The sequence below is a fragment of the Parasphingorhabdus cellanae genome (assembly GCF_017498565.1).
Lineage (GTDB): Bacteria > Pseudomonadota > Alphaproteobacteria > Sphingomonadales > Sphingomonadaceae > Parasphingorhabdus > Parasphingorhabdus cellanae.
Genome location: NZ_CP071794.1, coordinates 230,686 through 692,058, shown reverse-complemented (window position 1 = coordinate 692,058; position 461,373 = coordinate 230,686). Strand labels below are relative to the sequence as shown.

The 461,373-nt window shown below is 52.0% G+C and carries 461 protein-coding genes, 8 tRNA genes, 2 other RNA genes and 2 pseudogenes (2 of these 473 cut by a window edge); 260 read left to right on the top strand and 213 right to left on the bottom strand.

Translation table 11 applies throughout. The annotated features are described in order from the left end of the window. The 3 genes in view from recN to J4G78_RS03445 are tightly spaced (at most 38 nt apart) and all read left to right on the top strand, a layout consistent with a single transcriptional unit that may run on beyond the window. Positions 1–661, top strand: partial view of a DNA repair protein RecN gene (gene recN, locus J4G78_RS03455; RefSeq protein ID WP_207988507.1) — the end only. 1,004 nt of this gene lie to the left of the window's left edge; only the last 661 of its 1,665 coding nucleotides appear in the window; its start codon lies off the left edge, out of view; its stop codon occupies positions 659–661. 38 nt (positions 662–699) lie between these two features. Further along, positions 700–2,760, top strand: coding sequence for an NAD-dependent DNA ligase LigA (gene ligA / locus J4G78_RS03450; protein ID WP_207990371.1), 2,061 nt, complete (start codon positions 700–702; stop codon positions 2,758–2,760). A 23-nt stretch (positions 2,761–2,783) separates the two neighbouring features. Further along, on the top strand, positions 2,784–3,947 hold the full coding sequence (locus J4G78_RS03445; RefSeq protein WP_243457202.1) for a sterol desaturase family protein: 1,164 nt from the start codon (positions 2,784–2,786) through the stop codon (positions 3,945–3,947). Between the two features lie 178 nt (positions 3,948–4,125). Here J4G78_RS03445 and J4G78_RS03440 read toward each other — a convergent pair whose 3' ends face one another. Further along, the gene (locus J4G78_RS03440; protein WP_207988506.1) at positions 4,126–5,010 is read right to left on the bottom strand and encodes a sterol desaturase family protein; all 885 of its coding nucleotides are present in this window, start codon (positions 5,008–5,010) and stop codon (positions 4,126–4,128) included. A gap of 84 nt (positions 5,011–5,094) precedes the next feature. On the opposite strand from J4G78_RS03440, the gene J4G78_RS03435 reads away from it, so the two are divergent. Further along, positions 5,095–5,775: a Crp/Fnr family transcriptional regulator gene (locus J4G78_RS03435; protein ID WP_207988504.1), complete on the top strand. Its 681-nt coding sequence runs from the start codon at positions 5,095–5,097 to the stop codon at positions 5,773–5,775. Here J4G78_RS03435 and J4G78_RS03430 read toward each other — a convergent pair. Continuing rightward, positions 5,772–6,449, bottom strand: coding sequence for a TIGR02117 family protein (locus J4G78_RS03430; RefSeq protein WP_207988502.1), 678 nt, complete (start codon positions 6,447–6,449; stop codon positions 5,772–5,774). The two genes, J4G78_RS03435 and J4G78_RS03430, sit on opposite strands and share 4 nt — an antisense overlap. 44 nt (positions 6,450–6,493) lie before the next feature. On the opposite strand from J4G78_RS03430, the gene phhA reads away from it, so the two are divergent. Next, entirely contained in the window at positions 6,494–7,390 is an 897-nt protein-coding gene (phhA, locus tag J4G78_RS03425) for a phenylalanine 4-monooxygenase (RefSeq protein WP_207988500.1), read from the top strand. A gap of 4 nt (positions 7,391–7,394) precedes the next feature. Here the strand turns inward: phhA and J4G78_RS03420 are convergent, their stop codons facing one another. The 6 genes and pseudogenes from J4G78_RS03420 to J4G78_RS03400 all read right to left on the bottom strand — a co-directional run bounded on the left by J4G78_RS03420 (position 7,395) and on the right by J4G78_RS03400 (position 14,266). Continuing rightward, positions 7,395–8,378 carry a 50S ribosomal protein L11 methyltransferase gene (locus tag J4G78_RS03420; protein WP_207988498.1) on the bottom strand — a complete coding sequence of 328 codons (984 nt, stop codon included), beginning with the start codon at positions 8,376–8,378 and terminating at the stop codon, positions 7,395–7,397. A gap of 27 nt (positions 8,379–8,405) precedes the next feature. Beyond that, positions 8,406–10,283 (bottom strand): ABC-F family ATP-binding cassette domain-containing protein, encoded by a 1,878-nt coding sequence (locus tag J4G78_RS03415; RefSeq protein WP_207988496.1) that lies wholly within the window; start codon positions 10,281–10,283, stop codon positions 8,406–8,408. Between the two features lie 447 nt (positions 10,284–10,730). Next, positions 10,731–11,246: a leukotriene A4 hydrolase C-terminal domain-containing protein gene (locus J4G78_RS18060; RefSeq protein WP_243457289.1), complete on the bottom strand. Its 516-nt coding sequence runs from the start codon at positions 11,244–11,246 to the stop codon at positions 10,731–10,733. Positions 11,247–11,342: 96 nt separating this feature from the next. Then, positions 11,343–12,517 (bottom strand): annotated as a pseudogene (locus J4G78_RS18055) (M1 family aminopeptidase/hydrolase); the annotation flags it as partial. Between the two features lie 361 nt (positions 12,518–12,878). After that, positions 12,879–13,550 carry a spermine/spermidine synthase domain-containing protein gene (locus tag J4G78_RS03405; RefSeq protein ID WP_207988494.1) on the bottom strand — a complete coding sequence of 224 codons (672 nt, stop codon included), beginning with the start codon at positions 13,548–13,550 and terminating at the stop codon, positions 12,879–12,881. Continuing rightward, a complete protein-coding gene (locus J4G78_RS03400; protein ID WP_207990367.1) occupies positions 13,547–14,266 on the bottom strand; it encodes an SDR family NAD(P)-dependent oxidoreductase in 720 nt (239 codons plus the stop codon). The genes J4G78_RS03405 and J4G78_RS03400 overlap by 4 nt, the downstream gene beginning before the upstream one ends. Positions 14,267–14,505: 239 nt before the next feature. Here J4G78_RS03400 and sdhC point away from each other — a divergent pair, with 239 nt between their 5' ends. The 5 genes from sdhC to J4G78_RS03375 are packed head-to-tail and all read left to right on the top strand — an operon-like array spanning position 14,506 to position 19,251. After that, positions 14,506–14,904 carry a succinate dehydrogenase, cytochrome b556 subunit gene (gene sdhC, locus J4G78_RS03395; RefSeq protein WP_207988493.1) on the top strand — a complete coding sequence of 133 codons (399 nt, stop codon included), beginning with the start codon at positions 14,506–14,508 and terminating at the stop codon, positions 14,902–14,904. Positions 14,905–14,908: 4 nt separating this feature from the next. Beyond that, entirely contained in the window at positions 14,909–15,298 is a 390-nt protein-coding gene (gene sdhD / locus J4G78_RS03390; RefSeq protein ID WP_207988491.1) for a succinate dehydrogenase, hydrophobic membrane anchor protein, read from the top strand. Next, on the top strand, positions 15,298–17,130 hold the full coding sequence (gene sdhA / locus J4G78_RS03385) for a succinate dehydrogenase flavoprotein subunit (RefSeq protein WP_207988489.1): 1,833 nt from the start codon (positions 15,298–15,300) through the stop codon (positions 17,128–17,130). Before sdhD ends, sdhA begins: the two co-directional genes overlap by 1 nt. Beyond that, positions 17,130–18,386, top strand: coding sequence for a hypothetical protein (locus J4G78_RS03380; RefSeq protein ID WP_207988487.1), 1,257 nt, complete (start codon positions 17,130–17,132; stop codon positions 18,384–18,386). The genes sdhA and J4G78_RS03380 overlap by 1 nt, the downstream gene beginning before the upstream one ends. Before the next feature lie 49 nt (positions 18,387–18,435). Beyond that, positions 18,436–19,251 (top strand): class I SAM-dependent methyltransferase, encoded by an 816-nt coding sequence (locus tag J4G78_RS03375; protein ID WP_207988485.1) that lies wholly within the window; start codon positions 18,436–18,438, stop codon positions 19,249–19,251. Positions 19,252–19,267: 16 nt separating this feature from the next. On the opposite strand, the gene J4G78_RS03370 is transcribed toward J4G78_RS03375, so the two are convergent. Genes J4G78_RS03370 through J4G78_RS03360 form a run of 3 tightly spaced genes read right to left on the bottom strand, consistent with a single transcriptional unit; the run spans position 19,268 to position 21,521 of the window. Continuing rightward, the gene (locus J4G78_RS03370; protein WP_207988483.1) at positions 19,268–19,813 is read right to left on the bottom strand and encodes a hypothetical protein; all 546 of its coding nucleotides are present in this window, start codon (positions 19,811–19,813) and stop codon (positions 19,268–19,270) included. Between the two features lie 50 nt (positions 19,814–19,863). Then, a complete protein-coding gene (locus tag J4G78_RS03365) occupies positions 19,864–20,373 on the bottom strand; it encodes a hypothetical protein (protein WP_207988481.1) in 510 nt (169 codons plus the stop codon). 20 nt (positions 20,374–20,393) lie between these two features. Further along, complete coding sequence (locus J4G78_RS03360) at positions 20,394–21,521, bottom strand: alpha-hydroxy acid oxidase (RefSeq protein ID WP_243457201.1); 1,128 nt, start codon at positions 21,519–21,521, stop codon at positions 20,394–20,396. Between the two features lie 152 nt (positions 21,522–21,673). Between J4G78_RS03360 and creD the strand changes: the two genes are divergently transcribed. Beyond that, positions 21,674–23,098 carry a cell envelope integrity protein CreD gene (creD, locus tag J4G78_RS03355; RefSeq protein WP_207988477.1) on the top strand — a complete coding sequence of 475 codons (1,425 nt, stop codon included), beginning with the start codon at positions 21,674–21,676 and terminating at the stop codon, positions 23,096–23,098. Positions 23,099–23,107: 9 nt separating this feature from the next. Here creD and ypfJ read toward each other — a convergent pair whose 3' ends face one another. After that, on the bottom strand, positions 23,108–24,016 hold the full coding sequence (ypfJ, locus tag J4G78_RS03350; RefSeq protein ID WP_207988475.1) for a KPN_02809 family neutral zinc metallopeptidase: 909 nt from the start codon (positions 24,014–24,016) through the stop codon (positions 23,108–23,110). 127 nt (positions 24,017–24,143) lie between these two features. Here ypfJ and J4G78_RS03345 point away from each other — a divergent pair, with 127 nt between their 5' ends. From J4G78_RS03345 to J4G78_RS03330, 4 genes are all read left to right on the top strand, one after another. Then, positions 24,144–24,929, top strand: a complete 786-nt coding sequence (locus tag J4G78_RS03345; RefSeq protein WP_207988474.1) for a 3-hydroxybutyrate dehydrogenase — start codon at positions 24,144–24,146, stop codon at positions 24,927–24,929. Continuing rightward, complete coding sequence (locus J4G78_RS03340; protein ID WP_207988472.1) at positions 24,926–25,567, top strand: DUF4893 domain-containing protein; 642 nt, start codon at positions 24,926–24,928, stop codon at positions 25,565–25,567. The genes J4G78_RS03345 and J4G78_RS03340 overlap by 4 nt, the downstream gene beginning before the upstream one ends. Before the next feature lie 69 nt (positions 25,568–25,636). Beyond that, positions 25,637–26,965 (top strand): amidohydrolase, encoded by a 1,329-nt coding sequence (locus J4G78_RS03335; protein ID WP_207988470.1) that lies wholly within the window; start codon positions 25,637–25,639, stop codon positions 26,963–26,965. Between the two features lie 4 nt (positions 26,966–26,969). Continuing rightward, positions 26,970–27,347, top strand: coding sequence for a hypothetical protein (locus J4G78_RS03330; protein WP_207988468.1), 378 nt, complete (start codon positions 26,970–26,972; stop codon positions 27,345–27,347). Between the two features lie 112 nt (positions 27,348–27,459). Here J4G78_RS03330 and J4G78_RS03325 read toward each other — a convergent pair whose 3' ends face one another. Beyond that, complete coding sequence (locus J4G78_RS03325; protein WP_207988466.1) at positions 27,460–27,867, bottom strand: hypothetical protein; 408 nt, start codon at positions 27,865–27,867, stop codon at positions 27,460–27,462. 298 nt (positions 27,868–28,165) lie between these two features. Here J4G78_RS03325 and J4G78_RS03320 point away from each other — a divergent pair, with 298 nt between their 5' ends. The 5 genes from J4G78_RS03320 to J4G78_RS03300 all read left to right on the top strand — a co-directional run bounded on the left by J4G78_RS03320 (position 28,166) and on the right by J4G78_RS03300 (position 36,569). After that, entirely contained in the window at positions 28,166–29,557 is a 1,392-nt protein-coding gene (locus J4G78_RS03320; protein ID WP_207988464.1) for a helix-turn-helix domain-containing protein, read from the top strand. 133 nt (positions 29,558–29,690) lie between these two features. Next, the gene (locus tag J4G78_RS03315) at positions 29,691–31,079 is read left to right on the top strand and encodes a TIGR03013 family XrtA/PEP-CTERM system glycosyltransferase (protein WP_207988462.1); all 1,389 of its coding nucleotides are present in this window, start codon (positions 29,691–29,693) and stop codon (positions 31,077–31,079) included. Between the two features lies 1 nt (position 31,080). Continuing rightward, positions 31,081–33,177, top strand: coding sequence for an XrtA/PEP-CTERM system histidine kinase PrsK (gene prsK, locus J4G78_RS03310; RefSeq protein WP_243457200.1), 2,097 nt, complete (start codon positions 31,081–31,083; stop codon positions 33,175–33,177). 1 nt (position 33,178) lies between these two features. After that, a complete protein-coding gene (prsR, locus tag J4G78_RS03305) occupies positions 33,179–34,561 on the top strand; it encodes a PEP-CTERM-box response regulator transcription factor (protein WP_207988461.1) in 1,383 nt (460 codons plus the stop codon). An 82-nt stretch (positions 34,562–34,643) separates the two neighbouring features. Then, positions 34,644–36,569 carry a tetratricopeptide repeat protein gene (locus J4G78_RS03300; protein WP_207988459.1) on the top strand — a complete coding sequence of 642 codons (1,926 nt, stop codon included), beginning with the start codon at positions 34,644–34,646 and terminating at the stop codon, positions 36,567–36,569. A gap of 7 nt (positions 36,570–36,576) precedes the next feature. Here the strand turns inward: J4G78_RS03300 and J4G78_RS03295 are convergent, their stop codons facing one another. Both J4G78_RS03295 and J4G78_RS03290 read right to left on the bottom strand, forming a co-directional pair. Further along, positions 36,577–36,921 (bottom strand): GntR family transcriptional regulator, encoded by a 345-nt coding sequence (locus J4G78_RS03295; protein ID WP_207988458.1) that lies wholly within the window; start codon positions 36,919–36,921, stop codon positions 36,577–36,579. A 90-nt stretch (positions 36,922–37,011) separates the two neighbouring features. Beyond that, positions 37,012–37,593 (bottom strand): nitroreductase family protein, encoded by a 582-nt coding sequence (locus J4G78_RS03290; RefSeq protein ID WP_207988457.1) that lies wholly within the window; start codon positions 37,591–37,593, stop codon positions 37,012–37,014. A gap of 162 nt (positions 37,594–37,755) precedes the next feature. Between J4G78_RS03290 and J4G78_RS03285 the strand changes: the two genes are divergently transcribed. Genes J4G78_RS03285 through J4G78_RS03275 form a run of 3 tightly spaced genes read left to right on the top strand, consistent with a single transcriptional unit; the run spans position 37,756 to position 42,073 of the window. After that, positions 37,756–39,351 carry a peptide MFS transporter gene (locus tag J4G78_RS03285; protein WP_207988456.1) on the top strand — a complete coding sequence of 532 codons (1,596 nt, stop codon included), beginning with the start codon at positions 37,756–37,758 and terminating at the stop codon, positions 39,349–39,351. A gap of 29 nt (positions 39,352–39,380) precedes the next feature. Beyond that, positions 39,381–40,781 carry an amidohydrolase gene (locus J4G78_RS03280; RefSeq protein ID WP_207988455.1) on the top strand — a complete coding sequence of 467 codons (1,401 nt, stop codon included), beginning with the start codon at positions 39,381–39,383 and terminating at the stop codon, positions 40,779–40,781. Beyond that, on the top strand, positions 40,778–42,073 hold the full coding sequence (locus J4G78_RS03275) for an amidohydrolase family protein (protein WP_207988454.1): 1,296 nt from the start codon (positions 40,778–40,780) through the stop codon (positions 42,071–42,073). The genes J4G78_RS03280 and J4G78_RS03275 overlap by 4 nt, the downstream gene beginning before the upstream one ends. 613 nt (positions 42,074–42,686) lie before the next feature. On the opposite strand, the gene J4G78_RS03270 is transcribed toward J4G78_RS03275, so the two are convergent. Together J4G78_RS03270 and J4G78_RS03265 are read right to left on the bottom strand one after the other, a co-directional pair. Further along, positions 42,687–43,679 (bottom strand): aldo/keto reductase, encoded by a 993-nt coding sequence (locus J4G78_RS03270; RefSeq protein WP_207988452.1) that lies wholly within the window; start codon positions 43,677–43,679, stop codon positions 42,687–42,689. Next, positions 43,657–45,084 carry an alanine/glycine:cation symporter family protein gene (locus tag J4G78_RS03265; protein ID WP_207988450.1) on the bottom strand — a complete coding sequence of 476 codons (1,428 nt, stop codon included), beginning with the start codon at positions 45,082–45,084 and terminating at the stop codon, positions 43,657–43,659. Before J4G78_RS03265 ends, J4G78_RS03270 begins: the two co-directional genes overlap by 23 nt. A 98-nt stretch (positions 45,085–45,182) precedes the next feature. Here J4G78_RS03265 and glmM point away from each other — a divergent pair, with 98 nt between their 5' ends. Genes glmM through rnhB form a run of 5 tightly spaced genes read left to right on the top strand, consistent with a single transcriptional unit; the run spans position 45,183 to position 48,253 of the window. Continuing rightward, positions 45,183–46,523, top strand: coding sequence for a phosphoglucosamine mutase (gene glmM / locus J4G78_RS03260; RefSeq protein ID WP_207988448.1), 1,341 nt, complete (start codon positions 45,183–45,185; stop codon positions 46,521–46,523). Further along, positions 46,523–46,750 (top strand): DUF1272 domain-containing protein, encoded by a 228-nt coding sequence (locus J4G78_RS03255; protein ID WP_207988446.1) that lies wholly within the window; start codon positions 46,523–46,525, stop codon positions 46,748–46,750. Before glmM ends, J4G78_RS03255 begins: the two co-directional genes overlap by 1 nt. Beyond that, the gene (locus J4G78_RS03250) at positions 46,747–46,938 is read left to right on the top strand and encodes a hypothetical protein (RefSeq protein ID WP_207988444.1); all 192 of its coding nucleotides are present in this window, start codon (positions 46,747–46,749) and stop codon (positions 46,936–46,938) included. The genes J4G78_RS03255 and J4G78_RS03250 overlap by 4 nt, the downstream gene beginning before the upstream one ends. Further along, the gene (gene thiD, locus J4G78_RS03245) at positions 46,938–47,687 is read left to right on the top strand and encodes a bifunctional hydroxymethylpyrimidine kinase/phosphomethylpyrimidine kinase (protein ID WP_207988442.1); all 750 of its coding nucleotides are present in this window, start codon (positions 46,938–46,940) and stop codon (positions 47,685–47,687) included. The genes J4G78_RS03250 and thiD overlap by 1 nt, the downstream gene beginning before the upstream one ends. Then, entirely contained in the window at positions 47,684–48,253 is a 570-nt protein-coding gene (gene rnhB / locus J4G78_RS03240) for a ribonuclease HII (RefSeq protein ID WP_207988440.1), read from the top strand. Before thiD ends, rnhB begins: the two co-directional genes overlap by 4 nt. Here rnhB and J4G78_RS03235 read toward each other — a convergent pair. Next, on the bottom strand, positions 48,250–49,329 hold the full coding sequence (locus J4G78_RS03235; protein WP_207988438.1) for an acyl-CoA desaturase: 1,080 nt from the start codon (positions 49,327–49,329) through the stop codon (positions 48,250–48,252). The genes rnhB and J4G78_RS03235 overlap by 4 nt on opposite strands. Before the next feature lie 366 nt (positions 49,330–49,695). On the opposite strand from J4G78_RS03235, the gene J4G78_RS03230 reads away from it, so the two are divergent. The 3 genes from J4G78_RS03230 to J4G78_RS03220 all read left to right on the top strand — a co-directional run bounded on the left by J4G78_RS03230 (position 49,696) and on the right by J4G78_RS03220 (position 54,139). Next, positions 49,696–50,856, top strand: coding sequence for a site-specific DNA-methyltransferase (locus J4G78_RS03230; protein ID WP_207988436.1), 1,161 nt, complete (start codon positions 49,696–49,698; stop codon positions 50,854–50,856). Positions 50,857–50,865: 9 nt separating this feature from the next. Then, on the top strand, positions 50,866–51,981 hold the full coding sequence (gene folP / locus J4G78_RS03225; RefSeq protein WP_207988434.1) for a dihydropteroate synthase: 1,116 nt from the start codon (positions 50,866–50,868) through the stop codon (positions 51,979–51,981). Between the two features lie 94 nt (positions 51,982–52,075). Beyond that, positions 52,076–54,139, top strand: coding sequence for a S9 family peptidase (locus tag J4G78_RS03220; RefSeq protein ID WP_207988433.1), 2,064 nt, complete (start codon positions 52,076–52,078; stop codon positions 54,137–54,139). A 435-nt stretch (positions 54,140–54,574) separates the two neighbouring features. Here J4G78_RS03220 and J4G78_RS03215 read toward each other — a convergent pair whose 3' ends face one another. Then, entirely contained in the window at positions 54,575–55,816 is a 1,242-nt protein-coding gene (locus tag J4G78_RS03215; protein WP_207988431.1) for a threonine ammonia-lyase, read from the bottom strand. 60 nt (positions 55,817–55,876) lie between these two features. Here J4G78_RS03215 and J4G78_RS03210 point away from each other — a divergent pair, with 60 nt between their 5' ends. From J4G78_RS03210 to J4G78_RS03195, 4 genes are all read left to right on the top strand, one after another. Continuing rightward, positions 55,877–56,752: an NAD(P)-dependent oxidoreductase gene (locus tag J4G78_RS03210; RefSeq protein ID WP_207988430.1), complete on the top strand. Its 876-nt coding sequence runs from the start codon at positions 55,877–55,879 to the stop codon at positions 56,750–56,752. 30 nt (positions 56,753–56,782) lie between these two features. Next, on the top strand, positions 56,783–58,453 hold the full coding sequence (locus J4G78_RS03205; protein ID WP_375140350.1) for an amidohydrolase: 1,671 nt from the start codon (positions 56,783–56,785) through the stop codon (positions 58,451–58,453). A 201-nt stretch (positions 58,454–58,654) separates the two neighbouring features. Continuing rightward, entirely contained in the window at positions 58,655–58,897 is a 243-nt protein-coding gene (locus J4G78_RS03200) for a hypothetical protein (RefSeq protein ID WP_207988429.1), read from the top strand. A gap of 182 nt (positions 58,898–59,079) precedes the next feature. Continuing rightward, positions 59,080–59,838 carry an arginyltransferase gene (locus tag J4G78_RS03195; protein ID WP_207988428.1) on the top strand — a complete coding sequence of 253 codons (759 nt, stop codon included), beginning with the start codon at positions 59,080–59,082 and terminating at the stop codon, positions 59,836–59,838. Positions 59,839–59,940: 102 nt separating this feature from the next. Here the strand turns inward: J4G78_RS03195 and J4G78_RS18050 are convergent, their stop codons facing one another. From J4G78_RS18050 to arfB, 6 genes are all read right to left on the bottom strand, one after another. After that, the gene (locus J4G78_RS18050) at positions 59,941–61,338 is read right to left on the bottom strand and encodes an RcnB family protein (protein ID WP_243457199.1); all 1,398 of its coding nucleotides are present in this window, start codon (positions 61,336–61,338) and stop codon (positions 59,941–59,943) included. 161 nt (positions 61,339–61,499) lie between these two features. After that, complete coding sequence (gene msrC, locus J4G78_RS03185; RefSeq protein WP_207988427.1) at positions 61,500–61,985, bottom strand: free L-methionine (R)-S-oxide reductase MsrC; 486 nt, start codon at positions 61,983–61,985, stop codon at positions 61,500–61,502. Positions 61,986–62,084: 99 nt separating this feature from the next. After that, on the bottom strand, positions 62,085–62,858 hold the full coding sequence (locus J4G78_RS03180) for an alpha/beta fold hydrolase (protein ID WP_207988426.1): 774 nt from the start codon (positions 62,856–62,858) through the stop codon (positions 62,085–62,087). Then, complete coding sequence (locus J4G78_RS03175; protein ID WP_207988425.1) at positions 62,855–63,568, bottom strand: alpha/beta fold hydrolase; 714 nt, start codon at positions 63,566–63,568, stop codon at positions 62,855–62,857. The genes J4G78_RS03180 and J4G78_RS03175 overlap by 4 nt, the downstream gene beginning before the upstream one ends. Before the next feature lie 112 nt (positions 63,569–63,680). Then, on the bottom strand, positions 63,681–64,988 hold the full coding sequence (locus tag J4G78_RS03170) for a DUF1996 domain-containing protein (RefSeq protein ID WP_207988424.1): 1,308 nt from the start codon (positions 64,986–64,988) through the stop codon (positions 63,681–63,683). A 151-nt stretch (positions 64,989–65,139) separates the two neighbouring features. Then, the gene (gene arfB / locus J4G78_RS03165; protein WP_207988423.1) at positions 65,140–65,541 is read right to left on the bottom strand and encodes an alternative ribosome rescue aminoacyl-tRNA hydrolase ArfB; all 402 of its coding nucleotides are present in this window, start codon (positions 65,539–65,541) and stop codon (positions 65,140–65,142) included. A 362-nt stretch (positions 65,542–65,903) separates the two neighbouring features. On the opposite strand from arfB, the gene ctrA reads away from it, so the two are divergent. Continuing rightward, the gene (gene ctrA / locus J4G78_RS03160; RefSeq protein ID WP_109357261.1) at positions 65,904–66,611 is read left to right on the top strand and encodes a response regulator transcription factor CtrA; all 708 of its coding nucleotides are present in this window, start codon (positions 65,904–65,906) and stop codon (positions 66,609–66,611) included. Positions 66,612–66,683: 72 nt separating this feature from the next. Here the strand turns inward: ctrA and J4G78_RS03155 are convergent, their stop codons facing one another. The 5 genes from J4G78_RS03155 to J4G78_RS03135 all read right to left on the bottom strand — a co-directional run bounded on the left by J4G78_RS03155 (position 66,684) and on the right by J4G78_RS03135 (position 70,647). Beyond that, on the bottom strand, positions 66,684–67,457 hold the full coding sequence (locus tag J4G78_RS03155) for a metallophosphoesterase family protein (protein ID WP_207988422.1): 774 nt from the start codon (positions 67,455–67,457) through the stop codon (positions 66,684–66,686). Positions 67,458–67,566: 109 nt separating this feature from the next. Then, positions 67,567–68,748: a saccharopine dehydrogenase family protein gene (locus J4G78_RS03150; protein ID WP_207988421.1), complete on the bottom strand. Its 1,182-nt coding sequence runs from the start codon at positions 68,746–68,748 to the stop codon at positions 67,567–67,569. A gap of 46 nt (positions 68,749–68,794) precedes the next feature. Next, entirely contained in the window at positions 68,795–69,349 is a 555-nt protein-coding gene (dcd, locus tag J4G78_RS03145) for a dCTP deaminase (protein WP_207988420.1), read from the bottom strand. A 57-nt stretch (positions 69,350–69,406) separates the two neighbouring features. Next, the gene (locus tag J4G78_RS03140; protein WP_243457198.1) at positions 69,407–70,099 is read right to left on the bottom strand and encodes a glycoside hydrolase family 25 protein; all 693 of its coding nucleotides are present in this window, start codon (positions 70,097–70,099) and stop codon (positions 69,407–69,409) included. A gap of 65 nt (positions 70,100–70,164) precedes the next feature. After that, complete coding sequence (locus J4G78_RS03135) at positions 70,165–70,647, bottom strand: UPF0262 family protein (protein ID WP_207988418.1); 483 nt, start codon at positions 70,645–70,647, stop codon at positions 70,165–70,167. Positions 70,648–70,801: 154 nt separating this feature from the next. Here J4G78_RS03135 and J4G78_RS03130 point away from each other — a divergent pair, with 154 nt between their 5' ends. Further along, positions 70,802–72,301 (top strand): replicative DNA helicase, encoded by a 1,500-nt coding sequence (locus J4G78_RS03130; RefSeq protein WP_207988417.1) that lies wholly within the window; start codon positions 70,802–70,804, stop codon positions 72,299–72,301. Between the two features lie 33 nt (positions 72,302–72,334). Here the strand turns inward: J4G78_RS03130 and J4G78_RS03125 are convergent, their stop codons facing one another. The 8 genes from J4G78_RS03125 to J4G78_RS03090 form a co-directional block, all read right to left on the bottom strand. Further along, on the bottom strand, positions 72,335–73,708 hold the full coding sequence (locus J4G78_RS03125) for a flavin monoamine oxidase family protein (protein WP_207988416.1): 1,374 nt from the start codon (positions 73,706–73,708) through the stop codon (positions 72,335–72,337). Positions 73,709–73,841: 133 nt separating this feature from the next. Beyond that, complete coding sequence (locus tag J4G78_RS03120) at positions 73,842–74,630, bottom strand: phosphoadenylyl-sulfate reductase (RefSeq protein WP_207988415.1); 789 nt, start codon at positions 74,628–74,630, stop codon at positions 73,842–73,844. Continuing rightward, entirely contained in the window at positions 74,623–75,048 is a 426-nt protein-coding gene (locus tag J4G78_RS03115; RefSeq protein ID WP_207988414.1) for a DUF934 domain-containing protein, read from the bottom strand. Before J4G78_RS03115 ends, J4G78_RS03120 begins: the two co-directional genes overlap by 8 nt. Continuing rightward, the gene (locus tag J4G78_RS03110) at positions 75,041–76,672 is read right to left on the bottom strand and encodes a nitrite/sulfite reductase (RefSeq protein ID WP_207988413.1); all 1,632 of its coding nucleotides are present in this window, start codon (positions 76,670–76,672) and stop codon (positions 75,041–75,043) included. The genes J4G78_RS03115 and J4G78_RS03110 overlap by 8 nt, the downstream gene beginning before the upstream one ends. A gap of 2 nt (positions 76,673–76,674) precedes the next feature. Continuing rightward, on the bottom strand, positions 76,675–76,971 hold the full coding sequence (locus J4G78_RS03105) for a DUF2849 domain-containing protein (protein WP_207988412.1): 297 nt from the start codon (positions 76,969–76,971) through the stop codon (positions 76,675–76,677). Beyond that, entirely contained in the window at positions 76,968–77,771 is an 804-nt protein-coding gene (gene cobA, locus J4G78_RS03100; RefSeq protein ID WP_207988411.1) for a uroporphyrinogen-III C-methyltransferase, read from the bottom strand. Before cobA ends, J4G78_RS03105 begins: the two co-directional genes overlap by 4 nt. A 102-nt stretch (positions 77,772–77,873) precedes the next feature. Further along, complete coding sequence (gene astD / locus J4G78_RS03095; protein WP_207990361.1) at positions 77,874–79,289, bottom strand: succinylglutamate-semialdehyde dehydrogenase; 1,416 nt, start codon at positions 79,287–79,289, stop codon at positions 77,874–77,876. 140 nt (positions 79,290–79,429) lie between these two features. Beyond that, on the bottom strand, positions 79,430–80,830 hold the full coding sequence (locus J4G78_RS03090; RefSeq protein ID WP_207988410.1) for a protein adenylyltransferase SelO family protein: 1,401 nt from the start codon (positions 80,828–80,830) through the stop codon (positions 79,430–79,432). 62 nt (positions 80,831–80,892) lie between these two features. Between J4G78_RS03090 and J4G78_RS03085 the strand changes: the two genes are divergently transcribed. The 7 genes from J4G78_RS03085 to J4G78_RS03055 all read left to right on the top strand — a co-directional run bounded on the left by J4G78_RS03085 (position 80,893) and on the right by J4G78_RS03055 (position 86,998). Next, complete coding sequence (locus J4G78_RS03085; RefSeq protein WP_207988409.1) at positions 80,893–81,756, top strand: alpha/beta fold hydrolase; 864 nt, start codon at positions 80,893–80,895, stop codon at positions 81,754–81,756. A 33-nt stretch (positions 81,757–81,789) separates the two neighbouring features. Beyond that, the gene (locus J4G78_RS03080) at positions 81,790–82,926 is read left to right on the top strand and encodes a glycosyltransferase family 4 protein (RefSeq protein WP_207988408.1); all 1,137 of its coding nucleotides are present in this window, start codon (positions 81,790–81,792) and stop codon (positions 82,924–82,926) included. Positions 82,927–83,025: 99 nt separating this feature from the next. Beyond that, positions 83,026–84,429, top strand: a complete 1,404-nt coding sequence (locus J4G78_RS03075; protein ID WP_207988407.1) for an NAD(P)H-dependent flavin oxidoreductase — start codon at positions 83,026–83,028, stop codon at positions 84,427–84,429. A 72-nt stretch (positions 84,430–84,501) separates the two neighbouring features. Then, positions 84,502–84,831 (top strand): PilZ domain-containing protein, encoded by a 330-nt coding sequence (locus J4G78_RS03070; protein ID WP_207988406.1) that lies wholly within the window; start codon positions 84,502–84,504, stop codon positions 84,829–84,831. A 497-nt stretch (positions 84,832–85,328) separates the two neighbouring features. Beyond that, positions 85,329–85,784, top strand: a complete 456-nt coding sequence (locus J4G78_RS03065; RefSeq protein ID WP_207988405.1) for a GNAT family N-acetyltransferase — start codon at positions 85,329–85,331, stop codon at positions 85,782–85,784. A gap of 15 nt (positions 85,785–85,799) precedes the next feature. After that, positions 85,800–86,162: a hypothetical protein gene (locus J4G78_RS03060; RefSeq protein ID WP_207988404.1), complete on the top strand. Its 363-nt coding sequence runs from the start codon at positions 85,800–85,802 to the stop codon at positions 86,160–86,162. 50 nt (positions 86,163–86,212) lie between these two features. Beyond that, complete coding sequence (locus tag J4G78_RS03055) at positions 86,213–86,998, top strand: FkbM family methyltransferase (RefSeq protein WP_207988403.1); 786 nt, start codon at positions 86,213–86,215, stop codon at positions 86,996–86,998. Between the two features lie 19 nt (positions 86,999–87,017). On the opposite strand, the gene J4G78_RS03050 is transcribed toward J4G78_RS03055, so the two are convergent. Together J4G78_RS03050 and J4G78_RS03045 are read right to left on the bottom strand one after the other, a co-directional pair. Beyond that, positions 87,018–88,331, bottom strand: coding sequence for an ammonium transporter (locus tag J4G78_RS03050; protein ID WP_207988402.1), 1,314 nt, complete (start codon positions 88,329–88,331; stop codon positions 87,018–87,020). Positions 88,332–88,483: 152 nt separating this feature from the next. After that, a complete protein-coding gene (locus tag J4G78_RS03045) occupies positions 88,484–89,497 on the bottom strand; it encodes a 2-hydroxyacid dehydrogenase (protein ID WP_243457197.1) in 1,014 nt (337 codons plus the stop codon). Positions 89,498–89,610: 113 nt separating this feature from the next. On the opposite strand from J4G78_RS03045, the gene J4G78_RS03040 reads away from it, so the two are divergent. Both J4G78_RS03040 and J4G78_RS03035 read left to right on the top strand, forming a co-directional pair. After that, positions 89,611–90,102, top strand: coding sequence for an SH3 domain-containing protein (locus J4G78_RS03040; RefSeq protein ID WP_207988401.1), 492 nt, complete (start codon positions 89,611–89,613; stop codon positions 90,100–90,102). A 342-nt stretch (positions 90,103–90,444) separates the two neighbouring features. Beyond that, complete coding sequence (locus tag J4G78_RS03035) at positions 90,445–91,137, top strand: SP85-like N-terminal domain-containing protein (protein WP_207988400.1); 693 nt, start codon at positions 90,445–90,447, stop codon at positions 91,135–91,137. A gap of 76 nt (positions 91,138–91,213) precedes the next feature. Here J4G78_RS03035 and J4G78_RS03030 read toward each other — a convergent pair whose 3' ends face one another. Then, a complete protein-coding gene (locus J4G78_RS03030) occupies positions 91,214–92,404 on the bottom strand; it encodes an acetyl-CoA C-acyltransferase (protein WP_207988399.1) in 1,191 nt (396 codons plus the stop codon). A 152-nt stretch (positions 92,405–92,556) separates the two neighbouring features. Here J4G78_RS03030 and J4G78_RS03025 point away from each other — a divergent pair, with 152 nt between their 5' ends. The 4 genes from J4G78_RS03025 (at position 92,557) to J4G78_RS03010 (ending at position 99,386) form a co-directional block, all read left to right on the top strand. Then, complete coding sequence (locus J4G78_RS03025) at positions 92,557–93,318, top strand: prepilin peptidase (RefSeq protein WP_243457196.1); 762 nt, start codon at positions 92,557–92,559, stop codon at positions 93,316–93,318. A gap of 94 nt (positions 93,319–93,412) precedes the next feature. After that, a tRNA-Leu gene (locus tag J4G78_RS03020) sits at positions 93,413–93,497 on the top strand. Positions 93,498–93,689: 192 nt separating this feature from the next. Further along, complete coding sequence (locus J4G78_RS03015; protein WP_207988398.1) at positions 93,690–96,221, top strand: TonB-dependent receptor; 2,532 nt, start codon at positions 93,690–93,692, stop codon at positions 96,219–96,221. Between the two features lie 228 nt (positions 96,222–96,449). Next, on the top strand, positions 96,450–99,386 hold the full coding sequence (locus J4G78_RS03010; protein WP_207988397.1) for a TonB-dependent receptor: 2,937 nt from the start codon (positions 96,450–96,452) through the stop codon (positions 99,384–99,386). A 237-nt stretch (positions 99,387–99,623) separates the two neighbouring features. Here the strand turns inward: J4G78_RS03010 and J4G78_RS03005 are convergent. The 5 genes from J4G78_RS03005 to J4G78_RS02985 all read right to left on the bottom strand — a co-directional run bounded on the left by J4G78_RS03005 (position 99,624) and on the right by J4G78_RS02985 (position 104,434). Beyond that, positions 99,624–99,699: transfer RNA gene (locus J4G78_RS03005), tRNA-Thr, on the bottom strand. A 41-nt stretch (positions 99,700–99,740) separates the two neighbouring features. Beyond that, positions 99,741–100,613 carry a hypothetical protein gene (locus J4G78_RS03000; protein WP_207988396.1) on the bottom strand — a complete coding sequence of 291 codons (873 nt, stop codon included), beginning with the start codon at positions 100,611–100,613 and terminating at the stop codon, positions 99,741–99,743. A 111-nt stretch (positions 100,614–100,724) separates the two neighbouring features. Beyond that, on the bottom strand, positions 100,725–101,948 hold the full coding sequence (locus J4G78_RS02995; protein WP_207988395.1) for a mechanosensitive ion channel: 1,224 nt from the start codon (positions 101,946–101,948) through the stop codon (positions 100,725–100,727). Positions 101,949–102,076: 128 nt separating this feature from the next. Beyond that, positions 102,077–103,069, bottom strand: a complete 993-nt coding sequence (locus tag J4G78_RS02990) for an NADPH:quinone oxidoreductase family protein (RefSeq protein WP_207988394.1) — start codon at positions 103,067–103,069, stop codon at positions 102,077–102,079. A 42-nt stretch (positions 103,070–103,111) separates the two neighbouring features. After that, entirely contained in the window at positions 103,112–104,434 is a 1,323-nt protein-coding gene (locus J4G78_RS02985) for a replication-associated recombination protein A (RefSeq protein WP_207988393.1), read from the bottom strand. 116 nt (positions 104,435–104,550) lie between these two features. On the opposite strand from J4G78_RS02985, the gene J4G78_RS02980 reads away from it, so the two are divergent. Beyond that, positions 104,551–105,012, top strand: a complete 462-nt coding sequence (locus J4G78_RS02980; protein WP_207988392.1) for a hypothetical protein — start codon at positions 104,551–104,553, stop codon at positions 105,010–105,012. A 6-nt stretch (positions 105,013–105,018) separates the two neighbouring features. On the opposite strand, the gene J4G78_RS02975 is transcribed toward J4G78_RS02980, so the two are convergent. Further along, a complete protein-coding gene (locus J4G78_RS02975; protein WP_207988391.1) occupies positions 105,019–106,200 on the bottom strand; it encodes a glycosyltransferase family 4 protein in 1,182 nt (393 codons plus the stop codon). 64 nt (positions 106,201–106,264) lie between these two features. Here J4G78_RS02975 and J4G78_RS02970 point away from each other — a divergent pair, with 64 nt between their 5' ends. Further along, complete coding sequence (locus J4G78_RS02970) at positions 106,265–106,927, top strand: MOSC domain-containing protein (protein ID WP_207988390.1); 663 nt, start codon at positions 106,265–106,267, stop codon at positions 106,925–106,927. Here J4G78_RS02970 and J4G78_RS02965 read toward each other — a convergent pair. The 11 genes from J4G78_RS02965 to J4G78_RS02915 all read right to left on the bottom strand — a co-directional run bounded on the left by J4G78_RS02965 (position 106,915) and on the right by J4G78_RS02915 (position 114,973). Then, positions 106,915–107,868: a hemolysin family protein gene (locus tag J4G78_RS02965; RefSeq protein WP_207988389.1), complete on the bottom strand. Its 954-nt coding sequence runs from the start codon at positions 107,866–107,868 to the stop codon at positions 106,915–106,917. The two genes, J4G78_RS02970 and J4G78_RS02965, sit on opposite strands and share 13 nt — an antisense overlap. Before the next feature lie 18 nt (positions 107,869–107,886). Continuing rightward, positions 107,887–108,399 carry an rRNA maturation RNase YbeY gene (gene ybeY / locus J4G78_RS02960; protein ID WP_207988388.1) on the bottom strand — a complete coding sequence of 171 codons (513 nt, stop codon included), beginning with the start codon at positions 108,397–108,399 and terminating at the stop codon, positions 107,887–107,889. Then, positions 108,386–109,414: a PhoH family protein gene (locus tag J4G78_RS02955; RefSeq protein ID WP_207988387.1), complete on the bottom strand. Its 1,029-nt coding sequence runs from the start codon at positions 109,412–109,414 to the stop codon at positions 108,386–108,388. The genes ybeY and J4G78_RS02955 overlap by 14 nt, the downstream gene beginning before the upstream one ends. After that, positions 109,414–110,751 carry a tRNA (N6-isopentenyl adenosine(37)-C2)-methylthiotransferase MiaB gene (gene miaB, locus J4G78_RS02950; RefSeq protein WP_207988386.1) on the bottom strand — a complete coding sequence of 446 codons (1,338 nt, stop codon included), beginning with the start codon at positions 110,749–110,751 and terminating at the stop codon, positions 109,414–109,416. The genes J4G78_RS02955 and miaB overlap by 1 nt, the downstream gene beginning before the upstream one ends. 9 nt (positions 110,752–110,760) lie before the next feature. Beyond that, entirely contained in the window at positions 110,761–111,561 is an 801-nt protein-coding gene (locus J4G78_RS02945) for a lysophospholipid acyltransferase family protein (protein WP_207988385.1), read from the bottom strand. Beyond that, on the bottom strand, positions 111,533–111,955 hold the full coding sequence (locus J4G78_RS02940; protein WP_109357225.1) for a Fur family transcriptional regulator: 423 nt from the start codon (positions 111,953–111,955) through the stop codon (positions 111,533–111,535). Before J4G78_RS02940 ends, J4G78_RS02945 begins: the two co-directional genes overlap by 29 nt. A 115-nt stretch (positions 111,956–112,070) precedes the next feature. Next, the gene (locus tag J4G78_RS02935) at positions 112,071–112,484 is read right to left on the bottom strand and encodes a Ros/MucR family transcriptional regulator (RefSeq protein WP_207988384.1); all 414 of its coding nucleotides are present in this window, start codon (positions 112,482–112,484) and stop codon (positions 112,071–112,073) included. A 126-nt stretch (positions 112,485–112,610) separates the two neighbouring features. Next, a complete protein-coding gene (gene rimI, locus J4G78_RS02930) occupies positions 112,611–113,123 on the bottom strand; it encodes a ribosomal protein S18-alanine N-acetyltransferase (RefSeq protein WP_207988383.1) in 513 nt (170 codons plus the stop codon). Positions 113,124–113,132: 9 nt separating this feature from the next. After that, positions 113,133–113,753: a tRNA (adenosine(37)-N6)-threonylcarbamoyltransferase complex dimerization subunit type 1 TsaB gene (tsaB, locus tag J4G78_RS02925; protein WP_207988382.1), complete on the bottom strand. Its 621-nt coding sequence runs from the start codon at positions 113,751–113,753 to the stop codon at positions 113,133–113,135. 17 nt (positions 113,754–113,770) lie between these two features. Beyond that, positions 113,771–114,364, bottom strand: coding sequence for a malonic semialdehyde reductase (locus tag J4G78_RS02920; protein ID WP_207988381.1), 594 nt, complete (start codon positions 114,362–114,364; stop codon positions 113,771–113,773). 36 nt (positions 114,365–114,400) lie between these two features. Then, entirely contained in the window at positions 114,401–114,973 is a 573-nt protein-coding gene (locus J4G78_RS02915) for a NifU family protein (RefSeq protein ID WP_207988380.1), read from the bottom strand. Positions 114,974–115,124: 151 nt separating this feature from the next. Between J4G78_RS02915 and J4G78_RS02910 the strand changes: the two genes are divergently transcribed. Beyond that, positions 115,125–118,040 carry a M16 family metallopeptidase gene (locus J4G78_RS02910; protein WP_207988379.1) on the top strand — a complete coding sequence of 972 codons (2,916 nt, stop codon included), beginning with the start codon at positions 115,125–115,127 and terminating at the stop codon, positions 118,038–118,040. A gap of 7 nt (positions 118,041–118,047) precedes the next feature. Here J4G78_RS02910 and J4G78_RS02905 read toward each other — a convergent pair whose 3' ends face one another. The 7 genes from J4G78_RS02905 to J4G78_RS02875 form a co-directional block, all read right to left on the bottom strand. Next, the gene (locus tag J4G78_RS02905) at positions 118,048–118,677 is read right to left on the bottom strand and encodes a peroxiredoxin family protein (protein WP_207988378.1); all 630 of its coding nucleotides are present in this window, start codon (positions 118,675–118,677) and stop codon (positions 118,048–118,050) included. Positions 118,678–118,742: 65 nt separating this feature from the next. Beyond that, positions 118,743–119,144 carry a GFA family protein gene (locus J4G78_RS02900; RefSeq protein ID WP_207988377.1) on the bottom strand — a complete coding sequence of 134 codons (402 nt, stop codon included), beginning with the start codon at positions 119,142–119,144 and terminating at the stop codon, positions 118,743–118,745. A gap of 33 nt (positions 119,145–119,177) precedes the next feature. After that, positions 119,178–120,479: an ATP-dependent protease ATPase subunit HslU gene (hslU, locus tag J4G78_RS02895; RefSeq protein ID WP_207988376.1), complete on the bottom strand. Its 1,302-nt coding sequence runs from the start codon at positions 120,477–120,479 to the stop codon at positions 119,178–119,180. Positions 120,480–120,536: 57 nt separating this feature from the next. Further along, entirely contained in the window at positions 120,537–121,670 is a 1,134-nt protein-coding gene (locus J4G78_RS02890; protein ID WP_375140349.1) for an FAD-dependent oxidoreductase, read from the bottom strand. A gap of 18 nt (positions 121,671–121,688) precedes the next feature. Continuing rightward, complete coding sequence (gene hslV, locus J4G78_RS02885; RefSeq protein ID WP_207988374.1) at positions 121,689–122,231, bottom strand: ATP-dependent protease subunit HslV; 543 nt, start codon at positions 122,229–122,231, stop codon at positions 121,689–121,691. 162 nt (positions 122,232–122,393) lie between these two features. Next, positions 122,394–122,642, bottom strand: coding sequence for a hypothetical protein (locus J4G78_RS02880; RefSeq protein WP_207988373.1), 249 nt, complete (start codon positions 122,640–122,642; stop codon positions 122,394–122,396). Between the two features lie 500 nt (positions 122,643–123,142). Next, positions 123,143–124,429 carry an MFS transporter gene (locus J4G78_RS02875; protein ID WP_207988372.1) on the bottom strand — a complete coding sequence of 429 codons (1,287 nt, stop codon included), beginning with the start codon at positions 124,427–124,429 and terminating at the stop codon, positions 123,143–123,145. Between the two features lie 174 nt (positions 124,430–124,603). On the opposite strand from J4G78_RS02875, the gene pgsA reads away from it, so the two are divergent. Genes pgsA through J4G78_RS02860 form a run of 3 tightly spaced genes read left to right on the top strand, consistent with a single transcriptional unit; the run spans position 124,604 to position 125,871 of the window. Further along, positions 124,604–125,155: a CDP-diacylglycerol--glycerol-3-phosphate 3-phosphatidyltransferase gene (gene pgsA / locus J4G78_RS02870; RefSeq protein ID WP_207990355.1), complete on the top strand. Its 552-nt coding sequence runs from the start codon at positions 124,604–124,606 to the stop codon at positions 125,153–125,155. A 12-nt stretch (positions 125,156–125,167) separates the two neighbouring features. Next, positions 125,168–125,431, top strand: a complete 264-nt coding sequence (locus J4G78_RS02865) for a MoaD/ThiS family protein (RefSeq protein ID WP_207988371.1) — start codon at positions 125,168–125,170, stop codon at positions 125,429–125,431. Further along, positions 125,428–125,871 carry a molybdenum cofactor biosynthesis protein MoaE gene (locus tag J4G78_RS02860; RefSeq protein WP_207988370.1) on the top strand — a complete coding sequence of 148 codons (444 nt, stop codon included), beginning with the start codon at positions 125,428–125,430 and terminating at the stop codon, positions 125,869–125,871. Before J4G78_RS02865 ends, J4G78_RS02860 begins: the two co-directional genes overlap by 4 nt. Here J4G78_RS02860 and J4G78_RS02855 read toward each other — a convergent pair. Beyond that, entirely contained in the window at positions 125,868–126,791 is a 924-nt protein-coding gene (locus J4G78_RS02855) for a hydrogen peroxide-inducible genes activator (protein WP_207988369.1), read from the bottom strand. The genes J4G78_RS02860 and J4G78_RS02855 overlap by 4 nt on opposite strands. A gap of 152 nt (positions 126,792–126,943) precedes the next feature. Here J4G78_RS02855 and epsC point away from each other — a divergent pair, with 152 nt between their 5' ends. From epsC to J4G78_RS02840, 3 genes are all read left to right on the top strand, one after another. Beyond that, a complete protein-coding gene (gene epsC / locus J4G78_RS02850; protein ID WP_207988368.1) occupies positions 126,944–127,648 on the top strand; it encodes a serine O-acetyltransferase EpsC in 705 nt (234 codons plus the stop codon). Further along, positions 127,648–128,004 (top strand): DUF2794 domain-containing protein, encoded by a 357-nt coding sequence (locus J4G78_RS02845; RefSeq protein ID WP_207988367.1) that lies wholly within the window; start codon positions 127,648–127,650, stop codon positions 128,002–128,004. The genes epsC and J4G78_RS02845 overlap by 1 nt, the downstream gene beginning before the upstream one ends. A 133-nt stretch (positions 128,005–128,137) precedes the next feature. Beyond that, on the top strand, positions 128,138–129,493 hold the full coding sequence (locus J4G78_RS02840) for a porin (protein ID WP_207988366.1): 1,356 nt from the start codon (positions 128,138–128,140) through the stop codon (positions 129,491–129,493). A 68-nt stretch (positions 129,494–129,561) separates the two neighbouring features. Here J4G78_RS02840 and phoB read toward each other — a convergent pair whose 3' ends face one another. From phoB to J4G78_RS02805, 7 genes are all read right to left on the bottom strand, one after another. Then, the gene (gene phoB / locus J4G78_RS02835) at positions 129,562–130,257 is read right to left on the bottom strand and encodes a phosphate regulon transcriptional regulator PhoB (protein ID WP_109357208.1); all 696 of its coding nucleotides are present in this window, start codon (positions 130,255–130,257) and stop codon (positions 129,562–129,564) included. A gap of 4 nt (positions 130,258–130,261) precedes the next feature. Beyond that, complete coding sequence (phoU, locus tag J4G78_RS02830; RefSeq protein ID WP_207988365.1) at positions 130,262–130,987, bottom strand: phosphate signaling complex protein PhoU; 726 nt, start codon at positions 130,985–130,987, stop codon at positions 130,262–130,264. A 29-nt stretch (positions 130,988–131,016) separates the two neighbouring features. Beyond that, on the bottom strand, positions 131,017–131,814 hold the full coding sequence (gene pstB, locus J4G78_RS02825; RefSeq protein ID WP_207990353.1) for a phosphate ABC transporter ATP-binding protein PstB: 798 nt from the start codon (positions 131,812–131,814) through the stop codon (positions 131,017–131,019). A gap of 53 nt (positions 131,815–131,867) precedes the next feature. Further along, positions 131,868–133,136, bottom strand: coding sequence for a phosphate ABC transporter permease PstA (gene pstA, locus J4G78_RS02820; protein ID WP_207988364.1), 1,269 nt, complete (start codon positions 133,134–133,136; stop codon positions 131,868–131,870). Further along, positions 133,129–134,511: a phosphate ABC transporter permease subunit PstC gene (pstC, locus tag J4G78_RS02815; protein WP_207988363.1), complete on the bottom strand. Its 1,383-nt coding sequence runs from the start codon at positions 134,509–134,511 to the stop codon at positions 133,129–133,131. The genes pstA and pstC overlap by 8 nt, the downstream gene beginning before the upstream one ends. Positions 134,512–134,593: 82 nt before the next feature. Continuing rightward, the gene (locus J4G78_RS02810) at positions 134,594–135,637 is read right to left on the bottom strand and encodes a substrate-binding domain-containing protein (protein WP_207988362.1); all 1,044 of its coding nucleotides are present in this window, start codon (positions 135,635–135,637) and stop codon (positions 134,594–134,596) included. A 194-nt stretch (positions 135,638–135,831) separates the two neighbouring features. Continuing rightward, positions 135,832–137,025 (bottom strand): sensor histidine kinase, encoded by a 1,194-nt coding sequence (locus tag J4G78_RS02805; RefSeq protein ID WP_243457195.1) that lies wholly within the window; start codon positions 137,023–137,025, stop codon positions 135,832–135,834. 325 nt (positions 137,026–137,350) lie between these two features. Here J4G78_RS02805 and J4G78_RS02800 point away from each other — a divergent pair, with 325 nt between their 5' ends. The 4 genes from J4G78_RS02800 (at position 137,351) to J4G78_RS02785 (ending at position 139,960) form a co-directional block, all read left to right on the top strand. Then, a complete protein-coding gene (locus tag J4G78_RS02800) occupies positions 137,351–137,689 on the top strand; it encodes a hypothetical protein (RefSeq protein ID WP_375140359.1) in 339 nt (112 codons plus the stop codon). A 101-nt stretch (positions 137,690–137,790) separates the two neighbouring features. Next, complete coding sequence (locus J4G78_RS02795) at positions 137,791–138,069, top strand: HPr-rel-A system PqqD family peptide chaperone (RefSeq protein ID WP_207988360.1); 279 nt, start codon at positions 137,791–137,793, stop codon at positions 138,067–138,069. A gap of 5 nt (positions 138,070–138,074) precedes the next feature. Beyond that, positions 138,075–138,944 carry an HprK-related kinase A gene (locus J4G78_RS02790; RefSeq protein WP_207988359.1) on the top strand — a complete coding sequence of 290 codons (870 nt, stop codon included), beginning with the start codon at positions 138,075–138,077 and terminating at the stop codon, positions 138,942–138,944. Continuing rightward, positions 138,944–139,960, top strand: a complete 1,017-nt coding sequence (locus J4G78_RS02785; protein ID WP_207990351.1) for a nucleotidyltransferase domain-containing protein — start codon at positions 138,944–138,946, stop codon at positions 139,958–139,960. The genes J4G78_RS02790 and J4G78_RS02785 overlap by 1 nt, the downstream gene beginning before the upstream one ends. Position 139,961: 1 nt before the next feature. On the opposite strand, the gene J4G78_RS02780 is transcribed toward J4G78_RS02785, so the two are convergent. Beyond that, the gene (locus tag J4G78_RS02780) at positions 139,962–140,648 is read right to left on the bottom strand and encodes an HAD-IA family hydrolase (RefSeq protein ID WP_207988358.1); all 687 of its coding nucleotides are present in this window, start codon (positions 140,646–140,648) and stop codon (positions 139,962–139,964) included. Between the two features lie 97 nt (positions 140,649–140,745). On the opposite strand from J4G78_RS02780, the gene glmU reads away from it, so the two are divergent. Genes glmU through J4G78_RS02745 form a run of 7 tightly spaced genes read left to right on the top strand, consistent with a single transcriptional unit; the run spans position 140,746 to position 146,283 of the window. Then, positions 140,746–142,095 carry a bifunctional UDP-N-acetylglucosamine diphosphorylase/glucosamine-1-phosphate N-acetyltransferase GlmU gene (glmU, locus tag J4G78_RS02775; protein WP_243457194.1) on the top strand — a complete coding sequence of 450 codons (1,350 nt, stop codon included), beginning with the start codon at positions 140,746–140,748 and terminating at the stop codon, positions 142,093–142,095. Between the two features lie 10 nt (positions 142,096–142,105). Further along, on the top strand, positions 142,106–143,002 hold the full coding sequence (locus J4G78_RS02770) for an acyl-CoA desaturase (RefSeq protein WP_243457193.1): 897 nt from the start codon (positions 142,106–142,108) through the stop codon (positions 143,000–143,002). Positions 143,003–143,027: 25 nt separating this feature from the next. Then, positions 143,028–143,267, top strand: a complete 240-nt coding sequence (locus tag J4G78_RS02765) for a ribbon-helix-helix protein, CopG family (protein WP_207988356.1) — start codon at positions 143,028–143,030, stop codon at positions 143,265–143,267. Beyond that, complete coding sequence (locus J4G78_RS02760; RefSeq protein ID WP_207988355.1) at positions 143,264–143,632, top strand: PIN domain-containing protein; 369 nt, start codon at positions 143,264–143,266, stop codon at positions 143,630–143,632. Before J4G78_RS02765 ends, J4G78_RS02760 begins: the two co-directional genes overlap by 4 nt. Positions 143,633–143,650: 18 nt before the next feature. Beyond that, on the top strand, positions 143,651–145,474 hold the full coding sequence (gene glmS, locus J4G78_RS02755) for a glutamine--fructose-6-phosphate transaminase (isomerizing) (protein ID WP_207988354.1): 1,824 nt from the start codon (positions 143,651–143,653) through the stop codon (positions 145,472–145,474). 3 nt (positions 145,475–145,477) lie between these two features. Beyond that, positions 145,478–145,918 carry an OsmC family protein gene (locus J4G78_RS02750; RefSeq protein WP_207988353.1) on the top strand — a complete coding sequence of 147 codons (441 nt, stop codon included), beginning with the start codon at positions 145,478–145,480 and terminating at the stop codon, positions 145,916–145,918. Beyond that, positions 145,915–146,283, top strand: a complete 369-nt coding sequence (locus tag J4G78_RS02745) for a GFA family protein (RefSeq protein ID WP_243457192.1) — start codon at positions 145,915–145,917, stop codon at positions 146,281–146,283. The genes J4G78_RS02750 and J4G78_RS02745 overlap by 4 nt, the downstream gene beginning before the upstream one ends. Positions 146,284–146,345: 62 nt before the next feature. Here J4G78_RS02745 and katG read toward each other — a convergent pair whose 3' ends face one another. Continuing rightward, complete coding sequence (gene katG / locus J4G78_RS02740; protein ID WP_207988352.1) at positions 146,346–148,544, bottom strand: catalase/peroxidase HPI; 2,199 nt, start codon at positions 148,542–148,544, stop codon at positions 146,346–146,348. 268 nt (positions 148,545–148,812) lie between these two features. Between katG and J4G78_RS02735 the strand changes: the two genes are divergently transcribed. The 6 genes from J4G78_RS02735 to queE all read left to right on the top strand — a co-directional run bounded on the left by J4G78_RS02735 (position 148,813) and on the right by queE (position 153,954). Further along, positions 148,813–149,997, top strand: coding sequence for an aspartate aminotransferase family protein (locus J4G78_RS02735; protein WP_207988351.1), 1,185 nt, complete (start codon positions 148,813–148,815; stop codon positions 149,995–149,997). Then, entirely contained in the window at positions 149,994–150,920 is a 927-nt protein-coding gene (argF, locus tag J4G78_RS02730; protein ID WP_207988350.1) for an ornithine carbamoyltransferase, read from the top strand. The genes J4G78_RS02735 and argF overlap by 4 nt, the downstream gene beginning before the upstream one ends. Then, positions 150,920–151,834: an Hsp33 family molecular chaperone HslO gene (gene hslO / locus J4G78_RS02725; RefSeq protein WP_207988349.1), complete on the top strand. Its 915-nt coding sequence runs from the start codon at positions 150,920–150,922 to the stop codon at positions 151,832–151,834. The genes argF and hslO overlap by 1 nt, the downstream gene beginning before the upstream one ends. 151 nt (positions 151,835–151,985) lie before the next feature. Further along, positions 151,986–152,393, top strand: a complete 408-nt coding sequence (locus J4G78_RS02720) for a hypothetical protein (RefSeq protein ID WP_207988348.1) — start codon at positions 151,986–151,988, stop codon at positions 152,391–152,393. Positions 152,394–152,623: 230 nt separating this feature from the next. Then, a complete protein-coding gene (gene queC / locus J4G78_RS02715; protein ID WP_207988347.1) occupies positions 152,624–153,313 on the top strand; it encodes a 7-cyano-7-deazaguanine synthase QueC in 690 nt (229 codons plus the stop codon). Next, the gene (gene queE, locus J4G78_RS02710) at positions 153,310–153,954 is read left to right on the top strand and encodes a 7-carboxy-7-deazaguanine synthase (protein ID WP_207988346.1); all 645 of its coding nucleotides are present in this window, start codon (positions 153,310–153,312) and stop codon (positions 153,952–153,954) included. Before queC ends, queE begins: the two co-directional genes overlap by 4 nt. A 3-nt stretch (positions 153,955–153,957) precedes the next feature. Here queE and J4G78_RS02705 read toward each other — a convergent pair whose 3' ends face one another. After that, a complete protein-coding gene (locus J4G78_RS02705; protein WP_207988345.1) occupies positions 153,958–154,224 on the bottom strand; it encodes a hypothetical protein in 267 nt (88 codons plus the stop codon). A gap of 41 nt (positions 154,225–154,265) precedes the next feature. Next, on the bottom strand, positions 154,266–154,916 hold the full coding sequence (gene lipB, locus J4G78_RS02700; RefSeq protein ID WP_207988344.1) for a lipoyl(octanoyl) transferase LipB: 651 nt from the start codon (positions 154,914–154,916) through the stop codon (positions 154,266–154,268). A gap of 74 nt (positions 154,917–154,990) precedes the next feature. On the opposite strand from lipB, the gene J4G78_RS02695 reads away from it, so the two are divergent. Then, on the top strand, positions 154,991–155,743 hold the full coding sequence (locus tag J4G78_RS02695; RefSeq protein ID WP_207988343.1) for a DUF7847 domain-containing protein: 753 nt from the start codon (positions 154,991–154,993) through the stop codon (positions 155,741–155,743). Here the strand turns inward: J4G78_RS02695 and J4G78_RS02690 are convergent. From J4G78_RS02690 to J4G78_RS02680, 3 genes are read right to left on the bottom strand one after another with little or no spacing between them, the layout of a single operon-like run. Next, positions 155,736–156,308 carry a GNAT family N-acetyltransferase gene (locus J4G78_RS02690; protein WP_207988342.1) on the bottom strand — a complete coding sequence of 191 codons (573 nt, stop codon included), beginning with the start codon at positions 156,306–156,308 and terminating at the stop codon, positions 155,736–155,738. The two genes, J4G78_RS02695 and J4G78_RS02690, sit on opposite strands and share 8 nt — an antisense overlap. A gap of 19 nt (positions 156,309–156,327) precedes the next feature. Continuing rightward, on the bottom strand, positions 156,328–157,212 hold the full coding sequence (gene hemF, locus J4G78_RS02685) for an oxygen-dependent coproporphyrinogen oxidase (RefSeq protein WP_207988341.1): 885 nt from the start codon (positions 157,210–157,212) through the stop codon (positions 156,328–156,330). Further along, the gene (locus J4G78_RS02680; protein ID WP_207988340.1) at positions 157,209–157,667 is read right to left on the bottom strand and encodes a tRNA (cytidine(34)-2'-O)-methyltransferase; all 459 of its coding nucleotides are present in this window, start codon (positions 157,665–157,667) and stop codon (positions 157,209–157,211) included. The genes hemF and J4G78_RS02680 overlap by 4 nt, the downstream gene beginning before the upstream one ends. Before the next feature lie 172 nt (positions 157,668–157,839). Between J4G78_RS02680 and petA the strand changes: the two genes are divergently transcribed. From petA to J4G78_RS02660, 4 genes are all read left to right on the top strand, one after another. Then, positions 157,840–158,421: a ubiquinol-cytochrome c reductase iron-sulfur subunit gene (gene petA / locus J4G78_RS02675; RefSeq protein WP_207988339.1), complete on the top strand. Its 582-nt coding sequence runs from the start codon at positions 157,840–157,842 to the stop codon at positions 158,419–158,421. Between the two features lie 11 nt (positions 158,422–158,432). Next, positions 158,433–159,704: a cytochrome b gene (locus tag J4G78_RS02670; protein ID WP_207988338.1), complete on the top strand. Its 1,272-nt coding sequence runs from the start codon at positions 158,433–158,435 to the stop codon at positions 159,702–159,704. A 19-nt stretch (positions 159,705–159,723) separates the two neighbouring features. Then, the gene (locus tag J4G78_RS02665) at positions 159,724–160,578 is read left to right on the top strand and encodes a cytochrome c1 (RefSeq protein WP_207988337.1); all 855 of its coding nucleotides are present in this window, start codon (positions 159,724–159,726) and stop codon (positions 160,576–160,578) included. Positions 160,579–161,182: 604 nt separating this feature from the next. Then, complete coding sequence (locus tag J4G78_RS02660) at positions 161,183–161,596, top strand: PilZ domain-containing protein (protein ID WP_207988336.1); 414 nt, start codon at positions 161,183–161,185, stop codon at positions 161,594–161,596. 10 nt (positions 161,597–161,606) lie between these two features. Here J4G78_RS02660 and glpK read toward each other — a convergent pair whose 3' ends face one another. Then, the gene (gene glpK, locus J4G78_RS02655; protein ID WP_207988335.1) at positions 161,607–163,079 is read right to left on the bottom strand and encodes a glycerol kinase GlpK; all 1,473 of its coding nucleotides are present in this window, start codon (positions 163,077–163,079) and stop codon (positions 161,607–161,609) included. Positions 163,080–163,176: 97 nt separating this feature from the next. Continuing rightward, a complete protein-coding gene (locus tag J4G78_RS02650) occupies positions 163,177–165,783 on the bottom strand; it encodes a bifunctional diguanylate cyclase/phosphodiesterase (RefSeq protein ID WP_207988334.1) in 2,607 nt (868 codons plus the stop codon). Between the two features lie 228 nt (positions 165,784–166,011). On the opposite strand from J4G78_RS02650, the gene glpD reads away from it, so the two are divergent. The 6 genes from glpD (at position 166,012) to J4G78_RS02620 (ending at position 172,210) form a co-directional block, all read left to right on the top strand. Next, positions 166,012–167,520 carry a glycerol-3-phosphate dehydrogenase gene (glpD, locus tag J4G78_RS02645; protein ID WP_243457191.1) on the top strand — a complete coding sequence of 503 codons (1,509 nt, stop codon included), beginning with the start codon at positions 166,012–166,014 and terminating at the stop codon, positions 167,518–167,520. Between the two features lie 45 nt (positions 167,521–167,565). Continuing rightward, positions 167,566–167,639 (top strand) — tRNA-Gly (locus J4G78_RS02640). Between the two features lie 202 nt (positions 167,640–167,841). After that, positions 167,842–168,603, top strand: a complete 762-nt coding sequence (locus J4G78_RS02635) for an imm11 family protein (protein WP_207988332.1) — start codon at positions 167,842–167,844, stop codon at positions 168,601–168,603. Positions 168,604–169,013: 410 nt separating this feature from the next. Continuing rightward, positions 169,014–169,784 (top strand): helix-turn-helix domain-containing protein, encoded by a 771-nt coding sequence (locus tag J4G78_RS02630; RefSeq protein WP_207988331.1) that lies wholly within the window; start codon positions 169,014–169,016, stop codon positions 169,782–169,784. A gap of 262 nt (positions 169,785–170,046) precedes the next feature. Beyond that, entirely contained in the window at positions 170,047–171,660 is a 1,614-nt protein-coding gene (locus tag J4G78_RS02625; RefSeq protein WP_207988330.1) for a class I adenylate-forming enzyme family protein, read from the top strand. Between the two features lie 124 nt (positions 171,661–171,784). Further along, positions 171,785–172,210, top strand: coding sequence for an organic hydroperoxide resistance protein (locus J4G78_RS02620; protein ID WP_207988329.1), 426 nt, complete (start codon positions 171,785–171,787; stop codon positions 172,208–172,210). Here J4G78_RS02620 and J4G78_RS02615 read toward each other — a convergent pair. Further along, positions 172,196–172,819, bottom strand: a complete 624-nt coding sequence (locus J4G78_RS02615; protein WP_207988328.1) for a hypothetical protein — start codon at positions 172,817–172,819, stop codon at positions 172,196–172,198. The two genes, J4G78_RS02620 and J4G78_RS02615, sit on opposite strands and share 15 nt — an antisense overlap. A gap of 62 nt (positions 172,820–172,881) precedes the next feature. Next, a complete protein-coding gene (locus tag J4G78_RS18250; RefSeq protein WP_259371347.1) occupies positions 172,882–173,004 on the bottom strand; it encodes a hypothetical protein in 123 nt (40 codons plus the stop codon). Positions 173,005–173,152: 148 nt separating this feature from the next. Here J4G78_RS18250 and J4G78_RS02610 point away from each other — a divergent pair, with 148 nt between their 5' ends. The 4 genes from J4G78_RS02610 (at position 173,153) to J4G78_RS02595 (ending at position 177,462) form a co-directional block, all read left to right on the top strand. Beyond that, positions 173,153–174,220: a DUF5694 domain-containing protein gene (locus J4G78_RS02610; RefSeq protein WP_207988327.1), complete on the top strand. Its 1,068-nt coding sequence runs from the start codon at positions 173,153–173,155 to the stop codon at positions 174,218–174,220. Between the two features lie 406 nt (positions 174,221–174,626). Beyond that, entirely contained in the window at positions 174,627–175,244 is a 618-nt protein-coding gene (locus J4G78_RS02605) for a CREC-EF hand family protein (protein WP_207988326.1), read from the top strand. Positions 175,245–175,345: 101 nt separating this feature from the next. Continuing rightward, the gene (locus J4G78_RS02600; protein WP_207988325.1) at positions 175,346–176,062 is read left to right on the top strand and encodes a response regulator; all 717 of its coding nucleotides are present in this window, start codon (positions 175,346–175,348) and stop codon (positions 176,060–176,062) included. Then, positions 176,059–177,462, top strand: a complete 1,404-nt coding sequence (locus tag J4G78_RS02595) for a HAMP domain-containing sensor histidine kinase (RefSeq protein WP_207988324.1) — start codon at positions 176,059–176,061, stop codon at positions 177,460–177,462. Before J4G78_RS02600 ends, J4G78_RS02595 begins: the two co-directional genes overlap by 4 nt. Here J4G78_RS02595 and J4G78_RS02590 read toward each other — a convergent pair. The 13 genes from J4G78_RS02590 to flgB form a co-directional block, all read right to left on the bottom strand. Beyond that, positions 177,449–178,321 carry a flagellar motor protein MotB gene (locus J4G78_RS02590; RefSeq protein ID WP_207988323.1) on the bottom strand — a complete coding sequence of 291 codons (873 nt, stop codon included), beginning with the start codon at positions 178,319–178,321 and terminating at the stop codon, positions 177,449–177,451. The genes J4G78_RS02595 and J4G78_RS02590 overlap by 14 nt on opposite strands. Before the next feature lie 2 nt (positions 178,322–178,323). Continuing rightward, the gene (motA, locus tag J4G78_RS02585; protein ID WP_207988322.1) at positions 178,324–179,187 is read right to left on the bottom strand and encodes a flagellar motor stator protein MotA; all 864 of its coding nucleotides are present in this window, start codon (positions 179,185–179,187) and stop codon (positions 178,324–178,326) included. Positions 179,188–179,276: 89 nt separating this feature from the next. Then, complete coding sequence (locus tag J4G78_RS02580; RefSeq protein ID WP_207988321.1) at positions 179,277–180,095, bottom strand: flagellin; 819 nt, start codon at positions 180,093–180,095, stop codon at positions 179,277–179,279. A 15-nt stretch (positions 180,096–180,110) separates the two neighbouring features. Further along, on the bottom strand, positions 180,111–181,442 hold the full coding sequence (flgK, locus tag J4G78_RS02575) for a flagellar hook-associated protein FlgK (RefSeq protein WP_207988320.1): 1,332 nt from the start codon (positions 181,440–181,442) through the stop codon (positions 180,111–180,113). Beyond that, positions 181,439–181,717 carry a rod-binding protein gene (locus tag J4G78_RS02570; protein WP_207988319.1) on the bottom strand — a complete coding sequence of 93 codons (279 nt, stop codon included), beginning with the start codon at positions 181,715–181,717 and terminating at the stop codon, positions 181,439–181,441. The genes flgK and J4G78_RS02570 overlap by 4 nt, the downstream gene beginning before the upstream one ends. Next, entirely contained in the window at positions 181,714–182,844 is a 1,131-nt protein-coding gene (locus J4G78_RS02565; protein WP_375140348.1) for a flagellar basal body P-ring protein FlgI, read from the bottom strand. The genes J4G78_RS02570 and J4G78_RS02565 overlap by 4 nt, the downstream gene beginning before the upstream one ends. 8 nt (positions 182,845–182,852) lie before the next feature. Continuing rightward, a complete protein-coding gene (locus J4G78_RS02560; protein WP_207988318.1) occupies positions 182,853–183,512 on the bottom strand; it encodes a flagellar basal body L-ring protein FlgH in 660 nt (219 codons plus the stop codon). 11 nt (positions 183,513–183,523) lie between these two features. Continuing rightward, on the bottom strand, positions 183,524–184,312 hold the full coding sequence (gene flgG / locus J4G78_RS02555; protein ID WP_207988317.1) for a flagellar basal-body rod protein FlgG: 789 nt from the start codon (positions 184,310–184,312) through the stop codon (positions 183,524–183,526). Positions 184,313–184,325: 13 nt separating this feature from the next. Then, a complete protein-coding gene (locus J4G78_RS02550) occupies positions 184,326–185,072 on the bottom strand; it encodes a flagellar basal-body rod protein FlgF (RefSeq protein ID WP_207988316.1) in 747 nt (248 codons plus the stop codon). 21 nt (positions 185,073–185,093) lie between these two features. Beyond that, complete coding sequence (locus tag J4G78_RS02545; RefSeq protein ID WP_207988315.1) at positions 185,094–185,924, bottom strand: flagellar hook-basal body complex protein; 831 nt, start codon at positions 185,922–185,924, stop codon at positions 185,094–185,096. 28 nt (positions 185,925–185,952) lie between these two features. Beyond that, positions 185,953–186,591 carry a flagellar hook assembly protein FlgD gene (locus tag J4G78_RS02540; protein WP_207988314.1) on the bottom strand — a complete coding sequence of 213 codons (639 nt, stop codon included), beginning with the start codon at positions 186,589–186,591 and terminating at the stop codon, positions 185,953–185,955. Then, positions 186,591–186,995 (bottom strand): flagellar basal body rod protein FlgC, encoded by a 405-nt coding sequence (gene flgC / locus J4G78_RS02535; protein WP_207988313.1) that lies wholly within the window; start codon positions 186,993–186,995, stop codon positions 186,591–186,593. The genes J4G78_RS02540 and flgC overlap by 1 nt, the downstream gene beginning before the upstream one ends. Next, positions 186,996–187,340 (bottom strand): flagellar basal body rod protein FlgB, encoded by a 345-nt coding sequence (gene flgB / locus J4G78_RS02530; protein WP_207988312.1) that lies wholly within the window; start codon positions 187,338–187,340, stop codon positions 186,996–186,998. Between the two features lie 234 nt (positions 187,341–187,574). Between flgB and J4G78_RS02525 the strand changes: the two genes are divergently transcribed. From J4G78_RS02525 to J4G78_RS02495, 7 genes are all read left to right on the top strand, one after another. After that, positions 187,575–188,219, top strand: a complete 645-nt coding sequence (locus J4G78_RS02525) for a MotA/TolQ/ExbB proton channel family protein (protein WP_207988311.1) — start codon at positions 187,575–187,577, stop codon at positions 188,217–188,219. After that, positions 188,216–188,701: an OmpA family protein gene (locus J4G78_RS02520; RefSeq protein WP_207988310.1), complete on the top strand. Its 486-nt coding sequence runs from the start codon at positions 188,216–188,218 to the stop codon at positions 188,699–188,701. The genes J4G78_RS02525 and J4G78_RS02520 overlap by 4 nt, the downstream gene beginning before the upstream one ends. Before the next feature lie 23 nt (positions 188,702–188,724). Then, positions 188,725–189,243: a flagella basal body P-ring formation protein FlgA gene (locus tag J4G78_RS02515; RefSeq protein ID WP_207988309.1), complete on the top strand. Its 519-nt coding sequence runs from the start codon at positions 188,725–188,727 to the stop codon at positions 189,241–189,243. A gap of 56 nt (positions 189,244–189,299) precedes the next feature. After that, a complete protein-coding gene (gene flgM / locus J4G78_RS02510) occupies positions 189,300–189,587 on the top strand; it encodes a flagellar biosynthesis anti-sigma factor FlgM (RefSeq protein WP_207988308.1) in 288 nt (95 codons plus the stop codon). 41 nt (positions 189,588–189,628) lie between these two features. Beyond that, entirely contained in the window at positions 189,629–189,898 is a 270-nt protein-coding gene (locus tag J4G78_RS02505) for a hypothetical protein (RefSeq protein ID WP_207988307.1), read from the top strand. A 136-nt stretch (positions 189,899–190,034) separates the two neighbouring features. Next, entirely contained in the window at positions 190,035–192,188 is a 2,154-nt protein-coding gene (gene flhA, locus J4G78_RS02500; protein WP_207988306.1) for a flagellar biosynthesis protein FlhA, read from the top strand. Then, positions 192,185–192,916, top strand: a complete 732-nt coding sequence (locus J4G78_RS02495) for a FliA/WhiG family RNA polymerase sigma factor (RefSeq protein WP_207988305.1) — start codon at positions 192,185–192,187, stop codon at positions 192,914–192,916. Before flhA ends, J4G78_RS02495 begins: the two co-directional genes overlap by 4 nt. Before the next feature lie 166 nt (positions 192,917–193,082). Here J4G78_RS02495 and J4G78_RS02490 read toward each other — a convergent pair whose 3' ends face one another. Then, positions 193,083–193,898, bottom strand: a complete 816-nt coding sequence (locus tag J4G78_RS02490) for a flagellin N-terminal helical domain-containing protein (RefSeq protein ID WP_207988304.1) — start codon at positions 193,896–193,898, stop codon at positions 193,083–193,085. A gap of 618 nt (positions 193,899–194,516) precedes the next feature. Here J4G78_RS02490 and fliE point away from each other — a divergent pair. Genes fliE through J4G78_RS02405 form a run of 17 tightly spaced genes read left to right on the top strand, consistent with a single transcriptional unit; the run spans position 194,517 to position 208,122 of the window. Beyond that, positions 194,517–194,852: a flagellar hook-basal body complex protein FliE gene (gene fliE / locus J4G78_RS02485; protein ID WP_207988303.1), complete on the top strand. Its 336-nt coding sequence runs from the start codon at positions 194,517–194,519 to the stop codon at positions 194,850–194,852. 1 nt (position 194,853) lies between these two features. After that, on the top strand, positions 194,854–196,578 hold the full coding sequence (gene fliF, locus J4G78_RS02480) for a flagellar basal-body MS-ring/collar protein FliF (protein ID WP_207988302.1): 1,725 nt from the start codon (positions 194,854–194,856) through the stop codon (positions 196,576–196,578). After that, entirely contained in the window at positions 196,571–197,644 is a 1,074-nt protein-coding gene (gene fliG, locus J4G78_RS02475; RefSeq protein WP_207988301.1) for a flagellar motor switch protein FliG, read from the top strand. The genes fliF and fliG overlap by 8 nt, the downstream gene beginning before the upstream one ends. Continuing rightward, positions 197,628–198,284, top strand: a complete 657-nt coding sequence (locus tag J4G78_RS02470; protein WP_207988300.1) for a FliH/SctL family protein — start codon at positions 197,628–197,630, stop codon at positions 198,282–198,284. The genes fliG and J4G78_RS02470 overlap by 17 nt, the downstream gene beginning before the upstream one ends. After that, positions 198,278–199,609, top strand: a complete 1,332-nt coding sequence (locus tag J4G78_RS02465; RefSeq protein ID WP_207988299.1) for a FliI/YscN family ATPase — start codon at positions 198,278–198,280, stop codon at positions 199,607–199,609. The genes J4G78_RS02470 and J4G78_RS02465 overlap by 7 nt, the downstream gene beginning before the upstream one ends. Continuing rightward, complete coding sequence (locus J4G78_RS02460; protein WP_207988298.1) at positions 199,606–200,043, top strand: hypothetical protein; 438 nt, start codon at positions 199,606–199,608, stop codon at positions 200,041–200,043. Before J4G78_RS02465 ends, J4G78_RS02460 begins: the two co-directional genes overlap by 4 nt. Next, positions 200,040–201,233, top strand: coding sequence for a flagellar hook-length control protein FliK (locus J4G78_RS02455; protein ID WP_207988297.1), 1,194 nt, complete (start codon positions 200,040–200,042; stop codon positions 201,231–201,233). Before J4G78_RS02460 ends, J4G78_RS02455 begins: the two co-directional genes overlap by 4 nt. 42 nt (positions 201,234–201,275) lie before the next feature. After that, on the top strand, positions 201,276–201,848 hold the full coding sequence (locus J4G78_RS02450) for a flagellar basal body-associated FliL family protein (RefSeq protein ID WP_207988296.1): 573 nt from the start codon (positions 201,276–201,278) through the stop codon (positions 201,846–201,848). Next, a complete protein-coding gene (locus J4G78_RS02445; RefSeq protein WP_207988295.1) occupies positions 201,848–202,735 on the top strand; it encodes a flagellar motor switch protein FliM in 888 nt (295 codons plus the stop codon). The genes J4G78_RS02450 and J4G78_RS02445 overlap by 1 nt, the downstream gene beginning before the upstream one ends. After that, positions 202,732–203,067, top strand: coding sequence for a flagellar motor switch protein FliN (gene fliN / locus J4G78_RS02440; protein ID WP_207988294.1), 336 nt, complete (start codon positions 202,732–202,734; stop codon positions 203,065–203,067). The genes J4G78_RS02445 and fliN overlap by 4 nt, the downstream gene beginning before the upstream one ends. Beyond that, positions 203,067–203,327, top strand: coding sequence for a flagellar biosynthetic protein FliO (locus J4G78_RS02435; protein WP_243457190.1), 261 nt, complete (start codon positions 203,067–203,069; stop codon positions 203,325–203,327). Before fliN ends, J4G78_RS02435 begins: the two co-directional genes overlap by 1 nt. Before the next feature lie 11 nt (positions 203,328–203,338). Then, the gene (fliP, locus tag J4G78_RS02430; protein WP_310737243.1) at positions 203,339–204,085 is read left to right on the top strand and encodes a flagellar type III secretion system pore protein FliP; all 747 of its coding nucleotides are present in this window, start codon (positions 203,339–203,341) and stop codon (positions 204,083–204,085) included. A 13-nt stretch (positions 204,086–204,098) separates the two neighbouring features. Then, positions 204,099–204,374, top strand: coding sequence for a flagellar biosynthetic protein FliQ (locus J4G78_RS02425; protein WP_207988293.1), 276 nt, complete (start codon positions 204,099–204,101; stop codon positions 204,372–204,374). Positions 204,375–204,383: 9 nt separating this feature from the next. Further along, entirely contained in the window at positions 204,384–205,166 is a 783-nt protein-coding gene (gene fliR, locus J4G78_RS02420; RefSeq protein WP_207988292.1) for a flagellar biosynthetic protein FliR, read from the top strand. Beyond that, positions 205,166–206,308 carry an EscU/YscU/HrcU family type III secretion system export apparatus switch protein gene (locus tag J4G78_RS02415; protein ID WP_207988291.1) on the top strand — a complete coding sequence of 381 codons (1,143 nt, stop codon included), beginning with the start codon at positions 205,166–205,168 and terminating at the stop codon, positions 206,306–206,308. Before fliR ends, J4G78_RS02415 begins: the two co-directional genes overlap by 1 nt. Positions 206,309–206,344: 36 nt before the next feature. Then, positions 206,345–207,718, top strand: a complete 1,374-nt coding sequence (gene fliD, locus J4G78_RS02410) for a flagellar filament capping protein FliD (protein ID WP_207988290.1) — start codon at positions 206,345–206,347, stop codon at positions 207,716–207,718. Between the two features lie 29 nt (positions 207,719–207,747). After that, entirely contained in the window at positions 207,748–208,122 is a 375-nt protein-coding gene (locus tag J4G78_RS02405) for a flagellar export chaperone FliS (RefSeq protein ID WP_207988289.1), read from the top strand. Between the two features lie 3 nt (positions 208,123–208,125). On the opposite strand, the gene J4G78_RS02400 is transcribed toward J4G78_RS02405, so the two are convergent. Beyond that, on the bottom strand, positions 208,126–208,713 hold the full coding sequence (locus J4G78_RS02400; protein WP_207988288.1) for a DUF4126 domain-containing protein: 588 nt from the start codon (positions 208,711–208,713) through the stop codon (positions 208,126–208,128). Between the two features lie 104 nt (positions 208,714–208,817). Here J4G78_RS02400 and J4G78_RS02395 point away from each other — a divergent pair, with 104 nt between their 5' ends. Then, a complete protein-coding gene (locus J4G78_RS02395) occupies positions 208,818–209,633 on the top strand; it encodes an NUDIX domain-containing protein (protein ID WP_243457189.1) in 816 nt (271 codons plus the stop codon). Positions 209,634–209,658: 25 nt separating this feature from the next. On the opposite strand, the gene J4G78_RS02390 is transcribed toward J4G78_RS02395, so the two are convergent. Then, positions 209,659–209,735, bottom strand: a tRNA-Arg gene (locus J4G78_RS02390). Between the two features lie 111 nt (positions 209,736–209,846). Then, positions 209,847–210,251, bottom strand: a complete 405-nt coding sequence (locus J4G78_RS02385; protein ID WP_207988287.1) for a winged helix DNA-binding protein — start codon at positions 210,249–210,251, stop codon at positions 209,847–209,849. A gap of 227 nt (positions 210,252–210,478) precedes the next feature. Here J4G78_RS02385 and J4G78_RS02380 point away from each other — a divergent pair, with 227 nt between their 5' ends. Both J4G78_RS02380 and J4G78_RS02375 read left to right on the top strand, forming a co-directional pair. Then, entirely contained in the window at positions 210,479–211,639 is a 1,161-nt protein-coding gene (locus J4G78_RS02380; RefSeq protein ID WP_207988286.1) for a PAS domain-containing protein, read from the top strand. Positions 211,640–211,761: 122 nt separating this feature from the next. Further along, positions 211,762–212,493, top strand: coding sequence for a queuosine precursor transporter (locus J4G78_RS02375; protein WP_207990337.1), 732 nt, complete (start codon positions 211,762–211,764; stop codon positions 212,491–212,493). On the opposite strand, the gene J4G78_RS02370 is transcribed toward J4G78_RS02375, so the two are convergent. Continuing rightward, entirely contained in the window at positions 212,485–212,925 is a 441-nt protein-coding gene (locus J4G78_RS02370; protein ID WP_207988285.1) for a hypothetical protein, read from the bottom strand. The genes J4G78_RS02375 and J4G78_RS02370 overlap by 9 nt on opposite strands. A gap of 318 nt (positions 212,926–213,243) precedes the next feature. Here J4G78_RS02370 and J4G78_RS02365 point away from each other — a divergent pair, with 318 nt between their 5' ends. Beyond that, positions 213,244–213,795 (top strand): peroxiredoxin, encoded by a 552-nt coding sequence (locus J4G78_RS02365; RefSeq protein ID WP_207988284.1) that lies wholly within the window; start codon positions 213,244–213,246, stop codon positions 213,793–213,795. Positions 213,796–213,876: 81 nt separating this feature from the next. Beyond that, the gene (locus J4G78_RS02360; protein ID WP_243457188.1) at positions 213,877–214,392 is read left to right on the top strand and encodes a 2'-5' RNA ligase family protein; all 516 of its coding nucleotides are present in this window, start codon (positions 213,877–213,879) and stop codon (positions 214,390–214,392) included. On the opposite strand, the gene J4G78_RS02355 is transcribed toward J4G78_RS02360, so the two are convergent. Further along, a complete protein-coding gene (locus J4G78_RS02355; protein ID WP_207988283.1) occupies positions 214,389–215,624 on the bottom strand; it encodes an NAD(P)/FAD-dependent oxidoreductase in 1,236 nt (411 codons plus the stop codon). The two genes, J4G78_RS02360 and J4G78_RS02355, sit on opposite strands and share 4 nt — an antisense overlap. 174 nt (positions 215,625–215,798) lie before the next feature. Here J4G78_RS02355 and J4G78_RS02350 point away from each other — a divergent pair. Next, positions 215,799–215,875 (top strand) — tRNA-Met (locus tag J4G78_RS02350). Between the two features lie 199 nt (positions 215,876–216,074). Here the strand turns inward: J4G78_RS02350 and J4G78_RS02345 are convergent. Then, a complete protein-coding gene (locus tag J4G78_RS02345; RefSeq protein WP_207988282.1) occupies positions 216,075–216,875 on the bottom strand; it encodes a sulfotransferase in 801 nt (266 codons plus the stop codon). A gap of 255 nt (positions 216,876–217,130) precedes the next feature. Between J4G78_RS02345 and J4G78_RS02340 the strand changes: the two genes are divergently transcribed. Then, positions 217,131–217,913, top strand: coding sequence for a hypothetical protein (locus J4G78_RS02340; RefSeq protein WP_207988281.1), 783 nt, complete (start codon positions 217,131–217,133; stop codon positions 217,911–217,913). 358 nt (positions 217,914–218,271) lie between these two features. Then, on the top strand, positions 218,272–219,237 hold the full coding sequence (gene trxB / locus J4G78_RS02335) for a thioredoxin-disulfide reductase (RefSeq protein WP_207988280.1): 966 nt from the start codon (positions 218,272–218,274) through the stop codon (positions 219,235–219,237). Between the two features lie 17 nt (positions 219,238–219,254). On the opposite strand, the gene J4G78_RS02330 is transcribed toward trxB, so the two are convergent. From J4G78_RS02330 to J4G78_RS02315, 4 genes are read right to left on the bottom strand one after another with little or no spacing between them, the layout of a single operon-like run. Continuing rightward, positions 219,255–220,076 (bottom strand): hydrolase 1, exosortase A system-associated, encoded by an 822-nt coding sequence (locus J4G78_RS02330; protein WP_207988279.1) that lies wholly within the window; start codon positions 220,074–220,076, stop codon positions 219,255–219,257. Then, a complete protein-coding gene (locus J4G78_RS02325) occupies positions 220,073–220,783 on the bottom strand; it encodes a hypothetical protein (protein ID WP_207988278.1) in 711 nt (236 codons plus the stop codon). Before J4G78_RS02325 ends, J4G78_RS02330 begins: the two co-directional genes overlap by 4 nt. Further along, complete coding sequence (locus J4G78_RS02320) at positions 220,780–221,052, bottom strand: acyl carrier protein (protein ID WP_207988277.1); 273 nt, start codon at positions 221,050–221,052, stop codon at positions 220,780–220,782. Before J4G78_RS02320 ends, J4G78_RS02325 begins: the two co-directional genes overlap by 4 nt. A 34-nt stretch (positions 221,053–221,086) precedes the next feature. After that, a complete protein-coding gene (locus tag J4G78_RS02315) occupies positions 221,087–222,148 on the bottom strand; it encodes a GNAT family N-acetyltransferase (RefSeq protein WP_243457187.1) in 1,062 nt (353 codons plus the stop codon). A 32-nt stretch (positions 222,149–222,180) separates the two neighbouring features. Here J4G78_RS02315 and J4G78_RS02310 point away from each other — a divergent pair, with 32 nt between their 5' ends. From J4G78_RS02310 to J4G78_RS02250, 13 genes are all read left to right on the top strand, one after another. Next, positions 222,181–223,722, top strand: coding sequence for an acyl-CoA ligase (AMP-forming), exosortase A system-associated (locus J4G78_RS02310; protein WP_207988276.1), 1,542 nt, complete (start codon positions 222,181–222,183; stop codon positions 223,720–223,722). Further along, entirely contained in the window at positions 223,719–224,954 is a 1,236-nt protein-coding gene (locus tag J4G78_RS02305) for a pyridoxal-dependent decarboxylase, exosortase A system-associated (RefSeq protein ID WP_207988275.1), read from the top strand. The genes J4G78_RS02310 and J4G78_RS02305 overlap by 4 nt, the downstream gene beginning before the upstream one ends. A 211-nt stretch (positions 224,955–225,165) precedes the next feature. After that, positions 225,166–225,783 (top strand): XrtA/PEP-CTERM system exopolysaccharide export protein, encoded by a 618-nt coding sequence (locus J4G78_RS02300; RefSeq protein WP_375140358.1) that lies wholly within the window; start codon positions 225,166–225,168, stop codon positions 225,781–225,783. Positions 225,784–225,822: 39 nt separating this feature from the next. Beyond that, positions 225,823–227,373, top strand: coding sequence for an XrtA system polysaccharide chain length determinant (locus J4G78_RS02295; protein ID WP_207988273.1), 1,551 nt, complete (start codon positions 225,823–225,825; stop codon positions 227,371–227,373). Between the two features lie 9 nt (positions 227,374–227,382). Then, positions 227,383–228,303 carry an AAA family ATPase gene (locus J4G78_RS02290; RefSeq protein WP_207988272.1) on the top strand — a complete coding sequence of 307 codons (921 nt, stop codon included), beginning with the start codon at positions 227,383–227,385 and terminating at the stop codon, positions 228,301–228,303. 2 nt (positions 228,304–228,305) lie between these two features. Further along, a complete protein-coding gene (locus J4G78_RS02285; RefSeq protein WP_207988271.1) occupies positions 228,306–228,602 on the top strand; it encodes a hypothetical protein in 297 nt (98 codons plus the stop codon). Then, the gene (locus tag J4G78_RS02280) at positions 228,599–229,927 is read left to right on the top strand and encodes a hypothetical protein (protein ID WP_207988270.1); all 1,329 of its coding nucleotides are present in this window, start codon (positions 228,599–228,601) and stop codon (positions 229,925–229,927) included. Before J4G78_RS02285 ends, J4G78_RS02280 begins: the two co-directional genes overlap by 4 nt. Positions 229,928–229,962: 35 nt before the next feature. Beyond that, entirely contained in the window at positions 229,963–231,219 is a 1,257-nt protein-coding gene (locus J4G78_RS02275; RefSeq protein ID WP_207988269.1) for an XrtA/PEP-CTERM system-associated ATPase, read from the top strand. A 43-nt stretch (positions 231,220–231,262) separates the two neighbouring features. Then, positions 231,263–232,096 carry an XrtA system polysaccharide deacetylase gene (locus tag J4G78_RS02270; protein ID WP_375140357.1) on the top strand — a complete coding sequence of 278 codons (834 nt, stop codon included), beginning with the start codon at positions 231,263–231,265 and terminating at the stop codon, positions 232,094–232,096. Then, the gene (locus tag J4G78_RS02265; protein WP_207988267.1) at positions 232,093–233,166 is read left to right on the top strand and encodes a FemAB family XrtA/PEP-CTERM system-associated protein; all 1,074 of its coding nucleotides are present in this window, start codon (positions 232,093–232,095) and stop codon (positions 233,164–233,166) included. Before J4G78_RS02270 ends, J4G78_RS02265 begins: the two co-directional genes overlap by 4 nt. Continuing rightward, positions 233,166–234,389, top strand: coding sequence for a TIGR03087 family PEP-CTERM/XrtA system glycosyltransferase (locus tag J4G78_RS02260; protein WP_207988266.1), 1,224 nt, complete (start codon positions 233,166–233,168; stop codon positions 234,387–234,389). Before J4G78_RS02265 ends, J4G78_RS02260 begins: the two co-directional genes overlap by 1 nt. Next, positions 234,386–235,939 carry an exosortase A gene (gene xrtA / locus J4G78_RS02255; protein ID WP_207988265.1) on the top strand — a complete coding sequence of 518 codons (1,554 nt, stop codon included), beginning with the start codon at positions 234,386–234,388 and terminating at the stop codon, positions 235,937–235,939. The genes J4G78_RS02260 and xrtA overlap by 4 nt, the downstream gene beginning before the upstream one ends. A gap of 10 nt (positions 235,940–235,949) precedes the next feature. Then, positions 235,950–237,845 (top strand): XrtA/PEP-CTERM system amidotransferase, encoded by a 1,896-nt coding sequence (locus tag J4G78_RS02250; protein ID WP_207988264.1) that lies wholly within the window; start codon positions 235,950–235,952, stop codon positions 237,843–237,845. A gap of 63 nt (positions 237,846–237,908) precedes the next feature. On the opposite strand, the gene truA is transcribed toward J4G78_RS02250, so the two are convergent. Together truA and fmt are read right to left on the bottom strand one after the other, a co-directional pair. After that, entirely contained in the window at positions 237,909–238,655 is a 747-nt protein-coding gene (gene truA / locus J4G78_RS02245) for a tRNA pseudouridine(38-40) synthase TruA (protein ID WP_207988263.1), read from the bottom strand. Beyond that, on the bottom strand, positions 238,652–239,638 hold the full coding sequence (gene fmt / locus J4G78_RS02240) for a methionyl-tRNA formyltransferase (RefSeq protein ID WP_207990331.1): 987 nt from the start codon (positions 239,636–239,638) through the stop codon (positions 238,652–238,654). Before fmt ends, truA begins: the two co-directional genes overlap by 4 nt. A 459-nt stretch (positions 239,639–240,097) precedes the next feature. Between fmt and recR the strand changes: the two genes are divergently transcribed. The 4 genes from recR to J4G78_RS02220 all read left to right on the top strand — a co-directional run bounded on the left by recR (position 240,098) and on the right by J4G78_RS02220 (position 246,195). After that, entirely contained in the window at positions 240,098–240,700 is a 603-nt protein-coding gene (gene recR, locus J4G78_RS02235; protein ID WP_207988262.1) for a recombination mediator RecR, read from the top strand. Positions 240,701–240,974: 274 nt separating this feature from the next. Beyond that, the gene (locus tag J4G78_RS02230; RefSeq protein ID WP_207988261.1) at positions 240,975–243,941 is read left to right on the top strand and encodes a TonB-dependent receptor plug domain-containing protein; all 2,967 of its coding nucleotides are present in this window, start codon (positions 240,975–240,977) and stop codon (positions 243,939–243,941) included. Between the two features lie 119 nt (positions 243,942–244,060). Then, positions 244,061–244,618 carry a peptide deformylase gene (gene def, locus J4G78_RS02225; RefSeq protein ID WP_207988260.1) on the top strand — a complete coding sequence of 186 codons (558 nt, stop codon included), beginning with the start codon at positions 244,061–244,063 and terminating at the stop codon, positions 244,616–244,618. A gap of 185 nt (positions 244,619–244,803) precedes the next feature. After that, complete coding sequence (locus J4G78_RS02220) at positions 244,804–246,195, top strand: DNA recombination protein RmuC (RefSeq protein ID WP_243457186.1); 1,392 nt, start codon at positions 244,804–244,806, stop codon at positions 246,193–246,195. Positions 246,196–246,221: 26 nt separating this feature from the next. On the opposite strand, the gene J4G78_RS02215 is transcribed toward J4G78_RS02220, so the two are convergent. From J4G78_RS02215 to J4G78_RS02180, 8 genes are read right to left on the bottom strand one after another with little or no spacing between them, the layout of a single operon-like run. After that, on the bottom strand, positions 246,222–246,641 hold the full coding sequence (locus J4G78_RS02215; RefSeq protein ID WP_207988258.1) for a hypothetical protein: 420 nt from the start codon (positions 246,639–246,641) through the stop codon (positions 246,222–246,224). Between the two features lie 54 nt (positions 246,642–246,695). Next, entirely contained in the window at positions 246,696–247,508 is an 813-nt protein-coding gene (locus J4G78_RS02210; RefSeq protein ID WP_207988257.1) for a TrmH family RNA methyltransferase, read from the bottom strand. 5 nt (positions 247,509–247,513) lie between these two features. Beyond that, positions 247,514–247,792, bottom strand: coding sequence for an HPr family phosphocarrier protein (locus J4G78_RS02205; RefSeq protein WP_207988256.1), 279 nt, complete (start codon positions 247,790–247,792; stop codon positions 247,514–247,516). Continuing rightward, positions 247,789–248,193 carry a PTS sugar transporter subunit IIA gene (locus J4G78_RS02200; RefSeq protein WP_207988255.1) on the bottom strand — a complete coding sequence of 135 codons (405 nt, stop codon included), beginning with the start codon at positions 248,191–248,193 and terminating at the stop codon, positions 247,789–247,791. The genes J4G78_RS02205 and J4G78_RS02200 overlap by 4 nt, the downstream gene beginning before the upstream one ends. Before the next feature lie 5 nt (positions 248,194–248,198). Continuing rightward, positions 248,199–249,134 (bottom strand): RNase adapter RapZ, encoded by a 936-nt coding sequence (gene rapZ / locus J4G78_RS02195; RefSeq protein ID WP_207988254.1) that lies wholly within the window; start codon positions 249,132–249,134, stop codon positions 248,199–248,201. After that, positions 249,131–249,565: an HPr kinase/phosphorylase gene (locus tag J4G78_RS02190; protein ID WP_243457185.1), complete on the bottom strand. Its 435-nt coding sequence runs from the start codon at positions 249,563–249,565 to the stop codon at positions 249,131–249,133. Before J4G78_RS02190 ends, rapZ begins: the two co-directional genes overlap by 4 nt. A 1-nt stretch (position 249,566) precedes the next feature. Then, positions 249,567–251,156, bottom strand: a complete 1,590-nt coding sequence (locus J4G78_RS02185) for an ATP-binding protein (RefSeq protein WP_207988252.1) — start codon at positions 251,154–251,156, stop codon at positions 249,567–249,569. Beyond that, positions 251,128–251,832, bottom strand: coding sequence for a response regulator transcription factor (locus J4G78_RS02180; RefSeq protein WP_207988251.1), 705 nt, complete (start codon positions 251,830–251,832; stop codon positions 251,128–251,130). The genes J4G78_RS02185 and J4G78_RS02180 overlap by 29 nt, the downstream gene beginning before the upstream one ends. A gap of 260 nt (positions 251,833–252,092) precedes the next feature. Here J4G78_RS02180 and J4G78_RS02175 point away from each other — a divergent pair, with 260 nt between their 5' ends. Next, complete coding sequence (locus J4G78_RS02175; RefSeq protein ID WP_207988250.1) at positions 252,093–253,688, top strand: phosphoenolpyruvate carboxykinase; 1,596 nt, start codon at positions 252,093–252,095, stop codon at positions 253,686–253,688. Positions 253,689–253,702: 14 nt separating this feature from the next. On the opposite strand, the gene J4G78_RS02170 is transcribed toward J4G78_RS02175, so the two are convergent. Continuing rightward, entirely contained in the window at positions 253,703–254,458 is a 756-nt protein-coding gene (locus J4G78_RS02170) for a hypothetical protein (protein ID WP_207988249.1), read from the bottom strand. Positions 254,459–254,631: 173 nt separating this feature from the next. Between J4G78_RS02170 and J4G78_RS02165 the strand changes: the two genes are divergently transcribed. Next, positions 254,632–254,844: a hypothetical protein gene (locus J4G78_RS02165; protein ID WP_207988248.1), complete on the top strand. Its 213-nt coding sequence runs from the start codon at positions 254,632–254,634 to the stop codon at positions 254,842–254,844. A 4-nt stretch (positions 254,845–254,848) separates the two neighbouring features. Here the strand turns inward: J4G78_RS02165 and J4G78_RS02160 are convergent, their stop codons facing one another. Further along, positions 254,849–255,505: an alpha/beta hydrolase gene (locus J4G78_RS02160; RefSeq protein WP_207988247.1), complete on the bottom strand. Its 657-nt coding sequence runs from the start codon at positions 255,503–255,505 to the stop codon at positions 254,849–254,851. A gap of 146 nt (positions 255,506–255,651) precedes the next feature. Here J4G78_RS02160 and J4G78_RS02155 point away from each other — a divergent pair, with 146 nt between their 5' ends. The 10 genes and pseudogenes from J4G78_RS02155 to J4G78_RS02110 all read left to right on the top strand — a co-directional run bounded on the left by J4G78_RS02155 (position 255,652) and on the right by J4G78_RS02110 (position 264,831). After that, complete coding sequence (locus J4G78_RS02155; protein ID WP_207988246.1) at positions 255,652–256,725, top strand: cysteine desulfurase family protein; 1,074 nt, start codon at positions 255,652–255,654, stop codon at positions 256,723–256,725. 4 nt (positions 256,726–256,729) lie between these two features. Further along, positions 256,730–257,845 carry a cysteine desulfurase family protein gene (locus J4G78_RS02150; protein ID WP_207988245.1) on the top strand — a complete coding sequence of 372 codons (1,116 nt, stop codon included), beginning with the start codon at positions 256,730–256,732 and terminating at the stop codon, positions 257,843–257,845. Further along, entirely contained in the window at positions 257,842–258,183 is a 342-nt protein-coding gene (locus J4G78_RS02145; RefSeq protein WP_207988244.1) for a 2Fe-2S iron-sulfur cluster-binding protein, read from the top strand. The genes J4G78_RS02150 and J4G78_RS02145 overlap by 4 nt, the downstream gene beginning before the upstream one ends. A 59-nt stretch (positions 258,184–258,242) precedes the next feature. Continuing rightward, positions 258,243–259,106: a class A beta-lactamase gene (gene bla, locus J4G78_RS02140; RefSeq protein ID WP_207988243.1), complete on the top strand. Its 864-nt coding sequence runs from the start codon at positions 258,243–258,245 to the stop codon at positions 259,104–259,106. 101 nt (positions 259,107–259,207) lie between these two features. After that, the gene (locus J4G78_RS02135) at positions 259,208–259,411 is read left to right on the top strand and encodes a dodecin family protein (protein WP_207988242.1); all 204 of its coding nucleotides are present in this window, start codon (positions 259,208–259,210) and stop codon (positions 259,409–259,411) included. Positions 259,412–259,470: 59 nt separating this feature from the next. Then, positions 259,471–259,565, top strand: an RNA gene (gene ffs, locus J4G78_RS02130) — signal recognition particle sRNA small type. A 77-nt stretch (positions 259,566–259,642) separates the two neighbouring features. Further along, positions 259,643–261,439 (top strand): DNA polymerase III subunit gamma/tau, encoded by a 1,797-nt coding sequence (locus J4G78_RS02125; RefSeq protein WP_207988241.1) that lies wholly within the window; start codon positions 259,643–259,645, stop codon positions 261,437–261,439. Then, positions 261,436–261,771 carry a YbaB/EbfC family nucleoid-associated protein gene (locus J4G78_RS02120; RefSeq protein WP_207988240.1) on the top strand — a complete coding sequence of 112 codons (336 nt, stop codon included), beginning with the start codon at positions 261,436–261,438 and terminating at the stop codon, positions 261,769–261,771. Before J4G78_RS02125 ends, J4G78_RS02120 begins: the two co-directional genes overlap by 4 nt. A gap of 109 nt (positions 261,772–261,880) precedes the next feature. Further along, positions 261,881–264,315: pseudogene (lon, locus tag J4G78_RS02115) on the top strand (endopeptidase La). A gap of 240 nt (positions 264,316–264,555) precedes the next feature. Next, the gene (locus J4G78_RS02110) at positions 264,556–264,831 is read left to right on the top strand and encodes an HU family DNA-binding protein (RefSeq protein ID WP_074205352.1); all 276 of its coding nucleotides are present in this window, start codon (positions 264,556–264,558) and stop codon (positions 264,829–264,831) included. 992 nt (positions 264,832–265,823) lie between these two features. Here the strand turns inward: J4G78_RS02110 and J4G78_RS02105 are convergent. From J4G78_RS02105 to J4G78_RS02080, 6 genes are all read right to left on the bottom strand, one after another. Further along, positions 265,824–265,899: transfer RNA gene (locus J4G78_RS02105), tRNA-Lys, on the bottom strand. A 69-nt stretch (positions 265,900–265,968) separates the two neighbouring features. Further along, a complete protein-coding gene (gene rodA / locus J4G78_RS02100; protein ID WP_207988239.1) occupies positions 265,969–267,081 on the bottom strand; it encodes a rod shape-determining protein RodA in 1,113 nt (370 codons plus the stop codon). Positions 267,082–267,084: 3 nt separating this feature from the next. Then, positions 267,085–269,055 (bottom strand): penicillin-binding protein 2, encoded by a 1,971-nt coding sequence (mrdA, locus tag J4G78_RS02095; protein ID WP_207988238.1) that lies wholly within the window; start codon positions 269,053–269,055, stop codon positions 267,085–267,087. Next, on the bottom strand, positions 269,052–269,567 hold the full coding sequence (mreD, locus tag J4G78_RS02090; RefSeq protein ID WP_207988237.1) for a rod shape-determining protein MreD: 516 nt from the start codon (positions 269,565–269,567) through the stop codon (positions 269,052–269,054). The genes mrdA and mreD overlap by 4 nt, the downstream gene beginning before the upstream one ends. Continuing rightward, positions 269,567–270,475: a rod shape-determining protein MreC gene (locus J4G78_RS02085; RefSeq protein ID WP_207988236.1), complete on the bottom strand. Its 909-nt coding sequence runs from the start codon at positions 270,473–270,475 to the stop codon at positions 269,567–269,569. The genes mreD and J4G78_RS02085 overlap by 1 nt, the downstream gene beginning before the upstream one ends. A 43-nt stretch (positions 270,476–270,518) precedes the next feature. Next, positions 270,519–271,556, bottom strand: a complete 1,038-nt coding sequence (locus J4G78_RS02080; protein ID WP_207988235.1) for a rod shape-determining protein — start codon at positions 271,554–271,556, stop codon at positions 270,519–270,521. A gap of 175 nt (positions 271,557–271,731) precedes the next feature. Between J4G78_RS02080 and mutL the strand changes: the two genes are divergently transcribed. After that, entirely contained in the window at positions 271,732–273,543 is a 1,812-nt protein-coding gene (gene mutL / locus J4G78_RS02075; RefSeq protein WP_207988234.1) for a DNA mismatch repair endonuclease MutL, read from the top strand. Continuing rightward, entirely contained in the window at positions 273,543–274,052 is a 510-nt protein-coding gene (locus J4G78_RS02070; protein WP_207988233.1) for a hypothetical protein, read from the top strand. The genes mutL and J4G78_RS02070 overlap by 1 nt, the downstream gene beginning before the upstream one ends. On the opposite strand, the gene J4G78_RS02065 is transcribed toward J4G78_RS02070, so the two are convergent. Genes J4G78_RS02065 through ychF form a run of 3 tightly spaced genes read right to left on the bottom strand, consistent with a single transcriptional unit; the run spans position 274,049 to position 276,926 of the window. Beyond that, positions 274,049–274,495 (bottom strand): MaoC family dehydratase, encoded by a 447-nt coding sequence (locus J4G78_RS02065; protein WP_207988232.1) that lies wholly within the window; start codon positions 274,493–274,495, stop codon positions 274,049–274,051. The genes J4G78_RS02070 and J4G78_RS02065 overlap by 4 nt on opposite strands. Positions 274,496–274,536: 41 nt before the next feature. After that, on the bottom strand, positions 274,537–275,778 hold the full coding sequence (locus tag J4G78_RS02060; RefSeq protein WP_207988231.1) for an alkaline phosphatase family protein: 1,242 nt from the start codon (positions 275,776–275,778) through the stop codon (positions 274,537–274,539). A gap of 47 nt (positions 275,779–275,825) precedes the next feature. Then, entirely contained in the window at positions 275,826–276,926 is a 1,101-nt protein-coding gene (gene ychF, locus J4G78_RS02055; protein ID WP_207988230.1) for a redox-regulated ATPase YchF, read from the bottom strand. Positions 276,927–277,069: 143 nt separating this feature from the next. Between ychF and J4G78_RS02050 the strand changes: the two genes are divergently transcribed. Continuing rightward, positions 277,070–278,032, top strand: coding sequence for an SGNH/GDSL hydrolase family protein (locus tag J4G78_RS02050; protein ID WP_207988229.1), 963 nt, complete (start codon positions 277,070–277,072; stop codon positions 278,030–278,032). A gap of 22 nt (positions 278,033–278,054) precedes the next feature. Here J4G78_RS02050 and pth read toward each other — a convergent pair whose 3' ends face one another. From pth to J4G78_RS02025, 5 genes are all read right to left on the bottom strand, one after another. Then, complete coding sequence (pth, locus tag J4G78_RS02045; protein WP_207988228.1) at positions 278,055–278,627, bottom strand: aminoacyl-tRNA hydrolase; 573 nt, start codon at positions 278,625–278,627, stop codon at positions 278,055–278,057. A 100-nt stretch (positions 278,628–278,727) separates the two neighbouring features. Next, on the bottom strand, positions 278,728–279,414 hold the full coding sequence (locus J4G78_RS02040) for a 50S ribosomal protein L25/general stress protein Ctc (protein ID WP_207988227.1): 687 nt from the start codon (positions 279,412–279,414) through the stop codon (positions 278,728–278,730). 137 nt (positions 279,415–279,551) lie between these two features. Further along, complete coding sequence (locus tag J4G78_RS02035) at positions 279,552–280,346, bottom strand: thioesterase family protein (protein WP_207988226.1); 795 nt, start codon at positions 280,344–280,346, stop codon at positions 279,552–279,554. 21 nt (positions 280,347–280,367) lie between these two features. Beyond that, positions 280,368–281,282, bottom strand: coding sequence for a TraB/GumN family protein (locus J4G78_RS02030; protein ID WP_207988225.1), 915 nt, complete (start codon positions 281,280–281,282; stop codon positions 280,368–280,370). A gap of 55 nt (positions 281,283–281,337) precedes the next feature. Continuing rightward, the gene (locus J4G78_RS02025) at positions 281,338–282,273 is read right to left on the bottom strand and encodes a TraB/GumN family protein (protein ID WP_207988224.1); all 936 of its coding nucleotides are present in this window, start codon (positions 282,271–282,273) and stop codon (positions 281,338–281,340) included. Between the two features lie 174 nt (positions 282,274–282,447). On the opposite strand from J4G78_RS02025, the gene J4G78_RS02020 reads away from it, so the two are divergent. The 6 genes from J4G78_RS02020 (at position 282,448) to folE (ending at position 292,067) form a co-directional block, all read left to right on the top strand. Further along, entirely contained in the window at positions 282,448–284,547 is a 2,100-nt protein-coding gene (locus J4G78_RS02020; RefSeq protein ID WP_207988223.1) for a molybdopterin oxidoreductase family protein, read from the top strand. A 147-nt stretch (positions 284,548–284,694) separates the two neighbouring features. Beyond that, positions 284,695–285,534, top strand: a complete 840-nt coding sequence (locus J4G78_RS02015) for a glycine--tRNA ligase subunit alpha (RefSeq protein ID WP_207990329.1) — start codon at positions 284,695–284,697, stop codon at positions 285,532–285,534. 127 nt (positions 285,535–285,661) lie between these two features. Then, positions 285,662–288,148, top strand: a complete 2,487-nt coding sequence (gene glyS / locus J4G78_RS02010) for a glycine--tRNA ligase subunit beta (protein WP_207988222.1) — start codon at positions 285,662–285,664, stop codon at positions 288,146–288,148. Between the two features lie 361 nt (positions 288,149–288,509). Then, complete coding sequence (gene ppdK / locus J4G78_RS02005) at positions 288,510–291,203, top strand: pyruvate, phosphate dikinase (RefSeq protein WP_207988221.1); 2,694 nt, start codon at positions 288,510–288,512, stop codon at positions 291,201–291,203. A gap of 61 nt (positions 291,204–291,264) precedes the next feature. Continuing rightward, a tRNA-Arg gene (locus tag J4G78_RS02000) sits at positions 291,265–291,341 on the top strand. A gap of 105 nt (positions 291,342–291,446) precedes the next feature. Further along, the gene (gene folE, locus J4G78_RS01995) at positions 291,447–292,067 is read left to right on the top strand and encodes a GTP cyclohydrolase I FolE (protein ID WP_243457184.1); all 621 of its coding nucleotides are present in this window, start codon (positions 291,447–291,449) and stop codon (positions 292,065–292,067) included. Positions 292,068–292,072: 5 nt separating this feature from the next. Here folE and J4G78_RS01990 read toward each other — a convergent pair whose 3' ends face one another. The 10 genes from J4G78_RS01990 to J4G78_RS01945 form a co-directional block, all read right to left on the bottom strand. After that, positions 292,073–292,729 (bottom strand): Fe2+-dependent dioxygenase, encoded by a 657-nt coding sequence (locus tag J4G78_RS01990; protein ID WP_207988219.1) that lies wholly within the window; start codon positions 292,727–292,729, stop codon positions 292,073–292,075. After that, positions 292,729–293,778 carry a hypothetical protein gene (locus J4G78_RS01985; protein WP_207988218.1) on the bottom strand — a complete coding sequence of 350 codons (1,050 nt, stop codon included), beginning with the start codon at positions 293,776–293,778 and terminating at the stop codon, positions 292,729–292,731. Before J4G78_RS01985 ends, J4G78_RS01990 begins: the two co-directional genes overlap by 1 nt. Positions 293,779–293,868: 90 nt before the next feature. Next, on the bottom strand, positions 293,869–294,522 hold the full coding sequence (gene rplI, locus J4G78_RS01980; protein WP_207988217.1) for a 50S ribosomal protein L9: 654 nt from the start codon (positions 294,520–294,522) through the stop codon (positions 293,869–293,871). An 11-nt stretch (positions 294,523–294,533) separates the two neighbouring features. Further along, the gene (gene rpsR / locus J4G78_RS01975) at positions 294,534–294,758 is read right to left on the bottom strand and encodes a 30S ribosomal protein S18 (protein WP_108810187.1); all 225 of its coding nucleotides are present in this window, start codon (positions 294,756–294,758) and stop codon (positions 294,534–294,536) included. Positions 294,759–294,779: 21 nt separating this feature from the next. Beyond that, positions 294,780–295,151, bottom strand: a complete 372-nt coding sequence (gene rpsF, locus J4G78_RS01970) for a 30S ribosomal protein S6 (RefSeq protein ID WP_207988216.1) — start codon at positions 295,149–295,151, stop codon at positions 294,780–294,782. An 803-nt stretch (positions 295,152–295,954) separates the two neighbouring features. Then, positions 295,955–296,632, bottom strand: coding sequence for a hypothetical protein (locus J4G78_RS01965; RefSeq protein ID WP_207988215.1), 678 nt, complete (start codon positions 296,630–296,632; stop codon positions 295,955–295,957). A gap of 284 nt (positions 296,633–296,916) precedes the next feature. Further along, a complete protein-coding gene (locus J4G78_RS01960; protein WP_207988214.1) occupies positions 296,917–298,329 on the bottom strand; it encodes a S41 family peptidase in 1,413 nt (470 codons plus the stop codon). 260 nt (positions 298,330–298,589) lie between these two features. Continuing rightward, positions 298,590–299,192 (bottom strand): PEPxxWA-CTERM sorting domain-containing protein, encoded by a 603-nt coding sequence (locus tag J4G78_RS01955; RefSeq protein WP_207988213.1) that lies wholly within the window; start codon positions 299,190–299,192, stop codon positions 298,590–298,592. A gap of 192 nt (positions 299,193–299,384) precedes the next feature. Further along, positions 299,385–300,650: an acyl-CoA dehydrogenase family protein gene (locus J4G78_RS01950; RefSeq protein ID WP_207988212.1), complete on the bottom strand. Its 1,266-nt coding sequence runs from the start codon at positions 300,648–300,650 to the stop codon at positions 299,385–299,387. Between the two features lies 1 nt (position 300,651). Beyond that, positions 300,652–302,058 carry a phosphotransferase family protein gene (locus J4G78_RS01945; protein WP_207988211.1) on the bottom strand — a complete coding sequence of 469 codons (1,407 nt, stop codon included), beginning with the start codon at positions 302,056–302,058 and terminating at the stop codon, positions 300,652–300,654. A 130-nt stretch (positions 302,059–302,188) separates the two neighbouring features. On the opposite strand from J4G78_RS01945, the gene fabD reads away from it, so the two are divergent. The 6 genes from fabD (at position 302,189) to mltG (ending at position 307,169) form a co-directional block, all read left to right on the top strand. Next, entirely contained in the window at positions 302,189–303,124 is a 936-nt protein-coding gene (fabD, locus tag J4G78_RS01940) for an ACP S-malonyltransferase (protein WP_207988210.1), read from the top strand. A 31-nt stretch (positions 303,125–303,155) separates the two neighbouring features. Further along, complete coding sequence (fabG, locus tag J4G78_RS01935; RefSeq protein WP_207988209.1) at positions 303,156–303,899, top strand: 3-oxoacyl-[acyl-carrier-protein] reductase; 744 nt, start codon at positions 303,156–303,158, stop codon at positions 303,897–303,899. 9 nt (positions 303,900–303,908) lie between these two features. Continuing rightward, positions 303,909–304,445, top strand: coding sequence for a hypothetical protein (locus tag J4G78_RS01930; RefSeq protein ID WP_207988208.1), 537 nt, complete (start codon positions 303,909–303,911; stop codon positions 304,443–304,445). Positions 304,446–304,541: 96 nt separating this feature from the next. Then, complete coding sequence (locus tag J4G78_RS01925) at positions 304,542–304,778, top strand: acyl carrier protein (protein WP_207988207.1); 237 nt, start codon at positions 304,542–304,544, stop codon at positions 304,776–304,778. A gap of 158 nt (positions 304,779–304,936) precedes the next feature. Then, a complete protein-coding gene (gene fabF, locus J4G78_RS01920; protein WP_207988206.1) occupies positions 304,937–306,190 on the top strand; it encodes a beta-ketoacyl-ACP synthase II in 1,254 nt (417 codons plus the stop codon). A gap of 7 nt (positions 306,191–306,197) precedes the next feature. Then, positions 306,198–307,169, top strand: a complete 972-nt coding sequence (mltG, locus tag J4G78_RS01915; protein WP_207988205.1) for an endolytic transglycosylase MltG — start codon at positions 306,198–306,200, stop codon at positions 307,167–307,169. Positions 307,170–307,316: 147 nt separating this feature from the next. On the opposite strand, the gene J4G78_RS01910 is transcribed toward mltG, so the two are convergent. The 5 genes from J4G78_RS01910 to J4G78_RS01890 form a co-directional block, all read right to left on the bottom strand. Continuing rightward, positions 307,317–307,913, bottom strand: a complete 597-nt coding sequence (locus J4G78_RS01910; protein WP_207988204.1) for a hypothetical protein — start codon at positions 307,911–307,913, stop codon at positions 307,317–307,319. A gap of 148 nt (positions 307,914–308,061) precedes the next feature. Beyond that, on the bottom strand, positions 308,062–309,195 hold the full coding sequence (locus tag J4G78_RS01905; RefSeq protein WP_207988203.1) for a serine hydrolase domain-containing protein: 1,134 nt from the start codon (positions 309,193–309,195) through the stop codon (positions 308,062–308,064). Between the two features lie 23 nt (positions 309,196–309,218). Continuing rightward, a complete protein-coding gene (locus J4G78_RS01900; RefSeq protein ID WP_207988202.1) occupies positions 309,219–310,190 on the bottom strand; it encodes an NAD(P)H-dependent flavin oxidoreductase in 972 nt (323 codons plus the stop codon). Positions 310,191–310,294: 104 nt separating this feature from the next. Then, on the bottom strand, positions 310,295–311,953 hold the full coding sequence (gene leuA, locus J4G78_RS01895) for a 2-isopropylmalate synthase (RefSeq protein WP_207988201.1): 1,659 nt from the start codon (positions 311,951–311,953) through the stop codon (positions 310,295–310,297). A gap of 57 nt (positions 311,954–312,010) precedes the next feature. After that, entirely contained in the window at positions 312,011–312,265 is a 255-nt protein-coding gene (locus J4G78_RS01890; protein WP_207988200.1) for a hypothetical protein, read from the bottom strand. Between the two features lie 30 nt (positions 312,266–312,295). Here J4G78_RS01890 and J4G78_RS01885 point away from each other — a divergent pair, with 30 nt between their 5' ends. Beyond that, a complete protein-coding gene (locus tag J4G78_RS01885; RefSeq protein ID WP_207988199.1) occupies positions 312,296–312,781 on the top strand; it encodes a YHS domain-containing (seleno)protein in 486 nt (161 codons plus the stop codon). Here the strand turns inward: J4G78_RS01885 and J4G78_RS01880 are convergent. Continuing rightward, positions 312,778–313,356, bottom strand: a complete 579-nt coding sequence (locus J4G78_RS01880) for a hypothetical protein (protein ID WP_207988198.1) — start codon at positions 313,354–313,356, stop codon at positions 312,778–312,780. The two genes, J4G78_RS01885 and J4G78_RS01880, sit on opposite strands and share 4 nt — an antisense overlap. 22 nt (positions 313,357–313,378) lie before the next feature. Between J4G78_RS01880 and J4G78_RS01875 the strand changes: the two genes are divergently transcribed. Together J4G78_RS01875 and J4G78_RS01870 are read left to right on the top strand one after the other, a co-directional pair. After that, the gene (locus tag J4G78_RS01875; RefSeq protein WP_207988197.1) at positions 313,379–313,822 is read left to right on the top strand and encodes a YHS domain-containing (seleno)protein; all 444 of its coding nucleotides are present in this window, start codon (positions 313,379–313,381) and stop codon (positions 313,820–313,822) included. A gap of 133 nt (positions 313,823–313,955) precedes the next feature. Further along, a complete protein-coding gene (locus J4G78_RS01870; protein ID WP_207988196.1) occupies positions 313,956–314,354 on the top strand; it encodes a BLUF domain-containing protein in 399 nt (132 codons plus the stop codon). A 41-nt stretch (positions 314,355–314,395) separates the two neighbouring features. On the opposite strand, the gene ilvC is transcribed toward J4G78_RS01870, so the two are convergent. The 5 genes from ilvC to miaA all read right to left on the bottom strand — a co-directional run bounded on the left by ilvC (position 314,396) and on the right by miaA (position 319,136). Next, the gene (gene ilvC, locus J4G78_RS01865) at positions 314,396–315,415 is read right to left on the bottom strand and encodes a ketol-acid reductoisomerase (RefSeq protein WP_207988195.1); all 1,020 of its coding nucleotides are present in this window, start codon (positions 315,413–315,415) and stop codon (positions 314,396–314,398) included. 16 nt (positions 315,416–315,431) lie between these two features. Beyond that, a complete protein-coding gene (locus J4G78_RS01860) occupies positions 315,432–315,800 on the bottom strand; it encodes a hypothetical protein (protein WP_207988194.1) in 369 nt (122 codons plus the stop codon). Further along, positions 315,797–316,312, bottom strand: a complete 516-nt coding sequence (gene ilvN / locus J4G78_RS01855; RefSeq protein WP_207988193.1) for an acetolactate synthase small subunit — start codon at positions 316,310–316,312, stop codon at positions 315,797–315,799. The genes J4G78_RS01860 and ilvN overlap by 4 nt, the downstream gene beginning before the upstream one ends. Next, positions 316,312–318,057, bottom strand: coding sequence for an acetolactate synthase 3 large subunit (locus J4G78_RS01850; protein ID WP_207988192.1), 1,746 nt, complete (start codon positions 318,055–318,057; stop codon positions 316,312–316,314). The genes ilvN and J4G78_RS01850 overlap by 1 nt, the downstream gene beginning before the upstream one ends. Positions 318,058–318,203: 146 nt before the next feature. Next, positions 318,204–319,136 (bottom strand): tRNA (adenosine(37)-N6)-dimethylallyltransferase MiaA, encoded by a 933-nt coding sequence (miaA, locus tag J4G78_RS01845; protein ID WP_207988191.1) that lies wholly within the window; start codon positions 319,134–319,136, stop codon positions 318,204–318,206. Here miaA and serB point away from each other — a divergent pair. Beyond that, complete coding sequence (gene serB, locus J4G78_RS01840) at positions 319,129–320,010, top strand: phosphoserine phosphatase SerB (RefSeq protein ID WP_207988190.1); 882 nt, start codon at positions 319,129–319,131, stop codon at positions 320,008–320,010. The genes miaA and serB overlap by 8 nt on opposite strands. A 19-nt stretch (positions 320,011–320,029) precedes the next feature. Here serB and J4G78_RS01835 read toward each other — a convergent pair whose 3' ends face one another. Next, a complete protein-coding gene (locus J4G78_RS01835) occupies positions 320,030–321,091 on the bottom strand; it encodes an SPOR domain-containing protein (RefSeq protein WP_243457183.1) in 1,062 nt (353 codons plus the stop codon). 261 nt (positions 321,092–321,352) lie between these two features. On the opposite strand from J4G78_RS01835, the gene J4G78_RS01830 reads away from it, so the two are divergent. The 3 genes from J4G78_RS01830 to J4G78_RS01820 are packed head-to-tail and all read left to right on the top strand — an operon-like array spanning position 321,353 to position 324,267. Further along, positions 321,353–322,075 (top strand): AAA family ATPase, encoded by a 723-nt coding sequence (locus J4G78_RS01830; RefSeq protein ID WP_207988189.1) that lies wholly within the window; start codon positions 321,353–321,355, stop codon positions 322,073–322,075. 17 nt (positions 322,076–322,092) lie between these two features. Beyond that, complete coding sequence (locus J4G78_RS01825) at positions 322,093–322,824, top strand: hypothetical protein (RefSeq protein WP_207988188.1); 732 nt, start codon at positions 322,093–322,095, stop codon at positions 322,822–322,824. A 36-nt stretch (positions 322,825–322,860) separates the two neighbouring features. Continuing rightward, positions 322,861–324,267, top strand: a complete 1,407-nt coding sequence (locus J4G78_RS01820) for an SPOR domain-containing protein (RefSeq protein ID WP_207988187.1) — start codon at positions 322,861–322,863, stop codon at positions 324,265–324,267. A 35-nt stretch (positions 324,268–324,302) separates the two neighbouring features. Here the strand turns inward: J4G78_RS01820 and J4G78_RS01815 are convergent, their stop codons facing one another. Genes J4G78_RS01815 through J4G78_RS01800 form a run of 4 tightly spaced genes read right to left on the bottom strand, consistent with a single transcriptional unit; the run spans position 324,303 to position 328,132 of the window. Continuing rightward, positions 324,303–325,523 carry a dihydroorotase gene (locus J4G78_RS01815; protein WP_207988186.1) on the bottom strand — a complete coding sequence of 407 codons (1,221 nt, stop codon included), beginning with the start codon at positions 325,521–325,523 and terminating at the stop codon, positions 324,303–324,305. Beyond that, complete coding sequence (locus tag J4G78_RS01810) at positions 325,520–326,524, bottom strand: aspartate carbamoyltransferase catalytic subunit (protein ID WP_207988185.1); 1,005 nt, start codon at positions 326,522–326,524, stop codon at positions 325,520–325,522. The genes J4G78_RS01815 and J4G78_RS01810 overlap by 4 nt, the downstream gene beginning before the upstream one ends. A 22-nt stretch (positions 326,525–326,546) precedes the next feature. Beyond that, positions 326,547–327,008 (bottom strand): Holliday junction resolvase RuvX, encoded by a 462-nt coding sequence (gene ruvX, locus J4G78_RS01805; protein ID WP_207988184.1) that lies wholly within the window; start codon positions 327,006–327,008, stop codon positions 326,547–326,549. Next, the gene (locus J4G78_RS01800) at positions 327,008–328,132 is read right to left on the bottom strand and encodes a DUF3089 domain-containing protein (protein ID WP_207988183.1); all 1,125 of its coding nucleotides are present in this window, start codon (positions 328,130–328,132) and stop codon (positions 327,008–327,010) included. Before J4G78_RS01800 ends, ruvX begins: the two co-directional genes overlap by 1 nt. Before the next feature lie 129 nt (positions 328,133–328,261). Between J4G78_RS01800 and gatC the strand changes: the two genes are divergently transcribed. From gatC to tig, 5 genes are all read left to right on the top strand, one after another. Then, positions 328,262–328,549: an Asp-tRNA(Asn)/Glu-tRNA(Gln) amidotransferase subunit GatC gene (gene gatC, locus J4G78_RS01795; RefSeq protein ID WP_207988182.1), complete on the top strand. Its 288-nt coding sequence runs from the start codon at positions 328,262–328,264 to the stop codon at positions 328,547–328,549. Then, positions 328,549–330,033: an Asp-tRNA(Asn)/Glu-tRNA(Gln) amidotransferase subunit GatA gene (gene gatA / locus J4G78_RS01790; RefSeq protein ID WP_207988181.1), complete on the top strand. Its 1,485-nt coding sequence runs from the start codon at positions 328,549–328,551 to the stop codon at positions 330,031–330,033. The genes gatC and gatA overlap by 1 nt, the downstream gene beginning before the upstream one ends. A 97-nt stretch (positions 330,034–330,130) precedes the next feature. Then, positions 330,131–331,627, top strand: a complete 1,497-nt coding sequence (gene gatB, locus J4G78_RS01785; RefSeq protein WP_207988180.1) for an Asp-tRNA(Asn)/Glu-tRNA(Gln) amidotransferase subunit GatB — start codon at positions 330,131–330,133, stop codon at positions 331,625–331,627. 102 nt (positions 331,628–331,729) lie between these two features. Beyond that, a tRNA-Leu gene (locus tag J4G78_RS01780) sits at positions 331,730–331,814 on the top strand. A gap of 52 nt (positions 331,815–331,866) precedes the next feature. Beyond that, positions 331,867–333,435 carry a trigger factor gene (tig, locus tag J4G78_RS01775; RefSeq protein ID WP_207988179.1) on the top strand — a complete coding sequence of 523 codons (1,569 nt, stop codon included), beginning with the start codon at positions 331,867–331,869 and terminating at the stop codon, positions 333,433–333,435. A gap of 63 nt (positions 333,436–333,498) precedes the next feature. On the opposite strand, the gene J4G78_RS01770 is transcribed toward tig, so the two are convergent. Next, on the bottom strand, positions 333,499–334,110 hold the full coding sequence (locus J4G78_RS01770) for an ATP-dependent Clp protease proteolytic subunit (protein ID WP_207988178.1): 612 nt from the start codon (positions 334,108–334,110) through the stop codon (positions 333,499–333,501). A gap of 223 nt (positions 334,111–334,333) precedes the next feature. On the opposite strand from J4G78_RS01770, the gene J4G78_RS01765 reads away from it, so the two are divergent. Next, entirely contained in the window at positions 334,334–334,957 is a 624-nt protein-coding gene (locus tag J4G78_RS01765) for an ATP-dependent Clp protease proteolytic subunit (RefSeq protein ID WP_207988177.1), read from the top strand. Between the two features lie 140 nt (positions 334,958–335,097). Continuing rightward, entirely contained in the window at positions 335,098–336,369 is a 1,272-nt protein-coding gene (gene clpX / locus J4G78_RS01760; protein ID WP_207988176.1) for an ATP-dependent Clp protease ATP-binding subunit ClpX, read from the top strand. 5 nt (positions 336,370–336,374) lie between these two features. Here clpX and J4G78_RS01755 read toward each other — a convergent pair whose 3' ends face one another. The 4 genes from J4G78_RS01755 to J4G78_RS01740 all read right to left on the bottom strand — a co-directional run bounded on the left by J4G78_RS01755 (position 336,375) and on the right by J4G78_RS01740 (position 340,034). Next, complete coding sequence (locus J4G78_RS01755; RefSeq protein WP_207988175.1) at positions 336,375–337,268, bottom strand: aminoglycoside phosphotransferase family protein; 894 nt, start codon at positions 337,266–337,268, stop codon at positions 336,375–336,377. Between the two features lie 50 nt (positions 337,269–337,318). Beyond that, positions 337,319–338,011 carry a monofunctional biosynthetic peptidoglycan transglycosylase gene (mtgA, locus tag J4G78_RS01750; protein ID WP_207988174.1) on the bottom strand — a complete coding sequence of 231 codons (693 nt, stop codon included), beginning with the start codon at positions 338,009–338,011 and terminating at the stop codon, positions 337,319–337,321. Positions 338,012–338,097: 86 nt separating this feature from the next. Further along, positions 338,098–339,006, bottom strand: coding sequence for an RNA polymerase sigma factor RpoH (rpoH, locus tag J4G78_RS01745; protein ID WP_207988173.1), 909 nt, complete (start codon positions 339,004–339,006; stop codon positions 338,098–338,100). 74 nt (positions 339,007–339,080) lie between these two features. Further along, positions 339,081–340,034, bottom strand: coding sequence for an RluA family pseudouridine synthase (locus tag J4G78_RS01740; RefSeq protein WP_207988172.1), 954 nt, complete (start codon positions 340,032–340,034; stop codon positions 339,081–339,083). Positions 340,035–340,050: 16 nt separating this feature from the next. On the opposite strand from J4G78_RS01740, the gene J4G78_RS01735 reads away from it, so the two are divergent. The 5 genes from J4G78_RS01735 (at position 340,051) to J4G78_RS01715 (ending at position 342,834) form a co-directional block, all read left to right on the top strand. After that, on the top strand, positions 340,051–340,482 hold the full coding sequence (locus J4G78_RS01735) for a M67 family metallopeptidase (RefSeq protein ID WP_243457182.1): 432 nt from the start codon (positions 340,051–340,053) through the stop codon (positions 340,480–340,482). A gap of 27 nt (positions 340,483–340,509) precedes the next feature. Further along, positions 340,510–341,148 carry a histidine phosphotransferase family protein gene (locus tag J4G78_RS01730; RefSeq protein ID WP_207988171.1) on the top strand — a complete coding sequence of 213 codons (639 nt, stop codon included), beginning with the start codon at positions 340,510–340,512 and terminating at the stop codon, positions 341,146–341,148. Between the two features lie 28 nt (positions 341,149–341,176). Next, complete coding sequence (locus J4G78_RS01725; RefSeq protein ID WP_510621980.1) at positions 341,177–341,869, top strand: N-acetylmuramoyl-L-alanine amidase; 693 nt, start codon at positions 341,177–341,179, stop codon at positions 341,867–341,869. Between the two features lie 6 nt (positions 341,870–341,875). After that, positions 341,876–342,253, top strand: an RNA gene (rnpB, locus tag J4G78_RS01720) — RNase P RNA component class A. 44 nt (positions 342,254–342,297) lie between these two features. Next, complete coding sequence (locus J4G78_RS01715) at positions 342,298–342,834, top strand: J domain-containing protein (RefSeq protein ID WP_207988170.1); 537 nt, start codon at positions 342,298–342,300, stop codon at positions 342,832–342,834. Here the strand turns inward: J4G78_RS01715 and J4G78_RS01710 are convergent. From J4G78_RS01710 to J4G78_RS01655, 12 genes are all read right to left on the bottom strand, one after another. After that, entirely contained in the window at positions 342,831–343,241 is a 411-nt protein-coding gene (locus J4G78_RS01710) for a SecDF P1 head subdomain-containing protein (protein WP_207988169.1), read from the bottom strand. The two genes, J4G78_RS01715 and J4G78_RS01710, sit on opposite strands and share 4 nt — an antisense overlap. Beyond that, the gene (locus J4G78_RS01705) at positions 343,238–343,645 is read right to left on the bottom strand and encodes a SufE family protein (RefSeq protein ID WP_207988168.1); all 408 of its coding nucleotides are present in this window, start codon (positions 343,643–343,645) and stop codon (positions 343,238–343,240) included. Before J4G78_RS01705 ends, J4G78_RS01710 begins: the two co-directional genes overlap by 4 nt. Positions 343,646–343,700: 55 nt before the next feature. Further along, entirely contained in the window at positions 343,701–343,931 is a 231-nt protein-coding gene (locus tag J4G78_RS01700; RefSeq protein ID WP_207988167.1) for a hypothetical protein, read from the bottom strand. Positions 343,932–343,973: 42 nt separating this feature from the next. Further along, complete coding sequence (locus J4G78_RS01695; protein ID WP_207988166.1) at positions 343,974–344,234, bottom strand: hypothetical protein; 261 nt, start codon at positions 344,232–344,234, stop codon at positions 343,974–343,976. 30 nt (positions 344,235–344,264) lie between these two features. Then, a complete protein-coding gene (locus J4G78_RS01690; protein ID WP_207988165.1) occupies positions 344,265–344,531 on the bottom strand; it encodes a hypothetical protein in 267 nt (88 codons plus the stop codon). Next, positions 344,531–344,791: a hypothetical protein gene (locus J4G78_RS01685; protein ID WP_243457181.1), complete on the bottom strand. Its 261-nt coding sequence runs from the start codon at positions 344,789–344,791 to the stop codon at positions 344,531–344,533. Before J4G78_RS01685 ends, J4G78_RS01690 begins: the two co-directional genes overlap by 1 nt. 10 nt (positions 344,792–344,801) lie before the next feature. Continuing rightward, positions 344,802–345,122, bottom strand: a complete 321-nt coding sequence (locus J4G78_RS01680; RefSeq protein ID WP_207990323.1) for a hypothetical protein — start codon at positions 345,120–345,122, stop codon at positions 344,802–344,804. Then, entirely contained in the window at positions 345,122–345,421 is a 300-nt protein-coding gene (locus tag J4G78_RS01675; protein WP_207988164.1) for a hypothetical protein, read from the bottom strand. The genes J4G78_RS01680 and J4G78_RS01675 overlap by 1 nt, the downstream gene beginning before the upstream one ends. A gap of 27 nt (positions 345,422–345,448) precedes the next feature. Beyond that, the gene (gene pspC, locus J4G78_RS01670; RefSeq protein ID WP_207988163.1) at positions 345,449–345,829 is read right to left on the bottom strand and encodes an envelope stress response membrane protein PspC; all 381 of its coding nucleotides are present in this window, start codon (positions 345,827–345,829) and stop codon (positions 345,449–345,451) included. 2 nt (positions 345,830–345,831) lie between these two features. Continuing rightward, positions 345,832–346,131 (bottom strand): envelope stress response membrane protein PspB, encoded by a 300-nt coding sequence (gene pspB / locus J4G78_RS01665; RefSeq protein WP_207988162.1) that lies wholly within the window; start codon positions 346,129–346,131, stop codon positions 345,832–345,834. Beyond that, positions 346,131–346,814 carry a phage shock protein PspA gene (gene pspA, locus J4G78_RS01660; RefSeq protein ID WP_207988161.1) on the bottom strand — a complete coding sequence of 228 codons (684 nt, stop codon included), beginning with the start codon at positions 346,812–346,814 and terminating at the stop codon, positions 346,131–346,133. The genes pspB and pspA overlap by 1 nt, the downstream gene beginning before the upstream one ends. 184 nt (positions 346,815–346,998) lie before the next feature. Beyond that, the gene (locus J4G78_RS01655) at positions 346,999–347,181 is read right to left on the bottom strand and encodes a hypothetical protein (RefSeq protein ID WP_207988160.1); all 183 of its coding nucleotides are present in this window, start codon (positions 347,179–347,181) and stop codon (positions 346,999–347,001) included. A gap of 167 nt (positions 347,182–347,348) precedes the next feature. Between J4G78_RS01655 and pspF the strand changes: the two genes are divergently transcribed. From pspF to J4G78_RS01640, 3 genes are all read left to right on the top strand, one after another. Then, positions 347,349–348,398 carry a phage shock protein operon transcriptional activator gene (gene pspF / locus J4G78_RS01650; protein ID WP_207988159.1) on the top strand — a complete coding sequence of 350 codons (1,050 nt, stop codon included), beginning with the start codon at positions 347,349–347,351 and terminating at the stop codon, positions 348,396–348,398. 104 nt (positions 348,399–348,502) lie between these two features. Further along, a complete protein-coding gene (locus tag J4G78_RS01645; protein WP_207988158.1) occupies positions 348,503–349,861 on the top strand; it encodes an acyltransferase family protein in 1,359 nt (452 codons plus the stop codon). 108 nt (positions 349,862–349,969) lie between these two features. Next, positions 349,970–350,575 carry a superoxide dismutase gene (locus tag J4G78_RS01640; protein WP_207988157.1) on the top strand — a complete coding sequence of 202 codons (606 nt, stop codon included), beginning with the start codon at positions 349,970–349,972 and terminating at the stop codon, positions 350,573–350,575. A gap of 160 nt (positions 350,576–350,735) precedes the next feature. Here the strand turns inward: J4G78_RS01640 and ispZ are convergent, their stop codons facing one another. The 5 genes from ispZ to J4G78_RS01615 all read right to left on the bottom strand — a co-directional run bounded on the left by ispZ (position 350,736) and on the right by J4G78_RS01615 (position 356,121). Continuing rightward, the gene (gene ispZ / locus J4G78_RS01635; protein WP_207988156.1) at positions 350,736–351,371 is read right to left on the bottom strand and encodes a septation protein IspZ; all 636 of its coding nucleotides are present in this window, start codon (positions 351,369–351,371) and stop codon (positions 350,736–350,738) included. Then, positions 351,368–352,297, bottom strand: a complete 930-nt coding sequence (ftsY, locus tag J4G78_RS01630) for a signal recognition particle-docking protein FtsY (RefSeq protein ID WP_207988155.1) — start codon at positions 352,295–352,297, stop codon at positions 351,368–351,370. The genes ispZ and ftsY overlap by 4 nt, the downstream gene beginning before the upstream one ends. After that, complete coding sequence (gene mtaB / locus J4G78_RS01625) at positions 352,294–353,559, bottom strand: tRNA (N(6)-L-threonylcarbamoyladenosine(37)-C(2))-methylthiotransferase MtaB (protein ID WP_207988154.1); 1,266 nt, start codon at positions 353,557–353,559, stop codon at positions 352,294–352,296. Before mtaB ends, ftsY begins: the two co-directional genes overlap by 4 nt. Beyond that, entirely contained in the window at positions 353,556–354,374 is an 819-nt protein-coding gene (gene dapF / locus J4G78_RS01620) for a diaminopimelate epimerase (protein WP_207988153.1), read from the bottom strand. The genes mtaB and dapF overlap by 4 nt, the downstream gene beginning before the upstream one ends. Positions 354,375–354,465: 91 nt before the next feature. Further along, positions 354,466–356,121 (bottom strand): putative bifunctional diguanylate cyclase/phosphodiesterase, encoded by a 1,656-nt coding sequence (locus tag J4G78_RS01615; protein ID WP_207988152.1) that lies wholly within the window; start codon positions 356,119–356,121, stop codon positions 354,466–354,468. Positions 356,122–356,411: 290 nt separating this feature from the next. Between J4G78_RS01615 and ffh the strand changes: the two genes are divergently transcribed. From ffh to J4G78_RS01540, 15 genes are all read left to right on the top strand, one after another. Then, positions 356,412–357,875: a signal recognition particle protein gene (gene ffh, locus J4G78_RS01610; RefSeq protein ID WP_207988151.1), complete on the top strand. Its 1,464-nt coding sequence runs from the start codon at positions 356,412–356,414 to the stop codon at positions 357,873–357,875. Between the two features lie 43 nt (positions 357,876–357,918). Next, a complete protein-coding gene (gene rpsP, locus J4G78_RS01605) occupies positions 357,919–358,482 on the top strand; it encodes a 30S ribosomal protein S16 (RefSeq protein ID WP_207988150.1) in 564 nt (187 codons plus the stop codon). A 12-nt stretch (positions 358,483–358,494) separates the two neighbouring features. Further along, complete coding sequence (gene rimM, locus J4G78_RS01600) at positions 358,495–358,974, top strand: ribosome maturation factor RimM (protein ID WP_207990321.1); 480 nt, start codon at positions 358,495–358,497, stop codon at positions 358,972–358,974. After that, positions 358,971–359,261, top strand: a complete 291-nt coding sequence (locus J4G78_RS01595) for a hypothetical protein (protein WP_207988149.1) — start codon at positions 358,971–358,973, stop codon at positions 359,259–359,261. Before rimM ends, J4G78_RS01595 begins: the two co-directional genes overlap by 4 nt. After that, a complete protein-coding gene (trmD, locus tag J4G78_RS01590; protein ID WP_207988148.1) occupies positions 359,258–360,004 on the top strand; it encodes a tRNA (guanosine(37)-N1)-methyltransferase TrmD in 747 nt (248 codons plus the stop codon). Before J4G78_RS01595 ends, trmD begins: the two co-directional genes overlap by 4 nt. After that, positions 360,001–360,429 (top strand): 50S ribosomal protein L19, encoded by a 429-nt coding sequence (rplS, locus tag J4G78_RS01585; RefSeq protein ID WP_207988147.1) that lies wholly within the window; start codon positions 360,001–360,003, stop codon positions 360,427–360,429. Before trmD ends, rplS begins: the two co-directional genes overlap by 4 nt. 188 nt (positions 360,430–360,617) lie before the next feature. Beyond that, positions 360,618–361,643 (top strand): aspartate-semialdehyde dehydrogenase, encoded by a 1,026-nt coding sequence (locus J4G78_RS01580; protein WP_207988146.1) that lies wholly within the window; start codon positions 360,618–360,620, stop codon positions 361,641–361,643. An 85-nt stretch (positions 361,644–361,728) separates the two neighbouring features. Beyond that, positions 361,729–362,712 (top strand): beta-galactosidase, encoded by a 984-nt coding sequence (locus J4G78_RS01575; RefSeq protein ID WP_243457180.1) that lies wholly within the window; start codon positions 361,729–361,731, stop codon positions 362,710–362,712. Between the two features lie 73 nt (positions 362,713–362,785). Then, on the top strand, positions 362,786–363,433 hold the full coding sequence (locus J4G78_RS01570; RefSeq protein WP_207988145.1) for a 2-hydroxychromene-2-carboxylate isomerase: 648 nt from the start codon (positions 362,786–362,788) through the stop codon (positions 363,431–363,433). A gap of 182 nt (positions 363,434–363,615) precedes the next feature. Further along, a complete protein-coding gene (locus J4G78_RS01565; RefSeq protein ID WP_207988144.1) occupies positions 363,616–364,065 on the top strand; it encodes a GFA family protein in 450 nt (149 codons plus the stop codon). Beyond that, entirely contained in the window at positions 364,062–364,508 is a 447-nt protein-coding gene (locus tag J4G78_RS01560) for a GFA family protein (RefSeq protein WP_207988143.1), read from the top strand. Before J4G78_RS01565 ends, J4G78_RS01560 begins: the two co-directional genes overlap by 4 nt. After that, positions 364,508–364,954: a GFA family protein gene (locus J4G78_RS01555; protein ID WP_207988142.1), complete on the top strand. Its 447-nt coding sequence runs from the start codon at positions 364,508–364,510 to the stop codon at positions 364,952–364,954. The genes J4G78_RS01560 and J4G78_RS01555 overlap by 1 nt, the downstream gene beginning before the upstream one ends. Further along, the gene (locus J4G78_RS01550; protein WP_207988141.1) at positions 364,954–365,715 is read left to right on the top strand and encodes an alpha/beta fold hydrolase; all 762 of its coding nucleotides are present in this window, start codon (positions 364,954–364,956) and stop codon (positions 365,713–365,715) included. Before J4G78_RS01555 ends, J4G78_RS01550 begins: the two co-directional genes overlap by 1 nt. A 14-nt stretch (positions 365,716–365,729) precedes the next feature. Then, positions 365,730–366,257 (top strand): hypothetical protein, encoded by a 528-nt coding sequence (locus J4G78_RS01545; protein WP_207988140.1) that lies wholly within the window; start codon positions 365,730–365,732, stop codon positions 366,255–366,257. Positions 366,258–366,314: 57 nt separating this feature from the next. After that, the gene (locus J4G78_RS01540) at positions 366,315–368,132 is read left to right on the top strand and encodes a M2 family metallopeptidase (RefSeq protein WP_207988139.1); all 1,818 of its coding nucleotides are present in this window, start codon (positions 366,315–366,317) and stop codon (positions 368,130–368,132) included. Between the two features lie 59 nt (positions 368,133–368,191). Here the strand turns inward: J4G78_RS01540 and J4G78_RS01535 are convergent, their stop codons facing one another. Further along, a complete protein-coding gene (locus tag J4G78_RS01535) occupies positions 368,192–368,668 on the bottom strand; it encodes a peroxiredoxin (RefSeq protein WP_207988138.1) in 477 nt (158 codons plus the stop codon). A 170-nt stretch (positions 368,669–368,838) separates the two neighbouring features. Between J4G78_RS01535 and J4G78_RS01530 the strand changes: the two genes are divergently transcribed. Both J4G78_RS01530 and ahcY read left to right on the top strand, forming a co-directional pair. After that, entirely contained in the window at positions 368,839–369,399 is a 561-nt protein-coding gene (locus tag J4G78_RS01530) for a YqgE/AlgH family protein (RefSeq protein WP_207988137.1), read from the top strand. A 164-nt stretch (positions 369,400–369,563) separates the two neighbouring features. Further along, complete coding sequence (gene ahcY, locus J4G78_RS01525; protein WP_243457179.1) at positions 369,564–370,976, top strand: adenosylhomocysteinase; 1,413 nt, start codon at positions 369,564–369,566, stop codon at positions 370,974–370,976. Between the two features lie 48 nt (positions 370,977–371,024). Here the strand turns inward: ahcY and J4G78_RS01520 are convergent, their stop codons facing one another. Together J4G78_RS01520 and J4G78_RS01515 are read right to left on the bottom strand one after the other, a co-directional pair. Continuing rightward, positions 371,025–372,827: a lytic transglycosylase domain-containing protein gene (locus J4G78_RS01520; protein WP_207988135.1), complete on the bottom strand. Its 1,803-nt coding sequence runs from the start codon at positions 372,825–372,827 to the stop codon at positions 371,025–371,027. Then, positions 372,788–373,582, bottom strand: coding sequence for a uracil-DNA glycosylase family protein (locus J4G78_RS01515; protein WP_207988134.1), 795 nt, complete (start codon positions 373,580–373,582; stop codon positions 372,788–372,790). Before J4G78_RS01515 ends, J4G78_RS01520 begins: the two co-directional genes overlap by 40 nt. Positions 373,583–373,710: 128 nt before the next feature. Between J4G78_RS01515 and J4G78_RS01510 the strand changes: the two genes are divergently transcribed. From J4G78_RS01510 to J4G78_RS01475, 8 genes are read left to right on the top strand one after another with little or no spacing between them, the layout of a single operon-like run. Further along, entirely contained in the window at positions 373,711–375,366 is a 1,656-nt protein-coding gene (locus J4G78_RS01510; RefSeq protein WP_207988133.1) for an electron transfer flavoprotein-ubiquinone oxidoreductase, read from the top strand. Positions 375,367–375,397: 31 nt separating this feature from the next. Further along, positions 375,398–377,023: a tetratricopeptide repeat protein gene (locus tag J4G78_RS01505; RefSeq protein WP_207988132.1), complete on the top strand. Its 1,626-nt coding sequence runs from the start codon at positions 375,398–375,400 to the stop codon at positions 377,021–377,023. Then, positions 377,023–377,877, top strand: a complete 855-nt coding sequence (locus J4G78_RS01500) for a 4-(cytidine 5'-diphospho)-2-C-methyl-D-erythritol kinase (protein WP_207988131.1) — start codon at positions 377,023–377,025, stop codon at positions 377,875–377,877. Before J4G78_RS01505 ends, J4G78_RS01500 begins: the two co-directional genes overlap by 1 nt. Continuing rightward, positions 377,874–378,599, top strand: a complete 726-nt coding sequence (locus tag J4G78_RS01495) for an N-formylglutamate amidohydrolase (RefSeq protein WP_207988130.1) — start codon at positions 377,874–377,876, stop codon at positions 378,597–378,599. Before J4G78_RS01500 ends, J4G78_RS01495 begins: the two co-directional genes overlap by 4 nt. A gap of 58 nt (positions 378,600–378,657) precedes the next feature. Continuing rightward, complete coding sequence (gene ilvD, locus J4G78_RS01490; protein ID WP_207988129.1) at positions 378,658–380,379, top strand: dihydroxy-acid dehydratase; 1,722 nt, start codon at positions 378,658–378,660, stop codon at positions 380,377–380,379. After that, positions 380,360–380,800 (top strand): hypothetical protein, encoded by a 441-nt coding sequence (locus J4G78_RS01485; protein ID WP_207988128.1) that lies wholly within the window; start codon positions 380,360–380,362, stop codon positions 380,798–380,800. The genes ilvD and J4G78_RS01485 overlap by 20 nt, the downstream gene beginning before the upstream one ends. A 7-nt stretch (positions 380,801–380,807) precedes the next feature. Beyond that, the gene (locus J4G78_RS01480; protein ID WP_207988127.1) at positions 380,808–382,211 is read left to right on the top strand and encodes an NAD(P)H-hydrate dehydratase; all 1,404 of its coding nucleotides are present in this window, start codon (positions 380,808–380,810) and stop codon (positions 382,209–382,211) included. Next, positions 382,208–383,428, top strand: coding sequence for a class I SAM-dependent RNA methyltransferase (locus tag J4G78_RS01475; RefSeq protein WP_207988126.1), 1,221 nt, complete (start codon positions 382,208–382,210; stop codon positions 383,426–383,428). The genes J4G78_RS01480 and J4G78_RS01475 overlap by 4 nt, the downstream gene beginning before the upstream one ends. 1 nt (position 383,429) lies before the next feature. Here the strand turns inward: J4G78_RS01475 and J4G78_RS01470 are convergent, their stop codons facing one another. The 6 genes from J4G78_RS01470 to J4G78_RS01445 all read right to left on the bottom strand — a co-directional run bounded on the left by J4G78_RS01470 (position 383,430) and on the right by J4G78_RS01445 (position 389,244). Further along, positions 383,430–384,389, bottom strand: coding sequence for a carbon-nitrogen hydrolase family protein (locus J4G78_RS01470; protein WP_207988125.1), 960 nt, complete (start codon positions 384,387–384,389; stop codon positions 383,430–383,432). Positions 384,390–384,407: 18 nt separating this feature from the next. Further along, positions 384,408–384,839 (bottom strand): MAPEG family protein, encoded by a 432-nt coding sequence (locus J4G78_RS01465; protein ID WP_207988124.1) that lies wholly within the window; start codon positions 384,837–384,839, stop codon positions 384,408–384,410. A 21-nt stretch (positions 384,840–384,860) separates the two neighbouring features. Continuing rightward, complete coding sequence (locus tag J4G78_RS01460; protein ID WP_207988123.1) at positions 384,861–385,289, bottom strand: MAPEG family protein; 429 nt, start codon at positions 385,287–385,289, stop codon at positions 384,861–384,863. 71 nt (positions 385,290–385,360) lie between these two features. Continuing rightward, positions 385,361–386,560: a type III PLP-dependent enzyme gene (locus J4G78_RS01455; protein ID WP_243457178.1), complete on the bottom strand. Its 1,200-nt coding sequence runs from the start codon at positions 386,558–386,560 to the stop codon at positions 385,361–385,363. Positions 386,561–386,735: 175 nt separating this feature from the next. After that, positions 386,736–387,899: a carboxynorspermidine decarboxylase gene (locus tag J4G78_RS01450; RefSeq protein ID WP_207988121.1), complete on the bottom strand. Its 1,164-nt coding sequence runs from the start codon at positions 387,897–387,899 to the stop codon at positions 386,736–386,738. Between the two features lie 127 nt (positions 387,900–388,026). After that, on the bottom strand, positions 388,027–389,244 hold the full coding sequence (locus tag J4G78_RS01445; protein WP_207988120.1) for a saccharopine dehydrogenase family protein: 1,218 nt from the start codon (positions 389,242–389,244) through the stop codon (positions 388,027–388,029). A 53-nt stretch (positions 389,245–389,297) separates the two neighbouring features. Here J4G78_RS01445 and J4G78_RS01440 point away from each other — a divergent pair, with 53 nt between their 5' ends. The 4 genes from J4G78_RS01440 to J4G78_RS01425 all read left to right on the top strand — a co-directional run bounded on the left by J4G78_RS01440 (position 389,298) and on the right by J4G78_RS01425 (position 392,228). Then, a complete protein-coding gene (locus J4G78_RS01440) occupies positions 389,298–390,278 on the top strand; it encodes a threonine ammonia-lyase (protein ID WP_207988119.1) in 981 nt (326 codons plus the stop codon). A gap of 38 nt (positions 390,279–390,316) precedes the next feature. Beyond that, positions 390,317–390,886 carry a sigma-70 family RNA polymerase sigma factor gene (locus J4G78_RS01435; RefSeq protein WP_207988118.1) on the top strand — a complete coding sequence of 190 codons (570 nt, stop codon included), beginning with the start codon at positions 390,317–390,319 and terminating at the stop codon, positions 390,884–390,886. Next, a complete protein-coding gene (locus J4G78_RS01430) occupies positions 390,879–391,592 on the top strand; it encodes an anti-sigma factor (protein ID WP_207988117.1) in 714 nt (237 codons plus the stop codon). Before J4G78_RS01435 ends, J4G78_RS01430 begins: the two co-directional genes overlap by 8 nt. Before the next feature lie 84 nt (positions 391,593–391,676). After that, entirely contained in the window at positions 391,677–392,228 is a 552-nt protein-coding gene (locus tag J4G78_RS01425; RefSeq protein ID WP_207988116.1) for a fasciclin domain-containing protein, read from the top strand. Between the two features lie 57 nt (positions 392,229–392,285). Here J4G78_RS01425 and J4G78_RS01420 read toward each other — a convergent pair whose 3' ends face one another. The 4 genes from J4G78_RS01420 to murI form a co-directional block, all read right to left on the bottom strand. Continuing rightward, positions 392,286–393,860, bottom strand: a complete 1,575-nt coding sequence (locus tag J4G78_RS01420) for a cisplatin damage response ATP-dependent DNA ligase (RefSeq protein ID WP_207988115.1) — start codon at positions 393,858–393,860, stop codon at positions 392,286–392,288. A 3-nt stretch (positions 393,861–393,863) separates the two neighbouring features. Beyond that, on the bottom strand, positions 393,864–394,862 hold the full coding sequence (locus J4G78_RS01415; RefSeq protein WP_207988114.1) for a ligase-associated DNA damage response exonuclease: 999 nt from the start codon (positions 394,860–394,862) through the stop codon (positions 393,864–393,866). Positions 394,863–394,908: 46 nt separating this feature from the next. Next, complete coding sequence (gene hemA / locus J4G78_RS01410; RefSeq protein ID WP_207988113.1) at positions 394,909–396,123, bottom strand: 5-aminolevulinate synthase; 1,215 nt, start codon at positions 396,121–396,123, stop codon at positions 394,909–394,911. A 109-nt stretch (positions 396,124–396,232) separates the two neighbouring features. Next, positions 396,233–397,045 (bottom strand): glutamate racemase, encoded by an 813-nt coding sequence (gene murI / locus J4G78_RS01405; RefSeq protein WP_207988112.1) that lies wholly within the window; start codon positions 397,043–397,045, stop codon positions 396,233–396,235. A gap of 147 nt (positions 397,046–397,192) precedes the next feature. On the opposite strand from murI, the gene plsY reads away from it, so the two are divergent. From plsY to topA, 3 genes are all read left to right on the top strand, one after another. After that, the gene (plsY, locus tag J4G78_RS01400; protein ID WP_207990317.1) at positions 397,193–397,786 is read left to right on the top strand and encodes a glycerol-3-phosphate 1-O-acyltransferase PlsY; all 594 of its coding nucleotides are present in this window, start codon (positions 397,193–397,195) and stop codon (positions 397,784–397,786) included. A 31-nt stretch (positions 397,787–397,817) separates the two neighbouring features. Continuing rightward, complete coding sequence (gene dprA, locus J4G78_RS01395) at positions 397,818–398,930, top strand: DNA-processing protein DprA (protein WP_207988111.1); 1,113 nt, start codon at positions 397,818–397,820, stop codon at positions 398,928–398,930. 111 nt (positions 398,931–399,041) lie between these two features. Beyond that, entirely contained in the window at positions 399,042–401,615 is a 2,574-nt protein-coding gene (gene topA, locus J4G78_RS01390; protein WP_207988110.1) for a type I DNA topoisomerase, read from the top strand. Positions 401,616–401,681: 66 nt separating this feature from the next. Here topA and J4G78_RS01385 read toward each other — a convergent pair whose 3' ends face one another. The 4 genes from J4G78_RS01385 to lepB form a co-directional block, all read right to left on the bottom strand. Continuing rightward, positions 401,682–402,464 carry a DUF2189 domain-containing protein gene (locus J4G78_RS01385; RefSeq protein WP_207988109.1) on the bottom strand — a complete coding sequence of 261 codons (783 nt, stop codon included), beginning with the start codon at positions 402,462–402,464 and terminating at the stop codon, positions 401,682–401,684. Positions 402,465–402,571: 107 nt separating this feature from the next. Continuing rightward, positions 402,572–403,465: a GTPase Era gene (era, locus tag J4G78_RS01380; protein ID WP_207988108.1), complete on the bottom strand. Its 894-nt coding sequence runs from the start codon at positions 403,463–403,465 to the stop codon at positions 402,572–402,574. Then, positions 403,462–404,130 (bottom strand): ribonuclease III, encoded by a 669-nt coding sequence (rnc, locus tag J4G78_RS01375; protein ID WP_243457177.1) that lies wholly within the window; start codon positions 404,128–404,130, stop codon positions 403,462–403,464. Before rnc ends, era begins: the two co-directional genes overlap by 4 nt. Then, the gene (gene lepB, locus J4G78_RS01370) at positions 404,123–404,929 is read right to left on the bottom strand and encodes a signal peptidase I (RefSeq protein WP_207988106.1); all 807 of its coding nucleotides are present in this window, start codon (positions 404,927–404,929) and stop codon (positions 404,123–404,125) included. The genes rnc and lepB overlap by 8 nt, the downstream gene beginning before the upstream one ends. 157 nt (positions 404,930–405,086) lie before the next feature. Here lepB and pgi point away from each other — a divergent pair, with 157 nt between their 5' ends. The 17 genes from pgi to J4G78_RS01285 all read left to right on the top strand — a co-directional run bounded on the left by pgi (position 405,087) and on the right by J4G78_RS01285 (position 425,800). After that, the gene (gene pgi, locus J4G78_RS01365; protein ID WP_207988105.1) at positions 405,087–406,580 is read left to right on the top strand and encodes a glucose-6-phosphate isomerase; all 1,494 of its coding nucleotides are present in this window, start codon (positions 405,087–405,089) and stop codon (positions 406,578–406,580) included. Positions 406,581–406,598: 18 nt separating this feature from the next. Continuing rightward, positions 406,599–407,945, top strand: coding sequence for a glutathione-disulfide reductase (gene gor, locus J4G78_RS01360; protein ID WP_207988104.1), 1,347 nt, complete (start codon positions 406,599–406,601; stop codon positions 407,943–407,945). A 129-nt stretch (positions 407,946–408,074) separates the two neighbouring features. Continuing rightward, positions 408,075–409,601 (top strand): acyl-CoA carboxylase subunit beta, encoded by a 1,527-nt coding sequence (locus J4G78_RS01355; protein WP_207988103.1) that lies wholly within the window; start codon positions 408,075–408,077, stop codon positions 409,599–409,601. Positions 409,602–409,722: 121 nt separating this feature from the next. Beyond that, positions 409,723–410,004, top strand: coding sequence for a hypothetical protein (locus tag J4G78_RS01350; RefSeq protein ID WP_207988102.1), 282 nt, complete (start codon positions 409,723–409,725; stop codon positions 410,002–410,004). After that, on the top strand, positions 410,004–410,219 hold the full coding sequence (locus tag J4G78_RS01345) for a hypothetical protein (RefSeq protein ID WP_207988101.1): 216 nt from the start codon (positions 410,004–410,006) through the stop codon (positions 410,217–410,219). The genes J4G78_RS01350 and J4G78_RS01345 overlap by 1 nt, the downstream gene beginning before the upstream one ends. 58 nt (positions 410,220–410,277) lie before the next feature. After that, on the top strand, positions 410,278–411,222 hold the full coding sequence (locus J4G78_RS01340) for a DUF808 domain-containing protein (RefSeq protein WP_207988100.1): 945 nt from the start codon (positions 410,278–410,280) through the stop codon (positions 411,220–411,222). After that, positions 411,219–411,653, top strand: coding sequence for a methylmalonyl-CoA epimerase (gene mce / locus J4G78_RS01335; protein ID WP_207988099.1), 435 nt, complete (start codon positions 411,219–411,221; stop codon positions 411,651–411,653). The genes J4G78_RS01340 and mce overlap by 4 nt, the downstream gene beginning before the upstream one ends. Before the next feature lie 69 nt (positions 411,654–411,722). Next, positions 411,723–412,508, top strand: a complete 786-nt coding sequence (locus J4G78_RS01330; RefSeq protein WP_207988098.1) for an enoyl-CoA hydratase-related protein — start codon at positions 411,723–411,725, stop codon at positions 412,506–412,508. Next, on the top strand, positions 412,508–414,646 hold the full coding sequence (gene scpA, locus J4G78_RS01325) for a methylmalonyl-CoA mutase (RefSeq protein WP_207988097.1): 2,139 nt from the start codon (positions 412,508–412,510) through the stop codon (positions 414,644–414,646). The genes J4G78_RS01330 and scpA overlap by 1 nt, the downstream gene beginning before the upstream one ends. Next, positions 414,643–415,680 (top strand): biotin synthase BioB, encoded by a 1,038-nt coding sequence (gene bioB / locus J4G78_RS01320; protein WP_207988096.1) that lies wholly within the window; start codon positions 414,643–414,645, stop codon positions 415,678–415,680. The genes scpA and bioB overlap by 4 nt, the downstream gene beginning before the upstream one ends. A gap of 119 nt (positions 415,681–415,799) precedes the next feature. Continuing rightward, positions 415,800–417,770, top strand: coding sequence for an acetyl-CoA carboxylase biotin carboxylase subunit (locus tag J4G78_RS01315; RefSeq protein ID WP_207988095.1), 1,971 nt, complete (start codon positions 415,800–415,802; stop codon positions 417,768–417,770). A gap of 25 nt (positions 417,771–417,795) precedes the next feature. Next, the gene (locus tag J4G78_RS01310; protein WP_207988094.1) at positions 417,796–419,433 is read left to right on the top strand and encodes an MFS transporter; all 1,638 of its coding nucleotides are present in this window, start codon (positions 417,796–417,798) and stop codon (positions 419,431–419,433) included. Between the two features lie 30 nt (positions 419,434–419,463). Further along, a complete protein-coding gene (alr, locus tag J4G78_RS01305; protein ID WP_207988093.1) occupies positions 419,464–420,507 on the top strand; it encodes an alanine racemase in 1,044 nt (347 codons plus the stop codon). 199 nt (positions 420,508–420,706) lie between these two features. Then, positions 420,707–421,339 carry a polyhydroxyalkanoate synthesis repressor PhaR gene (gene phaR / locus J4G78_RS01300; RefSeq protein ID WP_207988092.1) on the top strand — a complete coding sequence of 211 codons (633 nt, stop codon included), beginning with the start codon at positions 420,707–420,709 and terminating at the stop codon, positions 421,337–421,339. Positions 421,340–421,414: 75 nt separating this feature from the next. Beyond that, positions 421,415–422,929 (top strand): proline--tRNA ligase, encoded by a 1,515-nt coding sequence (gene proS, locus J4G78_RS01295; protein ID WP_207990315.1) that lies wholly within the window; start codon positions 421,415–421,417, stop codon positions 422,927–422,929. Beyond that, complete coding sequence (gene rnr, locus J4G78_RS01290; RefSeq protein WP_207988091.1) at positions 422,929–425,220, top strand: ribonuclease R; 2,292 nt, start codon at positions 422,929–422,931, stop codon at positions 425,218–425,220. Before proS ends, rnr begins: the two co-directional genes overlap by 1 nt. A 58-nt stretch (positions 425,221–425,278) precedes the next feature. Continuing rightward, positions 425,279–425,800, top strand: a complete 522-nt coding sequence (locus J4G78_RS01285) for a peroxiredoxin-like family protein (RefSeq protein ID WP_207988090.1) — start codon at positions 425,279–425,281, stop codon at positions 425,798–425,800. 4 nt (positions 425,801–425,804) lie between these two features. Here the strand turns inward: J4G78_RS01285 and J4G78_RS01280 are convergent, their stop codons facing one another. After that, entirely contained in the window at positions 425,805–426,260 is a 456-nt protein-coding gene (locus J4G78_RS01280; RefSeq protein WP_207988089.1) for a universal stress protein, read from the bottom strand. A gap of 148 nt (positions 426,261–426,408) precedes the next feature. On the opposite strand from J4G78_RS01280, the gene J4G78_RS01275 reads away from it, so the two are divergent. From J4G78_RS01275 to J4G78_RS01240, 8 genes are all read left to right on the top strand, one after another. Further along, positions 426,409–427,725, top strand: coding sequence for a pyruvate dehydrogenase complex dihydrolipoamide acetyltransferase (locus J4G78_RS01275; RefSeq protein WP_207988088.1), 1,317 nt, complete (start codon positions 426,409–426,411; stop codon positions 427,723–427,725). A 62-nt stretch (positions 427,726–427,787) separates the two neighbouring features. Next, the gene (locus J4G78_RS01270; protein ID WP_207988087.1) at positions 427,788–428,411 is read left to right on the top strand and encodes an NADPH-dependent F420 reductase; all 624 of its coding nucleotides are present in this window, start codon (positions 427,788–427,790) and stop codon (positions 428,409–428,411) included. 20 nt (positions 428,412–428,431) lie between these two features. Continuing rightward, entirely contained in the window at positions 428,432–429,829 is a 1,398-nt protein-coding gene (lpdA, locus tag J4G78_RS01265) for a dihydrolipoyl dehydrogenase (protein ID WP_207988086.1), read from the top strand. Between the two features lie 200 nt (positions 429,830–430,029). Further along, positions 430,030–430,401, top strand: coding sequence for an endonuclease domain-containing protein (locus tag J4G78_RS01260; protein WP_207988085.1), 372 nt, complete (start codon positions 430,030–430,032; stop codon positions 430,399–430,401). A 296-nt stretch (positions 430,402–430,697) separates the two neighbouring features. Then, positions 430,698–431,969 (top strand): Xaa-Pro dipeptidase, encoded by a 1,272-nt coding sequence (locus J4G78_RS01255; protein WP_207988084.1) that lies wholly within the window; start codon positions 430,698–430,700, stop codon positions 431,967–431,969. Between the two features lies 1 nt (position 431,970). Next, positions 431,971–432,879 carry an aminotransferase class IV gene (locus tag J4G78_RS01250; RefSeq protein ID WP_207988083.1) on the top strand — a complete coding sequence of 303 codons (909 nt, stop codon included), beginning with the start codon at positions 431,971–431,973 and terminating at the stop codon, positions 432,877–432,879. Continuing rightward, a complete protein-coding gene (locus J4G78_RS01245; RefSeq protein WP_207988082.1) occupies positions 432,876–433,616 on the top strand; it encodes a sulfotransferase-like domain-containing protein in 741 nt (246 codons plus the stop codon). The genes J4G78_RS01250 and J4G78_RS01245 overlap by 4 nt, the downstream gene beginning before the upstream one ends. A gap of 125 nt (positions 433,617–433,741) precedes the next feature. After that, the gene (locus J4G78_RS01240; RefSeq protein ID WP_207988081.1) at positions 433,742–434,083 is read left to right on the top strand and encodes a hypothetical protein; all 342 of its coding nucleotides are present in this window, start codon (positions 433,742–433,744) and stop codon (positions 434,081–434,083) included. A 51-nt stretch (positions 434,084–434,134) separates the two neighbouring features. Here J4G78_RS01240 and J4G78_RS01235 read toward each other — a convergent pair whose 3' ends face one another. Further along, positions 434,135–435,418 carry an O-antigen ligase family protein gene (locus J4G78_RS01235; RefSeq protein WP_207988080.1) on the bottom strand — a complete coding sequence of 428 codons (1,284 nt, stop codon included), beginning with the start codon at positions 435,416–435,418 and terminating at the stop codon, positions 434,135–434,137. 495 nt (positions 435,419–435,913) lie between these two features. Between J4G78_RS01235 and J4G78_RS01230 the strand changes: the two genes are divergently transcribed. The 5 genes from J4G78_RS01230 to J4G78_RS01210 all read left to right on the top strand — a co-directional run bounded on the left by J4G78_RS01230 (position 435,914) and on the right by J4G78_RS01210 (position 440,499). After that, positions 435,914–436,270, top strand: a complete 357-nt coding sequence (locus J4G78_RS01230; RefSeq protein WP_207988079.1) for a hypothetical protein — start codon at positions 435,914–435,916, stop codon at positions 436,268–436,270. After that, positions 436,227–437,159, top strand: a complete 933-nt coding sequence (locus J4G78_RS18045) for an NF038122 family metalloprotease (protein ID WP_243457176.1) — start codon at positions 436,227–436,229, stop codon at positions 437,157–437,159. The genes J4G78_RS01230 and J4G78_RS18045 overlap by 44 nt, the downstream gene beginning before the upstream one ends. Positions 437,160–437,345: 186 nt before the next feature. After that, entirely contained in the window at positions 437,346–438,701 is a 1,356-nt protein-coding gene (locus J4G78_RS01220; protein ID WP_207988078.1) for an oligosaccharide flippase family protein, read from the top strand. Further along, positions 438,694–439,728 carry a glycosyltransferase family 2 protein gene (locus J4G78_RS01215; RefSeq protein ID WP_207988077.1) on the top strand — a complete coding sequence of 345 codons (1,035 nt, stop codon included), beginning with the start codon at positions 438,694–438,696 and terminating at the stop codon, positions 439,726–439,728. Before J4G78_RS01220 ends, J4G78_RS01215 begins: the two co-directional genes overlap by 8 nt. A 126-nt stretch (positions 439,729–439,854) precedes the next feature. Continuing rightward, positions 439,855–440,499: a glycosyltransferase family 25 protein gene (locus tag J4G78_RS01210; protein WP_207988076.1), complete on the top strand. Its 645-nt coding sequence runs from the start codon at positions 439,855–439,857 to the stop codon at positions 440,497–440,499. Between the two features lie 13 nt (positions 440,500–440,512). Here the strand turns inward: J4G78_RS01210 and J4G78_RS01205 are convergent, their stop codons facing one another. Then, positions 440,513–441,307: a hypothetical protein gene (locus J4G78_RS01205; RefSeq protein ID WP_207988075.1), complete on the bottom strand. Its 795-nt coding sequence runs from the start codon at positions 441,305–441,307 to the stop codon at positions 440,513–440,515. Positions 441,308–441,583: 276 nt separating this feature from the next. Between J4G78_RS01205 and J4G78_RS01200 the strand changes: the two genes are divergently transcribed. Beyond that, the gene (locus J4G78_RS01200) at positions 441,584–442,195 is read left to right on the top strand and encodes a hypothetical protein (RefSeq protein WP_207988074.1); all 612 of its coding nucleotides are present in this window, start codon (positions 441,584–441,586) and stop codon (positions 442,193–442,195) included. A 99-nt stretch (positions 442,196–442,294) separates the two neighbouring features. On the opposite strand, the gene J4G78_RS01195 is transcribed toward J4G78_RS01200, so the two are convergent. From J4G78_RS01195 to J4G78_RS01180, 4 genes are read right to left on the bottom strand one after another with little or no spacing between them, the layout of a single operon-like run. Further along, positions 442,295–443,089, bottom strand: coding sequence for a CpsD/CapB family tyrosine-protein kinase (locus tag J4G78_RS01195; protein WP_207988073.1), 795 nt, complete (start codon positions 443,087–443,089; stop codon positions 442,295–442,297). Between the two features lie 34 nt (positions 443,090–443,123). Then, on the bottom strand, positions 443,124–444,578 hold the full coding sequence (locus J4G78_RS01190) for a GumC family protein (protein ID WP_207988072.1): 1,455 nt from the start codon (positions 444,576–444,578) through the stop codon (positions 443,124–443,126). Beyond that, complete coding sequence (locus J4G78_RS01185) at positions 444,575–445,744, bottom strand: TonB-dependent receptor (protein ID WP_207988071.1); 1,170 nt, start codon at positions 445,742–445,744, stop codon at positions 444,575–444,577. The genes J4G78_RS01190 and J4G78_RS01185 overlap by 4 nt, the downstream gene beginning before the upstream one ends. Before the next feature lie 54 nt (positions 445,745–445,798). Further along, the gene (locus J4G78_RS01180; protein ID WP_243457175.1) at positions 445,799–446,413 is read right to left on the bottom strand and encodes a polysaccharide biosynthesis/export family protein; all 615 of its coding nucleotides are present in this window, start codon (positions 446,411–446,413) and stop codon (positions 445,799–445,801) included. A 168-nt stretch (positions 446,414–446,581) separates the two neighbouring features. Between J4G78_RS01180 and J4G78_RS01175 the strand changes: the two genes are divergently transcribed. Beyond that, positions 446,582–448,168, top strand: coding sequence for a tetratricopeptide repeat protein (locus tag J4G78_RS01175; RefSeq protein WP_310737237.1), 1,587 nt, complete (start codon positions 446,582–446,584; stop codon positions 448,166–448,168). An 8-nt stretch (positions 448,169–448,176) separates the two neighbouring features. Continuing rightward, positions 448,177–448,974 carry a WecB/TagA/CpsF family glycosyltransferase gene (locus J4G78_RS01170; RefSeq protein ID WP_207988069.1) on the top strand — a complete coding sequence of 266 codons (798 nt, stop codon included), beginning with the start codon at positions 448,177–448,179 and terminating at the stop codon, positions 448,972–448,974. On the opposite strand, the gene J4G78_RS01165 is transcribed toward J4G78_RS01170, so the two are convergent. Together J4G78_RS01165 and J4G78_RS01160 are read right to left on the bottom strand one after the other, a co-directional pair. Then, positions 448,971–450,173, bottom strand: coding sequence for a glycosyltransferase family 2 protein (locus J4G78_RS01165; protein WP_207988068.1), 1,203 nt, complete (start codon positions 450,171–450,173; stop codon positions 448,971–448,973). The two genes, J4G78_RS01170 and J4G78_RS01165, sit on opposite strands and share 4 nt — an antisense overlap. 26 nt (positions 450,174–450,199) lie before the next feature. Next, complete coding sequence (locus tag J4G78_RS01160; protein ID WP_207988067.1) at positions 450,200–451,363, bottom strand: DUF1996 domain-containing protein; 1,164 nt, start codon at positions 451,361–451,363, stop codon at positions 450,200–450,202. Positions 451,364–451,602: 239 nt separating this feature from the next. Between J4G78_RS01160 and J4G78_RS01155 the strand changes: the two genes are divergently transcribed. Next, positions 451,603–452,574 (top strand): UDP-glucuronic acid decarboxylase family protein, encoded by a 972-nt coding sequence (locus J4G78_RS01155; RefSeq protein WP_207988066.1) that lies wholly within the window; start codon positions 451,603–451,605, stop codon positions 452,572–452,574. Here the strand turns inward: J4G78_RS01155 and J4G78_RS01150 are convergent. Both J4G78_RS01150 and J4G78_RS01145 read right to left on the bottom strand, forming a co-directional pair. Further along, positions 452,565–453,656, bottom strand: coding sequence for a glycosyltransferase family 4 protein (locus J4G78_RS01150; RefSeq protein WP_207988065.1), 1,092 nt, complete (start codon positions 453,654–453,656; stop codon positions 452,565–452,567). The two genes, J4G78_RS01155 and J4G78_RS01150, sit on opposite strands and share 10 nt — an antisense overlap. A 72-nt stretch (positions 453,657–453,728) precedes the next feature. Next, the gene (locus tag J4G78_RS01145; protein ID WP_207988064.1) at positions 453,729–454,262 is read right to left on the bottom strand and encodes a hypothetical protein; all 534 of its coding nucleotides are present in this window, start codon (positions 454,260–454,262) and stop codon (positions 453,729–453,731) included. Positions 454,263–454,307: 45 nt separating this feature from the next. Here J4G78_RS01145 and J4G78_RS01140 point away from each other — a divergent pair, with 45 nt between their 5' ends. Next, the gene (locus J4G78_RS01140) at positions 454,308–455,723 is read left to right on the top strand and encodes an O-antigen ligase family protein (RefSeq protein WP_207988063.1); all 1,416 of its coding nucleotides are present in this window, start codon (positions 454,308–454,310) and stop codon (positions 455,721–455,723) included. Here the strand turns inward: J4G78_RS01140 and J4G78_RS01135 are convergent. Then, the gene (locus tag J4G78_RS01135; RefSeq protein ID WP_207988062.1) at positions 455,692–456,813 is read right to left on the bottom strand and encodes a SurA N-terminal domain-containing protein; all 1,122 of its coding nucleotides are present in this window, start codon (positions 456,811–456,813) and stop codon (positions 455,692–455,694) included. The genes J4G78_RS01140 and J4G78_RS01135 overlap by 32 nt on opposite strands. Here J4G78_RS01135 and J4G78_RS18355 point away from each other — a divergent pair. Beyond that, on the top strand, positions 456,696–456,950 hold the full coding sequence (locus J4G78_RS18355) for an XrtV sorting system accessory protein (protein WP_375140347.1): 255 nt from the start codon (positions 456,696–456,698) through the stop codon (positions 456,948–456,950). The two genes, J4G78_RS01135 and J4G78_RS18355, sit on opposite strands and share 118 nt — an antisense overlap. A gap of 27 nt (positions 456,951–456,977) precedes the next feature. Here J4G78_RS18355 and epsI read toward each other — a convergent pair whose 3' ends face one another. After that, entirely contained in the window at positions 456,978–457,700 is a 723-nt protein-coding gene (gene epsI, locus J4G78_RS01130; protein ID WP_207988061.1) for an exosortase-associated protein EpsI, V-type, read from the bottom strand. Beyond that, a complete protein-coding gene (xrtV, locus tag J4G78_RS01125; RefSeq protein ID WP_207988060.1) occupies positions 457,697–458,575 on the bottom strand; it encodes an exosortase V in 879 nt (292 codons plus the stop codon). The genes epsI and xrtV overlap by 4 nt, the downstream gene beginning before the upstream one ends. Positions 458,576–459,025: 450 nt before the next feature. Between xrtV and J4G78_RS18325 the strand changes: the two genes are divergently transcribed. From J4G78_RS18325 to J4G78_RS01110, 3 genes are all read left to right on the top strand, one after another. Continuing rightward, positions 459,026–460,009, top strand: coding sequence for a cell wall hydrolase (locus J4G78_RS18325; RefSeq protein ID WP_207988059.1), 984 nt, complete (start codon positions 459,026–459,028; stop codon positions 460,007–460,009). Between the two features lie 177 nt (positions 460,010–460,186). Further along, positions 460,187–461,158, top strand: a complete 972-nt coding sequence (locus J4G78_RS01115; RefSeq protein WP_207988058.1) for a hypothetical protein — start codon at positions 460,187–460,189, stop codon at positions 461,156–461,158. Between the two features lie 67 nt (positions 461,159–461,225). Continuing rightward, positions 461,226–461,373, top strand: partial view of a retropepsin-like aspartic protease family protein gene (locus tag J4G78_RS01110; RefSeq protein ID WP_207988057.1) — the beginning only. It continues 374 nt past the right edge of the window; 148 of the gene's 522 nt are visible here — the first part of the coding sequence; the start codon lies at positions 461,226–461,228; its stop codon lies off the right edge, out of view.

The window sequence follows — 461,373 nt, the reverse complement described above, 5'->3', positions numbered from 1 at the left end:
TAGCGACGGCGGGAAATCGTTAGGCACTCTGGAAGCGAATGTGAAAGCTGCCAAGAAAGACTATGTGGATGCTGCGGAAACCTTGCGGCTCAAGCGCACGAAAGCGGCGAAAGCATTGGACAAAGCGGTAGCTGCGGAACTGGTGCCTTTGAAACTGGATGCAGCGCAGTTCGAGACCCTTTTGGAGCCATTGGAGGAAGAGCGCTGGGGTGCCAATGGCATAGACCGGATTGAGTTTCTGATTTCCACCAATCCCGGCGCGCCACTGGCGCCGCTCGGCAAAATTGCTTCGGGCGGTGAATTATCGCGATTCATACTGGCGCTGAAAGTTGCCTTGGCGGAAGAGGGCGGGGCAAAGACGATCATCTTTGACGAAGTCGATCGCGGCGTTGGCGGTGCGGTGGCTTCGGCGATTGGTGACCGGCTCTCGCGATTGTCGGACAGCGCACAATTGCTGGTCGTGACCCACAGCCCGCAAGTGGCATCCAAGGGCAATGCCCATATGCTGATCAACAAAAGCTCCAACGGTACGGTGTCCCGCACGGATGTGAACGCGCTGGACCGTGAAGGCCGCCGTCAGGAGATTGCGCGGATGTTGTCCGGGGCCGATGTGACGGATGAAGCAAGGGCTCAGGCAGACCGGTTGTTGGAGGGGGTTTAGTGACTGACCTCTCGGAAGCGGATGCCGCCAATGAATTGATGCGCCTCGCAAAAACCATCGCGAAGCATAACAGGCTCTATCACGCTGAAGATATGCCGGAAATTGCGGACGCAGAATATGATGCGTTGGTGCGGCGGAATAATGAGCTGGAAGAGGCGTTTCCGCATCTGGTGCGGGATGATAGCCCGCACAAGCTGGTCGGTGCGGCGGTGGCCAATTCGCCGCTGTCAAAAGTGGCGCATGAACAGCGTATGATGAGCCTCGATAACGGTTTCTCGGATGAAGATATCGCGGAATGGCTGGCGCGGGTGCGGCGGTTTTTGAATCTGCCAGAGGATGAAATGGTTGCGGTCACGGCGGAGGATAAGATCGATGGTCTTTCCTGCTCGCTTCGTTACGAGAAAGGCGAACTGGTCCTGGCTGCTACGCGGGGCGATGGCCAGATTGGTGAGGATGTAACGGCCAATGTCCGAATGATCGCCGACATTCCCCACACCTTAGCCGGTAAAGTGCCGGATGTCTTTGAAATTCGCGGAGAGGTCTACATGGCCAAGAGCGATTTTGAAGGCCTTAACGCGCGCTTGATGGATGAGGGCAAGGCAGATGCTGCGGCGAAAAATTTAGATTTCGATCCGGGAAAAATTCGCCAATTTGCCAACCCCAGGAACGCAGCAGCGGGTTCGTTGCGGCAAAAGGATGCGAATATCACCGCCAAGCGTCCGCTGAAATTTTGGGCGCATGGATGGGGCGTGGCAAGTGCGGTACCTGGCGAGACGGCTTTTGACGTCATGACGGCAATTGAGAGTTGGGGTCTGCCGCTATCGCCGCTGGTCAAGCGGTTTGAAACGCTGGAGCAGATGCTGGATCACTATCGGCATATTGAGATGGAACGCGCAGACCTGCCTTATGATATCGATGGGGTTGTTTACAAAGTCGATCGGCTCGATTGGCAGCAAAGGCTGGGCTTTGTTGCCAAGGCACCGCGCTGGGCCCTGGCGCATAAATTTCCAGCGGAGCAGGCGCAGACGACGTTGGAAAGTATCGATATCCAAGTGGGGCGCACTGGCAAATTAACGCCGGTTGGACGGCTTAAACCGGTCACGGTCGGCGGCGTGGTCGTGTCCAATGTGACGCTGCACAACCGTGACGAAATCGAACGTCTCGGTGTGCGTCCTGGCGACCGGGTATTGGTCCAACGGGCAGGTGATGTCATTCCGCAAGTGGCTGAAAACCTTACACGCGACGAAGATCGTCAGCCCTATATTTTCCCGGACCATTGCCCGAAGTGCAATAGCGAGGCCGTCGCGGAAGAGGGCGAAGTGGATGTCCGCTGCACCGGCGGCTTGATCTGTCCGGCGCAGCGATTTCAGCGACTGGCCCATTTTGCATCGCGGGCCGCGCTTGATATTGACGGGCTGGGCGAAAAGAGCATCGCGGAATTTATCGAAGCGGGCTTTATTGAAAGCCCCGCAGATATTTTCCGCCTGCACCAGCATCGCGAAGAGATTTTGGCGCGGGATGGCTGGCAGGATAAGTCTGTGGATAATTTGTTGGCGGCAGTGGAAAAGAAACGCTCTGCCGATGCGGCGCGGCTGCTCTTCGGTCTCGGCATCCGTCATATTGGTACGGTAACAGCCCGTGATTTGATGAAGAATTTCACAACACTCCCGAAATTGGCCGAAATCGGAATGGCAGCGCGTGACAACGAAGCTGTGCGTGACGAGGTAACCGAGATTGATGGGGTAGGACCGACGGTAGCGCAGGCGTTGGCCGATTTTTTCCACGAGCCGCATAATCGCGAAGTTTGGGAGGATCTGCTGAGTGAGGTCACGCCGCCCGATTATATTGTCGAGACACGGGATAGTGCCGTTGCCGGCAAGACTGTTGTTTTCACTGGCAAACTGGAAACTATGAGCCGCGACGAAGCCAAGGCACAGGCCGAAGCTCTGGGAGCCAAAGCCTCCGGTTCTGTCAGCGCGAAGACCGACTTACTTGTCGCCGGACCCGGCGCGGGATCAAAAATGAAGAAGGCCGCGGAACTCGGTATTGAAGTGATCGACGAAGCAGCGTGGGCGGATATTGTGAAAGCGGCCGGATAAGGCAAGTATTGTAGGGGTTAGACTTGGCCAAGAAGCATGGAATATTAAAGCAGCTCGCCAAAGATTTGGAGGCACCACCCGAGGTGCGCCGCTTTGGCAGCGGTTGGTTCGCCGGGTTTTTCGCCGTTGTGATGGCGATTGCCGGTCTCGGTATGGTCATTGCGCTACGCTTTCCCGAATGGTTCGCGACACCGGAACTGCAAGCGGTCAAAGATTGGACCGGCTTTCGCGGTGCGGTTCATATTCTGTTGCTTGGTTCTTATGCACTTGCCTTGCTGAGTTTGCTGCTCCGTCCGCGAAGGGCTTTAGGTTTTACAGCACTGGCCATAGGTATAACAGCTGCGTTTCTCGGTGGCGCTAATGTGCAGCCGGAAGATACGCGGAGTTGGGGTATTTTCTTCGGCCTCGACTTCTTCATCGTCAATATGGTCGCCACCGGTCTGATGTTCGCGCCGCTTGAGCGGATATTGCCGCATAAGCGGTCGCAGCGGCTGTTTCGGATCGAGTGGCGAGAGGATCTCTTCTACTATCTGATCAGCTCTATGATGGTGCAGGCTTTGACCTTTCTTGCGCTTGCGCCGTCCAATGTTGTTGTGGCCAATACAAATAGCTGGGAGGCCTTTCGCTTGATGGTCGCTTCCATTCCATGGGTTCTGCAATTTCTGATCGTGTTAGTTCTGACGGATCTGGTGCAATATTTCTTTCACCGGACATTCCACCGATGGCCGTTTCTTTGGGGATTCCATGCGGTGCATCATTCCGCCAAATCGATGGATTGGCTGGCTGGCGCCCGGATGCATTTTATCGAAATTATCTTGCTGCGCGGGATAACCTCGCTGCCAATGATGACATTGGGCTTCAGCCCATCCGTGCTTCAGGCTTATATCGCATTTGTCTATATTTATTCATCCCTGCTGCACGCGAATATCAAGGGTGATTTCAATTGGCTTGGCCATTGGATCGCGACCCCGCGTTTCCATCATTGGCATCACGGATTGGAGCGCGAAGCGTTTGATGTGAACTTTGCGATCCATTTTCCGTGGATCGACAAGCTGTTCGGGACTTTCTATTTACCGCCATCCAAATGGCCGGAGGGATATGGCATTCCGGAAGATGTACCCAGGGGCTATCTAAAGCAATTTGCTTATCCGCTAACGCGTAAGAAGCCCGAATATCCTGAAAATTAAGCGCAGTTTATAGGAATGGTGCCTGCTGAATAGTAAGGGCGACTGACGGTTTCCCCCGAATGTCAGTCGCCCCCGGCCCCACCCGAACTTGTTAGCGGCAATATAGGCTGGAAAATATTCAAGGCGACTGACGGAGTTTCCCCCATCCGTCAGCCGCCCTGATCCCCACCCCAACTCGTTATCCGGCCAAACTCTTATCTCCTTGGATATTTCCTCGGGCTGCGGCTTCTTTGGCTGCGAGTTCTTTCACACCATAACCGCCGTCCTTATTCTCCGGGAACAACGGCCACGCGAGCTGCTGACCAAGAGTGGCCGGTGCAAGATTTTCGACGCCATAACTATCCGGATAGCGGCGCGTAATTTTCGCCGTGCCAAACAGGACGTCCCAGAAGAAAAGAAGATTGCCGTAATTGCCTTTGTAGTTGGTCGCGCCATCTTCCAAGTGGCGACCGTGATGGGCATGATGCGTGGCGGGTGTCGAAATAGTTCTTTCCACCAGCCACATCACAGGTGACAACCACTTAATTTTGTAGAGCGGTGCGTCCCAGGCGACGTCACTATGTGCACCGATAATGACCGTCATTTTTACGATGATATATCCGACATAGACCCAGCCGAGACCCAAGTAGATAAGAATACCGGAAAACCAGATGCCCGGCATGATTGAATAGTAGAAAATGTTGTTCCGATAGACGAGACGAATGCTCATATATTTCGCGTTATGATGCGCGCGGTGAAGATTGTAGAGAAACGGAATCTGGTGAGACAAGCGATGCCACCAATATTGGGTCATATCGTCAAAGATCAGGAATAACCCGATGGCTGCAATGACCGGGATGCCTGCCAATACTCCGGCCCATTGTGGCGCTGCCATGCCCATCAGAAATTGTGCGGAAACGATGATCATTGGCTGAGTGAAAAGCAATAAAGCTGCTGACCCGATAATCTCTACCATCGCATCGTCAACAGTCTGTTCGGGCTTCGCGAAAAGCTTAGTACGAAACAGTTCCAGCACGCCAAAAAGCGCGAAGACCGCTATAATCGCATAAACTTCTGGCCGCATTACTTGCCCTTTGACCGAAACATTACTTGCTTACATTTGTTTTGTAGCAGATAGCCGGTCTTTCAAATGCTAAGAGGTTTGCAATTGGGTGAATCGCGCCAAAATACTAAATCGACCTTCGCAGCTGCCGGTTTTGTCTCCTTGATGCCCGAGAATGTGCGTGGCCCTTTGCTGGACCGCGGGCGCGTCCGGCGCTTCGCTAAAGGGGAATTGATCCAGCAGCGCGGCGATACGGCTAAGGAATTTTGGTATATTGATCACGGCATTATTCAGATTGGCCGACATTCTGTTGATGGAAAATTGACTTTGTTTGCTTTGCTAGGTCCAGGAGAAAGCTTTGGCGAACAAGGCTTTTTGGGCGAATTTCCGCGTATGGTTGATGCAATTGCCGGTAGCGAAGCAAGGTTGATTGAGATTGGCGAAGCGGAATTGCTAGCGGCTATTGCATCTGATGCTAGCGTTGCAAGGATAATGCTGAAAGCCATGGCCAATATGGTCCAGCAGGCTTTCGATCTCATCGATGCCGGACGGAATTTATCCACAGTCGAGCGCGTTTCGCAGGCTTTGCTTCAGTTGCGCAGTGAAGAAGATCACGATGCCATGATACCCGTCACGCAGCAGGAACTGTCTGATCTGGTGGGTGTTTCGCGTATTTCGCTCGGCAAAGCTCTTGCGCAGATGGAGGCAGATGATCTGATAAAGCGGCAATATGGGCAGATCATGGTGCGAGACTGGAACGCACTTCTTGGTTCAAATCGTACCTAATTGTCCGTTTCGGCTTCCAAAAACCATCGCATTACGCCGCCTTGAAAGGGGGTCCAGATACCGGTTCTGATACCGGCTTGGCGTAAAACGTCGCCAGTCCAGCTATTGCAGGTATAAAACGCATTGTAATGGCCTTGGGATCTATAGAACAGATCATATTTTCCATAGCCTTTCGAGGGAATGGATTGACCCGTTTCATCGAGAACGAAGCGATCATTGATGGCTTCCACGATCAGGCGATATTCCGCCTCACTCACTTTGAAGCTCCGCCGATAGTGGGGATAAGTCTGTGGGTATTTCAGGTGATAAACATGCAGCAACACATCGTTGCTCCCGAAAACCGCACTTGCTGCGTCTTTCAACCGCAGATCGCGCCAGTGTTCTGCGTTGCGATAGACGCCTTCATGGCCCCATCCGACAAGGACATGGCTGCCATATACTGTGGGATCGTCGAGATGCTCGGGCCGGATCAAGACACTCCAGTCATGAACATCGCTTTGGATGGGTATGATGATGCCTGTATGTAGGCCATTGGTTTCTATGAATAATTCTATACCATCATCAGGACTCTTCCAGAATTGATTGGCGGGAAATATGCTGCCGAACAGGGCTGCGCCCAGATACGTTATTATTAGCGCCAACAAGCCAGCAAAAATACGTTTGGGCCATTTCATTCGATAAGTTGCCATTGAAACCTTTTCTGCTGTAGGATGCCAAAATGCTGACAGCCCCCGACCCAGAATCCCATGTCTATGACAAGCCGCCTGCACACGCAAATGCGGACTGGACGATCGACCAGAATTGGTCCGCATATACTGCGGAGGAACATGCCACCTGGGACACGCTTTTCGCACGCCAGCGGGAAATGCTGCCCGGCCGTGCGGCGCAGGCGTTTCTGGATGGTATCGACATATTACATCTCTCGCAGCCCGGTATTCCTGACTTTGAGGAACTCAACCGAATATTGATGGATGCCACGGGCTGGCAGGTGGTTGCCGTGCCGGGGCTGGTGCCGGATGACGTATTTTTCGACCATCTCGCCAATCGGCGCTTTGTGTCCGGTAATTTTATCCGGCAGCCCGACCAGCTCGACTATTTGCAAGAGCCCGACATTTTCCATGATGTTTTTGGTCATGTGCCCATGCTGGCAGACCAGCGTTTTGCGGACTATATGGAAGCTTATGGGCGCGGCGGGCTTCGGGCACTCAAATTCGGAACGCTGAAGCAGCTGGCCAGGCTCTATTGGTACACGGTGGAGTTCGGACTGATTCGAGAACCAGAAGGGCTGCGAATCTATGGTGCCGGTATTGTCTCCAGCTATGGCGAGAGCGTTTTTGCGTTGGATAATGATAGTCCCAATCGCATCATGTTTAATCTCGAACGGGTTTTGCGCACCGAATATCGAATTGATGATTTTCAGCAGAATTACTTTGTCATCCCCAGCCTGGACGAATTGTTGCGGGTAACGGTCGAGACCGATTTCAAGCCGGTTTATGAGAAAATTGCCGATATGCCCGATATTGCTATTGCTGATATCATCGAGAGCGATGACGTGATTACACGCGGGAAGCAGGATCATGCCAGTGCACAATCAGGCACGGCGGTTGTCGTTTAAGCGTTCAGCATTCACCAAAATAGTCGGAAGCCAGCGGAGACCTTATGATCCTGTGCGTTTTCGCGAGGCCATATTCGCGGGCCTTGACGAGCGTAAGGCAGGGCCACTCATTTTCCACGCGACTATGACGCAGACGAAAGCCGACGCGAATATAGGCGTGCAAGACATCCAGGCGCTGGGCCTTTAGCAATCCAGCCAGAACCAAAACTGTATTTGATGCCGCCGCCGCAGCAATTTGAGGGGCCAGCGCGATAAGCGGGCCCGCTAATATATTTGCAATAATCAGATCGTAAGGCGCGCGCTGACCTATTGCCGGGTGGTCAAGGCCGTTGCTCGTTTCCAATCTAATTGCCCTGCGCGAATGGCCGATCGCGACATTATTGACCGCAGCATTCTGGGCGCTGACTTCGATGGCAACCGGGTCGATGTCGCTGGCTATGATTTGCGCGGTTGGCCAGAGATCGCGGGCCGCAAAAGCGAGCAAACCCGTGCCGGTGCCAACATCAATGATATTGTCATATTGCTGACCAAGTCGTTTCAGCCGATCAAGACTTTCCAAGCAACACATGGTTGTTTCGTGATGGCCGGTGCCAAAGGCCTGACCAGCGTCGATACAGATATTCCGGACGCTTTTGTCATCCAGCGGTGGGCTGTTGGATGTGTGTACATAGAAGCGGCCGGCACGCAGAGGTTCAAGGCCTTGCTGGCTCATTGTTACCCAGTCTTCGTTTCCCAGTTCCTCGACTGCTGGTATGGTTTTGGACAGTTTGGCAGATGGCGACAGTTCAGCAATTTCTTTCAGAAACGCCGCATCAGGATTGGCATCGCAGTAAATCTCAATCACCCAATCGTCCGGACTTTCGGGGTCCGCTTCTCGTGTGACCACAGTCGGCACGCTATCGGTAGAGCTGATGAAAAGATTGTCCTCCGACAGGCTGTCGGCCTCTTCACGGGTGCAGGGCAAGGTGACTTTCCATGTATTGGTCACCGGATCAGAACCGGATCAATGGTTTGGTTAAGCATTCGCCATCTCCAACGCCTCATTGGCCTCTAACCAAGCCGCTTCATTTTGCTCCAGTTCATCCTGCACAATAGCCCGCAACTTCATCAATTCGGTCATTGTCAGATCGGCATAGTCCTTTTCCGCACTTGCGGGATCAAACATCGCCCGATCAATGCCCGACAATTTCTTGCCCAACGTTTCGATTTTCTTTTCGGCTGTGCTGGCGGTCTTGCGCAGCTCCGATTGCTGCTTGCGGCGTTCCGCAGCCAACCGGCGTTCTTCCTTGCGATTACCGCCACCACCCCCTCCGGCTGTGGGTTTGGCTTCCTGATTTTTCCCCAGCACAAAATCGGTATAGTCATTGAGCGAACCGGTAAATTCACCTGCTTTTCCGCCATCAACCATGACCAGACGGTCGGCGGTCAGTTCCAGCATGTGGCGATCATGGCTGACCAAAATGACCGCGCCGGTATATTCGTTCAAGGCATGAACCAAGGCTTCGCGGGCATCGACATCAAGATGGTTTGTCGGCTCGTCGAGGATCAACAGATGCGGCGCATCGCGCGTGATCAAGGCTAAGGCCAGACGCGCGCGTTCACCGCCAGACAGTTTGCCAACTTTCATCGTCGCCTTGTCGCCCGAGAAACCGAACCGCCCAAGCTGCGCACGCACGGCGCCGGGCTTTGCGTCTTTCATTAGGCGCGTCATATGCTCCAACGGGGTATCCGTGGCGTCGAGTTCCTCGACTTGATATTGGGTGAAATAGCCGACGGTAAGCTTGCCGGACTTGTTCATCGCGCCCGCTTTGGGTTCCAGCTGACTGGCCAGTAAACGCGCAAGGGTCGTCTTGCCATTGCCATTGCGGCCGAGCAAAGCGGTGCGATCATCGGGATCGAGGCGCAGGTTCAGACTGGAAAGGATGATATTATCGCCATAACCGACAGCGGCATCGTCCAGCGTAATCAGCGGCGGCTTGAGTTCCGCGGGATTGGGGAAATGAAAGCTGAGGGACGGGTCTTCAATCGCGGCCGCAATCGGTTCCATGCGTGATAGTGCTTTGACACGGCTTTGCGCCTGTTTTGCACTATGGGCTTTGGCCCCCCAACGGTCGACAAAGGCTTGCAGTTTCTGACGCTGAGCAACTTGCTTTTCACGGGAGGCAGCCATTTGTGCCTGACGCTCCGCGCGCTGTTTCTCGAACGCATCATAGCCGCCGGGATAAAGCGTGGTCTTCCCACCTTGCAGATGCAGAATATGATCGACCACATTGTTGAGCAAATCCCGCTCATGGCTGATCACTAAGATGGTCGCTTGATAGCTGGTCAGGAAATTTTCCAGCCATAGGGTGGCTTCCAAATCGAGGTGGTTTGACGGCTCATCGAGCAACAGCAATTCAGGTTGTGAGAACAGCAGCGCTGCGAGTGCGACACGCATGCGCCAACCGCCGGAAAAACTGTCCATCGGTTGTTGCTGTGCTTCTTCGTCAAAACCCAGGCCGATCAAGATTTTGGCGGCGCGAGCCGGGGCGCTATGCGCTTCAATCATGTTAAGACGCTCGTGGATTTCGGCAATCCTGTGCGGTTCGTCTGCCGTTTCCGCTTCTGCCAATAAGGCTGCGCGCTCTGTGTCCGCCGCCAGAACTGTATCCAAAGGCGTTTCTGCGCCTGCCGGGGCTTCCTGCGCAATATAGCCCATGCGCGCGCCTTTGGGCATATCCACGCTGCCATCATCGGGTTCGAGCAATCCTGCAATCACTTTCATCAAAGTGGACTTGCCGGCCCCATTGCGGCCGATCATCCCCACGCGCGCGCCGGGGGGCAGGGCGGCGGTCGCCCCGTCCAAGATAACCGCACCGCCAAGGCGCACCGTGATGTTGCTAAAATTCAGCATGGCCGCTCGTTAGCGGAGCTTTGGGGATTCGGCTAGTGAGAGTGAAGTTTGCTACACCGAAACCACTTGCTTGGAACTTTGTCCTATCAAACTATCCATTACAATCTCGAAGGCCGATGATAGTCTCGCGCCCTATGTTGACACCCAAAGCCGGTTTTTGTTTTCGATGGTGATGAATAAAAACCCTTTCATATAAATCCACTAACAATAGACCTGCTCCGTCGAGTGTGACCTTCCGCAAGCACCACCAATCCACAACATCATCGCATATTCGCCAATATCAAAGAGCCAAGTTGAACATAGCTCATGACAGGGGCTGTAGGAAAGAGTTGCGTGGCCGATTCATCCCGAAGCCGACACTTGGGCATGAACGCAGCCGATCGCGGCTTGCCCGATTTACAGCAAAGTAGGTTTAGTCTGACAAAACCAATCAGAGACAGGTTGCAGTTACTCTGACAGCGACGTTTCCGCAGATACCTTATATTGAAGCGTCTCATCTACATTGCCGCGCGTATAGGCGTGATAGCTGCTACGCGTTTCGGCATAGATGCGCTGAGCGATCGGCTTGCCCCAATCCGTTTCGTTAAGTGCTGTGAACAAGGGGCTGACAAACTTATTGCGTCCCACTGTCGCCAAAAAGCGTTCGGCTTGCGGAACGGTCGGAGCATATTCATTGCGCAGCGCTGCCTCCAGCCACAGAAACAACACTTCATTGTTGTCAGTTTGCGAAAGCCCCAGGGTCGTGTCCAGTGCTGCCAGTTGCTCGGCAGACAAATCCTGAGGGAGTTCCTCAAGGAAGCGCCGCTGCTCTGCCGCCGTCCAGTCGCGCCAGACCTTGACATTGGGCAGCGCTGCCTCATTCGCATAAGCTGCCACCGCGCTGTCCACTTCTGCAAAGGCCTGCGGATCAGGTTTCCAGGCGTTTTCCGGCAGGCCGGTGCCATAAACCCATTCGTCCAACATCAATCGTTTTTCCAGTTCAGCATCATCACCGATCAGCTTCTCGCGCAGATCAGCCAGAAACATTTCGGATGTCACCGGCTCAAATGCGTGACTGTCAAACCACTGAGTCAGCCAGGCATCAAATTTTTCGCGGCCGATGATATTCTCCGCCGTGCGCAGGAACACTGTCCCTTTGTCGTAAATCGCGAAACCCTTCGTATCGAACGGGCTTATCGCATCGGGTGTACGCATGGCTGTGCCTGGATTGTCTGCGCCGACATCATCGATGCCGCCGACCAAACCGGCATAGCTGAGAGCATATTCCTGCTCGGCGCGCTCTTTGCCATAGACTTCCTCGACGATGCGGTTCTCGAAATAGGACGTGACCCCTCGTTCAACCATCCATCGCGCCAGCTCGAATAGGTGGTCAAGTTTCCAGACCAGCTATGGGCCAGTTCATGGGCAACCAATCCGTTGTTAGAGCGATCACCCGCAATGAACGTCGGTGTGAGAAAGGTCATCACCGGGTTTTCCATGCCGCCATAGGGGAAGGCTGGCGGCAGGATGATCATGTCATAGCGGCCCCAGCGATAGTCACCGAACAATGCAATCCCGGCGTCGATCATCTCTTCTGTATCGCCGACTTCTTGCGCGGCCGCTTCGATGACTTCGGGCTCTGCCCATACCCCGGAACGCGAGCCAAGCTCGCGAAATTCGATATTACCCGCTGCAATGGCAATCAAATAAGGAGGGACCGGGTTGTTCATCACGAAGCGAAAATCACGGCGGTTCCCGTCCTCTGGTTCGGGATCGCCCTGAATCACACCGCTCATGACGACATTCAAAGGCTCGGGCGCCGAGATGGTCGCTTGCCATGTCTGTCGAATTCCGGGGCTGTCCTGGGTGGGAATCCAAGTGCGGTTATTGATCGCCTGTCCTTGGCTGAAGATGAAGGGATGCTTGCCACCCGCTGTCTGCTCCGGGCTTAACCACTGCAAGGCCTCGGCCTCGGGAGCAGAGACATATTCGACCACGATCCGGTGTGTTGCAGCAAGCGCGCCCTCTGCCAGCTCGGCATCTCGCTCCAGTTTTTGAGCCGGAAGCTGGATGGTCAAGGGTTCGCCCTTACCTTTGACCGTCTCGCCAAGGGCAAATATCAGAGCATTGCCAGCCTCATCGGTGACCGCAGAGACGCGAAGCCCATTGGAGTCGAGGATAATCTCGCTGGCCTCATCCGCCGCCAGCACATCCAAAGTGGCCGTTCCGCCGATCGTCTTCGCATCAAAGTCCATCGCCAGATCCAAGTCAATATGCGTTACACGCGCCTCTTGAGGCTTTGCAAAAGTCTGATCATCAAACGCTTCTTTGCTTGTCAATATTGGCGCGATTTCGCCCCGTTGAGCCGTGTCCTGAGAGACCAGGTCACCGCAGCCGGCAAGGAGGAGTAGAAACGGCAATATAAGAAATGAGACGTGAATGCGCATAGGGAAATCCTGATCAGAGAGAATTTTCAGGTGATTTACATCATACGCAGCCGCTTGCCAGCCCCTGATACAATAAAATATCCCCCGTCAACATTCGATAGACGAACCGTTCCGGCTTTTCCAAATTGCTCATGTCCGATTTTGCGCCCAAAGCGACCGCTAGCAAATACTAGCGCTTCGTAGCCAGCCAGATTATATGATGCGCTCCGCGTTTGCCATGTGCGCGGACTGGTGTCTCTTCCACTGCGAAGCCAGCATCCGCCAATCGCCGTGTGAACTTTGTGTCCGGCGCAGAGGACCAGACCGCTAATATGCCGCCGGGTCGCAGCGCCTTTTGCGCGGTTTTCAAACCGGCGCTATTATATAGTCTGTCGTTTGACGCATGGGTGATCCCGTCCGGGCCATTATCCACATCCAATAGGATCGCATCATAAGACCCATGATTTTGAGAGATCAGGTCGAACACATCTGCGGTTTCGATGGTGACGCGGGGATCAGCCAGGCTGCCATCAAATATCTCTGCCATTGGTCCCTGCGCCCATTTGACGACGGCTGGCACCAGTTCTGCCACTACGACTTCCGCCTTTGCGCCCAATAACGGCAACGCGGCGCGCAGGGTAAAGCCCATGCCGAGCCCGCCGATCAATAGGCGCGCTTCGGTCCGGTCGGACAAGCGTTTACAGGGCAGGGTGGCGAGCGCTTCCTCCGATCCGCTGAGCCGGCTGTTCATCAGCTCATTGCTGCCCAGCATGATCGAAAATTCCTGACCGCGCTGGAACAGCCGAAGCTCTCCGCCGCCATTTGGAACATCCGCCGTGTCGAGTAAAATACGCGGTGTCACCGGACGAAGCTCGCGCCATTGGCATCGAGCACCGCGCCAGTCATGGAAGCCGGGGCGTCGAGCGCGCAGTATTTGGCCATGGATGCAATTTCCTCTGGCTGGGCCACGCGGCCTAGCGGGATATCCTTGAGCAGTTTTTCACCGCCTCGGCTTTCCAGATAATCCTCAGCCATGCCGGTCATCGTAAAGCCAGGACAAATGGCAAAAGCCAATATCTCTTCCTTGGCATAGGCGCGGGCGATGGTTTTGGTCATCGCGACCATTCCGCCTTTTGAAGCCGCATAATGCCAATGATCCGGGCTGTCTCCGCGATAGGCGGCGCGGCTGGCGATGTTGACGATCCGTCCCGCCGTTTCCCGCTCCTGAAAATGCCGCACGGCCAACCGGCAAAGCTGCGCCGACGCCGTCAGATTGATTTGCATGGTTCGGTTCCAGCTGTCCAGCCAGTCTGTATTGCTGCCAGCGATAGGGTTAGGATCAAAAATGCCGGCATTGTTGATTAGAACATCAATGCGGCCGTCTAGCCGATCCAAAGCGTCTTGCCACAATCGCGAGACATTATCTGAGTTCCCAAAATCCGATTTTAACAGTCCTGCTTCGCCGGAAGTGCTGTGCCCGACCACTAGAATATCGCTCCGGTCAAAACCGTCCAATATCGCTTTCCCAATGCCGCGGCTTGTGCCTGTTACCAAAATATGTGTCTTTGTATCTGTCATGCTGTGCAGGAATAGGGCGAGCACAGCCAAAGGTCCAACAAGAGATGCCGAAAGGCTGATAATTTTAATAGCGCTTTTGTGATTTGCATGAGTGCGACGGCATTTTGCATCCAGAAACTGGACAAGCAGCGCAGAAAAAGCCAGCTATCCTGTTTGCATGCCGCCATGTTTTCGCTAAAGCACTGGTTCGTTTACGAAGACTCCAGCTAGACGCGGAGTTTCTGATCAGGGGACTAAAATTGGTTAAGCCAACGAACCGGCCATTATCGCCGCATTTGGGAATATATAAATGGGGGCCGCATATGCTGGTCTCCATCCTCCACCGCGCCACGGGTGATGCACTCGCCTTGCTCGGCGCTCCTATACTGGTTTGGTGGTTGTACAGCATTTCCGCTGGACCGGAATCTTACGAATTTTTCGTCGGTATCATGACGACCATTCCCGGCTTCATTGTCATGATCGGTATGACCTTTGCCCTGTTCGAACATACATATTCCGGCCTGCGCCATTTCGTGCTTGATGCGGGCGCGGGTTATGAACTCCAGACGAACAAATTATGGTCGGCCGCTGTGCCCGTGTTGGCGTTGCTTTCAACCGCTGCGCTCTGGTTTTTCATCTCTTCAAAGTTGATTGGATAAGACGATGGGATCAGGAACAAATATTGGTAAAGTCCGCGGTCTTGGTTCTGCTCAGGAAGGCGCCCATCACTGGATCATTCAGCGCGTTACCGCTGTCGGTAATCTCGCGCTAATCGGATGGCTTCTTATCTCTTTGTTGAGGCTACCCCATTACGAACATGAACTTTTGATCGGCTGGTTATCCTCGCCACTGGTTGCGGTTCCGATGATGTTGATGCTGGTGAGCATCTTTTGGCACTTGCGGCTTGGCCTGCAGGTACTGATCGAAGATTATGTCCCTGATCACGGCCTGAAATTTGGCCTCATCATCCTGCTTAACTTTTTCGCCATTGGCGGAGCAGCGCTGGGAATATTCGCTGTCGCCAAGGTCGCCTTTACCGGAGTGGTCGCTTAATGACTGACACAGATTCAAAACCCGCTTACAAGATTATCGATCATACGTTCGACACGGTCGTCGTGGGGGCCGGTGGATCCGGTTTGCGCGCCACCATGGGCTCCGCCGAAGCGGGCCTGAAAACCGCTTGTATTACAAAGGTTTTTCCAACACGTTCGCACACAGTCGCTGCGCAAGGCGGTATTGCCGCTTCGCTGGGTAACAACACGCCGGATCACTGGTCCTGGCATATGTATGACACGGTCAAAGGTTCTGACTGGCTGGGTGATCAGGACGCGATTGAATATCTCGTCCGGGAAGCACCTCAGGCGGTTTACGAGCTGGAACATGCCGGTGTACCGTTCTCCCGCAATGAAGATGGCACGATCTATCAACGCCCCTTTGGCGGTCATATGCAGAATATGGGTGAAGGACCTCCGGTTCAGCGCACCTGCGCTGCAGCCGACCGGACCGGTCACGCGATGCTTCATGCGCTCTATCAGCAGAGCCTGAAATATGACGCGGACTTTTTCATCGAATATTTCGCCATCGACCTGATCATGGAAGACGGCGAGTGCCGCGGTGTGATCGCAATCTGTTTGGAAGACGGATCGATCCATCGTTTCCGTGCGCATGCAGTCGTGCTCGCAACCGGCGGTTATGGTCGTTGCTACTACAGCGCGACCTCTGCCCATGCTTGCACCGGTGACGGTGGCGGCATGGTGCTGCGCGCTGGCCTGCCTTTGCAGGACATGGAATTTGTGCAGTTCCACCCGACCGGTATTTACGGTGCGGGCGTGCTGATTACCGAAGGCGCGCGCGGGGAGGGCGGTTATCTGACCAATTCCGAAGGCGAGCGTTTCATGGAACGCTATGCGCCGAGCGCAAAAGATCTCGCGTCTCGCGACGTGGTCTCCCGCTGCATGGCCACCGAAATCCGCGAAGGTCGCGGTGTCGGACCAGAGAAAGATCATATCTATCTGCATCTCGATCATATTGATCCAGGTGTTTTGGCCGAACGGCTGCCTGGCATTACCGAAACCGGCAAGATTTTCGCTGGTGTCGACTTGACGCGTCAGGCTCTGCCGGTGGTGCCGACGGTCCATTATAACATGGGCGGCATACCCTGTAACTATCATGGCGAAGTGGTGAACCCGACGAAGGATGATCCGGATGCGGTAGTACCCGGACTATATTCCGTAGGCGAAGCGGCTTGTGTGTCTGTGCACGGTGCAAACCGCCTTGGCTCTAATTCGTTGATCGATCTGGTGGTCTTCGGCCGGGCAACCGGCCTGCGTCTGAAAGACAAACTAAAACCGGGGGCATCGCACAAGCCATTGCCCAAAGACTCAGCCGATCTCTCACTTTCTCGTCTGGATCATTTCCGCTATGCGAAAGGCGGTACAACAACCGCCTCACTGCGCACAGAGATGCAGAAAACGATGCAGAAAAATTGCGCTGTGTTCCGCGACGATGAGTTGCTGGCCGAAGGCGTTAAAGAGATGCAGGCGGTCAACAAAAAGCTCAGCGATGTTAGCGTCACCGACCGCTCACTGATCTGGAATACCGACCTTATCGAAACGCTGGAACTTGACAACCTGATGGGTCAAGCGGTCGTCACCATGGAAAGCGCCGCTAACCGCAAGGAAAGCCGCGGTGCCCATATGCATGAGGATTATGAAGACCGGAATGACAAGCAATGGATGAAGCACACGGTTGCAACATTTAACGGCTGGGGCGGCCCCGATCAGGCGCGCGGTACCGGTAAAGTCGATATCAGCTATCGTCCGGTTCATGACTTCACGCTGACTGACGAAGCGGAATATGTGAAACCCAAGAAGCGGGTTTATTGATGCAAAGAGGATTGAGCTTTAGTTTTGCTCAATCAATTCAGTATCTGTGTTTTTTCCTGTTTAGTGCAATTGCTTCTCAGCCGGTTCTAGCTGACAGTTGGGCACCACCTGGACAGGCTGTGTTCGAGTCAGATTCAGGTGCTGCTCGCGTCACCATCATTCCGCGTGATCTGTCTAGTCCCCTAGAGTATTTTCGCGACAAGCTGGATGAACGGAAAGATCCGGGGCTTCCGCCTGACGCTTCCATTGTTAGGGCTTTGGCGGTCATCGAAATGAAAGATGGATCGGGCAATTGGCTAACCAATTGGGAGGTGGACCTTGTTAATGAAGTGGCTCCAGTCACGGCAATTCTTTCGGATGATGGCCAGTATCTGGTTACGTTCGATAACTGGCATAGTGTAGGCTATGGCCCGGCCACAATAGTCCGTTATAAGCGTGGAAAGGGCCTATTGGGTGCTCACGACTTGGAGTCGTTCCTGCCGCCCTACTACTTGCAGGCCTTACCGCGAAGTGTGAGTTCCCGGTCTTGGAAAAAAGGCGATCCAGTATTTGACCATGAAGGATTTAAGCTGGCCATAATTTCTCCAGTTCTTGACTCCCGAGGCGATCATTCAAAGGTAAAGACTGTCGAGTTTAAAATTGATTTGGACAGCGGATACGTCTCGAAAAGCGATACCGATGCATGGATAGACGCTATGTTGTCTGCTCTCGCCGTACAAAAAAGCCAATTGGATTGGGAAGCGAACAGGATAGAAGCCGAGCTGGCGCCGCTTATAGCGAAATACCCCATGACGGAGCGCGACTGGCATCACTACATGCGGGAGGCTTGGTTTCGCATGATTGAACCCGATGATATCAGCGCCACCAAACATTTGAGACCGGTTGACCACGCCGATTATCAAAAGTCGGTGCAATGGATTAAAGATGAATTTGCCGAGATGGTGGAAGGCAAGAATGAAACGGATTGGATATATACTGAGCTTTCCATTGCCTCGTCTGACCAACAAAACCTGCTGAAGTTATTGTCTGCCATCGCTGCAGATGCGAATCCGGGGGACTTTCGTTGGGGCAGGGCGCTGATTGTAATTGAGGGGCAATATTGGCACCAGCTGAAAGCTGCGTTTAAGCATACCGATATCAAACTGCATTTCGCTGATCCAAAAAAAGCAATCCCTTCGTCACCGCAAAGGTTGAAAATTTTATTCAATCCCGATCCGCGCGAAGATGATGAGTTCGATTTTCTAAAAGATTTGTAAGTCCCGGTCTTGCAAGCTGTGGACCCCATAAATAAAATGGAGCACGGTAATGTCCAATGAAGAGCAGATCGAATATTGGAATGACAATGCTGGTGTGAAGTGGACGGAGCAGCAGGATGTCATGGACGCATTGCTGGCGCCAGTCACATCCCTGTTGCTGGAAGCCGCCGCCATTATACCCGGCGAGCGCGTTTTGGACATTGGCTGCGGCACCGGTGAAACTTCGCTGATTGCGATGGATGCTGGCGCGGATGTAACTGGCGTTGATGTGTCTAAACCCATGCTGGAACGGGCGCGGTCACGCGCGAATGGTCGCGGTACACTCCTGCTGGCGGATGCTGCCGAATATCGGGCGGATGAAGGTTTTGATCTGATCATGTCACGCTTTGGCGTGATGTTTTTCGAAGATCCGGTGGCTGCTTTCACAAATATTAAAGCCAATCTGAAGCCCGGCGGCCGGATGGTCTTTGCTTGCTGGCAGAGCCCGAAGGTCAATTTGTGGGTGATGGTTCCCATGGCGGCGATCAAGCCTTTGTTGCCAGAGGCGCCGGAAACAGACCCGCATGCGCCCGGGCCATTTGCATTTGCAGATGGCGAGCGGTTGCAAAGCATATTGACCAAAGCGGGTTTTGAAGACGTTACGATGACATCGCATCCCGTTGAGATTTGCCTGTCGCAATCGGGCGGCGTCGATGATGCGGTCTATTTTTCATCCCAGATCGGACCGGCATCACGGGCGCTGAGAGAAGTTGACGACGAGCTGAAATCCCGGCTTCTGCTGGCCTTGAAAGAGGCCCTCGCACCCCATGATGATGGTGGCCGAGTGGCATTGCCAGGCGGTATTTGGATTGTACGAGCGCGTTGAGCGTTAAGAACGCTACCTAAAATCCCTGAAAATTATAGGCCAATGCCAGCACGCGTGGCTGCGGCGCGGTCAAACAGCCTTTTGTCACGGCAACGCCTTTCAAAAAACTTCGCCGTGCATTGCCCGCTGCAATTGCTTCCAGAAACCGGCGCTTTGCAGCATTGGCACCGCTTAACTCGCGGACGACCCCCCGAAAGGGGATCAGCCCTCCGATCATTGCACCAGCCACTCGGCTTACACCTTGCTCACGTTTTTCGGTCAGGCTTTTTTCCTGCAACTGGTTGATATCAGGCCCGAGAAGTTCATCCAGCTGCGTAATTTCAGCCTCTAACGCTCGGCAACCCCGCATATTTTCAAGATCATAAGGGTGGTTTTGAACAGCCAAAAGTTTCTCGGGAATTTGGTCTTTTCGCAAGTTTACGTCTTTTACCGGCTGCATCAGCGCGTTTTCAGCGTGTCTTTCCATGGAAAGGTCTTTATGCGGCATCTCGGCTTGCGCGCTGGTAGCAAAGCTAACACATATAGCTGTAAACAGGCTGGCTGCGGTTTTGTTGGTGGACATGATGTCCTTCCCCAAGTGCCCCCTTAAGTTTTTTGCCCCGCTATTACAGTTTACGGACGCGCGGGTGCCTTGCAACCCCTTTCCCGGCCCACACCTTTCAGGAAGCCGCGCCGGACGACACCTGCGTAGACCGCTGCATTATATTTGCGTTCGTCTCCCGCCGCACCGGATATTTCTCGGACGATGCCGCGAAACGGGATCAGTCCCCCAATTATTCCACCCGCCACACGCCCGGCTGTTTCCTCGCGTTTTTCCGCTTTGGACTTATCGACTTCCTCATTCACATCGGGCGCCAGTACAACATCCAGTTCTTCCACTTCATTGATGATCGCGGCGCAGCGCCGCAGACCATCGAGAGAATAGGGATCGTCTTGAATGGCGATCAGTTTTTCGGGTATTTTGGTTTTCTTCAAACCGACATCCCTGGCCGGTGTGGTCGCTGCATCCTCCGCATGTTCTTCCATCGACTGATCAGGGTCAGCTTTTTGCGCCTGAGCCGGTGCGGAAAAGAGAAGCGCTGTCGCACATGAGCCGATTGCTAGTTTTATGGAGTTTCGCATCATCAATTCCCTGTTTGTCTTCAAGTCCGGTACCGCAAGTTGTCACGGTTCAACTGATCAACGGATGTCACACCCATAAGTTTCATGTCCCGTTCAATCTCAGCTTGCAGCAAGCCGAGGCTGCGTTCAACCCCTGCCTGCCCCGCCGCTGCCAGGGCATAGAGGTAAAGCCGCCCTCCGGAACAGGCCTTTGCACCAACGCTTAACGCTTTCAGCACATGGCTGCCGCGGGTGATCCCGCCGTCGCAAATGACATCTATCCGGTCGCCTACCGCTTCGCAGATCTCTGCAAGCTGATCAAAAGGCGCGCGGGATCCATCCAGTTGCCGTCCACCATGGTTGGAAACCATGATCGCTGTTGCGCCAATATCTACCGCGCGTTTGGCGTCTTCCACGGACATAATGCCTTTTAAACAAAATTCACCGCCCCAGTCCTTGCGCACATCTTCCGCCATGCGCCAGTCGAGTGATTGATCGAGCATAGTTGAGAAATATTCCGCCACCGATAGTGCAACATTGGTACCCTCCGCGACATGGTCTTTAAGGTTGGACAGTTCAAATTTCTCGCGAAGCATATAATTGACGGCCCAGGCCGGTTTGGTCGCGTAGCTCAGGAAACTGGCAGGTGTAATTTTGGGCGGGCTGGTAAATCCGGAGCGCAGGCAGCGTTCCCGATTGCCACCGACGATGGTGTCGACGGTCAGGGTGATCGCATCGAATTTCGCGGCCTTGCAGCGTTCGACCATCGATCTGTTAAGGCCCTTGTCCTTGTGAACATAGAGCTGGAACATTTTGGGTGTGCTGATGCTCTTCCCGATTTCCTCAATGCTGACCGTCGCCAGCGAAGAGATACCAAAAAATGTCCCGAATTTCTCGGCGGCTCGCGCCACGCCGCGTTCGCCTTGCCAGTGGAACAGGCGTTGCAAGGCCGTGGGTGAAAGGAACAAAGGCATAGCGAGTTCCTGGCCCATGACTGTCGTCTTCATATCGATTGTCTCGACCCCGGCGAGGACATTGGGTACAAGGTCGCACGCCTCATAGGCTTCGGTATTACGGCGACGGGTCACTTCGTCATCAGCGGCGCCATCAATATAGTCAAAGATCGGAAAAGGAAGACGTTTTTTCGCCAGCGAACGAAAGTCGTTCACATTGTGGCAATCCCCTAATGTGTTAATTCGTCGCACGTAGGCCTCGATTCGTCGCTCGGATGGAAGAGCATGAGGATTATGATTAGAGCAATGGCAGCGGCTTGCAAGAGCGGCGGCCATCCAAATACAGGGATTTAGAGGGAAAGTTCACGATGACTGAAAACGCCGAACCTATTCAATCGCCGGAGCAAACGGCAAAACCGGAAAGATCGCCCGGCGCTAAATTTCTTTTGGTGCTGCTAACGGGCTTCCTGCTTGCGATTCCGTTATTCGCTAGCTGGCTGCTGATTTACGACCGCCAAAACCAGAGCGAGCAGGCGGAGCGATCCATTGTCACGGGTTGGGGTGGTCAGCAAGTGTTCGCCGGGCCGAAGATCGTTTTGCCTTACAGAGCAAAGGTTCAGGAATCAGTGGAACAGGACGGCAAGACTGTTACCCGCACCAATGTGGTTACACGCGAACTCTATATCTCGCCAGAAGTCATGACTTTTGACAGCGACATCAAGACCGAAGTCAAAAGCCGCTCCATCTATGAAGTCGTGATTTACAACACCAATGTAACCGGTTCTGCTTCCTTCAAATTGCCCGAGGATTTTGATCGTTCCGGTATTGATCCGGCAGATATCGATTTTGCCCGCGCTGAGATTCGCTTCGGCCTTTCGGATGCAAGAGGCTTGTCGGCTGACAATAAGCTGACCGTTGATGGCCAACCGCTGGTTTTACAGCCGGGTAAAGGCCTTGGCGAAACCGGTAACACCGGTTTCTTTTCGTGGCTGGATGCGACCGCTTTGGCAGACGGTGAAATGGCTATAGAATTTGACGTAAAATTCCGCGGAACGGAGAGCCTGACAATGGTGCCAGATGCGGGGCAGACCAACTGGTCCGTCACATCAAAATGGCCGCACCCAAGCTTTACGGGCGGTTTCTTGCCCGATAATGAAGTCACGGAAACAGGCTTCACCGCGAAATATGGTATATCCAATCTGGCCCTGGGTAGCTCGCTGACCTCCACGCAAGCGGGGCAGCAGGTTTTTCCACAAAATAGTAACCGATCATTTGACTCCTACGGCGGCGGTGGAGCGGAGAGCGCATCCAGCGTGACCGTCAATCTCATCCAGCCCGTTGATCTTTATGATCAAGTCAGCCGGGCGACCAAATATGGTTTCCTGTTTATCGGCTTTACCTTTGTCGCTTTCTTGCTGTTCGATCTGATCGGTGGCGTACGGATTTCTTCCGTCCAGTATATCCTGGTTGGCGTTGCGCTGGTGCTGTTCTTCATCCTGCTGCTCGCCTTTGCCGAGATTATCGGCTTTGCGCTTGCCTATGTCGCGGCATCGGTAGCCACGATTGGATTGATCACGGCCTATGCCGCATCGGTTCTGTCCAGTTGGCGAAGGGCATCGATTATCGGCGGCTTGCTCGCTGCACTTTACGGTGTGATCTACATCCTGCTGAGCCTTGAGGCTTACTCTCTGCTCATCGGTTCACTGTTGATCTTTGCCGCTCTGGCCGGGGTGATGTTTGTTACCCGCCGGTTGGATTGGTCGCGTTCGTTGCAAAAGACCAACGCAACCTAAGCGAACAGCCTAGCGAACCGCGCCGCTTGCGAATGTATCGCAGGCGGCCGGATCGCCGGTTTGCATCCCTTTTTTCAGCCACGCCATGCGCTGTTCGGAACTACCATGGGTAAACATGCTTTCTACCGGACGCTGTCCAGCGCCGCGCATCAAAGTGTCATCACCGATAGCGTGCGCAGCGGTTAGGCCTTCTTCAACATCCCCGGGCTCCATGCGGTCGGCATTTTGCGCAGCCCAGACACCTGCATAGCAATCGGCCTGAAGTTCCATGCGCACTTGCAGCGCGTTTCCTTCTGCTTTGCTTGAACGGGCTTGTGCTTGGCGGACCTGTTTGGAAACGCCGCTTAATGTCTGGATGTGGTGGCCAACCTCATGAGCAATCACATAAGCCTTGGCGAAATCACCTTTGGCGCCCATTCTGGTTTCCAGCTCGTTGAAAAACGAGGTATCAAGATAAATGCCCTGATCGGCCGGGCAGTAAAATGGACCTGCAGCCGAGCTTGCCGAACCACAACCGTTGGAGCTGACGCCACCTTGATAGAAGTTGATCGTTGTGGGTTGATAGCGTGATCCGTTCGCCTGAAACAATTTGGACCATGTTTGTTCGGTTGAGGCTAAGACCTGACCGGCAAAAATTTCGTCCTGCGTGTCATAGGCAACAGCGTCGCCAGAACCGCCGGCTTGGGTGCCGCCGCCGGTTAACATGCTCGCTCCACCACCAAAATACATGAAGGCCAGTGCGGCGCCACCGATCAACAGGATCGTGCCGCAGCCCATTTTGCGGCCCAATAACATGGGAAGGAAGCTCAGGAGCAATCCAAGGCCGCCTCCGCCGCCGCCACCACCAAATCCTCGACGTCCACCGCCACGGCCGTGGTCACGGGCATTTTTGCTCGGATCCAGATCATCTAAACGCATGGCTTCTTCTCCTCTTGGAACCCAATTCGCCTGAATCGAACGAAAGCGCAAGTATTGCGCATTTCTTTTACAAAAAGCCGTTGCAGTCATTCTCGACTCTTTTAAGGTCGCCGAAAGGAGAAAATGGATGTTTCTAAACGGCAAAACCGCGCTAATTACCGGTTCGACCTCTGGCATCGGCGGGGGATATGCCAAAGCATTGGCGGCCGAGGGCGCAGCGGTGATGATCAACGGCTTTGGTGATGAAGGCGAAATCGACGCATTGCGGCAAGAATTGGAAAGCCTTAGCGGAGCGAAGGCCGCTTACAGCAAAGCCGATATGACCAAGCCGGAGGAAATTCGTCAAATGGTTGCCGACTGCGCAGAGCAACTGGGCGCCGTCGATATTCTCGTCAATAATGCCGGTATCCAGCATGTCGCGCCGGTGGATGAATTCCCCGAAGAGAAGTGGGATGCGATTATGGATATCATCTGCAACAGCGCTTTCCACACAACGAAAGCGGTTTTGCCCGGGATGAAAGAACGAGGCTGGGGCCGGATTATCAACACCGGATCGATGCACAGCAAGGTCGCTAGCCCTTACAAATCAGCCTATAATGCCGCAAAGCATGCGATTGCGGGTTTTAGCAAAACGGTGGCGCTGGAAGTGGCTCAAGAGGGTATTACGGTCAATACAATCTCGCCCGGCTATGCTTGGACACCATTGGTTGAAAACCAGATACCCGACACAATGAAAGCTCGGAATATGACGCGCGAACAGGTTATGAATGACGTGCTGCTGGCTGGTCAGCCGACTAAGCAATTTGTTCAGATTGAGCAGATAGCCGCACTGGCGGTTTTTCTCTGTAAAGATGAAGCCAGTGCAATAACCGGTGCTAATATTTCCATCGACGGAGGCTGGACGGCACAATGATCCGCTCCGTTTTTTCGATAGTTTTGATTCTGGCCTCGATATTCTTGGCCGCAGTCGGATTTTCACCTGTTGTCGCTGCCGAGGAAAAGGCCAAACCGCCTTCGCAATGGCGTACGCTCGTTACGGCAGCGGATGAAAAACGACTGGACGATTGGCAAAAAGCGTTGCGGCTCGGCCGTGAAAGTGCCGTGCAGCGTGGTGAAGCAGACAAAATCTCGGAACGAGACCCGTTGTTCCAAGAATCAGCGGCTCTTCCAAACAGTAATATTCCGGCTGGCCTTTACGCTTGCTCGATTAGCAAGCTCGCCGGATATGCAGCGGGCGGCTTGCCCTATATCGCCTATCCCGCTTTCCGTTGCCGGGTAACAGTCGACGCTGGCCGCCGCCATTTCACCAAATTGACAGGATCGCAGCGCACCATCGGGTGGCTTTATGAAGCGGGTACACACCATTCCATTTATTTGGGATCACTGATTTACGGATATGAAGACAAGCTGATCGCCTATGGCAATAGCGCAGAGCGTGATCAGGCAGCTGTGGTACAGCGGATAGGTCCAGAACGATGGCGAATGGTTTTTCCTTATCCCTATTATGAGTCAACGGTCGATGTGATGGAACTGACACCGATCACCGAATGAATTTATGCCTTGCAAGCGTCGCTTCAGCGGTTAGGTTCCGGGCAGTCACATAATAGCTCGGGGATAGTGATGGGTAAATTTTCAAAAGTCGCTTTGGCGGCTGCCACTTCTGTTTTGTTCTGTACACCGGCGCACGCCGATCCATTGAAGGATGCGATCCAAGCGGATTTGCCATCGCTGATGGAAATTTATCGTGATTTGCATGCCAATCCCGAACTAAGCGGTGAAGAATTTAAGACCGCCGCAAAGCTGGCAGTCGAGGCGCGTCGCTTAGGTTTTGATGTTACGGAAAAAGTAGGCGGCACCGGCGTGGTTGCAGTGATGAAAAATGGCACTGGCCCAACCGTGATGATCCGCGCGGATATGGACGCTCTGCCATTAGTCGAGAAGACCGGATTGCCGTTTGCGTCTAAAGTCATGGCTAAAACCCGTGAAGGGAATGATACGGGTGTGATGCATGCCTGTGGCCATGACACCCACATGACGGGCTGGGTCGGAACCGCTCGGCAATTGTCGGCGCGCAAAGCCGAGTGGTCAGGCACGTTGGTGATGATCCTGCAACCCGCTGAAGAAACCGGCGAAGGCGCTAAGGCGATGTTGGATGATGGTCTTTATACACGATTTCCGAAGCCGGAATATGTGCTGGCCTTTCATGACGCTGCGGGCGCGCCTGCTGGCTTCATTGGTTATGCGCCTGGCTATGCATTAGCCAATGTCGATAGTGTCGACATCGAAGTCAAAGGTGTCGGCGGACACGGGGCTTATCCGCACACAACCAAGGATCCGATTGTTGTCGCTTCGCGTATCGTTGGTGCGCTGCAAACATTGGTAAGCCGAGAAATAGATCCGCAGGACCCGGCCGTTGTAACGGTGGGCAGTTTTCAGGCGGGCTTCAAACATAATATTATTCCCGACAAGGCGAACTTGCTGCTTACTGTGCGCAGCTATTCAGACGAAACGCGTGCGAAATTGCTTGATGGGATCAAGCGGATTGCGAAAGGGGAAGCAGTGACTGCCGGCCTTCCTGAGGATAGAATGCCAGTCATCCGCGTACGCGATGACGAGTTCACGCCGTCCACCTATAACAGCCCGGAATTTAGCATGGAAATGGCAAAGCTGTTTGAAGCGCGTTTTGGAAAGGAGCGGGTCGTACAATCGAAACCAGTGATGGGCGGTGAGGATTTTAGCCGGTATCGCCGGGCCGACGAATCCATCAAAAGCATGATTTTCTGGGTCGGTGGTGTGCCGATGGACGAATATCAGGCGGCTAAGAAAGAGGGGCGGAAATTGCCCTCACTCCACAGTCCGCATTGGGCACCCGACGCGGAAAAAGTGGTCGCAACCGGTGCAGAAGCACTCACCGCAGCCGCCCTTAAATTGATGAAAAAGGGTGGCTAGGCCGGTGAAGCCTTTGGGGATTCTGGTTTCCGGTGTTTTTGCAGGGTTGCTGTTAATCGCCAACAGTCAGTCCTCGGACTCCGATGACGGTGTCGGTCCAGATTATTTTGAAGGACGTTGGGCATTCGCTGAAGAGGCATGTGATCAGCCAACCAATTGGACATTGCTGGCCGGCGGCAACTTCGTCTCGGAAGATTTGACGGGAACTTGGCAATGGTATGGAGGACAACTCACACTTAATCTCATCGACTTGGCGGTGGATGAAGAAACAGAAGAAGAGGGTAGCCGTTTTCAGATGGAGGGTCCGGTTTCAATATCCGGACCGGATCAATTTATACTGAAGATTGAGCCGGATGATTACGTTATGAAGCGCTGCAAATAGCAAGATCATTTGGTTGCCGGTGCGAAAAAATCACGGAAAATTGTTCATTCAAGCTAATGTTGACCCCCCGCCGCGAAAACCAAGTGCTCCCGCGATAGGACACGGACGGATATTAGAATTTCTGTCTTCCACCGGGAGGTGACATGTCAATTGGGCGTTCTTTGCTGCCAAGGCCACCAGGTTTTGGAGCTTTGTTATAAACCGCAGGGCTTACATAATTTCGTTTTTTCTCAATTCTAGCCACGTCATTGACGACAGGCTGGCTTCCGCCTTCTTCTTCACCGACATTATTTGACGAAGGTTTGTCCTCTTCAGAATAAACCAATGGTTCACCAAATACGAAATCTTCCTCGTCGCCGCTGTCAGCATACCACGAGTCAGCTATTTCCTTCTGGCTGTTGGACTTTGATCCAGAAGCTTCCTGAACGGCCGGCTGGCTTGGTTTTTCTTTATCTGCAGGCATTATAAAATATACTAGCAAGCCTGTCGAAGCGACAAAAAGAACAGCTTGTTTGATCATTTGGAACATCCAATTGCTAAGAAATCACCTTAAGCCTTAATGTCTGTGGATTAAAAAATGTTTACCCATGTGATTTCCTGGTCACATAAAAAATCCGTCGGAGCGGCAAGGCTCCGACGGATAGATTTTCCTCCCCAGGAAACTGTTGGATAAATGACCTGATTTATGATCTCTTTTTATCTTGGTAGTCGAATTGCCGATGTCAAAGCTACGAAAATTTACAGATATTTGTGTAAATTTGCGAGCCAAATCGATTTTTCGTTGTAAATATGTAAATTTATTTACATAGGCGCTGCATATGGCGGACAGAAAGTTTTTTGCAGGTGCATCCATCAAGCGATTGCGACGTGGTGCAGGAATGACCCAAGTCGCATTGGCCGATGCGCTGGATATCTCGCCCAGCTATCTAAACCTGATCGAACGTAACCAGCGCCCTCTTTCTGCCCGTCTGATGCTTTTGCTTGCAGATCGATTTGACTTCGATCCACGTCAATTGGCCACTGACGAACCTGGCGGTGGCGTTGAAGGGGTCAGCAGACGGCTGGCGGATTCCATGTTTGATGATCTATCGATAGATCGATCTGAACTGGAAGACTGGTTGGCTATGGCACCAAATACAGCGGAAGCCTTCGTGAGAGTTTTCGACAATAAATTCAGGAACCAGGGAGGAGGCGAGTTAGAAGCGCCAGACTCTATCCAGCTCGTGCGCAAAGAAATCGAGCGGTGGCGGAACCATTTCGCTGATCTGGATGCCATGGCAGAAACTCTCGCAGATGAATTGCGCCTGGGTACCGCAGATCTCTATGGCGCTATTACAGAGCGGCTTCGCGTAAAACACCAACTTGCGATCAGAATTCTGCCAGAATCTGTGATGCCAGATTTGTTGAGACGATTGGATTTGCATGCGCGGCAGTTGCAATTGTCGGAAATGCTCGACCCTGCCTCTCGCACGTTTCAGGCTGCGGCTTTACTAGCCGAGATAGAGGCCAAGTCAGAAATTAATGCCCTGATAGCCGGTGCGGATCTTCAGGATGATACCGCAAAGCGTCTTTATCATCGACACCTGACAGGCTATTTTGCAGCAGCTTTGATAATGCCATATGCTCGTTTTCTAAGAGCATGCGAACAAACAGGTTATCAACTATCACTGTTGGAGAGGCGCTTTGGTGCCAGTTTCGAGCAAGTTGCGCATCGTTTAACGACCTTACAGCGCGTCGGTGCGCGCGGTTTGCCGTTTTTTATGATAAGAATAGATCGATCAGGATTTGTCTCAAAACGCTTCGCTGGAGCCAGTAACGCCTCGCTGGTTCAAAGCCTATATCGCTGTCCATTGTGGCATGTTCATAGAGCGTTTGAACGGCCCTTGGAGATACAATCCCAATTGGTTGCGTTGGAAGATGGGTCCAATTGGTTCACCTTGTCTCGCGCCGTTCAAGGCATCGGTTCTGGTGCCGGCGGTTTTGCGGCAGAATTTGCGATTGGATTAGGTGTTTCCGCTGAACTCGCCTCGCCGCTATCCGATGCCCGCGGGGTCGATCTATCGTCAGAAAATGGCGATTTAATTGGGTTGGGCTGCCCGGCCTGCACACGGTCCCAATGTTCTCAACGATCCGCACCACCCAAGAGTCGGACATTGCAGTTCGACGCTCAAGAAAGAGGTTTTGCGCCTTATGATTTTGTCACCGATTAGCTGGTATTCTGTCGGAAAACTGAACAACTTTCATGAAATCTCGGCATTTTTCCTGAAATAGAGTGTAAAATTAACCGACAGCTTACTAATTTTGTTTATCGCGAGTGAGGATAAACGAAAGTCTGCGCCCTCGATGATAAGGTTGTTCAAACATTACATCCCATATCCGCTCCTTTTTTTGGGATTGTTGGATGTATTTCTGCTCGTGGTTGCTGCAGAAATCAGCTGGATTTTTCGCGCTAACCAAATCGGAATGGCTACGGGCTCGATTTTTGATCGCCCGGCACCAATCATCAGCTTTGCGCTGGCTTTGGAAGTCGCGCTAGTCGCTGTCGGTGTTTATGGTACAGAAGCTCTTCAATCGCTGAGATTTGCCGCAGCGCGAATATTGGTCGCCATTTCTTTAGGCGTTATCTTCTTATCTCTTATGGCCTTCATATTGCCTGGCATAACGCTTTGGCGATCCAATTCATTATATGCGATGCTTTTGTCGATTTTTCTGTTGATGGCCGCGCGTATAATTTTGGGTAAAATATTGGATAGCGACGTGTTCAAGCGTCGCTTGCTAATTCTTGGCGCTGGTCCTCGCGCAAATCGTATTGCTGACCTTTCGGGTAAACCGGAAAGTGGCTTCATTGTCAGCGGTTTTGTCGATATGAATGAAGGCCCGGCGATCGTTGGTACAGCGGTAAAGCGGTCTGACATTTCAAACTTACCACAGCATGTGATTGACTTGGAAGTTAGTGAGGTTGTTTTAGCGCTTGAGGAACGGCGCAATTCTCTGCCTGTGTCCGATCTGTTGACCATCAAAACAACCGGTGTTCACGTCAATGATATGTCCAGTTTTCTGGAGCGGGAAACCGGACGTGTGGATCTCGATACTGTTAACCCCAGCTGGTTTATTTTTTCTGATGGTTTCTCGTCGGGACGGCGAATTTCAACTGCCTTCAAGCGCAGCTTTGATGTTTTTCTAAGCCTATTGCTGCTGCTGTTCACCGGGCCAGTTATTTTAGTTTTTGCTGCCTTGATAAAATTGGAAAGCAGTGGAGGGGCGTTTTTTAAACAGCAACGGGTCGGATTATACGGACAGAAGTTCAACATCCTCAAACTGCGTTCCATGCGTGCGGATGCTGAAATTGCTGGTCAAGCCGTCTGGGCTAGCGAGAATGATCCGCGGATCACAAGGATCGGAAATTTCATTCGCAAAGTCCGTATTGACGAATTGCCTCAGGCATGGAGCGTTTTAAAGGGTGAAATGAGTTTTGTTGGACCGCGTCCCGAGCGGCCGGAATTTGTCGACGATCTCCAAACGAAAATGCCGTTTTATGCTGAACGCCACATGGTGAAGCCTGGCATTACCGGCTGGGCGCAGATCAATTATCCCTACGGTGCATCTATCGAAGATAGCCGGCACAAACTGGAATATGATCTCTATTACGCCAAAAATTACACGCCCTTTCTCGATATATTGATTTTGCTGCAAACTATTCGGGTTGTTCTTTGGCCCGAGGGTGCACGCTGAGATGTTGGCGATATTGGACCAGATCAGTGTTTTCGGACATGGGCTAGCGGCCGCATGTTTTGCTGCGCTTACGATCTGGCAGTTCCAACGAAAGACGGATCGTAATCACACCCAAATATCGCTTGTTGCAGCTCTCGCTTTGACGAGCTTTTGGGCTCTATCCGTTGCTGTTGAGGGGGCATTTTCGCCGATCGCGAATTTTGGCGAGTCTATAAGAAACATGGGGTGGCTACTATTCATGTTCGTCCTATTGAGAAATGGCGAAGGGCGTAACCAACCAAACGCTGTAAAGGTAATCTACGTCGCATTGGCGATAGTACTGATCGGCCAGATAGTGGTGGACTCGCTGATCCCGGTTTTTGCCGGAAGCCCGAGACTCGTGAGTATGACGGCCTACACAGCCTTGGTCTTGCGCATGTTATTTGCTGTTGGTGCTCTGGTGCTTGTACACAATCTCTATTCCATATCGGCTCCGGAAACACGTTGGGGGATAAGACTGCCCATGGCATCGTTGGCAGCGATTTGGACATATGATCTGAACCTTTTTACGATCACTTATTTGACGCAGCAATTCTCGGTCGAATTAAACGCAATGCGTGGACCGGCAATGGCATGCGTTGCTCCAATATTGGCGTTGGCCTCCGCTCGTAATACTGAGTGGACGATCAAGCTATCGCGAAGTGTTGCGTTCCGGTCGCTATCGCTCGTCGCCATTGGCGGATATCTGTTGATGATGATCATCATTGCCACAGCGCTACAGATTATTGGTGGCGACTATGCTCGATTGGCGCAGATCAGCTTTCTATTTGGGACAACGGTTGCTGCCTTGGTGTTGTTGCCATCCGGAAAATTTCGCGCTTGGTTTAAAGTGAAAATGGCCAAAAACTTCTTTCAGCACCGCTATGATTATCGGGCCGAGTGGATAAGGTTTACCGATACAATTGGCAGGCCGGGAAGTGAGAGCGCGCCATTTCACGAGCGTGTTGTTAAAGCCATAGCGGACATTACCGACTCTCCGGCGGGGATATTGCTCATGCCTGATGATTCCGGGCGTTTGACGTTGCAATCTCGGTGGAACTGGCAGACCATTCAAGTTCCGGCGCGCGCTTGTACCACGAGAACGGTTCCGTTTTTTGAAGAGACCGGGCATATTATTGAATTTGATGCTTTGCGGGCGGATAAAGTTGAAGAAATAGATCCAGGGGCAATTCCCGAGTGGATGACCAATGATCCAGAAACATGGGCTGCCGTACCGCTAGTTCATTTTGATCGGCTTGCTGGGATCGTCTTGTTGGCTCGGCCCCGTATAAACCGGACTTTGGACTGGGAAGATCTGGACATGTTGCGCGTTGCCGGCCGGCAGGTGGCGAGCTACCTGTCAGAGGCGCGCAGCCAGGAATCCCTTTCAGAAGCCCAGCGTTTTGACGAGTTTAATCGGCGGATGGCGTTCATCATGCACGACATAAAAAATCTTGTCAGCCAGTTAAGTCTGCTGGCGCGCAATGCAAAGCGGCATGCCGATAATCCAGAATTTCAAACTGACATGATCGCTACTTTGCAGGACTCGGCGGATAAAATGAACGGTTTGCTGGAACGTTTGTCACAACATAATAAGGCCAGGCCCGAAGAGCCCAAGCCAGTGAAAGTGGCCGCATTGTTGCAGTCCATCATTGAGAAAAAGCGCCTGCTACATGCGATTGAAAGCAATCAGATAGACGATCTGACGGCTATGGCAGATCCTGCGCGGGTCGATCAGATATTGGGGCATCTTATTCAAAATGCGATTGATGCAAGCCCTGAAGGCCAGCCAATCGCGTTGAACGCACGCCGCCGCGATCTGAGTGTTGCAATTGAAGTGCTCGACCACGGCAACGGCATGTCCAGCGAGTTTATGCGCAGTCAACTTTTCAAACCCTTTGCGTCGAGCAAGGATGGCGGATTCGGAATTGGTGCATTTGAAGCGCGCTCGCTGGCGATGGCGATGAATGGGCGTTTAGAAGTTGAGAGTAAAGAGGGCGCGGGCAGCCGCTTTACGTTGATATTGCCGCTGGCAAGCAAACTGTCCGACAGTGAACTAGCAGATGAAAGGGTCGCGTAACATGGCCGGAAAAACTGACCAGCCTTTGAAGAAACTTCTGATCGTGGAAGATGATCCAGGATTACAGAAGCAATTAAAATGGGCTTATGAGGACTTTGAAGTCATCTTAGCCGGTGATCGAGAGACAGCGATTAATATGCTTCGTGCGGAGGAACCGGATGTTGTCACACTGGATCTCGGATTGCCCCCAGACCCTGATGGCACCACCGAGGGGTTTGCGACGATGGACGCCATATTAAGTCTTAAACCCGATACCAAGATTATCGTCGCTTCTGGCCATGGAGAAAAGGACAGCGCGCTGCGTGCGATTGCGAGCGGAGCTTGGGATTTTTATCAGAAGCCGGTCGATATTGACGAATTGGGTCTGATCGTCCGCCGCGCCTTTCATGTACGCAAGCTAGAGCTTGAAAATACGGTGCTTTCAGCCAAACAAGACGACAGCCATCGGGTACTGGGACAAATTATTACCGGCGCACCTGAAATGCTCAAAGTCGCCGAGATGATTGAACGTGTTTCCAATACGAATGCCTCCGTTATGTTGCTTGGTGCTAGCGGGACGGGCAAAGAATTGTTGGCGAGAGGATTGCATGATTCCAGCGATCGACGAGAGCAAGCCTTTGTTGCCATCAACTGCGCAGCAATTCCTGAAAATCTGCTCGAATCCGAACTATTTGGCCATGAAAAAGGCGCCTTTACCGGAGCAATCAAAACGACTGAAGGCAAAATTGAGCAGGCCAATGGTGGCACATTGTTTCTCGATGAAGTGGGTGATATTCCGCTGCCGCTTCAGGTCAAATTACTCCGGTTCATTCAAGAGCGTGTGATCGAGCGTATTGGCGGCCGTAAAGCGATAGCCGTGGACACACGGATCGTTTGTGCCACCCATCAGAATCTTGACGAAATGATAGCCGATAACAGTTTCCGAGAAGATCTTTATTACAGGCTCGCCGAGATCGTCATAAAGATACCCGCACTGTCTGAGAGATCCGGTGATGCCAGTTTGCTGGCGCGCCACTTTCAGAAAAAATTTGCCGACGAAATTAATCCTGCGGTGAAAGGCATCGCTCCTGATGCCTTGGCCGCGCTGGAAGCCTGGAAATGGCCAGGAAACGTGAGAGAGCTGGAAAACCGTATAAAACGGGCGGTGATCATGGCTGATGGCAAGTTGATCGCGGCAGCGGATTTGGATCTTGAATCTGGTGAAGATGATCCGGTCGACCTGCTGAACCTGAAAGCGGCGAGAGAGGCGGCAGATCGGGCTGCAATCATCCGTGCGATATCGCAAACCGACGGCAATATCTCAAATGCAGCCAAGCTTTTGGGGATTAGCCGGCCGACGCTCTACGACTTATTGAAACAATATAATTTACAGCAAGCTAGCTAAGGTTATGTGGTCGCTGTTTTGGAATGTGTACACGCACAGGCTAAGACTATTAGCCGCGGTAATGCTGCTCGGCATTTCGTTTGTGGGCTTATCATCCGTAATTCATGCGGCTAGCGAGGGCAGTGAAACTGCGCGCGATGCTTTTGCAAAGGCGCAGCAATATCGATCGAATGGCGATGTAAGATCTGCTCGCATCGAATTGTTGAATGCGATCAAGGCTGATCCGCAGTGGATTGATGCGCGGGTATTGCAGGCCGAAATCCTGCTGGAACTGTTCGATGGCATTGGCGCTCAAGCGGAATTGGAGCGTGCGTTTGAGCTTGGGCTTCATCCGTCTCAAGTTCGCCATCTCTATGGCCATGCCTTTCAGCTTCAAGGAAAATGGAACAGAGCCAAGGATCAGTTATTCGCCAACGATATTCCGATGGAGCATCAGGCTTATGCGGCGCGTATAACGGGACGTGTAGCCTTGCAAACGGGCGATGATGCGCTTGCAACAAGGGCTTTTGACCGTGCCATTGCACTCGATCCAAAGGATCCTGATCTTTGGGTAGATATCGCTCGTTTTCGGGCCAACTCCGGTAACCAAGCTGGCGCGATTGCAGCCGTCGACGAAGCCGTCGCGTTAGAGCCTAACAACATCCGCGCCTTACAATATCGCGGAGAGCTTTTGCGCTTTCAGTTCGGTCTTTCGGCAGCTTTGCCTTGGTTTGAACGGGGATTGCAAATTGATCCCAATGATGTGCCCTTGCTGACTGAATATGCCGCAACCTTGGGGGATATGGGACGGATGACGGATATGTTGACCGTCGCTCGCAAGATTATTTCGCTGGATGGCCGCAACGCGCGCGCATTTTTCATGCAGGCTGTTTTGGCGGCGCGAGCGGGCAAATATGACCTCGCCCGGATATTGATGCAGAAAACGGAAGGTGAGCTTGACGACGTGCCAGCAGCTATGCTCGTGCAGGGAATAATCGCGCATGGTGAAGCCAATTATAATGCCGCGATCGAAAAGTTCACGCGACTGGTTTCTGTTCAACCCTATAACCGGCAAGCACAGAATTTGCTGGCGCGATCACACTATTTGGCGGGTAATGCTGGCGATGCTGTCGAGGCGCTAACTATACAAGTGAATGATAGTGGTGCGGATCCCTATGCGCTTTGGTTGACTGGGCGAGCATTAGAGGCGTTGGACAAACGGGAACAGGCGGCCAGCTTACTTAATCGTGCCGCCCGCCATGATGTTGGCTCGAAAATCGCTTTTCGACCGGACACCTCAATGGAAATTTTGCAGGCTGCGGCCATCCGTGAGCCGCGAAACGCGCGTGTGGTTATACCCTATATCCGTGCGCTTTATGGAAGCGGTGATTTCAGCGCGGCTTTTGCAAGGGCAAAGCAGTTGCAATCTGGAAATCCAGGGGCAAGCGATGCTCATATCCTGGTTGCAGATACGGCCTTAGCGCTTGGCGATTATGACGCGGCTTTGGCAGCGCTTGAGAGCGCCCGAAAGATCCATTTTTCTGAATCAGTCATGCTGCGCATGGTCGATGTTCTTCGATCGACAGGCGCCATGCAGCAGTCAGGCGAGGTTCTGGCGCAATATCTAAGCTATAATCCCAATAATGTCTCTGGCTTGCGGTGGATGGCTTATGCCCATCTTGAGACCGAAAACTGGGAGGTCGCAGGGCGCATATTAGAGAGTTTGCACCAGCGAATTGGTGACGATGATGCTTTGATTATGGCTGGGTTGGCGCAGGCTTACACAGGGCAGGGAGAGACGAAAAAGGCGATCAGTGCCGGTCGTATCGCTTATCGTGTTCAGCCTTCAAGTCCGGTCGTCTCCCATCTATACGGCCTCGCGCTCCTGGCCGATACATCGCGGGGCAGGGATGCTATCGCTCTAATCGACAAAGCGGTGACGATAGCTCCGGAAAACCCTGTTTATCGCCGCAGTCTTAGAAATGCCGTTTTAATGGTTCGGCACAATCAGGCACAGGAAAAATCCTGAGGTCAATTCAGGCGTTGTTTTCGAGAAGTTCGTCCAGCTTGATATTCAGGCGCTTCATCTGGCGTTTTACCGGAGGCCAGACATTCTTTATAAAATCGGCACGCTGCGCATCGCGTAATTTCGTTTTGGCCCCGGTCGCCACAAACATTCCTACGCCGCGTTTTACCGTGACCAATCCGTCTTCCTGAAAACCCTGATAAGCTTTCGCGACTGTGAGCGGATTAGCCCCTTGCTCTACCGCAAAAGCACGGACCGATGGCAGCATGTCGCCTTCATCATACTCGCCATCAAGAATTGACTCCGAGATTATATCCCGCAATTTCAAATAGACTGGTTTGCTTGTGTTATTCATACTGCCTCACTGCCATAATACAGCGACGCAGGCAAGGGATAAGTCCGATCTTTTTTGATACTTGCGTTTGGGCGCAATCAGCAATTCTGTTTACTCAGCCTTCCATTTCGACAGGATATTGGCAAGATCGGGGCGCGGGCGCTCGGCAAGTTCGCCATCAGCAGTGCCGGCGAATATGAAACCAGCAATGCGTTCTGGCGCTTTTCCAAACAGGTCTCTGACATCGTCATTATAAGTGGGCCAGCCGGTAATCCACCCGCCGACAAAATTTTCGGCATGGATAGCGTGGATGATATTCATGCAAAAGGCGCCGCAACTGAGTTCTTGCTCCCACAGCGGTATCTTGGTTGAGGTGACCGGAGAGAAAAGCACCACCAACAAAGCGGGGGCTTGGCGCGCCATCGTTTCCAGGGCTTCTAATTCGAGCCGCCCGGCTTCTGGTTTCTCTTTTTTATAGGCGCCGGTGAGTTCGGTTGCCAGCCGTTCCCGCTGATCGCCATCCACGCGAATGACCCGCCAAGGGGCCAATTTCCCGTGATCCGGTGTTCGCAGCGCGGTTGCTACGATTTCTTGAATCTGCTGATCGCTCGGTCCCGGTTCAATCATGTTGCGCGGACGACCGGAACGGCGAGAGGATAAGTAGCTATCAAGGCTGGAAAGGTCATTGAACATATCCGTCATCTTGTGTTGATGACAGATGATTGCAAGCGGCTTTTTGGTCACAAACTGGTCACAAGCGCAACAATATGCTTCACACACGACATTTTTTGACTAGGGTGCGGTGCAATTGAGTTGCGATAGACGGCTCGCATAATTGCAAGGGAGGCCGATGTAATGGCTAGTGCGTATCAAGAACCCGGAGATGCAAGAGGAACGTTCCTCGGTCATCCAAAAGGTCTGTTTGTCCTGTTTTTCGCCGAGATGTGGGAGCGTTTCTCCTATTATGGCATGCGGGCTCTCCTTATCTTTTATCTTACCAAGCATTGGCTGTTCTCTGACAGCGAGTCTGGCATCATTTACGGCGCTTACACAGCGCTCGTCTATATTACACCGGTGGTCGGTGGGTATCTCGCTGATCGATATTTGGGCCAACGAAAAGCGGTTTTGTTCGGAGCGATACTCCTGACATTGGGCCATTTCTTTATGGCTTTCGAGGGAGACGCGGCCGTTGGTCACGTTGATAATCCGGTCATCAGTGTGTTCTGGTTGGCGCTTGCGCTGATCATTGTTGGTTCCGGCTTCCTGAAGGCGAATATCTCGGTCATTGTGGGACAGCTTTATCCAAGAACCGACGTTCGCCGGGATAGTGCTTATACGATTTTCTACATGGGTATTAACCTAGGCGCGGCGCTAGGTTCGCTGCTTTGCGGCTACATTGGCGAAACCTATGGTTGGGGTTATGGCTTCGGTCTGGCCGGCATTGGTATGTTGTTCGGCCTGGTCGTGTTTATGTGGGGTAAGCCGCTCTTGTTAGGCCGCGGCGAGCCCTCCGACCCTGAAAAGTTGCAGCAGCCAGTGGCTGGGATCAAGCTTGAATGGTGGATGTACATTGCTGGCTTGGCGATGGTTGGCATCTGCTGGTTGGCTATCCAGTATCAGGACCTGGTCGGTTATGTGCTTGGCGTCTTCGGTGGTGGACTGGTGCTATACGTTCTCTACACCGCGGTATCCAAATTGTCCTCGGAGGAGAGAGACCGAATTTTTGCAGCGATGTTCCTTATTGTAACATCCATCATTTTCTGGGCTTTGTTTGAACAGGCTGGTTCTTCATTGAACTTGTTCACCGACAGGCATGTGGATCGTGCTGGCGTACCGGCATCAACCTTTCAATCCATCAATGCGATATATATCATCCTGCTAGCACCAGTCTTTGCGACGGTTTGGACTGTTCTGGGCCGCAAAGGAAAAGAGCCTTCCGCTCCTTTTAAATTTGGCTTGGGTGTTGTGCAGGTTGGACTGGGCTTTCTGGTTCTCGTCTGGGGTGCGCAATCGGTTGGACTGGAAAATGCTACGCCGGTGATCTTCATTTTCCTTATCTATCTATTGCACACGACCGGCGAGCTTTGCCTGTCTCCGGTTGGCTTATCGGCAATGAACCGGCTTGCTCCGGCGCATATGGCAAGCTTAATCATGGGTACTTGGTTCTTTGCTTCCGCGACAGGTAACTTCGCTGCTGGGCTTATAGCTTCTGCGACTGGTGCAGAAGGCGTGGGCCAGGAAGCTGGCAAGCAAGTCGTCCTTGATGTCTATTCAACTGTTGGCTGGGCTGCGGTTGTTGTCGGTATCGCGGTGTTGGCGATATCGCCTCTGATCAAGAAACTCATGCATCTTGATACGCTGCAGGATGATGACGCTAACGAAAACTTGGAAGGTCAAAGCGAATTTGGTGAACCTGCGGCCGCCGGGATTCATCCGACGACGAAGTCTTAACGAGGTCACTTATAGCTTAGAGGTTGATTATGGAATTTGGGAATTTGCTGGCAGTTGTCGCTGCCGGGGCATTGTTGACGGGTTGCGCGGCTACGGCGGCTGAACCGGAAACAGCCAGTGCTTCGGCCAGCAGTTCAAGCAAACGTTCGGCAAAGGCCGCTTTCCCTTCAACCTATAAAGCTTATCCTTCTGACAATATCGTTATCACGGGCGCGACGATATTTGATGGGGAAGGGCAGCGGATCGACGATGGTGTGATTTTCATGTCCGCCGGTAAGATCGTATCTGTCGGTGGGCCTGAAACAGCAATACCAACCGACAGCACTATCATTGACGGAACCGGCAAATATGTGACGCCGGGTATCATTGATGTGCATAGCCATTTGGGAGACTATCCGACGCCGAGCGTGCCCGCGCATAGCGATGGCAATGAGGCGACTTCGCCAGTGACCCCGGAAGTCTGGGCAGAACATAGCGTCTGGCCGCAGGACCCTGGTTTCTCTCGCGCTTTGGCTAACGGCGGGATCACATCGCTGCAAATTCTTCCTGGCTCGGCTAATCTGTTTGGCGGCCGGGCGGTGACGCTTAAGAATGTACCCGCACGCACGGTGCAGGCGATGAAATTTCCCGGCGCCCCTTATGGGATGAAAATGGCCTGCGGCGAGAACCCGAAACGGGTTTATGGTAGCCGTAACCGCAAACCCGCAACACGGATGGGAAGCCTGTCGCTGACCCGTCAAACGTGGATTAACGCGCAAGAATATCGCAAGAAACGCAAGGGCGCGAAGCCGCCGAAACGGGATATCGGGATGGAAACGCTGGCAGGCGTTCTCGATGGTGATATCTTGGTACACAATCATTGCTACCGCGCTGACGAACTCAATCAGATTATCGATATGTCCAAGGAATTCGGGTATAAAGTGACCGCGTTCCATCATGCCGTCGAAAGCTATAAAATCGCTGACATCCTTGCGAAAGAGGAGATTTGTTCGGCAATCTGGGCCGACTGGTGGGGTTTCAAAATGGAAGCTTACGATGCAATTCCTGAAAATGCCGCCCTTCTGCAACAGGCCGGCGCCTGCGTGATCATCCATTCTGATGACGAAAATCAAATCCAGCGGCTCAATCAGGAAGCGTCAAAAGCGCTGGCTGATGGTCGGGCTATGGGCATCGAGATTAGCGACGCACAAGCGATTCAGTGGATCACATATAACCCAGCCAAAGCCATGGGCATTGCAGACAAAACCGGCAGTTTGAAACCCGGCAAGATGGCAGATGTCGTGCTGTGGAATGATAACCCGCTGAGCGTTTATTCCCGCCCGGAAAAAGTCTGGATTGATGGTGCTATGCTCTATGACAGCAGTGATCCAACCCGCCGGCCGGTGAGCGATTTTGAACTTGGTCAGCCCGGTGAAGGAGATGTGAAATGAAGCATTTTGCAACGATTCTCGTCTCGTCTCTCGCGCTCATGGCTGCGCCTGCTGTGGCGGAAACCATCGCGATTACTGGCGGTAAAGTCGTCGTTGGCGACGGCAGCGCGCCGATGGACGATGCCACTGTTGTGATCCGTGACGGCCGCGTGGTCGCGGCTGGAACCAGTGTCGCTATACCTGCCAATGCGCGCCGGATAGATGCATCGGGCAAATGGGTGACGCCTGGTATTTTTGCCGGTTTCAGCCGGATCGGTTTGATCGAAGTAAATGCGGTGCGTTCCACAAATGATACCAGCGCAGAGGAATCGGTTTTCTCTGCCGCGCTTGATGTCCAATATGCCATCAATCCCTTTGCAGCGCCTGTAGCAGTAAACCGGGCTGCCGGTGTTACCCGCGCGGTAGTGTCGCCCAGCACGGCAAAGTCGATTTTCGGCGGCTATGGCGCGATTGTTGATTTGGGTGCTGACAATGATCCGATTACAAAAGCCAAAGCGTTCCAATTTGTCGAACTTGGCGAAACCGGTCATCGCCGGGCCGGCGGTAGCCGTTCGGCTGCGCACATCTTGTTCCGGGCCATGCTTGAAGAAGCGCGGACTTATTCTCGCAGTCCTTCGCTATTCGACAGCGACTTGATGAAGGCGTCGGATGCCAAGGCTTTGCTGCCAGTGATGAATGGCTCGACCCGCCTGCTGGTCCATGTCGAGAGCGCAAATGATATCCTGAAAGTGCTCGGCTTGCGTAAGGATTTCCCGTCGCTGAACATGGTGCTCGTCGGGGTGAACGAGGGGTGGCGTGTGGCCGATGAGATTGCAGCCGCTGGCGTTCCGGTGCTGGCATCCGCGCTCACCGACTTGCCGGAGGGTTTTGAAGATCTTTCGGCAACCCAGTCCAATATTGGGCGGATGAAGCGAGCCGGGGTGAATGTGGCGATCGGGATGATCAATGACCGTGATGCCCATCAATTGCGCTATTCGATGCAATATGCCGGAAATTTGGTCGCTTTGAACAGGGTACCGCGTGCAACCGGCTTGAGCTGGGACGAAGCTTTTGCTGCGATTAGTTCCAAACCGGCCGAGATTATGGGCATGGGTTCACAGCTCGGGTCCCTCAAAGCAGGGCGTCAAGCAGATGTGGTGATCTGGACCGGTGATCCACTGGAGCTTTCCACGCAAGTTGAAAGGGTGTTTATCGACGGTGTCGAGCAGTCGCTGTCCAATCGGCAGGAGCGTCTGCGCGAGCGCTATCGCAATCCGACCCCAGGCGCTTTGCCAAAGGCTTATGATCGGTGATGGTGTTTGAGCCGATGTGACCGGCCCAAAGTTCACACAGATCACAGGGGCGATCAGGTGGATTTCCGCGCGAAGATGCGAAGGCGCAAAGCGGCTTTGGAAATATCGATAGTTCTACTAAGCCATTGATATAGATTACAATTATTCTCCAAGTCTATTGAAAACCTGTGGGTTGAGTTTGCTTTTTAGCGATAAGCAGGAGCTGAAGGAGACCCCAGTTTTCGCTTGGATGAGAGCAAATTCTCAATGCCCAATCTGCGTTTCCCCACAATTTTTTTGCGTCTTCGCGTCTTCGCGCGAGCAATACCTTCACGCATTTGAAAGTCGAAGCTACATCGGCAATCACCTTCCAAAGTTCACACACATCACACCGGTAATTTGCAACGCGCTGTTAGCAGGAGCGGCGCTGCCCAATCCCAAAGTTCACACAAATCACAGCCCGCCATCCACAGACTTACTCCAGAACAATTTGCTCCCTAGTTTTGCTTTCAAGATTTTTCGCGAAAATTCAAAGTTCACACAGTTCACACAGCACAGCGATTATGCGAAATTGCCGAAAAGTCCCGTCACACCTACCATAGCGCCAGCCCTGTAGGAAAGCGTTAGCTTGTGATCAAAGCCGAACCATCGCCATCATCGCTTCGCCATAGCGGGGACCAGATGTGCCGCCGACCGGCGCTGCCCTTTCGAGTTCATCCAGATCATTATCCGTCAAGACCACGTCAACCGCCGCCATGCTGTCCTCCAGCGTCGCGCGTCGTTTGGAGCCGGGTATCGGGACAATGAAATCGCCCTGCGCCAACAGCCATGCCAACGCGATCTGGGCCGGCGAGACACCATGGCGTCCCGCGACCTGCCTTACGACGTCGACCATTTTCAGATTCTGACCGAAATTTTCAACCGAATAGCGCGGGTCGCGTAGGCGATAATCGTCTGCATCGAGATCATCGCGACTGGTAATCTGTCCCGTCAGGAAACCGCGACCCAAGGGGCTGTAAGGAACAAAACCAATACCCAAATCCTGACAGAGCGGTAGGATTTCCTCTTCGATACTGCGTTCCCAGAGCGAATATTCCGATTGCAGCGCCGCAATCGGGTGAACCGTATGGGCGCGCTTTATCGTATCGGCGCCCGCTTCGGACAGGCCGAGATATCGCACCTTGCCCGCTTGGACGAGCTCTGCCATCGCGCCAACCGTTTCCTCAATGGGCACATCGGGATCAACCCGGTGCTGATAGAACAGATCAATTACATCAACGCCCAGTCGCTGGAGTGAAGCGTCACAGGCACGGTGCACATTGGCAGGAGATGAATCGGTACCGATCTTCGCCGGATTGGTCAGATCAAAACCAAATTTTGTGGCGATGATCAGGCGGTCGCGGCGGCCCCGGATTGCCTGGCCGAGCAATTCTTCATTCTTGTAGGGGCCATAAACCTCGGCGGTGTCAAAGAAAGTCACGCCGAGCTCGATTGCGCGATCCAGAGTCGCAAGGCTTTCGGTCATGTCAGCCTGACCATACATGCCGCTGCCGATACCGAACATCGGCATACAGCCGAGACCCAGGGCAGATACTTCCAGCTCTTTACCGAGTTTGCGATACTTCATTGTGACTCTCCGACTCTTGGCTTTCCGCTTGGCGCTTCAGATATCCATATAGCTCTCGTTTGATCTGAGGTGCAAAGAGATAAAGAGCGATAACATTGGGAATGGAGGCAAGGAAGAAGGCGCTATCGACGAGATCAATGACGGTTGCTATTTCCAGCAACGCTCCGACGGGCAATATTCCGATATAGACAATTTTGTATATCATTGCCCGAATTGGACCTTCGCCGAACAGATATTCATAAGCTTTTAGGCCGTAAAAGCCGACGGAGCACAACGTGCTATGGGCAAAAAGCAGAACCGCGATGGTCAGCATCCAGGGAAACCAGTCGGAAATTTGGGCAAAAGCGGCGGCTGTTATCCGTATGTCCTGATCGGCACCCTGCCACGTGCCCGCCAGGACAATCGCGATAGCGCCAAGAGAACAAATGATAACCGTATCCAGCATGGGCTCCAGCAAGGCAACAAGTCCTTCCGAAGCCGGTTCTTTCGTTCGCGCTTGGGAGTGGGCGATAGCAGCCGAGCCAACACCTGCTTCTGACGAATAGACAGCGCGTTGCATGCCGATAATGAAAGCGCCAATTAAACCTCCACCAGCGGCCTGTCCGGAAAAGGCGTCACGGATGATCAAAGCAATGGCATCGGGGATTTGCGCGAAGTTGAAGGCGATTATGGTCAACACGCCGGATAAATAGACGAGCGCCATGAGTGGAACCATTATGGACGTAACGCGGCCCAACCATTTGACGCCGCCAATGACCACGAGCCCGACGAAAAAGGCCATGATCACACCGAATGTCAGGTTGTTGTCGAAATTGGACCGGAACCCGGAAACTTCGCTGACAGTTGCCAGGCTTTGGTTCACTTGCACCATCGGTATGGCGATGAACATCACAAGGACGGCGTAAATGCCGCCAAGAACAAGGCCCAGCTTCGGCCAACCCTTTTGCTTGAAGCCGTTTTTCAAGTTGTACATTGGCCCGCCTCGCACGGCGCCGGATGGATCGACTTCGCGAAACATCAGGGACAAAGTGACTTCCACACATTTCAGTGTCATCGCGAAAAACCCGATGATGAACATCCAGAACGCTGCTCCGGGTCCGCCGGTGGCGATTGCGATGGCCACGCCCGCGATATTGCCTAGACCCACTGTTCCCGACAGCGCCGTGGTCAGTGCCGAAAATTGCGAGATCGTCCCCGGTGCATCGGGTTCATCATATTTACCGCGAAGGATCCGGATCGACAGCGGCAATGCGCGGATATTTAAAAAACCCATCCACAATGTAAAAAGTAGCATCGGGATAGCCAGCCAGAGGACGATCCACGGGATTTCAGCGCCAAAAAAAGGTATTTTCGAGAAAACCAGCGTTGCAACTTTACCGATTATGTCGCTTAAAAAATCTATCATGTGCACTTAATCCCCCTTGGACTTCACTGTGCCTAGTGTAAGGTTTGATCCGAGCCAAATTTTATTTAAATCACGACCAGTTTATTGATCGGTAGAGTATGACAAAAAAATTTTTTGGGACCGACGGCATCAGGGGGCTAACCAACCAGAGCCCGATGACCGCCGAAATCGCGATGAAAGTCGGGCAAGCGGCGGGCCGTCATTTTTTGCGTGGCAAGCATCGCCATCGGGTTGTAATCGGTAAGGATACTCGGTTATCCGGCTATATGATGGAAAATGCCTTGGTGGCTGGTTTTACCAGCGTTGGCATGGATGTCGTGCAGGTCGGGCCAATGCCGACACCGGCTGTGGCATTGTTGGCGCGTTCAATGCGGGCCGATCTGGGTGTTATGATATCGGCTAGCCACAATCCCTATTATGACAATGGCATCAAACTATTCGGTCCGGATGGTTTCAAGCTTTCCGATGAAGATGAGCTGAAAATTGAATCCTATCTGTCCGAAGACGCAAAACTGGCGCCAGCCGAAGATATTGGCCGGGCGAAGCGGTTTGAAGATGCCAAAGGTCGCTATATTCATGCGATTAAAATGTCGCTGCCGGACCACATTCGGCTTGATGGCCTTAAACTGGTCGTGGATTGCGCCAATGGTGCGGCTTATCAGGTGGCCCCATCGGCTTTCTGGGAGTTGGGCGCGGAGGTGATTACCATTGGTGTTGATCCTGATGGCAAGAATATCAATCATAAATGCGGGTCCACCGACGTTGCTGCCTTGCAGGAAAGCGTTGTCGCGAGTGGTGCTCATATCGGTATTGCGCTGGACGGTGATGCAGACCGCCTGATTGTCGTCGATGAAAAGGGCGAGATTGTTGATGGTGACCAGTTAATGGCTCTGATCGGGTCGAGCTGGAGCCGCAATGGTCTGCTGCGCGGCGGGGGCATCGTGGCGACGGTGATGTCCAATCTGGGGCTCGAACGTTTTCTGGCGTCGCAAGAGCTTGCCCTGATCCGGTCAAAAGTTGGCGACCGCTATGTTCTGGAAGAGATGAAAAAAGGCGGTTTCAACGTTGGCGGCGAGCAATCGGGCCATATGATCCTGCTCGACCACGGCACGACCGGTGACGGCACAATCGCGGCTTTGCAGGTCTTACGGGAACTGGTCGAGAGCGGCAAGCCAGCCAGCGAGTTGCTCCATCTGTTCGACCCGGTCCCGCAATTGCTCAAAAATGTCCGCTACTCCAGCGGAGCGCCGCTGGATGATAATGGCGTCAAGGCGGTCATTGCCGAGGCGGAGAAGGAGCTAAACGGGACAGGGCGGCTCGTGATCCGTGCGTCCGGTACGGAGCCATTGATCCGGGTGATGGTAGAGGGCGATAATAGTGATCAGGTCCATGCCGTGGTCGACCGCATTTGCGATGTTGTCGCAGAGGTAGCGGCCTGATGCTCAGCATGCGGCCCGATTGTGAAAGTTGTGGCAAAGATTTGCCCGCTGACCAGAGCGGGGCGTATATCTGTTCGTTCGAATGTACCTTTTGCGATGATTGCAATGTCGCGACGCATCAGGGCACTTGCCCCAATTGTGGCGGTGAGTTGGTGCCTAGGCCGACGCGGTCGGCGGAATTGCTAAAGAAATTCCCAGCTTCGACAGAACGCAAATATAAAGGATGATTACGGGCGTGATATTTCTGGCGATCATTGTCATGTTGCTATTCATCCCGATCGCGGTGGGATTGGCGCTGTTCATTATTGTACCGGACTGGTTTCGTGCCAATCGTAACGCGGTGATTATCGGCGTCGGCATTGCTGATTTTTTGATGTTTGCAGCGATTGTTGTGCTGTTCTTTGGCGTCGCTTAATGGCTAGCTGCCCCCGGATCCTGTCCATCGCCGGTTCCGACAGTGGCGGAGGGGCGGGGATACAGGCGGATATCCGGACAATTACCAATCTCGGCGGCCATGCGATGACCGCCATTACGGCCGTTACCGCGCAAAACAGTGCAGGCGTGACCGCTGTTGATCTGATGTCCCCCGATATGGTGCTCGCGCAAATCTGGGCAGTGATGGATGATTTTGATGCCGATGCAATTAAGATCGGAATGCTGGGTTCGCCGGAAATTGCTCTCGCGGTTGCAGGCTTCCTGAAATCCTTACGCAACAAGCCCGTGGTCTTTGATCCTGTCATGGTGGCAACCAGCGGCGCGACATTGGCGGATGACCGGACGATTGCGGCGTTCCATAAGATCATCCCGCTCAGCAGTCTGGTGACCCCCAATCTGGACGAAATGGAGCGCTTGGGCGGGGAGAATATGATCGCTGGCTTGCCGGTGCCGTTTCTAATCAAGGGCGGTCACGGCGAGGACGCGGTGTTGGTGGACCGGCTTATCGGTTCGGATGGTGAGCAGGAGCGCTGGGAGGGGAGTCGCATTGATACGCGGCACAGCCACGGAACCGGTTGCACCTTGTCAGCCGCGATCGCGACTTATCTGGCCAGCGGCGACAGCATAAGCGGCGCAATTGGTAAAGCGCGGGACTATGTCCGAGCGAGCTTGAAAGCAGCCCCCGGCTTTGGGGCGGGCCATGGTCCGATGGGCGTACCGAAGATATGATGTCGCAGATCATTGCCGGAATCGATGAAGCGGGCAGGGGGCCGCTGGCTGGCCCTGTGGTTGCAGCGGCGGTGATTTTGCCAGATGGCCATAGCATCAAGGGGCTGGATGATAGTAAAAAGCTGACGGCCAAAAAGCGTGCGACTCTTGAATCTGAAATTTTGGAAAAAACAATATATCACATAGCATTATGCGAAGAGTCTGAGATTGATTCTATTAATATCTTGCAGGCGACGATGCTGGCTATGACGCGCGCGGCTGATGGCCTATCACAGAAGCCAGATCACATATTGGTTGACGGTAATCGCTTGCCGAAATGGGGCCATGATGCCGAAGCTGTCATCGGCGGTGACGCCATCCATCCCTGTATCTCCGCGGCTTCGATCCTGGCCAAAGAATATCGCGATCGCATGATGGTCGCCGCGGCGGAGCAATATCCCGAATATGGTTGGGAACGGAATAAGGGTTATGGCACGGCAGAGCACCTGGCAGCGCTCAGGGAATATGGGCCGACACCGCTACATCGCAAAAGCTTTGCACCTGTCGCGCAATTTTCCTTGCTTTAGGCGGCTTGTTTTGCAGGGGCTTTGGGTTTTTCCTGAACCCATTCGCCACTTTCATCTTTGGTATAGCGCGGCGCCCATTTGACGTTCCAAACCAACCCCATTTTCTCCCACAGGCGAATGATATTGGCACAGGGATCGAATTCCCACCATACCAAGCCGGATGTGGCAGAGCGGGGATGTTGATGATGGTTGTTATGCCAGCCGTCGCCCATGGTGAGGATATTGATCAGCACGTTGTTCCTGGCCGTATCGTGGCCTTTGAATCTTTGGGACCCAAATAGATGGCAAATGCTGTTCACGCTTTGCAGCACGGTGAGTACGGCAAAAATTCGCAAAAATCCGGCGATCAGGATCGTTCCGATAATCGCCTCTGGACCAGCAAAGGCCAAGGCCCAGAGCGTCGGGAAAATAATCGCGGAGACAAAATACCAGAACCAGCGGGTGCGATGGGCGAACATAACGATTTCGTCATCAACCAGACCCTTGCCGTAAATGCTGAGATCGGTGGTTGTCCGGTCAAACAGCCAGCCGACATGGCTATGATGAAATTTCGCAAAGCCCTTTAACGGTTTGCCATAGCCATCGAAATGCGGGCTGTGGGCGTCTCCGACTTTATCCGTCATCGCGTGATGACGCCGGTGATTGGCGGCCCAATGGAGAGCGGAGCCCTGCGCCGCTGACTGCGTCAATATCGCAATGAATATGCCCATTGGCTTGGATGTCTCAAAAGCGCGGTGCGAGAAATAGCGGTGATAACCGACAATACAACCAACCATGGAGAGGAAATAACCGACCAGAAAGGCGGACCATTCCACCCAGCCGGAGCCGTAAGCAAACATCCAATAGACCGCTGCGATAGAACCACCGATTTTGGTGGTGGAGAGAATGGCATGCTCCCGCAGCTTTGCGCGGGCCGCCTTGCCGCCATATTTTGCGCCAAAAGGCACGGTCACCGCGTCCTTTTCGGCCTTTAAAAGCCCTTGCTCGTTGTCATTGGTTTTCGCTTTGAAGAGATCATTCTGGGTTGCTGATTTTACAGTATCGCCCGTGTTTTTTGATTTGGTATCAACAGTCATTATGCGCCCCCGCATGATCAAATATAAGCATCAATTCAAATATTGGGTCGATATAACCATATTTTACGAAATCCGGCAAACAAGTTAACCACTGCGTAACCAAATTTTACGGTTAGTCTCTGTGAAATACGAAAATTTTGTTTTTTTCGTATTTGGGGCTGCTGGCGAGTCCTTTGGGACACACCACTAGGGATTGAGTCCGTTGGGTGCGCCAAGACTCCATATCTGGTGGGGGACTCGTTTCGTTCTCCTTTTCGATTTTCTGTTAACCATAAAAACACGCCTTTAACCTAAGTTAACGGCCTTGACCGTTGGCCGCTGAGGACTCACCCTGAGCGTCACTTCAGTCAAAAAGGCGAAAAATTCATGGGTATTATTGAGCGTATCGACACGCCCAAAACCAAAGCAAAGGCGAAGACCACCGCAAAAAAGACCGCTTCGAAAAAGCCCGCGGTCGATCTGCCGCTGAACCAGATTTTGAAGATGGATTGTGTGGAGGCGATGAAGTCCTTGCCCGATGAATCCGTCGATATGGTTTTTGCCGATCCACCCTATAATCTGCAGCTCGGCGGTGATCTCTATCGGCCCGAAGGCGGACAGGTGGACGCTGTGGACGACGCTTGGGACCAGTTTGACAGCTTTGCCGTTTATGACGCTTTTACAAAGGCGTGGCTGAAAGAAGCACGGCGTATATTGAAGCCCAATGGCTCGCTTTGGGTGATTGGCAGCTATCACAATATATTCCGGGTCGGCGCGTCGTTGCAGGATCTCGGCTACTGGATCCTCAATGATATTATCTGGCGCAAAGCCAATCCGATGCCGAATTTCAAAGGCACACGCTTTACCAACGCCCACGAAACGCTGATCTGGGCGTCGAAAAGCGAGAAGGCGAAATATACATTCAACTATCGCGCGATGAAAAACCTCAACGACGAACTGCAAATGCGCAGCGACTGGGTGATGCCGATTTGCGGCGGGCAGGAACGGCTGAAACGCAATGGCGTCAAGGCCCATCCCACCCAAAAGCCAGAGGCTTTGTTGTACCGCGTGATGTTGGCGACCACCAATAAGGGTGACGTTGTCCTTGATCCGTTTTTCGGGACAGGCACCACCGGAGCGGTGGCGAAACGTCTGGGCCGTCACTGGATCGGTTGTGAGAAAGAAGATAATTACTGCGAAGTGGCGGAAGAGCGTATCGAGGCGGCGTTGCCACTGGATGAAAGTGAACTGAAAACCATGCAGTCGCCTAAGGCCAAACCGCGAGTGGCTTTTGGCACATTGGTCGAAACCGGTTATTTGAAGCCGGGTACGGAGCTTTGCAGCAAGAACCGCAAGTTCAAGGCGAAGGTCCGTGCGGATGGTTCACTGCTGTGGAACGGGCATGAGGGATCAATCCATAAAATCGGCGCGACGGTACAGGACGCGCCAAGCTGCAATGGCTGGACCTATTGGTATTATGATGATGGCAAAGAGTTGCGGCAGGTGGATAATCTGCGGCAAACCTATTTGCTGGCGACGGAGCCATAGGATAGTTTCATGGCGGATATTGGTTCTGATGCAAAAATCTACCTGAAACCCGGTGGGTTTCTTGACAGTCCGCAATATTTTGATGAACAAAATAAGCGTTTAAACAATAGTTTATTATGGTTTTCTCATGTAGAATATTCGATATTCGAAGAGAATAAAGCGCCGTTTCGAAACCTGGTTCCTGTGGAATTATGGGATAAAATCGCATCGCGTTTACCAGAGCCCGTGCAAGAGCGCGCAGCGACACAGTTTGCTAATCTGACCAAATCCCATAGTTCGCTGCAATGCGGAGAGCGGGTGCTGCGCTTTGATCAGCCGCATGTCATGGGCATTCTCAACATGACGCCAGATAGCTTTTCCGATGGCGGGAAACATGACGGTGATCCGCAAATCGCAGCGGATGCCGGTTTTGATATGGCGACAGCAGGGGCTTCGATCCTCGATATTGGCGGCGAGTCAACGCGGCCCGGCGCAGATACCGTATGGGAAGGCGACGAAATCAAACGCGTTATTCCGGTAATCGAAAAACTCACCCAATGCGGTGCGGCTCTGTCCATTGACACGCGTAAGGCCGCAGTCATGGAAGCGGCCATTGCAGCGGGCGCGCATATTATCAATGATGTATCCGCTTTGCTGCACGATAAACGTTCGCTGGAAGTCGCTGGCGTGTCCGGCAGGCCCGTGGTGCTGATGCACGCGCCGTCTAGTGGGAAAGACCCGCATAAGAGCGACGGTTATGGCAATGTCGTGACCGATACGTTTGACTGGCTGGAACAGCGTGTCGCAGATGTCGTCGCAGCTGGTTTTGAACGAGAAAAGATTATCATCGATCCGGGCCTTGGCTTCGGCAAATCCCTTTCCGACAATCTGGCGCTGATGAACAATATCGCGCTATTTCATGCGCTTGGTCAGCCGTTGCTTATCGGTGCGAGCCGCAAACGCATGATCGGCGCGCTGTCCAAGGAAGCGCCTGTTGATCAAAGGCTAGGCGGTTCCATTGCCTTCGCCCATCACGCAATCCAGCAAGGCGCGCAGGTCGTGCGTGTCCATGACGTGCCGGAAACAGTACAAGCCGCGCAAGTCTGGCGCGGAATGCGCGATGCAGGGGTGACCGCGCAGGTTTAACAGCGTCATCACTCTTCAATTTCAAATAATGTAAATTCCCGCTGGCAAAGCGCACGTGACGGCCATAGGATCGGACGAAACGAAGGGAATTGTAATGAAAACACGCTATTTGCTCGCCGCCTGCTCGCTTCTTTCCATTACCAGCGCAGGGCTGGCCGAAACCACCGATGACGCGAGCAAATTCACTTCCGAGCGTGTTTTTGACTTGGAATATGCTGATGATCCGCAGATATCTCCGGACGGAAAAACTATCGTCTATGCCCGCAAATCGATGGATAAACGCAGCGACCGCGTGATTGGAGATCTGTGGGCCATCACCACGCAAAATGGGGAACACAGACCTTTGGTGTCGGGCAAGGGATCGAGCTCTTCCGTGCGCTGGTCACCCGACGGAGATCGGCTAGTATATCTCACCACAACGGGCGGCAAGCCTGACCTGCGCGTGCGCTATATGGACAGCGGTGAGAGCTTTTCACTCGCGCAATTAGGCGTTAATCCCAGCGCGCCAACATGGTCACCGGATGGCAAAACAATCGCCTTTTCGATGTTCGTACCTGATGAGCCGGCATCCTTTACCAAGCCGCCGAAAGGCCCGGAAGACTCCGAATGGGCGAAGTCAGTGCGGGTATTCGATGATCTGGTCTTTCGGTTTGACGGGGCCGGCTATCTGCCCAAGGGAAAAAGCCATGTGTTTATACTGAGCGCAGAAGGCGGAACGCCGCGTCAGGTGACCAAGGGTGAAAATGATTTCAGTTCCCCCGAATGGCTCGGCAATGGCGCGCTTCTTGTCACAGGCAATGATGTGGAAGACGCCTATCTCGATCCGATTGAAAGCGAAATCTATCGGGTGAACTTGTCGGACCTCTCCATGACAGCTCTGACAGAGCGCGACGGTCCTGATTTTGCTCCCAAAGTCTCGCCCAAAGGGTCGCAAATCGCTTATCTCGGCTATGATGATAAACTGAAATCCTATCAGCATACCGAGCTCTATGTGATGAACACCGATGGTGCCAATATTCGCAGTCTGACGGCGAATTTTGATCGGTCCATAGATGCCGTGCACTGGCGCGCCGATGGTAAGGCACTGATTGCGCAAGCGGAGGTCGACGGTCTGCTGACCCTATTGTCGATCGACCTGTCGGGAAATGTCAAAACCCTTGTGCGGGATGTCGGCGGAACGGCCATCGGGCGTCCTTATGCATCGGGTAGCTTTTCCGTGGCCCAAAAGGCTGGTGGAAGTTCGCCTGTCATTGCTTACACCAAAGCCAGTACCAATCGTCCGGCGGAAGTGGCGTTCTCCCGCGGCGGGAGAAGCGGCCGAGTTCTGACCAATCTCAACGACGATGCGCTCGGTCATCTTCAACTGGCCACAGTGGAAGAAATCACGACTAAATCCACGCATGATGGCAGGGATATTCAGGCATGGGTGGCGCTTCCGCCCGGGTTCAAGGCGGACGGGTCCTATCCCATGATCCTCGAAATCCATGGCGGGCCTTACGCAATGTACGGTCCGTTTTTTGCCGCTGAAATTCAGCGCTTTGCCGCGGAAGGATATGTGACGGTTTATGTCAATCCGCGCGGCTCAACCGGCTATGGCGAAGCGTTTGCGCAGCTTATTGATCTCGACTATCCGGGGAAAGATCATGACGACCTGATGTCCGTTGTTGATGCCCTGGTTGCGAAAAACTATGTTAGCAAAGATCGTTTATTCGTAACGGGTGGTTCGGGAGGCGGTATATTGACAGCATGGGCGGTTGGGAAGACCGACCGCTTTGCCGCCGCTGCATCCATCAAACCCGTGATTAACTGGACCACCATGGCGTTAGCAGCGGATATTTCGCGATTTGTCAGCCGGCACTGGTTTCGTGCGCAACCTTGGGAACAACCTGAGGAATATTGGCGGCGATCTCCTTTATCGATCGTGAGCAACGCGAAGACGCCAACAATGCTGATGGTGGGAGAGGCCGATTGGCGCACCCCCGCTTGGGAAGCAGAGCAGTTTTATACGGCTTTGAAAGTCCAGAATGTCGATACCGTATTGGTTAAAATTCCGGATGCGCCGCATTTAATCGCTGGCAGGCCTAGCAACCTGATTGCCAAGGTGGATAATATCATGGGCTGGTTTGCCAAATATGATCCTGTAAAGGCAGAGAAGTAGGGTTTTTTCCTACTAGCAGCGAAGCAGGGCTAGTCTACCAGTTCCACGGATCACGCAGGTGTGGCGCGGGATTTGCGATGCTTGGTGTTTAGCGTTTATCTATTGGTTTAAAACTAGATTGGGATCGTTTTAAGCATCGGCATCATTCTGGGATTCGCTGTCTTTCATTTGCCTTATGAAAACAAATGTCAAAACGAACATCGTTATAGTCCAGAAACCGCCAAATCCATATTCGATTGGCTCCCAGCATTTGGAATCGTCCCAACAAGCCAAAAGGCCTACAAACCCGAAAGCGAACAGTTCTATTGAAGAAACAATCATTAACGATATTAGAAAGCCAATAAAACGCCACATTATTATTGGTTAGCATTTGATCTTCGATAAGCCAATGCCGATATATTCATACGCTACTAAGGCGAGCACTATTCTAAGTCGTTAATCCGCCAGTTCCACCTGCCGCACATCATAGCCAACTTTGTTTAAGTCAGCGATCAAGCCGTCCAGTTGCGCCTTGTCCTTCGCTTCGCATTCAATATCGGTAATCAACCCCTTGGCGGGCAGGTTGGTGAAAACACGCTGGTGATAGACTTCGATGATGTTGACCTCATGCTCGGCAAATTGCTTCACGACATTATACAGCGCACCGGGCTGATCGCGCAAATGTAAGCGGAGGCGCGCAAGGCGGCCGGAGCGGGCAAGGTCGCGGAGCAGCACATTGGCGAGTAACCGGGTGTCAATATTGCCGCCGCACAGAACCAGACCGACTTTCTCGCCGGCAAATTTATCCTTGTTACCGAGCAGGGCTGCGAGGCCGGCCGCGCCAGCGCCTTCGACAACGGTTTTCTCGATTTGAAGCAATAGACTGACCGCGCCTTCCAGTTGCGCTTCGCCCACTAGCAAAATCTCATCGACATGTTTCTGGATGATCGCGGCGGTAAATTCCGATGGATTTCGCACCGCGATGCCTTCCGCCAGCGTGTCACCGCCAGCGGTAACTTCCTTGCCATTAATCCTGCCATACATGCTGGGGTAAAGCGCAGCCTGCACACCCGTCATTTTTATATTGGGATTGATCGCATGAGCCGCTGTGGCCATGCCCGAGAATAATCCGCCGCCGCCAATGGGGATGATCAAGCGATTGAGATCGGGGACGGCTTCGAGCATTTCGATGGCAACCGTACCCTGACCAGCGGCGACGCGCGGATCATCAAAGGCGTGAATGTAAGTAAGCCCGCGCTGTGCGGCGAGTTCCAGTGCGTTCGAATAGGCTTCGTCATAATTGCCGCCCGCCATGACGATTTCTGCACCATGTCCACGGGTTTGCTCAACCTTTACCATCGGAGTGGTTGTGGGCATGACAATAGTCGCAGGGATGTTCAGGTTTTTCGCATTATAAGCGAGACCCTGCGCATGATTGCCGGCGGATGCCGCGATTACGCCCGCTGCCCGCTTGTCTTGATCCATCAGAAGCAGCGCATTCAGGGCTCCGCGTTCCTTGTAAGCGGCGGTAAACTGAAGGTTTTCGAACTTCAGATAAACCTCTGCGCCTGCCATCTCGGATAGCGTAATACTCTTCAGTGTCGGTGTCTGCACGACCCGGTCACGGATACGCGCATGGGCGGCCTTGACATCATCATGGCTGAAAGTCGGAAGCGGAGCGGTGTTTTCTTTTGTCATAATGCCAAGGCCCCTAACGCATCTGGTCAATCAGGGAAACAATGATTATGCGAGTAACCTATGGCAAAAATTGCATTTATCGGAATTGGCGTGATGGGCGGTCCTATGGCAGCCCATCTGGCCCGGGCTGGACATGACCTGACAGTCTATAATCGTACCAAATCGAAAGCGGAAAAATGGGTGGCGGAAAATGGTGGCACCTTTGCTGCCAGTCCAGTGGAAGCGGCCCAAGGGGCTGAAATTGTGATTAGCTGTGTTGGTAATGATGACGACCTGAGCGCAGTCACGATGGGCCGTGAGGGTGCTTTTGGCGTAATGCAGAACGGCAGTCTGTTCATTGATCATACCACTGTGTCAGCTCAAATTGCTCGGCAATTGTCCGTTGAAGCACAGGGGCGCGGGATACAAGTCGTGGATGCGCCGGTTTCGGGTGGGCAGGCGGGAGCCGAAAATGGCAAGCTGTCTATCATGTGCGGTGGAAGCAAGGACGCTTTTGCGGCTGCAGAAGACATCATGGCGGTTTATGCTGCCCGTATAGTCCATGTCGGCGGACCGGGGGCCGGACAAACCACCAAAATGTGCAATCAAATTGCGATTGCGGGCGTGCTGCAAGGCTTGTCCGAAGCCTTGCGCTTTGCCCAAGCGGGCAAATTGGACCTCGACAAAGTTTACGACGCGATTTCTGGCGGGGCGGCCCAAAGCTGGCAGATGGACAATCGCTGGGCCACAATGGCCAAAGATGAATTTGATTTTGGTTTTGCGGTCAACTGGATGCGCAAGGATCTCGGATTAGCGCTGGAAGAAGCTCGGGCTAACGGTTCGACCTTGCCAGTGGCTGCTTTGGTCGATCAGTTTTATGCCGAAGTACAAGCTGCAGGTGGTGGCCGCCATGATACAAGTTCGCTGGTTTCTCGATTGCCGAAGAACCGGGCGTAGTTTTACGGCGATTGAAATTAGGGGATAGTGATGCGTATTTTTTCGATGGTAAAGTCAAGTAGTGCCTTATGTGCGACTTTAATATTTGCGGGCGTGCCCGCACAGGCCGATAGCCTGATTGAGAATGTCAACGGCATGACACTCAACGAAGATGGCAAGGTCATTCGGTTTGCTGCCATGGTTATTGATGATGACGGCAGGGTGAAAGAGTTGCTGGATCGCAAAGATAAGCGGCCCAAAGATGTTGATTTCCAGTTTGATGGTAAGGGTAAAACTCTGATTCCGGGTTTTGTCGATGCCCATGGTCATGTGATGGGACTAGGTTTCGCCGCGCTGACACTTGATCTTTCTGACACAAAGTCGCTGGCTGAGGCACAACAGGCGCTTCGCGAATATGCCGAGAAATACCCCAATCGCCCGTGGATCATCGGGCGGGGATGGAATCAGGAAGTTTGGGGGCTAGGGCGCTTTCCCAACGCGGCGGATATTGATGCAATCCTTCCAGATCGTCCTGTTTTTCTGGAGCGGGTTGATGGCCATGCCGCCTGGGTCAACAGTGCTGGTATGAAAGCGGCGGGTATTAGTGCTGCAACCAAGGCGCCGTCCGGCGGCGCGATAGAAAAGGCGGGCGGGCAGCCTACCGGTATTTTTGTCGATAAAGCCCAGGATCTATTTGCGAAGAGTATTCCGGCACCACGTCCTGTGGAAAATGATCTGGCGCTGATGAAAGCACAGGAAATATTGCTATCGCAAGGTGTAACCACAATTGCCGACATGGGAACTACCATGCAGCAATGGCAGAGCTTTCGAAGGGCAGGGGATAAAGGCCAATTGAAAGTCCGGATCATCTCTTATGCCGGCGAAATTGACAATATGATTGCTATTGGCGGGCCGGGACCTTCACCGTGGCTTTATGACGATCATCTGAAGCTTGCAGGGGTGAAACTATATATCGACGGAGCACTGGGTTCGCGCGGGGCATTGCTAAAGCAGCCATATTCTGACAAATCGCCAGAAAAAGGCCTGGCGTTGCTCACGTCAGCGCAGCTCAAGAATAAGATGAGCCGTGCTGCTATGGATGGTTTTCAGACAGCCGTACACGCCATAGGCGATCAGGCGAATGAAGAACTGTTGTCTGCGATTGAAGAATTGCAATATACGTTCAAAGGCGACCGCCGTTGGCGAATAGAGCATGCACAGATTGTTGATCCTGTTGATCTTCCCCGAATAGCGAAAACCGGGACCATCGCCTCGATGCAGCCCGTCCATCAGACCTCTGATCGGCTGATGGCTGAGGCACGGTTGGGAGCTGACCGCCTTGATGGCGCCTATGCTTGGCGATCAATACTCGATTCGGGTGCAAAATTAGCCTTTGGCACCGATGTGCCGGTTGAGTCGTCCAACCCATTTCCCGGATTGGCGGTTGCCATAACACGAGAAGATGAGAACGGTCAGCCTTTCGGTGGTTGGATGCCAGAAGAGAAATTAACCCGTGAGCAGGCGTGGCGAGCCTATACGACGGATGCAGCTTATGCGGCTTTTGCCGAGGATAGAATCGGCAGTCTAACTAAAGGTAAACGGGCAGATTTCGTGATAATCAGCGAGGATTTAATGCTGGCAGCGCCGCAAGCGATCAGAAATATTATCGTCGAGCAGACGTGGGTAGCGGGGCGACCTGTCTATGTCATAAAACAGCAATAACTTTCGGCGCGTCGTACTATTCATATAGCTCGACTGTTTTTATAGTTTATTACTTGCGTTTGAAACAGTCTGAACGTATCACGCAGGCAATAGCGCATGCACCCAATAAAGAGTCGCGCAGCGTTGTTGCCCTATCGGGGGTTTTAAGTCGGGGTTCGACTTGTCCTTTGATAAATGTAAATATTCTGATTGGAGTATATAATGAAGTTCAACAAGTTGGCCGCTTCCGTAGCCGCCGTTTCCCTCATAACCGCCCCCGCAATGGCTCAGTCTGTCAAGAGCACAGCTCCAGTTGCAGAACGCATCGGTGCTACTGCTGATACCGGAGCTGAAAAGCTTGAAGGTAGTTCCGGCATCATCATCGGTGTTTTGGCTGCTGCAGCGGTTATCGCTGGTATCATCATCATTGCTGATGACGATGATGACGATCCAACAAGCCCCTGAGGCCTGATTAAATATTTGAAGAGCGGGGCGTTTATCGCCCCGTTTTTTTTGCCTGATTATCGTAATAACCGACCTCCGACAGTGGCGTTTTTCACATCATGGTAAATTACCTTTTAATGTGTGCTGGCACGAGGCATATTAGGTTTACTGATTCTTAAATAGGTAACTTAAGGCTCTCATCTGTGACCGCACCCGTTCGCTTCCCCCGATTTTTTGTCACAAACCCCAGCCCGTGCCCTTATCTGCCTGGCAAAAGCGAGCGGAAAGTTTTCACCGAGCTGAGTGGTCCCCATACCGATGAGCTGAATGATGCCTTGGGGCGGATCGGGTTTCGTCGCAGTCAAAATGTCGCTTACCGGCCAAGCTGTCTCGATTGCAAAGCATGTGTTTCAGTTCGCGTGGTGGTTGATGAGTTTCAACCCAATAGCACACAACGCAAATTGCTCCGTCGCAATCAGGATATTGTTGTTGAAGCCTGTGAACCATGGGCAACCGAAGAACAGTTTTCCTTGTTGCAGAAATATCTTTCCAAACGGCACCCAGGCGGCGGCATGACCGAAATGGATGAGATGGATTACTCTGACATGATCGAGCAATCACCGGTCAAAAGCTATGTCATTGAGTATCGTGAACCCACTGTAGATGGCGTTAAAGGCCGTTTGGTTGGAGCCTGTTTGACGGATCAACAGGGTGACGGCCTATCGATGATTTACAGTTTCTTCGATGCGGATCATCCGGATCGCGCTGGCCTGGGCAATTTCATTATCATGGACCATATATTACGTGCACGTAAAGCGGGACTGCCGTTCGTCTATCTTGGTTATTGGGTAAATGGATCGAGCCGGATGGAATATAAGGTCCGTTTTCAGCCCTTGGAACAATTGGGACCTGATGGATGGCGGCGTTTTAATCCCAAGGCCAATCTGAAAAAAACCATCTGATGATTTGCTACTTTTCTTACATCTCCGCCGAAAAAGTTGCGTTTTAGAAAAACCCGCCGATCACTTCTGATCAACGGGTTTCTTCGATTTCATTATCACCTATCAATCGCAGTACAGACAGCATTCCTGCTGGCAACCTTTAACCGGTGCTGGCACATGCTTTGGCTTCCACGCCCTTTTCGGAGCAGGCTTCCAGCGCTTCTTTGTTGGTTTAGCTTTGGTGTAGATGACTTCTTCATCAATATAAGTCGTCGTGGTTGTCGTCGTTACCGGTGCTGATTGGATCACGATTGTTGTCACCATCGGTTGCGCCTGTGGGTAGTAATAGCCGCCCTGCCAACCGCTGGGATAGACATATTGTGTCCGATAGTGCGGCTGTTGAACCGGTACGCGATATTCAGGCCGTTGTGCGCGAGAATATGATTGGCGCTCCCGAGAATCTTGGCCATATTTTTTGAGCAGCTTGCGACAACGATCTGTGCTTTGATCAATTGCAGCACCAGCCAGAGCGCCAACTCCGCCACCGATTAACGATCCACCAAGACGGTTACCGCGTCCGGCAATCCGGTTGCCAGCTAAAGCGCCAATAGCGCCGCCGACAACAGCGCCGCCAATGCCGCTGCTTTTTTTGCAGCGTTCGAGATAAGCGAGTTCTTCATCACGGCCATCATAGCGTTCCGCTTCGTAGCGAGGTGCTTCGTAGTCATGTCCAGCGCGAACCGGCCCTTCACTACGGCTCCAGTGCGGGCCGTCGGCATAGCTGGCGCCGACCTGAGCGGCGTTGCCGTCACCGATGAAGGTACCGGAATATTGGCCTTCATACACCGCGCCATCAGCATCGCGATAAGTACCCTTCCAATCGCCTCGATAGCTGCCGTCCTCACGATAAGCACCGTCCCAATCACCTTGATAAGTTGTTGATCCGCGATAGGCTTTCGGCGTTGCCACAACGCGGTCGTCATTCATGAACACACTATTGTCGTAAGTGGCCTGACCAGCCCGATAGCCATCATTATAGCCGTGATTGTAACGATCCCAGTCCAGGTTATTGACGCTATCATAAACGACACCACGGCGATCGGTTAGAACGGCATCATTATAATAACGTGACCAACCATATCCGGCAGATGGCTGTCTCAAGCCGTAATTACCGTAGTTAGCGATGAAGAAGCGCGGCTGAATGAAGGTTCTAGGCAAACGGAACCCCCGATGTGGGCGCTGATAGCCGCGCCGATCACCAATGCGCCCCATGCGAACTTGAGCGCCGTCTCGGAATTTGCGACCGGCATGCACGCCATGGCGGATCTGTTTGCCACCCACACGGTTCATTATTTTTTTTGCGCCTTGTGCGGTAGAGGCAAGCGCTGTCGCGGAAGCAAATGATATGTCTAAAGGGGCCTTGGCTTGGACGCTAGCAGGTACCGATTCGATGGCTGCAGAGGCGGCTGCTGGCAGCATTGCCATAGCGCCAGTCAAGCCAGCAAATAAAAGGATCTTCATGGTTAACAACTCCCTGTTTTGGAACGAGCGGCTGGCGCGTTCCGCCGCGCAATGGCTAACGAATAGTTACCATTTGAAGGGTTATTTGGCCATTAGCAGCTTGTAAAATAGGGGTGTTTTGTCAGACTGTCTCGAAATGGGGCAATATGGTTTAACCGCTGTTAACCAAGGCTGTTAGCGATCGCAGCGATTAAATCCGTCATGCCGGTTTCGTCCTCTGCGGAGAATCTTTCGGGCAGGGGGCTATCAAGATCAAGCACCGCAATCACTTTTCCGCTGCTGCTAACCGGCACCACCAATTCACTGCGACTATCGGCATCGCAGGCAATATGGCCCGGAAAGGCATGGACGTCAGCAACCCGTTGAACTTTATCGGTGGCGGCTGCCGTTCCGCAAACGCCTTTGCCCATGGAAATGCGGATACAGGCGGTTTTCCCCTGAAACGGTCCGAGCACCAGTTCGTCATCGACCACACGATAAAAACCCGCCCAATTGAGGTCGGGAACATATTGCCAGATAAGCGCTGAGACATTGGCCATATTGGCAATGGCATCCGGTTCGCCATCGGTGAGCGCGCGAGCGGCAGAGATTAGATCCCGGTATAAGATTTCCGGAGACTGATCTTGAGAAATTGAAAAATCATGCATTGTAGAGCCGCTACCAGTTCACCGGGCAGGCGTTCAAGCAAATATCCTTCTTAGGGAGTATTTTGTCAGACGATAGAGGCAGTCCTTCGAATGGTTGCTTCAAACGGGCTTAAGTCTATCGGGCAGCGGTTGGTCGTTGAGCCAAGCACGGACCGTGTCGGCAAATAGTTCAGGGTCCTCGCCGCACCATCCATGACCCAAATCAGGAACGCGTACGGCCTGACAATTAGGCATTTCCGTTTGAAAAAGTTTTAATCCTTCAAGGATTGTAGGAAGTTCTTTTGTGCCTGCTGCAAGCAATGTCGGTGTGGCAATCGCGGAAATCTGATCCCGCACATCAAACTCCACCGCTAGCTTTCCCACCCGACGCATTGTTTTTGGAGTGGCGTTTGCGCGGCTTTCTTCGTCTGATGCCAAACTATAATCATCAAGACCCATCATCTCGACCATTTTTTCCCGATACCATTGAAACCGCATGAAAGGCGACGACAGGGTTATCGCCAATAGCACGAGCTTGGGATGCGGCATCGCGCCGGCTTGTATGCCGCTAATCATGGCGCGCTGGATCAGATCGGGGTGCCGGATCAGCAGATACAGACTGACATATCCGCCAAATGACAAACCCACCAAATGCACTGGCTTTCCTGCAAATAGGGTTCTGATCACGTCCGCGACAGCGTCTGCGGCCTGTTCCAGCGAGGTGAGCGGGTGATCCGCGCTTTTGCCATGTCCGGGAAGGTCGGGAATGATGTTATGAAATTCCGGCAGCATCCCGGCGATGTCGAGCCACATGCGTCCGGTGAAACTGCCGCCATGCAGAAAGACAATCGGATCGCCTTCGGGATTGCCGCGGGTCAAATAATGAAGGCTCATGGTTTGTCTCCTAGAAATTGAAAAATGACGGCATAAAATTGATCAGCATTCTCAACATGAAGTATGTGCCCGCCTGGCATTGTTACAAGTCGCGCATGTCCAATGCTGCTACAGAATAGCTTTGCGCCTGCGTTGGTCGCTTTGTTCCGTTCACCGGTGATGACCAATGTGGGCGCTTCGATATGTGGCAGATGCGGGCGACCATCATATTGTATGGCGGCCTCCAGTCCGTCCTTTATGCCTTGTACGTCCATTTGCCCTATCTGCTCATGAAGATGTTGCCTCACGATTTCGGGTTCTGCGAGACCTGAAAGCCAAGCCAGTCGCTTCGGGCTGACGTGACTCATAATGGCTTTGCTAAGACGAGCCAGAAGAATGGAGCTAGTGGTTTGACGCACTGTTGGAACGGCTTCGGCAAGCACCAATCCGCGCACCTTTTGGGGGTGGCGGGCCGCGAGCTCCAACGCAACCATTCCGCCGAGCGAATGGCCTACCAGTGCGAAACGATCTGGTAGTTGCGGCTCGATATAATCTGCATATCTTTCGACCGATGGGTTTGTAATGCATGCCACATGATTGTGGCCGGGAAAGTCCGGTTTGATCCCGCCAAAATCATTGCGCCAAGTGCTGCTCGAAAGGCCGGCACCATGCAACCACACGACATCGCTAAAGCTTGAACTTATATAATCGTCATCGCCGGGTTCGGCCATGGATGGTCTGCTTTCGTCATTGTGAACCCTGCTAAGATGTTCTTACGACGTTAGCCTTTTCCATAACCACATTCAGCCATCAAGCCAAGCATTGCTTGTTCGAACTGCCTTTTTATGTTCGCTCCGGAGGAGCCACCAGGCGTGGATTTGCTTTCGTGGTGTAACCATCAAAGAATTTCAGCTGTTCCCCATTTCCCAAGTCACCGCCGGAACAGTTCAGCAATTTGTCGATGCAGTTCGCTGTCCATTTATCCATAATGGTATCGTCCCATGCGCCGAACCAATCAGAGTGAAAAGTAGATCCGGGTATATGTGGCATCATCCCGGCCATGCGGTCTGATGAGAAATGCCATGTTTCGGTCATCGGATCCATATTACCAGTGCGGTCCAGAGTATCGTCGGTCGTATACCACGCACCTAGAGTGAATGTTGGTATTACGTAAGGATGGGTGTCCGGGCATTTGGCATAACCCCAGTTGCCGTAAGATACTTGAGCCATATGGGAACGATGGTCAGGGCTATCCAGATTTACGCCATCCCAACATTGCGGTGCAGACAACAGAGCACCTAGTTGCGCTCCGGATGGGCAATTGACGGCCGCCTCGGGAATATTCGCATAGGTTCCCGATTTTGCACCTTTTCCCTGACAATTCAGATGAAATTTCGAGCCATTTGCTGGGTCCTGCATGTTATAGCCGAAGACATAACGCAGACCGCGGGGTAGGGCGACGCAGGCTTTTCCCATGCGCTGACATTCGGGATCATTGTCCGGACGGCGTTTATAATAAATGGATACATAATCCGGCATGACAACTTGACCTTGACCATTCATCATCGAGGGAATCCAGTAAGCCGACCGGTTCAACATATTGTTGCAGGTGCTCTCCCCAGTTGTCCGCAACGATTCATAGGTCGAATTGGCATCCGCCTTGGTGTTACCAAAGAACGTATGCAGATGGGATTTCCCAGATTGACCGGGGTAGACGATAGGATCGTCATAGGCATTATGACTCGGCATGCACAGAAACCGGAAAGCGCCAACAACATCCGGAGCTGCGCTTACGGGTACGTCGCCATGACCCCATGAAGGCTGCAGGTAATCCGCAACGTTAAAATTGCTGGGAATAGAGGGCAGTCCAGCCAGCGAGCCAGCGGGAACCGGTGCCGGTGTAGGGGCGGGAGTTGGCGCTGGTGTTGGTGATGGTGATGGTGATGGTGATGGTGTCGGGGTGGGAGTAGGTGCCGGCGTGGTCACTGGCCCTGACGGCACATTTGTTGGCGAATTGGGCAGTGTCACGCTGCTTTCACTGCTTCCACCTGATTGCGATTTACAGCCGGACAAACCGACAAGGGCTATCGCTAAGGCAAGAAATACAGGTTTCGATTGCCCATCGGCAAATATGCTTTTCGAGTTGTTCATGATGTAACGCATTACGCGCGATCATTTAATCGGCCCTGTTGACTTATGGTTAACCGATATTAGGCATAGGATGTAACGGCCTGTTAATGCGACAGATTTGGTTGCTATGAGATCGACCGGTAATCCAGTGCGTTGAGAAGCGCCGCAGCAATTAGTCCAGGGTTGGCTTCCCGCGCATTTTTTTTACGCTCGACTTCTTTTTCTTGGAATCCACTCGCCGTGCTTTGGCCGCTCGGCTTGGTCGGGTCTTAATCCGGGGAGCATCACGTTGATGAGCTTCTACTATCATGTCTTCGATCCGTTTGCGTGCCTCAGCACGATTGGCTTCGCGGGTGCGATGCTCACGTACCGTCATGATGAGCTCGCCGCCGTTGGTCATTTTACGTCCTGCTAACGTACGTAGTTTCCGAAAGGCAAAAGGGGGCAGTCGGAGCGCGTATATATTAACGCGGATCTGCACAGCGGTCTCGACCTTGTTAACATTCTGCCCACCGGGACCGGATGCGGCCAGGAACGTCTCGCTAATCGCGCTTTCGGGAATGTCAAAGGTCATTGTGGCTGTTTAGTCGATTTCGAAGGGGGCGGATAGAGAGAGTATATGCAACACTACCTTGTGCAATTTGGTGACCCAAATGCCACTATTTTGCACGAGAGACATGTTGAAAAACTTTCGTTAGCCAGTTTTTTATCTGTTTTTATGAAGAAAAGTTAATTTTTTTTCGGACCATTCCAGAGTCTCTAAACGACTCATTTCTGCGGCTTACAGAGTCATAGCCCCTCTTGCGACTCGTGCTTAATCCTACATTAATCTAAAATTAACCTTTTACGTTCATCTGTCTTATGGTTAATAAATGATCGAGGGGCTTCGGGAATGTACCTGTCGCCGGTGCGTAAACTAAGAAAAGGGGCTGCCCAATGCGTGTGCTGCTGATTGAAGACGAGCCAACAACCGCAAAAGCAATTGAGCTAATGCTGACGACCGAAGGCTTTAATGTATACACAACGGATTTGGGTGAAGAAGGCCTCGATCTGGGTAAGCTCTATGATTATGACATTATATGCCTCGATCTCAACCTGCCAGATATGCATGGTTATGATGTTCTGAAAAAACTGCGTGTCGCCAAGGTGCAGACGCCCGTTCTCATTCTTTCCGGTATCAGCGAAATGGACAGCAAAGTGCGGTCCTTTGGCTTTGGTGCCGATGACTATGTGACCAAGCCTTTCCACCGGGAAGAGCTGGTTGCCCGTATTCACGCCGTTGTGCGCCGCTCCAAGGGCCACTCGCAATCTGTTATCCGTACCGGCAAGCTGGCCGTGAACCTTGATGCCAAAACCGTTGAAGTTGATGGCAATCGCGTTCACCTGACCGGTAAAGAATATGCGATGCTTGAGCTGCTTTCCCTGCGTAAGGGCACAACTCTCACCAAAGAAATGTTCCTCAACCACCTTTATGGCGGCATGGACGAGCCGGAACTGAAAATTATCGACGTGTTTATTTGTAAATTGCGTAAAAAGCTGGCTCTGGCTTGCGGCGGCGAAAACTACATCGAAACCGTATGGGGCCGCGGCTATGTCCTTCGCGACATGGAAGAAGAAGTCGGACCAGAGGTTCAGGTCGCTTAAGACTTTTTAACTCACTACCCAAAAAAAACGGCGGCGGGACCCAAACGGTTCCGCCGTTTTTGTTATGGCAGATTATTGCGGGAGCGCTGTGTCGAGATACCAGCGATGATTGCCTTCCAATGCAAGCGCGGTTAGCTTTTCGGTATAATAGGCCCCGGTATCTATGCCGATGCGGTTGCCTTTTTCGACCACATCATCGTTGATCGTGTGGCCGTACACAATTACCTTTTCATGTGGCTCGTTGACGGAGAGAAATTCTTCTCTGATCCACCGCAAATCCTTTGGTTTCTGTTCGTCGAGCGCGACTCCTGGGCGGATACCGGCATGGACAAAGGCATAATCGCCAACAATAATTTGGTTCTCAAACGTTTTTACAAAGTCGATATGATGCTCTGGTATCAGGTCCGGCAAGCGCTCGGCTAGGTCAGCGTTATCAAGCTCCATATAATCTCGCATGCTGATGTCATAGCTCAAGATAGTTTCTTTGCCGCCAATGCGGTTGAAAAAGCGAGTTGCTTTCTCATCTCCGGTTGCAGCTTTCAAATAGACTTCCTCATGATTGCCCATCAGGAAACGAACATCATTCAACTCTTCCTTGAGTTGAATGGCTGTCTCTATAACGCCGGAGCTATCCGGACCGCGATCGACCAGATCTCCAAGAAAGATAATCTCACTTTTGCTATCGCCGCGCTCAGCATCATCAGCGATAATTTTCTCGATGAGTTGTTGCAGCAAATCATTGCGGCCATGAATATCGCCAATGGCATAGACACGCCGACCTTCGGGAACACAGGCAGTCTCCAAGGGGCTGGTTTCCAATTTCTTACTAAACAGGCGCTTCAACATAGTGCCGACGAACTTCGTTCCATTTGCTAAAATTTCAAGAGGCGGGCGCTAGTTTAGCGCCCACCTCATTGTCTATATAGGGTTTTACCTGAATAGCTCCTGTCAGCGGTTAACTCTCCACCGTGAAGCTGAGACCAGCATTGGCTTCCAGTCGCTTGGTCAGCTTTTTGCCCATTAATGCGCCTGGTGTCCAAATTCCGCCGCCATGTTTGTTACCATCTTGCGCGATACATAGCGCAGCCTCGGCAATCATTTTGGAGGTTGATCCGTAGCCTGGATCTTTGTCGCCTTTGACGCAGAGAGTGGCGGTTTCACCGTCCGCCGTTTCACCGAGAAACAGGACATCGTAAAAGCCATTCTCGCGTTCTTCCTTGGTTGGGCCTTCGCCGGGTTTGGGTGCGTCATCGCCACCCAGAGGATTGGCTTTAGCCAGCATTTCTGCTGCTTGTTTGCCCATTTCACCCGGGCTGGTTACGACCATCTCATCATATTTGAAATCGTCCCCATAAGGAAAATCAAGCAGGAAGTTGGTGCGATGCACATTCTTGGTATTGATCGGAGCCATGATGAAAGGTGCGACCCAACTGTCTAGCGTCTTGTCCTTTTTGGGGATCATCATATTGGGCTGATCCGGTCCTTCAAAGCCAGGAGTCAGGCCAAAGCTGCTCGCCAATATTTTGACGAGACCAGGGTTTTTGGCGATCGCCTTCATTGTTTCTTTCAGGCTTGCCGCTGTGCCGCCAGAAAAAGTGCCTTCCATTGCGCGAACGCGCCCCTTTACGCGCGTGGCAGGCTTGCCGAAGCGTTTCTGCATGTCTTTCTGCAGAGCCAATACGCCCAGGTCAAAAGGGATGGAATCAAAACCACAGGAAAAGCATATCTGTGCGCCAGATTTTTCTGCCGCTTCTTGATGCTCGTCAATTTTTTCGCGCATCCAGCCGGGTTCGCCGCAAAGGTCGACATAATGCGTGCCATGTTTGACGCAGGCGCTAACCAGTTCGTTGCCGTAGAGCTGGTACGGTCCAACGGTGGTCAGGATCACGCTCGCGCGGCTTGCCATCATATCGATAGAGGCAGCATCATCGGAATCCGCCACAACTAACGGGGTGTCCTTTGGCGCGCCGATCAGATCACGCACTTCTTCAAGCTTTTCCAGCGAACGCCCGGCCATGGCCCATTTTGGCGCGTCGCCACCAATGCCATATTTTTGGGACATATATTCAGCGACCAGACGGCCAGTGTAACCGGTCGATCCATAAATAATGACATCAAATTCGCGTGCGTCGGACATAAAGCCCCTCCTGATTATCGGTTGTGTTTCGAAACGTGCTTATGACTTAGAGCTTAGGTAGAGTCACGCCTCTTTGCCCCATATATTTCCCCGCGCGCTCCGCATAGCTGGTCTCGCAAGGCTCATTGCCTTTGAGGAACAGAAACTGGCAGGCGCCTTCATTGGCATAGATTTTGGCGGGCAGGGGGGTCGTGTTGGAAAATTCCAGCGTGACATGGCCTTCCCAGCCCGGTTCCAGCGGTGTCACATTCACGATGATCCCACAACGCGCATAGGTTGATTTACCGAGACAGATAACTAACACATCGCGCGGGATGCGGAAATATTCGACTGTTCGGGCGAGGGCAAAGCTGTTCGGCGGAATGATGCAGCAATCGGTCTTGCGATCCACAAGGCTGTTGGCGTCAAATTGCTTGGGATCAACGACAGCGCTGTTCACGTTGGTGAAAATCTTGAATTCGTCGGCTACCCGGGCATCATAACCATAAGAGGATAGGCCGTAGCTGATACAGCCATCACGCTTTTGTCCCTCTACGAAGGGCTCTATCATTCTGCTATGATTGGCTTCTTGGCGAATCCATCTGTCGGAAAGTATGCTCATATCACTCTGTCTCCGGGCGTTTGGCTTTTTAGGATTTGGCGCTTCATGCCAGCAAGCTTAAGGCCGCACAACATTCCAGTTCACCGGGCCATCTATTCCGCTGACCCTGCGCATATCGGACGCGCGCCACATCACCCAAGGCTTGGTCGCGTAGTCGGGCGGAAAAAAATTGCCTTCCAGCCAGAAAGTCCGGCTGATACCGCTGCTTATGTTATAGTCTTCTTCGAATTCTTTTGAGACGATGATGACGGCAGGCTTTCCACTATGCCCTTCAATTTGATTGAGAAAAGTATTCAATTCACTCAGAACCAAGGCGCGTCCGGGTCGATCTTTGCAACCATTGTCATAAGCGAGGCGGACCGCTGGCGGCAGGATATTTTCTTCCCGCGGCACGGTCGTGACAAACATCGTTGCCTGATCACTGGCCAGACGGCACAAGCTATATTCATGCACTGCACCATAGCGGATCCCTGCGTCGCCTGCGCCCTTGATATTAGTTGCGAAGACAGGGTCGCGTTCCTCGGCGCCATTGGTTGCGCGGACATAAGCAAAATCCACACCAGTAGCACCGGCCACATGCCAAGTGATTTGGCCATGACTTGCATCTACCGAAATGCCTTGGACTGGATATTGGTCACGCGGTGGCGCCCAGCCTACGGCAATATTGCGCAGGACAAATGCGATGATCAGCAACGCAATGATGCTTAAACCGTACCGCAGCACGGTATTCTTCTTGCTCTGTGTGGACACCCTTTTTCCCTGACGCATACTCAACTGGGCGATTGGTCACCTGCAACTAACGAGCAGAGAATCGCTTAATTCTTGATATGCAATACACAGATCAAAGTGAAGAGGCGACGGGCGGTTTTGAAATCGACTTCGATTTTACCATCCAATCTTTCGGTTAGCAGTTCGGCGCCATGATCATGCACACCGCGCCGCGCCATGTCGATTGTCTCGATCTCTTGCGCTGTGGCCTTGCGAATAGCCTGATAATAGCTGTCGCAAATGGCGAAATAATCCCGGATGGGGCGGCGAAAACGACCGAGCGCAAGGATCAGGGTTTCCAGCGCTTCGCCGTTCTCGCGTGCAATGGAAAGCACTAGTCGGCCTTCTTGTACGCTTAGGTGAAGCTTATAGGGGCCGGCATAACCATCTTCATGCTCGCGCAGGGGCTTGAAGTGGTTTTCTTCGATCAGATCGAAGATCGCAATACGTCTTTCCTGCTCAATATCGGCATTGCGCCAAAGGATGGTCGCTTCGTCGAGTTCAATATTTATGATGCGTGGATCGGACATTCAGGCTCTGTTGCCGCAGCACCGGGGCTAGGACAAGTTTTTTTGCAGTGCGGCACAAAAACAAAGGCATTTATCCACAAGACTGTCCCCGCTTGATTTGAAAATTTACCCGAACGCTCTTGCCCTGAATCGCCTGAGCGTGAATGATGAGCAAATGGCCGAGTTAGTTCGTTTTGATGCAGTCGAAGAAGAAACCCAGCGCCTGCCCCGCAATGTTGAGGCAGAGGCGACGTTTCTCGGTGCGTTATTGATTGATAACCGTGTCGCCGAAGACGTGCAGATCAAGCTGCGCCCGGAACATTTCTACGAACCGCTTCATGGACGCATTTATGAGCAGGCGTTGAAGCTGCTCGATCGCAATATGGTTGTCACCCCCGTCACGCTAAAGCCCTATTTTGAGGCGGACGAAGCGATGAAGGTGCTCGGCGGACCTTCCTATCTGGCCAAATTGACCGGCGATGGTGCGGGCTTGATTGGCGCGAGGGATTTTGCAGACCAGATTTATGATCTCGCGCTCTTACGCGAACTGGTTACCGTTGGTCGCACTTTGGTCGATAGCGCTCTCGATACCAGCGAAACGGTCGATCCCAAGACCCAGATTGAAGAAGCGGAGTCGGCACTTTACCGGGTCTCCGAGGGCGAAGCGCAGGAAGGTGGGGTTAAATCCTTCCTGGCTGCATCTACCGAGGCCCTGACCAATGTCGAACGCGCCTTTAACAGCGGCGGCAAGGTGTCTGGCATTACAACGGGCCTGACGGACCTAAATGCAAAAATGGGCGGCCTGCACAAAAGTGATTTGCTGATATTGGCGGGACGTCCCGGCATGGGTAAGACCTCGCTCGCGACCAATATCGCATTCAACGCAGCCAACCGATATCGCCGCGATATGCAGGACGGGATTGAGCCGATCGATTCACTGGGCGCCAAGACGGTGTTTTTCAGTCTTGAGATGTCCGCGGACCAGCTGGCGACGAGAATATTGTCCGAGCAGGCAGAAATCAGCTCCGAAAAACTCCGTATGGGGGCGATTAGCCGTGACGAGATGCACCGGCTGGCATTGGCGTCGCGGGAGTTGCAGGATTTGCCGCTGTTTATCGATGATACACCAGCTCTGACCATTGCGGCGCTGCGGACCCGCGCGCGCCGGTTGCAGCGACGCAGCGGTATCAACTTGATCGTGGTCGATTATCTTCAGCTTTTGCAAGGGTCCGGACGCGCCAACGACAACCGTGTCAACGAAATTTCCGAGATTAGCCGAGGGCTCAAAACCCTTGCGAAAGAGCTGAATTGTCCGGTTATCGCGCTGTCGCAGCTGAGCCGGCAAGTGGAAAGCCGCGAAGATAAACGCCCGCAGCTATCGGATCTGCGTGAATCCGGTTCGATCGAGCAGGATGCCGATATCGTGATGTTCATTTTCCGCGACGAATATTATCATCTTGCCGTGAAGCCCGATGATCCGGACGAAAATTCGACCGAGGAACAGAAAGCCAAATATCTCGCGTGGGAAACCGATCATCAAAGCAAGGTCGGCAAAGCCACCGTCATTGTCGCGAAAAACCGCCAAGGTTCGACTGGGAATATCCAACTGAGCTTCCTGAGTGAGTTCACCAAATTTGGCGATCTGGCTTATGGTGATGCGCCGGATGATTATTGATCCGACCGTGGGTGTTTAGCGTCGCGGGCTAGATCACCGTTTAGCGATTTGCTTAAACAGCGACCAGAGGCCTTTCCGCTCTGAGGACTCTAACCTTTTCGTCGCTGTAACAGCTGTTTCACTAAAACCTAACATATGGGCTATGCGACCTGCGGCTTGCTGCCCTTCGTGTATCGCTCCTTCGACATAGCCGGGAAATTGCGTGGCAATTTCTGAGCACGCGAATGTCACGCGATCTTCCATCTTCCGCAGAACCACGTCCGGAGCAAGCATCTGACCAGCGATCACATGAGCATTGTAGCCACCGCCCACCCATGGGTCATCTACCCATATGCGTTCGAATTGTGCGACCGGGTTCGCCGCAGGCGCTCCGAATAAGCGGACCAACGGTTGCTGGATCCGTTCCCATCGCTGCTCACGTGACAAACCCGCAAGATGCCGTGCATTTGGTCCGCCGATAAACACAGTCAAGCGAGGTTTACCGTGCTCTTTCAAGCTTGTATCAGCGGTGGCAAATCCAGAAAGGCTAATGCTGCTACTCATGCCGGAATTGCCAGCATCGCGCCAGAACGGGCGGTCATAACATAAAGTCATCTTGATCATGTCACCAGCTTGATAAGCCTTCAATGCTGGTTGGGACCAGTGAGAGGGTGGCATGAATTTTTTGGCGATTGTTGGCGGGGCCGCGACGATGACAGCCTTTGCTTTGATGGAGCCCGACACAGTGTCTATCACAGCGCTTTCGCTGCCCACGTCGACCGATTGCACGGGTGTTTGTAACACCAACCGATCACCGAGTTTTTCTGCAAGGGAAGTCGCCAGCGCGCTAAGACCCTCCTGAACATGAAATTCCCAATCTTCGCGATCTGAATCATATCGCTCGAAGATGTCAACAGCATGGGAAAACTGGAGCTCGTGCATCGGCAAACCCCACAATTCTTCGACTTGCGATGCGATCAGGCTTCGCATCTCCGATTCTAAAGACAGTAAAGATAACCGATCTGCGGCGGATTTTTGAGGATCGTTATATAGCAGGGCAAGTTCAGCATCGTCGCGATTTGGCTTTTCGAAAAGAGTTTCCATTTTACGAAAAGCAGTAATTGCGGATGCTCCGCTCGCCCCGTCGCATAGATAGCGGCCAATATTGGGCAAGGGAACGGGATGGAGGCCAGACCTGGTTACTGCTGAAAACAGCTTTTGCATATCGGTGTTCAGCGCTTGTGCGCCATGTTCGATAATTTCACCATCGGCGGTATGTTCGGTTTCGATACGACCGCCGACACGGTTTTGTGCTTCGATCAGGCAAAAATCTATATTCGCTTGATCCAGCCGGGCCGCCGCCGAAAGGCCTGACATGCCGGCTCCAACGATCACAACATCGACTTGATCACGAAGAGTTTGATGCATTTTTTATCCTATTTTGGACAGGGGGAGCCTCCAAAATAGGTGTTTCTTCCATTCGCAACAATGGCCCGCCATGAAATATATTTACATTATGTTACAAGGCTTCTTGCAGCCGATAATCGAACGGTAGAAGTGTCTAAAAAATCGGATCGTTTGCGCCACTTTCATCATCTTCCGGAGCCGGCAATGGCGTAACATCTTCATGAATACCGCATTCGGTCTTGTCCCAACCGCGCCAACGGCCGGCCCGGGGGTCTTCGCCCGGTTTGACTTTGGACGTGCAAGGTGCACAGCCAACGGAGAGATAGCCTTGTTCTTCCAGCGGGTGGCGGGGCAGGTCATGCTCTTCAAAATAGGCTTCGAGATCATCCTTGATCCAATCGCCTAGCGGGTTGATTTTCAACCGGCCGTCTTCGACTTCAAAGCGCGGCAGGTTTTGGCGCGTAACCGATTGAAAGGCCTTGCGCCCTGAAATCCAGCTGTTCAAACCGGACTTGGCGCGTGCCAATGGCTCGACCTTGCGGATTTCACAGCAGCCATCAGGGTCAAATGACCAACGCAGCTCATTCCCGTCTTTGGCCGCAAGAACAACAGGGTCCGGCTTCACAACATTCGCATTTTGAATGCCCAGAGTTTGGATCAGTGTTTTGCGATATTCCAGCGTTTCGGGGAACATTTTCAGTGTATCAACAAAAGTCACCGGAATGGCGGGATCGGCTTTTGCCACGAGGTCCAGCAAAACGGCACTTTCGGTCCCAAAGGAAGAAACAACCGCCACTTCACCAAGATTATCTTCTTCGAAAAGGGCTTTCAGCATCGCTGAAGCATGCACCCCTTCAAAGCGCGCATTCAGGGCGTCGGCATCTGCCTGCGTAAAATCAGGCCGCGCGTCGATGATATCAATTTTGCGTGCTGGCTCACCCATGACGCAATTTCCAAATCGGCGTGCGACTGTCTGTGGTGCCTTGATAGACTGCGTCATAAAGCTCCAGCGCTTTGTCCATGACCTTGGCATCTATCGGCGCATCAGGCGTGAATGCATCAAAGCCACAGCGGCGCATATAGGCGATTTGATCGACCAACACATCACCGCTGGCCCGCAATTCGCCTATATAGCCGGCTTCACGCAGGATTTGCGCTGCGGAATAGCCGCGACCGTCGCCAAAGACCGGGAAGTCGATTTCGATCAGGGCCAAGCGATCCAGCAACGGGAGGAGCAGCCGAGCATCTTCGCCCGCTTCGATCCGTACGGCGGTCGCATTGGATTGATCCAAAAATGCCTCAAGCGAAACCGCTGGCTCTTCATGGCTTTCGTCATCGCGAAAACGGATTGCCTCAACCATAGATAGCCTCCTTGAACGCAGCCATGCCGACACGCCGATAGGTATCGATAAACCGTTCGTCCTCTTGCCGTTCTTTCAGATAGAGGTCTGTGACGGTTTCAATGGCGTCAATCACGCCATCTTCGCTAAAGCCTGGGCCGGTAATTTTGGCTAGGCTAGTGTCTTCCGCAGCCGAACCACCGAGCAGCAATTGGTAATTTTCGGTGCCTTTACGGTCGACGCCCAATATGCCGATATGGCCTGCATGATGGTGTCCGCAAGCATTGATGCAGCCGGAAATTTTGAGCTTCAACTCACCCAATTCGCGCTGACGACCGAGATCGGCAAACCGCTCGCTGATCTTCTGTGCCAGCGGGATAGAGCGCGCATTGGCAAGGCTGCAATAATCGAGACCAGGGCAGGCAATGCTGTCGGTGATCAAGTCGAGATTGGCAGGAGCCAAGCCGGCTTCATCCAGTTTCTGCCATAATGCGTAAAGATCGCTCTTTTTAACATGGGGCAGAACGATATTCTGGCTGTGCGTAACGCGCATTTCGTCAAAGCTATATTGCTCGGCGAGATCGGCCATAAGATCAATCTGCGATGATGAAGCATCACCGGGAATGCCGCTCTTTGGTTTTAGACTGATCGTCGCAATGGCATAGCCAGGTTGCTTATGGGCAACCGTGTTCTGGTCCACCCAAAGGTTGAAATCCGGATCCGATAGATCGAGATCGTCGCTCGCATTGGTGTCAAAGGCAGGATCAGCAAAATATTCGGTAATCCGGGCCAGTTCTTCCACGGGAGGGTTAAGACCCAATGTCTTCATATGGGCGAATTCTTCTTCGACCTGACGGGTATATTCTTCCTTGCCCAGTTCGTGGACGAGGATCTTGATCCGCGCTTTATATTTGTTATCGCGCCGTCCATAGCGGTTATAGACCCGCAGGCAGGCTTCGGCATAGCTGATCAGTTCATCTGCAGGCACAAAGTCACGGATTTCCGGAGCGATCATCGGCGTTCGGCCCATACCGCCGCCGACGAAGAATTTCGCGCCTAATTCACCATCCTTGTGGACCAGCTGAATGCCGATATCGTGCAAGCGCATTGCCGCACGATCTTCATCGCTGGCTATGACCGCGATTTTGAATTTGCGGGGCAGATAAGAAAATTCAGGGTGAAAGCTCGACCACTGACGCAGGATTTCTGCCCAAGGGCGCGGATCGGCAATTTCATCAGCCGCTGCCCCGGCATATTGGTCAGAGGAGATATTGCGAATGCAGTTACCGCTAGTCTGAATCGCATGCATCTCGACCGATGCCAGGTCGGCGAGGATATCTGGCGCATCTTCGAGCTTTATCCAGTTATATTGAATATTCTGGCGGGTGGTAAAATGCCCGTAATCGCGGTCATATTTGCGCGCAATGTGACCGAGCATCCGCATCTGTTTGCTGTTGAGCGTACCATAGGGGATGGCGACACGCAGCATATAGGCGTGCAGCTGCAGATACAGACCGTTCATAAGCCGCAGGGGTTTAAATTGGTCTTCGGTCAGTTCACCGGCGAGGCGGCGTTCCACCTGATCGCGAAATTCCGCAACCCGCGTATCGACCATTTGCTGGTCATATTTGTCATATTGATACATGGCTAAATCACCCAGTTTCCAGCCTCAGGATCGGCTGGCTTTAATGTTAAATCCGGTCTTACGGTTGGTCCCAATGCACGCACGCGATCCTTGATATGGGCGGGGCGAGGGCCGTCGTCGGTCATCTCAGCTTCGATCGCATAGGGCACATTGACCCGCCGCGCGGCTTCTTCCTCTTGCAGAATGCCTTCGAAATTCTCACCGACATCAATGGCATCTTCGACATGGCGGGACCAGTCGCTGCCGGTCCACCAGGTCACATCACCTGTCTTCAAGTCATTTCCGGTCAGTATCTTCAAAATTCCACTCCCGCCATTTGCGCATATTCAAAAAATTTATCGGTTGCGTCACCGTAACGTGCAACCTCGCCGACCACCAACAGGGCAGGGCTCTTCACCTTTTCTCTTTGTACGAGATCACCAAGATCGGTCAGCAATGTCTGCAGCGCCCGGAAATCATCCCGTGTTCCGTTTTCGAGCACGGCTACTGGCAAGTCGGGCGATGCACCGTCGGCAATTAATTTTTCCACAATCGCTTCAGCATTGGCAACGCCCATATAAATAACCAGCGTACGGCCTTTTCCAGCCAATCCTGACCAGTTCTGATCAGACAGTCCTTTGCACTGTCCTGCAACGAAGGAAACGGCACTCGATGCATCGCGGTGGGTGAGCGGTATTTTCGCTTGGGCCGCGCAGCCGAGGGCTGCACTGATGCCGGGCACGACCTCCACTTGGACGCCGGCTTTGATGCAATCGCTTGCTTCTTCGCCACCACGGCCGAAAATAAAAGGATCGCCGCCCTTAAGCCGGACGACCTTATGGCCTTTCCGGGCTTGAGCGATCAACAATGCGTTGATCGCCTCTTGCGGCATGCTGTGGCGAGAACGCTGCTTGGCAACCGAAACCCGCTGGGTTTTTTCTGGTGCCATGGCCAATATATCAGCGCTAACCAACCCATCATGAACGATGATGTCAGCTTCAGATAACAGCCGGGCAGCTCGCAAGGTCAGCAGCTCGGGATCACCGGGCCCAGCACCAACAAGATAGACTATACCATTTCTGGTCGGTGCGCGCTCTGGGGATGGTCTATTTTTTTCCATAAAGCCGATATGCGCCGGTAAGCCGCCATTATCAAAGCAGAAGTTTTTTTAGCGGCCTAAGATATACTATTGACCAGATGTCAGCGCAGCGTCGACTTCGGTTTAGTCTTCATCCTTTAAACCAATGCCGATAGATGCCCGGGTCTGTTCCGCTTCCATCGAAACGACGGGATAGGCGCAATAATCCGCAGCATAGAAGGCGCTTGGGCGATGATTGCCGGAAAGACCAATGCCGCCAAATGGGGCCTCAGAGGAAGCGCCAACGGTCATCTTGTTCCAGTTGACAATTCCGGCACGGCTATTGGACCAGAATTGATCATATTGCTTGGCGCTACCGCCGATCAAAGCGGCGGAAAGGCCGTATCGGGTGTTGTTAGCCTCAGCTATTGCGCTTTCGAAATCGGGAACGCGTATGACCTGCAATATAGGACCGAACAGCTCAATATCAGGTCGCTCCTCCATATCTGTAACGTCAATAATACCCGGTGTTAGAAAGGGGCGTTCGTCCAATGGTCGCGCCATGTGCTTGATGGGGCGGCCGCCATGGGTCATCAACGCGAGAAAGCTCTCAGTCAGTCCGTCTGCGACTTCATTGTCTATAACAGGCCCCATGAACGGCGCAGGTTTGCTGAACGGTTCATCGATAATCAGGCGATCTGCTATCCGTTTCACTTCTTTCACCACACGATCATAAAGTTCGTCTTTAACGATCATCCGGCTTGCGGCAGAGCAGCGCTGCCCAGCGGACAGAAATGCTGATTGTACCACCAATACGGCAGCACTGTGAATGTCATCGGTATCCCAAACAATGATCGGGTTGTTGCCGCCCATTTCCAGCGCCAGAATCTTGTCCGGCCGCGATGCAAACTGGCGGTTGAGAGCGACGCCGGTTTGTGCCGAGCCGGTGAACAATACACCGTCAATGTCGTCGTTTGCGGTCAGTGCTTTCCCAACATCAGGGCCGCCTTGCAGGATGTTTACCACTCCATCAGGCAAGCCGGATTTAGAAAAAGCGTCGACCAGAAATGCTCCAACAGCTGGCGTTTTCTCCGAAGGCTTGAAGACAACAACGTTACCAGCGATCAGCGCCGGTACGATATGTCCGTTCGGCAGGTGGGCCGGAAAATTATAGGGGCCGAGCACCGCCAATACGCCGTGCGGTTTGTGCCGCATCGCCGCGCGCATATTTGGCTGGCTGGGCAATTGTCGTTGCGCGGTGCGTTCTGCATAGGCCCTGACAGATATATCGATTTTATTGATGACCGCTTCGACTTCGGTTCTGGATTCCCAAATTGGCTTTCCAGTCTCCCGGGCGATCAATTCTGAAAGCTGTTCCGACTGCGTTCTTATGCGATTGGAATAACGGCGAACCGCTTCTATTCTTTTCGTGAGCGGCAATGCTGCCCAGGTCGGCCAGGCTTGCCGTGCGTTCGCAACGGCAGCGTCTGCATCTCCTGCTTCGCCTTGCCATAGGATTGCGCCTGTCGCGGGCTCTACTGAAATAAGTTGTGTCAAAATCAATCCGTTACAAAATTATTCTATTGGAGCCGGTTTAGGGCTTTCTTCGGTCGAACCCTAACTAGCTGATACAGCTTAAAAATCCAGTAACCATGAAGCTATTTTCTTTCCAAGGCTTCCTTACATCCAGTTATGTTCCGTTACAAACCTCTAAGTGCCTTGCCCATATTTCTTATTGCCTCAACTTTTCTGGTTAACGGTTGCCAATCATCATTGTCGGCGATCGCTTCCCAGATTGTTTCGACTTCTTCTATATGCAGCGAGCAGGGAGAGTCTGATTGCCAATAATTGTGATTTGACGATCGGCTTGGCATTCGTTTGGCCATCTCCTTCGCAAATAGGTCGAATTCATCCGAATCATAACCTTGCGCTTCAGTGGATGTGCCTTTGCCCCAGTCCAGGAAAAACTGATCAATCGTTACCGTTTTCAAACTTAGTGCTTGCTCGGCTGCTACGACCAGAGGTTTGTCTTTATCGAAACCTTCGCTTTCGACACCCAACCTCCAACAGAAATGTTCCGTAAACGCTTTGCCATAGGATTTTGGAAAAGCTTCCAGTGTTGCAACCAACGGATCACTATCGCAAACCAGCCTTAGTGCGCTGGCCAACTGGGCAAGGTTCCAATGCAAGGCCTCGGGTTGCCGGCCGAAACAGTAGAGTCCCTCATGATCAAAATAGGCGGCCGTGAAGCCGGGTTCCCAATAGGGTGTGAAACGCCAGGGCCCATAGTCAAAGCTCTCGCCTGTGACATTAATGTTGTCAGTGTTGAGGACACCGTGAACAAACCCCGCTGTCATATAACTGGCAGCCAATTGCGCGCCTTTGGTGGCAACATTTTGAAACAGCTCGGTGGCGGGATTGTCTGTTTTCGTGCCGTCATAAAAATGGGTGAGGCAATAGTCGATCAGCGCGTGCATTAGATCTTCATTCTGTTCCGCAGCGATCCGTTGAAAGGTACCGAAGCGGATATGGCTGTGGCTGAGCCGGGTCATGACGGCGGAGCGGGTAGGGGACGGTTCATCGCCGCGTTCAAGCTCCTCTCCCGTTTGAACAAGCGAGAAAGTCTTGGATGTCTCAACGCCAAGAGCTTCCAGCATCTCGGTAGCCAGAATTTCCCTGACACCGCCTTTCAATGTCAATCGCCCGTCACCCGAACGGCTCCATGGCGTCGTACCGGAACCTTTGGTAGCCAGGTCCATCAGCCGGTTTTCGTGGTCGCGCAGCTGGGCAAATAGGAACCCACGGCCATCGCCAATGTCAGGATTATAATTGCGAAATTGATGGCCGTGATAGCGCAAAGCCAGCGGAGGGTCCAAATTGTCTGGCAAGGTTTCAAATCTGCCAAAATGATTGAGCCACTCTTCTTGGTCGAGGTCCGACAAACCAACGGTCTGATCCCAGCGATCATTGCGAAAGCGCAGGATATGCTTTGGAAATTGGGCTGCGCTGACAGGATCTCCAATCTTTTCACCCAGGTCGGTTATTTTGACATCAGCGCGATAGGAAGATTTGGTGGGTTCGGCTTGCGGTTTATATGGCATTGTCTGATAGTGGGGACTAATCGGGGTAGCGGCAAGTCATAACCGGGGGATGAATCATAAATATGGCCGAAGAGAAAATTTATCAGGATCAGTATTGGCAATCTGATGACGACTTGAAACTACATTATCGCGACTATCCTTCGTCCAGTACAAAAACGCCAATATTCTGCGTGCCGGGTTTAACCCGCAATATCCGTGATTTTGAACATCTGGGGCAGTGGATCAATGGTAAGCGACGTATCATCATGATCAACTTGCGCGGGCGCGGTGAGAGTGAATATCCCAAAGATAGCACGACCTATAACCCAAAGTCCTATGTCGCGGATATTGTGAAGCTGATGGATGAGATTGAAATCCCTGAAGCCATATTCTTTGGAACATCATTAGGCGGTATCGTTACGATGGTTATGGCATCGCTGCATCCAGGCCGCGTTGCAGGTGCGTTGCTCAACGATATTGGTCCCGAAATCGATCAACGTGGGCTGGACAGGATCGGCGAATATGTGGGGCAAGGGCGTAGTTTTGACACTTGGGCTCATGCTGCACGCGATCTCGCTGAATCTGGCGGCGATATATTTCCAGATTACACCCTGAAAGACTGGATCGTGTTTGCAAAGAAAGTCTATCGGATGAATAGTTCCGGTCGGATCAAGCTGGACTATGATATGAAAATATCGGAACCGTTTGAGCGCAAAGGCGGGGATAATGCAGCGATGTGGCGGATGCTGGAAGCCTTGAAGAACATCCCCACGCTTATCCTGCGCGGCGAGTTGTCGGATCTGTTCAGCGACGCGACGGCAAAGAAGATGCTGAGTGTATTGGAGCAAGGGGAACTGGTTACCGTTCCCCGCGTCGGCCATGCGCCCAGTTTGGAAGAGCCAACTTCGCTTGACGCAATTGCCGCATTGCTTCAACGAGTCGATTGATTTTCCAATAGTTTGAAAAACCAAATATAGCTGATGAAATCTTCTAAAATCCTGCATTTGCACAGTACGTTCAACCTGGGCGGCAAAGAAGCACGTGCCGTTCGATTGATGAACCATTTCGGTGGGCAAGCGGTGCACACCATTTTATCCGCTGAGCCCGATAGCCTGTCTGCACGCGACGCGATTGATGCCAAGATCAAAGTGCATTTTCCCAAAGACGCACCAGCTCTGGCTGGCAAGCCGTCGTTAAAACGCTATCGTGAGCTAGTCGCCTATTTCCGGAACTTTGATTTGATCTTGTCCTATAATTGGGGGGCTATGGATGGCGTGATGGCACGAACGTTGTTCAGCCGGGTGGAAGGGTTACCGCCGCTCATCCACCATGAAGACGGCTTTAACGAAGACGAGCGCAAGAAGCTGAATTGGAAACGCAACATGTTCCGCACCTTTGCTCTTGGGGGAAGTCAAGCCTTGGTGGTTCCTTCCGAAAGATTGGAAAACATTGCCAAATCGGTTTGGAAGCAACCGGCAGACAAGATCCATCGCGTCTCTAATGGTATTGATGTGAAGCGTTTTGAAAAGAAGCCACAACGCGGCGCTTTACCGGGTTTCAAGAAGGGCAAGGATGAGATTGTTGTCGGGACAATTGCCGGTCTGCGTGCTGTCAAAAACCTTCCGCGGTTGGTGCGAGCCTGCGCCGCAGCCGGCGACCATGTTCGCCTTGTGATAGTCGGCGAGGGGCCTGAAAAGGCTGCGATATTGGCGGAGGCCGAGCGCTGCAATATGGCCAATCGTTTGCTTATGCCAGGTTTTCTGCCAGAGCCTTCGCGCTATGTCGGCCTTTTCGATATTTTCGCTCTATCTTCCGACAGCGAACAATTTCCGATTTCTTTGATGGAAGCCATGGCAGCAGGATGTCCAGTAGCAGCGACCGATGTCGGAGACATCAAATCTATGGTATGTCGGGCAAATCAAGGGTCCATAAAGCCCGCAGATGACGAAGCGCAATTTGCCGAAGCGCTCACAACCTTGGTCCAGCACGAACAATTACGGAATGATATTGGCGCACAAAACCGGATGAAGGCGCAGGCAGAATATAATGAAAGCAAGATGTTGGCGCGCTATGCGTTGCTTTATGGCCATGCGCTGGGAAGGCCGAAATTTACTTAATATGTGACGATTAAAAATAGTTTGGGCATTTGCTAATTTTTTCGAACAATTTTGCCATGCGCTGTCTATAAGGCGTGCTTGGGGTATAAGGAGAGTATAGTGTTTAAAGGGGTCAAGCCTATCCAATATGGTGGTCGTGAAGTCTGGCCATTGATTGAGGGTGGCAAAGGAGTTGCCGCTACCAATCATGCCAGTTCCGGCGCATGGGCTGCCGCAGGCGGTATCGGCACTGTATCTGCCGTCAATGCTGATAGCTATGATGCTGATGGCAACGTTATCCCGCAAATTTATCACGGAAAAACCCGCGGCGCACGGCATGAAGAGCTTGTGAAATATGCGATTGACGGTGCGGTTGCCCAGGTTACGCGTGCTTTCGAAATATCCAACGGCAAAGGCGCAATCAATATCAATGTGCTTTGGGAAATGGGCGGCGCGCAGCAGGTACTGCACGGCGTGCTTGAACAGACCAAAGGCATGGTGGCGGGTGTCACATGCGGTGCCGGTATGCCCTATAAGCTCTCAGAAATTGCGCAGCAATATGGGGTGAATTATTTACCGATCATCAGCTCTGCTCGTGCCTTTCGGGCTTTGTGGAAACGCGCTTATCACAAGGTTTCAGACCTTATGGCGGCGGTGGTTTATGAGGATCCGTGGCTGGCTGGCGGGCATAATGGCCTCAGCAACGCCGAAGACCCGCGCAAACCCGAAGATCCTTATCCGCGTGTCAAAGCCTTACGCGAAACCATGCGCGGCGAGGGCATAGCCGACAGCGTGCCAATCATCATGGCGGGCGGCGTCTGGGCTCTCAAAGACTGGGACAATTGGATTGATAATGACGAGCTCGGTCAGATTGCCTTTCAATTCGGCACCCGTCCGCTGCTCACCAAGGAAAGCCCGATCCCGGACAGCTGGAAGAATGAGCTGATCAAGATCAAGGAAGGCGATGTGCTGTTGCACAAATTCTCGCCCACTGGTTTCTATTCGTCGGCCGTTCGCAATGAATTCCTGCGCAGCCTGGAAGCGCGCTCCGAACGCCAGATTCCTTATTCGACCGAGAAGGCCGGTGAGCATACGCATCAACTGGATGTTGGCGTGAAGGGCAAAAACTTTTGGGTTACACGCAACGACTTGCTGCGTGCGCGGGAATGGGACGGTCTGGGTTTCACCATGGCGCTCAAGACACCGGACAACACAATTGTGTTCACTACACCTGAGGAAGCCAAGATGATCCGCAAGGACCAGGCCGATTGCATGGGTTGTCTGTCACACTGCGGTTTTTCCGCTTGGAAGGATCACGATAATTTCAGCACTGGACGACTTGCTGACCCGCGGAGTTTCTGTATCCAGAAGTCGTTGCAGGAAATCGTACATGGTGCGCCGGTTGAAGAGCATTTGATGTTTGCTGGCCACGGTGCCTATAATTTCGGCAAAGATCCGTTTTATTCCAATGGCTTTGTACCGACAGTCAAGCAACTGGTCGATCGCATTCTGACCGGGGATTAGATATGCTTTAGGGCCGTTAACTTTATTGTTACTATTTTCCGTTTACACGTGGAGACACGCAGGAGGGTAGACATGGCGCTGAAGTCGACGAGATACCGTAAAGTGGAACCGGCAGCATTGAACCGGCGCACTACGCCGCGTCACGAAGTCTATGTTTCCAGCGCATCCTTGAAACGCAATGGCAATATGTCAATTGCCGCGACCCTGCTCGATATCTCAATCTACGGATGCCGTTTCGAAGCGGATGCTGTCTTCAAGGAAGGCGAAAAAGTTACTGTCACCGTTGATGAGCATGCACCGTTTAAAGCGACTTTGGTGTGGCAGAAAACAAAACAGGCCGGATGCCGCTTTGCCGATGCGCTTGATACGGAAATTCTACGGACACTGACACTGGCTTCCTGAGTTTAGCGGGATGCCGCTCAGTTTTCAAAATTCACACACATCACAGCCAGCTTAACCTGATCTCATTTGCTCATACTGCTGGTCTTGGGTTTGTTGAAGCGTTCTTAAGGTGACAGCCCAAAGTTCACACAAATCACATCATCGCCAAACTAACCGAGAGATATGTGCTCTGCACTTGATACGGAGCCTAAGGGTCGACAGACGTGACAGACGCTCTGAGCTCCTGGTCTGCGCCCGGAGCACAGATATTTGATAGGAATGGCTCACGGCTCCAAAGTTCACACAGATCACACAGCTTTTTCTCGGTTTCATGGCAGGCCGGTTTGCTCGACCACTGATCAAAGTTCACACACATCACACGCGCTTTCATCGCTCTCGGCGCAAAAAAGTGGGTTATCCGTGCCGCGGCGTAACAGTCAGAAAGAAAAGATTTAAATTGTCAAAGAGCCAGATGATCATTTAGCATCTTTCAGGGCCTGTAGGAAAGGGTGACGGTGATGGACATACGATTGGACGATCTCTCCGGGCTGCCGGTCCAGGCGCTGCTAGCCGCGCATCTGTCGAGCATGCAAAAACACTCCCCGCCGGGCAGCGTTTATGCGCTTGATCTATCTGGCCTGAAAGCACCCAATGTTTCGCTATGGGCGGCGTGGGATGGCGATGATCTGATGGGTATTGGCGCGCTCAAACAGCTGACGGAGACCGCAGGCGAAATCAAGTCCATGCGCACGGCTTCGGCGCACCTTAGACAGGGAGTCGGTCTGTCAATTCTCAACCACATAATTGCAGAAGCAAAACAGCGCGGATATGTGCGGCTAAGCCTTGAAACGGGATCAGGGGATGAGTTTGAACCGGCGCTTCGCCTCTATCGCAAGCGCGGGTTTGAAAATGGTGCGGCTTTTGGCGACTATGTTGCGAGTGAATTTAATCAGTTTCTGCATCTGGAGCTATAACGAAGGGTAAGAGATATGGGCGAGCGGATTTGCTGGATCATATTGGGTCTGGTTATTCACGTACCGCCCTTCGCTGCTCTATTCATGCCATCGCTAATCACGCGTCTATATGGTGTCGCGCCCGATGATGTGAATTTTGCATTGCTGCATCATCGTGCCGCTCTGTTCGGTATTTTGGTTATAGCTTGTCTATGGGCTGCATTTGATCCGGGCGTGCGTAAGCTATCATTTGTTGTAACGGCGCTCTCGATGGTCAGTTTTCTCATCATTTACAGCATCCATGGTGCGCCGGATGTTTTGCGCTCTATCGCTGTCGTTGATCTTATCGGCCTTCCCTTTCTGGCCTTTGTTGGTTGGAAGGCTTTTTCTTCGAGTTAAAACAGAGTTTTGGAGCCGAAGACTAACGAAGATGGTTACAGAATTTCAGTTTGTTTGACAGTTTCGGCATTTCTGGCAATAGCCACGAAATGTCATCGCCTTCTTTATCCCAACGCATCATCGGCCGTCTGTTCCGTACAGGTTCGCCATTACTTCAAAGACATGTAGCCGATATGGTTGCCAGAGCTTCTGAAGAGATCACCTATAATCGTTTGATTGAAAACGGTTTCAAGCCAAAGGCGATTATTGATGTTGGTGCCTATAAGGGCGACTGGACCAGGCTGGCCAGCCGGACATTTGGCGCCATGCCGATGCTGATGGTCGAGGCTCAGCCAGCAATGCGGGCAGGTCTCGATGCCGTCATTAAGGATTTGCCGCATGTGAAATGCGAGTCTGCGGTATTGGGCGCGATAGCAGGACAAGACGTGACCTTTTACGAAATGGGCACAGGATCATCCTTTCTGCCCGAAGCCAGCGATGCTCCGCGCAACGAATTAAAACTGAAAACCCGCACGCTGGATGATGTGGTCGAAGAACATCTTGAGCCTGTGGATGACGTATTCCTGAAAATTGACGTACAGGGCGCGGAACTGCAAGTCCTGCAGGGCGCGAGTAAGCTTTTGGAACGCACGGGATTGGTGCAGCTGGAAACCGCGATGCTGCAATATAATGAAGGCGCGCCGCTTTTACCGGAAGTGGTGACGTTCATGGCCGATCGCGGTTTTTTGCCGACCGAAGTCTCAGGTTTCAGCAGGCCGCGTAATCATCTGGTGCAAATTGACCTGCTTTTTGCCCGCGCCGGATCGGTGCTGCGGCCGGAGTTTTTCAACTTTTAGCTACCGGGTCGTAGTCGGCTCAATCCAGATCCCACGCCCGTTCGCCATGGCTTGCAATGTCCAGCCCGTCACGCTCATCATCTTCGTTGACCCGCATGGGCAGAATGACGCTGATACCATAGCCGAGGATTGCTGTAGCGACGGCTGACCAGATTGCGACGGCTCCGACACCAATAAGCTGCGCGACAAACTGGCTGCCGAACGCCATGCCGTCCGCATATCCGGTGCCGCCCAGGCCCTCGCTGATAAACAGCGCCAGCAGGAGCGTACCCAATATGCCGCCAACGCCGTGAACGGCGAAAACGTCAAGACTGTCGTCGATTTTGAAACCGTTTTTGACTAGCCCAACAGCAAAGAAGCAGACGAGACCAGCAGCGCCGCCGATAATAATGGCTGCACCGGGGCCAACAAAGCCTGCTGCCGGTGTAATGGTGGCTAAACCGGCGATAGCGCCCGTTGCCACACCAACAGCAGTGGATTTGCCGACTTTGATCCGTTCAATCAATATCCATACCAACGCGGCCATCGAGGCCGCCACATGGGTGTTGATAATAGCAGAAGACGCATCGTCAGTCGCTGTAAGCGCAGAACCACCATTGAAACCAAACCAGCCCACCCAGAGTAAGCCAGCACCGGCAACAGTGAGTGCAGGACTATGCGGCAGCATAAGCGTTTTTGGCCATCCCATACGCTTGCCCATCATGATCGCAACGACCAGCGCAGAAACGCCCGCGGTGGTGTGCACCACAATACCGCCTGCAAAATCAAGGACACCTTGTTCGGCTAGCCAACCGCCGCCCCAAACCCAATGGGTAACCGGCGCATAGACGACCAGCAACCATAGGGAACAAAAGGCGATGACCCAGCCGAAGCGGGCACGATCGACCCAAGCGCCGACCATCAGGGCAGGGGTGATCACCGCAAACGTCATCTGGAACATTGCAAAAGCCGATTCCGGGATGGATGTTCCTTCACGAACATTACCAAGATTGCCGAACATCCAGTTCAAACCATTGCCTAAAATACCATTGGTCACGGTTCCGAAAGCCAGCGTATATCCCACCACTACCCATAGCACAGAAGCGACGCCGGCGATGGCCATGCATTGGACGAGGACTGACAGAAAGTTTTTGGACCGGACCAGGCCGCCATAAAATAGTGCGAGACCCGGTAAGGTCATCAGTAAAACCAAAGCGGTCGATGTTAAAACCCATGCTGTATCTCCGCTATTGGCGGCATCAGCGGTTGGATCAATGATATCCTGAGCAGCCACAGGGACCGACGCCAAAACCGCAGCACTGATGGTGGCCAGACACTTACTCAGATATTTCATCAGATCCCCCAAGGATATAATTTTATTACGCATGTCCGCTGAAACGAATCATATTGCGGCGGTGTCTAGTCGAGAGCTGCTTGAGACTCAACCGGCAACCCGCCGCTGGTCTTTCCGGTTGTCATTGAGGGTTCAACATACGGCGCCTATTTTCAGGCCCAGCCTTCAAGCACCTGATCCGGCGGCCGGTGACCGTCTGCCCATACCCGGATATTTGCTATGACGCGCTCTCCGGATGCCTCTCGTCCTTCAAAAGTGGCACTTCCCATATGCGGCAGCAGTACGACATTCTTAAGCTTCAGCAATCGCTGATCTACTGCAGGCTCACGGGTATAAACATCCAATCCTGCGCCGCTGATCTTCTCCTGTTGCAGGGCTTCAATCAGCGCATTTTCGTCGATCAGATCGCCGCGGGCGGTGTTGATCAAATAGGTTGATGGTTTCATCATCGCTATTCGGCCAGCGTTGATTAATTCATGCGTTTCAGGGGTGCGCGGGCAATGGATGGTGATGATATCACAAGTCTGGATCAGTTCATCGAGATCATCGACATAGCTGGCATTGAGCGATTCTTCCACCGCAGGCGGCAATTGGCGGCGGTTGTGATAGACAATCGAGAGACCAAAACCGGAGGCCCGGCGAGCGACGGCCTGTCCGATGCGGCCCATGCCGATTATGCCAAGTTTTTTGCCGCCGATACAATGGCCCAGCATCCCGGAAGGCTTCCATCCCTCCCATTGGCCGGAACGCATTAATTTCTCACCTTCCGCCAAGCGGCGGGGAACCGACAATATCAGCGCCATCGTCATGTCGGCCGTATCTTCCGTGAAAACGCCCGGGGTGTTGGTTACCAGTATTTTGCGCGCCCGCGCTGCAGCCAAATCGATATGATCAACGCCTGCACCAAAGCTGGCAATTAGTTTCAGGCGATCAGGCGCCGCGGCAATCATTTCCGCATCGATATGATCAGTCACCGTGGGAACCAGAACATCACAGTCTGCCATCGCAGCTATCAAATCTTCGCGCGAAAAAGCGCGGTCCGTCAGATTGGGAACAACGTCGAACAATTCACCCATCCGGTCATGGATCGCATCAGCCAATTCACGGGTCACAATGACGCGCGGCTTTGCAGGACGGATTGTTTCGGTTTCGGTTGTTTCTGCCATAGGGCGATTGCTATGCCTGAAATTTACATCAGGTCAAGCAGGTGACGCTTGATGCGCGATTGGCTTTATGTTTATGGCTATCCAAGTTCGGGGGAATGGGCAAATATTGAGACATGCGTAGATTTGTAGTGAAAATAACAGCGGTTCCCTGCCTGATGGCGTTAAGTCTAGCACTGACATCTCCAGCTATGGCTCAACAGCAGCCACCTTATTGGGCATCTATTGACGAGCCGGAAGCACGGATGCGCACGGGACCAAGTACCGAGTATCCGACCATGTGGATATATAAGCGGGAACGGCTCCCGATAAAAATCCTCGCCCGATACAAGGCATGGCGCAAAGTCGAGGATCCCGACGGTGCGCAGGGATGGATGCATGCCCGGCTTTTAAGTGCAACACAGACCGCAATAGTGCTTGGCGAAAAAGGGCAGGCGCAACCGTTGCGATCCAACCCGCAATCTGATGCGAAAGTTATCTGGCGGGTCGAACCGGGAGTTGTCGGCAAAATCACGCAATGTGAAAATGGTTGGTGCTTGTTGGATGTCACCGGACGACGCGGCTATGTTGATCAAGACCTGATCTGGGGCGACGAGCCGCTGAAATAGCATATTGTCGGACTCGTCCCGCAATGAGCGGGGCATGATAGTTAACAATAGTTGTCTCAAAATGGAGCATCTCATCAGGTAACCGCACGGTAAACCGGCCTTTTGCGGCTCTCTCTGTGTCAATATTGGTAAATTTTTATAAATTCGGTCGCTACGCATTTGCTTATCAGGTTAATTTTGTCTTAAATTATGCACGGGTCGAAGGTAAGAATCACTCTTGCCGAAGAGTAGGGCGAAAGCCGAATATCGTGCGGATCCGATCTTTAACATTCTTTGGATGTTGGTGATGGTGACAGTTTTACTGTTTCAGGGCTGGTTGCGTATGAATTTTTGGGGGTAAGTATGAACAAGAGTAAAAAGATTTTGATGGCGTCGGCTATGACTCTCGCCGCAACAACATTGTCGGCTACGGCTGCCTCGGCGGAAGTGCTCATTTTTAACGCCAGCGATTTTAAGGTGGGTAATAACTCGCACGGTCTGTGGACCAACAATACGAATAAGGGCGCAGATCGCTTTTATTCTTTTCAAGCGGGTACGATCTTCACCGTCGATACCGATACCGGGACTGGCTCTCTCGTCGGCACAGCCATCAACGGATCGAACAACGTTGCCGAAATTAACTTGCGGCTTGGCGGTTTCCTCGAAACCACGCTGGGTTCAGCTTTTACCTATAAAAAAGAAAACGGGCTGGCCTATGACCCGTTGACCGATACGCAGGACGTTGATTTTTTTACCTCTGCGAGCGGATCGATTGCGATTGACGGTTATTCCTACATGCTGCGCGCGAACCCTTTCGCCGGCGGACATGCGTTTCAATATGGTCAGGGTGCCAATGCCAAAAATGGCGCTTTTGGCGGTTCGTCCTGGTTGCTTGTTGAAGGCGCAAATGGCGAACAACCCCGGCATTGGGATGTGAACTTCAATCTGGCTGCTGTACCCGAACCGGCTACGTGGGCGTTCATGATCTTCGGATTTGGCGCCGTCGGCGGTGCGTTGCGCCGCAAGAAGAACCGTCAGACGGTCAGCTTCGCCTAAACAGAAATTCGTCACGTAGAAAGGGGCGGGAAAGCAATGCTTTCCCGCCCCTTTCTATATCGTGTTCGAAGAGGGATTAGTCGGCTAATTCGATAGCCACGGCGGTCGCCTCGCCGCCGCCAATGCACAAAGCGGCAACGCCTTTTTTCAGGCCTTGCTTTTTCAACGCAGCGATCAGCGTGACCATGATCCGTGCGCCACTGGCGCCGATCGGATGGCCCAAAGCGGTTGCGCCGCCGTTGACATTAAGCTTGTCGCGCGTGATGCCAATGTCCTGCATCGCAAACATCGCAACGCAAGCAAAGGCTTCGTTGACTTCCCATAGATCAACATCAGCGACATCCCATCCGGCTTTCTTCAGAACCTTCTGGATGGCTGCAACCGGAGCAGTGGTGAATTTGGCAGGGGCATGGGCGTGAGCTGCATGGGCGACGATATGCGCCACCGGCTTCAAGCCCTTTGCCTCTGCAACACTGGCTCGTGTTAGGACCATTGCGGCTGCACCATCAGAGATAGACGATGCATTGGCGGCGGTAATGGTGCCGTCTTTTGCGAATGCAGGACGCAGTTGCGGAATTTTGTCAGGATTGCCTTTAAGCGGTTGCTCGTCCTTATCGACAGTCACGCTGCCTTTGCGGGTCTTGACTTCGACGGCCACGACTTCGTCATCGAATGCATCACCCTCAACGGCTGCTTTGGCGCGGGCGAGCGATTCAATCGCATATTCATCCTGCGCTTCACGGGTGAGTTGATACTCACCCGCGGTTTCCTCGGCAAAGCTGCCCATTGCCCGGCCTTTATCATAGGCATCTTCCAGTCCATCAAGGAACATATGATCGATAACCTGCGCGTGGCCTAGCCGCGCGCCACCACGCATCTTTGGCAGTAGATAAGGCGCGTTGGTCATGCTCTCCATGCCGCCAGTGACGATCAGGTCCACCGAACCGGCGGCCAAAGCTTCTGCGCCCATGATCGCCGTCTGCATGCCAGAGCCGCACATCTTGTTGACGGTCGTGGCTTCCACCGATTCCGGCAGACCGCCCAGTATCGCGGCTTGACGGGCAGGGGCTTGGCCCTGTCCAGCGGACAAAACATTGCCCATGTAAATGCGCTCTACATCCGCGCCATCAATACCAGCCCGTTCTACCGCAGAGCGAACAGCGACTGCGCCGAGATCGGGCGCGCTGACATCGCCCAAAGCGCCCTGCATACCGCCCATCGGTGTACGGGCGTAGGACAATATGACGACGGGATCGGATTGAGACATGCAGGCTACCTTTCAAACTTTTTCGTTGCTGCTTTTGCAGCATCTTTCATTGGCTCCTCACATAGGCGCGGTATTTCGCTTTTTCAATCGCGGCATTGAACAACGGGCCTCGTCATGCCAATCGGTTGTTTCGCGATTTACCGGAGCCGCTAGTGCCAATCTTTGCCTTTCCTATTGCAGGAGCCCTGATCGGACTGATCATTGGCAGTTTTCTGGCGACGATCATCATTCGCTGGCCGCAAGGGCGTTCGGCTATGAAAGGGCGTTCGCGCTGTGATCATTGCGGGCGGACCGTGCGAGCCATCGATTTAATACCTGTTATTAGCTATGTTTTGCGCGCCGGAAAATGCGCGCATTGCGGCACCAGGATCAAAGCGGATCATCTCGTAATCGAGTTGGGTGCTGGACTGATTGGAGGATTCGCATTGTTCGCCGATCCAGGACTAGGCGGAATACTCGGCGCGATATTCGGTTGGTTCTTGCTAACTTTGGCTGCGCTGGATGCGCAGCATCATTGGCTGCCTGACCGGCTGACATTTTTATTGGCCATCAGCGGATTAGTCGCCTCGTTCGTTGACAATGGCCCTGATCTGCCAAGCCGGTTGATCGGAGGCTTTGCCGGCTTTGCTTTGCTGTTTGTCATTGGATGGGCCTACCTCCAGTTACGCGGGCGAGAGGGACTGGGGGGCGGTGATCCAAAACTGTTAGGCGCGATTGGGTGTTGGCTTGGTTGGTCAGCGTTACCGCTGGTTATGCTAGGCGCAGGGCTTGTGGGACTGCTGGCGATTGCGTCGATGCGCGCGCGGGGGCAAGCGATCACCGTTGAAAGCGCCTTGCCGCTCGGCAGCTTTATGGCGGTTTCGGCCTTTCCGCTGTGGATCATACAGGTAACGATCGAAACTAATCTGCTTTAGGACAGCAGCCTGCATAAAGATGGTTGCCAGCACAAATTCACTCCGCTAACAGGACGTCGATTTTGCAAATGCCTGTCTACGGCAACGCATATTAGCCCCTGTGGTGGAATTGGTAGACGCGCTGCACTCAAAATGCAGTTCCGCAAGGAGTGCCCGTTCGAGTCGGGCCAGGGGCACCATAAACGACATTTTCGACACATCTGTTGCTTCCGCGCAACGTTTCGAGCCACTTCGCTGCAATAATAATAGTTACAGTGCCGTAAACTATGAGAAGCTGTGGACTATTTAATCTATTTCGATAAATGCGTGCCACGGGCGCGGGACTATTTAGTTTGATAGGGCCTCGCGAGATGGGTTTTTAGGAGTGTAATATGAAAATTACGAAATTTTTGACTGCTACCGCTGTCGGTGGCTTGATTTCTGCCGTCCCTGCCTATGCGCAGGATGTTCAGGAAGACGAAGCAATTGATGATAATGTCATCATCGTGACCGCGACCAAGCGCGAGCAGACGCTCCAAGAAATTCCTGTTGCTGTTTCGGTGACCAGTGCAGAAACTATAGAGCAAGCTGAAATTCGTGATTTGCTTGACCTGCAGTCAGTTGTTCCTTCGCTGCGCGTTTCGCAGCTGCAAAGCTCAGCTAATACAAACTTTGTTATCCGCGGTTTCGGTAATGGTGCAAACAATGCCGGTATTGAGCCTTCTGTTGGTGTTTTTATTGATGGCGTATATCGCTCCCGCTCTGCTGCACAAATTGGTGATCTGCCAAATGTTGAACGGATCGAAGTATTGCGCGGTCCGCAATCTACTCTTTTTGGCAAGAACGCATCTGCTGGCGTGATCAGTGTCGTTACGCAGAAACCACAATTCACTTTCGGTGGCTCGGCGTCGCTAACCTACGGTAATTTTGATACGATTGTCGCCAAAGCTGACGTAACTGGTCCGATTTCCGATACAATCGCTTTCAGTCTGGCCGGCAACTATAACCGCCGTGATGGTTATGCCCAGGATCTGGCGCTTGGCACTGACGTGAACGATCGTGATCGCTGGGGCGCACGTGGCCAATTGTTCTTTGAACCGTCCAATGACCTTTCGGTTCGTTTGATTGCCGACTATGATCGCATTGACGAGAATTGCTGTATCGCTGCAAATATCGTCAATGGCCCCACAGGTGCTATCGTAAATGCGCTAGCAGGCGGCGTCGGTATTGATGCGGAAAATCCGTTTTCTTATGATGTTTACAACAACTTCCTATCGTCCAACGAAATCGAGAACTACGGTGTTTCCGGTCAAATTGACTATAGCTTTGGTGCACTGAGTCTAACCTCGATTACCGCGTATCGCCGCGTCGATTCTCAGACCAACCAGGATTCAGACTTTACCAGCGCCGACCTTGTTGGGCGGAACTTTGCTGATGTCGGGATCAAGACCTTCACACAGGAACTGCGTCTTGCATCCGACTTTGACGGTCCGCTGAACTTCTTGTTGGGCGGCTATTATTTCGATGAGAATATTGACCAGAACAACGAATTCTTTTTTGGTAGCCAGTTTCGTGCCTATGGTGACGCGCTGGTACAGGCGGCATCTGGCGGCGGTCTAAATGTTGCCCTGCTGGAGGGCACCTTGGGTGCGCTGGACGGTGATCCAACACAATATACTGATGCTTTTTTCCGTTCCGGTGACGGTTTGATAGAAGCCTTTGATTTCAGCAACGAAGCCTACTCTATTTTTGGTACGTTAGATTTCGAGGTTACCGATTCTTTCACTCTGACAGCTGGGTTCAATTACACCAATGACAAAAAACGGTTTTCGACAAATATCGTCAGCTCTGACGTTTTCTCGAGTATCGACCTTGACGCTCCGCAATATACACCTTTCCGTGAGCAATTGCTGCTCGGTGCAGGTGTCGATGCCGCAACGGCGGCGTTCCTAGCGGCCAACCCTACAGTCACTCTACCAGATGGTTCCAGTGCCAATCCATTGAGCGGCCTAAAAGGTTTTCAATTTCTGCCACCTTTTCTGAACGTACCGAATGCCGTTGAGGATGGCCGTACAGATGACGACGACCTGGCCTGGTCGATCCGTGGTTCGCTGGAATTGGCTCCAAACCTGAATGTTTATGCAACTTATGCAACAGGCTTTAAAGCGAGTTCGATTAACCTCTCGCGTGACAGTCGGCCATTGGCAGCCGATTTGCCGGCTATTGCGGCTGCGGGCTTGACCACCCCAAATCTGGTGTCAGGTTCGCGTTTTGCCGGACCGGAAAATGCCGAGGTTTATGAAATCGGCTTGAAAGCTCAGTTTGATAACGCTGCAGTTAATATCGCGGCGTTCAAGCAGTCCATCGAAGGTTTCCAGAGCAATGTGTTTACTGGAACGGGCTTCGCTCTGGCAAACGCCGGTAAGCAGTCTACCTTCGGAATTGAATTTGATGGTACGGTAACACCTGTAGAGCCTTTGACACTGTTCCTGGCAGTAACTTTCCTGGATCCAGAATATGATTCGTTTGTCAACTCGGCGTTCGGCGATATTTCCGGTGAAACTCCAGCAGGAATCCCGGGTATTTCTGCTTCCATGGGTGCAAGCTATACGCATGAATTTGACAGTGGATCAAAATTAATTGGACGCGGTGACTATCTGTATGAAAGCTCGGTCAATCTTGTAGACGGCCTGGCAGGTTTCCCCAATGGTTTTGCTGAAAGCCTGCAGCGGGAAGTCAATCAGTTGAACGCTTCGCTGACATTCCAGCATACGAGCGGTTTCGAGCTGTCGGTTTATGGCCGCAATTTGACCAATGCCGAATATCTTACGACAATTTTCCCGTCAGTGGCACAGAATGGCAGCATCAGCGGCTACCCAAGCCAGCCACGTACTTACGGTGTCACCGGACGCTTCAAGTTCTGATCGCAGCCAATTTCGATAAAAAACGAGCTCCGCCAGGAAACTGGCGGGGCTTTTTTTCTGCCCATTTGCCATTGATTTCAGCAACAAAGGTGCAAAAATGTAATGCGCTGGTGCATTTTTATCATTTCCGTCTGGACTTAATCGATCGATTAGTTGAAGATTAGGTCATCTGGGGGATGAGCAAAAGCATCACTCTCCAGGATGATGGTTCGGGATTGGGAGAGAAAAATGCGTAAATCGTTACTATTGGCCGCTACAGCTATATCAGCAGCGGCAACACCCGCATGGGCACAGGCTGAACAGGCGGATGATGATTTTAATGACAATGTCATTATCGTAACAGCACAACGCCAGGCACAGAGCCTTCAAGAAGTGCCTATCGCCGTTTCCGCTTTTGATTCACAAGCACTCGAAGCACAGCAGATCGAGAATGCGTCGGATTTACAACTCACTCTGCCCAATGTCTCGTTCACAAAAAGCAACTTTACCGCGTCAAGTTTCACAATCCGCGGGATTGGTGACCTTTGTGTGGGTGTGTCATGCGACTCAGCGACCGCCATTCATTTGAACGATTCACCACTATTTACCACTCGCCTGTTTGAAACAGAATATTTTGATTTGGAACGGGTCGAGGTGCTGCGTGGCCCACAGGGTACCTTATTTGGCCGCAACGCAACATCCGGCGTGGTCAATGTGGTGACCGCTAAGCCGGAGCTTGGTGAATTGGGTGCTTCCATTGAAGGCGAATATGGTAATTTCCAGTCGGTTAAACTTAAGGGCATGATCAATGTGCCACTGGGTGAGACGTTAGCCGTTCGTGCTGCCGGTTTTTACCTAAACCGCGACGGTTATACGAAAAACCTGTTCGATGGATCGCGGATCGACGGCCGTGACATGTTTGCAGTGCGCGGTTCGATTAAATGGGAACCGACACCGGATACCACCGTCAACCTGATGGCCTATTATTTCCGCGAGGATGATGACCGGTTGCGTATCCAGAAGCAGGTCTGTCAACGGGATCCGACTGGTGTTCTGGGTTGCCTGAACAATCGCCGCGATTTCGACAAGAATAATCTGAATGCCAACTTCACTGGCGTTCTGGGCTCTTCAGAGTTCTTGAGCATCGCATTCGCTGGCTCTCCGCTTGCTGCCGCCGCAGCAGGACTGGGATTGAACAGCCTCTATGGTCCTGATGGGCATGCCAATTTTGATGAACCCGATGATGTACGAACAGTGAACACTGATTTTACACCAGAATATTTCACCGATGAGCTGCAGCTGCAAGCGCATATAGAGCATAACTTTGGACCAATTAATGTCGCTGTTACCGGCATGTATCAAGAAACAGCAGTCGATTCCCGCCAAGATTATAACCTGTCGGTTGTAGACCGGTCGGGCTATGATGCTACTTTAAACAATCCAGCAAATGCACCACTATTTGCTGGCCCTTTTGCGCCAGTGCTTGCTGCTGTAACAAATGGCAGTCAACTCTGTACATCTGATACAGATACCAGTGGCCTTGGGGCCTATGGCGGTAACAGGATTTGCGCAGATTCGCCGCTTTCCTTCGATCGTTCCAACCAAGATAATACCAGCTGGTCCATAGAAGGCATCGTTTCCAGTGATCTCGATGGCCCATTTAATTTCCTGTTGGGCGGCATCTATGCTGAGGACGATCTGGGCCAAAACAGTTATTACGTGAACGCATTCGCGATTGATTATATTGTCGGTATATTAGGGGGCGGTGCTGGATATCTGGGTACACCTTATTTCCGAAATAATACCCAGGATTTCAGGCTGAAATCCTATGGGATATTTGGCGAAGGTTATCTTGATGTTAGTGATGACGTGAAGTTTACGGTTGGCTTGCGCTATAACAATGACAAAAAATCGATAACAGCGCGCTCGACTTTAGCTAGTTTCCTGGTTCCGTTCGATCAGACCGGCAACGCGTTTGACACACCATTTGGAGCTGGTTTTAATGCTGATCCTGCAACCCTTTGCGTAAATGACAACCCGGACGGTTCGTCAAATACCAGCGCTCCAGGAGCAATTGGTTCTGCTGAGGGATGTGAAGCGGTTCAAACCCGCAGTGTCGCCTTTGATGAGATTACCGGTCGTGCGGTAATCGACTGGAAGATCAGCGATGACCATTTGCTTTATGTCTCTTATGCCCGTGGCTATAAATCGGGCGGTATCAATCCTCCATTGCAGCCCATTTTTGATGTTTCTGAATCATTTGGTCCAGAGCAGATCGATTCCTTCGAAATCGGTTCAAAGAATACCTTTGCTGGTGGCACGTTTCAGCTGAATGCAACGGCGTTTTACTATAAATATAAGGGCTTGCAGCTCAGTCGGATTATCGCACGGACATCGGTTAACGATACGATAGATGCCGATATTTATGGTGCTGAAATTGAAGCGGTTCTGCGCCCTGATCCAGACTGGTTAATCAATCTTGGTTTCAGTTATCTAAAAACCAAGGTGGTCGGTGACCAGCTCTTCAGCAACCCACGTGATCCAGGCGGTGGACGGTCAGATGCAGTGATTGTCAAAGATATTACCAACGGTGCGAACTGTGCGGTGGTTCCTACGACCGCTGGCAATGCAGCCGGTGCAAATGCTTTTGTAGCCGCTATTAATGGTGGCCTAGGTTTGCGAGCACCAGAAGCTTTTCCTGCTGATGGGGGTATCGCATCGACCGGTGCCTTCAGCATCTGTTCGGCGCTGACTGCTCAGGCCGCGGCCATTGGTGCGGGATTTGGCGGTATTGAAGTTCTCAGCCCCGGTGTTCAGGTCAATTTGAAAGGCAATGACTTGCCACAGGCACCGAACGTTAAGGTCTCTGCCGGTGTCCAATATACCCACAATTTCGACAGCGGATGGACTCTCGTACCGCGGGTCGACATCGCTTATACCGGGGACCAATTCGGCAGCGTTTTTAACGGTAACGTCAACAAGATCGAAGGCTTTACTCAAGCAAACGCCCAAATTCAGCTGAATGGCGGTGATGATCGATGGTTTGTTAAGGCCTTCGTTCAAAATATCTTCGATAGCAACTCCACGACCGGCCTTTATCTAACTGATGCGTCTTCCGGTCTGTTCACGAATATCTTTACATTGGACCCACGCCGTTACGGCATCGGGGCTGGCATTAAATTTTAAAGAGATCGTCGCGTGAAAAAGAGCCCTGCCAGGAAACTGGTGGGGCTTTTTTTGGGGCGGCGGTTTGTCAAGGACGAAAGAGCGCTGATCCTTAGTTTGTCGAAGGGTTCGGGTGCGTTTGGAATTGGGCCGCTCTGTAGGTCTTGGCGGCCGTCACTGTTATTTCCAGCCACCCTCCTTTGCAGTCGGGATTTTTTCGGGCAATCATCCGCCGGATGATTGCTTCTTCCGAAAAAATGGTGCCGAATATCCGACTCGAACGGATGACCTACCGCTTACAAGGCGGTTGCTCTACCAGCTGAGCTAATTCGGCGCTGGTTTGATGGCTATAGCCAATAACGAGCGCTCTTTGCTTCAAAAAATGCCAAAGGTCCAGCCTTCTTTTTGTGCTATTTCATCGGTCAGCATGGGCGGATGCCACAAGCGCATGTCTGTGCTTGCATTCTTCAGCCATGCCGCGGTGATCAGGGCATCTGTACTATGATCATCATATCGCGACAACATGGCGGGTAGAGGCGTTTGCAGTGCGTTAAGTGCCGCCTCCAGTCCATCACGGTCCCTGATCTTGCTTTTACCCTTCGGCAGTCCAGCGGCCAGGGCGGCGATCGTTGTATAGATTTCCACAATCATCGGCCCGCGATCGGGAATAGGATCGAACGGCCAAACCGGAATAGCGCCGTTTAGTTGATGCAGCATTCGCATTCCGGTGAGGCTGGACTTTCCAACCTGCGCGGCTCCGACCAGATTGAAACAACTGGCGCTATTGGCCTGACGGGTTTCACGTTGATGTTGCTCAACGACACGCAACCGACCAGTGCCGCCGATAAACAAGTCGCCAACATGATCGCGGCTATGGCGAAAATGGCGTGTCGCTTCGGGGTGATCAAGAAATGACAGAACGTTTAAATAAGGATCGACGGCGGATAAGGTATCAACCAATTGCCACAAATCAGTTGCATGGGAAGGGCTGGCTTCCCATTCTGGAAAGTAACTTCCGACATCATGAAACGGCAGGGCCATAGACAGATCAAAACCGATCAGCATATCCTGTTTTTCTAACGCAAGCTTAAGCAACCAATCGCGGACGTTCTCGCGCGACCATCTGGGGTTAGCTGATAGCAGGGCAGGCGGTCCGTCCGGTCCTATCGTTGCAAGCGCAATGCCGCCAGGTCGTTCGGTCTTGGCACCAGACCAGTCAACACAAGTGAAATGAGAGAAGCGGCGCATCATCAATTCCTAACCCATCTCGCATTTGAAGGGAAATGGGCAGAACGAGATAGGCAAAAGAAAAGGGCAGGTCCCAAAGACCCGCCCTTAGCTTTTCTATAGTCTGTCCGCTTATTTTTTTGCAGCTGGTTTGCGCGCTGCCGGTTTGCGCGCAGCCGGCGCTTTTGGCTTTGGCGGATTGGCGTGCAAGTCTTCCAAGACCTTGCCAGCCACGTTTCGACCACCCCAGCCAAAGGCCAGGGCCGCTGCCGCAGCGCCGCCAATGACGAGCGCCATAAACGCCATCTCGACGATTTCCTCACCGACACCCATGAACTGAAGGCCCATGAAAGTGAACAACACGATTGCAGCATAGCGTACAATCGTTGCCGCCATCGGGCTTTCACCGGTTCCACCGATAACCCGTGCCAGCAAATTTGCGATCAGGAAGCCAACACCGATAACCACGCCGCCAAAGATGACCCGTCCACCCAGTTCCAGAATCTGATCCAGAATGACCGTCAATTCAGCAAAGCCCAACATGCGCGTCGCGGCGATTGCGAAGAATAGCATGATCGCAATCTGTGCAATACGCGCCAGGATCGAAGTAAGCGATGTGCTGCTAGGCAATATGTCCATCGCAGCAACCGATTGATCAACGCCCAGACCCGGCAGAACTTCCTTGATGATCTGAACAACGAATTTGCTGATCAGATACCCAATGCCGAGAATGATTGCAGCGCCGATAATGTTAGGAATAGCGGCAAGAATCATCCGCAGCATATCGCTGGCTGGACCAGAAACAGATTCCAGTTGCAGCGCTTCAAGCGACAGAATTGCGATCGGAATGATGATCAAAACATAGGCGATGGTGCCTAGAGTCTTACTGATCTGAGTATTGCCTGTCACAGTGTCGACACCGCCGCGATTGGCCCATTTGTCGAAGTCTACAGTCTGCAATGTTGTCACCAGAAGGTCACGTACAATGCGTGCCACAACCAAACCGATGAAGAATATTATCGCAGCGCCCAAGAGATTGGGAACGAATGACATAATACTATTCAACAGCGTCTGTATCGGGGCATCTACACCGCCCAGGCCGAGCACACGCAATATAATCAGCAAGCCAAACAGCCAAATTAGCAATGAAACAATTTTGCCGAGAGATTCACCTACAGAACTACCAGCGGATGTATCGCGTTGCAGGAATTTAACGTTGTCAACGAGTTTGGCGAAAGCCCATTTCGCTGCTTTTGCCAATAACCAGGTCGCGAGAAGAACGAGCAGCGCAAGGCCAGCCTTCTCCCCTAACTCCATCATGAGCTCGGTATCGAGCGCATAATTGCCTATTCTCATTCCATCCATTAAATTTCCCCTATTATGAACAAGTTCGTATGATCATGTTAATATCACGTTATTTGACCAAGCGATAGTGCGCAACATGGCCTAACCGATGTAAAACTAAGTATTATCCACAATAAAGATCAAAGCGTCATGTCGATCACAGCACGTCCAATGACGGCTCTTTGTTCCAAGATGCGCAAAGCATCAGCCGCATTGTCGAGCGTAAAGCTATGTGAAATGTGGGGCCGCATCACCCCTTCGGCTGCCAGGCTACTCAGCGCCTGCTCGCTGCGCTCAGCTAGGTCCCGATCACGCCTGGCGCTTTCACCGGCGCGCAGTCCGATAAGACTATAGCCTTTGATCAGCGCATGGTTCGCTGGGAACGCAGGAATGTCTCCGCTGGCAAAGCCAACGATGAGATACCGACCGCCCCAGCTGATGGATCGGGTTGCGGTTATTGCCAAGTCGCCGCCGACGGGATCGAATACCACATCAACGCCTTTGCCATCGGTCAAGGCTTTCACTTTGGCGGCGAGCTTAGGGTCGGCGGGATCAAGGCTGTGGTCTACTCCGGCCTCCTCAATTGCTGTGCGCTTTGTGTTGTTAGAACCAGTGGCTATCACGACAGCGCCTTTGTGCTTGGCAAGTTTGACAGCAGCCATTCCAACGCCTCCGCTCGCCCCCAATATGAGGATAGTTTCTTCGGCACGCAAAGCGGCTTTGTCGTTTAAGGCATGCCAAGCTGTAATAGCTGCGCCGTGCCAGCATGCGCCCTCAGTGAACGATAACGCTTCCGGCAACGGCCGAGCCGCAGTTTCTGGCAAAACAATCTGTTCTGCAAATCCATTTCCTTTGCTGCCCCCCATTACGCGATCGCCAATGGCGAAAGCGGTCACATCCGACGCGATCTCAATTACCTCGCCGGCAACCTCTAGCCCGGGAACGAAGGGAGGGTCGGGGCGGAATTGATATTTGCCATAGGTCATTAACAGGTCGGGAAAGTTTAAGCCGGCGGCCTTTACAGCTATTCGAACCTCTCCAGTTTGTAGCGGTTTTGTCTCTATCTCATTGATCCGGATAGAGTCCGGGCCAGTTAAAGCGGTGCAAGTAGCGGCGCGATAGATGCTGGTCATCAACCCTTAGCCTTCATGATACAGGGTTTGCCGATATTGACATTATGAGCGTGCCATTTCACGTCTTAAATTCTCCCAATAGTCCAACCGTTCACGGATTTTACGTTCAAATCCGCGATCGACCGGATCGTAAAATCGCTCTGGCTCCATCTCTTCTGGCCAATAATTGTCGCCCGAAAAGCCTTCAGTGCTCTCATGGTCATAGCTATATCCTTCGCCATAACCGATGTCCTTCATCAGCTGAGTTGGCGCGTTGAGGATATTTTGGGGCGGCACTAAAGATCCCGTCTTTTTCGCTGATTTCCAGGCAGATTTCTGAGCTTTGTAAGCGGCGTTGGATTTAGGGGCTGTGGCGCAATAGAGGCAAGCCTGCGCTATGGCGAGTTCGCCTTCCGGGCTCCCGAGAAAATCATAGGCATCTTTTGCGGCAAGCGCCTGCACCAACGCCTGTGGATCAGCCAATCCTATATCCTCACTCGCAAAGCGAACAATGCGTCGAAGGACATAGAGCGGTTCTTCGCCCGCCACCAACATACGCGCCAAATAATAGAGCGCCGCTTGGGGGTCAGAACCACGCAGCGATTTATGCAAAGCGGATATCAGGTTATAGTGGCCTTCGCGGTCTTTATCATAGACGGCCATGCGTCGGTGGAGCAGCTCCGCGAGAGCAGCAGAATCAAGCGGTTTCTCAATTTCGAGCGAAAACAGCGTTTCGGCCTGGTTGAGGAGAAAGCGACCATCACCATCTGCGCTAGCGATTAAAGCATCTCGTGCGCCATCGGTCACGGGTAAAGGACGGCCTGTCAATTCTTCGGCCTTGGTCAAAAGCTGACCGAGAGCAACGCTATCCAGACGATTGAGGATCAATACCTGCGTACGACTGAGCAGGGCGGCATTGAGTTCAAACGACGGATTTTCTGTAGTTGCCCCAACGAGTATAACTGTGCCTTTCTCGACATAGGGCAGGAAGCTATCTTGTTGAGAGCGATTGAAGCGATGGATTTCGTCCACGAATAGCAGGGTTTGCTTGCCGATCCTTTGTCGCTTCTCGGCCTCTGCGAAAACCTTTTTTAGATCGGCGACACCGGAAAAAACGGCTGATATCGCGTGAAAATGCAACTCCGTTTCATTGGCGAGCAACCGAGCCAAGCTCGTTTTGCCGGTTCCTGGTGGACCCCAGAAAATGATCGAAGACAGCTTTCCGGCCACGATCATGCGTTTCAATGCCCCGTTTTTTCCCACCAGATGATCCTGGCCAACTACATCCTCAAGGTTTCGCGGCCTGAGCTGTTCGGCCAATGGTGCATTGGCCGGGATCACGTCCTGATCAGTCTGAGCGTCATCGGTGGCGAAAAAATCTTCCATTGGGTGTTGTTATGGCATTTTCTGGTCTGAAAACCAGCATGTTCCTGTGCTTCCGCTAAATTTTGTTGTCAGCACAGCTCGTGATATGATGTCTTTGGAGAACAGGGAGGGAAAACATGTCTGAAACAGTGGAAACCGCAATTGAAAGCGGTCATAGACCAGCGACGCCATGGCACTTATGGGTTGTTGGCATCGTTGCTACAATTTGGAATTTTGGCGGAGCGCTTGACTATACGATGACGCAAACGCGCAATGAGTCTTACATGAGTGGTTTCACCCCTGAACAGCTCGACTATTTTTACGCTTTTCCGGCTTGGGCCGACGCAGTTTGGGCGCTTGGTGTTTGGGGTGCCCTTATTGGCTCTTTGCTGATATTATTCCGCAGCCGCCATGCCATCGTCGCGTTCGCAATATCCTTGGCCGGATTAATAGGATCCTCAATTTATCAGATGACAGCTGATATGCCGCCAAGTCTAAGCTCGCCCGGCATCTGGGTTTTTACCGCCTTGATCTGGTTATCGATCATTTTGTTGATCTGGTATTCTCGCACGATGACCGCGAAGGGTATCTTGCGATAAGCGGATCTAGCGCACCGCAGCCTGTTTGATCGGGCTCTGTCCGGACTGACGTTGCCGGATCAGGCGGATATACGTTTCGGCCACAGTCTGATTAATCTGGTCCCAGCTGAATTGGTCGGCGCGTTTTTCGCCAGCTGAACCGTGGATTTTTCGAATGGCTTCATCCTGGCAGTAAAGCTGAAGAACATCGGCAAAGTCCTGTATTGCACCCGGTGTCACCAGCATACCGGATTCTTTATCTTTAACGAGGCTTTGGCTACCAGTTGCTTTGGCGGCAACGACGGGCAGGCCGCATGCCATGGCTTCAAGTGTTACATTACCAAAGGTTTCAGTAACTGATGGGTTGAACAGCATATCCATGCTCGCAACCGCACGGCCAAGATCATGTCCTTGCTGAAAACCAGCAAAAATCGCATTGTCCATCCGCTCTTCAAACCATTGCTTCGCCGGGCCTTCGCCGATAATGATGACCCGGTGCTTGATCCCGCGCCGTTTCAATTCATCGATCGTATCGGAAAACACGTCGAGTCCCTTTTCCATCACCAATCGGCCAAGAAAACCAATAACCGGCTCATCATCAGTGATGCCAAAGGATTGACGCCAGGACATATCCCGCTTTGACGGACTAAAGACATCCTTATCGACGCCGCGCGACCATATCCCGACATCATAGTTCATCCGTTGTTGGCGCAGGACCTGTGCCATCGACTCCGATGGCGCGACAAGTGCATCGCAGCGGCGGTAAAGACGACGCAATATCGCTTCGATTACTGGTTCCAAAAAGGCCAGGTTGTAGTAGCGCGGATAGGTTTCAAACCGGGTATGAACGGATGCAAGTACAGGAATATCTTTTTTCCGTGCCCAGCTGACCATCCGGTGACCGACTCTGTCGGGGCTCGAAATCTGGATTATATTCGGATTGAATTCAGCAAGATCACTCTTTGCACTGCTGGAAATATGAGTCGGAAAACGATACTCACCACGTCCGGGAAAGGCAAAGGATGGCACGCTGATCAAATCACCGGTTGGTTCAAAAGCCGGGGTATCCGTTGTGGGCGAATAAACCCGCACAGCAGCCCCTTTGCGGAGTAGATATTCCGCTAGCCGATTTAAAGCCTGATTGGCACCATCGCGCACAAAATTATAATTGCCACTATATAAGGCAATGCGAAGGTCACTTATTTCCATTCGCGCCTTCAAGCATAATCAAACGGAAATTGCCAATATGAACTTGGGTCGTTAGCTGTAGTAAATGATTGAAACAAAGCTTGATAACCTTTTAATTGGCACTCCCAAGCCATTTCGCGAAGATGGCGAGATGAGCGCGATAGCCAAGCAGCTAGTCGATCAGGCAATTGTTCTGGGGCCACTTGGCTTGGCAGGCAATCAAGTCGCTGATCCGTTGCATCATGGCGGCCGAGATAAGGCAGTGCATCTTTATCCTGTTGAGCATTACGAATTTTGGAAAGATAAATATCCGGATCTCGACATTTTGAATCGCCCCGGAGCTTTTGGCGAAAACTTTAGTTGTTCTGGGCTAACTGAGGATAAGCTGTGTTTAGGCGATGTTTTTCGTGTTGGTGAAGCCTTGATAGAGTGCAGTCATGCGCGGCAACCATGCTGGAAGCTCAATCATCATTTTGGACATCCGGACGTCTTGAAAACGGTAATCAAAACAAGAAAATCTGGCAGTTACTTTAGAGTGTTAGAGACTGGAAAGGTTCGTGCAGGGGATGATATGATCCAGCAAGACCGTCATCATCCCGATTGGCCGCTTGACCGACTATTTGGTTTAATCATCGGCGGCAAACATAAAGGGCAGGGGGCAGAATTGCGTGCGTTATCGAATATACCGGTATTGGCCGAAACATGGCGCAAACGCGCCGCTCAACTGGCAGATATTCAACCTATGTGATCAGCAGCAGCCATATCGGGGTTAGGCGGCAACAAGCGCAGCTTGGTCACACGGCGATCATCGGCTTCTAATATTTGAAGCTGCCAGCCGCTGGGATGGTCCAACATTTCACCAGTTTTTGGAATATGCCCGGCTAAAACAAACGAAAGGCCGCCAATTGTATCAATGTCTTCGTCAATCTCGGCCAAGGCCGGATCAATTTCCTCACCGACATCTTCCAACTCTGCGCGCGCATCTGCTTCCCAAATTCCGCCATCTAGTGGTTTTAGCATCGGGACTGGTTCATCGTCATGTTCGTCTTCAATATCGCCGACAATCTCTTCAACAAGATCTTCGATCGTAACGAGGCCTTCCGTCCCGTTATATTCGTCAAAAATAATTGCCAAATGGGTTCGAGTTGCCCGCATTTCTGCAAGTAAATCCAATACCCCCATTGATTCTGGAACAAATCTGGGTTGGCGGAGATAGGGTGTTATATCGGTCGGTGGTGTACCGCCCTTTGCGACCAGCGCGAAGATGTCCTTGATATGGATCATCCCGATTATCGTATCGAGATTATCGCGATATACCGGGATACGGCTATGCCCATGTTCTGAGAATATTTCGACATATTCGCTGAAGGGAGCATTTTCCTCAATTGCGATTATATCTGCTCGTGGGACAGCTACGTCATCCACCCGGTGGTCGCTAAACTGGAGCAGGTTACGCAGCATTTCGAGCTCAACCGGAGAGATGTCCGGATCGCCGTTTTTGTCGGTTTCGCCATCGCTTTCATGTTCGTCGATGACCTCTTCGAGTTGCGCGCGTAGCGAGTTATCCTCCGCTTCCCCGAAAACCATGGCTTTCAGGCTGCGCCATATTCGCCCCGGTTCATCATCCTCGTTAAGAGGCGTGGATGAAGATCGCCCGCCGCTCCCGTTGTTATTATTATCTTCTGGCATATTTCTATTCTTCGTCACTCATTCCGTATGTCGATCGATATAAGGGTTGGCAATGCTCAAATTTTGGAGCGCTCTTACTTCCAAAGCTTCCATAATCAAAGCGTCTGCTTCTGTTTCGTGATCATAGCCTAATAAATGCAAAACGCCATGGACCAACAGGTGCGACATATAGTCGGCCATCGTTATCGATTTTTCATCTGCCTCTTGAGCGCAAACATCATGCGCCATGATGATATCGCCGAGCAGCACTTCGCCATCATCGCTATTAGACAGGGATTGCAGAAGGTCATGCGGCACTAGAGGGAAGGATAGAACATTGGTTGGTTTGTCTTTACCGCGATAAGCGGCGTTGAGTTGTTGGACTTCATCATTGTCAGACAACTTTACACTGATCTCCAAGGCGAAATTTTGCTGAGCCAGTTGGCCGTAAGAAGATACCGAAAGCGCGGCAGTTGAAGCCTTTTCGCTTCGTTCCTGCCAATCAATCTCATCGCTCCAATTCGCGCCCTTGTTGAGTTCAATCCGCAGCATCTTTGCCTTCATAGGCCTCGACTATTTTTCCAACCAGCGGATGGCGAACGACATCAGCAGCGCCGAATTTCACCATGCTGACGCTATCGACCCCGTCCAGTTTCTGCACCGCGTCGGCCAGGCCAGAGGTTGCGCCGCTTGGCAAATCGACCTGCTTCGGATCCCCGCAAATGACCATCCGGCTATTCATACCGAAACGGGTAAGGAACATTTTCATCTGCGCTGTCGTTGTGTTCTGCGCTTCGTCCAATATCACAAAGGCATCCGCTAAAGTCCGACCGCGCATGAACGCGATTGGTGCGATTTCAATTTCACCGCTTTCAATCCGCCGTTCGACCTGTTCTGCCGGCAGTGTATCGTAGAGCGCATCATAAAGCGGGCGCAGGAAAGGATCGACTTTCTCCTTCATATCGCCCGGCAGAAAACCGATTTTCTCGCCAGCTTCTACCGCTGGGCGGGATAGAATCAGGCGATCGACTGATCCTGTAATTAGCTGAGAAACGGCTTGCGCTACGGCCAGATAGGTTTTGCCGGTACCCGCAGGACCCAGCGCAAAAATCATGTCGTCACGGGCCAGCTTTTCCATATAGTCGGCTTGACGAACAGAGCGCGGAAAGATGGTTTTTTTGCGCGTCTTAATCATCACCTTGGGCGGCGCTGAGAGGTCGGTTTTAACCGGTTTCCGAGCATTATCAGATTTTGCTATTTTAGATAATCGGGGATCCGCAACCATACCAATAATCGCTTCCACGACGGCCGCATCGATTTCTTGCCCTTCTTCCAGCCGTTTATAGATGCCGATCAAAACATCACGGGCTTGTGTCGCCGTTTCTTCTTCGCCTTCAATTTTTAGCTTGGTGCCTCGGGCTGCAATATAAACGCCCAAGCGATCTTCAATCGCCACGATGTTGCGGTCATATTCACCAAAAAGGTCGCCTAAGATCTGGGGGTCTTCAAATTCGACGTCCAACGTCACCAGATTGATCTTGTCTTCAGCAATATTTTTTTTGGCCATTAAGCAGCTTCTCTCCGTGTCATTTTCCCCTGCAGACTATTGGGTCCAGCACTTTCGATTGTGACATCAACCATATCACCAATCGCCAATTCAGGAGCGATGATATGGACCGATTGCAACCATGGGGTTTTGCCGACCAGTTGCCCGTCAAGTTTGCCATTGCGCTCCAGCAAGATATCTGTCCGACGGCCAAGAGCCAGCTTGTTAAAGTCATATTGCTGTTCGTTCAGCAATGCCTGAAGCCGTTGGAGCCGTTCGTCCATGACTTCAGGAGCAATTTGGTCATCCATCACAGTCGCCGGAGTGCCCGGGCGCGGTGAATATTTGAATGAATAGGCTTGGGCATAGTTGGCTTCTCGAACCACAGCCAAGGTATCTTCAAAATCCGCATCTGTTTCGCCGGGAAAACCAACGATAAAATCACCAGAAATGGCAATATCCGGTCTGACCTCTCTCATACGGGCTAGAATATCGAGATAGCTCTGGGTCGTATGCGAACGATTCATAGCCTTTAGGATACGGTCGCTGCCTGATTGTACCGGAAGGTGCAAGTAAGGCATGAGCGCGGGTATCTCACCATGTGCAGCTATCAGGGCTTCGGTCATGTCGTTGGGATGACTGGTTGTATATCTTATCCGCTCCAGGCCGTCGATCCCGTCCAATGCGCGAATCAGACCATCGAGGCCTTGCAGCTTGCCTTTGTCATCTTCGCTGGTCCAGGCATTCACATTCTGACCGAGCAGGGTAATCTCTTTCACACCGCCATCAACAAGCGCCTGTGCCTCGTTGACCAGGTCAGCCCAAGGCCGAGAAATTTCTGCACCTCTTGTATAGGGTACTACGCAATAGGTACAAAATTTGTCACACCCTTCCTGCACGGTCAAAAAGGCCGTCGGACGAGCCTGTTTCTTGCGGGTTGGAAGGATATCGAATTTTGATGCCGCGGGCATGTCAGTATCGATCGCTTTTTTGCCAGTTTTGGCGCGTTCGATCAGTTCGGGCAGTCTGTGATAGGCTTGCGGACCAACGACAATATCGACGCTAGGCGCGCGTCGCGAAATTTCTTTGCCTTCCGCTTGCGCCACACAACCTGCGACAGCAATCATCGGGCTCTTACCATCCTTGCCGCGCAAGCGCCCGATATCGGAATAGACCTTTTCAGCTGCTTTTTCACGAATGTGGCAAGTGTTTAGGACCACCAAATCGGCATCTTCGCCATCGGCGGCACTCGACATGCCCTGATCGACAAGCATTTCCGACATGCGCTCACCGTCATAGACGTTCATTTGACAGCCGAAGGATTTGACACGGAACTTCTTAGGATTGGATCGATTCATGACCGCAGCCTATACAACGGGCTCTCCCGACAGGGAAGCGGAAAGCGCCTTAGCAATCCGTCGTTCTGCCTCTGCGCAAATCGCCTTCCGATCACCAAAGTCAGCCGGATCAAAGGGTTCAATAAAGTGCAGGGTTGTCGGAATGATGCCCCATCGACCGAATAGCCGCTTGGCGTTATCGACGGCGGACTCATCGCCGACCCATGCAATATCTTTGCTGACGTCCCCATAGTCTAAGAGCACAGGTTGAATCATGGTCGGTTTAGGCGGTGGTGCCATGGCTTGGAATAGGGAGGGCTTGAACGGCAGCAAACTATGCCCATCCGTAGTCGTACCCTCGGGAAATACGGTGATTGGATATTTTTCTTCAATGGCCTCGCGAATAATATCAATTTGATCACCGACCTGCATCCGATCGGTTCGAGAGACAAAAATCGTCTTGTTGATGCGGCAAAGCCATCCGATAATCGGCCAGCTGGCGATACCGTCTTGGGCTACAAATGTGCAGCCCGTGACCCCAGCAACCACCGGTATATCAAACCAGCTGATATGATTGGAGACGTAGAAAACGTCATGTTTCAACCGGTTGCCTTTTGTTTTAATCACAGCGCCACAATTGGTCGCCACCAGCTGAAGGAAAAAGCGCGGCCATGGCGAAGGTAAACGCAATAGCCGCCAGAGATAATGCATGGGTAAGCAAATGAGTAAGCTGAGCAAGATGCCCAAAGTCCGTAATCCGATAAGCAGTGCCCCCACCACCGAAGTCAAAGGCTGATTGGCGCTAGCTCTTTCGGTCAGAGGATACGCCATATAACTCCATACGATGGTCGACTAGTCTGTATCCGAGTTTCTCAGCAATTACCTTTTGCAGGGCTTCGAGTTCAGGATCTACAAATTCAATAACCTTACCGGTTTCCACATCGATCAGATGGTCGTGATGTGCTTCGGGAACGGCTTCATAGCGTGCACGCCCATCACCAAAGTCATGGCGATCAAGGATACCAGCTTCTTCAAATAGGCGAACGGTGCGATAAACAGTGGCTATGGATATACGAGAATCAACGGCAGAAGCGCGCTCGTGCAGTGTCTCCACATCGGGATGGTCATCTGCGTCAGAAATAACTCGGGCAATGACCCGGCGCTGGTCGGTTATTCGAAGGCCTTTTTCGGCACATAACTTTTCAAGATCAATTTTGTCCGGCATTTGCTCCATTCCGATAGTTACATAATACCCTATTCTCGGTTGACAATAAAGCAAAGGGAAAATTGCGAAACCATCCGCAATTTTCCCTTTGGTAAAAATCGAAAAGAGAGGCGGTTTAGCGCTTTTTCTTTTTCTTCCCCAAACCTATGGCTTTTGCCAGTTCCCGGCGCTGTTCAGCGTAATTGGGTGCAACCATTGGATAGTTGCTCGGCAAACCCCATTTGACGCGATATTCGTCTGGCGTCATACCATAATGAGTCATCAAATGCCGCTTGAGCATTTTCAATTTCTTACCGTCTTCCAAACAGACGATATAGTCCGGCTTGATCGATGATTTAATTGGTACGGCGGGTTCAGCGCGTGCCAGTTCAGCAGCTTTTCCAGATAGACCGGCTAGTGCGCCATGCACATTATTAATGATGAGCGGTAAATCAGAAACAGCGACGCTGTTATTACTGACATGCGCGGCAACAATATCTGAAGTGAGCGTAATGAGCGTCTCATTCAGAGCAATATCTTCCTCTGTCATATATACCTCTTAGTGCGACCATTTTATGGTTTTGAGCAATTTTTTGCTGGGCAGCCATTTGCACGGGCAATGGGGATTATCAACGATCAAACTATATAGTGTGTTGAATTTGCGTTACTTTAACCGTCACAAAGATTTCTTATACGTGATGGCATCAAACTTTTCTTTGTTACTACCTGTATAATATGCCGGCCGAAGTCCAATTTTCTTAAACCCCAGCTTTTGATATAGGCTTTGTGCAGGGTTGTTGGAACGCACCTCCAAAAACACGGCTATAGTTCCGTTATTTTCGGCATCTGAGATAAGTTTCTTTAAGATCGCCAGGCCAATACCCGCATTTTGATATTTTGGATCGACTGCAATCATCAATAATTCTTCTTCGCCGGCTATTTCTCTGCTGATCGCAAATCCGCAAGGTTGCTGGGCATAGCGGGCAAGCATCAATCGAGTACCTGGTAAAGACAGCATCGACCGGCATTGGTGTTCGTTCCACGATTCTCCGTAAATACTCGAAAACGCAGAGCGCATAATGCGCATAACTACTTGCAGCTGGTCATATCCACTATATTCAAGCGCGATTGCATCGTGCATCCCATCTGGTGCCGCAACTTCTTCAAAATCTGGTTTAAATTCAGGCATATGCTAAGCCTAATGCGCCGGTTGAGCATCGGGGGCACGCCCATAGACGGGCGCAGCTATCAGAAATTCGTAGTTGTTGTTCAACAATATCGTCTTAGCGGCGTCGGGCAAGATCGAGTAAAATATAGCTTTTTTTGTCAGTTTGGCTAAGGGCTTTGCTGCGGAGCCTGCAAACACATCTGACTGTGCATGACGCAAAGCTGCTTCCGGGGACAGTGATAACAATTCATCCGTGGCGCTTCCGTCGGAAGCGAAATTCTGGACAAAATACTCACCATGACCGCCGACCATAGCGACAAAAATAGGGGCAGCTTGTTTCATTTTAACCAAAGCCTGTGCAGCCACAAGATGCAGACATTGATATCCGGAAATTTCCGCATGCCAAGCCATAGTCAGAGCCTTTGCGGCAGAAAGACCGATGCGAACGCCAGTGAAACTCCCTGGACCGCAATTGACCATGATCTGATCAGCGCGCCCTTTGCCGGGCAATTGCGCGATCATTGGCACTAGCTTTTCCGCATGACCGCGGCCAATTTCTTCGTAGCTATGGGCTATAGACTTTCCATTTTCGAAAAGAGCCACCGAGCAAGCCGTTGTAGCAGTGTCGATTGCGAGTATGCGCTTGCCCATTAATCTGGCGCTAACCGTCAGATAATCGTGTTAAATTTGTCGAAGTCAGGGCGTGGACTACGGTCAAAAATCGTCGAAGGATCACCATAGCCAAGCGTCGAGATGAAATTCGATTTCACATTTGGCTGGTCACCGAAGAAAGCATTGTCTGCCGCTGTATTGTCGAAGCCTGACATCGGGCCGGTATCCAGCCCTATAGCGCGGGCCGCGAGAATGAAATAAGCCCCTTGTAAAGAGCTATTTCGCATCGCGCCCTCAACCCGGCCTTCAGGATCCTCATCAAACCAGCTTTTTGCATCGGTATGCGGGAAGAGTTCCGGCAGATATTCGTGAAAATTTTGGTCCATACCAATGACGACAGCAGCGGGGGCTTTGACAATCTTGTCTTTATTTCCCTCACCAGCGCAGTCCGCAAGGCGTTGTTTTGCTTCTTGACTATGGCACCAGACCATCCGAGCCGGCAACATATTAGCACTGGTTGGTCCCATCTTCATCAGGTCCCATATCGCATGAAGCTGCTCCACAGTTACTGGTTTATCATGATATCCGTTATAAGTTCGTGCTTCACGAAAAAGCTGATCCAGTGCAGCATCATCAAGTGGCTGATTCATTCGGTCCCCGTATGTTTGTTTTGATTTATAGTTTGGTTATGCGGCTCTGACTTCTACAACTTCCGGCACATAATGTTTGAGCAAAGATTCGATGCCGTGTTTCAGTGTGGCGGTTGATGATGGACATCCTGCGCAAGCACCTTGCATCTTCAGAAATACGATACCGCGGTTGAACCCGCGATATACGATGTCGCCACCGTCATTTGCAACGGCAGGGCGAACCCGGGTTTCAATCAATTCCTTAATCTGTGCAATGATATCCGCATCTTCAGGATCATCATGCACTTCTTCTTCGGGCGGAATATGAATGTCTCCGGCAGATCCGGGCTTGAACAGTGGTAAGTCTGCAGAGAAATGGTCAAGCAAAATGCTCAGCACTTGCGGCTTGACATCCGTCCATTCTGATCCGGGACCGGCGGTAACCGACACGAAGTCCGATCCGAAAAAGACACCGGCTACATCGCCTAAGGTAAACAGAGCCTCTGCAAGAGGAGAGATTTCAGCATCTTCTGGTGAAGCAAAATCTCTTGTCCCGTCAGCCATAACGGTCTGGCCCATCAAGAATTTGAGCGTGGACGGGTTCGGAGTTTTTTCAGTTTCTATCAACATTTCTAATATGTGGGAGCATTTGCGCGGGCTATCAAGGTTAAACTTGGCTCCTTGCTATCAAAACATGCAGCCCTATCGATCAATTTTTTGCATGAATCTAACTGGCTTTATTCACTGGCCAGTAAGATAGGCCCTGCTTATAACCCGTAATATGAACATACACACCCGCGCATTTTGCCGCTTTTTCGCCCAATTTACTATTTTTGCCGCAATTGCGCTTCCATCGTCGGTTTTTGCGCAAGTGCAGGAAACTGAGGCGGAGATTAGCGCTGAAAAGCCTTGGCTTTACAAGGGTAGCGACGTTCCGATTGACAAGAGCTGGACCTTCGGGGTGCTTGATAACGGGCTGCGCTATGCGGTCAAAAATAATGGTGTCCCTCCAGGGCAAGTGTCCATTCGGGTTCGGATTGATGCCGGCTCTTTGATGGAACAAGACCACGAACAGGGGTTTGCGCATTTCATGGAGCATTTGTCGTTCCGTGGGTCTACATATGTACCCGATGGTGAAGCAAAGCGCGTTTGGCAGCGATTGGGTGCTACTTTTGGTAGTGACAGCAATGCCGAAACGACACCGACACAGACTGTTTACAAGCTTGATCTGCCAAATGCCAATCCCACCAGCCTGGATGAGAGTATCAAAATCATCTCGGGTATGGTTAGTGCACCAGGTCTTAACACCATAGCGGTCAATGCCGAACGCCCAGTTGTATTAGCGGAACTGCAGGAAAGGCAGGGGCCTCAGACCAAGGTTCAAGACGCGACGCGCGAGCTATTTTTTGCTGGTCAGCGTCTTGCGAGCAGAGCGCCCATTGGCACGCCCGAGTCACTGGCAGCGGCAACACCGCAAATGCTGCAATTGTTTCATCAGCGCTGGTATCGTCCGGAAAATACAGTGATCGTTATTGCTGGCGATGGGGAGCCAGCTGAATTTGAAGCGCTAATTAAAAAGCACTTTTCCGCATGGAAGGGCAAGGGAGAGGCTGGTGTTGCCCCCGATTTTGGTGATCCTGATAGCAACAGTGATATCAGTCGGCTTGTTATCGAGCCTACCCTACCGCGGTATATTTCGATGGTTGTTGCCCGTCCTTGGGAACAGGTTGATGATACTATTGCCTATAACCAACAACTGTTGATTGATTTGCTAGCCCTTCAAATGATTAATCGCAGGCTGGAAGCGCGGGCCAGGGCAGGGGGTAGCTATCTTCAGGCCAATGTAAATCAGGAAGATGTAAGCCGTTCGATCGATGGAACATTTGTTAACATTGTACCATTGAGCGAAGACTGGGCTGCGGCGCTTAAGGATGTAAGAGGAGTGATCGCCGACGCCACAACACAGGCGCCGTCTGAAGAGGATATTGCCAGAGAGATAGCGGAATTTGACGCTGCTCTTGCAATCGGTGCCGAGGGCTATGCGACGGAAGCGGCTCGCAAGCAGGCCGACGATATTGTTAATGCAGTAGATATTCGAGAAACCGTCGCAACGCCTCAGACAGCACTGGATGTCTTTCGGTCAATGCGCAATCTCTACACACCTCAGCGGTTATTGGAATCCACGCAGAAATTGTTCGATGGAACGGCGACCCGGGTGTTACTGACGTCGCCGACCGTGGTGGACGACGGGAAAACCAAACTTGCAGCGGCGTTGAATGAAGAAGTTAGCGCGGCGAGCAATGTACGAGTGAAGCAGGCCAATCTGGGCTTTGATGCGCTGCCTCGAATCGGCCGCGCTGGGAAAGTCAAATCATCGGAAAAAATTTCCCGATTTGATATTGAGAAACTCATTCTGTCCAATGGCGTTCGGGTTCTGCTCTTTCCCAACAAGGCGGAGCAAAACAAGATAATGGTCAATGCGCGTTTTGGCCGAGGATATAGTGGATTGGATCCTAGCGAAGAAAATCTAGCTTGGACTGGCGGAATGGCTTTGATGGCCAGCGGTATCGGCAAGTTAGGTCAGGAAGAGCTGGACAAAATCACGACTGGACGGCGGATCGGATTGGGGTTCGAAATTGATGATGACGCTTATGAAATCAAGGCTGATACGCGCGCGGCTGACCTAGAGGACCAACTTCATCTTATAGCTGCTAAGCTACACCGCCCGCGCTGGGACGAGGCTCCTGTCATTCGTGGACGTGCCGCATCATTAATCGGTTATGATAGCTTTGCTGCTTCGCCGCAGGCTGTATTGCAGCGAGATCTGGAGTGGTTGGTGCGAGGTAAGGATCTGCGTTGGAAAACCCCTGACAAAGACGATTTCAATGCCTTGACCCCCAAGGATTTTAAAAAATTCTGGAAACCGATTTTGGCAAGCGGCCCAATTGAGCTGATGCTATTTGGCGATTTTGATCGTGATGAAGCTGTAGAGGCCGTACTCAAGACCTTTGGCGCGCTAAAAAAGCGGAAACCTGACGACATGCCTGATGGTGTCAAATCACCGATGTTCCCGGAATCTAAGTCTGCGCCCGAAATATTGGTGCACAAGGGAGATCAGGAACGGGCGGCGGCGTTAATTGCATGGCCTACCGGCGGCGGACTGGAAAACATAAGAGAAAGCAGGCGGTTGGAGGTGTTGGTTTCCATTTTCAATGACCGGATGTTCGAGATCCTTCGGTCGCAAGAAGGGGCCAGCTATAGTCCGCAGGTAGTAAACAGCTGGCCGGTAGCTTTTCAGAGTGGCGGCTATATTAGCGCGTCGAGCCAATTGACCCCAAGTAATGTAGATCGATTTTACGGGGTCGCTGAGTTTATTGCCAAAGACCTGCGCGAAAAACCGGTCAGTCCGGATGAGTTAAAACGAATTGTCGAACCACTTCGGCAACTTATCGCGCGGGCAAGCAGCGGTAACAGCTTCTGGATGAGCCAGCTGGAAGGTGCAAGCTATAACCCCAAGAAGTTCACTGTCCTGAGAACATTGCTGAGCGATTATACCGTGATTACGCCCGAAGAAGTGCAGCAACTCGCGCAGAAATATCTGAAGGATTCGACGGAATGGAAGCTTTTGGTATTACCAGAGGGAAATGCGAAAGCCGCAGTCGCAAAAGACGCGGCTTCCACTGGGCGTTCGCGATGATTCAGATTTAAATGGCGTCTACTATAGCCAATAGTTGATCATTCGTAGGGCGCTTTTTAAAGTCACCCGATACCGATTTTGCGACAATCTTGCCGTCTTTGTCTATGACAATAATAGAAGCATAAGGAACGCCGACAGCTTTGCCTTCGGTATATTGCGGATCACGTAATTCGAAGGCGTCGATTGCCTTGGAACCCTCGTCAGACAACATGGTATATTCAAGCATCTGATTCTTGGAGAAACGGTCCTGGCTTTCGACGCTGTCATAGCTAACCCCATATAGGTTATAGCCACGCTGTTGTAGGTCACTGACGATCGCATCAATGCCCTTTAATTGCGTTTGACAGAACGGGCACCATTCGACGGATCGCGTGAAGACAAGAATAGCTGGTCCATCTTCCAAAACAGTTTCGAGCGTTTTTTCGCCGTCGCCGGTTTGAAACTTCGCGGCTAGTGGTGCTGTCGCTCCGATAGCTAAACCTGCGTCTATCGTCGGTACTTCAACAACTTCATCGACTGTTTCTGTTTCCGTGGACTCCGTGTTTTCTTCGCTGTTGGTTTGTGACGGCCCAGGCTCGGAGCAGGCCGAAAAGGCAAGGGCAGGGATTAAAGCAAATAGTGAGGCGATCCGTTTCAAAATAAACACTCCTGATAGTTAGTCTGAGTTATTCGCAAGCCGATGTCAAAAGGTTACAAATAAATCTATTCCTGTGGCGGAAAGCGATCAAAGCCCGGTATCTCATGGGCTGTTTTTTCCCAACCTATTTGTTCAGCAAGCTGGATATTCATTTCTGGAATATAGGCATCCGGCATATCGAGAGTAGCAGTTTGGATATCTACCATGCCTGGCAATATATTGGCGTTTTTATAAGCAATTCCTGTCCCGCAATTTGCACAGAAAAGACGCTGGGCACCGCCTTGACCTTCTACCGCTTTGAGTTCTCCATTGGTTATTGAGAATTCGTCCTGTCCGAGCATGATCCAGGCCACGGAAGCTGCGCCGCTGCTTTTCTGGCAATCACGGCAATGACAGATCGATTGGTTGACTGGTTCACCAGAAATTTCAAAACGCACTGACCCACAATAACATCCACCCTCAGCCATTTAGTCCTCCACCATGTTGATATACGGATGAATTTATAGCACATATTTTGACAAATCCGTATCCTTGGCAACATCGGATAGCTGTTTATCGACATAACCAGCGTCTACAACAATTGTATCTCCTTTGCGGTCTTCCGCATCAAAGCTGATATCTTCGAGCAGTTTTTCCATCACCGTTTGCAGTCGACGTGCTCCGATATTTTCAACGGTCTCGTTTACGTTCGCAGCAATCTGAGCCAGCTTTTCAATCGCATCTTTCGTGATATCTATAGTCACGTCTTCAGTGCCCAAAAGAGCGATATATTGTTTGGGTAAATTCGCTTTTGTTTCGGTCAAAATTCGGACGAAATCCTCTTCCGTCAAGGCACGTAGTTCTACGCGGATAGGCAGCCGCCCTTGCAGCTCAGGCAACATGTCGCTGGGTTTGGAGATTGAGAATGCACCGGATGCAATAAACAATATATGATCAGTCTTCATCGGACCATATTTGGTCGCAACCGTTGTACCTTCGATCAGTGGCAACAGATCACGTTGCACACCTTCACGGCTAACCGACCCTCCACGAACATCGCTAACCGCTATTTTGTCGATTTCGTCGAGGAAGACAATGCCGTTTGACTCTGCATCAGTGATCGCAGCCCGAGCAATATCGTCATCGTCCAGGCGCTTGTCGGATTCTTCTTCGATCAATTTATCCCAAGCGTCAGCAACCCGCATTTTTCGTCGTTTCATAGGGTTCTGACCGAATGCTTTGCCCATCATATCCGACAGATTGATCATCCCGACCTGGCCAGACATGCCTGGAATATCCATCGGTGCAGTTGGCGTATCTTCCACTTCAATTTCGATTTCGGTATCGTTCATATGATCATCGACAACTCTCTGACGAAAGCTTTCCCGTGTCGCTTCGCTGGCATTTTCCCCGCAAAGTACGTCGAGCAAACGCTTCATCGCCGCGTCTGTGGCTGATTCGCGTACCGCTGACCGACGTCGTTCGCGCTCTAAGCGCACAGCTTCTTCGGCAAGGTCGCGAGCAATCTGCTCCACATCGCGGCCGACATAGCCAACCTCGGTAAATTTCGTCGCTTCAATTTTGATAAACGGCGCATCGGCAAGTTTGGCAAGGCGGCGTGATATCTCGGTCTTGCCGCAACCAGTCGGCCCGATCATCAAAATATTCTTAGGCGTAACCTCTTCACGCAACTCGGCCGGGAGATTCTGCCTTCGCCAGCGATTGCGTAACGCGACAGCAACCGCACGTTTGGCGTCTTTTTGTCCTACAATATGTTCATCTAGCGCCTTGACAATGGCCTTTGGGGTAAGTTCGTTGTTCATATATATCCAGTGTGAGAATGTTATTGAGAAGCAGATTTGGGGGTTTATTGTTATTTATCAACCACAGCGCATAGCGTCGGCAATGGCGTTGTGGCCACGCACTAAATAGCGTGTCGTTTGAGAGCTCGGCGTCAGATCGGCATTGCCTGCGTCGCTCGTGCCTCCCAGAACAATTCCGTCAGATCGCGGAAACATATAGAGGCCATTCGATGTGGTATAGGCATAGTCGATTTCCGGTTGTGGTAATAGAATGGAAAGCTGACCGCGTAAGGGTATAAGTTCTTCGTCATCGAATAATTGTCCGGTACCCAAACCGGTGCAATTGAAGATCAGTGTCTCCCGCAATTCAGATATTTGCGCGCGGTTTGCAAAATGGCGGACTTTGATTTGTCCGTCAGCGATCAATATGTCGCGTTGCAGTTCTCGTAAGAACCGTGCGGGTTCGATGAACATGGCTTGCCAAACACCAACATGGGCTGAGGCGAATTGATTTTCTTCTGGGCTTAGCGTTCGCCGATCCGGCAACATGGATGCAATCATCCGACTGGTTCGCCCCATGTTGATTGGCGATGACGATAGCTCATAATTGGGCATCCAGCGTATTCCATATCGTTCGCCGACAAGCAGTTGATAGCGTTGATAGCTATATTCCGCAGCCGCGATAAATTGTTGCTGGAATTCAGGAGTAAGGGCAGAATGCCGAAATACGTTGCTGGGATACCATTGGCCGCCTGCGATATTAGAGGTTGTGAAGGGCGGTAATTTACTAGTGTAAATGGTCACAGCCTGGCCGGCTTCCTGCAGCAGTCGCGCGGTAGTGAGGCCCATAATGCCAGCACCAAGAACGGCGACTGGCCCCCGATGACCCGGCAAGCCCAAATCCACCGCTAACCGAGAACTGCCCCAGCTTAGGGTGATACCGCCGCCGCCATGGCCATAATTATGGACTATTTGTTGGTCGCCCAGTGCCTGTCGGCGCACGACGAACCCAGATCTGCGAAACGGACGCAGCCCTACTATTTCACGAATAACTCTGCCGGGGGCTGCTCTTACCGGAGAAAGGCATTTTTTTTGCGAAAGCAGTGCTGAGGGCTGGCCGGTGGTTGTGCATCCCGACAAAGCCGCAGCTCCGAGAAGTGATGCGCCGCTTGCGATTAACGATCTGCGGTTAAGAGGTGGAGCTGATATCACCGACTAAACAATAGAAACTTATCCATTGCTGTCCAGTATTTCGACCGTGACCTGGTCATTGGTATAAACACAGACTTCTGCGGCAATCGTCATGGCTTTGCGTGCCAGCTTTTCAGCGTCTTTTTCATAGTCAATCAGAGCTCGGGCAGCAGCAAGTGCAAAATTCCCGCCCGATCCGATCGCCGCGATACCTTGGGTGGGTTCCAGCACATCGCCATTTCCGGTGAGGATTAGTGTGACGTCTTTATCGGCCACGATCATCATAGCTTCAAGATTACGTAAATATTTGTCCGTTCGCCAATCCTTTGCCAGTTCCACGGCCGCGCGCATCAGTTGGCCGTTATGGCGTTCCAGTTTTGCTTCCAAACGCTCGAATAAGGTAAAAGCATCCGCGGTAGCACCTGCAAAACCGCCGATTACCGAACCATCGTGCAATTGCCGAACCTTGCGCGCGTTGGGTTTCATAACCGTCTGGCCCATAGAAACTTGACCATCGCCAGCGACGATGACTTTGCCATTTTTACGGACGGAGAGGATGGTGGTGCCATGCCATTGCTGCATGCCATGTTGCTGATTTTTTGTCATAAAACGGATATGGGAAATCTGACGATCAAGTGCAACCGGTGTGTTCAGTTTCGTATGGGAACCAGTTTCTTTTTTAGTGAGCGAGCAAAAAAATGGCGGCCAAAAGGCCGCCATTTTAAATCAGTTTAGCGCCTATATTCAGGGGCTTGTTGGATCATCGTCGCTTCCGTCAGCCGCGATGACAATGCCACCGATTACTGCAGCAGCAGCGAGAACAGCAATGATAATGCCCGATCCGCCTGCAAGGTTCTCTTCTTTGTCTGCAGATGCATCAGCACGAACAGGTTGAGAAACTTTTGAAACTGGCTGAGCAGCCTGTGCGAACACAGGTGTAGCAACCAAAGCTGAGGCTGCAACTGCAGCCATACCAATTTTACCGAAACGCATAATTTGCTCCTTCAGGGTTTTCGCATTTCATTCAATACGATGAGCGCATTGCCATAACAATTGTTTGAAATCAACAGCATTTGAGGTTTTTGGTACCGATTGTCGCCCATTGTTGCAAAGATCACACAATCGCATTTTTTAGTCCATTTTGGATTGGAATTCAGTACTGGGGAACGCCTGAATAACTGTGCCATCCTATGACACCGAAGTTCAACGCCGATTTTGGCATAGATTTAATAGCTAATAATTTGTTAACAATAGTGCATGAAAAAAATGCTGACCAGAGACCTCGTGCTACACAATGAAAGTGCTAAACATCCATTTAGGCTCTCTTTGCCTTTGGAAACCCTTACGGTAGCGCAGGATGAAGGTGTCGTTGTTGAGGCTACGACCCCACCCGCAAAATGGTTCAATGAGGATGTAAGTCTATTCATGCTCAGCTTTTCGGCGTTTTTCACAGCATTTTATATGTTTATATTCTGAATTGTATCGCCAGCTGTCTAGTCACAGGCAAGATGTAATTGTTGGCCCAACCATGCCGCGACGATGCACATACCTGCGACAAGCAGCAATTGCTCAGTCGTAGACACGCCGAGCATGCTTAAACCCAATGCGGCTAAAGCGCCCAGCACCATACATCCCGAATTGACCACGTTATTGGCCGCTATGGTTCGCGCTGTTTCGCTAATATCGACGGTCGTAGTCAAAAAAGCGTAAAGCGGCACAACAAACATGCCGCCAAAAACCGAAACACCGGCTAATGTCCCCAATAACGCCCATGCGCCATCATGCATCATAAATGTCTGGAAAGTATAAAGTTCACCATCGGGTAATCCTTCCCAACCGCGCGCAATAAAGAACAGTACTAGCACGAAGCTACCCATAGCTATAACGCTATATGGTGCATAGCGAGCAGACACTTGGCTTTTCAGCAAGCGGTTTATCAAGATGGATCCAACCGCGATGCCAATGGAAAAGACGCCAAGGAAGAGGCTGGCGACAGCGGGAGTTGCCGTGAGTACATTTTCAACTAATGGGGGAAACTGAATGATCAACACCGAGCCAATGGTCCAAAAAAAGCTGATTGCTACAATAGCGAGATATAACCGTCTTATGTGAAGCGTTGCCGAAATTAATTTGATTGATGAGCGGATGAAATTAAAGTCAATTTTCTCAACCTCTTTTTGAGGCGGCGCGCTTGGAAGAAACTGCGCACCAACGCGTCCAATCAACGCCACAAAAAACACCGAAATAACGGCCAGTTCGACGCCATTGCCATCTCTATCGATGATGATCCCGCCTAGTATCGTTCCCGCCAATATTGCGATATAAGTTCCAGCTTCAACCAATCCAGTTCCGGCTAGAACTTCATCTTTTTCAAGATGCTGTGGCAAGATGGCATATTTTATTGGTCCAAAAAATGTCGATTGCAAACCAAGAAGAAACAACGCAGTCAACATGATCGGGATGGATTGTATCCAAAGGCCGATGCCGCCAATAATCGCTATTGCGATCTCCAATGTCTTCACTAGTCTTGTTATTCGCGCCTTATCATAGTTGTCGGCCAATTGTCCTGCCAGTGAGGAAAAAAGAAAAAACGGCAGGATAAATATCCCAGACGCGAGCGCATTGAATTGAAAATCCTGCGCCGGGTCTTTGTAAATCCCGTAGGTGACCAAGATTACCATCGAGAATTTGAATAAGTTGTCGTTGAAAGCGCCAAGCAATTGCGTGATAAAAAGTGGCCAAAAACGTCGTTTGGCCAATAGACGGAGAGCTGATGACATGCTGGGGATTTCCTGTTGTTGAACATTGTCAGACAGGGGACGAATTTAATCGATACCCTAGCGATGTTAATCAATTGCGCAAGGCGCTGAATGTTCGATAATTTCATCACTAGTGCCAGGATAACGAGGATAGGATTTAACTTTTTGCGAAATCCCGTTATGGCTGCGGACAATATGTTGAATCTTCCAAATATTTTGACGCTTTCGCGGATTTTCACAGTGCCTTTCTTGGTGGCTTTGCTATGGTGGCCGGGTTGGAAATTAGGGTATCTGTTGGCCACAGTACTTTATGCTTTGATGGCGATCACCGACTATTTTGATGGTTATCTTGCACGGTCCCAAGGAACGGTTTCAAAACTGGGTATATTCCTGGACCCGATTGCTGACAAGATTATGGTGGCATCGGTTGTTCTTATTCTTTGCGCCAGTGGCGACATTGAAGGTTATAATGTTGTTGCAGCACTCATTATTTTGCTACGGGAAATAGCGGTATCCGGCCTGCGTGAATTTTTAGCCGGGATTCAGGTCAGTGTACCTGTTTCTCAACTTGCTAAATGGAAAACAACATTTCAGCTAATTTCACTTGGCGCGTTGATTCTGGCAGGCGGTTTGCCGCAATTTGAGTTTATTCAGACTGTCGGTATCTGGACGCTCTGGGCTGCTGCGATATTGACGCTTATAACCGGTTGGGATTATCTTCGCGTCGGCCTCAAGCATATGGACTAGGTAATCACTAATATGTCGCATGAGCTTAACCTTGTATATTTTTCTTGGGTCAAAGAACGGATTGGTCGCGAGCAAGAATCGTTGAATTGTCCGGAAGATGTTGAGACTGTCGGCCAGCTTCTTGAGTATCTTCAAGGCAAAGATACAGCCTATCAGTTTGTTTTTGCTGATGTTACAAAGCTTCGTTTTGCGCTAGATCACGATTTTGTCGGGCCGGATGCTTCGATTGGCAGAGCAAAGGAACTGGCAGTATTCCCGCCGGTGACAGGCGGATGATTTCCATAACAGTCCAAGAAAGCGATTTTGATTCTGGTTTGGAAATCAAACGATTGGCAACGCGAGGCGGTGGCGCAATGTCCAGTTTTATCGGACAGGTGAGAGGCGATGGGAAATTGGTTGTGCTGGAACTGGAGCATTATCCAGCAATGACAGAAAAAGCGCTGCGTAAAATTGCTGTTCAAGCGTCAAATCAATGGAATTTGCATGGTATCACGATCGTCCATCGCGTGGGGCGATTGAAAGTAGGAGAGCAAATTGTTTTGGTTTGTACCTGTTCTGATCATAGGCAAGCCGCGATTGAAGCTTGCTCTTACATTATGGACCAATTGAAAACAGTCGCACCCTTCTGGAAAAAAGAAATATTACAAAATGGCACTGAAAATTGGGTCGAAGAACGGCAATCTGATTTAGAGGCTGCAAAAAGCTGGCGGGACTAAGTTGCCCCCTCATTTACCCAGCTTTGGCTCTGCCGCATAATCTCAGCCAGGAGCTCAAATTCATCCCTTCGCGGACTGTTTTTGCGCCAAACCAGGGCAATATCCCGGAACGCGCGGTCGGACTTGATCGCACGTGCGATAATATCGGTGTGCGCGAGAATGCCGCTATCAATCGCCATTTTGGGCAATAATGTAAGGCCAAGCGCATTGTCTACCATCTGGACCAGTGTGTGCAGTGAGGTACCCATCATGCGGGCAGACGCTCTCAATTCGGGGCGGTTGCAGGCCGCGAGCGCATGATCTTTCAAACAGTGTCCGTCTTCGAGTAGTAACAAGCGGTTTTCATCAATCAGGGCAGGATCCACCAATTCAGGAGGATCTCGCGGATCGTCTTTTGGAAAGGCGATAAAAATCTCATCATTGAATAATATTTCTGATTCTATATCGCCGCAAGGAAAGGGAAGGGCGAGCAAAACGCAATCTACTTTTCCATGACTTAACGAATCACATGCGGCCTGGCTGGTTTCTTCTTTCAAATAAAGCTTAAGGTCCGGTCGTTCCTTGCGCAGGCGAGGCAATAAACGAGGCAACAGGAATGGAGCAATTGTTGGAATGACACTCATACGAACATCGCCAACCAGCGGTTGACCAGCAGAGCGTGCCATATCCGAGAGCTCCTCGGCTTCGCGCAGAATACGGTGTGATTTTTCAACCATTTGTTTGCCAAGTTCCGTAAAACGTACGACGCGGCGCGTGCGTTCCACCAACATGACGTCGAGCAATGTCTCCAATTCCTTGATTCCAGCGGACAAGGTTGATTGGGTCACGTAACAAGCTTCTGCAGCCCGCCCGAAGTGGCCATTCTCCTCAAGAGCGACCAGATATTGGAGCTGTTTGAGCGTCGGGAGATAGTTTGACATCATTTAGTCCTTCGATGAACATGCGTTCGGTAATTTAATATGGTGATGAATGCGAGTGCAAAAAGGCCGGTTTTAAATGAGTTGCAAGAAAGGACTGGAAATATGGTGCGCCGAACCTTAGTTTGGAGCTCTTAAAATCGCCGGAGAAAAATATGTTTCGGGACTTAGGTGAATATCTGGACTCTATAAAGGCACGTGACCCTGCACCGCGTTCGCGTTGGGAAGTCTTACTCTATCCTGGCGTTTTAGCTGTGGGATTGCACCGAGTGGCTCATTGGTTATTCAAGGGGGAACTATATTTTTTCGCTCGGCTTGTGAATCATTTTTCTCGTCTTTTCACGGCTATTGATATCCATCCCGGTGCAAAGATCGGCCGCCATCTATTTATTGATCATGGCTTCTCAGTTATCGGCGAGACTGCTGAAATTGGCGATGATGTAACGATTTATCAATGCGTGACGCTGGGCGGAACCAATCCCGCAAACGGCGTCGGTGGAAAGCGACATCCAACCATTGAGGATGATGCTATTTTGGGTTCTGGTGCGCAGATACTGGGACCGATTATTGTCGGGAAAAGATCTCGTATCGGTGCCAATGCAGTCGTGACGCAGGATGTTCCAGAGGGAGCAACGATGGTCGGCGTTCGTGCGCGCCCCACGCTGGTTCAAGTGGAGCAGTATCAGGAAGAATTTACTCCCTATGGTACTCCTTGCAGCGAGGTTTTTGATCCTTCGACGCAGAAGTTGGAAATCTTGCAATGTGAAATGGAGCAATTACAAAAGCGCATCGCGGCCTATGCAGACGGCCGTGAAAAGGCCGACGATGACGCATCCGAGAGCAAACGAGATAGCGCCTGATGCGCTCTGGAAATTCTAACATCTCATCTTTTCCCAATAGGAACGCGTCACCCGTTCAAGTAGGCTTTGAACGAAAAGAAATGGAACGCATTCTAAACCTATATGGTCGGATGGTTGCTGCTGGTCACTGGCGCGACTATGCAATGGATATGGGTAAGGATGCTGCGATTTTTGCGGCATTTCGCCGTACATCGGAAAGACCGCAAATGCGGATTGAAAAGCGTCCGGCGGATCGTAACAAGCAAGGCATGTGGACGCTGCATGGAGAGCATGGACAGATATTGAAACGCGGTCATGATCTTGCTGGGGTGCTCGCCCCTATGGAGCGCCGTCTCGTGAAACTAGTCGCAGACTAACGCGCTTCCATCCAATATATTTCCTGAATGTGGTTTCGTAAAAAAACTGCAATAAAAATGACGTTTTTTCGAAACGTATTGATCATAGAGCCGTCATCAATCTTTTTAGACTTTGGCGCGGGACTCTATGAATATGACACTTAAATCCACTCTTGCAACTGGCGCAGCCATTCTGGCGTTTTTACCGAGCCAGGCCTTTGCAGCACAAATTTCCGAAGAACAGGCCGCAGCACTGTTGGAAAGGCTTAATCAGCTTGAGCAGGAAGTGGTCAGTCTGCGCGCGCAGCTTGGAAACGTCGAAACCGTGCAACAGCAGCAAGGCGAGCAAGTTGCCGCTGTTGAGAAGGTCACTCAGAAAAAAGAGCAAACAAGCATCAAATTTAAAGGTGCACCGGAAATTAAAACCGATGATGGCTGGAGCTTCAAACCGCGCGGTCGTATTCTTTACGACTTCAACAATCTTTCATCGGTACCATCCACTATCAGTATCCCGGGAGAAGGCTTTTCCAATGAAGCACGCCGCGTGAGACTTGGTGTACAGGGTAAAATTCCTGGCGGCTTTGGGTATAAACTGGAGGCGGATCTCTTGGATGGTGTTGAACTAACCGACGCCTATCTCGACTACAAAAGCGGCGGCCTGACTATTACTATCGGACAGCATAATAATTTCCAGTCGTTAGAAGAAATATCCAGTAGCAACGACACCAGCTTTATCGAACGCTCTGCTTTCACGGATGCTTTCGGTTTCCAACGTAAAGTTGGCGTTTCAGCGGCCTATAAGACAGGTGATATACTGTTACAAGGCGGTGTGTTCACTGACAATATTGACGACTTGAGTGACGGCAATGATAGCATCAACCTTGATGGGCGGATCGTTTATGCGCCGAAACTGGGGGATGCTCAGCTTCATCTTGGCGGATCAGTGCACTGGACTGATCTTGGCGATAGCATCGACTCTGTACGCTATCGTCAGCGGCCTCTGATCCACAGCGTCGACACGCGCTTTATTAACACTGGAAATATTACCGCTGAAGAACAACTAACCTATGGTCTCGAAGCGGCGGTAATTTCTGGCCGTTTTCATGCTGCTGCCGAAACCCATTGGGCTAAAGTCAGTCGCCCTGGGTTGGCGAACCCGACTTTTTTTGGTGGTTCTGTGGAGGCGGGCCTGTTTCTTACCGACGACACACGGGAATATAGAGGCGGTGTATTTAAAGGCGTGAAGGTAAATAACCCTGTTGGTTCCGGCGGTTCCGGCGCTTGGCAGGTCAATGTGCGTTATGACCGGCTTGATCTGACAGACGCCGGTATCATTGGTGGTACGCAAGACGGATATATGGCGTCATTGATTTGGACGCCGGTGGATTATGTTCGCTTTCTGGTGAACTATGGGCATCTTTCTTATGGCAATGCGCTTGGTATCGTGACCGGAGCACCCGAAGACTATTCGGTCGATGTTATCGGAGCCCGTGCGCAAATTTCATTCTAAAATATAGCCGTCAAGAAAACAGAAAGCTCGATTTAACCGACCATTTTTCTAGCCAAAAAAGAGGTCGTTCAGGCAGCTTCCGTGTCCAGGGCATAGCCTGCAGATCGAACGGTTCGGATAATATCTGGGCGCTGGTTCGCATTAAGAGCTTTGCGCAGCCGGCGGATATGGACGTCCACCGTCCGCAGCTCGATATCGCTGTCCTGACCCCAGACGCTGTCGAGCAGTCGCTCGCGGGAGAAAACCCAATTGGGGTGCTCCAGAAAATGGCGCAGCAACCGGAATTCAGTCGGCCCCAGTGGTATGGTATCCCCGTCCCGCTTCACTTTGTGGCCGACGGTGTCCATTTCCAGATCTCCAAAAGCCAGCTTTTCACCAGCCAGGGCAGGGCGTACCCGGCGCAATACGGCTTTTACGCGCGCGATCAACTCGCGCGGGCTGAATGGTTTGGTGATATAATCGTCTGCTCCTGTTTCCAGACCTCGGATCTTATCTTCCTCCTCGCCTCGTGCCGTGAGCATGATGATCGGGATATTAGCTGTTTCAGGTGACCGGCGCAGGCGGCGGCATACTTCTATGCCCGACAGGTTTTCTATCATCCAATCCAGCAGAATAACATCAGGACGGTTCTCTTTGACCAATAGCAGAGCTTCTTCGCCGTCCGCCGTATGAATGACGTCATATTCTTCTTTTTTAAAGTTCCATGACAAAAGCTCGGCTAGTGCTGCATCATCTTCTACCAGTAAAAGTCTTGCATTGGACATATTGCTATCTTCCGTTAGTAGGCTCGTCTATGAAATCAGTAGGATTTTCGCCGCGATCGCGTTCCGGCATTGGTTCGCCCTTGGCGGCAAAATAGACCATTTCAGCGACATTCGTGGCATGATCGCCAATACGTTCAAGGTTCTTGGCGATGAAGAGCAGATGGGCTGCTTCCCCAATATCTTTGGGGTTTTCGATCATATAGGTGATGACAGACCGGAAAATACTGGTGTAGAAATCATCTACAATCTGGTCCCGTTCACTGACCTCCAAAGCGAGATCCGCATCACGTCGGGCAAAGGCTTCCAGAGAGTCGCGAACAAGTTGCGAAGCCACATTTGACATAGATGGCAATAAAGAAGCCGGTCCCAATCTATGTGTGCTGGCGATAACCGGTACCCGTTTCGCAATATTCTTAGCATAGTCGCCAATGCGCTCTACAACACCCGATATCTTGAATGTGGCAATAAGCTCGCGCAAATCGTCTGCCATTGGAGCACGCAAAGCAATGGTCTGGAAAGTGAGATCATCGATGCGTTTTTCGAGGTCATCGATCAGCTTATCTTCGGCAACCACTTCAGCAGCCAGTTTTAGATCATGCTTTTCCAAGGCGCGCATTGCTTTCGCAATTGCTTGTTCGCTGCGACCACCGATTTCGGCAACCATTCCGCGTAACTCATTAATGTCAGTGTCAAAGGCTTTGACGGTATGCTCTGTGCCGGTATTTGCCATCTTTCGGGTTCCTTCCCTTTTCGATCCGCTTAACCGTAGCGTCCGGTAATATAATCCCGCGTTTTTTCCTCGGTAGGATTGGTGAATATGTCGGACGTTACGCCATATTCGACCAATGTGCCCAAGTGGAAAAAGGCGGTACGTTGCGACACACGGGCAGCTTGCTGCATATTGTGTGTGACGATAACGATAGCATATTTGCCGCGAAGCTCGTGAATCAACTCTTCAATCTTTGCTGTCGCAATAGGATCAAGCGCCGAACAGGGCTCATCCATCAAGATCACTTCCGGATCTACTGCAATGGCGCGGGCAATGCACAATCGTTGTTGCTGACCGCCAGATAAAGCGGTTCCGCTATCCTGTAGCCTATCTTGCACTTCACCCCATAAACCTGCTCTTTGGAGCGACGTTTCCACAATATTATCGAGCTCGTCTTTGCTATTCGCAAGCCCATGAATGCGAGGGCCATACGCGATATTGTCGTAGATTGACTTTGGAAAAGGATTTGGTTTTTGAAAAACCATGCCCACACGAGCGCGTAGCTGTACCACGTCCATTTTTGGCGCATAGATATCTTCGCCTTCCAAGGTGATCTCACCTGTCACTTTTGCGATCGGTATCGTGTCATTCATGCGGTTGAGGCAACGTAGAAAGGTCGATTTTCCGCAACCAGAAGGACCAATAAACGCTGTGACATTATCCATCGTAACATCAATAGAAACGCCGTTAATGGCTTGCTTCTCGCCATAGAAAACATCCACGTTGCGGGTGGTCATTTTCAATGGGCCATCACCGGCAGAAATGGCAGGAGCTGTGGTTTCTGTCATGGTCGGACTTTCACTGGAACTGGTGCTGTCTATTAATTCGGTCATATCATCATCTACCAGCGGGTTTCAAAACGATTGCGCAAATATATTGCAAGGGCGTTCATTGTCAGAAGGAACAAGAGTAGCACGATAATTGCCGCAGACGTTTTTTCCACAAATCCGCGATTGACCTCATCGGACCATAGGAAAATTTGCACTGGCAGAACCGTAGCAGGCTCGACAATACCGCTCGGCGGGGTTGCAATAAAGGCGCGCATGCCGATCATCAGCAGAGGTGCAGTTTCGCCGAGGGCACGGGCCATACCAATAATGGTTCCGGTAAGGATACCGGGTAGTGCAAGCGGCAGCACGTGATGGAATACAACCTGCATCTGGCTCGCACCTATACCGAATGCGGCCTCGCGAATAGAGGGGGGGACAGCTTTCACAGCGTTGCGTCCCGAAATAACGATCACAGGCATTGTCATTAAGGCCAGCGTCAGGCCGCCAACCAAGGCGGCAGATCGCGGCAGGCCGAAGAGGTTGAGAAACACAGCCAAGCCAAGCAAACCGAAGATGATGGACGGAACTGCGGCAAGATTGTTGATCGACACTTCAATCAAATCTGTGAAGCGATTCTTAGGCGCGTATTCTTCGAGATAGAGCGCAGAAAGCACACCAATCGGAAAGGCGATCATCAATGTTATGAACATCGTTATCAGCGAGCCCTTCAAGGCTCCCCATATCCCGACTTGCATCGGATCGGTTGCGTCGGAATTGCTCAGGAAATTCCAATTAAACCCTGTACTGAATTGATCTTTTAGTTCTGTGATTTTCTGTTCTGCGGAGGCGCTGCCACTGCCCTTGTAAGCCACATCGATCTCTGATTCTACAGGCAGATAGAGTGTAGTTTCCGTCTCTATGATGTCGGGATTGTCCAAAATTGCAGCACTGACTGCTTGCCAGCCGCCGGCTGAAAACAGCTCGCCGCCTAGTTCTCCATATTGAATTTCTATGCTGGTGTTGACTATATCCTGCACACCCAATGTTCGAAGGTTAGCCTCAGCATTTGTACCTTCAAACTGGCTCGCCGAAGCGCCGCCTGTCATGGCTGGAAAATCTATTGCAACCGGAAGTTCGGTTTGAGTAAATCCCCGCAATCCATTGCCAACCATAACCACGAGCAAGAACGCCAAAAAACTGGCTGACAATATAATCGCACCTAGACCTAAAGCCTTGAAGCGACGTTCGGCAGCATAGCGCTTGCGGATGCGTTTCTGCATCTGGTCGCTTTGCCAATCCGTCGGATTGCGCTCATCAATAAAGGTGGCGGCGCTATTCATAAGCTTCCCGATATTTCTTGACGACTCTCAGGGCGATGAGATTGAGCAACAAGGTTACGATAAATAGCACCAGACCCAATGCAAATGCCGCAAGGGTTTTGGGACTATCAAATTCCTGATCGCCGGTCAGCAGTTGGACAATTTGGGTGGTTACGGTCGTAACGCTGGAAAACGGATTGGCTGTCATATTCGCTGCCAGGCCTGCGGCCATTACAACGATCATGGTTTCTCCTATAGCGCGGCTAACAGCCAGCAGCACGCCACCAACTACACCCGGTAGCGCCGCGGGGATCAAAACCTTTTTTATGGTTTCGCTTTTGGTAGCGCCCATAGCGAGCGACCCATCACGCATAGCGCTCGGAACTGCGGCAATACTGTCATCAGCCATCGAGGACACGAATGGGATAATCATGATGCCCATAACGACGCCTGCCGCCAAAGCCGATTCCGACGAAGCACCGGAAATACCGATTGAAACGGCAAAGTCCCGCAAGGCAGGAGCAACAGTTAGTGCTGCAAAATATCCATAGACAACCGTTGGAACGCCAGCCAGGACTTCCAGAATCGGCTTCATCCAAGCGCGGAAGTTGAGCGGAGCATATTGTGTAAGATAAATTGCGCTCATCAGACCTAGGGGGATAGCGACAATCATCGCAATGATTGCGCCGATAAATACCGTGCCCCAAAATAATGGAATGGCACCAAATCCGGTTTCTCCACGTGGGCCAGCTACGGCCTTTGGATTCCATTCCGTTCCAAACAAAAAGTCTATCGGGGACACCATCGAAAAGAAGCGAGCGGATTCGAAGATGAGCGATGCGAATATGCCTATGGTGGTGATAGTTGCGATCAGCGATGCCAAAAGCAATGCCATCATAGTGATGCGTTCGATCTTGGTCCGTGCTCGCAGCTCTGGCTTTAATCTCAGCCAGGAATAAGCACCGCCTGCAAATACCAGTAACAGCGCAGCAATTGCTCCTAGTGTTTGATAATAGGATATTGCCGTCTTGTAGGGTTCTACCATAGTCTGGGAGAGCGGATTAAACGCTTTGACCTGTTGGTCCGATGCAATTGAACGGGCCTCCGCTAGTATTGAGCCACGTGCAAATGGGTCTTGCGGCAATTGTTCAGCGGCCGGGCTAGCAAGTGCGGCATCGGTAACCAAAGCTGGGCTCGCGATGTTCCAGATCATAAGAAACAACAGGGCAGGGCCGACGGCCCACAGCGCGACGTACCAGCCATGATAATTCGGGAGTGAATGTACCGCTCCCCTTGCAGCGCTACCTGTAACAAAGCGCCTCGCCTTAACGCGGCCAAAAAACCACGATATGCCTCCGAGGATAATGATCAGCAGGAAAAGAATAGAGCCTGTCACGATAAAATAACTGATCCTCGATTGGGGATAGATATGACAGCATGCGGGCTGTTTGAATAACAGCCCGCATGCCTATGGAAATTTATTTCAGTTCAGTACCCGTCAAGACTGGTAGATTCTTAACAGTCTCAGTCATTTGCGTACGAACATCATCAGGCGAAGCAATGAGGCCGGCTTTCACAAGATAGCCGTCCGCTCCGCCTGCATTTACGAATTCCGTCAGATATTCTTGAAGACCAGGAATAACGCCAACATGCTGTTTTTTGGCATAGATGTAGAGTGGACGTGCACCTGGATATTCGCCTGATGCTATGGCATCATATTCAGGCTGGACATCGGAAACAGAAACGCCGCGGACGGAGTCTGTATTTTCTTCAAGGAAGCTATAGCCGAAAATGCCGAGGCTGTTTGGATTGGCTTTCAGTTTCTGAACGATCAGGTTATCGTTCTCACCTGCATCAATATAGGCACCATCGGCTCGAACATCATGACAAATGGCGTCATATTCGTCCTCATCGGTTTCTTTTAGCGCTTTTGTGGCAGCGTCAGTCTTGCAGCCTACTTCCATGATTAGCTCTGTAAGAGCGTCGCGCGTTCCCGAGGTTGATGGGGGACCATAGACGCTGATCGCGATATCAGGCAGTGAAGAGTCAATGTCTGACCAGTTTTTGGTTTCGTTCTTTTTACCAAACGGCCGTTCTGCAATTGCTTCGTAAATTTGAGTAGGCGTCAGTTTGATGGCCGGGCCTTCGTTGGCTTGCGCAACAGCGATACCATCAATGCCGACCTGAATTTCGACTACATCCGTAACGCCATTTTCTTTACACATTTCAAATTCGGTGCCCTTCATCCTTCTTGAGGCATTAACAATATCAGGAGTGTTGGCACCAACACCTGCACAGAACAGCTTCATTCCGCCGCCCGTACCGGTTGACTCTAAAATGGGGGATGTATTCGCACCACTGGCGCTAAATTGTTCGGCGACGGCTTTGGCAAATGGGAAGACAGTTGATGAACCAACGATCCGAACTTCACTACGTGTGCCGCCTTGTCCGCCAGAAGCCTGATCCTGACATGCTGCCAAGGCGAGAGTGGATACCGCCAAAAGAGCGATTTTCTTAAACATTATGCTGTCCCCGTTTTCTATGGAGTGTTAAAATATCGGCCAAGAATCGATCATGATTTTCGACTGGTTGAGCGCGGTTTAAAAGTCGCCAGTGTCCTAATGATTACATATTTATGACAAATATGTTACAGGCGGTGCATTGGCATTATCGCCCTGCGGTTTGATAACCGGTAGGAATATCGCGACGGTAGTACCTACGTTCTCCTCGCTTGTGACTTCCATCCGGCCCCATGACGTTCCGTGATGTGTTTGACTATCGCAAGTCCTAGTCCGGTTCCACCGATGGATTTACTGCGCCCTTTGTCAACGCGATAAAAGCGTTCGGTTAGTCGCGGTATATGTTCTGCTGCGATACCGTCACCTTGATCGGTAACGGTTAATCGGAGCATGGATCCGCTTCTATTGGGCTCAACCATCACCGATACAGGACTACCTCGCCGCCCGTATTTATAAGCGTTGCTGACGAGATTATGGAGTAATTGGGACAGCTGGGCATAGTCTCCTTGGATCATTGGCAAATTATCTGGCAGCGAAACAAAAAAATTATCGTCTTTCTTGTTACGCCCATTAAGAAATACCGCTTTTGTCTCAGCCACCAGTTTAGCAAGATCAACTGGCTCGGTAGGGAGTTGGTATTTTTCCGCCTCGATGCGAGATAATGACATGAGGTCTTCGACCAAACGCTGCATACGGTCCGCTTCTTGATACATGATCTGCAGAAATCGTGCGCGAGTATCTTCATCTTTACCAGCTTCGGGGTTTTCCAGCGTTTCGATAAAACCCTTTATGGCAGCCAGAGGGGTCCTTAGTTCATGGCTTGCATTGGCAACAAAATCGGTTCGCATCCGTTCAGCGGCATAGCGGCTGCTTTGATCGGATAGCTGAACCAGCTTCAATCCGTCGTCGAGCGCATGAATACGTAACTCCCAACGCTGATTAGCACTACCGACCCCGACGAGTAAAATCGGCTCCCCGCTATGTTCGGCGTTGGGATTGGCAAGTCTGTCGGCCGCCGCCGGGTGGCGAATGGCAACCCGCACATCCTCTCCGATAATATGATTACCGAGAAAGTTTTTCGCTGCTGGATTGGCTGCGGCCACCTTGGCATTCCGAATAAGCAGAATCGGGTCTGTTATCGGGTCAATGACGTCTTGATAAGCTTCGGCTCGTCCTTGATATAAGATCCGTTTCTTTTGTCGCTCCAAGGCACTGAAATCCGGCGTCGGCGGAGCATGGTCTTCCAACGCGATAGTTGCCAATGCCACGATACCAAAAGCAGACATAATGACAATTTTCATCATTGCTGCTGAGGTTTGTGCGGCCAGAACTGATCCTCCAATGATAAGAAGGATCGCAAAAATCAGGCGAAATGGAGAAATTGTGTTCATATTTGCCGTTGCAATAAAATTTGTGGGTTATGTTTAGGCGGGTTTTCGCAAAAACAGCAATGGCTATATCAAAATAGTGGCGAACCGTCTTGGTTTTGAATTTTTTTCATAAGCTTTATTAAGCATTTCCGCCAATTTGTCCCGTTTAAGGACGGCGACTTACGGGGTCGAGTGTTTACTCGCATTTAATCGTTTTACTCTCTAAAGGCGAAATTCAGAGGAAATTTTTTACGCCATGACGGACAGCTCGAACCAGAATGACAGACCATCAGAATCTACAGGTAATTCTGGGAATTCTGCTATTGTAACGCGTCGCCGTGCGTTGATGATGGGCGCTGTAACAGCTTCGGCGGTTGTCAGTATAAAGCCGGCTTTGGCGCAAGCCGCAGGTTCCGTGTTGCACTGCGAAATTCCGGTGCCAGGTAATCATGCTGCAGGCGGTTATATTGGTCCTGACGGTAAAATTGTTTCTCCTGATACACCAGGGTCATTTCCGCCAGCGGGTCGCAATTTTACTGGTGAAGAAGTGAAGCGCGCGATGAATGGACGATCTTTGCCGGGAACATCCTATGATCAGTCCAAAGCCTATGTGAACTATATCCGGCGCCTGCAGTCCGGGCAAAGCGGCTTTACCTGCTACGCATCTCTGCAAATGCCGCGATAGTTTTGCGCTGATTTTTGGCTTCAACGCCAATGCTTATTAACATATTCATGCTAATAGCTTTTTCGAATGATTTACCGTGGTCAGGAATAGTGTAACCGCCCATGAGCCAGCTTTATCGCGCCACAGCCTCTGAAGGGCTTATCCAGCATCCGCTGGACAGTATGACGCTAATTTTTCAGAAGTCATCGGGGATTACGCATATGGTGGCCGATCCTATACCCGCAATATTAGAGGTTATGGCTGAGGAGGCTCTAACCGCCGACGATATCGCACAGAGGCTCTCGTTAAGCTATGATTTGGAAGATAGCACCCATGTAGCCGATATCGTAATGGCAAGGCTGGCCGAATTGCACTTGCTCGGTCTGGTGGAACAGGTTTAGGGCCATTGGCAGGTCTTCATCATCTTTACCTGACAGTGGGACCGGCGCGATTTCGGGTAGCGTCCACTTGGCGGCAACCTCTGGATCAATTGGCGGCGTTGTATAAAGATTATCCGGCATCGTCAGATGGTTATGCGGATTTTACGGTTCGATTGGAACCGGAAAAGCCGTGGCGGCGGTATATCCGGCCATCAGTGAATATTTCAGGTGACTATTGGCTCCCGGATGCAGCACCGTTGCCATTGAGCCAGAGCCTCTTGGCAGCTGAAATGGGTATGAATCTACAAATGGCACTGGGCTGGCGGCGGCACCTTTTGTTGCATGCCAGTAGCGTGGAAAAAGACGGCAAGGCTTTGTTAATGACGGGCTTGTCGGGTTCCGGAAAATCCACGCTGTCTGCAATGCTTGCCGAAAAAGGCTGGCGTTTCATGGGAGACGAATTTGCCTTGCTCAATCCAGACACTGATATGGCGCACAGCTTTCCCCGCCTGATCAGCCTAAAAAACGAAGCGATTGCAGCGATGCAGTCGATAGTATCCGAGGGTCGTTTCGGTCCCTTGATGAGGGGTACGCCGAAAGGTGACATTCGTCATATTGTCCCGCCGTTGGAGGCCGTACGAAAAATGGCGGACACGGCGAAGCCTGCTTTGCTGCTGTTTCCGCGCTTCGGTTATGATCCTGCATTGCGAGATATGGGTAAGAGCGAGATTTTTGTCCGCTTGACACAAGCTTCGACCAATTATGTGGCTCTGGGCGAGTCTGGTTTTCGGGCGCTGACCAAATTTGTCGATACGGTTCCGACCAAAGCGATGGACTATCAATCTGGCGAGCAGGCCGAAGAACTGATCGACAGCTTGTGGAGCCAGCTACCATGATGCGCAATGCTCAACCTCTGGTCGATGCGTTGCGTAAGCCTGAGACAGTCCTTTCGCTCGACAGGAGAGGCTGGACTGAGCTTATTAGTATCGCCCGGGCAGAGTCGCTAATCGGCAGCTTGGCTCATCGTCTGACGAATATCGAAGTGCCAGAGCAGGTCAAACCGGTTCTGAAAGATGCGATTCAAACCACTGACTTAGCGCGATTACAGGCTCTTTGGGAGGCGGACAGTGCACAACGAGCCCTTGTGCCACTAAACTGCAAGACGGTGCTGATGAAAGGCACAGCCTATGTCGCCGCGGATCTTGATGCCGGTATCGGGCGGAGCATTGGTGACCTTGACATAATGGTTGCGCGCGATCAGTTACCCGCTGCCGAAGAAGCATTGTTGGACGCAGGTTGGGAATGGGTGAAGCCTGACGCCTATGACGATCAATATTATCGCGATCACATGCACGAACTGCCCCCGCTAATCCACCGCGAGCGCGACCGGATGATTGACGTTCACCATACGACCTTACCGCTGACCGCAGGACCGACACCCAATGCGCAGGCGATGCTGGATGCTTCGGTAAGGCTGGACTCTGGCCTTTATGTGATGGCCCCTGCTGATATGCTGCTCCATTCGGTCGCCCATCTGTTCGCTGATGGCGATCTGGCGGGAGGGCTACGAAATCTGTGGGATATTGACCGGCTGGTCCGGCGATTTTCCGAATCGGGTGAGGAATTCTGGGCGGAATTAGGCACCCGCGCAAAATTGCATCAACTGGTGCCGCATTTGGCGCGCGCTCTGCGATTGGCGGTCCGGTTATATGGAACGCCTGTCTATAAATATCGCGCGGGCCAGACGAAGTTTACCGATTATCTCTATATTCGACGTCTGTTGGCGAGAGACGGGTGGGGGCGTGAAACCCGAAAGTTCACACGGCAAGCCTTCTATATCCGGTCCCACTGGCTGAGAATGCCACCGCTTATGTTAATGCAGCATTTGTGGACGAAGTGGCGTAAGGCTTAGTTTAAGACCCCAGCTTGACCAACGTGGGAACAAGCTCATCATAATGATCAATAATCGCATCAGCACCCAGTTCTTCCACTGGCTGATACAGAAAGCCAAAGCTCACCGCAACATTGGCAATCCCAGCATTTTGTGCGGCCTTAATGTCGAAAATACTGTCGCCAATAAAGGCAGCGGGCGTTTGATCCACCATGCCGCCACAGCGCCGGATCATCTCATCGATCGGATCGCGCTTGGGCTTGCTGCGTCCTTTGCCCATGGTGTCGCCACCGATAACCGTGACAAACCGGTCAATCATACCAACGGTGGTGAGCAGCTTCACCGCCAGGCTTTCAAATTTATTGGTGACCACCGCCAGTTTGATGCCTTGGTCTTGCAACGCATCCATGGCTTCGACCAGTCCCGCAAAAGCCGGTGCATTTTGACCTAGATTGGCCTCATAATGGTCGATCAGGACAGGCATCAGGCTTTTGACCAGATCCTTGTCGCTGCCGCCGGACTGTTCCAGTGCCATTTCCAACATATGCCTCGCGCCCATGCCCACCAAGGACCGGATGGATTGTTCGTCCACTTGCGGCCGGCCAGCGCTGTCCAGCGCGTGATTGAGAGAGGCGGCCAGCTCCATGCTGGTGTCGAGCAGAGTGCCGTCCAGATCAAAGCCAATGATATCGAAAGAAATTTCTGTCATAGCCTCTGCATAGAACCGATCTTGCTGGCATAAGCAACCGCATCATGGCATGGGGCGCAAATTCAGCGTTTGGAACAGGATATTCGGAGTTTTTGGCATGAGTGACCGTCCTTTAGCAGCCATTATATTAGCCGCCGGACAAGGCACGCGGATGAAATCGGAGACGCACAAGGTGCTGCACCCGATTGCCGGTAAGCCCATGCTTCATCATTTGCTCGATACGGTTGATTCTATCGGTGTCGAGCGCACGGTTGTGGTCGTCGGTGCGCGGCGCGAGCAGATTGAGGCGAGCGTTGAAGGGCGCAATGTCGCAATTGCTATACAGGACGATCAATTGGGCACCGGCCATGCGGTCGCGCAGGCTCATGATGCGCTTAAAGGTTTCGCTGGTGATGTTCTGATCCTTTACGGTGATGTTCCGATGGTTAGCGCCGCGACAATGCAGGAGATGATTTTTCGCCTGAATAACGGGTCAGATCCGCGTGCGGTTGTGTTGGGCTTTCGCCCAGATGATGCCGGCTCCTATGGCCGGATTATCGCTGATGATCAGGGCGAAATCGAGAAAATGGTCGAGTTTAAAGACGCCAATGAAGCGGAACGGGCGGTCAACCTGTGCAATAGCGGCCTGATGGCGGTACGCTCGACGGATTTGTTCATTTTGCTTGACCAGATCAGCAATGATAATGCTGCGGGCGAATATTATCTGCCGGATATCGTGATGCTGCCGGGGCAGAATAGCGCTGTGATCGAAGTGGATGATCCAGCGGAGGTTGCCGGTGTAAACAGTCGGTCGGAACTGGCTGCGGTCGAAAGCGAATGGCAGTTCCGCCGCCGCGCAAAAGCAATGGCTGATGGCGTTAGCTTGATTGCACCAGAAACCGTTTTTTTCTGCTATGATACCGATGTTTCTTCAGATGTGGTAATAGAACCGAATGTGATTTTCGGTCCTGGTGTTTCGATCGCCAGCGGTGCAAAGATTTATGGCCACAGCCATATTGAAGGCGCGGCAATCGGCCCCGATACCAATGTTGGTCCGTTCGCCCGATTGCGGCCGGGTGCAGTGTTGGAAGAAGGCTCCAAGGTCGGCAATTTTGTCGAAATGAAGAAAACTACACTCGGCAAAGGCGCCAAGGCCAATCACCTGACCTATCTCGGTGACGCTGAAGTGGGCGAGGGCGCCAATATCGGCGCGGGCACGATTACCTGCAATTATGACGGTTTTTTTAAATATAGAACGAAGATCGGCAAAGGCGCTTTCATCGGCAGCAACAGCGCATTGGTTGCTCCGGTGACCATTGGTGATGGCGCTATTGTTGGGGCTGGTGCGGCGTTGACCAAGGATGTGGCTGCGGATGATTTGGCATTGGTGCGGGCTGAACAATCTGGAAAAGCCGGTTGGGCGAAGAAATTTCGTGAGACGATGACAATGAAGAAGGCGGGGAAGTAGCTTAACTACCATGATGGAACCGGTCATACGAATTGATGGTTCATCGGCGTCTGCGGATTTGGGTCAGCCGGTACTGGATGCGCCAAAACTTGTGTGGAACGGTTCGATGTTGGTCTTCGCAATCATATTTGCGATTCCCTATTTCACGTTCAGCGCCCTATTGATGTTTTTTTGCCTCACATATGCAACGCTGCTTTTGGGCCATAGCGTGGGTATGCACCGGATGTTGATTCACCGCACTTTCATATGTTCGAAGCCTGTCGAGCGTTTTCTAATCTATATCGGGACATTGGTGGGTGTAGCGGGCCCTCATGGAATATTGCGCGTTCATGACATCCGCGATTGGGCCCAGCGACAGCCAAGGTGCCACGATTTTTTCTCCCATCGTCGCTCGCTACTAAAAGACTTACGCTGGCAGCTTTTCTACCGGTTTGAGTTTGAAAAGCCGCCAGAGTTTTTCATTGAAGCTAATGTTGCAAGTGATCGGTTCTATATCTTTCTGGAGAAAACATGGCGCTGGCATCAAATTCTATTAGCCATCCTCTTATATGCAATTGGCGGAATTCCGTGGGTGATCTGGGGAATATGTATGCGAGTAATAGTCAGCGCTGCCGGGCATTGGACAATCACCCATTTCTGTCACCGTCCTGGACAAGGGGATTGGGATGTAAAGGGTGCATCAGTACAAGCATCAAATTTGCCGGGTTTGGGTCTGCTGACTTATGGTGAGTGCTGGCACAACAACCATCATGCGTTTCCAGAGTCTGCGCGAATTGGCTTAGAGGATGACCAGCATGATCCTGCATGGTGGGTAATTAAGTGGCTTGGGGAGGTCGGCCTCGCTCATAACATCGGCTTGCCACGTGCAAAGAGCAGTCGTGAAGATCTAACAAAACGATTGATATGATATCGCGATATGATATCAATATATCATGACTCGTATCCTTGCCGACTTGCCCGAAGAAGATGTTGAATGGCTTGATGCTCTTGCGTCAGAGCAGGGCAAGTCGCGTGCGGCCTTGCTGCGCGAGGCGGTAGAGGCTTTCAGGGCGCGGGAAAGTCAGGATGGGATTGCCAAATATTTCGGTCTTTGGGCGCGCCATGGTTCGCACGTTGATGGTCTAGACTATGACGGCAAGGTCCGCAGCGACTGGGATGGTGTGCGGGAATGATCGAAGCGTTTTTTGATACTGGCATCGTTCTGGATGCCCTTCAGAACGAACCACGGGCTGGCGTTGAATTACAGCGTACAAGCCGCCCGTGGATTAGCCGGATCAGCTGGATCGAAATCATGGCCTGCGCGCCGGAGCTGGTTTTGGCGGAAACCGAAGCTTTCCTGAGGCTATTCGCGATTAGCGAGCTGGACGAAGAAATATCCCGCCGCGCGGCGCTGATGCGGCAACAGCGCCCATCTCTCAGTTCTCCCCATGCGATTATCTGGGCCTCGGCTCAAGTATCTGGTCGCATTCTCGTCACGCGCAATATAAAGGATTTTCCGTCAGAGATGCCGGGTATCCGAATTCCTTATACCCTTTAGAAGAAAGCCCAAAATACGATGTGCGGAATTATTGGAATTGTTGGCAAGGAATCTGTCTCGGATCGTCTCGTCGATGGCCTGAAACGTATGGAATATCGCGGTTATGACAGCGCTGGTGTTTGCACGGTTGAAGACGGCCAACTGATCCGCCGCCGCGCAGAGGGCAAGCTTGCCAATCTGGTATCGGTGCTGAAGACCGACGACGCAGCCGGTAATATCGGCATTGCGCATACCCGTTGGGCGACGCATGGCGCGCCAACTACTAGCAACGCCCATCCCCATGCGACCAGCGAAGTGGCATTGGTCCACAACGGTATTATCGAGAATTTCAAGGCCCTGCGCGAAGAGCTCAGCGCGCGCGGACGGTTGTTTGAAAGTGAAACTGATACCGAAGTAGTTGCGCATCTGGTGAGCGAGCAAGTTGAAAACGGAAAATCACCGGAAGAGGCGGTTAAAGCGGTTTTGCCGTCCCTGCGCGGCGCTTTTGCCCTGGCGATTGTCTTTCGTTCGCAGCCGGATTTGTTAATCGGTGCGCGCTTGGGGTCACCTTTGGTGGTTGGCTACGGTGATGGCGAGACATATCTGGGCTCTGATGCCTTGGCGCTGGCACCGCTGACCCAGAAAATAGCATATCTCGAAGAGGGCGATTGGGTCGTTATCAATCGTGAAGGCGCTGCAATTTACGACAAGGATAACAATGCTGTAGGGCGAGAAGTTACGACTTCTGGCGTATCCGCTGCGACTATTGAAAAGGGCAATTACCGCCATTTCATGCAGAAAGAAATTTTTGAGCAGCCCACGGTAGTCGCGCAAACCCTACGGAGCTATATTCGCCCGCTGGAGCAGCAAGTGGCGCTACCGCAAATGGATTTCGATTTGCGCGATATCAAACGGATCACCATCGTGGCTTGTGGCACCAGCTATTATGCCGGGATGGTCGCGAAATATTGGTTTGAGACCTTTGCCCGGGTGCCGGTAGACCTGGATTTTGCGTCGGAATTTCGGTATCGTGACCCGGTATTTGAGCCTGGTGGCCTGGCGCTGTTTATCTCGCAGTCTGGCGAGACAGCAGATACGCTTGCTGCGCTTCGTCACTCCAAGGAAAATGGCCAAAAAATTGCAGTTGTGGTCAATGTTCCAACCAGTTCAATGGCGCGAGAGGCTGACTTGCTATTGCCAACCCATGCCGGTCCGGAAATTGGCGTTGCATCGACCAAAGCCTTTTCCTGTCAGCTTGCCGTCTTGGCGGCGCTTGCGGCACATCTCGCTGTCGTAAAGGGCCAGATGACGCGGGACGAAGAACGCGAAGTTGTTGAACATCTGACCGAGGCGCCCGCGGCGCTAAATGCCGCGCTCGCCCATGATGACGATATAGCAGATATGGCGCATCTGATTGCTCCCGCGCGCGATGTGCTTTATCTAGGGCGCGGTCCTGATTATCCATTGGCACTGGAAGGCGCTCTAAAGCTCAAAGAAATAAGCTATATTCACGCCGAAGGCTATGCATCCGGCGAGATGAAACATGGCCCGATTGCTTTGATTGACGAGGCCGTACCAGTAATTGTGCTGGCTCCATCTGGTCCATTATTCGAAAAAACAGTATCCAATATGCAAGAAGTGCGCGCGCGGGGCGGCAAGGTGGTGCTGATCTCGGATGCTGAAGGTCTGGTCGAAGCGGGTGAAGGCTGCATGGCGACCATCGAGATGCCCAAGGTTCATCCACTGATTGCGCCGCTTGTATATGCCGTGCCTGTGCAGTTGCTCGCCTATCATGTAGCCGTTGCAAAAGGCACTGACGTTGATCAGCCGCGCAATCTCGCGAAATCGGTTACTGTGGAATAGAATATGGCTACAAATCCTTCCCTCGTTTCGGTCGAAACTGCCAGCGGCAAGTTTCAACAAACCGTCCGTGTCGGCAAACATGTTTTCCTTGCCGACGAACCGGTATCGTTCGGTGGAGAAAATAGCGGGCCATCGCCATATGATCTGTTGCTCGCGGCGTTAGGGACGTGCACCTCAATGACCATGAAAATGTATGCGGATCGTAAAGGTATCCCTTTAGAAGGCGTACATATCGAGCTGGAGCATAGCCGCGACCATGTTGATGATTGTAACACCTGTAACAATGATGACAACCGGATCGACGTCATTGATCGCGCGATTACCATAAGCGGGGACTTGACGGATGAGCAGCGTCAGAAGCTGCTAGAAATTGCAGAGAAATGTCCGGTCCATCGGACACTGGAAAATCGTATCGACATTCATTCTACCGAAGTGCGGTCATGATGGACGTTGCTGGCGGTTGTCATTGCGGCGCAGTCCGTTTCACCGCTCAAGCGGATGCACAGCCGGAAATGCTGGATTGCAATTGCTCGATTTGTGCGCGGACGGGCTTTCTTCACCTGTTCATACCGCATGAGCAATTCAATCTGCAGAAAGGTGAGGATGACTTGACCAGCTATAGATTTGGTAGCGGGCAGGCGGACCATTTATTTTGTCGGCATTGCGGCATCAAAAGCTTCTATCAGCCGCGATCCCATCCAGATAGCTGGAGCGTCAATTATAACTGTCTGGACGCGGGGCACGGTTTGCAGCCCAATATTACGAAATTTGATGGGCAAAATTGGGAAGCATCCAAAGCAAAGCTTTGAAAATAAAACGGCTCGCAAGTTTCCCAGCGAGCCGTCTTCTCATTTGTAACCTTTAGGTCGAATTACGCGAGGTCGAAGCGGTCTGCGTTCATGACCTTGGTCCATGCCGCGACGAAATCTTGGACGAACTTCTCTTCATGGCCGCTTTCCGCATAGACTTCAGCAACCGCACGCAGCTGAGAGTTAGAACCGAAGACCAAGTCGGCGCGGGTCCCGGTCCAGCGTTGTTCGCCGCTGTTCCGGTCTTTGCCGACAAATTCTTCTTCGTCACTACCGTCAACCGCTTCCCAGACGGTATTCATGTCGAGCATGTTCACAAAGAAGTCGTTTGTAAGTTGACCTGGACGATCCGTCAAAACGCCATGATTGCTATTGCCGCTATTGGCACCAAGGGCACGCAATCCGCCAACCAGCACCGTCATTTCCGGCACGCTGAGCTTCAGTAACGACGCGCGGTCGAGCATCAACTCTTCCGTTGGAACGCTATGCTTGGCCGAGAGATAGTTCCGGAAACCGTCGGCTTTGGGCTCAAGTGGTTCAAAGCTCTCCGCATCGGTCATCTCGTCTGTCGCATCGCCGCGTCCACTTGCAAATGGTACGTCAACGTTAAAACCAGCGTCCTTCGCCGCTTTTTCTACAGCAGCGGTTCCGCCCAGAACGATCAAGTCGGCAATGCTGACATTGTTGTCGCCCTTAATCTCTTCGAGCTTGGAAACAACTTTACCGAGCTCGGCAGGATCATTGGCTGCCCAGTCTTTCTGCGGAGCCAGACGAACACGCGCGCCATTAGCGCCGCCGCGATGATCGGAATCGCGGTAGGTAGAAGCCGAAGCCCAAGCCGCTTTGACCAACTCGCTGACCGTCAGGCCGCTGTCCAATATAGCCGTTTTCAAGCTGGCGACATCGCTATCACTAATGCTTTGACCAGCAGGGATAGGATCTTGCCAGATCAGGTCTTCTGATGGAACTTCAGGGCCGTGATAACGGACTTTTGGACCCATATCGCGGTGGCACAGTTTGAACCAAGCGCGTGCAAAGGCGTCATCCAGTGCCGCTTGGTCGTTGCGAAATCGTTCAGAAATCTTCCGATATTCCGGATCCACTTTCAGCGCCATGTCGGCCGTGGTCATCATTGTCGGAACCTTCTTGGAAGGATCATGCGCGTGAGGCGCCATATCTTCTTCCTTCTGGTCAATGGGCTGCCACTGGTTCGCACCTGCGGGGCTCTTTACCAGCTCATATTCATAGTCGAGCAGAAGGCGGAAATAGTTCCCGTTCCATTGCGTCGGGGTAGAAGACCATGACCCTTCAAGGCCCGATGTGATAACATCAGCACCAATGCCCGTAGCATGGCTGCTGATCCAGCCGAGACCTTGCGCGGTGATATCACCACCTTCCGGTTCGACACCGACTAGGCTGGCATCACCCGCACCATGGGCTTTACCGAATGCATGGCCGCCAGCGGTAAGGGCAACCGTTTCTTCGTCATTCATTGCCATGCGTGCAAAAGTTTCACGCATGTCGCGAGCCGAGAGGGCCGGTTCGGGATTACCGCCGGGGCCTTCTGGATTAACATAGATCAGACCCATCTGGATGGCTGCAAGCGGATTTTCCAGCTTGAGATCCATGTCAGGGTCGATGCGTGTCTGGACGCCTTCATTGACCATCTTGTCTTCATTGCCCCAATAAATGTCGCGCTGAGGCTCAAATGTATCAGCGCGACCGCCACCGAAACCAAAAACGGGCCCACCCATCGACTCGATGGCAACATTACCGGTCAGGATGAACAAATCGGCCCAGCTGATTTTCTGGCCGTATTTCTGTTTAATCGGCCACAATAACCGTCGCGCTTTATCCAGATTACCGTTGTCAGGCCATGAATTGAGCGGAGCAAAACGCTGTTGCCCTTCTCCTGCGCCGCCGCGTCCATCAGCAGTTCTGTAGGTTCCGGCAGCATGCCATGCCATGCGAATGAAGAACGGGCCATAATGGCCATAATCCGCAGGCCACCAAGACTGACTGTCAGTCATCAAAGCGGTCAAATCATCTTTAAGCCCTTGATAGTCGATAGACTTGAATGCCTCGACATAGTCAAAATCATCGCCCATCGGATCAGGGGAAGTTCCACCTTGGCTCAAAATGCTAAGTTGCAATTGGTTGGGCCACCAATCCTGGTTCTGGCGACCGAGAAGCGAGCGTATGCCGCCGTCAAAGCCCATTGGGCAGCCTTCGATTTTGGCGCCGGGTGTTTTCATGTCCATTTTAGTCTCTCCTTATTCTTATAGGGGGCACATTTCATTGAATGATGTGTGCTTATAATACAAAATTGCCAGCCTGCTAAATCAATTAAAACATTCTGTTTGATTGCCTAAGTCGATTAAACTCGCGAGTGATCACTGATTGCTAGCCATGTGCTGCGGTGATTGACCGTCATCCTATTCAAGCATATAAGAACGACCACTTGACAGAGGCGGCCAATCGGGTCGCCTTTTCTGTTTTTCTTCGACCATTTTTGGAAGGTAAAGTAAGATGACGATTACGCCGCTCATGCCCGTATATCCTCGGTGTGGTTTTCGTCCCGTGCGAGGCGAGGGTGCTTGGCTGATTTCTGAAGACGGCAGTCGCGCTCTCGATTTTGCTACCGGTATCGCGGTGAATCTGTTGGGTCATGGCCACCCGCATTTGACCAAGGCGATACAAGAACAGGCAGCGACGCTTATGCATGTGTCAAACCTGTATGGCAGTCCGCAAGGTGAAAAACTGGCTCAGAGGATGGTTGATACGACTTTTGCAGACACGGTATTTTTTACCAACAGCGGTGCCGAGGCGGTCGAATGTGCAATTAAAGCGGCTCGAGTCTACCACCAGTCACACGGTAGTGATCGGTTTGAAATTATTACTTTTAAAAACGCCTTTCATGGTCGTACAATGGCGACTATCTCAGCTTCTAATCAAGAGAAGATGCATCATGGCTTTTCTCCACTTCTTAATGGTTTCAAATACGTAGATTTTGATGATCTGGAAGGCGCAGAAGCCGCGATAGGGCCAAAAACGGCTGCTTTCTTGGTTGAGCCTGTGCAAGGCGAAGGTGGGGTGCGTCCGGCATCTGAAGCCTTTATGAAAGGCCTTCGTGCCTTGGCCGATAAGCATGGCATATTACTGATACTCGACGAAGTGCAATGCGGCGTCGCACGGACCGGTGCGCTTTATGCACATGAGCTTTATGGCATTACGCCCGACATCATGGCGAGTGCCAAGGGTATTGGTGGCGGTTTTCCCTTTGGCGCTTGTTTGGCGACCGAAGAAGCAGCACGCGGCATGGTGCCGGGCACCCATGGCTCAACCTATGGTGGTAATCCTATGGCTATGGCTGCGGGCAACGCGGTCTGGGATATCGTTGCGAATGATGAGTTTCTCGGACATGTTCGAGACATAGGTGCAAAATTGCGCGCGGCAATTGAGCAGTTTATCGGTAATTATCCTGCTTTGTTTAAGGGCGTTCGGGGACACGGCCTCATGCTCGGTATTACGATGACTCAGGAAACACGCTCTTTTGTAGCGCATTTGCGCGATAATCATGGGCTGCTGACAGTTGCTGCGGGGGACAACACCCTGCGGATATTGCCACCACTGAATATAGACGAAAGCCATATTGCGACGTTTATCGAAAAACTGTCGGCAGGTGCAGCTGATTATCAAGTGCCTGAATCATGACCCGGCATTTCCTGAATCTGGCCGATGCTGGTGGCGACGCAATCGCCGCGATGACCAACGACGCGATCGACCGCAAAGAAGCGCGCAAAAATTGGCCTAAAGGCCAAGTGGATGCAGACGCACCGCTGGCCGAACATGTATTGGCGATGATCTTTGAAAAGAGCAGCACCAGAACGCGTGTATCGTTTGACATAGCGATCCGCCAATTGGGCGGGTCCAGTATAGTGATGGACAGCGGCTCGATGCAGCTCGGTCGCGGCGAAACTGTTGCTGATACGGCTAAAGTCTTGTCCCGGATGTGCGACGCGATCATGATCCGGACGGATGATCATGCCAAAATCGAAGAGCTGGCGGCCAATGCTACTGTGCCAGTGATTAACGGTCTGACGGATTTATCGCACCCCTGTCAGATAGTTGCCGATCTGCTAACTTTGATCGAGAATGGTAAGGCATTGCCGGGGTTGGAAGTCGCATGGTTGGGAGATTCCAATAACGTCCTTAACTCTATCGTTGAGGCTGCAGGTTTAATGAAGTTCAACGTAAGGATCGGTTGCCCGGAAGGATATGATCCCGACCAGAGCTTTATAATATCTGCAAAGTCTGCAGGCGCCAATGTCACCATTTATCGCGATGCAATGGAGGCTGCTGCAGGCGCTGATGTCATAGTCGCCGATACATGGGTATCGATGGGGCAGGCGCACGCTGATGCCAAGATGGATGCAATGATGCCGTTTCAGGTCAATGACGTGATTATGGAAACAGCCAAAGCCGATGCGGTGTTTCTGCACTGTCTTCCTGCTCATCGCGGGGAAGAGGTGATGCCATCCGTTATCGATGGTCCGCAATCCTTGGTTTGGGATGAAGCGGAAAATCGTATTCATGCACAGAAATCCATTCTGCGTTGGGCTTTTGGTCAAATCTAATGGCGGAAAATCCAGACACTCAGACTCTTATCGACAAAAACCTGTCCTTTTCGATTCCCGCAAAGCATTGCCGGGGCAGAGCCGTAAGACTTGGTCCAGTTCTCGATGATATCCTCTCAGCTCATAATTATCCTTCGCAGATAAAAGCTTTGTTGGCTGAAGCCATGTGTCTAACGTCTTTGCTCGGCGCTCTACTGAAAGAGGAAGAGGCACAGCTAACATTGCAGGCGCAGACCGAAAACGGTGTCATCAGCTTGCTTGCCTGCGACTATAAAGATGGCGATGTCCGTGGATATATTCAGTTTGATACGGAACGGCTTGTTAGTCAGCCTCTGGAACCCAGTCTGATGGCCTTGTTCGGTAAGGGCTATTTGGCCATCACCTTCGATCATCCCGAACCACGCGGACGATCTCAGGGCATCGTGCCGTTGGAAGGTGCGAGCCTCGCAGAAGCCGTGCAAAATTATTTTATGCAGTCGGAGCAGATACCAACGGTAATCCGTGTCGCGCTTGATATTGAAGGCGAGCAAACGATTGCAGGAGGCTTACTCGTGCAGCACCTTCCTGATGGAGAGGAAGGTAAAGAACGACTTCATGTCCGAATGAATCATCCCGAATGGGAACATGTTGCGATTATGGGCAGCAGTGTTCAAGCGGAAGAGCTTGTAAATACCGCACTACCTTTGGAAGATCTACTTTGGCGCCTGTTTAGCGAGAGCGACGAAGTGAGGGTTATGAGCGGTAAACCGCTCGTTAAGGGTTGTCGTTGTAATGAAGATCATATCCGGGACGTGATCGCACGATTCCCGAAAGAGGATAAGGAGGATATGGTCAGTGAGGACGGAACAATCGCTATCGATTGCGCATTTTGCAGTAAGAAATTCACTATTACGAGTGCAAGCTTAAATAACTGAAATTCTAGGTAAATAGACCGATATCTTTTAAATTTTGTCGAAATCATACAATTAATCGCCGCAATTGAGCGCGATATTGGCCATAATCTTCTACTAAACGATCAATAAAGTGAATTGATCACCTATCATGGACAATAAAGGAAATCAGGGAATGAAGGGCATAACACTGATAAAGGTTATCAGCGCATCGACCGTTGCGTTTCTGGCATTTTCTGTTTCGGTGCCAGCGCAGGCCCCTGAATTAGAACTGCTAAATGGTCTGCAAAAAGGCGAATGGACTCTGAAAACTCGTAGTTCCGCCAGTGATGGCCAGAAGGTTTGCCTTGGAGACCCTGGAATATTGCTGCAAATCAAGCATGGCGGGGCAGCTTGTTCCCGATATATCATTCAGGATACGCCGAATAGTGTTCGAGTCAGCTATAAATGCGGTAGTTCAGATCATGGCGTGACCACGATCAAGCGCGAATCCAGCGGATTGGTGCAGATCCAATCACAAGGCATCCAAAACAACGCGCCGTTCTCTTTCAATGTAGAAGGTCGTAGAACCGGATCCTGTTGAGTAGAAGTGGTGTGGATGTACAGCGTTAACCAGATATTTACCATGTTTGTCTAGTAGAGAAATCATCATGCTTCGGCATGACTTTCTCCCTTCGGGTTTGACTAGAACCCCTACTGGGCCGCATTCCATCGGAATAGCGGCCTATTTTTTGACATTTGCGATCAGTGGTCTTTTTTTGATGCTTGCCTGCGCACTTGATTGTCACAGCGAAGAGGATTAGCGGGGCGAGCATGAATCAAGATCAAAAAAAGGCGATTGTCCTGCTGTCCGGTGGGCTTGACTCTATGGTATCTGCCGCAATGGCACGGGAGCAGGGCTATGATATTGTTGCGTTAACGATTGACTATAACCAGCGGCATAAAATTGAGCTTCAGTCCGCTGTGCAAATCGCCGCGAAACTGGAAGTCCAAGAGCATATTGTTCTGCCATTAGATCTTAGCCGGTTTGGCGGGTCGGCTTTGACTGATGATATTGATGTACCCAAATCTGGTGTGACCAACGATATTCCTGTAACCTATGTTCCCGCGCGGAACTTGATTTTTCTATCGCTCACTCTCGGTTTGGCTGAAGCGCGCGATGCTCGTGATATTTTCATTGGTGTCAACGCCCTGGATTATTCCGGTTATCCCGATTGTCGCCCCGAGTTTATCGAGGGGTTCGAGAAGCTCGCTGACCTTGCCACAAAAGCAGGCGATCAGGGCAGCGGTTTTACAATACAGACGCCGCTCCAATATATGACCAAAGCGGACATCGCAAAAGAAGCGCGTCGGTTGGATATCGATCCGGCGTTGAGTTGGTCTTGTTATGATCCGGCAGAAGGTAATTTGCATTGCGGTTTCTGCGATAGCTGCCGACTGCGGCAAAAAGGCTTCGAGGAAGCAGGGATCGCGGATCCTACCCGCTATGCGTTGATACCATGACCTACGCAGTCAAGGAAATGTTCCTGACGTTGCAAGGAGAGGGCGTGCAGGCTGGGCGCCGGGCCGTTTTTGCGCGTTTTGCTGGTTGTAATCTCTGGTCGGGCCTCGAAAAAGATCGCATAACCGCTGTCTGCCAGTTTTGCGACACTGATTTTGTCGGAATGGACGGCGAGGGCGGCGGACGTTTTCAGGATGCCAAAGCTTTTGCCAAAGCGGTTGCCGCGCAATGGGGTGCAGGCGAGGACGCTCGTTTTGTCGTACTCACTGGCGGTGAACCAATGTTGCAGGTGGATGACGCGCTGATTGACGCGCTCCATGCGGTTGGATTTGAAATTGCGATTGAATCCAATGGCACTTTGGCAGTGCCTCGCTCAATTGACTGGATTTGTATCAGCCCGAAAGCAGGCAGTAAGACCATACAACGCTCTGGCGATGAGCTGAAACTGGTATGGCCGCAATCAGGCAGTAATTGGGAGGCTATGCAAGATTGGGATTTCGCTAATCACCTGCTGCAACCAATGGATGCCCGTGCCGATGAAGCCGCCAATAAAGCGAATTTGGCCGAAGCCATATCGTTCGTGCAGACTCATCCGAAATGGCGGTTGTCTCTGCAAACACACAAGATTTTGGGTTTAGCCTAGAACTTATTGTTCAGCTTCGGATGAATCTTCGCTCTCGCTTGCGGTATCGTTGCTTTCTTCATTAGTGCTTTCTTCGTTGACCAGTTCGTCGCCAACTTTCTGTGCATCGACATCAACCATATCGTCGCTAATCGTTCCATCAATTACATCGACTTCATCCATGCGTGTCTCGGTAACAGTGCCAGCCTCTGGAGCATCAGGCTCATCAGAACATGCCACAACCGACAATGTCGCAAGGATCACGGATATTGCTTTTGCAGGTCTCTTCATTATTTTTCCTAATCTGATTTAGCCAGAAGCATATCGCTTCATCATGGTTTATCAATCGCTGATAGAAAGGCAGGGGCTTTTTTTTTCAATGCGGCATCAAAATCGCCAATGGTAGCGTCTATCCCAAGCTGTTTAAGGCTAGTCACGGGATATTCGCTGATACCGCAAGGGACAATGCCACCAAAATGTGTAAGGTCGGGATCGATATTCACCGAAAAACCGTGCATTGTTACCCACTTGCGAATGCGAATGCCAATCGCACCAATTTTTGCTTCCTGACCCTTTGGAGTATCGCACCATATTCCAACACGGCCTTCAACCGCTCGGGCTTTGACACCGAATTCCGCTAGCGCTTCAATCACCCAATCCTCTAACGCATGTACGTAGTTGCGAACGTCCGTCTGCCGTTTTTTCAGGTTTAGCATGATATAGCCGACCCTCTGGCCCGGGCCATGATAAGTGTGCCGTCCGCCTCGGCCAGTTTTATAGATGGGGAAATCTTGGCTCAACAATTCGGAGGGATCTGAGCTTGTGCCGGCTGTATAAAGCGGAGGATGTTCCAGTAACCAGATAAGTTCTGATTTCTCGCCCGCATATATTGCAGCGTAGCGCTGCTCCATTTCCGATAATGCGTCGGGGTAGGAGATTTGCTCATCGCTAATACGCCATTCAATGTCAGACAAGTTAGTCATAAAATTTCCGTGCACAATTGGCGCGCTGGTGGCAAGGGTGCGGTTGACGAAATTCGAAACCTGAAGGTTAGCCAATGAAGCTCAATTATATGCAATGTTGGAACGGTGCGATGGCATTGTTGCGTGATCATAAAGAAGCTATTCTTGCGATAGCCGGCGTTTTTGTATTTCTTCCCACTCTGTTGATGGCCCAATTTGTAGGTCAGCCCGCTCTAGAAGGTACCGAAGATCTAAACGCGATTACTGCTGCTTATTCAACGTTCTTTAGCGAAAATGCAGTGTCAGTCATCGTATCAAACCTCTTGATCAGTTTTGGCGGGTTCGTGATCTTTTTTACCATTGCTCCCTCGCACAGTGGCACAGTAGCAGATGATCTGAGTAAAGCGTTACGGTTATTCTTGATATTCTTGCTCGCGAATATCCTTTCAGGGCTGGCAACATTTGCTGGATTTTTGTTGCTGATCATTCCAGGGCTTTATGTGGCCTGCCGCTTGATATTGGTGCCGATCATTATCGCAGACCATAGAGAGAAAAATCCCCTTGAAGCCCTGAAAAAAAGCTGGGATCACACAAAGGACAATGGTTTCTCCATTCTTTTACTGATTCTTATGATCGCAATTATCGGCGCAATTACGGTTGGTGTTGTTCAGATGTTGATTGGTGTTATCACCGGTCTCGCTACAGGCGGGGCAGGTTGGCCTTTGATCGAAAATCTAGTATCGGCGCTTGGTGGTGCCGCTCTGCAAGTTTTGTTTACGGTCGTGATTGGATCAATATACTATCAATTGACCGGCGCAAATTCGGACGTGAGTGAGGTATTCAGTTGATAATCGGAATATGAGGCCCAGCAGTCATTGGCAGGTGACCAGACAAGCGCGGATCGGGGTGAATTTCAATCGCGCGTTTATAAGCGGTAAAACCTGATTTGATGTAGAACGGAATCGCGCTCGGAGAGTCTTCGGTACAGGTATGAAGCCAAACTCTTAAAATACCAGAGCGCCAAGCATGTTCTAATGCTTCCGTCATAAGCCAGCGACCATATCCCTTGCCATTCATGCTAGGAACCAGTCCAAAAAAACCAATCTCGCACTGCTTTGGTGTACGAAAGTCTAATTCAAGCAGACCGACGGTAACACCTTCGTTTTCAATCTTCCATATTTCAACTGCATTGTCATGAATGATAGCACGCAGCTCGTCTTCGTCCATCAAAACACGTGAGGTCCACATCCAAGGTTCACCTACTTCACGGAATAGCCGTAAATATTCAGAAGGTCTTGGCGCTTGCCAACGAGTTAGTTCAAGGGGCACCGCATCCTGCTTTAGGAGCAAGGAACGCTCCGTCATCTCAAAATAGGTTGTTATGGTCGGAACATGGCCTTTTGGTACATCCATGATCAAACTGTTCCTTTCATCAACTCCACTTTGCCTCGGGGGGCAGGCTCATCAAAATGGCATCAACATTGCCGCCGGTTTTCAGTCCAAAAGTCGTGCCTCGGTCGTATACGAGGTTAAACTCTGCATAGCGACCGCGCCAAGCCAGCTGCTGTTCTTTCTCCTCATGGTTCCAAGGCAATCCCATGCGCCGCCGCACCAGTTTGGGGAAAATATCCAGAAAAGCGCGGCCAACATCTTGGGTCAGGGCAAAATGTTTGTCGAAGTCATCGTCAGATTCGAGCTCTAAATGATCATAAAATATACCGCCGACACCGCGGTGAACTTGTCGGTGCGGAATATAGAAATAATCGTCCGCCCATTTCTTATATTTCTCATGATAGGCTGGGTCATGGGCATCACATGCCTGTTTCATGCGGGTGTGAAAATCAGCCGTATCCTTTTCATAGGGAATTGGCGGATTAAGGTCGGCGCCTCCACCAAACCAGCGTTTTGTCGTGCAAAGAAATCGCGTATTCATGTGAACGGCAGGCACATGCGGATTGGCCATATGCGCGACGAGACTGATCCCGGTAGCGAAGAAATGTGGATTTTCTGCTGCTCCATGAATTGATTTGGCAAATTCCTCGCTAAAAGTGCCATCAACAGTCGAAATATTGACGCCAGCTTTTTCAAAAACCTTGCCCTTGATAACGCCGCGAACGCCGCCGCCGCCAGGGCTGCCATCCGGATTTTTGCGATCCCAAGGTAGATATTCAAAACGCGCATCGCTATCCGCTTCGACTTCGATAGCTTCAAATTCGGCGCATATTTGATCGCGCAGTTCGCCAAACCAAGTTTGCGCCCGTGACTGTTGGTCATCCAATGGTTTTTCATTTTTTCGAATGGGGGGCTGTACTGTCATTTAGAAAATTGTCCCGTTTGTTTAAGTGCCTCGCCTAATGCCATGCCTGCAGAAACAGCAAGGTTTAATGAGCGCATACCGTTTTTCATTTTTATGGTGATTCGTTCATCTGCGCGTTGATTGACATCAATCGGCACGCCTGCACTTTCGGACCCGAACAATAATATGTCATCGGAACGAAAGGCAAACCGATGATAGGCCGTGTCAACTTTGCTAGTAAGCAAGACGATGCGCGCAAATTGTGAATCGACATATTTAAGAAACGCATCCCAATCCGTATGGCGGGTGAAATCAACATGGTCAAAATAGTCCATTCCTGCGCGCTTCAGGCTTCGATCACTAAACGGAAAACCGCACGGCTCGATGATATCAACAGGCACATCCAGGCAAGCGCATGTCCTTAAAATCGTTCCTAAATTTCCGGCGATATCGGGTTGGTACAGAGCTATTCTCATCAGGCGTTTAACATGGGGTTGTTTATAATGTTCGGTCAATCAAAAATTGACTGTTGGCAAACCATAGTCATCGCGGCTATCAGGCGCGCCAATACCTGCCTATTGAAACGTATTGAGGGTTCGGCCTCAATCTGGCAGAACGGGATTATAACAAACGTAAGGGCATGTTTGCATGGCTAGTGTTGATACCGCGGTTGAACCCAGCGATTCGTCTGCGTCGGAACCAGAAATTGGTGGTGTTCGCCGCCGCGACTTCATTAATATTGCGGCAGTGAGTTTTGCCGGCGTTGGTGTTGTTGCAACCGTCTTTCCATTGGTGAATCAGATGAACCCCAGCGCGGACGTTCTTGCTCTGTCGTCAATCGAAGTCGACATATCTGCCATTGAACCGGGCCAAGCCATTAAATCCAGTTGGCGCAAACAACCAATTTTTATCCGTAATCTGACCGCTCCAGAAATTGAAGCTGCGAACAAAGTTGATCTATCAGCTCTCCGCGATCCTGAGACATTGGCGGATCGGACACAGCCAGGCAAAGAGAACTGGCTAATTACATTAGGCGTTTGTACTCACCTTGGCTGCGTGCCACTTGGCGCTGCGCAGGGCGAAATCAAAGGCGAATATGAAGGGTATTTCTGCCCATGTCATGGTTCGCATTATGATACAGCAGGCCGGACCCGCAAAGGTCCTGCGCCAACTAATTTGGAAGTACCGGAATATAGTTTCCTGACAGATACCGTCGTGAAAATCGGCTAGAGGCAAGAAATATGAGTTTTCCTTGGGCACAGCAATATAAGCCAGCTACTGAATTCGGTCAGTGGATGGACGACAGACTACCAGTCGGTCGAATGATTTATAACAGCCTTGGTGCTGGTTATCCGACTCCGCGCAACTTGAACTATATGTGGAACTTCGGTTCGCTCGCTGGGGTTTTCTTGGTGGTTCAGATTGTTACGGGCATTATTTTGGCAATGCACTATGCTGCCAATGCGGACATTGCTTTTGATTCGGTTGAGCATATCATGCGCAACGTCAACAGTGGATGGATGATCCGCTACGCGCATGCCAATGGTGCAAGCTTCTTCTTTATTGCAATCTACCTGCATATCGGTCGCGGCCTTTACTACGGTTCTTATAAAGCGCCTCGGGAGATGATCTGGCTGCTGGGCGTGGTTATTTATCTGCTCGCTATGGCAACAGCGTTCATGGGCTATGTTCTGCCTTGGGGTCAAATGAGCTTCTGGGGTGCTAAAGTGATTACCGGTTTGTTTGAAGCCATTCCACTTGTTGGTAAGCCAATTCAGGAACTACTGTTGGGCGGATTTGCGCCGGATAATGCGGCTCTTAACCGATTCTTCTCATTGCACTATCTATTGCCGTTTGTCATTGCAGGTGTAATCATCATGCACATTTGGGCCTTGCATATTCCCGGTTCCAACAACCCGACGGGCGTTAGCGTAAAGGGTAAACAGGACACTGTTCCTTTCCATCCGTTTTATACGGCGAAAGATGGTTGGTTCTTGGGTCTCGCGCTTATCTTCTTCACGGCTATGCTGTTTTTCATGCCAAACGCCTTGGGTCACGCCGACAATTATATCCCGGCAAACCCGTTATCGACTCCAGCGCATATTGTTCCGGAATGGTATTTCTGGCCATGGTATGCCATTTTGCGGGCTTTCACCTTCGACTTCTTTTTCGTTCCAGCGAAGCTACTAGGTGTGTTGGCAATGTTCTCCGCGATATTGGTTTGGTTCTTCCTGCCTTGGTTGGACAAATCACCCGTAAGGTCAGGCGACTACCGTCCGCGGTTCAAGAAGTTTTTCTGGTTCGGTCTGCTCCCTTGTATTGTCGTACTCGGTATATGTGGTGGAGCGCCAGCGGAAGAGCCTTATGTGATGCTGAGTCAGCTTGCGAGTGCATATTATTTCGCGCACTTCCTGATAGTTTTGCCGCTACTTTCTCGGATCGAGAAACCAGAGCCACTGCCAAATTCGATTACCGAGGCAGTGACCGGCAAACCACTACCTGAAGCCAGCTAAGAAATAGGGATTTGAAGTAATGGTAAGATTTTTCGGGATATTGATTGGCTTGTTCTTTGCTGGATTGCTGGTCTACTCATTTGGACGCGGTGCGGTGGAATATGCCACCAATCCTCCAGAGAAACCGGTATATTATGCATTTCATGAGGAACCGAAAGACGTTTCGTTCACGAGTGATGGTCCGTTTGGGAAGTTCGATAATCAGCAGCTTCAACGCGGGTTTCAAGTTTATAAAGAGGTCTGCGCCGCTTGCCACGGTATCCGCCTGGTTGCTTTTCGGAACCTCACAGAGCTCGGCTACAGCGAAGATGAAGTAAAGGCCATTGCGGCAAACTGGCCAATTGAAACGCCTGATATTGACCCGAATACTGGTGAGGCATCGTCGCGTCCTTCTGTTCCGGCTGATACCTTTCCTGAACCTTTCGCAAATGATGTCGCAGCGGCGGCAGCCAATAATAATGCCATTCCACCAGACCTCTCGCTCATTACAAAAGCGCGTGGAGGTGGAGCGCCATATATCTATTCATTGTTGACGGGCTATACTGAACCACCGGCAGAACTGCCAGAAGCTAACCGTCCTGGGCCTGGTTTGCATTATAATCCATATTTTGCGAACCTTAACATCGCAATGGCGCAGCCAATTGTGCTTGATGATCAAGTTGCTTATTCCGATGGTACAAAGGCGACAATGTCTCAGATGGCGCAAGACGTTTCGGCCTTCCTAATCTGGACGGCAGAGCCGTCGTTGATCAAACAGAAACAAACAGGTTGGGCTGTGATTGCGTTTCTGCTGATTGCAACGATCCTTGCTTTCCTGTCCTACAAGTCAATTTGGGCAGACGTAAAAGCTGAGAAAAAGAAAAAAGACGCCTGAACGAACCTCTTTTTTAGATATTTTGAAAAGGCCTGCCGGTTGGTGGGCCTTTTTTGGTAGATTTTTTCTAAGGGAGCGTAGCTTTCGAGAATGCTGCGTTGAAACTTATTCCCGTTTATTACCAGTAGTCAGGCCCGTCGCAGCGGGAGCTCCATTGCCGGAAGTTGCAGATATGATTGCTGATTGCTCTTGATCAGATATTTGATTGGTTGCCACGAACCAAAGGCATGCCCAAATAGCAGCGACAACGCCAGCCGTTAAAGCAATTTTTCCCAGTTGGCCGAAGCCACCCCTAATCATTCTGGTCACAATAACCTACCCAAGCGTGTAAACGCTGCCCAATGACATAGTGACGGAAAATGTAGGGAGAGTCCACAAGCCGCGATCGAAAAATGAAATCAAATGGCGAACGCAGATCTAATGGCTGTACGAATATGTAAACGTTACAGACGAAGGCGCACTAATAATGAGAGTTTAGACCGAATCATCAACTCCATAATGCCAGTTTTCGACGCTTCATTCAGGCGATTCGAACCTTCAAAAGCTTAAGATTCGATGCAAATTGCCGTAAATATTGGCGAACCCGGAGTATCGGATCGCTAAGATGATTAAAGCACTTGAAAACAAAAGGATTAACGAGAAAGAAGCCGTTTCTCGTGAACCCCGGATACGAAAGCTCGTCAAAATAGAGCTGTTTGCGGATGATTCAGGGCCGCATGATTCTATTGTTCGTAACCTCTCCACATTTGGCGTTCGGGCCACTTCGCCGGTTACTCTGCAACCTGGACAATTAGTCGAAATTAAAAAGGCGGGCTTCGGCAGCGTGTCTGGAACGGTACGTTGGGTTAGTGGACGAGAATTCGGAATGCAATTTGATGAGCCGATCAATATTGATCAGTTCAATTTCGGCCGTGATAATGACAGAGGGCATTTCTTAAAAAAGATCGATAATGGACATGTATGGAACGGTTTCCAAACCGCCGATTCACATAAGAGGCCGGGATTTCGCAAGAAATGAAAAGGTTAGCTTAATTGCTCAACGTTCCGTCGATTGCTTTCTTCCAGCCCGCCATTCTTACATTGCGCTGCTCCGGCTGAATCGTGGCTTCATAGGTCTCCAATCCAGATATCATTACAGAAGCATCTTCAAGTGATTTATAAATACCGGCGCCCATTGCTGCAAGCATCGCTGCGCCGAGGGCAGTGGTCTCAAAAAACTCTGGACGCTCGACTGTTAGATTCAACATGTCAGCCAAATCTTGAACCATCCAGTCATTGGCCACCATACCGCCATCGATTCGCAGACTCTGCCAGTCGGTGCCATCAGCAGAAAACGCGATTTTCAAATCGCTACATTGATGGGCCATGGCTTCAAGCGCCGCACGCACGATATGCGCTTTTGTTGTGGAGAAACTAAGTCCGGTAATTGTTGCAGTGGCATCGGCTTTCCAATAGGGCGCGCCAAGGCCAGAAAGGGCAGGAACCAGATAAACTCCCCCATTATCTTGAATTGATCTAGCGAGCTCCTCGCTTTCCCCCGCATAGCTAATCAAACCGACGTCGTCGCGCAGCCATTGCATTAAACTGCCAGCTACAAAGACGGACCCTTCCAATGCATAGGTGCGTTTGCCATCCAACTGATAGAGTACGGTGGACAACAAGCGGTGCGTCGACCGAGGAGGTTTGCCGCCATTATTCGTCAAGATGAACGCGCCAGTGCCAAAAGTGGCTTTGGTTTGCCCCTTTTTTAGGCAGCCTTGCCCGATAGTTGCTGCCTGTTGGTCTCCGGCTGATCCGCATATGGCAATGGGTGCACCGAATAATCGTGCTGATGTCTTACCTAAGTTTCCTGCACAATCGACAATTTTGGGCAATGTCTCTCGCGGAATGCTGAAAAGTTTCAACAATTCGTCATCCCAATCCCGCCCATCAAGGGACATCAACATCGTGCGACTAGCATTGCTGGCGTCGGTTATATGATCGCCTTCAGTCAGGCGAACGATTAGATAGGAATCAATGGTTCCAAATGCCAAATTGTCCCCAGCCGCAGCGACCTTGGGCCAATTTTGTAGCATCCAATTGATCTTGCTGCCGGAAAAATAGGGGTCGAGCAGTAATCCGGTTTTGGACTGAACCATCGGCTCTAGATTTTTAGCTTTCAAGCTATTGCACATATCGGCTGTGCGGCGATCCTGCCAGACAATAGCATTGCATAGAGGTTCGCCGGTTCGTTTATCCCATGCAACAATGGTTTCGCGCTGGTTGGTTATCCCTATAGCAGCAATTTTTTCCGCACCGCCTGCTTGCTCGACAATCTTCTGGCAACAGCGCAGCGTTTTGTCCCAAATCTCCACTGGATCGTGTTCTACCAGTCCAGCGGCGGGATGATATTGCTGTAGCTCTTCCTGTTGTGACCCGTGAAGCTTTCCGTTCGCGCCGAACAACATGGCTCGCGTCGACGTTGTCCCTTCGTCAATCACCAATATTTGTTTTGCTGCCATCAGACCTTGCTCCCGTCATGTGGCGATCACGCTAATTTGCCACAGTCAAAACGCAAGTAAAAGTGGCCTTGAATCTGTCCGTCGTTCCAATTGCTTGCTACCCTAGATTCGCTGCCATTTTCTCCGACGTCGAGTTTTGGCTGTCATTGCCTGACTGATTTTCGGTAAAAACTTTTGACCTTTTAATAACACTCGCAAAATATTCGATGGGTTGCGGACGACTGATATGAAAACCTTGAACCATCGAGCATCCTTCGTCGCGCAGTGCCGCAAGCTGCTCTTCCGTTTCCACGCCTTCGCCAACGACGCTGAGTCCAAGCCCTTTACCGAGTCCAATAACAGCCTGCACAATAGCCAATGATTGCGGGTTTTGGATCATATCCCGAACAAAAGACTGATCGATTTTCACCTTGTCAAATGGGAACATTCGAAAATAGCTCAAGGAAGAATAGCCGGTTCCAAAGTCGTCCATGGCAATTCGAATACCTAAATTCCTTAGGCTTTCTAAAGTGGATAAAGCTGTTTTGGTGTCATGTATCAAAACGCCTTCCGTGATTTCTAGTTCCAGTCGGCCAGGATCCAGTTTCGTTTCTTCGAGCAACTTATTTATCTTGGTAATCAGGTTTTTGTTCCGGAATTGAACTGGTGACAAATTGATAGCCACGCGAAGGGGAGGAACCCATGAAGCGGCTTCACGAATAACGGTTTCTAAAACAAAATCTCCCAATTCGTTTATCAGGCCGCTTTCCTCTGCAATCGGTATGAACACATCGGGGCCGATATACCCTTGCTCTGGGTGATTCCAACGAACCAGCGCTTCGAAGCCGTTAACTTGACCAGTCTCCAGGCAGGCGAGTGGTTGATATTGCACCTGTAAAGCACGATCTTCTATGGTTTGACGCAATTCCAGTTCCAATTGTCGTCGTTCGGTTGCTTGCCGATCCATCGCTTCGTCAAAGAAACAAAACTGGCCACGACCTTGTGTTTTGGCTCGATAAAGCGCGCGATCCGCGCTTTGACAAAGCGCCTCAAAATCAGTTTTGTCATCCATGCTAACTGCGATGCCAATACTTAGGCCCGCATGAATAGATTTGCCTCCTATATGATAATTTTTCGATAGCTGACTGAGGACCTGCTCTGCGACATAGGCTGCTCGTGCCTCGACATTCCGGGCTGGTAAAATCGCGATAAATTCATCGCCACCCATACGACCTGCTGTCGCATTATCTGGCAGTATTTGAGTGAATCTGGAACCAAATTCACTCAAAAGCTGGTCGCCTATAGTATGACCATGCAAGTCATTAACCGCTTTAAACTGATCGAGGTCGATACAAAGGATGGCAATGTCCTTTTTATCAGGGCTAGCTTTCAACAACTCATATTCCTTGGCTATTCCCGCTCTGTTTCTAAGCCCTGTCAGCGGATCGTGCATAGCCATGTGGGCGATTTTCTGTTCAGCAAGATAGCGTTCCGTAATGTCCTCCGAGATACCAAGAATATAAGGTGCATCGCTCTCTGCTCCGACTAGAGCCCGTTTCGTTCGCATGCGACGGATTGCTCCATTGGGGCGAGTGAACTCCCCCTCATAAATCGAGGCACTGCCGTTTTTCAGAACTTTTTCATCTCGGGAACGATAGGCATCAGAAGCCTCTGGGAATAATTCGTCATCGCCCCTTCCGATGATGTCTTCTCGTTTGCGACCGATCAATTTTTCGCCAGCTCGGTTGAGTATCTTATATTTGCGCGACTTGACATCCTTTGCCCAAACCATCGCTGGCAGATTTTCTATCACTTCATCCAGAAACTGACGAGCTTGCGATCGTTCTTCTTCCAGCGCTTTGCGTTCGGAGATATCCCGGATAATTGAGGCGAAGCCGTCGAGCACGCCAGTTTCGGGATTATCCCATCGCGTCAACGACAGTTCGATCGGAAATTCCTGACCGTTGCGGTGCAGGGCAGGCAATTCAATTGTCTGTTGGAAAAGTTTAGCTCGCTTTCCAGCTACAACGCCGCGCAATCCGTTCTCATGCTTGGCCGCTAACCGCTTTGGCATAATGATACTTAAAGGTTTTCCAACAGCTTCCGCTTGTGACCATCCAAACATTTTTTCCGCAGCCATGTTCCACTCGGTGATCACGTTTTCAGTGTTGGCGAGGATCATAGCATCGGATGTCGTCGCAGATACCAGCTTCGCAATATGTCCAGCCGCGCGTAAGGCTCGTAACTCTATCTGTTGCATTATTTGATCTGCAAGCCGCTGCAGAAGTTTCCGTTTAGCTTTGCTCAACGGGCGTCTTGGTTTTTGGTCTATAAGGCAAAGCGTCCCAATTGCATGACCTCCTTCGACGATCAATGGCGCGCCCGCATAATAGCGGATATGTGGGGCTTTCGTAACTAAGGGATTATTTGCAAATCTTGAATCAAGATAGGTATCGCAGACTTCCAAGATATCTGGCTCTTTGATCGTCAAGGTGCAAAAGGAAATTGATCGGTCAGTTTCGCAAACATCAAGGCCAACTTTTGCTTTAAACCATTGCCTTTCCTCTGCCACGAGAGAGATGAGTACTGTAGGAACGCTAAAAAGGTCTGCAGCCAATTCCACAATATTGTCGAAAGCTTTCTCAGGCGCGCTGTCCAGAATATCGAATCGATGCAAAATATCGAGCCTTACCCGTTCGCTTGCTTGACCCTGTTGGGTTTCCATTCTTAAGCCCCTACATTTGATTTTTTGCACTATTTGCCGTCAGATTTAAGCAAGAAGACGCTGTTATCGCGGGCTGTAATAGTTAACGGTAACCATCCGCTGTCATTCAGTGTTTCTTCCACTTTATTCGATTCTAATCGCTAAATTATCCCCAGGATAAACCAATGTTTACAAAATATATTGCACTGCAACATTGAACATCTGGCTAGAAGCTATATGAGGCGGCTGATGTATGATCTGGCAATCATTGGTGGCGGCATAAATGGCGTCGGTATCGCAAGGGATGCAGTGGGCAGGGGACTGAAAGTCTTACTGGTGGAGCGCGACGACCTTGCGGCCCATACTTCATCAGCCAGCACCAAGTTAGTCCATGGCGGGCTGCGCTATCTCGAACATTATGAGTTTAGTCTGGTTCGCAAAGCATTGCAGGAGCGCGAAGTGCTGCTGCGCAATGCGCCGCATATCATCTGGCCGATGCGCTTTGTTTTGCCTGTGGATAAAGGGATGCGCCCGGCTTGGTTCTTGAGGCTTGGGCTGTTTCTCTATGATCATCTGGGATCGCGATCGTTATTGCCAGGTACGAAGAGCCTTAACTTACTTGAGGATTCGCGTGGGGAACCTCTTCAAAAGCGTTTGAAAAAAGGCTTTGCTTACTCCGATTGCTGGGTCGAGGATGCACGGCTTGTGTCGCTGACCGCGCGCGATGCCAAGGAACGTGGTGCAGATATCCGGATACAAACGGAATGTGTTGGGATTGAGCGAAGCGCCGACCATTGGTCCTTGCAATTACATGGGCAATACGGCGAAGTGAAAGAGAAAGCCAAAGTTCTGATCAATGCAGCTGGCCCTTGGGTCGACCCGGTAACAGCGCTTTATGATCAGAGCAGCAACGCGGCGAAACTGCGCCTTGTCAAAGGTAGCCACATTGTCATCGCCCGCAAATTTAAAGGCGACCACAGCTATATTTTCCAGAACAAGGATGGCCGGATCATCTTTGCCATTCCTTACGAAGGCAACCACACGTTGATTGGCACCACTGATCAACCGTGGAGCTATGATGAAGGTCCTGCAAAGATCAGCGATAGCGAAATCGATTATCTCTGCGCCGCGGCGAGCGAATATTTTGCCGATCCCGTGAGCCGAGACGATGTTCAATGGACCTATTCCGGCGTACGGCCGCTATTTGACGACCAGAGCCAATCCGCCTCAACCGTAACGCGGGATTATGTATTCGACTATAATGATGACGATGGCGCGCCAGTGTTGTCGGTTTTTGGCGGGAAGATAACCACCTATCGAGTTCTTGCGCGACAGGCGATGAAGACACTCAAGGCGGCTTTGCATGTAGAGACGGACGACTGGACCAAGGACACGGTTTTGCCCGGCGGTGATTTTTCGGCAGACGGTTTTGACGATTTGGTCGCGGAATATTGCAAGCGCTGGACTTTTATCGATAAAGAGGTGATGGCCCGGTTAGTACGAGCCTATGGCACTGATGTCGCTAAGATGCTTGACGAGGTCAGCGATGCCGCCGCTTTAGGCCGTCATTTCGGGGCGGGTCTTTACGAGATTGAACTCCACTGGCTGATGGCTCATGAATTTGCGACGACAGCAGAAGATGTCCTGTGGCGCCGGTCCAAGCTTGGCCTGCATATGACCGAGGCCGAGAAAACATCGGTTGCAGAATGGTTTGCCGCTCCGGCCGTAAAAACAAAAGCATCTAGCACCGTTTCCTGATTGACGCGCCGCGATCACGATGGCAATAGCGGCGCTTGGAAATAGGCGGGTGTAGCTCAATGGTAGAGCAGAAGCCTTCCAAGCTTACGACGAGGGTTCGATTCCCTTCACCCGCTCCACGAAATCCTTAATCCATTCAAATAAAAAGATAAAATATGAGGGTTCGATTCCCTTTGTGAAAAAAAGTAACTTTTCCCTATGCTTGGTAGCACGAGTTTGTATCGTTATAAAATAGCATCTTTTAACGAATACTTGTTTTATCACGAAAGCGGACGTTAGGATTGGGCAGGCTTATAACTCAGAGATGCGGGAGATTGGGTGATGGTTTGGGGAATGAGTTTACCTTCGGGTTTTGGTGAGTTTTTTCCGATGGGCAACTTCGAGGCGCATATCGATTCTGACGACGATGAGTGGGGCGATCGCCTGAAGGCCTATTACAAGGAGAAAATGTCTGAGGAGCAGAAGGCGCTGTTCGATGACGGTATGGGAAATGGACCAGGAGCATACTCATACTATGTTGCACAAAAATTCATAAGCGAGCGTGGGATGGTATCGGGCGTTGGTAAGCCACCTTTTTGTCCGATCGAGGCTCATGAACCGCCACGGTCTTTTGTGACCGAAAAAGGCTATAAATCACTCGGATCCCTTATCATGTTAAATGGTCGCATTTTGGCGGTGGATGAGGCGCTAAAGACGATAATTGAACGGCTGGAACCGGGCGAGCATGAGTTTTCTTCCATAGAAGTTAGAATGCCAAGGAACAAAGTTTACCCTAGTTCTTATTATACTCTGTTTATCGGGCAATATTTTGACAGCTTTTTGCCGGAGAAAAGCAAACGAGAGTCAATTCGTAATCACGGTCCAAGTTACCCCAATTATTACAGTCTTGAGCAATCAAAAAAGGGCGTCACCGGATTAGCTCTTGCCAAGGCTACATTTGGCAGTGCCCACCTGTGGCGGGAACGAGCATTTCGCGAGTGGCTAATCTGTTTTTCAGATGAATTGCAGGCTGAGATCGCTGAGGGAGGTCTACGTATCCCCAAACACTATCAAATTAAGCAGATTACGGAGACTGTTTCTTAACTAGCCCGATTTCTAATGTCCGCTTTTGCGCCTAGGGCGGACATTGGCAAATATGTTAAAGGCTGCATTAAACCAATGTTTTCTGCAACGGACTATAGTAACCACTTCCCTTCACCCGCTCCAAGTTATTAAAACAAAGCATATTGTTTAGTCTTGCGCCTATTGAGGTTAGCGAGATGACAAAAGTGCGTTATAATCTCGCGAAAAAGCCCGGTGAATCAGTCCACCGATATCCGCTTTATCCTGCGATTTCAATTGATCGTCGCAGGAGTAAACGGATACTAGATTTTAGTTGGTCCGCGACGATACTAACGAATGCCACAAACCACAGTCATTTCGTAAAACAAAAGCAAGGTGGATATTCATCCTTACCTAGAATAAAAAAGCTCTGTGAATTGGGAATCATGAGAATGCGAAACGATATTGGTGCACTGACAGAAAAGGAGAAAGAGACGTTGCGGCTTCTTCTTGTTGGCCATGACGCAAAGTCCATCGCTCGTGAGTTTAATCTTTCGGTGTACACCATTAATGATCGATTACGTGATGCTCGAAGGAAATTGAGTGTTACAAGCAGCCGAGAGGCTGCCCGTATCTTGGCTCTCGCAGAGTATGCAGACCCCAATATTTTTGTGGCCAAGAAAATGGGGGTATCTGATACCGGAACTGATGCTCATAGAAATGAAAAGCCCGCCAAAAACCGCAAACTGGTCTTTATTCTAGCTTGGCTTGGAGGAGGAATGCCCGTGTTGTCAGTAATTGTTGCAGCTGCCATTTTTATGTCTAGTGGCGAAACGTCTGTAGATTCCACAGATCAAAAAACTATGACAAACATTGATGTATCCCAAGCCGCTAGCATTGCATCCGGCAAGGAATGGTTGATGCTAGTTGACGATCAAAAGTGGGGAGAAAGCTGGCACACCGCAGGTTCTTTTTTCCGCTCAAAGATCTCGGAAAAAGATTGGTCCTCGAAGATATTGTCAGTTCGTGATCCTTTGGGAACCCTGCTATCTCGTTCGATCCTCAAGGTCACAAAAGCGACCTCGCTGCCGGGCGCTCCTGATGGTGAGTACGAACTAATCGAATTTCAGTCGGACTTTGCGAATAAACGTGGGGCTATAGAGACACTTGTGCTCATACAAGAAGGAAGCACTTGGAAGGCAGTTGGGTACTTTATCCGCTGAGACTGGTCAGCATTCAAATCTAAAGATTAAAGTGTTGCGACGATCAGTTGAAACCACCGCGCAAAAGCGGACATTGGAAAATATGTGAGATATCTTGCTAAACCACTGCCTTCTAAAAGGACTATAATAACCAAATCCCTTCACCCGCTCCACTTTACCAATAGCCCAAAATGTCATGATGGTCGTCAAGAACAAGTCTCGGGCTTGCGCTAGACATGCTTCTCCACAGCAGTTAGCCTGAAGTATAATCAGGAGGCAGCCTATGTATGACGTCGCGCTAACCGAATCCTATTTTCCAGCGCAGGGCGGGCCTGAACCTTCGCCGATAACAATTGGCGATATGCTGCGCCAATCGGCCAAAATTGCGCCGGACCAAGCTGCCCTTAAAGAATTGACCTATGATGGCGCTATTGCCCGCTGTTGGACTTACGCGGAGCTGCTGGCCGATTCAGAGCGGCTCGCCCGTGCGCTGGCCAGTCGCCATGCTGAGGGGACCCGGGTCGCAGTCTATGCCAATAACGTGCCGGAGTGGGTACTGCTGGAGCTGGCTTGCGGTCTGGCGGGAATCACTCTGGTGACGGTCGATCCAGCTTATCAGAAACGCGAACTCAAATATGTTCTGGAACAGTCGCGATCCGAAGCGATTTACTATGTTGCCGATTTTCGGGGTAACCCGATGCAGGATATTGCAGATGCCGTATGCGATGAAATTCCTGCTATCAAGCACCGCATATTGCTAAGCGACCATGACGCGCTTTACGCCGGTGAAGAGGAAGGCGCGTTGCGCAATCCCAAGCCTCAGGACGCGGTGCAGCTGCAATATACGTCCGGCACGACCGGCTTCCCGAAAGGCGCGGTGCTTCATCACAATGGCCTGGTCCGCAACGGTGTTGATACGATGGCCCGGGGCGGAATGGAGCAAGGTGATATTTTCATTCACACCATGCCGCTTTTTCATACGACGGGCTGCGCAATTCTGGTGCTGGGCGGCTTTGGTCGATGTGGCACCATGTTGCTCGCCCCGATGTTTGATCCAGTCATGATTGCGAATGTCATCGAAAGCGAACGCGCCAAGTTCATCTTGGGCGTACCCACAATGCTGGTTGCCCTAATCGACGAAGTCCGCCGATCCGGTCAGGACGTATCATCGACGCGGCGGATCATGTCTGGGGGAGCTATGGTCGCGCCCCAGCTGTGCCGCGATGCCAAGGACGTGTTCGGCGCACCGATCCAGATCGTTTATGGACAGACAGAGACATCGCCGGTGCTGACGCAGGCCTGGTATGAGGATTCAGACGAGGACCTGACCCAGACTATCGGCCAGCCGGCGGCCCATACCGAGATTTCCATCCGCGACTCGCAAACCAACGGCGTTCTCCCGGTTGGGGAGCAAGGTGAGATTTGCGCGCGAGCATATAGCGTGATGCTGGGCTATAACGATAATCCCGAGGCTACCGCTGCTGCCATTGACAGCGAAGGCTGGCTGCATACCGGCGACCTGGGACGCATGGATGCACGCGGCTACGTGAAGATCACCGGACGTGTTAAAGAGATGATCATTCGTGGCGGCGAAAATTTGTTCCCGGCCGAGATTGAAAACGTCATGCTGGAGCATGACGCAATTGACGAGGTCGCAGTTGTAGGCATCCCCGATGACAAATGGGGCGAGCAGGTTGCCTGCTTTTTCCGTAACGGTTCCGGCCAGATATTGCAGGCTGATGATCTCAAAGCCTTCATCCGAGAACGTTTATCGCCGCAGAAAACGCCAGCCTACTGGATCAGTGTCTCGGAATGGCCGCTCACCGGCTCCGGAAAGATTCAGAAGTTCAAATTGGCCGAAGCGTTTGAAGCGGGGGAGTTTGATCTGTTGAGCTAGTGTGACAGATCGCTTGGGATGACAAAACGGTCGGCTGAACGTAACCAGGCAAGACACCCGGGTGGACTCGGATGGCGCAGCAGTTAAGATGCCCACCATCATTATTGCCTGAAAGGAAAAGCTGATGTCTGTGAATGTGATCTACAAAACCAGCGCTACCGCCACGGGCGGACGAGATGGGTCGGCAAAGTCCGATGACGGGTCTGTCGATGTCAAACTGGTCGTGCCGAAAGAAATGGGTGGGCCGGGCGGTGTCGGCGCCAATCCGGAAAAGCTTTTCGCCGCCGGTTATTCGGCCTGCTTTCTTGGCGCAATGAAAGCTGTCTCGGGCAAGGAATCGGTCAAAGTCCCGGACGATGCGACGGTAACAGCAACCATTGGCTTTGGCCCGCGTGATGCAGGCGGTTACGGCATTACGGCTGATCTGCAGATCGCAATGCCGGGCGTGGACCGGGCCGATGCCGAGCGACTGGTTCACGCGGCGCATGAGGTTTGCCCCTACTCAAACGCTACGCGCGGCAATGTCGACGTCGGACTAACTGTCGTTTGACAAGGTGGCCGGATTTTCGCGGGCATACCAGACCGCACAGCCGGCAAAAAACGTCGCAATGGCTCCGCTTGCTCCGGCCAGCGGTACGGCGCCCAGTCCCGAACGTACCGCAGCAATATTCAGGACAATCGCGATCAGTCCGGTAATCAAACTGACGAGGCCGAGGGCGCGGCCAATGGTGTCTATACCCCGAAACAGCGCCAGCCCGAAAAAGACGGCGGTCAGTCCAAGCACGACCTTGGCCAGATAATAGAACAGAAACGATCCGGCGAGCACGGTGCCCATGAGGGGTGCAAATTCTTCACCAGCGTTGGTAGCCGGCAGAAACATGGACAGTCCGATGCCCGACTGGACCATATTCATCAACCCCGCCACCATCAGTGCAGACCAGCCCAGCTGCATATCAGAGGAGCGGACCAGGCCAACAAGAGAAGTGATCGCAATGGCGCTAAATAGCAGAATTTCGGCGGTCCAGATCGTCGATCGCAGCGGCCAGCCTTCGATAATCCCCACACCGCTCAGGGTCGCGGTGTAAACCAGCTGTGAAATAACGGTGAGTATCAGCAGGGTTGATACAAAGATTGCGATAGGACGCGTCGTTTGTGGCATGATGTCTCCTTGGTCTCCAGGGTGTCAAGTCTATTCGATCCGCAAGCCCGATTGGTTACAGCCTAGGTAAAATAGACATTGGACCAGTCATGAGCTTTGAACAAGGCGCTGCCGTGAAGCGTCTGGCCATCGGTAATCGCCAGTAACGCATTCCGGTGTATCGCGGGAGCAATTTGGCGAGGCATTTTTTGCTATGCCGATGGCCGCTATGGCTGACATCAACGATACAAAAGCCGTCTGTCTCTTTCCGACCCCAATTGCGGTCATTTACAGCCGCGTTTTCGCTCGGTAAGTTCAGCCATCAATCATGCTTATAGCAAGAGGACTTAATCTGTGAAATATTTGGCGTTAGTGATTTCGTTGATCGCGACGGCTTGGGCAGTCCCAATATATGCGCAAATGCCCGCTATCAATCTGCGCGGCGTTGATGAGGCGCTCATTGTGGAACCAACACAGGTGATGGTGCTTGGAACTGCACATCTTGCCGCCTTTGACAACGTCGAACCGCGACATATTGATTCGCTGCTCGACCGCCTAGCCGTGTACAATCCACAAGCCATTACTATCGAGGGCGTCCCAGGCGAGACTTGCGAAATGATGAGGGCATACCCGTCCGAATATGCCGCTGCTCTGGACAGCTACTGTACAGATGTCGCTCCATTTCGCGCCGAATCTGCTATGAATGCAGCTGAAGCAGCAGCACGCGTTCGCGCGCTTTTGGGAGACTGGCCCAGCACACCTGCACCTGCCGAACGGAGAAGTTTGGCGGCTGCCTTCCTCGCCGCAGGTGAGCCTTACTCTGCGTTAGTCCAGTGGTGGCAGCTTGACCAGGCTGAGCGGCGTTCCGGAGACGGTCTTGGAATGGCGTCGGTCGCATATCTTGAAAATCGAGCGACATCAATGAACGAGAGCACGCAGATCGCGGCGCGACTTGCCGCACGATTAGGTCTGGAGAGAGTGTTCACCGCCGACGATCACAGTTCGGATCTGGTACTGAAACCGCATGGCCTAGCGTTATGGGCACGTATGCGCGAGATTTGGGACACAAACGATCCGTCATCTAAGGATGGCTACGTACAAGCGGAGAATGATATTGTCGCTGGCGACATTCTGGCAGCCTATCGCTTTTACAACAGCCCGGAGACCCAACGCCAAGCGATTAATAACGACTTTCGCAAGGCCATGAACGACAGCGAAGGCGCGCAATTTGGGCGCGCTTACAACAGCTGGTATCAGGTTAGAAACCTTAGGATGGTGTCGAATGTCGTCGCGGCAGGAGCTACAGTTCCGGGGGGCCGCGTTCTCTCGGTAGTCGGTGCTTCGCACAAACCTTATTTCGAAGCCTATCTCGACATGATGCACGATATCGAACTGATCAGCACAGATACGATTTTGAATTAGAAATTATTTGAAAGGCATCAGAATATAATAGTTTTGGTGTAAATTATTCAGATATTGGGCTCTGAATCTAAACGAGATTATACAGCTTATACACAGAATCGACCAAAAAATGCACCATTTGTTGCAGGCGAAAGCCTTTTGATATTCAAGGGAGAAAAAGAGCGAGCCATATAATATCATAGCGGCAAGCTTGTAGGAAAGCGTCAAAAGCGGAAGCAAGAAAAGGTCATGATGGTCGAGCCATCCCGGCAAACTGTCAATCAAATGAACGGTTTGCTGCAACTGATACAATTTGCGACAATTTTATCCTGTTCTGACAAACTTGGGGGACATATCACCCTTAGAAACATATTCATGGCGGGAACAAAAAGCCGCCTCCCTGAATGAGTAGATAAGGATGAATATTATGAAAAAGACAATTTTATTTTCGAGTGCAGCGGCCCTTCTGATTGCAGGCGGTGTTGCCATTGCAGCCCCCGGTGGTGGTGGCGGAAAAGGCTGGATGCGAGCTGATGCCAATAATGACAATCAGATCACTCGCGCTGAAATGACGGCTGCGATGGAAGAGCGCTGGACAAAAATGGACGTCAATCAGGACGGACAGATTTCGCAAGCGGATCGTGAAGCCCGCAAAACACAGCGTTTTTCCGAAATGGATACCAATGGCGATGGCGGCGTGTCGCAAGCCGAGATGGAAGCATATCGCGCTAACCGTAAAGCCGAACGCTTTGCCAAAGCCGACGTCAATGGCGACGGCAATTTGAGCCAGGAAGAAATGCAGAGCATGCGCGGCAAGCGTGGTGGTAAAGGCATGGGCAAACGCGGCGGCAAAGGCAAGCGCGGCGGCATGATGAAACGCGCCGATACCAATGGTGATCAAATGATCAGCAAAGCTGAATTTGAGACCGCAGCAATGGCCCGCTTTGAAAAAGCCGATGCCAATGGAGATGGCACAGTGACCGCAGAAGAACGGAAAGCCGCCCGTGAAGAGCGCCGCGGTGAACGGAATAAAAGAGGCGGTTAATCCCTGAACCACTCTTTTTGTGAACGGGTCACCGGCAATCTCCCTCCCGTAACAGCCCGGTGATCCGTTCCTTTTTGCTAAACCCATGCTAGGTAAGCCAAATGTCAGGACAATCGCATATCCTTTTGGTCGATGACGAGGCGTCCTTGCGCGAGCCATTGGCCGAATATCTTACCAAACAGGGCTATCGTGTCCAACAGGCAAGTGATGCCAGCCAAGCGCGTTCGGTGATGAACGCGTTTAATTTTGATATCATATTATTGGATATCATGATGCCCGGTGAGGATGGCTTAAGCTTTTGCCGGCACGTTCGCGAAAAGACCGAAATACCGGTGATCTTCATCAGTGCCAAAGGCGAGGAACTGGAACGGATCGTTGGCCTGGAGCTCGGGGCGGACGATTATGTTACCAAGCCGTTTAGCCCAAGAGAATTGGTCGCACGGATCAAGGTTGTTTTGCGTCGGACTAACAACGGTAATGGCGTGAAGCCGGGTAGCGGCTCAATCTACCAGTTTTCTGGCTGGACGCTAAAAACCGATCAGCGAAACTTGCTGGATAGTGAAGGTGTCGCCGTTCCCCTTTCCAGCGGCGAATATCAGATGCTGCTGGCTTTGCTCTCGCGTGCTGGACAAGTGCTCAACCGCGACCAATTGCTCGACATAACGCAGGGGCGAGAGGCGCATGCTTTTGACCGCGCCGTCGATAATCAGATCAGCCGTTTGAGGCGCAAGATTGAGGCGGACCCTAAAAATCCCGAAATCATCAAAACTGTCTGGGGTGGCGGATATGTTCTTGCGGGAGACGTCAAAACGCTATGACGCGATTGCTTCCTAAAAGCCTGATCGGCCAGCTTTTGATGCTGGTTGCGGTCACTCTGCTTATCGCACAGGGAATCAATACGGTATTGCTATATCGTGGTGTTCAGAATCAGAAAATAATTGAATCTTCGGTATCTGCTGTCGGCCGCATTACCGGTGAAATTGAGCGGATAAACGAACGCGGCTTTCGTGAGCCTCGGCCCCGGCGTGATGGCAGCCGGCGGGGGCGCAGGAACCGTCCTAGCGTCACCGCAGAAACTATGATTGGCTCGACGCAACAGCGACTTCCTGTCTTAGAAGGGCGCGCGGCGCTGGCCTTCGAAAACATGGGTGTGAATGTTTTGGCGGTAGAGGTCGCGCGGGTGGATGAGCTACCTTCCAATATGATCAACAATGTTATCGGGCGGGGCAGAGGACGACAGCAGACATTGCGCGCTGTGGGGTATCGCAATCTACCGAACGTTATCGATGGATATATCATAATGTCAGCGCAAATAGCGGATGGCCAATGGTTGAACATTGCCTCGGCTATTCGCGACCGTAATCCGCGACTGATGCGGACATTATTGTTTCAGACTGCTGTGATATATCTGATTTTGTTGATCCCTTTAATCTGGTTAGGGCGCCATATATCGCGTCCGTTGCAGGCTTTGACCAAAGCAGCTCAGGATTTCAAACCGGGCGTAAGCGAGCCGGTTGTGGAGAGCGGTCCTCCCGATACCCGGCAACTCATGGCAGCCTTTAATGCCATGAATGGCCGCGTCGGTTCGATGCTCGATGAAAAGGATGTGATGCTCGGAGCGATTGGACATGATCTGCGGACGCCACTAGCTGCGCTGCGTGTGCGTGTGGAAAGTGTTGAGGATGACAATGAGCGCGAACGGATGATCGCGGGCATTGATGACATGGATCGGACGCTGGATGACATCTTGTCGCTGGCGCGTTTGGGACGGTCGGATGAGCGAACGGAACCAACCGATATCAGCGCGTTGATCGAAACAGTGGCCGACGAATATACTGATATGGGCGAGGAAGTGTCCTTTACCCGTAGTGGCCGGATAACGGCCAACATTCGCGCGACTTTGATCCGCCGTGCTTTACGAAACCTGATCGGCAATGCCGTAAAATATGGAAAGCAAGCCGCCATCACTGTGGATAAAAGCGGTGATAAGCTGGTAATTCATGTTGATGATGAAGGCCCTGGGATCCCCGTTGAGCAGATTGATGCCATGTTTGAGCCCTTTGCCCGCGCAGAGATATCCCGCAACCGAGCAACGGGCGGATCGGGTCTGGGGCTAACCTTAGCACGCGCGATCGTTCGCGATCATGGCGGTGATGTGATACTTGAAAACCGGAAGGAAGGCGGATTGCGAGCGTCGCTGATGCTCAATTTGGATTAACTTCTGTCTGCCAACCCAAAGTAATGGAAATTCTGCGGTTGCGAGGATCATAAATATCATGAGGGGTATAGGGCTCACGATCGGCCACGCCCTCTATTTTGAAAAACGCGGCAGAGCCTATTTGGTTTCGCTGTAATTCCTTCCGGGTGGCTTCTGCACGCGCTGTCGATAGCATCCAGTTATTCATGGTGCGCCCCGAGGAAAAGGGAAGGGCATCAGTATGGCCTCTTATCATCAATGGGTTCGGCGCCGGTTTAATGGCCTCAGCGACTTCTTTCAGCAGTTGGCGGGCGCGGGGCCGTAGAGTGTCCGTTGCCAAGTCAAACATTGAAAAGTCAGCTTCATCAATCAGTTCGATGCGCAACCCCTCTCGCGTTTCGGTGAAGCGGATATTTGTATGCAACTCTTTGAGATTATCACTTTCTCTGAGTTGTTGCTCAATCCGAGCTTTTATTTCCGCAAACTGGGCTCGATCCTGTTGTCTTGTGATGCCGAAGCCGACCTCATTCTCTTTGCTGCTCTGTCTTGGGATGCTTAGAGAGCGCTCGCCCATTTGCATCGCGCGGTTGTGGTAATTCTCGTCAGATATAATCGATTCTCCACCGAACAGGCCTTCTGCACCGGCACTATGATCCCGCATTTGAACCAAAGTCGGCGTAAAATATTCTGCCAAAGCTTTTCGCTCTTCGTCATCGGTTGCCGCGAGCAACCACATTAAAAGAAAGAAGGCCATCATGGCGGTTACGAAATCCGCATAGGCAACTTTCCAAGTTCCCGCAGAGCGCTGATGCGGTGTTTCCGCGACCACCTTTCTGACTATGATGGGCCGTGGTTTTTCAAGATTTTTGCCACGGGCCATGATTAACTCCCGCGGATGCCATCAAAAACATCGGCAAAGGCGGGTTGGTTTGTGCGTGTCAGGCCAGATCTGGCCGCTTCGATAACCATGGGTTGCGGATGACCATGCAGAGACGCGACGATCACCTGTTTGACAATATGATAAATGGCGTTGTCGCTCTCGACGACCTGCCGTGCGCGCCCTGCCATCGGACCGACGAAACCATAAGACAATAACACACCCAGAAACGTGCCGACCAATGCGGACCCTATCATCGTACCTAAAATTTCGGGAGGTTGGTCAATCGCTCCCATGGTTTTGACAACACCCAAGACGGCGGCGACAATCCCTAATGCAGGCAAAGTATCTGCAAGATTTTGGAGTTTGTCTGCCGGAGCGATTGTCTCGTTATGCACGGTTTTCAAGCTGTTATCCATGATGTCCTCGACCGCATAAGGGTCGACTATACCCGAAGAAACCACCACCAGCCTGAGCGTGTCACAGATCAAAGAGATCAGCTTTTCATCGGCGAGCAGTTTTGGGTATTCAGCGAAAATAAGCGAGCCATGGGGGTCTTCAATATGTTTCTCCAGGACCAGCGGACTTTCAGATCGCAATATTTTCATCAGTTTCGAGATCAGAAAAATACAATCGAGAAAGTCGGCCTTGCAATATTTGGGCCCCTTGAAAACGCTGGTAACTCCGCCGAACAGATCCCTTAATCCGGCTGCGTTGTTACCCACAATCAACCCGCCAATTGCAGCACCGCCGATAATGCCCATTTCGATGGGAAGAGCATATAGCACAGCGCTGATATTCCCGCCAGAAAGCGTGAATATGCCGAAAACCATGACCAATAGGATGACGATACCAATCGCTGCGAACATAGATGTTTCCTGCCATTTAAATTTGGAGCGAATTTACACTTTCGGGGTCATCCGTTCCTGTCCATAAAACGGATGGGTCTGTTTAGCTTTTAGCGGAGCTGATCGAACAGGCTTGACTGTTCAATCCGAGCATAGGCCGCCTGCGCAGCCTCCAGACTAATCAGCATTTTTTGCACTTCCGTAATTGCCAGGGTCAGATCAGTTTCCTCAAGAGTGGTCCTATATTCGCTGACATCAATTTTCCGATCTTCCAGGCGTGCCGCGCCTTGTTTGAGTTTATCACCCTGTATGCCATGCTTACCCATCACATTGGCCAAGGTAGATATTTCGGTATCAAGCGGCGTTAGCAATGCACTGCGCTGAGCGGCTGTGCCGGTTCGGATTGTAGCCGCTATGATGGTCACTAACGGAGCCAGTGTATTAAAGTCCGTTTGGGATGGCGCGGCCGTTACCACTGCAGTGTCATCAATGGGAATTTCGATTGGAATGCCATTGCTGAACAAGGGTCGCCCAAAGGCATTATCCTGTCCCAATAGGTCTGAAATTGTGTCACCGATACCTTCAATTTCTTCTGCTATGGTGTCGCGATCGGCTTGCGAAATCGTCTCGCTGCTTGCCTGCACCAGCAGCTCTTTGGCTCTGATGAGTCGAGAGCTAATATCTTTCATGGCACCATCAGCTTGCGCGGCGATTGACAGTCCTCGATCGATATTTCGCAACCACGCATCCATGCTAGATTGAACCTTGGCAACGTTCGAAATTTGCGACCAAGCTGCCGGATCTTCGGAAGCGCGTTCTAACCGGCGTCTGGTCGCGATTTGTTGTTGGCGATCGGCGATAAGCTGCGCCAGGTCATTTTGCAGGACGATTGCGCTGGGCGCGCGGTTACGATTTACGGATTGCATCATAAATTCCTTCCGGATCTAGAATAGGGCGAGGATGTTTTGCATGTTTTCGCGGGCAACCTGGATGACGCGAGCAGAGGCGTTATACGCTTCCTGATAGCGCAGCAGATCAGCGGCTTCTCTGTCGAGATCAACCGAAGAAAGACTGTCGCGCGCTTCACGGGCGGCTTCATATTGTGCTTTTGCTGCAGCATTTTCGCTCTGCGCGGAAGCCGTCACTATGGCTTGCGCTCCGACGATATTTGTCCAAATCTGCTCAACACCGGTCGAACCGCGCAAAGCAGAAAAATTAGCGATATTGCCATTGGTTGCGCCGCCCGCCGTCGCTAGAGCAAGGTCGGCAGGATCGCGCGTTATCATCGTCAAAGCGGTGGCTCCGCCAGCCGCGTTTAATAGCGGCGGACCGGCTACGCCTGCGTTGGTTTCTCCAGCCGCCTGCCAAGCGTTAATGTCGACTGCAAATTGATTGGCCAGATTGTCCAATTCAGTGCGACGCTGAACTGTTGTCGTCGCACTCGATAGCAGCGCGGAGAGCGAACCGCGCGATGGTGCTGTCACCGAAATGCCGTTAACTGCCAAACTGATATTGCCGCTGGCTCCGCTTATCACTGACAGCGTGTTGGTTTGGCCGACGTCAACTAATGACTGGCCGTCATAGCTGATATTGGCAACACCCTTGTCTGCAAAACTGATCGTAACATCCGCACGTTCGCTGAGCACAGCGAGAGCCGCATCGCGTTGGTCCAACAAAGCTGCCTGTTTTGACGAACCGTTGGTTGCAATACGTAATGCCAGATTGGTTTTTGCTAAATTTTCGATCGCTTCATTGAACGTGATAACTTCCTGTTCCGCCGCGCCGCTGATTTGACCGGACAATGTTGCAAGAACATTCGCGGTGCGATTAATCGCTGTGACGGAGGCATCAATTTCGCTAATGAACTGATTGCGCAAAACACTGTTGAACGGTGCGCTGGCGAGTTCTTCGGCGATGGCGAATAGTTTATTGAATTTTGCGCCTACGCCATGTTCGGTATCACCAAGCGCGGTCTCGGCGTTCTTCATCCACCGGAAACGCGTTTCGGCTCCATATAAGGCTGCACCCGTTAGCCTTACATTGGCTTCCAGAAACGGGTCTGTCGATCTCGATATACCTCCAATTTCTACACCGCCAAAACCGGTTTGATGGATGAAATAGGGATTGATGCCAGCCGAGGAAGTCAATTCAGCTAGTCGCAAATTGCGGCGGACATAATTGGGATTTTCGGCGTTGCTGATATTGACCGAAATCGTGGACAGGGCGCGTTGGTAAGCGCGAATGCCCGAAGTGCCGATTGAGTACATATCCGTCATATCTTATCCTTCCATTGTGCGATCAGAATATCTGCTATCCCGAGACCATCATGCTCTGCCATCTGGTCGGCAATCCGATCGTCCATCATCGTGCGAAATTGATCAGAACCATTATTACCCATCAGATCCTCGCCAAGGTTGGCCGAGCGCATGGCCCCGATCATGTTGCGGACAAAAATGGCTTCGAACGCTTGAGCAGCCTGTTTCAACTTTTGCTGATCCATCGCGATATCGGGACGAGAGTTAATTCGGTTAGAGGATGTTATCTGTGTCATTGGATGAGTAGCTCCGCCTTCATTGCACCAGCCTGTTTCAGGGCTTCCAGGATTGCCACCAAATCTCCTGGCGTCGCACCGACTGCGTTTATGGTTTCAACAATTTCCGCAAGGGAAGCGCCGCGATCAAATGTAAACATGGGCGCGGCTTTTTCTTCGACGTCAATTTCACTATCGGGTTCTATGGTGGTTTCGCCGCGGCTAAATGGTGCGGGTTGTACGACCAGTGGGCTTTCCTGAACTTTGACCGTCAGCTTTCCATGACTGACCGCTGCTGGAGTGATACGTACCATGTCATTGATGACCACGGTTCCGGTACGCGCATTGACGATGACGCGTGCGGCCGTTTTTGCCGGTTGCACCTCTATATTCTCGATCAGGCCCATTTGCATGATGCGCTGTGCTGCGCCCGGTTCGGTGCGAATTTGTATCGAGACGGCGTCGATCGCCTCGGCCATTTGACCGGCCGTTTTTCGATTAATGGCGTCCGCAACACGCAGCGCCGTTGTGAGATCGGGCTCGGCCAAGTTAAACGTCAGATAAGGAGCATCGGCGAAATCCGTTGCCACACTACGCTCAACTGTTGCGCCGCCCGGGATGCGTCCGGCGCTTGGAGTATTCACTAAAGTCCGTGAACCATCATTGGCATCAACGCCTAATCCGCCAATCACCAAATTTCCTTGAGCCATCGCATAGATTTGGCCATCAGCGCCAAGTAAGGGCATCATGATAAGGGTGCCACCACGCAGCGACTTTGCTTTTCCTAGTGCCGAAACCGTGACATCGATTCTCTGTCCTGGCTTCGCGAACGGCGGTAGCTCTGCCGTGACAATGACAGCGGCCGCATTTTTTAAAGATGGATTGATCGCCGGCGGTAGTGTGAGCCCAAATCTCGAAACTGTTCCTTTGATCCCTTGGGTGGCATATTCCAAGCTGTTATCACCTGTTCCGGCCAATCCGACCACAATGCCATAGCCCGTTAATTGGTTGGTTCTCAGGCCTTCAAAACCGCCAATGTCTTTGATGCGTGTTGCACTAGCCGGTGCGCTCGATAACAAAGCTGCGCCCATCAATATGCCGAAAACCAATTGTGCATACGAGAAAAGGAGGGAAAATTTCACGGTCATATATCGGCCTAAAAAGGTGAGATTGCGGAGAAGAATTTCTGCAACCATCCTTGTTTACTCGCGCGTGCGATTTCGCCCGAACCGGAATAAGCAATTCTGGCATCGGCGACCCGGGAAGATAATATGCGATTGTCCGCGCTGATGTCCGCCGCGCGAACGATACCCGTCATCTGAATATATTCTTCGCCGCGATTCAGGTTTAACAATTTCTCGCCTTTCACTTTCATGGTGCCATTGGGATAGATTTCCGCAATTGTGACACTGATTTCGCCGGACAGGCTGTTGGCTTGTGCCGCCCGTCCCGATCCAGAGAACGACTGATCCGCGCCCATATTTACATCACTCGATTCAAAGAATGACAACGGACCGGTTGTTGGCGGGGTAAGGCCAAATTCACCGCCTCTATCCATTGCTGCGCTATTGCTTTTTATAGCCGATGTCCTTTCCACAAGCTGGATCGTCAACACATCACCAATTCGTGAAGCGCGGGCACCGCTAGTCAATGCAGCATATCCATTTGCCGCCTGAAATATTGCACCATTGCCTGGCGTTGTGGTCGCCATCAACGGTGCAATGGTTGGTGAAAAGCCTGGTCGTGGCCCATCGTCGGTTGTCGCAAAGCAACCCGATAACGCCGCGGTGGCTAATATGATGGAAAAGCCTCTCATTTTAGACGGGCTCATAATTGCTGGTTCACAAATTGCAGCATCTCGTCGGTGGCAGAGATCATTTTGCTGTTCACTTCATAAGCGCGTTGCGTTTCGATCATGTCGACGAGCTCTTCGACGATATTGACATTGGATTGCTCCAGAAACCCCGCCCGCAGCCCTCCGCGACCTTCTTCGCCAGCAGGTCCTTCCTGAGGTTCACCGCTGGCTTCACTTTCTATGAGCAGGTTGTCTCCAATGGGTTTGAGGCCTGCCGGATTTACGAAGGATACTGTTTCGATCTGACCAAGTTCAGTAATTGCGGTATCGCCGGGCAGGGCACCAGAAACAGTCCCGTTACTTCCGATAGTAATCCCTGTCGTATCTTCCGGAATCTGAATTTCGGGAATTAGTGGAAGGCCGCCTGCGGTTACAATAATACCTTCGGATGTCCGGCTGAAATTACCAGCTCTGGTATAACCAATTTCTCCGTCCGGCATTTCCACCTGAAAATATCCGGGGCCTTCGATAGCTATATCAAGCGTATTGCCTGTGGTTTGCAAAGTGCCTTGCGTTTCGATCCGTGCAGTTCCTTGCACTGCGACACCCGTGCCAAGCGATAGTCCAATGGCATATCGGTTCTGCTCATCTACAGGCGCGCCGGGTGTAATATTGTGCTGATAAGCCAATGTCTCAAAGCTGGCGCGTTGCCGCTTGAAACCGCTGGTGTTCACGTTTGCCAGATTGTTGGCGATCACGCGCATTTTTACATTTTGCGCGTCCAGTCCGGTACGCGCGACTTGCAGGGCTCCGTTACTCATGTTCCGTTCCTTTCTAATTATTGGGCAGTTGCATCAGGCTGGCGCCGCTGCTGTCGATGTCCTTGGCGGTAGAAAGCAGCTTGACCTGCGTTTCCCACGCCCGGCTCGCTTCGATCATATCGACCAGGGAAGCCGTCATATTGACGTTTGAACCTTCGAGCGATCCGGTGGTCAGACTGGCGTCGACATCTTGGGGCAGGATACCGCCATCTCGAACCCGAAACAGATTATCGTGGCCTTTGACGATATCGCTCCCACTGAAGGAAACCAGAGCTAACCGGTCGATTTGCTGCATCTCGCCACCAATATCACCCTGCGGTAAAACCCAGACACCACCGTCTTTCGCAATGCTGATTTTGTCAGAAGGAGGAATAATAAGCGGCCCCGCTTCACCCAGAACCGGATCTCCGGCACCGGTTGTGACCAATCCGGTTTCACTCAGTTGTAGATCGCCACGTCTTGTGTAGGCGGCTTCTCCATCTCGGCTCTGGACGGACAACATTGCATCTGCGTCCAGTGCGATATCAAGCGGGCGACCGGTTTTGGTAACCGCTGCCGAATTAAGATCAGCCGTAAATACGCGTTCATAGGCGAGGGCCCGACTTCTAAATTCCGCGCTGCTGATATGTTTGGCCTTGGCGTTGACGATCTCGGCACGAAAACCAGTCGTCGCGGCATTAGCCATGTTATTGGCAATAGCCGTTTGCCGAGCCATTATGCCCTGCATTGCAGACAGGCTATTATGGATCATTTTATCCATTCTCAAATTCCCTGGACGTTATCAGATCTGAAGGTTGATGATGGTTTGGGTCAGTGTATTGGCTGTTTCAATTGCTTGAGCATTGGCTTGGAAATTGCGCTGTGCGCCGATAAGAGAGACAAGCTCCTCTGTAAGATCGATATTTGCGCGTTCTAGTACACCAGACCGAACTTCGCCCATCGGTCCTTGACCAGCGGCGTTAATTTGCGGATCACCGCTATCGCCAGTGGCTTGCCAATGGGCATCGCCAATCGGACGCAGGCCTTCTGCATTGGTGAAAGAGGACATCGCCATCGAACCCAAATTCAGCGTGTTACCATTGGCAAAGGTTGCGGTCACAAGCCCACTTTTTGCAATGGAGACATTGGCAAGTACGGCAGTCGGGTCCGCAGGATCAAACTCCGGAACTTCAAAATCGAACATGCTACCAATTGCGGTCGAAGTTACATTGCCGTTCGCGTCGACAGGCAATAGCTGAACCTTGCTACCGAGTGTATCTATGACTTCGCGGTTGGCATTGATCCCAAAGACACCATTACGCGTGAAGCTTACGTCTGAACGAGGGGGCTGGCCGCGTACGACAAAAAAACCTTCGCCAGCAATCGCGACATCCAGGGTTTTGCCGGTTGATTCCAAAGTACCTTGCGAGAATTGTTGTGTAATTCCATTCAACCTGACGCCCTGACCGGCAACAGTTTTTGTTGACTGTGTCGGTGCTGCTGCGAACAGATCACCAAAGACCGCACGGCTTCGCTTAAAACCAACTGATCCGGCGTTGGAGACATTGTTGGAAATGGTGGACAGATCGGTTTGCGAGGCTTTGAGTCCGGATAAAGATGTATAGAAAGACATGCGTTTTCTCCTTTGTTTATGGTGCGATTTAGCGGAGGCGAATGGCGTCAGAGAGCCAGAACTCTCCGCGCGAGGTTATCAGACGGGCGTTGGCTCCATCAGTTGGCGACTGAACCGCTTCCACTATTGTCCATGAAGACAGCCCGGCGATGACGCCGCCATTCACCCTGACTTTGAGTGGACCATGTTCCAGCGGCTTGCCATTGCCGTCCAGAGCATCCCATTCGAATACAATCGGTCCGGCTTTCTGTTCGCCCAGTTCTATGGCTTGAACTATTTCGCCGCGATCATTCAGGAAATCGATCGATAAATCCTCGGCTGGTGCCGTTAGATAAAATTCGCCAGCATATTGACCCGCTTCATTAGGCACAGCCATATTTCCAGGAACCAGAACATTTCTTCCCAACCAGCTTGATGCGTCGCCGATACGATTGTTTTCATATAATTTTTTGAGCGAACCGTTCATTTCCTCGATGCCAGCGACAGTCGAGAATTGAGCCATTTGTGCAACCATGTCATTGCTGTCCAACGGCTTGAAAGGATCCTGCATTTTTAATTGTGCGGTCATCAAGCGCAGGAAGGCGGCCTGGTCTAGGTTGCTGCCAGAAAGCGGGCTCGTTCCCGCAGTTCCGGAATTGGAAGAGGCGATGTCGGATATACTAGTCATTACTTACCCATCCTTATGGTTTCCAAGATTAGTGATTTCGCAGTTTGCAGCACCTGCACATTATTCTGATATTGCCGTGCAGCTTCGATCATCTCGATCATTTCCGTGGCTTCATCGACACCGGCTTCCCAAACATAGCCTTCCGGATCTGCCATTGGATTTGTCGGGTCATGCCGTCTTTTGGGCTGAGTGTCTGACTGGATAATAAGTTCGACATCCACGGTGGACATGTCAGGGCTATCGACGTGGGTGCGAAACACAGGTTTCAGCGCGCGAAACGCCTCCGCTTCGCTGCGCGCAACAGATCGGGCATTTGCCATGTTTGAAGCCGTCGTATTCAGACGCGTCAATTGTGCGGCCATGGCGCGCCCGGATACTTCAAATATGCTGATCGGGTTGGCCATCTATTCGCCCTTCATCGCCCGGCGAAGCGTGCCAAGGCGTCCTTCGAGAAAGGACAATGTGCTGCGATATTGCACAGCGTTTTCAGCAAAGAGCGTTTGTTCAGTGGAAAGTTCCACCGTGTTGCCATCCATTGCAGGCTGCAGCGGTACTCGGTAGCGGCTATTGCTAGCCACGCTGTCATTGAGCGGGGTTCCATCAAGAACCGATGCGATTGCCTTGTCAAAGTCCAAGTCGCGGGCTTTGAAATGCGGCGTCGCCGCATTGGCAATATTGGATGCCAACATATTTAGGCGCTGTGATCGCAGCGCTAGCGCGTCGCCGTAAATGCCGAATATCTTGTCCATAGCCGGACCCAATGCTCCCTTGCTCAAGGTTAAACGAGCGCCTGTGCCATCCGTTTTGAAAGGCAGAGAACGTGTCCCTGTCCCTCAGCAAAGGGTGTGCCAAACTTCAAATGCCCAGCAATTCTGCTATTTTGCCAAAGCGGCCCTGTCCAGGCGTCAAAATTACGCGACATTTTTTTGTCATCTCGCGACAATTTTTTGTCACATCAAAGTTTCACAGGTCAGGAGGTCACTTTGCAGCCGCTGCTTGACCTTTTCGATCCATTCGCTCTGGCTTTGGTTTGGCTCGGGTCCTTTGCTGTGGTCAGTTTGCAGGAAGGGCGTCACGGTTTGCTGCGCAGCTTTCTGGCTTGGAAAACCATTTTATATGTGAACCCTGGACGCGATGCCCAGCTGGCTCGGCAAGCGCTTCGCCGGGTCGAGGGTGTCATCAATGTGAAGGGGTTGCAATGTATAGACCGTATCACGACCGATAGCAGCTTTGTGGCACATGCCGCAGCACGGCTCGCAAGCGACCAGGATGCTGGTCGGTTTTCGGACTGGGCCCAAGTGAATCTAGAGGATCGGGAATTACGTCATCACGGCGTGATCCGCTTCTGGATGGCAGTTGCCGATGTTGCACCTGCAATCGGGATGGTCGGAACAATCATTGGTCTTGTCCGCCTTTTTTCTGACCTTGATAACTCGACAAATCTTGGTTCTGCCATGGCATTAGCGCTGCTGACGACCTTATACGGCTTGCTGCTGTCCAATGTTGTGGCAGCGCCAATATCTCATCGTTTCCAACGTCTATCGTTGGAGGAACTGAAATGGCAACGCGCGTTGATTGATAAACTCGTCGCGATGGCACAGAATAGCGAAAAGCGATCTTGTCCGTGAAGCGGGCCAATCGGTGGTCACTTGCTTTTGCTGACCTCAGTTTATTGATGTTGGGCTTTGTAGTTTTGTCGTTTGTGCGTCCGGAAAATTTTGCTGACGTTGCCGAAATAAAGGCTCCTTCCAAGAAATTCGAATGGCCAACTGCTTCGCTTTATGAATCCAGCGAAGCGATGCTCACGGCTACTGGAAAAGAAAAAGCGAAAGCGGTTGCAGGATCAGCAAACGAGCGAGCTAGTCGGGTAATATTATCGATCACCGGAAGTGCTGCTGGATCGGCAAGGCTTGATGCCTGGGAACTGTCTGCTGCTCGAATGGCTTCTTTTGCGCGAGCGTTAAAGGCTGAAGGCGTTGAGGAGTCGGCCATCATATTTGGCGAGAGGGGCCAGTCAGACGATGATACACCGCAACAGCTGATTGTTTCTATCCAACACAATCATTCAAATATTGCGGCAGCAGATGGCACAGGGCTTGCTTCTCGTTAGTCACCAAGAATGGAGAAGTGACTATGAGGATAGCGAAACAGATTATCTTAACCGGCAGCGCATTGATTGGGACAGTGAGTGTACCCTTGCACGCGAAAGCCATGGAATCTCTTCCTGCGCTCGAAAGGCAACTCGCGTTGTTCCTCGGTAAGCAACAAGGCGAAGTTGGTGGTGCGCGAAGCAACATTGATCGCAGGTTGCGATTGAATAGATGTACCCGGCCCATCGATTTCCAGATGCGAGGAAAGGGCTTGGTTGTCATAAGCTGCGGACCGTCGAATTGGCGTGTTCCCGTGGCTCTTGAACAGTCGCCAAATAATGGTGACCCCTCTTCCCGAAACCCGTTGATGGTAAAGCGCGGACAACCGGTATTGTTGGTCATCGAAAAAGACGGGTTCATGATTTCGCGGCAGATGCAGGCTGATCGCAATGGCGGCATTGGTGATATCATTCCTGTACGGGCGTCACGAAAATCATCGCCAATACTTGCAGAAATAACAGGGCAGGGACGGGTTTCGCTACCCTCTCATCAACAGAATTAAAACTGAGCGTGCGGAACCCGTATTAGAACGCAAGCATGCTAAAAGGAGTCTCTGATATGATAGACAAGACAAACGCATCATATAGCCTAGCGATTGGAAAGGGGCGTGTTCATAATGTTGGGTCACAGCCCGCAGCCGTCGTCCAGGAAAGTGCCAGCATCGCCGAGACAAATAGTTCCCTGGTCGGAGCAGTTGAGCATATGATGCAGCAAGGAACGCCAATTGATACGCCGCGAATCCGCTCCATCCGGAATGCGATAGCGGGTGGTCAATATCCGCTAGATCCAATGAAGATCGCGGATAACATGATCGCTTTCGATCGATCTGGCGCAGATATTTCATAAATATGTTGCTGTTGGATCGTCTCGAGCAAGGATTTAGGGATTTGAATGGCGCGCTTGATGGACAAGACCCGGAACTGATCATCGCAGCTGCAGCCGCCATTCGGCCGCTGGTTTCCGAGATCGAGAAATCTGGTGTCTGGCATGATGGTGAAGGGCTTAAAGACCGGTTGGTTGATTTGACAAAACATATCGATGCCGCTCGGTTTCGCGTCAATAAATTGACGAATTTGAATGAACAGCGCGCCATTAATTTGTCGCATGCGTTGGGTACCGGAATATCACCAACCTATAAAAATAATGGTAGCACCTAATTTTCAGCCAGTTTTGGGATTTAAATGAAATCTCATTGATCGATTGGCACAGGCTTTGCTGAACCCAAATTGAACAATATTTGGGATTATTTATGCGGCAAAGCCAGCCAACATCTATCGCTAGCGAAGCATCACCATGCTAGCGTTTCTGTCTTCCCGTCATAAGTGGCTAGGAGATACGGCCAAGGCAGGCATACTGCCTGTTGCAACTCTGCTTCTGGTCATCTTCATGGTGTTGCCAGTTCCGGCTACAGTTCTTGATATCGGCTTCATCGCCAATATCACGATAGCGCTGGCGGTATTAATGGTGGCGTTAAACGTTGCCAAGCCACTCGACTTTTCGAGTTTTCCCACGGTTCTTTTATTTGCCACTTTGTTGCGCCTAGCCTTGAATGTAGCTTCGACGCGAGTAGTTCTCGTGGAGGGGCACGCCGGTCCTCATGCTGCCGGGCAAGTCATCGAGGCGTTTGGCAATTTCCTGATTGGCGGCGATTATGTCGTCGGTATATTCGTTTTCACTATCCTGATGATCATCAATCTCGTGGTCATAACGAAAGGCGCAGGCCGTGTGTCCGAAGTCACGGCTCGCTTCACGCTTGATGCATTGCCCGGCAAACAAATGGCGATCGATGCAGATTTGAATGCCGGTCTTTTGTCGCCAGAGGAAGCCAAGCAGCGGCGTCAGGATGTGGCGACGGAGTCTGATTTCTACGGATCGATGGACGGCGCGTCCAAATTCGTAAAGGGCGATGCGGTTGCTGGTGTATTGATCCTCATCATCAACATCATTGGCGGGATGATTTTGGGCGTATTTAGCTACGACATGGCGGTGGGCGATGCGGCCCAGACATATGTTTTGCTTGCGGTTGGCGATGCGTTAGTGGCGCAAGTCCCAGCCTTGCTTTTGTCCATCGCAGCGGCCGCCATTGTCACCAGAGTGGCATCACCAATGGACTTGCCGGGACAGATTGGAAGTCAATTTGGTAATCCAAAGGCTTGGATTCCGGTCGCGGCCATACTCGTGGTGATGGGCTTGTTGCCCGGTATGCCGCATATCATCATCCTTCCTATTGCAGCCGTGGCAGGGTTTCTTGCATGGCGTATGTCGCACAAAGAGAAAAAGGCCAATCTTCCGGAGCCACATCCACAACTGCCCGAACAACAAAACCATATTGGTTGGAGTGATGTCACTGATGGAGCGGTACTTGCGATAGAAATTGGTTATGGATTGGTACCGCTGGTCGACGACCGCAAAGGCGCGCCATTGATGCAAAGATTGACGGGGATTAGGCGACAACTTTCACGAGAGCTGGGTTTCGTTGTTCCGCTGGTCCGGGTGAAAGACAATATGGCGCTGCCACCAAATGCCTATCGCATCCAGATTAGCGGCGTGACACTGGGCGAAGATCAGGCTTGGCCGGATGATCTATTGGCGCTCGATAGCGGTGATATTGACTCGATCGTGGATGGAGAGGCTTGCCAAGATCCAACCTTTGGCCTGGACTCTCTTTGGATAGCGCCAGAAAAGCGTAGCGAAGCCGTTGTCTCAGGCTACACGGTGGTCGACGCATCAACGGTTATCGCGACGCATTTCAATCATCTTGTCGGGCTTCATGCGGCTGAATTATTCGGCATGGATGAAGCGCAAGGCTTGCTCGACAATCTGAAAGAAACGGCACCGCAATTGGTCGAAGGACTAACGCCAAAACCACTCAGCCTATTTCAGGTCACAGCGATTTGTCGCTCTTTGCTGAGTGAAGGTATTCCGCTGAAAGACTTCCGCCGGCTTAGCGAAGCGATGATCCATGCTGCAGCAGACGATAGCGCCAGCGATAGCCCATCACTCGAAAATATTGTTGATGGTGTTCGAAGGCGCATTGGATCGCTTATCATTCAATCGTTGGTTCCCGTCAAAATGCCGCTACCCGTGATTACACTGGATGTAGAGCTGGAGAGTCTTCTAGCGCAGGCGATCGAAGCTGGCGGCGGCGCGTCTCGTCCCGTGGAGCCTGGGCTTGTGCAAAAAATCGTTTCGGCCGTCGAAGAGGCAGCCCGTCCGATAATGGCAGAGGCACGGCGCTTTGCAGTTGTGACCTCACCAATCGCGCGCAGAACCCTGTTGAAAATTCTCAAGCCCAGTTTCCCGGGAACACCGGTATTGTCTTTTGAAGAACTGCCGGATGACAAGGCTATAGAGGTCGTCGCTGTTGTTGGCAGTCGATCATCAAAACCATCACCTTCCGAAACAATTAATTCCGAAACCGTCGATCATAAAAAGGACCTAGCGTGACATATCTTGACCCAAAGCTGTCAGAATTTACCTACGGACCTAGTCCATCCGCGCCTGATCAGGAGCAGTTGATCAACAGCCACTTGCCGCTCGTTCGGAAACTGGCTTGGCACGTCCACTCTCGTATTTCTATGGCTATAGAAATCGAGGATTTGTTGCAGATCGGAATGGTGACGCTGGTCGAAGCGGCTCAGGGCTTTGAGGATCGCGGTTTGGGTTTTACCAACTATGCAAAATTGCGTGTGCGCGGGGCCATGATTGATCAGTTGCGTAAGCAGAGCAGTATCAGCCGGTCGGCAATGCAATTTCAGAAACAGCTGCGTGAAACGCAGGAGGATCTGGCACAGAAGCTAGGTCACACGCCCAGTCAAGTGGAATTGGCCGCCGCCATGAATATGGATCAACAGAGTTTTGAGACAGCTAAAGACAATGCAGAAGCGATTGAACTACAGTCGATGGACGAAGTTTATTCCGATCAGAACATCTGGTTTTCTGATGCTACGGAAAAAGCCGATGATCGGGTCGAGCGTCATCAAAGGCAAAAAATATTGGCCGATGCAATCGACTCTCTTCCCGAACGGGAAGGCTTGATCTTGCAACTCTATTTTATCGAAGAGATGAATTTGGAAGAGATTGGACAAACGCTTGATATCGGGGCGTCCCGTGTCTGTCAGATTAAAAAGGCTGCGTTGGAAAAACTGCATAAACTACTGGCTCACAGCGAATAGCTTTTTCCGCGACGATATCGACATAATTTTTTGTGCTCGGATCATGAGGGAGCGTTTCGAGATCAACATATATAATTCATCGGTTAAACGAAAAATAGCCCCCGACGCCGATAGTGGGGTTTAATCGGCGCCGGGGACCTTAAGATCAGTTAAGCAGACCAGTGACTTAACGGATCAAACTCAGAACGCCTTGCTGTGTCTGATTGGCTTGGGCGAGCATCGCAGTAGATGCCTGGCTCAATATTTGCGCCTTGGAAAGGGCAGTGGTTTCACCGGAAAAGTCGACATCTTCGATGCGCGATCGGGATTCGGTAAGATTGGCCAAGCGGTCATTCAGGTTCGATACTGTTGCCTGCAACCGGTTTTGCGATGCACCCAGCGATGCCTGAGCTGTCGTGACTGTATCCATAGCAGTCGTTAGAACCGCAAGCGCGGCAGTCGCACCAGCAGCAGTAGCGATATCCAAACCAGCAATACCCAAAGCTGCCCCGTCAACATCGGTAAGAGTGATGGCTACAATTTCAGCAGCTTTGTTTCCGGTTTGGATTTCCACGGTCGTATTGGTGCCGTCGAGCAAAGCCACATTGTTGAAGGTGGTGCGCGTGGCAACATCCTCAACCTGCAAAATCAGGGCTGCTACCTCGACTTGCAAATTCACTCGATCGGTATTTGCCAATGTGCCGTTGGCAGACTGGACGGCAAGCTCGCGCATACGCTGCAGCATGCTGTTAATTTCGTTCAGGCCGCCTTCTGCGGTCTGCGTCAGGGAAATACCATCTTTAGCATTGCGTGCTGCCATATTGAGACCCCGGATTTCTGCTGTCATCCGCGTCGCCACCGCAAGACCGGCCGCATCGTCGCTGGCGCTGTTGATGCGGCGGCCTGTGGACAGGCGCTCAATGGATCTGGCGAGACTCATTTCCGCACTGTTGGCGGCGTAGTTTGTGCGCAAAGCCGCGACGTTGGTTCCGATAATCGTCATATAATTTTCCTTTCAAGAACGAGAGGGGCGCCAGATGGTTGAAAGAGTGGCGGCCTCATGCAGAAAGAACGGATCGCACCGGAATAGATTTAACGACGCAATGGCGCGTCATAAAAATACCGCTTTGTCAGGAGTTTGACGGAGTGGAGTCAGAAATTTGGCTCAGCCCGCACCAGTCTTCGCTAAGGCTTTGAGAATTATAGAAAATATTGGGGCGTAAAAACTGGCATAGCGTTTGCGAAGTCATTGTCAGCCGCATTTCACAGTTTCAGGTGCGGTTTTTTAGGACCAGCTATTGGGAAAGATAATGACTGGAATGCACGTGAGTGACGGAGCGTCAAATGACAGTATGCCAATGCAAATTTGGTGTCATAATTTGCGCAGAACCATAAGCCGGATCGAAGTCCCTACGCACAAAACTTGTTCCCACATAGGTGCGCGATCTTTCGGACCGACAATATGGCACAATCACCGTGACCTGGCTTCTTTCTCCAACAAACGCTCTGCCGAACTGGTCCGGGAGAGCCATGGTCCGCCGCTGCATATTGTCTCAATGACGCCAAAATGCCCCTTGGTGTCCGAGCAATATGCAGCGGATTTGGCGGGAGGTATCTAATAATGCAAAAAATCGACACGACCGGACTAATGGCTATGCGTCAGGATATTATTGCGCAGAATAATGCTTTGCAAAAAGCCTCTGCAGCAATGGGATCCGGCCAGGCGGCCGCGGTTCAACCGGGCTTTGGCGCAGCAATGACCGCAGCATTTAACCAGATCAACGACGTACAACATACCGCGGGTGACCTCACCCAGGATTATACCATGGGCAAGACCAACGATATTGCCGGTGTAATGATGGCACGACAAAAATCGTCATTGGGATTTGAGCTGACGCTCCAGGTCCGCAACAAACTGCTCAAAGCCTATCAAGATATCATGAGCATGCCGGTGTGATATGAACGAACTTAGTCTCACCTCAGATCAGCAAGTCGACAAGCCTGCGCAAGAATTAGCACCACTTTGGTCAACCAAAAATTCGACAGGCACGGCCGATTGGCGTGATCGCCTGCAGGCTCTGGTTAAACAACCAGCTGTTGCTCGTGCTTTGCCTTGGTTGGCGCTGCTTGCGGTCGTAGTGCTCGCCGCCACTTTGTGGTTGGCGCTGCGGGAGCCGCCACAAAGAGAGTTGTTTCGCGGCCTTCCCGAAACAGAAAAAGCTGCGGTTGTTGAAGCACTAAAGCAGTCAAATATTGGTTATGACATTGATGCATCAACCGGTACATTGACGGTCTCCGAAGATGATTATCACCGCGCCCGACTGACGCTAGCAGGTCAAAGCCTGCCCAAGACAGCGCCAGATGGCGACAGCTTAATTTCCTCCATGCCAATGGGCGCGAGCCGAGCCGTAGAAAATGAAAAACTGCGTGCAGCCCGCGAATTGGATCTGGCGCGAACGATTGAGGCGATGGACAATATTGGCTCGGCCCGCGTTCATCTTGCGGTTGAAGCACCCAGTATATTTGTCCGGGATCGTTCTGAGCCTTCTGCTTCCGTTATGCTGACCCTTGTGAGCGGTAATCGCCTTGGCGAAGCGCAGGTTCAATCGATTATATATTTGGTCGCTAGCTCCGTTCCGGGATTGTCAGCTGACGCCGTTAGCGTAGTTGATCAAAATGGCCGCCTGATGTCTCGCCATGGGTCGAGCAGCGCGTCAGATCAGGCGGAACAGCATCTTATGGTGCAGGGTCAAGTCGAAGACCGCTATCGCCGTACCATCACTTCACTGCTCACGCCGATGATCGGTGCAGATAATTTTACCACCGAAGTGACGGCCGAAATGGATTTTTCCGAAAACCAGGCAACCCGCGAGAGCTTCCCACCGGAAGATGCACGTGTCCGGACCGAGCAAGGCAGCTGGTCCAATGAGCCAGGTGAACGGGCTAGTTATGGCATTCCAGGCGCGTTGGCCAACCGTCCGCCAGAGGAACCCGAACTGACCGATGAATTTCAAGGTGATGATGCTGCAGAAACTGAAGAAACCAGCCGTACATCTGAAAAATTTGCACGGCAGTTTGAGTTGGGCCGAGAAGTATCGGTGACCAAGCAAGCAGTGGGTTCATTGAAGCGCCTGTCTGTTGCGGTTGCGCTGCGTTCACCAATGGGAAAAAACCAGCGGTCGGCCCAGGAACTGGCGGCGGTAGAAGCTCTGGTTAAAGGTGCCATCGGCTTTCAAGCGGAACGTGGTGATGTTGTCGCGATAGAGGCGCGCACTTTCCTGCCTGTGGAAGAAACCGTGGAAAATTGGTGGGAAACCAATTGGGTTTCTCTCGTCGCACGTAATGTATCGGCGTTGTTGGTGGCACTGGCGCTGATCTTCGGCCTTGGCCGTCCGCTTTTGAAGAAGATCCGTACGAATAAATCCAATCTGTCGGATACAGAGCAAATGCAACTGGCGTCCGATATAGACGAAGAATTGAACAGAGAGTTGGCAGCCGCAAATAAACCGGCTGATCTGGTGTCGCTGGATATGATCAGCTCGGCAAATGGCTATGCCGAGCGTGCGGCCTTGATCCAAAATTTCGTGCGGCAAAACCCTGATCACGCAGCGCTGACAGTGCAGGATTTATTGGCAGACGTTCATACCAATAGAGACGTTCAAAAGGATGTCGCAAATGGTTGAACCTGCAATCGAAAACACCGCTTTAGTGAACGATCTGTCAGCAATTGAGACGACAGATAATCCGATATGGTCGGGTCATGAGATAGCCGCGATATTGCTCATGACTTTTGGAGAAGATGAAGCCGCGGATATCCTATCCCGCCTGAAGCCGGTTGAGGTGCAAAGCCTTGGCTCCGCTATGCTTGCCATCACGAAAGTCGGCGAAGAGGACGTGAATTTTGTCTTTGACCGCTTTGTGGAGCAGGCGCGTAGTCGGACCGCCATAGGCTATCGCGCGCACCAGCAAATCACATCCATCATGGGCAAGGCCTTTGGCCCCGGTCGTGCGGCCAATATGCTGACCCGTATCGCGCCCCATCAATCGCGTTCGGATCTCAATCATCTCTATCGCCAACTGGACTGGATGTCGGCGGAGGAAATCGCGAGCATGATCGCCGATGAGCATCCCCAGATGATGGCTGTGATCCTGTCCTTTCTGGAACCCGAAATAGCGGGCGATGTGCTGCAGCAGCTGGGCGAAGACATACAGGATGATGTTGTGTTTCGCGTGGCGGATATGGGACCCATCGGGGCCAACGCTATTGCGGATATTGAAGCCCTGATAACACGGCAATCGGAGCAACCGGCCATAACGATCAGCCAGCAATCTGGTGGTACCAGTGAGGCTGCGGCGATCATGAACAATGTGGCAAAACAGACCGAACAGCGGATCATCAAGGCCCTGCTCAAGCGTGACAAAGTGCTCGCTCGTAAAATCGAGGACGACATGTTTGTCTTCGGTGATCTGATGGACTTGGACGACAAAAGCCTGGGCGCAGTGTTGCGACTGATTGAAAATGCCGTGCTTATCTTGGCAATCAAGGGCGCTGATCCTGATCTGGCCGGCAAAATGTTTGGCTGCATGTCTAAGCGCGCCGCACAGTCTATCGAGGATGAAATAGCGGATATGGGCCCGGTCTCAAAAGATGAGGTGAGCGCCGCACAAAAGCAGGTTGTCGCTCAGGCAAAGGCTCTCGCAGAAGATGGCACGATTATCTTGGGAGGGCAGAATGACGAATTTGTCTAGTGATGATTTCTCTGCGCCGTCACGTAACCGGAACTTCATTGTCTCCGGTTCGCTGCAGATGATTCAGAAAGGCTTTCACCCTAGATATAATTGGCGGGAAGATAACAAAAGGGAGCATCCCGAGAAAGCCTGCGCCGAAGATGAAACTGAACAGTTGGATGATGGCCTGAATCAGGAAATCGCAGAGGCCTATGCTCAGGGATATCTGAACGGTCAGCAAGCAGTGATGGTCCATCAAGATCAGATTGATCGTGAGGAAAGTGCTTTGGCTGCCGCACTGAATCGTTTGAAAATTGGTGATCAAGCCAAGCTTGCAAAGCTGCTTTGGAAAGTCCTTCTATCCCTCTTCGAGCAATCGGTAGGGCACGTTGCTGCAGACCCTGAATTGATGCGGCGCCGATGCGATGCGGCTGTCGCCTTGCTCCGGGACGGTATTGGCCAGGCTTGCCTTCATGTTGCAGCGACCGACGCGGATATTTTGCGGGACTATAACTGCGATATCCCGATCAAGGTCGACCCGTCACTATTACCAGGCTCGGTTCGCCTGACCCATGAAGCTGGACAGATTATATCCGGGACCATCGCAATTACCAAAGAGATTGAATCCAGAATTGGTTCTGCGGGGAGTGAGCCATGCTAGATTTGGATTATGATCGTCTTTCGAGGCTGTTGCTGGAAACCGGCACTATTTCAACCGAGCCGGTAAAATGGGGGAAAGTGAAGGCTTGTTCCGGCGGATTATTGCAAGCCAGTGGCTTCGATTATCCGATCGGTGTTGGCGCCGAGATCGAGTCAGGTTACGGACGCGAGATTGGCGCAGAAATTGTTGGCTTCGACGATGATATGACCATGCTCGCGCCGTTTGATCAACATGTCGACATACGTGTCGAAGCGCGTGTTCGGCCAGCGCTGTCAAACGCACAAGTGGATGTTGGTCCCCAATTAATGGGTCGTATCATTGATCCCTTGGGACATCCGCTCGACGACATGGGACCGATCCAGGCCGAACAGCAATGGCCGCTAATGGGTAAGCCAAGCAATATCCTGAATCGCGGAAGTATAACTCAGCCGCTGGATGTTGGTGTTCAGGCTATTAATGCACTTCTGCCAATTGGGCGCGGTCAGCGCATGGCTTTGATTGCTGGCTCTGGTGTGGGGAAAACGGTGCTGATGCGGCAGCTGACATCCGGCACGCAGGCCGATGTCATTGTGGTTGGTCTCATCGGTGAACGTGCTCGTGAAGTAAATGATTTTGTTGCAGCGAGCCGGACCAGCGGTATCGCGGATAAGTCCGCCATTATCGCCGTGCCCGCCGATCATTCTCCGATTTTGCGGATCAAAGCGGCACAGCGTGCTGCGGCCATTGCCGAATATTTTCGGTCCGAAGGCAAAAGCGTTTTGCTTGTTATCGACAGTCTCACCCGTATTGCTCATGCGCAGCGGGAAATTGGTTTGGCTGCCGGTGAACCGCCCACGATGAAAGGCTACCCGCCCAGCGCTATTGCACTTATTCCACAGCTTTTGGAACGCGCTGGATGTGATGAAGCAACCGGTGGTTTCATAACCGCTTTCTATACCGTGCTTGCAGACGGAGATGATCTTGATGACCCGATTGTCGATGCCGCTCGCGCCATCGCTGACGGTCATATTATTTTGTCGCGCGAATTGGCAGAGCAGGGGGTGTTTCCCGCCATTGATATCGGAAAATCGATTAGCCGGGTGGCCAATGATATCATTCAGCAAGATCATGGCTTGGCGTTGCGATCTTTTCGATCCTTGTGGAGCCAATATGCAGAAAATCGCGATCTGATCACGATGGGCGCCTATCGTGCCGGCAGCGATAGTTTGCTGGACGAGGCCATTGCTCGGCGCCCTGACCAGCTGTCGTTTTTGCAGCAATCGGTTGACACCCATGCCAGCCGGGAAAGTTCTGTGAGCAGATTGATCGACGGTTTTGGGTCATGAATAATATGCAATCGAAAAAGCGGTTACTTGGCGTATGCCGGTTGCAAGCCAAATTGACCCGGCGCGATTTGGTCCATGCGGAACGCCGTGCCGCGCAATTAGAAATGTCGCATGCGCAACTCTTGGCCATGGCCAATGAAATGCTTTGCGCCCGCGATTGCGATCAATCCACCATGCTCGCTGGTAGGTTAGAATTTGGACATCGGTTGATCACATTAAGTAGTGTTCAGAAAAACGAGATCGCCGAGGCTGAGAAAACGGCATCTGCGCTCCGATCATCAGCCCATGCATCGAAGCAACGCGAAGAGCGCGCGGATTTGAATTTTCGACATGCCAGAAAATCCCATCATCAACGATCATTGGAGAAACAGCCGCACCGGGTCGCGAAACAAGGCGTCGCACTTACCAAAGCAAAGAGAGGATTTTCGTCATGAATAGCCCGTTTCGTTTAGTAGAAAGCTTCGATGCTAAGACCATGACCGCCCCTCTGCGACAGCCTTTTGGCTTGCCGGGCGGAGATGAATTTGCGCTGCGTTTTGTCGATGCTTCGTTAGCGATTGAAGATAATATATTTGAGGTCGAGCAGCCGGGAGGCGAGGTTTCAGAAGAAGACAAATCTGATATTTTGTCGCTTGATGAAGCACTCCAACCGGTGCCTTTTGGTGAACTTGACGAGACGATGGACGTTCCCTTGAGTAATCAGGATAAGGGTTTTCCGGCGGCGGTGTTGAATGATGCAAAAGCACTGGGTGAGAATTCTTTGTCGGCGACAGCCAAAGCAGAAGAAATTAGAGGGAATCAAAACCAGATTGCTTCCCTGATCAAGAAAGAAATGTTCCAGATTGGACGGGGTCATCAAGCGCTGTCCGCGGACAAACCAGTGACCTCGTCATCTGCGACTATTGGTCAGAACAATAAAACCACCGCCCCAGTGCCCTTTGCAGATGTCGGTCCCGCAGATCTAAAGCTATTCCTGGACAACCGTTTGAACTCGTCTCGCGGCGAAAAACGCGACGCGAAACTAACGGGTCAAGAAGATGGAGCCTTTCCAGTTGCTCGATCGGTTACGCAGGTCGTTCAGGCACCATCGACGATCGCGGCTTATCCGATGATCAATAATATTGCTGATACCGCGACCGTAGTCAGGACACATGCCGTTACCGCTCCGACCCAACCAATTCTGGATACTGGGATGGATGATCAATGGATCGCTCGATTGGGTGACGAAATTGGAAAATTGACCGGCGAAAAAGCGACGCTAAATTTTCAGTTGAAGCCCCATAATCTTGGCAGATTGCATATTGAAATACTGTCAGACGCAGCAGGCAATAGTGTGCGTATGGATACGGACAACGAAGCCGCAAAATTGTTGATACTTGGTGCGCAAGGGCGACTGGAACAGGACATTCGGCTAGCGGGTTCCAAATTGGTGCGTGTCGATGTCACGCATCAAGAACAATCGGGATCACAGCCGGATCAGCAGGGAACGGAATCGCAAGGCCGTGATGCTGGTTTGGATGGACGGAAAAGCCCATCTGCCAATGGTCATATCGCTGACACAAAATTGCTGGCCACACCAGATTTCGGCGGGACTTCGTCCTCTGTCGGCGCGCGATACGCCTGACATCAACACAGTATAATTTCGAAATAATATCGGAGAATAAGAATGGCTGATGCAATTGGAAAACGGCTGAACAATCCAGCTGCGAGTGGTCGATTCCAGAAAACGATACTTGGAACGCTATTCGCTATCTTGCTTGGCATCGGAGCAATGGCTGCGGGCTATTTTATGGCAATTGGGGGAGTAGCGCAGAGGGGGAACGCCAAACCGGAGCTGGTATCTAAAGGCGAGGGTAATATCGCGATGAGTTTGTCCGACCTGAAAGGCGATAAACGTACTCCAAGCTTTACCGAAAGCGCGTTCAAGGCGACCTATTATCCTATTGATGGCGCATTCACATCCAACCTGAAGAACAGCAATAATTTTGTGCAACTCTCCATTTCCATTGCAACCTATTATGATGAGCGGGTTGTGGAAAATATTAAGCAGCATGAAACGGCTATCCGGTCCACTATTCTTATGACGCTGGCGGAGCAGGAGGCAGCTGCGCTCAGCACCCATCAAGGCAAAGAAAAGTTGCAGGGCGTCTTGACCAACGCGATTAATAAGATGCTGAAAGAAAAGACTGGTTTCGGCGGTATCAACAATGTCTATTTCACCAGCTTCGTGGTGCAATAATGACCATAGTAGCAACCCATCGATTTGCAGAAAAATCGAACCACAGTCAGACTGACTTATCGCCGCTGAAGCGCGTGTCTGATAGATATGCACGGGGGCTTTCGGATGCCGTCGAAAGGATCGCTGCGATAAAGGCCGATGTCGACGTTCAAGATGTTCGGTTCCAATCTTTTGGTGAATGGGTCGGCGGTTTAGAGAGTCTGTCGAGCCTCTCGGTTTTTCGTCTGCTGCCGCTGCGCGGTTCGTTGATCCTGCGCCTTGAAGAGACGATGATCAGCACCTTGGTCGAGTTGTATTTTGGCGGTAAACTTGGCCCTATAATTGCCCGAAAGAAAGACAGCTTCCGCGATGCAGAATTGCAGCTAATTGAGCGGCTCGGACAAGCTCTGGTCGAACAGCTGGCTGACTGTTTTACCGATTATACCGTCGTGAAACCAGCGATGATGAATCATGAAAGCAACGCCCTGCACGTCACCATCTGTAAGAAAGATGAGGAGGTCATGTGTCAGTCCTTCTCACTATCGTTGGGACCGGATAGTTCCTGGGATGTTGATTTGATCTACTCCGCAGATGCAGCTGAAGGCGCGCTAGAGCTTATCCAAAATAAGAGCATGGAGCAGTCGGATGCAACCGATCCCGATTGGCAGCGCGAATGGCATCGCGGGCTGCAACATATCCATATGCCGCTGCGTACCATTTTGGCGCAACCGGTGATGCGATTGCCCGAGCTTTTTCAGATGAAGCCTGGCGATATCATACCGATTACACCGCGGGTCAAGCCGCCACTCTTCATTGCCAATCATAAATTCGCAACAGGCACGTTGGGCGAGAAAAACGGCTGTGCTGCCTTCAAGATTGAACATATTGAAAGAGGAGACGCCCGATGAGTGGTGCGAAAGAAACACAGCCGGTAAAAAAGGCTGACGACACAGAAAAGCAGCCATGGGCTGAGAATGAAAACTTCCGTTTGCTGGCCGATATTCCTGTGCGCCTTTCCGTAGAAGTGGGTTCGATATCCAAACGGCTTGCCGAGATCATGGCCTTTCAGGAAGGTGAAGTGGTGGAGCTGGACCGGCAATCGGATGACCTGCTCGATATCATGATCAATGGCACATTGGTCGCGAAGGGTGAGGTGGTCACCATAGATGGCCGCTTTGGTGTGCGTATTGCCGAACTGGCCAATGAAGGCTTGAGCTTTCCGGCCGTGGAGCGACGCTGATGATGACCGCCTATATCATCAAGCTATTGCTGTTATTGCCGGTGATGGGTGGGCTTATATTTGCCGCCTTGTGGCTCTATTGCAAATATCAGCCCGCCTTGATGAACGCGCAGAAAGAAAGGCGCGTCAAAATCCTCGAGACACTTCCGATGGGCGGTTTTGCGAAATTGGCGGTGATAGAATTTGACGGCCAGATGCTTCTGATATCAGTCAACCGCACCCGTATTGATCGGCTGGCTGCGGGTGCCGAAAAGCCATGATGCGACTGGCAATGAAAGTGGTATTAGCTGCAGCATTTCTATTTGGTTTTGCTGATCCGGCCTGGGCACAAGAAGCCATATCGGGAGGACTGGGGCGTGCGCTGGAAGATATTTCCGGCGATGGTCGGCCGCTGACTCTCTCGCTACAAATATTACTGCTGATGAGTCTGTTGACGGTTTTGCCGTCGATCGTTCTGATGATGAGCAGCTTCACCCGGATCATCATCGTGCTGTCCATCTTGCGGCAGGCTTTGGGATTGCAACAAACTCCGCCTAATCAAGTTCTGGTTGGACTGGCGCTATTTCTGTCTCTTTTCGTGATGCGTCCGGTTATCGATACGATTAACGTCGATGCCTATTCTCCTTATGGCGAAGGCGAGATACCGATCGAAGAAGCGATTAGCCGCTCCGGCGATGCCTTGCACGGTTTCATGATCAAACAGACACGGCAGTCGGACCTGAAACTATTCATGGAACTGGGCGACACGCCGCCGGTCGCGAAACCGGAGGATATTCCGTTCTCAATCCTGCTGCCCGCTTTTGTCACCAGTGAGCTGAAGACCGCTTTCCAAATTGGGTTTCTCATCTTTCTACCATTCCTGATCATCGACCTTTTGGTGGCGTCCACGCTGATGGCGCTCGGGATGATGATGTTGTCGCCGACCATTATTTCAATGCCTTTCAAGCTGTTGCTGTTCGTGCTGGTTGATGGCTGGGCGCTCACCATGGGCACGCTAGCCGGCTCATTCGCTATTTAGAGAGGTTTAACAGATGACGGATAGCGGTGATTTCTTTATTGGTATGGCACAGCAGACGCTTTGGATAACAGCACTGGCAGCGGCACCCATATTAGTGCCAGCGTTGCTTGGCGGTTTATTGCTTGGGATGATTCAGGCCGCGACGTCGATCAACGAAGCGACGCTCAGCTTCGTGCCGAAATTGCTGATCGTGGCGATCATGCTGGGTATTTTCGGCGGATCGATCATGTACCTGATCGTCGATTTTACCGTTGATGTTTATGACCGGATTCCGGCGCTGCTGGTTTGACATTCGTCAATGATTGCTCCCGGATTTGCAGGCTTGGAAGAACAGCTCTGGTTGTGGCTTTTTGCCATGATCAGACCAGGCGCAGCCTTTTTTGCGGCGCCCGTTACAGGTGCAAGAGTAGTACCCGTCCAACTGCGTTTGATCATCGCCCTGGCAGTCGGAATCGCAGCCATGGGCGGCTCTGGTATCAAGCTACCAAACGATGGCCTGATAAGTCTTTCAGGATTTGCGTTGATTGCTGGAGAGATCATCATCGGACTTGCCATCGGCTTTACGATCCAGATCGGATATGCCGCCGCTTTCGTCGCTGGGGAGACGATTAGCAACGCCATGGGCTTGGGCTTTGCATCAATGTCTGATCCGCAAACCGGTCAATCAACACCCGTCATTGGCCAGTTTTTGTCAATTATAGCCACCTTGATCTTTCTAGCGATGGACGGCCATCTGATCCTCGCATCGACCATTGTGCTCAGCTATGATCATTTGCCGCCAGGCAGCGGTCTATTGTCCGCGGACGCCGCGCTCAGGCTCGCGTACTTCGGTGGCTCTTTATTTGTAGCAGGTCTGGCCATTGCATTTCCGGTAGGGTCAGCATTGCTGCTGGTTCAGATCATTCTTGGGTTACTCGCACGGTCCGCACCATCGATGAACCTCTTTGCTGTCGGCTTGCCCGCGACGCTCACATTGGGCTTGGTCATGCTTGCGATGGCAGCGCCATTGATGATGGATGGCATTACGCAAACGCTGGTTCAGTCTCTCGAATACAGCGATAGCCTGGCAAGGGGTGGCTAATGGCAGAGGGACCGCCGGGCGGGGGAGAGAAAACCGAAGCGCCAACTCCAAAGCGACTTCAGGAGAGCGCCAAGAAGGGCGACGTACTGCAATCGAAAGAGTTGGGCGGCGCAATGGTTGTCATAGCCGCCGCGCTCGGTTTTGCTGCACTAGGCAGTTCGTTGATGGACGCGATCGCCGAAATGCTGAGCAGCGGTCTGAGCATCGAACGAGCGGATATCGAGAATTTTAATCCGAGCGAGCAAACCTACCGACATGTCAGTAAGATATTGCTGCCCTTTCTTGGACTTTTCGGTCTTACGATGCTGGCGGCAATTGCAACGCCCATATTGCTTGGTTCGCTGGGGTTCCGCTGGTCCGCGATGAAGCCCAAAGGGGACAAGCTTAATCCGCTTAATGGTTTGAAGCGGATGTTTGGCACGCGCGGACTGATTGAGCTGGGTAAGTCCCTTGCGAAAGTCATATTGCTGGGATGTATCGGCCTATGGCTGGTTTATGCCAATCTGCCCTATATGTTTGCTTTGGGCGCGCAAGACACACGCGGTGCTGTCGGACAATTTGGCGATCTGTTCGTGATCATCATGATGGTCATGGCTGCCGGGTTTTTCATTATCGCGGGCATCGATCTGCCCGCGCAAATGTTTCAGCGCGGCAAGCGGTTGCGGATGACCAAGCAGGAGGTCAAGGACGAACATAAAGACATCGAAGGCGCGCCCGAGGTGAAATGGGAGCAGCGCAAACGGCAGCAGGCGACCCTGTCTCAATCCACGCGCAAAGCGGTCGAAGAAGCGACTGTGGTGCTTAATAACCCTGTGCATTTTTCGGTCGTCCTACGCTATCGCCCGGGAATCGATGCTGTGCCGGTCATGCTGGCAAAGGGCAGAGGGGAAATGGCGACAGCCATTCGTGAATTGGCTGAAGAGCGCGGGGTTCCAATGCTCCAATTTCCGATGCTAACACGAGCTGTATATTTCACGACGCCGGTCGGCGGTGTGATTGATGAACGTCTTTATGTAGCTGTGGCGACGGTGCTTGCCTTCCTGTTTCGGCTTGACGCACAAATTTCAGATGGGTTGGAGCGGCCGCATGTTGATCTGCCGGATGAGCTGCGTTTCGACAGTGACGGGAATACTGAAAATTGATCTAAAGCTATTCCGGCCACAGCCGTTTTGAGGATCATGTTTGATTCAATATCCAATTTCATCGGCTCCGGTACCGGCGTAAATAGCCGGCAATTAATCGCAGATCTACTGGCTGCCTCCCGTGAACCCAAAGAGGCTGTTCTGCGCAGCCGCGAGCAGGCGAATAGCTTGAAAATTTCGGCTTTGGCATCGGCGTCCTCATCGCTTGATACCTTTGCAACAGCGCTTTCGGACTTGCTCGATGGACGCGCTTTTGCAGGCAATCTGGTGTCGAGCAATCCGTCTCTTGCCACTGTCAATTTCATCGACGGAGCGCGTCCGCAAGGGCTTCCCGCGACGCTTGAAATAACACAACTGGCTTCGTCGCGGCGGCTTGCCTCCGGGGTCGTAGCAGACGGGAATGTATCGCTCGGTGCAGGAACAATGACGATCAACACTGGCAGCGGTAATTTCAACGTCACACTGGTCAATGGCGCAGACAGCCTGAACGATCTTGCAAAAGCCATAAACGAGTCAGGCTCTGGCGTGTCTGCTTCCATCGTGACGGATGCAAGCGGCGCAAGGCTGGTACTAGAAGGGGAGGAGGGCGCTGGTAATAATTTCACAGTGACCGGAGACTTTGCCGACTATAACTATCCTGCGGGCGGGGGCGGGATGAACCTGATCAGTGACGCAGCAGACGCCCTCGTTAAAATTGATGGAATCGATTTGCGCTTTGGTAGCAACAGCATCGAAAATGCGATTGCTGGCGTGGCGATAAACCTCAATGCCGCCGCACCCGGCACGCAAATTACGATAAGCGGTGATCAACCGACAAAGACAATATCAGCCTTGGTTGGCGAATTTGTGGATGCCTATAACCAATTGCGGACTGCACTGAATGGTGCAACGGCACCTGGCGGGGAAGACGGCTCTGCCGGTCCGCTTTCCGGGGATAGCGGCGTTCGGGAAATGGTGCGCGCTCTAAGCCAGATTGGTGCTACCGCCCTTGTCGATAACGGTCCCTATCGTGCGCTGTCAGACATCGGGGTTAAAACCAACCGGGATGGAACCCTGTCGATCGATAAAGACCGGCTTGATAAAGTGCTCGCCGCTAATCCAGAAGCTGTATCTAATATGCTTGATCCGTTGACTGCCGACAGCAACAATCCGGGGATAGCCGGGGTGCTACAGTCGATAAGAGACCGGCTGCAAGGCGATGATGGCGCGCTGGAAGCTTCTCAGAATCGCCTGGAGCAAATCAAGGAAAACCTGCTCGAAGCACGTAACAAACTGGATGAAGATAGCGCCCAATATGAAACGCAGTTGCGGCGGACCTTTGCCAATATGGATCGTCAGCTAGCTGTGTTGCAAGCAACCCAAAGTTATCTGACCCAGCAAATTGCCGTCTGGAACGGCGATAACGATTAGTCTTCTAATTGGGGGTAGAGGTTATCAATATGATGCATTCGGCACAATCTGGCTATGCGGTTGCTGGAAAAGACACACGGGTCCTGAATGCCAACGCGCATGAATTGATCACGATCCTGTTTGAAGAACTGCTAAACCTGCTTGACGAAATCTCGATTATTCACGAGCGCGGCAAGACAAAGGAAATCGTCGATCAGCAGGTAATGGCGCTGTCGATTGTGGATTCCCTGATCGTTAGTCTGGATATGGAAAACGGTGGCGAATTAGCGGAGAATCTAAGAAACACCTATGCACAGGTGCGAGCGTTGATCGCAGCCGATGATCCGGACGCTAATCTCAGAAACAACCGGACGGCGTATAAATTTATATCCGAGATATATTCTGCCTGGAGGCAGATTGCCTAATGGTCAATTGCCGCTCGACACAATTTTTCGCCATAGCCGATAGCCCTTGTAAACCAGAAACAGGCACAGGATCAGCAGCACGGATGCGATGATCAGGGCGGCAACAGGATTGGCAAAAGCCAGGATCAGCAATCCGCCGGTCGCGATATCTTCGCCGGTCGAGACGACTGCGTTGCTGACCGGTTCCGGACTGGTGTTCACAATCGCGCGAGCGCCTGCCTTCGCGCCATGGCTCATCAGGGCCGCTCCGCCGCCGAGCAGAAAGATGATGACTTGCCAAGCCGGATCGCCGGAATCAACGACGGCAAGCGCGAGCAGCGCACCGCCCAAGGGACGGATGACGGTGTGGATCGTATCCCAGACGCTATCCAGCCATAATATCTTGTCAGCAAAAAACTCTGCAAGAGCGCCCAGTGCACTGATGCCGAGCACCCACGGATTGGCCAAGGCATCGAGCATCTGCAGATTTTCTGGCAGGCTGATCCATTGCAGCCGCATGGCGAGACCGGTCACGAAGACGGTGAGATAGAGCCGCCAGCCTGACAAAAGGCTGACGCTACCAGCCAGTCCCAAGATTTCCACAATCCCCATATGCCATGATTGCCACGAACCGTTCGGCTTGGCAAATCAGAGCATGGCGAACATGCTTCGCGCAATGGCTTTACATTGCTGAACCATACTGGTCATATGAAGCGATGACAGATAATACTAAGCCGAACAGCATCGATGCCCTGACCGGAAAACCGATGCCAAAGCCCATTCCTGCAGCGACACTGGTAATATTTCGTGATCAGCCCGGCAGCACCGCACCGGATCTGTTGATGGTGGAGCGATCAGCCAAAATGGCTTTTGCAGCGGGCGCGGCGGTTTTTCCTGGCGGCCGTGTGGATGATGCGGATTATGATTTTGCCAAGACGCTCGGCCATGATGATCTTGGCGAATATGGAGCGCGTATCGCTGCGATCCGGGAATCAATCGAAGAAACCGGTATCGCGGTAGCGGTGGAAGGCGACCTGGCCGCACCTCGTGTGATAGAAGCACGAGCGGCGCTGCATGAAGGCACGATATTGTCAGAGATTTGCAGCCAGTTTGACTGGCAGCTGAGTCTCGATAAGCTGGTACCCTTTACCCGATGGTGTCCTCCTTTTGCAGAGAAGCGGGTTTTCGATACGCGCTTTTATATGATCAATCATGACGATCACGCAGCGGAAGCCACTGTCGATGAAACGGAAAATTACAATCTGTTTTGGAGCAGCGCGCAGGCTGTGCTTGAAAAAGCGGATGCGGGGGATGTGAAAATCATCTTTCCGACCAAGCGCAATCTGGAAAGGCTAGCCCAATTCGGTTCCTTTGCGGAAGCGGCTGAGCACAGCAACCGACATCCGGTTACAATGGTTTCCCCAACGATCGAAAAACGCGATGATGGAGTCCATCTATGTATACCGGAAGACATTGGTTATCCCATCACATCCGAACCCATGGACGCCGTGCAGCGCGGGTTCAAAAAATAGCATTTCATTAGAGCTGTGAAAGGATTGGCGCGCCCGACAGGAGTCGAACCTGTGGCCTCAAGATTAGAAGTCTCGCGCTCTATCCAGCTGAGCTACGGGCGCGCGCCTTGGAAAAACCACCTTATTCGCAGTTTTCTGCGGCATAGCGCGTAGACAGGATCGGCGGCTATGTCAACTATATGATGATATTTTAAGGGGGCAAGCAGAGCGGATTCACCCTACCATTTTGAGCTGACGCAATTCGGCAACGGCACCAAGATAAGATTCCATTCCCGATTGGCCTCGTTCGGTCAAAAACACGAACTGCTTGCGTCCATCATCTACGTCATTGGCTATGATTACCAGCCCCTCACGACGCAAGACGTCAATCCAACGCAGGCCAGTAGTGGCCTTTATGCCTCCCAGCGTAGAAATGGCCGTCAAGGATGAGTCTTTTTTTTCATTCTTTGCAGCGAGCAATGTCAGGAGAACATCCCAGCTATGTCCGTCCGATACAAGATCACTAAAAAATCGTTTTCGTAATTTTAGTTCATCTTGGACCAGTTTTGCCAATTCAATAATCGTGATTGCATCAGGATTCTCTATCAGGTTTAAATCGGTTTTTTCATCACTAGCCATCAAGATTATCCTTTTTTAGGACCTTTACTTCTGATAAATTACAGGTTCACTGATATATGTTAAACCGGCGCAATGAATAGTAAAATTTAGTCATCCAAACTGGCGGAAAAGAAAAATAGCGGCTAGTCCGATATTCGTGATATATCGCAATGATGTAAAGATGGATTTCCGGCGCTTTTGGCAATCCCGATAAATAGCCGCCTATAAAAGCTTGGAGTGGTTGCCGTATGGAAAATAACGATAATGACGGGCAGGCGCAACAAGCCCAAAGCAAGCAACATCCGTGGTATGGCGGTATGGAATTCCGGACGCTTGCGGAATCCATTCCTGCTCTTGTCTTTGTGAGCGATGCCAATGGTGCCAATATCTACAGCAATGCTCAATTTCCGCGATATACTGGGATGGACGCAGACGAAATATTGGGCGACGGTTGGTTAAAGGCAATTCACCCTGATGACCGCGAGAGAGCTGCGGCTACCTGGCTGGAAAGCTGGACCAAGGGTGCGGAATATGACACCAAATATCGGTTTCGGAGATTTGACGGAGAATATCGCTGGCATATCGTAAGGGGCGCGCCGGTCACAGATGGCAATGACAATATTGTCCGCTGGATAGGGTCCTGCACCGATGTAGAAGATCTGATTGCGCATATCAGCGTTCAAACGCAGGCGGAAAAAATATTGGAAGCTCTCGCAAAAGCATCGAATCTCATCGTCTATGCGAAAGATGCCAACGGGGCATTTATCTATTCCAATGAAGCCGTCAACCAGACGATTAGCCAAAAACCGCGCGCTGTTCTGGGGAAAACCGCGGAGGATTTGGCTGTTGAAGACCAAGAAGGCAAAGCGATCGAGGAAAATGATGCACTGGTTAAAACATCGGGGGAGCCTCATACTGTATTAGAACAGTGGACATTGGCCGGTGCCGAAACCCGTCATTTCCGATCAACGAAAGTACCACTACCCTTGCCCGACGGTAGCGTTGGGATTGCTGCACTAAGTGTTGATATGACTGCAACCGTATCATTGCAGGAGAAATATGAGGAAGCGCTCGCTCATACGCGAAATCGTATTGATACAATCCCTATTGTAACCTGGGTTTCTGATGAAAATGGTGACCTGATTGAAGTCAACCAGGCGTGGCATGATCATGCCGGGTTTGTCTCTGCTTTGAAATTGGATTTCAATGATGTAATCGCGCCGGAGGCCAAAGCAAAGTTTTTTGATCATTGGCAATTTTGTGTCGAGTCTGGGCAAATCCTGGATATCGACATTGAATTGAGGGATGAACTCGCCCAAAAGACGGTAACCCGCAGAGCCCTTGGAATTCCTATGGACAGGACGGAATCAGGCGTCAACAAGCGGTTCTGGTACGGCACGTTTTCTTAGCCACGCTAACAATCTTTCCCGATGGAGCAGTTTTATGCGGCTTTGGTCCATGAATTTCATCATCGTTCAGAGCTAACAGTTATATTATTGAAACTTGGGGGAGATTGGCTAATCATCAGGCGATGAGCACCGATCCCATAAAGCGCAGCAGTGCCGCCAGTCAGGCGGGGCATAATTTCCGATATTTTGATTTCGTGATGGCGGCCTTTGTTACCATTCTTTTGCTCTCCAACATCATCGGTGCAGCCAAGCCAACATTTGTGACGATCAGCGGTGAACAATGGGTTTACGGGGCCGGGATATTATTCTTCCCGCTCGGCTATGTGATCGGTGATATTTTGACTGAAGTCTACGGCTATGCGCGCGCGCGCCGGGTTATCTGGGCGGGTTTTGGTGCCATGCTGTTCATGGCGTTTATGAGCTGGGTCGTAGTATCCTTGCCGCCCGCAGACGGATGGGAAGGGCAGGCCGCTTATGAAAGTGTTTTCGGTCAGGTTCCGCGGATCGTTGCAGCTTCCATCATTGCTTTTTGGGCCGGCGAATTTGTGAATAGCTACGTGATGGCACGCATGAAGGTCTGGACCAAGGGCAAGGCGTTGTGGTCGCGAACCATCGGATCAACGGTTGTGGGGCAGGGGGTAGACAGCATGATCTTCTATCCGCTGGCTTTTTGGGGCGTGTGGGAAACATCCGCTGTCTTGACCGTCATGGTCACCAATTGGCTATTGAAAGTGTTGTGGGAGGCGGTGTTAACGCCGGTGACCTATATGGTGATCGGTTGGCTGAAACGGCGGGAAGGCGTTGATATCTATGATGAGTCGACGAACTTCACACCATTTAGTACCTCAACCTGACCGTCCCAGCAGTCCGTTTTTCTCCGACCATCGCGCGAAGAGAAAAAACATAATGGCCAAAATCGGAATAGATATCGGCATGAACCATCCGTCCTTGCTGATATATTCGGCATAGCCATCGAGAATGAAATAGCTGCTAAACTGGACCAATACCGCGAGTAGCGACAGCAGGAACAGCCGTACCGCAATTGGCCTGCGCAGCAACAGCATGACTGATCCTAAAAAACCAGCGATCACCGCGACCGCAAAAGCCGCCGTCGCCCAATAGGGCCGATTGGCGTATAAATTCTGTTCCTGCTCGGTTAGCTTGGCGAAATCCGCAGCTGTCATCATGATATCGCCAGCATAAGCGAGAACCCCCATTGCGTTCCACAGCAAAGCGAATATCCCTGCGATCCAGAACCAGACCGGCATCTTCCCGGTTTGCGTCATGCTTGTACCCTCCCTGCGGCCGATTTTGCCTGGCCATCCATCGAATAACCGTCCTTGTAAACCAGAATTCTGGGCGAAACTATATAAGCATTTCCTATTTAATCAGCCTGCTGAGGAATGGTGCCTTCGAGTCTGTTCTGCCGATATCATCCGCGCTATTTTTTGAAGCCATTAGGCGTTCGATTGAGGGTCAATAAAATCGCGATTTTCTGCCACATTCTAGTGATCGAGACAGTGAATATCGACGATTGACTTTATCAATTTTAACGCTCCAGAAACATCTCTATATGAGCGTTTTCAACCTGATGGAGTATATCGATGATTAGTAAAAATATCCCCCAAGTAACCTTGCGCACGCGCGTCCGTGATGACAGCATCGAAGGCCCAAACCCCTTTCGCTGGCAAGACGTTGATACCAAAGATTTGTTTGCCGGAAAGCGCATTGCCGTATTCTCTTTACCCGGTGCGTTCACTCCCACCTGTTCGAACGAACAATGCCCGGCATTTGAGCGCCTCTATGACGAGTTCAAAGCGAAAGGCGTGGATGAAGTTTATTGCATCTCGGTCAATGACGCGTTTGTCATGTATCAGTGGGGCCAATCTCTCGGTCTGGAGAAAGTCAAACTCCTTCCCGACGGTTCCGGCGATTTTACGCGCCGGATGGGTATGTTGATCAAGAAAAACCATCTCGGTTTCGGGGATCGCAGCTGGCGCTATGCAATGATCGTGGATGACGGCGTGATTAGCGCATGGTTTGAAGAACCAGGCATCAACGACGATGGCGTCGACAGCGATCCTTATGGTGAAACGTCACCTGAAAACATCCTGTCCTGGCTGTCCGAAGAGGAAAGCGCGCGTCAGGCAGCCTAATTCTCGACACGCATGAAATCCGGAAGGACCGCGAGCGATTATTCGTTCGCGGTCCTTTTGTTTTGGGGATAGTCTGGTTGCATGACTGCAATTAGCAAACCGATCATTATGACTGCCATGATGGGCAAACAGGACCTGGCCTGGGCCGATGCTCTTCGCCGCGCCCATTATCCGCCAGAGCGCAATATCCTGCCAGCGCATATCACTTTGTTTCACCATCTGCCGCCCCAAGCGCTAAGCGAGATCAAACAGGCGGTGAAAGAAATCACTCAATATAGCGCGCCACCAATAACTTCACTGCAACGCCTGATCCATCTTGGAAGCGGGGTTGCCTATCAACTGCATTCGCCAGAGCTTCTCGATATACGGATGGACATGGCCGATCGGTTTCACGGCCTATTGGTTGCGCAGGACCAACAGACACCCCGGCTGCATATTACCGTGCAAAACAAGGTGTCCGCCAAAGAAGCGAAAGAGTTGTTAAACCGGCTGTCGCTCGATTTCGAACCAAGGTCGTTTCAGATCAAGGGTCTGGCGCTGCACTATTATATGGACGGTCCTTGGAAGTTGATCGGTGAATGGCCGTTTCGCGGCTAAACGCTCTCAACTTCCTTGATCGGTATATCGGGATTGGCCAATTGTGTCTGGTCCAGCGATAGTCCGCCTTCCACGACTTTGCGGCCTTGCACGTAGTCCTTGGTGGCATTGACACAATCAAGCGCGATCACTTTACCGTCTTTCAAATATACAATCGAGAAGGACCGGTTCGCCGGATCACCCCGGACGATATATTCGTCATGTCCGGTGGAAAGGCCGACGGTCTGCAGTTTCAGATCATATTGGTTTGACCAGAACCAAGGCACCGCATCATATTCGCATTCTTCGCCCATGATATCCAGCGCGGCCACTTTGGCTTGATCATTGGCATTTTGTACCGACTCCAGCCGGATATGCGCGCCGTCGGCAAAACGGTTGCTATGCGCGGCGCAGTCACCAATGGCATAAATCCCATTCAGGCTGGTTCGGCATGTTTGATCGACGTCCACGCCATTACCAGCGGCGGCTCCCGCAGCGACCAGCGGGCCAGTTTCGGGAATGATGCCGATGCCGACGATGAACATCTCGGCTTCCAAAACACGGCCATCGGACAGTTTTACGCCGGTTGCCATGCCGTCATCATTGGTTTCAAAGGCCTCGACCGTCGCTTCGAGTTCTACGGTTACACCCTGCCGGCGATGTTCTTCTTCATAGAAGCGCGACAAGGTCTCCCCGGCGACGCGCGACAAAACCCGGTCCAGTGATTCGACTATCGTCACTTTCTTGCCAAGCTTTGTGAACACAGCGGCCGCCTCAAGCCCGATATACCCGCCGCCGACAACCACGACTTTTTCGGTGGAGGGCAGGGCAGCCATGATCTTGTCGACATCGGCGCGAGATCGCACGGCATGGATGTTACGCGCCTGACTACCCGGACAGTCGAGCATCCGCGGTGTGCCACCTGTGGCCCAGATCAGCTTGTTATAGCCGACCTCATCATCAGTGCTCAGCGTGACCGTCTTATCCATCGGATCAACTTTTGAGACGCGGCATCCGGTGAGCAGATCAATGTCACGTTCGCCCCAAAAACTCTCGGGTCGCAGCATGATGCGTTCAAACGGCTTGTCTCCGGCAAGATATTCCTTGGACAATGGTGGGCGCTCATAAGGGGGATATTTCTCATTACCCATCAATCCGATAGAGCCTTCAAACTTCTGCTGACGCAGCGCGATGGCGGCTTGCGCCCCGGCGTGCCCCGCGCCAACGATCAATATATCATAGGATTTATTCATATTTGGCCCCATTGCGCCGCCAAGCGGCAAGGGCATGACTGTTAGCGCGGAAGCCAGTATCGTTGCAAGCATAAGAAAATGACCGGCAACTTGTTGACCGATCAGAACGCTATGACTATAGCGCCGCGGTCCAAGGATTTTTGGGAGCGACTCTGGTCGTAGCCAAAAACTATTGGCGGAGTAGCTCAGGTGGTTAGAGCAGTGGAATCATAATCCATGTGTCGGGGGTTCGAGTCCCTCCTCCGCTACCAGTTTTTCCGAAAAAGAAATCATCCCGGGGATGATTTCCGGAAAAACTCCCGACCGAAAGGCCGGGTGTAACGCGCCGACCTACCTGAAGATCGTTCCACAAAGCCAAAATATGAAGCGCAAAGCTGCCAGAAAATCACATTTCAGAAAGCCCCTGCCGCCAGTGCGAACAGCACGCACCGCCAATAGCCGCAAACCCGCTTAAGCGACTTTCAGAGCCGCAACAGCATCCCGAATGGAATAGTCAGGAAACAGCTCGGCAGTAAGATCGCCGCACGCGGCTTCGACCGTATCGATCAAATATTCCGGGTCCAGCTCCGCAAGCACTCCAAAGCGCTCCGGATTGACAAATGACCGGGTTTTTTCAGGCGTAACGCTTTCCGCAGGGATGCCGCAAAAATGCGCAATCTGTTCGATCTGCCCCGAAATTTCATGCGTTTTGATGATCAGCAGGCGCTCCGGCGTGACCCGACTGATGACATTTTCGATCGAATCGGTCCAATATTTGAGATATCCGCCAACAGAATAGAGATCACGCGTTTCCAAAGGCGTTTCATGTGGCAGAGATGCCTTGGGACCAAAGCGATAGTCGCGAAAGCGCAACCATGTTTCGGTCGTATCCCGCCTCAGGCTGTCATCAATCATCGAACGCAGCCAGTCCAGTGGCCGCCGGATCGTCAATATATATAAGCTTTCGGGGAATAATTGCTCCAAATCGTTGATCAAATAAATGTTGATCTGAGAGCTGTCGATCTTGAGATTACGCAAGCGGTCGCGAACACGCAAATAGCGATGGAGCGGCTTGGCATTGCCCGTTGTTTCACGCTCCAGATGAAGACGGATAAGCTTCTCCGCATCCTGTTCGTGGAAAGCAAAAACCGCGTCGGAGAACATTTCACCGATGCTATGTGTTCCGGTCTTAGCGGCCCCAGTCCCAAAAATACGGGCACCGTTCCGGAATTTGACGGCAGTGGAAAGAGACTTCAGGCTGCGTAACTTCATGAAACCAGTCCTCATGTTGAGCTGAGCTGCAGGCTTACGCAAAAAACTACCGAACTTTACACTATAGTATAGAAATACTGCTTTCCCCGCGCATCCGCCATATAGATTGAGGTCAATCTGTCTTATTATGGGTTTATCCGAACGTGTCAGCGTGATGGTTTTTTAGCGGTGTTGTGAGTATTCCACATCCGCCCTTTCCTACAAATAACCAGATAGGTTATCTTCTCTGTTCCCCCATAGAACAAGGAACAGCAGATGACCGAACTCCCTTCACACGACAGCTTCACCGATATCCCCGCCGCTGATGATCTGGCACAGCCCAGGGAACGCCATGATGGCTGGTCGCCGGACCGGCAGGTGGTGTTTCTCGAAGCCTTGGCAAGAACCGGTAATGTCAAAGCAGCCGCCGCCTATACCGGATTGTCGCGCGAGAGCGCGTATAAACTGCGGCGCAGGCCGGACGCGCGGGCCTTTGCCCGGGCGTGGGATGCGGCGCTTATCCATGCGCGCGATATCTATCAGGATGCGCTGCTCGATAAGGGCCTCAATGGCTGGAACGAGGCGGTATGGCATCAGGGCGAGGAAGTGGGCATGCGCACCCGCTGGAGCGCGCCCTTGTTTCTGGCCGCCATGGCGCGGCTCGACAAGATGGCCGACGGGATTGATCTGGCGGGCAAGCCGGCACGGGTGGCAGCGGAGCATTTTGATGATCTGCTCGACGGCATTGGCAAGGGCGAGGATTGCGCAGAACTGGTCGAGAAGATTGAGGCCGCTGGCCGGACGGCAAGCGCCCCGAGCGATGCGCGGTCCAACAGCGATTTGCTGGCGGCGATCACTCTCCATAGCGAACGCGAGGCGATCCAGGCGATGGCACCGGAGGATATTGATGTGTCGGACCTGGATGTCGCGGATTGTGAGGACTGGGATGATCTCCAATGGGAACGGGCCGAGCGCAGCGGGTATTTGGAGCGCAGCGGCTTTTATGAGCAGGAGGAAGGCGAGGATGCCGAGAAACAAGAGGCTGTGAGAATTGTGTGAACTTTGGGAAGGGGAGTCTTTATTTATTCCCTCAGGCGCCGGGCGGGCCCATCCGGGCCCTTGGCTACGCGCCAATAAGGCGCGGCGGCCGGTCGGCCTTGCCTCCGCTTCGCGTCGGTTTGGTGCCAAACTCTAGAGGATCGTCCGAGCGCAGCGAGGCAAGCGCGACTGCGCGCCCGAGCTTATGCGAGGAAAGCCAAGCGGGCGGATGCCCGCGCCCGGCGCTTGAGGTCAAACAAAGACTCCTCCCCCCGCAAAACAAAAAACATCTCCGCCAACAGCGATTCTTCTCGCGTCGCCTCTTGCCGAGTCCGGTCTTGCATCCTTATGTGGAACGAAACGAATCTAGGATGGAAATATGACCGAGACACATCGTACCAAAATGCTGATCCTGGGCTCCGGCCCTGCTGGGCTGAGCGCCGCTATTTATGGCGCGCGCGCGGGGTTGGAACCGATTGTGGTGCAGGGGCTGCAGCCGGGTGGTCAGCTGACCATCACGACCGATGTGGAAAATTATCCCGGCTACCGCGACGTTGTGCAAGGGCCGTGGTTGATGGAAGAAATGCAGGCGCAAGCGGATAAAGTCGGCACGCGGACGATGTTTGATACAATTGTCGACGTCGACATATCGCAGCGTCCGTTTCGTATGACTGGTGACGGCGGAACCGTTTATGAAGGCGATACACTGGTCATTGCCACCGGTGCGCAGGCCAAATGGCTTGGCGTGGAAGGCGAGCAGGAGCTTGGCGGCAAGGGCGTGTCCGCCTGTGCGACCTGCGATGGCTTTTTCTATCGCGGTAAAAAAGTCGTGGTAATCGGCGGCGGCAATACAGCGGTCGAAGAAGCGCTCTATATGACCAATCACAGCGATGATGTGACGTTGATCCATCGCCGCGACAGTCTGCGCTCCGAGAAAATTCTGCAGGACCGGTTGTTCGCTAACCCGAAAATTACGGTGCTTTGGAACAAAACGGTTGAGAAATTTGTCGGCGGCGGCGATCCGGTGGGTTTGGTTGGTGTCGATCTGGTGGATACGCAGACCGGAGATAAGAGCCATTTGGCGACGGATGGGGCCTTTGTTGCGATTGGCCATGCGCCGGCGACGGAGATTTTCAAAGACCATCTCGACCTGATCGACGGCGGCTATATCGAAGTCGAGCCGGGTACGCCAAAGACCAAAATTCCGGGCTTATTTGCTTGTGGTGACGTTATGGACCATGTCTATCGTCAAGCTGTAACGGCCGCAGGAACAGGCTGCATGGCTGCTTTGGACGCAGAGCGTTTCCTGGCTGAAGAAGAATTTGAGCTGTTGGCTGCCGAATAAACCGGCGGATAAATAGGTCAGGCGTTTTTGAGTGCTTCCAGAAGCTGGCTTTCCAGCCAACGCTTGGAATGGTCATCGGCAAAGCTATGAGACGCGCTATCTAGCGTTTCGTTCGTAATATTCGGCAAAGCTCTGGCATCGGCAAAGTCCTTGCTATGCCACGCCGCGAGGAAAGCCCGCGCAGTGGTATCGCGGCTCGCCAGCAATATGCGGGTGGGCTTGCGCAATCGGATCAGCCCGTCCTTGAGCTGGATGGACAGGCTAGTATTTTCTTGTTTTTGAGCGGCTTGCTTGAGGCCGATGGCAAGCTTTCTGAAGTTTATCTTACCAGTTAAAAGATCGAGAATTGTCTTGGGATTCTTCAGCCGCTGCCAATAGCGCGACCGGATAGCAGAAGGCGGCGGTTTGGTTGGTTTTTGAGGAACAGGATCAGCGTCTTCGATCACCCACGGATTGGCGAGTACGACCCGATCAATGTCGATATCAGAGCCAAATAGCGCCAAAGCCGAGGCGGCATCGCAGTTTCCAAAGGCGACAAGTTTTTTGAGCATGGGGATCTCATCGCGGAAACACGCCGCCGCAGCCTCGATATCAGCCTTTGTGTCCAGAAAACCGCGGTTACGGCCGCTGCTGTCGCCAATGCCTCGGCGGTCGTAGCGAAAGACGGGAAAGCCCTGACTGGCAATTTCTTGCGCCAGCTTCGCCATGCCAGCATGAGCACCGGCCTTGATCTCGTTGCCGCCGCTAACAATCAATAATCCTGTTGGATGCGGGCCTTTGTCAAGCGTTCCAGCGAGTAATGCGTCCTTGCATATGAATTGATGAAACGACCGGGTCATGCTGCTATCCACGACGTCAGGTCGGTGGCGATCGCGCCCGATAACAACATATCATCACCAGGTTCGGCGCGCAGCCACAAGGCCGAGCCCGCGAGCCGCACATTTGCCGCTGATGCATTGTTTTCCAATACCGCCGTACGGATAATATCGGATGGTTCAGGCGCAGCGTCTTGCAGCTCGGAAAACAGCGTGGAACTGATATGGTTACCAGCCAGGTTCACATGACCCTGTTCGGCCTCCACCGCCAATTGCGTCATGTCGGTTGACAGCCCCGCCTCCTTGTCGGAAGCGATACGGGCGCGCATCATCATGCGCAGCAGCTTCAAGCCTTTTACCGGTGACAGTCGCCATTTTTCAGCGCTATCAGTGAAATCGTCTATCAAGCAGCCACTGCGAAAGGATGCGATGTGCCGACATTTTGGTAAGGTTGCGAAACATTCGACAAGCGCTTGCCGGCAGATCATCAAATTGGTTTGTTCTTGGGGAAAAAGACTTTCGTTCATGCCGGGCAGGTCGGGCAATGCGCTGCCAATGCCCCGTTCGTTCAGCAACCGCATCATATCGACCAGCATCCGCCGCATACGGTTCATTTCATCAAACAGCGGGGGTATGATCAATATGGTCGTGGGATGACCAACTCCAGCCCTCAGGCAAAGCTCGTCATGGCCTTCAAAATGGTAACGCGCATAATCGAGCGCTGCCGTCACTCGGCGGCTTTCATCTCGGCAAAAGCGACGAGGTTCCCAAATGTCTCAAATAGCTCGCCATCAACCTCGTCATCCTCGATCATGATGTCGAGACGGTCTTCCAACTCGGTCAAAAGGCCTGCAACAGCCATGCTGTCCAATTCGGGTAGAGCGCCGAAAAGCTCGGTATCTGCGGTAAACGTGGCCACTTGAGCAGCATCCAGTCCCAAAATGTCCTGCATAACGGCGCGGACAGCAGCTTCCGGCGTTAATTCCATATTTTCCGACATCAACAAACCCCCGACTCCGGACAACCGCGCCTCCCTAAAGCGATCCTCGCTTTCCTACAAGGGCTGACATCCGGTATCGCAGGATTGGCAGCCAAGAAAGCGGATTGTTCGGCCAAAACATCTCCAAACGATAGCGTGTCCGAACTTCTTCCATCCACTCGCGTTTATACGGATCATTGCCGGTGCCGAAATCAATCAGCTTAACACCGTCGACATCCATCACATGTTGAAACATCGCCACCGACAGCAAAGTACCCGGTGATGATTTGGTCGCATCGGCAATATGGGCCAGCTTATGAATAAGGGCCTCGCCATTTTCGACGGTCCAGAATTGTGCTGCGACTGGCCTGCCATCGATATAAGCAAGGCCAAGGCGCAAACATCCGGCCTTTGCTTCCTGTTGCGCGATATTTTTCAGGAAATCGGGATTGCCTTCCTCCGGCTTCCAGCTTTTGCTGTAAACATCGCAATAGTCGGCCCAATGTTCTTCGGAAAACTCGGTCTCAACCCGAATGGAAACGATATTCTTCTTCGCTTTACGCCGGACCGTGTTGCGCAATTGCCCTGGCCGCTCCGCCCAATATTGGTCGAATGTACGGCCATTCACCACAAGGATGTGATTATCATCGGCTTTCGATTTGAAAACCACCCAACCAGCTTGCTCAAATGCACGTTCGGTCAGACTGGCCGCATGATCTTCTTCCGGAATCGGAGCGATTTCGACACGATGGCATTTAGAAGAGAGGTTTTTAGCAACGCTGGCAAGCAGTGCCAATTTGGTGACTTCGTCATGTTCGTCTGGTCCATTTCCGGCGAAAATCGGGCGATAGATGAAATTATACCAGTTGGCGAGGGCGGTATAGCTGCCCCAACCTTTTTTCATAAGGAACAACCAGGCTTGCGCATCATCTTCGGCACTTTGGATAATAAGAGGTTGGTTCCCCGGAAGGCATAGCTCATGCAGGGGTTTCAGCCAATCAAGCCGGTCAAACAGCGACTTTTGACCGGTTCGACCAAGTTTTTCACCCGCCACGGCTTGCGCTGACTGAAAATTATCGTGATATTCATTGATCATGGTCACTGTCACGTCTGTCACAATTTTCTACTTTTTCCCATAGGCTCAAGCATTTGAACACTCAATCTACCAACACGGCCTTCCCATTGGACCGACTTGCCATTGGGAACGATCCAGAGGCAACGGCCTTGGTGACGCGTTCGGGGTCTCTTACCTACAAGATGTTAAATGATCGTGTGGGCATGCTGGCGCGGTGGTTAGATAGGCAGAATTTGGATAGAGGTGACCGGGTTGCCACATGGCTGCCGAAGACCGAATTGGCCTGCATCATGCCACTGGCTGCGGTCCGGGCGGGATTGGTGCACGTCCCGGTCAATCCGGTACTGAAACCGGCACAAGTGCACCATATCGTGGTGGATAGTGGCGCAAAACTCCTGATTACCAACAGTGGACGGATAAAATCGTTCGATGGCAACCCATTGGACCAAAAATGTGTGATTTGGGATGAAGCTTCAATATTAAGCGATTTGAAGCAAATCGATGATCCTATGGCCCCTAGCGCAGCGTCAGATAACTTAGAATCGCTTGCGGCAATATTATATACCAGCGGATCGACCGGACTCCCAAAGGGCGTTATGCTTACCAATGCTAATCTTAGCCTCGGGGCGGTCAGTGTAGCGCGATATCTGAAGCTGGAGAAGGATGATCGCACCTTATGTGTTCTGCCGTTGAGCTTTGACTATGGTCAGAGCCAGTTGCTTTCAACCTGGTACGCTGGTGCCAGTGCTCATCCGTTGGATTATCTCACAGCGCGTGATGTCACCAAAGCTTGTGCGCGTGACAGGATTACGACTTTAGCGGCTGTACCGCCGCTCTGGGTCCAACTTGTTGATCAGGACTGGACGGAAGCATCATCATCGTCCATGCGGCGATTGACCAATAGTGGCGGGGCTTTGACGCCACCGTTGGTCAAGCAATTGCGCGCCATATTTGGCGCAAAAACAGATTTATATGCCATGTATGGCCTGACTGAGGCTTTCCGCTCGACATATCTGGACCCCGCTTTGATTGATGACAATCCTACCAGCATGGGCATGGCGATCCCGTTTGCCGAAATCATGGTTGTCAGCGATGGCGGCAAGATTGCGGCGATTGGCGAAGAAGGGGAATTGGTGCATGCAGGGCCGCTTGTGGCGCGAGGCTATTGGCGGGATGCTGAAAGGACTGCGGAACGCTTTAAACCAGCGCCAGAGGAATCAGAATATGGCGGACTGGCCGTCTGGTCAGGAGACACGGTTCGGCGTGAGAAAGACGGATTGCTCTATTTTGTCGGGCGCACTGATAATATGATAAAAAGCTCCGGTAACAGGATAAGTCCAACGGAGATTGAGGAAGTAGCGGTGGGATCAGGATTAGCCGCCGAAGCAGTAGCCATCGGTGTACCTGATGAACGATTGGGACATGCCATCCACCTCTATATCCGGCCAGCCAGCAACGCAGATCGCGATGCGATTGACGCCCAATTGAGCAAATATCTCAAGCGCAATTTACCCAATTTTATGCATCCACAAGATATCACGACGGTCGAAGAATTTCCCAAAAACCCCAACGGCAAGATAGATCGCAATGCTTTGGCAAAGAATGCAAAAATATGAAGAAAGCTAAACCCATTGGTCCAATACCTGCTGGTTATGCGAGTCTGGATTGCGAGCTTGCTATCGCTGGTGCCAAAGCCAGTGTTTTGGCGGACGAACATGGTTCACCGCTGTTCGTTTACTCCAAAAACCACCTTGATAGCCGGATTGAGGCTTTGCGCGACGCTATGCCCGGGCGATTGCATATTCACTATGCCATGAAGGCCAACCCCTATGCGCCGGTGCTTTCCCACATGGCCGGGCTTGTCGATGGTATTGACATTGCATCCGGCGGCGAGTTGCAGATGGCCTTGAACGCTGGTGCGGCTGCTCGGCAGATCAGCTTTGCCGGGCCGGGCAAGCGTGATGACGAGCTGCTTGCAGCCATCCGCGCCGGTATAACTATCAATATAGAATCTCCCAACGAATGCGACCGCGCTTTGGCAATCGGTAAGAAGGAAGGGCTGAAACCCCGCCTTGCCATTCGCGTAAATCCCGACTTTGATCTCAAAGGATCAGGCATGAAAATGGGTGGCGGTGCCAAACAATTTGGCATGGATGTCGATCTCGTCGTCACCACAGTGCAGAAAATTTTGGCGGCTGACGCCCATTGGCGGGGGTTTCATATTTTTGCTGGTTCGCAGGCTTTGAAAACCGATGCAATTATCGAAGCACAGGCGCAAACGATAGGGTTAGCCGCACGGCTATCAGAAGAAATCGGCCTTAGTCCCGAGCATGTCAATCTGGGTGGAGGTTTTGGGATACCTTATTTTCCCGGGGACGAACCGATTGATGTTGTACGAATTGGCGCCGCTTTGCAGGAACAATTTTCGAAGTTACCCGAGATATTATCGAACACCCAATTTGCCCTCGAACTGGGGCGCTATTTGGTTGGTGAAGCGGGTGTCTATCTGACCCGGATTGTGGATCGCAAAAAGAGCCAGGGCGAGATATTTCTGGTCACCGATGGTGGTTTGCACCATCAATTGGCGGCAAGCGGCAATTTCGGGACGGTTATTCGTCGTAACTATCCTGCTGCGATTGCGACCCGCTATGACCAGGCTGCGGACGAGGTGGTGTCGATTGTTGGCTGCCTCTGCACACCGCTGGATTTGTTGAGCGATAGAGCGGAAATGCCCACTGCCGAGGTTGGTGATATTGTCGCTATATTCTGCGCCGGTGCCTATGGCGCAACCGCTAGCCCTGCAAATTTCTTGGGACAGGGGCCGGCCAAAGAGATATTGGTCGGTTAAATCCAGCGGACTCTATAGTCCTACGAAAACAGCCGAATATTAACCTTAATTTCAGTCAATCCTAACGCTATCTTCACTATTTTAACCCATAGCTTCCTCGTGACTATGTGTGATCGGCCCGTTCCCGGACGGAATCGGTTGGTCACCAATGGCTGTTTGCGAGGTAATGATAATGAGTGCTGCGTTCAAAAATATAACACCGGCAAAATATATGATTGGTGCCGGTATGATGTCGCTGGCTTTGGCCGGATGTTCCGGTACCTCTTCCGGTCCGCAGTTGCCGCCCGCATCATTTGTGTCGATGCAAGAAGGTCCAGGCGAAGAATATGTTATTGGACCGCTTGATGAGCTGACAATCTTTGTATGGCGCAACCCCGAACTGGGCGCGAAAGTCCAGGTTCGCCCTGATGGCCGGATTACCACCCCGCTGATTACTGACATGCCTGCTGTCGGCAAAACACCTGCGATGCTCGCTCAAGACCTCAAGCTGCAGCTATCGGAATATATTAATGAGCCGCTTGTCTCGGTGATCGTCAACAATTTCTCAGGCACCTTCTCGCAGCAAATCCGGGTCGTTGGGGCTACTGAAAAACCCGCTTCCATTCCTTACCGCGCGAATATGACGTTGCTGGATGCGATGATCGCTGTTGGCGGTTTGTCTGAATTTGCCTCGGGCAACAAAGCGCGTCTGGTCCGCTATAATCGCGGCACTGGCAAGCAGCAGGAATATGCCTTGCGCATCGCCGATTTGCTCGATCGGGGTCAAACCAAGGCCAATGTGATGCTGCGTCCCGGTGATGTGATCATCATTCCAAAGAGCATGTTTTAGGCGGCGTTCGTTGCAAACCTACAGGAATCGAAAAGACCAATGAACGGCCTTTATGATGAAATTCGAATAGCTTTGCACAGTGTCTGGAACCGGCGCTGGCTTGCATTGGCTGTGACCTGGGGCATTTGTCTTTTGGGTTGGCTTGTTATCGCGCTGATCCCGAATAGCTATGAATCCAAAGCGCGTGTGTTTGTCGAAATGCAATCCATCCTGTCTGACAAGGTCGGTATTGAATCCCGAGACCGGAAACGAAACATGGACCGGGTTCAAGAGACATTGGCTTCGACTATCAACCTGGAAAAGGTGGTTCGCGGTACCGACTTGAACCTGTCCGTCGCCACTGACCGTGAATTGGCAGGCAAGGTCGAGATGCTTCGCAAAAACATCGAAATCAAATCCGAAAAAGACAATCTGTTTGAAATCACGGCAACCGCATCAGCGAGCAACTTGTCGGATGCGGAAAACGCGGTCCTTTCACGCGAAATTGTACAGAAAATGATTGATATTTTCGTCGAGGAAAACCTGTCGGGCGATCGCGACGAAACAAGCCAGACACTGAAATTTCTGGATGCACAGCTAGCTAGCCGCGAAAAGGATTTGCAGGAAGCAGAACAGAAACGGGTGCAGTTCGAGACAGAGAATTTGGGGCTTTTGCCGGGCGTTGGTTCAATCAGTCAGCGTATGGAAGCGTCCCGCGCCGAACTTAGCCAGATAGAATCGCAATTGGCGTCTGCCTCCAGTTCTTTGGCGGCTTTAAATGGTCAGTTATCCGGCACACCAGCGACCATCGCGACGCCCGGATTTGCTGGTGGCAGTTCTGGCGGCGGTGCGCGTGGGCAGCTTGCACAAGCGCAGGGACAATTGGCATCGGCGCGGGCGCGTGGTTGGACGGATAGTCATCCTGATATTATTGCTATGAAGAGCCAGATTGCAGCGTTACGCGCGCAAGTTGCGGCAGAGCCCAAAGGGTCCGGATCATCTGGCTACAGAACGCCTAATCCTGCTTATAGCTCGCTACAAAGTATGCGGGCAGAGCGTCAGGCTTCGGTCGCTGCACTGCAGGCGCGGAAAAACGCCATCCAAGCAGACATGGCACAGCTGGCGTCCAAACAGTCACTGGAACCTGGCGTTGCGGCTGAAATGGCCCGGATTAATCGCGACTATGACGTGCTGAAAAGCCAATATGACAAGATGTTGCAGGACCGTGAGCAGATCAAATTGCGCGGTCAAGTCGAATCAGAAACCGATTCCATCAAATTCAAGGTTATCGACCCGCCGTCGAGCCCGCGATCTCCCGCCGCTCCTAACCGGCCACTATTGCTGGCTTTGGTCCTGTTTATTGGTCTTGGCGGAGGCGTAGGTGCCGCCTTTGCGCTGGGTCAGCTGCGAACCAGCTATCCTACATCGGCCCGGCTGGAAAAAGCCAGCGGGCTGCCTGTAATTGGTTCGGTTTCGCAGATACTGACGAGCAGCCAACGGACCATTCGACAGAAGAAAATGCGTCTGTTTTACAGCGCTGGTGGCGCATTGTTCGGGGTGTTTACTTTGCTGATGGTCGTCGAATTTATCCAGCGCGGCATGGTGGCTTGAGGAGAGAACATGAACAAATATAACCCCCTCAGCAAATCCAGCTCACTGCTTGAACGGGCTGCGCAAGTTTATGATTATGTGCCGTCAAAAAAAGCGGGATCTTCGAAGAACTACGGACCAGATATTCTGCCGCCGGAAGCGGCAAGTGCTGGGCAGGTTATATCGACGACCCCGCAACGGGCGGCCGCTTATCATGGCCCTCATGTCATTGTTGATCGTGATAAACTGCGGGAAGCTGGTTTTGTTGTTCCGGACGGGCCTGTCAGCGGAATTTCCGAAGAGTTTCGGATCATCAAGCGCCAATTGCTGATGGCGGCCAAGGGCACTTCAAAGCAAGCCGCGTTGCCGCATGGTGAACGCATATTGATCTGTTCAGCACACCCCAATGAGGGCAAGACATTCTGCGCATTGAATTTGGCGCTTTCCATAGCGGCAGAGAAAGATAATGAAGTGCTGCTAGTCGATGCCGATTTCGCCAAGCCTAGCATCCTTTCCAGCTTGGGCCTCGAAGGTAGCAAAGGTCTTATGGACGCGTTGGCCGACCCGAAACTGCCGGTCGAAGACTGCATCATCCATACCGACATTGCCGGTTTGGCGATTTTGCCGGCAGGTGAGCAGACTAATGCAGATACCGAATATCTTGCTTCTTCAAGGACGCAAGAGGTGCTTAATCGGTTAACCCAGAACAATCCCAACCGGATCGTAATTTTTGACTCACCGCCCGCCTTGTCAGCCTCGCCAGCATCCGTGCTTGCGACACATGTCGGGCAAGTGGTGATGATCGTAAAAGCCGATGAAACAGAGGAAACAGCACTGCGCGATGCGCTGAGCCTGATGGCGGGCTGTGACAATATCCAATTGCTCCTGAATGGCACGAAATTCTCGCCAACCGGACGAAGCTTTGGATCCTATTATGGATATGGAGAGTAACAGTGACCAGCCGTAGGCCCAAGGGTGTTTTGAAGATCGCAGCGGTCCTGCCGCCGTTGATGATGGTGGCGATCCAGCCAGCGCAAGCCCGGGACAGAAATGTCGAAATAACACCTTATCTGGAAGTGCAACAGGTATTGGTTGCCGACTTGAAAGATGGCTCTGATGTATTGACTTATACGACCGTTGCCGCTGGTCTCGAAACATCGATCCAAACACGCCAAGCCGAAGCGCAAGTGAACCTGCGCTATGAACGCCGCTTTTTTATCAGGACAATATTGGCGATGATGATATTTTGAGTGGTCTGGCGCGCGGCAGCGTTCAGGTCGTGCCGAATGTTCTCGCGCTGGAAGCCGGCGGTATCGCGACGCGCAGCCGCGTTGATCTTCGGGGAGAAGCGCCTTCAAACACGGTCGGTAATATCGACAATGTCACGCAGGTATACTCCATCTATGCTGGCCCATCTTTGTCCACGAATATCGGTGCGCTGGATGTAAACGCCAACTACCGCGTCGGTTATACTAAGGTTGAGAGCGAAGATACGGGCATATTGCCTCCAGGGCAGCTACCCATCGATATATTTGATGACAGCGTCAGTCATTCGGCCAGCGCGAGCGTCGGGATGACGCCTGGTGATCTGCCATTTGGTTGGTCTGCAGGCGGCGGCTATGAGCGAGAAGATGCCGGTCAGTTGGATCAGCGATTTGAAGGCAAATATGTTAGCGCGGATGTAACAGTTCCGGTCACGCCAACGGTCGCTCTGGTGGGCGGTGTTGGTTATGAAGATATCGAAATTTCCGAGCGCGATGTGTTGCGAGATATCAATGGTGACCCGGTGGTTGATGGTGATGGCCGCTTGGTTACCGACGAGGCATCACCGCGCTTGCTTTCTTATGACCAAGACGGCCTGATCTGGGATGCTGGTGTGTTGTGGCGTCCAAGCCGCAGAACATCTTTGGAAGCCCGCATCGGCCGCCGCTATGGCAGCACAACCTATGCTGGTAGCCTGGGTTATCAGCCGAACGAAAATACGTCGCTGAATGTTTCGGTCTATGACACCGTGTCGGGCTTTGGTGGTTTGCTGAACGACAATCTGGCGTCTCTGGGAACAAGCTTTTCGAGCAGCCGTAATCCATTAAGCGGAGAATTAAACGGTTGTGCCTTTGGTCAGACCAGCAGTCTTTGTCTGAACGATGCTTTGCAATCTGCGGCATCCTCTTCATTCCGCGCGCGCGGAGTTAATGCGCAATTGGCTTATGGTTATAATGGCTGGAATATGGGCGTTGCCGCTGGCTATTCGCGCCGCCGCTTCTTTGCTTCGCAACTGGGTGGCTTGGCCGGTGTCGATGGGCTGGTCGACGAAAATTATTATGCAAACCTGTCCATCGGACGTCAGCTAGATGCACGCTCCAGCATTGATACCAATGTCTATGCCAATCTCTTGGATAGCGGCTTCGCGGGCGCACCAAACGTGCTCGCTCTGGGTGCAAACGCTGCTTATTACCGCCAGATCATCCCAGGTCTGACCGGAACGGCAGCCGTTGGTCTAGATAGTTTCCAGCAAGATGGCTTTGACAGTGAACTGACGGCCTCTGCGCTACTGGGCTTGCAATATGAATTTTAACAGGGTCACCGTGAGAATAGGTGGGGGATACGAAGATGTATGAAGAATTTTATGGATTAAAAAGTCGGCCATTCCAGCTGACCCCGGATCCGCATTACTATTTTGAGAGCCTGACTCACCGGAAAGCTTTGTCCTATCTTGGCTACGGTCTGGCGCAGGGTGAAGGATTCATTGTTATTACTGGTGATGTCGGTGCTGGTAAAACAACTTTGGTTAGCCATTTAATGGCAACGATCGACCGTGAACGATTGACCGCAGCCAATGTTGTCACCACAGCGCTGGACAGCAAGCATATTGTACGTTTTGCCGCAGATCATTTCGACATTGATACAGACGATATGGACAAGGCGCAGTTGCTCAGCGCTTTTGAAGAATTTCTGCATAGCGAAGCGCGCGCCGGGCGGCGTTGTTTGCTGATTGTCGATGAGTCGCAGAACCTGCCAACCGGCGCTTTGGAAGAGCTGCGCATGCTCTCTAATTTCCAGCTTGGCGGTCAGGCATTGCTCCAGATATTCCTTCTGGGTCAGCCGGAATTTCGCGATACTTTGCAACAGTCCGACCGATTGGAACAATTGCGTCAGCGGGTCATCGCGCATCATCATCTTGAGCCGATGGAGGCGCACGAGATTGAACCTTATATCACCCATCGGCTGTCAAAAAGTGGTTGGTCCGGCCGCCCGAAAATAACCTCGGATGTATTCCGTCTGCTGTTTAGTGAAACATCCGGTGTACCCCGCAAAATCAACACATTGATGAGCCGTGTCTTGCTCATGGGGGCGGTAGAGCATGCTGAGCTTATCGATCAGGCACTTGTTGGCCGCGTACTGGCCGATTTGAAAGGCGAGGAAGTGGAGATCGCCGAACCGGAAGACGCGATTGATCCACTAACAGTCAAAAGCCCATTGTGGGAGAAGCCGGCACGGTCCCCTCAAACTCAGACGGATTCTGAGGAAGAAACGGCTGCTATAGCTGCACCTGAACCGGCTGCTGTGAATGTCGAAGAACCGGTATCTGGTGAGCACGAGGTGCTGCCATTTAAGGCGGTCGACAGCGCCGCTGAACCAGCGTCGGTCGTATCGGGAATGAATGAGACGCCAAGGGTTGTTGAACCCACCGTTGATGCCGCGGTTTTGGCCGACGTGGACGCCATTTTCAAACGACTATCTTCGCTCGAATCGCGCATGGATGGACAGGAAGAAAGCCTGCACCGTATCTTGACGATGCTTGTGGAATGGGTCGAAAGCGATGTCCGGAGCAAGGAAAGCTATGTCAATACAGGACGCGCAGCCTGAGCCCATCGACGAGGCGAGAAAAGCAAATGCTTTGCTCAACGCGATGTCCGTGGATATCGAGGACTGGTTTCAGGTTGGCGCCTTTGAAACGGTAATCGACCGTGCCGATTGGGATAGTCTGGAGCACCGTGTCGAACGGAATACCGATGCCGTGCTGGCGCTCTTTGACGAGGTTGGTATCAAAGCGACGTTTTTCACGCTTGGTTGGGTGGCAGAGCGCTATCCAAAGCTTATGCAGCGCATAGTGTCGGCGGGGCATGAGATTGCCAGCCATGGTTATGATCACGCGCGGGTTTTTACGTTGACGCCTGATCAGTTTCGCGATGATCTGAAGCGCACACGCAAGATATTGGAAGATAGTTCGGGCCAAGCCATTACCGGCTATCGGGCGCCAAGTTTCTCAATTGATCAACGCACGCCCTGGGCCCATGAAATGTTGGCAGAGCAGGGCTATAGCTATTCTTCCAGCGTAGCACCGATTAGACATGACCATTATGGTTGGGCAGGGTCACCACGTTTTGCATGGAAGCCTGTGCCCGGTTCAGATTTGATTGAGCTGCCTGTCACCACCGTAAAAGTTGGAGATCGAGTATTCGCGGCGGGAGGTGGCGGGTTTTTCCGGTTGCTTCCTTACGTGCTTTACGATCGGGCTATCCGAAAAATGCAAAAGGACGATGGACGCGGTGCGATATTCTATTTTCACCCCTGGGAGATAGATCCTGAGCAACCTCGAGTGGGTGACGCTCCGCTCAGATCCAAACTACGTCACTATACGAAGCTTCGTTCGATGCGCTCTAAACTGGTTCGCGTGGGCAGGGAGCATGTCTGGGGCAGGGTCGATGAATTGGCTGAGCTGGAAAGAGAGTGGGCGCAATGAATATGCCCTTTTCCCCTAAGGTTACCCTTATTCGCCTATTAGACCGTGAAGACGCAGATGAACTGGCGCGGATCGAGAAATTTGTCGCCAATCACCGACACGGCACGGCGTTTCATCGGCCAGCTTGGGTTTTAGCCGTATCAAAAGCCTGCAATCACGAATGGCGCTACATTTTGGCCGAAGACACCGAAGGACAGCTTCAGGGGATATTGCCGTTAAGTCTTATTCATTCGCCGCTTTTCGGCCGTGCGTTGGTTTCGAGTGGTTTCGCCGTTGGCGGAGGGATATTGAGCCTCAATGATCAGGCAACTGAAATGCTGGCAGATACGGCATGGAATTTTGCGCAGAAGCACAGCTTTCCGAGTGTAGAATTACGCGGCGGGCCAATACCTGCCGGTAACTGGCAAAATAAAGACGGCGTCTATGCCGGTTTTGCCTCTAGTCTTGCGGACGATGAAGAAAGTCAATTGCTCGCAATCCCGCGCAAACAAAGGGCAGAGGTTCGCAAGGGGCTAAAAAATCAGCTGACCGTCAGGACCGGATCCAGCGAGCAAGACGGTACAGATCATTATGCCGTCTATGCAGAAAGCGTCCGCAATCTTGGCACGCCGGTATTCCCCAAAAAGTTATTTGATGCAGTGCTGGATGGGTTTGGCGAGCACGCGGATATCCTCACAGTGCTTGAGGATGGCAGGCCCGTTGCGAGTGTGCTGAGCCTTTATCATAATGAAACTGTCATGCCTTACTGGGGCGGCGGGACCCATGATGCCCGGCGGCTACGCGCCAATGACATTATGTATTTTGCACTCATGAACCATGCGCGCAAACGCGGTTGCCGACGCTTTGATTTCGGCCGTTCGAAAGTTGGTACTGGCGCTTATTCTTTCAAGAAGAATTGGGGTTTTGAACCGCAGTCGCTTTCCTACGCCATCCGCGCGATTAATGGCGAGGAAGTCCGCGATGTTAACCCGATGAGTCCCAAATATCGTCTGCAAGTCGCTTTGTGGCAGAAACTGCCGTTGCCTATCGCAAATCATTTGGGACCGATCATCGCCAGAGGTTTGGGCTAGTGGGCGAGATAATATTCCTGACTCACCGCGTCCCTTGGCCGCCCAATCGAGGTGATAAGATTCGATCGCATCATATTTTGCGTAAGCTGATGGAATATCGGCCTGTGCATCTGACCTGCTTTGCTGATGATGAAGCGGAAGAGGCAGAGGAAAGCGATATCAAGGCTTCGCTAGCGTCTTTACAGATTATCCGGCGTGACAAATCCAATTGGCTGGCTGGGATCGAAGCAGTGGCAACCGGAAGGCCCGTTTCTCTAACCTCTTTCGATAGCACGAAAATTCATAGCTATGTTCAAGGCATATTGAAGGCTCGGCCGATTGACTGCATCTTCGTCTTTTCCGGCCAGATGGCTCAATTTGTTCCGGCCGACTATAATGGTCGGCTGGTAATGGACTTTGCCGACGTCGATAGCGCAAAGTTTGAAAGCTATGCCGATGACGGCACTGGTCCGATGGCTTGGATCAACCGACGTGAGGCAAAATTGCTCGGCGCCTTTGAGACGCAAGTCGCCAATCGTGCGGACTATTCTCTGTTCGTTAGTGAAGCGGAAGCACAATTGTTTCGGCAGCGTTCTGGCTTGACCAAGGATAAAGTGAAAGCCGTAGGCAATGGCATTGATTTTCATTTTTATGATCCGAGCGATGTGGCTGCGGTTGAGCTACCTCACAAGGGGCCTTTGATGGTCTTTACAGGTCAGATGGATTATCGTCCGAATGTCGAAGCTGTATTATCATTCTCCACAGACGTGATGCCACAGATCATTAAGCGCCATGCCGATGCGCAGTTTGCTATTGTAGGGCGCGCTCCAACCGATGCGGTGCGTAAGCTGGACGGTTTGAATGGCACTATGGTTACGGGCAGCGTCGATGATATCCGATCATGGATCAAGGCGGCCGATGTCGTTGTTGCACCTTTGCGGATTGCACGGGGTATCCAGAATAAGGTCCTCGAAGCGATGGCTATGGGTAAACCCGTCGTAGCTTCTGTTGCCGCGGCGCAAGGTATAGATGCAGTCGCTGGTGAACATCTATGCGTCGCCAATAATCCATCAGAGGAAGCACAGTTCGTCTGTGATTTATTGTCTAATCGCGAGAAGGCTAAACTTCTCGGTGATAGTGCAAATCGATTGATCCGATCGACATATAGCTGGAAAACCCAACTTGCGGATATGGCCAGGCTTTGCGGCATCGAAGACGATGAAATAATTGAGGCAGCGGAATGAACAGCGCCGCCATCGATCAGCCCGCACAAGGTGCTCCACACATATCGGATGCGACCGTTTGGATGCGGCATTTGCGTCTTCTGACATTGGCAGTTGCCGTGATTTTGCTCCTATTCTCGCGAAACGCCATGGCCATGGTCGACGCCTGGTGGAATGTCTCCACCTATAATCATTGTCTTTTGATCACCCCGATCCTTTTCTGGTTGGTGCAGCAGCGGCGCGAGGAACTGGCGAAAATCACGCCGAAAATCTGGACACCAGGCCTGCTTTGGATTGGCGTGGCTGCTTTCGGCTGGTTGTTGGGGGAGGCAGCTGGCGTTTCCTTTGCACGTCAGCTGGGGCTGGTCATGATGCTGCAGGGAGCGGTTATCACGCTGCTTGGTCTTGCGGTCACGCGCGGTCTTATTTTTCCCCTGTTTTACAGCCTTTTTCTGGTGCCTTTTGGGGAGGAGTTTGTTCCTTTTCTTCAGATGATTACGGCGAAAATGTCGATGGTTTTCCTGGGATGGGCAAACATCCCGGCGTTCATTGATGGTGTCTTTATCTCGACCCCAACCGGTTATTTCGAGGTTGCCGAGGCCTGTTCCGGTATCAAATTCTTGATCGCGATGATCGCTTATGGTGCGCTGGTGAGCAATCTTTGTTTCCAGAGTTGGCAGCGCCGGACATTGTTCATGATCGCCGCTGTGATGGTGCCAATATTGGCCAATGGTATCCGTGCTTTCGGAACGATATACATCGCCCATCACACGACGACAGATTTTGCTTCTGGCTTTGATCATATTTTTTACGGCTGGTTCTTTTTTGCTTTTGTTCTGGCGCTAGTCATGGCGGTCGGTTGGCCGTTTTTTGATCGCAAAATTGACGAACCGATGATCGACGGAGAGACCATTGACCGCAACTCTCATCGCGGTTCGCCAAAGCTGACACCCGTAATGGCAATGGCCGCCATGGCCGCAATAGTCTCTGCTCCGCTGCTCTGGACGTCCGTCCTGGCGGCGCAAAACTCTCCACTGCCCGATAAAATTGCGCTGCCCGCCGTCGACGGTTGGGAGCGGGTTGACTATCGACCAACATTTGACTGGAAGCCTCGGTTTGACGGTGCCAATCACCAATTGCTCGGCCGCTATCGGAACTTGGCAAACGGTGCTGAGGTTGATCTTGCGATTGCTGTTTATGACCGTCAGGAGGGTGGCCGCGAAATTGTCGGTTATGGGCAGGGCGCTTTTGATCCGCGCACGGACTGGTCATGGAGCCGAAATTTGCCGGAGCCAGAATCCGGCAGCGCGATCCAGATAACAGCACCGGGGCCCGTGGTTCGCGACGTGCAATCCTACTATCGGATCGGTGACACACTGACTGGAAGCGGGTCGGCGGTGAAGCTTGCAACGTTGAAAGCAAAATTGCTTGGCGGCAATCAGCAAGCAGTCGCGGTTCTGATATCGGCAGAGAAAGTCGATGAGGCTGGTCCCCGCGCCGCGATGGATGCTTTTCGCAAGGCACTAGGACCGATCGATAAATTGGCTGACGAAATGGCGGGGCTGCGCTAGGGCGCACATCATGTGCGGCATTGCGGGAATATTTCATCTGGAAACGGCCAAGCCGGTGGAGCCCGCGCGGCTGCGCAAGATGACCGATAGCTTGTCGCATCGCGGGCCTGACGGTTCCGGTATCTGGACGGCACCTGGTGTCGGTCTCGGCCATCGCCGGCTGTCGATCATCGATCTGGAAGGCGGCGCGCAGCCCATGTTGACCGCTGATGAAGCGCAGGTAATCAGCTATAATGGCGAGATTTACAATTTTCAGGATGTCCGGGTAGAACTGGAATCGCTTGGGCATCAGTTCGCCACTAGCAGTGATACCGAGGTTATCCTCTATGCATGGCGGCAATGGGGAGTCGATTGCCTGAAGCGGCTCAACGGTATGTTCGCCTTTGCGATATTCGATCAGCGGACCAAGCAGCTGTTCTTGGCGCGTGACAGACTGGGTGTGAAACCGCTCTTTTACGCGCCTGTATCGGACGGGAGCATATTGTTTGGCTCGGAATTGAAAGCGTTGCTCGCGAACCCCTTGTTGCGGAGAGAGCCAGAATTGCGCGCGGTCGATGATTATCTGGCCTTTGGATATGTGCCGGATCATATCTCGCTGTTGAAAGGCGTCAAGAAACTGCCCGCCGGCCATTATTTGCTTCTTGAACAGGGCAAGCCGGAACCTGCACCGATCCAATATTGGGATATGGATTTTAGCCAGCGGAACAAAGCATCTGCTTCGGCGCTGGAGGATGAATTGGTTGCGTTGATGAAAGACGCGGTCAGTGCACGCATGATTGCCGACGTACCCTTGGGAGCGTTCCTGTCCGGCGGCGTCGATAGCAGTGCGGTCGTCGCTTTGATGTCGGAAAAAAGCCGCCAGCCGGTCAAGACATGCTCCATCGGCTTTGATCAAGCCTCGCTGGATGAAACCAGCTATGCCAAACAGATCGCAGAACGGTTCAAAACCGATCACCGCGCGCGGACCGTGGCGGCAGATGATTTCGGCCTGATCGATAGGCTGGCCGACCATTTTGATGAACCTTTTGCCGATGGCTCTGCGCTGCCGACCTATCGTGTGGCCGAGCTGGCGCGGGAGAATGTAACGGTGGCACTTTCTGGCGATGGCGCGGATGAAGCGCTGGCCGGTTATCGCCGTCATGTTTTTCATCATGCCGAAGAACGGGTGAGGGGCCTGATTCCCGAGTCTTTTCGAGGACCGGCATTGGGTTGGCTCGGCAAGGTCTATCCCAAGGCCGATTGGGCACCGAGACCACTCCGCGCCAAATCGACCTTGCTGTCGCTCGCCCGCTCCGGACCAGAAGGCTATGCCGAAGCGGTTGGGGTGACGACGCCAGCGGGCCGCCATGCGATTTATTCCGATGCTATGGCTAAGCAATTGGATGGCTATCGGGGCGAGGCCCGGATGATCGACCTGATGGAGCGTGCACCAGCGCGCAATGGTCTCGATCAGGCGCAATATGCCGACATGAAAATGTGGCTGCCCGGCGATATCCTGACCAAGGTTGATCGGACCAGCATGGCGGTGGGCCTGGAAGCGAGGGAGCCATTGCTGGACTATAAGCTCATGGAATTTGCCGCGAAATTGCCGACCAACTTGCGGGTGCGTCGGGGGACCGGCAAATATCTGATGAAAAAGGCGATGGAGCGTTATTTGCCGCACGATATCCTCTATCGCCCGAAAATGGGCTTTGTGACGCCGATTGCCCAGTGGTTGCGCGGGCCATTGGCGGATGAAGCGCGGGCAATTTCCGGTGCTGGAGCGCTGGCGCGCATGGGCTGGTTTGATCAACAGGCCCTAAGCAAAGTGGCCGATGATCATATCGCCGGAAAGGCGGATAACAGCCGTTTGCTCTGGCAATTGCTGATGCTCGATAAATCACTGCAACGTTTGTTCAGTCTTTAGATCAAGGCGCTCACCCTGAGCGCTTTTTTTTCGACTTAATCGCTAGTTCTCCGTTGCTTGGCGTCAGCTGGCCGGATAAATTGCATCGACAAAATAGAGCCCATCCGGTGGCGCGTTAAAGCCCAGCGCATCGCGGTCTTTTGCCTTTAACGCATTCAACAAATCGTCGCGTGTCCATTTGCCATCACCGACCAGTTTGAGGCAACCGACCATCGAACGCACCTGATGATGCAGGAAAGAGCGGGCCGCCACCTCGACTTCAATTTCTTCGCCAAAGCGTGTCACCGAGATGCTGTCGAGCGTCTTCACAGGACTTTGCGCCTGACAATGGGTTGATCGGAAGGTGGTGAAATCATGCTGCCCTACCAATATCTGCGCAGCATCATGCATTAACCCCGCATCCAGCGGCCGCGCAACCTGCCAGCTCTGCCCCTTATCCAGTGTCAGCGGCGCGCGGCGGTTGGTGATCTTGTAGACATAGCGCCGTCCGATGCAGTTAAATCGGGCGTGCCACTCATCATCGACTATGTCGCAGGCGAGCACCGCCACCGGATGAGGCCGCAGCCCGGCGTTAAGTCCCTCCATCAACCGGAACGGCGTCAACCTCGTCTCCAGATCAAAATGGGCGCGCATGCCCAGCGCATGCACACCGGCGTCTGTGCGGCCAGCAGCGAACACGCGAATTTCTTGCTGAGTTATTGATTTAATAGCGTTTTCAACAGCTTGCTGTACGCTGGGGCCGTGATCCTGATGCTGCCAGCCCATGAACGGTCGGCCATCATATTCCAGAGTGATCGCGAACCGGGTCATCGGAGTGATGTGCCCACAGGGATTTTTGTGCCGTTGAGGAAATCAGCCAAAGCCATTTTTGGCTTTCCGGCTTTCTGGATAGTGACGGGTTGAATCGCGCCAGAACCGCATTTTATCAATAGTTTATCTGATATCACCGCCCCTGGTGCAAAATTCTTGTCATTCCAGCGAAAGCTGGAATCTGCAGCCCCAGGTTCGGCAGTATCCTCAGGGAGATCCCCGCTTTCGCTGGGATGACGGGGAAGGGATAGGGCTTGGTGGATTCTGTATCGCTCACCGCCAAATTCAAAAAATGCGCCCGGCACAGGATTAAATGCGCGGATTTGCTGCAGCACTGTTGTAGCAGGCTGATCAAAGTTCACACGCGCTTCTTCCTTGGTGATCTTCTTGGCATAGGTGGCAAGGGCATCATCTTGGGCCTCTGGCGGATATTCTTTCGGAGAAGCGAGATATTGCACCATCAGATCAGCCCCGGTTTGCGCTAGCTCTTCAGTCAATTCGCCTGCGGTTTTTTCCGCAACCGGTGTACTGGATTTCAGCAGCATTGGTCCGGTGTCCAAACCCGCTTCCATCTGCATGATGGTAATGCCAGTTTCTTCATCGCCAGCTAAAATCGCGCGCTGCACGGGCGCCGCACCGCGCCATCGGGGCAGCAACGAACCATGAATGTTCAGGCACCCCATTTTCGGCGCATCCAATATCGCTTGTGGCAGGATCAAGCCATAAGCGGCGACAACGGCGACATCGAGGCCAAGCGCTGCAAATTCGGCTTGCGCCTCTTCGTTCTTCAAGGAAACCGGCACGCGGACCTCCAACCCCAATTCCTCCGCGACTTGCTGCACAGGAGAGGGGGTTAGTTTCTTTCCCCGCCCGGCCCGGCGCGGCGGCTGTGAATAGACGGCAGCAATCTCATGCCCTGCCGCATGTAAGGCGCGCAGGGCCGGTACCGCGAATTCCGGTGTCCCCATAAAGGCAAGGCGCAGTTTTGTAGGTGTCTCAGCGGTCATGATCGCGCCTGGTACATCATATTGCCGGCTCCAAAGTTCACACAATTCACAGAGTGCTTTTTCCCAGCTTCCAATTTTTGTGCTCCGCACTTGATGCGGAGCCTAGGATAGCTGTCGCGTCCGCTCGCCCTGGGCTCCGCATCAAGTGCGGAGCACAAGCTGTCATCTCTTGTATTGCAATCCCGCCTTGCAAAGTTCACACAATTCACACGGGTAATCCTGCGACCGCGCGAGCCCTTGGCCGCTCCAAAGTTCACACAATTCTCACCCCCTGCTGGTGGTTCGGGTGATAAAGCGGATTTGTTTCGTAACGCCTTGAATGTCGCGAATTTAACGGGCTTGTGAGTCATGCTGTCTCCCTAACCAAACTCATCCGTGTAGGACAGCATGATTTTATATTGGCAGCACGCACATCATGGCCCTAAAGGTCAAATCATGGCATCGCAAGAAATCGAAAATCTGGTTCAGGCCCTGTCGAAGCTTCCGGGCCTCGGCCCGCGTTCGGCGCGCCGCGCGGTACTATATCTGCTCAAGCGGCCCGAGACGACCATGAAGCCGATATTGGCAGCGATGGAACGGGTGGATGCCAACATGGTAACCTGCGGGATTTGCGGCAATGTTGATACGCAGGATCCCTGCCAGATTTGCAATGACCCGCGGCGCGATGAAAAATCGCTCTGCGTAGTCGAGGATGTATCCGACCTGTGGGCACTGGACAAATCACGACTGTTTCCCGGCAAATTTCATGTGCTGGGCGGCAGGCTATCGGCGCTGGATGGTGTGCGGCCTGAGGATATCGCCATCGACAAGCTGCTCAACCGGGTGGAGCAAGGCGGCATTGATGAAGTCGTCCTTGCGATGAACGCAACGCTGGAAGGGCAGACAACCGCCCATTATATTGCGGAACGGCTTGAAAATTTCCCGCTGCGACTCAGTCAGTTATCCCATGGAATACCGGTCGGCGGAGAACTGGATTATCTCGACGAAGGGACTTTGGCGCAGGCGCTGCGGTCGCGGCGGCCGATTAGCGGGGACTAAACGAACACCGACTCTAAGGTTTGAATCGGTTCCCAGAAATAGAATTTTTGACCAAATATTGTGCACGGAAGCAACATTTGTTGGTTCTAAGGGCCTGTTCCATCGCCATGAATATTTGTCAAAGCGGCCTTTCACCTAGGTTTTAGCGGAACAGTTAAGCGGCTAATTAAACGCCCTTGACGGACCCCTATTATAGGGCGCACATTGCACAACATAATAATAAAAGTCAGTACTCCCCAATAATATAAATAAAGACTGACAAGCAGGAGAGAGCATGATGAGGAAATCCATTTTACGCAACAGGTGCGCCTTGGGCGCGCTGACACTGGCCATGGCTATGACCCCCGGGCTGGTTCATGCGCAGGATGTGCAGGATGACGATGACGCAGAGAATATCATCGTTGTTACAGGTTCCTACATTCGCGGTACGCCCGAAGATGCTGCGGTTCCCGTTGATGTTTATACCAGCGCTGATCTCGCACAAAATGGCGTGTCTTCACCGCTGGAGTTTATCAAAGACTTGCCTGAAGTCGGCAGCGTTCTTGGTGATTCCAACCAGTTTTCTGCGGACGCACAGGCCAATCAGGGCTTTGGTTCGGTAAACCTTCGTAACCTTGGGCCAACGCGAACATTGGTATTATTTAACGGTCGACGGACGCTGACGGCACCGGGCGCCGTTGGTGGCGGTTTCGGGGATACGAACTCTATTCCCCTTTTCGCACTTGACCGTGTTGAAATTCTGAAAGATGGCGCAGCGGCTACCTATGGTTCTGATGCCATCGCTGGTGTGGCCAACTTTGTGACCAAAACCGGTTTTGAGGGCGTGGAGTTGCAAGGCGACTATGACTTCATCAAAGGGTCTGATGGCAACTATACCGCCTCTATATTGGTCGGACAGAATTTCGGTGATCTGAATATCATGGCCGGCTTTGGCTGGCAGCATCGTTCCGAACTGGAATCGACCGATCGTTCCTATGGTTTTCAGCCTTACAACGTAAACCCAGCGGCGTGGTCTGCCTTGGCAACGCCTGGTACATTCATTGTTCCGGGGACAGGCTTGGTTAGAGATCAAGGTTGTAATGAACTGGGCGGAGTGGAAGATACTTCGGGACCAAATGGCACCGGCGCATCCCTTTGTCGTTTCAGTTTTATACCGAACGATAACCTGGTGGAGGAAGAAGATCGCTATCAGGGCTATATTCAAGCTGATATTGATCTATCAGATACATTCCGGTTCCATGGTGAATTTACTTACGCGCAAACCGATCTTGATCGCATCGGAACCTCACCGGGTTACCCACCGTTGCAAGGTCCGGGGGGAGCTCGGCTCGGTGGCGGTTTCTCCATTTCTCCTGACAACCCAGGCATACCCGCATTTGAGACTCAGAATGGGCTAGGAGCAACTCCGGGACCTATCGGTGTTCTCTTGTGGCGTCCCTTTGGTTTTCTTGGCAATCCGACAGATCCCGGCAGGGGTTCTGGACGGCAGACAGCCAATAACAAAGCTTTTCGTCTGTCCGGTACGCTGGAGAAAGATTTTTCCGAGACGTTGCGCGGCCAATTATCTGTGACCTGGGCCAACTATGAACGGCGCCGCAGTTCCCCAGGGATTGTTGGTTCTCGATTGCAGGACGCACTTAATGGTTTAGGCGGTGCTGACTGTGATCCAGCCACCGGTACACCGGGCGTTGGCGGATGTCAGTGGTTTAATCCTTTTGTAAATGCTGGCCCCGAAAACCCTGCATTGGGATTAACGAACCCTTTCTATGTTCCGGGAAGCGAGAATTCGACCGATCTGATCGAATTCCTCCAGATTGATAACGGGGTGGAGGAAACCGAAGATACATTGGTAGTAGACCTTATTTTTACCGGTGAGCTAGGCATCGATCTTGGCGGTGGCAACATAGGTTGGGCTGCCGGCGCACAATATCGCCAGCTTGATTTTCTCTCTCGCCCTCTACGGGCCGAGTCCAATCTCGACCTTAACCCTTGTGTGATATTGGGTGACCAAAGCTGTATTGGCGGCGGTCTTGATGGCGCTGGTTCGTTTATCTTCCTTGGGGGAACGCGTCCCGAACGTTTGGATCAAGACATTAAAGCCATTTTTGCCGAAGTTGCCGTTCCGATTACCGATACATTGGAAATTACCGCGGCAGCCCGTTTTGAAGATTATGGCGGGTCCATTGGATCAACATTTAATCCTAAAGGCGCCATTCGTTGGGAGCCAACCGATTGGCTGGTGTTGCGAGGATCGGTGGGTACTACCTTCCGCGGTCCGTTGGCGGCACAGGTTTCGAACAATGCTGTGACTTCACTCGCGGCGATTGGTGCCGCGAACGGAAACTTTAAAGCAGTTGATATTGCCGGTAACCCAACGGATCTAGGGCCGGAAAAAGCGTTCAGCTATAACATTGGCGCGGTTGTTGACTTTAGCGGCTTTACTTTCTCAGTTGATTATTGGAGTTTCGATTTCAAGGACGAAATCACAAGAACCGATGCACAAGCGATTGCCAATAGTGTTATATCGTTGAGTATTCCTGACCCAGCGAATCCTGCAAATACCATCCTAGTAGCGGATTGTTCAAACCCATTTGCTGGATTGATCACATTCGATGGCGGTTCGTGTGTTCAAAACACCACATTGGGTACGAACATCTCTAGGATCCTCACGCAATGGGTCAACGGTCCGAAAACCAAAACCTCTGGTTTAGATTTCGCCGCTAGCTACACCACCGATATAGGGCCGGGCGTTTATACTATTGGCGTCAATGCCAGCCATATTTTGGAATATGATATTGGCGACTTCAATTTGAATGGAAACCTGTTGCGAGAAGGCTTCAGCGCTGTGGGACTGGCCAATCTGGACAGGGCGCCAGGCACCATCTCGCCATGGCGGGCCAATGCCTATATCAACTATAATGTTGCTGGCCTGAACCTGCGTTATGGAGCGACTTATATCGCGGGCGTTGTCGACGAGCGATGCCCTGCATTACCGGATCCATGTGCCACTACCAATTTCGGCGACACCAATTTTGGTCGGAATATCTCGAACTATACGCAGCACGACTTCCATGCCGCTTACGAGCTTCCGATTGATGCATTTGACGCGCAGCTACAATTCTCGATTGAAAACTTTACTAACGAAGAAGCATCGGCGGCGCGTTTGCCACTAGGTTATAACCCGTTTATTGGTAATCCATTGGGCCGCGTCTTCCGCCTTGGCGCAAAAGTTGGCTTTTAGAGTTTGATAACTGAGATAGGGAAGGGGCTCGCCATTGGTTAGGCGGGCCCTTTTTCTTTATACGTCAAGCAACATTGCGACTGGTTGACGAATCTCGGCAAAATCCCTAAATTTCTGACATGGCTATATTACCAATCCTTGAAGTTCCTGACCCGCGTCTGAAAACTGTTTCAGAGCCAGTCACAGTGTTTGATGACGAGTTGAAAACCCTCATCGCGGACATGTTTGAAACCATGTATGATGCGCCGGGTATCGGTCTTGCCGCCATTCAGGTGGGTGTGCCGAAACGGATTTTGGTGATCGACCTGCAAGAACCGGTGGAGCATGATCATGAACATGGCGAGCATTGTGACCATGATCATGAGGTTGTTCGTGATCCCAAGGTGTTCATTAATCCGGAAATTCTTGATCCGTCAAACGATTTGAATGTCTATAGCGAAGGCTGCCTTTCGGTGCCGGAACAATATGCCGATGTTGAACGCCCCGCCACGATAACTGCACGCTGGCAGGATGTAGACGGCAAACAATATGAAGAAAAGATGGATGGATTGCTTGCGACCTGTTTGCAGCACGAAATGGATCATCTTGAGGGCATATTGTTTATCGACCATCTGTCCCGCCTGAAACGCCAGATGGTGCTGAAGAAGCTTGCGAAACACCGCAAGGAAGCGGCTTAACCCTGCTTCTTTCGCCATTCTGAACTCGTTTCAGGACATTCTTCACAAACCCGCGCTATTCAGACCCGGAACGAAGTCCGGGCGGACAGGTAAGTTGTTTATTGTAACGGACAGTTACAGCCCTATTGCATGTGCCGCATTGACCGTCTAGGTTCTCCTTTCGTTCCATCATGAAAGGACAGGCGTTGGACGTTGTTTTTGTTCTCTTTATTGCAATCATTACGCTTGTAATCGGTCTCTTTGCGGGCTGGTTCATGGGTGGCCGAACAGCGGCGGCGGCAACGAAGGCGGCAGAGGATACCACTGCCTCGCTGCGAACCATGCTCGACGGTGTGCAGGAAGAGCGCGATACCGCACGTTCCGAACGCGATGCCATTCGCGACGACCGGGATCAGGCCCGGCAATCGCTTGCATCACTAGAGGCGGACGCGCGTAATCATGAGAAACAATTGCAGCAATTGGTCGAAGCGAAAGAATCGCTCTCCGCGCAATTTTCGGAAGTTGGCGCGAAGATGCTCGAAACCGCGCAGCGCCAGTTTCTGGAGCGCGCCGATCAGCGTTTTGACCAAGCCAATGAAAAAGGCGGAGAGAAAATTGCAAAGCTTCTCCAGCCCGTGCATCAAAGGCTTGCGACTTATGAGGAATCCATCAAGAAGATCGAGAAAGAGCGTACTGAATCCTATGCCGGAATTACGGCAACCATAGAACAGGTTCGGCAAGGACAGGACCGGGTGCAGCAGGAGGCAGCACGCCTCGTCAACAGCTTGCGCAACGCGCCCAAATCACGCGGGCGCTGGGGCGAGCAGCAGCTTAAAAACGTGCTCGAAACCTGCGGTCTGTCGGAACATACGGATTTCGTAACGGAACAGAGTATTGATACTGATGAAGGGCGCCTGCGTCCCGATGCCGTGATCAGTGTGCCAGGCGGCCGCAAGCTGGTGATCGATGCAAAAGTCTCGCTGAATGACTATCAGGACGCGTTTGAAGCTGAGGATGACGACGCCCGCAGCTTTGCGATGGCGCGGCATTGCAATTCGATGAAAGCCCATATCGATGGTCTGTCCAAAAAGGCTTATTGGGACCAGTTTGAAGATGCGCCCGATTATGTGATCATGTTCGTGCCTGGCGAACATTTTCTGTCCGCTGCCCTGGAACATGAACCGACGCTTTGGGATCATGCTTTCGAGAAAAAGGTCCTGCTCGCCACGCCAACCAATCTCGTCGCGATAGCACGCACAGTGGCCGGTGTCTGGCGACAGGAGAAAATGGCCGCAGAGGCCAAGCAGATCGGTCAATTGGGCAAGGAAATGTATGACCGGCTTGCCGTTGCCGGAGAGCATCTGAAGCGCATGGGGTCAGGCCTTGGCAGCGCGGTCGGTAATTATAACAAATTTGTCGGCAGCTTTGAGCGCAACGTCATGGCAACGGGCCGCAAATTTGCCGAACTCAACGTCGAGACCGGCAAGAAAGAACTGGAGCCTGTTGCAGAAGTCGAAGCATTGCCGCGCTATTCCAATGAAGTGGAGGCATCGCTGATCGAAGATGATCGTGAAATAAAAGACGAAGCGGCCGAATAGGACCGCTCCAATTTATCCGCTTCCATCTAAGTGGCTTCCGCTGCCTCTGGATCGGACAATATTTCGCCGCCACAGCCATTATGATAGCCGCTTCCGCTAACCGATACTTTCACGGTATCCGCAAATATACGATCGCTCATGCCGTCATTGCACTCTTCGCCGGAAACAATCGTAACACTGATATTATCTTTATCGGTGAAGCCTTTGACGTCCCAACCGGTGGCGGTCTTCTTCATCCGCTGAACGGCAAGACTGAAATCATTATTGCCATCTTGTGATGTGTGGATAATCTCGTCATTTTTTATGTCGACTGTCCAGCCAGGTTCGGTTCCGTAGGCTTTATATTCAGTCAGTTTTTCTTCCGTTACCACCGTATCTTGAGGCTCTTCGCCACAAGCCACCAGTAAAAGCGGTAGAATTGGCATAACCAATAGTGCATTTCTCATAATTCTCTCTCCCAGATATAAGATAGCATAGAGATGAATATTACCAAATAGTGTTTATTTGCGCCGCTGGTTGAGCACTTCATAGGCCATGACAGCGCTGGCGACCGCCGCATTCAAGCTGTCGGCTTTGCCCATCATCGGCATTTTTACCAGCACATCGCAAGCGGCTTCATAATCCTGCGGTAGCCCTTGTGCTTCATTTCCAATCAATAAAAATGTCGGCGCTTCATAGCGAACCGCCTGATAGTCTTTATCCGTATTCAAACTGGTCCCGACCAGTTGTCCGGTGCCGGAGCGCAACCAGTCGATAAAATCCGGCCAAGGGGCTTGCGCAACGTGCTGCGTAAAAATAGCGCCCATGCTGGCGCGTACGGCTTCGACAGAAAAGGGATCGACACAATCATCGATCAAAATCAGGCCGCCAGCACCGACAGCATCACCGGTGCGCAATATCGTCCCAAGGTTCCCGGGATCTCGTAGCGCTTGCGCCACCAGCCAAATATCGGACGCATTGCGGTCAATATCAGCAAGTGCCGTGGGGTGGTCTTCATAAATCCCAATGATCGATTGCGGATTGGATTTGCCCGACAGCTTGGCGATAATGGCTTCGCTGGTTTCAATGACCTCGCCGCCAGCCGCAAAAGTCGCCGCTTCTATCTTCTCGGCCAGCGGGTGAAGGTCCGTATCCTCAATGACAACGAGCAACTTCGGCGTCTTCCCGGCATCGAGTGCTTCTGTCAGGATGCGCAAACCCTCGGCAAGAAAATGACCTTCACGCTTGCGATGCTTCTTTTCCCGCAGGCTTTTTAATCGCTTGATTGTCGGGTTGGAAAAACCGGTAATCTGGCGTCTTTCGGGCGATGACACAGAGATCAATCCTCGCCAAAGCCGTCAACCACCAGTCCGGCGAGTTTCTCCAGCGCTGCTTCCGACTGATGGCCTTCGACGATGATTTCAACGCTGTCCCCTTTTGCCGCGCCCAGCATCATCAAGCCCATAATCGAAGTGCCCGTGACTTCAGTGCCGTCTTTGGCAACCTTTACAGACAGACCTTCGGGAAGCTTGCTCACATAGGTGACAAATTTCGCGCTGGCTCTGGCATGCAGGCCGCGATTATTGGTGATAGCGACAGTCTTGCGATGCTCGCTCACGCATCACTTCCCAATATTTCCGACGCGACGCTGATATATTTTTGGCCGGCTTCTTTAGCGGCTGTAACGGCATCAGCGACATCCATGCATTTGCGCGCGCCGTCCAGACGGATAAGCATGGGTAAATTCACCCCTGCAATGACTTCAACTTTGCCTTTTTCCATCAAGGAAATGGCTAGATTGGAAGGTGTGCCGCCAAATAGGTCGGTCAGGACTATGACGCCTTTGCCGCTCTGAACCTTGTCGATGGATTCGGCGATTTCCTGACGCCTTTGCTCCATGTCATCATGCGGGCCAATGCAAACCGACAATATCGCTTTTTGCGGACCAACAACATGCTCCATTGCCGTTATAAACTCGACGGCCAACCGACCATGGGTAACAAGAACCAAACCGATCATTGCGATTAAATACCCTTATTCCCGTTCAGATCCTGCATGGTTTCCAGCGCTTCCATTGGGCGCGACGCCAGATTGCGATGCAGGACAGTGGGCGAAAATCCTTGGTCATGCAAGCTTTTGCTCAGCACCTCAGCAACATGTACCGATCTGTGACGCCCACCGGTACAACCGATACCGATATTCACATAGGCCTTCCCCGCCTTGATATATTTGGGCAGCAGGAAACTGATCATATCGTCGAATTTCTGCAGTGCTTCTGCGTAAGCTGGGTCTTTGGATATATATTCCGCGACCGGCTCATCTAACCCGGTCAGAAGCTTTAAATTGGCATCCCAAAACGGATTCGATAGAAAGCGTACATCGAAGAGCAGATCAATATTATTGGGAAGCCCGCGCGAAAACCCAAAACTGGTAATCGTCACAGTGGTGATATCGGTATCCTGAAGGCTGAATTCTTCGCGAATCTGGCCTTGCAGATCGCTGGCGGACAGGCTGCTGGTATCAATCACATGATCGGCCCATCGACGAAAAGGTTCAAACTGGCTGCGTTCTAATGCAATGCCATCTTTTGCAGGACGATCCAGCGCCAAGGGATGACGCCGCCGCGTCTCGCCATAACGGCGTTCCAGTTCACCGCCACCGCAATCAAGATATAGTGTGGAAATGTGATAATTCTTGTTTGCCTGCAATTTCTTGATGCGATTGATCAACTTATCCGGCTCAAATCCCCGTGTTCGGCTATCAAAGCCCAGTGCCAATGGTGGGTCGCCGTCTCCGCGCGAACTTGAGGGCGGGGTATTGAGCAGGCCTTCGACCAGCCGGATAGGGAAATTATCGACGGTTTCCCAGCCAATATCCTCCAACGTCTTCAACGCAGTAGTTTTTCCGGCGCCAGAAAGACCGGTGATCAACAAAACATGTTTGCTATTGCTCACATTCATACACTTTGCGGCCCCTGCAAAAGCTGCTTAAGCGCCATTTCGACCTTTATTGGCGCGCTGGCTTCGGCAGGATTTATTGTGATTGTTGGAATGGCCATGGTCATAATTGTCTCTGTTTGGCTATCCAGCGGAAAGCGCTCGGGTTCTGATTTTAGACGCACATGCAGCCTTAGCGGAATGTTCGAGACATGGGCATAGTCAAAAATACCCAGTGACCGGATTTCGATCTTTCCCGCTATTTTGGCCGGAGCGGTCAGCAATATCTGGTTATCATCATTGTGAAGTTCAACATAGTCGTCACTGATCAGAGCTGCTCCCCGGTCAAGTAAACGTAGAGCAAGGTCCGATTTCCCTGATCCGGATGCACCCGCGATCATCACACCGGCGCCATATAGCGCGACGCAGCTGGCATGGCGGGTTTCCACAGTCACGTTATCCCGTCGCCTTGGGTAGGCGAATTTCAAAGCAAGCTCCTTGCTGGCCGTCCGGTCGGTCAATGACTTTGACAATGCCTTCATGCCCTTCGACAATCGTTTTGGCGATGGCCAGGCCCAGTCCGCTATGTTTGCCAAATGCCTCTTCAGCAGGGCGATCGGAAAGGAAGCGCTTGAAAATATTCTGGCGTTGTTCCTTGGCAATGCCTGGCCCTTGGTCAGAGACTTGAATGACCACTTCGTCGGCATCCGGTGTTGCAAGAATTTCGATCAAGCCGTCTTTTGGAGAAAACGAAACAGCATTGTCGAGGATATTGCTGAAAACCCGCTCTAGTCGATCGCCATCGCCCATTATCGTAGCGACGCCGCGGCCTGGCCGGGCAAATGCAATTTTGACGCTTTCGTTGGTGTCGCGTTGTTCTCGGGCGGCAAGCAATTGGTCAAGCATCTTGCCGACATCGACTTTCTCAAATTTCGTTCGCGCCAGCTCTGCATCAACGCGAGATGCTTCGGAAATATCGTTGATCAGCCTATCAATCCGGCGGACGTCGTCGTTGGCGACGTCGATCAGTTGTCGCCGCAAGTCAGGGTCATCAACACGGTCAAGGCCTTCCAGAGCGGAGCGTAGTGATGCCAAAGGGTTTTTAATTTCATGACTGACATCGGCGGCAAACGCCTCTGTTGCATCAATCCGATAGCGCAGGGCACCGCTCATGTCGGCCAACGCGCGCGCAAGCTGACCGATCTCGTCGCGTCTGCCCGGCATCCTGGGGATCGCGATTTCGGGGGCTCGTCCCAAGCGCACGCGAACAGCAGCGCGGGCGAGTTTCCTGATCGGGCGGACAATTGTTCGGGCCAAAAATAGCGACAGCAGAATGGAGACCAGGGCAGTAAGAAAGATAACCAGGACTACATTTGACCGTTCGGCCCTTACAATCCGGGTAATATCTCGCGCGTTGCTGGTGAGCAGGAGAACATGTTCGCTGCTCGGGATATAGGAAGCTGCGATGATCACAGGTGTGCGATCGGGTGCATAGCGCACGGCGCTGTTGGATTTTTGATCGACTGAAAGCAATTTCAGCTCCGGCCAGGCCGAAACCTTGTCATTTTTGGGTTCCGAGAATGCAGTAATCGGTTCGCTGATAACTATAAATTCTATTGACTGATCCAGCGTTCGGGCAACATCTTTCTGCCAGGGCTGCTCTTGCGGATCCCGCAGTTCATAAGTGGGTTCAGCGAGATCGAAGCTGTCGACAATTTTCCTGCCATCTTTGTCGTAAAGCCGTAACCTGCTTTTTAAATCAGCAGCAAAACTCACAATCAGATCTTCCCGGTTTTCAGGCGTTTGAAGATTAAGAGCATCGCTGATAATCTGTGTCTGGAGCCGGGCCTGACTCAGCCGTTCGTGAGTGAGTTCATCACGGTAATTGTCGAGATAAAACAAGCTGCCTGCTAATAACGCTATCGCCAGAATATTGACCGCCAATATACGCGTGGTCAGCGACAGGCGTGCCGACCATCGCAATGATAGCTCGGGATCGTCGATGCTATTCGCAGGTTTATTCGTTGTAGCGATAACCGGCTCCATAGAGCGTATCAATCGCGTCAAAATCCGAATCGACTTCGCGAAATTTGCGGCGCAGACGTTTTATATGGCTGTCGATAGTCCGGTCATCGACATAGACGTCGTCCTGATAGGCAGCATCCATCAACTGATTGCGGCTCTTTACCACGCCAGGGCGGTTCGCAAGGGTTTCCAGGATCATGAATTCGGTCACGGTGAGCGTCACATTGTCGCCATTCCATTTGACGAGATGCCGAGCGGGATCCATTTCCAAACCACCGCGCACCAGTGGCTCCAGTCCTTCGGTTTCGGCCCCTTCATCGGATAATTTGACCAGTTCAGCCCGGCGCAAAATCGATTTGACACGGGCAATCAAAAGCCGCTGTGAAAAGGGTTTCTTGATATAATCATCTGCGCCCATCGCTAAACCGAGCGCCTCATCCAGTTCTTCGTCTTTAGAGGTCAGGAAAATCACCGGCAAATTGCTCTTCTCTCGCACGCGGCGCAGCAACTCCAACCCGTCCATTTTAGGCATTTTAATATCGAAAATGCCAAGGTCAGGGGGGTTGTCGAGTATCGCCTGCAGGGCAGCCTCGCTGTCAGAATATACACGCGTTACAAAGCCTTCGGCCTGCATCGCAATGGATACGGAGGTTAAGATGTTCCGGTCATCATCAACAAGGGCAATATTTGCAGCCATGAAATGGGTCTATTCCGTTATCATTTGTAAAGTTCAACTTCTAAATGGACTAATTGAACCATGGCGCTGGCACAAGGACGCATGTGGGCGAACTTCGATGCTGTGTAAATGACCATCGTTGTCATTTTTCCCATAACGAAACACGCAGTTTCACTAGCCAATCTGGCAATTTGACCGACTCGTTTTGGTGAGTTAAGCGCACCTCAAACTTGCCAAGTCCGGCAATCATCCATTCCTAATTCAAGCCTAGGGGAATATTCGTGTCACAAGTTTCATCCACCACATTAAATGATCAAGGTTTTGCCACAGCGGCAGAGCAGCACTGGAACCTGGGCGCGCCCGCGTTGGTTGAGGCGGCTATATCTCGCGGCGAGGGGCATCTCGCAAAAGATGGCCCACTGGTTGTCGAAACCGGAAAGCATACTGGTCGTTCTGCCAATGATAAATTTATCGTTCGCGATGGTGAGACAGAAGACAGCGTTTGGTGGGGCAAAACCAATGTTGGTATGACGCCAGAACATTTTGCGGCGCTGAAAGCAGATTTCCTGAAAGCAGTCGCTGATAAAGAGACGTTGTTTGTACAGGATCTATTTGGCGGTTCGCAGCCGGAGCATCGTGTGAATGTTCGCGTCATCAATGAACTGGCATGGCATAACCTGTTCATCCGGACCATGCTGGTCCGCCCGACCGGCGAAGAGTTGGCTGCGTTCGATCCAGAATATACGATCATCGATTTGCCAAGCTTTAAGGCCGATCCAGAGCGTCACGGCACCCGTAGCGAAACCGTCATCGCGGTAAACCTGACCGAGAAGCTGATTTTGATCGGCGGCACAGCTTACGCGGGCGAAATGAAAAAGTCAGTGTTCGGATTACTTAACTATCTGCTGCCACTTGATTCGGTGATGCCGATGCATTGTTCGGCAAATATGGGGCCAGAAGGTGACACGGCGATTTTCTTTGGTTTGTCTGGAACTGGGAAAACAACCTTGTCTGCTGATGCTAGCCGTACTTTGATTGGCGATGATGAACATGGTTGGTCTGATACGGCTGTGTTCAACTTCGAAGGCGGTTGTTACGCAAAGATGATCCGCTTGTCGGAAGAAGCGGAGCCGGAAATATACGCGACCACACGGCGTTTTGGTACGGTGCTGGAAAATGTGGTGATGGACCCGGAAACGCGGGAACTGGATTTTGATGATAATAGCAAAGCGGAAAATACCCGCGGTGCTTATCCGATTGATTATATCCCCAACACTTCGGAAAAAAATATGGGGCCGGTTCCCAAGAACATCATCATGCTTACGGCCGATGCTTTCGGGGTATTGCCTCCGATCTCTCGGTTGACACCAGAGCAAGCCATGTATCACTTCCTGTCTGGCTACACAGCCAAAGTGGCGGGCACAGAAATTGGTGTGACGGAACCGGAAGCGACTTTCTCAACATGTTTCGGCGCTCCTTTCATGCCGCGCCATCCGTCTGTTTACGGTAACCTGCTGAAAGAGCGTATCGCCAAGGGCGGCGTCCGTTGCTGGCTTGTGAACACCGGTTGGACCGGCGGTAAATATGGCGAAGGCAACCGCATGCCGATCAAGGCAACCCGTGCTTTGCTGAATGCAGCGCTTGACGGCAGTCTCAACGATGGCGAATTCCGTATGGATGAAAATTTCGGCTTTGAGGTGCCGGTTTCGGTACCAGGCGTTGATAGTGCGATCCTTGATCCGCGTTCAACCTGGTCAGATGGCGCAGCCTATGATGCGACAGCCCAGAAGCTGGTTAAACTGTTCATCGACAATTTTGAGCAATTTGCCGAGCATGTCGATCAGAACGTCCGGGAAGCTGCGCCAACCGCAGCTTGAGCCAAAACCTGATGTTAAAGCAATTGTCGCGACGGGCCCGCGGCAATTGCAATATCGACTATGCTGAGGTCTGCACTGGGGCTTAGAGATAGCGTCTCTCCCGGGACAAATCCCTGCGCCTCTGTTGCTGTATCAATTCTGCCATTCGTTGCTATATCATGGGCAATTCGGACCAGTCGCTTTATTACCTGGTTAGCGGGATAGTCTGTAGGTGCGCTAAGCCTTATTTCCTGCTCGCTGAAATAGGACAGTCCAAACGTCTGGAATTTGCCATCCGAACTTTCCGAAATTGCAATTTGGATCAATACAGGAAATGGACCACCCGTTATATATTGCTGGCTGGCCTCGGCAAAATATTCAAAGCCGATGTGCAGTTTGGCAGGCTGCCATATAACACTGGTGGCGTTGAGCGCTTTACCTATAATTCGCGCTAACTCTAGGAATGTCCGATTGATGGTGCTGTCATGCTTTGCGTTTGCGATATGCTCGCTGAGCGTTATTCCGATAGCGGACATTGGACTTTCAGGCGCAATACAGAAGATATGGTTCAGCTTATCAGCAGAAAAATGCTGAAAATTATCCTGCGCCAAATGATGAGTTAGATGGAAACTCATGCCTCCAACGACCGCTTCAATACTCTTCAGATCGGGATATTTCGAGCGGTTGAGTATTACTCTATTCGCAACGTCATCCGGTAGCGTCAAATCAGGCAGTCGGAATGAATCTGACAACGGAACCATGATCAACAAAGGCGGATTGTCTTGCATCATCAGTTTACGCCTTGTGCCCCCGAAAAGCTATAATGTTCTTTTTATGTTCTATATCGGATATGTCCATAGCATAATTGGCGAGCCATGTGATAATGGTCCAATATGAACCAAATGCGATCAAAGCTGGATATCATTTCAATATATCGGCATGATTCCGGGGAAGGAGCGCATCAATGGCTGATTGGGTTTTGTCGATATTAATGCTGTCTGGCGCAGGTTTGCTCGCAGGCGGGGTTTATTTGATCCGAACTGGAAAGAACAAAAAGCAGGGAATCCTGATGCTGATCGCATCAGCGGTCATGTTTGCCAATGTTGGCATTTGGACAATACCAACCGCTGATTCCTCAAAAGAAACAGGAAATGCTTTTCCCGACCAACCCAATTAAAAACTTATTTGATCGGCGAATCCGGAGCGAGACGCATGTCGAGATAATTGTCGACCGAACCCATTAGTAGCTCCATTTCATTTTCATAGAAATGGTTCGCACGCGGAATTTCATCATGGTGGATGGTGATATGTTTCTGCGTCCGCAATTTGTCGACCAGCTTCTGAACAGCGCTTGGTGTCACAACTTCATCATTCACACCCTGGATGATAATCCCGGATGACGGGCAGGGAGCGAGGAAGTTGAAATCATACATATTGGCTGGCGGAGATACGGAGATAAATCCCCGCACTTCAGGACGGCGCATCAAAAGCTGCATGCCGATCCAGGCACCGAAGCTATAGCCTGCAATCCAGGTTGTCTGGGCTTCGGGGTGGATGCTCTGGACCCAATCGAGCGCGGAAGCGGCATCAGACAGCTCACCAATACCATTGTCAAACGCGCCCTGCGACCGGCCAACGCCGCGAAAATTAAACCGCAGCGTTGCAAAACCGCGATTCACAAATGTTTTGTACATCGCTTGTGTGATACGATCATTCATCGTGCCGCCTGCTTGCGGGTGCGGATGAAGGATCATCGCCACGGGGGCACGGTCACGCGGTCCTGGGCTGAAACGGCCTTCCAGGCGTCCTTCGGGTCCGGTAAAAATTACGTCAGGCATGGCTTTTTCAATTCTATGGTCAAGATTACGATTTGAATGGCGTCAAAAGGCAGATTAGCTTTTGCGCTAAATGAAGCGCCTATATAGAGAGAGTGAAATATTCCGCAACTATATCCCGCAATTGTCAAAGGGTTTTGATACCTAAAATGCCTGAACAGAAACGCATCTATCTGGACTATGCCGCGACTACGCCCATGTTAGATGTCGCGCAGCAAGCCTGTTTGGATGGATTTGCACATTGGGCCAATCCATCGTCTCCGCATGCGGATGGACGTGCTGCCGGGTCAACGCTCGAAAATGCGCGGAAACGATTGAAGTCCGCGTTGGACTGGGACGGAGAGGTGATATTCACCAGCGGTGCCAGCGAAGCCATTGCCATGGCGCTCAAACAAACCAAACCGGCGCGGCAGTATGTTTCACCGATTGAGCATGATGTCGTCTTGCGTTTTTCCGAAGGCGCGGCGGCCATACCGGTCGATCTAAACGGTTTGGTCGTGCCGATGCGGTTGAACCATATGCTGAAAAGCGAAAAAGAGTCGGCCTTGGTGGTCGTGCAATCGGTCAATAACGAAACTGGCGTCATGCAGGATATGGAGGCGCTGGCCAAAGTGGCGCGCGATCGCGGCGCGATTTTAATGGCAGATTGTTCGCAGTCTGCAGGGAAAATGCCGCTTCCTGATGCCGACATGATTGTCATTGCAGGCCATAAATTCGGCGGGCCGCCGGGCGTTGGTGCCCTGCTGATCAAGGATCTGAACCTGCTGCATGCGCATGGCGGGCAGGAACAGGGCTATCGCTCCGGTACCCAGAACCTGCCTTACATCATGGCAATGGTCGCCGCTTTGGAAGCCCCGGCCAATTGGGCAGGGCGGGCCACGGAACTACGGGCTCATCTCGACAATGCCATCAAAACCGAAGGCGGTGCTATCATTGCAGAAAATGCGCCGCGTATCGCAACCATCGGCAGCTATCACATGCCTGGTGTTGCCGCGAATACGCAGCTTATCAAATTTGATATGGCCGGTTTTTCAGTATCAGCCGGCAGCGCCTGTTCGTCTGGTACGTTGAAACCCAGCCATGTTCTGGAAGCGATGGGCGTTGACGAAGCAACGGCACGGGAGGTTATCCGGGTGAGCATAGGCCGGGATACCACACGCGCGCAGATTTATGATTTTATTGAGCAATGGAAATCTATTTTCAGCGCTTCGCGTAAGGGCTGACCCGATGGCCAAGGATTTGATATACCTCGATAATCAAGCGACAACACCGCTCGCACCGGAAGTGTTTGACGCCATGGTTCCCTGGCTGCGCGACAATTTTGGCAATCCGCATAGTGCTCATGTGATGGGCCGCAAAGCCGCCGCCGTCGTTGAAGTTGCTCGAGAACAGGTCGCTAGTCTTTTGCCGAAAGGCGGAAGCGTGCTGTTCACCGGCAGTGCGACGGAGGCGATTAACCTGGGTTTCGGTGCTGTCCAAGCCATGAAGGCGCAGGGGCGCAACAAGATTATCGTTCTCGACAGCGAACATGCTGCCGTTCGCGATACTGCGCTATCGCATGAAGCGCATGGCTTCATAGTCGAACGGCATCCGGTTGGTAGCGATGGTATTGTGTCACTGGAGCAATTGAGCATGTCGATTGACGACAAAACCGCGCTGGTAGCGGCAATGTTGGTCAATAATGAAATTGGCGTCATTCAGCCGGTCGAAGCGATTGCAGAGCTCGCGCATGCTAAAGGCGCGCTGATGCTTTGCGATGTCGTGCAGGGCTATGGTCGGGTCGATATCCCGGACAATATCGATATGGCCGCGATATCGGCGCATAAAATATATGGACCCAAGGGCATCGGCGCCTTGTGGATTCGCGACGGTATTGACCCGCCGCCGATAATCCATGGTGGCGGACAAGAGCAGGGTATAAGGTCTGGCACCTTGTCACCCGCCTTATGCGCGGGTTTCGGACAGGCAGCAGTGCTTGGCTTGGAATGTCATGATTCTGATGCAGCCCATATTCAGACACTAGCGGATAGAGCGCTCAACTATTTTGCAGACTGGACGATCAATGGCTCTACCGACCAACGCTACATGGGCAATCTGAATATTCGCCGCGATGGCTTAGACGTAGCGCGTTTAATGTCGGATGTGCGCGGTGTTGCTTTCTCTGCCGGATCAGCATGTGCCAGCGGATCGGGCAGACCAAGTCATGTCTTGGGGGCGCTTGGCCTTGAGCCAACCGAAATTAAATCCTCCATTCGGTTGGGGTTCGGTCGTTATAACAGCCTGGATGATATTGAAAGAGCATCGCAAATTATCAACACAGCGGTCGAGGTACAGCTTGCATGAGTGACATACAGGTGAATTTTATCAGCGCCGATGGCGATCAAATGGTGACGGCAAAAGCATCCGACGGCGATGACCTGCTGACCGTTGCACAGATTCACGATCAACCTCTCGAAGGGACATGCGAAGGGCAGATGGCCTGTTCGACATGCCATGTGATCATTGCTGCCGAAGACTTTGACAAACTGCCCGAAGCGACAGAGATGGAAGAGGATATGCTCGATCTCGCCGCCGGTGCGCGGCGGACCAGTCGATTGGCCTGCCAGGTTATTTTGACGCCGGAACTGGATGGTCTTACGGCGCATATTCCTTCTGAAAGCCGCAATATGCAGGGTATTTAACGATGTTGGATCGCCGGACATTCCTACTGTCATCCAGTTTGCTATTGGTCGGTGGTTGCATGACGCAGCCCGCCGCGCGGGGCGAAAATGCCTCAAAGTCACCAATTTTGAACGCTCCAGAAATTTTAGAGATTGAAAAGCGTATCGGCGGGCGTCTGGGGGTCGCACTGGTCGATGGAGACGGGGCCTTGATCATGTCACACCGGGGTGGCGAGCGTTTTGCAATGTGTTCGACCTTCAAGGCTGCCTTGGCTTCGATGTTGTTCGCTGCGCATAAGGCCGACACGGTTGATATGTTCGCCAAATTTGGACTGAAAGCGTCCGACAGCGTCCCTTATATGCCGTTTGTCGAGAAAAAGCTGGCAGCCAAGGAACCGGTATCGCTCCATGAGCTGGCCGGCGCCACCGTGATGACCAGCGACAATGCAGCGGCAAATCTGATTCTCAAGGCCGTTGGTGGGCCCCAGGCATTTACGAGTTTCGTGCGTGCCAATGGCGATAGCCTGACGCGTCTGGATCGGATGGAACCCGAACTGAACGAAAATGCACCGGGTGATCCGCGTGATACGACAACCCCGGAGGCAATGGCCAGACTGCTCAGAAAGCTTACAATCGAAGACGCGGCCAGTGACCCTAGTAAGCTGAGCTTGCAAAAATGGATGAAGAACAGCAAAACCGGCGCATCCCGCATCAGGGCTGGGCTTCCTGAAGGATGGATGGCTGGCAATAAAACCGGGACTGCTGATCGCGGGATCGCGCGTAATGATATCGCTATAATCTGGCCGGTGCAGGGGGATGAGGTCGACAAACCGGTTGTTCTTACAGTTTATGTCGATCGCCCTACAGTTCCTGGAAAACAGGTTGATGCCGCCATTGCCGATGTTGCAAGGGTCATTGTACCACTGATCGCACCTGTGGGCTGATCGGTTAACTGCCGTCTTATTTGAGGCTGAGGCAACCTTTTCTCCTCTCACGGGTTTTAACAGAAGCTCAAAAGAGCATTCCCAGAACCAGGAGAAACACGATGTCCATCGCGAAAACCACCGAAGTTATTTCATCATCCACCAAGAGCGTTGAAGACGCTGTCCATAACGGTATCGAACGGGCATCCAAGACCATCAAAGGTATTTCCGGTGTTTGGGTAAAAGATACCAAAGCGACGGTAGAAAATAATAAGATAAGCGAATGGCGTGTCACGATGATTATCACATTTGTGCTTAACGACTAATCTTGACCTGAAACACCAAAGCGGTCTTGCATTTTCCGCCTGACCCCACCATATGCGCGGTGGGAGTCGGGTGGACGTAGTGTTCGCCAACCCGGTCAGATCCGGAAGGAAGCAGCCGTAACGATTTTTCTACGGGTCGCCCGGCTCCTACTTACAAAATTTACACAGGCTTTTCGGTCAAACCGAGGTTTAGGCTTCGACAAGATGATGGTGAGCGCCTAAACTCCACTTATGTCCGATTCACCCGACATTTTTGCCGCTGGTGGCGTGGAAGCGCCCATTGCTCCAGCGCCATCTGAGGCGCAGCCTTATCGCGTGTTGGCGCGTAAATATCGCCCGTCCAGCTTTGCCGAGCTAATTGGACAGGATGCGATGGTTCAGACGCTCGGCAACGCGATCAAGCGCGATCGTTTGGCCCATGCCTTCCTGATGACCGGCGTGCGCGGGGTTGGCAAGACGTCGACCGCCCGGCTGATTGCCAAAGCGCTGAATTGCATTGGAGAAGATGGGCAGGGCGGCCCAACCATTGATCCGTGTGGAAAATGCGAGCCATGTCGTTCGATCGCTGAGGGTAGCTTTATCGATGTCATCGAAATGGATGCGGCGAGCCATACCGGTGTCGACGACGTCAGAGAGATTATCGAGGCCGTGCGCTATTCTTCGGTTTCCGCGCGTTACAAGATCTATATTATCGACGAAGTCCACATGCTGTCGAAAAACGCTTTTAATGCGCTTTTGAAGACGCTGGAAGAGCCGCCGGCCCATGTGAAATTCATCTTTGCGACGACGGAAGTGAATAAAGTACCGATTACAGTGCTGTCCCGATGCCAGCGCTTTGACCTGAAACGGATCAAGGCGGAGCAACTATCGACGCATTTCGGCAATATTGTCGAAAAAGAGGGTGTCCAAGCAGAGCAGGAAGCGCTCGATCTGATTGCGCAGGCCGCCGAGGGGTCGGTTCGCGATGGCCTATCCATTCTCGATCAAGCAATTGCCCATGCCGATATGGAAGGCGGCGGTGACGTCAAGGCGTCACAGATCCGGGAAATGCTCGGATTGTCTGATCGCAGCGCTGTGCGGCGGTTGTTTGGATTGTTATTGGAAGCGGACTCCAAGGCGTTGCTCGATGCGATTGACGAACAATATCGCGTTGGGGTCGAGCCATTATCGCTGATGAATGGGCTATTATCATTGTGCCATCAGGTGACATTGTACAAAGTGGGGCGCGCTAACGACCCGACCTTGTCGGACGAAGCGAAGGCACAATTGAGTGGATGGTCGGAAAACCTTTCTTACCCTGTTCTCCATCGGTTATGGCAATTACTTCTCAAAGGCTTTGAAGAAGTACAACAAGCCCATATGCCGCGAGAAGCATGCGATATGGCGTTGTTGCGCGTACTTTGTGCCGCTGATATGCCCGACCCCGGCGAATTGGCGAAGATGTTGCAACAAGGCACCGCTCCTGCTGCCCCGCCGCCAGTTGAAGCTGCCCCGATAACTCCAACAGTAGCGGTGCACGAAGCGCCGCCCGCACCCGTCGCTGATGTCCCAAGCCAGACTGCCCAGCCTTTGCCGGTTGAAGCCTCCGTTGAAGAGCAGGTACCAGAACAGCAATCACCATCCAACAACCTTCCTCAAGATTTTCAGGGCGTGATCGATATTGTCGGCGGCGTCTCACCAGTCTTGGAAAGCATATTAATTGCCGATATGCGGATCATCAGCTATTCTGCACCAATCATAGAATATCAATCAGCGCGACCAATTGCGCCATCTGACCTTAAAAAAATCACGGATGCGCTGAAAGACGCCACTGGCACAGTTTGGACGATTCAAGAGGGGCAGGGCGAGGCAAAGCCAAGTATTTCCGAACAGGCACAGCTTGATAAGGATGCCGCCACGCAGGCTATATTGGATACTCCGCTTGTAAAAGCCGCCTTTGAGGCTTTTCCTGATGCGGAATTACTGGAAAATGATGCGGAGCAGGCCGCGGCTCAATCCCGGCCCGAATCAAGGAGTTCACAAGCATGAAATCGATGGAAGAAATGATAAAAGCGGCTCAGGAAGCCGCGCAAACGGTGCAAACCCAAATGGAACAAGCCCAGGTTAAGCTCGACAGCATCGAGGTTGAGGGCAAAGCGGGTGGCGGTCTGGTATCGGTCAAGGCGACGGCCAAGGGTCGCATTTTGGGTGTCAGCATCGATGAAAGCCTTATGAAGGCGGAAGAAAAAGGCATATTGGAAGACTTGGTCGCCGCTGCCTTCAATGATGCGCGCGACAAGGCCGATGCTGTAAGCAACGAAGAAATGGGTAAAATGACCGGCGGCATGGGCTTGCCAGCAGGGTTTAAGCTACCCTTTTAGCGGTATTGACCATTTTGCACCGCGATGATTTTATTGCGGTTGAAGTCATCTTGGCTAGCCCCATATAGGCTTACAGGCGCTGAATATAGCGCCATAGTTTGGAGTATTCATGTCACAGCCCGCATCCACACCTGCCGCAAATCCTCAATCCAAGGCGCTGCCTTTATTGCCATTGCGCGATATTGTGGTTTTTCCGAATATGATCGTGCCGCTCTTTGTCGGACGCGATAAATCGGTGGTGGCTCTGGAAAAAGCTATGGACAGCGACAAGGAAATATTCCTCGTGGCGCAGCTGGACCCCGCGGAAGATGATCCAGGACGTGATCAGCTTTATGATCTGGGGGTGGTGGCAACCGTCCTGCAATTGCTGAAACTACCTGATGGCACAGTGCGCGTACTGGTTGAAGGACAGCAGCGCGCAAAACATGTCTCTTTGGATGAACAAAGCGACGGTTTCGTGCTCGCTAAAGTTGATCTGATCGATGAACAATCAGTGGAAGGCCCTGAAGCCACGGCTTTGATGCGTTCTGTTGTCGAGCAATTTGAAAACTATTCGAAACTTAATAAAAAATGCCAGCGGAGACCGTCGTACAGCTTGGTGAGATTGAGGAAGCGTCACGCTTGGCCGATGCAGTTGCGGCCAATATCAACGTTAAAGTGGCCGATAAACAAAGCCTGTTGATCGAGAGCGACCCGGTGAAGCGTCTGGAAATGGCTTTCGCGTTCATGGAAGGTGAGCTTGGCGTATTGCAGGTCGAGAAGAAAATCCGCGGCCGCGTGAAGCGCCAGATGGAGAAAACCCAGCGCGAATATTACCTGAACGAGCAAATGAAAGCTATTCAGCGTGAATTGGGTGATGGCGAAGACGGCGAAGGCGACGAAATGTCGGCACTTGGCAAAAAAATTGAGGAGATGAAACTCTCCAAAGAAGCCAAAGCAAAAGCTAATGCGGAATATAAAAAGCTTAAAGGCATGCAGCCAATGTCGGCTGAAGCCACGGTTGTTCGCAATTACCTGGATGTGTTGCTTGGCCTGCCTTGGGGCAAGAAATCCCGGTTGAAGAAAGATATCAAACAGGCGGAAACCGTTCTTGATGATGATCATTTTGCGCTTGAGAAAGTGAAAGAGCGGATTGTCGAATATCTCGCCGTGCAAGCGCGTACCAACAAGCTCAAAGGGCCTATCCTTTGTCTGGTTGGCCCTCCTGGTGTCGGTAAAACCTCCCTTGGTCGTTCCATTGCTAGAGCTACAGGCCGTGAATTTGTCCGTCAATCGCTTGGCGGCGTGCGGGATGAAGCAGAGATTCGCGGGCATCGCCGGACTTATATTGGTTCGCTGCCAGGCAAGATTGTATCGAATTTGAAAAAGGCTGGCACGTCAAACCCGTTGTTCCTGCTCGACGAGATCGACAAGCTTGGCCAGGATTTCCGTGGCGACCCAGCATCGGCGCTGCTCGAAGTGCTCGACCCGGAACAGAATGATAAGTTCCAGGATCATTATCTCGAAATAGATATTGATCTGTCGGACATCATGTTTGTGACGACCGCCAATTCCCTGAATTTGCCGCAGCCGCTGCTCGACCGGATGGAGATCATCCGGCTTGAAGGTTACACAGAAGATGAGAAAGTCGAAATTGCCAAACGGCATCTGATCGAAAAGCAAATTGACGCGCATGGCTTGAAAAAAGGCGAGTTTGCCTTGCATGAAGATGCTCTGCGCGACCTTATCCGCTATTATACTCGCGAAGCTGGTGTACGGACTTTGGAACGAGAAATCGCCAAACTGGCTCGCAAAGCATTGCGCCGGATTCTCGAAGGAGAGTATAAGACTGTCGAAATCACCACAGAGACGCTTTCTGAATATGCCGGTGTTCGTAAATATCGGCATGGCGTCAGCGAAGAGGAAAATCAGGTCGGTGCTGTTACGGGTCTGGCCTGGACAGAAGTTGGCGGAGAATTGCTGACGATTGAATCCGTGACTGTGTCTGGCAAGGGTCAGATTAAAACAACCGGCAAGTTGGGCGAAGTCATGACCGAGTCGGTTCAGGCTGCCTTGTCTTTCGTAAAGGCGCGTTCGCCCTCTTACGGGATCAAACCAAGTATTTTTGGGCGCAAAGATATCCACATTCACTTGCCGGAAGGCGCTGTACCCAAAGATGGCCCTTCAGCGGGCGTAGGCATTGTGACGGCAATTGTGTCGACATTGACAGGCATAGCAGTCCGCCGTGATGTTGCGATGACGGGCGAAGTTACTTTGCGCGGCCGTGTTTTGCCGATTGGCGGCTTGAAAGAGAAACTGCTCGCGGCGTTGCGAGGCGGGATCACGACTGTGCTAATTCCAGCAGAGAATGAAAAGGATCTGGTAGAGATTCCGGATAACATCACGTCTTCGCTGAAGATCATTCCGGTTAAACATGTTGATGAAGTGTTGGCGCAGGCGTTGACCGAAAAAGTAGAACCGATTGAGTGGAGCGACGCTGACGAATTGGCAAGCCATGCTACGGCCCCTGTTTCCGACGACGCCGGGTCAACAGCGCGACATTAACCGCAGACTAGCGCGAGTCGTTATGGGTAATTACCGCCATAGTGAACCGTGCTCACGCTTTAAAAATGACCGGAAATGCTCGAAAATAAGCCAAATTCAACCATTTGACATAAATATTACATCTTTGACCCAAAAATCGGCGGTTTTCCTTTGACTCAAGGGGCCTTCTTGTAGTTACTGACGCCAGACAAAGTTGCGATTCAATCAAGAGTTGCTTTTAGAGAAGGGGGGATACCCAATATGAATAAACAGGATCTTATCAGTAGCGTTGCAGATCACAGTGGTCTCAGCAAAAGCGATGCCGGCAAAGCCGTTGACGCAGTTTTCGATTCTATCACAGGTTCACTGAAGAGCGGCAATGAAGTCCGTCTCGTCGGTTTTGGAACATTTTCTACATCAAAGCGTAAAGCTTCTACAGGCCGTAACCCACGTACGGGTGAGCCAATGCAGATTCCTGCATCTACACAAGCGAAATTCAAAGCCGGCAAGGGCTTGAAAGACGCCGTAAACAAGTAAATGAATTTGGGGAAGTGCCTGGGCACTTCCCCTTTTTTTTCGCACTTTGTTTGAAAAATTCAGGCGGGTTCTTTCGGGACCCGCCTTTTTTCATTTTTTCGGACATTGCTGACCGATGCCTAATAATAGAGACGCCTCTGTTGCGGCAGGGAAGTTATATTTTGTGAAATGAATGATGCCACCCAACCATGGAAAAATGTTTTTTTGAAATGTGGCTGGAGGCAATATGAACGGCATCAATATATAAAGATAATGGTCACCGTTCATATATCGACCTCAATCGTGATTTACCCCGCCCCAAGCCGGGGTGGGGCTTTGACTTGAGGCGGGGCCGTCATGCGCATGTCCTCGGGTCAGAACATGCAGAACACCAATGTATAATATTTGGTTAGGTTCCAATAATGGCCGTTAGTGTCAATAATAATATTATATATTATTTTATAAATAAATAATATATTATTATCTTATATAATAATTACTTGTTAAAACTTTTGCTTATCCTGGGCCATTAAAGCCATTTCAACTCGTTGTATCATTCAGCCGAACTGACCAATCCACCATATACATGCTGTGCTTTGACTATCGCGAAGAATTATCTTCTAAAAATTCGTGGGTGAATGCTTTTGCACAGCGTAACAGGCGTCGCCAATGTTTGCGATCCCGTTTGGAAAGTGAAGGATCTTTTGTCCTCCTGTGTAATATTTCTATAGTCTGATCGCCATATTTTCGGGAGATATCGTAAAGCTCTTTGCGATCATTGGCCTTCTGGTCACGGGAAACAAATAGTTTGTAGAGCATGGGGGTATCTCTCATTTTACTCACCCGTTGACTCTACAAGCTTTCGACCATTTGGTTCCGAATGGCCGAAATTGTCAAAATAATAATGCAACGCTTGCGCTCGTTCCACAACGCCTCAGGCGCTCTGGAAGATGTGACTTTTAGAAACTTCAAGGCACAACTGAGTTTCATCATTCTGCCAGTTCATCGAAAAATGGTAGACGCTACAGGGTTCGAACCTGTGACCCGCTGATTAAGAGTCAGCTGCTCTACCAACTGAGCTAAGCGTCCATTTTCTCGGAATATCACGTATATAAGCATCACATTTGCCAGAACAAGCGTCTGATAGGCTATCTTGACTTATCCGAATGTTCCGCTGCGGCGGCCTGGGTGGCGGTCTATCGCCATTAAAATACCGATACAGATCATGATTGTCATCATCGATGATCCACCATGGCTTAAAAAGGGTAGGGGGATGCCGACCACTGGGGCAAGGCCCATGACCATCATAAGGTTTATCGCGACATAAAAGAATATCGTAGTCGAAAGACCAGCCGCCACGAGCTGTGAAAAACGTGTTTTGGCTTTCATCGCTACGCCTAGCCCCCAACGGAATAGCAGGAAAAACCCGAACAAGACTGCCACACCGCCCATCAGCCCCCATTCCTCCGCCATTGTAGCGAATACAAAATCTGTGTGACCTTCGGGCAGATAATCGAGATGGCTTTGCGTGCCGTTCAGGAAACCCTTACCAAATATCCCACCAGACCCGATCGCGATCTTGGATTGACTGATATGATATCCCGCACCCAGAGGATCATTTTCGGGGTTGAGAAATGTCGTAACCCGGCGCTGCTGATATTCCTCAAGCCCAAAGAAAAAGGCAAGAGGGGCAATGACTGCCACAGCGGCCGCGCCGCCGACAAAAAGTCGCATCGGAAGACCGGCTAGGAAGGCGACTGTCATAGCACCAGCCAATACGGTGATTGTTGTTCCGAGATCCGGCTGCAACAAAATCAACGCACAAGGAAAAGCGAGCAGCACAAGCAGCGGCCATACTGCGCCCCAGGTCCTGATCTGACCAGCGGGCAGCAGGTCATAGAAACGCGCTACGGCCAATATGATTGCAGGCTTCATGAGTTCGGACGGTTGCACGCGGATGAAACCAAGGCTCAGCCATCTCTGGCTACCCCCGCGAACCGCTCCCATTAGCTCCACGCCTAGAAGCATGATGACCACCACGATGTAGACGGGAAAAGCAATGGTTTTCCAAAAATTTTCTTTCAGCCGGGAAAAGACAACGGCCATGCCGAGAAAAACCAGAAACCGAACCATGTGCAGACCCGCCCAGGGCGTAACGCTTCCCCCGGCCGCAGAATACAGCACGATAAATCCAAAGCTTGCCATGACTAACAGCAGCAAAATTGTTTTCCATGGAAGTTGCGCAATCGGCGCTGGAATAAAATCGTTCAATGCCTATTGCCCCACTTCGGCAGCAGAAACCTCGCCATTTGCCTCGGTTTGAGGAGAGGGAACGCGCCCTTTGGCTATTGCCTTTTCCAGTTCCTTTTGCGCGCGATATGCAGCGAGCTGGCGGTCCATGCGTTCGGAGATGGTTCCGCCCCAGCTTTCTTCCATTGCCAGCAACTTCTCCATCGCCTGTTCGCGATCATATAGAAAAGTCATGACGTCACGCGCTACTGGATAAGCGGATGAAGAGCCACCCCCATGCTGAATTACAACAGACGCAGCATAGCGCGGGTTTTCAACGGGTGCGAAGCATACAAACAGCCCATGATCGCGGAATTTCCAAGGTACATCGCGGCCTCCACGGCCATATTTCAGGCTGACGACCTGGGCGGTGCCGGTTTTACCGCCGAGCTTGATATCATCGAGCGGTAGTCTTGCGCGCCGTGCCGTGCCGGCGCCGTTCACCACTTCACTCATGGCTTCGCGTACAAAGGACAGATGTTCGGGAGAAATATCCAGTGGTGGTACGGCGGGCCGGTCTTGTTCGAATAGCAGCTTGGCTTCCAACTTTCTTCCAGAGGCCATGCGGGCCATCATCACGCAAAGCTGCAAGGGATTGGAAAGAAAATAACCCTGTCCAATGGCGCTATTCACTGTATCAAAATTGGCCCATTCCCGATTATGACGCTTCTTGATCCATTGTGTATCTGGCACTGTGCCATAGCTTTGCGAGGCAACCGGCAGATCATATTTTGCGCCCAATCCGAGTTCCCGCGCCATCAGCGCAATCGCGTCATAACCGACGCGCAATGCCATTTTGTAGAAATAGGTATCGCAGCTTTGGGCATTGGCCTTTTTCATATTCACGCTGCCATGGGTGCTGTGGCAATTGAAGAAGCGATTCCCGACCCGCAATCCGCCGGGGCAGCTGACGCTTTCTTCGGGATCAATGCCGCCCCGCAGCAAGGCAAGCGACACCATCGGTTTAATTGTCGAACCCGGCGGGAACAGGCCTTTCAGGGACTTGTCACGCAGCGGCACATGATCGTCGTCACGCAACATGCCATATTCGGTTTGTCCGATCCCATCGGAAAAGCTGTTGGGATCAAAGGAAGGCATTGAGGTCATCGTGAGGATATCGCCGGTCTGACAATCCATCACAACCACAGAGCCTGACTCTGGCCCAAGGCGGCGTGCTGCATATTCCTGTAAATCAATATCCAGGGTCATTTGCAGGGCTTTGCCCGGCGTGTCTGGCCGACTATCAAGCTCTCGCACGATCTTGCCGCGCGCGGTGACTTCTACCCGCTTTGCCCCCGGTTTGCCTTGCAGAAGATCTTCAAATGTTTTTTCGAGGCCGTCTTTGCCAATTTTATATCCGGGCGTGACCAAAATAGGGTCCGGATTTTCCTTATAATCCTCGGCAGAGGCGATGCCGACATAACCGACCAGATGTCCGACCGCTGCGCCTGTGGGGTAAAAGCGGGAAAAACCCTGTCGTGGTGAAACACCGGGTAGATCGGGTAAACGGACACTAACGGCGGCAAATTTTTCCCAATCCAGACCTGTGGCGACTTGGACCGGTTGAAAGCTGCTGGCTTGTTCCAGTTCCTTGTTGATGCGGTCGATTTCTTCCTGGTCGAGCGTCAAAAGCTGCGCGAGTGTTGCCACCGTTTTCTTTTTGTCGCGCATCCGATCGGGAATGAGATCGACCCTGAAATCGGTTTTATTATTGGCAATCGGCTTGCCATTGCGATCAATCAGCCAGCCGCGTCGTGGTGGCACGAGTGTCAGGTTAACCCGATTGCTTTCCGACAAAAGCTGGTAGCGTTCATTCTCTGCGACCGAGATATAAGCCATCCGCCCGGCGAGCAGAACCCCAATACCGGCCTGCAACCCGCCTATGACAGTCGCGCGCCGTGAAAAAGTAAGGGCCTGTACCGCTCCACTAATGGTTTTTCCGCCTGCGATGCTCATCTTGCGACCCGCCAGTTATCAATCGCTCCAATGAAGCGCGTCACGAAAGGATATAACAGGATCGAAAGCAATATCTGAGGCACTAATATTTCGAGCCGGAGTAAATTGCTTTGAAAGTCGATAATCAGCATACCGCATATTAGCACAAAAATAATTGAAAGGGAGGCAATAAGCCAGTCCTGCCAATAATCCCTGCCAACGCCGCGGCGATCCAGCGTTTCCAGTGCAATGAATACCAATGACCATAAAAATGCTGCGCTGCCAAAAGGTTGGCCGCTGAAAATATCGTCCACCAGGCCTAAGGGGAAACCAGCCCATACCGGCCAATAGCCCGGACGGATGAGCCGCCATGACAACAAGATCAAAAGGCCCATCGGCGGCAATATCGGATAGTCCGTGATAAGCGGAAGTGTCGTGATCATAGAACCGACGATAACCGTGATAGATGGAATGAATTTGATGCGAAATTGCGAGGGTTGCCGATTGATGCGAGAACGATAGGATTTCGCCATTATTCTCCGCCTTCGGCAGCGGTTTCAGCCTCGTCTATGTTTTCCTGCTTAATTGCCGCCACTGTTTCTGCCTGAAACATGGGTTGTACGATGACATGGCTAACTTTTGCAGAATTAGCCAATATTCGGGCAATGGCGCCGGTATCGGTTTGCCGAATGACGACGGCAACCGGAATACCGGGGGCATATAGTCCGCCGCTGCCTGATGTGATCAGCAAATCACCGCCCTTGAAGGGATTGGTTCCCAAATTGATCGGACGTATGTCCACGGTACCATCACCACGCCCCGTAGCAAAAGCCGGCAATTCGTCGCTGGCCCTCTTCACCGGCATGACATTCTGGCTGTCAGACACAAGCAATATTCGCGCGGTTGTCGGGCCTGCCTCAAGAACACGGCCCACCAGACCTTCCGGAGCCCGGACCGGTTGTCCGATTAATATACCATCTGTTGTCCCTAGACCAAGTGTAGCCATCCGTCGCGAACTAGAGGAAGTGGAACTGATGAGACGCGCCATGCCAATGGCATCTGGCACTTCTTTTTCCAGATCGAGCAGCCGTTTCAGCCGCTCGTTCTCCTGTTTTAATGCCCGGGCCTCCAATATCTCAATGCGGTTGCTCTCCAGCTCACGCCTCATGGCGGCATTTTTTGATGCGGCGTTGAAATAGGCAGAAATATTCTCACCAGCACTGCCGGTGGCACCGCCCACTTCCGAAAGCGTTTTACTGACTGGAGCGGTTGCCTCGGATCCGATCGTACGAAGAACCGCAAAGCCTTGTGGATCAAAGATGGAAATCAGCAGCAAGAGGAACCCGACGACAGCTCCCAATATGCCCAGTAAATAGCTAGCGAATATACTATATTGCGCCCGCTTGGAAAATCCTGGGCGCCGGTTATTTGGCGGCGCCATTACTGCTTATCCTTCCACTTTCTTCATGCCAGTATCTGTTCCCTCAAGCTGTTGTCAGCACACCGCGGAACATATCATCTTCCATCGCGCGGCCTGTCCCGATCGCAACGCAAGCAAGCGGGTCTTCAGCAACGGTGACCGGAAGGCCGGTTTCATCGCTCAAAGCTTCGTCCAAGCCGGCGATTAGTGCGCCGCCGCCCGTGAGCACAATGCCCTGATCGACAATATCAGCCGCCAGTTCTGGAGCTGTGTTCTCAAGTGCAATCCGCACGCCTTCGATAATCGTGCCAATTGGTTCGCTCAAAGCTTCAGCGATTTGGCCTTGATTGATCGAAATCTCTTTGGGCACACCATTGACCAGGTCACGACCTTTGATGTGAATCGTGTGTCCAACACCATCAGCGGGGGCTTGTGCAACGCCAAAGTCTTTTTTGATCCGTTCAGCCGTGGTTTCACCGATCAGCAGATTGTGGTGACGGCGAACATAAGAAACAATCGCCTCATCCATTTTATCACCGCCAGTGCGAACAGATGTGGTGTAAGCCAAGCCGCGCAGGGACAGGACGGCAACTTCCGTCGTTCCGCCGCCAACATCGACAACCATCGAACCAATGGGCTCGGTTACAGGCATATCAGCGCCAATGGCGGCTGCCATCGGTTCTTCGATCAGAAATACCTGACTGGCTCCGGCGTTGGAAGCGGCGTCACGAATGGCGCGGCGCTCAACCGAGGTCGAACCGCTCGGTACGCAGATAACGATTTCAGGATAGCTGAACAGCTTGCTCTTGCCATTCACTTTCTGAATGAAATGCTTGATCATCTGCTCAGCAACATCAATGTCAGCAATCACGCCGTCTCGCAGAGGACGAATGGCTTCAATGCTGTCGGGTGTTTTACCCATCATCATCTTTGCGTCATTGCCGACCGCTTTGACTTTCTTGATCCCGTTAACTGTTTCGATCGCGACAACCGACGGCTCGTTCAAAACGATTCCCTGACCGCGCACATATACAACCGTATTGGCTGTCCCCAGATCGATTGCCATGTCTTGAGAGCGAAACTTGAACAGATTAAATGCCATTTTTTTACCCGTGTTTTCTTATATTTGCAGCGAAAGCTGTTCCCTAAAACCATAGCGAGATTTTGGCTGAACGGGGGATGAAGCTAAGCATTCGGATCGTCCAGCAAAACACCCCTGAAAACTAAGTGACAATCAAGGGTCGCTTGGCATGATCGCTTGGGCTAGGAAAGCCGATATGTCAATAAGAAGACTCCCAAATAGCCTGATCAATCGCATCGCTGCCGGTGAAGTGGTCGAACGCCCGGCGAGCGCACTCAAAGAGCTGGTTGAAAACGCAATTGATGCCGGTTCCAGCCAGATCAATATCCGCCTCGAAAAAGGCGGTCTCGACCTCATCGAAGTCAGCGATAATGGATGCGGCATGACCCGTGACGACATCGCCTTGGCGCTGGAGCGGCACGCGACATCGAAGCTACCGGATGAAGCGATTGAAATGGTCTCTACATTGGGTTTTCGCGGCGAAGCGTTGCCTTCGATAGCGAGCGTTGCGCGATTGACTATTGAGAGCCGGGTCGAAGGTGAAGATGGCTGGACGCGGATCGTCAATCACGGCGAGATCGAAAATGATGGCCCTGCCGCCATCCCACCTGGGACTAAAGTACGTGTGGAACAATTATTCGCCAAAGTACCGGCGCGTCGTAAATTCCTCCGTACCCCGCGCAGTGAATATGCGGCCTGCGTTGATGTAGTCCGCAGGCTTGCCATGGCGCGGCCTGATATTGGATTCACGCTCACCCACGAAAATCGCAAGGCGATCGCGGTGCAGGCCGGTGAAAGCGGTCCGGATCGTGTCGCCGCGCTCACTAACAAGGAATTGCGCGCCAATAGCGTGGCCGTGGATCTGGTGCGAGACGAGGTCCGGCTGTCTGGCGTGGCCGGCTTGCCGACTTACAATCGCGGGGTTGCTGATCATCAGTTTCTGTTCGTCAACGGCAGACCTGTCAAGGACCGGCTGTTGGTTGGCGCGGTGCGCGGTGCTTATGCGGAAATGCTAGCGCGGGATCGTCATCCTATTGTGGCTCTATTTATCGACATGCCGCCGGAGCTTGTGGACGTGAACGTGCATCCGGCCAAAACCGAAGTTCGCTTCCGCGAGCCCGCAATGATCCGCGGTATGATCGTCAGTGGTTTGCGGCGCGCTCTGGACGAGGGCGGTTTTCGTGCGGTCCAGCGCCCAGCAGAATCCGCGCTAGCCAACTGGCAGACAGAACCGCACGCACCCGATCCGCAAGCTAATATTTTTACGTCGCAGGGGCCGATTGGGGGCAGGGCGACGGTCCAGTCGCAGCCCTATCCATCCGCGGTGCAGGATACTGGTAACGCTTTCACGGCGCTGAACCCCGATGAGATCGCTCCCCTAATGGGCCGTGCTGAAGAGGCGGCGGAACCGGTGCCGCAGGCGGTCAGCCACCCGCTTGGTATCGCACGCGGGCAAGTGGCAAAAACCTATATCGTGGCGGAAGCGGAAGACGGGCTGGTCATTGTCGACCAGCACGCGGCCCATGAGCGCTTGGTGCTGGAACGGATGCGTAAGGCTGTGGAAGGTGGGACCGTAGCCTCTCAGGCATTGCTCATGGCGGAGGTCGTCGAACTGGATGAAAATGCCTGTGACCGTTTGGAGGCGCGCATGGCGGAGCTTTCCGAATTTGGTCTGGAGCTGGAGCGTTTCGGTCCATCGGCCATGCTCGTGCGCGCTACGCCGGCGATGCTGGGTTCTGGCGATGTTAAAGGCCTGATTACCGACCTGGCTGACGAACTCGGTGCTTATGATGAGGCTTTGTCCTTGAAAGAACGCATAGATCACGTCGCCTCGACCATGGCCTGTCACGGGTCTGTGCGGGCAGGGCGCGTGCTCAATGTTGCGGAAATGAATGCATTACTGCGTGAAATGGAAGTGACCCCGCATTCAGGGCAATGCAATCATGGTCGACCGACTTGGGTAAAATTGGCGCACGGGGATATTGAGAAACTCTTTGGGAGAAAGTGATGAGATTTATCGCCCTGTCCGCTTTGGTAGCTTTAACTGCGGCTTGCGCCCCGGTTGAAAATGGGGGCCCTAATATGCCGGTGGAACCTGACGGAGGTATCGGCGATGGAGTCAGTCGCCCCATGCTGACGTCTATGGCGTTGACAGAACTGGATAGAATTGTCGATTTCCCCAAATCCTGCATTCTAATGGACCAAAGCTCTGGCGATCCGCTATTAATGTTTATTGCTTGGGAACACCCCGATGGTGATGCGCGAGGTCAAATCAAAATCGGGGATGAGTTTATCCCATTGGAACATAGGCCAGCAAGCTCAGGTGGAATTTTGGACGGCGGATCATTCGTCAGCAATACGGTATGGGTGACCATCGAACAGCGCGGCAAAAAGTCCCGGCACCGTCAAAAGAATTCGTATTTCTGGCCCGCAGTTTTGAAAATAGATCAGGATGGCAGTGGCTCTAATTTATACGAAGGCCATTATGAATGTGACGCCAGTGGCGTTCCAACCTAGTCGCCGCGGACCTCGATCAGCCCAGTGCTCTCCATTGTCATGACTTTCTCGTCATGCTGATTAAGCACGGTGATCTTGCCCTTCATGATCCCCATTTCCGGCCGACTTTCAGAACGGCGCTTTTCCAGCGTGACATGCTCGCAGCGCAGCGTGTCGCCGGGATAGACGGGCTTTAGCCATCGCAGATTTTCAACACCCGGTGAGCCCAATCCCGCTTGCTTATTGGCATTCATCTGGTCAACCATCATCCGCATCATCATGGCCGCGCTGTGCCAACCACTGGCGGACAGGCGGCCGAAATGGGTCTTGGCAGCCGCTTCTTCATCAAGATGAAAAGGCTGCGGATCATATTTGGAGGCGAATTCGATTACCTCGTCCTTGGTAACTTCGTATGATCCGTATTTCTGGACGACGTCGATCTGGATATCTTCGTAATAGAGCATGGCTATTCTTTCTTATGACACCATGTTTCTATGGCAAAGTTTCAGGGTTTCAGCGCCTGTTCAAATGATGAAAGATCGCCATCGCTCTGGTTCGGTTTAACGCCGATCAGATGCGCGAGCAGCGAATAGATGTCGACATTGTCGAACGTCTCGATCTTTATATCGCCGACGAAACCGGGGCCGCTGGCGAGGAAAAACGCGATCATGTCTGGATGGAGATGATCATAGCCATGGCCACCACCAATTCCCGTCATCCACTCAGGCTTGTCCTGATAAACAACCCAGCCCGTGGTCGGCAGGCATATTATGGAGGGGACGCGGGGGTTCTTGCCATATTGAAAACGGGCTGGAATATCTTCTCTTTTCCAGCATTCCATATTCTCATGCGGTTTCAGGAAGGCGGAGCTGATAGTGGTCATATCATCAGCGAGAGGTTCGATACCTGCATAGTTGCCATCCACTACCAGACGATATTGATCACGCGGCAGGATAGTGTCGAGATATATGACCCGGTCAGGATGGGTTTCAGCCATGCCGTGATCCGATGTGATGACGAAATTCACCGGTTGGTCCAAGGCGGCGAACTGCTCGATCAAGGTTCCGATATTCTTGTCGACAGCGCTGATCGCAGCATGGAGTTTTTCGCTTGGTGCCGGTCCAAAAAAATGCCCGGCCGTATCCACCGAATCAAAATAAAGCGTGACCAGTTGCGGTCGCGTCGCTGCCGGGCGCCGCATCCAGTCGACCACGGCATTGACGCGCCGGTCGTTAGAGAGAGCCTGTGAAAAAGGCCACCAGTCGCTGGGCCGCGTCCCATCCAGCTCGACCTCTGATCCGGGCCAGAACATCGTTGCTGTCCGCACGCCTTGTTTCTCAGCCGTTATCCAGATCGGTTCTGCCTGATTCCACCAGAACGGATCCTTGTTGGCCATTGTGAATTTCTCACCGGGCCGGGCCACATCTTCCATGCTGTTGCCGACGATACCGTGATTATCCGGTCTTTTGCCGGTGACCAGAGTCCAATGATTGGGGAAAGTCTTGGTCGGAAAACTGGATCGCATGTCGGCAACGACACCCGATGTAGCCAGCGCGCTGAGATGAGGTGTTATCCCGCGATCCAGATAATCGGGGCGGAACCCATCAATGGAAATCAATAGGGTAACCGGTTCGCGAGCGTTCTGAGCAGGCACGGCACCATCGCTAGCGACTACTGCGGTTTGCGAAGCCGCACATCCAGCCAACAAAGCACAAGCCGCAATGGCCTGTAATAGAATACGAATCATCACTTTCCCCTTAGACTGAAGACAGTCTAACGGGCTTTTATGACAAGTCAGACATTGAATTTGAAATTCATGATATCGCCATCTTGGGCCACATAGTCTTTGCCTTCCTGGCGCAACTTGCCGGCATCGCGCGCCGCGCTCTCACCACCCAGCGACACATAGTCATCAAAGGCGATTGTTTCTGCGCGAATAAACCCGCGTTCGAAGTCGGTGTGGATTTCGCCAGCCGCTTCCGGAGCCTTGGCGCCTTTATGCACCGTCCAGGCCCGCGCTTCTTTGGGACCCGCAGTAAAGAAGGTTTGCAGGCTGAGCAGTTGATAACCAGCCCGAATGACGCGAGCGAGGCCGGATTCTTCCAGACCCAGTTCGGCGAGATATTCGGCGCGCTCTTCTGCTTCCATGCCAACCAGTTCAGATTCGATCGCGGCGGACACGATGACAGCTTCAGCATTTTCGGCCTTGGCCTTTTCAAAAACGGCGGCGCTCAGGTCATTGCCATTAGCCGCATCGCCTTCGTCGACATTGCAGACATAGAGCACGGGTTTGGCGGTCAGCAGCTGCGACTGTTTGAAAATCCGCTGCTCTTCATCATCATTGGGTTGAGTGAGTCGCGCTGGTTTTCCGTCGCGTAGCAATTCCAGTGTCTGGCCCAGTACGCTGGCGGCGATTTTGGCTTCCTTGTCGCCGCTGGTGGCTTTCTTTTCAAAGGCGGGAACCCGCTTTTCCAGGCTTTCCAGATCGGCCAGCAGCAGCTCGGTCTCAACCACTTCTGCGTCAGAAATCGGATCAACCTTGTTGGAGACATGTTGGATATCGTCATCTTCAAAACAACGCAGAACATGGACAATCGCGTCGACTTCGCGGATATTGCCAAGGAATTGGTTGCCGAGACCTTCGCCTTGAGACGCCCCTTTGACAAGACCCGCAATATCCACAAAGGCGAGCTGTGTTTCGATGATCTTCGCACTGCCCGCGATTTTGGCAATTTGGTCCAGCCGTGGATCGGGGACGGCGACTTGGCCAACATTGGGTTCAATCGTGCAAAACGGGTAATTGGCTGCCTGCGCCGCCTGTGTTTCGGTGAGCGCATTGAATAGCGTTGATTTACCGACGTTGGGCAGGCCAACGATACCGCATTTGAAACCCATTTATGTCACTCCGTGGAATTAAGCGTGCTCGATAGCGGGCCTCCTTTACGATTACCAGTAGCAAGATGCCATGGATATTGCTTTCATCAGCAAAACGGTGCAGGTTACGAAAAATTAACGATAATAAAACGGGGAGAATGGTTGTGAAGGTTCGATTTTTTGGGGCGCTTGCGGGTGGTTTGGTTCTGGCAACAGCGGTGCCAGCGCATGCGGAACGTGATACAGAACGATTCACTTCTCTGACAGTTTTTGGGGATAGTCTGGTAGATGCAGGTAATGTCTTTACTGCTACCGGCGGCGCGATTCCCGCTGCTTCTGCGGGCTATTTCAATGGCCGTTTTACCAATGGCTTTGACTATACCGATCTGTTGAGCATTGATCTTTTTGGCGCGCCAACACTGGCCTCCTTGCAAGGCGGAACCAATTTCGCTTTTGGCGGAGCGCGGGCATCGAATACCGATCCGCGCGTTCCAGATTTCGGTGAACAGCTTGGCCTTTACGCCGGCTATTTGGCGGCGGGCAATGAGGTCGACGCCAACGGTCTCTATATTCTGAATTTCGGCGGTAACGACATTCTGAATGCACCGGATGATCCGGCCGCTGCTGATGTCGTCATTCGTCAGGCAGCGCAAGATTATGCAGCGGGCGTACAGGCGTTAAACGATATCGGTGTGCGGAACGTTTTGTTGACCGGATTCCCGGTCGCTGGTCCGCTCGGTTTTAACGCAGAAAATTATCTCACACAGGAATTGGATGCGCTCAGCCTGACCAGCGATACCAGTTTTTTCCGCTACAGCTATCTCGACTTTTTCAATCGGGTGATCGCCGATCCGGGTGCGCTGGGATTGCCGTCACAGAGGCTGGACATTACCTGTCAAGCAGCCGGGGCCGCAGCGATTGCCAATGGTTGTGATGGTATATTCTCGTTTGACGGTATTCATTTTTCTGCGCCAATTCATGAAGCCCTGGCGCGCGATATGGACAGTCAGTTTAACCTGCTCGGCTCTGTGCCAGAGCCGACGACCTGGGCGATGATGATCTTTGGTTTCTTCATGACGGGCACCGCCATACGGCGGCGTCAAAGGGTTCGTGTCAGCTATAGTTGAAGCGGGATCGAGCAGATTAGTGTCAGTCGTCCTGCAGGCGCAGGGCGACGTCACTCATAAAGCGGGCATTATTACCTTTGGCTAACCAGTCCGCTTCTGATGCGATGGCGCCTAACATCGCGGCGAGCGGATCGATTTCTAACTTTGTATAGTTACCAAGCACATGATTATGGACACGGGATTTATGACCAGGATGGCCAATGCCGATGCGCACCCGCCGGAATTCCGGGCCGATATGCGCATCGATTGATCGTAAGCCATTATGTCCTGCATGGCCGCCACCGACTTTCACTTTGATTTTGAACGGTTCGAGATCCAGTTCATCGTGAAAAACCGTAACATCTTCTGGCGCCAATTTATAGAAACGCATGGCTTCGCCGACGCTGCGGCCACTTTCGTTCATAAATGTTGCCGGTTTCAGCAGCAAAAGCTTTTCCGAACCAAGCCGTCCTTCGACTGCCCAACCCTGAAATTTCTGCTTGGGCGCGGGGAAACTGTGCACTTCTTCCAAGGCATCAAGCGCCATGAAGCCGACATTATGCCGGTGGAGTGCATATTGTGCGCCCGGATTACCGAGGCCGACCCAAAGTTGCATGTTGCTTGTCCTTTCGGCCTGCTTTCAAAACAAAAAACCGCCCATGCTGCGTTTCGCAGGGCATGGGCGGTTTTTGATATAGTGGTTAGTGCGGGAAGGTCTAGTCCTCAGAACCGCCTTCAGCTTCGCCGCCTTCGCCTTCAGCTGCTTCGCCTTCGGCACCTTCTTCGCCTTCTTCACCCTCTTCGCCTTCTTCAGCTTCGTCTTCAGAAGATTTAAGTGCGGATGGTGCGGTGACACCGGCAATGGTGAAGTCGCGATCAGTGATCGAGCTTTCGGAACCATCTGGCAGTGTAATGTCGGAAATATGAACCGAGTCGCCAATTTCCAGACCGGTAACGTCAATTTCGATCTGATCTGGAATCTTGTCTGCATCACACATCAGATCCAGTTCGAAGCGAACAACGTTCAACACGCCGCCACGTTTCAGGCCAGGGGACTCTTCTTCGTTCACAAAGACAACCGGAATATCGACCTGCACCTTTGCGCCTTTGGCAAGGCGGAAAAAGTCCACATGCAACGCGCGGTCAGAGACCGGATCGAAAGCAACATCTTTTGGCAGGGTACGGGTTTTTTCACCGTTCACATCTACCATGACCAGCGAGTTCATGAAGTGGCCGGTACCGAGCAGCTTGTTCAGCGCGCGTTCTTCCACATGAATCGTTACAGGGTCTTTCTTATCGCCATAAATAACGGCGGGGATGCGGCCTTCGCTGCGCAGTGCACGGGAGGCTCCCTTGCCAGCCCGTTCGCGAGGCTCGGCTGAAATTGTCAGCTGATCACTCATAATGTTGCTCCAAAAATATAGTTTTTACGATATTTCCGCCACGCCTCCAGGGTGCTCATGGTCGGAAAGAGGGCGCTATAAGCAGGCAAGGGCGGAAAAGCAAGGCAAATTGCGGCGCGAGACCGGATCGCTTCAGGTTAGCGGAAAAAGCCTATCTGGTTGCTGGTCGCCAGCAACGTTCCGGCCTTTGACCAAAGTTCAACCCGTTGGTCGGTCGCACTATTTCTTACCGTAGCGCTTGTTACACGCAGCAACAGATGATCGGCACCCGCAGCAATGATATCGTCTTCGTTCGCATAAATATAAGTCGCCATCGAAACTGTAGAGCCCATGCGCATTTCGTTGGACAGGAAAAAGGTTCGGGGCATAGGTGTATCGCAGATCGCGATGATGCTTTTCCGGTCAATTGGCCTGCCATCTTCTTGCTTGATCCACGTCAGCGTATCGGGGGTTCCATTGTCAGAAAACGGCGCGCCTTGAACGATATATTGTTCGTAGGTTGCAACCCAGTTCGGGGTCATTGGCGCGGCCCCCAGCTTTATGCCTTCCTCCATGGCCTTGGTTTCGGGTCTGGCAAGTTGATAGTCGATGTTGGTTGGCTTGCGATTGCTGGTCACGATATCGGCGGTGTTGGTTATCGCTCCGCGTTGAAGTAGCTCTGCGCGCCAGAATTGCGTGGAAGCGCCCGATTTGAGGAGGGTTATTCTAACCTCTACCTCGCCAGGAGAGACAGCCGAGAGGTATGACATCTGCAAAGAAACGATCGGTGCCGCACAATCAGGATGGTCTTCAACAGCGCGGGCAGCGATAGCGGCCACCCAGCCGCCAAAGGCTGCCCCATTTGGATTTTGGAATATTTCCGGGCATTCGGCAACGAAACCGTTCTCTCCACGCGGCAGCAGCGCGGTTTCCCGATCGAACAAAAATGTCATGAATTTACCTTGCGCTTGCGATTACTGTATTTTTTCAATTTTATAGCCGCGCTGCTCTAGCATGGCTTGGACAGCATCAGGGCCTACCAAATGTGCGGCGCCCACTGCTACAAATGATATGCCGGGGCTCTGCAGTTTTTTGTCCAGCTGTTCGGTCCAGTCCTGATTGCGAGCAACCAGCAGTTTTTCACGCGTTTTGGGATCTTCCAATATTCCGCCCTCGGACAACTCGACTATTGTGTCCGTATCGCCAGAAATCCACGCGTTAAAAAGTTTCTCAAAGGAGGTCTTGGTCTCAGCCGCTTCCTCGACAACACTGGTGAGCATGTCGCGCTGCTGCGTTTCCGGCAATGTATCAAAATAACCCAGCTGTTGTTCAATCGTTTCCAAACCTTCGACAGGCTTTTTGAATTCGCCAAATTGTGCCACTAATTTTTTCTCGACACCTTCGCTGGAATCGAGCCCCAGATTGTTGGTTTGCGCAGATGCCAGTGACAAGGCCGCAGCCCAGCTTTCCATGCGATTGAGCGCAAATTCAGGTATGTTACTATTGTCTATGACAGCATCGAGATCGTCACGCAGCGACGGTTTTACACGCTGTTCTATCTCCGGTTGATTGGGCGAAATAGCAAGCTTGGAAAATATCCGCGCTGCGTTTTGCGTGTCTTCGAGCCCCAGCACCTCGATAATCAGCTTGTCCGAACTTTTGAGAGCCTTGTCGATAAGCGGCGTCCGCCAGTTCACATCTTTCGGTAATATGTGAATGGTGCCGAAAAGATAAGCCTCACCAACCTGCTCAGGCTTTGTGCCGGTTACTTTCCAGAGCGCCGGCTTGCCGTCTTTCATGGTGTTTAACTGTGCCGGTTCCTGCGCATTGGAGCATGCCGCTAAACAGACAGTGGCAATCAGCGTCAATAAGGTCTGAAGAAATTTCATAAATTCCATTTGGTCATGATGGCGGTAAAATGAAAGATGTTAGGTCTTACAATTCCTAATATTTGATCTGCTCAACAGTAAATCCTCGTTTTTTAAGCTGTTCCTGCAGGCTGGATTCGCCCGCCAAATGACCGGCGCCGACAGCCATGAAGACGGTGCCTGGCTGGTCCATCCGATCATCGACCCAAACAGCCCAGTTGGCGTTGCGGTTGGACAGCAGCGTTTCGTAAAGTATTTCTTCTTCCAGGCCAGCGTTCATCAATTCTGCAAGAGCGCCAATATTCGCATTGGCCCAATGGGCGACCATATTTTCCATGCCGTCCGCCATCTCTTCAATGGTTTCCACATTGAAGTTCAGGAAACGAATTTGAACATCTTCCGGCAGATTATCGAAAAATCCCAATTGTTGCCGCGGCGTTTCAAGTCCAATAATTTTCAAATTTTTGGCCTTAGCGCTGGATGTCAGCGCATCTTCGACGCCGCTATTGGTATCATAGCCGCTTTTCATGAGCGGAACCAGCGACATGCTGACGCTTGCGAACCACGGGTCCAGCGGATCAAAAGCGTTGAGTGGCAGCTCCAGCGACGTCATCGCCGCTTCATATTTTACGCGGTCCTCGGGATCGAGCTTGTCGCGCAGCGGCACGCCGGTCTTGTCTATGGCCAATTCGCTCACAATTTTCATCATCTCGGCGGGTTCCGGCTCGATCATTTCGACAACCAGTTCATCTGAACGGTCGAACGCATCTTTGACCGCTTCATCAAACCAAGTGAGGCCGGGCTTCAAAATATGCACCGTGCCGAACAGATAGATTGTCGTGTCATCATCCTTTAACACCCAAAGTGCCGGATCCGGATCATCTGGTATTGTTGCAATTTCAGCAGCGGCAGGCGCCGTATCGCCCACCGATTGCGGCGGTTCGGGCTGGCAGGCTGCCAATCCCAGAACAAGTGGCAAGGATAATAGCGGAGAAAACCAGCGACGCATCATGGGTATAAATTCCAATTTCTTTGAAAGAACCGGGGCTTGATAAGTTGCGAACGTTAATTGACTATTTATGCCGGAAATCCCAGCAATTTTTCAATATTGAAATAATTTCCCCTCCCAGCGGTGGTCACTGCTTTGTCACTCTGCTAATTGGTCAGTTAAATTAGGAGAGACCCGATGAGCCAGATTCACGCCCGCACCTGCCATATCTGTGAAGCCAATTGCGGCGTTTTGGTTGAAGTCGAAGGCCGCGAGATTCTCTCGATCAAGGGTAATCCTGATCACGTCCTGAGTCGCGGTCATATCTGCCCGAAGGCAACCGCCATCGCGGATTTGCAGGACGATCCGGATCGGCTCCACAAACCCGTCAAAAAAGTGAACGGCGAGTGGCAGGAAATTGGCTGGGAAACGGCCTTTCAGGAAATTGCCGCGAAGCTGAAAGACCTGAAAGAAGCAGGGGCCAAGCCCGCCATGTATATGGGCAATCCCAGCGCACACGATTATGGCATATCGACCCAGATCAGCACGCTGCGCCGGGCAATGGGCCTGAAAAATATCTACTCAGCCTCGACACTGGACCAGATTCCGCATCACGTGGTGCAATATCATATGTATGGCCATGTCAGCCTGGCGGCCGTGCCGGATATTGATCGCTGTCAGTATCTGGTCATTGTCGGCGGTAATCCGGCGGCCTCCAATGGCAGCATCTGGACGGTTCCGGACTTCAAGAAGCGCGTGAAGGAAATGCAGGCGCGTGATGGCAAGATGATCGTCATCGATCCGCGCCGAACCGAAACCGCAAAACTGGCCGACGCGCATCATTTCGTGAAACCCGGAACCGATACCGCCCTGTTTATCGGCATATTGAAAGCGATCTTTGAGGGCGGTCATGCCGATATTTCGCGACTTGAACAGATCATGGACGATGGCTGGGGGAATATTGAGCCAGCGATTGGCGGTTTTGATATGGCTGAACTGTCGGCCCATTGCGGGATAGCGGTTGACGATATGCGCGAAATAGCAGCGCAACTCGGGGCCGATCAACCCGCTGCGATTTATGGCCGCATGGGCGTTTCGGTTTGTGAATTTGGCACGCTCAACCAATGGCTTATCCAGGTCATCAACATTGCAACGGGCAATCTCGACCGTGAAGGCGGCACGATGGTGCCGGAGCCTGCGCTCGATACGATCAATCTGGTGGGCAGGGGCTCTGTGCGGAAAACACAGACTGCGCGCGGCGAAATGCCGGTCGTAATGGGCGAATTGCCAACCATTACCTTTGCAGAGGAAATGCTGCGCGAAGATGATGAGCGCATCCGCTCCCTATTTGTTGTCACCGGCAATCCTGTCCTGTCCGCCCCTGATGGCGCCAGACTGGACCGGGCGCTGGAAAAGCTCGACTTGATGGTGTCGTTCGACATGTATGTCACCGAAACGAGCCGCCACGCCGACTATATTCTCCCGCCATGTGGTCCGCTCGAAAAAGACCATTATCCGTTCTTTTTCGGACCTCTGGCCGTGCGCAACTATGCCAGCTATTCGCCTGCGATCTTCGATATTCGTGATGGTGAAAAGGCCGATTGGGAAATCATCGCCGAACTGGCGCGCGAGATATTGGCGACGGACGGGCAGGATGTGCCCAATATCCGCGAGCCGCGCGATGTGCTCGACAATATGCTGCAAAGCTCGCCAGCTGGCCTGACTTTGGCAGAGGTAGAGGCGGCGCCGAACGGGATTGATCTCGGACCGTTGCGCCCCTGCATGGCGGACCGGCTGATGACGGAAGACAAGTTGATCCAGTGCGCGCATCCCGATTTTCTGGCCGAGTTACAGCGATTTGCGCAGTCTCTGGCCGAGACGCGCCCCGACGTGCTGCGGCTCATTGGCCGCCGCCATGTACGGAGCAACAATAGCTGGCTGCACAACAGCAAGCGCCTGCTCAAGGGGCCTGAACGCTGCACATTGATGATCCATCCTGATGATGCCGCCGGGCGCGGATTGGCGGATGGCGACATGGCCACGGTTGAAAGCCGGGTGAACAGCGTCGAGATTGTCGTCGAGGTCACCGATGACGTCATGCTCGGCGTGGTGTCGATCCCGCATGGCTTCGGTCATGGCCGTGAAGGGGTAGGGCTGTCTGTCGCCGCTGCAAAACCGGGCGTTTCGATCAATGATCTCACCGATCCCGAGAGCTTTGATCCGTTGTCGGGCAACGCAGTGCTCAATGCGACACCCGTAACGGTTGCGCCGGTCCGAGAATTGGAAGCGGCGGAGTAGGGCAAAAACGCCAATCTCGGCTTGACCCTTTCCGGCGCTTTCGCCAAAGCAAGCGCGACACATATTGCACTCGCGAAGAAAGCTTTCACATTGCCGGATACGAACCTGTCCCAGAAGCCGCCCAAAAAGGTGTTGAGCTTCCAGCAGATCATCCTGAAACTCCACGATTACTGGAGTGAGCAGAGCTGTGCGATCCTGCAACCCTATGACATGGAAATGGGTGCCGGGACGTTCCACACCGCTACGACCCTGCGCGCGCTTGGTCCGGACCCGTGGAATGCCGCTTTTGTGCAGCCTTGCCGGCGGCCGACAGATGGCCGCTATGGTGAGAACCCGAACCGGCTGCAGCATTATTACCAATATCAAGTGATCCTGAAACCCTCGCCACCGGATATTCAGCAGCTTTATCTCGACAGCCTCACCGCCATCGGCATTGATCCGATGCTCCACGACATTCGCTTTGTCGAAGATGACTGGGAAAGCCCGACATTGGGCGCCTGGGGTCTGGGCTGGGAAGTCTGGTGTGACGGCATGGAGGTAACGCAGTTCACCTATTTCCAGCAAATGGGCGGTTTTGACTGCAAGCCGGTGGCTGGCGAACTGACTTACGGGCTCGAACGGCTCGCCATGTATATTCAGGGCGTCGATAGCATCTATGACCTGGATTATAATGGAGCTGGAGTCAGTTACGGCGATATCTTCCTAGATAATGAGAGGCAGATGTCGGAGTGGAATTTCGAGGTTGCGAATACCGAAGCGCTGTTTGATCTGTTCAAGAAAGCCACGGCGGAATGCGAGAATTGCCTCGATGCCAAGCTCCCCATTCCGGCCTATGAACAGGCGATCAAGGCGAGCCATGTGTTCAACCTGCTGCAAGCGCGCGGCGTGATCAGCGTGCAGGAGCGGGCCAGCTATATGGGTCAGGTCCGCGATCTCGCGAAGGGTAGCTGTGAAGCCTATATGGTCAAGAATGGATGGGACGCATGAGGCGCTTCAGAATCCGTCACCCTGAACTTGTTTCAGGGTCTATTTGTCAACTTGAAACAGGTTCAGCAGACGCGCGATGGATCCTGAAACAAGTTCAGGATGACAAGTTAGTGGGAGGAACGGCATAATGGCTGATTTCCTGCTCGAACTGCTTTCCGAAGAAATCCCCGCTCGCATGCAGGCCAAGGCGCGTGCGGACCTCGAACGCTTGTTTGCCGCGCAATTGAATGATGAGGGCCTGAAAGCCGCGGATATCACCGTTTACTCGACGCCAAGGCGGCTTGCGCTGATTGCAAAGGATCTGCCGGATCACACCGAAGCGGTGAGCGAGGAAGCCAAGGGGCCACCGGAAGGCGCGCCGGATCAGGCGGTTGACGGCTTCTGCCGGAAAAATGGCGTGACCCGCGATCAGCTGGAGGTTCGTGACGTCAAGGGCCGGGCGACCTATTTTGCGGTGATCAACAAGCCGGGCCGGGCAGCAAGCGATGTGTTGGCCGAAGCGATCCCCGCGATCATCAAGGCTTTCCCGTGGCCCAAATCGATGCGCTGGGGCGATGCCAGCCTGTCCACCGAAAGCCTGCGCTGGGTGCGGCCTTTGTCCGGCATTGTCGCGATTTTGGGCGATGACCTGGTGGCATGCGAAATTGACGGCGTGACGTCAGGCTATGAAACCGTTGGTCACCGCTTCCACCATGACGGAGTGGTAACGATCGGCAATGCCGGTGATTATGCCGAAAAACTACGCGCTTGCTATGTGCTGGTCGATCACACGGAACGCGAGGCAATCATCCGCGAAGGTGCTGCCAAGGCGGCATCGGACGGCGGACTGGAGCTGGTAGCAGACGAAGGTCTGGTGATCGAAAATGCCGGCCTGACCGAATGGCCGGTGCCGCTGTTGGGCGGTTTTGATCCGGCGTTTCTGGATGTACCGGAAGAGGTGATTCAGCTCACCGCCCGGGTGAACCAAAAATATTTCATCTGTCGCGATAAAAGCGGCAAACTGGCGCCAAATTTCATCTGTACCGCCAATATTGACGCCACCGACGGCGGCAAGGCGATTGTTGCGGGCAATGAAAAAGTGCTGGCGGCAAGGCTGTCCGACGCCAAATTCTTCTGGGAGCTTGACCAGAAGACCCCGTTGGAAGATCATGCCAAGAAATTGAGCAACATTGTGTTCCATGAAAAACTGGGCACGGTTGCCGACAAGGTAGAGCGTGTGGCCAAGTTGGCCGAGTGGTTGGTTTCTTTAGAAGGGAATGGTTTTTACCAGTCCAGCCCCGGCGATACATTTCATGGTGAAGTGTCCGAGGCCGCACGTCTCTGCAAAGCCGATCTCGTCACCGAAATGGTGGGCGAGTTCCCCGATCTGCAAGGTCTGATGGGCGGCTATTATGCAGAGAAAGAGGGCAAGTCCGAGGCGGTCGCCAACGCGATCCGCGACCATTATAAGCCGGTTGGGCAGGGCGATGAGGTGCCGACTGACCCGGTGACGGTTGCGGTGAGTTTGGCGGATAAGCTGGATACGCTAATCGCGTTCGATGCGGTGGATTTGAACCCTACAGGATCAAAAGATCCTTTTGCTATTCGAAGGCAGGGGCTTGCTGCTCTCGCGTTGATGAATAGACTAAATCTTCGGATTCCCATGAAGCACGTAATAGAAATGGTGCGTGGTGATATTTTCGTTCAGCAATTCACTAAGTTCATAAAAATTGACGACAATTTGTTTATGTCAATGATCACGCTTGGTGTTCAGAATGAGCAACTGCCAGAATTTAAAACGAGAAATGATAAGTTTGTCGTCCTGGTAGACGGCAAGGTAGTTGGTGAGATGTCGCTTGATCGTTCGGCTGAATTCAAACAGATGAAAGAGCTTACTCAAAGAATTCACGAAGCTGAAGACATCAGGCCAGTTGAGTTCTTAGCGGAGCGCCTAAAAGTCCAACAACGCGAAGCAGGCGTCCGTCACGACTTGATCGACGCAGTCTTCGCTCTCGGTGGAGAGGATGATCTGGTCCGCCTGCTTGCTCGTGTGAAAGCCTTGCAGGCTTTTGTCGAAACGCCAGACGGCGAAAACCTCCTCGCCGGATACAAGCGCGCTGCCAATATATTGAAGAAAGAAAGTGCTCCGGGCGCAGACCCGGAGCCCAGGGTGGAGGGCGCGACAGCTACCCTGGGCTCCGCATCAAGTGCGGAGCACGGCAGCGTAAAAACCCTCCCCGACAGCGCTTCGGGTGAGCGCGGGTCTGGGGAAAACCGTGCACCTGCGCAGGCAGGTGCCCATCTCCCGCATGACACTTCAGATGCACCTCCAGGAGATGGCCCCCTGCCTACGCAGGGGAACAAGACCCTTTCCTACACGCCCGAAAAAGCCGAAAAGGCGCTTATCGACGCGCTCGATGCAGCGCAGCCGGATGTGACCGCGGCCATTGCAGCGGAAGAGTTTGAAAAAGCCATGACCGCACTGGCCCATTTGCGCGCGCCGATTGACCAGTTTTTCGAGGATGTGACGGTGAATGACAGCGATGCGGACAAACGAGAAGCACGACTTGCTCTGCTGGCCCGTTTTCGCGCCGCCGTTCATCAGGTCGCTGACTTTTCCAAGATTGAGGGATGATGTGATTGCCGATCGACACCCTGTGAATTGTGTGAACTTTGAAACGGGCAGAGACTCCGCCACCGTTCGTCCTGAGCCTGTCGAAGGGCGACATGAACGACGGTTACAATTATCCGAGCCAGTGCTTCGACAAGCTCAGCACGAACGGGGTTGATGGTCTGTGATATGTGTGAACTTTGATAATGAGACAAACGGGAAAAACCTGAGATTACCGTAGGTTAAGAGATAAACAAAATAGCCCTCTCCCCTTCAGGGGAGAGGGTTGGGAGAGGGGAAGTCTCTCCTTGGAAACCAACAGAATTGGCCGGGGTAGACCGCCCCTCTCCCCGGCCCTCTCCCCTGAAGGGGAGAGGGAGATAATATGACTCAATATGTATATCGTTTCGGTGGTGGCCAAGAATTTGAAAAGCAGGCAGATGGTGCGCCAACCGACAGCACCGAAGCCCGCAACCTGCTGGGCGGCAAAGGCGCCAATCTCGCGGAAATGGCCAATATTGGCCTGCCGGTTCCTCCCGGTTTCACCATTTCGACCGAAATGTGCACGCGCTTCATGAACGAAGGTGGTGTTTATCCCGACAGTCTGAACGGCGAAGTGGCGCAGGGCGTTGCGCATATCGAAGCGATTACTGGCAAGACATTTGGCGATGCCGCCGATCCGCTGCTGGTTTCCGTCCGTTCCGGCGCGCGTGCGTCCATGCCCGGTATGATGGACACGGTTCTCAATCTCGGCCTGAACGATGAAACGGTGGAAGGGCTCGCGAAAACCTCTGGTGACGAGCGTTTCGCCTGGGACAGCTATCGCCGGTTCATCCAGATGTACTCCGATGTCGTGCTGCAACTGGATCATGATTCATTCGAGGAAGCGCTGGAAATAGCGAAAGAAGATAATGGCTTCTTCACGGATACTGAGATGGAGTCTCAGCATTGGAAGGCGCTGGTCGCCGAATATAAGGGTCTTGTCGAAGAGCAATGGGGCAAGCCTTTCCCGCAGGATGTGAATGACCAGCTTTGGGGCGCGGTCAGCGCTGTTTTCGGTAGCTGGCAGGCAGAACGAGCCAAGGTCTATCGCCGGCTCAATGATATCCCCGCCGAATGGGGCACGGCTGTCAACGTGCAGGCGATGGTGTTCGGCAATATGGGCGAGACATCGGCCACTGGTGTGGCCTTTACCCGCAACCCTTCCACTGGCGACAGCGCCTATTATGGCGAATGGCTGATCAACGCGCAGGGCGAGGACGTTGTTGCAGGCATCCGTACGCCGCAATATTTGTCCAAAGCCGCGCGCGAGGAAGCCAATGCGAAGCCGCTTTCCATGGAAGAGGCGATGCCGGAAACCTATGGTGAGCTGACCAACGTGTTCGATCTGCTGGAACGCCATTATCGCGATATGCAGGATATCGAATTTACCGTGGAACGCGGCAAATTGTGGATGCTGCAAACCCGCTCGGGCAAGCGGACCGCCAAGGCAGCGCTGAAAATCGCCGTTGATATGGCCAATGACGGTTTGATTACCGAGGAAGAAGCGGTTGCGCGGGTTGATCCGATGGCATTGGACCAATTGCTCCATCCGACGCTGGATCCCGATGCCAAGCGCGACGTGCTGACCACCGGTTTGCCGGCCTCACCGGGTGCGGCTTGCGGGATTATCGTATTCGATTCCGATACCGCGGAACGCCGCACGGAAATGGGTGATGATGTGATTTTGGTGCGGGTAGAGACCTCGCCCGAAGATATTCACGGCATGCACGCGGCCAAAGGCATTTTGACGGCGCGTGGCGGTATGACGTCACATGCCGCTGTTGTGGCGCGTGGCATGGGGCGGCCTTGTGTGTCGGGCGCCGGTGGCCTGAGCATCAATAACGAGACAAAACTGCTGAAAATCGGGGATCGTGAGCTGAAAGAAGGCGACATATTGACGATCGACGGCAGCAATGGTCAAGTCATGGCAGGGCGCGTGAAGACGATCCAGCCGGAACTGGTTGGCGATTTTGGCGTGCTGATGGAATGGGCCGACAAAGTTCGCCGTCTGGGTGTGCGCACCAATGCCGAAACGCCGCAGGATTGTAAGGTTGCTCGCGATTTCGGCGCGGAGGGCATCGGCCTGTGCCGGACCGAGCATATGTTCTTTGAAACCTCCCGGATTACGGCCGTTCGTCAGATGATTTTGGCCGCCAATGAAGCGGGCAGGCGGGAAGCGCTGGCGAAGTTGCTCCCCGAACAACGCGAGGATTTTCGCCAGATATTCGAAGTCATGGTCGGACTGCCGGTGACGATCCGCTTGCTCGATCCGCCATTGCACGAATTTTTGCCGCATCATCAGTCGGAATTTGAAGAAGTGGCAGCGGCGGCAGATGTCGGTGTGGAAACGCTGAAACAGCGTGCCAATGAACTGCACGAATTTAACCCGATGCTCGGCCATCGCGGTTGCCGGCTTGGCGTCACATATCCGGAAATCTATGAAATGCAGGCGCGTGCGATCTTTGAAGCGGCTTGTGAAATCGCTGAAGCCAGCGGCGAAGCGCCTATTCCCGAGGTCATGATACCACTGGTGGCCACCGCCCGCGAACTGGAGCTGATGAAAGATGCCGTCGACCGGATGGCGGAAGAGGTTTTCGCTGAAAAAGGCCGCCGCATCGAATATCTGGTCGGCACCATGATCGAGCTTCCGCGCGCCGCTTTGATGGCCGGAAAAATTGCCGAGCATGGTGAGTTTTTTAGCTTTGGAACCAATGACTTAACCCAGACTACGCTGGGTGTATCGCGTGACGATGCCGGGCGTTTCCTGACCCAATATGTCGACAAGGGCATTTTCCCGCGCGATCCGTTCGTCAGCCTGGACATTGAAGGCGTCGGGCAATTGATCGAACTGGCGGCAGAACGGGGCAGGGCAACACGACCTGATATCAAACTCGGAATTTGCGGTGAACATGGTGGTGATCCTGCGTCCATCGCTTTTTGTGAGAAAACCGGGCTGGATTATGTCAGCGCGTCTCCCTATCGCGTGCCGATCGCCCGACTGGCAGCCGCACAGGCGGCATTGGCGAAAAAGGGATAGAAAAACATATAAAATGGCTTGCCAGCGGGGACAACTCCCCCTATCTGACTGCCTTCAATGCGCGCCCATAGCTCAGCTGGATAGAGTACTTGACTACGAATCAAGGGGTCGGGAGTTCGAATCTTCCTGGGCGCGCCACTTCCCCACATTATTTGTGATACGGTCTTAGGTGCACTTGCGCTGCCATATGGTGAAGCGTAGGTTATCGGCATTGTATCCATCTTATATATGAAGGATTGCCCGTTGGCTGATTACTCCGACTCTTTCGAAGATGCTCTTGCTGCCCGTGAAGCGGCAAAACTTCCTGTGCCGGAGGACGTGCAAGAAGCGGTCAAAACATTGCTACGCTGGTCTGGTGAAGATCCCGACCGTGAAGGTTTGCTCGATACACCCAAACGGGTTGCGCGTGCGTGGAAGGAATATTGCGAGGGTTATCAGGAAAATCCGGCTATCCACTTAGCGCGAACGTTCGAAGAAGTCGGCGGTTATGATGAACTGGTGTTGCTGAAAGACATCCCATTCCATTCCCATTGCGAGCACCATATGGCGCCGATAATCGGCAAGGCGAGCATCGCCTATATGCCGACTGATCGTGTTGTCGGTATCTCCAAGCTGGCGCGCGTATTGCACGGTTTTGCAAGACGATTGCAAGTGCAGGAGCGCCTGACAGCAGAGGTTGCAGAGTGTATTTGGGATAACCTAAAGCCGCATGGCGTTGCCGTAGTGGTCGAAGCCAGTCACAGCTGCATGACCGCCCGGGGGGTACGGACGCCTGGTGTTGGCATGACGACGAGCCGTCTATTAGGTTGCTTCCTCGACGATGCACGCAGCCGCAAGGAAGTCATGAGCCTGATGGGTTACTAGCTGGACTAGTCCATCCACATGCGCATGAGATTATATTGCAAGGCCTGCATGCGGGTGTAATTTTCGTGCTTCATGTTCAGGCCTTCGAGCGCGGCAACTTCGTTTAATTCATAAAGCAAGTTGCGCTTCATAACGTCGCGTACCTTGCTTTGAATGAAGGTGATCGCAACCATACGCTCGCCCTCTGAAATTGCTTCAACTTCGTGCAGCGTGTGCGAAGGATAGGTAATCGCGGTTCCCGGTAAACCCTTAAATCGCATGCCCGCTTCTCCTTGCGTCACATGCAAGGCGCCGCCTTTATAGTCATCCGGGCCGTTCAAAAATATGGTGCAGCTCAGATCGGACCTGATCGGACCATCCGGGAGCGGAATGACTGCACTGTCCGCGTGCAGCCCATAGTGCATGCCTGGCTGATAGCGCGTGATCAACGGCGGAGCGACCTTCTCAGGAAAGGCAAAGTCGGTAAATTCGGGATTGGACATCAAGGCATCATGAAGAATTTTCGATGTCTTGTTATAGGCCTCCAGATCATGCAGCTGCAGATTATTCTTCACTTTTGAATGGGGGTTGCTGATCTTGCCATCCACAAACTGACCGCTGTTGGCGATCTTCTTGATCTCATTGACCTGGCTTTGGTCCAATAATCTTAGCTGTTTGAACATTATTCTCTCGTTTCAATCCACTGCACCGCTTCCGCAACCAGAGGGAATTTTGCGGCTATACCTTCAACCCACGAAATAGCGCCGCGAATATCTGTAGCGTGGTTTTCATTCGCTTCCCTCAGCAGTTCCTGACGCAGATCCGGACTATAGTCATGTTCCGGCGCTTTGGAATAGGAAGACATGATCGGACCTGATACCAGTTCGGCCGCTTTTTGCTCAGCCAGTTCAAGATTGAAGTGCGATGCTGCTTTGATCAGTTGATCTTGTGGGGCATCGAGAAATGCCTCAAAATCCATCCACATTATATTGGCGGAATGGCTCGCCTTCTGTGCCACGAATAACGTCACCAACTCGCACATCCAGCTCATTGCGACGCGCTGGGCCAGCGTTAATTCCCAAAGCTGGGCAGGGGCTTTGCCGAGGTGACGGGTCAGCCGCTTCAATCGTGCACCCGCCATCATATGGGTTTCCTGCACGGATGCTTCGCCAGCCAATATCGTCGGAATATAGCGGTCGAGCGGGGCGTACAGGAATAAAGCTTCGATCTCGTCAGCCAATAGTTCAGGAGCCAATTCACTCACGAAGCTGCTGGCTTTGATCATGACCGGTTGTTGAGGGTAAAAAGGGCGTGACAACCAACGCACCGATTCCGAAAAGCGCCGCTCATAGTCTTCTGGCGACCAGGGGCTGTCCGGCTCAGCCCGTATCTGGGAGATTTCGCACAGGGTCCGCAGAAGTTGCGGCTCACGGAGCGCGAGCACTGTGTCAATCTCCCCAAGTAGCCGCGAAAGCAATGTCGATCCGACATGGCCGATGTGGAAAATATACTGCGGTGTAGGACTCTGGGGCAATTGGACTTTCGACAACTCCGACCACGGAACCAATTGTCGCCGCAATTGCGGAGTAATGATGCGCTGGTCGAGAAAGCTGGCCTTGCGATAATCGTCTTCGGTTAGATGCGACAACAGCACCTGATCCTTGGGCAGATCCACCAGATGCGGCAGGAGCCGAGCATCCTGAGAAAACTGATTTTGCCAGCTATTGGTCAATATGCCCTCAATCCTATGAAAAAGCCCGAAGGCGGATTGTTACTCTGTAACGCACCAGCTTCGGGCTTTTCAATCACTTGCTGACAAAACTTATGCTTTGCCTTCAGCGCTTTCTTCTGTTTCTTCAGCCGCTTCCCCGGAAGTTGCTTCCTCTGAAGCTTCTTCCGTGTCCGTTGCTTCGGCTTCTTCGCCGTCATCTTCGCTTTCCGGTGCCAAAGCAGCAGCAGCCAGTTCCGCCTGCTCTTCTTCGAACATCTGGGCGATCACGTCGATGCCGTCTTTCTGAAGCTCTGCTTCGTCATCAGAACGGGCCACATTGACCTGAACGGTGACAGAAACTTCTGGGTGCAAACGGATGCGCACGTCGAAAACACCAAGCGTCTTGATCGGTTTTTCGAGGATCACCATGCTTTTCTCAACCGTGGCACCTTCGGCAGCCAATGTTTCCACGATGTCGCGAACCGAAACCGAACCATAAAGCTGACCGCTGGCGGAAGAGGCACGGATCAATACGATCTGTTTGCCATCTACATTGCCGGACGCTTTTTCAGCTTCCTTGCGTTTCGCTTCATTGTCTGCCTCGATCTGCGCACGATTGGCTTCGAAAACCTTCTTGTTCGCTTCGTTGGCGCGCAGGGCTTTCTTGTTGGGTAGCAGATAGTTGCGCGCATAACCGTTTTTCACGGTTACGACATCGCCAATGCCGCCCAGTTTTTCGACTCGTTCGAGCAAAATAATATCCATGTCTCTTGCTCCTATTTCACGAGATAAGGCAGCAGGCCGAGATGGCGTGCGCGTTTAATTGCCTTGGACAATTCGCGCTGCTTCTTGGCAGAAACTGCGGTGATACGACTAGGTACGATCTTGCCGCGCTCGGAAATATATCCCTGCAGCATCTTCACATCTTTATAGTCGATGGGTTGTGCGTTCTTGCCGGAAAAGGGGCAGCTTTTGCGGCGACGGAAAAATGGACGTCCCATGATTATTACTCCTTTTCTAGCTTAACTATCGCGACGCGGGCGATCACCGCCACCACGGCGTGTGTCACGATCAGGCTTACGCATCATGACGGACGGGCCTTCTTCGTGCTCGTCTACGCGGATGGTCAGAAAACGGATCACATCTTCGTTGATACGGGTCTGACGTTCCAACTCGGCAATCACGTTGGTCGGTGCGTCAAGACGCAGCATAACGTAATGCGCTTTGCGGTTTTTCTGAACCTTGTAAGCCAGCGTGCGCAGGCCCCAGGTTTCCGTCAAAACGACTTTGCCTTCATTGGCTTCAACAATTTTTGTAGCTTCCTGAGCGAGTGCATCGACTTGAGACTGGCTCAAATCCTGACGCGCGAGGAAGACATGCTCATAATGCGGCATGCAGTATTTCCTTCATATTACCGATCGCTGACGCCGCACCATGCAGACACGCCCCTCCGGCTTTCTTTGGTTTTCCAAGCGATTCGAACAGTCGAATGACGTGGAAGCGGCGCTCATGGCGGATTTGCGAGAGGAATGCAAGTGTTGTGGTTAGGAGAGGAGAGTCTTTGTTTATTCCCTCAGGCGCCGGGCGCGGGCATCCGCCCGCTTGGCTTTCCTCGCATAAGCTCGGGCGCGCAGTCGCGCTTGCCTCCGCTTCGCGTCGGATCAGCGCGACACTAAACGCTTCGTTTGAGACCATATAACCGAGCGCAGCGAGGCAAGGGCGCCAAAAATCAAATGACGTCCGCCGCGCCTTATTGGCGCGTAGCCAAGGGCCCGGATGGGCCCGCCCGGCGCCTGAGGTTAAACAAAGACTCCCGCGCGCCGGGTGCCCAACGCCCAATAAAAACACTTTCCAAAGTTCACACCATTCACACCCCCATCACCCCCCGTCATCCCAGCGCAAGCTGGGATCTCCTCGAGACCTGCCGCTCTGCTGCATGGAGATTCCAGCTTGCGCTGGAATGACGATGGCAAAAGGCGCACCCTCAAAGTTCACACAGATCACATGGGTTTCTCCCGGCCTTTCACCCAACCGTGCTCCGGGCGCAGACCCGGAGCCCAGGGTAGACGGGCGTGGCAGCCATCCTAGGCTCCGCATCAAGTGCGGAGCACCAACCGCTAGCTTTGCCCGACTATCTTCCCTTCCCAAAGTTCACACAATTCTCACACCATCATTTCTCCATGTCACGCTTCAAAGTTCACACAATTCTCACAGGCTCTTGTTTCTCGGCATCCTCGCCTTCCTCCTGCTCATAAAAGCCGCTGCGCTCCAAATACCCGCTGCGCTCGGCGCGTTCCCATTGGAGATCATCCCAGTCCTCACAATCTGCGACATCCAGGTCCGACACATCAATATCCTCCGGCGCCATCGCCTGAATCGTCTCGCGTTCGCTATGGAGAGTGATCGCCGCCAGCAAATCGCTGTTGGACCGCGCATCGCTCGGGGCGCTTGCCATCCGGCCAGACGCCTCTATCTTGTCCACCAGCGCTGCACAATCCTCACCCTTGCCAATGCCGTCGAGCAAATCATCAAAATGCTCCGCTGCCACCCGTGCCGGCTTGCCCGCCAGATCAATACCATCCGCCATCTTGTCGAGCCGCGCCATGGCAGCCAGAAACAAGGGCGCGCTCCAGCGGGTGCGCATGCCCACTTCCTCGCCCTGATGCCATACCGCCTCGTTCCAGCCATTCAGCCCCTTGTCGAGAAGCGCATCCTGATAGATATCGCGCGCATGGATAAGCGCCGCATCCCACGCCCGGGCAAAGGCCCGGCCATCGGGGCGCCGCCTGAGCTTGTACGCGCTCTCGCGCGACAATCCGGTATAGGCGGCGGCGGCTTTGACATTACCGGTTCTTGCCAAGGCTTCGAGAAACACCACCTGCCGGTCCGGCGACCAGCCATCATGGCGCTCCCTGGGCTGCGCCAGATCATCAGCGGAAGGGATATCGGTGAAGCTATCGTGAGGGGGAGTTCGGTCATCTATATCGTCCTTGTTCTATAGGGGGAACAGAGAAGATAACCTATCTGGTACAATGTAGGAAAGGGGGAAGAGAGCAACCTTGTGCCAGAGGGATTGCTATATCCCGAAGGCGGACTTTAGAAACCTCCTCAAAACACTGACCAAGATAAGCCCCCTGTGCGTTAGCGAATTGCTAAGCCTCAGGGGTGAGCTGCTTCTATCCGTATGAGTGCGTTTTCAAGCATGATGTCTTCCGTGAAACCGATCGGCTGACGTGATAATAATATGTCTGGAACTACGCCGCGTACTCTTTGATCACCATTTGGTCTTACAAAATAGCTTTTTGGATAGGCTATCTTGAAACCGCTATGAGGCAGCGTGAAATGAACGATGGAGGCAAAGCTCGTTGGCAAATCAGCTGTTTCCTCACCCATCACTGTTCCGAAACCATAATCTTGAATTGTCGCAGCTACCGATGCTGCGTTGGAATAGCTATGACGATTTACCAGCACCCAGATACGTCCAGTAAAGCGTTGTCCTTCACGCGGCGAGTTCAAAGCTATCTCGAACGGATAGCGTTTTCCATTCGGTTGATCGCGTTCTGCTGCGATCAACCGAGACAAGGTAGAATCCTGAGGCATGCCTTTAGCAGTTAAGCGATCATAATGAGCTTTGGTCGGTGCGCTCGCCTTTAGCATGAAACTGGATGCGAAACGGAAAGGTTTGTCAGCGAACCAAGATATCAAAGGGTCGCTAAAACTATTATCACCGCCGGGATTGTTCCGGAGGTCTAGAATAAGGTCCGTCGCGCCGGCGTCGATGAATTTGATAAAGGAATCATCTATGAGATCAACGAACTCCGTCAGTTTCTGGTTTCCAAATGGCCCCGGACGAAGATAGGCAACTCCATTTGGCATTATCTGAGCATCTAGCTTACCAAAGTCAGCTTCAAGGGTGGCTGTTGGGTGCGCTTTACCGATTGCACCAAACTCGGACATCGTCACCGCCGGTATTGATAACTCATTCAATTCACCGTCTACCCGCAGGGTAATCTGCAGGGCGTCGTCGGTTTTTCGATCAAGCCATAGCAAAGCTGGCAATAGCTGCTCCATGCGGGCCGAGGCCATATATGCCTGCTCTGCCGAAACGATGTCGCCAAGACGTTTCAGTCGTCGGGCTACAGGTTCGTCGTCGATCGTAACTAGTTCGCTCCCCGCCAATGCCTGTCCATCTGCGTCAGCCGTTCGGGTCAACAAGACGCGACCGTCAGGTTCTACGCGCGCGAAAAGAGGAACAAAACGACCACCCCGTTGGAGATGAGCGACAAATTCTTGAGCCGGACTGTCGCTACTTGCATGTCCAATACGTCCAAAAGCAGCAAACTTTTGAAACATCGCAGCCGTACTTGCTCGATCCAAGGGTCGATCTATCCGATGTAACAATCCATGGTAATATGCATCATAGTCCGCTTCGCTCCGGTACGCATAGAGATCATAATGAGCGTCGGCGAGATTTGTGTAGAGATATTCCAAATCGGCCTTGATGTGTTCGACAGAAATCAAATCTGGATTGCTCTTCGCTGCAGATTGAGCCGATGCACCAACCGAGCTCAAGCAAAACACGGCCGCGCCAGTAAGGGACACGAGAATATATTGAATCGAAGATGGTAATGGCATGGATTAAATATACGAAGCCAGACTTCCCTTGGCAAAGGAACTCTTCAAGGCAGCATAAACCAGCGTGACGAAGCTCAGCGGTTCGGTGCTTGTGTTGCAGCGATCAGTTGAAACCATCCGCCCAAAGCAGAATCAGCACAAACAAAAAGCCCCGCCAGATTGCTCTGACAGGGCTTTGGGGTAAACTTATTTTTGGCTTAAGCGTAGCTGACTTTTACATTCGCTTTGCGCGCCATATTCTTTTGACGCCGCATCGCTCCACCAATGGCGCCGAAACCAAAGATCATGAACGCCCATGTCGCTGGTTCCGGAACGGCGGCGACAGCGGCCCCGGCCACTTCGAGTTCGACCATATAGTCAAGCACGACCACTCCGTTGCCAAGTTGCAAACCATATGTTCCTGGCCCCAAATCGGGGAGCGCCGATGAAAAATTGGCCAGCGGTACGTCAATGAAAAAATCACCGGAGGAGAAAGATGTGCTGCTAAAGAAGATTTGCGTACCGTCGTTAATCAACGAATTCATTATCGATACGTTCAAGCCCGTCAGTGTTTGACCAGCCAAAATCTCAAATGGGATAAAATCGGCAGGATCTCGGGGAGAGTTCAAGCTGCCAGCAAATGTATTCGTTCCCGCCATCAGGGGGATAAAAGTTCTTGTTGGCTGGCCCAAGGCGTCGACAGCTGCTGTGAAAGTATCAACGTCCCCGCTTACGGATTCATCAAATGTGACGGCGGCGTGGCCTGGCGCCGCGGCGAATGTCATCGCTGCAGCTGTTAGAGCAAAAGTCAGTTTATTCATTTGGTACCCCTGTTAGGTATATTATACGAAGCAATATGGCATACCCATCCGTCTTCGCATGGCGCGACCCTAATAACTCGTTAACAGAATATGTTATTAAAACCTAAAGATAATTTAGCACTGTGGGTTAATATTTCCCGATACGGGACGTAATTTCATATCCGCTTTTGCCTCCAAAGCAGGCCCCCTACCTCACTTGATAAACTTAAACATATGCCCGCCAATTTTCCGCATCTGGATCTCTTCCGATCCTTCGGTGATCCGATAGCGGCGGTGATGGCGGTAGATATGTTCAAACGGCTTGTGGCGAGAATAGCCCATGCCGCCATGGACCTGCATCGCGCGGTCGGCGGCGTCGCAGCATAGGCGGTTGGCGCGGTAGTTACACATGGACACCTGCGCCGAGAGATATTTCGCGACATCGACCTTGGCCATGCCGTCCATCTGGTCGGCAGTTTTGTAGATTAGCTGGCGCAACATGGCGGCTTCCGTATGGAGTTCGACCAGCGGAAACTGGATCGCCTGATTGACCGACAGGGGCTTGCCGAACGGTTTGCGCTCTCCGGCATATTTCACCGATTCATCGATGCAATATTGCGCGGCGCCGAGGGATGATGCGGCCTGACGGATGCGGTTTTCGTGGACGAAATGCTGCGCGGCGGCGAGGCCCATGTCGAGGTCGCCCAATATCTGGTCCGCCGGAATCCAGACATTGGTAAAGCTGCATTTCGGGTGGTCGGTGGGCATGTTGAATGTCCACATATATTCGCCGATTTCAAAGCCTTCGGCGTCTGTCGGAACAATGAAACAGCCTATGCCCTGCGCATCCCCGTCTTTGCCGCGGTGGCGGGCGAAGGTCATCACATGGCTCGCGACATGCAGGCCGGTGGTCCACATTTTGTTGCCGTTGATCAGCCAGCCATCGACGCCATCGCGCTGCTCGGCGACAGCTGTCGTGTCCATCCAGGTCGCATCGGAGCCATGATCTTCTTCGGTCAGGCCAAAGCACCATTTCATCTCGCCCGCGAGCATGGCGGGTATGCATTCCTGCTTCTGCTTGTCCGTTCCGAAATCCCGGACCATCAAGGGCTGGACCAGATTGCCGACGATGGAATTTTCATTCTGCAAGTCATTATGGAGACCAAGGCCTTTGTGCGCGAGATGCTCGCGGATCCGCGCCATGCCGAGATTGGAGCCATCCTGTCCGCCAAATTCCTTGGGCAGAGCATAACGAAAATGGCCCGCAGCATCAGCGGTGCGGCGCATCTCGTCGAGCAGATCCTCCCATTCCTTGGTCGGCAGACCCTGATTGTCCCAATCGGTCCGGCTGTCCTCGCGGCGATGGTCGAAAAAGCGGATATTATCATCGCGCCGCTCAATCGGTTTGATTTCGGCTTCGATAAAATCATCGAGAACGGTGAGGTAATCTTCTATTTCTTGCGGAATATCAAAGCTCATATCATCGTCTCCATTTGTCGAGTGCCACCGCTAAGCCGGCATATTTGGGTTGGTCGATCGTCAGGCGTTCCAGCGCAGAAAGCCGGAAATGATCCCAAAGGCCGGGATGCTCGGGACTTACTCGCCCTTCTGAAAGGGCAGCGCAAAGCTGTCCATGGTCAAATCCAATAGCCTTAAGGCGTTCGTCAGAGGCTGCCTGAAAGGCGGGCCCGTAGAGCGCCTGCCGCTGCGCGATGCCTAGCGCATTGCCCGCCACACGGGACTGGAACCGGTCATGTCCTCTAAGGCCGGGTTGCACCGTTTCGCTATTCCATTCGCCGATTGCCGTCAGCAATTCATCATAGCCAATTTCTCCGCGTGACGCGGGCTGTTCGGGTGGCTGCCAATCCAGCTTCGTGCACAATTCTGCCGGCAAAATTTCTTCAAAGAGCAACGCCAGATCGACTTCCACTTCCGAGACGCGGCGGCCGATAACGGTGCGTTCGAGCGACCGGTCACCATGGCTGCGCCATATTTCGCCCATCAGCAAGCAACTCACCCCCCACCACAGGGTCGAGTAAATCAGCCAATAGCGGAAGCGTTCCGGATCGACAGTTTCGCCGCTATATTTGGCATAGGCGGCAAAAAATGCTTCCGCGGTATCAAATCCGCCAGCGACTTTTTCATAATGGCCAAACCGCCAGCTTGGTGTGCACAGATAGGCCAGATCCTGCACCGGATCGCCCAAACGGGTCAGTTCCCAGTCCAGCACCGCCGACAACCCCGCTGGCGTGATCATCAAATTGCCCATGCGAAAATCGCCATGGACGACCTTTTTTACGTCGCTTTCCGGCGCGTTGGTTTTGAGCCAATGAAAGGCATATTCAAACAGCGGAATGGCGGCGCCTATTTCGTCATAGCGTTCTCTCTGCTGATCGATCAGCTGGGCTGGCGATAAATAGTCGAGCGTGTCGACAAGGCTTGCAGGATTGATATTGTGAATGTTCCAAAGCTCGGCCGCGCATTGATCGGTTAACTTGCTCTCGGCTTCGGCAAATTCTGGCTTGCCAAGAATTTTATGGGGAAGCGTTTCGCCTTCAACCTTGTCCATGATGAAGCCTTCGCCAAGACCATCTTCGGGTCGCAATCGCGCGCGGACAACAGGGGCTGTCACTCCCGATTGCACCGCCAGATCAATCACATCCGCCTGGGTCGCGAGTGAAACCCCGCGCATACCTTCTTCGTCGCGAGCAATGCCCCTAGGCAACCGCCGCAGAACAAATGCCTCATCGTCAAAGGTGAAGGACCAGCTTTCCATGCTGGCACCGCCGGACAGTCGCCGAACGTCGCCAAGCCTTCCATTATGGCGGAACGTTTTGGCGCAAAAATCAGCCAGATTTTGCTCGAATTCAGGACTCTCCATTTGCATCGATCTAATTGCTCAATTAAAACTTGGCAATCGCAATAGTGCTAGCGATTTGCGTCGTGAACCTTGCATGCAAAGCCATTCCCTCTTACCTGCGGCTAAAGCACATTAACAAAAGTGATGAGGGGCGAACATGAAGGCATTCATTTTTCCGGGACAGGGCAGCCAGGCTGTTGGTATGGGAAAGGCTCTTGCCGAAGCCAGCAGCACGGCGCGCGAAGTTTTTCAGGAAGTCGATCATGCGCTGGAGCAAAATTTGTTTCAGCTGATGTGCGAAGGCCCGGAAGACGAACTGACCCTGACCGAAAATGCGCAGCCCGCGATCATGGCCAATGCCATTGCAACTTTGCGAGTCATGGAAAAAGAAGGCGGCAAATCGCTAGAGGATATTTGCTCCTACGTCGCCGGTCATAGCCTGGGCGAATATACCGCGCTTTGTGCTGCCGGCGCTTTGAACCTGACCACCACGGCAGAATTGTTGAAACTGCGTGGGCAATCGATGCAAAAGGCCGTTCCAGTGGGCGAGGGCGGCATGGCCGCTTTGCTTGGTGCTGATCTGAAAAAAGCGTCTAGCCTGGCCAAAGCAGCATCCGAAGGCGAGGTTTGTACTGTAGCAAATGACAATGATCCGACTCAGGTTGTGATTTCTGGCCATATGACGGCTATAGAAAGAGCAATTGCGCTGGCCAAAGACCATGAGATTAAGCGCGGGATTTTGTTGCCGGTATCGGCGCCATTTCATTGTTCTCTGATGCAACCGGCTGCGGAAGCCATGGAAGAGGCACTGGCCGAGGCGAGCATAATGCCGCCGGCAGTTCCGGTTTTTGCGAATGTGACCGCTGCCGCCGTAAGCGATGTGGATGAAATCCGCCAATTGCTGGTGCAGCAGGTAACAGGAACCGTTCGCTGGCGGGAATCTGTCGTCCATCTTGCAGATGCTGGCGTAGAGCAATTTGTCGAATTTGGCGGCAAAGTACTGGGCGGCATGGTGAAGCGGATAAATAAAGACGTCGAAACCACAAGCTTGATAGCCATGGATGATATCGAAGCCTTTCTGGCTTCGGTTTGAATAATATTCCGATAATTGGATAGGAACGAAGATGTTTGATCTCACAGGAATGACCGCGCTGGTAACCGGCGCATCCGGCGGCATAGGGTCGGCCATTGCCAAATCACTGGCAGACCGCGGTGCGACGATTGCATTGTCTGGCACACGCAAGCTGGCGCTAATGGACGTCGTTCCGGAATTGAAGGGCGAAGGCCATGTGGTTCTGCCATGCGACCTGTCTAATGCGGAAGAAGTGAATGAACTGGTTCCCCGCGTTATCGAAAAGCTCGGCAAGCTGGACATTCTGATCAATAACGCAGGTATTACACGCGACGGGCTGGTGATGCGCATGTCGGATGAAGATTGGTCCGACGTGCTGAACATAAATCTGGAATCCGCATTCCGCCTGGCCCGCGCCGCAGCACGGCCAATGATGAAAGCACGCCATGGCCGGATCATCTCGATTACTTCGGTAGTGGGCGCAACCGGTAATCCCGGGCAAGTCAACTATGTCGCCTCAAAAGCCGGGCTGGTCGGCATGTCCAAAGCGTTGGCACAGGAATTGGCCTCACGCGGTATTACCGTCAACTGTGTTTCGCCCGGCTTTATCGCATCTCCGATGACGGATGCACTGACCGATGCGCAAAAGGATGAGATAAATCGCAAAATCCCTGCCGGAAAAATGGGCGCCGGAGGCGATATTGGTGCAGCGGTTACATATTTGGCCAGTGATGAAGCGTCTTATGTCACGGGACAAACGCTGCACGTGAACGGCGGCATGGCAATGATAAGCTAAAAGGGCCTTATGATATTTTCCGCCATTTTTTTAGCGATGGCCGCAAGCCCTCAAACGGCTATGCCGACGGAAGGCTTGCTGACCATAGAAAATCTGGATTGCATCAGCAGCCAAGTTTCGGCCGATAAGGCGCAGACCTATGCTGCTATGATGAGGAAAGGCGAAGAGGTCGAAGCGTTTGAATCAGTGAAAGAGTTGGCGGATAGTTGTCAGGCAAGAAACGGTTGGTCCGATATCCAAACACGCGGCGCTTTTCGCGTTGTGCTAATGGACGGGTGGATGCTGGAAGAAGGTCTGATGAAGCAAATTCAGGAACTGGGCGACTTTAAACCGTTTCTTGACCAGTTTTATACGGATAACGTAAAATCAACAGGCCGGCATATCCTCAAGGATGCTTTTTTATCGGGTAAGATGGACAAGGCATTATCCGCAAAAGGCTATCCCGAAGACCAGGATCTGCGGGAGCTGGTTTACAATTACTGGGAATGGCGCGGAACCCTTTATGATATCGAGGAAGATTTCCGCAACGATGAGCTACGGCGATAATCGCTCTGTTAACACAAAGCTGCTCTTGCCCTCTTGCAAGCGGCGCAGCATGCCACTAGGACAAAAGAGAAACTAATAAACGAAGAAGGAACTCTCATGAGTGAGACTGCAGACCGCGTAAAAAAGATTGTTGTTGAACATCTTGGTGTAGAAGCTGACAAAGTGACCGAAGAAGCGGCATTCATCGATGATCTTGGCGCTGACAGCCTCGACATTGTTGAGCTTGTGATGGCTTTCGAAGAAGAATTCAGCGTCGAAATTCCTGACGATGCGGCTGAAAAAATCGCTACTGTCAAAGATGCAATTGATTTCATCGACAAAAACAAGGGTTAATTGATTTTGGGATGCGGGCCAATGTTTTGGGCCGACATTCTGGGGCCAATGATCGCTAAATGATTACAAAGCGGCTCACCGGCCTGGGAAGCATTTCCTGAAACCGGTGGCCGCTTTTGAATTAGGGCTTCACGCAAGTCCGATATAAGGAGCATAGAATGCGTCGTGTTGTAGTGACCGGACTGGGTTTGGTAACCCCTCTTGGCGGAGATGTGGAAACAAGCTGGAGCAATATCCTTGCTTCGAAATCCGGTGCTGGAAAGATCACACGCTTTGATGCTTCTGATCAGAAATGTCACATTGCCTGCGAAGTGAAGCCCGCTGACCATGAATATGGTTTTGACCCGAATTTGCGCGTCGACCACAAGGTCCAGCGTCAGGTAGACCCATTCATTGTTTATGGTATTGATGCCGCCGGACAAGCGTTGGAAGATGCTGGCCTGACCGAGATGAGCGATGAGGACAAGCTGCGTACTGGTTGTTCAATCGGCTCCGGCATTGGCGGATTACCGGGTATTGAAAAAGAATCGCTCGTTTTGCATGAGCGCGGCCCGGGCCGGGTCAGCCCGCACTTTGTCCACGGGCGCCTGATCAATCTGATTTCTGGTCAGGTTTCGATCAAATATGGCTTGATGGGTCCTAACCATGCTGTTGTGACCGCCTGTTCGACCGGTGCGCACAGCATTGGCGATGCGGCACGGATGATCGCTTTGGATGATGCTGATGTCATGTTGGCTGGCGGTGCGGAAGCAACGATTTGCCCGATCGGAATTGCCGGTTTCGCGCAGGCCAAAGCGCTGTCGACAAATAACGATAATCCAGAAGGCGCCTCGCGCCCTTATGACAAAAACCGTGATGGTTTCGTCATGGGAGAGGGCGCAGGTGTTGTCGTTCTGGAAGAATATGAACGCGCCAAGGCGCGCGGCGCGAATATCTATGCTGAAGTTGTCGGATATGGCCTTTCTGGCGATGCGCACCACGTAACAGCACCGCATCCAGATGGCGTGGGGGCTTATCGTTCGATGGAGATGGCGCTGAAACGCTCTGGCCTTTCGACTTCTGATATTGACTATGTCAACGCCCATGGCACATCGACCATGGCCGATGTCCTGGAACTGGCGGCGGTGCGCCGTTTATTTGGCGATGATGTCAAGACGATGTCGATGAGTTCGACCAAATCCGCCATTGGCCATTTGCTGGGTGGGGCAGGCGCTGTTGAGGCGATATTCTCAATATTGGCGTTGCGTGATCAGACTGTTCCGCCAACGCTCAATCTGGACGATCCGGAAGAGAGCTGCGCTGGTGTTGATCTGGTGCCGCATGTCGCCAAAAAGCGTGAGGTTAAAGCAGTGCTCAGCAACAGCTTCGGCTTTGGCGGGACTAACGCCAGCGTCATTATGAAGGCGGTATAGCCCCATCATGCGGCGCTTCGGTTGCCTTATCCTTATAATCGCAACGGTTATTTTCGGACTGGTAGCCGGCAACTTCATCTATGGCTGGAATGCCAGTGGACCGCTTGAGAATGAGCAAGCAATTATCATCAAATCCGGTTCAAGCCTCAGCATGGCGGCTCAGGCATTAGAGGAAGAGGGCGCGATCAAGTCCGCGGATGCGTTTCTGAATCGCGCCAAGATTTTTGGCGGATCGGAACCGATCAAAGCGGGTGAATTCATCATCCCCGCCGGCGCAAGCAATGCGACGATATTGAATATATTGCAGGGCGGAAAAACCATTCAGCGCCTGATCACTATTCCCGAAGGCACACCATCAATCATTGTGCATGAGAAGCTGATGGCAGAAAAACTGCTGACGGGTGAGATCCCGGTACCGGCGGAGGGATCGATATTGCCGGACAGCTATAGTTTCGAGCGCGGAGAATCGCGAGCCGCTGTCGTCGCAAGGATGCAAAAGGCGATGACGGAAACAATTGCAGAGCTTTGGCCCAAAAAGACCGCCGCCAGCGTGGTCAAAACGCCGGAAGAAGCTATTATATTGGCAGCCATTGTCGAGAAAGAAACCGCTCTAGCCCGCGAGCGCCGAACGGTTGCGGCGGTTTACAGCAACCGCGTCAATCGTAACATGATGCTACAGGCCGATCCGACGATTATCTATCCGATCACCAAGGGTAAGCCGCTGGGTCGCCGCATCCGGCAATCGGAAATTGCGGCGGTAAATGATTACAACACCTATTCCATGGTAGGATTGCCTAAGGGGCCGATCGCCAATCCCGGGCGGGCGTCGATCGAAGCTGTGCTTGATCCCGCTGACAGCGATTATCTGTTCTTTGTCGCCGATGGCAAAGGCGGCCACGTTTTCGCAAAAACACTGGCCGAGCATAATGCCAATGTCGAAAAATGGTTCGCTATCCGCCGTGAACGCGGTGAGATGTAGGAAGAGAATATCGCAGGTCGTTTGCTCAATAGCCTGATGGTTTCGATACTGGCTCTTTCGGGCCAGCAATCGTCTGACCATTCTGAAAAATTGGGCGGCGGCATCTATTTGAAGGCAAAACCCCGAACGCAGAGCGAATAAGCCCGCTTAGTCTTCCTGGCCGCTAATGCTCTGGGCCACGACAATAATCCCAGCATCGGCTATCTGCTTATCTTTCGAACTACCCGAGGGCATGACAACCATTCTGAGTCCGGACTGGCCATCTTCATCAGGCGAACGCCATGACATGGTATATAGCGGTGAAAAAGGTCCGGGCATGTTGTTTTCGGTCATGCCCGCTGCATCGGCGCGCTTGGTCAGGCGTTTCAGAAAGCCAGCCCGCTTTACGCCCAACATCATGGGTTGATCAGAAGGTCTGGACGTAAGAACTATGCAATAGCGATCGTCGCTATCCTCTCCCCAAGCCACAACATAGCGATCAGAAAATAGATGATGTATCGCCCCATTTTCGGTGTAGCGTGCGCGCAGCGCATCGCTGCCTTTGACCGTTATTGGCAAAAGCAACAGGCCCTGAAATGGTGTGATGTCTTTTTGAATGAAACCCAGGCAATCATCGAAAATGATCCGCATCACCAGCGTTTCATTGTCGGGGATCGTTTTGACCTCAGACGCTGATGCCGAGGACAGGCAGCAGAAAATTGCCAGTCCTGCATATTTCAGTCTCATCCATTTCGCTGTTTGCATTCTGTTTTCGCTCCAAGTGGATGGTCGGGTTATCATAACGATGATCAATAGTTAAGCGGCGCTACTAAGCCTAACCGTTCGTCCGGACAGTTAGGGGTTGAACGGCAAATCATATCTGGACCGGCGCAACAAGCGGAGGAAGCTCGGATTATTCCAGTAGTGAAGCATACATGGCTTGAACGAGACCTAGCCCTCTTGGATCGCCCAAAAGACCAGATTCCATCCGGTTCATGACATATGAAAAACAAAGACGCTGATCCTGATCAACCACAACCGTAGAGCCACCATATCCGCCCCAGAAACAGGTATTTTTATTGGGACTTATGGGCATGAGTTCATTGTTCAGGCCATAACCCATGCCAAAGACCATGGGCACATTCAGAACGAGGTCGAGGCCCGCCGACTGTTGTTCAAAAATGCGCTTGGCCCCCGCGTCTGACATCAGCGTCTTGCCAAATGCGCCGCCGCCGTTTGCCATGGCTGTCTGCGCACGAACGATGGAACGGGCGTTACCATGGCCATTGGCAGCCGGAATCTCTGCTTCGCGCCATTTGTGTCTGCGCGGTTCAGTAGCATCGACTTTTGGGTTAGCAAATGTCCGAGAGGCGATCGATTGATTATCTTCGATCTCGATGGCTGCTTCTGGCGGGATCAAATTACCGATCCGGCTATCCAGATTTGCAGGCGTGCCAATGTGAAAGTCAGCGTCCATGGGTTCTGCAATTTCTTGCCGGAAGAAATTTCCGATTGATTGGCCGGTAACACGGCGAACAACCTCCCCAATGAGATGGCCCTGTGTTATCGCGTGATATCCAGACTGTGTACCGGGTTTCCACCAGGGTTTCTGACGTGCCAGGCTATTCGTCATCCAATCCCAATCATACAGGGCATCGCCCTCAACCGGCTCATCCATGCCGGAGAGGCCAGCGGTATGACTTAAGAAATGGCGGACTTCGACATTTTCTTTGCCGTTTTGCGAAAATTCAGGCCAGTATTTTGCTGCTGGTGCATGGAGATCAACTTCTCCGCGATCAGCCAATAGTAGCAACGACATTGCCGCCATTGTTTTGGTACTCGACCAAACGTTGACGATTGTATCTTCCTGCCAAGCTGTTGTCCGTTCGGCGTCAAGATGACCACCCCACAGATCAACCACAAACTCCCCTTGATAGGTGATAGCGACCGATGCGCCGATATCATTATGGTCGCTAAAATTGGCTTTGAAGGCGTCTCTGACGGCTTCAAAACGTGGATCACAAACGCCTTGAATTCGATCCGTCATTTTATCTCGCCTTGAAACTGGTCTTAATAGTTAAATCGTGTCGCCAAACTGTCGCGTGCTTCCTGATACTCAGCAATCAACCGGTCGACCATATCCTGAACCGAGCGGACTTCATCAATCGCACCTATGCCCTGACCACTGCCCCAGATGTCTTTCCAGGCCTTTTTCTCGGTATTGCCGCCGGAGCCGAAGTTCATGGTCTTATAGTCGCCTTGTGGCAGATCATCGGGATCGAGGCCGGCATTTTCTATCGAACCACGCAGATAATTGCCGCTGACACCAGTGAACAGGTCGGAATAGACAATATCTTTGGCACGGCCTTCAACAATACCGTCTTTATAGCCTTGATCGGCATTGGCTTCCTTGGTCGCAATAAACGCTGAGCCCATATAGCCGAGGTCTGCGCCCATGGCTTGCGCACCCAATATGGAGGCGCCGCAACCGATAGAGCCGGACAAAGCGACCGGGCCGTCAAACCATTGGCGAATTTCCTGCATCAGAGCAAAAGGAGAGATGACACCAGCATGGCCGCCAGCACCGGCAGCGACGGGGATCAGGCCATCTGCACCTTTCTCAATCGCTTTATGCGCAAAGCGGTCGTTGATAATGTCATGCATCGTAATCCCGCCCCAGCCATGGACTGCGGTATTGAGATCTTCGATGGCACCCAAAGAAGTGATGATCAGCGGCACTTTCCACTTGGCACAGGTCGCCATGTCCTGATCAAGTCGGTCATTGGACTTATGGACGATCTGATTCACCGCAAAGGGCGCCGCCGGCTTGTCGGGATTGTCCCGGTTCCATGCGGCCAGCTCCTCGGTAATCTGGTGCATCCACTCGTCGAGCAGGCTTTGCGGCCGCGCGTTGAGGGCGGGGAAGGATCCGACGATACCGGCTTTACACTGCGCAATGACCAATTCCGGTCCCGATACGATAAACAGAGGTGAACCGATAAGCGGCAGGCGAAGATTGTCGAATATGGCAGGTAAAGTCATAAAGTCCCCAATAGAAAAGGCTAAACAGAAAAGCTTAGAAGTCCGCCATACCGCAAGCGGCAGCGGATTCCACTGTTATTTTAACCGATTGCTTAATCCGGGTGCTAAATCCGGTTTACGGCACTGAGCAGCGCTTCAACCGAGGCCCTTGCGACATCGCTATTGATACCGACACCATAGAATTCGCGACCATCTCCGGTTTTGCATTCGACATAGGCCGCGGCCTGCGCGTCTTTGCCTGAACCCAGTGCATGTTCCTGATAATCCATGATTTCCAGCGTGATGCCCAATGAAGAGGCGAGGGCGTCAACAACGCTCGATATCAGGCCATTGCCGCGACCACTGACGGACGTTTCGCCATCGGGGCCTTTGACCTTTCCGACAAATATGCGTTCGCCGCCGGTCTGGCTCTCCTGATAGTCGATCAGGCTGTAATCGCCGCCGCCATCGAGATGATAGCGTTTCTGGAACGCACCCCAGATATCTTCGGCAGACAGTTCCCGGCTTGTCTCGTCAGCCAGCTCCTGCACCGTGCGGCTGAAATTGGCTTGCAGACGCTTAGGCAGTTTTAGCCCGTAATCCTGTTCCAATATCCAGGCGATACCGCCCTTGCCGGACTGGCTGTTGACCCGGATCACCGCTTCATAGTCACGGCCGATGTCGCGCGGATCAATCGGCAGATACGGGACATTCCACAGCTCGTCATTGCGCTGTTCCTGCGCTGCAAAGCCTTTTTTGATTGCGTCCTGATGCGAGCCGGAAAAAGCCGTGAAGACCAGCTCTCCAGCATAGGGGTGGCGTTCTGGCACGGGCAGTTGATTGCAATATTCGACTGTATTGACAATTTCATCCATGTTGGAAAAATCAAGTTTCGGGTCAACACCCTGCGTGTACATATTGAGGCCCAGCGTCACCAGATCGACATTGCCGGTGCGCTCACCATTGCCGAACAGACAGCCTTCGACGCGGTCCGCGCCAGCCATCAAGCCGAGTTCCGATGCCGCAATGCCCGAACCACGATCATTATGGGTGTGCAGGCTGATCACGACGTGGTCGCGCTTGCTGATATGCTTGCACATCCACTCCACCTGGTCGGCATAGATATTGGGCGTCGATGCCTCGACTGTCGCTGGCAGGTTAAGGATCAGCGGTTTCTCTGCCGTTGGCTCGATAATATCCATCACGGTTTCGCAGACTTCGAGGCTGAAATCGATTTCGGCTGTGGAGAAGGTTTCCGGTGAATATTCGAAATGCCAGTCAGTATCAGGATATTTTTCTGCTTGTTCGCGCAGGATGGTTGCGCCTTCCTTGGCAATATCCTTCACGCCGTCCTTGCCTAGCTTGAAGACAACATCACGCCATGCTGGCGAAACCGCATTATAGAGATGGACAATCGCCTGCTTCGCGCCTTCCAGGCTGGCGAAGCTGGTTTCGATCAGATCACGGCGGGACTGGGTCAGCACCTGCACCATGACATCATCTGGTATGCTGTCCGACTTGACCAGGCCGCTGATGAAATCAAAGTCCGTCGCACCGGCAGACGGGAAACCGACTTCAATTTCCTTGATCCCGATTTTGACGAGCAGATCAAAGAAACGCTGTTTCTTCTGCGCATCCATCGGATCAATGAGCGCCTGATTGCCATCCCTAAGGTCGGTGGAGAGCCAGCGTGGAGCCTTGTCGATGACGCGAGACGGCCATTGGCGGTCGGGCAAATCAATTTGGCCAAAGGGGCGATATTTTTGAGATGGTACAGGATGCATGGTCGATACTCTTATGCTGCAAGCGATTTCGCGCAAGGCGGAAATTGCTAGTTAATTTCAATTTTCTGGAAAAAATAATCCCTTAGACGGGGCCGCCGCATCGAGCAGCAGCACAGCTACGCCTAAGGGCGCATAAGTCGTTGTAGCTCTAGGTTTGAGACACTTGCCATGGCTGTTGTTCATATCTGCTGCGGTGCAAAAATCAACCACGCTGGTGAATTTATTTTGCGGGAAGTGAAACCTTTTTGCTCTCGTCCGCGAAACCATCAACGAGCATGACGGCTCAACGAAATTATTTTTACCCTCAATCACAAGAACTTAAATCTTACCAAGGAACTGAAAATGAAAAATCTTATTCTACCTCTCGCACTCGCACTCGCAGCGACCACCGGAACTTTTGCTCTCCCGATTGATGCCGCTATCGCCGGTCCAACCTATACCGGGGTCAAAGGCGGCAACACTGCAGTTGGCGGTTATGATGTCACTTCTTACTTCACCGGAACCGGCGTTCCCGTCAAAGGCAGCAAGGCGCATAAAGTGAAATATAAGGGCGCTGACTATTATTTCAGTACCGCCGCTAACGCCAAAAAGTTCAAAGAAAAACCGGCACAATTTGCCCCGCAATATGGTGGTCACTGTGCATGGGCGATGTCACGCGGTTCGCTCGCTCCCGGTGATCCACTGGTTTACAAAGTTGTCGACGGTAAACTTTATCTCAACGTCAACAAACAGGTGCAGAAAACCTGGCTGACCGACGTCGCCGGCTTCATCAAAAAGGCTGATATCAACTGGCCAAAATTCCCGGATAACGCCAAATTTGGCGGTTAATTCGACCCCCTATTCGTCACGCAACTTTCTAACTTAACATCTATATCAAAGGAAAATACCATGAATAATCCCGTTAATAAGCAACGCAAACTCTCCGCAATGCTCGCTGTCATGGGCGGCCTGTCTCTGGCAACTCCATCGGCGGCATTGGCAACCTGTACGGCTGCGGCTCCAGTAGTCCAGTCTGCTTGTAGCGCCTGTGCAGCAGCAGCTTGTGCTGCGGCCTGTGGAGCCTGTGCAGCAACAAATTGTGCAGCAGACTGCGGAGCCTGTGCCGCTGCAACCTGTGCCGCCGATTGCAGCGCCAATGCCGCATCATGTGGAGCAGAACCGGCCGCTTGTGCAGCCTGCGCACCGGAATAATCGATAAAATAACTACGGCCATTCAAACACTTGGCTGGGGAAGGATTTTCAATTATGAGATCCTTCCCAACTTTGTAAAAGTCAAAAGAGGATGTGCCAATGAGAAAGATTTTTATCCCTGCCATTTTAATGGCGGCCCTTCCCGTCGCTTGTTCTGAGCAAGGTTCTGAGGAAGCGTCAGGATCTGAAACAAGTGCGACATCTGACGACATGATGCCGGGCACGGAAATGCCAATGTCTGACTTCGCCGAAGTGACTGATAATATGACAGGTCCTGTTTTTATTAATCCAGATGGCCCTGCAGGCGTCGCGGTTAGTGGTTATGATGCGGTCAGCTATTTTGAAGGGGACGGTACGCCTGTCAAAGGCTCTGAAGAATTTGGCGTCACCTATAACGACGTGGACTATTATTTTTCGAGCGCTGAAAATGCGGCGAAGTTTGAGGCCGAACCCGCAGCATATGCTCCGCAATTTGGTGGTCACTGTGCTTGGGCAATGTCACGCGGTCGCCTGGCACCGGGCGATCCAGTCTATTATAGAGTGGTTGATGGTAAGCTATATCTGAACTTCAACAAGCAAGTGCAGGAAACATGGCTAAAAGATATTCCTGGCTTTATCGAAAAAGCCAACGCTGCTTGGCCTTCGGTGCCAGAAGATGCCACATTCGATAATCAATAATATTAGAAAGGGTGACGGCGATAATGCTGTCGCCCTTTTGTATTGCGAGTCCTTTGCGTGATAGCGGCGCTGATAGCGCAAAATTAACTTATGCCGGTTAAACCACAAAGCCTTAGCGTTCAGAGGCAGTCGCATGTATCGGATGATCTACATCAGCACACCGCAAGCAGAAATTGGCCCTGCTGATGTCGATGATATTCTGGACGCTTCGCGAAAAAACAACACCTACAACAATATTACCGGCCTTCTCATTCAGGATAAATCACGGTTTCTGCAATATTTGGAGGGTGACCAGCAGAAAGTCGAAGAGACATTTGCTCGCATATCCTGCGACCGACGTCATATTGCTGTCATACCGCTCAAATCCGGATATATCGGACGGCGGCAATTCCCCAATTGGTCCATGGCTTCCAAATATGTGGATAGCGATAACAGCCTGGTCGAGGCGGTTTCTGCGCTGATCCAAAACTGCGACAAAGAAGTGTCGGAGGATCTACTCAATTTTGCGGAAGCCAGAGACCGCGCCGCTTAGCTTTTGTTGCGCTAATGCAGACGCGGTCATATATCGCCGGCTTAGTTCTTTTCTTTATCGACCAACTGGTTGGCACCAATCCATGGCATCATCGCACGAAGTTCGGCACCAGTTTTCTCGATGGGATGCGCCTCTGCTTGTTTCCGGGCGGCTTTTAGTTCAGGCTGTCCAGCACGGTTGTCAAGAACGAAGTCCTTGACGAAACGACCGGACTGAATGTCGGCCAACACCCGTTTCATTTCTGCCTTTGTTTCATCGGTGATGATCCGCGGACCCGTTGTGATATCGCCATATTCCGCTGTGTTGGAGATGGAATAACGCATGTTGGCAATGCCGCCTTCATAGAGCAGGTCAACGATCAGCTTGGTTTCATGCAAACACTCGAAATAAGCCATTTCCGGTGCGTAGCCAGCTTCGGTCAGGGTTTCGAAACCCGCCTGAATCAAATGGGTGATCCCGCCACAAAGGACTGCTTGCTCGCCGAACAGGTCGGTTTCGCACTCTTCGCGGAAGTTGGTTTCGATAATGCCAGAACGGCCGCCACCGACGCCGGATGCATAGGCGAGGGCGACATCATGGGCATTGCCGCTCTTGTCCGCATGGATAGCGACGAGGCAGGGGACACCGCCGCCGCGCTGATATTCGCTGCGTACGGTATGGCCGGGGCCTTTGGGGGCGATCATGATGACGTCGAGATCATCGCGCGGCTCAATCAGGCCGAAATGGACGTTAAGGCCGTGTGCAAAGGCCAGGGCTGCCCCGGATTTCATATTGTCATGATAATCCGCAGCATAGATCGCGGCCTGGTGCTCATCCGGCGCAAGGATCATAACAATGTCAGCCCACGCAGCAGCCTCTGCATTGCTAAGCACTTTGAAATCAGCGCTTTCGGCTTTTTTGGCGGTAGCGGAACCTTCGCGCAGCGCTATGGCTACTTCTTTCACACCACTATCACGCAGGTTTTGTGCGTGCGCATGGCCCTGGCTGCCATAGCCGACAATCGCGATCTTTTTGTCTTTGATCAGGTCGAGATCGGCATCTGCGTCGTAATAAACTTTCATTTTTCTTCCTTAAGTCTCAGAGAATAGCGAATAGGGTCAAGGCACCGACGGCCGCCAGCATGGGCCAGCCGATATGCTTTACTTTGGTAACGATGGCATCATAGATACCGGCAATTAGAAATGCCGATCCGGTAACGGCCAGTAAAGTGACGTCGGCCGCCGCAAAATCATAGGCGGCCATGGCCAGGATATAGACGGCGATCAGGCCGAGAATGCTGGTAAAATGCCATGCGAAACGAATGACTTGTTTAGCCAGGTCTTCTTGCATGACGCCGTCGCCAGCGGTGACGAGCGGGCCGATTAGGCGCTTCTCCCCGACGATAGAATGCACCAACACTGTCGCGAGCGCTAATATGGCTGCAATCGTGAGCAATATTTCACTCATGCCGATTCCGGACCGCGACCAATAGCGACAACACCAGTGCGACCGACTTCCACCAGGCCGACTTCGCGCATCAGGCCGACAAATGTCTGAATTTTATCCGGCGCACCGGTAATTTCGAAAACAAAGCTTTCGGTGGTCGCATCGACAACCCGGGCGCGATAGACATCGGCGAGGCGCATCGCTTCGATCCGATTTTCGCCTTTACCGGCAACTTTCACCAGTGCCAGCTCGCGCTGCACATGTGGACCGGCTTCGGTCAGGTCGCGCACGCTATGGACAGGCACCAATCGGTCAAGCTGGGCGATAATCTGTTCGATGACATGCGGTGGGCCATTGGTGGCAATGGTTATCCGACTAATCGCATGGTCGGCGCTAATGTCAGCGACCGTCAGGCTCTCAATATTATAACCGCGGGCGGTGAACATGCCGGCGATCCGTGCAAGGATCCCAGCTTCATTGTCGACGAGCACCGCCAGAACATGGCGTTCGACTTGTTCTTCCTTGATATGCATCACACCAGCGCCTTTGCGTTATCGTCCATCGTGCCTTTGACATCTTCAGGTGTCAGCAACATGTCGGTATGCGCCGCGCCGGATGGAATCATCGGGAAACAGTTAGCCAGTTTGGCGACGCGGCAATCAACCAATACCGGGCCGTCTGTTGCGATCATTTTCTTTATGCCCGCTTCCAGATCAGCCGGGTCTTCGATCAATATGCCAGTCCAATCATAGCTTTCCGCCAGCTTGATAAAATCTGGCAAGCTATCGCTATAACTATTTGAATAACGGCTTTCATAAGTCAGTTCCTGCCATTGCCGGACCATGCCCATATATTCGTTGTTGAGGATGAAAATCTTGACTGGCAGGCGATATTGGCTGGCCGTACCCAGCTCCTGAATATTCATCTGGATGGAGGCTTCCCCCGCAATATCAATCACCAGCGCATCGGGATCACCGAGTTGTGCCCCGATCGCGGCAGGTAAGCCGTAACCCATCGTGCCCAGGCCGCCGCTGGTCAGCCATTTGTTCGGTTTTTCAAAATCAAAATGCTGGGCCGCCCACATTTGGTGCTGGCCGACTTCGGTTGTGATGATCGGATGACGCTCATGGGTGGCTTCCCAAAGCTTGCGGATCGCCTCTTGCGGCATGATTTCCGCTTTGCTTTCGGGATAAGCAAGACAATTGGTCGCGCGCCAGCCTTTGATGCGGGCCCACCATTCTTCATAGTCGGGAGCGTTGAACTTCCGGCCTTTAAGGACCGCCAGCAATTGCTCCATAACCCGGCCAACATCGCCTATAACGGGGAGATCGACGCGGATCGTCTTGTTAACCGAGGATCGATCAATATCGACGTGGATTTTCTTGCTATTGGGTGAAAACGCGTCAATCCGGCCCGTGATACGGTCATCAAAGCGCGCCCCGAGACAAATAATTAAATCAGAGCGGTTCATCGCCATATTGGCTTCATAAGTGCCGTGCATGCCAAGCATACCGAGCCATTGTTCAGAAGCGGCAGGGAAAGCACCCAACCCCATTAAGGTGGATGTAACCGGGGCGCCAAGCAATTCTGCCAGCTCGCGCAAGGTTTCACTGGCTTTCGGACCGCTGTTGATAATGCCGCCGCCGGTATAGAGAATTGGCGCCTTTGCCTTCATGATCATTTCAGCGGCTTCGTTTATCGCCTTGAAATCACCGTCAATTTGCGGCTGATAGCGGGAATTTGGTTTCCCGTTATGGCTGTTAAACTCAGCCTCAGCGACTTGAACATTTTTGGGAATATCAACAACCACCGGACCAGGACGGCCCTGGGTTGCGATATGGAAGGCCTCTGTCAGCACGCCGGCAAGATCGGACGGCTTTTTGACCAGATAGTTATGTTTGGTGCAGTGGCGGGTGATGCCCACTGTATCGGCTTCCTGAAAGGCGTCCGACCCAATAAGATTGGTCGCCACCTGGCCGGTAATCACAACCATCGGAATTGAGTCCATCAAGGCATCGGTAATCCCGGTAACGGCATTGGTCGCTCCCGGGCCAGAAGTCACCAGCACGACGCCCGGTTTACCAGTGGAGCGCGCATAGCCCTCAGCGGCATGGGTGGCCGCTTGTTCGTGGCGGACCAGAATATGCTTGATCTTGGGATGGTTATAAAGCGCATCATAAATCGGCAAAACCGCGCCGCCGGGATAGCCGAATACGGTGTCGACACCCAGATCAAGCAGGGTTTGAACCAATATTTCTGCACCGCTTTTTTCGGCCACTTTAAGCTCCATCGTCATTGTTAAACCCGCGCGTGGGCGGGCGTTTGATAGGCGATGCTGCACTGCAAGGCAACGTGCAAGATTGGGCACAGCAACCGCTTGATCGGGGCGGCGCTACATATTTATATATGTTGTGTCAAGGCTAATTATTGTAATAATCTAACAATATTACGGTAATTAACATTATTTATAATCTCATCATAGCAAGGCCAATCCGCCGGACACTGATTTCGAAACCATGTATATTGGCGTTTGGCATATTGGCGGGTAGCGGCCATTGCTTGCTCCTTGGCATCCTCAGGGCTGCTGTCGCCTTTGATGATTGCGATAATCTCCGGAACGCCAATTGCGCGCATAACCGGACAATCATCGGGTAGATTCCGATCCAATAACTGAGCAACTTCATCGCGTGCGCCGCCATCGAGCATGATCTGAAACCGGCGATCACAACGTTCATAAAGCCAGTCGCGCGGGGGAAGCAGGACCAGAGGGTGCAAGGTAATTTCATCCGTAATACCGCCCGCCATATGGGCATGCCAGTGAACCATCGGCTTGCCGGATGATCTAACAACTTCCAGGGCTCGCATGATCCGGCTCGAGTCTCTGGGGTTCAGACGGTCAGCCGATATAGGATCCTCTTCGCGCAAAGCTGTATAGGCATCTGCCACCTCCAGATTCCGAACTTCCGCGCGTATAGCGGGGGCAATTTCCGGTATCGGAGCGATCCCGTTCAGCAGCGTGCGGACATAGAGGCCAGTTCCGCCCACTAATATCGGTAGTAGATCTTTATTGTGAGCAGCCGCGATCTCGGCCTTCGCGTCGCTAGCCCATCGCGCTGCCGAGCATGTGTGAGCACCATCAATATAGCCGTAAAGGCGATGATCTATGCTTTCCATCTCGTCTTTGCTTGGGCGCGCGCTCAGGATTTGCAGGTCAGTATAGACCTGAGCACTATCCGCGTTGATAATCACAGAGGGTTGCTTTTTGGCGAGCTCCAGTGCCAATGCGGATTTGCCGCTGGCCGTCGGGCCGACGATCAACGCCACATCTTTTTTATCTTTGGGAGAATATATGCTCATCGCCACGCTAATAGCAGCAGATCAGCTGGAAAAGGGAGAGCTAAGTTCGGTCGCCGATCGTTTGGCGGAAGCGGGCGGACAGATTACTCGCATGGGTGATGTAGTCGACGGCAAAGCGGCTGATATTTTCTTCGACGGTGAATTGGCGGCGGCGCGCGATGCATTGTCTATAGAGTGTGCTGGAATAGATTTTATTGTCCAACACGCTGAGAATCGCGAAAAAAAGCTGCTGATATCCGACATGGATAGCACAATGATCACCGTCGAATGTATCGATGAACTGGCAGGTTATGCTGGTATCAAAGATCAGATCGCTGAAATTACTGAACGTGCAATGCTTGGGGAGCTTGATTTTGAAGAGGCGCTGAGGGGCAGGGTCGCCTTACTCGCGGGACTAGAGCTTTCTGCGATTGATCGATGTCTGGATGAAAAAGTCGAAATCATGCCGGGCGCTAAGACCTTGGTCCAGACTATGGCTACGCGCGGGGCCAAGACCGTTTTGGTGTCGGGCGGCTTTACCAGATTTGCCGACCCGGTGGCGAAATCCATAGGGTTTGCCAGTGCGGAAGCGAATATATTAGCGGAGGCGGACGGTCATTTGACTGGAAAATTAGATGGGCCGGTTGTCGATGCGCAAAGAAAAGCGGAGTTGCTGCGGCAGAGTGCCCGATCTGCCGGACTCTCACTGGATCAGTGTATGGCTGTTGGCGACGGAGCCAATGATATTCCTATGATAGCACTGGCGGGAATGGGCGTCGCTTATCGTGCAAAGCCCAAAGCTTCTGCTGCTGCCGATGCAGCGATTAAACATAATGATCTCAGCGCCCTGCTTTATATTCAAGGCATTTTTTCTCGTGATTGGGTAAAAGGTTAGACGTCCGAGCGCGCAGAACTTATCGCGCCTTCACGATACAATCATTACCAGAGGCTTTGACAGTGCCGCAAACCTTACTCGCCTGTGCCTTGGTCGCAAACGGGCCAGCCTGTAACCGTGTAATTTTGCCAGCCGCGACCAAATAAGGTTGCAGCTTGTCTAAGGCAGAAACCCGTTTTTCCAGGTTATTCCAAAGGGCCTTTGCTTTGTTCCGATCACCAAAAGCACCCAGTTGAACCCGCCAATTGTCAGCCGCTGCGGCGCGCACAGGCGTTGGAGCAGGAGCAGGTTTTGTAACAGGCGGTGCTGCTACTGGGGCAGGCACTGGTTGAACAACAGGAGGAACAACGGCAGAAGCAACCGGCGCTGGCTTAGGAGTCGTTACTGGAGCAGATGCCGGCGCTGGTATGGGAATGGCTGGCCGCGATGCAGGCAGTTGTGCTGTTTGAATGGCTCCGCTCGATGGTGGCGGCCGCAGCCCACCGACCTGCGCCGTGCGCACGCGCTTTTCATTTTCTTCCATCTGACTGGCTAGCTGGATGGCAGTGCGGCGTTGGTTGAGCGGAATATATTTATCCATTTGCGCCATATTGGATGTCGCTTGCGGCAGACCAGCGGCAGAAGCGCGAGTCATCAACGCATAAGCCTTGACCCAGTCCTTCTCGACAAAGTCACCATTGAAATGGCCCGTGCCCAAAACATATTGCGCGCGTGGCTCGCCGCGATTGGCGGAGGCTTGCAAATAGGGCAGGGCGTCCTCGCGGCGCTTGTTCTGGAACAGGATCAAACCATAATTATCACTGGCCTGTAAATGTCCCTGATCGGCCGCCTTTTTATAATATTTTTCGGCGGTGGCCAAATCCATCGGCACGCCGCGGCCCAGTTTATAAGCCTGCGCCATATTAAACTGGGCATCAGCGTCACCAGCACTGGCCGGTCCGCGCCATTCGGCGATAGCGGCCTTATAGTCACCGCGGCCCCAGGCATCTACGCCATCTTTGACGTCCGCCAATGCAGGTGACGTCAATCCGAAAACGGCGGAGGCCATTAACAGGTGGCGTGCTATTTTGGAATTTTTCATGCGAAAGGCCCTCGGTCTGCAAATTTATGGACATCATCTTATCCGTAATTTCTTCTTAACGCCAATTTGCAAATTTTTCGTAACCTTGTCTGAAAAAACGGGCGCGGCCTGGCACCAATTATAACGTCGTGTAAAATAAATTTGGCCCCGCGAAAAACATCACGCGTTTGTTAACCCTATTTTAGCGCTGTTCTGTCAGAGAAGGCGATGAATGTAATTCAGACGTCCTGATCAACCCTAAAAGAGACCGAGGGGAATAGAGTGCGAGTTCTAGCAATGGCATCCCAAAAAGGTGGCTCCGGCAAAACAACTTTGTCGGGTCATTTGGCCGTACAAGCCCAGCTGGCCGGAGCTGGCCCAGTTGTCCTGATCGATATCGATCCCCAAGGCTCGTTGGCTGATTGGTGGAACGAGCGCGAGGCGGAATTGCCTGCTTTTGCACAGACGACAGTATCTCGTCTTGCCGCCGATCTAGCGATCCTGCGGCAGCAAGGTTTCAAGCTGGCCGTCATTGATACGCCTCCGGCTATTACCATGGCGATCCAGTCCGTGATCTCGGTTGCCGAACTTATTGTCATTCCAACGCGCCCCAGTCCGCATGATTTGCGTGCCGTGGGTGCGACGGTTGACCTGTGCGAGCGTGCAGGCAAGCCGTTACTCTTTGTTGTGAACGGAGCGACGCCGAAAGCCAAAATCACTTCGGAAGCCGCCGTGGCATTATCACAGCACGGTACAGTGGCACCGATTACCGTTCATCACCGCACGGATTTTGCCGGTTCCATGATCGATGGCCGCACCGTTATGGAGGTCGATCCGGAAGGACGATCTTCCCAGGAAATTCAACAGCTTTGGGGTTATATCTCCGACCGGTTGGAGAAGAATTTCCGCCGCACCGTATTTTCATCACCTGCCATGGCACCGACAGCCAATGTCGGAGCGCCTCGGCCCGGAAGCAATTTCGGTCGCCGGGTCATCGGGTCTTAATGGGTGGAGCAGAGAATATGAGCGAACCTAAGCCATTAGCATCCCTGTCATCCTCTCTTCTCGCACGTAAGGGCGGCGCAAAGCCCGCCATGCGGCGTCAGGGAATGGCATTTCCATCAGAGCCCGATCATGAAACAGAAGATCTGGGTTGGAATGACATGGGATATGACACCAATCCAGACCATGGAGCCGCGCAAGCGGATGCACAGGGGCCTGTCGATGCGGATCAGTATCACTATAATCCCTTAGCCGGCGCGATTCCCGAAGTTGTGCCAGCGGTCAAGAAACAGCAGGAAGAAATTGCTGCCAAATTGAGCCAGCATCCAAAACGTGAAGAAGCAGCCGCGGCTGAGCCCGAAGTAACGGAATCCGCGCCGGCGCAAGAACAACAGGCAGAGCCAGTTGCTAAAAAGCCATCTGTCCCCGTTCCGCTGTCCATTTCTCGTGAAGTGGCTCCTGTTGTTGAAAATTCCAACATCGGCGTAGCGCCACCACCGCGCAAAAAGGCAGTCGAGGCCAAGAAGCCAACAAAAAAACGTCGTCCGGCGCAAAAGTCCCGGACACGGAAAGCCAAGGCCGCGTTTACCTTAAGGTTGGACGCCGACAGGCACCTGAAACTGCGGTTAGCAACGGCTGTGAAGAATGTCTCTGCACAACAGTTGGTAACCAAAGCCGTGGATGAATATTTGAGGTCTATCCCCGAACTTGACGACTTGGCAGAGCGCATTCCGTCACGCGGCGCTGCTTAAACACAATATATAGAATTTAATTGCGAGGGCATTGATATGAAACGCGATACAATACTGAAACTGGCCGCTTCGACTATGGTCATTTCGACAACCTTGACCGGTTGCGGTCCTTTCGGAGGTGGCTCGGTAGCATCTGTGTCGAGCAAACCTGCTACGGTCAAAGATGGCGAAAAATATGCCAAAAAAGCTGAAAAGGCTATGGCCAAAGGCAAGATTCAAGACGCAATTGTTTATGCAGAACGATCTGTCGCTGGTGTAGGCAATGATCCTGAAACACGGGCATTGCTTGGCCAGTCTTACCTGGCAGCCGGGCGTTTCTATTCCGCCGAGCGCAGCTTTCTTGATGCTATGGAACTGGGCAAGAACGATGCACGCACCGTATTGAGCCTTAGCCTGGCACAATTGGGGCAAGGCAAAGCGAATAAAGCGAAGCAGCTGATTGAAACCAATCGCCAGTTTATTCCAACCGCTGATTACGGTCTCGCTTTGGCCCTGACCGGTGATTCCAAAGCGGCTATTGCAATTTTGGAAAATGCCATTCGTTCGAACAATGTCACTGGCCGTACCCGTCAAAATCTGGGGCTGGCTTATGCTCTGGACGGTCGCTGGAAAGAAGCGAAGCTGATGGCGATGCAAGATATGACGCCAGCAACTTTGGACAATCGCATGATGCAATGGGCACAGATGGCGCGTCCAGGTGCTTATGACGTACGCGTGGCATCTTTGTTGAATGTTAAGCCGATCGCCAATGATCCCGGTCAACCAGTACGTCTGGCGCTTAATGCGGCGCCGGCCATGCCTGTTGTCGCCGAGGCAACGCCTGCGCAAGATTATAGCCGTGAAGTCGCCAGTTTTGACCGTGATATACCACTACCAGCTGTAGGCGCTGCGCCAGCGGCTGATTCCGAAGTGGATTTCATGGCTAAGGAAAACAACGTCACGGTAACTAAGGTTGCGATTCCAGCGAGCAAGCCCGCGGAAAAAGCAAAGGCTGTGAAGCCTGTTCCAGCGGCTCCGGAAAAGACTTTCATTGTTGAAAGTTCCGACGCTCCAGCACCGGCTGCAAAGGCAGTTCCTGCTACAACCGCAGCAGAGCAAGTCATCGCTGCGGTGAAACCAGTTTTGCAAAAAGTGGCTTTCACTCCGCGTGCACGGTCTATTTCAAATGGCAAACATCTGGTGCAACTGGGCGTCTTTTCTTCACCTGAAAATGTGAAGCGCGCTTGGGGCATCTTGTCATCGCAGAATAAGGATTTGGCTTCCTTCCAATATGCAAGCTCCACGATCCAGCGGAATGGAAAGACCCTCTATCGTCTGGCCGCCATGGGCTTTGGTAATGAGCAATCCGCAAAAGATATGTGTAGCGGTATCAAATCCAAAGGCGGTGCTTGCATCGTGCGTAACGTCGAAAAAGTTCGCCCAACGCAAATGGCTGCTCGCTAAAAAACAAGAAACCACAATTATTGAGGGCGGGGAAGCTAAAGCGCTTTTCCGCCCTTATATATGGCGTGAACCCGTCCCTGAACCGGTAGCTTGTCAAAGGGGGTATTGCCTGCTGACGCTGCCATTTTGCGAGTATCGATCTGCCACGGTGCCTCTGGATCAATCACTATCAGATCCGCTTCATAACCTTCCGTAATTTGCCCCGCTTCCACACCCAATATCTTCGCCGGTGTTGCTGAAAGTAGTTCAAACAAACGATTTAGGCCAATTAGCCCGTCGCGAACGAGATTGAGCGAAAGGGCCAGCAACGTCTCCGCGCCAGCCATGCCAAATTCTGCTTCCGCAAAAGGTAGGCGTTTGTCTTCCGGACCGCGAGGATCGTGGCCGGACGAAATTACATCTATCGTCCCGTCTTCTATCGCTTTGAGACAAGACTGCCGGTCCTCTTCGCTCCTGAGAGGGGGCGACAGTTTGGCAAAAGTTCTGAATTCGCTGATGGCGATGTCAGACAGGAAAAGATGGGCAGGTGTGATTCCACAAGTCACTGGCAAACCTTCTGATTTCGCAGCGCGAATCAGATCAAGGCCTTGCGCTGTTGTAACTTGCCGGAAATGGACATGCGCGCCGCTTTCGCGCACCAGAGCGATGTCGCGGGCGATGGACAGCGCCTCCGCAGTAGCAGGGGCGCTCGACAGCCCCAGACGTGTAGCCGTTTCGCCAGCTGTTGCAACAGCATTAGCGGTAAGGCCGCGATCTTCACTATGGACGATCACTGGCATATCGAGCGAATGGCAGTAATGGAGAAGCTTCAGCATGATACCGCTGTCAGCGATCCAGCTTCTGCCGGTTGCCACGGCGCGGGCGCCAGCCTGTTTCATCAAGCCGATTTCCGCAAGTTCGGCGCCTTTCAGCCCTTTTGTCGCAGCGGCGAGAGGATGGGACCAAAGGTCTGGTTTGCCCTCCGATGCATTATGTTTGATCATCGCTGGCAGGTCGAGCACCGGAGACTGATCGGGCATCAGTGCCGCGCGTGTGATTCCACCATAGTGGAAAGCCGGTTTGTCGATCGAAAAAACACCCAAATCGATAATGCCGGGTGCTAATATAGCGCCTTTGCAATCAATGGTCTGTTGGTTCTCCGATGGCCCGTCTTCGCTGATCCGGCAAATGCGGTCTCCATCTGTGGCAACGTTGATTGACTGCGGGGCCTGCGCTCCGGGAACCAATACTTGCGCATCTGTAAAAACCTGTTTCATGACCAGCCCTCCACGCCGCGGGATCGCCGGGTCAGCACGTCCAGGCAAGCCATTCTGACGGCGACACCCATTTCGACTTGTTCGGTAATGGCTGAGCGTTCCAAATCATCGGCGACATCGCTACTAATCTCAACGCCGCGGTTCATCGGCCCGGGATGCATGACCAGAGCGTCCGGTTTGGCCAGCGCAAGACGTTCTCTTGTAAGACCATAGAGATGATGAAACTCTCTGGGACTGGGGATGAAATCACCGTTCATGCGCTCATTTTGCAGCCGCAGCATCATCACCACATCCGCGCCATCAAGTGCTTGTTCAAAATTCGAGAAAGCCTCAACGTTCATCCGGTCCAGAGACGCAGGTAAAAGCGATGTGGGCGCGCAGACCCTCACCTTTGCACCCAAGGTGGTCAGACAATAGATATTGGAGCGGGCAACCCGGCTGTGCATGACGTCTCCGCAAATTGTCACGGTCAGACCGCTAATATCGCCCTTGCGCCGCTGGATTGTGAGCGCGTCGAGCAGGGCCTGTGTCGGATGCTCATGGCTGCCATCACCGGCGTTGAGGACAGGGCAATCCACTTTGTCCGCAATAAGTCGCACGGCGCCTGAGCTAGCATGGCGAATGACAATCGCATCAGCGCGCATGGCGTTGAGCGTTACCGCCGTATCGATAAGCGTTTCGCCCTTTTTCACGCTCGATTGTGCCGCATGCATATTGACGACATCAGCGCCCATACGTTTGCCCGCAATCTCAAACGAAAGCAGCGTGCGCGTGCTATTCTCAAAAAAAGCGTTGATCACGGTCAGGCCATCCAGCCGATCGACATGCTTGCTGGACTGGCGGTTAAGATCGACCCATTGCTCTGCTTCTTTTAAAAGAAATAATATCTCCCAGGGTTGCAATCCTGCGATACCCAACAGATGGCGATGTGGAAAAGCGTCCGACCCTACGGGAAACTGATGTCCGGCAGTCGGTGGTGAACCTGTTTGATCAATTGTCATTAAAGTCAGCCCTATAGAGGCATCATTCTATCGCGGCAAGCCCGTCAATCGCTCCCTGCAATATATAGGCGGCCGCCATCTGGTCGACGACTTGGCTGCGCCGTTTCCGGCTGACATCAGCGGCTATCAAATCGCGCGTAACCGCCTGTGTGCTCCAGCGTTCGTCCCACAATAATATGGGCAATCCAACGGGACGTAAATTCTGGGCAAAGGATTTCGCTGCCTGTGTCTGCTTACTCTGGCTACCATCAAGATTAAGCGGCAGGCCAACAACAAAGCCGGATACAAATTGGTCGACAATAACTGTCTTGATTCGTTCGAGATCTTTGGAAAATTTTCGTCTTTCTATGGTTTCTGCAGCGGTCGCGATCGTCCACTGGGCATCGCACAGCGCCATGCCGACCGTCTTGGTGCCGACATCTAACCCAAGCAAGCGTCCGCCATCGGGCAGAGCCGCGCGAAAAGCCGTCCGGTCGTCTGTCATTAACGCGAGAGAAATGCAGTCATCCTTTTCATCACATCTTCCCGAACGTTACGCCAGAACAGGCTGTAATCATAGACGTGATAATTATTGCCGGGCAGGGTGTAAGGCCCCAGATCTGGCGGGTCGCCGATGAGCAAAAATCCGCGATCGTCGCAGCGGGCGGGGACGGCACCCTCGACCAACGTGGCATCACTCAACTCGTCATTGGGCACCAATGTTCCGAGATTGAGTTCCGCAGGTGATTCGGAATTGATGTCGCCGTTAATCGGGTTGGTGCAGAGCAGATTTGTATCCTTGCGCGGCTCACCGTTAAAACCGATGGTCGTGTCATAAACCTCGACGATACGGCCATAATCGGCGGGCTCAGCAAAGCTTTCCCAGCTGAGCAGGCAATTGGTTTGCTCCGCTGTTTCACAAACATCGAGGCCGAGAGCTGGGACATCCGCTTCGATCGAAACCGGCCAACCCACGACATAAGCGGCAACAATCCGATTGGCCAAAGGCGTTCCGGCCACCCGGTCCTTCAGCAAATTGGTGAGATGCAGGCTGCCTTGGCTATGGCCTGCCAATATGATCGGGCGATCATCCGGCACTTCGCTAATGAAATAATCAAAGGCGATCAAGACATCCTGATAGGCTGCATCTAGCGCCTGCTGTCCTTCTTTCTTTTCGGTTAGAAACGCCCCAAGCGTTGCTTGACGATAGCGGGGCGCCCAGACATCGCCTGCTTTGTTAAACGCACTGGCCTGTCCGCGCAGGAAGATTTTGGTGCGATCCTCGGTTTCTTTGTCGCCCAACGGCGCGTTCCATTTATCTTTGTTGATAAAAGATGTCGGGTGAACAAAGAAAATCGCAGCGCGCTGATCTTCTTTCGGGCCAGCTCCTTTGGGCTCGTAACCTTGGGGCAACCAAAGGGCGGGGTTGCCTTTTTTGATCTCGGGCCGTGCATACCACATGGAAATATCAGCATAAATACTGTCTTCCAGCACTTCCTGAGCCTGAAATTCGGCGCTTGGCACGAACACGACTTCGGCCAAGTCTTCGCCATAGATGCGCAGGACAAAGGCCCCCGCAATGACCAGCACGATCATGGTTGCAACGAAATAGAGAAATTTACGCGCCAATTATTTTACTCCAATTTGGGCTGTAGCCGCTCATTCACCTTGAAGCGGCCTCGCGCCAATGCTAGCGGCGCGAGATACACATTTACTGTGCCCTTACCCGAAAAAAGATGAACCGATAAAGAATGAATCATGTCAGTCGATAAAGAAACCGTCAAAAAGATCGCAAGCCTGTCTCGGATCGCCGTAACTGAAGCAGAAGCCGACGCATTGGTGCCAGAGCTCAACAACATCCTCGGATGGGTCGAGCAACTGGGCGAAGTGGATTGCTCAAAGGTTGAACCGATGACCGCGGTGATCCCCAACAAACTGCGCCTGCGCGATGACGTCGTCAGCGATGGCTATGTCCGTGACAAGGTTCTTGCCAATGCGCCGGCGGCTGAACATGGCTTCTTTGGCGTGCCGAAGGTGATTGAATAATGGCTGAGATTTTTGAACTGGGCATTGCGGATATCCGCAGCGGTGTTGCATCGGGCGATTTTACGGCCAAGGAAGTCGCCGAGACATTTATCGATCGGGTGAGCGCGGCAAAGTCGCTAAACGCGGTTCTGGTGGAAACACCTGATCATGCGCTGGCGGCGGCAGAAGCGACCGACAAGGCCAAAGCCGCTGGCGAAACGCTTGGCAAAATGGCTGGTGTGCCGATTGGCATGAAAGACCTGTTCTGCACCGAAGGCGTTGCGACGACGGCTGGCAGCCTGATCCTCGATGGTTTTACGCCGCAGTACGAGTCCACCGTATCGGCGAACCTGTTCAAGGCGGGTGCTGGCATGCTAGGCAAGTTGAATATGGACCAGTTTGCTATGGGTTCGTCCAACGAAACCAGCGCTTTTGGCAATGTGATTTCGCCATGGCGCCGCAACGACGGCGGTAATACCGACCTCGCCCCCGGCGGCTCCTCGGGGGGGAGTGCAGCAGTAGTGTCAGGACGTATCTGTCCAGCAGCGACCGGCACCGACACTGGCGGTTCCATCCGCCAACCAGCCGCATTTGTCGGCATTACCGGTTTCAAACCCACCTACGGCCGTTGTTCACGTTGGGGCACGATTGCGTTTGCCAGTTCGCTCGATCAGGCAGGCCCGATGGCGCATGACGTGCGCGATTGCGCGATCATGCTGGAATCGATGGCGGGCTTTGATCCCAAGGATTCAACTTCGCTCGATCTGCCAGTTCCCGAATGGGAAGCGAGTCTGAAAAGCGATTTGACCGGCAAGCGTATCGGTATTCCCAAGGAATATCGGGTCGACAATATGCCGCCCGAAATAGATGCTTTGTGGCAGCAAGGTATCGAATGGCTCAAAGATGCTGGCGCGAAAATCGTCGAAGTATCTTTACCGCACACCAAATATGCGCTGCCAGCCTATTACATCATCGCCCCGGCAGAAGCTTCATCCAATCTCGCGCGCTATGATGGTGTGCGTTACGGGATGCGTGATCTGCCGGACGGGGCAGGGCTGCAGGATATGTATGCCGCAACCCGCGAATCCGGCTTTGGACCCGAGGTAAAGCGCCGGATCATGATCGGTACCTATGTGCTGTCTGCCGGCTATTATGACGCCTATTACACACAAGCGCAGAAAGTGCGGACGTTGATCTCGCAAGATTTCGACAAGGCTTGGGAAAGCTGTGACCTGCTGCTTACACCAACCGCGCCGAGCGCAGCCTTTGGATTGGGTGAGAAAAGCGATGACCCGCTAGCCATGTATCTGAACGACGTGTTCACGGTTCCGAGCAGTCTTGCAGGATTACCAGCCATATCCGTACCAGCAGGGCTGGACCGACAGGGGCTTCCCTTGGGACTACAGATTATTGGCAGGGCGCTGGACGAACAAGGTGTGTTTAATGCTGGTCTAGCTTTGGAAGAACGCGCCAGCTTTGTTGCGAAGCCGGAGCAGTGGTGGTGAGTCCCCATCGTCATCCCAGCGAAAGCTGGGATCTCCCGATAGGAGACACCTGGATTAACGAGATCCCAGCTTTCGCTGGGATGACGGAAGAATGAGTATGACTGAATCAACCTACAGAATCCAAGGCGCAACGGGCGAATGGGAGGTCGTGATCGGCCTTGAAGTCCATGCGCAGATCACCTCCAATGCAAAGCTCTTTTCCGGCGCATCCACTGAATTTGGTGCAGAACCGAACACGCAGGTAAGCCTCGTCGACGCTGCAATGCCCGGCATGCTGCCTGTTTTGAACAAGGAATGCGTACGCCAAGCCGTGCGCACCGGTCTTGCCATCAATGCGCAAATCAACAAATATTCGCGTTTCGACCGGAAAAACTATTTCTACGCCGATTTGCCGCAAGGCTATCAGATTTCCCAGCTTTATCATCCAATAGTGGGGGAGGGGAAAGTCGAGATTTCTCTCGATGAAAAAGATCCTGATGCCCATGGCAAGACCGTAGGGGTGGAACGCATTCACATTGAACAGGATGCGGGCAAGCTGATGCATGATCAGCATCCGACAATGAGCTATGTCGATCTCAACCGCTGCGGCGTCGCCTTGATGGAAATCGTATCGATGCCGGATATGACATCGCCCAAGGAAGCGGCGGCTTATGTCCGTAAGCTCAGATCAATTCTGCGCTATGTGGGTAGCTGTGATGGCAATATGGAGCAGGGTTCCATGCGCGCCGACGTCAATGTTTCTGTCCGCAAACCGGGCGGAAAACTTGGTATTCGCACGGAGACCAAGAACGTCAATTCTCTGCGCTTCATCCAGCAAGTGATTGAATATGAAGCCCAGCGTCAGGTCGATGTGCTGGAGAGCGGTGGCGACATTGTGCAGGAAACCCGGCTATTTGATCCAGACCGGAACGAAACCCGCTCGATGCGCTCCAAAGAGGATGCGCATGATTATCGCTATTTTCCCGATCCGGATTTGCTGCCTTTGGAGCTAGAGGATGACTTTATCTTCGACTGCAAGGCCAGCTTGCCGGAACTCCCGGACGAAAAGCGGGCGCGGTACAAAAATGTTCTGGGCCTGAGCGCCTATAATGCCGCCGTTCTGACAGCAGAGCATGAAACGGCGCTCTGGTTCGAAGAATTGCTGGACACGACCGACGAGCCCGAGAAAATTGCCAGTTCAGCGGCCAATTGGCTGACGTCCGAGCTTTTTGGTGCCCTCAACAAAATGGGTCTGTCGATTGAGCAAAGCCCTGTATCGCCGCAACAGGCGGCAGAGCTTCTGGGGCTGATCGCGGACGGCACGATTTCCGGCAAAATCGCTAAGCAAGTTTTCGAGATCATGCTCGAAACCGGTGATGGCGCTGCCAAAATTGTGGAAGAAAAGGGCCTGAAGCAGGAATCCGACACCGGTGCGATCGAGAAAGTCATCGCTGACGTCATGGCTGCAAATGAAGACAAGGTCACCGAATATCGCGGCGGTAAGGACAAACTCTTTGGGTTCTTCGTCGGCCAAACCATGAAAGCGATGCAGGGAAAAGCCAATCCACAGGTTGTGAATGAGCTTTTGAAAAAGACGCTCGGTCCGGCGGGGTAAATTAGCGGCGCGGTCGCGCAAAGCGGGCTTGCCCTTTGGGCACCTTTCCGCTAGGCGCACGCGTCAATCAAAATTCGATAGTGATTTGACGGTGTAACTCGTGCGGGCGTGGCGGAATTGGTAGACGCGCCAGATTTAGGTTCTGGTATCTTCGGGTGTGGGGGTTCGAGTCCCTTCGCCCGCACCAAAACACCGAAAACAGGTCGAAATAGAAATAATGAAGGCATTAAAGGGTAATCATGCAGATTGTTGAAACGCTGAACGAAGGTCTGAAACGGGCCTATGACATCAAAATCTCCGCGAAGGACATCGAAACACACGTGGATAACGAGGTCAAGAAACTGGCTCCACAGGTCAACATGCCCGGTTTCCGCAAAGGCAAGGTTCCAGCGAATTTGGTGCGCAAGATGCATAATGATGCCTTGATGCAGGATGCGTTGAGCAGCACCGTTCAGGAAAGCGTCGAGAAAACGATTGCAGATAACAAATTGCGCCCGGCTATGCAGCCAAGCGTTACGCTGGCTGACGGGTATGAAGCTGGCAAAGATGCTGAAGTAAAAGTTGAGCTGGAGATTTTGCCGGAAGTTCCAACGCCGTCTGTTGATGGTATCAAGTTGGAGCGTCTGCAGGTCGAAGCAGATGAGAAAACGGTTCAGGAATCGCTCGACAAATTTGCAGAAAGCCAGAAGCAGTTTGAGACCGCACCGAAAAGCCACAAAGCGAAAATCGGCGACCAGTGCCTGATCGACTTTGAAGGCAAAGTCGACGGCGTGCCATTTGATGGCGGCAAAGGCGAGGGCATGGCGATTGAGCTTGGCTCTGGCCGCCTGATCCCGGGTTTTGAAGACCAGTTGGTTGGCAAAAAAGCCAATGATGAAGTTTTGGTCAAAGTGACTTTCCCGGAAGACTATAATGTCGACACCCTGAAGGGCAAAGACGCGACTTTTGATGTCGTTATTGGCGAAGTTCAGACGGCCAAAGCGTCTAAAGCTGACGATGAAATGGCAAAAGCCATGGGCCTCGAAGGCCTTGAGCAGCTTACGGAATTGCTAAAAGGCCAGATTGAGCAAGAACTTAACGGTCTGACCCGCACGCACATGAAGCGCAAATTGCTCGATCAATTAGCCGCATCGCATGATTTCGAGGTGCCGCCGACGATGGTGGAAGCCGAGTTCAACCAAATCTGGCAGCAGCTGGAACAAGAAGCAGCTCAGGAAGAAGATCCCGAAGCGGCTAAAAAGGAAATGGAAGACGAGAAGGACGAGTATCGCGAGATCGCCGTCCGCCGTGTCCGCCTTGGCCTGCTCCTGTCAGAAATTGGCCAAGCCAATGGTGTGGAAGTCAGTCAGCAGGAAATGTCCATGCTGATCCAGCAGGCTGCCCAGCAATATCGGGAAGAAGATCGTCAACGGTTTGTAGAATATATCCAGCAGGACCAGATGGCCGCTGCTCAGCTTCGTGCACCGATGTACGAGGACAAGGTCGTCGACTTCCTGTTCGAAAAAGCGGAAATTACCGACAAGAAGGTAACACGCGAGCAGCTCGAAGCTGCGATTGAAGCGGAAGACGAAGCAGAAGCCAAGCCAGCCAAGAAAAAGGCTCCGGCGAAGAAGGCCGCTGCTAAGAAACCAGCTGCCAAAAAGCCTGCAGCGAAAAAGCCGGTGGCCAAGAAGCCCGCCGCTAAAGCCGCTCCTGCAAAGAAAGCAGCAGCCAAAGCGCCCGCTAAAGCAACGGCAGCGAAAAAGGCTCCGGCAAAAAAACCGGCTGCGAAGAAGCCTGCAGCCAAAAAGCCAGCAGCAAAGAAATAATCTAGAATTTATGAACTAGCCGGACATGCGTGACATGCTCCGGCTAGTGAAATTCACCCGGCGTCAAAAGCTGACGTCGCCTGCCTTTTTGATGATAGTTCCCAGAATGCCATATTCTTTGGCCTCTTCCGTCGACATCCAATAGTCGCGGTCAATATCTTCTCGAACGCGGGCAATTTTTTGCCCCGTCGCCGCGGCGATTTTCTGAGCGATTCGTTCTCGCATTTTGACGATTTCCTCGGCTTGGATCGCAATATCGGATGCTTTACCGCCGGCTCCGCCAGAGGGTTGATGAATAAGAAAACGGGTATTGGGCAGACAAAAACGCTGTTTTGCAGGGACCCCGAGAAAAATATGGGTCGCTATGCTGGCCACCCAGCCGGTTCCGACCACAGCAACTGGCGCGCTGATATATTCGATGAGGTCATGGATCGTATCACCGGATTCCACATGCCCGCCGGGCGAATTGATCAGCAGGCGAATGGGTTCGTCGCTGACATGATCCAGATAGAGCATCTGAGCGGAAACGCGCTCGGCCAGTTTCTGATCAACACCACCGAAAATCATCACCGTCCGCGTTTCCAGCATCCGTTTCATCATGAAGGCCATCGGGTCGGGGGCGCCATTTTCGTCTTCGGCATGGAATTGGGGGATGGATGGTGAAAAAGAAGGCATTAATCTCTCCTGTAAAACTGTGTTTTCTCAATTGCTCATGTTCATAGCTGTGGGTTAACTGATGCGCAACGGCATCAAATTTTCAATATGGTCTGGAAAAAATCCTTAACCGACTTGAACATTGCGGAAGATACACCGATGTAGGGCTCAACGGATGGGGACTCCGTTAGACGATATCCCCATTTTCCTAATACTGACTTTTCACAGAAGGCGCTAAATTACCATGCATGATCCGATCGTCGACGCCCTTGTTCCCGTCGTTATTGAGCAATCCAACCGCGGAGAACGTAGCTTTGACATTTTCTCACGACTGCTGCGGGAGCGCATCGTCTTCGTAACTGGGCAGGTAGAGGACGGTATGGCCTCTATCATCACCGCCCAGTTGCTGTTTCTCGAGTCGGAAAATCCGAAGAAAGATATTTACCTTTACATCAACTCTCCCGGCGGTGTTGTTACTGCTGGCATGGCGATTCATGACACGATGCAATATATCCGGCCACGTGTTGGCACAGTTTGCGTTGGCCAGGCAGCATCTATGGGTAGCTTCTTGCTCGCTTCGGGAGAGCCCGGCATGCGGATGGCCACGACCAATGCGCGGATAATGATACACCAACCTTCTGGCGGTGCACAGGGCATGGCATCTGATATTGAAATCCAGGCGAAGGAAATTCTGCGTATACGCAGCCGTATGAATGAGCTTTATGCCAAATATACCGGTAAGCCGATCAAAGAGATCGAAAAGGCAATGGATCGCGATACGTTTCTGGAGGCGGACGAAGCCAAAGCCTTTGGTCTTGTCGACGAAGTATATGATAAACGGCCAAAGCCTGCCGAAGATGATAAATAAGGAGTTATCGCGGCCCTAAATGAAAATTAAGCCGTTTTTGATAGGCTTATCATTCATCGCAATCAGTGATAAAAAAAGCGGTAGCATTTTGTATTTTGAGGGTTAGATTGCAATTTCTAGCCTGGTTTTAAGGACTTTTTATGACGAAATTGACGGGATCTGATTCGAAGAGCACACTTTACTGCTCCTTCTGCGGAAAATCCCAACATGAAGTCCGCAAGCTGATTGCTGGACCTACCGTTTTCATTTGCGATGAATGTGTTGAGCTTTGCAACGACATTATTCGTGAAGAGACCAAAGGCGCCATTACCGGCAAGAAGGATGGCGAAGTTCCGTCGCCTCAAGAAATCTGTGATGTACTAAACGACTATGTTATTGGGCAGGACCGGGCAAAGCGGGTGCTTTCGGTCGCAGTGCACAATCACTATAAACGCCTCAATCATGCCGCGAAGTCAGGCGATATAGAGCTAGCAAAGTCCAACATCTTACTCGTCGGTCCTACCGGTTGCGGTAAGACGCTTCTGGCGCAAACTTTGGCGAAAACCTTCGACGTACCGTTTACAATGGCTGACGCGACTACATTGACCGAAGCTGGTTATGTCGGCGAAGATGTCGAAAATATCATCCTCAAGCTGCTGCAATCGTCTGATTATAATGTCGAGAAAGCACAGCGCGGCATCGTTTATATCGATGAAATCGACAAAATCAGCCGTAAGGCGGAAAATCCATCCATTACCCGCGATGTATCGGGTGAAGGCGTTCAGCAAGCCTTGCTGAAGCTTATGGAGGGCACAACTGCTAGCGTTCCACCACAAGGCGGCCGTAAACACCCACAGCAGGAATTCCTGCAGGTGGATACGACCAACATCCTGTTCATCTGTGGTGGCGCATTTGCTGGCCTTGAAAAGATCATTGGTGATCGCCTCGAAGCAAAATCCATTGGCTTTGGTGCCCATGTCTCTGCTCCTGAAGAACGCAGAATCGGTAAGACCCTTCAGCAGGGCGAACCGGAAGATTTGCTGAAATTCGGTTTGATCCCTGAGTTTGTCGGGCGTTTGCCAGTTATCGCGACACTGGAAGACCTCGATATCGACGCATTGGTTCAGATTTTGCAGGAACCCAAAAACGCTTTGGTTAAACAATATGCAAAATTGTTTGAACTGGAAGATGTCGCCCTGACATTTACCGAAGACGCCCTGATCGCCATTGGTAACAAAGCGATTGAGAGGAAAACGGGTGCGCGTGGTTTGCGGTCGATCGTCGAGAATATCTTGCTCGATACGATGTTCGACCTTCCTGATCTGGAAGGCGTTGACGAAATCGTCATCGACAAGGATGTCGTCGCCGGAACCAAAGACCCGGTCAAGGTTATTGCAAAGAGCAGCAAGGCGAAGAAAGAAGACGCGGCTTAAATGATCTAAGATCTACAGTCCTGATGCTCAGCCAATACTAAGCGAAGAACATCTTCGGCTGAATTCTCTCCAGCTTTGTTCTGAGCGTTTCCGTTTAATACCAGCAATGCCTTCCATATCGCCCAACCGCGCGCTCGTTCCCATGTCTGCTCATCAAGTGGAATCGCATCGCGAAAAATCCGCCGACTGTGCTTGTTGAGGCCGGTCCATGCAATAGTCAGATCACAAGATGGGTCACCAATAGCGCAACAGCCAAAGTCAATAACTGCTGTCAGCTTACCGGATTTGAGCAGCAAATTTCCGGGTGCAACGTCACCATGAATCCAGACTGGTTCTTGCTCCCATTGCGAAGCGATGGCCGTGCTCCATAGATCACGAACCGCAGCTTGGTCGATCTGTTTACCAAGTGAATCAATGACTCTCTCAATTTGCTTTGAATAGTAAGAGAGATGTGCTCCACGGAAAAAATTGTGACTGTCTGGTTTCGGAGCGTCGGTAATTGGGCATTTGTGCAGCACGATTAAGAATGATGCAAGCGTGTCTGGGAAGTCCTTCGTGATTGAGATTTCTTGTATTGTGGCAGCATTACCTTCAATCCATTGGAAAATTGACCAAGGCCATGGAAAATCTGATGTTGGAACACCGAGCGCGATTGGCGACGCTATGCTGACTGGCATTTGATCTTCAAGAATTGGAAGCCAGTAATATTCCTTTTCGATCTGAGCCGCATAACATTCCGCGCTGGGCAAACGAACGGACAGGGTTTCTCCCAAGCGAAAAGTGCGATGATCCCAACCACCTGGAATTACTTGTGTTAAAGTCAAGTTTGACCATTTCGGGAATTGTTGAGCAATAAGCTTATTAACAAGTGTTGTATCTATCTCGATACGGCGAGCCATGATCGATACTCCTACGGCAATGTGGCCGGGGTCCGTTATTTAATATTGCTTCAGCTATAAACGCAATCATCCAGTCCCTCATTATCCACAACATTAATCCGTGCCGCAATCGTATTGCCATAACGTCGCGTAAACCCACCAGCGCCGTTTACAGCGCGTTTCTTCGGCAAGGGCAGGGCGGCAGCAATACGCGCTGCTTCGATCTTCGTCAGTTCGGAAGCGTCTTTTTTGAAATAACGCTGGGCGCCAGCCTGCGCACCATAGGTTCCGATGCCGGTCTCCGCGACATTGAGATAGACTTCCATGATCCGCTTCTTGCCCCAGATTTTTTCGATCAGGAACGTGAAATAGGCTTCTAACCCTTTGCGGAAATAGCCGCCGCCTTGCCAGAGGAAGACATTTTTGGCGGTTTGTTGCGATATTGTGGAGCCGCCGCGGATGCGACCGCCTTGCCGATTCCGTTCAATAGCCTGCTTAATAGCTTCACGGTCGAAACCGTCATGGCTGCAAAACTTGCCGTCTTCTGCAGCAATGACCGCTCGCGTGAGATTGGGAGAAATATTGCTGAACGACGTCCAGTCCTTTGTAATACCGTTCTCATCCATCAGCATAGTTGCTGTTACCGGCGGCGGAACGAACGCGTAGAGCCCGACCCAGAGCAGTGTAATCAGCAAAAAGTAGAAAATGAGCCGAAAAAGCAGCTTGATGAGTCGGACAGGAAAGCTGCGTTTTTTAGTGGCCATATGCATGGGTTAAACAAAAAGCGCCCCGAAAACAAATGCTGTTTCCGGGGCGTTATATTCTTTAGATCAACTGAGAAGTTAAGGGATCAACCCGCTGTAAGCAGTTGCTTTTCTCCGGCAATGCGGAGCATCGCTTTTTGCAGCTTCTCGAACGCGCGGACTTCGATTTGGCGAATCCGCTCGCGGCTGACCTCGTAGACCTTGCTCAGATCTTCCAGCGTTTTGGGATCTTCCGACAAGCGCCGTTCAGCAAGAATATGCTGTTCGCGTTCGTTGAGCGATTCCATTGCTTCTGTCAGCATCTCGTGACGGAAATCGGCTTCCTGTGCGTCAGCAATTTGCTGGTCATGCAGTGGTCCATCATCTTCCAATGTATCTTGCCACTGGCCGCCATCACCGTCTTCCGACAAAGGCACGTTCAGCGACGCATCGCCGCCCATGGACATGCGGCGGTTCATGTTGACCACTTCATGTTCAGCCACGCCAAGATCGGTTGAAATCTTGTTCACATCTTCAGGTGACAAATCACCATCTTCAAACGCTTCGAGATTGTTTTTCATCCGGCGCAGGTTGAAGAAAAGCTTTTTCTGTGCGGCGGTTGTGCCCATTTTGACGAGGCTCCAGCTGCGCAACACATATTCCTGTATCGACGCGCGAATCCACCACATGGCATAGGTTGCCAGGCGGAAACCTCTATCGGGCTCAAATTTCTTCACGCCCTGCATCAGGCCGACATTACCCTCGGAAATCAGGTCCGAGACGGGCAGGCCATAGCCGCGAAAGCCCATGGCAATTTTGGCCACGAGACGCAGATGGGACGTTACTAGCTGAGCTGCTGCTTCCTGATCCTTATGTTCAGAATAGCGTTTCGCCAGCATATATTCTTGTTCGGGTTTCAATAACGGAAATTTACGGACTTCCGATAGGTATCGATTCAGGCTTGCATCCCCCCCTAAAGCAGGGATTTTTGCCGGAACATTGCTTCCATTAGCCATTTTAGTTCCTTCTCTGGTTTGCCGCCGGGCCTCATCAAGCACCCGTTGGTCTCATTCCATATAGTATCTAATATCTATACACGCAACTTACTGAATAGTTCCTGCATATCGGGTGGAAAGTTACAGTTAAATAACAATTTTTCTCCCGTTATGGGGTGAACAAATCCAAGAATAGCAGCATGTAGCGCCTGACGGCAAAATCGAATATCTTTTCTGCCGGAAAGCAATGATTTTCGACGAGCACCATAAAGCGGATCACCGATAAGACTATACCCTATATGGGACATATGGACCCGCACCTGATGCGTGCGTCCTGTTTCCAGCGTACATTCGACCAAAGTGGCGCCATTTAGCGGTTCTTTGGTTGTATAATGGGTAATGGCTGCCTTTCCTTTATCATCACCAACCACTGCCATTTTCTTGCGATCCGCGTTGCTGCGCCCAATATTGCCTTCGATTGTTGCCGAATGCGGATTCGGACGGCCGTTGCAGATCGCCAGATAACGGCGCTCGATATCATGGGCGGCGAATAGTGCCGTCAAACCCTGATGCGCTTTGTTCGTTTTGGCCGCCACCATCAATCCGGAAGTATCCTTATCTATCCGGTGAACAATGCCGGGCCGTGTGACACCGCCGATGCCAGATAACTGCCCTTTACAATGGTGGAGCAGGGCATTGACCAGTGTTCCATCGGGGTGCCCGGCAGCAGGATGAACAACCAATCCAGCGGGCTTATTGACGACAATCAAGTGATCATCCTCAAAAACTACATCCAGAGGGATGTCCTGTGGTTGAGCAGGGCCTTCAATCGGTGCGGGAACCGTCAGTGCGAATGTTTTGCCTGCACATTTTTTGGATGCGGGGTCAGTGCAAGTGGCTCCATCAATCAGCAAATTGCCGCTTGTGATCAGATTTTTGATCCGTTCCCGGGATAGGTCGTCGAGAAAACCCGCCAAAGCCGCATCAAGCCGCTGTTTCTTCTCGGTTTCAGGCACGATGCCGGATTTTATGGATTGCCCCGCTGTCATCGCCTAGATGTGGGCTATGAAACTGGTCATATCAAGCGCGATAATGAAGGATTTGCAGCAACTCGCCTGTCAAATGGCTCCAGAGGAGGCCTGTGGGTTGCTATTTGGCGATAACGGGACGGTCTCCAGCTTTAAGACGACGAAAAACGTAGCCGAAAACCCGCTACATCATTTTGAAATCAATCCCTCTGACCTAATCGCTGCCGAACGGGCGATGCGGGACGGTGGACCGACTATAATCGGCTATTTTCATTCCCATCCATCCGGCAGCGTATCGCCTTCAAAAACAGATGCCGTCATGGCGGCGTCGGATGGCCGGATATGGCTTATTATCGATGGTCAGCAAGCTGCGGCATGGCGAGCGGTTCAAAAGGGTGAAATATATGGCCGCTTTAATCCAATCACTCTTGATTGCCACAGCACAAACGGCCAAACAGCGGACAATTGAGTTTTCACAAGTTAAGGGCCCATTCCCATGTCTGAATCCGGTGTCGACCTCGCTGCTTTGCTTTGTTCCAAATTGTGCCATGATCTGCTCAGTCCAGTCGGTGCGATCAACAATGGTTTGGAATTGCTGGAAGATGAAACAGATCCGGAAATGCGGGATCGCTGTCTGGATTTGCTGGCCGATAGCGCCCGAGCATCTGCGGATAAACTGAAATATTTCCGCTTGGCCTTTGGCGCTGCCGGCGGGTTTGCCGATGAAGTCGATCCTGCAGAAGCCAAACAATTGGTCGAAAGCCTGGTCGGTGATCAGGGAAAGATCACATTGGGTTGGGCGGTGCAAAGCGAAACATTGCCCAAAAAAGCGATCAAGATATTGCTCAACCTTGCGTTGATTGCCCGGGAGGCGCTCGTACGTGGCGGGAAACTAGATGTAGGCGCGGAACAGGGCGATAGCGGTATCGAAGTGGTCGTTCGCGCCGAAGGTCCGAAAATCGCTCTGGATGATGGCATAAGAGCCGCTCTTGAAGGCACGTTGCCACAGTCGGAACTAACCGCCCGCACGGCTGCGGCATGGATGTCACGTGAATTATCCTGTGAGAATGGCGGCGATTTGCGGGTTTCTCCATCGTCCGATACAGAATTGCTGTTAGGCGCAATAGTCGCCTGAAACGCGTGATTGAGGGAGGTCATTGACCATGGACATGATCTGGACGCCGTCTCCCAATTTTGACGAGCGCAAGCTGCCGATCAGTATATTGGTCATGCACTATACTGGTATGAAAGACGCGGCGTCCGCAATCAATTGGCTCGCTAATCCTGATGCGAAAGTGTCTGCTCATTATGTCGTGACCGAGGATGGCCAGGTCGTCAACATGGTGAAAGAAGAGAAACGCGCCTGGCACGCTGGACGCGGCTATTGGCGCGGTATTGAAGACGTGAACAGCGCCAGCATCGGCATTGAAATCGTCAACCCGGGCCATGAATGGGGCTATGTGTCGTTTCCCGAGGAACAAATGGATGCAGTCACGCGGCTTGCGCATGATATTGTCAAACGCCATGATATCGTGCCGTCGAACGTGATCGGCCATAGTGATTTGGCGCCTGCGCGAAAGCAGGATCCGGGTGAGCTGTTCGATTGGGACAGGCTGGCCAGGCACGGTATTGCACTGAAAAAGCCGTCATTGAACCGGGGCGAGCCGCCTTGGACGGATAGTGGCTTCATGTTGGCTCTGGAACGTTTCGGTTATGATATTACGACCGAAAAAGACGCCGTTGTCGCTTTTCAACGGCGCTTTCGTCCGAAAAATATCGATGGCGTGATCGATGGCGAGTGCCGCACGCTGTTATTGTCTTTAATGCTCGACAGAGAGCGTGGAATCACTAAATAGAGCGCACCAGAGGGTCGGCCAGTCGCGAGGATATGCAAATATTTTCGAGGAAAGTCCGGGCTCCACGATTGAAAGGTGCCGGATAACGTCCGGCGGGCAGGGGAGAGATCGCTTGTTCAGGGACAGTGCAACAGAAAGCAGGTCGCGACGGTTTCGACCCCGTGACATTGAAAGGGTGCGGTAAGAGCGCACCGCGGGTCTGGTAACAGCCCCGGCATGGTAAACCCCACCTGGAGCAAAACCAAATAGGGGCGGCATATGGCACTTTCGGCCTGCAGCCCGGGTTGGTTGCTAGAGCGGTGCAGCAATGCATCGCCGAGATGAATGACTGGCTATTCCTTGCAAAAGGATGGACAGAACCCGGCTTACAGACCCTCTGGTATTTAATTATGGCTGGAACTGGCGCAGGGCCTTTGTTAGAGAGTGATATGCCAAAAGCAAAACGATCCGATAACTGGGGCTTTCCCCGCTGGGGCAGCTATGAAAGCTCGCGTGAAGCAGAGAAGGTCAAACTGTGCGACCGTCACGGCTGTAACGAGGCTGGCAATTGCCCAGCACCAAAATCACCCAACAGTCCCGAAAAATGGTATTTCTGCCAAACCCATGCGGCTGAATATAACCGGGGTTGGGACTATTTTGAGGGACTGGACAAAGAGGAACGCAAAAAACGCGAAGCCGACGAGCAGCGTGATGCCAATGCTTATCAAGAAGCGAAGCATTATAGCTGGATGGGATCTGGCGATGGCAGTCGGTCTCGTGACGAGATGACAGCGCTGGAGATATTTGACCTGACGCCCGATGTTGATTTCGAAGCGGTGAAAAAAGCCTGGCGCGCTATGGCTAAGGAATATCATCCTGACGTTAATCCGGGCGATGAAGAGGCGGCGAAAAAGTTTCAGGCAGCGCAGGCGGCTTTTGACGTGCTGAAAATTGCTGAGGAGCGGCGGGTCTGGAAGCCGGTTTAAGGTTTCTCAGATACCTCGGTATTTTTGTTCATCCGGCTTTGTAATTCGGTGAGCTCTTCGCTCGTATATGCGCCAGAAACTTGAGCTGTTCGCCCGTATATATACTCATTCAATACGGGCGTACTCAACAGCTTATCTTCGAAGCAAAGGGCAAATTTCTTCCCAATGCGTCCTTTCTGAACGGCGGCAAATTTGTCATAGCCGGTCTCAGAAAATTCTATATTTAGTACTGGTTCGTTCGAATATGAACCAAAGCCTATCCCGGCATATTTGATATCTGAAGCGACAAGCCGAAGCTCAAAATTCCGAACGGGTTGCGCCGAACAATCATGCTCATAATCGGGTTCGTCCACTTGAACATCTGAAGCACCTGGTCCCGCCATTAGGAGCAATGCAGTCCAAATCATGATTTATATCGTTCCGCCGTTTCATTGATCAGTGCAATCATGTTCGGGATACCTTGGGTGCGATTAGAACTGAGCTGGTTTTTCAAATCAAACGGAGCCAGTTTTTCCGCAATATCTGTTTTAAGCACAGCATCAATCGCTTGATCCTGAACGGTTTCGAGCACCAGTGCGATGATACCCTTGGTGATGGCGGCGTTACTGTCTGCCAGAAAATGCAGCCGGCCATCATCCTGTTTTGTAGGATAAACCCAAACCGAGGCAGAACAACCGCGAACCAATGTTGCATCGGTTTTAAGGGCATCGGGCATTGGTTCCAACTCCTTGCCCAAATCGATCAGAAGCCGGTATCGGTCATCAGCTTCGAGATATCCATATTCTTCTACAAGATCGTCAAATTTGCTCATCCCCGCCCGCTAGCAGGGCAGGGGATTCGCGTCATCCCTTTTTAGGACTGACTAATTAAAGCTCCACTCCGGCGGCAATGGCCTCCAACTTGCGGATGCGTTCTTTAAGGTCCGCAACTTCAATCCGCGATGTCGCGCTAGGCGGGTTTTCTTCACGCTGTTGTTCCAATTCCTTGGTCTTGAGCGCAATCCAGTCGCGCCATCCACGCAAGGCGATAAGGGAAACCGCCGTCAATCCGATCAGGGTAAATGCAGCAGTCATCAGGTACAAACTGGGTTCTGGCATGATGCTATCCTTCTTCTCTTCCTGCTTTTTTGAGGAGCCGTCCTATTGGTTCCGCAATTTCTCTATTTCATTTTCAAGTTCGCGAGCGCCGCGATCATCAGTGGCGATCTTTTCCAGGACAGCAACGCGTTCCTTGAGATATTTTACCTCTTCGCGCAGTCGTCCAGCGTCAGGGTCAACCATGGTGACCGGATTCCCATCTTCGTCTGATGCGATGCCATTTTTGGCCTGAATACGAGTACTAACTACTTTTCCGACCGTGATTACGATGATGATGGCGACAACCATTTCAAACGGATTCATTTAGTATATTCCCTCCAATTTCTTTTTTGCTCAGCTATCTCTGAGCTTTGCTATTTCACTTTCCAATTCACGTGCGCCGCGCTCATCTGTTACGATTTTTTCCAATGTCGCGACGCGCTCTTTCAGATATTTCATGTCTTCTTGCATGCGCCTGCCATCGTCGCTTTCGGGTGTATTTTTACCGAGCAGCATGAGTTCTTTCTGTTTATCCACCATCTTGCTTTGATGTCGTGTCCAGATCCAAAGGCCGCCAAGACCGAAAGGAGCCAGGGGGATGAGCAAAGCTAACCAATCCATCAGTTCAACTCCTTCACTTCAGGCGTATCGCGAAGATCTTCAATCTGACCCGCTAGATCGAATCCTTTGTCGGTTACAATCCGTTCGAGCACACGGACGCGCTGTTCCAACTGTTCATTATTGACGGCATATTGGGCTGCTTTTTCCGCGGAAATCTCGGACTGCATCTTCAGCATCTTTTGCTGATGACTGGTCCAGATTGCGAATACGCCCACGCCAATGCCAGCAAAGGGGATCATGAGAGCCAAATATTCTACCACAATAATCTCCTCAGTTCTTCGTCGAGCGCAAGGCTTCGATTTCGTTGGTCAGTCGGTGGCTGTCATCGGTGACAATTCGCTCAACATTGGCCAACCGGTCTTTCATCGAACCGATTTCGGCGCGCAATTCTGCGTTTTCGTTGGTTAGCAACTTTACCCGTTCTACTGCTTCCGCATCGGTTTTCGGGTAAACCGCTTTGCCCCACTGGTTTTCAAGTGGATAACCATTTTTTATCCGCATCCAAGTCGTTGCCACCCAGCCTATTGTTATGGCTGTGCAGGCAAATCCAAGAGGCCACAAAATTGAGGGGTTCGCTAAAATGGCGTCCATCATCCCTTCTCCCTTAGAGCTTCTATTTCATCCGCTGTCCGTTTGGCAGGATCGGTTGCAATCCGTTCCAAAACGGCCAGACGTTCCTGCAGTCGATCAATCTTACCGACTAATTCTTCATTTTCGGTAGAGAGCAACTCGATCTTGCGCTCGGCGTTCGGGTCGCCTTTGTCAGTCGTTCCGCCCCATTCATTCTCCAGCGGATAGCCATGTTTGGCCCTAACCCAATTGTTGATGATCCAACCAACATAGCAAACTGCGATGATAGCGATGACAAATCCGGGTCCACCCCAATTCATACCATTTCTCCCTAATTCCAGTGTTTCTTAGCGTAGTTGCTCAATCTCGTTCGAGAGCGCGCTGTTGTTGCTTGTGTAATATAATTCCATGTCGGCCAGGCGGCGGTCTATCTCGCGAAACCGTGATTTCACATCACGTGCCGTGCGGCGCGGTGATTGACGGACGCCTTGCCAGAATTTTAGCTCCTCTGGATCGCCATAGAGTTCGAGCGGTTTGGCATCAGCTGATTTCGCGGCGACCCAATAGGCGATTAACGTCCAGGGAAATGCGAAAGTAACTGTCGCTATAACCGCAGCGATGCGAACCCAGATCACGTTTATTCCGGTGTAATCTGCTATCCCGGCACATACTCCGCTCCACTTCGCGCGCTGCTTATCGAGATAAAATTTGGTGCGTGTCGAAGCCATGATTAGCGCCTTTCTTTTTTCAGAAGATTGTCAAAATTTTCGAGTGTTGGTTTGGGATCATTGCTGGCATTGGGTAGCGCAGATTGGCGCCAATCGGGATTGTCAGCTGCCATGATCCGCTCAATCGTCTCCATGCGGTCGTCAAGCCGGCGAGCCATGCTGTGCAATTCGTCTAGCAATTGTTCATCTTCATTGGTGATGGTCGCTGCGGTTTTCCACTTTGTTACATAGTGGAAGATTATCCACGGCAAGCCGATGAACAGCATGCCGACAACAAATATCGGTACGAGTATATTTTCCATTATTTGTCACCTTTCTGGCTTGATTTATTCAGGGCCGCCTTCATGGCTTCCAGTTCATCATCAACCTTGTCACTGCTTTCCAGAGCAGCAATCTGATTTTCTAACGTATCCGGCTCGCCGCCCATGGTGAGGGCATCGGCCCGGCCTTCAGCCTGGTCCACCTGACGCTCCAGATATTCAAATTTTGAAAATGCATCATGGACCTTCTCGCCATTGTACATTTCGCGAATTTTGTAGCGGTTCTCCGCACTTTCGAGGCGATTGACCAAGCTGCTCTGGCGCGACCGCGCTTCCTGCAATTTCTTCTGCAGCTTGGCGATATCACCTTCCGAAGCCCGTAGCGCGTCATCAAGCACCTGAATTTCCACGGTCAACTGTTCGGCCATGTCGGACGCCTTCCGTTTTTCGATCAGCGCGGCCTTGGCCAGATCTTCACGATCCTTTGACAGCGCGAGCTGCGCTTTCTCATTCCAGTCTTCGGTCAACTGGTTCAGCTTATCAATATGCCGGCGCATTTCCTTTTGATCGGCGATCGTGCGCGCCGCAGAAGCGCGGACTTCGACAAGGGTTTCTTCCATTTCCAGGATGATCATGCGGATCAATTTTGACGGATCTTCCGCCTTGTCCAGCATGTCTGTGACATTGGCAGCGATGATATCGCGTGTTCTTGAAAAAATACCCATGGTTAAACTCCGGTAGTTGCTAGCGTTGTGCCTGGAATGGTTCGAACGTTCAGGCTGGTCTTTGTAAAAATTAGCGTCTTCATAAAATTCGTCATTTTCAATAAATTCTACATCTTCAATCTGGAAAGGTGGCCGGGACTTGACTTCGGCAAGGGGAATGAAGGAGTCCCGGCCATTTCGCCTGTCACGCCTTATAGCTGACAGTTGGGGAAATTGTACCATCTTCGGAGACGGTTGGGCCTTGTGCTTCGGCAGGGCCCACGGCGCTGATCAAAATCGTCATACTGAATAGCAAGACAGAAACGATCGCAGAAACATCGGTTCTGCTCAAATTTGCCAATTTGCCTGTTTTCGTAGTTGCTGACATTTTGTCCTCCATTTCGTCGATCTCAAGTCCCTTGCGGGTTCGGAACTAACATTGCAGGAGGTGTGCCAGTTTTATAAACTACTGAAAAATATAAATATTTTAAAAAAACAGCAAAATGAATATGGTATTAATTGCTATTTAATGGGAATTTGCACTATATATTAGGCATGGAACGCGAAAATCAATTTATTGGGGAGTCCGGGGCTTTTCTCGATGCAGTCGAAAAGGCAAGCCGCGCGGCCGCGCTGGACCGTCCTGTCCTTGTTATCGGGGAGCGGGGCACAGGTAAAGAGTTGATCGCAGAGCGTCTTCACCGTTTGAGTATGCGGTGGGACGGCCCCCTGGTTACCCTAAACTGTGCAGCTATGCCCGAAACGTTGATTGAGGCGGAGTTATTCGGCCATGAAGCTGGGGCTTTTACCGGGGCCACGAAAAGCCGGGTTGGACGTTTTGAGGAAGCCGATGGTGGTACATTGTTCCTCGACGAATTAGGTACTTTATCGTCCGCCGCTCAGGAACGTTTGCTGCGCGCCGTAGAATATGGTGAGATCACCCGAATTGGATCTTCAAGACCGCAGCGGGTCGATGTTCGGATTGTGGCCGCAACCAACGCCGATTTGCCGCAAATGGCTGAGGAAGGCTCGTTTCGGGCGGACTTGCTAGACCGTTTGTCTTTCGAGGTCGTAACACTGCCACCGCTTCGCTATCGCGAGGGTGATGTCCCGGTGCTGGCCGATTATTTCGGACGGCGCATGGCCGCTGAATTGGAATGGGAGCAATGGCCGGGATTTGGCCAACTGGCGTCTGAGGCGCTGGCCCGCCACCAATGGCCAGGCAACGTCCGTGAGCTGCGCAACGTGATCGAACGTGCTGTCTACCAGTGGAGCGATTATTCACGGCCTGTGGATCATATCGTGTTTGATCCGTTTGAATCGCCCTGGAAGCCGAAAGTCATACCTTCACGGCAAGCGCAATCCAGTGATGCCGAAAAAGCACCTGAAAGTATCGACGCGGAACCAGCGGCGACCGCCGTTGCTGCTGAACCGGCTTATGCGACGGTGGATAATATGAAAGAAGCCGTTGAAGCCTATGAAAAGCGCATATTGGAGGCGGCCTTGGCTAAATCGCGTTACAACCAGCGACAGACCGCCAAGGCGCTTAAATTGACCTATGATCAACTGCGCCATTCTCTGAAACGCCATGATCTGTTGGGATAGCTTTTTATTAGCATTACGCTTTTAACCTAAGGATGCGCTGTCCTTGAATCGGGCCGTGCAGTGAATATCTAAATAGCTGTAACTTTGGGATGTGAGGGCAGTATATGGCTGAGCGCGGCGAAACGGCGGCGAAACCGACTCTTTGGTCCCGAGCGGAAGATATGGCCCGCAAAGCTCCGCCAGAGCGTAACCGCTATGTCGATTTTCTACGCGCCTTTTCCATTCTTGCTGTTGTTATCGGGCATTGGTTGGTTGCGGCCCCCTATATTGATAATGGTGTTGTGCAAGGCGGCCATTTGCTTGGTATCTTGCCGTGGACGCAATGGCTGACTTGGGGTTTTCAGGTGATGCCGATCTTCTTCCTCGTGGGCGGATTTTCTCATGCTTTGTCATGGTCGGCCAACCAGCGAAAAGAAGGAAGCTACGCCGGTTGGTTCACGGGCCGTTTGCGCCGTTTGATCAATCCCGTCTTGCCGCTCTTTCTGATTTGGACGGCTTTTGCCTTGTTTGGCACAGCCATGGGTGTCGACCGCAAGATTGTCGAGCTTGCCACGCAATTGGCCTTGATACCGGTCTGGTTTCTCGCGGTCTATCTGATGGTTGGTGCCGTCGTGCCGATCACGCATGCCGCTTGGAAAAAATACGGCATGGTCTCCTTTTGGGGCTTGGTTGCTGGTGCGATAACCATTGATGCGGTAACTTTTGCGTTGAACATACCCTATGTAAATTTTGTGAACTTTGCCTTCATCTGGCTGGCTGTGCACCAGCTTGGTTACGCATGGAGCGAAGGCTATTTCGCTAATACCAAACGGGCGCTTCTTTGGGGCATGGCTGGCCTCACAGCGCTAGCACTATTGGTCGGTTTCGGTCCTTATCCGGTCGCTATGATTGGTGTGCCAGGCGAAGAGGTGAGCAATAGCATGCCGCCAACCATTGCCTTACTGGCTCTGGGAATTGCACAGACCGGTTTTGCTTTGGCTTTGGAACCTGCCGCTCGCCGGATGCTTGATAGCATGAAGATCTGGACGGTTGTGGTGCTGATGAATGGCATGATTATGACCACGTATCTATGGCACCTCACCGCCTTCGTTTTGGTGATGGTTGCTGCTTGGCTGCTGGGCGGAATTGGTCTGGAAGTCGCGCCTGGAAGCGGCGCATGGTGGTTGGCGCGTCCGATCTGGTTTGCGCTCTACATAGCAGCTCTATTGCCGATGATCATGATCTTCGCAAAATATGAGCAAGCCGGCACGGGCGGGCAGGGCGACAGAGCGGATCTGCCGCATTGGCGGCTAATTGTCGGTTTACTGTTCGTTTGCGCTGGCTTGGCTGCCACTGCTGCGATTAGTATTGCCAGTCCGCTGGGCGTTACCGGTGTGCGGCTATGGGTAGTGGCAATGCCCTTTATTGGCGCAGCGTTTATCGGCTTTGGCCCGGCACATAAGTTGGCGCGGCGGCTGAAATAAATATATAGTCTGTCTACCGGCATATGTTCTTAAAGGCAGTTGATCCTGCATCCTTTTGACACCATATGCGTTGTCTGAAAGTCATTCCAACTATGGAGAAATTTCGCGATGTCCTTTGAACTTCCCACGCTGCCTTACGCAAAAACTGCTTTTGGAGAACTGATCTCCGAGGCGACTTTCAACTTCCACCATGGCAAACATCACAATGCTTATGTGACCAAAACCAATGATGCGATCGATGGTACAGATCATGCAGACAAGAAATTGTCAGAGATTATCAAGGCCGCTGACGGCGGTCTGTTCAACAACGCGGCACAGGTTTGGAACCACAGCTTTTACTGGTTGTGCCTCAGCCCTGAAAAAAAGGAAATGCCAGCGGAATTGAAGAGCCGCATCGAAGCCGACTTTGGGTCTGTCGAAGAATTTAAGGAAAAGTTCAAAGCTGAAGCGACCGGTCACTTTGCGAGTGGTTGGGCTTGGCTGGTGCTTAATGGCGACAAGCTGGAAATCACATCCTTGCATGATGCCGACAGCCCGGTCGCGCATGACATGAAGCCACTGCTGACCATCGATGTCTGGGAGCATGCTTATTATCTCGATTATCAGAACGCGCGGCCAGATTATGTTACAGCATTGCTCGACAATGCGATTGATTGGGATTTTGTTGCCCAGAACCTCGACGGTGAAGGCGTAAGCCGCGCTGACCAAGGCTAAAACGGACCGTGCGCCCCTGCGCAGGCAGGGGCTCATCTCCTTCAACGCGGAATAGCTGGATTGACTATAATTGTGTTACAGCCCTGGATTTAAGCCATTCAGGATATTGGGCTGTAGATAATCGGACACGAGATAGGCCCCTGCCTGCGCAGGGGCACATTCACTTCGTTTCTTCGGCTTCTTCATCATCTTGGCCTAGGTCCAGACCGTGCCGCATCAGCATCGGCACATTGGCGATGGCGAAGACGAATGATAATATCGTGATGCCCCATACTTTCAGCGTCAACCACAGATCAAAGGTCAGGAAAAGGCGCATAGCTTCGTTGAGAACAGCCATGGCGACAAAAAATATGGCCCAATTCCTGGACAGTTTGAGCCAGCCTTCATCGGACAGCCCTTCATAGGCGGCTTCCAGAAGATATTTGAGCATCGCCTTGCCGCGCAACAAACCCACGCCCAATATCACCGCAAAGCCAAGATAAATTATCGTCGGCTTGATCTGAATGAAGCGCGGGTCGTTAAAATAAATCGTCAATGCACCAAAGCCGATCACGAGAACGGCCGAGAGCCAGAGCATGGGCGATATCTTGCCCAGTTTCCATTTGGAGACGATCACAGCGATCACGATCGCAACCATGAAAGCAGCCGTGCCGTAAATTGCTGAGAGGACCGGATTATCGCCGGGAACAGCGAATTTATAGGTTAGAAAAAAGACCAGCAAAGGTCCAAAATCGAGCGCAAAGCTCAACCCCTTATGCTCTTTTTTCGGTTCTACATTGACGACGTCATCACTCATTCTTCTATTCCTGCTATGGCCGCTGCCAGATCATTGGCGTCAAACGGCCGTAAATCTTCAATCGTCTCACCCACACCAATCGCATGGATAGGCATTTCAAATTGCTTGGCCGCCGCAACCAGCACACCGCCGCGTGCAGTTCCGTCGAGTTTGGTCATGATCAGGCCGGTCACTTTTGCCACTTCTTTGAACACTTCAATTTGCGACAAGGCATTCTGTCCAGTGGTCGCGTCCAAGACCAAGACGACATCATGGGGTGCTTCGGGATTAAGCCTGCCCAGTACCCGCCTGATCTTGTCGAGTTCATCCATTAATTCTGTACGGTTTTGAAGCCGCCCGGCTGTATCGACAATTAACACGTCAATGCCGGTGGCAGTGGCCTGTTTAACGCCTTCATAGACGATACTGGCGCTATCACCGCCTTCTTTCCCGCTGATAATCGGGACGCCTAAACGCTCCGCCCAGACTTTTAGCTGTCCAATAGCCGCGGCCCGAAACGTATCGCCAGCGGCCAGCATGACTCCATAATCCTGCTCAAGAAACAGATGTGCGAGCTTCGCAATAGTCGTCGTTTTTCCCGAACCATTGACCCCGATCACCAATATCACTTGCGGACGGGGAAAGGCATCAATCTCCAATGGCACTGCAACAGGCTCCAATATCCCGGCAATCTCCGACTGGATGATCTCACGGACCGCATGTTCGCTAAGTCCTTTCTCAAACCGCTCGTTGGAGAGTTTTTCACGGATAGAAGCAGCCGTAGCGGGGCCAAGATCCGAAATGATCAATGCATCCTCGATATCATCGAGGGTCGCCTCGTCGAGCTTGGCCTTGGTCACAAGGCCGGTTAGATTTTCGGTCAGTCGACCCGATGTCTTGCTGAAGCCGCCAAACAGACGGTCCTTCCACCCCGGTTTTTCACTCATGCAATTTTTCTTCCGATCAGGGCCCGGCCATCGGACTCAATGATTTCTACAGGGATGATTTGGCCTTCTGGCATGATTTCTTCAAAACTAATATGGGCAAAATTCTCGGCATATCCAGCTTTGCCGCTCAATTCGCACAGAACATTTTGCCGCGTTCCGACAAGGCTATTGCGCCAGATATGCGCCTTTTCGGTGATCTTTTGCCGTAAGAGCTTGGCCCGTTCTTTGATCACCGCCCCATTTACCTGCGGCATTTTTTCAGCCGGTGTGCCTTGCCGCGGCGAATAGGGAAATATATGACCATGAATGACGTCGCATTGGTCGATAATATCCAGGCTGTTGGCAAACATCGCGTCCGTTTCCGTAGGAAAACCGGCAATGATATCCGCTCCGATGGCGATTTCAGGACGTTTTTCTTTTAGCCGCGCCACCAATTCTATGGCTTGTTCGCGGCTATGACGGCGTTTCATCCGCTTGAGAATCATATTATCGCCGGATTGCAGCGACAGATGCACATGCGGCATCATCCGATTTTCGCCGGTCAGGATATCAAACAAGCGCTCGTCAATCTCGACGCCATCGACTGAAGATAATCGCAATCGTTTCAGATTAGGCACATGTTTCAAGATACGTTCTACCAGCTGTCCAAGACTTGGATTTCCGGGAAGATCCGGACCATAGCTGGTGACATCAACGCCGGTTAGCACGACCTCGTTAAAGCCCTTGTCAACCAGGTCCTGCACCTGTTTCACCACTTGCCCGGCAGGTACAGACCGGCTGTTACCACGGCCGTAAGGAATGATACAGAATGTGCAGCGATGGTCGCAGCCATTTTGCACCTCGACAAAGGCGCGCGAACGCTCGCCAAAGGCGCTGACCATGTGCGGCGCTGTTTCCTTCACCTGCATGATATCGGATACACGGATATCCGACCTGTTTGTCTCAAGCCCGAACTTGAAACTATCGGCATCATATTTGTCGAAATTCCCAACCACGCCAGATGTTTCGGGCATATCGGCAAACATATCAGGATCAACCTGTGCCGCACATCCCGTTACCACAACCATTTTATCAGGATTGTCCCGTTTGGCCCGCCTGACCGCTTGGCGGGTCTGGCGCACCGCTTCATTGGTCACTGCACAGCTATTGACGATGACGAGCTTGTCCGCGTTGACTTTGGATCCATTGATAGTCTGGCGAATGGCTTCGCTTTCGGCGATATTCAGGCGGCATCCCATGCTTATGATATCTGGACCGCTCATCCAAAATCGTCCCAGTTGGCTTCACCGGAAAAAACATAAGTGGTCGGGCCCTGCATCATGATGGAGCCGCCGGCCTGCCAAGACAGGATCAGCGTTCCGCCAGGAAGGTGAACATTTACCGGGCTTTGCACCAACCCGCGCTTGATCGCTGCGACAGCCGTTGCGCAAGCACCGGTTCCGCAGGCGCGGGTCAGGCCAACGCCGCGCTCCCATACCCGCAAATGGATATCAGCATCTTTTATATGTGCGACGTTCACATTTACACGCTCTGGAAACAAAGGATCGACTTCGATCATCGGGCCCAATCGGTCCAGTTCGACTGCATCGCTGTTCTCTACGAAAAAGATGACATGCGGATTGCCGACGTTGACGGCCGCCGGATCCTGCAAATCCTCCCAACCAACCGGCATGTGCAGGGTATCCATGGCATAGGCGAGGGGGATAGAGTTCCAGTCGAAACCGGGTGCGCTCATATCGACAATTGCACCTTCGTCTGTAACATGGCCAGAGATCATGCCACCATCAGTTTCGATGGACGTTCCGTCACCGAGAAGTTGCACAACACAGCGGGTAGCATTTCCGCACGCCTCAACTTCGCCGCCATCAGCGTTGTAAATCTGCATGCGGACATCGGCTTTGTCCGAAGGTTTCAAGATAATGAGCTGATCGCAACCGATGCCATGATGCCGATGGGCGATAGCCGCGGCCTTGTCTTTGGTCATCGTCAGCGTTTTGGAAAAATCGGGCGCACGCGCATCAATAATGACAAAGTCATTGCCCAGTCCATGCATTTTATGAAATTGCCCGCGTGTCATGATGGGCGATTTAGGGATGCAGGCTTGCCAAGTCCAGCATTTCGAACGCCAACGAGCGATCAGTCAATTCTGATCGCTGGTTTTTCAGTGCCTAACTGGCTTTTCGCTGAGTTTCGGCCAGTGGCTCGATATTATCTTCAACAGCCTTCTCAACGACGGTTTCCGATTGTGCTGGTAGCAAATTCCGCTCAGTCAGTACCTTACGCGTTTGCTGTGTGGAAAGCGGTCGTCCATAGTGCCAGCCTTGACCTTTGGAACAGCCGATATTGCGCAGTTCGTCTTCAATGGCTTTGTCTTCGATACCCTCTGCGGTAATCGGCATACCAAGACTTTCACCAAGACCAGTAATGGCTTTGACAATGGCCGCGCTTTCGGAGTTTTCCAGGATCGATGTGACGAAACTGCGATCAATCTTGATCCGGTCAAACGGCAAGGCGCGAAGGTGAGCCAGTGAACTATAGCCGGTCCCGAAATCATCAAGAGCGATACTAATGCCTTGGTTTTTAAGACTACCGACGATGGATTGAGCAAGGCTCAGATTTTCAAATAACGAGCTTTCCGTTATCTCAATTTCAAGCCGATTGGGCTGGAAACCCGTTTCCACAAGCAGCTTGACGATTTTCTGGGCGAGCCAGGGGTCGAGCAACTGTACCGGTGAAATATTGACCGCCACGGTCAGGCTTGGATCCCAATGTTTGGCATCTTCAAAACATTGGCGCATAACGCTGAGCGACAAATCGCCGATCATGCCCGTGTCTTCTGCAATAGGAATGAATACTTCCGGCGAGACTAAGCCCTGCGTGGGCGATTCCCAGCGCGCGAGCATCTCAAACCCCGTCAACTTGCCGGTCGCAAGGTCAATTTGCTGCTCATAATAGGGCACAAATTCACCCGCTGGAATGCCGCTGCGCATTCCGGATTCTATCGTATTACGGGTCTGCAGCTCTTGTTCCATCGAAACATCAAACCAACAGAAGCGATTCCGGCCCTGTTTTTTCGCGCTATACATGGCAATATCGGCGCGGCGCATAAGCACATCGACGTTTTCTGTTTCGTAATCGAAACGCGACATGCCGATTGATGTGGTGACGACCAGATGATTGCCGTTTTCGACGATCGGCATTGCAATGCTGTCAATCAGGTCATCGGCGATACGATCGACCAGTTCCGGTTGATCCGGGTCAAAGATAAACGCACAAGCAAATTCATCACCGCCGAGCCGCGCCAATAAATTATTTGGCGGAATAACTTTCGAAATGCGGGCGGCGACTTCTTTTAACACGATGTCACCGGCGCTGTGTCCGTGCACATCATTGACTGTCTTGAAATTATCGAGGTCCAGCATCAAGAAAGCAGTGCTTTTGTTCTTGCGCTGAGCCGTTGCGATCATTTCTGCAGTTTTCTCGGTCAGAGTCCGGCGATTGAGAAATCCCGTCAGAGGATCGGTAACGGCAAGAGAATGGGCCAGCTCTTCTGCTGCGGTCCGTTCCACCACTTCTGCGGAAAGATCGCGATAGCGCCGCCAACCGAATAATATCAGAGCGATATTCAGCAAAAATGCCGAAACCAGCATCTTGTCCGTGCCGCCGCCATATCCGGAAAGAGAGGCAATGGCTTCGGTGAGAACGGTACCTCCGGTCCCGACAAACATCAAAATCGCGAAAATGACGATCAAGCTTGTTAATACATCACGCCGCGCTGATACGGCATGCTTGTTGATCAACTTTACGCTATTTTCTTCCGACATAATTTGCCCCATGACGGTTGTCCCACAAAATTCATTGTGCCTATTGCCTTAATAATCCTCAATTTCTCGTTAAGATTGCCTAATTTAGGGGATTTAGAGGGTTGCGGGGCGGCAGAAGATCGACTAGTGGCACGGCAAATGGCGAGACATATCGTTTCGTGTTTCAGTTTCGAGTTCAAAAACTCACACGTCGGTTAGCGAGGTTTCGCCCACCGGCGTTTTTTGCGTTGCTTGGTTTTTTGGTTTAGTTTTGAGCTGATTTCAGCTGGTTTGAGAGAAAGGAAGACGCCATGTTTGACAAGTTAAGCGACCGGCTCGGCGGCGTCTTTGATAAGCTGCGTGGCCGCGGCGCGCTCAAAGAGGAAGACGTCCGCGCAGCGATGCGGGAAGTTCGGATTGCGCTGCTTGAAGCCGACGTAGCGCTTCCGGTTGTCCGCGATTTTGTCGAGAAAGTAACCGAACAGGCCGTTGGCCAGTCGGTCCTCAAGTCGATTACGCCGGGTCAGCAGGTCGTAAAGATCGTCAATGACGGCCTGGCCGATATGCTGGGTGCCGAGGTCAGCGGCCTTGAGCTGGCAGTCACGCCACCAGCGATTATCATGATGGTCGGTCTGCAAGGTTCCGGTAAAACGACCACGACGGCCAAGATCGCCAAGCGACTGAAAGACAAAGAGAATAAGAAGGTCATGATGGCCTCGCTCGATGTTAATCGTCCGGCGGCGCAAGAACAGCTGGCGGTGTTGGGCCAGCAGATTAGTGCCACAACCTTGCCGATTGTCGAGGGCCAGCAACCGGTTGAGATTGCCAAACGCGCGCTGCAAGCTGCGAAATTGCAGGGCTTCGACGTGTTGATGCTCGATACGGCAGGTCGTCTGCATGTCGACCAGCAGTTGATGGACGAGATGAAGGCGGTTGCCGATGTCTCCAAACCGCAGGAAACCTTGCTGGTTGTCGATGCGCTGACCGGTCAGGATGCGGTGAACGTTGCTTCCAACTTCTCAGAGCAAGTCGATCTCAGCGGTGTGGTCCTCACCCGAATGGATGGCGATGCACGCGGCGGCGCGGCGCTTTCCATGCGGGCTGTTACCGGCAAACCGATTAAATTTGTCGGTGTTGGTGAAAAAATCGACGCGCTGGAGGAGTTTCATCCAGAGCGTGTTGCGGGCCGTATCCTGGGCATGGGCGATGTGGTCAGCTTGGTCGAAAAAGCGGCACAGGTTGTCGATAAGGAAGAGTCCGAAGCTTTGGCCGAGAAAATGGCCAAGGGGCAGTTTGACTTGAATGACTTGCGTTCGCAGCTGCGTCAGATGACCAAAATGGGCGGTCTAGGCGCGCTGGCCTCAATGATGCCGGGCATGAAAAAGGCCAAGGCAGCCATGGCCGGCGGCGCGATGGACGACAAGGTTCTGCTGCGGATGGATGCGATTATCGGGTCCATGACCAAACAAGAGCGGGTTCGCCCGGGATTGCTCAACGCGAAACGTAAAGTACGGGTCGCAAAAGGCTCTGGAACCACGGTGCAGGATGTCAATAAACTCCTGAAAATGCATCAGGAAATGTCCAAGGCGATGAAGAAGATCAAGAAAATGGGCGGCATGAAGGGCCTGATGTCAATGTTTGGCGGAGGCGGCGGTGCTGCTGGCGCGGGCATGGGCGGTCAAAATGGCGGTATGGGCGGCATGCCCGGACTGCCGGACATGTCCCCCGGCGGATTGCCACCGGATTTGGCAAATTTATTGAATAAGAAGAAATAGTTTTAGAAATACCATTTATTAGATTGTTTTAGAAAGGTTTATTATGTCAGTAGCAATGAGAATGGCCCGTGGTGGCTCCAAGAAACGTCCCTATTATAAAATCGTGATCGCGGATATCCGCGCACCACGGGACGGCAAGTTTATTGAGCGTATCGGGAGCTATAACCCGCTGCTCGCCAAAGATGACGAAAAGCGTGTTATTCTGGATCTGGACCGTGCGAAACATTGGTTGAGCGTTGGCGCCCAGCCTTCTGACCGTGTTGCCCGCTTCCTCGACGCTGCCGGATTGATGAAGCGCGAAGCGCGGAACAACCCAAATAAAGCCAAGCCTGGTGAGAAAGCCACTGAGCGTTTGGAAGAAAAAGCCGAAAAAGCGGCTGCTGCAGAGGAAGCTGCCAAAGAAGCCGCTGCCGCTCCTGCCGAAGAAGCACCAGCTGAAGAAGCTGCAGCGGAAACACCGGCAGAAGAAACACCAGCCGCTGAAGAAGCAGCTGCTGAAACACCGGCTGAAGACGTGAAGGCCGAAGAAGCGCCTGCTGCGGAAGAAAAGCCTGCGGAAGAGGCTCCTGCTGCAGAAGAAGCGACCGAAGAAAAGTCCGAGGGTTAATCCTTGGCCAAAATTGATCCGGACACGTCTGTCCCCCTTGCCGTCATTATTGGCGCGCATGGGGTGACGGGCGAGGTCCGGCTCAAGCTATTTTGTGAGACTTTGGACAGTCTCAAGCAGCATAAAGCCTATAATGATGGTGCCTTGACGCTCAAATCCGTCAAGCCGCATAAAATGGGCGCGATAGCCCGATTTGCTGAAATTACCGATCGCAATGCAGCAGAGGCCGCGCGCGGCACCGAACTGGCCATCCCCCGCTCATCTTTGCCGGCGCTGGATGAGGACGAATTTTACCATATTGATATCATTGGCCTGCGCTGTGTCTCCGACAATGGCGAGGAACTAGGCAAGGTCTTCGCCATCTATGAATTTGGCGCGGGCGATGTCATCGAGATTGAACGTGCCAGCGGCAAGAAATTCATGATTCCGGTCGGCGCCATCGATATGCGCAACGATCCGGCAATTGTCCTGTCGGATTTTGTCGAACCATGACCGGGCCGATTGTCTTTATCGCAATAATCGCGATAGTGGTTGCTTTCCCAGCTGTTGCGGGCTGGAAGCTCAGCCAAAAACGCGATCAATTTGTTCGTATGGCCAATACGATATTGGCAGGACAGCTTATCCTGACGCCGGGGATGGCATTAATCGCCTTTTCGGAAGATCGTGCCAATGATGAAAATCCGGTACAGACCGTGGTGATATACGCAGCCATGGCGCTGGTCATCTCAATCATGACCTTTACGATCATGGAGATCCGGAAAACGAGCCAGGGTAAATGACCTTCACCGCCCAAATCCTCACCCTCTACCCTGAAATGTTCCCCGGCCCCCTCGGCACATCGCTCGCGGGCAGGGCGCTGGAAGAGGGCAAATGGGCCTGCAACCCGATCCAGATGCGCGACTTTGCCACCGACAAGCACAAGTCGGTAGATGACACGCCGGCGGGTGGCGGTGCGGGTATGGTTTTGCGGGCTGACGTCATGGCGTCAGCAGTGGATCATGCGCTGGGACAGCAGCCGGATGCCCCGATCCTCGCGATGACACCCCGCGGAAAACCGCTAAAACAGGCGCGTGTCCGGGAATTGGCTTCCGGTCCCGGCGTCACCATCCTCTGTGGTCGTTTCGAGGGATTTGACGAGCGAATATTCGACGCTCGGCCAATTGAACAGGTCTCAATTGGCGATTATATCCTTTCTGGCGGAGAAATGGGTGCTTTAGTGCTTTTAGACGCTTGCATTCGGCTGCTTCCCGGGGTAATGGGCGCGTCTTCTAGCGGAGATGATGAAAGTTTCGAAACCGGACTTTTGGAATATCCGCAGTTTACCCGGCCTCAGAAATGGGAAGGGCGTATTATCCCTGAAGTCTTGCGATCGGGGGATCATGCGAAAATAGCTGCTTGGCGGAAACAAAGGGCAGAGGAAGATACACGGCTAAGGCGGCCCGATTTATGGGAGCATCACAGGGATGCTCCGGATCAGTCGCCCTCTGGTGCGCGAGGACAGAAAAAGGAAGATCGGTCATGAACCTGATCCAGACACTTGAGAAAGAAGCTGTAGAAGCATTTGCAGCCTCTAAAGAAATACCGGAATTTCGCGCTGGCGACACGCTGCGCATTGGTGTGCGCGTTGTTGAAGGCGAACGCGTTCGTACCCAGAATTTTGAAGGTGTGTGCATCGCACGGACCAATCGCGGCATGGGCTCCAACTTCACCGTAAGAAAGATTTCTTTCGGCGAAGGTGTCGAGCGTGTGTTCCCGCTTTACTCCCCTAACATCGAAAGCATTACCGTGGTTCGCCGCGGTGTTGTTCGTCGTGCGAAACTTTACTATCTGCGCGGCCGCACCGGTAAACGGGCCCGCATTGCGGAACGTCGTATCAATCAGCCAGCGAAGACAGCCGAGACGAAACCGGCAGAAAAGCCAGCTGCAAAGGAAGCAGAAGCGAAATAAACCACGCTTCATAAGAAACACAGGCAGCCGGTTCTCCCAAGAAGGATTTCCGGCTGCTTTTATTTTGGCACCACCGTCACCCTGAACTTGTTTCAGGGTCCATCCAAAGTCTAGAAGCCAGTTTCAAGAGTGCCAATGGATGCTGAAACACGTTCAGCATGACGCGGTTAAAAGGATCGAGAGAGCAAATGGGTTACAAAGTTGCCGTTGTTGGTGCGACCGGAAATGTCGGGCGCGAAATGCTGACCATCCTCGCCGAGCGCGAATTCCCGATTGATGAATTGGCGGCCGTGGCGTCTTCGCGGTCGCAGGGCACCGAGATTGAGATTGGCGATACCGGCAAGATGCTGAAGGTCCAGAATATCGAGCATTTCGACTTTTCTGGCTGGGACATGGCGCTGTTTGCTGCGGGTTCCGGTCCGACCAAGGAATATGCGCCCAAAGCGGCGGCTGCTGGCTGTGTGGTGATCGACAATAGCTCGCTCTACCGGATGGACCCTGATGTGCCGCTCATCGTGCCGGAAGTGAACCCGGATGCCATTGCGGGTTATAAGGCACGCAATATCATCGCGAACCCCAATTGCTCGACCGCGCAAATGGTTGTGGCGTTGAAGCCGCTTCATGACGCCGCGACAATCAAGCGCGTTGTCGTGTCGACCTATCAGTCCGTATCCGGTGCCGGCAAAGGCGGTATGGATGAGCTTTTCGAACAGTCCCGCGCCATTTTCGTTGGTGATCCGAAGGAAAACCAGGTCTTTACCAAACAGATTGCGTTTAACGTCATCCCGCATATCGATGTTTTCCTTGATGACGGTTCGACCAAGGAAGAGTGGAAAATGGTCGTCGAGACGAAGAAGATTCTCGATCCCAAGATCAAGCTCACCGGCACCTGCGTGCGCGTACCGGTTTTCGTCGGTCACAGTGAAGCAATCCACATCGAATTTGAAAATGAAATCTCGGCCAAAAAAGCCCAGGAAATTCTTCGCGAGGCGCCGGGCATCATGTTGGTCGATAAGCGTGAGGACGAAGGCTATACCACCCCGGTTGAATGTGTTGGCGACAGCGCCACCTATATCAGCCGCGTCCGCGAAGACCCGACCGTGGATAACGGCCTGATCATCTGGTGCGTATCGGACAACCTGCGTAAGGGTGCGGCTTTGAATGCCGTGCAGATTGCGGAATTGCTGGGGCGCAAGCATTTGCAAAAAGGCTAAGTCATTCGGCCAGCTCTATTGGTCGCACCAATATTGAAAATGTAACAAAACTCCTTCAATCGCGGCATGATTAGGGAGTTTTTGTATGATCCATGGGTTGATTCGTGCCGCCTGCCTTTTTATCTTTGCGCTTAGTTTGCCTTACTCGGCCATAGCGAGCGCAATCACAAAGCCAGCCCCCGAAAACTGGATATTCATTGGCGGGGACAGTCCTGCTGACCATCTCGATCTGTTGAAGCGCCCCGATATTTCAGGCGTGCAGGTGATCCATAGCTGGAAGTCGCTGGAGCCCGAGAAGGAGCGCTATGATTTCTCACGCATTGATCGCGATCTGGCGTTGCTTGCGCCCTTGGGAAAGAAGCTATTCCTACAAATACAGGACCGCTTCTTTTTTCCAACGCACCGGAATATTCCCGATTATGTTTTGACCGACCCGATCTATGCTGGCGGACTTGTTCAGCAGGATGATAATGCCGGGGAAGGAAAAGAGAAGGGATCTGGCTGGGTAACAATACAGTGGAACCCAGAGGTGCGAGCGCGATATCAAAAGCTTTTGAAGGCGCTTGGCGATAAATATGATGGAAAGGTGTTTGGTATAAACCTTCCCGAAACCGCTATAGAGGTCCAGAAAAATCCTGACAATCGCGGTTTTACCTGTGATGCCTATTTTGATGCTGAGATCGAAAATCTCGGGGCAGCGAAACAAGCCTTTCCGACTTCCCATGTCGTTCAATATGTCAATTTCTGGCCGTGTGAGTGGAATAATGACCGCAAATATATGGAGCGGACGTTCGACTTCGCCAAGGCCAACGGCATCGGGCTAGGCGGGCCGGATATCATCCCGTATCGCCGGGGCCAGATGAAAAACTCCTATCCGTTTTTCAACAAATATCAGGATGAATTGCCGCTCATCGCTATGGCTGTGCAGGGACCAACCCTGACCTATACCAATCCCAGGACCGGTAAAAAGTTCACTCGGGCGGAGTTTCAGGATTATGCGGCAGACTATCTTGGTGTGGATATTATTTTCTGGACCGTGAAGTCGTCTTGGCTGCAGGAAAACCCCTAACCGGTTCTTGGCTTGCCATAAACCATTCCGCCAACCATAAGAATGCGAAACAGCGCATAGCGGGGAGCGGATCATGACTTTAGAAGCAGATGTATATTGGTCCTTCCGGTCTCCCTATAGCTATCTTGCAACCCGCCGTTATGTGGCGCTAACGCAGGATTATGATCTCAAAATCAACCAGCGTTTTGTCTATCCGCTGGCGATCCGGGTGCCGGATTTTTTTGAGAAGAGCCATCCCAATTGGATTGGTTATACGTTTCGCGATATTTTTCGGTTGGCGCAGTTTATGGATATTCCAATGGCACCGCCCAATCCCGATCCGATTGTGCAGGATATTGCGACCCGCAAGATTGCCGCGGATCAACCGCATATCTTTCTGCTGACCCGGATGGGCCAGGCAGCATCACGGCGCGGCAAGGGGCTGGAATTTGCCGATGAAGTTTCGCGCCTGATCTGGGGCGGCGTGCAGGGCTGGAATGAGGGCGATCATCTGGAACAGGCGGCGGCGCGGGCCGGGCTTGATCTGGCAGAGCTGAAAGTCGAGGCTGAGTCCCATGCAGAAGAACTGGACGACGAGATAGCGGATAATCAAAAGGCTCTGGAAGCCGCCGGCCATTGGGGGGTGCCGACCTTGGTTTTTGAAGGCGAACCCTTTTTCGGACAGGACCGGGTCGAGCTGGCCGTCTGGCGAATGCAACAGAAGGGATTGGCCAAGCGTTGATATTTTGCGCTTTCCTACATGATCGAAAACACATAGCCTTGTCTGATGGTAAATTGGTTCTCTGCTTCTACTCGGTTCAACGGCTATGATATTCGGTTCAACCGAATTTCACCCCCATTTTGCGTATATTTTGTATAAATTGAGGGCGGCAGTCTGACTGGCAAGAAAAGAGAGACTCGCTAATGAAAGACACACTGACTGGCGGATGTTTATGCGGCGCAGTGCGCTATGAACTGCGACCTGGTTTTCGTATGCGTCCCTATGCCTGCCACTGCACAGATTGTCAGCGCCGAACCGGAAGCGCGTTCAGTCTGCACATGGGGATCATGGCAAAGGACCTGACCATCGACGGGGAGTTGAACGAGGGGAAATTCCTGCAGCCCAGTGGGGCGATCAGCACCATAACAGGCTGCGCGAAATGCATGAGCCGTATCTATGCCGCCCACGACAAAAGACCGGGTCTGGCCAGTATCCGCGTCGGCACTCTCGACAACAGCAAGACTATGAGCCCTGCTGCGCATTTCTGGGTTTCGAATAAACAGCCGTGGATCACTATTCCCGAGGGCGTTCCAACCCTCGAAACCCAACCGCAGTCCAGCGAAGAGTGGCTGCAATATGTCGGTCCCAAATGACTGATACCTATGCCGGAGGCTGCCAATGCGGTGCGGTGCGCTATCGGCTCAGCGGTTCGATACCGCCCGCTTATGCCTGCCATTGCGGGGAGTGCAAGAAGCAGAGCGCAAGCGCCTTTTCAATGTCCATTCCCTTGGCCTATGATGCTTTGACGGTGACCGGCACGCCGAAAGTTTTGGAAACCGTCGCACATAGCGGGAAACCGAAATATAACTATTTCTGCGGCGATTGCGGCACGCGGCTGTGGCATAGCGGGAGCAATCCACCGACGGCGATAACGCTGAAGGTCGGGACCTTGGATCACTCGGGAGACATCGCACCCGTCGGCCATTTATGGGTTTCCAAAAAGCAGGCTGGCATCATGCTCGACCCGAAAACCGATCAATATCAGACACAGCCGGACGATGTACTCGCCTGGCGCAATAATTTGGGGCAGCGGTAATGGCACAAACTAAGAGCGGCGGTTGTCAATGCGGTGCTGTCCGTTATCAGGCCGAAGTGGAACCGGATGAAGCGTATCTGTGCCATTGCCGGATGTGTCAGAGAGCGACTGGCGGAGTATCCATAGCGTTTGTCAGTCTAAAAAAAACGGACAGACAATGGAGTAAAGGTAAACCGGATTATTTCAAAAGCTCACCCATCGCTCGGCGGCCCTATTGTCGAAAATGCGGAACGCCTCTGGGTTTCGAATTTGAGGACGGGGAATATTGCGATCTGACCATAGGGTCTTTCGATGACCCTTCGGACTTTAAACCGAAACATCATTTCGGCGTCGAGAGTCTTCACGAAGCATGGATCGACACATCAGGTCTGCCCCGCAAGCGCGCTGATGATTATAAACCACTCGTTGATCGTTGGATGAACGCAACCGGAAAGATACCTGACTGATGACGCTTAATTCGAGCTGGGACTTCTCCTCCTTTGACGGGGTGAAACTGAAAATACATGAAATCGGACAGGGAAAGCCTGTCATCCTGCTCCACGGGCTTTTCTCCAATGCAGAGACCAACTGGATCAAGTTCGGTCATGCCGGAAGCCTAGCGGAGGCGGGTTTCCGGGTGATCATGCCTGACCTGCGCGCCCATGGCCAAAGCGAGGCACCGCATGATGCCGACGCTTATCCGGACGATGTGCTGATCAAGGATGCCTTGGCGCTCATCGATCATCTCGATCTCCCGGAATATGATCTGGGCGGTTTCTCGCTGGGTGCTCGGACAACCGCGAAACTGCTCACCACCGACATTACGCCGGGAAAAGCCATCCTTGCGGGCATGGGCTTGGAAGGCTTGGCGGGATGGGATAGGCGGCAGGGCTTTTTCCTGGAGGCCATCGAACTGCGCGACACGGCAAAGCGCGGTGATCCGCACTGGATGGCGATCCAGTTCATGAAAAGCCAGAAAATCGATACCGTCGCTGCTGCACATTTGCTCAAGACATTTTCGGATATGCAGCCAAAGGCGATCGAGACAATCACAACGCCGACATTGGTTCTTTGCGGATCGGAAGATCGCGACAATGGCGATCCCGACGCGCTGGCGGACCTGTTACCGAATGGACATCATATCGCGGTGCCCGGCACGCATATGAGCAGTGTTACAAAACCGGAAATGGCACAGGAGATGCTGCGGTTTTTGAGCGGGGAAATATAGGGGAGAACAAAACAATGCCGCGATATCTAAACTGGCGTAATTTCTGGATTTTCTGGCTCGGCGGACTGGCGGTATTCCTGTTCAATGTGCTGACCAGCGGGCCGCTGATCACCGACGTAGCGCCAACCGGGATCCTTGATCACCAAAGCGCGGCGACGGCCGAACGGGTCGATGCCATACAGCAAAGCTGGGCAGCGGCGGGACAGATGAACTATGCCGCATGGTCGATGGCCACCGATCTTGTGTTCATCGGTCTCTACACTATTGGCGGGATAATTGGTGGTCGGCTGCTATGGCAGGAAGCACAGTCGCCATCGCTTAAAAAGCTCGGCCTGTTCATGGTGCTGACCTATTTTCTGTTCGGCCTGTTCGACTATATCGAAACGCTCAGCCAGATCACACAGGTTCTGCAGGAACAAGGTAGCGACACGCTGGCCGGTATCGCTGCTTTCGCACGACCGCCGAAAATTGCGACCTGGATTATCGGCACGATCGGCATGATCGCCGCGCTGCTATGGCGCAGACGGGAAAGACGCGCTTGACGGTTCCGGGATAAAGTTTCAATTCATACCAAAATAAAAAGCCACAGAGGATATATCATGAAAACTGCCGCTTCGATCATCGCCCTGGCCGCCATTGCTGTCAGCGCGCCCGTTTATGCCCAAGATGAAGGGGCAAATCCAACCGCCGAAGACGCCAAGAAATTTGTTGATGAAACCGAAAAGAAGATGTTCGATTTCTCGCTTGATGCGGCGCGGACATATTGGATTAATTCTACCTATATCAATGAGGATACCGACGCGCTAGCGGCCAAAATTGGCGCGGAAAGTACAACCATGTCGGTGCAGGCCGCCATTGATGCTGCCAAATATAACGATGTCCAGGGGCTGGATGCCGTGACCACGCGTAAGCTTGACAAGCTGCGCGGCGGCATTGTGCTTCCCGCGCCAACGACCGAAGGCGCAGCCACCGAACTCAACACGATCGCGACCAAGCTGAACTCGGCCTATGGCAAAGGTAAAGGCACCTTGAACGGCAAAGAGATTAACGGCTCCGACATCGAAGCCGCCATGGGCACCAACCGCAATCCGGACGAACTTTCGGAAATGTGGGAAAGCTGGCACAGCAATGTCGGCGCGCCGATGAAGGATGATTATGCCCGTATGGTCGAGATTGCCAATGAAGGCGCCAAAGAATTGGGCTTTGCCGATGTCGGTGCCATGTGGCGCTCCGGCTATGACATGCCGGCGGATGATTTTGCCAAGCTGACCGATAAGCTATGGTCTCAGGTCAAGCCGCTGTACGACGAGCTGCATTGCTACACGCGCGACAAGCTCAATGAAAAATATGGCGATGAAGTGCAGGCCAAAACCGGCCCGATCCGTGCCGACCTGCTCGGTAATATGTGGGCACAGGAATGGGGCAATATCTATGAAATCGTCGCTCCCGAAGGCGCTGGCGATATCGGCTTCGACACGACCGAATTGTTGAAGGCCAAAGGCTATGATGCCATGAAAATGGTCAAGGCTGGCGAAGGGTTCTTTTCTTCTTTGGGTTTTGAGCCGCTGCCCGAAACATTCTATACCCGCTCGCAATTTACCAAGCCGGCGGACCGCGAAGTGGTCTGTCATGCCAGTGCCTGGAATATCGACAATGTCGACGATATCCGGATCAAGATGTGCATCAAGGTGAATGGCGATGATTTTGTCACCATCCATCACGAGCTCGGCCATAACTATTATCAGCGCGCCTATAACGACAAGAGCTATCTCCATCTCGATGGTGCCAATGACGGGTTTCACGAAGCCATTGGTGATATGATTGCCCTGTCGATCACACCGGAATATCTGGTGCAGGTTGGCCTGTTGGACGCGGACAAGGTGCCAAGTGAGGACAAGGATGTCGGTCTGCTGCTGCGTCAGGCGATGGACAAGGTTGCGTTCCTGCCCTTTGGTCTTTTGGTCGACAAATGGCGCTGGCAGGTTTTCTCCGGCGATATTCAACCGGCAGAATATACACAGGCATGGCATGATCTGAAATTGCAATATCAGGGTATCACGCCGCCGGTTGATCGGCCCGCCGAAGCTTTTGACCCCGGCGCAAAATATCATATCCCGGGCAATACACCTTATTCGCGCTATTTTCTTGCGCGGATCCTGCAATTCCAATTCTACAAAGCCGCCTGCGACGCCGCCGGCTGGGAAGGGCCGCTGCATCGCTGTTCCTTCTATGGCAACCAAGAAGTCGGTGCGAAGCTGAACGCGATGCTGGAACTCGGCGCATCCAAGCCTTGGCCGGATGCCCTGGAAGCCTTTACCGGCACGCGCGAAATGGATGGGTCAGCAATGATCAGCTATTTTGAGCCGCTGATGGATTGGCTGAAAAAGGAGAATAAGGGCAAATCATGCGGTTGGTAGGCATTAAAAAACCGGCGGGAGACATATGCTCCCGTCGGTTTTTGATCATTTGACCCGAGTTAAAGCTGGTCGAGCATATAGTCGGCAGCGCTGACTTTGAAATCGCCGGGTGCTTCGACATTCAGTTCTTCAACCACACCGTCATTGACGATCATCGAGAAACGCTGGCCACGGGTGCCCAGACCAAAGCCGGAACCATCCATCTCAAGACCAATCGCTTTGGCAAAATCGCCATTGCCATCGGCCAGCATGGTAACGTCTTCGGATCCGGCATCCTTGTTCCAGGCGCCGAGGACGAAAGCGTCATTGACCGCGGTGCAGGCAATCTCGTCAACGCCTTTGGCTTTCAGCGCGTCGGCCTTTTCGACATAGCCGGGCAAATGCTTGGCTGAACAGGTCGGTGTATAGGCACCAGGAACGGAGAAGAGAGCGACTTTCTTGCCCGCAAAATAATCCGAAGAGCTAACTTGCTCCGGGCCGTTTTCCGTTGCTTTTACCAGGTTTACTTCCGGTATTTTATCGCCTTTATTGATCATATCATTGCTCCTTTTGGGATCTTTGTGAAATATCGGTATGTCCTATTCATTTGTGGTGACAGGATCATGAAATTGCAAGCAATGTAATGATAATGCTCGGTTTATCGAATTTGGTGCACTTTATCGAATTTGCCATGGGCAGGACGCGATAACTTCCTTATGCTTGGCCGATGGATAGTCCCCGCTATTTTTCTGGTCAGTTTCTGCTCGCAACGCCGGGCATGGCCGATCCGCGATTTTCTCGCTCCATTATAGCCCTTTGTTCTCACGATGAACATGGCGCGCTGGGGATCAATATCGGGGAGACATCGGCCGACATCAGCTTTCACGGTATATTGGAGCAGTTTGATATAGAGCCGGATAGTTTGAAGGATCGCAATGTTTTCGTGGGAGGACCAGTGGAGATGCACCGTGGTTTCATACTCCATAGCCTTGATTTTAATTTATCGGATACACTGCAGGTTGGCGACCGTTGGGGATTAAGCAGTTCGCTTGATATATTGGGGGCCATTGCCAAAGATCGCGGGCCCAAAAAATGGATCGCAGCGCTCGGCTATTCTGGCTGGGGGGCAGGGCAATTGGAAACCGAACTGACCCAGAATGGATGGTCGATTGCGCAGGGTGAGCCTGAGTGGCTCTACGAAACCCGCGCGAAGGACAAATGGGAAATGGCCTGGAAAGCACAGGGCATTGATCCGAATATGCTGTCGGGTCAGTTTGGCAGCGCTTAAAACATTGCCTGTGAGATAGTTACGCCATTCAACGCGTATGAATAATTATATTACAAATATAAAGACATCTTTATATTTGCTTCCCAAGCCCAGAAACTGTAGAGATTGCGCAATTGCCGCGCCGGTTTCACCGGGCGGCGCTTCGTCTTTCAAGGAGAATGAATGTGGCTACCGCAGCAGATACAGCAAACCAGGATTATATCATCAAGGACATCTCCCTTGCCGATTTTGGTCGTAAGGAAATAGAGATTGCCGAAACCGAGATGCCAGGATTGATGGCTCTGCGTGAAGAATTCGGTGCAGAACAACCGCTTAAGGGTGCACGCATTACCGGCTCGCTGCACATGACCATCCAGACAGCGGTTTTGATCGAAACGCTTTTGGCATTGGGTGCCACGGTTCGCTGGGCTTCTTGTAACATCTATTCAACGCAGGACCATGCGGCTGCAGCAATTGCTGCCGGTGGGACACCAGTATTCGCGATTAAAGGCGAGACGCTGGAAGAATATTGGGCTTATGTTGAGCGCATCTTTGACTGGGGTCAGGATGAGACCTGCAACCTCATTCTTGATGATGGCGGCGATGCTACGATGTTCGCACTTTGGGGCGCACGGGTCGAGGCTGGCGAGGAATTGTTCACCCCTGACAATGAGGAAGAAGAAGTCTTCGTTGCGACACTGAAGCGCTTTTTGGCGGAACGCCCTGGCTATCTGACGAAGACGGTTGAGACCATCAAAGGTGTTTCGGAAGAAACCACCACCGGTGTTCACCGGCTCTATGACCTCGCAAAGCAGGGCAAATTGCCTTTCCCCGCGATCAATGTGAATGACAGTGTTACCAAGTCCAAATTCGATAATCTCTACGGCTGCAAAGAGTCTTTGGTAGATGCGGTTCGCCGTGCGACCGATGTTATGCTTGCTGGTAAAGTGGCTTGTGTCGCTGGCTTTGGTGATGTGGGTAAAGGGTCTGCTGACTCGCTTCGCAACGGCGGTGCCCGGGTTATCGTTACCGAAGTCGACCCGATCTGTGCTTTGCAGGCTTCAATGGAAGGCTATGAAGTTGTGACCATGGAGGAAGCGACCAAGCGCGCCGATATCTTTGTGACCGCTACGGGCAATAAGGACGTGATCACCGTTGACCACATGCGCGACATGAAAGATCGCGCGATTGTCTGTAACATCGGTCATTTCGACAGTGAGATCCAGATTGCTGCTCTCCAGAATATGAAATGGACCGAAATCAAACCACAGGTTGACGAAGTTGAATTTCCCGATGGCAAGAAGCTAATCATATTGGCACAGGGCCGTTTGGTGAATTTGGGCTGTGCAACTGGCCATCCAAGCTTTGTGATGTCAGCAAGCTTCACCAATCAGGTGATGGCGCAGATCGAACTGTGGTTGCGGCCTGAACAATATAAGAATGACGTTTATGTTCTGCCAAAACATCTTGATGAGAAAGTGGCCGAGCTACATCTCAGCAAACTTGGGGTTAATCTGACCAAATTGTCTCAGGAACAGGCCGATTATATCGGCGTTCCGACAGAAGGCCCGTTCAAGCCAGATCATTACCGTTATTGATTGAATATCCGGATGGGCCTTAATCGGCTCATCCGGACCTTTCGGTATTTATTGACCGGTAAAGCGTGTTTTGCTTTTGCTCGGTTTGTTGGGAAATACCGGCCATTTATTTTGCGCCAATGTTCCAAGGCTGGCAGATTTAATCCCGGCCTGCTGTTCATACATCCAGTAATTGCGCAAGATGATCGAAACATAGCCGCGCGTTTCGACATAGGGAATGCTTTCCATATAGAGCAATGGATCGCCATTATCCTTGATTTCGTTATTCCAGCGCTGAACCGAGCCGGGACCAGCATTATATGCCGCCGCTACCTTTGGAAGCTTGCCGCCGGTAATCGATGAGCGGCCGAGATATTCAAGATAGGATTGGCCATATTCCAGATTGGTTGATGGTTTGAACAATTGGGTCTTTTCAAATTTCCGACCATTTGCACGGGCGATATCGCCCGCTGTTCCAGGGCGAACCTGCATCAGACCGATAGCATTGGCTGGACTCACTGCCTTGCTGCGGAATGCAGACTCCTGAAGTGTGTGCGCATAAACAAGAGCAGGATCAACGCGCCATCCTCCATCCGGCTTCCATTTTGGAGCGGGGAAGCGTGCTTGCGAATCTGGTTTGAATCCGCGCGGCGCATGATGGGCCAGCCATAATTGTGTACGGGGCAGGTTTAATTCTCGCGACAATTTTAACAGCGCGGCATGATCGCTGGAATTCCCGATGCGCGCCTGATGCCGCAAAACTTCATCAGCGAGACTTTCCTCACCAATTTCGACTAGAGCTATAGCTGCCTTGACATTGTCATGCTGTTTCAGCGTCTTCCAGTCACCTTTCGCGAAACCAGCACTGGATTTTGCACTGGCGATATTCATGCCCAGCGTTTGTGCGGACAGGAGGCCGTAAAAACTGTCACTGCGTTTGGCAGCCATTTGCAACTTGCCTTGCGCTTTCTGGGGTTGGCCGCAGACAATGTCTGAACGCGCGCCCCAATAGAGTCCGGCAGCTTGTAAATCAGCATTGGCGGCACGCCGACCAACATTGTCAAAGGCGGCGCTAGCGGTTCGGCAGTCGTTTAATCGCCATGAAGACAGTCCAGCAACCCAATCCGCATGGACAACCCAGGGACCGCTGCCTTTTTGCGCTTTCTGTGCCATCCGCTGGGCAGATTTGTCATCATTTTCGATATAGTAAGACCAAGCAATCCTTTGTTCTAGTTCCGTGCGGACTTCAGAGGACAAGATATTCTCTGCCTCGAAAAGCAGTGCCTCGCCTGATTGCGGGCTGTCACTCTTAATGAAATTCAATATCCGCCCGCGAATAGCGTTGGCCGCGTTGTTAGTCTTGATCGCGCGAGGCTTTTTCCGGATCGGCAAGCCAGGGACATAGGAAAGATTGCGCCGTTGCGGCAGGTTTGGAAGTAGCTGCGCACCGCGTTTCTTAGCGAGCCGTCCCAATTGAGCTGCTTGCGGGATATGTGGTGCTTCATTGACCAATATCAGCAACGGCCCCAATTCGGCGCGGGGGGAATTGGCGGCGAGGAAATATTCAGCTTGAGCAATGGATTTGAGTGGACCTGTTGGCGCATCAGCGATCAGATTTTTTGCCATATCCCATTGATTGCCGCCCATCGCCTTGAAAATCGCGCGATAATGCTCCGATTGACTGCGCTTGAGTTGGGATGGAATATCTTTGGCCACAGAAGAACTTTTATACAACACAGCCCCACCATCTTGCGCCATCACTGGAGCGAGAGGTAGAGAAATCAAGGCTGAGGTGAGAGCAATTTTCACGTTTTTCGGGAACTGATTTATCACTACGCTGGGATCCTTGTAAGCAATTGCAAATCTTTCCACGCCTCCGCCTTGAATTCCGGTCTTTCGATCAGAATTCGCGGATGAAAGGTCGCGATTGCCTCTATTTTGGATGAACTGTGGTTAACAAACTGTTTATTTTTGCGGGCTGTAAGCAAATTCTGCCCGAAAAACAGGTGGGATGGCGTGTCGCCAAATACGATAATCCTCTTTGGCTGAACTAATTCGATGTTATGCAATATACGGTTTTTGAGTATCGCATGGTATTTTTGATCAATCCGGCCATCATAGGAGCGCCCCAATGATACGGATGCTGAATAGATTTTGTGCGAATCGCACCCAATCGCCCTCAGCATATTGGCTAGCAAAACCGAATTCTGTTCGGAAAAGAGAGAATTTTGCGCCAAACCGTCTTGGTCAGGCATTCCGGCAATGATCATAATTTCAGGCTCAATCACGCCACTTGGCAAGACATGATTGTTAGACCATTGGCTCTCAATCAGGTTATCCGAATTGGCTAACCAGGCGAGATATTCATCATGCTCCGCAGGATAGTTTTCGCTGATTTTTTTAGGTTGATATGTTTCTTGTACGAATGACGGCTTGCTTTCCGTAGGGGCAATTGTTTCAACTGGCTCCGGCTTTGGAAGACTAACCGCACCATTAGTTTCTGCTAATAATGATGCTGGCTTGTCATTATAGTGCAAGTCAACACCTGCCAGGCTCCACCAGTCGCGAAGGCTTTTTATCTGCCGGGCAGACGTGTTTTCAAGATGTGCGGACGCAGAAAAATTCATCTATGCATAGAGTCATGAGTTGACGAATTGGTCAATTGGCGGGCAAGCATGTTTCTGTCCAAAAGGTTGCCGTTTGCGGCAGGGCGAATGTAAGATAACCATATAAAGACGATTACGGGAATTATGCAATGAGTGAACGAGAATCTATGCCTTATGACGTGGTCATTGTTGGCGGTGGGCCAGCAGGACTAAGCGCGGCTATCCGGTTCAAACAAATGGCTGATGAAGCGGGCAAAGATCTTTCTGTATGCATATTGGAAAAAGGATCAGAGATCGGCGCTCACATATTGTCCGGTGCAGTCGTCGATCCCAAGGCTCTGGATGAATTGCTGCCCAATTGGCGCGAGGAAGATTGCCCAATGGCTGCTGTGCCCGTCACGGATAATCAGCACTGGGTTCTGACCAAGAAAAAGAAATTCTCTATTCCGCACATTCTGACCCCGCCGTTCATGCACAATAAGGGAACCTATACCGGATCGCTTGGGAATCTGTGTCGCTGGCTTGGTGAGCGCGCCGAAAATATGGGTATCGAAATTTTCCCAGGTTTTGCAGCTGCTGAAATCCTCTACAATGACGATGGTTCCGTCAAAGGCGTGGCGACCGGTGATATGGGCGTGGCCCGCGACGGCAGTCACAAGCCTGATTATCAGCCTGGATTGGAACTTCATGCAAAATATACTTTCTTTGCAGAGGGTGTTCGCGGACATTTAACAAAGATTCTGAAGGAAAAATTTGCCCTGGATGCCGATAGCGAACCGCAGATTTACGGGCTTGGCATAAAAGAATTGTGGGATATTGAACCGGAAAAGCACGTCCCTGGCCGGGTCATTCACAGCCAGGGTTGGCCGCTGAGTGAAGGGTCTAACGGCGGCGGATTTCTATACCATCAAGCGGACAATCAAGTCGCTTTGGGTTTTGTGACGTGGCTTAACTATGAAAACCCTTATTTGTCCCCGTTTGAAGAAATGCAGCGGTGGAAGCAGCATCCTGAAATCCGCAAGATACTGGAAGGCGGCAAACGTATCTCTTATGGCGCGCGGGCCATTAACGACGGCGGCTTCCAATCCGTGCCAAAACTATTCTTCCCCGGCGGTGCGCTTATCGGTTGCTCTGCTGGCTTTGTGAATGTCCCGCGGATCAAGGGTACCCATACGGCCATGAAAACCGGCATGATGGCGGCTGAAGCCGCTTTTGAAGCCATTGTCGCGGACCGCGAAAGTGATGAATTGACTGCTTACGGCACTGCCTATGAGAATAGTTGGGTGCGCGAGGAATTACGGGTTGTGCGTAATGTTCTGCCTGCAGCAGAAAAATATGGCGATTTCCTGGGATCCATAATCGCCGGTATCAATATGTGGGCGGAGAATTTCAAAATCAAAATGCCGTTCACAATGAAACACCACCCGGATCATACCCGCTTGAAGCGTGCGGAGCATTGCACGCCGATCGAATATCCGAAACCAGACGGCGTTATCAGCTTTGATCGTCTGTCTTCAGTCTTCCTGTCTAATACCAATCATGAGGAAGATCAGCCGGTTCACTTGCAGCTGAAAGACGCGTCCATTCCAGTTGACGTCAATCTACCTGTTTTTGCCGGTCCGTCGCAGCGCTACTGCCCGGCAGGCGTTTATGAGTTCGTCGAAGACGATGCGGGCAATCCTAAATTCCAGATCAATGCGCAAAATTGCGTCCATTGCAAAACCTGTGATATCAAAGACCCGAACCAGAATATTAACTGGGTCGTACCGGAAGGTGGTGGAGGTCCCAATTACCCCAATATGTAAGATATCAACGCTCAGCCTTCTCATTGCAGCCTTGGTTGGAGGCACTGCCCATGCCAAACGCAGCGACGGAGCGGAAGGGCTGAACCAATATGTTGAGGCACGGTTGGCGGAATCGGTTGATCAACCTGCGGTGGCCGCGGCTATCTATGCCGATTCACTGAAAAAACAGCCTGATAACCTGCTTTTAGCTAGCAAAACCTATGTGAAAGCAGTCGAAGCCGGAGATTTTGATCTTGCTGTAAAAGCGGTTCGCAGTCTGGGTTTGCGCGGCGAGATTGATGCGGAAATGCCGCTTCTGCTGTTTGCAGATGCCTTCGCACGCAAAGATTATAAGGCAGCTGCAACGGCGACTGACGAATTGGTAGCATTGGGCAATTTTGCTTTTCTATCGCCATTGCTAAACGCATGGCTTGCTGAAGCTTCAGGCGGCAATCCTTTAGTCGGATTGGCTACTGCCGAGAAAAACAAAACAGCCGCATATTACCATCTGGAACAGTTTATTCTCCATGGCTTGGCCCGTGGAAATGATGAGGACGTCATGCCTCTGCTCGACAGGTTGGTTGAGAAAAATGAAGCGCGAATGGGCCCTGTTCGTATCATTGCCGCACGGCATTTTCTGGCCAAGGGAGATAAAGTGCGCGCGGTCGAACTATTGGAGCGTGAGAGAACAGGCCCTGAAACAAAAATGCTTCGGGATATTCGGTCCGGTAGTAGCAAAAAACTGGCTCAAAAGGTCAATGTCAAAGTTGGTCTAGGTTTTCTTTTTCAAAGGCTAGCATCAGATTTGAAAACCCAGCGCGCCTATTTTCTAGCGCTTGTTGGCGCGCAGGCAGCCGGACGAATTTACCCTGATAGTGACTATGGGCGCCTTGTTTTGGGTGATGCCCATGGAGACAGTCTGAACAACTCATCTGCCCGCTCCCTGTTTAAAAGGATATCATATGACAGTGCTTATGGTCTTCTGGCGATCAGCAAAGAGATTGCGAGCTATGTGGATGACCAAAACTATGTTGGCGGCCAGACAAGATTGAACGAATTGATTGCTCGGGATCCCGCTGCGCCGGAGTTACAGGTTTTAATGGGGCAATTGCTGCAGATGAGCGGTGATCACAAAGCTGCTGCCGGTGCTTTTGCAAAGGCCATTGATTTGGCCGAAAAGCGCGATGCGCCAGACGCATTACTGGCCAGCTATTGGTTGTCACTTGGTAGCGCACAGGAACAGGCCGGGCTTTGGCCTGCAGGCTTGGAATCGTTGAAGAAAGCAAATATATTGCTGCCCAATTCCGCCAGCATATTAAACTATTTAGGCTACGCACAATTGGAGCGCCGGGAGAATACAGCTTCCGCGATAGATTCCATTCGAAAAGCCCATAAATTGAGATCGTCTTCTCCGGCGATTACGGACTCATTGGGATGGGCCTATTTCATTACCGGCCAGCACGAGAAAGCTGTTAGCTATCTGGAGCTGGCGCGTGATGGTGAACCGCAAGATCCGACGATTAACGAGCATCTTGGCGATGCCTATTGGACGGTTGGGCGTAAATATGAAGCGCGATACGCCTGGAAATCGGCCAAGTTATTCGCCGATGCCGAAGATATGCAGCGGCTGGCCGCCAAAATTGATCTGGGACTACAAGCCGACCTTGTTTCTCCCTAATGACGGCAGAAAACCCTACTATCGATGACAGCGAAATTGCCTGCGCGAAGATAAATCTCGCATTGCATGTGCGGCGACGGTTGCCGGACGGCTATCATGATATTGAGACGATATTCGCGTTTCTGGATTGCGGTGATCATTTATCCGTTATCGCTGGAACCAACATTGAACTGTCAGTCGAAGGCCAGTTTTCTGACGGTTTGAGCAATAGCGATAATTTGGTGTTGGATGCTGCCCGTCTGCTCGCGTTGCATGCTAACATTGATGCAGGCGCGAAAATCACTCTCGACAAGCGCCTTCCTGTGGCATCGGGAATCGGCGGCGGTTCGGCTGACGCTGCAGCAACCTTGCGGTTATTGAACCGGTTTTGGAACACCGAGCTGTCGTTAGAGTCATTAGCAAAGCTTTCAGAACCTTTGGGTGCAGACGTCCCGGCTTGTGTGATCAATCAAACTTGCCACGGTGCGGGCATAGGGCAGGACCTTATGCCAATAGAAAATGGCAAATTGTCGGGCCACCATGTTTTGTTGGTGAATCCTTTGGTTCCGGTGTCTACGGCTGCTGTGTTTCGGGATTGGGATGGCGTTGATCATGGCGGCCTCGAAGGTAGCGATCCGCTTCTTGCCGCCATGGCTGGTCGCAATGACTTGCAAAAGCCGGCACAAATTCTGGCACCAGTCATAGGGGATCTGCTGTCCGAACTGAATAAAACGGATTCGGTTATCGCCAGAATGTCAGGATCAGGTGCCACCTGTTTCGGAATTTATGAAACTGAACAGCTATCCCATGCGGCTGAAAAACGCATCGTTGAAACATTGCCCAATGTTTGGACTATGGTGGGAGGATTGAGATGACGGAACCCTATGAGATCTTTGGAATGCCGCAAGAACGGGGTATTCTGGTGGTCGTTGATCATGCTTCCAATCACGTTCCACCCGATATTGATCTTGGCATCGATCCGGCGCTTCTTGAAGACCATATCGCTTATGATATCGGTGTTGCGAATATCGCGCGATATATGGCGGAATCGCCGGGTTATCTCAGCATTTTGGGCACAGTATCGCGTCTTGTTGTGGACCTTAACCGTTATCCTGACGAGGACGGCGTGGTTCCAAAACATAGCGACGGCGTTGAAATTCCCGGAAATATAATCGACCAATCGGAGAAAGCCGCGCGTCTCGATCGATTTTTTCACCCTTATCATGACCGGGTTGCGGCTCTGATCCGCGATCTCGACCCCGTTTTGACCTTGTTTCTGCATAGTTTTACGCCAAAACTGCGCACCGATCATGCTGATGTCCGGCCCTGGCAGGTCGGCGTTCTATATAACGAGTATGACGTTGCATCGCGTCTGGCCATTCAGCTTTTGGAACAGGAAGAATTGGTTGTCGGTGACCAACAGCCCTATTCTGGCAAAGACCTCCACGCGACTATGAAACGACAGGCCGAAGATATCGGAAAGCCCTATACGGAAATAGAAATTCGCCAGGATATGGTTTCAGAAGAAACCGGACAGCGGCGTTTTGCCGAAATATTGTTACGAACGTGCGATAAAATGCGAACAGGGCTTGCGTGAGCGCCTTTATTCTGGATAGACGAGCCGCGATCAGACACAGCCTTTTTAGGACAATAAGATGACCCGGACGTTCGACAAATCCAATCTTCCTAGCCGTCATGTCAGTGTCGGCCCAGAGCGTGCGCCACAGCGCAGCTATTATTATGCCATGGGCATGACCGAAGAAGATATTGCGAAGCCCTTTGTTGGTATTGCGTCGGCGGGCAATGACAGCGCGCCGTGCAACACTTTGCTGGATGCTCAGGCGGATATGGCGCGTCAGGGCGTCATCGAAGCTGGCGGCACACCGCGCCGGTTCAACACGATCACCGTGACCGATGGTATCGCCATGGGACATCAAGGGATGAAGTCTTCTTTGGTTTCCCGCGAAGTGATTGCTGACTCGGTCGAAGTCAGTGTCCGCGGCCATTGTTATGACGCCGTCGTTGCCTATGCCGGTTGTGATAAAAGTCTGCCAGGTATGATGATGGCGATGCTGCGGCTCAATGTACCGTCGATATTCGTCTATGGCGGCTCGATATTACCGGGTCGTTTCCACGATGAGGACGTTACGGTTGTAGATGTTTTCGAAGCGGTTGGTCAGCATAGCGCAGGCAATTGCCCACTGCAGGAGCTGATTGAACTGGAAAAAGTGGCATGCCCTGGTCATGGCGCCTGTGGTGGTCAGTTTACCGCCAACACCATGGCCTGCGTAGCTGAGGCGATCGGATTGTCACTACCCAACAGCAATATGGCCCCGGCCCCTTATGAAAGCCGCGATGACATGGCGGTGGCGGCAGGACGTCAGGTTATGGACCTGATCGAACGCAACCTGCGTCCACGCGATATCTGCACCAGAGAGGCCTTTGTGAACGCCGCCCGTATCGTTGCCGCCACCGGCGGTTCAACCAATGCGGCGCTCCATTTGCCAGCCATGGCCAGTGAAGCGGGTATCGATTTCGATCTGTTCGATGTGGCAGAAGCCTTTAAATCAACACCTTATCTGGCGGATTTGAAACCCGGCGGCAAATATGTTGCGAGAGACATGCACAACGCTGGCGGTGTCTATATGCTGATGAAAACCATGATGGATAATGATCTGCTTAACGGCGATTGCATCACGGTAACCGGTAAAACACTGGGCGAAAATATCGAAGAAATTACATGGAATAGCGACCAGAAGGTCATATATGATGTTAAGAATGCGATTACGGAAACCGGCGGTGTTGTCGGGCTGAAGGGATCGTTGGCACCGGAAGGAGCCATCGTGAAGGTCGCCGGGATGGCGCGCCTGCAATTTCGCGGTCCCGCACAGATATTCGAATGTGAAGAAGATGCCTTTGACGCGGTTGAAAAGCGCATGATAAAGGAAGGCTCGGTCATCATCATCCGCAACGAAGGGCCGAAAGGTGGCCCGGGTATGCGCGAAATGCTGGCCACCACCGCAGCGCTCTATGGTCAGGGCATGGGCGAAAAAGTTGCCCTAATTACTGATGGCCGTTTTTCAGGGGCTACGCGGGGCTTCTGTATCGGCCATGTTGGGCCAGAAGCAGCAGATGGCGGGCCAATCGGTTTGGTAGAAGAAGGTGACATCATCAACATCGATGCGGAGGCGGGCACAATCGATCTCGAAGTTGATGCAAAAACCCTGGAAGAGCGCCGCTCACGCTATACGCCCCATGTGAATGATTATGGGTCAGGTGCATTATGGCGCTATGCCCAGAATGTTGGTCCCGCCTATAAGGGAGCGGTTACCCATCCCGGAGCGAAAGCGGAAAAACATGTCTACGCGGATATTTAGCAGTTTTGCGCTTGTCTTGCTGGTTACAGCATGCGGGAAGCCGGATAATGATATTCTGGCCGAAGCAGAAGATAGTGCAGCGGCTCAAGCCGCCGATGACGGCAGGATCGAATGTGCGCTCGATGGCAAAGATGTTTTTTCCAGAGGATGTCAGACCGAAGTCTTGTCTGCTGAAAATGGCGCGACCCTGATTGTCCGGCATCCAGACGGCGGCTTTCGCCGGTTCAATGTTCTCACCGACGGTCGCGGGCTGGAAGCCGCTGATGGATCAGAAAAGGCCAGGATAGAGATCGTCAATGATGAACAGATATTGGTGAGCGTTGGGCCTGACAAATATCTCATGTCGGCGCGCATGAAGACATCGGACACGGCAGATACCGCCAATCAAGCGGACGAACCGGCACCACAAGCGGGTAGCTAGGCGCGCTATGCTCAATCATGGGCATATCCTGACCGCTGCCGAGATGCAGGCTGCCGAAAAGCAACTCATAGATAGCGGAGCATCAGTAATTGAGCTGATGCACAGGGCCGGCACGGGCGCTGCTGACTATATCTGGCGGGCGGCGCCCCATTGCCCGACGATGGTGCTCTGCGGTCCCGGCAATAATGGCGGTGACGGATATGTTATTGCCCAAGCGCTTTTGGAAAAAGGGGCAGACGTTGCCATTGCGGCGAGCGGTGAACCCGCGACGGATGCCGCGAAAAATGCGAAATCCCTCTGGCAGGGACAAACATATGCACTGGATGATGCCCGACCAGCGACGCAATTTGTCGATTGCCTATTTGGAACCGGACTGACCCGACCGGTATCCGGTGCCTTGTTGGGCCACCACCAACGCCTGTTCGACAGGGCAGGGCGACGGGTGGCGGTTGATCTACCTAGCGGTATTGAAACCGATACAGGCGTGACATTCAATCCGGTGTCCCGATATGACCTGACCATCGCGCTGGGAGCCTTCAAACCTGCCCATTATCTTGCACCAGCATGCGGACTTGCGGGTGATCTGGTCGGGGTAGACATAGGCGTTGATGCAGCTTCAGCCGTCCAGTTACTGGCCCGGCCGACAGTGAAAGCGCCTAAGACAGGCGACCATAAATATACCAGGGGACTCGTCGCTGTTGTTGCTGGCCGCATGCAGGGAGCAGCGAAACTGACCGGCTTGGCGGCACAGCGATCAGGTGCTGGCTATGTTAAGGTTTTCGCTGGAACCGGCGTCTCCTCACCTAGTCATAGTATCGTTGTCGAGCCTCACGAGAATGGGGTTCAACTGCAAGAGCAATTATCCGATGACAGAATCGCGATCATTGTCATCGGCCCAGGGTTGGGCCGGGACAGTCATGCAGAAAAGCTGCTGGATTTAGCTTTGGATATCGAAAAGCCGGTTTTGCTGGATGCCGATGCTTTGATTCTTTTGAGCAATACGGGTCTCAGCCGTCTGAAAGACCGATCATCGCCGGTCATCATGACACCGCATACTGGTGAGTTCGCGGCAATATTCGGAAACGACAAAGGGTCGAAAATCGACCTTACAAGAAAACTGGCTGCCAATAGCGGTGCTATTGTTGTTCACAAAGGTAGTGACAGCGTGATTGCCGATCCTGAAGGCGCGGTGTCTCTGGCATCCTTATCGTCAAGCTGGCTTTCTACAGCTGGAACCGGCGATGTTCTGGCCGGCATGATTGCGGCCCGCTTTGCAGTTGAAAAAGAGGCTTTTCTAGCCGGAAAACAGGGGCAATGGCTGCATAGCCGTGCGGCCAAACTGGCCGGACCCGCCTTTTCACCAGAGATACTGATTGATCATATCCCGAAAGCGCTACAAGAGTGCCTATGAGCACCGAAACCGATCCAAATGTTATCTTGCGCGTTGCTGCAAAGGGCGATGGTGTCACCGCAGACGGCCGTCATGTCGCCTTTTCTGCGCCGCTTGACCGGCTGAGCGAGGAAGGTGGTTTGATCAAAGGACCGCACCATGTCGATCCACCTTGCCAGCATTTCAAGGAATGCGGTGGATGCAGTCTGCAACATCTGGATCACGAGAGCTACGTGCAATTTGTGGTCGATCGCGTCGTCTATGCGCTGGAGGGGCAGGGGCTTTCCGCCGGAACATTGTACCCGCCTCAGATATCCAAGCCGAAAAGCCGCATTAGAGCCAGCCTTCGCGCCGCCATGATGGGCAAAAGCTTCAAGCTCGGGTTTAGCGGCGCGGGCAGCCACCGGATTGTTGATCTCAAGCAATGCGAAATCATGCGGCCCGAGCTTTTTGCCGTGATTGGCCCGCTACGCGATTTTCTGAAATCTGTGGCGCGGCGCAAACATGATATGAATGTCGAGATGACCCTGGCCGATCAAGGCGTTGATCTTTGTATCAAGAATTATGAGCCCGATAGCCTGAAGCAACGCGAAGCACTGGCGGCCTTCGCCTCGTCTAATGCTCTGGCCCGGCTGTCGGTCGATAATGGCTTTGGGCCGGAAACCCAGTGGGAGCCGGAACCAGTCACTGTAACATTTAACGGGATATCGGTGGCTTTGCCGCATAACAGTTTCCTGCAACCCACTGGCGATGGCAAAGCGGCGCTGGTCGCGGCGATGCTGGAAACCGTAGGCGATACAAAATTAGTCGCAGATCTGTTTGCGGGCCTTGGCACGTTCACATTTGCGCTGGGCGACAATCAAAAAGTTTATGCTGCGGAGGGTTCCCGGGATGCAATCGGCGCGTTGAAAATGGCCGCCAACCTGGCCGGTCGCCAGATATTTACAGAACATCGCGATCTGTTCAGACGGCCTCTTAGTCCCGAAGAACTGAACCGGTTCGGAGCAGTGATACTGGATCCCCCTCGTGCCGGTGCGCGGGATCAGGTGGCCCAGATCGCGCAATCAGAGGTACCCAAGGTCTGTTACATCAGTTGCAATCCAGCTAGTTTTGCGCGTGATGCAAAGCAGCTTTGTGATGCGGGGTACAAGCTAGATGCGCTTTGGCCAGTCGGTCAGTTTCTGTGGTCGACCCATGTGGAGCTGGTATCAAGCTTCACAAAGACATCGGCGGGATAGTCTAGTCTTCGGACCAGTTCACGCCCTCTTTTGGCCGCGTATCTACCGTTAGGTCGAACACGTCCGCTCTGGAGTAATGGCCGTCGACGTCCAGCGCCGCCTTGGCTTCCTTGCCGGAATCCAGGTTGATCTCGGCTGTCAGGATCATGTCCCGCTCGCCCGCTTCTGCCAAAATAGTGGCATCGGGACCGACAATGATGCTTTGACCGAATTGCAGCTGTGTGTCTGGAATTTCCATGAACAGCGCCTCCGCTTCGGCATTACCGCCGCCCAGGTTCAGGCCTTCGAGCAGATCATCGCGGTGTAGCAATGTGCCTGCCGCCAGCACATGGCACCCGCCCTCAAAGGCATAATGGCGTGAGGCAATCTGATAGCTCTCTCGCACCGTCGGCCAGGCCGCGACATGAACATCTTCGCGCAGATTATGCATCGCGGCGCGAGCGAGGGGCATCCAGTGCTCCCAGCAAATCAGATTCCCCGCCCGGCCCCAGTCGGCCTGATGTACGTTAATGGTCGAACCATCGCCGCGATTCCAGATCAAGCGCTCCCCATGGGTTGGAACGAGCTTGCGGTGATTCAGCACCGGCATGTCGGGCCGGAACAGCATCTGGTTGTTGTAGAGACTGGAACGCATCCGCTCATGCACGCCGATGGAAATGCACGATTTGGTCGCATCTGCCAGATCCTGCAGCGGCGCCAGTCGCGGGTCATTCTCGATGATCGCTTGATCCATCAGGATGCGGTGCAAGGCCTTGCTGCCGGGATGATCCCACAACGCAGCGCTGGGTGCCTCGTCAAGCCAGATCGGATAACCGCCCAGAAATGTCTCGCCAAAACCGATCATCTGCGCGCCCTGGTCACTGGCACTGCGTGCCAGACTGACCGCCTGTTCGATACCCTTGTCTATGCACAGCGGAACCGGTGCCGCCTGAACGATTGCGACATTCAAAAGGTTTGGCATGGGAAAGACCGTTTCTGGTTAGTGGAACACTGCAATCGCTGCGTGGATGGCCAGAGCGATAATACACAGGCTCGACAATGCAAATACCAAAAAGCGGTATTTGATCCGGTTCGATATAACCTGAATCAAGCTATGAATAACCCGCAAACCGACATATGCCCAAGCTATCGCCAGGCTGACGCCGTCACCTTGACTGACCAAAGCAAGCACCAGACACACCGCATAAAAAAGAGTTGGCTCGTCGAGTAGATGATTATAATTATGCGCCTTCCACTGAATTTTTTCTGGGATCACCGCATCAAGATCACTCCCGACCCCACCAATCAGATTGTCCACATCAATGTCAGCCTTGTTCATCGCTGGAATGCGCGTGACATACATCCACAGCCACATGATCATGGTCCACAATATGAGCGCCACGACCGGCTGCAAGATAAGATTATTTTCCATTATATTCCCCCAATGATGAAATCAGAATAGCGTCGTGAGAAATGCATTGACTGCCATAATCAGCAGACAGATTGTCGATGCCAGAAACAGCAGGAACCGAACATTTACCAGATTGACCGTCGCCTGCCATATGCTGTGCAGGATACGCAGCACCACATAGCCCCAGGCCAGCCAGAGGTTGATCCCTGTCCCAGCCTCCGCAACCGCGAGGATGACGACGGTGGCATAAAACAGCGTCGGCTGTTCCATCAAATGGGTGTAATTATGCGATTTCCACGCAACCTTGTCCGGCAGCTGCGGATCGACATCTGGTCCGCGTCCGCCGGGCTTTGCGGTGATGTCGATGCCCATTTTCTTGGCTGCCGGAAGTCGTGTCCCCGCCATCCAGAAAAGCATGACAAGTGACCAGATGACCAGCAAAGCCGCTGGTGCCAATATGGCTGTGCTCATAATATCCTCCCAAATATTGGGTGGAACCTGCTTCACATATTGTAAATTGTCAAACGCAACTTAATCGGTGGTCACGCGCCGGGGAAGGACACCACATTCTCACGGTCTGTGCGATCAAGATTGTCACCGACATAGACGCTCGCCATCGGTTCATCGGTCACGTCGTAATCGTCAATCGAACCATAGCCGTTAAACTTGGTCCGCATCGCCGATCCATAGGCGCCGAGCATGCCGATCTCGATATAGTCGCCGGCCTTAACATCAGCAGGCAGCATGAAGGGTCCGGCCATATGATCCATGTCGTCACAGGTCGGCCCATAGAAGCTATATTCGGTCGATGCCGCGTGATCTGACCCATCGCCCAGCAACTGCACCGGAAAACGCCAGCCTATATGGGCGGCATCAAACAAGGTGCCATATGCGCCATCGTTGATATAAAGTTCATTGCCGCGCCGCTGTTCCACCTTTACGATCAGCGAATTATATTCCGCGGATAAGGCGCGACCCGGCTCGCACCAAAGTTCCGCCGAATAGCTGATCGGCAGATCTTCAAACGTCCGGTCAATCGCGCTGAAATAATGGTTGAGCGAAGGCGGAGCCATATCAGGATAGATAGACGGAAAACCGCCGCCGACATTGACGATATCCACAGTAATGGATGCCTCGACAATCGCCGTACGGACACGTTCCAAAGCATGAACATAAGCCAGTGGCGTCATCGCCTGACTGCCGACATGGAAACAGATTCCCAGTTCATCAGCAACCTGACGGGCGCGTTGCAGCAGCTCAACAGACTGATCAACCTCCACGCCAAATTTGGAGGCCAGGCTGATCTGCGCAAATTCCGAAGCCACCTTGATCCGTACACAAAGCGTCAGATCTTCTGCGCCACCAGTGGCCCGCTCAATCTTCTCCAGCTCTTCGATGGAATCGAGCGAGAACACCCGCACGCCGTGATCATGATAGGCTTCGCGGATTACCGCTTCCGATTTGATTGGATGCATGAAACACAGCACGGCATCGGGCAACGTGCTGTGGACCAGGCGCACTTCATCAATCGACGCAACGTCATAATGGGTCACGCCTTCACGGAACAAAAGCTTCAAAAGCGCGGGCGACGGGTTCGCCTTCACCGCATAAAGCGACTTGCCGGGAAACTGTTCGACAAAATAACGCGCCGCGCGCCGCGCGGCATGCGGGCGGTTCAGTAAAACTGGAATGTCGGGGCAAAGAGCCTTCGTCAGCTCCTGCGAATCATAGAAATTGTGCAACTCAAGGGACCCCCTTAGATTTAAAGATCGATTGAGCTGCCTTGCGGATTCGCAAGCGGCCATGGGGCAGCGAGGGCGGCTATATGGCCGCTTCGGCAATCTGTAAAGTCTCTATGGCCTATAAATATGGCACAAATGCGGAGATTTATTGCGATGCAACAATTTAAGAGGTGCTTTAGCTCAACCGATCCCGAAATTCGGTCCAGTCAAACTGCTTCACGCAGCGCAGATCATCGGTCTCGCTATTCCACAGCCAGATTGATGGCAGCGGGACACCGTTAAACGTATTGGTTTTGACCATCGAATAATGGGCCTGATCGAGAAAGGCTATTCGTTGGCCGATATGCGCCGGTTCCGGAAGCCGATAGTCGCCGATAATATCACCGGCTAAACAGCTTGGTCCACCAAGTCTGATAGCGTCCCCGTCACTGGCTTCTCCAAGCATGGCAGGACGATAAGGCGCTTCAATAACATCCGGCATATGGCAGGTGGCGGATAGGTCGGTAATCCCTATCGGCATGTCGTTATCAAAAACGTCCAGTATCTCACCGACCAATATCCCCGCATCCAGCGCCACAGCTTCACCTGGTTCGAGATAAATTTCGCAACCTGACTTTGCCCTTAGATCAGACAGGAATTGCACCAGCGCCTCGCGATCATAATCATCCCGGGTGATATGATGACCGCCGCCGAGATTGATCCATTCGAGCTGATCGAAATAGGGAGCAATCAGCGGTTCGATCTTGACCCATGTTTGTTCCAGTGCATCGAAATTCTGCTCACACAGATTGTGGAAATGGATACCGGAAATGGCGTTGAAATGGTCCGCCTGAAGCTGCGACACCGGAAACCCCAATCGACTATGCCGCTGGCTAGGGTCATATTTGGGCGTTTCACCCAGCGCAATTTCAGGATTTAAACGCAATCCTATATCGCAGTTATCGAGACCCTGACCGGCTTCCCTTTTCCATCTTTCAATCTGCGTCGGATTATTGAATATGACATGTTCGGACAGAGGAGCAATCTCGACAAGATCGTCCGCTTTATAGGCGGGGGAATAGGTGCTGATTGAACCGGTAAAATGCTCACTGGCCAGCTTCGCTTCCCAAAGTCCCGAGGCACAAAAGCCGTCGAGATACTGATCGATCAGCGGCGCCAGAGACCACATCGAAAATGCTTTCAGCGCAAGCAGCACTCTCGCACCGGAAAGCGTCCTGATATCCGCCAGTATCTCTAGGTTCCGGCGAACCGCTGCTTCATCGACGACAAAGGCAGGCGAGGGCACTCGCGCCAGATCAAAATGCGCAAATGCGCCGGGATCGCCTGCTTTGGTTTCCATATAGCCTCCCTCTCCCTCTTCAGGGGAGAGGGCCGGGGAGAGGGGGAGTCCAATTTGCCCGGCCAGTAAGATGAGTTTCGAGAGACTGCCCCTCTCCCTAACCCTCTCCCCTCAAGGGGAGAGGGAACTAGAATTCCAACGGCCCATCCAGCTCTTCGAGCGTCCATGGCAAGCCATGCTCATTCAGCATGTCCATAAACGGATCGGGATCAAATTCTTCCATATTGAACACACCATCTCCGGTCCAATTTCCGGACAGAATCAAAGCCGATCCGATCATTGCGGGAACGCCGGTGGTATAGCTCACACCCTGATTGCCGGTTTCTTCAAACGCGGCTTCGTGGCTGCAGATATTTTTGACGTAGAGGGTTTTCTGGACGCCGTCTTTTTCGCCCGTCGCTATCACCCCGATATTGGTGTTGCCTTTGGTCGTTTCCCCAAGGCTCGCCGGTTCCGGCAATACCGCTTTCAGAAATTGCAGCGGAATAATCTCACGGCCCTCATACATGACTGGATCAATGCGGGTCATGCCGACATTTTGCAGCACTTCGAGATGGGTGAGATAGGCATCACCAAAAGTCATCCAGAAACGAATGCGCTTGATTTCCGGAATATGGGTTTTCAGGGATTCAATTTCCTCATGATACATCAGATACATGTTCTTCGGGCCCACAGCCTCGAAATCAAATTCCTGTTTATGGGATAGAGCAGGGGTCTCGACCCAGTCGCCATTTTCCCAGTGACGTGCGGGGGCTGTCACTTCACGAATGTTGATTTCCGGATTGAAGTTGGTGGCGAAATGCTGGCCATGATCACCGCCATTGCAATCCAAAATATCGACCGTGTCGATCCGGTCGAAATGATGCTTCTTCAGCCATGACGTGAATATGGAAGTAACCCCGGGATCAAAGCCGGACCCTAGCAGCGCCATGATGCCAGCGTCCTTGAAACGGTCCTGATAATCCCATTGCCACCTATATTCGAACTTGGCTTCATCGCGCGGCTCGTAGTTGGCGGTGTCGAGATAATCAGTGCTGGTCGCTAAGCACGCGTCCATGATCGGCAAGTCCTGATAAGGCAGGGCGAGATTCACAACGAGAGCGGGCTGCACTTGTTCGATAAGCGCGGTCATCGCGGGCACGTCATCTGCGTCAATTTGGGCGGTCTCGATCGCAACGCCGGTGCGGGCCTTAACGGACTCGGCAATCGCCTCACATTTGGAAACCGTTCGACTGGCCAGCGTGATCTCGGAAAACGGACCTGTTTCTGCGGCTATTAGCTGCGCCATCTTGTGTACAGCCACTGAACTGACACCGCCTGCACCAATCACCAGAACCTTGCTCATATCGCACACTCATTTTGCTAGAGGAATCGAGTAACCGCATATAGAAGGACGCCATGACAGAGCAATTACTTTTGGACCCGACCCGCAAACCAAGTGCAGCGGGGGTTGAACGGGCCGCGGGCAAGGTTGCTGATATTCTTCCCAAAACGCCGCTATTGCCGCTGACTGTCGATGGAAAGACAATCTGGTGTAAGGCAGAATGTTTGCAACCCATCGGTGCCTTTAAAATACGCGGTGGATGGCATCGTCTAACCGATTTAGACGAAGATCAACGCAAGTGCGGCGTGGTGGCCTTTTCCAGCGGCAATCATGCACAAGGCGTGGCCTGGGCGGCGCAACGTCTGGGGGTAAAGGCGACCATCATCATGCCGGCGGATGCACCGCTGGCGAAACTGGATAATACGAAGAAGCTTGGTGCGGAAGTGATCACCTATGATCGTCTGGCTGATTCTCGCGAAGAACTCGCGGCAGAACTGGCCGGGAAAACCGGCGCCGTGGTTGTGCCGAGTTTTGACGATCCATGGATTATCGAAGGGCAGGGCAGCACTGGTGTCGAAATACGCGAGCAGATGATTGCTCAGTCCGGTGCAGCGCCCGATCATCTTGTCGCCTGCTGTGGCGGTGGCGGGTTGGCTTCGGGCATGTCGTTGGTCAATCCCGAAGCCGATATCACCCTGGTGGAACCGGAAGGCTGGGACGATATGAAACGGTCGCTGGAAGGTGGTAGCATCGTTCCGGTGCAGGATAATCCGCCTGAAACAGAATGCGACGCCCTGCAGACACTTATTGTTTCGCCATTGACCTTTAATGTTTTGAAGGCCCGTAACGCCAATGCTCTGGCTGTCACCAAAGCGGAAGTGCATCACGCGATGCGGGTGGCATTTGAAAAATTGCGTCTAGTTGTGGAACCAGGAGGGGCGGTCGCGCTGGCCGCGATATTGGCTGGCAAAGCTGCTGTGACCGACCGAACAGTCATTACGATTTCTGGCGGTAATGTGGACCGTGACCGGTTCGCTGCGATAATAGGTGCTTGAAACTTTGGTGAATTGTCATAGTCTCTGGGGCGGAGAATATGCCCCAATCCAGTGAATCAGATCGCGCCCGCGCGCAGCTCTCCGCCCTGATCGGTCAGGCTGCCGGTGGCGACCGTCAGGCGTTTCAGGATATATATAATCTGACTTCGGCGAAACTTTTTGGCGTTTGCCTCCGTATCTTAAGTGATCGCCAGGCATCGGAAGATGCGCTGCAGGATGCCTATGTCAAAGTCTGGCGCAATGCAGGGCGGTTTGATGCACAGCGGGCCAGCCCGATAACATGGCTGGCGACCATCGCGCGCAACACCGCCATCGATCGGAAACGATCAGGCGGCAATCGGGTGATGGTTTCGGATGACGCCATAAAGGATATGGCAGCGGATGAGCAAAGTGCATTGGATAGGCTGGAAAAACAGGAAGGTGCGGATATTTTAAACAAATGCCTCGATAGTCTGGAAGCACGGCAGCGCAACGTGATCCGAACGGCTTTCTTTGAAGGGCATAGCTACAATGAATTGGCACAAAAGCTGGGTACGCCTTTAGGGACGGTTAAAAGCTGGGTTCGCCGGGGATTGAAGCGTTTGAAGGATTGCATGGACGATGGTTGAAGAAACGGAACCCCTGACGGACGACGAAGCGCTGGCGGCGGAACTGGTTCTTGGCTTGCTGGATGGCGACGACAAGGCTGTGGCGCTGCGCAAGCAATTGGCTGACCCTGCATTTGCCAAGGCCGTTGATGATTGGAACCGGCGCGTTGATCCTTTATTTCAGGAATTTCAAGAGGCTGAGCCAGCGCCTGCGGTCTGGGCCGGGATTGAGCGCCGTCTCGACAGCGAGTCATTGAGCGGCGCGTCTGACGGCATAGTGGTACAGATGAAGCGCTGGCGGACCGGGGCGATTGTATCTGGCGCGCTGGCTGCCTGTCTGGCGCTTGCGATTATTGTCAGTCCTGCTTCGCTTATGTCACCTTCCGAGCCCCAATCCGTAGCGGTTGCGCAACTGACCGGGGACATCGAGGGGCTGGTGCTGGCGGTGTCCTACAACCCGGAAACGGCCGAGATGCGAGTCGATGTGAACGGCATGCCGGAAACGGAAACCGAGCCGGAACTGTGGATTGTAGACAATGACGGCGTGCCCCGCTCGCTAGGGCAAATCGGCCGCCAGGGCATCAGCGAGATGACCGTGCCACGCGACCACCGGGAATTACTGAATTCCGCGGCAACTTTGGAACTTTCCATGGAGCCTCCATCCGATGTGCCCCATGCCAAACCCACCGGAGAACCGGTTGCTACCGGAAAAATAACAATTATCTGAACTTTTTTGCATCCGTTTGAAAAGTCGGTCCGTAACTCTTCACATATCCAGGTTCGGATATGGATTTTTTAGGAGTTACCCCCCATGAAGAATATTCGTTTTTCTAAAGTTGCCATCGCACTCGTTGGTTCGGTTGCATTAGCTAGTGGCGGAAGTGCCTACGCCAAACATCATGCAGAAATGTCATCAGAAAATATCGTTCAGAAAGCCGCCAACACTGATGATTTCTCCACGCTGGTTGCGGCAGTAACGGCCGCTGATTTGGCTGGAACGCTTTCAAGTGATGGTCCTTTCACTGTATTTGCACCCCTTAATTCCGCTTTCGCAAAACTTCCCGAAGGCACCGTGGAAACTCTCATCAAGCCTGAGAATAAAGATACACTGACTTCAATCCTGACCTACCATGTTATATCGGGCCGTTTTAAAGCCAAAGACGTAATGGGCTTGATCAAGCAAGCGCCCGATGGCGTCGCGTCCATTCCAACGGTTCAAGGCGGTGTTTTGAAAGCTTCAATGGGTAGCGACGGTTCCTTGATGTTAACTGATGCCAAAGGTGGCACATCCAAGGTCGTGATGGCTGACGTGAACCAGTCCAACGGCGTTATTCACGCGATCGATACGGTTGTGATGCCATAATCGCAAAATATTTAAATCCCCCTAGACCTGCAGAACTTTGCTTCTGCAGGTCTCTTTTTATGTGATCATTTTTTCCAGGGTTGATATCTGGTCGGCCTCTGCTGCAGGCTTATCAAGCCTAATACGAGAAATTCTGGGAAAACGCATCGCCAAACCAGATTTATGGCGTTTGCTTTTGTGGATCGAATCAAATGCAACTTCGAGTACCATTGTCTTGTCGACTTCACGAACTGGTCCAAAGCGATTGAGCGTGTTTTGTCGAACAAACTTATCGAGCATTTTAAGCTCTTCGTCGGTAAAGCCAGAATAAGCTTTTCCAACGGGATATAACTCGCCGTCGTCAGTCCAACACCCAAATGTATAGTCAGAATAAAATGACGATCTTTTGCCGGAACCGCGTTGCGCATACATCATTACGCAATCGGCCACTAAAGGATCACGTTTCCATTTATACCACAAACCGGTTTTGCGGCCCGATATATACGGACTATCGCGGCGTTTCAGCATGACTCCTTCTATCGCTGCATCTCTAGCGCCTTCACGAATTTCGCTAAGATGGGCAAAATCTCGTGCTTCCAAAATCGTCGAAATATCAAATCGTTTGGCGTCTAATTTAGGCACGAGCGATTCCAGTTTCTGTCGGCGGTGTGACCAACTTTGTTCGCGTAGATCCACTTCTCCATCATATAAAATATCGTATAATCGAACAAATGCAGGGTATTCTTCGAGCATTTTCTTAGAAACCTTCTTGCGCCCCAGTCTTTGTTGGAGAGCATTGAAACTTGCCGCTTCACCGCCTTGAAATTCGCCGCGAACCAAAAGCTCGCCATCAACTACCCCGTTGGACTGAAAAGCATCGGCAATATCTGGAAAGGCCGCCGTAATATCGTCTCCGCCACGGCTAAACAATTTGGTCTCTTGTCCTGTACCGACAATCTGAATGCGGATGCCGTCCCATTTCCATTCAGAAGCGTACTCCTCTAAATCAAGCGTTTTATTTTCCAACGGGTGAGCAAGCATGAAAGGTCGAAAAAACGGAACTCCGGTTAAATCAGGCCGTTCAGCTTCGCCTTCACCCCATGCAAATAGTTCTGGATAAGGCGCGGATAGAGCATGCCAAACCTCTTCAATATCTTCGACAGCCATGTCAAAGGCCTGAGCGAAAGCGGTTTTTGCCAATCGTGCAGAAACGCCGACTCGCATTCCTCCTGTCGCTAGTTTCAGCAAAGCGTAACGTTCGTTAGAACCTAATTGATCCATCAAATTTGCCAATAATTTTGGAGCATTGAGCCTGCTGACAGCCGCAAGTTCGTCAACGATTTTACCGACAGTTAGAGTATCAGTTGCCGAAATAGCGTTACTTCCTGGCCAAATAAGTGCTACTGTTTCAGCGGTGTCGCCGACAAAATCACGGCTGAGTTTAAATAGAGTCTCGTCAACCCGCTCCATGGCCATGTTGCGCACTGCGGACGCCTTTACGGTAGGAAAGTCTAGCTCTCCTGTCAGTGCGGCCAACACCCATCCGCGATCCGGATCTGCTGCTTCCTTTAGGTAATCACTGATCAGTCGTAATTTACCATTACGAGACCGGGTATAAATCAAGCTATCAATTAGGTCTGAAAACGCTCGCATTAATTAATCGTCTTCCTCTTCACGACCCACCATCTCCAAGGCCCTCGCTTTCATCTGGTTGAGCTCACACCAGTGAACTAGAGCATCTTCTCGGCCGTGGGTAACCCAAGTTTCTGAAGGAGAAACTTCTTTGATGGTCCGGGTTAACTCATCCCAGTCCGCATGGTCAGATACAATTAAGGGAAGTTCTACATTGCGTTGACGCGCCCGTTGCCGGACTCGCATCCATCCAGAAGCCATTGCAGTTATAGGTTCTGGTAAACGCCTACTCCAACGATCATTTAGTGCAGAGGGAGGTGCCAAAATAATTTGTCCACGCATCACTTCTTTTTCAGTATCCATAACAGGCCGGATCTCGCCGAGATCAAAACCTAATTCCTGATACAGATGACACATTTTTTCCAATGCACCATGCAGATAGATTGGATCCATATATCCCGCTTTTCGGAGCTCTCCAATAATGCGTTGCGCTTTACCTAAGGCGTAGGCTCCTACCAAAATGCAACGATCTGGATTGGCTGATTTTGCAGTCAATAGCTTCTCTATTTCAACAGCGGTGTTGGGATGTTTAAAGACTGGAAGGCCAAATGTGGCCTCTGTAATGAATATATCACACGGAACGACTTCAAAGGGGGGACAGGTTGGATCGCTCCGACGTTTATAATCGCCAGTAGCGACGACCCTCTCCCCTTGATATTCCATCAATATCTGCGCCGAGCCTAAGACATGACCGGCGGAGTGATAGCTAATTTTTACACCGCCGATTTCGAAGCCATCACCATAGTGCACGGGCTGTCCTGAATTTGTTCCATAGCGCAAGCCCATGATCGCCAAAGTTTCTGGAGTTGCCCAAACCTTTTCGTGACCGCCGCGTGCATGATCCGCATGGCCGTGCGTTACTAAGGCACGCGACACTGGTTTGGCAGGGTCGATCCACGCGTCTGCTGGTTTTATATATATGCCATGCGGATGTGGCTCTATCCAATGGGCTGCGTTGGTCATGCTGACTTATAGCGTTGAAAAACCAAAAAGTTCCAGCGAAACGCTATCAAGCTGCGAGTTGCAACTCCATACGACTCCAGATTTCGACCAAAGCTTTCGTTAGATCAGTCATCATATCTTCTGTATGAACTGGTCCAGGAGTAAACCGTAGGCGTTCCAGGCCACGTGGTACGGTCGGATAGTTGATTGGCTGCACGTAAACGCCATATTCTGCGAGCAGGATGTCGCTTATTTTTTTAGCTTTGACCGGGTCACCAACCAACAACGGTACGATATGGGTCGTCGAACCCATGACGGGCAGGCCGGCATCTGCAAACATTTTTTTCAATGTTTGAGCTGCGGCTTGTTGGCCATCGCGCTCTTGATTGGATTTTTTAAGGTGCCGCACACTTGCCAACGCACCTGCGACTAGGACAGGGGACAGGCTAGTGGTGAAGATAAAACCAGGGGCATAAGACCGAATAACATCGATGATTTTCTGATCTGCGGTTATGTAGCCGCCCATTACGCCAACCGCTTTTGCCAATGTCCCTTCGATGATTGTGATACGATTGGCTGCGTTGTCACGTTCGGAAATACCGCCACCATGTTGGCCATACATGCCCACCGCATGTACTTCATCACAATAAGTGAGTGCGTTATATTTATCTGCAAGGTCGCAAATCTCGTGCAGCGGAGCAACATCACCGTCCATTGAATAGATGCTCTCAAAAGCGATTAGTTTCGGAGTACCAGCGTCTTCAGCGGCTAACAATTCTTCGAGATGTTCAAGATCATTGTGGCGGAAAACACGCTTGTCACAGCCACTATTTTTGATACCGGCAATCATCGAAGCATGGTTCAATTCATCCGAAAAAATTACGCAACCTGGCAAAATTTTAGTGAGCGTAGATAGCGTAGCTTCATTAGAAACATAGCCGGATGTAAACAGCAAGGCGCCAGATTTGCCATGCAAGTCCGCTAGCTCACTTTCTAGCTGCACATGATAGTGGGTGTTACCGCCTATATTTCGCGTTCCACCTGAGCCCGCGCCAACATCATGCAACGCTTCTTCCATCGCAGCTATGACATCCGGATGTTGGCCCATTGCAAGATAGTCGTTAGAGCACCATACCGTCACCGGCTTTGGGCCATTATGATGCGCAAAACAGCGAGCGTTGGGGAAAGTCCCTTTATTACGCAATATATCGATAAAAACCCGATAGCGGCCTTCGCTGTGAAGACGGTCAATCGCTTGAGAAAAAACTTTATCGTAGTCCACGTTACACCATTCCCTGTGTCATTCTCTCACCAAGCGATCCCTGTAAAATGGCCATTAACGACCTTTTTATAGAATTTCCAGCGCGAACCATTCGCAATAAGCCCTTCTGCTAAAGGACTTCCAATTCTGTTAGTCCAAATCCGTTTAGCGTCTTACGATAACGCTTTAATTCTGCCAGCGATCCGGTGGTAACAAAAACACCATTTTCAGGGGCCTCTGGCCATTTTATCTCAGCGGTTAGATGGGCAATCCGCCTCGCTATTCCTTGTGAACCATCGATAAATTGAATGTCTCTAACAAATGATTTTTGCAACTCTTCTTGCACCAAAGGAAAGTGAGTGCAGGCCAATATGACAGTATCGATATCATTTCCATGCCTTTGGCGGATAAGTCCAGCAACGGCAGCATCAATAATTTTCTGGTCCGGTGTTTCGCCCCGTAATTTGGCTTCTGCTGCGTGAACTAAATCAGGGGCACCGAAACGCAGCAGTTGTTTGGTTGGAGCAAATTCGGTTGCCAATCGGTCTACATACGGCTGGCGAATTGTAGCCTGCGTCCCAAGCAAACCAATCACGCCAGTCTTGGTCATCTGACTTGCTGGCTTGACGGCTGGGACAGTCCCAACAACGGAAATGTCCAAAACGGATCGGACAACATCAAGCGCTACGGTGGAAGCCGTATTGCAGGCAATAGTAACCAACATCGGGTTATAGCGCTCAACAAGCCGCCCCAAGAGCAGTGGAATGCGCGTAGAAAGCTCATCTTCAGACTTCATACCATAAGGCATGCCAGCATAATCTGCGGCATAGACAATTGGTGCATTTGGCAACAACTTCTTCGCCTCCCGCAGAACAGATAGTCCCCCAACACCCGTATCGAAGAATAAAAGCGGGCCGGGTGATCTTGTTTTATCGGCTTTCATTATCTTACCTTAAAGACGGCTAATCAGCGCATTGGCTAGCTCGACTGACCCTACAACTGGTTGATCTTAGCTGTTTTTACAACGCAAAAGCCTTGCCGAAAAGCTTTCTTACAGATAGCTCACCGAAATCAAAGGGGATTTGGTGTAATGCAATCCATGTGGATTGAACCAATTTTGGCTGTTTTCTTCGGCTATATGCTGGGGGCAATACCTTTTGGCCTGCTTCTAACACGTTTAACGGGTGGCGGAGATCTTAGAGAAATTGGGTCAGGAAATATTGGGGCTACCAATGTTTTACGGACGGGCAACAAAGCGATTGCGGCACTTACGTTGTTGCTGGATGTTGGCAAAGGTGCCGTGGCAGTGTTGATTGCGGTGAATTTTGACAAGGGATTAGGCGTTTTGGCGGGCATGGGCGCGTTTTTGGGTCACCTTTATCCGGTTTGGCTGAAATTCAAAGGTGGCAAAGGGGTTGCGACCCTTCTGGGTATCGTTACCGCTTTGGCACCGGTTCTGGGCATAGTATTTGCCGTTACCTGGCTCAGCGGACTTGTAATATTACGCTATTCATCCGTCAGCGGTATGCTCGCGTGTATTTCGGTGCCTATAACCGCAGTAATAGTTGGCCTTTATTCGTGGATACCCATGTTTATAGGCTTTGCTCTGCTTGTAATCTGGAAACATCGCGCTAATATTGAGCGCTTGATGGCAGGCGAAGAACCCAAAGTCGGAGCCTCCTGACCCACCCCCTAACCGTTAAACGGTACACAAAATGAATGAAGATTTTGATCGGCTGAGGCTGATTCGATCCGCCAATATTGGCCCGGTGAGCTATGTTCAACTTATCCGGCGCTATGGTTCAGCCGCCAAAGCCCTGGAAATGATTCCACAATTGGCGGCGAGAGGCGGGGGCAGGGCACCACGTCTATCAGACCCCGCCGCCGTCGAACGGGAAATGAACGAAACTCGCAAACTGGGCGCAGATTATTTGTTTCTCGGTGATCCGAATTATCCCTATTTGCTAGCGGAACTCGGCAATCCCCCGCCAGCTTTGATCTGGCGTGGCAATTTGTCGCTGCTCAATCATTCAACAGTCGCTATCGTTGGCGCGCGCAATGCCTCCGCCGCTGCCTGCCGTTTCGCGAGGGACTTGGCCAACAGCTTAACGACGGAAGATATTTCGGTTGTGTCCGGTCTGGCGCGAGGAATAGATACTGCAGCGCACCAGGGTTCTATCAACCGATCAACCATTGCCGTTATCGCTGGTGGAATAGATATTCATTACCCTCCAGAGAATGAGGCGCTGCAGGGCCAGATCGCACGTGACGGGCTGTTATTGGCCGAGCAACCTCCCGGAACGGAGCCCAAGGCACGCCATTTTCCTTATCGTAACCGCATCATAGCCGGCATTGCGCTGGGGACGGTTGTCATAGAAGCAGCGCCTAAATCGGGCTCCCTGATCACCGCCCGTTTAGCCGCAGAGGCTGGTCGTCACGTGATGGCTGTCCCTGGATCACCGCTGGATCCTCGCTCCAGAGGTTGCAACGGACTGATCCGTGACGGCGCTACGCTCATCCAATCGGCAGATGATGTTTTGGAACTTATACAGCATTTTGATGAACGCGCAGCCGGGGCGAATATTCCCTATGACCTTTTTGAAACACAAGAACATCCGTCGAAACTGCAAGAAACGGCAAATGAAGAAATTGAAGACGCCGCCCGCCATTCACTGATCAACCTACTCAGCATGACGCCCGTGTCTGTCGATGAGCTTGTCCGGCAATCTGGCTTGTCGGCCGCATCGATACAATTGATCTTACTGGAACTGGAATTGGCCGGAAGATTGACCCGCCACGCAGGCGCGCGCGTAAGTTTGCCTAGTTGAAATCCTGCAAAATTCGGCTAAAGGGCATTTTCGTTGATCAAGGACTTGACGAACGTCCAATCTGTGTTCCAGCCTCGCGTGTGTACGTGAGACAAATGAAAATCGGAAATTATGCAATTAGTAATCGTTGAGTCACCCGCCAAAGCGAAAACAATCGAAAATTATCTCGGATCGGATTTCAAGGTGCTGGCCTCTTACGGTCATATCCGGGATCTGCCGCCCAAAGATGGCTCGGTTGATCCGGACGATGGCTTTGCCATGCTGTGGCAGCCCTATGCAGACAAGACCAAGCAGCTCAAGGCGATTACCGACCTATCCAAAAAAGCCACGCGCCTCGTTCTCGCAACCGACCCTGACCGGGAAGGGGAGGCGATTAGCTGGCACGTGCTAGAGGTTTTGAAAAAGAAAAAGGCGCTGCCTGAAAAAGTGGATCGCGTAACGTTTAACGCGATTACAAAATCCGCCGTTACCGAAGCCATGGCGCATCCGCGCGCTTTGGACGACGATTTGATTGACGCCTATCGCGCGCGACGTGCGTTGGATTATCTGGTGGGCTTCACGCTTTCACCTGTGCTGTGGCGCAAGCTGCCCGGTGCCAAATCCGCTGGCCGCGTCCAGTCCGTGGCCCTGCGCTTGATTGTCGAGCGCGAGCGTGAAATTGAAGTTTTCAATCCGCAGGAATATTGGTCCGTCACATCGCAGATGGAGCAGGGCGGTCAGGCTTTTGAAGCACGGCTCACCATTCATCAGGGCAAGAAGCTTGGCAAGATGGATCTGTCCAACGAAGCCAAGGCCATGGCCGCCAAAACGGCGGTTGAAAACGGCCTGTTCACGATTGAAACGGTCGAAACAAAGCCGCTTACCCGCAACCCGCCACCGCCATTCACGACCTCGACCCTGCAACAGGAAGCGGCCCGTAAACTCGGCTATTCGGCAAGCCACACGATGCGCATCGCGCAGCAGCTTTATGAAGATGGCGGCATCACCTATATGCGTACCGATGGCGTGCAGATGGATGGCAGTGCCATTTCTGCCGCGCGCAAAGCGATATCCGATCGCTATGATGCCAGCTATGTGCCTGACAGTCCGCGCATCTATAAATCCAAAGCCAAAAATGCGCAGGAGGCCCATGAGGCGATCCGGCCTACCAGCTTTACCCGCGACACGATGGGCAGCGGCGATCATGCCAAGCTGTACAGCCTGATCCTGAAACGCGCCATGGCCAGCCAGATGGCCGCCGCGCGACTGGAACGCACAACTGTCGAAATGCTCGACGGCACGGGGCAAACCGGTCTGCGTGCTACCGGACAGGTCGTCAAATTCCCCGGCTTTATGGCACTTTACGAAGAAGGCCGCGACGACAGCAAGGACGAAAATGGCGGCTTGCTGCCGGCCATGTCCAAGGGGGATAGTCCGGCGAAGAAATCGGTCGAAGCCAATCAGCATTTCACCCAGCCTCCGCCCCGTTACAGCGAAGCAAGCCTGGTCAAGAAGATGGAAGAACTGGGCATTGGCCGTCCTTCCACCTATGCCTCGATCATCAAGACGCTGAAAGATCGCGCCTATGTTCGAACCGAGGGAAATCGTTTCTTTGCAGAGGAAAGTGGGCGGCTTTTAACAGGTTTTCTCGAAAGGTTTTTCGAGCGCTATGTCGCTTATGAATATACCGCAGGCCTTGAGGACGAGCTGGACGATGTCAGTGGCGGCCGTGCGGAATGGCAAAAAATTCTTGAAGCTTTCTGGCATGATTTCAAGCCCAAGACGGCCGAAGTCATGGAGAAATTGCCGTCCGAAGTTACGGCAGAGCTGGACAAATTCCTCGAACCCTATCTGTTCCCGGAAAAGGAAGACGGCAGTGATCCGCGCCTGTGCCCGCGTTGCAATGAAGGCAAGCTGGCCCTTCGTGGTGGCCGTTTCGGCGCCTTTGTCGCTTGTTCCAATTATCCCGAATGCAAGTTCACCCGGCGCTTTGCCCAAGGTGGCGGCGCCAATGCCGACGCGGATGAAGGACCGGAAGACCTGGGTGTTGACCCGGATACCGACGAGAAAATCACCAAAATGGTCGGTCGCTTTGGTCCCTATGTTCAGCGCGGCGAGGGCAAGGAAGCGAAACGGTCGTCTATCCCGAAAGATGTACCGGCAGAAGAGTTTGGCCTTGAATGGGCATTAAAATTGCTCTCTTTGCCACGCGAAGTCGGCATGCATCCGGAAACGGGCAAGGAAGTAAATGCGCAAATCGGCCGTTATGGGCCCTATCTGAGCCATGACGGCAAATCGGCGCGCCTGGAAAACACCATGGAAGTGTTCGAAATCGGCATGAACGCCGCTGTTGCCAAGCTCGCCGATGCCGCGAAAAACGGCAAGGGCGGGCGCAGAGGCGCCGAGCCGCTCAAGATCATGGGCAAACATCCGCGCACCGAAGAAGAAATCAAGCTGATGGATGGCCGCTACGGCCCCTACGTCACCGATGGCACGACCAATGCGTCACTGCCCAAGACAGTGGATAAGGACCAGTTGACGCTGGAAGAAGCAGCGCAACTCATTGATGACCGCGCGGCAAAAGGCCCGGCCAAGAAGCGCAAGAAGAAAGCGGCGCCAAAGAAGAAGGCTGCTGCCAAGAAAAAGCCTGCGGCGAAAAAGAAACCGGCGGCGAAAAAAGCCCCTGCGAAGGCTAAGGCGGAGTAGGGGCGCTCCGGCTTTTGGGCTGGGGCTTGCGTTGGTGGCTACGTTAAAGTTCGTTTGCGTCTGTGACTAGGCGCCCGACTGGCTGACCGAGCGACGATATAAATGCCAGGTTGCATGCCCTAGCACCGGAAGCACCAGGAGAAGCCCCAGAAAGAGCGGGAGCATGGCGACAAACAGCGCAATCGCGATCATCACAGCCCAAGCCAATAAAACGGCTTTGTTCGACCGCACGGTTGCCAGGCTCACGATAATGGCGGTGATAAAGTCCACTTCGCGATCGACCAGTATCGGCAGGCTGACAACTGTCACGGCATAAAAGGCCAGCGCCATCAACCCGCCCACAATACTGCCGACAAGCAACATCATCAGGCCCGCGCCGGTGCGAAACAGCTCAAGCGACTCTGACCCAATGCCGGATTCAGCAAGAAAGATGGCGAATATGCCGTGGGCGACCATCAGCCAGAATGCGAATGCGACAAACAGGATGACGCCCATGCTCAATATTTGCTCGTCACCATGTCCGCGCAGGGCTCCGAGGACCGCTCGCCAACTCATCGGCAGGCCGGCTTCCCGGCGCCGGCTGACTTCATAAAGACCCACGGCCACAAAGGGCGCGAGTAATGGAAACCCTGCCGCAACCGGGACCAGCCAAGCGATTTCACCGCGGACAAACAGTCCGAAATAGAGAAACATCCCGGCAACCACGTAAATACCTGCGAAAAATAGCCCGAATAAGGGATAGGCTCTAAAATCGGCCCAGCCTTTGGCAAGGGCGACGCGAAGGTCGCCGGTGGTGAGATCGCTGGCGACCGCTGCTGGTGCAATCTGAGCTTGTTGGCCTGTGCTCATGACATCCCCTCCTCGTGGAAACGCCGTCGGATAATGCATCAAATCAACCGTTACATCAAGTTTTGGGGAAATTGATGATGATGCCAGAACGCAAAGGGGCGGGGCGGTTACTTAACCCAATCAAGGCCCATATCCTGATAGAGGCTCTTATCCTCATCCCAATTCGCGCTGACTTTGACGTGAAGATAGAGGTGGACGGTCTTGCCCAATATCTCGGATAGCTCGGCACGGGCCTTGGCTCCAATATCCTTGATCTGATGGCCGCCTTTGCCGAGGATGATCGCGCGCTGTGTGGGTTTTTCGACCAAAATCTGCTGGTGGATTTCCAGCGAGCCGTCTTCCCGCTCCTTATATTGTTCCATCGCAATGGCGGTCGCATAGGGCAGTTCGGCATGGAGCTGGCGGAAAACCTGCTCACGGGTGATTTCTGCGGCCAAAATCCGTTCGCTGGCGTCGGAAACCTGATCTTCGGGAAAATGCCACGGGCCTTCCGGCATCGCGTCGACCAGATAGGCTTTCAGTTCTTCCAGCCCGTCGCGAGTTTTGGCGCTGACGAAAAAGGTTTCTTTAAAGCCGCACAGATCATTGAGTTTGGTGACATGGGTGAGCAACTTGTCTTTTGCGGCGATATCAACCTTGTTCATCACCAGAACCAGCTTTTCCGGACGGTGCTTGATCCGTTCGACGATGGACGTGACCTTGGGGCCGAGGCCAGCGCGCGAGTCCACCAGCATAATGATGACATCCGCATCTTCCGCGCCATCCCAAGCGGCAGAAACCATGGCCCGGTCCAATCGGCGGTGCGGTTCAAAAATACCGGGCGTGTCGACCAGCAACAGCTGTGTATTGTCTTCCATCGCAATACCCAGCAATCGCGTTCGTGTGGTTTGTGGTTTCGAGCTGGTAATCGCGACCTTTTGCCCTACCAAAGCGTTGATCAATGTCGATTTGCCCGCATTGGGCGCTCCAATTAGCGCGACAACTCCGCATTTTTGGGTCATGTATATTTTTCCAGAAAGAGTTTTGCAGCTGTGGTTTCCGCGGTCTGGATAGAGGAGGCGGTGGCCTCGACTTCTCCAACTTTGTTAATGCTGGCTCTAACTGTGAACCGCAGATCATGATGCGGTCCCGTTTTCTCAACCAGCGCGTAAATCGGCATCTTGCGGTTATGCGCCGCCGCCCACTCTTGTAACGCGGATTTTGGATGCCGGATATCCTTCGCCATGCCCGAAATCCGGTCACCCCAAAATTTGAGAATAAACTGTTTTGCCGTATTCATACCATGATCAAGATAGACTGCACCGATGAGTGACTCCATGACGTCACCCAATACCTTGGCACTCTGCCGAGCGCCATCGTCCCTCGCCTGTTTCCCGAGTAGCAGATGGTCGGATACGCCCAGGCTTCGGGCAATTTCACCACAGACTTTACCAGAAACTAGACCATTTAGTCGCTGCGATAATTTACCCTCAGGTTCGCTGGGGAATTGCTTATAGAGCTGTGCAGCAATCGTCAGACCCAACACGCGATCACCCAGAAATTCAAGTCGCTGGTAATCGCCATCGCCGAAGCTTCCATGAGTGAAAGCGCGGATGTAGAGAGTCTCGTCTCCCGGCTTTTTTCCGGTCAGTGTTGTCAGCCAGTCCAGAAATTCCGGTTTATTCAAAACCCTCTCCAATACGCTCCCAACGCGCGGCACTAAACCAGGTCCAGGGTTTGATCCATTCCGCCGAACCATCGGTCGAGAACACCGATACGAGCGCACGCCCTACCAGATTTTCCTGCGGGACCATACCTATGGCTTGTCCTTCGACGGCGGGGAACCGGCTGTCGGCGCTGCGGTCGCGATTATCGCCCATTAAGAACATATGTCCATCGGGCACGACAAAACTCTCTGTATCGTCGCCTACAGAGCCTTCATTAACGTCCAATATCTTGTAGCTTCGGCCATTGGGCAAAGTTTCTTGAAATTGAGGATAGCGACAGATTCTTTCACCATCTCCGTTTGTCGTCTCGAAATATTCGGCATAGCAAGGGCTGTTAGGTGATACCAAATGGGTATAGTCTTCGATTTTCTTCCGCTCGACGGCAGACCCGTTAATTGACACGACACCACCCGTAACTTGAATAATGTCACCGGACAGACCAATGACGCGCTTGATATAATCATCGTTACCACTTGGCGGCGCTTTAAAAACGACCACATCGCCCGGCGTTGGTTTGTTCGCCAATATGCGCCCCGGGATAACCGGCACGCTGAACGGCATGCTATATTTAGAATAGCCATACGGCCATTTTGCAACAAGCAGATAATCGCCAACCATCAGACGTGGCTGCATTGATTCCGACGGAATGTTAAAAGGCGATACAATGAAACTGCGCAAAATGATGACGAATAACGCCAGTTTTACGAGGAATATCATGAAATCAGCGGTTTCGGATCGCTCAGCGGTTTTATCTTTCATCGCGCCCCTTTGCTGATAATGATGCGTGCGGTCAAGAGACAGTATTTATCGGCAATTTCCAGTGATTTGGCCTTGTTCACAAGATGGACGCAAGATAGAGCTATGTTGCGAAATATGGGGTGGATAGATCATTGATATTAACAAGAAAGAATGTGCTTTGGATCATTGGAATGCAATAGAAACGTACCCCTCTTCATCGCCAAATGAATTGTTCGCAACCGATCCGGATCGTGTTGAGCAGCTAAGCTTTGAACAATCCGGCATTTATTTTGATTTTTCGAAGACGCACATGGATGTCGCTCTGCTTGCGAATTTTCGCAAATTGGCTAACGCGAGCGGCCTATCAGACCATATAGAAGCATTGATGAGCGGCACTGCTATCAATCTTAGTGAAGGCCGCGCGGCCGAACATACAGCAGAGCGCGGTATCGGTGCAGAGACCAGTGTAGAAAATGCACGGTTGCTCAAAAACCGGATGCAAGGCTTGGTTCAAGCCATCGAAGCGGGCGCTCTAGGGGAGATTGAGCATATCATTCACCTGGGAATTGGCGGCTCTGCATTGGGCCCTGAACTGCTGCTGAAAGCCTTAAAAATCGGTGACGAGAAATATGAAACAGCGGTCATTTCAAATATCGATGGTTGCGCTCTGGAACCCGTGCTTGAACGCTTTGATGCCCATAAAACATTGCTGGTCATCGCGTCGAAAAGTTTCACCACAGCAGAAACATTCCTGAACGCACGCTCTGTTACTGACTGGATGACGGAACAGGGTGTTTCTGATCCGTTTGGGAAAATTGTCGCGTTAACCGCCATGCCTGAGAAGGCTGTTAAATGGGGTATTGACGAAAGCCGTATATTGCCTTTTTCAGAGACAGTCGGCGGGCGTTATTCGCTCTGGTCTTCAATCGGCTTCAGTGTTGCACTGACACTGGGCATAGAGGTTTTTGATGATCTGTTAGCTGGTGCTGCTGAAATGGATCGGCATTTTAAAGAAGCGCCGTTTGACCAAAATATTCCGGCCATTGCCGCTTTTTGTGACCAATATTATAGTCAAGTTCAGGAGTGTGAAACACGTGCCGTGTTCGCTTATGACGAGCGGCTGAGTTTAGTACCAGACTATCTTCAGCAGCTTGAAATGGAGAGCAATGGTAAATCGGTGCTGGCAGATGGTGGGATATTAAAGCGCCACAGCAGTCCGATTGTTTGGGGCGGGGTGGGGACTGACGCACAGCATGCGGTGTTCCAACTGCTCCATCAAGGTACCCATCTGGTACCCGTAGAATTTCTTGCGGTGATTGAGCCCGGCCATTCATTGGCGGGAGAACATCATGAGGGTTTGCTACTCAATTGCTTCGCGCAGGGCGCAGCCCTGATGGCTGGCAAAGCATCCGATGATAGTAATCGAAATTATCCGGGTGACAGACCATCTTCGACCTTATTACTGGAGGAGTTGAACGGACGGACATTAGGCGCGCTCATTGCCTTTTACGAGCATCGGACGTTTGCAAATGCGGTGCTTTTGGGCATCAATCCTTTTGACCAGTTCGGTGTTGAGCTGGGCAAGGAAATGGCCAATGCGCTTTTGGCAGGTGATGGTAACCAAATGGACGCTTCGACCGAAACACTAAAAAACCGGGCATTTCCTGCCTGAGTTATCAAGGAAATAAAAATGTCGGAATATGATTATGACCTGTTCGTCATTGGCGCAGGATCAGGCGGAACAAGAGCGGCGCGAGTCTCTGCGTCTTATGGAGCGAAAGTCGCTGTTGCTGAAGAATATCGCGTAGGCGGCACTTGCGTTATCCGTGGCTGTGTACCGAAAAAAATGCTGGTCTATGGCTCTCACTTTTCGGAAGAGCTGGAAGATGGCAAGAATTTTGGATGGACCTGGGAAAATGCTAAATTTGACTGGATCAAATTGCGCGATCATGTGCTTGCAGATGTGGATCGGATTAACAACGGATACACCGAAACACTGAATAATCACGGTGTTGAGATTCTGATGGAACGGGCCGAGATTGTGGGCCCACATGAAATCAAACTTGCCAGCGGCAAGACCGTCACTGCCAAATATATATTGATCGCCGTCGGTGCATGGCCAGATGTTGCGGAGTTTCCTGGAAGCGAACATATGCTGACTTCCAACGAGATGTTCCATTTGGAGAAGCTACCGGAAACCGTGATAATCTCTGGCGGTGGCTATATCGCCAACGAATTTGCTGGAATTTTCAACGGTCTTGGCAGCGAAGTATTTGTTGTCAATCGCTCCGACGTAATCTTGCGGGGATATGACGAGAGCTTGCGGGACCGATTACTACAAATTGCGATGACCAAGGGTATAAACTATAAGTTTAATTGTACGTTCGATAAGATCGAGAAGCGCGAAGATGGCGCTCTGGATGTTTACATGGATGGAAAGTCGGCTATGCGCGCTGACGTCGTATTGGCGGCCACCGGACGGCGTCCAAAAATTGACGGACTTGGTCTGGAAAATGCAGGCGTCGAAACGAACGACAAAGGTGCCATCAAAGTGGATGAATATAGCCGGACCAATGTCGATAGCATCTACGCTGTGGGCGATGTGACAGACCGCGTCCAACTGACCCCTGTTGCCATTCGTGAAGGGCAGGCTTTTGCCGAAACGGTGTTTAACGATACGCCCAAGACAGTCGATTATAACTGCATTCCATCAGCGGTGTTTTCCCAACCGCCTATTGCTTCGGTCGGCCTGACCGAGGGCGAAGCGCGGACGCAATATGGCAATATCAAGGTCTATTCATCGGATTTCCGGGCGATGCGCAACGCCTTTGCTGACCGGCCAGAACGCAGTCTTTATAAAATGATTGTTGAGGCCACGAACGAGAAGATTCTTGGCCTGCATATGATCGGTCCGGATGCGCCGGAAATCCTGCAGGCGGCGGCGGTTGCTGTGAAAGCGGGTTTGACCAAGCAGGCTTTTGACGACACCATTGCCCTGCATCCCAGCATGGCTGAGGAATTGGTCCTGCTCAAATAGGTTGACGCTACGGCATAGGCCGTTTCAAAAGTAACTTAATCGATCGATTAATTTGATATTGACGATTGCCTAACCGGCTGTGCATTGACTAGGGCATATCACACCTAGTGATTCACAGTCGGGGGATGAATGTCAGACATTATCGCACAATTGGAAGCCAAGCGCGCAGAGGCGATGCTCGGCGGCGGACAGAAACGGATTGATAGCCAGCATGCCAAAGGCAAGCTGACCGCACGCGAACGGATTGAGATCCTTCTTGATGAAGGGTCTTTTGAAGAAATCGATATGTATGTCGAACATAATTGCGTCGATTTCGGGATGGAAGAAACCAAAATTGCCGGCGATGGTGTTGTTACCGGCTCCGGTACGATTAATGGCCGTTTGATTTTTGTATTCTCTCAGGATTTCACCGTCTTCGGCGGCTCACTCAGCGAACGCCATGCAGAGAAAATCTGTAAGATACTGGAAAACGCCATGAAAGTCGGCGCTCCCGTCATTGGCATTAATGACAGCGGCGGAGCGCGTATCCAGGAAGGTGTCGCATCGCTTGGCGGTTATGCCGATGTGTTTCAGCGCAATGTGCTGGCCAGCGGGGTTGTTCCACAGCTCAGCCTGATCATGGGGCCCTGTGCGGGCGGAGCGGTCTACTCACCGGCGATGACAGACTTTATCTTCATGGTGAAGGATAGCAGCTATATGTTCGTGACCGGTCCGGATGTTGTGAAGACGGTCACCAACGAGATTGTAACCCAGGAAGAATTGGGCGGGGCCGTAACCCACACCACCAAGACCAGCGTCGCCGATGTCGCTTATGAAAATGACATCGAAGCGCTGCTCGCGGCGCGCGATTTCATCGATTATATGCCGCTGAGCAATCGGGAAGAAGTGCCCGAGCGACCGACGGCCGATCCATGGGACCGATTGGAAGACAGTCTCGATACACTGGTTCCGGCCAATGCGAACCAACCTTATGACATGCATGAGGTCATTCAAAAAATGTTGGATGAAGGCGAGTTTTTTGAAATTCAGCCAGCCCATGCCGGCAATATCATCTGCGGTTTTGGCCGGATGGAAGGCTCTACCGTTGGCGTGGTCGCCAATCAGCCGATGGTTCTCGCCGGCTGCCTCGACATTAATGCATCCAAGAAAGCTGCACGCTTTGTCCGCTATTGCGATGCGTTTAATATTCCGATTGTCACTCTGGTCGATGTCCCTGGCTTTCTGCCCGGCACATCACAAGAGCATAATGGCATTATCAAACATGGCGCAAAGCTGCTCTTTGCTTATGCCGAGGCAACCGTGCCGAAAATCACGATCATCACCCGCAAAGCTTATGGCGGCGCTTATGACGTCATGGCGTCGAAGCATCTGCGCGGCGACTTGAACTATGCCTGGCCAACCGCTGAAATCGCTGTGATGGGCGCCAAAGGGGCGGTTGAAATCATCTTTCGCGGCAAGACCGAAGAGGAAATTGCCGAGAAAACCAAGGAATATGAAGATCGCTTCGCCAATCCGTTTATCGCGGCGCAAAAAGGGTTTGTGGATGAGGTAATCATGCCGCATTCGACCCGGCGTCGGGTGGCTTTGGGATTACGGAAACTGCGGAACAAGCAGCTCGAAAATCCGTGGAAAAAGCATGACAATATTCCGCTGTGAAGGGTAATTTTAGTGGTATTTGACACCCGTATCTATAGATTAAAACGGTCGCTTTTCCCGACTGGCATTCTTGCAATTTCCGCTCTTTAACATTATAAGGACATGATAAGGAGTATTTGAGATGCAAAGCGAACGCGTGACTTTTCTGACATCACCGGAAGGCAAAGCCTCTATCGCTGCTCGAGCGGCAGCTAATGGCGTATCTATTGGCGAGTATATTCGTCGCAAAGTGGAAGATAATGACGATCTGACTTCCGCCCAAGAAGAAGAATTGCAGATATTGATTGACCAAATAAATTTGGCTGTGCCCAGAATACGGAAGTCGCTGGAAAGCGCGACCAGCATTTTGCGTGATTTACGCAAGGAAAATAACGAGTTTTTTAGCTCTAGAGGCATTGCCTGATGAGCGCCGTCAGCGATGTCCTGGCTGGATTGAAAAAGGTCATATTGCTTGAAGAGAATGTATCCCGCCTACAAGAGGAAGTGGCTGGCGTGGCGAAAGATGTGCGCAGAACGAGAGATTATGCCGCTGAGATAGACAAGCGCGTAATTCGGATCGAAACAATGATAGAAATGTCCGGCCGTACCTCGGAAAATCAACCGAGGATTGAGAAATGAAAATAATCAGAGCAAATAATGGTGCGGCCACCGCCACGTGCTGGAACCTAAGCGCGTAGTGCCAACAGGATTAGTAGCCCTTCTCGACGATGTCGCAGCCATTGCAAAGGTCGCTGCCGCATCGATTGATGATATTAGTGTCGCCGCCGCGCGCGCTGGAACCAAATCTGCTGGTGTCGTTATCGATGATGCCGCCGTCACACCGCAATATGTGACCGGCTTTAGCCCGGCGCGTGAATTGCCGATGATCTGGAAGATCGCCAAGGGATCGATCAAGAACAAGCTTCTGTTCCTGCTGCCCGCAGCCGTTCTGCTGGGTCAGTTTGCACCGTTTCTGATCCCGATCATCCTTATCCTTGGCGGCCTGTTCCTATGTTATGAAGCGGCTGAAAAAGTGCTGGAATGGCTTCATGTCGATGAAACCACCAAGCACGAAAAACCCGCCATTGTCGAAGGCCCTGGCCGCGAAGATGAAATGGTTTCGGGCGCAATCCGCACCGATTTCATTCTGTCTGCTGAGATAATGGCGATCGCTCTGTCCGAGGTTACTGATGAAGTCTGGTGGCAACAGGGCATCATTCTCGCGCTGATCGGCATCGTGATAACGGTGGGTGTCTACGGCGTCGTTGCTTTGATCGTGAAAATGGATGATGTCGGGCTGCATCTCGCGACCGAAAATGAAGGATTTGTCGCATCCTTTGGGCGCGGCTTGGTGGCCTTTATGCCCAAATTGCTGACCACCATTTCGATCATCGGGACACTGGCCATGGCATGGGTCGGTGGCGGCCTGCTGGTGCATAATATCGCAGCGGTTGGCTGGCACGGTCCGGAGCATCTTATTGAAGTCATTTCGCATCCGCTCGTCGGCCTGTTCCCTGAAACGGCCCAGCTATTTGCCAGCGGGATCAGTTTTGCGATATTATCCGGCCTGCTCGGCGTAGCCGTCGGCGCGGTGATCGCGCCACTGGTTCATAAAATCATTCCGCACGGAGAAGCACATTGAAATTAGGCCGCCTCAATCACATCGGCGTAGTTACTCCCTCTATCCCCGACAGCATCGACCATTGGCGCGATGTTATGGGAGCGACATCCATTTGCGAACCTTTCGACCTTCCCGCGCAAGGCGTGAAGGTCTGTTTTGTCGATACACCAGCAGATGGGCCCACGAATGGCACGCAGATTGAATTGATCGAACCGCTCGGTGAGGATAGTCCGATCCATGGGTTCCTTGCCAAAAACCCGCTTGGCGGACAGCATCATATTTGTTTTGAAGTGCCCGATATTCATTCCGCCAAGTCCGAATTCGAAGCCATGGGCAAGCGCGTCCTGGGCGAACCACGCATTGGCGCGCACGGCACTCTTATCTTTTTTGTGCATCCCAAGGATATGGGCGGGATGCTAACCGAGATTATGGAAACACCAAAGGATCACTGATCCGCTCAGCCAAAAATAGAAAAGTCGATCCGGAACCAACCGGTTTGACGCCACTCAAAGGGACAACATATGGAATTCGAGAATATCAAACTGGCCATTGCCGATCAGGTGGCAACGATCACGCTGAACCAGCCTAGCCGTCTCAACGCTTGTTCCCTGGACATGGCGGATGACATTTATCTGGCGCTCGACAAGCTGGAAGATGCACGCGCGGTCATCATCACCGGTGAAGGCCGTGCCTTTTGTGCAGGTGCCGATCTTCAAGCCAAAGGCGGTGATAGCGCCTTGTCAGGTGGGCAGGGCTCATATGCGGCGCTGAACAAGCATTATAACCCGTTGATGCTGAAACTCGCCAAGCTGAATATTCCGACGATTACCGCGGTCAACGGTCCAGCGGCAGGCGTGGGTTGTTCCATCGCGCTGGCAAGTGATTTTGCCATTGCCGGAAAATCCGCCTATTTCTTGCAGGCCTTCGTCAATATTGGTCTGGTGCCGGACGGCGGAGCCAGCTGGATGCTGACCCGTCTGGTCGGCAAGGCGCGGGCCACTGAAATGATGATGCTTGGCGAAAAAATTCCCTGCGAAAAAGCCGCAGATTGGGGATTAATCTACAAATGCGTGGACGATGCCGCTTTGATGGATGAAGCCAACGCCTTGGCCAAGCGTCTGGCCAATGGACCAACAGTCGCCTTGGGCGTCATGCGTCAAAATCTGGCCGCGGCGCTCGAAAGCGACTATAGTTCGGCTCTGCTCAAGGAAGCCGAAGGCCAGCGACTGGCCGGTGATAGCAAAGATGCACGCGAGGGTGCGATATCCTTCCTGCAAAAACGGAAAGCCGAATTTAAGGGCGAATAATGACCGATAAACCGACGATAGAAGACTGGAAAGCGCTTGCTGATAAAGAGGTCAAAGGGCGTGATCTGACTTGGGAAACGCCTGAAGGCATTGCTGTCAAACCGCTCTATACAGCGGACGATGCCGGTGACCCGGGACTTCCCGGCTTTGGGCCGTTCACGCGTGGTGTGAAGGCCAGCATGTATGCGGGGCGTCCCTGGACCATCCGTCAATATGCAGGCTTCTCAACGGCCGAAGAATCCAACGCCTTCTATCGTCGCAATCTGGCGGCGGGACAGAAAGGCCTGTCGGTTGCTTTCGACCTCGCGACCCATCGGGGTTATGACAGTGACCATCCCCGCGTAGTCGGCGATGTCGGCAAGGCTGGTGTGGCGATTGACAGCATCGAGGATATGAAAATCCTGTTCGACGGCATTCCGCTCGACACCATGTCGGTTTCGATGACGATGAACGGCGCGGTTATTCCGTGTCTGGCTTTCTACATTGTTGCAGCAGAAGAGCAGGGGGTCTCGCAGGATCAACTCGCCGGCACGATTCAGAACGATATTCTCAAAGAGTTTATGGTTCGCAACACTTATATCTATCCGCCAGCACCTTCCATGCGGATCATCTCGGATATTATTGCCTATACGTCCGAGCATATGCCGAAATTCAACAGCATCTCGATCAGCGGCTATCATATGCATGAAGCCGGTGCGACAGCGGTGCAGGAACTGGCCTTTACCATTGCCGATGGCCGGGAATATGCCAAGCAAGCCATGGCGACAGGCCTCGACATTGACGCATTTGCAGGCCGGCTGAGCTTCTTCTTCGGCATCGGGATGAACTTCTTCATGGAAGTGGCCAAGTTGCGGGCGGCCCGGACCTTGTGGCACCGCGTCATGACCAATCTGGGCGCGCAATCGGAACGGTCCAAGATGCTGCGCACCCATTGCCAGACATCGGGCGTTTCGCTGACCGAGCAGGATCCTTACAATAACGTCATCCGCACAACCATAGAGGCCATGGCCGCAACATTGGGTGGCACCCAGTCACTTCACACCAACGCGCTGGATGAGGCGATTGCGCTGCCGACGGACTTTTCCGCTCGCATTGCCCGCAACACGCAGATTGTTTTGCAGGAAGAGGCCGGCATCACCAAGGTCGTCGATCCGCTGGGTGGCAGCTATTATGTAGAAGCGCTGACCGACGAACTGGTTGAAAAGGCGTGGGAGATTATTGAACGGGTCGACGCCGAAGGCGGCATGGCCAAAGCGGTCGCTGATGGTTGGCCCAAAGGCATGATCGAGGAAGCTGCTGCTGGTCGTCAGGCGCGGGTCGACAAAGGCGATGATGTTATTGTCGGCGTGAACAAATATGTTCTGGAAGACGAGGATCAGCTGGAAACGCTGGATATCGACAACGCAAAAGTACGTCAGGGGCAGATCACGCGGCTCGACAAGATGCGCAAAGAACGGGACGAAGATGCCTGTCAGGCAGCGCTAAAAGCCATTACCGAAGGCGCCAAGGCCGATGGCAATATGCTGGCACTTGCGGTTGATGCTGCTCGCAAGCGCGCCTCTCTCGGGGAAATTTCGGATGCAATGGAAGCGGCATTCGGACGTTATGCGACCAAACCAACGCCAGTGAAGGGCATTTACGGGGCGGCCTATGAAGGCGATCCGCAATATGCGCTGGTTGTCGACGGTGTGGATGCTGTTTCACAACGGCTCGGTCGCAAACCAAAAATCCTTGTCGCCAAAATGGGGCAGGATGGCCATGACCGTGGCGCAAATGTCGTTTCGAGTGCGTTTACCGATATGGGCTTTGACGTGATTTCCGGACCTTTGTTCCAGACACCGGGAGAGACCCGCGATCTGGCTCTGTCAGAAAATGTGGATGCCGTAGGCGCATCCAGTTTGGCCGCTGGTCACAAGACGCTAATTCCCGAATTGGTGCAGATGCTGCGGGATTCCGGGCGCAGCGATATCAAGGTTTTTGCAGGCGGTGTTATCCCGCCTCAAGACTATGAATTCCTCCGTAAATCGGGTGTTGTCGGAATCTATGGACCGGGGAGCAATATTGTGGAATGTGCCGCGGATATATTGCGCCTGTTGGGCCATAATATGCCACCCGAGACCGAGGAAGCCGCTGAATGAATTTAGACGAAAAAGCTAGTGCACCCGCGCAGGGATACGAAGTCCGTCAAGACTGGTCGCGTGAAGAAATTGCCGACCTGTTCAACCTTCCCTTTGACGAACTGCTGTTCCAGGCCGCCACAGTTCACCGGCAGCATCACACCCCCGGCCAGGTTCAACTGTCCACATTGCTGTCGATCAAAACCGGCGGATGCCCGGAAGACTGCGGCTATTGTAATCAATCTGCCCATGCCGAAAGCGGTCTGAAAGCAGAAAAATTGCTCGATGTACGTTCGGTGTTACAAACAGCAGCGCAAGCGAAAGATCGCGGTTCATCCCGTTTTTGCATGGGTGCCGCGTGGCGCAATCCCAAAGACCGCGACATGCCTGCGATTATCGAAATGGTCAAAGGTGTCCGGCAAATGGGCATGGAAACCTGCATGACGCTGGGCATGTTGACCAAGAAACAATCGGATATGCTCGCCGATGCAGGGCTTGATTATTATAATCATAATATCGACACATCGCCCGAGCATTACGAAAAGGTCATCACAACGCGGACCTTTGGCGATCGTCTCGAAACGCTTGAAAATGTAAGGACGAGCGGGATCAATGTTTGCTCTGGCGGCATTGTCGGCATGGGTGAGGCCCGCGAAGACCGGGTTGGCTTTGTCCATGCGCTCGCGACGCTTCCCAAGCATCCTGAGAGCGTTCCTGTGAATGCGCTGGTTCCTGTAAAGGGTACTGTGCTTGGCGATATGCTTGCCGATACGCCGCTAGCGAAAATCGACGATATCGAGTTTGTGCGCACGATTGCGGTGGCACGGATTACAATGCCTGCCTCGATGGTACGCTTGTCCGCTGGCCGAGAATCGATGTCGGAAAGCACACAGGCGCTTTGCTTTATGGCAGGGGCGAACAGCATCTTTACCGGGGACAAATTGCTGACGACCGGCAATGCGGGTGATGATGCGGATGAGGCGATGTTTGAGAAATTGGGATTGGTCCCGATGGAAGCGGAACAGCGGGATAATGCGCTGGAGGCAGCTGAATAACAAAATGAAGAAATTTACTCGTCATGCTGAACTTGATTCAGCATCCAGAGCGGCAAACGCTGCGCTAAATCACCCTGGACCCCGGATCAGGTCCGGGGTGACGATCTGAGGGGATCGCTATGTTCAACAAAATCCTGATCGCAAACCGCGGTGAAATTGCTTGCCGGGTCATTCGTACCGCGCAGAAAATGGGCATCAAGACGGTGGCGGTTTATTCCGATGCCGATGCGCGCGCACCGCATGTAAAAATGGCCGATGAAACTGTCCATATCGGCCCTTCTCCCGCTGCTGAATCCTATCTGATCGCTGACAAAATTATCGCGGCCTGTAAAGAAACGGGCGCAGAAGCCGTACATCCTGGCTACGGTTTTCTCTCCGAACGGACCAGTTTTCCCGAGCAATTAGCCGAAAATGATATCGCCTTTATCGGCCCGCCGCCCAATGCCATCGCGGCCATGGGGGACAAGATTGAGTCCAAAAAACTGGCCGAAAAGGCTGGAGTCAGCGTTGTTCCGGGGCATATCGGTGAAATTGACGATACGGAACATGCGGTCGAGATTGCGGGCAGTATTGGCTATCCGGTGATGATGAAAGCCAGTGCGGGTGGCGGCGGCAAGGGCATGCGCCTCGCCTGGAATGAAAAAGATGTCCGCGAAGGCTTTGAAGCGACCAAGCGCGAAGGTCTTGCGAGCTTTGGTGACGACCGTGTGTTTATCGAGAAATTTATCGAGCAACCGCGGCATATCGAAATCCAGGTGCTGGGTGACAAGCATGGCAATGTCATCTATCTCGGCGAACGCGAATGTTCGATCCAGCGGCGCCATCAGAAAGTTGTCGAAGAAGCGCCATCGCCCTTTGTTGATCCCGAGATGCGCAAGAAAATGGGCGAACAGGCGGTCGCTCTTTCCAAAGCGGTGGATTATCACAGCGCCGGTACGGTCGAACTCATCGTCGGTGCGGACAAGAGTTTCTATTTTCTTGAAATGAACACCCGGCTTCAGGTGGAGCATCCGGTAACCGAATATATTACCGGCCTTGATCTGGTCGAACAGATGATCCGCGTTGCTTATGGAGAGAAGCTACCGCTGACGCAGGATGAGGTCACCCTGACAGGTTGGGCGGTTGAAAACCGCGTCTATGCCGAAGATCCTTATCGCAATTTCCTGCCATCCACGGGCCGTCTGGTGCGATATAATCCGCCAGAAGCCGAGGAAGGCATACGCGTGGACGATGGCGTTGCCGAAGGCGGAGAAGTGTCCATCTTCTATGACCCGATGATTGCCAAGCTCATCACCTATGGCGAAACCCGCATCGAAGCGATTGATCGCCAGATTGATGCGCTGAACCGGTTCGAGATTATTGGCCCGGGTCACAATATCGATTTTCTGTCGGCGCTAATGCAGCACGAACGGTTCCGCGAAGGCAATATCACCACCAATTTCATTGCCGAGGAATATCCCGACGGCTTTCAGGGCGCACCGGCCTCGGATGACCTGCTCCGCAATCTTGCTGCCATCGCGGCCTTTGCGGCGACAGCCCATGCTGATCGTGCGCGCCGGATTGACAATCAATTGGGACAGCGTTTGCAGCCACCATCGGAATGGGAAGTCAAGATCGGCGACAGCGTTCAGCAGGTGTCTGTCTCCGAAGACGGCATCTTGGTCGATGATCAAGACGTGGATCTGTCGGTTGCCTACACGCCAGGCGACAGCCTGATATTGGCGAGCATTGGCGAAGAGCCGCTATCTGTGAAAATATCCAAAACCGCTAATGGTTTTGCGCTGAATACGCATGGTGCGACGCATAAGGCCCAGGTCCTGCCGGCTCATATCGCGCAACATGCCGTGCATATGATCGAAAAAATACCGCCGGATCTATCCAAATATCTGCTCTGCCCAATGCCGGGACTATTGGTGGCGCTGCATGTGAAAGAAGGCGACAAGGTCGAGGAAGGCCAGCCTCTTGCGGTTGTCGAGGCGATGAAGATGGAAAATATTCTGCGTGCAGAAAAAAATGCCGTCGTTAAATCTGTTGAGGCGGCACAAGGGGATAGCCTTGCGGTCGATGCAGTGATACTCGAACTCGAATAATCAAAAAGCCTTGGGGAGGGCAGATATGGCCAGTGAGGCAGGCGTTGCAATGCAGCGTGAACCAACCGACAAGGAAATCAAGCTCGTTATCGGCGCATCGTCCGCTGGGACGGTTTTCGAATGGTATGATTTCTTTATCTACGGAACCCTGTTTTACATTATCGGCCCGACCTTTTTCCCGAGCGGCAATGAAACACTCGAAATCTTGTTGGTTTGGGCGACCTTTGCAATTGGCTTTGGTTTCCGGCCAGTGGGCGCTGTCTTATTCGGCTTTCTGGGCGATCGACTAGGGCGCAAATACACGTTTCTGGTCACTGTTACCTTGATGGGCATAGCGACCGCTGGTGTCGGCTTGATCCCTAGCGCCGAAACCATAGGACTGGCTGCCCCGGCTATCGTTATTTTCCTGCGTGTTCTGCAAGGCCTGGCGTTGGGCGGAGAATATGGTGGCGCTGCCATCTATGTCGCCGAACATGCACCAACAGAGAAACGCGGCTATTATACCAGCTACATCCAGGCCAGCGTTGCGGGCGGCTTTGTGCTATCTATCGGCGTGGTACTGGCTTGCCGCTTCCTGATTCCGACAGAAGAATTTAATGATTGGGGCTGGCGAATACCGTTCCTGCTCTCGATCATATTGCTCGGCATTTCGCTATGGATGCGGCTGAAGCTGAACGAAAGCCCCGTGTTCCAGGCGATGAAAGCGGAAGGAAAAACATCCAAAAACCCCTTTACCGAAAGCTTTTCCTATCCCGGCAACAAGAAGCGGATTTTCGTCGCGCTGTTCGGGATCACCGGCATATTGACCACGATCTGGTATACTGCTTTTTTCTCCGGCATGTCCTTTTTGCGCGGACCTATGAACGTTAACGACCTGACGGTGGATCTGATCCTGTTCTTTGCCGGTCTGATCTCCATGTCTTTCTATCTGATGGTTGGTAAATGGTCGGATAGGGTGGGGCGGAAAAAGCCGATAATTGTCGGTGCAATCCTGTCGCTGCTATTGCTTTTCCCTACTTTCTGGGGCTTGGGGCAACTCGCCAATCCCGGACTGACGGCGGCATCGGAGGCCAATCCGGTTCGTGTAGAAGGCACGGCTTGCAGCACAGACCCCTTTGCGGAACTGTTTAATCGCGAGCAAAGCGACTGTGGTAAGATCTTGGAGACCCTTACCGCCTCTGGCGTGGCCTATTCATTGACCGATGGCCCTGAGTTAAAGCTCTTCGCCGGTAGCGAGGAAATAGCGGTCGACGCCACCTGGTTCAGTGACGGGGCGGCGCGCCGGGATGGCATTCACAGCGCACTGAGTGAGTCTGGCTTTGACTTTGAGGAACAACAGCTTGGAGCGATGCGCATATTAGGCATTGTCGCCATATTGCTTGTTCTGGGCGCACTCAGCGCACTGACCTACGGCTCGGTTGCGGCGCTGCTGGCGGAGATGTTCCCGCCAAAAATTCGCTATAGCTCCATGTCGATACCCTATCATATTGGCGCGGGATATCTTGGTGGCTTCCTGCCTTTAATTGCGGGCTATATTGTGGCGCGTTCGGGTGATGTCTATTCGGGCCTCTGGTACACGTGGGTCGTTGTTGCTTTCGGCGTCATTGTAGCATGGTGGGGCATCCCCAGAGATCCGGAAGCCGCACTCGACGAAGCGGATTAAACTGACTATCTCCGCATGATGAGCGATGAGATGATCGAAATTCCTGCAACGGTCAAGCTGCGGCTTGATGGAGATGCGCTGGTATCCAACTGGCAAACGCTGGATAGAATGAGCGGCTCGGCCAGTGCGGGTGCAGCCATCAAAGCCAATGCCTATGGCCTCGGATCGATAGAGGTGCTGCAGCGCTTGCAGGCTGCAGGCTGCCGCGATTTTTACGTCGCAAACTGGCAGGAGGCCAGAGAGCTAGAAGGCCAGCTGGAAGGGGATAGCTGTATCTCCGTCCTTAACGGTGTCCGTGCCGACGACATGCCCTTTGCCATCGTCTCAGCGGCCAAGCCGGTGCTGAACAGCATGGAGCAAGTGCATCGCTGGAAAAACACCAGCCTCCCATGCGATGTCATGATCAATAGCGGCATGAACCGGCTTGGGATCAATAGAGGGGATATCGAGCAATATGACTGGAACGGTCTGGATATCGACATCGCCATGAGTCACTTGGCATCAGCCGACGAAGACGTCCCGCAAAATGCCAGTCAATTGCAAGAATTTATCGATGTGCTCGAATATACCCCTGGCAAGCGCCGGAGTCTCAGCAACAGCGCCGGCATAGCTTTAGGCAGCTCCTATCACTTCGACTGCACGCGGCCTGGTCTATCCCTTTATGGCGGAAAACAGCGCACCGAGCTTGAAAAAATAATTCAGCAAGTCGTCTTTCCCGAAACGCAGATATTGCAGGTCCGGGACTTGAGCATTGGCGACAAGCTCGGGTATAACGCGAAATATACAGCTAAACGGGCGCATCCGATTGCGATTCTGGCAATGGGCTATGCGGACGGATATCTGCGCGGCTTCTCTAATGAAGGTGTGTTTTTAAGCGGTAATACCAAGCTCCCGGTTCTTGGTCGTGTGTCGATGGACTTGATCGCGATTGATATTTCTGACGCTTCCCACCTCGAGGAATCTGACTGGGTGACGGCGGAATATGATTTGCCGATCGCGTCGGACCAGTCCGGGCTTTCCCAATATGAGCTGATCACCGGTCTTGGCCAGCGTTACGATCGGTATTGGGTCTAAACTGAGCAACTGCCATATCGCAGACGCACATGAATTAACCGGCGAAATTCCGCGCTAGTTGCATTATATTCAACTCCTGCAGCGGCTTTGGTTGCGGCGATGCACAATATTGTCTAATGCCATTCGGATCCCTCATTATTTTGAAGGCATGTTGACGTACAAAAACATAAAATACGCGATATGGTTCACAGGAGATAACATGGCGAAGACGAAAAAGGGCGATCCGGACGGCCCGATCACGATCAAGAAATACGCAAATCGGCGGCTCTACAATACGCAGACGTCCAATTATATCACGCTGGATTTTCTCGCTGAGATGACGCGGAACGATATTGATTTTGTCGTGGTCGATGCGAAAACTGGCGATGATATTACGCATAATGTCCTCACCCAGATCATCGTGGACGAGGAAAGCAGCGGGCAAAATATGCTCCCTGTCAATTTTCTGCGCCAGCTTATCTCGATGTACGGCAACAGCATGCAATCGTTGATGCCCTCATATCTCGAAGCATCCATGGATAATTTCCGCAAAAACCAGAAGCAGTTTCAAGAAGCTGTTGAGGGTGCGTTGAATAAGAATCCATTGGGACAGATGGCCGTAAAGAATCAGAAACAGTTTCAGGAAGCCATTGAAAATGCTTTGAAATCCAGTCCATTGGCGGGTGTCGTTGAAAAGGCATTAAACCCCCTAGGCCTGGGTGATAAGACAGCCTCTAACGACGCAGAACCGGAGCCGGAAGAGGAAGAAATGTCTGCAAAAGATCTTGAGATCATGCAACTCAAACAGCAGCTTGCCGACATCCAATCGAAGATCGATAGTCTCGACGATTAAACTGTCCTCCGCCGCTTTGAATTTCTGGACATTTCCCGACAGGAACCCAATTACGTGAAGAAAAATGCTTTATCCATGACCAGAGAGGCTGACTTTTCAGCCTGGTACCAGCAACTTATATCCGAAGCAGACTTGGCCGAAGAATCCGGTGTTCGCGGCTGCATGGTCATGCGACCTTGGGGCTATGGTATTTGGGAACGGGTACAGTTTCTGATGGATCAGCGGATCAAGGCGACCGGCCATGAAAATTGCTATTTCCCACTCTTCATTCCGCTCAGCTACTTCGCCAAGGAAGCGGAACATGTGGACGGTTTTGCCAAGGAAATGGCAGTCGTTACCCATCACCGATTGATGAAAGACGATAAGGACGGCCTTGTTGTCGATCCTGAAGCGAAACTGGAAGAACCGTTGGTCGTTCGGCCGACATCGGAAACGGTGATCGGTACATCATTTTCCAAATGGGTGCAAAGCTGGCGTGACCTTCCGGTTATGATCAACCAATGGGCCAATGTCGTGCGCTGGGAAATGCGCACGCGGATGTTCTTGCGCACCAGTGAGTTTCTCTGGCAGGAAGGGCATACCGCCCATGCAACTCGTGACGAAGCCATGGAAGAAACGCTCGACATATTGGAAATGTACCGCAGCTTTTCGGAAGAAGTTCTGGCCATGCCGGTTGTTGCTGGTGAAAAACCGGAAAATGAACGGTTTCCCGGTGCTGATGCGACCTATTCTATTGAAGCCATGATGCAGGATGGCAAGGCTTTGCAAGCCGGTACGTCCCATTTCTTGGGCCAAACATTCTCCAAGGCGCAGAACATCCGATTTCAGGATAAAGAGGGGCAGTTTCAGTTCGCTTATACGACGAGTTGGGGCACATCCACGCGGCTGATTGGCGGCGTGATCATGACCCACGGCGACGATGACGGCCTGCGCGTACCGCCACTGATTGCGCCTTATCAGGTCGTGATCATACCCATGCTGCGCGACAAACCAGAAGATGAAGAGGTCTTGAACTTCTGCACTGCGCTAACGAAACAAATTGCCGGATTACGGGCCTTTGACGAGAATGTTCGGGTGAAACTGGACAAGAGCGGAGCCAAGGCGTCCAATAAACGTTGGGCGTGGGTCAAGAAGGGTGCGCCGCTGATACTGGAAATCGGTCCGCGTGATGTCGCGGAAGGCAATGTTTCGGCACTTCGCCGCGATGCGCTTTACAAAGATAATGGCAAACTGGATTCCCAAATTCTTGCAAAAGATGCTTTTGCGGATCAGGTTCCTGCCTTGCTGGAAGAAATCCAGTCAAAATTGCATGGTGAAGCCAAGCAGAGACTGGACTCCAACATTACGCGCGGTTTGACCGATTTTGTTGAAGTTCAGAAATTCTACAAAGAGAATAAAAAATATCCCGGTTGGCTCGAAGTGCAGTGGTGTAGAGCCACGGGCGAAGAGTTGGACCAGATCGAGGAGCGATTGAAAAAGTTGAAGTTGACCTTCCGCAATGTTCCCCAAGAGGCGGCTGCCGTTGACGGCAATTGTATATTCACCGGAAAGCCAGCAGTTGAGCGGATTCTCATCGGCAAAGCCTATTAATGGCCAAACCGTCCAAATCTCATAAGCCAAGACAGGTTCCTTCGCGCAAACAGATATTGGAATTTATCGAAAACTCTGATCAGCCCGCTGGCAAACGGGAAATAGCCAAGGCCTTTCATTTGCGTGGATCAGATAAAATCACCCTCAAAGCCCTGTTGAAAGATATGGCCGATGAGGGGTTGATCGACAGCACACCGGGGCGGGCCTTTCACAAAATGGGCGGTATTCCGAAGGTTACCGTGCTCAAAATTGTCGAAATTGATGGTAATGAAGCCATTGGCATGCCGGAACGCTGGGAAGCCGAAGCCCCGGCGCCGCGTCTGCGGATCAAGGAAAGAGGCCGCCGCGCAGCACTGGCTGTCGGTGACCGCATATTGGCCCGGACCGAAGAACGCGGGCAGGGGTATATCGCCTTCATGATGAAAAAAATCGCCCAAAGCAGTGATATGCTGTTGGGTGTCGTCGAGAAGGATGAGCGCGATCGGTTCTGGTTGAAACCTGTCGATCGGAAAATCAGGCGCAGCACAGCCATTTCTGATCTGGGTGAAGCGGAAGTCGGCAATCTGGTTCTCGCAGAGCCAGTCGGTCGCGGAACGCAAATCAAGGCGCAGGTGAGAGAGGTGCTGGGCGATCCCTTTGCACCGAAATCTTTCAGTCTGATTGCGATCCACAAATATGAAATTCCGCAGGTTTTCCCCTCTGATGTTCTGGACGAAGCGGAACAAGCGACCCAATTGGAGCTCAGCAAACAACACCGCGAAGACCTGACTCATCTGCCCATCGTGGCAATCGACCCGGCTGATGCGCGGGATCATGATGATGCCATCTGGGCAGCGCCCGATGATGACGAGAATAACGCTGGCGGGTTCAAAGCCATAGTCGCGATTGCCGACGTGTCCTTCTATGTCCGCAGCGGCAGCAAACTCGACCGGGAAGCCTATAAGCGCGGCAATAGTGTTTATTTTCCGGATCGCGTGGTTCCCATGCTTCCCGAAGCGCTGTCGACCGATGTTTGTTCGCTCAAACAGGATGTCGATAGGGCCGCATTGGTTTGTCATCTCAAGATAGACGCCAAGGGCAAAGTTGTCTCGTCCCGCTTTACGCGCGCAATCGTTCGTTTGACCGGCAATATCGCTTATGAAGATGCACAGGCTGCGATGGACGGAAAATCAGAACATCCAATGAAAGCGGCAGCTCTTGAACCGCTTTGGGCCTGCTGGAAACTGCTCGCAAAGGCCCGCGATGGCCGTGAGCCGCTGAACCTCGATTTGCCGGAAAAGCGCGTTGTTCTGGATGATCAGGGGCGGATTGCTGAAATTGCCGTTCGTGAGCGTCTCGATGCGCATCGTCTGGTCGAGGATTACATGATCGCGGCCAATGTCGCTGCCGCGAAGATGCTTGAATCCAAGAAGTCGGCTTTGATTTACCGCGTCCATGAAACACCGTCTCGCGAAAAACTGATCGCACTCAAAGACTATCTCAAGAGCTTCGACGTCAGCTTTGCCATGGGACAGGTGATCAAGCCCTCCGTGTTCAACCGTCTGATTTCACAAGTCGGCGAGGCGGAGATTTTGCCGCTGGTTATGGAACAGATATTACGCAGTCAGACACAGGCCTATTACGGCGCCACAAATATGGGCCATTTCGGCCTGTCCCTTGGCAGCTATGCGCATTTTACCAGCCCCATTCGCCGCTATGCAGACCTGATAGTCCATCGCGCTCTGGTCAGTGGCTGCAAATTGGAGCAACCTGAGCCAGACAATGAGAATATTCCGGCGCAAAGCGGACTATCGAAAGATATGGCGGGCAAGCTCGATATGATTTCCGAGAAGATCAGCCAGCTCGAACGCCGCGCCATGAAGGCCGAGCGGGAAACGGTCGATCGCTATATCTCGGCGCATTTGTCAGATCATGTTGGCCAAGTGCTCAAATGCCGGATTACCGGCGTCCAGAATTTCGGGTTTTTCGCAACGGTTGAAGAATTGGGCGGAGATGGGCTTGCTCCTGTCCGGACATTGGGTGTCGAACGGTTTGATTATGACGAGCAAAAGCAACAGCTTGAAGGCATGGATACCGGTATTACCTATAATATCGGGCAAAAGCTGGACTTGCGGTTGGTCGAGGCCAATGCGGCAACCGGTAGCCTGCTCTTTGAATTGGCCGAAGGCGCTAACCATATGACGGGCCGCCATGAACCAAGGCGCGGCGGGAAAGGTCCCGGCGGCAACTCCAAGCCACATCGCAAAGGTAAGCGGGGTCGTCCTGCCAATATCAAACATCGCGGTCGGTAGTGTAACCGGATGGCTTTTGGTGCCAATAGTGCAGGTCATTCAAATAAAGGATATCCCCATGCCAACCCTCGTTCCGAACCAATCCGTACCTGACTTTACCGTAGCTATGACTGATGGCGGCAAGTTTCAATTGAGCCAACGCGCTGGCGATAATTTTACTTTGCTCCTCTTCTATCGCGGACTGCATTGCCCGATCTGCAAGGGGCAGTTGCGTGACCTGCAGCGTAAATTGGGTGATTTTGCAGAACGCGGCGTGATGGCTGTAGCGATCAGCATGGATGATCAAGGCCGCGCTCAAAAATCAGCCGAGGATTGGGGTATTGATGAATTGATGCTCGGCTATGGCCTCGGCGAAGATACAGCCCGGCAGCTGGGTCTCTATATGTCCGCTGGCCGTCCCGACAGTCCGGAACCGGCGCGGTTTTCTGAACCGGCGCTGTTTCTGGTTCGCCCTGATCAGACGCTCTATTTTGCCAGCGTCCAAAGCATGCCGTTCACGCGGCCGCCACTGGATCAATTGTTGCAAGGTATCGACTATGCCCTGGCCAATGATTACCCGGCGCGCGGCGAACTGGGTTAGGGCGCTAGCTTAACCGGTCAATCTCTTCCTTGCTCAGTGATCCGGGTACAACCATCACAGGGCAGGGAAGGCTACCGACCTCTGTTGCGGCAAAATGCGTTACCAAAGGACCGGGCACGCCATTGCCGGCAGCACCGAGAACGAGGGCCGCCAAGCCGTCAATCTCGTCCATGAGTTTCCGAACATCTTTCGCGCCCTTGCCCTCTCTGACGGTGATTGAGGGGCGGATCCCGGTTTCTTCAAATAAAGTACCAGCGGCGCTCGATACCAGCGCTTCGGCGCGGTTCTTGGCTTCTTCCTCAAGCGTGGCCTGAACCCCGCCCCAGGCAACAAAGCCTTCACTGGCCACTAGTGCCAGAATATGCAGCGCGCCATTTGTCTTCATTGCGCGCCGAGAAGCAAAGCGCAGAGCGATGCTCGCTTCCTCCGTTTCGTCAATAACCACTAGGTAAGTACGCATCAATAATCCCCAACCGCCTGCGCAAATTTCACTAATAAAACCGAGCTTGCGATAAAAGCCTGTGATATGCAAGATTTACACAGCTTGCGCTTTGCTGTCTTTTGCGCATAAACGCTTTAACGATTATAGACACAAGGGTTTTCTCTCCATGCCGATCAACCTTCAAATGCCCGCCCTATCGCCGACGATGGAAGAAGGGACACTGGCCAAATGGCTTGTGAAAGAAGGGGATGAAGTGGCTTCCGGCGATTTGCTGGCGGAGATCGAAACCGACAAGGCGACGATGGAATTTGAAGCGGTGGACGAAGGTGTCATTGCGAAGATTGTGGTGGCCGAAGGGACCGATAATGTCAAAGTCGGGGATGTGATTGCGATTATCGCCGAAGAGGGAGAAGACGTTGACGTGGCATCGGAAGGCAGTGCCAGTGAACCGAAAAAGGCAAAGCCCGAACCTGCACCTGAGAAAACAGAAGAAAAAGCTGCGCCTGCACCCAAGAAGGCTGCTGAACCGGAGCCGGAAGAAAAGCCCAAGGCCGCTGCTCCCGCTGATGGCGATGGTGATCGCATCAAAGCAAGCCCATTGGCTAGAAGATTGGCCGAGCAAAAAGGCGTTGATCTCGCCGCTCTAAAGGGTTCCGGCCCCGGCGGCCGGATCATCAAGGCCGATATTGATGCAGCTGAAGGCGGCACCGCGCCGACCAAAAGCGAAACCGCGGCGCCTGCGCCAACCTCTGCTGCGACCCCGGCACCGGCACCAGCAGCCAATGATTTCGATATCCCGCACACGTCGGAAAAACTGTCCGGCATGCGCAAGACCATTGCCCGCCGCCTGACTGAAGCGAAGCAGACCATACCGCATATCTATCTCACCGTGGATATCCAGCTCGACAAGCTGCTCAAACTGCGCAGCGAACTCAACGCGACGCTGGAACCACGCGGTGTCAAATTGTCGGTCAATGATTTGCTGATCAAGGCGCTGGCGGTCTCGCTCATGCAGGTGCCGAAATGCAATGTCTCGATTGACGGCGATCAGCTCAAGACCTTTGCCCGCGCCGATATCTCTGTGGCCGTGAGCATTCCCGGCGGCCTGATCACACCGATTATCACGAGCGCCGACACAAAATCGCTCAGCACCATTTCCACTGAAATGAAAGATCTCGCAGGCCGCGCCAAGGACGGCAAGCTCAAGATGCACGAATATCAGGGCGGCACCGCCAGCATCTCCAACATGGGCATGTTCGGGATCAAGAATTTCGACGCGGTGATCAACCCGCCGCAAGCGATGATCATGGCGATCGGGGCAGGGCAGAAGCGCCCCCATGTCATCGACGACAGCCTGCAAATCGCCACGGTTATGAGTGCAACCGGCAGCTTTGATCACCGGGCGATTGATGGTGCAGATGGCGCGCAGTTGATGCAGGTGTTTAAAGATCTGGTGGAGAACCCATTGGGGATGCTGGCTTAATCAGCCGTTGAGCCGCCATTTCCCCCAGCTATTCATTTCCTCACCCCCAAGGAGTAAGCCCAATGAAAATAGCAGTTATCGGAAAAGGTCGCGTTGGCAGTGTGTTGGGACCAGCTTTTCATAAAGCAGGTCATAATGTAAGCTATGGTGTCCGCGATGCGAACGACGCCAAATATGACAATGGCGATGGCATCGGTTTGAAATCAACCAATGACGCGGCGCAATGGGCGGACGTGGTGATCCTGTCCGTCGACTGGTCAGTAGCGCTGGATGCGCTTAAGCAATGTGGCGATCTGGCGGACAAGATACTTATCGATTGCAATAATCCCCTGAAAATGGGCGATGGCGGACTGGAACTCGCATTGGGTTTTGACAATAGCGCCGCCGAGATGATCGATGCGCAGACGAATGCGAAGGTTGTCAAAGCGCTGAACCAAGTCGGTTCGCCGGTCATGGGCATGGCACATGACTATCCCGAACGTCCGATCCAGTTTGTCGCAAGTGATCATGATGATGCGAAAGAAATTGTTAGCGGATTGCTTCGCGACATCGGTTTTAACCCGATTGACTATGGCCCACTTATCAACGCGCGGAAACTGGAACCGCTAGCAATGGTGTGGATTGATCAAGCATTCCAACATGGTATGGAACCTCACTCCGCCTGGTACCTAATGCCTGGCAAATGACGAAAGTAGAAGACTGATATATGGCAAAAAATTACGATCTCATCGTCCTTGGTTCCGGCCCTGGCGGCTATGTCGCGGCCATCCGCGCCTCGCAACTCGGCCTGAAAACCGCCATTGTCGAGCGCGAAAATCTCGGCGGCATCTGCCTCAATTGGGGTTGCATACCGACCAAGGCGCTGCTTCGCTCGGCGGAGGTGTTTCACAATATGAAGCGCGCGGCCGATTACGGTCTGGCGGCGGAGAAGATCAGTGCGGATCTGGACGCCGTCGTGAAACGCTCCCGAGGCGTGGCGGGTCAGCTGAACAAGGGCGTCACCGGCCTGATGAAGAAGAACAAGATTGACGTCATCATGGGCGACGGCAAGATTGTCGAGAAAGGCAAAGTCGCCGTCAAGACAGAGAAGGGCGACGAAGAACTCACCGCCAAGAATATCATCATCGCCACCGGTGCCCGCGCCCGCGATCTGCCTTTTGCCAAGGCCGATGGCAAACGCATCTGGACCTATCGCCATGCCATGACGCCGCCGGAAATGCCTAAAAAACTGCTGGTTATCGGCTCCGGTGCGATCGGGATCGAATTTGCCAGCTTCTATAATGACATGGGCGCGGACGTGACCGTGGTCGAGATGATGGACCGCATCGTTCCGGTCGAGGATGAGGAAATCTCGAAATTTCTCGAAAAGTCGCTGAAAAAGCAGGGCATGACCATCATGACCGGCGCTGGCGTCAAGAGTATCGAGACATCAGCCAAGGGCGTCAAGGCGGAGATTGAGGACAGCAAAGGCAAGAAAGCCAGCCATGACTTCAGCCATGTGATTGTCGCGGTGGGTATCCAGCCCAATGTCGAAACCGTCGGTCTGGACGAGCTTGGCATCGAGCCCGACGAGCGCTTCCATATCAAAACGGACGCGATGTGCCGGACCAATGTCGAGGGCATTTACGCGATCGGTGACGTCACCGGCGGACCGTGGCTCGCGCACAAAGCCAGTCATGAAGGCGTTATCGCGGTCGAAGCGATAGCGGGTGGCCATCCGCACGCGATGGATGTGAACAATATCCCGGGCTGCACCTATTGCCACCCACAGATCGCGAGCGTCGGCCTGACCGAAGCCAAGGCAAAGGAAGCCGGTCATGACGTCAAAGTCGGCAATTTCCCGTTTATCGGGAACGGGAAGGCCATTGCGCTTGGAGAGACCGAAGGTTTCATCAAAACCGTGTTCGATGCGAAAACCGGCGAATTGCTGGGCGCGCACATGATCGGGGCCGAGGTTACCGAGCTGATCCAAGGCTATACCGTCGGCAAAACGCTGGAGACGACTGAAGCGGAACTGATGAACACTGTCTTCCCGCATCCAACACTCAGCGAAATGATGCACGAAAGCGTGCTCGACGCCTATGAGCGGGTTTTGCATATGTGATCAGACGTTAGACGTTACCCCTCACCAACGTCGCCTAACCGCCTTCGGCGCTAAGGCTTTGGTTTCCTCTCCCTCAAGGGGAGAGGAGGGCCCATTTTGGCAGTTTCGGCCACTTTTCCTCTCCCCTTGAGGGAGAGGACAGATTTGCTTACGAACTTGTTCGTTAGAAAATCTTGGTGAGGGGTGGAGGTCAAGCGCCAATGGCCGGATATAAACGGCAAACTCTACAACACGCCAAACAGCTACGTCGCGACATGACGCCGCAGGAGCGTCTGCTTTGGAACCGGTTAAGAGACCGTCAATTAGGCGGATATAAGTTTCGAAAACAACAGCCAATAGGTCCCTATATTGTTGATTTCATATGCCACGAAAAGAATCTGATTGTGGAAGCAGATGGATCGCAGCATTATGATAGTGATCATGACCTGGCGCGCGATCAGTGGTTGAAAAAGCAAGACTACTCTGTTCTTAGATATTGGAATAATGAGATAAACGAGAATCTGGAGGGCGTTTTGGAAGCTATTTTGGTTGCGCTTTCCCAACACCCCTCACCAACGTCGCCTAAGCAATAAATTGCTAAGGCTTTGGTATCCTCTCCCTCAGGGGGAGAGGAAAAGAAAGTAATATCGTGAATCCCATCATATTGGCGCAGATTGGGAGTAGGGATTTTACTTCTCTCCCCTTGAGGGAGAGAAAAGACTTGGCTTGGCAATTTATTGCCTTAGCAAGTCTTAGAGAGGGGTGGGCGGCAATCATTGCCGTTGCGCTTATACGCCACCCCTCACCGACTACGACTAAGCACCTGCGGTGCTAAGTCTTCGTTGTCCTCTCCCTAAAAGGAGAGAGAATTCAAAGAGGGGAGCAATCGATGAATCCGATCAAAGGCTTACTGGCACTATCTCTTACCATCTCTGCGACTGCCAATGCGGAGACCATCGTCTATACGGCTGACCGGATGTTGGATGTCGACAGCGGCCGAATGATCGAGAACCCCGCCATTATCGTCACTGATGGTAAAATCGCCCGGGTCACGGACCAGAATGACCCGGTCGAGCCAGCAGATGCCAAAACGGTTGCACTGGGAGATGTCACAATTCTCCCCGGTCTGATCGACATGCACGTCCATCTTGATGCCAATCCGATTTATGGCGGCTATAGCGGCCTGCAATTCACGGATCAGTTCTTTACGGTGCAGGGTGTCGCCAATGCACGCGCTATGCTGGAGGCAGGTTTTACCAGCGTTCGCAATATCGGTTCCGACAATTACTCGGACATCGCATACAAGCAGGCGATTGATGAAGGATTGATCGCCGGACCGCGCATTACACCTGCGGGCTATTCGCTAGGCGCAACCGGCGGCCATTGCGACCAGACCTTCCTGCCGCCTTCATTCCAGGCCAAATCGCCTGCCGTCGGCGATGGCCCCGCGGAATTGCGGAAAAAGGTGCGGGAACAGCGCAAATATGGCGCCGAGGTCATCAAGGTATGTGCCACGGGCGGAGTGTTTTCCCGCAATACGGAGCCGGGACAGCAGCAATTGTCGCTGGAAGAGCTCAGCGCGATTGTCGATGAGGCGAAGCTGTGGGGTCTGAAAACAGCGGCCCATGCCCATGGCGCTGCCGGAATCAAGACAGCGATCCGTGCTGGCTTTACCACCATCGAGCATGCCAGCTTGGTCGACAAAGAGGGCATTGATCTAGCGCGCAAGAACGGCACCTATTTCGGAATGGATATTTTCAACACCGAATATACCCAGTCAGAAGGCAAGAAAAACGGGGTCTTGGAGGAAAATCTTCTCAAAGACCGGCAAATTGCCCAGCTGCAGCGCGACAATTTCCGCGCCGCCCATCAGGCGGGCGTGAAGATGGTGTTCAGTTCCGATGCCGGCGTCATGCCGCATGGTATAGCAGGCGGGCAGTTCAAGATCATGGTCGACTATGGCATGACACCACTGCAAGCCATTCGCGCCGCTACGATTAATGCTGCGGATGCGCTTGGGAAAGCCGATCAGGTCGGGCGGATAAAGATTGGATATCATGCGGATTTTATTGCTGTTGATGGCAATCCGCTCGCCAATATACGGGAATTGGAAGATGTCGACGTCGTAGTAAAGGGCGGGACGCTCGTAAAAGGACAATAGAATGGCTAAAGGCACGCATGACTATGTCGAGGACCCGCGCAACGAAACCATTCTGATCAACGTCAATGGCGCGATAACGCCGCGGGCCGAGGCCATGGTATCGGTGTTTGACAGTGGTTTCATGCTGGGAGACGGGGTCTGGGAAGGCTTGCGGGTCCACAAAGGCAGTATTGCGTTTCTCGGCGCGCATATGGACCGGCTATTTGAAGGCGCCAAAGCCATTGCCATGGATATTGGCATCAGCCGGGAAGAGCTGATTGCGCGGCTTTATGAAACTATAGAAGCCAACGGCATGACCGCTTGTCACATCCGCTTGATGGTGACGCGCGGTATCCGTTCGACGCCTTATCAGGACCCCAGGGTCATTATTTCTCCCGCGACCATCGTGATCATCCCCGAATATAAAGAAGCACTGCCCAGCACAGTGGAAAATGGCATCCGCCTCTTTACGGTTCATGTCAGGCGCGGTGATCCGGCGGTGCAGGACCCAAAACTTAACTCCCATAGTAAGCTCAATTGTATAACCGCCTGTATTCAGGCGACACAGGCCGGGGCGGACGAAGCCTTAATGCTGGACCCACAGGGCTTTGTCGCGACCTGCAACAGCACGCATTTCTTCATTGTTCGCAAAGGGCAAGTATGGACGAGCAGCGGCGACTATTGCCTGGGCGGGATTACGCGCAGCAATGTGATTAAACTGTGCCGGGAAAATGACATTCCGGTATTCGAGAAGAATTTCTCCCTGACCGACGTTTATGGCGCGGACGAAGCCTTTGTCACCGGGACTTTTGCTGGCGTGGTGCCAGCAACCGAGGTCGACGGGCGGGTATTGAGTCAGGGCAGGGGACCGGTGGTCGAGCGCCTACAAGGACTGTACAAAGCGCTGATCGAAAGTGACACGGCGTCATGACGTCACAGCCCGTGCGCATTGCCATGTGGTCAGGGCCGCGCAATATCTCGACCGCGATGATGCGTAGTTTTGGCAGTCGGTCGGATTGCGCTGTAACCGATGAACCCTTTTACGGCGCCTTCCTGAAGAAGACCGGTTTTCAGCAGCCGATGGCAGACCAGATCATTGCGTCCATGGATTGCGATTGGACTTCTGTGAAGAACGCGATGCGCGGCCCGGTGCCAGAGGGAAGGGCGCTTTGGTATCAAAAGCATATGCCGCATCATATGGTTGATGATGTTTCGATCGCTGATTTCCCAGATCATCGACACGCCTTTCTGATCCGCAATCCTGAGGATGTAGTGGCAAGCTACGCCGCCAAACGGGTGGAAGTGACGGCAGATGATCTCGGTTATGAGCGGCAAGTCGAATATCTTGATCAGGTGGCGCAATTGACCGGGACAGCGCCCATAGTAATGGATAGCGCTGAAATCTTGCAAAATCCTGAGGCGCATTTGCAGAGTCTGTGCACCGCGTTGGATATTAGTTGGGATCCTGCAATGCTTTCTTGGAAGCCCGGACCACGAGATACGGACGGGATATGGGCTTCCCACTGGTATAATCGCGTTCTTGATACCACAAGTTTCGCTCCGCCGTCCGACCGATCGCCAACGCTGACTCATGCACAGCAGCAGGTTGCCGATCAATGCCGAAAATTTTACAATCAACTATTAGCTTTTCGCCTTAAGATTCTCTGATAACAACCAATTATGGTTTTAGCTCAGCACCACGGGAGGCAAAATAACTGTGGTCGAGAGCATCAGATTCGGTAGCGTTAAAACGGAATATGTGATATATTAACCTATTGCTTTAGGAGGCTTCTATGTTCAACTTGTTTACAATCGCTCTTCTAAGTGCCGCGAGCACTGGTGCAGCAGACGCCGAAACCATGAGGGTTACTTATTCCAATTGCTTGACCGATTTCACGATTACACATCTCGATCAGAAAACCGCGCGAGGGTCCTTCAAAAAAGCCGCCGCAGAGGCTTGTCCAGATGAACGCAGCGCTATGATTGCTGCTATAAAAAAAGACGAGATGGAATTTGATAGCTCGCAAGAGGAAGCCATGCAGTTTGCGACAGAAGAAGCAGATAGCGTTCTAACCGCGTTTACGGACGGCTATGCGGGCTATTTAAGTTCGAGTACCAGACCAGTTAAACAATAGCGCATAACCGCTCTGACGAAAAATGTAGGTTCAATCAGCTATAGTCGCGAATCATGTTGATTTGACCAATGCTGGCACACCATTTCCGCCGGTTTCCTGTTGCTTCTTGCGTTTGGCTATTACGGCTGCTCGTTTCATCGCTTTGCGCTGCATCATCAAGCCGGCCAACATCCCGATGGCAATTGCCAGCAGATATTGAATGACCCAAGTCAGCATGACCCACTCATAAAAACTATGCAGCGCAAAGACTGTCAGGGTTACGCCAATCCCTACCGCCAAATCACCTCGGGGATCGCCGCGGTTGGCCCATGCAAATTTTAAAGCAGCGATAATTGGAACGAAAATCAACAATATGAAACAGAATAATCCGATGAAACCGGTTTCGGCTGCCACAAGCAAATAGCTGTTATGCACCGGCGCGGATCGGCTGCCTTGGTTCCAAATGACACCGGCTCTTTGCGAATATCCTTCGGTATTGGCGATGACGACATATTGATTGGCACCTATGCCCATAGGATGATCGGACCATATCATCTTTGCCGCTCGCTCAAAAGCTTGCCGCTCCTCGTTACTGCCTTCAGTGGAATTGATCGCAAAACGCTGCTGAAGCGAAGAAATTGCGACGGGTGTAGCTGCGGCAAGGATGACTAATCCAATGACGGCAACTTTAGTTTTTCGCGCCGAGGGCTTCCGAACCATAGACAGAAAGATCAGAAGCATGACACCGATACCCGCAAGTCCGATTGTCGCTCGTGAAGCCCCGAAAGCGACGACGATCAAGCCGGCTATTACTCCCAATACCGGCAGCTTTGCTTTTTTTGTAGCCATGAGTAGCGCGAGCGAGGGATAGAGCGCAAAATGAGTAGCGACACCCAAAAGGTTTTGATGCCCCATTGTTCCGCTCGCCTGAACTACACCAGACAGCTTCTGATTGATTGAAAAACCTGCTTGCAGAGTGATACCGCAGATCAGACCTGCGATAATCATCTTTGGTCCATCCGCGGTCATGCAAATATTGGCAGAAGCCCAAAAAACCAACATCACGGTGCCCAATTGCCATGCATAGAAAAAAGAAGCCTGGGGATTGTTCGAAAAGACGATGGATAACGCGGCAGCACCGATATAGGCTATGAAGATTGCAGTGAATGGAAAAGCTATTTGCCCCGGCCATGTCGCCCAGCTAATTATAGCTCCATCAAGATTCCACGCGGATATTACAAACGGTAAAAAACCGACGGCAAAATAGAGGTAGCGTCGATATCTTGCATTCTGCTGCAATAGAACGAAAAATATGGGCACAGAGAAGATTATGACCGCCAGCGCAACGAATCTCATGATCTATGTTCTTCCTTTGCCATCCTGTGACTTTGCGATTCTGCACTCATAAAGCCAGTCAGTTAAAGATTATTGCAAAAAAATCCATCTGACTTTTAGCCTTGTTGACCAACCGAAATCAAAAATATTACGGATATGCATCATCTAATACGAATTAGATATTTACGACTGTGTAAAGCAAAATCGATTTCTATCGTATCGGTTTAGTAGAATTTGATATCTGTTTTGTGCAGAAATGTAACATCTTCGCGGCCCGTCCCAAAATGACACATTATCGCAGCCTGTTAGCGAAATTATCGACGGATATATCTGTTTTTAAACAATAAATAGCGACAGAAAATATAGCCCCCACCGGTTGTTACGATTAGATTGTAATAAAATCCGACACTCAAAAGTAAATAACTCATAATCGAATAATGCCATTGACTCCGTCACTTAGAATGGGAATTAACTTTATCTTAACGCCTATTCTGGCGGGATCTTAGGGGAAGATATATGAAATCAGCAAAGTTACTGCTTGCTGGCGCTGCGCTATTTGCACTGCCACTCGCAACTGCACCAGCTAGTGCACTAACCATTGTATTGAACAACACCGGCGGTGTTGAAACGAATACCAAAGCTTATGCAGGTTTTGTCGCTGCTGCACAGTTCTGGGAAAACGTTTTCACAAATGATGCCACTATCCGTCTGGATGTTGGTTTTGGTGGTTTGCCGCCTAACGTTTTAGGGTCAACCGGTAGCAGCTCTGCAGGTGCCCTTGTCGAACCGTTTCTTCAGGCATTGCGCGCTTCTGGTACGAGCAATTTGGATGCTCAAGCTGTTTTTTCCAAACCTCGTTCCTTCTCAATTTGATAATGATGACGGTTCTGACATTCTTGGCGTGAATGCATTGATTTCCGCCCCGAACCCAGGCGGCGGTGGTGTTGCAACCCCACTCGTCCGGACGTTGGATGCAGATGGCAGTGCCAACAACGCCGTTTTGGACGTCAACACAGCAGTTTTGAAATCTGTCGGGCTTCTTGGTGACGATGGATCTTCCGACGGCAACGTGACTTTTAGCGATGAATTCGCATTTGACTTCGATCCTACCGACGGAATTACGGCTGGCGCATTTGACTTTGTCGGAATCGCCATCCACGAAATCGGTCATGCACTTGGTTTTGTCTCCGGTGTAGACACATATGATTTCGTAGGCGGTAATCCTGACATCCCATTCGGCGATGGCACCTTTGCCGACTTGGATCTCAATCCATTCCGTATTGCAAGCCCGCTAGACCTGTTCCGCTACAGTGAACTGAGTGCGCAGCTCGGTATTGTAGACTGGGCTGTAGGCGGCGAAGGTAACGAAGCACCTTTCTTCTCGCTTGATGGCGGTGCGACCAACTTTTTTGGTGATGCGTTCTTCTCAACCGGCGATTTCTTGGGTGATGGCCGTCAAGCCAGCCACTGGAGAGACGTTGCTGCTGGTGAAGTTCAGCGCGGTATCTTGGATCCAACCATTTCGCGAGGAACCAACAGCATCATTACTGGTCTTGATCTAGCGGCATTTGACGCAATCGGTTTCAATTTGAACTTCGATGTTCTTGCCAATCCGGATTTTGCGTTCAACACCAATAATATCAATGTTTCAGCTGTTCCTGAGCCAGCAACCTGGGGCATGATGATCTTTGGTTTCGGTATGGTCGGTGGTGCTTTGCGCCGTCGTCGCAAGTCGGTGACTGCAAAGCCCGCTATCGCTTAATTCGAGACAGTTTCAACACAGAAACCCGCTGGCGCGAGCCGGCGGGTTTTTTGTTGGTAACGATATATTCTAGATATTATGTCATTGCACTCTCCAGTAAAGCATTCCTTTTTTTGTGATGTATCCCGTAGCAACATGCGATAGGGCGTTAAGAATGACTGGACCGACGAGAATGAAGGGGCGACAATGATTTCTCGTCAAATGCTATCCCAAATCACATGGGTGGCTGGATCCTACGGCGCTTCTCAAGGCCTTCGCCTCTTTACCAATGTTGTTCTTGCCCGCTTGCTGGCGCCGCAACTTTTCGGCGTGATGCTTATCGTCAATACGCTGAGAACTGGCATCGAGCTTTTGTCTGATGTTGGTATCGGTCAGAATATCGTGAGCAATCGCAAGGGCGATCAGCCCGATTTTTACAATACGGCATGGACCATCCAAATCATTCGCGGGATTTTCCTTTTCGCTATCGCCTTGTTGCTGGCTCAGCCTCTGGCCTCATTTTATGATAGTGATGAATTGGTAGAAATCATTCCCATTATCTCAGTGGTCTTTCTTCTCACCGGTATTCAGGCACCGGCTCGCTTTATTTTACAAAAACGACAAGCGGTTAGGACCATTGCATTATTTGATGTCTTTATCGCAGCGGTTTCCGCCATCGTTCATATTGCCTTGGCGCTATATTCTCCCACGATTTGGGCTCTAGTAGCTGGTCTGATCGTGGCGACATCCATTTCCGCAACGGCAAGCTTCTTTCTTATTGATTTTCGTTTGTACCGGATCAAAATATCTCGTGAACATGTCAAAGCAATCATCTCGTTTGGCAAATGGGTTTTTGCTTCCTCCGTCGTCTTTTTTCTGGCCATGAATTTCGACCGCCTATATTTTGCGAAAGAAATTCCGTTTGCAATATTAGGTATTTATGGAATCGCGCGAACATTTTCCGACATGATCGGCATGTTGGTACAGCGTATTGGCACCATGATGATTTTTCCGAAAGTCGCCGCATTTGCGAAAGACCGTTCAGAATTGCGCCCTGCAATAGCCGGCCTGCGAAGAAAAGCCTTACTAGCAACAGCCGGCGGACTCTCGATAATAGTTGCGCTTTCCGACGTTGTAATTCTTACGCTTTATGATGATCGCTATATTGCAGCGGCCTTTATGCTACCGATTTTAATGGCTGGTACCTGGTTTTCAATCCTTTCGACAATGGGCGAATCCTTTATGTTGGGCATTGGAAAGTCAGTTCATAGTGCCCAAGCCAATTTTGCAAAATTACTCTGGCTCGTCATTGCCGTACCTTTGACCCTGACTTATTACGGCCTGATCGCTGCCCTTTGTGTCATCGCGATTGCTGATTTATTTCGCTATGTCTCTTTATCCTTCTCGCAATGGAAAGAAGGCCTCTCTTTCCTGAAACAGGATTTTGCCCTGCTTAGCCTTTTCGCATTTCTCGTGGTGATTTGGCGGTACATATTCATGCAACTGGGGTTAGTCGCAGATTTCGGGACTTGGCTGGAATATGGGAGCATCATCAATGGCTGACAACAAGCTATCGGTCGATGCAGATTCGGCGAGTAAAAGCTCCGGCCCAATTGAGGGCAGGGTGGGTGTCGTTGTTATCGGCCGTAATGAGGGTGACCGCCTGGTCCAATGTATCGATTCCCTTACACTTATGGGGTTGCCGATCGTTTATGTTGATTCAGCATCTACCGATGGAAGTCCAGAGGCGGCTAGATCCCGTGGAGCCGATGTTCTTGATCTGGATCTGGCAACCCCATTTACGGCAGCGCGAGCGCGGAATGAGGGATTTGCTCGATTGTTATCGATCGCGCCAAATATTGACTATATCCAGTTTGTCGATGGAGATTGCGAGATTGAGCAAGGCTGGATAGCATCTGCCACTGATTTCCTCGATCAACGTTCAGATGTAGCGATAGTCTGCGGACGACGGCGAGAGCGGTTTCCCGATGCTTCATTCTATAACAAGATTTGCGATGAGGAATGGAATACCGCCGTCGGTGAAAGCGAGGCATGTGGCGGCGATGCTCTTATGCGCAAAAGCTCCTTCGTCGCTGTTGATGGATATAATGGCGGTATCATAGCAGGCGAAGAGCCTGAATTGTGCAGTCGTATGCGGACGAAGAATATGCGAATCTGGCGCATTGATCAGCCGATGACAGTTCATGACGCTGATATGCATCATTTTCGGCAATGGTGGCTACGTGCGATACGCAGTGGTTTTGGATATGCTCAGGTTTGGTGGACCACACGAAAAACTGGCAAGGCGCTTTATAGTCGCGAGTTGGTTCGGGCGATATTATGGGCGTTAATTATACCATTAATTGCGGTTGTCGGTGGCCTGTTTGCGCCCATCTTTTTGCTCATTCTTCCTGCAATTTATATGGCGCAAACCGCTCGCATGGCGATTAAACAAGGAGCTTTTAATAAGTTCTCGTGGAAAGTCGCAGCACTTAATATTGCCGGAAAATTCGGGGAAACACTTGGAATTTTCCGCTTTGTTTCTCGCCTTTTAAAAGGGAAACAGGGCGGTGCGATTTTTTACAAGTGAGTAACGCCGCCTCGCCAAACAGACTTTCGGTTAAGAATTTGATCTGAAAATTGCGTTATCTTCTTTACCGTAACCAATTACAAATGCGATACAGTTTGATCACTTACCCGTACAGGGGCGGCAGCCATGATTTTCGACCAGTTTGACAGTATCCGCATCATAAACTTGCCTTATCGCACGGATCGACGCGCGGAAATGGAAGGAGAATTGGCGCGTATTGGCCTGCTTGATGATCCACGCGTCGCTTTTTTCAAGGCCTTCCAGTTTGATGATGCTGGACCGTTTAGTTCCCCAGGCGCACGCGGTGTTTTTCAAAGCCATCTAACAATACTAGAAGAAGCCGCCAGCAACGAACATCGCGTGCTCATCCTGGAAGATGATTGTGATTTCATTCCTGATGCGTCCGCTTATGTACCCCCAAAGCCTTGGTCGATCTTTTATGGTGGTTATGAAGCTCAGGATCCTTCTAACCTTCTGGCCAGTGACATAATTGGCGCGCACATGATGGGGTTCTCTCCGGAAACAGCCGCTCATCTTGCGGACTATCTCAAAAACCTGAGCTATGAAGGTATGCACCCTCCAATTGACGGTGCTTATATTTGGTATCGTCGTGCGTTTCCGGATGTGACCACTATATTTGCCGAGCCGGCCCTTGGACATCAACGTCCATCGCGAACCGACATTGCTGAGCTGCGCTTCTTTGACAAGATACCAGTTGTGCGAGAAGTGGCCGGCTTGGGCCGCAAATTGAAACGGGCTCTGAACCGCTAAACTGGCTGGAGCATCAATAAGACGTGTCGACGTCGTGTTTCTTGCACGCTAAATCGATATAGGATCCGGGAGCAGGGGGCTTGTCGAACAACCCGACCAGGCGGCTATGCCACATATGGACCGCGACCGTATCGTCTTCGAGCATAGCCTCTACAACCTCGGCAGGTTCATATAAATCGCGCGCATCTTTCCAGCGTACGGGATAAAAAACGCTTGGTGGCTTTGCATATTGCTCAAGCTTGTTCTTTTGGATCACATAAGTAACAAGACCTGAAGAATAGGTGCCCCATGGCATTTCATCCAGCCCGATCGGGCCTTTGGTCAATCTTTGCCAGTAAAAAGCCAAAGACCTTTTTGGACCAAACCAGGGCGGTCGCTTATTGGCTTGCGGTATCGAATTAAGATCAGAAACCATGGCCGATCCTGCTGGCGCTAGGAGCACGGCATTGTTAACCCAACCCTCATACTCCCAGCAAAAAACATGGTCTGCTTCGAACTCCAAGGGTTTCAAAAAATAGAAATCCATATCGACCCAATAGCCGAGCCCTTTTGCCAATAATTCATAGCGCCAGAAGTTTGCGCCGAGCGCAACTGAACCCGTATCCGCATAGGTCAGCAAGCGTTCTCTTGGCATAACTTCGGCAGCATCACGCAATATGATGCCATCGGGCACGCCTTCCAGCTTATCAGGCTCATAAGACCAAAGCGTGAACTGATGCCCCACAGCCAAAGCTGACTTCAGACACAGACGCTCTAAATAGCTCAGTTTATTGCCCACCCACAGGGAATTGAGTTGCTGTAATTCCAAGATGATACTCCACCAAAACCAATAGCGTCAAAGCCGTTCTATACATGGTCGAGAAAGCCTGTCGATGTGATTTTTTCCTTGAAGACCAATGATATCATCACTGTTGAACACCAGCGCTGACTTGACGCTGTTAGGATTGAATGCAAATTAACTTAACTTCAAAATTTTTCCGCTATATCTCGGAAAAAGGCTGTTTTTGATATGTCAAAGCTTCCACAAACTATAGTTGATTTGCGCGCGCTTTCACGGGCGTTCAAGCTACGCAGATCGTCCTGGTTGAATGATATTCAAATTCCTGATCAACCTGCATTTGATCCTGAATTTGATAGTTTGTTTCGCGAAAAAATACAGCAAGCGCAGTATTATCTCGAATTTGGATCGGGTGCTTCAACAGTTCTGGCTGCAAAGGCCGGCGTCAAAACGCTATGTGTTGAGACAGATCGTAAATATTCTGATGCAGTTCGTAAAAAGGTAGGAGTCAAAGCACCTGTTACGATAATTTACAGCGACATCGGATTAACCGAAGAATGGGGTTATCCGGTGTTTACGCGCCCATCAATGATCAAATATGCTCGCTGGAGAAACTATACAGAGAAAGCCTTTGCTCAGATTGAACAATCCGAGAAATTTCCCGACATGGTTCTCGTAGACGGCAGGTTTCGCGTCGCATGCGCCCTCGCAACAGCTTATCATGCTGTAGAAGCTAAAGCCAATTGCTCGCTATATATCGATGATTATGTTGGAAGACCCCATTATGAACAGGTGGAGGGCTTTCTCGGCGCACCAAAGATTGTCGGGAGGACTGCCTGTTTCTCGATTGGCCCAGGATTATTGAAACAAGATATCACTCAAGATGTGATCCATGAAGTCCACAAGGATTTCCGCTGAATTACTCATAGCTGATGATCACGCCTGGTAATTTCCAAATGAAGCCGGTCGTGTTTTTGGTTTGAAAAATCAAGTGATTTTAAACCAATGTAAATCAGCTCAATCGGAATAATATTTGCTATATTCGGAGCCACCATATCCATAACCATAGGGGTCAATGAGACCACCCACATAGCGGTTTAGAACAGTACCAAGACAAGGAGTAGGTTTTAGCAACGCTACCGTATTGTTCATCTGTTTCTTAGTCGTAATACCCTGCTCGATTATAAGCATATAGGCATCAAGGTGCTGGGCTATCATGATTGTGTCGTCATTGGCGAACGCCGGCGGAAGATCACAAATCACAATCACGTCATTGGGCAAGCTCTTTACAGCTTCCATCAACGCATCAAACCTTTTACTGGCAAGCAATTCTGCCGAATTGGTTTTGACGCGATAACAGGGGAAAACAACCAAATTGCTATCGCCAATTCTGCGACCAACAGAATGCAAATCGTCTGTTTTACCAGCGAGATACTCGCCAAGTCCGTTCTTGCCTTCTACACCTAAAGCCTCGGCGAGTGACCCGCGCCGTAGATCAAAATCGAATAGATAAATTGTTTTTTCGGACAACCGCGAGAGCGCAGCGGCCAGATTCATAGATAAGAATGACTTACCAGCTGCAGGTGTTGCCGACGTCGTCCCGAATAAGTTCCAACCATTCGAGTCCAACGTTTTGATCACTTGCGACCGTAAAAGATTGAAAGGCCGTGAACGGATATCATTCCCGTCAAAACCCACAATGTGATTCGCCTCAAGTGTTGCTTCGTCAGGTATGAACGCTTCCAGCTGTGCCGGATGCGGAATTACAACAGGACCTGACAGATCAGACGGTTTATTGGTGGTGTTGAGCACTGAGCATTATCCAAATATATAAGATTATAGTCGACTAAAATTCTTCGACATGAGCTTCACGGCGCCGGAACGGCCAAAAACTGCGGCCAGATTCTTCTTCGTTAATCTCTTTTATAGTCGGTATGACAACCATGGGAGCAACGCCCATGGCGTTTGATATTGTTTTTGGATCACGAATGGGTTGCAAGAACAATTCCGTGCCAAACACCAACAAAAATCCAAGAGCAAGGCCAGCACCCAAGCCACCACCTGACAGCAACAACCAATCTGGTGACGCCGGCTTGTCGGGAATAACTGGCGGGTCAATCACCGAGAGCCGCTCGCCCATTTGTTCATTTTCAGCCTTCACGCCAGCCTGCGCTGCCAACAAACGATTTGAAACGCCTTGATATTGTTCGTTCAATCCATTGAGCCGTTGCTGCAGCTGTTCGATCTGCTGGAGCACAATAGGCGCTCGTGACTGGGCATTTAGTGAGGCTGATATCCGGGAATTTTCTCTAGCCTTTGCAGCACGCAGGGTAGCGATTTGAGTGTTGTTGAATGCGATCTGCTGATTAATTGTATCAACCGGCAATTTGGCGATATTCTGTTCAGCGAGTGCCTTTGCTTCGGCAAGTCTTTGTTGGGCGATCACGACATCAGGGTGATTGTCGGAATAAATAGCTTTTGCGTTTGCCAGCTGTTGTTCGGCGCTTGCAACAACTGGGTCACGGTTAGATGACTTTAACGCATCTTCGCGCTGCGAGACCAACTGAGAATTTTCCCGCTGAAGAGCGGCAATCTGCACGTCGTAACCACCGCCACCACCGCCAAACATCATCCCGCTATTACCCAGCACATCGCCATTTTGCGCTTTTATGGTAGCGATTTGACTTTCAAGTGTTTGAATTTGAGCGTCCAATCCAGCAGCCTGATCCATCAGAAATTCTTCTGTGCTGCTAGCCTGTTCAGAATTTACTGTAGAATCCAGCTGTAATATTTGTTCTGTCAAGTCTTGAGCGACACTTTGAGCTTTTACTGGATCAGAATATTCATATCCCAGTGCGAAGGCAATGGTAGCACTTTGGCCGTTGCCCACGCGTTGCACTTCAGCTGTCATCGGAACGATTTCAACCGATTCCCGCATATTTTCTACAATTTCTGAAAGCGGATCACTCCCCCGATCAGAAGTGTAAAGCTCATATTTATTAATCAGCTCGATTAAACCAGGACGGCTTAGTACTTGTTGACGAATTCGAGCAATGCGCCGGTCGACAATCTCATTGGCTCCATCGCCAGCAACATCATCAGGTAGCTGCGAAGACTGTACCAGCATTATAGCTTGCGACCGGTAAACTGTCGGCAACAAGAAATAGGCTGCAACGCCAGCTGCAGCACAAAGTAAAAGCGGGATGATGAAAAGCCATTTCCGCTGCCAGATAATGACGGGAATCTGAGACAGAAAATTTCCGCCTTCTGATTCTTGTTCGTCAAGGTCTTCTATATTCATCGATTATTACCAAATGTTAGCCGAATTCCGATACCCACCTGAGTATTGGCTTTGCGGTTTATACCGTCTTGATAAGAGTCGGAATAGCCAAACGATACAAAACCCGTAAATCGCTCGCGAAATTTATGATTAAAGGTTACAGAGCTGCGCAGATAGTCCAAATCATTCGAAACCCCTAAAACGGAATTGGAAGATCGCGAGTAACTGCCGTTCAAGCTAATGCTGTCATCCCGGTTAAGTTGCTGGCTATATCCAATATTGAATGCTGTCTGTGATCTCACACCGTCAAAAGATGTTGGCAAGGTTTGCCGGCTCGCACCGATACAAAGCTTATTATTCTCATTGTCACGACACAGATTAAACGAAGCCGCCAAATCAGACGATTTGGTCGTTCCAAGGATATTTTTCGACCTTGCGAAGGAAACACCTGCGGACGCTGTTATGGTAAAATCTTGCGAAATTTGATGCGAGATATTCACAGATGGCGTTATGATTGAGGAATCACCGGTTCGCTGACCCAAATAATTAACCTGGCTAAATCCTACAGAAGCACCAACTGAAGTCCGATCGGACAATACACGCGAATAGCCAATATTTTGATTAAAGGCATTAAACTCATCCTGAACAACGGAATCCGCGAAACGAATTGCAGTTGCACCAAGGTCAGCGTTTATACTGTCCAATTCTGAGAAGCTATGGGAAATCCCCACTCCAGCCTGGAAAGTATGACGACGCTGATTTAAACCATTCAGCGCTATATCATCAGCAACCACGGGCAAGAAATTGTCATCAATCACATCTGGCGGATTAAAGAAGGCATCGTTTACCCCCACAATACTGCCGCGATATCCCAAACTGCCCCGAAGCTCTGTCCGTTCAGACAGGCCATGTTCGACACTGCCGTTTACGCCAAAACTATTGTTCGTCCGGAAGTTTCTTTCATATTCTTCAATCCGAGCAAAACCACGAAGATTAAATGTCGTTGCCGCATCCGTAATCCGAAGCCGGGGAGCAACGCTAATCGAGCCACTGGCAGTCGATTGCACAGGACCATTTTCCAAATAAGGATTAGTCGATGCGCCTGCGCCAAGAGAAAGGTCGGTAGTAAATTCGGTCTCTGCCATTGCCGGAGCGGCACAAAGCATTGTTCCAGCAACCAGGCTCAACTGGCCCTTATAATAGATTGATCTATGCATTTTTTCCCCCGCGAATATTTCGTTTTAAGGTACGATGACCGTATCGCCAGACTGTATATTCGGTATGGCGCGTTTAGACACAGCATCGGCGGCGCCGCTACGTTTAAACAAACCACCCAAGCTAGCTCTAATCGTTGTAAGTCCGGTCGGCGTTTTGCGAACAATGGATATGCCGCCGAGATCGGCGAACTGGCTGGGACCACCTGCTAGACTCAATGCTTCAAGCAGATTCACATAACGGCCAGGAGTGAAGCTGCCGGGCGAGTTTACACGTCCCATTACAGAGAATTGCAAACCCGTGGGTGAACTGACAGATACAGTGACTTGTGGAACCTGCCCACGATATTGGTTCTCCAGGCCTTTGCTGACAACTGCTTCTATTTCATAGGGAAGCTTACCTTCGGCTTCGACCCTGCCAACCAATGGGAAGGAAAAAGTACCGTCCGGTAATACACGTATCTGTCGTTGAAGACGCTCTTCGCCCCAAACATAGACTTCGATGTCATCCCCTGCGTTTATCCGATAAGCCGCCTGGTTCGAAGCCGCGGTTACCGTTCCATCCGTTTGGGGGGCAGCAGATTGCGCATTGGCCGAAGCTGCGACCAGCGCAAAAATCACGGCCATTAATAAATTCTTCATTGATACTACTCATCCATCATTTCAACTTCACACCGGCGTGCTATATAGCCTAAAGCCATAGCTTGCCACCGCAAAAGATAGGATTTCATCCCGCAAAGCCTGTCTTAACCACGTATTTCGTTGGTTTATAGCACCATTTGCCTTTTTGAGATGTGACATTTTATTATCATGAGACGAAACAATTTATTGTTAATGCGGCCGATTCGGAGGATTCGAACTGCAATATTGCTTTGTTTTTTTTCCTTCTCACTAAGTGGTTGCGATTCTGCTTCGGAAAATGCTGCACAAGCAGGCGCAGAGGCGCAACAATATTTTGATCAACGAAATTTTTATGAAGCGCGCAAATCCATAACGGAGGCCCTCGCTGCGCGGGATGACGATCCGAAACTGCACATTCTCAAAGGCCGTATAGAGCTTGCTTCTGGCCGCCCGACAGATGCGTTTTTGGCTTATTCTGATGCGCTATCGTTGGAGGCGACTAATCCTGAAGCTTTGCAAGCGGTATCGCAACTGGGACTGCAGACTGGCTATTTAAGAGAAGCAGAACGCGCTGCTGATACGATGCTTTCTTTTTCTCCAGAATTACCCGAAGCATTGCTGACTAAAGGTCTTATCGCATTGGTGCGGCGTAAACATAAAGAGGCACTAGGGTTTTCAGAGCGAATTCTCGCCGGGCGTCCTGGTGACGAGGCAGGCACAATATTAAAAGCAAGAACTCTAGCTTTAACCGGCAAAACGGATGAAGCTTTGGAACTCTTAGAGAATTTCTCTCCAAATGAAAATTATACCGAGGGTGTCGACATGACACTGATCGAACTTTTCCGCGAGACGAGCAATCTCTCGGAGATGAAAGCGACTTTTAAGAGGCTGATAGCCCGCCGGCCTGAAGATATGGCGCTAAAGATCGACTATGCCAATACCCTTTATAAATCAGGAGAACGTGGCCAAGCGCGTGCATTGATCGAGGAGATACTGCGCAGCGGCCTCACTGCAAAAAGAGCACTGACCATGATCACTGATCTTTGGTTGGAATATGAAACAGATCCACTGGACGAGAATCTTTTAGCTTTTTTATCAAAAGAAGGAACGCTTGAGGCCCGTATCGCGATCGCTCGCTATCTTCTGTCAACGGGGAAAGCGGATGATGCGAAGACGGTCATGCAATCTGTTTCCGCTCGTGTTTCGCCTGAAGCCACCGCCCTTTATGCACGGACTTTAAATGCAAGCGGACAAACTGATGAGGCTGTAGAAATCGCTTCCCGTATATTGGAAGATGATGAGACGAACGCCGATGCATTGCTGGTTATAATCCAAAAATCATTGGCAGAAGAAAATTTTTCAAAGGCCATTAACGATGCCCAGATAGTTATCCGGGACAATCCTAAATTACGCGCTGGTTACCTAAGCCTTGTCGGCGTTTACGCAGCTAAGAACGACGAAAGCGGGATGAAGCGGGTATTTGCCGATGCAAGCAAACAGCTTCCACAGGACCCCATCCTTTTTCGCGCTTTTACGCAACATCTCTTGGATAATGGTGATCAAATACGCGCAGTATCAATTGCGAGATCTTTTGCCCGCGACACGCCTGCTTCGATTAAGGCATGGCGCTTATATCTGGAAACCTGTGAAAAAGCTGGTTTGGACCGCTGTAAGCTGGAAGCCAGTAGCGGCGAAAAGATCGCCAATACCATTTACGCTGTAGATTTACCGCCTGGTACGCCGCCGACGCGCGGTCTGTTTGGACGTTTGAAATAGTGACCCGGATGACAGAACAATCTTCTGGAGCAACCGTGCAGCTTAGGCACGACAAGACCGTAGCTTTTTTAGGCATTGATATTGCGCCACTGAGTCTACCCCAAGCATTAGACGCTGTAGGTAATATGGCAAAAAACGAAAAATTTTCTTATGTCGTTACGCCTAATGTAGACCATTTTGTTAATCTGTATCCCAATATATCCGAAACGCGCAGCGCTGCTTTTCAGGCAGCATATGAAGCAGCGTCTCTGACATTATGCGATAGCCGTATTGTCCGTGCGTTAGCGCGATTTGCTGGCATTGACCTGACCGTTGTGCCGGGCAGCGACCTGACCGCATCTTTGTTTCAAGACAGGTTGGGGCAGGGCGACCGCGTTGCCATAATCGGTGGTGACAATCGCTTGTTAAATGACCTTTCACGGCTATTCCCCGCTCCCAAATATAGTCAACACATCCCGCCAATGGGTATTCTTAACAATCCGCGAGCGATGGCTGACATCGTTGATTTTGTTGAAAATACCAAGGCACATTATGTGCTGTTTGCAATTGGCGCTCCGCAAAGTGAAATTACAGCCCATCAATGCCGGCAATCGGGCAGATGTTCGGGCGTTGGCCTGTGCATAGGAGCTTCACTTGAATTCATAACATCGGTCAAAAAGCGTGCACCGGTCTGGATGCAAAAGGCCGGGTTGGAATGGTCCTTCAGGCTATTCAGCGAACCCTCGCGCCTATGGCGGCGTTATCTTGTTGAGGGCCCCCGAATTTTCAAAATCTTTCTGGAGCATAATAAGTCAGGAAAGCGCTAATCGTCTTGCTTTTCGGAAATAATCGTTTCGTCAGACCGTCGTGTTCTTATCCAGCGGGTTTCCCTCCCGCCCAGAAATTTGAGATAAACGGGGACTTTCCAAAGAATGTAAACCGGTATTCTCACCAAGGCGCCGAGCGATAAAACATCGCGCCCTTCCATCACCCAAGCGCCAACGGTCATAATAACTGCGAGGCTTACGATAATTAGCAGCGTCATAAAGGGCAGGGGCGTACTTCCTAAATATACAGCGCAAGCCAAGCTGATTAACATAGCTATTCCTGTTGCCATCAACAAAGCCAAAGGCGGCACTAAAAGATGAAAACCAAGGAACAACTCTGGTCGGGACATTTTTCTAAGCCCGGAGAGTATTAGCGGGATCGCATGAAGCCGGGCAGTGACTAGAAAACCATGTTCCCATCGTGTTCGTTGAACTAAAGTATCTTCTTCCGCGGCTGCCTCGCTTGAAACGCCGGCAGACTCAAGAAAGATGGGCGTATGCCCTTGTCGGGTAATCGCTATGCCCAGTGCAAGATCCTCTGCAAGGTCGCTATTGGCGAGCGGAGCTGTTGCAAAAATCGACCATGGGAAAGCCATACCAGTACCGGTCAATAACGCCGCCCCACCAAGCCTTGTCATTCCACGCTGCCGGACGAGATTTTTCACAAGCATTGCAAAATTCGATATTTGCACCACAGGCGGCGCTTCCAATACGCTATGAACAAGATTAGTCGCTTGTACCGGAACAGATTGACGCACTGCGACTGACGCCAATTGGGCGGCACTGTCTTTGTCAAGCGTGCAATCTGCATCAAGAACAATCACGCAATCAGGCGGATCCGTTGCCAATAGGTCGCGACCAAATGCTAAAGCATATCCTTTGCCGCGACGCTCTTTGTCGAAGCGGTCCACCACTTCTGCTCCTGCTTTTCGTGCCAACTCAGCAGTTCGATCACTGCAATTGTCGGCAACCACTAGAACACGCGTGCCTGATGGTATATTTTCGACCAGCCTTTGAATTGTTCGAGTTATAATTGACGCCTCATTGTGCGCAGGAATCAATATGGCTATCTTAGGGTCTCCAATATCCGCCGCTGGCCTGGCTTTGCTCCGTTCACGAACGAAGAACAGACCAAACATCAATTCCAATATATAGATGGCGAAGAGAAGAATGAAGGGTGCTGCCAAAAACCAAAACATAATGGACAACCCGTTTTCTAACGCGGTCATGGATTACCATCGCTCTCATTCGGAACACTGGCCTCATTTCCATGTACGTGATGGTGCAAACCAGGATCTGGTGGCGGATCAAATATTCTTTGCTGGCCTTGATTGTTATAACCGTTGGTAGGCTTAAGCTGTTTGCCGTTTCCCAGCTCACCGCCTGAACAATTTAGCAGTTTATTTATACAATGCGCTGTCCACAAAGCCAAAGCTTCGTCATCCCATGCTCCGAACCAGTCGGTATGAAATGTTGAACCGGGCTTTGCCGGTTTCATTCCCGGCATATAATCTGAAGACAGATGCCAACTGGGCTTGTCTGGGTCCCATCTTCCCGATCGATCGAGGGTTTCATCGACGTCATACCAAGAGCCCAAAGTGAATGTCGGCATTCTATAAGGATGGGTTTTCGGACATCTAGCTTTGCCATCATTGCCATATTTTCGATATGCGACATGTGCACGATGATCTGGACTATCGAGGTTTCGTCCATCCCAACAATCAGGTGCGCTTATCAAAGCGCCAATCTTAGCTCCGACCGGGCAATATTGAGCAGCTGTGACAATATCAGGATAAGTTCCCGATTTAGCGCCTGGTCCGTAACAGTTGAAGTAACCTTTGCCAGTTTTCTTGCCGGACTTATCCAGCATGTCATGACCGAAAATATAACGAAGACCTCGTGGAATGGTAATACACATATTCTGGGGGTTTTTACCGCGGCCCAGGCAATCGGGAGACGACTCTGGGATGCGTTTATAATAGATACTGACATAGCGCGGTTTGACGACTTGGCCGCGCCCGTTCAGCATTGCTGGCATCCAATAAGCCGAGCGGTTCAGCCGGTTATTGCATGTGCTATCGCCGGTTTTACGAAGGCTTTCATAAGTTGAATACGCATTTGCCCCCGTGTTTCCAAAAAATTGATGTAAGTGCGATTTACCTGGTTTTCCTGGATATACGATCGGATCGTCATAGCTGAGTTGCCCCGGACTGCACAGGAAGCGAAAAGCCCCAACCACATCAGGCGCCGCGCTTTTGGGAATTTTTCCGCTGCCCCAGCCCGCGACATACTCCTGTTCAACATCAAAATTACTGGGAATCGGAGGAAGCTCTAAACCGGGAGGTATTGCCCCCTGTTCCGCCAGTGCAGGGCGGACGCTGAATATCATAGCAACAGTCAGAACAGTCCTAAAAAAATGCATGAGTTGATGTATGTCTTTCATTGCGGGTAGTTTAGTGTGCACAATATCGTAACAAATCCACAATGCGGCGTCACGATGATTATCCACTGCCTCGATCCGAGAATGTGCTGCTTCTCAACGCTAGCAGATTAAATATATCATCACTATTGCTAGCTATGGTCGCCGCCTGTATCGAACAGCGCATTGATTTCACCGGAGATATTGGCATGAGCCGCGACTACTTTTTACAAAAACGTGTATTGGTTACCGGTGGTTGCGGGTTTCTTGGTTCACACCTTATCGACCGGCTGATCGAACAAGGTCACGAAGTTCTTTGTGTCGACAACCTGTTTACGGGCTCCAAAAGCAATATATCCCATTTGCTGCAACATCCACGTTTTGAGTTCATGCGGCATGATGTCTGCTTACCCCTCTTTGTCGAAGTGGATGAAATCTATAATCTCGCCTGCCCGGCATCACCAATTCACTATCAGCACGATCCGGTTCAAACCACCAAGGTTTCGGTCCATGGAGCTATCAATATGCTTGGCCTCGCCAAGCGTCTAAAGTGTAGGATTTTGCAAGCGTCAACCAGTGAAGTCTATGGCGATCCGGTCGTACATCCCCAAACCGAAGACTATTGGGGGAATGTCAATCCAATTGGTATTCGTTCCTGCTATGATGAAGGAAAGCGCTGTGCTGAAACACTGTTTTTCGATTATAATCGGCAGCATGACATAGAAATAAAAGTTGCTCGAATTTTCAATACTTATGGTCCAAGAATGCACCCTTCCGACGGCCGGGTTGTCTCTAATTTCATAATGCAGGCCATCAGGGGGGAAGATATCACTATTTTCGGTAATGGCAGTCAGACAAGAAGCTTCTGCTACGTCGATGATCTAGTTGATGGCTTGATGAAGCTTATGAATAGCAGTGACGGATTTACTGGACCGGTAAACATCGGTAATCCCAATGAATTTTCTATCAGAGAACTGGCTGAATTGGTTGTCGAAATGACAAATTCTGGATCAAAAATCATTGATCTTCCGCTACCGCAGGACGATCCAAAACAGCGGCAACCTAACATTGGTCTGGCCAAATCAGAGCTCGGCTGGGAGCCGACGATCGAATTGAAAGAAGGCTTGGAAAAGACAATAGCCTATTTCGAGAGCCTCGATACTATTCCTGCTCAGCTCTGATCACTCATTAATTCCGTTAAAAATTCACGATATTGACGGGCAATATTTTGCCAAGCAAAATTGGTTGCGCGTTCAGATACTTTTACCGGTGCCGCTTGCTTGGCAGCCAAAGCGTCTGTCAGCGCTTTTGTGACTGACGGAGTATTTTGCGTATCAACCAAAAACTCTTCATCGCCAACAATCCAACGCAAGCGCTGCGTATCGTGACCAACAATAGGCAACCCACAAGCCATGGCTTCCGGAAAAACATTTCCGAAAGATTCCAGCAACGACATATGCAAGAATACGTCTGCAGATTGATAAAGTGTCGGCATTTGATCAGGGGTCACAGTCAATTGCGTGAAACGGCCGGGTAGTAATTCTGCAGCCAACGCCTTTACCTCCTCGCGCATCGGTCCATCGCCAGCCACCACTAGATGAGCATCGCCCATTGGCGCCACCGCTCGAATACCGTCCAATACCCGTTTTGTAGGAATGAGCGCGCTGACCATCAAAATAACCTGCCGATCGGCTGGAAAACCCAGTGCGGCTCTATCGCCAGCCCCCAATTTGAACCGATCAATCGAGATACCGTTGGGAATAAGAGCGCAGTTCCAGCGATCCTTATTGGTTTCATAATAGTCGGGATTTGTACAAACCAGCCCGTCGCAAGAAAAGAAGCGGTATTCGGCGTCATTCGAAACCGCTGGCCATTCGCCATTTTGGGTTATGAATAGATTCAAAGGCTTTTTACCGCCCAAAACGGGGCGCCGCAGAACCATATTGGTAAAGGGAAAAGAGCAAGTTAGCACCGCATCGAAATCTGACGGCTGATATCGTAGAGCCAAATTGGCAGCAAAAGTGGCCTCTTCATATACCGTTTCACTGCGAAACAGAGGGATGAAGGGGAATTTTTCAAAATTTTCACGGCGAATCGAACTGGCATGTATAAACTTATAGGGATCATCCGGCCGTGCCTGTCCGGATCCAATAACCGTCACATCATCTCCGGTTCTTGCGAGTTCTGCTGCAACAGATAACAGAGCTATTTCTGCACCGCGCTCATATTTGTGAAAGCCCGGCAAAGCGAACAATAATCTCATTATAGCCAAATCCCCGATAAATGACGCTTCGTTACCGCAACAGTAAATGAAATCAAATGCGTTAATCATCTTTCATTTAGAGTTTAACAGCGAAGATTCATGCACCAGCTCCGACAACCCGGATATCATAACAGCAATGGCTAAACCCGCCCATATCCAACCGATTACCATCACACTTGCAAATTTTTGATATAGCAAAGCGTCAATCTCGTGGAACGAGATAAGTTCCAACAAAAACACCGAAATCAAAGCAACGGTAGCTGCAATAGCAGCAAAGCGCGTCTTGGATAGCGATCCGAATTTTCTCGCCCTGATAAGATAGCGTGAAGAAAGTGCCAGCACTAACGCAAGTAAAACGAGCACCAATGCCCATTGGATTACAGCACGATCACTATATATTTCCGCTGACTGCATAACATCATTGACCATGACACGAAGTCCGTGGCGCAATCCAACCATCAACTCTATTGCGAAGACCAAATATAGCGCGGTTAACCATCGCCAAATGATCCACCCAGTCGAGCGCCCCGCCATGACACAACCAAAAAAAGCGGTCAGAAACGCAAATATTCCAACAGCCTGGGTAGGATTTTCGAATAGAGACATTTTGCAGCTATAGCCTATAATACGCAATAGAGCAGGGATGAACGGATGAACGCAATATCGATAACCTATATTGCGTTCTTTCTACTCGGCATAGCCGCATTTTATGGGCTTAGACCACAGAAAGCCGTGGCGATCGTTTATGTTTCTGGTCTGTTATTTCTTCCGGTTTCTTACTACCCATCATTACCAATCGAAATTGCAAACGCCGAAATGCTGTCTTCCTATCAGATCATGACTTCTGCCCTGCCGGCCGACAGTTTGATTAACAAAGCACTGATAGCCGCGATAACAGCGTTAGTTGGAGCCATGATATTCGATTACCGGAAACTCGCCACTTTCCGTCCAACGGTGATTGACCTTCCGATGGTTGCATGGTGCCTTTGGCCACTTATCCAGTCCTTTTTTAGACATGTGAGTCCAGCAGGCTGGATATCAAGCCTTTACATACTCGCCATTTGGGGTTTGCCATGGTTGCTTGGGCGAATATATTTTCATGATCGGGCAGGGCGGTTGCAGTTGGCCGACATAGTGATCGGTGCCACCTTATTTCTCTTGCCAATTGCAATCTTTGAGGGAATTTCCGGGCAACGCGTTTACGAATGGTTTTTTGGCGTTCATCCCTTTGCGAATGTCGGAGCGGAACGATATTTCGGATATCGCCCACTCGCCATGTTTGAAGATGGTAATCAATACGGGTTATGGGTGTGTTGTACCGCGCTATTGGCTGTCTGGCGTTTCAAGACTCTGCCATCAGATCATAATCGAAAATTGCACTGCATCGCCGCCGTGATATTATGCATGATGGCGATAGCGGCCCAATCGATCGGTGCTTTGCTGTTAATGTTTATCGGTATGACAGTGGTCCTGTTCGATAGACTGTTGCGCTATTCCATCAGGGCAGCTGTGCCGGCCATGATTTTGATATCACTCGCACTGGCGGTATATGGAAGTGGCGTGATCCCGCTCAGATCAATCGCGAAAGAAACGGTCGTCGGGCAGGTTGCCTTGGATGTATTGCGGACCACTGGCCGCAGTTCATTCTCCTGGAGAATATCTCAAGATCAGCAAACAATTCCCCAAATCCAGGAAAATCTGATCACAGGCTCTGGTCAGTGGGACTGGTGGCGAGAGCTGGGTCGCCGTCCTTGGGGCCTGTGGTTGTTACTTGTCGGTCAATTTGGATTGATTGGACTCATGCTAGCCCTCGGTTCGCCCATAGCCGCCATGCTGTCGCGCTTACGAAATAGCCAATCCATTCAAGCAAAAACGATTGAGCTCGACGAAACGCGGGACGATCCCTCTTCCGCCTTAGTGCTCGCTATGGTCGTAGTCATTATGTTGATCGACGCGCTATTGAACGCTTTCATCTTCTTTCCAGCAGTGATGTTTGCCGGAAGCTTATTGTATCGATCTGACGGTAGGAAGGAGCCTAACCCGAAGGCGCTTCAACAGCTTTCTTGATTACATCAGGCGTATCGGCTTCTCCACCCTTTTCCGCAGGTGGCGCGAAACCGGTCTGATATGTAATTTCAGCCTTTGCTTTCGCTTCTGTCAAACGCTGCTTCATGATCTTCGCCATTTCTTCGTTGCGTATGGCTTTGACGGCGACCGGGCCAGCTTGCTCTGCATTATAAGGCACTTTTTGTTGCGCTTTGATAACGCTCGCCGTCACGGTTGCTCCGGTAGGAATCACAAATGGTTCCCCAGGAGCCAGTGACACGATTTGCGCCATCATTGCGGGCGGAACCTGAACGGAATCCATTTGTGCTGATTTACGCACAAATTTTATGTCCATGTCTGTCAATATCCGTTCTACATCGGCCAGTGTTTGCGCCACTTCCAACTGCTTCAAGTCGCCGAGATTAGCTGGTGCCGGAAAAACTATCTGATCAACCGCGTAAACTGTCCGATTAGCAAAAGTGAATGGATGGGCTTCGGTGTAACGATCAATAGCCGCCTGATCTGGAACTTTGATTGTTGTGCCGGCCTTGTCTGCATACATGCGAACCAACAAAGCTTCGCTAAGTTGACGCTGACGTATAAGATATGAAGGATCTTGATCTATGCCACTTTCCTTAGCCGCTTGCGCCAGCAGCCGGCGATCGACAATCTGCTGAAGTGCTTGTTGCTGAAGAACTTCCTTGTCTGCACCTTCTGGAACATTTGCTTCGCTCAACGCCGCATTGATCTCCTGCAATGTCACTTCTTCGCCATTCACTACAGCCGCCACTTGACCTTCGGCTGTTTTTTCACAACCTGTAAGCATCACAGCGCTTGCAGTGATACACATCAACGCGCGTTTTTTGACAGATATAGTGTTCAACATGGTTACTTCTCCCGCAGCTTTGTCCAGTAAAAAGACAAAACGAATCATTGGCTTGTTAGACGACCCATAAAAATATACAGCAGCATGCATAGCAACGGAGGACCGAATTGGAAACCATTTACGATTGGCTGACAGTCGCAATTTTTGGCGGTTTAATTGTATTATTTCTTGATCGTTCGGTTGAGGATGATCCACCAGATCATCTGTGGCAATATCTTGTCGCATCGGTGGGTTGCGCTGGCGCCAATTATCTTGGCAACGAGGGTTACCAGTTGGCGGCTGTCGCGGTTATAGCGACAGTTATCACCTTCATCATGATGGTTCTTAAGCCCTTTGACAAATTCAACCGACCCAAAGAATAAGCTCAGAGTGGCTTAGGAATGAAACTGCTAACCGTTGCTTTTTATTCCGCTTAACAGGGCTCTTCCCTGATCATTCATATTTTGGTTCAATTGGGCCGCAAATTTTGAAAGATGCGGCATGGCCTCTTCCATCGTTGGTGCAATGAGCGAGGCCCTGACCAAAACGCCATCAGGGATTACACCTTCAAGATTGGCCCGAACCACGGCAAGTCGCTGCTGGCTCCATGTCAATGGAAATTGATTGCCTACACGCGTCCAATACAGAACATGCTCCGTGCGATCGCGCCCGGTAGCGGTAAACGCATTAGCCGCGATATTTCCACCCACACCATTTTCGATCGAAACAGGACGCGTGGGTGTCAAATTATAGCCGCCGGCTGGATAGCATATCTCTGGCCGATGCACCTGCAACACCCCATCTTGGGTATTACTATAAGCGGTCAGAAACATGATCGGCGGGTCTTCGGGAGCCGAATAAACCCGGGTAACAAGGTTATCATATAGCCGGTCAGAAAGAGCGTCAGGTGGCGGCAGCACTACACCACTTGACGTTTTAAACTCCCACGATCCTATTCTTTCAGGTATTAGTTTCTCGAAATCTTCCTTTTCTACCGCAGGAAATACAACTTGCGGCGTGCGAGCGTAAGCCAGACCAGCGGCCAGACAAAAGGCACCGCCCATGATCAAGTGTCGGCGATTAACCAGCGAACTTTTGCCCGCTATCACATCCGATTGCGATTCAGCGTTCATGCCGCATCCCTTTTTGTATGAAGTCGACGCCAAATTGGTTCCAATACGCTGTCGATCGCAAAAATCGTTAAAACGGCGATCATGAACATAGTGATCCCGGCAAAATTATGCATGAAGCCTTGTGCGGCCGCTTCGCCAGAATAATAAGTGAGCAAGATCAGAATAAGAACGCGAATAAAGTTGGCGATAATGGCCACTGGAATAATCATAGAACTCAAAAGCAACGAATATCGCCAGTCGGCTTGATGTCGGACATAAATATAAAACAAGGAAATGGCTGACAGCGAGACAAGAGAGTTAAGTCCTGAACAGGCGGCGGCAACCAATAATTGATACTGTCCAATTTGGATCATAACACCTGCACCGCCAATTGGATATCCCAGTACATGCAGAAAGCTGATCGCAGCCTGCGAAATAAGAATCTTCAGCGGTTGGGTGATAAGAGCGATGAGCGTATCGGGCGGCGGAAAAACAAACAGCATATAGAATAGCGGAAACCACATCAGCTTCATCGCGGTTCGCCCTACGATACTGTAAAGCGCTATGAGCACCAGGCTATACATCAAATAGCCTTCGATCTCGACGATCTGCGTAATTCTGGCGAACAGGAACAGCGGCAAACATATAGTGGCAAGCAATAGGATCGGTAAGGTGGACGCAGGTTCCATAAATGGTTTTGCAACCACCCAGCGTCTGCGTAGCAACCAAAGACCTGTAAATAGAACGATTGGGCCATGCGCACCGGTCTCTTGTGACCAACTCTCTTGGGAAACGAACATCATGGTCGGTATGATGATTGCCACCAACCCCACGGCCAAAAGAATATTGGCAAAGTTCAAAGGTGGCAGCGTTAACCGCGCGGTGGTGCTAGTCATGATTGGTAATCTCTACCGCTACTATAACAATTTTCACTGAACTTGAGCATGCATAACCTTTGATCTTACAAAATGCTGAAATCTTTACTTTTCTGTAAACAATCCCGTATCATATTCGATAAGCAGTTTCCAGAAATACAAGCATCAACCAGAGCTTCAGCAATATCTGTGCTAATTCGATACAATCATGATCCTATTTGTTGATGGCATATGCTATCTTCTTACGCATCAAAATTATATATCAGCCACAGGTCCAGATTTGAAAATTGACGATAGTCGATTTGTTTTCATGTACATTCGAGTGTAGTGGGCCGCTGTGCAACATTGGTAAGGGTCATGGGCGCTTCAATTCGCTGAACGTTAGAGCAAATGAGAATATCAGACGTAGACCAAAATCCGACAGCAAACCGGCAACCTGTAAGAGCATGGAGAGCCCGTTGGCGAACCTTCATGCTATTTGTTGTGCTTTTTTGCCTGATACCGCTAGCGGGGCTTTTTCTCTCCTCTACCTCAATCTTCCATCGAGAAAAAGCGTCTATAAGTGGTGTTTCTGTTCCGCTTGCCCCACCTAAAGAAGCTCTGGTTTCTGCTTTGCCGGGATTGCCAAACGCGGTTCCGGACATTGCCGAACAATTAAGCCTTAATCTAAGTGCTGAAGATGCGATAAAGTTGAATAATTCTATTCCCGATTCAAAGAGAGAAATAGTTCCGGCAAGGCCATTTTCTATTCCATCAACCGTCGCCTCACAATTATCACGAAGCACCGCGGTCAACTGTCTGACGTCTGCTATTTATTACGAAGCAGCAAGTGAAGCTGAGCAAGGCCAAAGGGCAGTAGCACAAGTCGTGTTAAACCGGGTCCGGCATCCTGCTTATCCGAATAATATATGCGGTGTGGTTTTCCAGGGATCAGAACGCTCAACGGGCTGTCAATTTTCGTTCACTTGCGACGGGTCGCTCGCTCGTAAACCGATTCCTGCAATTTGGACAAGGGTTCAGAAGTTAGCAGCAGATGCTATTTCTGGAAAAGTTGAAAAAAGTGTTGGTACAGCCACCCATTATCATACCGTCTGGATTGTACCATATTGGGCAAAAAGTTTGGATAAAGTCAAAACGGTCGGCTCTCATATTTTTTACCGTTGGTCCGGTTACTGGGGTAAGCGCCAAGCATTCTCCCAGCAATATATCGGCGAAGACTTATCAGATACGGCCAGCGAGGATCGCGAAAACGATGATGTGATGGAATACGCACTGGATGAGCAATTGTCAGATGAGCAATCGACCTATGTTACGGAAGTGGATCCGATCATCACGCCTAAATTCGAGGCGGCACCAAGCGCAAAAACAATCCCGAAAAATGGCGGTGTGGCCGCGGATAATAATCAGAGTCCGCTCGCAGCAGACCGTAACAAAGGCACTTTGATACTAGACTGATATGATGTGGTGCCAATGTTCTACGCGGACCTTGCTAAGATCTCCGCTGAAGAAGTAAATGCTCCGATCAGCTGCTCTATAATAACGGTGTGTTACTAAATTCCTGTAAAAACTCTCGAAAACCCTAGACTTAAGCAAGTTTGGTCGATATCTGCTTTTCCTTCAAGGGTGCGTGGTATGGCAGAAAAAGCAAAAACTGGATTTCTCGAGATAATTCGCAGCAACATTATACCTGTTGCTGTTGCCTTTGCTCTATTCATTTTCCTGTTTTTATTGCCGCAGTCAGTATTTTATCGCGGACTAATCTCGTATCTGGCCGAGTGGCAATTTACCTGGTTTGGTAATTATCTTCCTATCTTTACGGTAATTCTACCAGTCCTTTTATTGACGATATTGCTGATCCTGATTCTGTGGCTGATATTCCGTTTGCGTAATAAAGATAATCAAGGCGAGCCCGAAATTTCAGTTGCAGAACAAGCAAAAAATGCTTTGGGAAAAGCTCGTTTGGCCATGTTTAGTTTTTTTGCTCTTGCTGCATTTTCATTGTTGGCAGTGATAGTAACGTTGGTCTTAATGATGACTCTGCCGAATGAGAATGGCAAAGCTCAGAAAATTGATGTCGGAAGCCTTCCATTTACGGAACCCGAAGAGGGCAGGGCGGAGCTTAACGGTGCTCTCGACTGGCAAAAACTGGCAACAATCAAGCGCAATCTGGTTTTCGCCAGCCAACGCACATATTTTATACCAATCGTAAGCCAACTCGCTGATCGAAAATCTACGCGATATTTTGTTCAAGTATTCCGTCCAGAATTCGTCCTACCCAGGAATCAGATGCCGGGTCGTTCGCCAGAACGAGAGCATCTTTTGGAGCAAGGCCTAATCACGCCAACTAAAGATGGGCCAAGCGGTCTGGTAACAGGCGTATTGCGGCAAGACGGTTTGCCAGAGGAAATCGTTCTGCTCTATGAAAAAGCCGGTGTGGAGGTGCACCCCGACCACTATGTGCTTTATCGCAAGACTGCCGACATGCATTGGCCATATTGGGGCTCAGCGTGGGCATTTTTGTTGTTCGGGATCGGGGCTTTTCTGTTCGGCCTCTACCAAAAGCGCCAACATAAGCGCCTGAAAGACGGCATCGACGACTCTTGACATATTAATCCGCCGTTTACCCTTTCGCTGAAGGGTTCTAAAATAGCTTAGTCGCTATTAAGCGTTAATGTTTTCGCAACCTATCAGCATGCTTTTGAGCAGTTTAACGCTTTGCGGAGCAATTCTGGCCGGGCTGCAGGTTTCTTTTTTCTCAGCAACATCAACAGCGTCTGCTCTTACCGCATCGGTTGAGATCAATGGACACGTAGCTGATG

Coding starts and splice junctions, on each gene's coding strand:
- ligA (WP_207990371.1), top strand. CDS start 700: ATGCGCCTCGCAAAAACCATCGCGAAGCATAACAGGCTCTATCACGCT.
- J4G78_RS03440 (WP_207988506.1), bottom strand. CDS start 5,010: ATGCGGCCAGAAGTTTATGCGATTATAGCGGTCTTCGCGCTTTTTGGC.
- J4G78_RS03430 (WP_207988502.1), bottom strand. CDS start 6,449: ATGAAATGGCCCAAACGTATTTTTGCTGGCTTGTTGGCGCTAATAATA.
- phhA (WP_207988500.1), top strand. CDS start 6,494: ATGCTGACAGCCCCCGACCCAGAATCCCATGTCTATGACAAGCCGCCT.
- J4G78_RS03415 (WP_207988496.1), bottom strand. CDS start 10,283: ATGCTGAATTTTAGCAACATCACGGTGCGCCTTGGCGGTGCGGTTATC.
- J4G78_RS18060 (WP_243457289.1), bottom strand. CDS start 11,246: ATGTTGGACGAATGGGTTTATGGCACCGGCCTGCCGGAAAACGCCTGG.
- J4G78_RS03400 (WP_207990367.1), bottom strand. CDS start 14,266: ATGACAGATACAAAGACACATATTTTGGTAACAGGCACAAGCCGCGGC.
- sdhD (WP_207988491.1), top strand. CDS start 14,909: ATGGGATCAGGAACAAATATTGGTAAAGTCCGCGGTCTTGGTTCTGCT.
- sdhA (WP_207988489.1), top strand. CDS start 15,298: ATGACTGACACAGATTCAAAACCCGCTTACAAGATTATCGATCATACG.
- J4G78_RS03380 (WP_207988487.1), top strand. CDS start 17,130: ATGCAAAGAGGATTGAGCTTTAGTTTTGCTCAATCAATTCAGTATCTG.
- J4G78_RS03375 (WP_207988485.1), top strand. CDS start 18,436: ATGTCCAATGAAGAGCAGATCGAATATTGGAATGACAATGCTGGTGTG.
- J4G78_RS03370 (WP_207988483.1), bottom strand. CDS start 19,813: ATGTCCACCAACAAAACCGCAGCCAGCCTGTTTACAGCTATATGTGTT.
- J4G78_RS03365 (WP_207988481.1), bottom strand. CDS start 20,373: ATGCGAAACTCCATAAAACTAGCAATCGGCTCATGTGCGACAGCGCTT.
- creD (WP_207988477.1), top strand. CDS start 21,674: ATGACTGAAAACGCCGAACCTATTCAATCGCCGGAGCAAACGGCAAAA.
- ypfJ (WP_207988475.1), bottom strand. CDS start 24,016: ATGCGTTTAGATGATCTGGATCCGAGCAAAAATGCCCGTGACCACGGC.
- J4G78_RS03345 (WP_207988474.1), top strand. CDS start 24,144: ATGTTTCTAAACGGCAAAACCGCGCTAATTACCGGTTCGACCTCTGGC.
- J4G78_RS03340 (WP_207988472.1), top strand. CDS start 24,926: ATGATCCGCTCCGTTTTTTCGATAGTTTTGATTCTGGCCTCGATATTC.
- J4G78_RS03335 (WP_207988470.1), top strand. CDS start 25,637: ATGGGTAAATTTTCAAAAGTCGCTTTGGCGGCTGCCACTTCTGTTTTG.
- J4G78_RS03325 (WP_207988466.1), bottom strand. CDS start 27,867: ATGATCAAACAAGCTGTTCTTTTTGTCGCTTCGACAGGCTTGCTAGTA.
- J4G78_RS03320 (WP_207988464.1), top strand. CDS start 28,166: ATGGCGGACAGAAAGTTTTTTGCAGGTGCATCCATCAAGCGATTGCGA.
- J4G78_RS03315 (WP_207988462.1), top strand. CDS start 29,691: ATGATAAGGTTGTTCAAACATTACATCCCATATCCGCTCCTTTTTTTG.
- prsK (WP_243457200.1), top strand. CDS start 31,081: ATGTTGGCGATATTGGACCAGATCAGTGTTTTCGGACATGGGCTAGCG.
- prsR (WP_207988461.1), top strand. CDS start 33,179: ATGGCCGGAAAAACTGACCAGCCTTTGAAGAAACTTCTGATCGTGGAA.
- J4G78_RS03295 (WP_207988458.1), bottom strand. CDS start 36,921: ATGAATAACACAAGCAAACCAGTCTATTTGAAATTGCGGGATATAATC.
- J4G78_RS03290 (WP_207988457.1), bottom strand. CDS start 37,593: ATGTTCAATGACCTTTCCAGCCTTGATAGCTACTTATCCTCTCGCCGT.
- J4G78_RS03285 (WP_207988456.1), top strand. CDS start 37,756: ATGGCTAGTGCGTATCAAGAACCCGGAGATGCAAGAGGAACGTTCCTC.
- J4G78_RS03280 (WP_207988455.1), top strand. CDS start 39,381: ATGGAATTTGGGAATTTGCTGGCAGTTGTCGCTGCCGGGGCATTGTTG.
- J4G78_RS03275 (WP_207988454.1), top strand. CDS start 40,778: ATGAAGCATTTTGCAACGATTCTCGTCTCGTCTCTCGCGCTCATGGCT.
- J4G78_RS03270 (WP_207988452.1), bottom strand. CDS start 43,679: ATGAAGTATCGCAAACTCGGTAAAGAGCTGGAAGTATCTGCCCTGGGT.
- J4G78_RS03265 (WP_207988450.1), bottom strand. CDS start 45,084: ATGATAGATTTTTTAAGCGACATAATCGGTAAAGTTGCAACGCTGGTT.
- glmM (WP_207988448.1), top strand. CDS start 45,183: ATGACAAAAAAATTTTTTGGGACCGACGGCATCAGGGGGCTAACCAAC.
- J4G78_RS03255 (WP_207988446.1), top strand. CDS start 46,523: ATGCTCAGCATGCGGCCCGATTGTGAAAGTTGTGGCAAAGATTTGCCC.
- J4G78_RS03250 (WP_207988444.1), top strand. CDS start 46,747: ATGATTACGGGCGTGATATTTCTGGCGATCATTGTCATGTTGCTATTC.
- thiD (WP_207988442.1), top strand. CDS start 46,938: ATGGCTAGCTGCCCCCGGATCCTGTCCATCGCCGGTTCCGACAGTGGC.
- rnhB (WP_207988440.1), top strand. CDS start 47,684: ATGATGTCGCAGATCATTGCCGGAATCGATGAAGCGGGCAGGGGGCCG.
- J4G78_RS03235 (WP_207988438.1), bottom strand. CDS start 49,329: ATGACTGTTGATACCAAATCAAAAAACACGGGCGATACTGTAAAATCA.
- J4G78_RS03230 (WP_207988436.1), top strand. CDS start 49,696: ATGGGTATTATTGAGCGTATCGACACGCCCAAAACCAAAGCAAAGGCG.
- folP (WP_207988434.1), top strand. CDS start 50,866: ATGGCGGATATTGGTTCTGATGCAAAAATCTACCTGAAACCCGGTGGG.
- J4G78_RS03220 (WP_207988433.1), top strand. CDS start 52,076: ATGAAAACACGCTATTTGCTCGCCGCCTGCTCGCTTCTTTCCATTACC.
- J4G78_RS03215 (WP_207988431.1), bottom strand. CDS start 55,816: ATGACAAAAGAAAACACCGCTCCGCTTCCGACTTTCAGCCATGATGAT.
- J4G78_RS03210 (WP_207988430.1), top strand. CDS start 55,877: ATGGCAAAAATTGCATTTATCGGAATTGGCGTGATGGGCGGTCCTATG.
- J4G78_RS03205 (WP_375140350.1), top strand. CDS start 56,783: ATGCGTATTTTTTCGATGGTAAAGTCAAGTAGTGCCTTATGTGCGACT.
- J4G78_RS03200 (WP_207988429.1), top strand. CDS start 58,655: ATGAAGTTCAACAAGTTGGCCGCTTCCGTAGCCGCCGTTTCCCTCATA.
- J4G78_RS18050 (WP_243457199.1), bottom strand. CDS start 61,338: ATGAAGATCCTTTTATTTGCTGGCTTGACTGGCGCTATGGCAATGCTG.
- msrC (WP_207988427.1), bottom strand. CDS start 61,985: ATGCATGATTTTTCAATTTCTCAAGATCAGTCTCCGGAAATCTTATAC.
- J4G78_RS03180 (WP_207988426.1), bottom strand. CDS start 62,858: ATGAGCCTTCATTATTTGACCCGCGGCAATCCCGAAGGCGATCCGATT.
- J4G78_RS03175 (WP_207988425.1), bottom strand. CDS start 63,568: ATGGCCGAACCCGGCGATGACGATTATATAAGTTCAAGCTTTAGCGAT.
- J4G78_RS03170 (WP_207988424.1), bottom strand. CDS start 64,988: ATGAACAACTCGAAAAGCATATTTGCCGATGGGCAATCGAAACCTGTA.
- arfB (WP_207988423.1), bottom strand. CDS start 65,541: ATGACCTTTGACATTCCCGAAAGCGCGATTAGCGAGACGTTCCTGGCC.
- ctrA (WP_109357261.1), top strand. CDS start 65,904: ATGCGTGTGCTGCTGATTGAAGACGAGCCAACAACCGCAAAAGCAATT.
- J4G78_RS03155 (WP_207988422.1), bottom strand. CDS start 67,457: ATGTTGAAGCGCCTGTTTAGTAAGAAATTGGAAACCAGCCCCTTGGAG.
- J4G78_RS03150 (WP_207988421.1), bottom strand. CDS start 68,748: ATGTCCGACGCACGCGAATTTGATGTCATTATTTATGGATCGACCGGT.
- dcd (WP_207988420.1), bottom strand. CDS start 69,349: ATGAGCATACTTTCCGACAGATGGATTCGCCAAGAAGCCAATCATAGC.
- J4G78_RS03135 (WP_207988418.1), bottom strand. CDS start 70,647: ATGTCCGATCCACGCATCATAAATATTGAACTCGACGAAGCGACCATC.
- J4G78_RS03130 (WP_207988417.1), top strand. CDS start 70,802: ATGGCCGAGTTAGTTCGTTTTGATGCAGTCGAAGAAGAAACCCAGCGC.
- J4G78_RS03125 (WP_207988416.1), bottom strand. CDS start 73,708: ATGCATCAAACTCTTCGTGATCAAGTCGATGTTGTGATCGTTGGAGCC.
- J4G78_RS03120 (WP_207988415.1), bottom strand. CDS start 74,630: ATGGGTGAGCCAGCACGCAAAATTGATATCATCGACGCGCGGCCTGAT.
- J4G78_RS03115 (WP_207988414.1), bottom strand. CDS start 75,048: ATGGTTGAGGCAATCCGTTTTCGCGATGACGAAAGCCATGAAGAGCCA.
- J4G78_RS03110 (WP_207988413.1), bottom strand. CDS start 76,672: ATGTATCAATATGACAAATATGACCAGCAAATGGTCGATACGCGGGTT.
- cobA (WP_207988411.1), bottom strand. CDS start 77,771: ATGGAAAAAAATAGACCATCCCCAGAGCGCGCACCGACCAGAAATGGT.
- J4G78_RS03090 (WP_207988410.1), bottom strand. CDS start 80,830: ATGCCATATAAACCGCAAGCCGAACCCACCAAATCTTCCTATCGCGCT.
- J4G78_RS03085 (WP_207988409.1), top strand. CDS start 80,893: ATGGCCGAAGAGAAAATTTATCAGGATCAGTATTGGCAATCTGATGAC.
- J4G78_RS03080 (WP_207988408.1), top strand. CDS start 81,790: ATGAAATCTTCTAAAATCCTGCATTTGCACAGTACGTTCAACCTGGGC.
- J4G78_RS03070 (WP_207988406.1), top strand. CDS start 84,502: ATGGCGCTGAAGTCGACGAGATACCGTAAAGTGGAACCGGCAGCATTG.
- J4G78_RS03065 (WP_207988405.1), top strand. CDS start 85,329: ATGGACATACGATTGGACGATCTCTCCGGGCTGCCGGTCCAGGCGCTG.
- J4G78_RS03060 (WP_207988404.1), top strand. CDS start 85,800: ATGGGCGAGCGGATTTGCTGGATCATATTGGGTCTGGTTATTCACGTA.
- J4G78_RS03050 (WP_207988402.1), bottom strand. CDS start 88,331: ATGAAATATCTGAGTAAGTGTCTGGCCACCATCAGTGCTGCGGTTTTG.
- J4G78_RS03045 (WP_243457197.1), bottom strand. CDS start 89,497: ATGGCAGAAACAACCGAAACCGAAACAATCCGTCCTGCAAAGCCGCGC.
- J4G78_RS03040 (WP_207988401.1), top strand. CDS start 89,611: ATGCGTAGATTTGTAGTGAAAATAACAGCGGTTCCCTGCCTGATGGCG.
- J4G78_RS03035 (WP_207988400.1), top strand. CDS start 90,445: ATGAACAAGAGTAAAAAGATTTTGATGGCGTCGGCTATGACTCTCGCC.
- J4G78_RS03030 (WP_207988399.1), bottom strand. CDS start 92,404: ATGTCTCAATCCGATCCCGTCGTCATATTGTCCTACGCCCGTACACCG.
- J4G78_RS03015 (WP_207988398.1), top strand. CDS start 93,690: ATGAAAATTACGAAATTTTTGACTGCTACCGCTGTCGGTGGCTTGATT.
- J4G78_RS03010 (WP_207988397.1), top strand. CDS start 96,450: ATGCGTAAATCGTTACTATTGGCCGCTACAGCTATATCAGCAGCGGCA.
- J4G78_RS03000 (WP_207988396.1), bottom strand. CDS start 100,613: ATGCGCCGCTTCTCTCATTTCACTTGTGTTGACTGGTCTGGTGCCAAG.
- J4G78_RS02995 (WP_207988395.1), bottom strand. CDS start 101,948: ATGAGAATAGGCAATTATGCGCTCGATACCGAGCTCATGATGGAGTTA.
- J4G78_RS02990 (WP_207988394.1), bottom strand. CDS start 103,069: ATGACCAGCATCTATCGCGCCGCTACTTGCACCGCTTTAACTGGCCCG.
- J4G78_RS02985 (WP_207988393.1), bottom strand. CDS start 104,434: ATGGAAGATTTTTTCGCCACCGATGACGCTCAGACTGATCAGGACGTG.
- J4G78_RS02980 (WP_207988392.1), top strand. CDS start 104,551: ATGTCTGAAACAGTGGAAACCGCAATTGAAAGCGGTCATAGACCAGCG.
- J4G78_RS02975 (WP_207988391.1), bottom strand. CDS start 106,200: ATGGAAATAAGTGACCTTCGCATTGCCTTATATAGTGGCAATTATAAT.
- J4G78_RS02970 (WP_207988390.1), top strand. CDS start 106,265: ATGATTGAAACAAAGCTTGATAACCTTTTAATTGGCACTCCCAAGCCA.
- J4G78_RS02965 (WP_207988389.1), bottom strand. CDS start 107,868: ATGCCAGAAGATAATAATAACAACGGGAGCGGCGGGCGATCTTCATCC.
- ybeY (WP_207988388.1), bottom strand. CDS start 108,399: ATGCTGCGGATTGAACTCAACAAGGGCGCGAATTGGAGCGATGAGATT.
- J4G78_RS02955 (WP_207988387.1), bottom strand. CDS start 109,414: ATGGCCAAAAAAAATATTGCTGAAGACAAGATCAATCTGGTGACGTTG.
- miaB (WP_207988386.1), bottom strand. CDS start 110,751: ATGAATCGATCCAATCCTAAGAAGTTCCGTGTCAAATCCTTCGGCTGT.
- J4G78_RS02945 (WP_207988385.1), bottom strand. CDS start 111,561: ATGGCGTATCCTCTGACCGAAAGAGCTAGCGCCAATCAGCCTTTGACT.
- J4G78_RS02940 (WP_109357225.1), bottom strand. CDS start 111,955: ATGCCGGACAAAATTGATCTTGAAAAGTTATGTGCCGAAAAAGGCCTT.
- J4G78_RS02935 (WP_207988384.1), bottom strand. CDS start 112,484: ATGACAGAGGAAGATATTGCTCTGAATGAGACGCTCATTACGCTCACT.
- rimI (WP_207988383.1), bottom strand. CDS start 113,123: ATGCCTGAATTTAAACCAGATTTTGAAGAAGTTGCGGCACCAGATGGG.
- tsaB (WP_207988382.1), bottom strand. CDS start 113,753: ATGGGCAAGCGCATACTCGCAATCGACACTGCTACAACGGCTTGCTCG.
- J4G78_RS02920 (WP_207988381.1), bottom strand. CDS start 114,364: ATGAATCAGCCACTTGATGATGCTGCACTGGATCAGCTTTTTCGTGAA.
- J4G78_RS02915 (WP_207988380.1), bottom strand. CDS start 114,973: ATGTTGATAGAAACTGAAAAAACTCCGAACCCGTCCACGCTCAAATTC.
- J4G78_RS02910 (WP_207988379.1), top strand. CDS start 115,125: ATGAACATACACACCCGCGCATTTTGCCGCTTTTTCGCCCAATTTACT.
- J4G78_RS02900 (WP_207988377.1), bottom strand. CDS start 119,144: ATGGCTGAGGGTGGATGTTATTGTGGGTCAGTGCGTTTTGAAATTTCT.
- hslU (WP_207988376.1), bottom strand. CDS start 120,479: ATGAACAACGAACTTACCCCAAAGGCCATTGTCAAGGCGCTAGATGAA.
- hslV (WP_207988374.1), bottom strand. CDS start 122,231: ATGCAGCAATGGCATGGCACCACCATCCTCTCCGTCCGTAAAAATGGC.
- J4G78_RS02880 (WP_207988373.1), bottom strand. CDS start 122,642: ATGCGTTTCGGTAAAATTGGTATGGCTGCAGTTGCAGCCTCAGCTTTG.
- J4G78_RS02875 (WP_207988372.1), bottom strand. CDS start 124,429: ATGTCATCAGCTCTCCGTCTATTGGCCAAACGACGTTTTTGGCCACTT.
- pgsA (WP_207990355.1), top strand. CDS start 124,604: ATGTTGAATCTTCCAAATATTTTGACGCTTTCGCGGATTTTCACAGTG.
- J4G78_RS02865 (WP_207988371.1), top strand. CDS start 125,168: ATGTCGCATGAGCTTAACCTTGTATATTTTTCTTGGGTCAAAGAACGG.
- J4G78_RS02860 (WP_207988370.1), top strand. CDS start 125,428: ATGATTTCCATAACAGTCCAAGAAAGCGATTTTGATTCTGGTTTGGAA.
- J4G78_RS02855 (WP_207988369.1), bottom strand. CDS start 126,791: ATGTCAAACTATCTCCCGACGCTCAAACAGCTCCAATATCTGGTCGCT.
- epsC (WP_207988368.1), top strand. CDS start 126,944: ATGTTTCGGGACTTAGGTGAATATCTGGACTCTATAAAGGCACGTGAC.
- J4G78_RS02845 (WP_207988367.1), top strand. CDS start 127,648: ATGCGCTCTGGAAATTCTAACATCTCATCTTTTCCCAATAGGAACGCG.
- J4G78_RS02840 (WP_207988366.1), top strand. CDS start 128,138: ATGACACTTAAATCCACTCTTGCAACTGGCGCAGCCATTCTGGCGTTT.
- phoB (WP_109357208.1), bottom strand. CDS start 130,257: ATGTCCAATGCAAGACTTTTACTGGTAGAAGATGATGCAGCACTAGCC.
- phoU (WP_207988365.1), bottom strand. CDS start 130,987: ATGGCAAATACCGGCACAGAGCATACCGTCAAAGCCTTTGACACTGAC.
- pstB (WP_207990353.1), bottom strand. CDS start 131,814: ATGACAGAAACCACAGCTCCTGCCATTTCTGCCGGTGATGGCCCATTG.
- pstA (WP_207988364.1), bottom strand. CDS start 133,136: ATGAATAGCGCCGCCACCTTTATTGATGAGCGCAATCCGACGGATTGG.
- J4G78_RS02810 (WP_207988362.1), bottom strand. CDS start 135,637: ATGTTTAAGAAAATCGCTCTTTTGGCGGTATCCACTCTCGCCTTGGCA.
- J4G78_RS02805 (WP_243457195.1), bottom strand. CDS start 137,025: ATGAACACAATTTCTCCATTTCGCCTGATTTTTGCGATCCTTCTTATC.
- J4G78_RS02800 (WP_375140359.1), top strand. CDS start 137,351: ATGATGGGCGCTGTAACAGCTTCGGCGGTTGTCAGTATAAAGCCGGCT.
- J4G78_RS02795 (WP_207988360.1), top strand. CDS start 137,791: ATGAGCCAGCTTTATCGCGCCACAGCCTCTGAAGGGCTTATCCAGCAT.
- J4G78_RS02785 (WP_207990351.1), top strand. CDS start 138,944: ATGCGCAATGCTCAACCTCTGGTCGATGCGTTGCGTAAGCCTGAGACA.
- J4G78_RS02780 (WP_207988358.1), bottom strand. CDS start 140,648: ATGACAGAAATTTCTTTCGATATCATTGGCTTTGATCTGGACGGCACT.
- glmU (WP_243457194.1), top strand. CDS start 140,746: ATGAGTGACCGTCCTTTAGCAGCCATTATATTAGCCGCCGGACAAGGC.
- J4G78_RS02770 (WP_243457193.1), top strand. CDS start 142,106: ATGATGGAACCGGTCATACGAATTGATGGTTCATCGGCGTCTGCGGAT.
- J4G78_RS02765 (WP_207988356.1), top strand. CDS start 143,028: ATGACTCGTATCCTTGCCGACTTGCCCGAAGAAGATGTTGAATGGCTT.
- J4G78_RS02760 (WP_207988355.1), top strand. CDS start 143,264: ATGATCGAAGCGTTTTTTGATACTGGCATCGTTCTGGATGCCCTTCAG.
- glmS (WP_207988354.1), top strand. CDS start 143,651: ATGTGCGGAATTATTGGAATTGTTGGCAAGGAATCTGTCTCGGATCGT.
- J4G78_RS02750 (WP_207988353.1), top strand. CDS start 145,478: ATGGCTACAAATCCTTCCCTCGTTTCGGTCGAAACTGCCAGCGGCAAG.
- J4G78_RS02745 (WP_243457192.1), top strand. CDS start 145,915: ATGATGGACGTTGCTGGCGGTTGTCATTGCGGCGCAGTCCGTTTCACC.
- katG (WP_207988352.1), bottom strand. CDS start 148,544: ATGGACATGAAAACACCCGGCGCCAAAATCGAAGGCTGCCCAATGGGC.
- J4G78_RS02735 (WP_207988351.1), top strand. CDS start 148,813: ATGACGATTACGCCGCTCATGCCCGTATATCCTCGGTGTGGTTTTCGT.
- argF (WP_207988350.1), top strand. CDS start 149,994: ATGACCCGGCATTTCCTGAATCTGGCCGATGCTGGTGGCGACGCAATC.
- hslO (WP_207988349.1), top strand. CDS start 150,920: ATGGCGGAAAATCCAGACACTCAGACTCTTATCGACAAAAACCTGTCC.
- J4G78_RS02720 (WP_207988348.1), top strand. CDS start 151,986: ATGAAGGGCATAACACTGATAAAGGTTATCAGCGCATCGACCGTTGCG.
- queC (WP_207988347.1), top strand. CDS start 152,624: ATGAATCAAGATCAAAAAAAGGCGATTGTCCTGCTGTCCGGTGGGCTT.
- queE (WP_207988346.1), top strand. CDS start 153,310: ATGACCTACGCAGTCAAGGAAATGTTCCTGACGTTGCAAGGAGAGGGC.
- J4G78_RS02705 (WP_207988345.1), bottom strand. CDS start 154,224: ATGAAGAGACCTGCAAAAGCAATATCCGTGATCCTTGCGACATTGTCG.
- lipB (WP_207988344.1), bottom strand. CDS start 154,916: ATGACTAACTTGTCTGACATTGAATGGCGTATTAGCGATGAGCAAATC.
- J4G78_RS02695 (WP_207988343.1), top strand. CDS start 154,991: ATGAAGCTCAATTATATGCAATGTTGGAACGGTGCGATGGCATTGTTG.
- J4G78_RS02690 (WP_207988342.1), bottom strand. CDS start 156,308: ATGGATGTACCAAAAGGCCATGTTCCGACCATAACAACCTATTTTGAG.
- hemF (WP_207988341.1), bottom strand. CDS start 157,212: ATGACAGTACAGCCCCCCATTCGAAAAAATGAAAAACCATTGGATGAC.
- J4G78_RS02680 (WP_207988340.1), bottom strand. CDS start 157,667: ATGAGAATAGCTCTGTACCAACCCGATATCGCCGGAAATTTAGGAACG.
- petA (WP_207988339.1), top strand. CDS start 157,840: ATGGCTAGTGTTGATACCGCGGTTGAACCCAGCGATTCGTCTGCGTCG.
- J4G78_RS02670 (WP_207988338.1), top strand. CDS start 158,433: ATGAGTTTTCCTTGGGCACAGCAATATAAGCCAGCTACTGAATTCGGT.
- J4G78_RS02665 (WP_207988337.1), top strand. CDS start 159,724: ATGGTAAGATTTTTCGGGATATTGATTGGCTTGTTCTTTGCTGGATTG.
- J4G78_RS02660 (WP_207988336.1), top strand. CDS start 161,183: ATGATTAAAGCACTTGAAAACAAAAGGATTAACGAGAAAGAAGCCGTT.
- glpK (WP_207988335.1), bottom strand. CDS start 163,079: ATGGCAGCAAAACAAATATTGGTGATTGACGAAGGGACAACGTCGACG.
- J4G78_RS02650 (WP_207988334.1), bottom strand. CDS start 165,783: ATGGAAACCCAACAGGGTCAAGCAAGCGAACGGGTAAGGCTCGATATT.
- glpD (WP_243457191.1), top strand. CDS start 166,012: ATGTATGATCTGGCAATCATTGGTGGCGGCATAAATGGCGTCGGTATC.
- J4G78_RS02635 (WP_207988332.1), top strand. CDS start 167,842: ATGGTTTGGGGAATGAGTTTACCTTCGGGTTTTGGTGAGTTTTTTCCG.
- J4G78_RS02630 (WP_207988331.1), top strand. CDS start 169,014: ATGCGAAACGATATTGGTGCACTGACAGAAAAGGAGAAAGAGACGTTG.
- J4G78_RS02625 (WP_207988330.1), top strand. CDS start 170,047: ATGTATGACGTCGCGCTAACCGAATCCTATTTTCCAGCGCAGGGCGGG.
- J4G78_RS02620 (WP_207988329.1), top strand. CDS start 171,785: ATGTCTGTGAATGTGATCTACAAAACCAGCGCTACCGCCACGGGCGGA.
- J4G78_RS02615 (WP_207988328.1), bottom strand. CDS start 172,819: ATGCCACAAACGACGCGTCCTATCGCAATCTTTGTATCAACCCTGCTG.
- J4G78_RS18250 (WP_259371347.1), bottom strand. CDS start 173,004: ATGCCTCGCCAAATTGCTCCCGCGATACACCGGAATGCGTTACTGGCG.
- J4G78_RS02605 (WP_207988326.1), top strand. CDS start 174,627: ATGAAAAAGACAATTTTATTTTCGAGTGCAGCGGCCCTTCTGATTGCA.
- J4G78_RS02600 (WP_207988325.1), top strand. CDS start 175,346: ATGTCAGGACAATCGCATATCCTTTTGGTCGATGACGAGGCGTCCTTG.
- J4G78_RS02595 (WP_207988324.1), top strand. CDS start 176,059: ATGACGCGATTGCTTCCTAAAAGCCTGATCGGCCAGCTTTTGATGCTG.
- J4G78_RS02590 (WP_207988323.1), bottom strand. CDS start 178,321: ATGGCCCGTGGCAAAAATCTTGAAAAACCACGGCCCATCATAGTCAGA.
- motA (WP_207988322.1), bottom strand. CDS start 179,187: ATGTTCGCAGCGATTGGTATCGTCATCCTATTGGTCATGGTTTTCGGC.
- J4G78_RS02580 (WP_207988321.1), bottom strand. CDS start 180,095: ATGATGCAATCCGTAAATCGTAACCGCGCGCCCAGCGCAATCGTCCTG.
- flgK (WP_207988320.1), bottom strand. CDS start 181,442: ATGACGGATATGTACTCAATCGGCACTTCGGGCATTCGCGCTTACCAA.
- J4G78_RS02570 (WP_207988319.1), bottom strand. CDS start 181,717: ATGACACAGATAACATCCTCTAACCGAATTAACTCTCGTCCCGATATC.
- J4G78_RS02565 (WP_375140348.1), bottom strand. CDS start 182,844: ATGACCGTGAAATTTTCCCTCCTTTTCTCGTATGCACAATTGGTTTTC.
- J4G78_RS02560 (WP_207988318.1), bottom strand. CDS start 183,512: ATGAGAGGCTTTTCCATCATATTAGCCACCGCGGCGTTATCGGGTTGC.
- flgG (WP_207988317.1), bottom strand. CDS start 184,312: ATGAGTAACGGAGCCCTGCAAGTCGCGCGTACCGGACTGGACGCGCAA.
- J4G78_RS02550 (WP_207988316.1), bottom strand. CDS start 185,072: ATGGATAAAATGATCCATAATAGCCTGTCTGCAATGCAGGGCATAATG.
- J4G78_RS02545 (WP_207988315.1), bottom strand. CDS start 185,924: ATGTCTTTCTATACATCTTTATCCGGACTCAAAGCCTCGCAAACCGAT.
- J4G78_RS02540 (WP_207988314.1), bottom strand. CDS start 186,591: ATGACTAGTATATCCGACATCGCCTCTTCCAATTCCGGAACTGCGGGA.
- flgC (WP_207988313.1), bottom strand. CDS start 186,995: ATGGCCAACCCGATCAGCATATTTGAAGTATCCGGGCGCGCCATGGCC.
- flgB (WP_207988312.1), bottom strand. CDS start 187,340: ATGGACAAGATATTCGGCATTTACGGCGACGCGCTAGCGCTGCGATCA.
- J4G78_RS02515 (WP_207988309.1), top strand. CDS start 188,725: ATGAGGATAGCGAAACAGATTATCTTAACCGGCAGCGCATTGATTGGG.
- flgM (WP_207988308.1), top strand. CDS start 189,300: ATGATAGACAAGACAAACGCATCATATAGCCTAGCGATTGGAAAGGGG.
- flhA (WP_207988306.1), top strand. CDS start 190,035: ATGCTAGCGTTTCTGTCTTCCCGTCATAAGTGGCTAGGAGATACGGCC.
- J4G78_RS02490 (WP_207988304.1), bottom strand. CDS start 193,898: ATGACGATTATCGGAACCAACGTCGCGGCTTTGCGCACAAACTACGCC.
- fliE (WP_207988303.1), top strand. CDS start 194,517: ATGCAAAAAATCGACACGACCGGACTAATGGCTATGCGTCAGGATATT.
- fliF (WP_207988302.1), top strand. CDS start 194,854: ATGAACGAACTTAGTCTCACCTCAGATCAGCAAGTCGACAAGCCTGCG.
- fliG (WP_207988301.1), top strand. CDS start 196,571: ATGGTTGAACCTGCAATCGAAAACACCGCTTTAGTGAACGATCTGTCA.
- J4G78_RS02470 (WP_207988300.1), top strand. CDS start 197,628: ATGACGAATTTGTCTAGTGATGATTTCTCTGCGCCGTCACGTAACCGG.
- J4G78_RS02465 (WP_207988299.1), top strand. CDS start 198,278: ATGCTAGATTTGGATTATGATCGTCTTTCGAGGCTGTTGCTGGAAACC.
- J4G78_RS02460 (WP_207988298.1), top strand. CDS start 199,606: ATGAATAATATGCAATCGAAAAAGCGGTTACTTGGCGTATGCCGGTTG.
- J4G78_RS02455 (WP_207988297.1), top strand. CDS start 200,040: ATGAATAGCCCGTTTCGTTTAGTAGAAAGCTTCGATGCTAAGACCATG.
- J4G78_RS02450 (WP_207988296.1), top strand. CDS start 201,276: ATGGCTGATGCAATTGGAAAACGGCTGAACAATCCAGCTGCGAGTGGT.
- J4G78_RS02445 (WP_207988295.1), top strand. CDS start 201,848: ATGACCATAGTAGCAACCCATCGATTTGCAGAAAAATCGAACCACAGT.
- fliN (WP_207988294.1), top strand. CDS start 202,732: ATGAGTGGTGCGAAAGAAACACAGCCGGTAAAAAAGGCTGACGACACA.
- J4G78_RS02435 (WP_243457190.1), top strand. CDS start 203,067: ATGATGACCGCCTATATCATCAAGCTATTGCTGTTATTGCCGGTGATG.
- fliP (WP_310737243.1), top strand. CDS start 203,339: ATGAAAGTGGTATTAGCTGCAGCATTTCTATTTGGTTTTGCTGATCCG.
- J4G78_RS02425 (WP_207988293.1), top strand. CDS start 204,099: ATGACGGATAGCGGTGATTTCTTTATTGGTATGGCACAGCAGACGCTT.
- fliR (WP_207988292.1), top strand. CDS start 204,384: ATGATTGCTCCCGGATTTGCAGGCTTGGAAGAACAGCTCTGGTTGTGG.
- J4G78_RS02415 (WP_207988291.1), top strand. CDS start 205,166: ATGGCAGAGGGACCGCCGGGCGGGGGAGAGAAAACCGAAGCGCCAACT.
- fliD (WP_207988290.1), top strand. CDS start 206,345: ATGTTTGATTCAATATCCAATTTCATCGGCTCCGGTACCGGCGTAAAT.
- J4G78_RS02405 (WP_207988289.1), top strand. CDS start 207,748: ATGATGCATTCGGCACAATCTGGCTATGCGGTTGCTGGAAAAGACACA.
- J4G78_RS02400 (WP_207988288.1), bottom strand. CDS start 208,713: ATGGGGATTGTGGAAATCTTGGGACTGGCTGGTAGCGTCAGCCTTTTG.
- J4G78_RS02395 (WP_243457189.1), top strand. CDS start 208,818: ATGACAGATAATACTAAGCCGAACAGCATCGATGCCCTGACCGGAAAA.
- J4G78_RS02385 (WP_207988287.1), bottom strand. CDS start 210,251: ATGGCTAGTGATGAAAAAACCGATTTAAACCTGATAGAGAATCCTGAT.
- J4G78_RS02380 (WP_207988286.1), top strand. CDS start 210,479: ATGGAAAATAACGATAATGACGGGCAGGCGCAACAAGCCCAAAGCAAG.
- J4G78_RS02375 (WP_207990337.1), top strand. CDS start 211,762: ATGAGCACCGATCCCATAAAGCGCAGCAGTGCCGCCAGTCAGGCGGGG.
- J4G78_RS02370 (WP_207988285.1), bottom strand. CDS start 212,925: ATGACGCAAACCGGGAAGATGCCGGTCTGGTTCTGGATCGCAGGGATA.
- J4G78_RS02365 (WP_207988284.1), top strand. CDS start 213,244: ATGATTAGTAAAAATATCCCCCAAGTAACCTTGCGCACGCGCGTCCGT.
- J4G78_RS02360 (WP_243457188.1), top strand. CDS start 213,877: ATGACTGCAATTAGCAAACCGATCATTATGACTGCCATGATGGGCAAA.
- J4G78_RS02355 (WP_207988283.1), bottom strand. CDS start 215,624: ATGAATAAATCCTATGATATATTGATCGTTGGCGCGGGGCACGCCGGG.
- J4G78_RS02345 (WP_207988282.1), bottom strand. CDS start 216,875: ATGAAGTTACGCAGCCTGAAGTCTCTTTCCACTGCCGTCAAATTCCGG.
- J4G78_RS02340 (WP_207988281.1), top strand. CDS start 217,131: ATGACCGAACTCCCTTCACACGACAGCTTCACCGATATCCCCGCCGCT.
- trxB (WP_207988280.1), top strand. CDS start 218,272: ATGACCGAGACACATCGTACCAAAATGCTGATCCTGGGCTCCGGCCCT.
- J4G78_RS02330 (WP_207988279.1), bottom strand. CDS start 220,076: ATGACCCGGTCGTTTCATCAATTCATATGCAAGGACGCATTACTCGCT.
- J4G78_RS02320 (WP_207988277.1), bottom strand. CDS start 221,052: ATGTCGGAAAATATGGAATTAACGCCGGAAGCTGCTGTCCGCGCCGTT.
- J4G78_RS02305 (WP_207988275.1), top strand. CDS start 223,719: ATGAAGAAAGCTAAACCCATTGGTCCAATACCTGCTGGTTATGCGAGT.
- J4G78_RS02300 (WP_375140358.1), top strand. CDS start 225,166: ATGATTGGTGCCGGTATGATGTCGCTGGCTTTGGCCGGATGTTCCGGT.
- J4G78_RS02295 (WP_207988273.1), top strand. CDS start 225,823: ATGAACGGCCTTTATGATGAAATTCGAATAGCTTTGCACAGTGTCTGG.
- J4G78_RS02290 (WP_207988272.1), top strand. CDS start 227,383: ATGAACAAATATAACCCCCTCAGCAAATCCAGCTCACTGCTTGAACGG.
- J4G78_RS02275 (WP_207988269.1), top strand. CDS start 229,963: ATGTATGAAGAATTTTATGGATTAAAAAGTCGGCCATTCCAGCTGACC.
- J4G78_RS02270 (WP_375140357.1), top strand. CDS start 231,263: ATGTCCGTGGATATCGAGGACTGGTTTCAGGTTGGCGCCTTTGAAACG.
- J4G78_RS02265 (WP_207988267.1), top strand. CDS start 232,093: ATGAATATGCCCTTTTCCCCTAAGGTTACCCTTATTCGCCTATTAGAC.
- xrtA (WP_207988265.1), top strand. CDS start 234,386: ATGAACAGCGCCGCCATCGATCAGCCCGCACAAGGTGCTCCACACATA.
- J4G78_RS02250 (WP_207988264.1), top strand. CDS start 235,950: ATGTGCGGCATTGCGGGAATATTTCATCTGGAAACGGCCAAGCCGGTG.
- truA (WP_207988263.1), bottom strand. CDS start 238,655: ATGACCCGGTTCGCGATCACTCTGGAATATGATGGCCGACCGTTCATG.
- recR (WP_207988262.1), top strand. CDS start 240,098: ATGGCATCGCAAGAAATCGAAAATCTGGTTCAGGCCCTGTCGAAGCTT.
- J4G78_RS02230 (WP_207988261.1), top strand. CDS start 240,975: ATGATGAGGAAATCCATTTTACGCAACAGGTGCGCCTTGGGCGCGCTG.
- def (WP_207988260.1), top strand. CDS start 244,061: ATGGCTATATTACCAATCCTTGAAGTTCCTGACCCGCGTCTGAAAACT.
- J4G78_RS02215 (WP_207988258.1), bottom strand. CDS start 246,641: ATGAGAAATGCACTATTGGTTATGCCAATTCTACCGCTTTTACTGGTG.
- J4G78_RS02200 (WP_207988255.1), bottom strand. CDS start 248,193: ATGATCGGTTTGGTTCTTGTTACCCATGGTCGGTTGGCCGTCGAGTTT.
- rapZ (WP_207988254.1), bottom strand. CDS start 249,134: ATGAATGTGAGCAATAGCAAACATGTTTTGTTGATCACCGGTCTTTCT.
- J4G78_RS02185 (WP_207988252.1), bottom strand. CDS start 251,156: ATGGAGCCGGTTATCGCTACAACGAATAAACCTGCGAATAGCATCGAC.
- J4G78_RS02180 (WP_207988251.1), bottom strand. CDS start 251,832: ATGGCTGCAAATATTGCCCTTGTTGATGATGACCGGAACATCTTAACC.
- J4G78_RS02170 (WP_207988249.1), bottom strand. CDS start 254,458: ATGATGCAAGACAATCCGCCTTTGTTGATCATGGTTCCGTTGTCAGAT.
- J4G78_RS02165 (WP_207988248.1), top strand. CDS start 254,632: ATGGCTGATTGGGTTTTGTCGATATTAATGCTGTCTGGCGCAGGTTTG.
- J4G78_RS02160 (WP_207988247.1), bottom strand. CDS start 255,505: ATGCCTGACGTAATTTTTACCGGACCCGAAGGACGCCTGGAAGGCCGT.
- J4G78_RS02155 (WP_207988246.1), top strand. CDS start 255,652: ATGCCTGAACAGAAACGCATCTATCTGGACTATGCCGCGACTACGCCC.
- J4G78_RS02150 (WP_207988245.1), top strand. CDS start 256,730: ATGGCCAAGGATTTGATATACCTCGATAATCAAGCGACAACACCGCTC.
- J4G78_RS02145 (WP_207988244.1), top strand. CDS start 257,842: ATGAGTGACATACAGGTGAATTTTATCAGCGCCGATGGCGATCAAATG.
- bla (WP_207988243.1), top strand. CDS start 258,243: ATGACGCAGCCCGCCGCGCGGGGCGAAAATGCCTCAAAGTCACCAATT.
- J4G78_RS02135 (WP_207988242.1), top strand. CDS start 259,208: ATGTCCATCGCGAAAACCACCGAAGTTATTTCATCATCCACCAAGAGC.
- J4G78_RS02125 (WP_207988241.1), top strand. CDS start 259,643: ATGTCCGATTCACCCGACATTTTTGCCGCTGGTGGCGTGGAAGCGCCC.
- J4G78_RS02120 (WP_207988240.1), top strand. CDS start 261,436: ATGAAATCGATGGAAGAAATGATAAAAGCGGCTCAGGAAGCCGCGCAA.
- J4G78_RS02110 (WP_074205352.1), top strand. CDS start 264,556: ATGAATAAACAGGATCTTATCAGTAGCGTTGCAGATCACAGTGGTCTC.
- mrdA (WP_207988238.1), bottom strand. CDS start 269,055: ATGAGCATCGCAGGCGGAAAAACCATTAGTGGAGCGGTACAGGCCCTT.
- mreD (WP_207988237.1), bottom strand. CDS start 269,567: ATGGCGAAATCCTATCGTTCTCGCATCAATCGGCAACCCTCGCAATTT.
- J4G78_RS02085 (WP_207988236.1), bottom strand. CDS start 270,475: ATGGCGCCGCCAAATAACCGGCGCCCAGGATTTTCCAAGCGGGCGCAA.
- J4G78_RS02080 (WP_207988235.1), bottom strand. CDS start 271,556: ATGGCATTTAATCTGTTCAAGTTTCGCTCTCAAGACATGGCAATCGAT.
- mutL (WP_207988234.1), top strand. CDS start 271,732: ATGTCAATAAGAAGACTCCCAAATAGCCTGATCAATCGCATCGCTGCC.
- J4G78_RS02070 (WP_207988233.1), top strand. CDS start 273,543: ATGAGATTTATCGCCCTGTCCGCTTTGGTAGCTTTAACTGCGGCTTGC.
- J4G78_RS02065 (WP_207988232.1), bottom strand. CDS start 274,495: ATGCTCTATTACGAAGATATCCAGATCGACGTCGTCCAGAAATACGGA.
- J4G78_RS02060 (WP_207988231.1), bottom strand. CDS start 275,778: ATGATTCGTATTCTATTACAGGCCATTGCGGCTTGTGCTTTGTTGGCT.
- ychF (WP_207988230.1), bottom strand. CDS start 276,926: ATGGGTTTCAAATGCGGTATCGTTGGCCTGCCCAACGTCGGTAAATCA.
- pth (WP_207988228.1), bottom strand. CDS start 278,627: ATGCAACTTTGGGTCGGCCTCGGTAATCCGGGCGCACAATATGCACTC.
- J4G78_RS02040 (WP_207988227.1), bottom strand. CDS start 279,414: ATGAGTGATCAGCTGACAATTTCAGCCGAGCCTCGCGAACGGGCTGGC.
- J4G78_RS02035 (WP_207988226.1), bottom strand. CDS start 280,346: ATGACATTTTTGTTCGATCGGGAAACCGCGCTGCTGCCGCGTGGAGAG.
- J4G78_RS02030 (WP_207988225.1), bottom strand. CDS start 281,282: ATGAAATTTCTTCAGACCTTATTGACGCTGATTGCCACTGTCTGTTTA.
- J4G78_RS02025 (WP_207988224.1), bottom strand. CDS start 282,273: ATGATGCGTCGCTGGTTTTCTCCGCTATTATCCTTGCCACTTGTTCTG.
- J4G78_RS02020 (WP_207988223.1), top strand. CDS start 282,448: ATGAGCCAGATTCACGCCCGCACCTGCCATATCTGTGAAGCCAATTGC.
- glyS (WP_207988222.1), top strand. CDS start 285,662: ATGGCTGATTTCCTGCTCGAACTGCTTTCCGAAGAAATCCCCGCTCGC.
- ppdK (WP_207988221.1), top strand. CDS start 288,510: ATGACTCAATATGTATATCGTTTCGGTGGTGGCCAAGAATTTGAAAAG.
- J4G78_RS01990 (WP_207988219.1), bottom strand. CDS start 292,729: ATGTTCAAACAGCTAAGATTATTGGACCAAAGCCAGGTCAATGAGATC.
- rplI (WP_207988217.1), bottom strand. CDS start 294,522: ATGGATATTATTTTGCTCGAACGAGTCGAAAAACTGGGCGGCATTGGC.
- rpsR (WP_108810187.1), bottom strand. CDS start 294,758: ATGGGACGTCCATTTTTCCGTCGCCGCAAAAGCTGCCCCTTTTCCGGC.
- rpsF (WP_207988216.1), bottom strand. CDS start 295,151: ATGCCGCATTATGAGCATGTCTTCCTCGCGCGTCAGGATTTGAGCCAG.
- J4G78_RS01955 (WP_207988213.1), bottom strand. CDS start 299,192: ATGAATAAACTGACTTTTGCTCTAACAGCTGCAGCGATGACATTCGCC.
- J4G78_RS01950 (WP_207988212.1), bottom strand. CDS start 300,650: ATGAGCTTTGATATTCCGCAAGAAATAGAAGATTACCTCACCGTTCTC.
- J4G78_RS01945 (WP_207988211.1), bottom strand. CDS start 302,058: ATGCAAATGGAGAGTCCTGAATTCGAGCAAAATCTGGCTGATTTTTGC.
- fabD (WP_207988210.1), top strand. CDS start 302,189: ATGAAGGCATTCATTTTTCCGGGACAGGGCAGCCAGGCTGTTGGTATG.
- fabG (WP_207988209.1), top strand. CDS start 303,156: ATGTTTGATCTCACAGGAATGACCGCGCTGGTAACCGGCGCATCCGGC.
- J4G78_RS01930 (WP_207988208.1), top strand. CDS start 303,909: ATGATATTTTCCGCCATTTTTTTAGCGATGGCCGCAAGCCCTCAAACG.
- J4G78_RS01925 (WP_207988207.1), top strand. CDS start 304,542: ATGAGTGAGACTGCAGACCGCGTAAAAAAGATTGTTGTTGAACATCTT.
- fabF (WP_207988206.1), top strand. CDS start 304,937: ATGCGTCGTGTTGTAGTGACCGGACTGGGTTTGGTAACCCCTCTTGGC.
- mltG (WP_207988205.1), top strand. CDS start 306,198: ATGCGGCGCTTCGGTTGCCTTATCCTTATAATCGCAACGGTTATTTTC.
- J4G78_RS01910 (WP_207988204.1), bottom strand. CDS start 307,913: ATGCAAACAGCGAAATGGATGAGACTGAAATATGCAGGACTGGCAATT.
- J4G78_RS01905 (WP_207988203.1), bottom strand. CDS start 309,195: ATGACGGATCGAATTCAAGGCGTTTGTGATCCACGTTTTGAAGCCGTC.
- J4G78_RS01900 (WP_207988202.1), bottom strand. CDS start 310,190: ATGACTTTACCTGCCATATTCGACAATCTTCGCCTGCCGCTTATCGGT.
- leuA (WP_207988201.1), bottom strand. CDS start 311,953: ATGCATCCTGTACCATCTCAAAAATATCGCCCCTTTGGCCAAATTGAT.
- J4G78_RS01885 (WP_207988199.1), top strand. CDS start 312,296: ATGAAAAATCTTATTCTACCTCTCGCACTCGCACTCGCAGCGACCACC.
- J4G78_RS01880 (WP_207988198.1), bottom strand. CDS start 313,356: ATGTCGTCAGATGTCGCACTTGTTTCAGATCCTGACGCTTCCTCAGAA.
- J4G78_RS01875 (WP_207988197.1), top strand. CDS start 313,379: ATGTCTGACTTCGCCGAAGTGACTGATAATATGACAGGTCCTGTTTTT.
- J4G78_RS01870 (WP_207988196.1), top strand. CDS start 313,956: ATGTATCGGATGATCTACATCAGCACACCGCAAGCAGAAATTGGCCCT.
- ilvC (WP_207988195.1), bottom strand. CDS start 315,415: ATGAAAGTTTATTACGACGCAGATGCCGATCTCGACCTGATCAAAGAC.
- J4G78_RS01860 (WP_207988194.1), bottom strand. CDS start 315,800: ATGAGTGAAATATTGCTCACGATTGCAGCCATATTAGCGCTCGCGACA.
- ilvN (WP_207988193.1), bottom strand. CDS start 316,312: ATGCATATCAAGGAAGAACAAGTCGAACGCCATGTTCTGGCGGTGCTC.
- serB (WP_207988190.1), top strand. CDS start 319,129: ATGCTCATCGCCACGCTAATAGCAGCAGATCAGCTGGAAAAGGGAGAG.
- miaA (WP_207988191.1), bottom strand. CDS start 319,136: ATGAGCATATATTCTCCCAAAGATAAAAAAGATGTGGCGTTGATCGTC.
- J4G78_RS01835 (WP_243457183.1), bottom strand. CDS start 321,091: ATGAAAAATTCCAAAATAGCACGCCACCTGTTAATGGCCTCCGCCGTT.
- J4G78_RS01825 (WP_207988188.1), top strand. CDS start 322,093: ATGAGCGAACCTAAGCCATTAGCATCCCTGTCATCCTCTCTTCTCGCA.
- J4G78_RS01820 (WP_207988187.1), top strand. CDS start 322,861: ATGAAACGCGATACAATACTGAAACTGGCCGCTTCGACTATGGTCATT.
- J4G78_RS01815 (WP_207988186.1), bottom strand. CDS start 325,523: ATGAAACAGGTTTTTACAGATGCGCAAGTATTGGTTCCCGGAGCGCAG.
- J4G78_RS01810 (WP_207988185.1), bottom strand. CDS start 326,524: ATGACAATTGATCAAACAGGTTCACCACCGACTGCCGGACATCAGTTT.
- ruvX (WP_207988184.1), bottom strand. CDS start 327,008: ATGACAGACGACCGGACGGCTTTTCGCGCGGCTCTGCCCGATGGCGGA.
- gatC (WP_207988182.1), top strand. CDS start 328,262: ATGTCAGTCGATAAAGAAACCGTCAAAAAGATCGCAAGCCTGTCTCGG.
- gatA (WP_207988181.1), top strand. CDS start 328,549: ATGGCTGAGATTTTTGAACTGGGCATTGCGGATATCCGCAGCGGTGTT.
- gatB (WP_207988180.1), top strand. CDS start 330,131: ATGACTGAATCAACCTACAGAATCCAAGGCGCAACGGGCGAATGGGAG.
- tig (WP_207988179.1), top strand. CDS start 331,867: ATGCAGATTGTTGAAACGCTGAACGAAGGTCTGAAACGGGCCTATGAC.
- J4G78_RS01770 (WP_207988178.1), bottom strand. CDS start 334,110: ATGCCTTCTTTTTCACCATCCATCCCCCAATTCCATGCCGAAGACGAA.
- J4G78_RS01765 (WP_207988177.1), top strand. CDS start 334,334: ATGCATGATCCGATCGTCGACGCCCTTGTTCCCGTCGTTATTGAGCAA.
- clpX (WP_207988176.1), top strand. CDS start 335,098: ATGACGAAATTGACGGGATCTGATTCGAAGAGCACACTTTACTGCTCC.
- J4G78_RS01755 (WP_207988175.1), bottom strand. CDS start 337,268: ATGGCTCGCCGTATCGAGATAGATACAACACTTGTTAATAAGCTTATT.
- mtgA (WP_207988174.1), bottom strand. CDS start 338,011: ATGGCCACTAAAAAACGCAGCTTTCCTGTCCGACTCATCAAGCTGCTT.
- rpoH (WP_207988173.1), bottom strand. CDS start 339,006: ATGGCTAATGGAAGCAATGTTCCGGCAAAAATCCCTGCTTTAGGGGGG.
- J4G78_RS01740 (WP_207988172.1), bottom strand. CDS start 340,034: ATGACAGCGGGGCAATCCATAAAATCCGGCATCGTGCCTGAAACCGAG.
- J4G78_RS01735 (WP_243457182.1), top strand. CDS start 340,051: ATGAAACTGGTCATATCAAGCGCGATAATGAAGGATTTGCAGCAACTC.
- J4G78_RS01730 (WP_207988171.1), top strand. CDS start 340,510: ATGTCTGAATCCGGTGTCGACCTCGCTGCTTTGCTTTGTTCCAAATTG.
- J4G78_RS01725 (WP_510621980.1), top strand. CDS start 341,177: ATGGACATGATCTGGACGCCGTCTCCCAATTTTGACGAGCGCAAGCTG.
- J4G78_RS01715 (WP_207988170.1), top strand. CDS start 342,298: ATGCCAAAAGCAAAACGATCCGATAACTGGGGCTTTCCCCGCTGGGGC.
- J4G78_RS01710 (WP_207988169.1), bottom strand. CDS start 343,241: ATGATTTGGACTGCATTGCTCCTAATGGCGGGACCAGGTGCTTCAGAT.
- J4G78_RS01705 (WP_207988168.1), bottom strand. CDS start 343,645: ATGAGCAAATTTGACGATCTTGTAGAAGAATATGGATATCTCGAAGCT.
- J4G78_RS01700 (WP_207988167.1), bottom strand. CDS start 343,931: ATGCCAGAACCCAGTTTGTACCTGATGACTGCTGCATTTACCCTGATC.
- J4G78_RS01695 (WP_207988166.1), bottom strand. CDS start 344,234: ATGAATCCGTTTGAAATGGTTGTCGCCATCATCATCGTAATCACGGTC.
- J4G78_RS01690 (WP_207988165.1), bottom strand. CDS start 344,531: ATGGATTGGTTAGCTTTGCTCATCCCCCTGGCTCCTTTCGGTCTTGGC.
- J4G78_RS01680 (WP_207990323.1), bottom strand. CDS start 345,122: ATGGACGCCATTTTAGCGAACCCCTCAATTTTGTGGCCTCTTGGATTT.
- J4G78_RS01675 (WP_207988164.1), bottom strand. CDS start 345,421: ATGAATTGGGGTGGACCCGGATTTGTCATCGCTATCATCGCAGTTTGC.
- pspC (WP_207988163.1), bottom strand. CDS start 345,829: ATGGCTTCGACACGCACCAAATTTTATCTCGATAAGCAGCGCGCGAAG.
- pspB (WP_207988162.1), bottom strand. CDS start 346,131: ATGGAAAATATACTCGTACCGATATTTGTTGTCGGCATGCTGTTCATC.
- pspA (WP_207988161.1), bottom strand. CDS start 346,814: ATGGGTATTTTTTCAAGAACACGCGATATCATCGCTGCCAATGTCACA.
- J4G78_RS01655 (WP_207988160.1), bottom strand. CDS start 347,181: ATGTCAGCAACTACGAAAACAGGCAAATTGGCAAATTTGAGCAGAACC.
- pspF (WP_207988159.1), top strand. CDS start 347,349: ATGGAACGCGAAAATCAATTTATTGGGGAGTCCGGGGCTTTTCTCGAT.
- J4G78_RS01645 (WP_207988158.1), top strand. CDS start 348,503: ATGGCTGAGCGCGGCGAAACGGCGGCGAAACCGACTCTTTGGTCCCGA.
- J4G78_RS01640 (WP_207988157.1), top strand. CDS start 349,970: ATGTCCTTTGAACTTCCCACGCTGCCTTACGCAAAAACTGCTTTTGGA.
- ispZ (WP_207988156.1), bottom strand. CDS start 351,371: ATGAGTGATGACGTCGTCAATGTAGAACCGAAAAAAGAGCATAAGGGG.
- ftsY (WP_207988155.1), bottom strand. CDS start 352,297: ATGAGTGAAAAACCGGGGTGGAAGGACCGTCTGTTTGGCGGCTTCAGC.
- mtaB (WP_207988154.1), bottom strand. CDS start 353,559: ATGAGCGGTCCAGATATCATAAGCATGGGATGCCGCCTGAATATCGCC.
- dapF (WP_207988153.1), bottom strand. CDS start 354,374: ATGACACGCGGGCAATTTCATAAAATGCATGGACTGGGCAATGACTTT.
- J4G78_RS01615 (WP_207988152.1), bottom strand. CDS start 356,121: ATGTCGGAAGAAAATAGCGTAAAGTTGATCAACAAGCATGCCGTATCA.
- ffh (WP_207988151.1), top strand. CDS start 356,412: ATGTTTGACAAGTTAAGCGACCGGCTCGGCGGCGTCTTTGATAAGCTG.
- rpsP (WP_207988150.1), top strand. CDS start 357,919: ATGTCAGTAGCAATGAGAATGGCCCGTGGTGGCTCCAAGAAACGTCCC.
- J4G78_RS01595 (WP_207988149.1), top strand. CDS start 358,971: ATGACCGGGCCGATTGTCTTTATCGCAATAATCGCGATAGTGGTTGCT.
- trmD (WP_207988148.1), top strand. CDS start 359,258: ATGACCTTCACCGCCCAAATCCTCACCCTCTACCCTGAAATGTTCCCC.
- rplS (WP_207988147.1), top strand. CDS start 360,001: ATGAACCTGATCCAGACACTTGAGAAAGAAGCTGTAGAAGCATTTGCA.
- J4G78_RS01580 (WP_207988146.1), top strand. CDS start 360,618: ATGGGTTACAAAGTTGCCGTTGTTGGTGCGACCGGAAATGTCGGGCGC.
- J4G78_RS01575 (WP_243457180.1), top strand. CDS start 361,729: ATGATCCATGGGTTGATTCGTGCCGCCTGCCTTTTTATCTTTGCGCTT.
- J4G78_RS01570 (WP_207988145.1), top strand. CDS start 362,786: ATGACTTTAGAAGCAGATGTATATTGGTCCTTCCGGTCTCCCTATAGC.
- J4G78_RS01565 (WP_207988144.1), top strand. CDS start 363,616: ATGAAAGACACACTGACTGGCGGATGTTTATGCGGCGCAGTGCGCTAT.
- J4G78_RS01560 (WP_207988143.1), top strand. CDS start 364,062: ATGACTGATACCTATGCCGGAGGCTGCCAATGCGGTGCGGTGCGCTAT.
- J4G78_RS01555 (WP_207988142.1), top strand. CDS start 364,508: ATGGCACAAACTAAGAGCGGCGGTTGTCAATGCGGTGCTGTCCGTTAT.
- J4G78_RS01550 (WP_207988141.1), top strand. CDS start 364,954: ATGACGCTTAATTCGAGCTGGGACTTCTCCTCCTTTGACGGGGTGAAA.
- J4G78_RS01545 (WP_207988140.1), top strand. CDS start 365,730: ATGCCGCGATATCTAAACTGGCGTAATTTCTGGATTTTCTGGCTCGGC.
- J4G78_RS01540 (WP_207988139.1), top strand. CDS start 366,315: ATGAAAACTGCCGCTTCGATCATCGCCCTGGCCGCCATTGCTGTCAGC.
- J4G78_RS01535 (WP_207988138.1), bottom strand. CDS start 368,668: ATGATCAATAAAGGCGATAAAATACCGGAAGTAAACCTGGTAAAAGCA.
- J4G78_RS01530 (WP_207988137.1), top strand. CDS start 368,839: ATGGATAGTCCCCGCTATTTTTCTGGTCAGTTTCTGCTCGCAACGCCG.
- J4G78_RS01515 (WP_207988134.1), bottom strand. CDS start 373,582: ATGAATTTTTCTGCGTCCGCACATCTTGAAAACACGTCTGCCCGGCAG.
- J4G78_RS01510 (WP_207988133.1), top strand. CDS start 373,711: ATGAGTGAACGAGAATCTATGCCTTATGACGTGGTCATTGTTGGCGGT.
- J4G78_RS01500 (WP_207988131.1), top strand. CDS start 377,023: ATGACGGCAGAAAACCCTACTATCGATGACAGCGAAATTGCCTGCGCG.
- J4G78_RS01495 (WP_207988130.1), top strand. CDS start 377,874: ATGACGGAACCCTATGAGATCTTTGGAATGCCGCAAGAACGGGGTATT.
- ilvD (WP_207988129.1), top strand. CDS start 378,658: ATGACCCGGACGTTCGACAAATCCAATCTTCCTAGCCGTCATGTCAGT.
- J4G78_RS01485 (WP_207988128.1), top strand. CDS start 380,360: ATGTCTACGCGGATATTTAGCAGTTTTGCGCTTGTCTTGCTGGTTACA.
- J4G78_RS01480 (WP_207988127.1), top strand. CDS start 380,808: ATGCTCAATCATGGGCATATCCTGACCGCTGCCGAGATGCAGGCTGCC.
- J4G78_RS01475 (WP_207988126.1), top strand. CDS start 382,208: ATGAGCACCGAAACCGATCCAAATGTTATCTTGCGCGTTGCTGCAAAG.
- J4G78_RS01470 (WP_207988125.1), bottom strand. CDS start 384,389: ATGCCAAACCTTTTGAATGTCGCAATCGTTCAGGCGGCACCGGTTCCG.
- J4G78_RS01465 (WP_207988124.1), bottom strand. CDS start 384,839: ATGGAAAATAATCTTATCTTGCAGCCGGTCGTGGCGCTCATATTGTGG.
- J4G78_RS01460 (WP_207988123.1), bottom strand. CDS start 385,289: ATGAGCACAGCCATATTGGCACCAGCGGCTTTGCTGGTCATCTGGTCA.
- J4G78_RS01450 (WP_207988121.1), bottom strand. CDS start 387,899: ATGGAAACCAAAGCAGGCGATCCCGGCGCATTTGCGCATTTTGATCTG.
- J4G78_RS01445 (WP_207988120.1), bottom strand. CDS start 389,244: ATGAGCAAGGTTCTGGTGATTGGTGCAGGCGGTGTCAGTTCAGTGGCT.
- J4G78_RS01440 (WP_207988119.1), top strand. CDS start 389,298: ATGACAGAGCAATTACTTTTGGACCCGACCCGCAAACCAAGTGCAGCG.
- J4G78_RS01435 (WP_207988118.1), top strand. CDS start 390,317: ATGCCCCAATCCAGTGAATCAGATCGCGCCCGCGCGCAGCTCTCCGCC.
- J4G78_RS01430 (WP_207988117.1), top strand. CDS start 390,879: ATGGTTGAAGAAACGGAACCCCTGACGGACGACGAAGCGCTGGCGGCG.
- J4G78_RS01425 (WP_207988116.1), top strand. CDS start 391,677: ATGAAGAATATTCGTTTTTCTAAAGTTGCCATCGCACTCGTTGGTTCG.
- J4G78_RS01420 (WP_207988115.1), bottom strand. CDS start 393,860: ATGCGAGCGTTTTCAGACCTAATTGATAGCTTGATTTATACCCGGTCT.
- J4G78_RS01415 (WP_207988114.1), bottom strand. CDS start 394,862: ATGACCAACGCAGCCCATTGGATAGAGCCACATCCGCATGGCATATAT.
- murI (WP_207988112.1), bottom strand. CDS start 397,045: ATGAAAGCCGATAAAACAAGATCACCCGGCCCGCTTTTATTCTTCGAT.
- plsY (WP_207990317.1), top strand. CDS start 397,193: ATGCAATCCATGTGGATTGAACCAATTTTGGCTGTTTTCTTCGGCTAT.
- dprA (WP_207988111.1), top strand. CDS start 397,818: ATGAATGAAGATTTTGATCGGCTGAGGCTGATTCGATCCGCCAATATT.
- topA (WP_207988110.1), top strand. CDS start 399,042: ATGCAATTAGTAATCGTTGAGTCACCCGCCAAAGCGAAAACAATCGAA.
- J4G78_RS01385 (WP_207988109.1), bottom strand. CDS start 402,464: ATGAGCACAGGCCAACAAGCTCAGATTGCACCAGCAGCGGTCGCCAGC.
- era (WP_207988108.1), bottom strand. CDS start 403,465: ATGACCCAAAAATGCGGAGTTGTCGCGCTAATTGGAGCGCCCAATGCG.
- lepB (WP_207988106.1), bottom strand. CDS start 404,929: ATGAAAGATAAAACCGCTGAGCGATCCGAAACCGCTGATTTCATGATA.
- gor (WP_207988104.1), top strand. CDS start 406,599: ATGTCGGAATATGATTATGACCTGTTCGTCATTGGCGCAGGATCAGGC.
- J4G78_RS01355 (WP_207988103.1), top strand. CDS start 408,075: ATGTCAGACATTATCGCACAATTGGAAGCCAAGCGCGCAGAGGCGATG.
- J4G78_RS01350 (WP_207988102.1), top strand. CDS start 409,723: ATGCAAAGCGAACGCGTGACTTTTCTGACATCACCGGAAGGCAAAGCC.
- J4G78_RS01345 (WP_207988101.1), top strand. CDS start 410,004: ATGAGCGCCGTCAGCGATGTCCTGGCTGGATTGAAAAAGGTCATATTG.
- J4G78_RS01330 (WP_207988098.1), top strand. CDS start 411,723: ATGGAATTCGAGAATATCAAACTGGCCATTGCCGATCAGGTGGCAACG.
- scpA (WP_207988097.1), top strand. CDS start 412,508: ATGACCGATAAACCGACGATAGAAGACTGGAAAGCGCTTGCTGATAAA.
- bioB (WP_207988096.1), top strand. CDS start 414,643: ATGAATTTAGACGAAAAAGCTAGTGCACCCGCGCAGGGATACGAAGTC.
- J4G78_RS01315 (WP_207988095.1), top strand. CDS start 415,800: ATGTTCAACAAAATCCTGATCGCAAACCGCGGTGAAATTGCTTGCCGG.
- J4G78_RS01310 (WP_207988094.1), top strand. CDS start 417,796: ATGGCCAGTGAGGCAGGCGTTGCAATGCAGCGTGAACCAACCGACAAG.
- alr (WP_207988093.1), top strand. CDS start 419,464: ATGATCGAAATTCCTGCAACGGTCAAGCTGCGGCTTGATGGAGATGCG.
- phaR (WP_207988092.1), top strand. CDS start 420,707: ATGGCGAAGACGAAAAAGGGCGATCCGGACGGCCCGATCACGATCAAG.
- proS (WP_207990315.1), top strand. CDS start 421,415: ATGACCAGAGAGGCTGACTTTTCAGCCTGGTACCAGCAACTTATATCC.
- rnr (WP_207988091.1), top strand. CDS start 422,929: ATGGCCAAACCGTCCAAATCTCATAAGCCAAGACAGGTTCCTTCGCGC.
- J4G78_RS01285 (WP_207988090.1), top strand. CDS start 425,279: ATGCCAACCCTCGTTCCGAACCAATCCGTACCTGACTTTACCGTAGCT.
- J4G78_RS01280 (WP_207988089.1), bottom strand. CDS start 426,260: ATGCGTACTTACCTAGTGGTTATTGACGAAACGGAGGAAGCGAGCATC.
- J4G78_RS01275 (WP_207988088.1), top strand. CDS start 426,409: ATGCCGATCAACCTTCAAATGCCCGCCCTATCGCCGACGATGGAAGAA.
- J4G78_RS01270 (WP_207988087.1), top strand. CDS start 427,788: ATGAAAATAGCAGTTATCGGAAAAGGTCGCGTTGGCAGTGTGTTGGGA.
- lpdA (WP_207988086.1), top strand. CDS start 428,432: ATGGCAAAAAATTACGATCTCATCGTCCTTGGTTCCGGCCCTGGCGGC.
- J4G78_RS01260 (WP_207988085.1), top strand. CDS start 430,030: ATGGCCGGATATAAACGGCAAACTCTACAACACGCCAAACAGCTACGT.
- J4G78_RS01255 (WP_207988084.1), top strand. CDS start 430,698: ATGAATCCGATCAAAGGCTTACTGGCACTATCTCTTACCATCTCTGCG.
- J4G78_RS01250 (WP_207988083.1), top strand. CDS start 431,971: ATGGCTAAAGGCACGCATGACTATGTCGAGGACCCGCGCAACGAAACC.
- J4G78_RS01245 (WP_207988082.1), top strand. CDS start 432,876: ATGACGTCACAGCCCGTGCGCATTGCCATGTGGTCAGGGCCGCGCAAT.
- J4G78_RS01240 (WP_207988081.1), top strand. CDS start 433,742: ATGTTCAACTTGTTTACAATCGCTCTTCTAAGTGCCGCGAGCACTGGT.
- J4G78_RS01235 (WP_207988080.1), bottom strand. CDS start 435,418: ATGAGATTCGTTGCGCTGGCGGTCATAATCTTCTCTGTGCCCATATTT.
- J4G78_RS01230 (WP_207988079.1), top strand. CDS start 435,914: ATGAAATCAGCAAAGTTACTGCTTGCTGGCGCTGCGCTATTTGCACTG.
- J4G78_RS18045 (WP_243457176.1), top strand. CDS start 436,227: ATGCTCAAGCTGTTTTTTCCAAACCTCGTTCCTTCTCAATTTGATAAT.
- J4G78_RS01220 (WP_207988078.1), top strand. CDS start 437,346: ATGATTTCTCGTCAAATGCTATCCCAAATCACATGGGTGGCTGGATCC.
- J4G78_RS01215 (WP_207988077.1), top strand. CDS start 438,694: ATGGCTGACAACAAGCTATCGGTCGATGCAGATTCGGCGAGTAAAAGC.
- J4G78_RS01210 (WP_207988076.1), top strand. CDS start 439,855: ATGATTTTCGACCAGTTTGACAGTATCCGCATCATAAACTTGCCTTAT.
- J4G78_RS01190 (WP_207988072.1), bottom strand. CDS start 444,578: ATGAATATAGAAGACCTTGACGAACAAGAATCAGAAGGCGGAAATTTT.
- J4G78_RS01180 (WP_243457175.1), bottom strand. CDS start 446,413: ATGAAGAATTTATTAATGGCCGTGATTTTTGCGCTGGTCGCAGCTTCG.
- J4G78_RS01175 (WP_310737237.1), top strand. CDS start 446,582: ATGAGACGAAACAATTTATTGTTAATGCGGCCGATTCGGAGGATTCGA.
- J4G78_RS01170 (WP_207988069.1), top strand. CDS start 448,177: ATGACAGAACAATCTTCTGGAGCAACCGTGCAGCTTAGGCACGACAAG.
- J4G78_RS01165 (WP_207988068.1), bottom strand. CDS start 450,173: ATGTTTTGGTTTTTGGCAGCACCCTTCATTCTTCTCTTCGCCATCTAT.
- J4G78_RS01160 (WP_207988067.1), bottom strand. CDS start 451,363: ATGATATTCAGCGTCCGCCCTGCACTGGCGGAACAGGGGGCAATACCT.
- J4G78_RS01155 (WP_207988066.1), top strand. CDS start 451,603: ATGAGCCGCGACTACTTTTTACAAAAACGTGTATTGGTTACCGGTGGT.
- J4G78_RS01150 (WP_207988065.1), bottom strand. CDS start 453,656: ATGAGATTATTGTTCGCTTTGCCGGGCTTTCACAAATATGAGCGCGGT.
- J4G78_RS01145 (WP_207988064.1), bottom strand. CDS start 454,262: ATGTCTCTATTCGAAAATCCTACCCAGGCTGTTGGAATATTTGCGTTT.
- J4G78_RS01140 (WP_207988063.1), top strand. CDS start 454,308: ATGAACGCAATATCGATAACCTATATTGCGTTCTTTCTACTCGGCATA.
- J4G78_RS01135 (WP_207988062.1), bottom strand. CDS start 456,813: ATGCGACAAGATATTGCCACAGATGATCTGGTGGATCATCCTCAACCG.
- epsI (WP_207988061.1), bottom strand. CDS start 457,700: ATGAACGCTGAATCGCAATCGGATGTGATAGCGGGCAAAAGTTCGCTG.
- xrtV (WP_207988060.1), bottom strand. CDS start 458,575: ATGACTAGCACCACCGCGCGGTTAACGCTGCCACCTTTGAACTTTGCC.
- J4G78_RS18325 (WP_207988059.1), top strand. CDS start 459,026: ATGCTATTTGTTGTGCTTTTTTGCCTGATACCGCTAGCGGGGCTTTTT.
- J4G78_RS01115 (WP_207988058.1), top strand. CDS start 460,187: ATGGCAGAAAAAGCAAAAACTGGATTTCTCGAGATAATTCGCAGCAAC.